The organism is Cobetia sp. BL01, from assembly GCF_056493605.1.
In genome coordinates, this window is sequence record NZ_JBVBEE010000001.1 from 461370 (window position 1) to 893040 (window position 431671).

The following is a 431671-nucleotide window of genomic DNA, read 5'->3' on the forward strand; positions in this document are numbered from 1 at the left end:
GCCCTCCAGCGTCGGCTTGTGACGGATGTTGACCTTGAGGGTGTTCATCACGTCATCCGACAGCGCCTTCACCGCATGCAGCACATGCAGCTCGGCGCCCGTCGCGCCCGCCAACCATACCGAGCGCGCCAGTACCCGCTCACAGTCTCCGCGCAGGCCCACACAACACAGGATTCGTCTGACTGCCGGCATATCCACTCTCCTTGCCGTTGATGAGAGGCATCAGGTGCCGATGGCCTTTCAGTAACCCATCACCCTGGGTAGCCACAGCGAGATCTCAGGCACATAGGCGATCAGGAAGATGGCCGCCACCGACCCTGCCGCAAAGGGCAATGCCTTGAGCGAAATCTCCTCGATGGAGGCCCCGCCTATCCCCGAGGCCACGAAGAGGTTCTCCCCCAGCGGTGGCGTCTGGAAGCCGATGGCCAGCGCACAGACCACCACAATGCCCACGTGCACCGGGTCCATCCCCAGCATGTACATGATCGGCAGCAGCACCGGGGTGAGAATCATGATCGCGGCCAGCGTCTCCATGAACATGCCGACGAACAGCAGGAAGACGATGATCATCGCCCAGATGAGATAGAGGTTGTCGGTCATCGCCAGCATGCCCTCGGCGATATGGGCCGGCACGCGTTGCTCGACCAGCAGCCGCCCGAACACCGTCGCCGTGAACAGGATCAGCAGCACGCGACCGGTGATCCAGGTGGTGGTTTCCAGAGTGCGCAGCGTCGGCTTCCATTTGAGTTCCTTGTGCAGGAAGATGCCGACGATCAGGGTGTAGACGATGGCGACGATGGCGGATTCGGTCGGCGTGAACAGGCCGCTGTAGATGCCGCCGAGGATGATGAAGGGCGCTAGCATCGACCAGATCCCCTTTCTCAAGGTGGCGCGGATATGTGTCCACGACCAGCTGTTGGTCAGCCCGCGATAGCCGCGTTTCTTCGAGATCACGTAGTTGATCATCAGCAGGAAGCCGGCGATCACCACGCCGGGCATGACACCCGCGATGAACAGCTTCGGGATGGAGAGTGTCTGGAAATCGCCATGCAGCGCGACCGCTTCGGGAGGTGGCTGCAGCCCCATGCCGGAAATCCCGAAGATCACCATCGGGATCGAGGGCGGAATCACCACGCCCAGTCCACCGGAAGACGCCGTGACCGCCGAGGCATATCCCCGGTCATAGCCGCGCTTGGCCATCGCCGGAATCATCAGCATGCCGACCGCCGCCGTGGTGGCAGGTCCGGAGCCGGAAATCGCGCCGAAGAACATGCAGGCAAACACCGTGGCGGCGGCAAGTCCCCCGGTCACCGGGCCGGCAAAGGCCTCGGCGATATCGACAAGACGCCGCGAGATGCCGGCGGCCTCCATCAGCGCCCCGGCCAGAATGAAGGCCGGCAATGCCATCAGCGGGAAGGCGCCCACCGAGGTAAAGGCGATCTGCACGAAGGCCATCGGGTTCTCGCCGATGCTCAGGTAGGTCGCCAGTGCCGCGACCCCCAGCGAGACGGTGATCGGTGCGCCAAGCACCAGCAGCAGGAAGAAGACGCCAAACAGGATATAGATGATGGTGGAATCGATCATGGTGTCCCGCTCCCGCGCTTGTCGTCATCATTGACGGATGGGCCTGTCTGCTTCAGCTCCTGCATTGCCTGGGAATCCGGGTCCACGATGTCTTCCTTGCGCACGAACTTGAGATAGTTGGTCTGGAGAATGCGCACCGTCATGGCGGTAAAGGCCAGCGGCAGAATCAGATAGAAGTACTTCATCGGCACGCCCATCGTCTGCGACTTCCAGAACAGGTTCATCTTGTTGAACACGAAGTCGTAGCTGTAATAGATGAACACCGCATTGAAGGCGATCCAGATGATATCGGTGAGCACGCCACAGGCGGTTTCCACCCAGCGCGGCAGAAAACGGAACTGGAATGTCACGCGGTTGTGCGCCGACATGCGGGTGGCATAGACCGCCCCGAGATAGGCAAACCACACGAAGGCATAGGTCGCCAGCTCGTCTCCCCAGGGAATCGAGTAGCTGAAAAGGTTACGCAGCATGATCTGCGCGAAGAGAATGATAACGAACACCACCAGCAGGAACTGGCAGAGATAATTCTCGAGATTGTCCAGACACTTCAGAAATATCCGCATGCAGGTACGTCTCCTGACATCGATGGCGTTCGCCACCCCCTGCCTGGCGCCCTTCGCAGGACGACAGACAGGGGAATGACGGACGAGCCGTTGAAAGCCTCAGCAGCTCAGCGCGTCATCAGGGAGCGGTGGACGGATCACGCCCGAGTGTCTCGAGCACTTCCACCAGCTTGTCGCGCCCACCGATGCTGTCGTAGAAGTCCGGCCAGATGCTGGACGCCTTGGCGATCCATTCCTTTTCGTCATTGGCGGGCTGGGTGATGGTCATGCCGTGCTCTTCCACCAGTGATTTCTTGATGGAATCCTCGGTGGCCAGCAGGTAGTCGTAGCTGTGGGACGTCGCCTCTTCACCCGCCGCCAGCACCAGCGCCTGCTGCTCTTCGCTCAAGCTCTGGAAGGTGCCTTCGCCCATGATCAGCGGTTCCATCGAGAACACGTAACAGCTGTCGGTGACGTGGTTCTGCACTTCATAGAACTTCATGGCATCGATGGTGATGTAGGGATTGTCCTGGCCATCGACGACACCCTGTTGCAGGGCGGTGAAGGTCTCGGACCACGCCAGCGGGTTGGGATTGACGCCCCAGGACTGGTAGGAGGAGATCATGATCTCGTTCTTGGGCACGCGGATGACCATGCCGGCCAGGTCCTCGGGTGAGGCGACGGCCTGCTTGGAATTGGTCAGACGACGGCAGCCGGAATAGGCCCAGCCCAGAATGCGGATACCGGAATCGCGCAGGGTATTGTCACGCAGCTCATCGCCGATCTTGCCGTGGGTCAGCGCCTTGGCATCGTCAGGGCCGTGGATGACATACGGCAGGGTCAGCACGCCGACGGTCGGCGAGAAGGGCGTCAGGTTGTTGATCGCCACCACTGACAGATCCACCAGGCCCATGCTGGCGTTGTTGACGGTGTCCTGCTCGCTGCCCAGCTGGCCGTTGGGGAAGAGGTCAACCTTGATGTCACCGCCGGACTTCTCTTCCACCAGGCTTGCGAAGGTCTTGCCCAGCTCGTACTGGGTGCCACCGGCGGCGTCCCCCAGGGCCATCTTCCAGGTCGCGGCATTGGCGCCCCCAGCCATGGCCAGACTCGCGGCCATCACCGCGACGGCCAATGACGCCTTGAGCGCGCTGGCGCCAGAGAAGTCGCGGAGGTCTGCTGATTGGGTCTGTGTCGAGTCGATCATCTTGTCTGTCCCGTCGTTATTGTTGTTGCGGGCTCCTGACGGCTGCGTGTGACCGCGAGCGTGGCACTGCACCGGCACTCGTCAATGACGCCCTCTCTGCCTCCCACCTCCAGCAGCGTCGGTCTGTCATTCACGAGGTCCATCACACACTCATCTGCAGCCCTCAAGAGAGGGAGTGGGAAGTCGCGTCGTGCTGTCACTGTGCTTGCCACTTCACTTTCTTCCCCTGCGCCAGACCTCCATAGAACCAGTCCACTCCCATCGATGGGGCCAGTCTCGCCAGGCGCTTGCCCTGCCCTGCGCCGTCTGCCTCAATGAGGGCATTCCCGACGCATGACGAGGCGATCAAGCTCACCGCTCGCCCTGGACATGACGGGACAGGCAGGTATGAAAAATGCATGAAAAACGGGGACTTCCACGAAGATCCCCGCGACAACAACAGAGAAGATGCATGAGCCACCCGCTGTTTCACCTCGATGCCTCGCGCAAGGAAAGTCTGCAGTTCCAGATACGCGAGCAGATCTCGCAAGCCATTCTCGAGGGCCATCTGCCCCGCGATGAGGCACTGCCCTCCAGCCGCAAGCTGGCCCGCGAGCTGAATGTCGCGCGCAATACCGTGATGCTGGCCTATGACCAGCTGCTGGATGACGGTTTCCTGATCGCGCGCCAGCGCAGCGGCTATTTCATCAACCCCGACATTCTCAAGGGCCGCGCCGACACGCCGGTACGCCTCAATGACATCGATGCCGACAGCCTCGACTGGGATGAGCGCCTGGCCATCAAGCCCTCCGTGCAACGTGCCATCGAGAAACCCGGCGACTGGCACCAGTACGACTACCCCTTCCTGTATGGCCAGCTGGACCCGGAATTCTTCCCCACCCAGCACTGGCGGGAATGCAGCCGGGACTCGATGAGCGTGCCGTCGATTCGCAGCTGGTCGGTGGACCACATCAATCATGATGACCCGTTGCTGGTCGAGCAGATTCACCAGCGGCTGTTGCCACGCCGGGGGGTCTGGGCAAGCCCGGAGGAGATCCTGATCACGGTGGGGGCGCAGCAGGCGCTGTGGATCAGCTGCATGCTGCTGCTCAAGCAGGGCCAGCGGTTCGCGATGGAAAACCCGGGCTACGTCGACATGTACAACATCGCGCGTACCTTCACGGACGACATCCAGCTGCTGCCCATCGACGGCAAGGGCCTGCAGCCGGTGGAATCGCTCAAGGACTGCCGGCTGGTGTTCGTCTCGCCCAGTCACCAGTCACCCACCGGCGTGACCTTGCCGCTGGAGCGCCGCCGCCAGCTGCTGGACATGGCCGAGACGGGCAATTTCCTGATCATCGAGGACGACTACGAGAGCGAGAGCAACTACGCCGACAACCCGACGCCCGCACTGAAGAGCCTGGATCGCCACAAGCGGGTCATCTATGTCGGCAGCCTCTCCAAGACCCTCGCCCCCGGCCTGCGTCTGGGCTACATGGTCGCGCACCCCACGCTGATTCGTGAGGCGCGTGCACTGCGCCGCCTGATGCTGCGCCATCCGCCGACCAACAATCAGCGCGCGGTGGGACTCTTCATCGCGCGGGGCTATCACGACAGCCTGCTCAACCAGATGCATCAGGTGATGCAGCGCCGCTTCCTGGTGATGCGCGACGCCATCCTGCGTCACCTGCCGATGATGAGCACGCCCTCCACCTATGGCGGTTCCTGCTTCTGGATGCACGGGCCGGCCAGCCTGGATGCCCATCGACTGGCCGCCCTCGCCCGCCAGCAGAGCATTCTGATCGAGGTGGGCGATCTGCACTTCTTCTGCGATCGCGACCGTCATCGCCACTACTTCCGCCTCGGCTTCTCGGCGATTCCGGAATCGCGTATCGAAGCCGGCATCATGAAACTGGCCGAGCTGGTACCACTGGCGATGCAGGCACCCGAAAGAGTCACTGACATGAGCGCCTGATTCTCGACAGGCACTAACGGCGAATGATTACCCTATAGCTAAAAAAGAGGCTCCCTGACCGACCAACAAGACGTGGCAATCAGGGAGCCTCTTGTCCTTCAGGCAATCGCGCTTGCAGACCATGTCAATTGCAGACAATCGCACTTGCAGACTTACTGCGCCTCATCCTTCATCGCGTACCAGCGATACAGGCAACGCTGGCCGGTGCGACGGAACGGCGCGAACAGCGGCGACTCCACCTTGTTGAGCACATTGGGATACGGCAGACGTGACTGGAAGATCGGCAGCACCAGATCCGCCGCGTCCCTGGCGATCCACTGGGCGAGACGCTTCCCCGCCTGGGCGGAATACATCACGCCGTTGCCGCCATAGCCCATGGCGTAATAGACGCTCTGCTTCGGGTCCGGCTGATGGATACGCGGCATCATGTCGTGACTGACATCCACCCAGCCCCACCAGGAGTAATCGACCTCAATGCCGCTCAGCGCCGGAAACTTGCGATGCATGTCGGCGATCAGCAGCTGCTCGTATTGTGCCTTGGGCGCATCACGACCTGACACGGCACTGCGACTGCCGATCTGCAGGCGATTGTCCGGCAACAGGCGATAGTAGTGACGCAGTACGCGGGTGTCGGTGAGCACCTGGTGGGTATGGAAGCGGGTCGCCTCGATTTCCTGCGCCGTCAGCGGGCGCGTCACCAGCGAGTTGGAGAGCACCGGCATCAGACGCTTGTCGAGCTCCGGATGCAGCTTGCCGGAGGTGTAACCGCCGGTAGCCATGCCCACCGAACGCGCCTTGACCACGCCACCCGGCGTTCTCAGGTAGTGCACGCCATCGCGGGTCTCCCAGCTCTCCACAGGACTTGCCGGGTGTACCTTCACCCCCAGACGTCGCGCCTTGCGCAGATAGCCGAAGGCCAACTTGCCCGGGTGCACGCCGATGCCTTCCGGCTCGTGCATCGCGCCGCAGGCCTCTTCGTCCCCGACCCACTCGTTGCGCACCGTGGCACCATCGATGATGCGGGCATCGTAATGGAAGGTCTCGCGCAACAGGCGCGCTTCCTTCTCCAGCCCCGGCATCATGCGCTCGCGATGGGCGATATACAGATGGCCGCCCGGCTGCGGATCGCAGTCGATGTCCTTGATCAGTTCCTTGAAATTCTCCATGCCCTCGACGCACTCGCGATGCAGGCCATGGGCGGCCTCAAGCCCGTAACGCTCGATCCACTGCGAACGCTTGAGGCGACCGGTGGCGCACTGCGCCTGGCCGCCATTGCGGGTCGAGCAGCCCCAGCTGACCCGATTGGCCTCCAGCACGGTGGCCTTGATGCCGTACTTCTCGGCCAGCACGATGGCGGCGGTGAGTCCGGTGAAGCCGGAGCCGACGATCACCACATCCGCGTCGATATCGCCCATCACCGGACCATCATCCTGCGGCGGCTCACCGGCGGTGGCGACCCAGTAGGTCGGCGCGTAGTCGCGTCCTTCGCCGGGGGTGGCGCTCACCAGCGGGTCATAGGCCGGGTCATACGGCTGAGAAGCCTGAGTGGCCGGGCGCTGCTCTGACTCGCTGCCCACCTCATCTGGCCGGGCGCCGTGCTGCACGATAGTTTCCATCTCGAACACCTCCTCTCACCCGCTGGGCGCGCACGCCATGACGTGCTGCCCAGGGGCAAAGACAGCTTCAGAAACCGCTTCCCTGATCGATGCGCCGCTGGCGCTCAGACATTGACGGGCGGACGATTCTTGCGGAAGGCGTTCTTGATCGCGATCTTGCCGTCACGCAGCGTGAAGGCATCGATCATGCGCGCTTCGCTGCGCGCGCCATCGGCGGTGGTGCCGGTGTAGGTGCTGATGACGAAGCCACGCTCGCCATCGGCGAAGATTTCCGCGTCGATCCACTGGGCATCCGGCGCGTTCTGCCAGGCAGCGGAGAGGCCCGCGCGCACTGCGTCCTGACCGGCGAAGGTCTTGCCTTCGAGTTCCGGCCCGGCGATGGCGAGGAATTCGCAGTCATCGGTCATCATCGACAGGCAGTCGTCGATGTCGTGACGGTTGAGGGCATCGCAGAAGGCACTCAGCAGTTCGATGGTGGCTTGGTGGGTCATGGGTCGGGCTCCGCAGTCTTGTTGTTGGGCTTGTGGTTCGAGCGTGTCGTTTGAGCAAGGGCATCAGCGATCGCTGCGCCATGCCCCGAGACTACGCCCCTGCCATCACTGCCCTTTAGCACCAGTTGGCGGCCAGCGATTGGGCCAGTTGGCGCCATTGCGGCGTGCCTGGTGCCAACTGGTCCCATCGTCCCCGCAAGCCCGCGCGAGACAGCGGGGTCAACTCGCCAGAGCGGTGGCGATCTCGACTCCCGGCGGCGTGAAGGCCTGAGCCGACATGAAGCTCTCACGGCCCAGCAGAATGTCACTGAGCAGACGCGTGGCAGCCGGCGCCAGCACCAGGCCGTTACGGTAGTGGCCCGCATTCACGTAGAGGCCGTGAAGGCCCGGTACCGCACCGATGAAGGGCGTGCCATCCGGCGTGCCCGGGCGCAGGCCGGCCCAGTGATGCTCCGGTTCAAGCTCGCCGAGTGCTGGCAGAATGCTCGCGGCGCTGGCATGCAGTGATTCGCGCGCCTGCGCGGTGGTGCTCTTGTCGAAGTCCTGATGCTCCAGGGTCGAGCCGATCAGAATCCGCCCATCGGCGCGCGGAATCACGTAGCGGCCATCGCACAGCACCACCCGCGACAATAGTGGCTCGTCCACACTGCAAAGCCCCGCCGCCACCGGATTGAACACCATCATCTGGCCCTTCACCGGGCGCACCGGCAGCAATACACCGGCCGCGGCCAGCAGCCTGCCGCTCCAGGCGCCGCCACATACCACGACGTTGTCTGCGCTGACGGTCTCATCAACCAGCCGGACGCCCGTGACGCGCGACGGCGTGGCAAGCACCAGCTGCGTGACCTCGCACTCTTCACGAACCCGGATACGCGGATGCGCCAGCAGACGCGCGCGCAGCGCCTGTCCGAGACGCGGATTACGGATACTGCCCAGCGTCGGCATCCACAGCGCCTGCTGATGGCCCGCCGCCAGATGCGGCTCACGCGCGTAAAGCGCCTCCCGCCCGATCACCTCCAACGGCTTGTGCTGGGTGTGCGCCCAATCCAGCGCCAGTGCCTCATCCTCCACCCGCAGGTAGATCAAGCCCTTCTGGCGGTATTCGGGGTCGATGCCGGTGGCCTCCTTGAGCGCCTCGGCAAGCCTGGGGTATTCGCCTTCTGACCAGCGTGACAGCGACGAGATGGCACTCGAGTAGCGCCACGGATACAACGGCGAGACGATGCCGCCCCCGGCCCACGACGCCTCGCGCCCGCACTGGCCGCGCTCCAGCAGCGTGACCGTCTGGCCGGCCTCGGCCAGCTGCCACGCCATCATCATGCCCATCACGCCGCCACCAATGATCAGGGTATCGCTCATCTGCCTTGCTCCTGCGGGGGAATGAATAATCACAAATCTCATATTTCGATACGATTTGCATTATTTTTAGAAACAAAGCTATATTCAAGCCATTGCCGCTGCCCGGTTTTCCTGACTCCCTGTGACAGGTCTGCCGACCTCCCCGATACAGGTCTGCCGGGCAGCCACCGACAAGAATGACGAGGGAGACACCCCGTGAGCGACGCCACCACGATGCATCATGCCAGCGCCGACCCGCGCAATAACCAGGCCAATGCCGAGCAGCCCCTGCCCGCCGGCCAGTTGCAGCCCACTGAGCTGCGCGGCGTGCGCGAGCTGTTCGGCATCGACAGTGATCTCAAGGTGCCGGTCTTTCTGGAGCGCGACGCTCACGTGCCGGAAATCGATACGGCTTATCGCTTCAATCCCGATGTCACCCTCGCCATCCTCGCCGGCTTCACCAACAACCGTCGCGTGATGGTTCAGGGCCTGCATGGCACCGGCAAATCGACCCATATCGAGCAGATCGCCGCGCGCCTCAACTGGCCGTGCCTGCGCGTCAATCTCGATGGCCATGTCAGCCGGCTGGATCTGGTCGGCAAGGACGCCATCGTGATTCGCGACGGCGTGCAGGTCACCGAGTTCCAGGAAGGCATCGTGCCCTGGTCACTGACCCGCCCCATCGCGCTGATCTTCGATGAGTACGATGCCGGCCGTCCGGACGTGATGTTCGTCATCCAGCGCATTCTGGAGCGTGACGGCCACTTCACGCTGCTGGATCAGAACCGCGTGATTCGCCCGCACCCGCAGTTCCGGCTGTTCGCCACCGCCAATACCGTGGGTCTGGGCAATCAGGATGGGCTCTATCACGGCACCCAGCTGCTCAACCATGCGCAGATCGACCGCTGGAACATCGTCGCCAAGCTGGATTACCTGCCGCGTGATGAGGAAGTGAAGATCGTGCTGGCCCGCGTGCCGGCCAAGGACAACGAGCGTGGCCAGGCGCTGATTCGCGCGATGGTCGCGGTGGCGGACCTCACCCGCAAGGGCTTCGCCAATGGCGATCTGTCGAGCCTGATGTCGCCGCGTACCGTGATCACCTGGGCGGAGAACTGCGAGATCTTCCGCAACCCGGCGCTGGCCTTCCGCCTCTCCTACCTCAACAAGTGCGATGAGCATGAGCGCCCGCTGGTCGCCGAGTTCTATCAGCGCTGCTTCGCAAGGGAGCTTGAGGAATCCGCGGCACTGATGGAGAGTGATCTGATGAATGAACTGGACAGCGACAAGGGAGCCCGGGCATGAGTGCGGCCCAGCAGGTACGCCGTCGTCAGCAGTATCTCGAGGAGCTTGCGGCGGCGAGTCTCGGGGCACTCAGCGGTCAGGCCGGCTGGGCCTATCGAGGGCGGCGCCTGAGTCGGCATACTCAGACGCTGCCACTGCGCACGCCGCACCTGCGCCTTGAGGAGGATGACTGCACGCTCGACAACTATCGCGCGGTCAGCGATGCCATCGCGCTGCGCCTGCTCCACACCGACGAGGCGCTGCATCTGGCGGCGCGTCCGGCGTTGCCGGAAACCCGCCTGATCTATGACCTGCTGGAGCAGCTGCGCGTCGAGGCGCTGGTCGATCCTGACATGCCCGGCGTGAAGGAGAATCTGGCGCGGCGCTTCACCGACTGGTGCCTGGCCTTCTATCACGCGGGCCTGACCGAGACGAGTAGCGGCATCCTGATCTACAGCGTCATCCAGTCATGCTGGTCGCGCCTGATGGCCTGTGCGGTGATCCACGAGACGGAGGATTACATCGAGACGACGCGCGCCTCCTTCTATCAGGCACTGGGCGCTGACATGGCGGAGCTGAGACGCACGCGTTTCGATCAGGCGGCCTATCAGCAGCACGCGCTGAACATCAGCCTGTGGCTGGAGCAGGAACTGGCCGAATCGCTGGAGGAGCAGGACGGCGAGGAAGATGACGACTCCGATGCCAGACAACGCTTCGCGCTGTTTCTGGAAAACGAGGATGAAGAAGCGAGCCTGCTCGAGGAGCAGGCGGCATCGCCGCTGCCGAGTCACCGGCGTGGCGCGCCGGAGGAATTGCTGCCCTATCAGGTGTTCACCACGGCCTATGACCGCGAGCTGGAACCGGCCAGACGCATGCGCGCGGCCCTGCTCGATGAGTATCGTCAGGCGCTGGATACGCGTCTGGCGGAACAGAAGATCAACGTGCGGCGCCTGGCACGTCAGCTGGCGCGCCATTTCAGCTCGCCGCAGCGTGAGGGATGGCACTTCGGTGAGGAGGAAGGAATCATCGATGGGCGGCGGCTGAGTCAGGTGATTTCCTCACCGGCCGAGCGGCGGGTCTTCCAGCGCGAGCGCTGGGTGCCCGAAGCCAGTGCGCAGGTCAGTTTCCTGATCGACTGCTCCGGTTCGATGAAGGTGCATGGCGAGGCGGTGGCGATGCTGATCGAGATACTCACCCGTGCGCTGGACATGGCCGGTGTGCCCACCGAGGTGCTCGGCTTCACCACTGGCGCCTGGAATGGTGGTCGCGCCCTCAAGGACTGGCGACGCGCCGGCAAACCCGCGCGTCCGGGCCGCCTGAATGAAGTGCAGTATCTGATCTTCAAGCCCGCCTCGCTGGCGTGGCGGCGTGCGCGCCGCCACTTCGGCGCCCTGCTCAAGGCCGATCTCTACCGCGAAGGCGTGGATGGCGAAGCCGTGCAATGGGCCTGCTCACGGCTCGCGGACAACACTACTGCCGACGAAGGCGCACGCCGTCTGCTGGTCGTCATCTCCGATGGCAGCCCCTGTGACAGCGCCACCAACACCGCCAATGACGAACAGTACCTCGACAGCCACCTCAAGCAGGTTGTCGCGCAACAGACCCGCTCCGGCCGCCAAGCCATCCTCGGCCTCGGCGTCGGGCTGGACCTCAGCGCCTACTACCCCAACCAGCTGATCATCGATCTTGAACGCACCCTCGACAACGCCCTCGCCGATGAAATCGTCTATCACATGGCGCTGGCGTGTCGGCATCAGGGGATATAAAGCCTAATCAATTATCAACACAAATCAGAGCAAAAGAAATTATTTAAACAACAAAATACAACTAGATGAAAGTATCCTGAACCCCTATATTTCTTTTTTGTGACTCGTATACCTTACTACATATATTTAAAAAACTTTCCGGTGATTCTAAAGCACGGGACAGTAGATCATTTTTCCTTAAACTAACAAATAAAGCCACAGAATGAGCCTGACAATTTATAGACTTTTTTGGATTAAACTCTATATCAGAAAAGGCATCGTAACCCAACAAACATTTATTTAAATCTACATTTTGCTTAAGAGCATTTACATAAACCCAATCATAGAAAAATGTTCTCGGGATAGCAGGATAATCTTTTCCGAAGAACTTAAATCCTATTAAATTACCAGATTCTTTCAGTCTTACATCTCTTTTAGCATCTAACGAAGATTTGAAAAAAAGATCTTTGAACGGACCTCCTTTCTCGAAAACCTTACTTCCTTGAAAGGCAGATTCGACGCTAAATTTATAAGAATGCTTTTGAGTGGTTATAATTAAATTAAAAGCACTTAAACTAACACCGAGTTCAAGTTCAGATTTACTCGATACCTCTAGTATTTTCTCATACCCAAGCTTAGAAGCTGAAGCATGTAACGAAGCGATGGATTTTCTCTTTTGAGAAGCAGCCATACCTGGCGCCCAAGTGAAGTCTATAGACTTTTCTAAGACACCAACAGTATTACTGTCCGGTATGAATAACGGCCTTTGCGCCATAACTATCGCCTCACATAGGTTCTTGAAGCAAAATAACCTTTATTACGATTATGTTCCATAATCTTCATACGATCAGATAAATGCAAATACTGCTCTTTAGATGGCGTATCTGGAAAAACAATACCCAGGATATATTCCTTTGGTATTATATTTTTGACTAATACTTCAGCTTGTGGATCCGTAGGATCACAATCTTGGAGCTTTAGGTCCGCACGTGTAGGGCTAATATCAGAATCTACAAACATATCAGCCAATGATTCCGGCAAAGTTAATTGCTCATCAGGCAACGATGAAATACGCGAATCAGCCGCATTGTGCTTACAGAACAAACATTCCAGATCCCACAAAACAGCAGGATTGATTCCTATGACACACCATTTACCTTGCATATCCTGACGATACTTATAAAACATCAAGTAATTAGGAAAGCTAATTGAAAGCGATATTGTATCTCTTCTTTCATCCAGCCTTTGATGATCATTGAATATAGCCTCAGCAGAAATACTACTTCTACTGACTAAACCATTCTCCAAAATACTCGGTATATTTTCCAAGCGAGTAAAGTGAAGCAATGCTTTTATACTACGCGACTCGACTATTCTTTTAATTCCTTCGATTCTCATAGCTCTATCCTTGAGCAATATAAAATTTGACAATATACACACACTAGCAATACGCCAACTAATAATGACCTTAAATATGAACTGGGCAGGCTTTCGCCTGCCCTATCCGCCGTGAGCGGCTAACAGAAGGAAAAGAAAGAGAAATTCAGTCTTGCGGGGTGCGCTGCTGCGCCTGAACGACAGTCACCGCAATGACATTGAGGATGTCGGCGGTGGAGCAGCCGCGCGAGAGGTCGTTGGCGGGTTTGGCGAGGCCCTGTAGCAGCGGGCCGATGGCTTCTGCGCCGCCGATGCGTTCGGCGAGCTTGTAGCCGATATTGCCAGCTTCCAGATTGGGGAACACCAGCACGTTGGAGGTGCCCTTGACGCGGGAGGTGGGCAGCTTGCGCTCGGCGATTTCCGCCACGATGGCGGCGTCGAGCTGCACATCTTCATCGATGGCGATCTCCGGGCGTTGCGCCCGCACGCGATGCGCGGCCTGCACTACCTTGTCCACCGAGGCGTGATGCGCGCTGCCATTGGTGGAGAACGACAGCATCGCCACCCGTGGGTCTTCCCCGAGCAGAGCCTGGGCGCTGTCGGCGGCGGCCAGCGCGATCTGCGACAGCTCTTCCGCGTCGGGGTCGATCACCAGCCCGCAGTCCGAAAAGATCATCCCGCCCTTCAGGTTGTGGAACGGCTTGCACAGCATCATCAGAAAGAAGCTGGAGACCAGCTTGCTGCCCGGCGCCAGCCCCAGCAATTGAATGGCGCTGCGCACCACATCGGCGGTGGTATTCACCGCCCCCGCCACCGAGCCATCCGCCAGCCCTTCGCGCACCAGCATGTTGGCGAACGTCAGCGGATCACGAATCTTCTCGGCGGCCTGCTCCGCCGTCATGCCCTTGGCCGCGCGATGCGCGTGCAGCGCCTCGGCAAGCCTGGCGGTGTGCTCGGAGGTGGCGGGGTCGATCAGCTCACAGCTTCCCAGCGAGCCATCCTCGAGCCCGGCTTCTCTGGCAGTGGCGGCGATGACGGTCGGGTCGCCCACCAGCATCACCTGCGCCAGGCCCTGCTCCGCCGCGCTCACCGCCGCCTGCACCACCCGCATGTCCTGCCCTTCGCAGAGCACGATACGGCGCGGGTCAGCCTTGGCCCGCGCCAGAATGTTGTTGAGTGCCTTCATGTCTGTCTCCTCGCTGCCCTTGCAGGCAGCCGACACATCCAAAAAGCCCCGGACATCAGAAATGGCCGGGGCAAGGGAGAGGTTCCGTCTAGCTTGCGTGTTGCGCCATGTTCGCTTGCGCGCCTGTCCACTCAGGCGTGCAAGGGCCGGGCGTTACACGTAATCCTGATACTTCTCGAGCAGACGCACCGGCTTCTTGAGGGCGTCGCGGCGGAACGGGTCGCCCAGTTCGCGGGTACACATCACCTCGATGACGCAGGTCTTGCCGTCGTTCATCTGCATGTCGATGGCCTTCTTGAGCGCCGGGCCCACGTCTTCGAGACGGTCGACGGTGATGCCCTCGGCCCCCATGGAGCGCGCGATCTCGGCGAAGCTCTGGTTGTCCAGCTCACCGGCGACGAAGCGACGGTTGTAGAACTCGACCTGATTCTTCTTCTCGGCGCCCCACTGACGATTGTGGAAGACGACGGCGGTGACCGGAATGTCGTGACGCACGGCGGTCATGATTTCCATCAGGCTCATGCCCCAGGCGCCGTCACCGGCGTAGGCGATGGCCGGACGTTCCGGCGCGGCGGTCTTGGCACCCATGATGGTCGGCAGGGCGTAGCCGCAGTTGCCGAAGCTCATCGGGGCGAAGAAGCTGCGCGGCTTGTCGAAGCGCAGGTAGCTGTGGGCCACGGAATTGATGTTGCCGATGTCGGTGGAGACCATGACATCTTTCGGCATGGCCTTTTCCAGCTCGCGCAGGACCTGACGCGGGTGCAGGTATTCTCCACCGGAGAACGGCTTCTCGTCCTTGGCCTCGTCGATGGCGTCGAGGCTGAAGGCGTCCTTCTCGTGGGTCCACTCGTCAAGCTCGGCTTCCCAGGCGGCCTTCTCTTCGCGGATGGTGCTGAGGCGCGAATCCTTGGTGGCATCGCACTCGAGATTGCGACCGGACAGGCGCTCGGTCAGGGCGATGGCCGCTTCACGCGCGTCACCGCAGATGCCGACGGAGATCTTCTTCACCAGGCCCAGCATCTTGTGGTCGGCGTCGATCTGGATGATCTTCGCGTCCTTCGGCCAGTAGTCCATGCCGTGCTGCGGCAGGGTACCGAACGGCCCGAGACGCGTGCCCAGCGCGATGACGACATCGGCCTGCGCGATTAGCTTCATGCCCGCCTTGGAGCCCTGATACCCGAGCGGACCACACCACAGCGGGTGGCTGGCCGGGAAGGAATCGTTGTGCTGGTAGCTGTTGACCACCGGCGCGCCGAGACGCTCTGCCAGTGCCTTGCACTCCTCGACGCCATCCGCCATCACCACACCGCCACCGGAGACGATGACCGGGAACCTGGCGCTGGCCAGCAGCTCGGCTGCCTCATCCAGGCTCTTGCTGCCACCCGGGCCACGGTCCACGCGTGCCGGCTTGGGAATCTCGCACTCGATCTCGCCGTAGAAGTAGTCACGCGGAATGTTGAGCTGGGTCGGGCCCATCTCGGACATGGCGCGATCGAAGCAGCGACCGGTGTATTCCGCCATGCGCGACGGGTGGGTCACGTGGCCCTGGTACTTGGTGAATTCCTGGAACATCGGCAGCTGCTTGCATTCCTGGAAGCCGCCCAGGCCGATGCCGGTGGTGCCGGCTTCCGGGGTGACGATGACTACCGGGCTGTGCGCCCAGTAAGCGGCCGCGATGCCGGTGACGCAGTTGGAGATGCCCGGGCCGTTCTGGCCGATGACCATGCCATGACGGCCGGAGACACGCGCATAGCCGTCGGCCATGTGAGCGGCGCCCTGCTCATGCACCACCGGGATCAGGCGGATGCCGGCCGGCGCGAAGATGTCCATCGCATCCATGAAGGCGGAACCCATGATGCCGAACATGTCGGTGACGCCATTGGCGACCATGGTTTCCACGAAAGCCTCGGAGGGCGTCATCTTCTGCTTGCCCTGCACGACCTTGCGGTTGTCTGCGCTGTCTTGAGTGCTCATGGCGTCTCCAACTATCAATTTTATGTTTATTGGTACATTTAGTTCCGATTACCGAAACATGTGACCAAAATTAGCCCTCACCATGGCGCTCGTCAAGCTAGATTTCATAAAATGATAGAAAACGTGTCTTTTTTAGAAACTTCTTCCGTCCTATGGAGTACTGTTAAAGTAGGCACAGCAACGCAAGGCACTGACGGGCCGAGCGTTTCGGCGCCACACTGCCCAGCGCACGGATTGAAGGAGGGAACAGCTCATGAACAGTGCCACCCAGCCCCAGGCAAGCCTGCCGCGTGCCAGCAAGGACGCTGAAAAGGACACCGGCAAGGAAGGCAGCAGGATAGAGGGTGATACTCCTGCCCAGCGCCTGCTGGCGCTGCTGGAAGTGATCGCCGCCAAGGATCAGTTCTTCACGTTGCAGGGACTGGTGGAAGAGACCGGCCTGCCCAAGCCGACGCTGCATCGCATGCTCCAGCAGCTGGAAGGCAGCGGCATGCTGCAGCGCGAGGCGGACAACCGCCATTACAGCAAGGGCAGTCGGCTGCGCCGTCTGGCGGAGAACCTGCTGCTCAACGATACCGTGCAGGGCGCGCGCCACGGCGTGCTCAGCCGGCTGATGGAAGAGGTGGGGGAAAGCTGCAACATCACCGCGCTGTCGGGCAGCGAGGTGCTGTATCTGGATCGCGTCGAGACCCAGGCGCCGCTGCGCTTCTATCTGCATCCCGGTTCCCGGGTGCCGGTGCATTGCTCCGCCAGCGGCAAGCTGTTTCTGGCCCAGATGCCGCCCGCCCAGCGTCGCCGCCTGCTCAAGGGCACACCGCTGAACGCGATGACGCGCAATACCCTGACCGACATCGACTCCGTCGAGGCCGAGATCGAGCAGGTCCGCCGGCAAGGCTATGCACTGGATGATGAGGAATTCCTGCCCGGGCTGGTGTGCATCGCGGTGCTGGCACCCAACCCGGACGGGCCCTCCAACATCGGCGTGGCGATCCAGGCGCCGGTGATGCGTCAGTCGCGCGAGGACATGCTCAAGCATCTGCCGGCACTGGAACGCGCCGCCCGGGACATCGCCGCCATCCAGCGTGGGGCGATTCCGTCCTCCTGAGGCCAGCGGACTGGGGTTGGGCTGATGCTGGCTGGGGCTAGGCTGAAGCTGGACAGCGACAGACACAAGGTCGTGCTTCCCGTGATGCGCGTGAGGGGCTAGCCTAGCGGACTGCCTTCCACACGCCACGTCGAGAACACCATGTCCGCCAGCGATGCCTTGCGTCTTGTCCTGCTGTCCACCCTGTGGGGCATGTCTTTCATCTTCATGCGCGTGGCCGCGCCGGAATTCGGCCCGACCACATTGATTCTGCTGCGCATGGGCATCGGCGCGCTGGTGCTGGCCCCGCTGCTGCTGGGCGCGGGCCGCCTGAAGATGCTGTGGGAACACAAGGGCTCGCTTGCGGTGCTGGGGCTGACCAGTCAGGCACTGCCCTTCTGCCTGCTGGCGCTGGCCACCACCCAGCTGGAGGCCGGCTTCACCTCGCTGATCAACGCCACCACGCCGCTGTTCACCGCGCTGCTGGGCATGGCGCTGTTCGCCACGCCGATCCAGAAGCAACAGTATCTGGGGCTGGCCGTGGCCTTCAGCGGGGTCTATGTGCTGTCGAGTGACCGCCTCGATTTCCAGCTCGGCGGCGATGGCTGGTTCATCCTCGCCGCCCTGGGGGCGACCTTCTGCTACGGCTTCGCCTCCAATTTCTCGCGCCAGCGCCTGAGTCACCTGCCCTCACCGGTGCTGGCCGCGGGCAGCTCGCTGATGTCGTCCCTGCTGTTGCTGATTCCGGGCCTGTGGATGTGGCCGACAACCAGCGTCAGCCTGGAGGCCTGGGGCAGCGCCATCGCGCTGGCGGTACTCAGCACCAGCCTCGCCTTCCTGATCTTCTTCCGCCTGCTGGCCAGCGCCGGCGCCACCGCGACCACTTCCGTCACCTTCCTGGTACCGGTCAGCGCCTTGCTGTGGGGCAACATGCTGCTCGATGAGGTGATCGATGCGCGCATCCTCACCGGCATGGGCATCACCCTGCTGGGCACCGCCATCGCCACGCGTCTGATTCGCCTGCCGACTCGCCAGAAAGTCGCCTGACGGCTGCCGCGTGATGCCATAAGGCCCGCCCCTGAACGTGAGGTTCATGGGGCGGGCCTTTTGGTTTATGGGGCTTTGGTTTTAGAGCTTTTTGGGGCTGGAGAGCTCAGACACTAGTCATTCGGGTCAACCGGCTCAGCCGGTCAATCGAATCAGCCCGCCGCTTCCTCGGCGGCGTCCGCCAGCGCTTCGAAGACACGCGCCACGGCTTCCGCGCCCGGGTCGTTGTGGCCGACCAGATGGGCGGCGGGCACATAGGCGGAGCGTCCGGCCCGTGCCTTGGCCATCTCCGCGGTGGCATCCGCCCCTTGGCGGGCGGCGCGTGCCATCGCGGCCCAGTCGATGCGCTCGCCCTGCACCGACGCCTGCAGTGCGTCCAACGCCGGCAACAGCGCATCCAGCAGGCTGCGGTCCCCGCGCACGGCGCCGCCGTAATGCTGCATCCGCCCCACACCGTGCTCGAACGCCTCATGCCAGCGCTGCCCCAGCGAGGCAGGTGCACGGGCGTCTGCCTCGCTGGCTTGCGTCTTCCACCGCGTCGCCGCCGCGGTGAACAGGGTCGAGAGCAGCACGCCACTGGAACCGCCCATGCCGTAGGCCAGCTGCTTGCCGATGGAGGTCATCAGCTCGCCACTGTCACCACAGGCCAGCTCACAGTCCTCCAGCGCTTCCAGCACGGCACGGGCACCGCCGGCAAAGGTGGTGCCGGTATCCCCGTCCCCGCTGATGGCATCGAGACGATCGAGATCCACCTCACTGGCCAGCAGGACTTCCAGCACAGCACGCAGCCGCTGCTCGACCTGAGGGTCGCCCGGCAGCGCTACCCTCGCCCGGCCTTCCCGGGCAGCACGCGCCTGGCAATCGGCCTTGGCTCGGGCGCGCTCGGCAAGCGTGGAGGCGTCTTGAACAGCGCACCCCCCCTCCTGACGAGGCGTGAAATGCGCCAGCGGCACCACCCGCTGAACACCGGGCCAGGCACGCGGCGCGCAGCGGGCGTCCAGTGCCTCTTCCAGCAAGCCGTCCAGCGGCAACAGCGTCAGCGAGAAGCCGTGCATGTCCAGTGAGGTCATCAGCGGCTGCGGCCCCACCACGGCGTGAATGCCCAGCGCCTTGAGCGACGGATGCGCCAGCGCCTCGTCGAGCAGGACCGCGCGCTCCAATGCCGAGCAGCCACCCAGATCATTGATCAGCAGCAGATGGCCGGTGGCGGGCAGGTTACCCCCGGCCTCCTTGCGCGAGTGCCCCTGTATCAGCGCCGCCACTACCTGATCCATCAGGGCATGCACTTCGCAGTCTCCGGCATGGCTGCCGAACTCAAGCGTGGTGGCGCCCGGCTCGCCATGAATGCCGAGCCCCAGCTCCGGCGCGCGTGGCTCACGCGGCTTGCCGGGATGACGCCCGACATCGAGTGCCATGCCCAGGGTCGAGCAGCTGTCCGCCACCCGGCGCGCCACGGCGGTGACCTCCTCGAGATCCGCGCCGCCTGCCGCCAGTGCCCCGGCAATCTTGTGGACCAGCAAGGTGCCAGCCAGCCCGCGCGGCTGCGGGTTGTCAGGCAGCGCTACATCATCGGCGACGATGACCATCTCGACCTTGAGTCCTTCCTGACGTGCCCGTTCGGCCGCCAGACCGAAATTGAGGCGGTCTCCGGTGTAGTTCTTGACGATCAACAGGGTGCCCGCGTCACCGGTCACCTCTCTGAGCGCCGCGAGCACCGCCTCCACCGTCGGTGAGGCGAACAGCTCGCCACATACCGCCGCGGTGAGCATGCCGGCCCCGACGAAACCGGCATGCGCGGGCTCATGCCCGGAACCCCCGCCGGAAATCAGCGCGACCTGATCGCGCTGCCAGTCATCGCGCACCACCAGGCGCATGCCGCTGTCCGGCGCGGACAGACGCAGGCCACTGCCATCGGGATGCTGCAACTGGGCACTGCCGGAAAGCGCCGCGCCGATGATATCGCCCGACTGATGGAAGAACTGATTGACGCACTGTCGGCCTGTCTCGTTGTGACTCATCCTTCACTCCTTGAGGACCCTCGCCCTGCTGGTGACATGACGCCTGTCATCTCTCTGCCAGTGTCAGTCAACCATTGCCCATGCGGGATTGCCATCCGACATGACGATCAGTCCCGAGGCAGACAGAGATGACAGGACGATACCGAGCTGACAGAAGCTCCGAGCTGATAGAAGCTCCGAGATGACAGAAGTTCTGAGAGGCAGTGATAGCACAAGCACATGGCAATGCGGCGTCAGCCTGCCATCCGCGCTGTCACTCGTCGATGACCGGGCGGGGGGCGGGGTCACGCGCAGGCGTGAGGGGGGTGGCGCTGTCTGCGCGTGTCGCGGCGGAGGCCTGGGCCAGAGTGTCCAGCGGCGAGGCGACGGGGATCTCGGGAGGCAGACGCGGGGAGGTGCCGGCGGTGTGCCGCGCTCTGGAGGAAGAGTCCTGCAAAGCGCTGACGTGGGGCGCCTCGCCGTGCCGCAAGGGGGCATGCAGATGGTAGCCGTGCTTGCCGCTGCGCTTGACGCGATACATCGCCTGATCGGCATATTCCAGTGCGGTCGCGAAGTTGCCGTTGGCGTCTCGGCCGAAGCAGACCCCGATGCTCAGACCGATGCTGGCCTGTCCCGTGCTGATCTCGAGGGGCTGGCCGAAGCGTGCCAGCCAGCGCCGCACGATCATCTCGATACGCGCCGGTGTCATGCGCGGCAGCTGGAACAGGAACTCATCCCCGCCGAAGCGCGCGGCCAGGTGGTGATGGACGCCCAGATGATGCAGCTCTTCATTGAGACCGTGGGCGAGCAATACCAGCACTTCATCGCCAGCACGATGTCCCAGCGCATCATTGACCTGCTTGAAGCCATCCACGTCGATGAACAGCAGCGCACTGTCGTCCGCCAGCTGGCGCTTGAACCAGCCATTGATGGCCTGGCGATTGGAAAGTCCCGTCAGTGCATCGGTGCTGGCCAGGGCATTGAGGCGAGTCTCGTAATCCTTCTCGTGGCTGATGTCGGTATGGGTGCCCAGCAGGCGCAGCGCCTTGCCATTCGCGTCACGTTCGACGACTCGCCCCCTGTCCGCGACCCAGGTGATGCTGCCGTCTCGGGCCAGCATGCGATGCACCACCTGATAGACTTCGGTGCGCCCGGCGAGATGGTCCTCGAGATTGGCGAGCACCTCGTCGCGGTCTTCCGGGTGGAGGTGATCTCGCCAGACATCGAAATGAGCGTTCAACTCGCCGGGCTGATAACCCAGCATGCGCCCCCAGCGATAGTTGAAGATGGTGAGCTTGCCGGTGGGAACTTCCAGCTGCCAGAGACGCAGACCCGTGCCGTCGAGGGTCGACGACAACTTCTCCTCCAGACTCGCGACACGGCGCTCCAGACGTGCCTTGTCGCGCTCCATCTGCTGGATCGTGGCCTCAAGCGACTGCTCACGTAGACTCTTGCGTGTCATTCCCTCGTCCCCGGTTGACTCCCTGTCCCGCTACCCGTCACCCACCCGGATAGCCTCGCGGGGGAATCACATTCCCGATCCCCCGCGTGATGGCCCAGGCGACATCCCGATGTCGCACCACCTCGGCCTTTGCTGCCTGCATGCCGGTCTGCATGCCCTGTTCACACGCCCGGCCCACACGCCCTGTTCACATGCCCTGTCTGCGCAGGGAGTGCAGGGGCGACGTGTCGCCCCGGTCGCTCGGGGATCAGAGGGCCAGTTCGCCACCCTTGTCCACGGCGCGCTGGAAGGCGGCGCGCGCCCGGATGCGCGCCAGCCAGTCCTGAATGTTCGGATGATTCTTGAGCCCCTGACGCGTATCGAGCGCCTGGATCGGGAAGCTCATCTGGATATCGGCACCGGTCAGGGCGTCACCGGCAAGCCAGGGGCGACGTTCGAGACAGGTATCCATGTAGGTGAGGTGCGCCTTGATTTCCGGGCTGATGAACTTGTCATTGACTCCCTTGGCCAGTAGGCGGGCGATCGGACGGATCAACCACGGCACCGGTGGCTTGTCGAGACGCGAGAACACCAGCCTGAGCATCAGCGGCAACATGGCGGAGCCTTCGGCGAAGTGCAGCCAGAAACGGTAATCGCGCTCGGCCTGAGTTCCGGGGGCTGGCCTGAGGTGGGCACTCTCCCCACTGCCCTGTGAGCCATAGACATCGATGAGGTATTCGATGATGGCACCGGACTCCGCGACCACGACAGGCGCTCCCGTGTCACCGGACAGCGTGGTGTCGGTGATCACCGGCGCCTTGCCCAGCGGGTGGATGTCCTTGAGTGCCCGGGGCGCACGCATGCTCCCGGCGTCACGGGCATGGATTTCCAGGCGGTATTCCAGATTCAGCTCTTCCAACAGCCACAGAATGCGCTGCGAGCGTGAGTTTTCCAGATGGTGCACCGTGATCATGTCGTCTCCCTGAATCGTGCTTCCTGAACGCAGGCTTCGATGCCGAGTTCGACGAGGATACCCGCTGGGTACCCATCACGTCGGCTCAGCGTTCGAAGATCGTGTCGCCCAGATCATCGATGGTGCGTTTCGCCTTGAGCACGGTCAGCTCCACGGCGCCGTCTTCTCCCGGCACGGTGTCGGAGCGCTCGAAGCGATGCTCCAGCGTCTCGCCCCCTTCCAGTGGCTTGCGAATCACGCCGGAGACCCGGTACTGCCCTTCGTGCTTCTGCGGCATGGCGACGATGAGGTAACCATTGTATTCGACGGCCTCCGGTTCCTTGACCGGCGCAGGCTCGCCTGCGGAAAACAGTTTCTTGAGCATTCCCAGCATGTTGAAGGATCCTTCGGTGGCCGGCCTCTAGTGTCACCGGCATTCACCTGGAAAAAGTGAAAGAAATGAGAGTTTATGATGAGACCCTCAGCATGCCACGCCCCCGTGCCGGGGGAAATGCGACCTTCCCACCAGACACTAAGCCGCATGCCATCCGGGGCACGCGTACGGGCGTCGCGCTGGCCGCTTGCATGGCACGACTTGCATGGCACAGATGGCAGAACGCCGGCCCCGTCAGCAGTCCGGGGACTGCCACCAGGGCCGGCGTCTTGATGACCCGACAGACATCGTCATCGGGTCAGATGGGCAGGCGATCTCTCAGCATGCGCATCCGGTAATGCCTTACTCGATGCCACGTCCCTTGCTGGCCGCGATACGCAGGCGCAGGGAGTTCAGCTTGATGAAGCCGGCAGCGTCCTTCTGGTCGTAGGCGCCTGCATCGTCCTCGAAGGTCGCGATGGAGGCGTCGAACAGTGAATCCTCGGACTGACGACCCACGACGATGACGTTGCCCTTGTAGAGCTTGAGACGCACGACGCCGTTGACGACCTTCTGGGACTCATCGATGGCCGCCTGCAGCATGCGACGCTCCGGGCTCCACCAGTAGCCGTTGTACACAAGCTCAGCGTACTTGGGCATCATCTCGTCCTTCAGGTGAGCCGCTTCGCGGTCCAGGGTGATGGATTCGATGGCACGGTGAGCACGCATCATGATGGTGCCGCCCGGTGTTTCGTAGCAGCCACGGGACTTCATGCCGACATAACGGTTCTCGACGATGTCGAGACGGCCGATGCCGTTGGCGCCGCCGACCTTGTTCAGGTACTCGAGCACTTCGTGAGCGGCCATTTCCTTGCCATCGATGGCAGTGATGTCGCCCTTGGTGTAGGTCAGGTCGATGTAGGTCGCCTCGTTCGGCGCCTGCTCCGGGCTGACGCTCCAGCGCCACATCTCTTCTTCGCACTCGGTCCACGGGTCTTCCAGCACGCCACCTTCATAGGAGATGTGCAGAAGGTTCGCGTCCATGGAGTACGGCGACTTCTTCTTGTTCTTGGCGTAGTCGACTTCGATACCGTGCTGCTCACAGTATTCCATCAACTTCTCGCGGGAGTTCAGGTCCCACTCACGCCACGGCGCGATGACCTGGATGCCCGGCTTCAGCGCGTAGGCGCCCAGCTCGAAACGCACCTGGTCGTTGCCCTTGCCGGTCGCACCGTGGGAGATGGCGTCAGCGCCGGTCTCGTTGGCGATCTCGACCAGGCGACGCGCGATCAGCGGACGTGCGATGGAGGTGCCCAGCAGGTACTCGCCTTCGTAGATGGCGTTGGCACGGAACATCGGGAAGACGTAATCGCGGACGAAGGTCTCGCGCAGATCCTCGATGTAGATCTCCTTCACGCCGAGGGCTTCCGCCTTGGCACGCGCCGGCTCGACTTCCTCGCCCTGACCGAGGTCAGCGGTGAAGGTCACGACTTCACAGTTGTAGGTTTCCTGCAGCCACTTGACGATGACTGAAGTGTCCAGGCCGCCGGAGTAGGCGAGAACGACCTTTTGCACGTCGGACATGCTTGACTCCTGAGTTGATGCTTGTAGTTCCCGCGATGCCACCGCCCGAGGACGGGGACGCAGGTGGGGATGGATCGTACGGTCGCGAGGAAGGCCTGCCCAGCAGGTGGCCGCCCGTTGCCACTCGAATCACGATGTGGGGCCGATTATAGCGAGGCTGGCACCTCACCGATACTGCTGACAGGCGCTGTCATGGGCAGAACGGGACCTGGCGCCCCCCTGCCGGGGCCGCCCTGACGCCTGCGCCGCGACGTGTCCGTATCGCCCTGCTACAATTGCTCTCCTTGAGCGCCGGCGAGACGCACGGCGCAGCACGAGACGCAATGACGGGATTGGAGATCTTGATGACCCAGGCGAGCGAGCGCACGCTGATGGCACAACGCTTCCGTGGCTTCCTGCCAGTGGTGGTGGACCTCGAGACAGGTGGATTCAATGCCGCCGGAGATGCACTGCTCGAGATCGCTGCCGTCACGCTGACCATGGATGACGACGGCAACATGGTGCCGGATGCCACCTACGCCTTTCACGTGGCGCCCTTTGAAGGGGCCAATATCGAGCAGTCGGCACTGGACTTCACCGGGATCGATCTGGACAACCCGGTACGCAAGCAGGTGGCCGTGGCCGAGAATCAGGCACTGGGCGAAATCTTCAGCCCGATACGCAAGGCCATCAAGGCACACGGCTGCACGCGTGCGGTGCTGGTCGGTCACAACGCGGCCTTCGATCAGGGCTTCCTGAACGCGGCGGTGGAGCGTTGCGGTATCAAGCGCAACCCGTTCCACCCGTTCTCGTGCTTCGATACCGCCTCGCTTGCGGGTCTGGTCTACGGCCAGACGGTACTGGCCCGCGCCTGCCGCGCCGCCGGCATCGAGTTCGACAACGCCTCCGCCCACTCGGCGCGCTATGACACCGAGCGCACCGCGGAGCTGTTCTGCGCGATGGTCAATCGCTTCAAGGACCTGGGCGGCTGGGATCTGGCGATGAAGGAACAGGGCATGAACGACGAGGTGCCTGCCTCGCTCGAGACGCCTGCCACCTGACAGCCAGGGGCTTGCCCGGCCCGGCCGCGCAAGACACTCCTGTGAAATCGCCACACGAAAACGCCCCCGCAGCCTGGCTGCGGGGGCGTTTTGTCTGACAGGCTCCGCTCAGATCAGAACATGTCTGACCCGGGGAGACCGATCACTCGGCAGCCGCTTCCTGAGCGGCCTGCTTGATCATCGGCTCCAGCTCGCCGTTCTGGTACATCTCGACCACGATGTCGCAGCCGCCGACCAGCTCGCCGTTGATCCACAGCTGCGGGAAGGTCGGCCAGTTGGCGTACTTCGGCAGCTCCGCACGGATGTCCGGGTTGTCCAGGATGTTGACGAAGGCGAAACGCTCGCCGCACGCCATCACGGCCTGGACGGTCTGGGCGGAGAAACCGCACTGCGGCAGCTGCGGCGTGCCCTTCATGTACAGCAGGATGGGGTTCTCGCCAATCTGCTTCTCGATCGATTCGATGGTGGTGCTCATGTGCAATCCTCGGACGGTGGGCGCAAGGCCCGTGAGTGTCATTCCCTCATTCTACTGAGGGTGAGCCACGAATTCAGCCCCCGATATTGCCCCAGGGCGAGATTGGTGTCTGCAGGGCAGGCCGGCGATGTCGCTGTCGGCAGGCTGACCGGCGCACGCGCGGGGCGAGGCAAGGGCTCTCGATGCCTCGCGAGACGCCTCGGCGTTGCGCCCGCCCGCTCAGCTGGCTAGGATGGCTCTTTTGACAGGCAGCGCCAATCGGGCGCCGTGATCGTCGGCGACTTCCTTCCCTCCGACGCATGGCGCCCTTTTCGATGGTGCTGCCCGAGACCCTGACAGGAGCCCGCTCGATGGCCACCCGGCACTTTCTGACTCTGCTTGACCTTTCTCCGGAAGAACTCGATTACCTGATTCAGCGCGCCATCACCATCAAGGATGGCTTGAAGAAGGAAGGTCCGGTCTACACGCCGTTCGCCAACCGTACCCTGGCGATGATCTTCGAGAAGTCCTCCACGCGCACCCGTGTGTCCTTCGAGACGGCGATGGCCCAGTTCGGCGGCCATGCCCTGTTCCTGTCGCCGCGCGATACCCAGCTGGGCCGTGGCGAGCCGATCGGTGACACCGCGCGCGTACTCTCCGAGATGGTGGATGGCGTGATGATCCGCACCTTCGCGCACTCCGATATCGAAGCCTTCGCCGATGCCTCCAGCGTGCCGGTCATCAATGCACTCACCGATGACTACCATCCGTGCCAGCTGCTGGCTGACGTGATGACCTGGACCGAGTGCCGTGGCTCCGTGAAGGGCAAGACAGCAGTCTGGATCGGCGATGGCAACAACATGTGCCATTCCTGGATCAACGCCGCACGCCAGTTCGACTTCATCCTGCGCATCTGCTGCCCGGAAGGCTACGAGCCGGACAGCGAGATCGTCGCGGCAGCCGGTCAGCGCGTCAGCATCCACCGCGACCCGCAGGAAGCCGTCCAGGGCGCGGATCTAGTGACCACCGATGTCTGGGCCTCCATGGGCCAGGAAGAGGAGCAGCTCAAGCGCGAATCCGACTTCGCCGGCTACCAGGTCGATGAAGCCATGCTCGACAAGGCCGCCGATGACGTCATCTTCCTGCACTGCCTGCCGGCACACCGCGGCGAAGAGATCAGCATGGGACTGCTGGATGACCCGCGCGCCGTCGTCTGGCAGGAAGCCGGCAACCGTCTGCACGCCCAGAAGGCATTGCTCGAATTCCTGATGCTGGGTCGTCAGGACTGAATCAGCCCTGCCTGTCGCCGCCTGCATCCATGCCGGCGGCGACATCGTATGCACAGACAGGCGGGCGCGTGAGCTCAGCGCCCGCCCCTGATGCCCTCGCCGGCTGTTCCACTCGCTGCCCTTCTCGTTTTCTGGACCGACCCGCCATCATGCAACCGCTCCTGCAGATTGATTCTCTGGAATGTCGCTACGACACCACCGTGGTGACCCGTGACATCAATTTCTCTCTCAACAAGGGGGATATCGCCTGCCTGCTCGGCCCGTCCGGCTGTGGCAAGACGACCCTGCTGCGCGCGATCGCCGGCTTCGAACCGGTGGCGGTCGGCGAGATTCGCCTCGAGGGAGAAGTGCTCTCCAGCGCCACCCAGCTGACGGCGCCGGAAGAGCGCCATGTCGGCATGGTCTTTCAGGATTACGCCCTGTTTCCGCACCTGAGCGTGGCGGACAACGTGGCGTTCGGCGTACGCCGCATGCCGAAGGCCGAGCGCAATGCCAAGGTGGCGGAACTGCTGACGCTGGTCGGTCTGGGGCATCTGGGCGAGCGTTTTCCGCATGAACTCTCGGGCGGACAGCAGCAGCGCGTGGCCTTGGCACGCGCGCTGGCGCCGGAGCCACGCATCCTGCTGCTCGACGAGCCGTTCTCGAATCTGGACGTGGAGCTGCGCCGGCAGCTGAGCCAGGAGGTGCGCCGGATTCTCAAGCACCTCGGCATCAGCGCGGTACTGGTCACCCATGATCAGAACGAAGCCTTCGCGATGGCGGACCAGATCGGCGTCATCCATGCCGGGCATCTGCAGCAATGGGATACACCGTTCAATCTGTATCACGAGCCGGCCACGCGCTTCGTCGCCAACTTCATCGGTCAGGGCTACTTCATCCCCGGCACGCTGGCGGACAACGAAAGCGTCTCCACCGAACTCGGGGTGATCCGCGGCAACCGTGCCTATCCGTATGACGCCGGGACACCGGTAGACGTGCTGCTGCGTCCGGATGATCTGGTGCTGGCTGAAGGAGAGGCGGAAACCAGTGATCTCAAGGCGCGCGTGCTCAGCGCGACCTTTGCCGGCACCAGCACCCTGTATCGCCTGGCCTTGCCGTCAGGTCGTGAGGTCGAGGCGGCCTTCAACAGCCATCACGACTATCACCCGGGGGAAGACGTCAGTCTGCGCATTCAGGCCGATCACCTGATCCTGTTCGAACGACTGGAAGACAGCGACGCGGGAATGTGAACGCTTGACCGCCATTCGCCGTGGCACTGACACGGCGAATGGCTCGGGCGACGGCCAGCAATGCGCTGCTGATGCCTGCGTCACCGAAGGCGGCCGACGGCGGGGGTGGCCCTGTGAAGGGCAAGAGGCAATGAACCAAAAAAAAGCGGCCACCCCGAAGGATGGCCGCTTTTTCAATATTCTGGTGGAGCCTAGCGGGATCGAACCGCTGACCTCAACACTGCCAGTGTTGCGCTCTCCCAGCTGAGCTAAGGCCCCACTGCGCGCTCAAATCGCGCGCCATACTTCGCAGAGTTGACCCTGCATGCCGGTATGCTGGCATCTCGTGACATGGTGGAGCCTAGCGGGATCGAACCGCTGACCTCAACACTGCCAGTGTTGCGCTCTCCCAGCTGAGCTAAGGCCCCGTGCTCACGATGCAGCGAATACTACAGACCACATGACAAGCCGTCAACCCCTTATTTTTGCAGCGATTTCCCGCGTTCACCGTCACGAAGCACGCTGATGAAGGGTAGTCATCTTGCATGCGACGCACGGGATGACAGTGGCATCGACAAGCCCATGGCCAATGGGTACATTGAAAGCCATACTAACTAACACGCCTGATGACATCTTTACTGGAGCCGCCTTGATCAAGGTTCTTGTCGCTGATGACCACCACCTGGTGCGTACCAGCATCGTCCGTACCATTGAGCTAGAGGATGGGCTCAAGGTGATTGCAGAAGCCTCGGATGGCGAAACCGCGATCAAACTCTGCCGTGAGCACAGTCCGGATATCGTGCTGATGGACATTCGCATGCCCGGCGTCGATGGACTTGAAGCCACGCGCAAGATCGTTCGCAGCCTGCCGGAAGTTCGCGTGATCGTCCTGACCGCCTATCTCGAGGAATCCTTCGCCAAACGCCTGCTGGAAGCAGGGGCCTTCGGTTTCATCTCCAAGGGCACGCCCTTCGATGAAATGATTCGCGCCATTCGCCGAGTCGCCGGTGGCGAACGCTACCTGACCCCGGAGATCGCGCAACGCCTGGTGTTCTCGGGCATGGACACCGGATGCAGCAATCCCTTCGAGCAACTCTCGACCCGCGAGATGCAGGTGGCGCTGATGATCGTCAACTGTCATCGCGTCAACGAGATCTCCGACCGCCTTCACCTGAGCCCCAAGACCGTCAATACCTATCGCTATCGCATCTTCGAGAAGCTGGGCGTGACCAGTGACGTCGAGATGACGCATCTGGCCATGCGCCATCAATTGCTCGACGACTATGCTCTCGAGGCTCGGCCGCTGTCGGATTGAGCCACGCAGGCGACAGCGAAGTGATTCGCTGACGGGAAAGCCCACGGCCCGATGACACCATCCCCCAGGGGAGGCATCGTCGGGCCGTGGGCTTTTTTCTTATCGTCTTGCTGGCCTTTCCTTCTCTCCACTGGCATCTCTCCACTGGCATCTCTCCACTGGCATCTCTCCACTGGCATCTCTCCACTGGCATCTCTCCACTGGCATCTCTCCACTGGCATCGCTCGCCTGGCATCTCTCGATGGGCATGGCGGCGCCCGACATCACCGGGCATCCCACCCCGCCGCGTCTCCTGCCCCCTTGCTGCGCGGGACACCCGCCCCAATCTGATCTGTTTGCCTGCCGATGCGCATTGCCCCTGAAGACAGCCACGGCACCTGAAGATGGACATGTAGCTCCCTTGATCGGGCCTTCGGCTTGTTTGATAGACTGGCGACATCTCCGAACGAGGAACCCCATGGCCAAGCAGCATCCCGATTCCACGCCACCGGAATCCGCCAACGAGTCCAACGCGAACCGCGAGCGCAGTGACGCCGCTCGGGTGTCCAGTCGTCTGATCACCAGCGATGCCTCCGCCCCGGCGGCCGAGGCGAATGATTTCGATCCGCGCCACTTCCTCAAGCATGTCAGTGATGCGCCCGGCATCTATCGCATGCTGGATACCGCCGGCGAGGTGCTCTATGTCGGCAAGGCAAAGCGCTTGAAGGCACGCCTCTCCAGCTATTTCCGCAATACCGGCCTGAATGCCAAGACCCAGGCACTGGTCGGGCGCATCGCGGATGTCCAGGTCACCATCACCCGCAGCGAAACGGAAGCGCTGCTGCTTGAGCAGACCCTGATCAAGGAGCTGCGCCCGCCGTACAACATCCTGCTGCGCGACGACAAGTCCTACCCTTACGTCTTCATCAGTCAGCATCACGACTATCCGGCGCTGGAGTTCAAGCGCGTGCGCCACAAGCGCAACGATGGCCGGTATTTCGGCCCCTATCCCAGCAGCGTGGCAGTGCGGGAATCGCTGACGTTGATGCAGAAGATCTTCCGGCTGCGCAATTGCGAGGATTCGGTATTCGCGCATCGTGAGCGTCCGTGCCTGCAATATCAGATCAACCGCTGCACTGCGCCGTGCGTCGATTACATCAGCAAGCAGGATTATCGTCGCGACATGGAACACGCGGTGATGTGCCTGAACGGCCAGAGCGATCAGGTCACCGATGAGCTGAGTCGGGCGATGGAAGATGCCGCCATGCGCCTGGAATTCGAGGAGGCGGCACGCCTGCGCGATCAGGTCGCCCAGCTGCGTCGGATGCAGGAGAAGCAATATGTCGATACCGGCACCGGCAATGCCGACATTCTGGCACTCGCCGAGCGCCCGGGTGGACTGTGCATCAGCGTGCTGTCAGTCCGCCAGGGGCGCATGCTCGGAGCGCGTCATTTCTCGCCGGGCAACGGACTGGACCTCACCAGCAGCGAGCTGTTGACCGGCTTCGTCAGTCAGTACTACCTGGGTCAGGATCGCGAGATGCCCGATGAGGTGCTCACCTCACTGGCACTCGAGGATGCGCCGCTGGTGGAAGGTGCACTGAGCGAGAAAGCCGGTCGCCGCGTTCGCGTGGCACACCAGGTACGTGGCCATCGCGCCCAGTGGCTCACGCTGGCACAGACCAACGCCGAGCAGTATCTGGCCACTCAGCTGGCCAGCCGCCAGCAGCTCTCCAATCGCTTTCTGTCATTGCGCGATGCTCTGGGACTCGCGGAAGTGCCCAAGCGCCTGGAGTGCTTCGACATCTCCCACAGCCACGGTGAGGCGACCGTGGCCAGCTGCGTGGTGTTCGATCACGAGGGGCCCATCAAGTCGGATTATCGACGCTTCAACATCGAGGGGGTGACGGCCGGTGATGACTACGCCGCCATGCAGCAGGCGCTGACGCGACGTTTCAAGCGTCTGCAGGAGGGAGAAGGCAAGCGCCCAGACATCCTGCTGGTCGATGGCGGCAAGGGTCAGCTCAACATGGCGCGTGAGGTCTTCGTGTCGCTCGGCGTGACCGACATCATCCTGCTCGGGGTCGCCAAGGGCACCACGCGCAAGGCCGGCCTGGAGACGCTGTTCATCGAGACGGTGCATGACACCCTGGATCTCGACAGCCATTCACCGGCGCTGCACTTGATCCAGCATATCCGTGATGAATCGCACCGCTTCGCGATTGCCGGCCACCGCGCCAAGCGTGACAAGGCGCGCCGCACCTCGAGCCTCGAGGGCATCGCGGGGGTCGGGCCCAAGCGCCGCCGGGAACTGCTCAAGTTCTTCGGGGGACTCCAGGGGGTCAAGCAGGCCTCCAAGCCGGAACTGGCGCGGGTGCCCGGCATCAGCGAATCCCTTGCCGAGGTGATCCATCAGGCACTGCACGGCTGACCGATCATGCAGCAGGGGATACATCGACACCCCACGCCGACCTCTGTCACCCTCAGCCTGCCGCACAGGCAGGGGTAACGGAAGTCGGCTTGAATATCCTGCGGTTTGGCATGGCTGAATACCTCACCGGCAGGCTAGAATAGACGACTTGTGCGGCGCTAGCGGAGCGATCTGCCCTTTCGGGGCGTCGCCCTTGATTTCGCCCAGCCACCCGACGCTTCATGCAAGGACTCGTGCCGTCACGATGAGCATTCCCAATATCCTGACTCTGATCCGCATCCTGTTCATTCCGCTGCTGGTGGTGTGCTTCTATCTGCCATATGACTGGAGCCTGCCCGTCACCGCCCTGCTGTTCGCCCTGGCGGCAGTGACCGACTGGTTCGATGGCTATCTCGCGCGACGCTGGAATCAGACGACGCCCTTCGGCGCCTTCTTGGACCCGGTGGCTGACAAGCTGATGGTCGCCGTGGCATTGGGACTGTTGATCGAACGCTACGACAGCCTGTGGATGACGATTCCCAGCTTGATCATCATCGGTCGCGAGATCGTCATCTCCGCACTGCGCGAATGGATGGCCGAGATCGGCAAGCGCGGCAGCGTGGCAGTCTCGTGGGTCGGCAAGCTGAAGACCGCTGCCCAGATGCTCGCCCTGTTCATGCTGCTGTACTTCTCCCCAGGCAGTCTCGGGGGCGATGCCGGCCTCGGCCTGCTGTATATCTCCGCTGCGTTGACGTTGTGGTCGATGATCAGTTACCTGCGTGCGGCATGGCCGGAACTGATACGCTCCGTCTGACACGCGGCGCATGTTCAGCATGACGAATGCTCAGCACGACAAATGTTCAGCATGACGGATGTTCAGTACGACACGGGCCCAGCAAGTTGCCCGACTGGCAGAGGTCAGTTCTCGAGACGCCCACCCGCCCTTTCGGCAGGTGGGCGTCGTCGTTTCCGGCCACCAGGTCTGCGAGACATTTTTTCATTAACTGTTTGACAGCATGGGAATTATCCGTATAATTCGACCTCGAGTTCAGCGGGAATAGCTCAGTGGTAGAGCACAACCTTGCCAAGGTTGGGGTCGCGAGTTCGAATCTCGTTTCCCGCTCCAATGAAACAGGTGGCCTTGATGGCACTTCGACATTGACTCAATTCTCTTGCGCAACGCGCAGAGAAACCTCGGATCAGACATCAGTTTCGACTGACATCTCGATCATTGAGGCTGGATGGCAGAGTGGTCATGCAGCGGACTGCAACTCCGTGTACGCCGGTTCGATTCCGACTCCAGCCTCCATTTCAGAACGCCTGACATCCCCTGTCCTGCACTGAAGTGGACAAGACACCTTCCCTCCTGGTCGTCTTGCTTTTCTACTTTATCCATCTCGTTTCATCTGTTGAATCACTGACACTCCCTGTCGGTCTTCTCTGATTTTCGCCTTCAGTACCTGCATCATTTCCCGCTGGTCTTTTCATCCCTCATCCTTGCCTGAGCCCCCTGTCGCACACGTCTTGCGCAGAGGATTCATTGCGCCTGTCCGTTCTGATGCCCGAACGCGCCTCATGTGCACCACTGCCCTCAGTGATGAGGCAAAGGGATTGCAGAACAAACAGTTAACCCTCGTATGTCACGCATTAAAGTTGACCTTGTTCTGAAATATGCTAAGTTATGCGCCAGTCTGCGCGGCCATGGTGGAATCGGTAGACACCGGAGACTTAAAATCTCCTGCCTTCGGGCGTGCCGGTTCGAGTCCGGCTGGCCGTACCATCGCTTCAGGCAGCACCACGCCAAGCAGGACAGACTCAAGCAGCATTCAAGAGCGTCGCCATGTCATGTTCATCATGTCCGGGCGGCGCTTTTTCATGCCTGTCGTCCAGAAACCTTGCCAGATGCCACCCCCTGCTGAGCTGCCATTACCTGCTCGATACTCACCGCCAGGTGCCCTGTGCGATTGAATTGGCTTCTCTGCTCCCCAAGGTCTATTTCCTCTGAGCCCACGTGAGTGTGCATCATCTCATTGCCGCCCCACCTCATTGGCGCCTCATGAAATGGCCGAAGGAACTCCCCATGTCCGACGATTCGTCCCACCGCCCTGCCGCCCAGTTCATCGCTTCCCGTGATGTGGCACAGGAAATCTGTCGAGAAGCCTGCGAACACATCCATACCCTGTCAGCCCCCCGCATTCTGGTACTGGCCATTCTGGGCGGCGCCTTCATCACCATGGGGGCGCTGTTTTCCATCCTGCTGTCGACCGGGGTCGAGACACATGGCTTGCAGCTGCTGCTTCAGGGGGTCGGGTTCTCGATTGGCTTCTTCCTCGTCATCCTGACCGGTGCCGCCCTCTTTACCGAGGCCAATGTCATCCTGCCGGTCAGTGCGCTCAACTGCTCCCGCAGTGACATGCTGCGACGCGGCCTGAAGTTCTGGGTACTGGCCTGGATAGGCAATCTGCTCGGCACGATGCTGACAGGCTGGGTGATCTCGGTGGCACAGGTCTACTCCCCCCAGCACTATCAGCTGCTGGCCGAACTGGTGGCGAAGAAGATGCACTATCAGCAGACAGGAGGTGCCGAAGGCTGGTTCTCGCTGGTGCTGTCGGGAATGCTGGGCAACTGGATGGTCGGGATGGCGGCATTTCTCGCCGTGATGGGCAGGACCATCATCGACAAGTTCGTGCCCATCGTGCTGGCCGTCAGTCTGTTCGTGGCAGGCATCGGCAACCTGCTGGGCGGCAGCCTGCTGGTCGCGCTGCCATTGTGGTACGGACTGCGTCCGAAACGGTGTGAGTGACAGGCCGGGGTACGCCGTCATGGCGCTCTCCCCGTGATGCTGGCGCGCAGATGCGCCTGCTGCGATGGCTACATGCGACTACACTGAAATGTGTCACATCGCTGTCAGAGTGGCTGTGTGACCCACTCCCCCACCACGCTCACGTGCAGGAGCCCAACATGCTGACATTGCTCAAGAGTCCCGCTGATCACGTCGTCGCCCTGCGGCTGGAAGGCAGCATCGATCAGGCGTCGCTCGCTCCCGTGATCCGCGAATGTGATGAGCGCCTCGCGCGCCATGAGCGCCTCGCGCGCCATGAGCGCATCTCGTTGCTGGTGGAAATCGAGCGCTTCGGGCTGATCACGCCGGCAGCGCTGCTCAACGATATCGGCTACGCCCTGCGTCATCTTGGCGACTTCGAACGCGAGGCCATCATCAGCAAGGCCGAGTGGTTGCGTCACGTCACCGAATTCAGCAAGCATCTGGTGCGCTCCATCGAAGTCCGCCACTTCTCGCCTGCCGAGCGAGAAGCCGCCTATGCCTGGGTGGCCGAGTCACCCCGTGGCAGCACTCCGAGCACCGATCCGCACGCCTCGGCAGAAGCCCGCCATCAGCACGACGAGGCCTGACAGCCTTCAGTCCGCACCTTGCTCCCTCGCCCTACGGCTTTCAGGGCAAGGTGCGGGTCAGCACCAGTCCCGCCAGCAGCATCACTCCCATCGCCATGGCCCACAGCGTCATCGCGCGCTCCACGGCGGGACGCTCAGGCACACGCAGCAGCTGGTACACGGTGATCAACGGCAGCATGTAGCGCGTCTCGATCAATTCCCGCGTGCAGATCATCAGCGCGAGCATCACCAGCAGCAGCCCACCATGCCCCAGTCTCAACGGTGCTCTCAGCCACCAGAAGGCCACGCTGGTGGACATCAGCAGGGTGATCCAGCGCGCGACCGGGTGCTCGTTCCACCACATCAGCCAGACATTGCGAATCGTCCAGCGCTGGAAGTTGTAGTCATGGGTCAGCTCGAAGCTCATTGCCAGCACCAGCCACAGGCCGACCGCCAGCAGCAGCAACGGCATTCCTCGCCGCCATCCCTTCCGCGAACATGCACGCTTCACCCCCTGCCATTGACGCGGCAGGTCCGAAAGCCACAGCGGCAGGAACACCATGCCGATCACCGCCAGGTAATAGCCGAGATTGCCGGTGTGCCAACCGGCCTGATGGCGCGTGGTGTCTCCCATGGCGATGCCGCCATTCCAGAGAAGGAAGCCGAGAAAGGCGACCACCGGTAGCCCGAGCACCCACCACCAGTTGATGAACAGTGCCCACCAAGTGGAGAGCCGAGAGAGCGGCGCGCGCAAGGGAGTCGCCAGTCCTGCCATCCGCGCCTCGCTCACGGCCTTGTGATGGGTCAGACACAGCAGCAGGCCGCCCCACAACCCCAGCAGCACGATGCTGTCCTGACGCAACCCCAATCCCGCCATGATCAATACCAGCAGCAGCAGACGCTGTTCTCGCACCAGTGCGACGAGCTGCAACGCGACCAGCGCGATGATCCAGGGGTCGGTATACACCAGCGCCAGATAGGGAAAGATGATCGGCAGCCACAGCCACTGCCAGCACTGACGGCTGGCCTGGTGACGAGCGTCGTGCGCCTCCAGCGAAGGAGCGAGACGTCGGTAGCCCTGCGGCAATGCCCGCCAGAGGAGGAACGCCATGACGCTGAAGCCCACCAGCGAAAGACCGCGCACCCAGTCCACCGACGGCATCTGTGGCCAGCGTCCCGTCATGGTGGCTGTCGCCAGCGGCAGATTCAGCCAGTCCCCGAGCGTCTGGAGCGTCATCAGTACCAGCGCCATGCTGGCGTGATAGAGCGTCAGCGTGGTCAGCTTGGGATGCTGATGCCAGTCGCCCTCCAGAAACTGGCGGATCTGCGCGAAATGGACTCCCTCATCGACGAAGGGAATCGGCAGATGGCGGCTCACCAGCCACAGGGAAAGCCCCAGACATGACATCAGCACCATCAGCACCAGAGCGGTCCGCCACCGCGGGTGTCGTCTGACGGGCGCGCATCCTGCGTGATGAGCCTGTGACGCCATGTCCACTTCTCCTTGTGCAACCTCCCCGTCACCTGACGAGGCAGTCTTCGTCCTGCAGTGCCCTCACGCCTCTGACACAGGACGCCCTGCGCCCTGCACCAGTATCGGCAGGCCGGCGCACTTTTTTCCAGTCTGTCGCAGCACTTTGCCCCACAAAGCCTCGCGGCAGTACAATGCCCCCAGTCTGCTTCGCTGATACGCCCGCCGTTGGCGTGCCGAAGTCCTGCCTGTTCTTGCTTCGCGATTGCGAAGCGTACCGATCAAAGCGACAAGTCGAGGGATCGCTGAGCCCATGCGTGCCAGTCAACTGCTGATTTCCACTCTCAAGGAAACCCCGTCCGATGCTGAAGTCATAAGCCACCAGCTGATGCTGCGTGCCGGCTTCATTCGTCGCCTGACCTCCGGGCTCTACACCTGGATGCCGCTGGGTCTGCGCACCATGCGCAAGGTCGAGCGCATCGTCCGTGAAGAGATGGACCGCGCCGGCGGCCAGGAAGTGCTGATGCCCGCCGTGCAACCTGCCGAGCTCTGGCAGGAATCCGGTCGCTGGGAACAGTACGGCCCGGAGCTGCTGCGTGTCGTTGATCGTCATCAGCGCGACTACTGCGTCGGCCCGACCCACGAGGAAGTCATCACCGACCTCGCGCGTCGCGAGCTGAACAGCTACAAGCAGCTGCCGGCCAACTTCTATCAGATCCAGACCAAGTTCCGTGACGAGATTCGTCCGCGCTTCGGTGTGATGCGCTCCCGTGAGTTCATCATGAAGGATGCCTATTCCTTCCACCTGAGCGAAGACTCGCTCAAGGACACCTATCAGGTGATGTACGACACCTATGTGCGCATCTTCACGCGCCTGGGTCTCGACTTCCGCCCCGTCATCGCCGACAACGGCTCCATCGGTGGTACCGGCTCCCACGAATTCCACGTGCTGGCCGATTCCGGAGAAGACGCCATCGCCTTCTCTACCGGTTCCGACTTCGCTGCCAACATCGAGAAGTGCGAGGCTCTGCCCGCACCGCTGGGCGAGACACCGCAACGCGCCGCACCGACTCAGGACATGCAGCTGGTCGATACGCCGAATGCCAAGACCATCGCCGCCCTCGTCGAGCAGCATGGCCTGGCCATCGAGAAGACCGTCAAGACGCTGATCGTCAAGGCGGCCGAAGGTGTCGAGGGAGGGCTGGTCGCGCTGATGGTACGCGGTGATCACGAGCTCAACGAGATCAAGGCCGAACACCTGCCACAGGTCGCCGAGCCGCTGACCATGGCCAGCGACGAGGAAGTGCGTGCCGCCGTCGGCGCCGGCTTCGGCTCGCTGGGTCCGGTGGGACTCGAGATGCCGATCATCATCGATCGCAGCGTCGCTCTGATGAGCGACTTCGGTGCCGGTGCCAACATCGAAGGCAAGCACCACTTCGGCCTCAACTGGGAGCGCGACCTGCCGCTGCCGGAAGTCGCCGATATCCGCAATGTCGTCGCGGGTGACCCGTCACCGGACGGTCACGGCGTGATCGACATCGCGCGCGGTATCGAGGTGGGTCATATCTTCCAGCTGGGCACCAAGTACTCCGATGCCATGAACGCCACCGTGCTCGACGAGAACGGCAAGGCCAAGCCGCTGTGGATGGGCTGCTACGGCATCGGCGTGACCCGCGTGGTGGCCGCGGCCATCGAACAGGGCAACGACAAGGGCGGCATCGTGCTGCCGGAAGCCATCGCGCCCTTCCAGATCGCCATCGTGCCGATGAATGCCCACAAGTCCGTGCGCGTCAGCGAGACCTCCGAGCGCGTCTATCAGGCGCTGACCGCCGCAGGCTACGATGTCCTGCTGGATGATCGTGACCTGCGTCCGGGCAACAAGTTCGCCGATGGCGAACTGCTGGGCATTCCGCATCGTCTGGTGATCGGTGATCGCGGTCTCGACAACGGCGAGTATGAGTACAAGGGCCGCACGGACGCGGACGCGACCATGGTCCCCGTCGACAACCTGATGGACTTCCTGGCCGAGCGCAGCGGCAAGTAAGCCTCAGGCGCCGCCCAGGGTGCTTCCTTGACGCGAAGCACGACAGCCCGCCTCCCTCTCGGGGGGCGGGCTGTCGTCGTTTCAGTCGACTGATTGACCGGGTCATTAACGTCAACGCCGCGAACACGGCATAATGCCGGCATGACCGATACGCAGGGACTGCGCATGACCACACCACGCCCCGAAGGCGCTCGTACTCCACACCACCAACGCCTGCTCCGCCACCTGGCGGGAGCAGCCTGTCTCGTGGTGGGCAGCATGGTAGCCATGCTGCAGAGCGCGCCCCTCCATGCTGCGGCCGCCATCCCCGAGCACGGCCTCTCTCCGGCACTGCGTGAAAGCCTGAGAGAAGCGCTGGCAGAGCCTGAAGCCTTCGACGACCCCATCGATGCCCTGCACTGGGTACTGAGCATGCAGCAGCGTCTGGAGCGCTACATGCCCGATCGCGCCGCCCGGATCGACCTGCTGCGCAAGATCCGCCGCGAAGCCACCCGCACGGGGCTGGCACCGGAGCTGATTCTGGCCGTGATCCAGGTGGAAAGCGCCTTCAAGCCGACGGCGGTATCCCATGCCGGCGCACGAGGGCTGATGCAGGTGATGCCATTCTGGAAGCGCGAGATCGGCGAGCCGGGCGACAACCTGCTCGACCAGGACACCAGCCTGCGCTACGGCGCCACCATCCTCGCCCACTACCTCAAGCGTGAGAAGGGCGACATCACCGATGCACTGGCCCGCTACAATGGCAGCCTCGGCAAGACCTGGTACCCGGAACGGGTGATGCGCGCCTGGACCACCCGCTGGTGGTATCAGGCCCCCGCTCCCTTCGTCGCCGAGCGCCTGCCGGACAATGAAATGCCCGGAGAGAACACGCCCGAGCTTCCTGATACGGCCCACGACGAGCGCAGGGTGGCACCACAGGACGCCTTGGCGACGGTGGCCATCCTGAGCGCCAATACCACCGGCAACCCGCTGTCAGACGAAGAGGCGCTGGATGCGCCTGCCAGTCGCTCTCTGGCCGCCGGTGGCAGCCCCTGAGCCACGCCATGTCGCAGCCGTGATCCGAAAGCGGTGTCATCGCTGTCCGGACATGAAAACGCCTCGCTCGGTCACCCGAGCGAGGCGTTTTCATCTGGCGTATCGCGAGAACGGCGGTCGATCAGACCAGCGCCGGGCCCGCCGCGATGATCGCCTCATCCACACCGGCGAACTTCTTGAAGTTCTCGACGAACTTGGCGGACAGGTCACGCGCCTTGCTGTCATAGGCAGCGCGGTCTTCCCAGGTCTCGCGCGGGTCGAGCAGGCTGGAATCGACGCCCGGCACACGCACCGGCACATCCAGGTTGAGCACGTCGATGTGACGCGTCTCGATATCGGCGAGTGCGCCGTTCTGGATCGCGCTGATGATGCTGCGGGTGGTCGGGATGGAGAAGCGTGAGCCGCCCTCTCCGTAGGCACCACCGGTCCAGCCGGTGTTGACCAGATAGACGCGCGAGCCGAACGCCTCGATGCGCTTGATCAGCAGATCCGCGTACTCACGCGCCGGGCGCGGGAAGAACGGCGCGCCGAAGCAGGTGGAGAAGGTCGCCTCGAGACCGGCGGTGGAGCCCATCTCGGTGGAGCCGACCTTGGCGGTGTAGCCGGACAGGAAGTGATAGGCGGCCGCCTGCTTGCTGAGCACGGACACCGGAGGCAGCACACCGGACATGTCGCAGGTCAGGAAGACGATGGCATTCGGCTCACCGGCACGATTTTCCGGCACGCGCTTCTCGATGTGCTCCAGCGGGTAGGCCGCACGCGAGTTCTGGCTGAGAGTGTCGTCGCCGTAATCCGCACCGCGACGGTCGTCCAGCACCACGTTTTCCAGCACGGCGCCGAACTTGATGGCATTCCAGATGACCGGCTCGTTCTTCTCGGAGAGGTCGATGCACTTGGCGTAGCAGCCCCCTTCGATGTTGAAGACGGTGCCTTCGCCCCAGCCGTGCTCGTCATCGCCGATCAGATGGCGCGCCGGATCGGCGGACAGAGTGGTCTTGCCGGTGCCGGAAAGACCGAAGAACAGCGTAGTCTCGCCGTCATCACCGACATTGGCGGAGCAATGCATCGGCAGCACGTCCTTTTCCGGCAGCAGGAAGTTCTGCACCGAGAACATGGCCTTCTTCATCTCGCCGGCATAGCGCATGCCAGCCAGCAGAACGCGACGACGTGCGAAGTTGATCAGCACCACGCCATCGGAGTTGGTGCCATCGCGCTCGGGCTCACACACGAAGTGCGGCGCGTTGAGGATGGTCCACTCGCTCTTGTCCTTGGCATTGAAGCTGTCCGGACGCACGAACATGGTACGCGCGAACAGGTTGTGCCACGCCGTTTCCGTGGTGACACGAATCGGCAGGTAATGCTCGAGATCGGCGCCGACGTGCAGTTCGGACACGAAGCTTGTCTGCGCACCGAGGTAGTCCTCGACCCGGTCCCACAGCGCGTCGAAACGCTCAGGGCTGAACGGGCGGTTGACGCTTCCCCAGTCAATGGCGTCCGAGGTGGACGGCTCATCGACGATGAAGCGGTCGTTCGGGGAGCGACCACTGCGAGCCCCCGTCTCCACGACCAGCGCGCCGTTGTCGGCCAGACGTCCTTCGCCGCGAGCCACTGCCAGCTCGATCAGCTCTGCGCTGCTGAGATTGGTGTGAGTGGTCACCGCACTGTCTTGATGCTTGCTCATTCGCGTCTCCGCGGCTCAGGGCCGCCCTCTCTCTTGATGGCTCTTGCCAGATGCCGGCGGTACATGCCGCAGGCTTATTTTGGGGTATCGAACGATGCTGCCGGAATCGACCATGGCCTACAGGCCATGTTGCCGCAACGGAGCGTCCAGCCCCGTACTGGCAAGGCATTATGGCAAAAAGGGACTCGGGCGGAAACGCTGATTGCTGCAACGCCCGACAGCGCATTGACTGACACTCGAGACGCGAAATGTCCGACAATTTCACATCGCTCGGCTGCCCCCCTGCCGCTGGCCTCATGATGGGCGTCCCTCCTGCACTCCTGCCCCTCGTCGACAGCACCTGCCCATCGACAGCTGCTGCGCATCGACAGTCTCCGCCCGAGACTCCGGCCAACACTGCCCGAGCTGACGCAAGGCAGGCCAACAGGCCGAGCTGACGCCAGCGCGATTGCTGGACTCAGTGGACGATCGGGCTGCCTGCGGCCGGGTCTTCGATGATGGCTTCAACTTCCGCGGCATTGAAGGAATACCGGGTATGGCAGAAGTGGCATTGCGTGGCCAGCTCACCATGTTCGGCGACGATCTGGCGCAACTCGTCCGCGGCGATGCTGTGCAGTGCCGCGCCGAGACGCTCACGAGAACAGGTACAACCGAAACGCAGCGCCTTGGGTTCGAAGATGCGCACGGTCTCTTCGTGATAGAGACGGTGCAGCACGTCCTGCTGATCAAGCGCCAGCAGTTCTTCGGCCTTGAGGGTGTCGGCGAGATGGACGACTCGCTCCCAGGCATCGGGGTCCTTGTTGGCATCGTCGTCAGGCAGCTGCTGGAGCATCACGCCACCGGCACGCTGTGCATCGGCCATCAACCACAGACGCGTCGGCAGCTGCTCGGACTGACTGAAGTAGCTTTCCAGGCAACCGGCGAGGCTGTCCTGATCGATCGCCACGATCCCCTGGTAACGCTTGCCGTCACGCGGGTCCAGCGTGATGACGATCTGCCCCTGCCCCACCAGGGCCTGCAGCGTGGCTTCATCGGTCGGCAGCACGTCCTCGTCACTGAGACGGGCAATGGCACGTAGCTCACCGCCGGGATTGGACTCGGCCATCAGCTGACGCACGATCCCCGTGCCACGCACTTCCAGTGTCATTGTGCCATCCAGCTTGATGGTCTCGGTCAGCAGCGCCACCGCTGCCAGCATCTCGCCCAGCTGGCGCGAGATGGCCTGGGGATAGGCATGACGATCAAGGACTTCGGCATAGGCCTTGTCCAGGGTGACGATCTCGCCGCGCACATTGGTGGCGTCGAACAGGAATCGCTGGATCTGATCGAAATTCGGCGCCGTCTCTTCGTGGGCGTCGCCGGCTTGCTTGTCAGGGTCTTGCATGTCGTGATCACTCATTGGGGGCTCCTCGAACCGAGCCAGCGCAGCCGCCAGCTCGTGGACCACGAGCGACGGACCGCGATGAACCTCGGCGACGACGCAGGCCTGCCTCGGCTTCAGCACCGAAGGCCGGGCCTTGCGTCATGAATTGGGTAAGTATCAACGTGACATCCACAGGCTTTCCCCCCGCAAGGGTGGCGAGAGCCTGTGTCGTCAGCTTTCGGAATCCTGGCGCTGGAAGCGGTGGATGCTGCGCCGCTGCTTCTTGTCGGGTCGTCCCACGGGCGGGCTCATGCCCTGATTGCCAAGGCGACGCACCTCGGCCTCCCGTTCGCGGCGCGCACGCGACTCCTGCGTCTCCTGATAGAGTGCCTGCGCCTGGGGGGCGCCACGGCGCTGGTCGCTGAGTGCCAGCACTTCGACCACCAGCCGATCCCAACCTTGCGGCACTTCGATCAAGGCGCCGACCTCGACGGTCTTGGACGTCTTCACCTTGCTGCCGTTGTACTGGATCTTGCCACCTTCAATGGCTTTCTTGGCCATGCCGCGCGTCTTGAAGAATCGCGCCGCCCATAGCCACTTGTCGATGCGTACCTGGTCACTCATCAAGACTCCTTGCGCTCCTCGTGTTCCAGATGAAGGCCGCCACCCGCCGTCAGCACGGCAAAGCCGTCCAGTCCGTGCACGTGCTCGAAGTCACGCGCTTCGCGCTTCGAGTCCGGCTGACGCACGCCCAGCAGATGCGCGATACCGTAGGTGCGCGCACTCTCCAGCACCTGGGGATTGTCATCGATGAACAGGGTACGTGCCGGCTCGAAGGGCTCGATCTCGTTGAGCCGATGCCAGAAGGCCTGCTCCTCCTTGGCGTGTCCGAGATCCGCCGAGGAGACGACGGCATCGAAGTAATCGCCCATGCCGGTCAGACCGAACTTGAGCTCGATCCCGTGACGGTCCGCGTTGGTCGCCAGTACCACGCGCTGCGGTTGATCCCGTAGCCAGGCGAGAAAGTCCTCTGCCTCGTGGCGATACCCGATCAGATGCTGCACCTCACGCTTGAGCGCGACGACATCCAGCTTCAGCTCGCGGCTCCAGTAATCGAGGCTGTACCAGTTGAGCGTGCCGGATTCGCTGATGATGCGCGCCTTGAGGTCCGCCTGCAGTGCGCTATCGAGACGATGCAGCTCACAGTAGCGGCGTGGCAGGTGCTCCAGCCAGAAGTGGCTGTCGAAATGCAGGTCCAGCAAGGTGCCATCCATGTCGAGCAGCACGGTGTCGATCGTGGTCCAGTCAATCATCGGTAGTCTGTCAGCCGGCGGGGAATTTGGGGTTGTATAGTGTAAAGCATGGTCCTGCGCTGCGCATGTGCCCACACGGGACATCAGCGATGCCGGCAAGCTCACGACAATTGCCCTGCCCGGCACAGCCTGCCACGATGGGCGCGACAGCTTGATGCTCGGGCATGACCGCCTGCCCGGCGCCCGCTTCTTGATCTCTGCCTTGAGGACTTCCGATGGATGATGCGCCACGCCCCGATCACTCGACCATCGGGCACTACGCCGATGGAGACGCGCTGCCCCCCCCCCGTATCGACTCGCGACGCGAGGTGGCTCGCTCGCGGCTGTTTACCGTCGAGGCGCTGGAACTGACCTTCTCGAATGGCGCGACGCGCAGCTTCGAGCGTCTCAAGAGTGGTGGCCATGGTGCGGTGATGATCGTCGCCATGCCAGACCCGGATCACGTACTGCTGATCCGTGAATATGCCGCCGGGCCGGAGCAGTACGTGCTGACCCTGCCCAAGGGGCTGATCGACCCCGGCGAAGACCCGGTGACCGCCGCCAACCGTGAACTGATGGAGGAGTGCGGTTTCGGCGCTCACGACATCGAGCCGCTGGCCGAACTGAGCCTGGCGCCCAACTACATGGATCACCGCATGAACGTCATGCTGGCGCGTGACCTGTACGAGAAGCGTCTGCCGGGGGATGAGCCGGAACCTCTGGTCGTCGAGCGCCACCGCCTCGACGAGCTGCCGGCATTGCTGGCACGCGAGGACTTCCATGAGGCGCGGGCCATCGCCGCTCTCTTCATGGCCAGGGAGCGCCTGCTAGCCGGCGAGGAGCTCCATAGCCCCGACTGGTGGTAAGGCGTCGGGCGTGCCCTGGCCCTGCCCTCTCGCGCTGTTCTTCAGACAACGACAAGCCCCCGCCAATGGCGGGGGCTTGTCGTTTCACCCGTGATGTCAGTGGACGGATCGTGCTGGCGACCTGCCCGGACACACCACGAGATCATGCCGTACCCGAGTCGTCCTCGGGATCAGAAGACGTTCACTCGGTCTTCATGCTGCCATCGGCAGTGTTGGCCGAGCCGGACTCCGGGCTCACACCCATGTGGTCCTCGCCTTCGTCCATCACCTTGCCGTGCTTGGCGGATTCAGACTGTGCGGTCCCGCCTTCCACCATCATGGAATCCTTCTTGGTGTTGGCAGAACCACTTTCGGTATTGCGTTCGGCATCGTCTTGCACCATGCCACCTTCATGGCCAGCGGCAGTGCCACCCTCTACCTTGGTGGAGTGAGCACCGGTATTGGCGGAACCGGTGTTGCTGGATTCGTGGTGATCGGCATAGGCAGCGGCGGTCGGCAGTGCAAAGGCAGTTGCGATGAGTGCAGCAGTCAGCTTGTTCATGATCCATCCTCCAGTAGCGGTCTGATGCAAAAGGCGAGCAGATGATTCACTCGACCGTTGCCGTTGAGCCGCGGCATGCATCGGGATCGAAGTGATCCTCTGTCATCCGGGCCAGGCAAGACGACGGGCGAGCGATTCACCTGCGTCTTGCGGATAAGGGTTGCCAAGACATCCTGTCGTGACATCGTCAGCGCTCGTGATCACTCGAAAACCGTCACTAGAGTTGTACCGTGAAAGCGTGACGAGTTGGCGAGTGATGACATTGATCTGATCGAGCGTGTTCCATCACACAGCGTCTGATGCCTAAAGATATGGAACTACTTGGGCTGAGTTTCAAGCACAGGAAGGAAAGAAAAATGATCTGCCAGATAATTACTTGTACAAGAGTGAATTGTCGCGTCGCGTTTAATTAGCGCCCACCCCGCTCCAGGACAGCACGGCAGCAGGCTCCAGCCCGACGATGCAGCCATCCAGTGCGATCGGATGCCCAGGATTCGCTTGCAGTATTTTACTCAACGAAACATTTTGTAACTCTGTTTGAGAAGCAAGGACACTTCCTCGCGGCCACTCGCAGTGCACAGCACCATCCTCTCTACGGGCACCGCCACCGACATGCTGACCACGACAGGAGAATCACATGCCAGATGTGCTGATAGGGGGCCGCGCGGGACAAGGTTCGGCAGGCCACATCACGCTGGACGCAGCATTGGCCAATCGCCATGGGCTGGTGGCGGGCGCGACGGGCACCGGCAAGACCGTCACCCTGCAGGTACTGGCCGAGGAATTCTCGCGCATGGGGGTGCCGGTGTTCACTGCCGACATCAAGGGCGATCTTTCCGGCATCGCTGCCGCCGGCACTCCCCATCCTCGCATCAATGAGCGCTTGAACAGCCTGGGGATCGATGATTGGCAGCCGCACGCCGCCCCCGTCAGACTATGGGACCTCCATGGCAAGAGCGGTCACGCGGTTCGCGCAAGCGTGGCATCGATGGGGCCCGAGCTGATGGCTAGTCTGCTGGAGCTCAACGAGACCCAAGGCGGCCTGATGCATCTGGCCTTCGATCACGCCGAGCGTGAGGGTCTGGAACTGGTCGACCTAAAGGACCTGATCAGCCTGCTGAAGCACATCGAGCGCGAGCGTGACAGCTTCGAGGCGCGTTACGGCAGCGTCAGTCCGCAGAGTCTGGGGGCGATGCTGCGTCGGGTCCACGTCCTGGCCACGCAGGGCGGCGAACGCTTCTTTGCCGAACCGGCACTGGATATCCACGACATGCTGGCGACGCGCGGGCATGCAGAGCAGGCCCGTGGCTATATCAATCTGCTCGACGGTCGCGAGCTGATGCAGAGCCCTCGTCTCTACACCACCTTCCTGCTGTGGTTCCTGTCCACCCTGTTCCGCGAGCTTCCCGAGCGCGGGGATGCCGACCGGCCAGTACTGGTGTTCTTCTTCGATGAAGCGCACCTGTTGTTCGATTCAGCCCCCAAGGCACTGCTGACGCGTCTGGAGCAGACGGTCCGCCTGATTCGCTCCAAGGGCGTCGGTGTCTATTTCGTGACCCAGTCACCCGCCGACATCCCCGATGAGGTGCTCGGTCAGCTGGGCAATCGCATACAGCATGCGCTGCGCGCCTTCACACCGCGTGACCAGAAGGCCGTCAAGACTGCCGCCGACACCTTCCACCCCCAATCCGGAACTCGATACGGCGCAGGTGATCACGGAACTGGGCGTAGGCGAAGCACTGGTCTCGGTACTCGATGCCAACGGCACACCGACGCAGGTGGAACGCACGCTGATCGGCCCACCGCGAGGACGCATCGGCCCACTGAGCGACACGGAGCGTGCCACGCTGCTGGCCGACTCCTCCCTGGCCGGGCGCTACGACGAGCGCATGGATCGTGAGTCCGCCCATGAGCGACTGGAGGCGCGACTTGCCGCCCAGGCGCAAGCCTCACATGCCACGAATCCCCGTGAGCCTGACAAGACCAGGCCCGGGGAGGCAGACCGCGACCCAAGCCAGCGTCCATCGGAAAACGTTGATTCTGAAGAAGCCCGGTCTGAAGGGGCGCAAGCCACCCGGCCGCCCGCTGCCGCCAGGCCCTCTCGGGACACCGGAGGTGGCCACAAGCGCCAGGGCGTCATGGAAACCTTGCTGAAATCGGTGATGCGCGCGCTGGGGTCGCAGCTGGGACGCTCCCTGATTCGCAGCCTCCTTCGCTCATTCACACGTCGTTGACGCGCTGACCGGGCAAGACGATGACCGCCTCGCCCTTCCAGCTGCCACGAAGGGCTGCCCACGCTTCGGCATGGGCAGGCATACATGGTCAATGTCCTGCAGGTTTGCCTGTCTTTGACTGACATCAAGGCATCACACGATCTTCACTCGCGTCTTCCCGGAACCAGCCATACTGGAGAGTGCTGCTTACCGGCAGCACACCCATACACTCAATGGCTCGCCAACACTCTCGGGGAGGCTTCACGATGTGCATGAACGAAGAAGTGATCGATCACTGGCTTGATAGCAACTGGTTCAGTATCGAACTGGCACTGGAAGATCTGGAAGCTCAGCAGCAGCCGGCACCACCGCTGGCCGAGGCGGCCTGACTCCCGCCCACGACTCGTGAGCAGTACCAGCAGACCGCCATCAACGTCCTTGCGAAGACACGCCAATCCATGGCGAAGGCAAGGAGCCCTCATTTCGGAGCCCCTCATCGAGACCCTCGCTGAGGGGCTCTGCCCTTGTCAGCCTGAACAGACTGCCCGCTGCGTTTGCGAAAGGTTGAGACAATCGATTTCCTCGCCTGTCACGCCTCCCGGCAAGTCGTATATTGAGGTGTGGTATGGAAAGCCCTCCCTCTCCTGCAGCATGTCAGATAAGGATATCGCATGATGCCAAGCTCATTCTCTGCCGTGCCCTTGCCTTCGGGCAACGCCGGACACCCCCATGATTCCCTGCTGCCAGAGCACCTGCAGGCACTGCTGGCGCTCAGCCTGACACCTGAGCCCTCCCACGAACGCCACGTGGAAGCCCATCTGGATGCCGGCTGTCGCCTGCTTGGCATGACCACCGCCATCCTCGGACATGCAGAATCCAGTCGCTATGAGATCATGGCGGCGGTCAATCCCCCTGCTGGGCGAGAAGTCGGAGGCGAATGCCCACTCGAAGAGACCTGGTGTTCCAGCGTCATCGCGCAGGCTGCCTGCGTGGCTCATCGCCACATCAGCGCTGAAGAAGACACTCGCGCCCACGCTGCCTATTCCTGCATGCCCTTTGAAAGCTATGTGGCAGCGCCACTCTGGTCTGAAGGTCGCCTGACCGGCACGCTGTGCTTCGGCGATGAAACACCGCGCCAACAGGACTTCACCGCCAGTGAGCGAGCCCTGGTGGAGACGCTTGCCACGGCACTGGGCCAGCTGCTGGATGTCCAGCGCGCGAAAGAGCGCACTCGCAGTGAGCTCGACAACCTGCGTCTCGCCTATCAGAAAATGGAAGGACTGTTCTCCCATTGCAGCCTGCCCATGGCCCTGATGGACTTTCATGGCCACTGGACCCGCATGAATCCGGCCTTTTCCCGACTGCTGGGCATGGAGCCAAAGGAACTGACATGCAGTGCCCTGGAAGACATCTCGCACCCACAGGACATGCTGACGTGCCGCGAGGCATTGAGCGCCATGCGGACGGGCGACATCAGCGAATATCGACAGCCACACCGTTATCTCGGGCGTCATGGCCAGATGATCGACGTGATGCTGGAGCTGAAGGTGATCGACAGTCGCGCCGGGATCATTCTCTCCCAGCATGAAGACATCAGCGAGCGCCGTGCTCATGAAGCGAGCCTGACCAAGCTGCGCCACCAACTGGAAACTCGCTCGCCTGCCGCTGGCCGACTCCCCGGCTCGACACTCGACAAGCTGATGCCGTTCGAATTGATCGAGCAACAGCTGGACAACGAGATCGCGCGCAGTGCACGCCATGGCCAGCCATTGTGCATCCTGATCCTCAGCGTGGATGACCATGAGGATTACACGCGCGAATATGGCCACGTGGCGGGAGAACGCCCTCTGCAGCAGGTGGCATCCATCCTGCGCAACGCCAGCCGCAAGAGCGATCTCCTTTGCATGCGTGAGGACAACTCCTTGATGGCGATCCTCACCAGTACCGATGCCAGCGGCGCGATCATCCTTGCCGAACGCGTCCGCCATGCCGCCGCCGAACTGTCAGGGCTGGATCGGCCGATCACCTGCAGTGTCGGCCTGACCGGCTATCATCCGGCCCCCGATACCATGAGACTGGCCAATCGACTCGAGTTGATGGACCGTGCCCAGCAGGCGCTCAAGAAAGCCCAGCGCCAGGGATGCAACCGGGTACGGTTTCTCGACCCAGACCCGGTCATGCCGCTTGACGCCGGTACACTGACCAACCTACCGCCAAAGCCTGCCGGTACTGACTGACTCAGGGCCCGAGGCGGCTAAAATGCACGGCAACCACTTCGAATGCCAGACATGCAAACGGCCACCCCTCGGGGTGGCCGTTTGCATGTCATTGGCGTCCTGCCTGGTGATCAGTGCTGCCGGTCTTCAACAGGCACTGACCGCCAGCACCTTCACGGCGGCACTGGCGGACGGAATCAATCCAGCTTGCTCAGATCACGCACGGCGCCCTTGTCAGCCGAGGTCGCCAGCAAGGCATAGGCCTTGAGCGCGGCGGAGACACGACGATTGCGCTGGATGCTCGGCTTCCAGGCATCCTTGCCGCGCGCATCCATCGCTTCACGACGCGCATGTAGCTCGCTATCGCTCAGCTGGACATTGATGGTGCGATTGGGGATGTCGATCAGGATGGTGTCACCGTGCTCGACCAGGCCGATGGCGCCACCCGCCGCCGCTTCCGGAGACGCATGGCCGATGGACAGGCCAGAGGTACCGCCGGAGAAACGACCGTCGGTGAGCAGCGCGCACGCCTTGCCCAGTCCCTTGGACTTCAGGTAGGACGTCGGGTAGAGCATTTCCTGCATGCCCGGACCGCCCTTCGGCCCTTCGTAGCGGATGATCACGACATCGCCTTCCTTGACCTTGTCGGCCAGGATGTCTTCCACCGCCTGATCCTGAGATTCGCAGACATAGGCACGGCCTTCGAAGACGAGGATGGAATCATCGACGCCTGCCGTCTTCACCACGCAACCATCCAGCGCGATGTTGCCGTAGAGCACGGCCAGGCCGCCCTGGGTGGAGAAGCAGTGATCGTAATCGCGGATGCAGCCCTGGGCGCGATCACCATCCAGGCTCGGCCAGCGCGCGCTCTGCGAGAAGGCGGTCTGGGTCGGGATCCCCCCCGGACCTGCACGATAGAACTCGATCACCTCATCGGTGGGCGAGCGCATGATGTCCCACTCTTCCAGCGCCGCAGACAACGAGTCGCCATAGACGGTCGGCACCGAGGTATCCAGCACGCCGGCGCGGTCCAGCTCGCCCAGAATCCCCATGATGCCACCGGCACGATGGACATCCTCGATGTGATACTTCTGGGTGTTCGGCGCCACCTTGCACATCTGCGGCACGCTGTGGGACAGCTTGTCGATGTCGGACATGGTGAAGTCGACACCGGCCTCCTGAGCGGCGGCCAGCAGGTGCAGGATGGTGTTGGTCGAGCCCCCCATGGCGATATCCAGCGTCATCGCGTTGGCAAACGCCGCCCGTGAACCGATGGCACGCGGCAACAGATGCTCTTCGTTGCCTTCGTAGTAACGGCGTGCCAGCTCGACGATACGATGCCCGGCGTTCTCGAACAGGCGACGACGATCGGAGTGAGTCGCCAGCACCGTACCGTTGCCCGGCAACGCCAGACCCAGCGCTTCCATCAGGCAGTTCATGGAGTTGGCCGTGAACATGCCCGAGCAGCTGCCACAGGTCGGGCAGGCGCTGCGCTCGATCTCGGCGACCGTCTCGTCGTCGACGCTGTCATCGGCCGCGATGACCATCGCATCGACCAGGTCGAGACCGTGGTCCAGCAGCTTGGTCTTGCCGGCTTCCATCGGGCCGCCGGAGACGAAGATGACCGGAATGTTGAGGCGCATGGCGGCCATCAGCATCCCGGGGGTGATCTTGTCACAGTTGGAGATGCACACCAGCGCATCCGCACAGTGGGCATTGACCATGTATTCGACGCTGTCGGCGATCAGGTCACGCGACGGCAGCGAATACAGCATGCCGTCGTGCCCCATCGCGATGCCATCGTCCACCGCGATGGTGTTGAATTCCTTGGCGACACCGCCGGCCTTCTCGATTTCGCGCGCTACCAGCTGCCCCATGTCCTTGAGGTGGACGTGGCCGGGCACGAACTGGGTGAAGGAGTTGGCAACGGCGATGATCGGCTTCTGGAAGTCACCATCTTTCATGCCGGTGGCGCGCCACAGGGCGCGGGCGCCGGCCATGTTACGACCTGCGGTGGTCGTACGGGAGCGATACTCTGGCATGGTGTCCTCGTCAATGATGCTTGGCCACTCTCCTGTGCAGAACGATCGACGGAGAACATCCCCTAGCGCGGGGCTTGTCCGGGTGATCCTTCGCACGGGAGTGGCTTCTGTTTTGATCAGGCTGCGCTTCGCTTGTGAAAAGACGCAGACCTAGTGTCCAGTGGAGATGCGGGGCATGTGAGCCACCGCTATCTGCCTGAGCTCAATTCTGTCATGTCCCGCCCCTGCTTGCCTACCAGATAGCATCGCATGTACGCGGCGGCAGCGTGAAAGACGCCGCGATGGCTCCCGAACGTTGAATGCCGCAACTCCTAGCGTGGGTTTCCCACGAGAGGCGCTGTTTACACTGGAAGACGACATATCAGGCAGTGTCAGACATCCCTCAAGGAACAGGAGTCATCCATGGCCGGAAAATTCGTCATCACCCGCGGCAAGGACAGCAAGTTCTATTTTGCACTCAAGGCCGGCAACGGTGAAAAGATCCTGCAGAGCCAAGGCTATGCCGACAAGCGCGGCTGCCTGAACGGCGTGGAATCCGTGCGCAAGAACGCCGCCGAGGAAAAACGCTTCACGAAGGAAGTCGCCAAGGATGGTCGCTTCTATTTCACGCTGCTGGCCGCCAACAGCCAGCAGATCGGCCGCAGCCAGATGTACAAGTCGGAATCCGGCCGCGACAACGGCATTGCCAGTGTCGGACGCAATGCACCGGAAGCCGCCGTACTGGAACAGCTCGATACCGCCTGAATGCCCGCGAGCGTGACGTCTGCATGCACACGACGCCCCACGGAAAAGCAGAAGCCCCGCCGTGCGTTGTCAGTGGCGCGGCGCGTTGTCGCTGTCAAAGACCACTCGTGCCACATCCGCGTAGCGGGCCGCGAAGTGGACGATCATGCCCTCCTTCAGATAGTCCGGCAGCTCATCATAATCCCGCTGGTTGGCCTGTGGCAGGATCAGTTCGAAGATGTCACTGCGGCGTGCGGCAATGACCTTCTCACGGATACCGCCCACCGGCAGCACCTGTCCGGTCAATGTCAGCTCACCGGTCATCGCCAGCCCCTTGCGCGGCGCCTGATGCCTGGCCAACGACATCAACGCCGTGGTCATGGTCACGCCAGCGCTCGGGCCATCCTTGGGTGTCGCCCCTTCCGGCACGTGCAGGTGAATGAAGGATTCATTGAAGAAGTCAGCCTCGGCATCGTAGGCCTCAAGATTCGCCAGGGTATAGGAATAGGCGATATTGGCCGATTCCTGCATCACTTCCCCAAGCTTGCCGGTCAGCTTCAAGCCACGCGTCAGGCCGTGCACACGTGTGGCCTCGATGGGCAGGGTCGCGCCGCCCATGCTGGTCCAGGCAAGCCCGGTCACCACGCCTTCGCCGGCCAGGACCTTCTCGCGACGGAAGATTGGCGCCCCCAGGAATTCCTCGAGATTCTTGACCGAGACCTTGACCGTCGGCAGGTCCTCCTCGAGCAGCTTGACCGCCGCCTTGCGCACGATGCGGTGCAGCTGCTTCTCCAGCTGACGTACGCCCGCCTCGCGAGCATAGCCCTCGATCACCTGACGCAGCGCGGCGTCACTCAGATTGATGCGCTTCTTGGGAATGTTGTCGCGTGTCAGCAGCTTCGGCCACAGGTGATGCTTGGCGATCGCCATCTTCTCTTCGGCGATGTAACCGGAGAGGCGTATCTGCTCCATGCGGTCCAGCAGCGGCCCCGGGATGCTATCCAGCGTGTTGGCGGTACACACGAACAGCACCTTGGACAGATCGAGGCGCACGTCGAGGTAGTGATCGAGGAAGTCGACGTTCTGCTCCGGGTCCAGCACCTCGAGCAGCGCCGAGGCCGGATCGCCCTGGAAGGACTGCCCCAGCTTGTCGATCTCATCCAGCATGATCACCGGGTTCTCGACCTTGACCTCCTTGAGTGCCTGCACCAGCTTGCCGGGCATGGCGCCCACGTAGGTACGGCGATGCCCCTTGATCTCCGATTCATCGCGCATGCCGCCGACCGAGAAGCGATAGAACTCGCGCCCCAGTGCCTGGGCGATGGAGCGCCCGATCGAGGTCTTGCCCACGCCGGGCGGGCCCACCAGCAGCAGGATCGAACCACCGACATCACCCTTGAAGGTGCCTTCGGCCAGGAACTCGATGATGCGTGATTTCACGTCATCCAGCCCGTCATGGTCGCGATTGAGCACCTTGCGCGCATGGGCGAGATCCAGCTGGTCGGTGGAGGTGATGCCCCAGGGAAGCGAGGTCAGCCAGTCCAGATAGTTGCGCGTGGTGCCGTACTCCGGCGAGCCGGTCTCCAGCACCGAGAGCTTGTCGAGTTCATCGTCGATGCGCGATTGCACCCGTTCGGGAACCTTGAGCTCATCGAGGCGTCCGCGGAAGGTATCCACATCATTCTCGCGATCATCCTTGGAGATGCCCAGTTCACGCTGGATGACCTTGAGCTGCTCACGCAGGAAGAATTCACGCTGATGCTTTTCCATCTGCGCGTTGACCTGCTGGGAGATCTCGGTCTGCAGCTGGGCGACCTCGATCTCCTTGCGCAGCAGCGGCAGTACCTTCTGCATGCGCTCCATCACCGGCAACGATTCCAGCACCTCCTGCAACTCCGGCCCCTTGGCCGAGGTGATGGCAGCGGCAAAGTCGGTCAGCGGGCCGGGTTCATGCGGGCTGAAGCGATTGAGGTACTGCTTGAGCTCTTCGCCGTACAGCGGATTGATCGGCAGCAGCTCCTTGATGCCATTGATCATCGCCATCGCGTAGGCACGTGCCTCGTCGCTCTCGGCATCCACCGGCTCGCGCGGGTAGGTCACCTCGACCAGATAGGGCGGCTTGCGTGACAACCAGCGGGTGATCCGGAAGCGGCGCAACCCTTGAGCGATGAACTGGACCTGATCCTGGCCATCTTCGGGCTTGTGGACACGCACTGCCGAACCGATCTCGGGAAAATGCTCAGCCCCCATCTCGTCGACTTCGACATCACCGACGAAGGCCAGCCCCACCGCGTGGTGTGGCGTGTTGCCGACCCGCTCCATGGTCTCTGCCCAGCGCTGCTTGTTGATGACCAGCGGCTGGACCTGAGCCGGAAAGAAGGGACGATTGTGGATCGGCAGCAGGTAAAGGCGCTCAGGTAGCTGATCACCACTGGGTACCAGCCCACCAGCCCCCGGGGAATGCTCAGGCTCTTCCTGACTGGCATCTTCAAAACCGGACAGAACGTTGTCGTGATCGGAGGTATCTTCGTGACGTGACATGCAACCCTCGTGAAACCGGGCCTCGGTTGAGGCGATCATCTTCACCAATGTGGTCTGTCGTGCACTTTATCAAGTACTGTCGGGCACTTGTCTGACGGGATGCCTGTCTATCGGCACCGGTTCGCCACCTGCCGACGGATACGACAAGGCCCGCCAGAAGGCGGGCCTTGTCAGCTGTCCAGCACGATGGCAGACAGAAGGGGACGGTCAGATCCGAAGGTGGCTCAGCCACCTGTGAAAGACAGGCCAGCTCAGTCTGGCTGGCTCAGTCAGGCTGGCTCAATAGATCGGCTTGCCATTGACGAGCAGCGCATCCCCATCGATGGTCAGCACCAGGTTCTTGTCAGCGGAGTCCGGCGGGATGCCCGCCATCATCGCTAGCATCGGCGGCACATTGCGGAATTCGAAACGTCCACTCATGCGATCCAGGAAGGCACGCTGCCCTTCGATGGTCTGCAGTTCGGCGATGCTCAGATCGGTCATCCCGGCCCCATCGAGAATCAGCTGCCCCTCACCCTGCATGTCGACACCGAAGACTTCGCTGCGCGCCTTGAGGGACTCCAGCGTCAGACGAGGAGACGTGCTCAGCATGGTGAACAGCGGCGCCTCGACCTTCTCGAGCATGGCGACCTGCTGATCTTCCGTCAGCTCTTCAAACGGCTTGCCGGCTTCTTCCAGCAGGCCCTGCAGCTGAGTGATGAAATCATAGACCGCCGCGCCCTGAAGACGGTCGATCGACAGCGCCAGACTGCCGCTGGCCATCTGCTGATCACCGGCACTCACGTCCTGCACGGCCAGCTTCATCAGATAGCGAAGCTCGGTCGGGTCGAGCCGCGTCTCGCCGGAATAGCTGATATCGGTCGCCACCACCGGCGGCTGCCCCATGCCATTGTCGATGGTCAACGTATCCAGCTCGATCTTGTCATCCTGGCGGAAGTCGTTGTCCGCACCACGATAAAGACCGTTCAGGCTCAGGGTACCGACGCTGATCTTCTCGTCACCATTGGTGATCTCGAAGGGAGAGACCTCGCCGTCGACGGTGATCTCGGGAGTATCACCGCCATCGTGTGACGCCGTCAGCTCGCCGCCCTTGAAGTCGAAGCGCGTGCCGCTTTCCGGGTCCTGCCATTCAAAGACAGGCAGTGTCACCGTGGTATCACTGGCACCGCTGAAATTGTCGACGCTGCCGTCGAAGGCGATGGCCTTTCCATCCCCGATGACCTCGGAAAGCACATCGCGGGCCGGTGTACCGTACTGCAGCTTGATGTTGCCCTTCATGCTGGTGGAGAGCAGGCCATGACCGGCTTCATAAGGCAGCACGACACGCACGGGCCCTTGCTGCTCCCCCGTGGCAAGCTCCATCTTGAGTCGACCGCTCGAGTCGAACCAGCCGCTCTGCACGTCATCGCGGCTGGCCTTGATGTCGGCGCTGCTGTCGAGCTCCGCGACCATTCGCGCCATCTCGTCTTCGAAACGCTGACTGGAATACGCCACGCCACCGACATAGCCGGCAGCACCGATGACGACGACAGCCGCCGCAGTTACGAGTCCCTTGCCCATCGTTGTTATCCCTTGTTTGTCATTGTTGAAGCGTCACACCCACCACGCAGTGCCTTGCTTCCTGTTCAATGCAGCCACAGCCATAGATGCATGGTCGACCAGGCGAAGATGCCGGCGAAGATGTCATCGAGCATGATGCCGAATCCCCCCGCCACACGACGGTCAGCCCAGCGGATCGGCCATGGCTTGAGAATGTCGAAGACCCGGAAGACCACGAACCCCCAGAGGGCAGCCTGCCATGAAAACGGCACGGCGACCATGGTGATCCAGTAGCCGACGAATTCATCCCAGACGATGCCGGAATGATCGTGGACGCCCAGATCCTTCGAGGTGCGATCACAGATCCAGATCCCGAGAACGGAGGCGGCCACCACGATGGCGATGTAGGGCCAGAGCCCCAGTCCCGCCATCATCCAATAGAACGGAATGGCGGCCAGGGTGCCGAAGGTACCGGGCGCGAAGGGCGCCGTGCCACTGCCGAGCCCGAAGGCCAGGAAATGGACGGGACGACGCCAGACACTGGCAGGTGCACGATTCATGAGCTCACCTCCGTGGCATCCGCCGGCGGGAAGTGCTGCCAGCTGCGTCCCGCGGCAGCCTGCTCGACCCCTTCCTGCTCGAGGATGACACGCGGCTCGCTTCCCTCCACTGCCTGCATGCGCCCGATGACACTCAAGGACAGATTCAGGGGGCGCAGCGCGTTGATGGCGCTCTCGAGATGCTCTTCCGGCATCGTCAGCAGCAACTCGTAATCATCACCGCCATTGAGGACCGCCTCGCGCGCGCCCTGCTCGCCCAGCGCCGCCATCAGCTCCGGCGCCAGCGGCAGTTCGCCAAGCTCCAGCGCCGCCGACAGCTGACTGGCACGACAGATGTGTGCCAGGTCACCCATCACGCCATCGGAGACATCCAGGCCCGCACTGGCCAGCTGGCGCAGTGCGAGGCCCGCCTCCACACGCGGCTCCGGACGCAGATAGGCGGCCAGACACGGGTCCAGCACATCCCGCGTGCCGGACTGCCATGCCTTCAGACCGGCATGCGCCATTCCCGGTGCGCCCGTGATGACCACCAGGTCGCCTTCACGGGCACCATCACGTCGCAGGATGGGGCGGGATACGCTATCCGGGTGGCCTGCATCCTCCAGCACCAGCGGCAGCTCGCCATGCACGGTGATCGTGATGGAGAGCGGGCCGCGTGTGACATCGCCCCCGACCAGGGCGATGCCATGACGTTCGGCCAGCGCATGGAAGCCGGCAGCGAAGCCATGCAGCCAGTCCTCGTTGACCTCCGGCAGCGTCAAGGCCAGCAACGCCCAGCGCGGCGTCGCCCCCATGGCGGCCAGATCGGAAAGATTGACCGCCAGGGCGCGATGCCCGATCGAGGACGCCGGAGCATCCGGCGGGAAGTGAACGCCCGCCACGGAGGTATCGACACTGATCGCCAGCTGCATGCCATCACCGGCGGCGAGGAGCGCACAGTCGTCACCCGGCCCCAGCAGCACGCCCGGTGCCCCGGACAGATCGCGCTGGAAGTAGCGGGCGATCAACTCGAATTCGCCCGGCATGTCAGCGCAGGCGGGCCTGGGTCACCTCGGCGCTGCGCAGCTTGACTGCCAGCTTGTCGAGGATCCCGTTGACGTACTTGTGACCATCGGTGGCACCGAAGGTCTTGGCCAGCTCGACCCCTTCGTTGATGGCGACACGGTACGGCACTTCCATGCGCTTGGAGAGCTCGTAGGCGCCCAGACGCAGGATGGCCAGCTCGATCTCGTCGAGATCCTGAAGACGACGATCCAGCAGCGGGCTGATGCTGGCATCCAGCTCTTTCTGGAAACGCGGCACGTTGTGCAGTAGCTCATGGAACAGCGCCTGGTCAGCGATGCGCATCACCTCGACCCAGTTCTCGTGCAGCTCGACATCGTCATCGACCTGCTGACCGCGAAACTCGGCTTCGATGGTGGTCATGCTCTTGCCGGTCATCTGCCACTGGTAGATGCCCTGGACCGCCAGCTCACGCGCGGCACGGCGTGCCTGCTGCTGCTTGGACGGCTCACGCTCGGAACGTTGCTGACGTTCGCTCATGCATCACCTCCCATGGCCTTGAGCAGCGAGACCATTTCCATGGCGGCCATCGCGGCTTCAGTGCCCTTGTTGCCGGCCTTGGTGCCCGCACGCTCGATGGCCTGCTCGATGGAGTTGACCGTCAGCACGCCATTGGCCACCGGCGTGTCGAACTCGAGCTGCAGACGAGACAGGGCGGAGTTGCATTCACCGGCGACATATTCAAAGTGCGGCGTGCCACCACGAATCACCGCGCCCAGCGTGATGACGGCGTGCGGCTTGACCTTGGCCAGCACGGCCTTGACGGCCAGCGGGATTTCCCAGGCGCCCGGCACGTGGATCAGGTCGATGTTTTCCTCATCGACGCCGTGGCGTACGAGGGAATCGACCGCGCCTTCCACCAGGCTATCGACGACGTGGTGGTTGAAACGCCCGACGACGATGACGTAACGGCCATCGACATTGGTGAAGGTGCCTTCGAGTTGAGCAATCGGTTGCATGGTCAGTCCACAATGCTAGCGCCCCGGCGAACCGGGGCGGAGATATCAATCATACCGGGAGCGACGACCGCGACTGGTCCCCACTCCCGCCATTTGGGTAGTGCCGGGGCCTTATGCACCCACGGTGTCTGTGCCACTGGCCGCGTCATCACTGCCGATCAGCTCGACCACTTCGAGGCCGAAACCGGACAGCGCAGAGAACTTCCACGGCGAGCTGAGCAGACGCATCCGGCCGACGCCGAGATCCCTGAGGATCTGGGCACCGGTACCGGTAGTCAGATAGTTGCCCGCACCATCGGATTCGTTGGTGCGCGGCGTACGACGTCGTCCGAGGAAGACATCGAGACGTTCCTTGTAATCCTGTGAATCACTGCCGGTGTCCAGCAGCACCAGCACGCCCGCATCAGCGGCAGCGACCTGTGACAGTGCATCATGGAGCGCCCAGCTGCTGCTGCCCGGCTGACGCAGGGTCAGGAGGTCACGCATCGGGTCCTCCACATGCACACGCACGGTGGTCAAGGCGTCAGGCGTCGGCGTGCCCTTGACCAGCGCCAGATGGTGACGGCCCTGGATGCGATCGCTGAAGCAGTGCAGCGTCAACTCGCCGAAAGCCGTCTCGACCTGCTCGCTGTCCAGCACTTCCACGGTCTGTTCGTTGTGGATGCGGTATTCGATCAGGTCCGCGATGGTGCCGACCTTGAGATCATGCTCGGCGGCAAAGCGCTCGAGCTCCTCACGACGCGCCATGCTGCCGTCGTCGTTCATGACCTCACAGATCACGCCGGTCGCGCCAAAGCCCGCCATGGAGGCCAGATCACAGGCCGCCTCGGTGTGGCCGGCACGACGCAGCACGCCACCCGGTTCCGCCATCAGCGGGAAGATATGCCCCGGCTGGACGATATCCTGCGGACGGGCGTTGCGGGCGGCAGCCGCCTGCACGGTACGTGCGCGATCAGCAGCGGAGATACCGGTGGTGACGCCTTCGGTGGCTTCGATGGAGAGCGTGAACTTGGTGCCGAAGCCGGAACCGTTGGCCTGCACCATCAAGGGCAGCTGGAGCTGCTCGCAATGCTCACGCGACATCGGCATGCAGATCAAGCCACGCGCATGACGCGCCATGAAGTTGATGTGCTCGGCTGTCACGGCTTCCGCGGCGATGATGATGTCGCCTTCGTTCTCACGATCCTCGTCATCCATGAGGATGACCATCTTGCCCTGCCGGATATCCTCGACGAGTGCTGCGATGCCTGATAGCGCCATGCTTGCTCCACATTTCGGACCGCGCCGACGGTTGCCCGGCCCACGCGTGTTATCAAAAAGTCGGGCGTCAGGGTACCCCGCCACCCGGTTTTGCGCCAGCGCCCCGCGACGCCACTGTCGCCAGACAGCGGCAAGTCCTTGCGCTGGCAGGCAATTTCTCTCAGTCAGTTCAGCCGAAAGGGTCGCCGTTGTCGGGCACTGCCGTGATGCGCCAGTCGCGCCCCACGGCACGAATCTCGCGGATCTCGACCCGCCGCTGCTGCGCCATGTGCTCGAGTCCGGGCAGGGCCAGCAACGGACGCGCCTCCCCGCCCAGCAGCGTCGGCGCCATGAACAGCTGCATCTCATCCACCAGTCCGGCACTGAGCATGGCACCGGCAAGCACCGCACCGGTCTCCAGCAGGACCTCATTGGCCTGCTCGTGCTCGGCCAGATGGCGCAACAGCGCCTCGAGATCCACACGCCCCTCCGGGCCCGCCGGCAGCGCCAGCACCTCGGCGCCGGCCGCTTCCAACAGTCTGCGCCGTTCTGCCTGAGCCGCTGTCTCATCCGCGACACAGACCACCAGGGTTCTGCCATCCTGCTCAAGGATTCGCGCCGCCAGTGGCAGGCGCAGATGCGTATCCACCACCACGCGCAACGGCTGACGCGCCACCAGCGCCTCGAGCCCCAGCGGATGCGCCTCCAGCCCCAGCTGCTCGGCGCGCACGTTGAGGCGCGAATCATCGAAGATGACCGACTCGATACCGCTCATCACCACGCTGGAGCGTGCGCGCAGTCGCTGAACGGCGCTGCGCGCTTCCGGGCCGGTGATCCACTGGGATTCACCGGAGGCCATCGCGGTGCGACCGTCCAGACTCATGGCCTGCTTGAGACGCACGAAGGGGCGCCCGCGCTCCATGCGCGACAGGAAGCCGGGATTGAGCGCACGCGCCTCCTGCTCCAGCACGCCCACCGTCACGGCGATGCCAGCGCCCTGAAGCATGGCGATGCCACGCCCGGCGACCTGCGGATTCGGGTCCCGCATGGCGATCACCACCCGCGAGATGCCCGCCGCGATCAAGGCGCGTGAGCATGGTCCGGTTCGCCCGGTGTGCGAGCAGGGCTCCAGCGTCACGTAGGCCACGCAGCCCAGGGCTCGCTCACCGGCGGCGGCCAAGGCGTTGACCTCGGCATGCCCTTCCCCGGCGCGCACATGAAAGCCGGTGGCGATCACCTTGTCAGTGACGGGGTCGACCAGCACGCACCCGACCCGTGGATTGGGATGGGTGGTGTAGCTTCCCAGGCGCGCAAGGCGCAAGGCATGCGCCATGTGGCGAATATCGCGACCAGGCTCCTGGCCGACTGCGGTGTCATGAGAGGTGAGGGACATGCAATACCTATCGGCGTGTGACGACAACATGGACCGGCCCGACAGTCGGACCGCAGGACGGTCGGGCGATGCGCGGATCAGGAGCGGCTGTCTTCCTCGCCGGGCAGGAAACTGGGCTCCTGGGCGAGGCGGTCGATCTCGGCACGGAATTCGTCCAGATCCTGAAACCGGCGATAGACGGAGGCAAAGCGGATATAGGCGACCTGATCCAGCCGCTTGAGCTGCTGCATCACTTCGTCGCCGATCCGGCGCGCCTCGATCTCACGCTCCCCCGTGGCGCGCAGACGCTGACGGATACGCTCGACAGCCGCCTCGATCAGCTCCGAGGAGACAGGACGCTTCTCCAGCGCGCGCAACATGCCTGCCCGCAGCTTGTGCTCATCGAAGCTCTCACGGGAACCGTCACCCTTGACCACTCGCGGCATGACCAGCTCTGCCGTCTCGTAGGTCGTGAAACGCTCGCCGCAGGCCGCGCACTGGCGACGACGACGCACCTGGTCACCCTCGACCACCAGCCGGGAATCCGTGACCTTGGTTTCATGAGTTCCACAGAAGGGACAGTGCATTGTTGGGAGCCTGCTTGAGTGCGAGGTGGCGGCGTTGCGTACTTCGGCTTCCGGTACTGCCGAGCAGCGTCGGGCCACGGCAGCACAGCCGAAAGACATGGAATGGGCGCCATTGTAACCGTTAAGACTCGTGCACGGGAGCCTATGTCAGTCAGATCCTATCTGCGTTAGCCTTGAGGAGCGGAAGAGGAATCCGCATAGACTCCCGAGAACCGAGGCCGGCGAGAAACTCCCACAAGGATGCTCGCCACATGAGTGAATGATCTTCACGACCAAGTGCTTACTAATGACGCAAGGAGACGCGACATGGGAATCATCGCCTGGATCATCTTCGGACTGATCGCCGGCATCATCGCCAAGGTCATCATGCCCGGCAAGGACCCCGGTGGCATCATCGTCACCAGCATCATCGGCATCCTGGGTGCCGTGGTAGGGGGATGGATCGGCACGCAGCTCGGCTTCGGAGATGTCACCGGCTTCAATCTGGCAAGCTTCGTCATCGCCGTGCTCGGTGCCATCATCCTGCTGATCCTGTATCGAGTCGTTCGCAGGTAGCCCGCGACCCGCTCGCAGGCACTTCGCGAGCACTTCGCTAGCAGTGCGGGTGGGCCTGATCGGCTCCATGGCCTGACAGGAGCTGATCACATGGCTTTCCCCGCCGGTTTCACCCGCCATGACTCGACGACGGCCAGCCTGCACCAGTGGGCTGGCCGTCGTCTTGCATGGTCAAGTCACATGCACTGATGACTTCGAGGACCGCTCATGCCCGACATGCCACCTCCCGATCCTTCCACCTCTTCCTCACACGCCGCTCGACCGGGCCCACGCTCCCTGTCACACCCGCTCTCGAACGATGCCTTCGCCCGCCACGCCGAGACGCTGCTGGCGGTGATCTATCCCGAGCGCAAGGATGAGGTGCTGCGGCGTCTCGAGACACTGATGGAGCTGCATCGTTCGCGTCTTGCCCCCCGGGTTCCCGAGGGCGAACCGCTGTGGAGCGAACGCGATCAGTGGCTGATCACCTACGGCGACAGCGTGCAACAGGAAGGCGAGGCCCCGCTGGCCACCCTGAATGACTTCCTCGCGAGCCGTCTGGGTGACTGCCTCTCCGGGGTGCACGTCCTGCCCTTCTTCCCCTGGAGCAGCGACGACGGCTTCAGCGTCATCCACTACCGTGAGGTCAATCCGGCCCTCGGCGACTGGCAGGACATCCAGCGTCTGAGCGAGCAACGTGACCTGATGGCGGACCTCGTCATCAACCACTGCTCGCGGGAATCGCTGTGGTTCGCCGATTATCTGGCCGGCGTGCAACCCGGCCGCGATTACTTCATCGAGATGGACCCGGAAACGGACGTCTCCAGCGTGGTGCGACCACGCCCCTCGGCCCTGCTCACGCCGGTGCATACCCGTCGTGGCCTGCGTCATCTGTGGGCAACCTTCTCGGATGACCAGATCGACCTCAACTTCGCCAACCCCGACGTCCTGCTGGAGTTCATCGGTATCCTGCTCTATTACCTCGAGCAGGGCGCGCGCATGATCCGCCTCGATGCCGTGGCCTTCCTGTGGAAGCGTCTGGGCACCTCCTGCGTGCATCTGCCGGAGACGCATGCCGTGGTCCGCCTGCTGCGCGCCATCGTGGATCATCTGGCCCCCGGCAGCCTGCTGATCACGGAAACCAACGTGCCCCACGCCGAGAACATGTCGTATTTCGGCCTCGACCGCCTTTCCGAGCAGGACCTGACCTCTCTCGAGGGCAGCGCCCAGGCCGATGAAGCCCACATGATCTATCAGTTCACGCTGCCGCCGCTGACTCTGCATACCCTGACCTCCGGGGATGCCAGTGCGCTGACCGAGTGGGCCGCCAGCCTGCCCTCTCTGCCGGCGGGATGCAGCTACTTCAACTTCACGGCCAGCCACGATGGCATCGGCGTGCGTGCGCTGGAAGGCCTGCTGCCGGACCATGAGCGCGATACCCTCGTGCGACTGGTGCACGACTTCGGTGGCTACGTCAGCATGCGCGCCAATCCGGGACGCGCCGACACCCCCTATGAGCTGAACATCAGCTATTTCGATGCCCTCAAGGGCACGCGGCGTGGACGGGACCCGTGGCAGATCGAGCGCTTCATCGCCAGTCAGACCCTGATGCTGAGCCTGCAGGGCATTCCCGGCCTCTATCTTCATTCACTGACCGCCACCCCCAATCACCAGGAAGGGGTCGAACGCGACGGGCATCTGCGCGCCATCAACCGCCGCAAGTGGCAGCGCGATGAACTGGAAGCCCTGCTGTCCAGCCCCAACACCGCGACCCATGAGGTCTTCCATGCCTTGAAGCGTCGCATGACGCTGCGCCGCGAGGAGCCGTGCTTCCACCCCGATGCCCATCAGCAGGTGTTCGACCTGGGGCCGGACTTCTTCGTCTTCGAGCGCGTCACCCACGAGGGACGCCGCCTGCTGTTCGCTCTCAATGTCACCGACCAGCCGCGTGTGCTGCCCTTGCCGGAAAGCTGGCAGGGCCTCGCATTGACCGACCACCTGTGTCATGACAAGGCCTTCGACCCCGCCATGGCGCGCCGCCCCTATCAGGCAGCCTGGCTGATGGAGCAGTCGGTGCGCCCACCGGCCATCGAGGTCGTCTGACCTGACGACGTGCCCGCCAACGACAACGGGGCTGCCAGTGGCAGCCCCGTTGTCGTTTTACCTTCCCGTGTCTGCCGCAACGTGCGTGACCCACGTGAGCGGTTGGTGAAAGGTGTCGTTACTGGTTGTCCAGCTCCACCGCTTCATGCATGCGCTCGAGCAGGTCCGGCACCGCGGACTGCACCCGGTTCCAGCTCGGAATGAAGGGCTTGTCACGCGGGTTGTCGAGGAAGGCGCTGCCGGCATCCATGATGTTGGCGGCGAACAGCTCCACTGCCGCTTCCTCGCTGTGACGATCCACCGTCAGGCCATTCATGACGGCGTCGTTGTAATAGGTCTCGATCAGATCCAGCGCGATGCGATAGTAGGTCGCCTTGATGGTGCGGAAAGTCTCGCCATGAATCTCGACCCCCAGCGTCGCCAGCTTGCGATACATGGCCTTGGCGATATCCAGACTCATGCGATTGAGGCCGCCCAGCGCATCTTCCTCGGACAGCGGCTGATGCTTGTGATCATAGGCATCGGCGATGTCCACCTGGCACAGACGCTTGGTGGAATAGTTGCGATGCACCTCGGACAGCACGCCGATCTCCAGCCCCCAGTCGCTGGGGATGCGAATGTCCGCCAGCACGTCGGTGCGCATCGAGAACTCACCGGACAGCGGATAACGATAGCTGTCGAGATAATCCAGATACGGCAGCGGGCCATAGACCTTCTTGAGCGCACGGATCAACGGCGTGACCATCAGACGTGCCACGCGACCATTGAGCTTGCCCTGGGCGATGCGCGAATAGTAGCCCTTGCAGAATTCGTAGTTGAACTGCGGATGGGCGACCGGGTAGATCAGACGCGCCAGCAGGCCGCGATCATAGGTGACGATATCGCAGTCATGCAGTGCCACCGCCTCGGCGATGCCTGATGACTGCACGTAACCGGAGCAATACCAGACGTTGCGCCCCTTGCCGGCCTCCATCGGTGCCAGACCATGCTCGGTCAGCTCATCATCCAGTGCACGCAGGCGCGGCCCGTCGTTCCACAGGATACGGTGATGCTGTGGCAGGTGAGAGAAGAACTCCTTGGCATGCTCGAACTGGTCGCGGTCGGCACGATCCAGCCCGATCACGATCTCGCTGAGATACGGCACCTGCGCCAGCTCATCGACGATGTGCTTGAGCGCGGGGCCTTCCAGCTCGGAATACAGCGAGGGCAGAATCAGGCTCATCGGCCGCTTGCGGGAGAAGCGCATCAGATCCGCTTCAAGGTCCTCCACCGGACGGTCGGTCAGGTTATGGAAGTTGGTGATGATGCCATTCTGGTAAAAATCGCTCATGTCAGCTCCTTGTCATACCGAAGACACGCATCAGGCAGGCGTCAGGCGCGCAGGCCTCTGGATGTCCATTCTTCCGGCTGGCCATTGGCCAGCCAGTGACGTAATCCCTCGACCCATCCCTGCGGCCCGGGGTGATTGGCGCGAAAACAGCGGCGTTCATCCGCCAGTAGCGGATACTCGGCAAGCTCCCGATCGCGCTGTGAGGTATCACCGACGCCGGGGATCAGGACAGCGTTGTCGACCGCGGCCAGCAATGGCAGGTCATTGGCGCCATCACCGAAGCCCAGTGTCCAGGGACGCACCCGCTCACAGAGCCGGTAGCGCGCGATCAGATAGCGCGCCGCCACCCCCTTGTCAGTGTCGCCCGTCACATGATGGAAACGCCCGCCCCGCGTCAGCTTGAGGCCATGGCTGGCCAGGCGCGTGCGGAACTCCTCGAGGCGCTCCGGCGCGTCCTGCCATACCAGCGGTTCACTGGCATCACGCTCCCCCGCCAGCGCCGCATCCGCCTCCCCCAGCCCCGTCAGCTCGCTGATTCTTGCCACCGACATCGCGGCAAAGCCTTCAAAGGCGAACTCCTCCCTCAATTCCTTCAGCACCTCGAGAATCGCGCGACGCGGCATGGCCACCGCGATACGGCACAGGCCGTGCGCATCCGGGGCACTGGCCTCCTCCAGTGGATAGGCACTGAGCCAGGAGGCCGGCAGCGCCACGACGCCTCCGTTCTCGGCGATCCAGGGCTGACCCGCCAGCCCCAGCGAGCGCATCAAGGGCGTGAGTTCAGCCGCGGTCTTGGAGGTATTGGGCACGACCCAGGCGCCGCGAGCACGCAGGCGGGTCAGCCAGCTGCGCGCCGGACCCGGCGAGTAATCGTGATGGTCCAGCAGCGAGCCATCCAGGTCGGTCAGCAACAACAGCGGTGCTTGAGTCTCTGACATGTGAACTCTCCTCATGAAGTGCTGCAGCGTGCCAGGCATCCCCGCGGTGCGGTCTCGTTGCGCCAGGCAAGCCTGCCAAGAGCATTGCAGGGAATGTGCCAAGATGGTGCAGTCGCAATGACAGTCTGGCCTCTCAACTCTCAACTCTGATTCACTGCCGGCTTGCTTGCACCAACAATGAGCACAAATCCCCTGATGCATGTCGCGTCGCCACATTGCAGCGCAGACCTGTCGTCACGAACGACGACGCCCTCGCATCTGCGAGGGCGTCGAGTCTTCGGCCATCAGCAACATCTGTTGAGACTAGACCAGCCACAGTGACAGTTGCGGCCACAGCAGCAACATCGCCAGCACGCACAGCTGGATGGCGATGAACGGCAGCAGCGAGACGAAGATATCCTTGAGACTGATGCCTTCCGGTGCCACGCCTTTCAGATAGAAGGCGGCAGGCCCGAAGGGAGGCGACAGGAAGGACACCTGCATGTTGACCGCGAACAGCACGCCGAACCATACCGGGTCATAGCCAAGTTGGATGATGATCGGCACGAAGATCGGCAGGGTCAGCATCGCGATGCCGATCCAGTCGAGGAACAGCCCCAGCAGCAGCAGGATCGCCATCATCACCATGATGATCGCCAGCGGCGGGATATCGAGGCCGAGAATCATGCTCGACACGAAGCGGTTGCCGCCCATCAGGTTGTAGACCCCGACCAGCGCCGCCGCCCCGATACCGATCCAGATGATCATGCCGCAGGTGTTCATGGTCTGGGACAGCGCACGCTGCATCAGGGTGATGGAGAATTCACCCCGCAGCATCACCGCCACCAGCACGCCGAAGCTGCCCATCGCCGCTGCCTCCGTCACCGAGGCCACCCCACCATAGATGGAACCCAGCACCATTCCCGCGATGATCGCCGGCACGCCGACGGCCTTGAGCAGCTCACGCTTGCTCTGGAAGCTGGCACGCCGTTCCTCCTCGGGCATCACCGGCCCCAGCGCGGGATTGCGCAGGCAGCGGATCAGCACATAGAGGATATAGCTTGCCATCAGCACGATGGCCGGGGTGATCGCCGCGGTGAACAGATCGGCAATCGACTGGTTGGCGATCAGGCCATAGATGATCAGCACGATGGAGGGCGGCATCATGGTGCCCAGCGAGCCCCCGGCACACACCACGCCGATGGCGATGTGTTTGTCATAGCCGAGCCGGAGCATCTGCGGCAGCGCCAGAATCCCCAGCAGCACGATCTCGCCGCCGATGATGCCGGACATCGCCGCCAGGAAGAACGCCACCACGATGGTCTGGATCGCCACGCCACCCGGCAGGCGTCCGGCCATCACGCGCATGGCATTGAACAGGTCCTTGGCGATGCCGGAGCGATCCAGCAGCGAGGCCATCAACACGAACATCGGCACCGCCACCAGCGAATACTCGGTGACGAAGCCATAGACACGACTGGTGACCAGCGGCAGCGCCATCGGGCCGAACCAGCCGAAGGTGTAGGCCAATGCCACCAGCCCGGTGACGAAGGCCAGCGGCAATCCCGTGACCAGCAGCGCGAAGATGCCGCCGACCAGCAGCATGGTAGCCGTTGCGATATCCATCAGCGCTGCTCCTTGTCTGACGTGGTACGCGTCTCTTGTGCCGTGTGGGCAGCGGCGTCACTTTCCCCTTCGGGCGGACGGGGAGAGAAGAAGGTCTGGTAGAGATGCCACAGCGCCTGCAGGGTCATCACCGCCAGTGCGAACAGGATCACGCCCTTGGTCAGCGCCGGAAACGGCGGATTCCACGAGGTGCCGGAGCGCTCCAGCTGCCATTCGCCCAGCGGGCTGTGCGAGGCCCGCCAGAACATCACCCAGCCTGCGTAACTCATCGCCATGCAGAACACGAGCGTCATCACGTCATTGAAGCAGTCCAGCACGTAGCGAAAGCGCGTGCCGACCAGGTCGTAGAGCACACGCACGCGAATATGGCGGTTGTTGGCCAGCGCCGCCGGCCCGCCCAGCGCGAAGCTGGTCGCGACCAGGAAGATCACCGTCTCGTGGACCCAGGAGGTCGGCGAGTCGAGGCCATAGCGCATCACCACCTCGAACACGCTGATCGCCATCGCCAGCAATACCAGCCACGCCGCGGCGCGCGTGCCCTTGCCGACCAGTCGGTCCAGCGGCGTGCGCGTGCCCAGATTCGGGTCGTGGTCATCCGACGCCTCCGGCAGGCCCGGCGACGCCACATCATGTTCTGCCATATCGAATTCCTTGCTAACTGGCTTGCTCAAGGAGGATCGGCGCGCCCAGTGAGCACGCCGATCATCATCTCCTGCGTCTTTCCTGATCGTCTTGATCCTGTCGACGTCTCGCCCCGGCGACTCTTGTCACGCGGCCGATGACAGCGAGTGGACGCTTACATCAGGTTGCGGTCAGTGAGGAAGGTGACCACGGACTCGTAGACCTTGCCGGTCAGCTCGTTCTTCTCGGCCCATACCTTCCATTCCTGCTGGGCGATGCGACGGAACTTGGCGCGTTCTTCCGGCGCCATGTCGATCACCTCGATATCCGGATTGGCTCGCGCCGCGCTCACCGCCTTGAGGTCACGCGCCTTGAGGGTGAAGACCATGTCGTAGGCCATCGAGTCAGTCGCGGTCTCCATGATCGCCTTGAGATCCGCCGGCAGGCCGTCCCAGATGTCCTTGTTCATCGACACCGCCACCATCGGCAGCGAGTGGAAGCCCGGATAGGACGGGTACTTGGCGAAGCTGTGCAGGCCCTGGTCATCATTGGTGGCGAACACGGTGTAATCCGCCGCGTCGATCACGCCCTTCTCGAGACCGGTGTAGACCTCGGAGCCCGGCAGGTTGACGGGGGCTGCACCGGCCTTCTGGAAGATGTTGTAGACCATGCCTTCCGGCGCACGCACCTTGAGGCCCTTGAGATCATCGACGGTACGCACCGGCTTCTTGGAGACGAAGGACTCAAGCCCGGTGGCGCCTGCGCCGATCAGATGCACGCCGTAGGGCTCGACCAGCTCGTTGTAGAGCGCCTCACCGCCGCCGTGCTGCATGTACTCGAGATATTCCAGCGGATCCCCCCAGGCACCCACCAGGTTGCCCAGCATGCCGAAGGCCGGATTCTGGCCCGAGAAGTAGGACGGGTCCGTCAAGTGGCCCTGCAGGATGCCGGCGCTGACGGCGTCCAGCGTCTGGTTGGCCTGTACCACGGCATTGACCGGCAGGATCTCGATGGCGATGCGCCCATCCGACATGGTCTTGATGTTCTCGGCCCAGGCCTTCTTGACCTCGAACTGCGGCTCACCGGCCGTTTCCGAGGTCTGGAAGGTCCATTCGTACTCGGCCGCCCAGCTGGGTGCGGCCATCGCACTGGCGGCCAGCGCCGTGGAAAGGGCAAGCGCCTTGAGCGCGAAACGCCCGGAGGTGAGGGACGGACGGTGGGACGTGGTGGAATGCGGCATGGTGGAACTCCTGGCGTGTTGTTATGACGTGTTATGACGTTCTTTGGCGGAGGGAAGACGTGCAGACACTTCCCGGCGTGGCGACGCCCAGGGCGCGGGTCACTCTCTTGACAGGGGGGCGGAGAGACTGGGCAGCTGACCGAAACGACGCAGCAGCTCCAGCGGCTCCTGGGCGCGCCCGACACCGTGCGGCCCATCAGCCACCTCGGGCATGGCGAGCCCGAGATCGCGCCCGGTGCGATCCAGCACATGCAGGGTCGCGGCATGGGCCGCCTCCGGCTGGCGCAGACGAATCGCCTCCATCACCGCACGATGGCGACCGAGACTGTCGCCCAGCTCCGAGGCATTGTGATTGGAAGTCGCCACCAGCAGGCTGATCGAGGGCTTGAGCACATGGCCGAGCTGCGCCCAGATGACGTTGTGGGTCGCGGCGAAGATGGCGTCATGGAAGGCGATATCGGCGCGATCGAACTCCTCCATGGCGCTGCCGCCATGCACCGCCGCCGCCATGCCGTCGTAGGCCTGCTCGATGGCGGACAGGTCCTGGGCGGTGGCCTCGGTGGCCGCCAGTGCGGCAACGAAGGGTTCGATGGAAATGCGGAAGGCGTAGATATCCCGTGCCAGCTGCGGATGCGGCATCGCATAGCGTGTCATCCAGCCGGTGACGCGTGGGTCGAGCAGATGCCACTCGCTGAGCGGATTGACGCGCGTGCCCTGCCCGGTGGTGCGGGTCAGGATGCCGGCATTGACCAGACTCTGGATCGCGGTGCGTACGGTGGCACGGCTCTGGGCGTGCTGATCGCAGAGATCCAGCTCACGAGGGATCAGACTGCCCGGCGGATAACGATTCTCGAAGATGGCCTGCGCCAGCCATTCCGCCACATCGACACGGGCGGTGGTCGACGATTCACTGGCGGTCGCTGACGTTGGGGATGACGTGCTGGCGCGCGGGTGGCCGCCTGCAGCACTCTTGGGTGGCGTGGGCATGATCGAACGTTCCTTGATGGCGTGGCGCGTCAATTGTGGCTCGCTCACCTCCCTCGCAGGATGGGTCGCGGTGCGCTCTTGTCCGTCAAGGAATAGCCCATGTCAGACATGCCAACAAGACACCTTAGACCAAGGGTGAGACCCGACTTTGGTCACACCTTTACGCAACTCCATGTTGCGCAAGGATTATTCAACTTCACCAGACTTCGCGCCATCTTCGCTCATGTCGCGAACCGGACACGACCGATCATCACCGTTCGCTCGGCGCCGCTGTCGGCCACCACCGTTCTCACCGCGGCCTCGCCTGCCGCGCCGAAGCTTGCCGAGAGCTCGATCTGACTGACCCCCTGGGTGATCAGCTCACTGACCAGGCGCTCGGCCGCCTTGAGCGAGCCCAGTGTCGCGACGGAGAGTCGCATCTCACCGCTCCCCTGGCTGCTCAGCGAGGTATTGCCACTGTGCTCGACCAGAATCAGGAAGGCATGGTGCATAACGTCGTGCGTCTTCACGGCCATGAAAGTCTCCTCACCACGAGATGGATCACGCATCAAGAAGCCTAGCGTGTCCCCGCGAGCATCAGGACTGATCTTTCTGAGCGCTTGTGGACCACGGATCAACGACATGTCGCCCCGTCTGGACGTGAGCCGGGCACAAAAAAACGCCTGCCGCTTTCGCGACAGGCGTTCTCGAGCACCTCACTCCGAACCGGTGGCCAGCTCCCTCATGATGCGAACATCATGTGTCGGCGAGCGCCATCCGTCAGGTACTCAGGCGTAGACCGGCAGACGTGCACAGACCTCGGAGACCTTGGCCTGTACCTCGGCTTCGGCAGCGGCGGAATCGCCGGCGACCATCGCCTCGAGGATGTCGCAGATCCAGCCCGCCAGATCCAGACACTCCTGCTCCTTGAAGCCGCGCGTGGTGACAGCCGGGGTGCCGATACGCAGACCGGAGGTGACGAACGGCGACTGCGGGTCACCCGGCACGGCATTCTTGTTGACGGTGATGTGGGCACGACCCAGTGCCGCGTCAGCGTCCTTGCCGGTCAGGCCCTGCTTGACCAGTGACAGCAGGAACAGGTGGTCTTCGGTGCCGCCGGAGACGACTTCGAAGCCACGCTCCAGGAACACGGATGCCATGGCCTGGGCGTTCTTGACGACCTGCTGCTGGTAGGTCTTGAAGGACGGATCCATCGCTTCCTTGAAGCAGATCGCCTTGGCCGCGATGACGTGCATCAGCGGGCCACCCTGGCCACCCGGGAAGACGGCGGAGTTCAGCTTCTTCTCGATGTCGGCATTGCCTTCGGCAGACAGGATCAGGCCGCCACGAGGACCACGCAGGGTCTTGTGCGTGGTGGTGGTGACGACGTGGGCGTGGGGCAGCGGGCTCGGGTAGACACCGGCGGCGACCAGACCGGCCACGTGGGCCATGTCGACCAGCAGGTAGGCACCGACTTCGTCGGCGATCTTGCGGAACTCGGCCCAGTCGATGATCTGGGAGTAGGCGGAGAAGCCGGCGATGATCATCTTCGGCTTGTGCTCACGCGCCAGACGCGCGACTTCGGCGTAGTCGATCAGGCCGTTTTCGCCCAGACCGTACTGCACGGCGTTGTAGTGCTTGCCGGAGAAGTTCGGACGTGCACCGTGAGTCAGGTGGCCACCCGCGTCCAGGCTCATGCCCAGAATGGTGTCGCCCGGCGAGACCAGCGCCTGGAAGACAGCGCTGTTGGCCTGGGAACCGGCGTGCGGCTGAACGTTGGCGTAGGTGGCACCGAACAGTTCGCAGGCACGATCGATGGCCAGCTGCTCGACCTTGTCGACGAACTCGCAACCGCCGTAGTAACGCTTGCCCGGGTAGCCTTCCGCGTACTTGTTGGTCAGCTGGGAGCCTTGCGCCTGCATGACGCGGGGGCTGGCGTAGTTCTCGGAGGCGATCAGCTCGATGTGAGCTTCCTGGCGAACGACTTCGTCGTCCATGGCGCTCAGGAGCGCATCATCAAAACCGGCAATCTGCATGTCACGGGTGAACATCGGGTGTCCTCGCCTGAAGGGTGATGACGACAGCGAATTCCGGCGCGGCCGGATCGCCATCTAGGGGTAAGATCAGGACCAGCATGATACCTCAGCCGGCGGTCCGATTCACATGAATCAGCATCATTGTTAACGCAGGATGACCTCACGATCGACACGACGATCCCGAGGCCATCCTGCGGCGGCGTCATGCACTGCGCTGATGCTGCCTTTCCGTGCTCACTGCAGGGCGCGCAGCCCTGCCATGGGCGGCTGGCGGCGCACTTCCCGCGACAGCCAGAAGCCCAGCCCGCCGACCAGCACAGCGCCGATCAGCGGCAGGCCGAGCCACAGCCACGGATGCAGCACCACCGGCAGGCCCAGCCAGCCGGAATAGAGCCCGACCGCCGCGCCTTCCGCCAGCATCGCGCCCAGCAGACCGCTCAACGCCCCCAGCAGCACGAACTCGGCAGCCTGCAGGCGGGCCAGCAGGCTCTGCCCGGCACCGAATACCTTGTAGAGCGCGCCTTCGTGTTCTCGTGCGGGGCGGCTGGCCACCAGGGCCGCGTAGAGCACGCTGGCACCGGCCAGCAGTACCAGACCGAGAATCAGCTCGACGGCCCGCGAGACCTGGGCGATCAGCTCCTGCACCCGCGTGAGAATCGCGTCGATGTTGATCAGGGACACGCTGGGGTAATCGCGCACCAGCGGTGCCAGCGCTCCCTCATCCTCGAGATGAAACGCCGTCATGTAGCTGTGGGCGAAGCTCTCGAGCGCCCCGGGCGGGAAGATGACATAGAAGTTGGGCATGAAGCTGTCCCAGTCCACATGGCGCAGATTGACCACCTGCGCCTTGAGGGTCTCGCTGCCGATGGTGAACGACAGGCTATCGCCGATGGACAGTCCCATGCGCTGCGCCAGGTCTTCCTCCATCGAGACCGGCACCCCCTGCGCCTCGGCGATGGCCTGACGCCGCGAGGGTTCGGCATCCGCGAAGTCCTCGAGCGGCGCCCAGTCACCTGCCGTCACGCGGTTGTGATCAGGTAGATCACGATGCCAGGTGAGGTTGAGCTCACGCTGGGGCACGCCGCGTGAGGATTCAGCCTCCCCGGTGCCTTCCTGCATGCCACCGGCCGCCTGTTGCGTGTCCGGCTGACGTTCACGGGTAGCGGCATTTTCCAGCGCCCGCTGCTGTGAGCGACCCAGCAAGGATTCACCTTTCAAGGCGGTGATGCGCCCCCGCACCATCGGATAGAGCTCACTCAGGCCGTCTTGGGTCGACTCCGCCCCTTGCGCCTCCACGATGGCCGACAGCTCCTCGCCGAAGGCCTGCTGCTGGCCCGGCTGGATGTTGATGGCGAAGTGGTTGGGGGCATTGGCCGGAATCTGCGCCTGCCAGCGGCTGATCAGATCACCACGCACCAGCGCGATCAGTGCCACGGCCGCGAAGGTGACGGCGAAGGCCACCAGCTGACCGAGACTGGCGCCGCGACGCCGCGCCAGCAACCCGCCCGCCAGACGGACCGGCCGACTCCAGCCGCCCTGTCCCCGCGTACGCGCCACCACCTTGACCATCAGTGACAGCAGCAGCTGCCCCACCACCAGCAACAGTCCCAGCCCGATGATGCCACCGACCAGCAACCCGGCCGCCAGCATGAGATCGCCCGAGTAGAGCCACATCAAGGCGCCGAACACCAGACTGGCCATCGCCACCACCACCCACGCCGAGGCCGGCAGCGGGGCCAGTTCACGCCGCAGCACCTTGAGCGCACTGACCTGACGCAGGCGCAGCAGCATCGGACCGGCGAAGCCGGCCAGCACCGCCAGTGCCGTCAGAATCCCCAATGCCAGCGGCAAGGGGCCCGGCGCCGGCAGCTCCAGCGGCAGGAAGCGCTCCAGCAGTGCCACCAGCCCCATCTGCCCCAGCAGCCCCAACACGGCCCCCAGGGTGCTGGCCAGCAGCGCCAGCCAGCCAAGCTGAGCGGCAAACAACCGTGACAGCTGACGCTGGGAAGCCCCGAAGCAGCGCCATAGCGCGGCACTGTCCAGATGGCGTTCCACATAGCGGCGCGTCGACATCGCCACCGCGACCCCGGCCAGCAGCACCGCCACCAGCCCGGCCAGACTCAGATACTTGTCGGCACGCTCCAGTGAGCGCCCCAGTCGCGGGCGATCCTCACGCACGTCCTTGAGGCGCACCTCGGCATTGTCGGCACTCGCCAGCAGCGGCGCGATGGCATCGCGCGCCTGCTGCACCGCCGCCGGATCGCCAGCGGCCAGCAGGCGATATTCCATGCGTGAACCGGGCTGGATCAGACCGGTCGCCTCGAGATCCGCCATGTTGAACATCAGGCGCGGGCTGAATTCGGAGAAACCGCCCTGCTGGTCCGGCTCACGAGTGATCAGGCCGCTCAGGGTCAGGGTCTTGCGTCCCACGGTGAGGGTATCCCCCGGCGACACTCCCAGCGCCGTGGCCAGGCGTGGCACCAGCCAGGCCTCCCCGGGTGGCGGGATGGCGGGGCGCGTGGCGGCTCTCTCGCCATCAGCCGACCCGTCGTCGGCAGGCTTGCCGTCCGCCCCCGCGATTCGGGTCTCGGGCGTATCGGAGGCAAGCTCGACCTGCCCCATCAGCGGATACCCCGGCGAGACTGCCTTGAGGCTCGAGAGCACGAAGCTGTCGCCATGCGAGGCCATCGAGACCATGCCCAGCTGCGGCGACATCTCGAGCCCGGCCTCCTCGAAGGCCTGTCGGAAACGCGGGTCCAGTGGGTTGCTGGACTCCAGCACCAGATCTCCCCCCAGCAGCTGTCCCGCCTGGCGCGTGAGGCCACGATCCAGACGATCCAGAAAGAAGCCGATCATGGTGGTCGCGGCCACCGCCAGCATCAACGCCAGAAACAGCGCCCGCACATCACTGGCACGCAGGTCCCGCAGCAGGCCACGTAACGCAAGCGGCAGACGCATGGCGCCCCCGCGCGGCGATCGCGCGTCAGATGTCATGCTGGCATCAGTCATGCTGCCCTCCTTGCGGTGTGGCCACCGCAGGTGCCGAGGCATCGTCCTGCCATTCGACCAGCTTGCCGGCTTCCAGCGTCAGACAGCGATCACAGCGTCTGGCCAGGGTCAGATCATGGGTGACCAGAATCAGCGTGGTGCCGCGCTCACGGTTGAGCGTGAACAGCAGCTCCGCGATGCGATCACCGGTAGCGGTATCCAGATTGCCGGTGGGCTCATCGGCGAACACCAGCCCCGGTCCCGCCACGAAGGCGCGGGCGATCGCCACCCGCTGCTGCTCGCCGCCAGACAGATGACGCGGCAGGTGATCAAGACGCTCTCCCAGCCCGACCCGCGCCAGCCAGTCACGTGCCTTGGCCTCGATATCGCCCCGGGGCGCCAGCTCCAGCGGCATCAGCACGTTCTCCAGCGCCGTCAGGGTCGGCAGCAGCTGGAAGTTCTGGAACACGAAGCCCACCTGCCCCGCGCGCAGCGCCGCACGCCCGTCTTCATCCAATCCGGCAAGCGAGGTGCCGAACAGGCGAATATCGCCTTGGGTCGGACTGTCCAGCCCCGCCAGCAACCCCAGCAGCGTGGATTTTCCGGAACCGCTGGCCCCGATGATCGCCACGCTCTCGCCGGCTGCCACGGCAAGCTCTAGATCTTCAAGAATGGTCAACTGGCCGTCACCGCTGGCGACACGCTGGGTCAGACCCGTGACATTGAGGACTGCCGTCGGCGCCTGCGGATTCGCTGCTGACGGTGCCGCGACTGACGCATGATCCGACGCAAAGGGGGCGTCGTTAATGGAGGCGTTATGTGACATCGTGTCTGCTCGCTTATGGTAGTGAACGGGATGGCCATGAACGCCAGTCCCCGAAACGGATGTGAAACGTGTGCAGATGATGGAGATGAGGAATGCAGAGATGGCTGGTGAATCGCCGTGAAACGCAACGTCTGTCCCGAGTCGCCGAACCGCGCGTCACGCGCAAGACTGCCGGACTCACGCGGCTGCGCAATGCGCTTGCCAGTACGGCACTGACCCTTGTGGCCGTGCTGGCGCCTCAGGTGGCGCTGGCAGAGGCGCCGGCTCCTTGGCTGGTGGTCGGCGACTCCCTCTCGGCCGGCTACGGCATCGACAGCAGCCGGGGTTGGGTCGCGTTGCTCGACGAGCGCCTCGAGGACACCCTGGGCAACGATGCGCCTGAGGTCATCAATGCCAGCATCAGCGGCGATACCACCGAAGGCGGCCTGAATCGCCTGCCGGCACTGCTCGACCGACACGACCCTTCGCTGGTGATGATCGAACTGGGCGGCAACGATGGCCTGCGCGGCCTGCCGCCTGCGCGCATGCAATCCAATCTGGCCAGCATGATCGATGCCGTGGAGGATGCCGGCGCCCAGCCCGTGCTGCTGGGGATCGAGATCCCGCCCAACTATGGCCCGGCCTATACCGACGCCTTCCGCCAGGTCTATCGAGACCTGGCCGACGAATACTCCGTGCCGTTGGTGCCCTTCATTCTCGAGGGCATCGCCACGGCGCCGGCCGGCCAGAAACTGATGCAACAGGACCGTATCCACCCGACGGCCAAGGCCCAGCCGAGGTTGCTGGACAACATCTGGCCGACGCTCGAGCCGCTCGCGCTACCTTCCACACAGTGACCCTGCACGTGTCTACCTTGCCTGAACATGACATGGGGCATCCCGGTCAGAATCAAAGGTGACGGTGGTTTCCCGAAGGGCGTGTCCTCTCGATGCGCCCTCTCGATACGTCCTCCCGACAAGCCCTCTTGTCATGCCCTGCCGCCACGCTTTTCATCACGCTCGTCCATCGTGCCCCGCCCGGGGCGCTTCGCCCTTCAGAGCACTGAGGATTCCACCATGAGCCAGTCCCGCAAGGCAGTCCCCGGCAAGTCAGCCCCCACAGCGACACCCGCGCTTGCGGCAACCGGGCAGCCCCCGCCGGCCCCCGAGACTCCCCACATGACGCTCGGGCCTGTCTCCAGCGACGCCTACCCTTACGACAAGCGGCTCAAGCGCAAGGTCTACGAGGCCGAGAAGCGGGCCCTGCAGATCGAGCTGCTCAAGGTCCAGCACTGGCTGCGTGACAGTGGCGAGCGGCTGGCCATCGTGTTCGAGGGGCGTGATGCCGCCGGCAAGGGCGGCACCATCAAGCGTTTCATGGAATACCTCAACCCGCGTTTCGCGCGCATCGTGGCACTGGACAAGCCCAACGAGACGGAGAAGGGACAGTGGTACTTCCAGCGCTACGTCTCGCGCTTTCCCACCAGTGGTGAAGTCGTGCTGTTCGATCGCAGCTGGTACAACCGTGCAGGAGTCGAGGCGGTGATGGGCTTCGCCAGCCCTGACGAGGTCGAGCGTTTTCTCATCCAGGTGCCACAGCAGGAGCGCCTGTGGGTCGAGGATGGCCTGCATCTGGTCAAGCTCTATTTCTCGGTCTCCCGGGAAGAGCAGTCCAATCGTTTCGCCAAGCGCGCCGCCGACCCGCTGACGCGCTGGAAACTGTCACCGATGGACGCCGTGGCCCAGGAGAAGTGGGACGACTACACCACCGCGGCCGAGGCGATGTTCGCGCGTACCCACAGTCGCCACGCGCCCTGGACGCTGATTCGCTCCGATGACAAGCGTCGTGCTCGCATCGGCGCGCTGCGCCATGTGCTCAGCCAGCTCGACTACCCCGGCAAGGACACACGGCTGATCGGCACGCCGGACCCATTGATCGTGGTGGATGCCGGCCGTCTGATCCTGCCCACGGACTAGTACGCCCCTGAGGATGCAGACGCGGGCGGAGCGCGCTCATGTCGTGTGTGACAGTGCCTCCGGCGCCTTCTGCAGCTGCTGCAGGCCCAAGCCTGCCAGAATCAGCACCAGCCCCGCGAGTGTCGAGGTCAGGATCGGCTCGCCGACGATGAAGTGCAGCAGCGTCAACGACACGGGGGGAGACAGGAAGATCAGATTGGAGACCTTGGCGGTACGCGACACCTTGTGGACCGCCAGCTGCCAGAGCACGAAGGCGATGCCCATCTCGCACAGGCCGACATAGAGCCCGGCCATCAGCGCCTGAGGATTGGCGTTGTCCCCGATGAAGTTGCCAAACCCCGGCCCGATGGCCACCAGCAAGGTCAGGACCGGCAAGGCGACGCTGAAGTTCTGCCACTGGGCGACCAACGGGGCGCGGGCATCCCGCGCGTTCAGCAGCCAGTAGAGGGCCCACAGCAGGGTCGAGCCCAGCGCCAGTCCGACGCCGAGGGGGTCGGCGAAGGCGACATCGAACACCTGCCCGCGGGTGGCGATGGTCCACACCCCGGCGTAGGCGATCAGCCCTGCCGCGACATCGATGCGCGTCAGGCGCTGCGCGAGGATCGGCACGGCAAGAAAGGCCATCGCCAGTGCCCAGGTATAGTTGAGCGCCATGGCCTCCTGCCCCGGCAGACGTGCATAGGCGCCGAACAGCACCAGATAGTAGCCGACCGGGTTCATCAGTCCGGCCCAGGCCGCTGTCCGCCAGCCGCCTTTCCAGCCGCTGGCGAGCGCCTCGCGCAGCCGACCCTGACGCCACATCAGCACGCCGATCAACAGCCAGGAGACCAGCGCTGCCAGCCACACCAGCTCCAGCGGCGACATCTGCGCCAGCGCCAGCTTGAAGGCCGTTGCCACGGTCGACCACAACCCGACCGCTCCCAGACCATAGAGCATGGCCTCCCTGTCCTGACTCATGGCATGCTTCCTCGCAATTCGGACACCGCCATCCTGGCGGTGTCGACCTGACGCCCATGCCCGCCATGCGCGTCGCAGGCTTGAGCATCGCGCGCGTGGCGTGCAGCTGCAAGCCCGTGTACGCAAAGGACGCTTTACGATGACCACCAGCCCCTCCTCGCAGCTACCGCACGCCAACCCGCAGCCCGATCCCCCCTCCACGGCGCTGGTCAGCGCCTACCGTCTCGACGGCAAGGGCAGCGCGACCCTCTTGAGCGATGATGAGCTGCGCCAGGCCTGGCAGGAGCCGGAGGCCTTGATCTGGATGCACCTCGATTACACGCGAGGCGACGTCAATGATTATCTCGCCGGCATCGCGCAGCTGGATGATCCCAGCATCGAGGCCCTCACCGAGCTGGACACACGCCCACGCGTCGCACGTTTCGGCGGCGGCATCGTCACCACCCTGCGCGGCATCAATCTCAACCCGGGTGCCGCGCCGGAAGACCTGCTGTCCCTGCGCCTGTGGATGAGCCCGACTCGCCTGATCACCCTGCGCCGACGCCCCTTCCAGTCGATCACCCAGGTACGCGAGCTGCTGGAAGCCGGCCAGGGAGCCGAAAACATCTCCTGGCTGCTGGCGATGATCAGCGATGCGCTGGTCGATCGCGTCGCCGAGCTCAGCCACCGTCTTGACGATCAACTGGCGATCCTCGAGGAGGATCAGCTCAATGACGTGGAGATCGATCCCGACGACATCACGCGGCTGCGCCGCCCGTTGATCACCCTGCGGCGCTTCATGGGGCCTCAGCGCGACTGCCTGGCCCAGCTGGCTCAGGGGCCCTTGTGGATCGATGAGCAGGCGCGACTGGACCTGCGCGAGATCGCCAACCAGCTGTCGCGTTACGTGGAGGACTTTCAGGCCATGCAGGAACGCGCCCTGATCCTTCACGAGCAGCGCATGAGTGAGCACAACGAACAGCTCAACCAGCGCATGTACCTGCTCTCCGTCATCACCGCCGTCTTCCTGCCGCTGGGCTTCCTCACCGGACTGCTGGGCGTCAATGTCGGCGGGATTCCCGGCAGCGAGAGCCCATGGGGCTTCACGCTGTTCGTCGGCATGACGCTTGGGGTGGTCGCGATGCAGATGTGGCTGCTCAAGCGCAAGAAATGGTGGTGACGCGGATCGGGGCACTCGTCACGGTGTCGGAGTGCCCTGTTCGCGGCTGGCGCGGTCGATATGGCCGAGATCGCGCTCCGGGTCGAGCACATCACGCACGCGTTGCTTGAGGTCACGGCTGTCCGGGAAGCCGCCATCCCGCTTGCGCTCCCAGAGCACCTGCCATTCGGCGTCAGGCGCAGGCTGGCAGAGCACCTCGAAGTGCCCGCCGTGACTGGGCGCGAGAGCGACCTCATCCAGTGCTTCCCCGAAGGTGGAGAGCAGTTCCTGGGCATGCCAGGCCGCGCGCAGCAGCCAGTTGCAGCCGGTGCAGTAGTGAATGCGAATCTTGAGCGTGGACGGTTGATCCATGAGAGCGAGCGTTCCAATCGTGAGTGAAGAGTTGCCGTTACCACTTCACTGCAGCGAGGCGTTCGGGTCAATGCCGAAATGCGTGCAGGGATGAGAGCGTCGACAACTGGCACTGGGCATCCCCGCACGGGCACGGAATAATGAGGATTCAGCCGCCGACCTTCGGAGCCATGCATGTCAGACCCGTCATCGTCCTCGTCCCCATCGTCTCCCTCCTCGCGCTCGGCCTCACGCTCGGCCTCAAGCCCCTCGTCAGATGCCTCGACGGAGGCCACGACGACAGGGACGCCTGACCCCCAGAAGGAGCACGCCACGGGACAACGCCCGGAGCAGGCCCAGGTCAAGGACACCACCAGCGGCGCCCAGAGCCGCTTCTTCGAGCGCATGACCGGCGATGAAGACTCGCGCATGTGCAAGGATATCTCCGAGGATGCCTGCCATCAGCAGCCCGGCAATGTCTGGCGCCATCTGCTGGCCTCGCTGGGGACCAAGCTGGCCGACGAGCTGGCAAGTGCACGCCTGGTGCTGCCGTGGCTGCTGGGATTGATCGGCGCCCCGGTGTGGATGGTGGGGCTGCTGGTGCCGATTCGTGAAGCCGGCGCCCTGCTGCCGCAACTGGTGGTGGCGGGCTTCATCCGCCCGCTCCCGCGGCGCAAATGGGTCTGGGTCGCGGGGTCCGTGCTGCAAGCGCTGATGGCCTTCAGCCTGGTGATCATCACGCTGCTCTCTCGAGGCGACGGTGACAGTGGCCTGGGCGGCAGCCTGGCCGGTGGCCTGGTGCTGGGGTGTCTGGTCGTGCTGTCACTGGGGCGTGGCGTGGCCTCCATCGCCACCAAGGACGTGCTGGGCAAGACGATCGCCAAGCAGCGCCGTGGCCGCCTGATGGGATGGAGTGGCAGCCTGGCCGGCGCCATGACGTTGCTCGCGGGGGGTGTTCTGATGCTGCTGGGCGAGCAGCCCGGTCAACAGGTGCTTGCCACCCTGATGGCGATTGCGGCACTGGGCTGGAGTCTGAATGCTTTCTGCGCGGCGCTGATCAAGGAAGATCGCGGCGCCACCAGCGGCGGTGCCAATGCCTGGAACACCGTGCGCCAGGGGTTCAGCCAGCTGCGCCATGACGCCGCCTTCCGCAATTTCAATCTGGCGCGTGCGCTGTTGCTCTCAAGTGCCCTGGCCCTCCCCTACATCGCGCTGCTGGGCCAGCAGCAGAGTGGCGAAAGCCTCGGCGGACTCGGGGTACTGGTGGTCGTGTCAGGCCTGGCGGGCATGGTCGCCAGCCCCATCTGGGGCAAGCTTGCCGATACCTCGAGTCGGCGCGTGATGCGCAACGCCGGCGCCGGTGCCGCCGTGTGCTGCGCGCTGGCCGGCAGCATGGTGTGGTGGCCCGGAGCGCTTTCCGACAGCGTCTGGAGTTATGCCGTGGTCTACGGGTTGCTGGTGATCGCACATTCCGGCATTCGTCTGGGACGCAAGACCTACGTGGTGGATCTCGCCAGCGCTGACAATCGCGCGCTCTACGTGGCTCTGTCCAACACCCTCACCGGCGTGCTGATGCTGGTGCTGGGTCTGGCCATCGGCGGTCTGGCCCAATGGCTGGGCAGCGAGTGGCTGCTGCTGATTCTGGCTGGTGTCGCCACGGCGGCCGCCCTGTGTGCGCAACGTCTGCCGGAAGTGGAAGACGACTGATACCGGACAGAGCGGTCTGCCAAACCTCGCGACGGGGGCCCGGGACAGGCGCTGACCCCCGACACATTAGCGGCTGCGATTGCATAAGCCGCGTCTCCCCGCCATAGTGAAACCGATGATGGTGCTGGAATGTCCGGGCACACGGACAGGCACCCGATACCCGTACTCTCGGGCTCGGTCACAAGGGCCGGGTTCTTTAGCCGCAAGGATCAGTGCCAGATGAAAAGACCCCACATGATCAGCCCCGAGCTGCTCGAGAGAGTGGTGAATGCCTCGGACGATGGCATCGTGGTGGCCGAACAGGAAGGTGACGAGAACATCCTGATCTACGTGAATCAGGGCTTCGAGCGCCTTACCGGTTACAGCGCCGACGAGATTCTCTACCGCGATTGCCGTTTTCTGCAGAATGACGACCGTGACCAGCCACAGCTGGACAACATCCGTGCCGCGCTGCGCGACAAGCGCCCGTGCCGCGAGATACTGCGCAACTATCGCAAGGATGGCAGCCTGTTCTGGAACGAACTCTCCATGACACCGGTCTTCGACGAGCACGACAATCTCCAGTACTTCGTCGGTGTCCAGAAGGATGTCACCAGCCTGATGACCGCGCATGAGGAGCTGGAGCGCCTGCGGGAAGCCCGCAAGAGCGATGTCGAGTGATCACTGACACGCTCCCCTCCTTTCGGTCATGAACGACTCGCCAACGCCCACCACCCGGTGGGCGTTGGCGTTCGTGCGCAGACGAAAACTTCCCCGCGACCCACCAGAGCATGCTTCCGCGCACACAGGACTTGTCATCGAACTTCTCCAGCGCTATATAGCGAAGGAGCCTTCGGCAGGTCGCCGCAGGCGGTGTCTGACGCCTCGCGTCTGGCAGACTGATTCATAATCGGGAGGTCCGCCCATGGCCCGCGAACAATTCCTCGACGATATCGATGCTACCGCCCTGGCGGAGGAAGCCACCAACGACGTGGACTTCGAACTGTCTTCCAGCTCCACCCCCGCCAGGCCCCAGCGCAGCGACTCGCGCCAGCGCCTCGAAGCCCTGCTGGAAGAACGTGCGCTGGCACGCTCCATCCGTGAAGGCTGGGACGATGAAGCGGATGATGATGACCTGCTGGACGCCAGTGACTGGGGAGAGGAGGAGTGAGCGCCTCGCGATGAGGCCGGGGCTAGCCTCGAGATGCCCCTTCAGGGAAGGTTCGCCACACCGCTTCCCGGTGAAGGCCAGGGGGTTGCAGCCCCGTCAGCGAACCGGCCATGGAATGGCCGCCGTCACGCCAACGATGGCCCTGACTGGTCAAGCGTGACCACGGGCACTATCATCAGCGCGTCATTCCATTCTCCAACCAAATTGGGATTCCATGGCGCAATACGTCTATACCATGAACCGGGTGGGCAAGGTCGTCCCCCCGAAGCGCGAGATTCTCAAGGACATCTCGCTGTCCTTCTTCCCGGGTGCCAAGATCGGTGTGCTCGGTCTCAACGGCTCGGGCAAGTCCTCGCTGCTGCGCATCATGGCCGGCGTGGATCAGGACTACAACGGCGAAGCGCGTCCCATGCCGGGCCTCAATGTCGGCTACCTGCCCCAGGAGCCGGAGCTCGATGATTCCAAGAACGTGCGCGAGTGCGTCGAGGAATCTCTGGCCCACATCAAGAATGCCCAGGCGGAGCTGGATGAAGTCTATGCCGCCTACGCCGAGCCGGACGCCGACTTCGACGCCCTCGCCGCGCGTCAGGCCAAGCTCGAGGACCTGATCCAGGCCTCCGACGCCCACAACCTCGAGCGCAAGCTGGAAGTGGCCGCCGAAGCGCTGCGCCTGCCGCCGTGGGATGCCAATGTCGGCGTGCTGTCCGGTGGTGAGCGTCGCCGTGTCGCCCTCTGCCGCCTGCTGCTCTCGAGCCCCGACATGCTGCTGCTGGATGAGCCGACCAACCACCTGGACGCCGAGTCCGTCGCCTGGCTGGAGCGCTTCCTGCACGATTACGCCGGCACCGTGGTCGCCATCACCCACGACCGTTACTTCCTCGACAATGTCGCGGGCTGGATTCTCGAGCTCGACCGTGGCCAGGGCATTCCCTTCGAAGGCAACTATTCCTCGTGGCTGGAGCAGAAGGACGCTCGCCTGCAGCAGGAAGCCAAGCAGGAAGCCTCACGCAACAAGGCCATCCAGCAGGAGCTGGAGTGGGTTCGCCAGAATCCCAAGGGCCGTCAGGCCAAGAGCAAGGCGCGTCTCAACCGCTTCGAGGAAATGCAGTCCGGTGATTTCCAGAAGCGCAACGAGACCAACGAGATCTACATTCCGCCGGGACCGCGTCTGGGCGACAAGGTCATCGAGCTGCACAACGTCACCAAGCGTTTCGAGGACAAGCTGCTGTTCGACGACCTGTCCTTCACCATTCCCCAGGGTGCCATCGTCGGTATCGTCGGCGGCAACGGTGCGGGCAAGTCCACGCTGTTCAAGCTGGTGACCGGCAAGGAAACCCCGGACAGCGGCGAAGTGGTGCTGGGCGAGACCGTCAAGATCGCCTACGTCGAGCAGCTGCGTGATGGCCTGGAAGACAATCAGACTGTCTGGGAAGCCGTCTCCGGCGGCCAGGACATGCTCAACATCAATGGCCATGAAGTCTCGTCGCGCGCCTATGTCGGCCGCTTCAACTTCAAGGGCACGGATCAGCAGAAGCGTCTGTCTGATCTGTCCGGTGGTGAGCGTGGTCGTCTGCAGCTGGCGCAGACGCTCAAGCAGGCCGCCAACGTGCTGCTGCTGGATGAGCCGTCCAACGATCTGGACATCGAGACCCTGCGTGCACTGGAAGAGGCGCTGCTCGCCTTCCCGGGCTGTGCGCTGGTCATCTCGCACGACCGCTGGTTCCTGGATCGCATCGCGACCCACATCCTCGCCTACGAAGGGGACTCCAACGTGGTGTTCTTCGAGGGCAGCTACAGCGAGTACGAAGAGGATTACCATGCGCGTGTCGGCAACGATGCGCCCAAGCGCATGAAGTACAAGCGTATCGATGCCTGATCCGGTGATCTGAACCGCTGGATTGACCAGGACGCCCTTGCCGCTGACGCCGCAAGGGCGTCCTGCGTTTGAGGCAAGCCTCACAAGGGCGCTCCCGCGTCGCCTCTGGCACTTGCAGTCAGGCCGAACACGGGAGATAACGGAGCGAATGCTTGCCGTCACTCACGGCCGTCCGTCGCACACGCCGTCGCGCCACTCACAGGATCAGGAATTGCCCATGAATCGCTGGCTGCAACAGCCGCTGATGTGGTTACGCACCTTCACCACCAGCATCGCCTATCTGCCAAGCCTGTTGGCGACGCTCTATATCCTGCTTGGCTTGATCTCGGTGCTGCCTTCCGGCCTCCCCGAGCCACATGAACTGCCAGCCAGCGAGATGCTGAATGCCCTGACCTTCAAGGAGCACGACACGCCGCGCACTCTGCTGGCAGCACTGGTCGGCGGGCTCATTTCGCTGATGGTCTTCAGTTTCACCATGGTGATGAGCGTGCTGACCCAGGCGGGCGCACAGTTCTCCCACAAGCTGCTGCTGGGGCTGGTGACCGAGCGTCACCATCAGCTGGTGCTGGGACATTATCTGGGCAGTCTGCTGTTCCTGCTCATCAACCTGATGGTACCCAATACCGGCGATTCGCCAACGCTATGGCGCTCCATCGCGGTCTATCTGGGCGTGTTGATGATGGTCAATTGCCTGGGGATGTTCATCTACTTCATCCACCAGGCATCACAGTCCGTGCAGATCAATGCCGTGGCTCGCCGCCTGTCCGGGCGAACGCGGGTCTCGCTTGAACGACTGCGAGAGCGCAATCGCCACGACGGTTTCGGCGAGCGCCAGATCACTCGCGACACGTCACGCTGCCAGCTGCTGAGAGCAAAGCGACGCGGCTATGTGCAGCAGGTCGATTTCGCAGCCCTTCGCCAGCTGGCCATCGACCACGACATGATCGTGCACCTGGACTTCGCGCTCGGGGCCTTCATCGTCAGTGGCATGCCGCTGATGCGCATCGAATGGCCTGCGGGCCTGCCCGAAGGCGTCTCGGCGGGTGATGAGCTCGATGAGCACCATCAGGCAGGACTGATCAAGAAGCTGCGCGCGGCACTGGGCTATCTGGATGGGGAATCCGTCGATGACCTTCACGAGCACGGCCTGACCCAGCTGATGGAAGTCGCCATCAAGGCGCTGTCCCCCGGCATCAATGATCCGGGCACCGCACGCCTGTGCCTGCATCAACTCACCGAACTGCTCAGTGAGCGCATGCAGCTGCCCCTGTGCAACTGCTGCGTGGATGAGGAAGATCACATACGGGTCAGCTGGGAGATGGAGAGCTTCGACAGTCTGCTCTACCGCAGCATCTCCCCCATCCTGCACTATGGTCGTGATGACCTCTCGATCTGTCTGGCGCTGCTCTCGCTGCTCAAGACACTGTCACTGCTGGGCAGCGATGACGCGCAGCTGGCATTGCTGCAACAACATGCCGACAAGGTGGTGGAGGCCATCCTTGCCCAGGCACAGTTCGAGGTGGACAGGCGCTTCATCGAGCAGGGCCTCAAGGCCGGGCATCATCGTCTGACGCTGCCAGGTACCCCGTGGTGACGTGCTGGCCTGATGACTTGCTGCTGGCCTGATGACTTGATGGCTTGCTGACCTGAAGGCCTGATGGCCTGGTGACACGCAAACGCCCGCAGCGGTCGCTACCGTCTGCGGGCGTTTGCGTCGTGATGAAAGCCGTCCGTATCAGGGCTTGCGACGCCCCTTGAAGAACGACACCAGGAACAGCACCAGGAAGACGACGAACAGTACCTTGGCGATGGTGGCTGCAGTACCTGCGATACCGCCAAAGCCGAGTACGGCGGCAATCACGGCAACGATCAGAAAGATGATGGCATAGTTGAGCATGGCAATTCCTTATGTCATGGAGAACCGGTAGTGGGCGACGACCGCAGCGGCACGAAAACTGCCTCTGCATGTGGCGTCTCATTCGACGCGCTCGCCCTTCGCTCATCAGGTGTGGCAGCTGACGTGCTTGCCAGAGGGCGGAGTCACGACAGACCGCTTGATCACCTTGTCCATGTGAAGATGGTAATCAATACAAGTAAAGTCAAGGCCATGTCTCGAATCGGTAAAAGATTTCCCGCGCGGGTTGAAAGCCTCCCTCATCATCCGCAGGTCTATTTTCAGGCACACGGCAGGCGGCATCCGGTTGGCCGCACGCATGCAGCTCGGACAAGTGGCGCTGCTTGTCGGGTGCCGCCTGATCTCCATCGAAAACGCCCCGCCAGGAAGTTCCTGGCGGGGCGTTTTCGATGATGCCCATGCGTGTCGCGTCACGGCAGATCTCGTCGGCTCACACATGGGCTCAAGTGACGTTTACAGCGCCGCGATCATGGCCTCGGCATAGGCGATGAGCTCCGGCTCGCTCATGACCTCGACCCGATTCAGGCCACTGTCCTCGCTGGCAGGCCGCCCTTCCTTCACCAGCAGCGTACGCGGATAGCCCGCCCCACCGATGCGCTCGCTCAGCTGCGCATGTGCCTCACTCAGATAGACTCCGCGAGTCTCCTGCACGCACAGACTCACCAGCGGCAGACCACCTCGCGCCAGGGCCGCCTCGAAGGCCGGCAGCGCCGGACGCTGACGCACGGTGCAGTCCGGGCACCACTGCGCAATCTGATTGAGGACGAAGGTATCGCCGGCCGCCAGGCGTGCTTCGACATCGGCCAGAGTGGCGAGAGAAGACGTGTCATTGCTCATGGTTCACCTCAATACAGGGACGGATCGGATTTCTCTGGACGAGTCTTGAAACGGCGATGCAACCACAGGTACTGCTCGGGATGCTTGCGGATCGCCCCCTCGATGAAGGCATTGATGCGCGTGGCATCCGCGACATCATCGCCACTCGGGAAGTTGTCGAGTGCCGGGAGATACTCCAGCGTATAGGTACGATTGTCCGGATTGCGATGGAACATCAAGGGCATCACCGGCGCCCCTGTCATGCGGGCGATCTTGGCCGTCAGCTTGATGGAGGCGGCATCGATACCGAAGAACGGCGCGAAGACGCTGACGTCCCGACCGAAATCCTGATCCGGCGAATACCACACGCCATGCCCGCTCTTGATGCGGCGCACCACACCCCGCAGGTCATGACGGTCGATGGCCGTGCCGAAGATGCCATTGCGCGCGCGCGTCATGAAACGCTCGAACAGCGGGTTGTCATGCGGGCGATAGACGACATCGGCCGGGAAGAACAGCGAGTGCAGTGCGCCACCGAGATCCAGTGTCGAGAAATGGATGCCCACGATGAGCGCGCCCTTGCCCTGCGCCATGGCGCGCTCCATGTGCTCCTGACCCTTGAAGGTCACGCGGTCGCGCATGTGCTCCGGGTCTCGACACCACCCCGTGGCGGTCTCGAAGATGCCGATACCGTTGGCATGGAAGGTCTTGCGTACCTGACGCGCACGCTCCGCTTCGCTCCATTCGGGGAAGCACAGCTTGAGATTGGTGTCCGTGATATGGCGACGACGCTTGCCGAAACGCCATGCCAGCTCACCGATGCCGCGCCCCAGCCACAGCTTGGCGCACCAGGGCAGGAAGGCCGAGGCCTTCATGGCCCCGATTCCCAGCCAAGCCGGCCAGTAACGGGGATGCGCAAAACTCTCGGGGTAGGTCTTCTTGGCCATGACTCTCTCGTTCAACGGGCAACGGCGGCCATTGTAGACCGCCCGAGCCCTGCCGTCAGGTCAGGCGCACGTATCCACTGCCTGAGAGGCCATCGGGTCCGCCTCGCGTGCCTGACCACCGTGATAATGCTTGGGAACACGCGGCAGGATCCCTGTCAGCAGGGTATAGCTGATGGTGTCACAACTGGCGGCCACGCGATTGACCTCCAACCCCTCGCCCCACAGCACCACGCGAGAACCGACGCCCGCTTCCGGCAGGTCGGTGATATCCACCGTCAGCATGTCCATCGACACCTTGCCGGCCAGCACGGTTTCCTGGCCATCGACCAGTACGGGGGTCCCGTCCACCGCATGGCGATCGTAGCCATCCCCATAGCCACAGGCGACGACACCGATACGTGTCGGACGCGTCGCCACGAAACGTCCGGCATAGCCCACCGGCTCGCCGATGGCGATCTCGCGTACGGCAATGATGGCGGAAGACAGGGTCATCACCGGCTTCAGACGGCGGCTGGCATCATTGGCCCCTTCCAGCGGGTCCGCGCCGTACAGCATGATGCCGGGACGATTCCAGGCGGCATGCGATTGCGGCCAGGCAAGCGTCGCCGGGGAGTTGGCCAGACAGAGTGGCAGGGCAAGCTCAGCGGCAAGCGCTTCCACTGCCGCCATCTGATGCTGGAAATAATCGGGCGTCAGGCTGTCGGCCGTGGCGAAATGCGTCATCAGGTGAAGGTCCTGCGCCTTGCCACTCGCCACCAGGCGTTCCTTGACCGCCCTGGCCTGCTCGGCATCGAAGCCGAGACGATGCATGCCGGAATCGAACTTGATCCAGCAGGATATCGGCCCGGGGAGCGTTGCCGCCTCCAGGGCGGCCAGCTGCCATTCACTGTGGATGGCACACCAGAAGTCATGCTGCGCCGCCAGCTGGTATTCCGATGCCTCGAAGACACCTTCGAGCAATACCACCGGATGCGTGATACCGCCTTCCCGCAGCGCGAGCGCTTCTTCGATGGTCGCGACGGCAAATGCCGGTGCCAGATCTGCCAGCGCACGGGCACATGCCACGGCCCCGTGGCCATAGGCGTCAGCCTTGATCACGGCGAGCGAGCGGGAATTCGGCGCCAGCTCACAGGCCAGCTGATAATTGTGGCGCAGGGCATCCAGATCAATATCAGCACGCAACGGGCGGGACATGAGGCAACTCCAGACAATGAGAAAGAGGGACAGACACGACGAATCACGCACGGGTGAAGCAGCAAGTTGGGACCTGCCAACGAGCGAGCAAGGCACGCACCATTGAAAAGGAGGGGGCCAACCGGAGCAGGCGTTCTCCAGCCATCAATTATTTTCCATCATCGCGCCAAGGTCACGGTGAAAACCACCAAACATCAAGCCAACTTCTTGACGTTATCTCTGGTTTTCATCAAATCCATAGCATATTTCTCCAGAAAATCCTCACAGCTGTTGTCATTCACGCTTCACGGCGAGATTTCTGCCCCCCGATACGCGAACACCCCCACCGGCAATGGCCGATGGGGGTGTCAGGAGAAGCCGGTCAGGCCAGTATCAGATCACTGGGCCGGACCATCCAGCTCGGTGTCGTCTTCGTCCTGCAGAACCAGTGATACCTGACGATCGCGCTTGAGGCTCTCGTTCAGATCGCGCACGGTGTTGACGTCGATGATGCCCGCCGCCTGGCGCAGGTTGAGCAGATCCAGCACGTAGGTGTAACGCGAGGAGGCATAGTCCGCCAGGGCCTGATAGAGCGCCTGCTCGGCATCCAGCACATCGACGATGTTACGGGTACCGACTTCATACCCCGAGCGCGTGGCTTCCAGCGCGCTGCGGCTGGAGACGATGGCCTGCTTGCGCGCCTTGACCGTCAGGACGTCGCTGCGGACCTGACTGTAGAGCGAACGCACGCTCTGGGTGGTGGAACGCTGCTGGTCCAGCAGGTCGTACTGGCTCTGCTCCAGCAGGTGCGTGCTCTGGCGTACCTGCGCGGAAGTGCGACCACCGGTATAGATCGGCAATGACGCCTGGATACCGATCTGGTTGTATTCCTGATATCCCCCGGAGGATGCGACGTCGGTTTCATCATAGGAGTAGGTCGCGAAGGCACCGACTTCCGGCAGATGACCGGCACGCGAGGTCTTGACGTCACCCTTGGCGACATCGACACCCTTCTGCGCGGCACCGATCAAGGGATTGTTGACCAACGCCATCTCGACCCACTTGCCACGACTGGCGGGCACCGGCGCTTCGATGGCGAGATCCTCTTCCAGCCCATCGATGGAATCGTATTGCTGGCCGGTCAATTGCTGAAGTGCCTCGAAGCTGACCTGCAGGTCGGCTTCCGCGGCAATCCGCTGGGCGCGTGCGTCATCAAAGGACGCTCTGGCCTCCTGGACATCGGTGATCGCGATCAGCCCGACCTCGAACTGCTGATTGGCCTGATCCAGCTGACGGGAAAAGGCCTTCTCCTGCGCGATGCGCGCATCCAGCACATCCCGGTTGTTGAGGATGGTGAAGTATGCGGAAGCCACATCGTACAACAGCTGCTGCTGATCGGAATCCAGCAGCAGTTTCTGCTGCTCGGTACTGTCCTTGCTGGTCGCCAGCTCATACCAGTCGGCAGCGTCGAACAGCTGCTGATTCACGTTGAGCACAATGTTGCTGTCGGTGTAATCCCCTTCCACACCGCTCTGGGAATTGCCCGTGACATCGGTGCGTGACACGGTGCCGGTGGCCGAGATCTGTGGCAGCAGATCCGAAAGCTCGATCCGCTCGTTGTCCTCGACGCTCTGATACAGAGAGCGAGAGGACGACAGGCTGGCATTGTGGGTCAGCGCATCACGGGTAATGTCGAGCAGATCGGCAGCCTGGGCCTGGGTCGCGAAACCCATCGCCAGCACCAGAGGCAGTATGCGTATGTTGGCCATGTATGCGTATTCCTGATCGGTAACAGTCAGTCGTGACCTGCATGATGCGCCAAAGGCACCAAGGCAAGGGGAGATAAGGTCGTTTCACGGGCCGGCTGATGACGGCATCAGCCCCTTCGGGGGCGGGTCGTGGAAAAAGGACTCAGTCTAATCGTCGCCTTGCAAGGCGTCCAGTTAGTTGGCTAACTTCATTTGCCTTACAGCGTTTCCATCCCAGCAACAATGCAACACGGCCCCGGTGTCGAATCATATGCACCGTCATCTTTCTGCCAACCCCATAGCCTGCCAAACCAATGCTCAGAAAATATGAAAACGGCCCGCCCGCAAGCGGGGGGCCGTTTTCATGTCGTGTTGCGTCCACTATCCAGCAGGATGTCACGGATATCGGGCCAGACGATGACAGCTGCCAGTCCCGTCGATGACATGTCAGCGAATCATTCGAAGATGGATTCCAGCGACAGGCCCTGTTTCTCGAGCATGCGACGCAGTTTCTTGAGCGCCTCGACCTGAATCTGACGCACTCGCTCACGCGTCAGACCGATCTCCTCGCCGACCTCCTCCAGCGTGGCGGCTTCGTGACCCCGCAGCCCGAAGCGGCGTACCACCACTTCCATCTGCTTGTCGGTCAGCTCCGCCAGCCACTCATCGACATGTGCCTTGACGTCGACATCGACCAGACTGGACTCGGGGCTGGTGTCATTTTCATCGGCGATCGTCTCGATCAACGGCTTGTCACTCTCGCCGCCCATCGGATAGTCCACCGAGGACACTCGCTCATTGAGCCCCAGCATCTTCTTGACCGTCTCCACCGGCTTGTCGAGGAAATCGGCGATTTCCTCGGCCGTCGCCTCGTGGTCAAGCTTCTGCGTCAACTGGCGAGCAGCGCGCAGATAGATGTTGAGCTCCTTCACGACATGAATCGGCAACCGGATGGTGCGCGTCTGATTCATCAACGCGCGCTCGATGGTCTGACGGATCCACCAGGTGGCGTAGGTCGAGAAGCGGAAACCGCGCTCGGGGTCGAATTTCTCCACCGCGCGTATCAGGCCCAGATTGCCCTCCTCGATCAGGTCGAGCAGTGACAATCCGCGATTCAGATAGCGCCGTGCGATCTTGACCACCAGACGCAGGTTGGATTCGATCATGCGCTGCCGACCGGCAGGGTCTCCCGCCTGCGCCAGTCGCCCGAAATAGACTTCCTCTTCGGGTTTGAGCAATGGCGAGAAGCCGATCTCGTTGAGGTAGATCTGCGTTGCATCCAGGCTCTGGTAGTGCTTGCGCTCTTCACGGTTCAGGGCGCGTTCGAATGCCGCCTCTTCCGCTTCAGCCTCAAGCGTATCGTCTTCCTCGACATCATCGAGGGACAGCTCCACCTCGGCCTGATCGATATCCTTTTCCAGCATGCTCATGTCGATACCCCGTTGTCTCTGGTCTGGTGCCAGGAACTTCTTGTTGTGGCAGCGGTGGACGTCAGCGCTTGGGCAGGAACTTCAAGGGATCCTTCGGCTGCCCATCCTCGCGGATCTCGAAATGCAGCTGCGCACGTTCGGCGTCAGTGGCTCCCAGAGTGGCGATTACCTGTCCGGCCTCGACAACATCATTCTCCGAGACGCGGAGGCTGTCGTTGTGGGCGTAGGCACTCAGATAACGGTCATTGTGCTTGAGGATGATGAGGTTGCCGTAACCGCGCACTCCACTCCCCGCGTAGACCACAATCCCCGGCCCTGCTGCCTTGACAGGTTGCCCCTTTTGACCAGCGATATCAATGCCGCCCGTCACACTCTCGGACTCACCGAATTTGCCGATGATCTCGCCTTGCGTAGGCCACTGCCAGTCAACGTTTTTTACCGGCACATAGGTTTTCTTGGCCGGTGCCGCCTCGGGTGTGGCGCCCGCAACGTTGGTCCCCTTTTCAACCTTGTCGGAGGCACTTTTCACGTTTGCCGCCGCCTTGTCACGCTCGGCCTTGGCCGCTGCCAGCTGCTCGGCCTTCTCGCGATCCGCCGTCTCCTGCGCCGCCTTGTGAGCAGCAGCCTCGGCCTCACTCGCCCTGGCCTGGGCATTGCTGCCGGCACTCTCCAGTGTCTCACCGGCTCGGGAGGCTTCGTCCGCGGCCTGTGCACGCGCAGACTCCGCCAGCGCCTCTTCACTGCCTTCCTGATACACGGGCCCCGGGCCGACGCCCGCAGCAGCGGCCGCGCCCGTGGCAGCCGCCGCAACGCCGCCACCACCGGTGGTCAGGGACTGCGCCTGGGAAGCACGCTGCTTCTGCTGAGCAATGGCCGACTCATCCGGAGCCAGCCAGTCCGGCACCTCGCCGCCGCTGGCGATGGCGTCATCGCTGCCGCCAAGCCCGGTCGCCACCACGCCCGTGCCTGATGCCGACCCCGATGCCGTGCCGGCCGTACGGGAGTTGCCGGCATTCGCGGGCAACGGTGCCTGAGGGTCGAGGCGCAGAGTCTGCCCGGGCTGCAAGGTGTAGGGCGGGCGCAGGCCATTCATGCGCGCCACGTCACGGAAGTCCTGGCCACTCTGCCAGGCGATGCCATAGAGCGTGTCACCGCGCTGGACCGTATAGCTGTCTGCAGTGATGCGTGTCGTGCCACCACTGAGATCCTGGATCTGCGGACGCGTCGTGGCGGTACTGCACGCCGTCAGAGCGCCCAGCGCCAGACCCGCCAGCGCCAGCTTGAATCCCTTGTCCATCATGTCAGGCATGTTCCTGCTCCTTGCGGGAATCACTGGAAGAATCATCCGGTCCTGAGCGCTCACCCGCGAACCAGACCAGCAGGATACCTGCCAGCATCAGGGCAAGCGCCGCCCACAACTGGGCAGGCTCACCTGTCACGCTGGTATAGGTCTCCGGCATCATGAATTGATAATCTAGCGGTACCTGCTCCCCCTTGGGCCCCAGTCGATAATCGGTGATAGTGCGCCAGGGCCACAGCACCGGCAGCGAGCCGAGGATGAAGCCGACCAGCAGCATCAGTGTCGCGGTGTGATGGTGACGAAACAACCATGACAGTACACGCGAGAAGGTGAACAGTCCGATGGCGCAGCCACTTCCGAACAACAGGATCAGCGTCAGATCGAAGCTCTTGATACCTGTCATCACGGTGCCATAGAGGCCCATGGTCAACAGCAGGAAGCTGCCGGAAACGCCCGGCAGCAACATGGCACTGATGGCGATGGCCCCCCCGGCGACGATAACCCAGGGCGCATCAGTGCCCGCTGGCAGAAGGCTGGGCAGCTGACTGGCCAGTACCAGCCCCAGCACCAGCCACACCAGATACCCGACCCTGAAGCCGGTAATGCGCCGCGCCACGACCACACCGGAACACACCACCAGACCGAAGAAGAAGGCATTGAGCAGCAGCGGCTGCGCCTCCATCAGCCAGGTGACGAGGTGCGCCACGCTGATCAGGCTGGCGAGAATGCCGGCGGCAAGCGGTAGCAAGAACGCCAGATTCAAGTGCTGCCACAACGCCTTGACGCCCTGTTGACGCCAGACACCGATGGCGGAAGGTCCGAAGCGCTTGATGGTTTCGATCAATTCTTCATAGATGCCCGTCACGAAGGCTATCGTGCCTCCCGAGACGCCGGGCACGGCATCGGCAGCGCCCATGCCCGCCCCCTTGAAGAACACGCTCAATGCTCGTTTCACCTGATCACTCCCTCGAGCAACGGCACGAAGCGCACAGCCTCGAGCCGCTGAATATCCTGAGTGTCGCCGACGTGGCGCACTCGTGTCAGCCATTGACGATCACTGCCGTCTTCCGCCAATGGCACGATCATCACTCCCTCCGGTGCCAGCTGCTGGAGCAATGCCTGCGGCAAGTGCGAGGCACATGCCGTCACCACCACCAGATCAAACCCCGGCAGGGTCACCGACTCCTGTGCGGCCGTCTCACGCGCCGTGGTCTGCCAGCCGTGCCCGCCATCGGCGTGACGCAGCTGGACATTGTCCAGCCCGAACCACTCAAGCCGCTGCCGGGCACGCAGATGCAACAAGGCGATGCGCTCCAGCGAGGCCACCTGACCGAACAGCCGCGCCAGCAGCAGGGTCTGGTAGCCCGAACCGGTGCCGACCTCCAGCACCCGACACTGCTCGCGCGGGCGCGGTGCCGAGGCCAGAGCCAGCTCCGTCATGCGGGCATGCATGTAGGGCTGCGACAATGTCTGCCCCTGCCCCAGCGGCAGGGCGGTATCCTCATAGGCGCGATGCGCCAGCGCCTCATCGAGAAACAGATGGCGCGGTTCCGCCGCCATCAGATCCAGTACCCGCTCGTCCTGGATGCCGGCCTCTTCCAGTCGCGTGACCATGCGATCACGCGTTCGTTGAGAGGTCATGCCGATACCGCTCAACTGCGCGGCATTCGGGCGCTCCAGGCGCATGGGCACCGGTGGCGATGAGGTTCGAGTGGCCGACGAATCCGCCATGGCTTGCCCACTCTCAGACTGCACTGCGGGAAAACCGTTCTGATACACGTCCTTCATGACATCGAATTACATCCTGTCGACCGACGCGCCTGCGCCGGCTTGCTGATCGATCCCCGACACCCCTGACCGCCAGGCGGTGGCGCGCGAGGTCAACTCAGTGCTTCCAGCCACTGCTCCACATCCTGACGCGCCGCATGGGAGGTCAGGTCGGTCATCAACGGCGTGATGGACACATAGCCGGCCGCGATGGCCGCGAAATCGGTGTCCTCACCATCGTCGACTCCGTCCCCGGCCAGCGCGATCCAGTACCGGGTGCGCCCGCGAGGGTCCTGCACGGCGATCGGTGCGCCCGCCGGACCACGATGCCCCTGGCGCGTGACGCGAAATCCGCGGATCTCGTGCCAGGGAACATCCGGCACATTGACGTTGAGCAGCGAACGCGGCGGCAAGGCCAGCGTCTCGGCCGCGCCGACCAGACTCGCCGCCACACGCCCTGCCGTCTCGAAATGGGTCTTGCCACACAGCGACATCGCGATCGCCGACATGCCCAGCGAGCGGCCTTCCATCGCCGCTGCCACAGTGCCGGAATACAGCACATCGTCTCCCAGGTTGGCACCGTGGTTGATGCCGGAGATCACGATATCCGGTTTCTCGTCCCAGACACCGTTGACCCCCAGATAGACGCAATCGGCAGGGGTGCCGTCGACACTGTAGAAACCGTTGTCCATCGCGGACAGCATCAGCGGGCGACTCAGGGTCAGGGAGTTGCTGGCACCCGAACGATCACGGTCCGGTGCCACCACGCGAATTCGCGCGTGATCACACAGCGCATCATGCAGGGCCTTGAGCCCGGGGGCATGTACCCCATCATCATTGGAAAGCAGAATCTTGCGCATCGTCTCACCTGTTCATGTTCATCGCGGTGTCATGTCGTGGCGCACGCTGGGCAGGCCGCTACAGCAGCGGGTGGGCAATCAGCTCACGCAACAGGCCGGTGGCGAAGCTGCCGCGCGGAAGATCGAAATGCAGCCACGCACTGGCCGCAGTCGCCTCGGCATCGGCCTGGGCCGGCGTGATGGCCCACTCCAGGCGAGCATTGGCAGGCATCAGGCGCAGTGGCCGACGCTCGGCCTTCACGCCAGCCTTCTCGAGGCCGTCACAGAGCTGGGGCCAGCTGGACGCCAGCACCTGCTCAAGCGCCGCGACCTGCGCATGGGACTCGCCACGGCCGGTGCCCCACAGCGGGCCCGTGGGGTGGATATCCCCGTCGGCAAGGCGCCGGGTCAGCGTCTCGACAGCTTCGCTGCCATCGGTGACGAAGCGCGATCCCGTCCCGTCGAGCGCGAACACCTCACCGCTCAACGCCGTCGCCCAGCAGCCAGCCTTGAGACGCGCGGCCAGCACTTCGTTGAACAGGAAGCTGCGCGCGGTGGACAGCAGCATGCCGCTGCGATCATCACGCTTGCGCCAGCCACGTATCAGTACGGCGCGTGCACGCCCCAGGTTATGCCCCTGGTGCCCGAAACGCTGCGGACCGAAATAGTTGGGCACCCCATCGCGTATCAATGTCTGCCAGCGAGTCTCGAAATCCGGATGGGCCACGGCCTCGCCGCTCACTCGCAGCGCAAAGCGATTGCCGCGATGCACGCCACGCTTGAGCTTGCGCGGGTGCCGCACGCTGGCCAGCACGCGGGCCCCCTTCTCGGCCAAGGCCTCACTCAGATGCTCAGGGGCTTCACGCCCCGGCAACCATACCGAGACCCACTGTTGGGTAATCGCCTGCCTGTCCTTGAGTCCCGCCACGCCGATGTCACGCGGTGCCACGTCGCAAAGACCTGCCAGTTCGCGGCACAGCTCGTCAGTGGTCAGACCGCGCTTCTCGATCCAGAGCCACTGGTGCTCCCCGTGACCTTCGGGCACGAAGTCCATCAATTCCGTGACGCGAAAGTCTTCCGGCGTGTGTCGGAAGTCACCTGCGCCCAGCGGGCCGCCATGGGCATGCGGCCAGCGCTGCATCAGCTCGGCTTCCTTGACCCATGGCTCGCTGCCGGCGGCTTCCAGTGCCGTTCGCGCCGCGACAGACAGCGCATCGGACTCGGGCGGCTCAGACATGGCATTCACTTCAGACATGCTCGGCTCCACCCGCGGCGGGCAGCCTGCCAAGCACCGCCACGGCCTCGGCGGCGATGCCTTCCTTGCGACCGGTGAAACCGAGACACTCGGTAGTGGTGGCCTTGACGTTGACGACCGCCACCGGCACACACAGGTCCTCGGCGATCACCTCACGCATCGCCTGGATGTGCGGCGCCATCTTGGGGGCCTGCGCCATCACGGTGAGATCGACATTGCCGACCCCGAAACCAGCGGCATTGATCAGCCCGACGACGTGGCGCAGCAGGCCGCGACTGTCCGCCCCGGACCACTCGCTGTCGGTATCCGGGAAATGCTTGCCGATGTCGCCCATCCCGCAGGCCCCGAGCAGCGCATCGCACAACGCATGCAGCAATACATCGCCATCGGAATGCGCCACGAAGCCATGTTCGTAGGGGATCTTCACGCCGCCGATCATCAGATGATCGCCGTCGCCGAAACGGTGGACATCGAAGCCATGCCCGATGCGCAGTGACATCGGGACATGCCCGGAGGTCGCGGGGGAGGTCGTGGAACTCGAAGTGTCGGGGGTCACGGGATGATCCATCATGTCAGGCAGGTGTCCGGGGTCTGTCGGCGTGATCCTCGCGGGCCGCCAGCAACAGGCGCGCCATGGCGAGGTCTTCCGGATGGGTGATCTTGAGATTGTCGCGCGCCGCGGGCACCAGCACGGGGGATCGTCCACAGGCCTCGAGTGCCGAGGCCTCATCGGTGATGCGCTCGGGCTGCTCCGCGAGGGCGGCACGCAGCGCAGTGCGCAACAGGCCCAGCGGAAATGCCTGGGGCGTGAAGGCATGCCACAGCCCTGTCCGGGATTCGGTATGCGCGATGCGCTGCGCTGAGCCATCGGCACGCTCCACGGCTTGGCTCAGCGCAGCGGCCCGCTTCATGGTGTCACTGGCGGGAGCGGCCAGGATGGCGCCGTCGTCACTCTCGCGTGCCGCCTTGACCAGCGCCTGAATGTCGCTCTCGCGGACACAGGGACGCGCCACATCGTGTACCAGCACGAGGTCATCATCACTCGCCACTCGGCTCAGACACTCGAGTCCCGCCAGCACGCTGTCGGCACGCTCGCTGCCGCCATCGGCGCGTAGCCACTCCTGCCATGGCACCATCGTCGGCGTGAAATAGGCATCCTCCGCGCCCAGCACCAGACACAATCCGGCCTCGGGCAATGCGCGCCTGAGGGTGGTGAGGGTCGCCTCCAGGACACTGCCGCCGGGCGTCAGTTCCAGATACTGCTTGGGACGGTCAGCCTGCATGCGGCTGCCCACGCCTGCGGCGGGTACCAGATACCAGAGACGCGGCGGCGGGGCATCATTCATGCGAGTCATGGGTTGAGCACCTTGGGCAGGCCCTCTTCCAGTCCCTTGCCTTCCAGCGCCCCTTCCGCCACTTCATCCGCGGACGAGACCTGGCGCTTGGGTACCTCGACGTTGGGCACCCACAGGAACTGCTCATCCTTGCGCACCATGCCGAGATCGTTGCGCGCACGCTCCTCGATGGCCGCCAGACCATTCTTGAGATCGACCACTTCAGCGCCCAGGCGTTGATTGCGGTTGTCCAGCTGCGCCGCTTCCCCGGAGAGCTGCTGCACGCGGGCACGGATGTCGAACAATTCGGTGACGCCATTTTCGCCCCACCACAGCCGGTACTGGAGCAGAGCCAGCAGTAGCAGCAGTGAGATATTGATCCATTTGAGCATGGCAGTGTCCTTGGCCGTTGCAGCGGGCATTATGCCATCATCAGGGGACGCCGCGCAGGCTCTGCCACGCTTGACTGCGTCCTCGCCAGCGCACGTCTTTCCCCGGGGCGATTGGCGCCCTGGCGCTCATCGCCCGTCACGTCCCTCAAGGAGGCCCACCATGTACAAACTGGCATTCTTCGTTCCACACGAAGCACTGGAAGGTGTCAAGGAAGCGCTTTTCGCCACGGGTGCCGGACGCATGGGCGACTACGAGGCCTGCTGCTTCGAGACGCGCGGCACGGGGCAGTTTCGTCCGCTGGCCGGTGCCAATCCGCATATCGGCGAACGCGGCACGCTGGAACGTGTCGAGGAGGTCAAGGTCGAGATGGTGTGTGAGGACGCGCTGATTCGCACGGCAGTGGCCGCACTGCGCGAGGCGCACCCCTACGAGGAAGTGCCGATTGACTGCTGGCGACTGGAAAGCTTCTGAAGGTGCGATGCCCACCCCGGTCACGCCGTCAAGCGACGGCAGGTCCCGGGGTGAAGCCTGACCACGGCCCGCTCAGTGCTTGGGCAGATGTGTCGTCTTGAAGAAGCGCTCGCGCGTCTCGAGATCGATCTGTTCCAGATGCAACGGGAATTCGCCTTCTCCCTGGCGGGCACGACGGTCCTCGAAATAGCGCCTCAGCGCCACTTCCATGGTCGGGAAGGCCAGTGACTGCCAGGGAATCTCCTCTTCGGCGAACAGCGCCACCTCGAGACTTTCGATACCCGCGGAGAAATCACTGGTCAATTCGGCGCGAAACAGCATGTAGACCTGATTGATGTGCGGCAGATCAATCAGGGTGTAGAGGCCCTGGAGATTGACCTCGGCCCCCGCTTCCTCACGCGTCTCGCGGGCAGCGGCCTCACTGGTGGTCTCCGCGTTCTCCATGAAACCGGCCGGCAGTGTCCAGTACCCCAGGCGCGGCTCGATGGCGCGGCGACACAGCAGCACCTTGCCATCGCGTATCGGCAGGGTACCGGCGATGATGCGTGGGTTCTGATAATGGATGGTGCCGCAGCTATCACACAGGTAGCGCAGTCGATCATCTCCTTGTGGCACCGCCAGACGCACGGTCTCACCACAATGGCTGCAGTAGTTCATTCGCTCTCCCGTGAAACTCTTGAACGCCGATGCCCGGGCTCGGCTTCTGGAAATGGTGCCGCTGACTCGGCCGGCTGTCACCTCACATCTTGACCGCCTCACATCTCACGCCACAAGATGAAGGTCAACGAGGACCCGACATGCTAGAAGCTCTGCGCCAGCGCCTGCAATCCCATCACCCCCGTATCGTGAGCAACGACCAGCCACGCGCTGCGGTACTCATCGCGTTGATCGACCGCCCGGAACCGACGCTGCTGCTCACGCAACGCGCCAGTCACCTGAGTCAGCATGCCGGCCAGGTCGCCTTCCCCGGTGGCAAGGCGGAGCCGGAGGATATCAGTCTGCTGGCCACGGCGCTGCGTGAGGCCGAGGAGGAAGTGGCCCTGCCCTCCGGCGAAGTGGAGATATACGGGCAACTGAGCGATGTGATCTCGCTGCACGGCATGACCGTGACGCCTTTCGTGGGACGCATCGCTCCCGACCTGCCGCTGCGCGCCGACCCCGGCGAGATAGCGCATATCTTCGAGATGCCACTGAGCATGCTGCTGCGCGATGAACGCGCCCACACCGACGTCATCCGCGTGGGCGATGACACCTGGTACGTGCCCGGCTATCAGGTGGCCGGGCAGCTGCTGTGGGGGCTTTCCGCGATGATGCTGGTGGAGATGATGGCCATCGGGTTCGGACACACCATCAGCCTGTCCTCCCCGCCACCGCCCGGGGCTCCGTTGCGCCACCTGCCACCTCGCCCCCATGCACCACGGGCATGAGCCTCTGGCGTGATTGACGCATGTCTCGCGGGCTGAGGATTGCCAGGCCTTCCCTCAAGGCATTGCGCCCCTGCGCGTGCTGCTCTATAACACTGCGCCTTGATGCCTTCTGCCCTTTTTCCGGAGCGCCCGATGCCCGCTGCACCCGCCCCACTGCTGGACCCCACCGCGCTCAACCTGCTGATCGATGAACTGGTCGAGCATGGCTACAGCGTGCGCCCGGACTTTCTGCCGGCACACCTGATCCGCCATCTCAATGACGAGTTGCGGGCGCTGGAGAGCCATCAGCGACTGACGGCTGCGGGAATCGGACGCGGGCGAGAGCATGACCTTCGCCCGGACATCCGCGGTGATGCGATTCGCTGGCTGGATCGCGATTCGCGTGCCCAGCGTGCCTACCTGGAGGCGATGAATGCCCTCAAGGATGAACTCAACCGTGCCCTCTATCTGGGGCTGTTCGAGTACGAGGCGCATTTTGCCCACTATCCGGTCGGCAGCTTCTATCGCAAGCATCTGGACAGCTTCCGCGGGCGTGGCAATCGCCTGATTTCCAGCGTGCTCTATCTCAATGCCGACTGGCCGGCGGACGCCGGCGGCGAGATCGTGCTCTACGACCCCGAAGATGACAGCCGTGAAATCCGGCGTGTCACCCCCGAGGCCGGGACCTTCGTGTGCTTCCTTTCCGAACGGATCCCCCACGAGGTGCTGCCGACGAAACAGGCGCGCGCCAGCGTGACCGGCTGGTTCCGCCGCAACGCCTCGCAGGGCAACCTGGTCGACCCCTCCCGCTAGTGCGACCTACTCCTCTACCCTCACCTCCCCCCTTGCGACGCACGTGAGGCATGCCGCTCACACAAGGCCTCAATCTGCGTTGCGCCCGTCGGATGCCTCGCCATGGCGGGGCGCCTGGCGCTGGCTTTCGCCCTCATGAGTCTCGATCTCCTCGAGACTATCCAGGGACGCCTCGGTGATCAGCTCCGGCATGTCGACGGCCAGCTCGCGAGTCACCTCGACCAGCGGGTCATTGACCTCGGCATCCCGCAGGTGCTCCTCGGCGGCCTCGACCAGTTCCGGCCCGACGGCAAGCTCCGTTCCCAGGGGTGTCTGTGGCGCATGGGTCTCGAAGGGGGCCAGCGGCTGCGGCGCCGGACGCATCACGCGTCGCCAGACGAAGAAGGCCAGCATGCCACCGCCCATCACCGCCAGACTCAGCGCCATGCCGGGCATGGCACCCATCTCGGCCATCGGCAGTGATACGGCCGGCGGTGACAGGGTCGAGCCCACGGCATTGATCAGCAACAACCCCTGACTCATGCGCACCAGCGCCCCGGCGGGGGCACGGTCTGCCGCATGGCTGACCGCGACCGGATAGAGCGTGAAGGCCGCGCCGCCGAGCAGGAACAACACCGTCAACTGCGCGATGCCTTCGCGTGCCGGACCCATCAGCAAGGCGGCGAACCCGATGATGGCCACCGACAGGATGATCAATACCTGCTGACGATCATGACTGTCAGACCAGCGCCCGATGGGATACTGCAGCAGCATGCCGCCGAGAATCACCAGCGCCATGCGCTGCCCGATCTCCGCGGTGTCCAGCACGCCGCCCTCCCCCAATGCCAAGGGCAGCAGGCTGTAGAGCACTGCCACCACCAGCCCCGAAGCCAGGCAGCCGAACACGCCGGTCGGCGTGATGCGAATCAGACGCCAGGGACTCAACGGCTCGGATTGCTCGATCAGCGGTGATACGCGCGGCAGCAGCACCAGCGGCAATACAGACGCCGCCGCCAGCATCGCCACCAGCATGAAGGCCGCCTCGAGACTCAGCATGGCGGTTACTCCCAGCAGCAGCTGTCCGAGCACCCCCGCGCCATAAAGAACGATCATGTAGAGCGCCAGCAGGCGTCCGCGTACGGCAGGGTCGGCGGCACTCAGCAGCCAGCTCTCGATGACCAGATAGACGCCGACCAGCGACCAGCCGATCATCATGCGCAGCAGGAACCACACCACGGGATGATCGCCCAGCCCCATGGCCAGGGCGGCGACTGCCACCAGCGAGGCGAAGCCGGCGTAGGCTCGGATGTGTCCGATGCGCAGCAGCAGGCGGTCGTTGACCAGCGCTCCCAGTCCAAGCCCCAGATAGTAGGCGGAGCTGATCAGGCCGATCGCCTCGCTCGAGACACCGGCGGCAGACAGCCGCAGGGGGACCAGCGAAGTCAGCATGGCATTGCCGATCCCCAGCAAGGCAAGGCCCAGCAAGGGCGCGAGAGACATCAACAACAGATGACGGGGCATGACCAGTTCCTCGGCCAGGCGCAGGACTGCGTTCGGCCAATGCCGCAAGGTGCGGAGAGCTACGGGAGAGGGAAGCGCCCTGCAGGAATCTCGCAAGGCGCGGGCAATATAGTGACAGTCTGCGCCAAATCCAAGTGTTTTTGCGTCAGCTTCACGTCATTTCGCGACATCGTTCATTGTCTCGCCCCGAATCTGGTGGCCAGCCCAGTCAGGCGCACGCGCGTGGGGCGGCTGGATCATGCCTCGGTAGCGAGCATCGCCCACTCCACACCCGCCACGCGAGCCCTTCAGGACATCGGAACGCGGAAGATGACGCTATCGCTCGCAATCTGCTCGAAGGCCAGGCCATGGGTCCGCGCCAGCCAGGCGAAGGTCGTCGGGCTGAACAGGCAGACATGGGTCGGGTCACGCAGATAGTGCCAACGCTTGAGCGCATCCAGATCATCCGCGGCGGGTTGCGTCATGATCCCCAGCAGGCCACCGGGTTTGAGACACCCAAGCCACTGACGGAAGACATCGCCGGGCGCGTAGAGATGCTCGATCACCTCGGTACTGACGATGAAATCATGCTGACGGGCGAGCGCTGCCGGGTTCGGGTGGTAATACAGATCATGCAATGCCATCGGGTGGCCGACTTCCTCGAACATCCGTGCCAGGGCTGGCCCCGGCCCACAACCGAAATCGAGCCCGCTGGCACCGGCCGCCAGCCGCTCGCACATCGGCGTGAACAGCCTGGACAGGAAGGTGCGATAGCGCGGGTCTGCCGGGTCATTCTGATGCTGGTCGTAGATGTCCTGCTCTGCGCGGGCATCCAGTCGTTGAGAGGGTGCGAGATACAGCAGATGGCATTCGCCACACCGCAGGTAATCACGCTCGTCGGCAGGCGGACGCTGACCGGTCTGCGGACATGGCTTGCGTCGTTGCACCAGATGAAGCACCGGTTGACTGCCATGCGTCGCGCATAACGGGCATTGATGGTCGGATTCAGGCAATGGCTGTGCCGGGGACTCGGGGGCAATGGGGGAAGATGACATCAGGGCTCCGCACAGGGCAAGGGACACGACAGGAACAAGACATGACAGGACGAGCACATCAGGGAAAGCGCATCAGGGAAAGCATCACCGAAAAGCACTACTGGAAAGCACTACTGGAAAGCACGGCACACGAGAACCGCTCGGGCAGTGCCGTGGTCTGACTGTCTGACAGAGCGCCTCGGGACCACGCCAGCGACGTGATCCCGGATGTGCCGATGCCAGCATGATACTGGCAGAGGAAACGGGCCGCACCCCGTGCCACACACGACGAAGGTCACTGCGTGTCCCCCGATGCCTCGAACCTGCATGACGTACGCCCCTCTGGCACAATGGGGCGCGACGGGCAGCGCAGGACTCGCCCTCTGACCAGTGCGGTATCTCACGCCAGACCACCGGAACTTCATGTGTGACGATGGAAAAGACTCTCAAGCGTTTTGAAAAGGCCCTGGAACAACGCCTTTTACCTCTCAAGGCCAATGCCGTCGCCTGGCTATGGCAGCGACTCTCGGGCCTGACCACCCGCCAGCTGTGGTGGATGGCGCGCCCGGTCGCGCGTCTCGTGCAACTGCTCAATCCGCGGGAACGGCGCGTCACGCGCAGAAATCTTGGCCAGGCCTTCCCTCATCAGCCGCGTGAGGCACGCGCACGCCTCGTGACCGAGAGCCTCGCGCACTCCACCGCCACCATGCTGGAGCTGGGCAAGGTATGGCTGGGTGATGAAGACGCGGTGCGCGATTCGATTCTCGAGGTGCACGGTCGCAATCTGCTCGACGAAGCCCGTGCCGAGGGACGTGGCGTGATCGTGCTGGCGCCGCACTTCGGCAACTGGGAAGTGCTCAATTTCTGGCTCTCGAGCCATTTCCCCTTCACTGCCATGTACGAGCCTCCCAAGTTCGAGCGGCTCGACCCGATCATTCGCAACGGGCGTGAGCGCATGGGGGCGAGACTGGTGCCTACCAACTCCCGCGGCGTGGCAGCGTTGCTGAAGGCGCTCAAGCGCGCCGAGGCGATCGGCATCCTACCGGATCAGGAACCGGGACGCGGCAGCGGTGTCTTCGCCGACTTCTACGGCCGCCCCGCCTACACCGCCACTCTGCTCCCCAAGCTGGTGGCGAGAACCGACGCCCGCGTGGTGACCGGTGTCGCTCAACGCCTGGAAGATGGCCATGGCTTCGCCATCCACTTCCTCGCCGCGGATGAGGCGGTCTACACCGAAGACGAGGTCATCTCGGCGCGGGGAGTGAATGCCTCAGTGGAAGCCGCGATCGCCCTGGCGCCCGCGCAGTATCAATGGGAATACAAGCGCTGGCGCAAGAGCCCGGAAGAACTGGACGAGCAGCCGGGCTGGCGTGAGAAGCGCTTCTATCCCCGGGACGATTCCTGGCTTTCCCTCAAGGGCTGGCGCCGCCACCTCAAGTACCGCCGCCGCAACGCGAAGCGCTCCTGACTCTCCAGGGACAGGGCAGCACTGGCGCAAACCGGCACAAGCTTCCAGACTTTCCTGCACGGCGGCGAGCGATGCCAGTCGACTTGCCGAGGTAGCGGCGACAGGCCAGGGAGGCAGTGGAGCACATGAGCAAGCGCCAACAGGAAATCCGTGGATGCGCAAGCATCAGACAGCTGATGGGGACGGCGCTCATCGGCTGTCTCTGCGCGTCGTCTCCTGCCTGGAGCGAGGCAAGCAGCAACGACACCCTCGATGGCGAGACCTCTGCTCATGCCCCGACTCTGGCATTGCAGGCGGCAAGCTCGGTTCCCGAGGACGCCCCCTCCCTGAGGCTGCCACCAGGGGCCGGCATGACTCGGCTGGCATCGATTCAGGCACCTCGCATGCTGCACCTCACCGCTCACGATGAGGTGTTGATCGGCTCGCGGGCCGGCAAGCTCTACCGAGGCCAGCTGGCCGATGATGGCAGCCTCAAGCGCATGGAAGTGCTGGTCGAGCTGGAAGGCTATCCCCACTCTGCCGTCGTCCGCGATGCGCGCCTGTATGTCGCGACCACGGACGCCCTGCTGGTCGCGGACTACCATCCCGGGATCTCCCTTGCCCCGAGCGACTTCCAGCGCGTGATCGCGATTCCCGGCGGCGGTGGCCACAACTCGCGTACGCTGAGCCTGGGCCCTGACAATGGCCTGTATCTGGCGCTGGGGATCCAAGGCAACTGCTCCGATCAGTATCTGGCGGGCACCTCGCCTCGCTACCCACAGCAACAGCGCCGTGGGGGAGTGATGCGCCTTGAGGAAAGTGGCGAGCCTCCCGAGTGGCGGGCGTGGGCGAGTGGTCTGCGCAACCCCGTCGGCCTGGTCTGGCAGGCACTGGCGACAGGAGAGACGCGCCTGCTGGCCACCAACAACGGACCGGACCACTGGGGCTACGAGCATCCTCGCGAGCTGGTGGTCGCTGCCCGCGAAGGCAGCTTCCATGGCATGCCCTGGTATCAGTGGATCGATGGCCGCTGGCAGGCAGATGATTGCATCACGAGCGATTCACCGCGCGAACGTGACGAGATTGCACCGCCACTGGCCGAGATCCCCGCTCGCAGTGCGCCGATGGGTATCGCGGTGGTGCCGCCTGGGCATCCATTGGCTGCTGACATGGATGTCGTGGTGGCAGTCCACGGCAGCTGGGGCACGGCACCGTCCGGCAAAGCGTGGGGAGACCCCGCCAGTCGTCGTGAGCCTCGCCTGCTGGGCCTCAAGCTGGCGACGCCAGACACTGAAGCACACCTAGTGCCGGTACTGACCGGCCTGCAGGATGCCGCCAGCGGCGAGCGCTGGATACGCCCACTGGATGTAGCATTCGGCAAGGATGGCAGCCTCTACCTGACCAGCGATACCGGAGCCTCAGGACTCTATCGGATCACCTTCTCTCAATGACCTCCAGCCGCCTCTGACTCGACACGGCGGCTCACGCGTTGATTCTTCGCCCAAGCGTTGAGCGAGCGTCTCGACGCTCTGCATCCATGGGGTGATCACATGCGTATGCTCTCAGGACGACGCCATCGCCGGAGCCTGCGCCATGACAAAGCCCTCCATCTTCTCGCCAGTTGCCAGCCCTGCCCCCAGGGCTGTCCGTTCGGGCAGCGCCCTGACGCGCCCCCCGTGGCTGAGCATCATCATGCCAGTCCACAATGAGGCATCCGGTATCGTCTCGGCCTTGATCGCCTTGAGCCCAATGCGCGCGAGCGGGGATTGCGAGGTCATCGTGGTCGATGGCGGCTCCACGGATACTACCCGCGAGCTGGCAACGCCGCTGTGCGATCGCTGCCTGAGCAGTGATCCGGGCCGGGCAACGCAGATGAACGCCGGTGCCTCTCAGGCTCGTGGTCAATGGCTGCTGTTCCTGCATGCCGACACGCGCCTGCCGGCACATGTCCTCTCGGTACTGTCAGAGACCCTCGCCGAGCATCGCGAGTGCGACTGGGGTCGCTTCGATGTCGACATCGAAGGAGATTCTCCGCTGCTGCCCGTGATCGCCATGCTGATGAATCTGCGCTCGCGCCTGACCAGCATCAGCACAGGTGATCAGACCCAGTTCGTACGACGCTCCACCTTCGAGGCCATCGAGGGCTTTCCCGTCGTGCCCCCTGATGGAGGACATCCAGCTGAGCGTCAGGCTCAAGCGACTGACCTCGCCGCTGAACCTCTCCGCCAGAGTCACCACCAGTGGAAGACGCTGGGAAACCCATGGCGTCTGTCGCACCATCCTCAAGATGTGGGGGCTGCGCCTGGCAGCCTGGGGTGGCGTATCTCCTGTCCGTCTGGCGCGCCTCTATGGATATGGTGCCGCCGCTCAGGCCTGCGAACAGCGTGGCTTGCCTCATGCCTGAAGCCTCGCTTGCTGGCAGGGAAACCGACACGGCCGCGTATGACATGCGCCCGACGCTCATCATCTTCGGCCGCCTGCCACTGGCCGGACAATGCAAGACGCGGCTGATCCCTGCCCTCGGTCCCGAGGGGGCGGCACGCCTCTACTCGCGCATGCTGCGCAGAATCGTTCAGCAGGCCTGCGCCTCACGCCTCGGCAAGGTGGTCGTGATGCTGACTCCCTCCCCCGAGCACGCTCGGCAGCAACCTGAGCTGGCAGCCCTGCTGACGGAACTTGAGGATCAGTGGCGTGCAGAGAGCATGGCGGCACATGGCAGGCGGATCACGCTCGAGGCACAGCCACAGGGTGGGCTTGGGGAGCGCATGCATCAGGCCATGCTGCGCCACCTGCCCGCAGGCCCCGTGCTGCTGATGGGCTCTGACCTGCCCGCATTGGACAGTCAACGTCTGCGCGAGGCGGCGCGGTGCCTGCATGACCATGAGGCGGTGCTGCAGCCCAGCGAAGACGGGGGATACGGATTGATTGGCCTGAAAGCAGCCTGCCCGGCGGCCTTCCAGCTGGATCACTGGAGCCATGCCGACGTGAGCCGGGAGACTCTTGCACTGCTGGCTCAGGCAGGCAGAAGCGTCGGTTGCCTGCCTGTCAGCTGGGATGTCGATGAGCCTCACGATCTGGTGCGCCTGAGGCGACACTTCCCAGCCCTGATGGCGAACCTCTCCTCCTGTCAGCCTGCATGACATCTTTCCTGCAGCGCATGACACGCTTCCCGCATCGCAGGAAGCCCTTTCAGCATCGCAGAAGGCCTCCCAAAGTCGCATGGGTTTTAGGGCGGCAGAGGCTTTTCCTGCACCGCAGGACTGTTACACTCGAGATATCGTGACGTCTGAGTCACAGCTTGACGGGGTGCCGGTAAGACCGGCTGAGATGTCATTCGCACTGTTCGAGGCCTTGCATCGAGGTGCGTGAATGACGATCCCGCCGAACCTGATCCGGTTAGTACCGGCGTAGGGATCAAGCGCGAAGTGTTGCCGCACATCATCTTCACCTCTTCCAGGTGAACGCCGCACCTCCCCCCGCTTTTTCCCTGCAGATTGCCGGACCTGACCACGCTCGAGCCAGACCTTTGCCACTCCATCACGGATTGGCAGCACGCTCACCGAGGGATGCGTCGATGCCCAGCTTTTCAGACCTGACCAGTGCCTGCGCCGAGGAATGGCGCGACTATCTCGAGCATGACTTCGTTCGCCAGCTCGGGGAAGGTCGTCTGCCAGAGGAGTCCTTCCGCCATTACCTGCAGCAGGACTACCTGTTCCTGATCCACTTCGCGCGCGCCTGGGCGCTGGCCGCCTACAAGAGCCGCACCCTCGCGGAGCTGCGTCAGGCCACGGCCAGTCTCGACACCATCCTCAATACCGAGCTCGATCTGCATATCGGCTACTGCAGCGAGTGGGGCATCAGCGAGGATGACCTGAGTGAGCTGCCGGAATCGCGTGCCACCCTGGCCTATACCCGTTACGTACTGGATTGCGGCCAGCGCGGCGACCTGCTCGATCTGCACGTGGCGCTCGCGCCTTGCCTGATCGGCTACGGCGAGATCGCCGAGTGGCTGCTGGATCAGGACACCACCGAGATCGAGGACAATCCGTACGCGGACTGGATCGCGATGTACTCCAGCGATGACTTCAAGGAAGCGGTGGACGCCGAACGTGAATGGCTGGACGCTCGGCTCTCGGAGGTCTCGGAGCGCCGGCTGGGCGAACTGGTGGATGTCTTCCGCGATGCGACACGTCTCGAGATCGACTTCTGGCAGATGGGCCTTGATCGCGACTGATCCGTGGCAGGCCGTCGCCTGACAGGCCGCACCAGCGCGAACGGAAGACACACCGATTTTCATCGGCCTGGGGACGTGGTCCTCTCGCCAATCATTCAGACACACCACAGGCCATCAGAGCCTGAATGCGAGCACGATGATCTGGGCCAACACTACGCTCAGCACAGGTCATGCCCGCATTGAACTCTGAGCACGCTTGACGGGGTGCCGGTGGAACCGGCTGAGATCCTGCATGCATCACCTCGCCGCCAAATGGGCGAGGCTGCCAGCAAGGGGTCCCGTGGAACCTGAACCGGTTAGGACCGGCGTAGGAATCAAGCTGATGGTCAGCCGCTGCCCGCGGCCGCCTCGCTCCCGGGCCACCTGTTGGCAAGGAGTCGGCGATGGCCATCCTCTCCCTGCGCACGGTCTTCCCATGATGACGTCTGCCGTGACGTCGCCCTTTGAGGAGACCTGCATGAGCACTACCCCCACGACTCAAGATCCGCAAGCCACCAACGCCGCAGAACCGTCGCTCGCCCCCCAGCCTGAGGCTGCGCCGAAGGCGCGCGCACGTGCTGGTCGCAAGGATGGCAGTCGCCATCTCGCCAGTGAAGCCCGCGTCGACGCCGCCGCCATCGCGCCGCTGAGCGGCTCGCGCAAGATCTACATCGAAGGCTCTCGCCCGGACATCCGCGTGCCCATGCGCGAGATCGGCTGCTCGCCGACCCAGACCTCCAACAGTCTGGAAGAGAATCCGCCGATCGTCGTCTACGATACCTCCGGTCCCTACACCGACCCGGCGGTCGAGATCGACATTCGTCGCGGGCTGGCGCCACTGCGCGAGAAGTGGATCGAGGAGCGCGGCGATACCGAACAGCTCAATCAGCTGAGCAGCGAATATGGTCGCGTGCGCCAGGCCGACCTGCGCCTGTCGTCCCTGCGTTTCGAGCTGGACCACCGCCCGCGTCGTGCCCTGCCGGGCAAGAATGTCACCCAGCTGCACTATGCGCGCCAGGGCATCATCACGCCGGAGATGGAGTACATCGCGATTCGCGAGAATCAGCGTCGTATCGCGCTGCGTGAGGAATATCAGGGCAGCGACTCCGTCGAGAGCATTCTGGGCCACCAGCACCCGGGTCACAGCTTCGGCGCCAACCTGCCCGACGAGATCACCGCCGAATTCGTGCGTGAGGAAGTCGCGCGTGGCCGCGCCATCATTCCCGCCAACATCAATCACCCGGAAAGCGAGCCGATGATCATCGGCCGCAACTTCCTGGTGAAGGTCAACGGCAACCTGGGCAACTCGGCGGTCACCTCCTCCATCGAGGAGGAGGTCGACAAGATGACCTGGGCGATCCGCTGGGGTTCCGACACCGTCATGGACCTCTCGACCGGCGCCAACATCCACGAGACCCGTGAATGGATTCTGCGCAATTCTCCCGTGCCCATCGGCACGGTGCCGATCTATCAGGCGCTGGAGAAGGTCGATGGCGTGGCCGAGAATCTTGATTGGGAGATCTTCCGCGACACGCTGATCGAGCAGGCCGAGCAAGGCGTCGACTACTTCACCATCCACGCCGGCGTCCTGCTGCGCTATGTGCCGCTGACCGCCAGCCGCGTGACCGGCATCGTCTCGCGCGGTGGCTCCATCATGGCCAAGTGGTGTCTGGCGCATCACGAGGAAAGCTTCCTCTATCGCCACTTCGAGGACATCTGCGAGATCTGCAAGGCCTACGACATCAGCCTGTCACTGGGCGATGGCCTGCGCCCGGGCTCGGTGGCCGATGCCAATGACGCCGCCCAGTTCGGCGAGCTCGAGACGCTCGGCGAGCTGACGAAGATCGCCTGGCAGCACGATGTCCAGGTCATGATCGAAGGTCCGGGTCACGTGCCGATGCACCTGATCAAGGAGAACATGGACAAGCAGCTCAGCGAGTGCGACGAGGCGCCCTTCTACACCCTCGGCCCGCTGACCACCGACATCGCCCCGGGCTACGACCACATCACCTCCGGCATCGGTGCCGCGATGATCGGCTGGTTCGGCTGCGCCATGCTCTGCTACGTGACCCCCAAGGAGCACCTGGGACTGCCCAACAAGGACGACGTCAAGACTGGCATCATCACCTACAAGATCGCCGCGCATGCCGCGGACCTGGCCAAGGGGCATCCGGGCGCGCAACGTCGTGACAATGCACTCTCCAAGGCACGCTTCGAGTTCCGCTGGGAAGACCAGTTCAATCTGGGCCTTGACCCGGACACCGCGCGCAGCTTCCACGACGAGACGCTGCCCAAGGATTCGGCCAAGGTCGCCCACTTCTGCTCCATGTGCGGGCCGAAGTTCTGCTCGATGAAGATCACCCAGGAAGTCCGCGACTACGCCAACGAACACGGCCTGACCGGTGACGCCGACAGCGTGATGGCCGGCATGCAGGAGCAGGCTGACAAGTTCAAGCGCGAAGGCAGCCAGCTCTATCAGGAGGTATAGGTAGAGGGATTGGCGCACGAAAGGCTGACGTGCTGAGCCGCACGAAAAACGCCCCGACCATCACTGGTCGGGGCGTTTTCAATGGCTTGCTGCCAACCACTCATGACGTGTCATGAGCGTGATCCAGAGATCACGTGCGGCTGGTGACTTCCAGCAGGTGATAACCGAACTGGGTCTTCACCGGGCCCTGCACGGTGTTGATCGGTGCGCTGAACACGACTTCGTCGAATTCCTTGACCATCATGCCCGGGCCGAAGGCGCCCAGGTCACCGCCACTGCGACCGGACGGGCAGGAGGAGTGCTCGCGAGCGGCATCAGCGAAATCGCGGCCGTTCTCGATTTCGGTCTTGAGAGCTGCACACTGTTCTTCGCTGGAAACGAGAATATGACGCGCTGTGGCCTGTGCCATGTCTATCACCTGTCACTGATCGAATAAATGCCGCCGGCAATCACCGGCGGCGTGGCAGCACATTGTGGCCCAAGGCAGCGCTCGCCGCTAGCGTCGCGCGCCTCCCCACCTCCCCAGCGATGCCTCAGACGCGCGAACGCCCACCCGGAAGACCGGATGGGCGTTGTAGACGCTCGCCTGAGAGCGTCAGCAGCAGTCGCTTACTTGGCGACTTTCTGCATGGCCTCGGAGGCGGACTTGGCATTGTTCTCTGCCAGTTCCTGACCTTTCTTGGCGTATTCCTGGTTCAGCTCGACCACCTTCTGGGTGTCGTTCTGAAGCTTCTCGCCCAGAGACTTGACCGTCTCCTGCTGTTCCTTGACGAAGTTCTTCAGGCCTTCGCTGTCCTTGATCTCGAGCATGGAACGCGCCTGCGCCATGGAGGTGTCAACGTAGGACTTGGTCAGATCCATCTGAGCGCTGACCAGCTTCTCGCTGTAATCGAGGCTCAGGGCGCTGAAAGCACGCAGCGGAGCGAAGAACATGTCGTCGAACTGCTGAGTGGTCTTCTCAAGATTGGTGTTGAACATGGGGCACCCTCCAGGGTTTGGCATCACACGGAAAATGAAGCGGAGCTTTGCTCCGTTGGCTACCAGGACTGAACCAAGCTTGTGAGCCATGAGGTCGAGATCTCACTGCAAGCCAGCATTCTCGACAGGTTCCATCCTCGCTGCAGTGCAGCATAAGCCACCTCTTGCTGCACTGCAACATCAGGAGCGCAATATTGATCAACCACCTTGCCCTGCGAGTCTGCTGCCGGGCTGACTGCCCTCTCGCCTAGAGACGTCAAGCCCCTGAATGACATGAAGATTTCAGTCGCTCGCACGGCATCGCTGGCACAACATCCTGTCACCCAGCAATTCGCGCTGACCCTCGCTACGACATAACGCCACACTGGCCTTGGACAACCAGCGACGACACTCATCACAACGTGGCTGCAGGTATTGCATCTCATCATGGCCAGACGCCATGCCACGATGGCCGTGCGACACGTCAGAGGCTTTCGCGCCAGCGGAGGACACGCCCTGCAGCCTCACGTCAGAAACTGAAGGCTGCCAGTCCTGAGCCTGCAAGCCGTGGCACGTGGACGAGGGCATGGTCTGCACCATGCCGGACATCAGTGTCTGGAAAGAGGATGAGGTGGCCTTTGGAGGAGTGGCCCGGCGAGTCTCGGGAGGTGTTGGCCCCTCCTCACGAGGCGTGACCTGAGGAGCGTCATCCCCGCTTGAAGAAGGGATGGCGTCATCACGCACGGGGGCCACCGAGGGGGAAGCGGATGGGTCCTGGGGTGGTACCCAGGCGTAGGCCGTCTGCTCATCGGGATGGATGGCCATGGTGGCATGTTCTGACAAGCCGAGTCGCGACGCCCAGTCGACCCGTGATGGGCCATGCTGCGCCAGGATGGCACGACCGAGACGCCTCAGACGACGCGGGTCGATCCGGTGGGTGAAATCACGCATGCGGGCGACGGAGGCCGCCCCGCTCCCGAGATTGAGGCATTCTTCGGACAACCCGCGCAGGTCCACCAGCGCTCGACTGTCCAGAATATCTTCGGGAGGCCGGCTGACCTGTTCCTCGGCGGCAATGACCAACCGATGCGTCAATTGTGGCTGCAGCACCATCCCGAGTCTGGAAGGCAGGAGACCTGAGCTCTCCAGCCAGCGGCGAAAGCACTGCTGCTGTTCCTTGAGTGCCAGCAGCGGTGATGGCGTCAACCGCAACTCATCACCGCTCTGAACGACCTCCCCGGTATCTTCCAATGAGCCCTGCCCGACGGAAGCGCCTTGCTCGACAGAGGGGCCCTGGTGCGCGCTCAGCTCGCCAAATGGCGAGATCGTCAGCGGGAGATCAAAGCAGGACGCATCCAGTACCCAGAATTGCATGAGGCGATTGATCAACACGTGATCCAGCTCGATCACGCCCTCATCCCCTTCCAGGCGCAGGTCATGCAGCACGACCCAGTCATCGCGCGACTCGAACAGGGTGTTCAGGAATCGGGCGAGCGAGCGACGACGCTCCTGATGCGCTCGAACGCCTCGCAGCATCCTCAGAACCTGCTGGCGCTCTTGGGTGCTCAAGGTGGCATTCTGCGCCAACACCTCAAGTACCAGAACGTCATACTCCCTGGAGTCACAATCCTTGAGCAGCATGGGAGCCTCTAAATTTAGAACATTAAGATGTTTTCAGTGTAGTCATCGCAGTGCCATCTCTGCTACCTGCTACCTGCTACCTGCTACCTGCTACCTGTCTGGGCATCCAGCCAGGGGGAACAAGCAGGGGAGAAACGGGTACCGGGCAGATCTTGAGGATAGCGCTTCAGGACAGACCTTAAGAATAGCGCTTCAGGACAGACCTTCAGGATAGATCAGGCTGCTGATGATAGGGCAGCATCGCCTCCACCTGGCGTCGCGCCCCGCTCAACCAGCGCGCTTCCTCCTCAAGCGCGTCAGCCACGGCTGACTGCAGTCCGGGATGTACCAGCCAGTGCAATGACCAGGTGTCATAGGCCGAGAAGCCGCGGCTGATCTTGTGCTCACCCTGTGTGCCCGGATCAAAGCGCGTCAGTCCCCGCTCAAGGCAGAACTCCAGCCCCTGGTAATAGCAGACCTCGAAATGCAGGCAGTCCGCCTGCACTTCACTGCCCCACCAGCGCCCATAGAGGCAATCGGCACCGACAAGGCACAACGCAGCCGCCACAGGATCGCCATGTTCATCACGCGCCTGCACCAGCAGCAGCTGCTCGGGCATGCTGCGCCTTAAGCGCTGAAAGAACGCCAGTGTCAGGTAGGGCCGTTGTCCGCGCTCCAGATAGGTCATGCAGTAACAGCGATGGAATGCTTCGAGATCGCTCTCACCGATGGCTTCACCGCTGAGACGCGCGAGGGTGATGCCCTGCTCGAGCACCTTGCGGCGCTCGCGGCGGATCTCCTTGCGTCGCTTGGAGCGCAGACTGCCCAGCCACTCATCGAAGTCTCGCTCACCTCGCGACTGCCAGTGATACTGCATGCCACCACGCAGCATCAGCTGCGGACTGACGGCTTGCCAGTCGCGGCACTCGTCGAGATCCGCGAACAACAGATGAAAGCCACTGTGCTCAAAGCGTCGCAAGGGCCCGCCTGCGTCGACGGCGGGTGCCACGCCGGCCTGAAGCCTGGGCCACAACCAGGCAAGCAGCGCTCGGCGGGAAGGGCCTCCCGCCTCCGATGAGGCCAGGACCAGCCGCGGACCAGCGCTCGGCGTGAAGGGAACTGCCGACAGCTGCTTGGGATAATAACGCCCACCGGCCTGCTCCAGCGCCTCGGCCCATTGCTGATCAAAGACATACTCGCCCCGCGAGTGCAGCTTGAGATAGCGCAGCAAGCCGGCGACAAGCCGTCCTGACTCGTCACGCACCAGCAAGTGCGCCGGGTACCAGCCCGTAGACGCGCAGGCCGCGCCGCTGTCTTCCAGTGCACGAAGATAGGCATGTTGCAGAAAGGGATACTCTTTTCCCGCCAGCGCATCCCATTCTGCGGGCGTGACAGCGCTGATCGACGAGAGCACGTCCAGCTGCCAGTTCGCGCCACGTCTGTCAGTGGCCTCAGTCCCGATCTGCCTTCGCGACGCATCACTCTCCTGATGCCCTGCTTCCCGGTGCTCGCTCACCCTGCTCTCCTCTGAAGATGCCCACCCTGCCGCCCGGCCGATATGCCGCCTGCCCCAGGACATGCTAGTGTGTCGCCATGATGCAAGACAATGAGACTGCCATGACTGATACATCGCCTCCCGCCGACAAGCCTGAGCCCACGCGCGATACGGCGACGGCTACCGAGCGTCCCGCCACTCCCTCTGCGCAGGAAACCCGCGCCGAGACCAATGCCATGGCACTGGCCTCCTTTGCCCTGAGCGTGCTGGGCTGTCTGCTGGCACCCGCGGCATTGGGTGGCATCGTCTGCGGTCATCTCGCCCGCCGACAGATCCGCCAGCGCGGTGATGCCGGCGATAGCTGGGCGCTGGCCGGCCTCATACTGGGCTACCTGCTCATCGCGTTGTCATTGGCGGGTCTGCTGATGTTCGGCGGCATGATGCTCACCATGTTCGGTATCATGGCGTTCAGCAGCTGACGCAGGACGACCCTCCTTCAGCCTGCCCCCCGATTTTCATGCCAGCGGGACACCCTGCCGCCTTGAGCACCTGGTGTGCTCCCGCCAGCGATTCCGGCTCCTGTGAGCCGCCTCATACCTGAGCGAGCCTCGATGCTGCACTCGATTCTCGATAATGATTTCTACAAGTTCACCATGCAGAACGCGGTGGTGAAACTGTTTCCCTACGCACGCACCCGTTACGCCTTCATCAACCGGGGCCAGCATGCCTTCCCCCCGGGATTCGGCGAAGCACTGCGCGCGGCCGTGGATGACATGGCACGCCTGGCGCTGAGTGCTGAGGAAAAGGAGTTTCTGGAGCAACAGTGCCCCTTCCTCGACCCCACCTATCGTGACTTTCTTGCCGGCTTTCGCTTCGATCCCGCGGAAATCACCATCACCCAGTCGGGTGAGGAGCTTGAGGTCCATATCGAGGGCTACTGGTACCGCACCATCCTGTGGGAAGTCCCGCTGATGGCGATGATCAGTGAGCTCTGGTACCGCCTTGGTGGCGATCAGCGTGACAGCGACAAGAGCGTGCGTGACAGTACGCTGACCAAGATCGAGCACTACAAGCGTCTGGGGGTACGTGTCGCCGAGTTCGGGACGCGTCGTCGCCATTCCTATGCGGTCCATGATCAGGTAGTGGCCGCCCTCAAGGAACAGGGCCGTGGCTGTTTCATCGGCACCAGCAATGTCCACATGGCCCAGCGTCATGGCACCAAGCCCATCGGGACGCATGCTCACGAGTGGTTCATGTTTCATGCAGCGCGCTTCGGATTCAAGATGGCCAACATCCTGGCGCTGGAAAACTGGGTGAAGGTCTACCGGGGTGATCTGGGGATCGCTCTCTCGGATACCTTTACCAGTCGTGCCTTCTTCAGAAGCTTCGACAAGAAGTTCGCCAAGCTGTTTGATGGGGTACGGCACGACAGCGGTGATCCCATCGAGTTTGCCGAAGCGACCATCCGCCACTATGAGTCGCTGGGCATTGATCCCAAGACCAAGACGATCATCTTCTCGGATGGTCTGGATACCGACAAGGTTGACCGTATCGTGCGCTACTGTGCCGGTCGTATCGGCATGTCGTTCGGGATCGGCACCAATTTCACCAATGACGTCGGCCCCCAGCCGATGAACATGGTCATCAAGATGACGGAAGCCCGGCCCGAGGGTCAGGATTGGGTGCCGGTGATCAAGCTGTCGGATGTGTCCAGCAAGCATACGGGTGATCCGGACATGATCCGTCTCGCGCATCAGGTGCTCTCGCTCAAGGAGCTGGATCAGACGGCAGACTGACACGCTCGCCCCTGACACCGTCACCCCGCAATGAAGAAGCCCGTTCAGGATGATGCCTGAACGGGCTTCTTCATGTAGGTCACGCATTCGGCGTCACGACAACCTGCTCACGTCTGCGGCTGGGTCTTCGGTGACTTGAACACGCCATTGAACAGATTGAGCATGACCTGCCAGGAGGCAGCATCCGCCGACGCATCATAGCCGAGCGGGAGGTCGTACCTGGCGGCCTTGGCATCCGACTCCGGATTGGTGAACGCATGCTTCGCCCCCGGATACTGGATCAGGGTCGTCCGCGTACCGAGGGATTCAAAGGTAGACAGCAGCGTGTCCAATCCTTGCTGCGATACCAGAGAATCCGCCTCGCCATTCTGGATCACGACGCGTCCGGCGAAGGGCTCGGGATTCTCGACGGCGATTCCAGGGCTGCCGTGGAAGCTGACGACAGCCTTGAGCGGAGCGCCGGAAAGCGCCATGTTCAACACGACACCTCCCCCGAAGCAATAGCCGATGGCCGCAAGGCGGTCACCATCCACCTCGGGGCGAGAACGCAGCACCGCCAGCGCCGAATTGAAGCTGGATTCGGCCTTCGGCCAGTCACTCATCACCGCCGACGAGAAGGCCTTGGCATCCTCGGGATGCTCCGCCGTGCGGCCTTCACCGTACATGTCTACCGCCATCACGACATAGCCGAGCCCCGCCAGCTGCTCCGCGCGCTTGCGAGCATAACTGTTGAGCCCCCACCACTCATGGACCAGCAGTATGCCGGGACGACGTCCCTTGGCCTTGGCATCACGCGCGATCAGCCCGACATGCTCCTCACCATTGGCACGATAGGTCACGACCTCGGTGACGACCTGCGGCCCTTCGAGACGGTCGACGAGGTTGCCATCATCGGCCGCCAATGCCTGCCCCGCGGACAGCACCGATTGTGCAAACAACAGACTTCCGGCGCACCAGCCACGTAACATACGCATCGCCCACTCCTTGTGCAGATTGACAGAGTACAGAATGATGGAACGTGCCCACTGTCGTGTCGCGGTCACATCCCTTCCTCCCGATTGTCCTCGCTCACCGAGCTTGATGCCACTACCACCCGGTTACGACCACTCCGCTTGGCACTGTAAAGCGCCATGTCAGCACGATGCAGGAAGTCGTCACGGCTCTCCCCGGGCATCGGCGTGGCGACGCCGAGACTCACGGTACACAGCAGCTCCTGCTGCATGAACGCGAAGGTCATGCCGGCAATCTTCTGACGCAGACGCTCTGCCATGCCGACAGCGGTGGCGACCCCGGCATCAGCCAGCAAGATGCCGAATTCCTCGCCCCCCAATCGCCCGAAATAGTCATTGCGCCGCAATTGCTGCTGACAGATGCCGCCCAACCCACTCAACAACTGGTCCCCGGCGGCATGACCGAAGCTGTCATTGACCCGCTTGAAGTGATCCACATCGAACAGGACCAGGGCAATCTGGTCCCGCGAGGCGGATACCAGCAACGTATCCAGCATGGAGAGGAAGCAGCTGCGGGTCATGGCACCGGTCATCGCGTCCGTCATGGCTTCATGCTCGCGCCGCTGTTCGATCAGCTTGCGTTCATTGATATTGCGCGAGACCGACAGAATCCGGAGATAGCGGCCGGTCTTGGGGTCCATCGAGGGCGTGGAGATGGATTCGAACCACAGCGTATGGCCCTGCTTGTGGAGAATTCGGAAGTCGACACGAAAGACCTCTCCAAGACAGGCGGAACGATGGACCTTCCTGGCGACGCGGTCTCTGTCATCCGGATGAATCAGCAGCTTGATCTCGCTGCCCTCGATGTCATTCACGCCAAACCCGCAAAGCCTCTCGACGGATGGACTGATGTACTGACAGATCCCGTCACTGCCTTCAATGCTGACCATGTCGCTGACGGAATCGAGAATGAATCGATAGCGCTCCTCGCTCTGACGCAGCGCCCGCTCGATGTGATGGCGCGCCGTGATGTCGTCACAGTAACCATTCCATGTCACGCTGCCATCGATGGGGTCCATCGGTTGGGGCAAGGCCACGCAGGCCAGCCGCCGGGTTTCCCCATCTGGATGCTCATAGTAGATATCCGGCTCCCAGGGCGACTGGGTTTCGGCACTGGCGCGTGCCGATTCAAGCAGTCTTTGCCGCTCCTGGTCATTGAGATGCGACAGGAAGCGCGAGGCATCCTCAAGTGTCGCGTCAACTTCCTCTCCCAGCAGTTGATGGGCGACCGGCGATAGATAGGTATAGGTGAACTCATCCTCCCGGCTGAGCCGGCATTGAAACACCATGCCCGGCATCTGCTGTATCAGATACTCCAGCTGGCGTCGGTGAGCCTCGCTTTCACTGATGTCACTCAGTTGCCCCAACACCTCTCTGACGGCGCCTCCGGCCGCATAGTAGAGGTGCATGTCATCCTGCAGATAGCATTGGCGGCCATCCACATGGCGGAAGGAGTAACGCAGGCTGACGCTGGCACTGCGCGAGTCGACGGCCTCCTGAAAGCGTGCCTGACATTCCGCCAGGTCATCCTCGCAGATGCGTGACTGCCAGATTCGCGGGCTGGCCAGCAGCAGGTCCCGCGACAGGCCCGCCAGCATCTCGACGCCGGAGGAAATGGATTGCAGCTCCTCCAGTGGCCAGGGGCCTCGCGCACAATAGCGCACCCCCGGGGTGTCATTGAGCTGAGTCATCAACCGCTGACGTTGATTGACCGCCTGCTCCAACCGGTGATGAGTCGCGCTGATGTCACGCACCATCACGGCGACTCGAGGCGAGTCTCCTTGCTGCGTCCGACCCAGATTCACCAGCTGGACGGAAAGACGACAATCGCCACGTGGCAAGCTCAGGCTGACGTCACACTGCAAGGTCCCGGCTCCTTCCAGACAATGCATGACGTGGGAGTGATACACCCGCTCCAGGGTCTGTCCCGCATGTGCCATGGCGGCGTCATGGTAGAGGTGCCATGCCGGATTCGCCTCATGCAGGTACAGGGAGGACCCTCTCACCTCCAGCATGGCCATGGGGTCTCTGCTGCGCATCAGCATCATGCGATAAGCCTGAAGCTGCTGCCGCTCGTGGGCAAGTGCCTGTTCTCGTAGGGAGATATCGACGACTCGACCGCAGACCGGGTGATTCGCGCCGGAGCGCCAGAGTGTTTCCTCCACCAGCACGCCGTGTCCACTGCGATCCCTGATGCGATAGGTCATCGACCCGGCAGGAGCACCGGAGGCCCGGAAGTCTCTGACTCGCTGACGATCTGCCGCCACGATCAGGGAGAACCACAGTTCGGGATGCTTGAGGAAGTCGCGCTCGCCATACCCGAGCAGACGCTCCACTGCAGGATTCAGGGTAAGGAAGCGCTGGCCGTCCGCGCTCAACATGAACAGGACATCCCCTGCGACGGCATGGTAATGGTGCAGCAGGCGGGCATCTGAGAACGATTCCAGCAATGTGAGACTCCCCTTTGGGTCAGACGTCGCCCCTCAGAGTGCGTCATCACCCCGCGCAAGACCAGCGCGTCACACCAACGCTGGAGGGCACGTCAGCGTCAAGGGCAGGCAGGCCCATACCGCCTCCGGACTGACAATCTCGATGGGCAGCACGAAAACGCCCGACCCGGAACAGAGTCCGGGTCGGGCGTGAAGGGGTCAGAGCGGAAGGTGCTAGCCTTGTGCGGTACGTGCACCGACCATGGCATCAGCCTGCAGAGTATCCGGCTCGCTGACCGTGTCATGCGGGGCGCCATCGCGGGCGACATCCTTGCGCACTCGGCTCGCTGCAGAGGGCGCCTTGGCTCGCCTCTGCGCCGCGCCGGTAGCGTGACGTCGCGTGGCAGTTTCCTGCCGCTCACCACCACGGGCGCGGGAGTGCTCCAGCAATGAACGAAAGTCATCCGGCGTCATGTCAATGCGCTCTGCGGCGGCACTCTCCTGCCAGAGAACATAGATGGCCGGCTGCTCACGCCCGAGATCCATGCCGACCACGCGTCCCTGACGTTGTGTCCCGGGGTCGCGCAGCGTCGCACCGATCAGTTCGTGGGCTTCGCGAATGGCATCGTGCATCTGAGACAGCCTGCTTTGGAAGTCAAGAGATCTGCCGAGAACAGCGGCAGTGTGGCAATACCTTCCCTGCATTGCCCCAGTACATGAACATTCGCAGGACGAAAGCGTGCCTGCATGATCTGACATGCCACCCGCGCTCACGAGCGACGTACACGGCGCATGTCAAGAGCAAAGTGTAACACATGTTCATAGTTTCGCTAATCACACCGACACCACCCACAAGAAAGCGGCACATTGCCTGCCATTCGGCACTTTTCACCGCACGTTATGCCGACCAACTTCAGAGAGTGTCGCCATCTTTGTAATCTCTGTCTCTCATGCCTCACGCGAATGATGCCAAACGAAGACACGAATGCCTGGAGGACGAGCATCGCGAGGCAAGCCCTCATCTCGAGATTCAGGCGAAAAAAAACCTCCCATGACTGGGAGGTTCAAAGAGTGGATGACGCGATGTCATTCCGAGCAGCATCGAAGCCGGTCTTGGCGCCAACCCTGACCGACACACGATTGAGAGGGGACGAGTGACATTGCCTTGTCCGTGGAGCCTGAGCGCGACGCGAGAATCCTCGGGCCACTCGTCCTCACCTGGGGGGAGCCTGTCGAGTCTCTGACAGGGCTCCGAATTCTGAGACCTCACCTGTGCCAGCCTGAAGAGATGGCCTCTTCAGGGAACCTCAGGCGAGGCCTTGAGTCATCTTACTTGGCGGCCTGCATGGCCAGTGCGGTGTCGAGCATGCGATTGGAGAAGCCCCATTCGTTGTCGTACCACGCCATGACCTTGACCAGACGCCCTTCGCTGACGCGAGTGTGGTTGCTGTCGAAGGTGGAGGAATGCGCATCGTGGTTGAAGTCGATGGACACCAGCGGCAGCTCGTTGACGGCCAGCACGCTGGAGCCTTCGGCAGCCTTGGTCACGATGGCATTGATCTCTTCGATGGAGGTATCGCGAGAGGCCGTGAAGGTCAAATCGACCAGCGAGACATTGATCACCGGCACGCGAATCGCCAGACCGTCCAGCTTGCCATTGAGTTCCGGCAGCACCAGGCCCACGGCTGCCGCGGCACCGGTCTTGGTCGGAATCATGGAGTGCGTGGCACTGCGGGCACGGTACGGGTCGGAGTGGTAGACATCCGACAGGTTCTGATCGTTGGTGTAGGCATGGATGGTGGTCATCAGACCGTTCTCGATGCCGACTTCGTCGTTCAGCGCCTTGGCGACCGGTGCCAGGCAGTTGGTGGTGCAGGACGCGTTGGACACGACCTGATGCTCCGCCTTCAGCGTGTCTTCGTTGACACCGAACACGATGGTGGCATCGGCATCACCGCTCGGCGCGGAGATCAGCACACGCTTGGCGCCGGCTTCGATATGCTTGGCGGCAGCGGCACGCTTGGTGAACAGACCCGTGCATTCCATCACCAGGTCAACATTCAGGCTGGACCACGGCAGTTTGGCCGGATCGCGTTCCGCCAGGATACGAATCTTGTCTTCACCGACGAACAGGTTCTCTTCGTCATGAGAGACCGTCTCGGCGAAACGACCATGCACGGTGTCGCGGCTCAACAGATGAGCGTTGAGCTTCGGATCTCCCAGATCGTTGATGGCAACGACCTGAATGCGATCATTGTATTGGCCTTCATACAGCGCACGCAGCACGTTGCGACCGATGCGACCAAAACCGTTGATGGCGACGCGTAATGTCATGACTCAACTCCTGTGGCGTATGGCAGGTGCAGGTTGGCACATGGCTTCACTGCTCGGGAAGACTTGGCGCATCCCGGGCAGACCAACGTGGCTCATGAAAGTATCCTACACGCTTTTACGTTAATTTGGCCGAAAGTCGTCCAGTCTTCAAGCAGTTTTTTTGTTAAGTTTACCGAATATTTCGAACAAATGCGTTTCCTGAGCAACGTGACGCGCTACTGTAGCCTGCTCTCGGCAGGATGGCCGAGACTCCAGACTTTACAGTGCCGCCGTCACTGGCTAGCGTCGCCCTAGACAGGCACGCCCGATGCACGGGAAGCCCCCATTTCTTCGCCAGCCTCGGCGCCCTGCGCCGCCTGACCCATGAGGTAAGAGCATGTCCGTCAATCCGACCGTCGAGCGCGTGACTCAGCGCATCATTGATCGCTCCAGCGAACGTCGTGCTGCCTATGAGCAACTGATGGAAAGCCAGCAACGCCGTGGCGTCCATCGTTCCGAACTCTCCTGCGGCAACCTGGCGCACGGCTTCGCTGCCTGCGGTGAGACCGACAAGAATCGCCTCAAGCTGATGAACTCGGCCAACCTCGGCATTATTTCGTCATATAACGACATGTTGTCCGCGCACCAGCCATTCGAGGATTACCCGCGCATCATCAAGGAAGCGGTGCAGGCGATGGGGTCCACAGCCCAGTTCGCCGGCGGCGTACCCGCGATGTGTGATGGCGTGACCCAGGGGCAGCCGGGCATGGAACTGTCATTGTTCTCCCGCGACCTGATCGCCATGGCCGCCGCCATCGGCCTGTCACACAACATGTTCGACGGCGCCCTGTTCCTGGGTGTCTGCGACAAGATCGTGCCGGGCCTGTTCATCGCCGCGGCGCGCTTCGGTCACCTGCCGAGCCTGTTTGTGCCCGCGGGCCCGATGCCCTCCGGCCTGCCCAACAACGAGAAGGCGCGGGTACGTCAGCTGTTCGCCGAAGGCAAGGTGGGCCGCGACGCGCTGCTGGAAGCCGAGTCCGCCTCCTACCACAGCCCGGGCACCTGCACCTTCTATGGCACCGCCAACTCCAACCAGCTGATGATCGAGTTGATGGGCCTGCACCTGCCGGGCGCCTCCTTCGTCAATCCGGGCACCCCGCTGCGCGACGCCCTGACCCGTCACGCTGCCGAGCAGACCATCCGCAACAGCGAAGTCGGTGGCGACTATCGTCCCTTCTATCGCCAGATCGACGCTCGCGCCATCGTCAACGCCATGGTCGGCCTGCTGGCCTCCGGCGGCTCCACCAACCACACCCTGCATCTGGTCGCGATGGCGGGTGCGGCAGGCGTGACCATCACCTGGGATGACTTCACCGAGCTTTCCGCCGTGGTCCCCAGCCTGACGCGCATCTATCCCAACGGTCAGGCTGACATCAACCACTTCCAGGCAGCCGGTGGCATGAGCTTCCTGATTCGCGAGCTGCTCAAGGCGGGACTGCTGCACGACATCACCACCCAGGACGGTGGCACCCTGGCCGGCTACGTACGTGAGCCCTTCCTCGAGAACGGCAAGCTGGTCTGGAAGGATGGCCCCACCGACAGCCTCGATGAGGACGTGCTGCGTCCGGTCGCCAATCCGTTCGCGCCGACAGGCGGCCTGACCGTGCTCGAAGGCAATCTGGGGCGTGGCGTGATCAAGGTCTCCGCCGTCAAGGAAGAGCACCGCCTCGTCGAAGCCCCCGTGAAGCTGTTCAGCGATCAGGACGAGCTCAAGGCCGCCTTCGAGGCCGGCGAGCTGGAACAGGACATGGTCGCCGTGGTCCGCTATCAGGGTCCGCGCGCCAACGGCATGCCGGAACTGCACAAGCTGACGCCCTATCTCGGTATCCTGCAGGACCGTGGTTTCAAGGTCGCGCTGGTGACGGATGGCCGCATGTCCGGCGCCTCCGGCAAGGTGCCGGCCGCCATCCACATGACCCCGGAAGCGCTGGACGGTGGCCCGCTGGCACGACTGCGCGAAGGCGATGTCGTTCGTCTGGATGCCAACGCCGGCACACTGGAAGCCCTGGTCGAGGAAGGCGAATGGCAGGCTCGTGAGGCCGAAGGCATCTCCCGTGACAGCTACCACCATGGCCTGGGCCGTGAGCTGTTCTCCGGGATGCGCTCCCTGGTCGGTGGCGCCGAAGAAGGAGCCTCCAGCTTCGCAGGCTACGGCGACCAGCCCGGCAGCGGCCACGACCGCAATACCCACTGAGCAGCCACGCAAGTCGACTGAGGACGCCACACGATGACTCGTGAGACACCGAGCCGCTTTGCCTTGGTAGGCGACATTGGTGGCACCAATGCCCGGCTGGCGCTTGTCCAGCCGGGCAGCCACACCCTCCATGACATCCACACGCTGGCCTGCGCCGAGCATTCCGGACTCGTGGAGGCCGTCCAGGCCTACTACCAGAGACTGGGGCTTGCCCCTGACGAACAACCCAAGGAGGCCTGCCTCGCCTTTGCCTGCCCGGTCCATGAGGAGCAGGTCAGCATGACCAACAACCATTGGTCATTCGCCAAGAGCGACGTGCGCGAATCCTTGGGCCTGACACGTTTCAAGTGCCTCAATGACTTCACCGCCATGGCACTGGGCGTGCCGCACATCGAGGCCGGTGAGCGACTGGCCATCGGTGAGGAACTCACGGAAGGAGCGGGCAATGATGCCGCCCCCCGTCTGATCATGGGCCCGGGAACAGGGCTGGGTGTCGCGGGTCTGGTACATGGCACCCACAACTGGATTCCGCTGGCCACCGAAGGTGGGCATGTCAGTTTTGCCCCCACCGATGCGCTCGAGGATGCGCTGCTGAAGATCTTCCGGCGCTGGCACGGCAGAGTCTCGGTGGAACGCCTGCTCTGTGGCCAGGGAATGCTCGAGATCTACCGGGCGCTGGGCGAACTGCGCGGCCTGCCGACTCCGCTCGAAAGCGCCGCGGACGTCAGCCAGGCCGCCCATGCCCGCGATGCGCTCGGGCAACCCAAGGACAGCCTGGCTTGCGATGCCGTGCTGCGCTTCATGAAGATTCTGGGAGACGTGGCCGGGGATCTTGCCCTGGCGCTCGGCGCGCGTGGCGGCGTGTATCTCTGCGGCGGCGTCCTGCCGCGCAACCTTGACCTGCTCGGGCAAAGCGATTTTCGCCGCGCCTTCGCCGACAAGAACCGCATGAGCCGTTACAATGCCGCGATCCCTACCTGGGTGGTGACCGCGCCGTGGACCGGTCTGCTGGGGGCCGCCGAGGCACTGCACAATGAAGAGGTGGCATGACGCGATGCCGTCGGCCACGCTCCTGAACCGTCGAGGAAGCTCGAGATGATTCCTGAAAGTCTGCGCGCACTGGTGGATGCCACGAGCGGCCAACGTACCTGCGAATGGCAAGGCCGCATGCTCCTGATCCTCAACCGCGCCTGGGGCGAGCTGGTCGTCTGCCACCAGGGCGCCCAGGTGCTGCATTACCAGCCAGCCTCCCAGCGCCCCTGGCTGTGGGTCACCGAGACACCGGCGGCGCTTCCGGGCAGCATTCGTGGCGGCATTCCGCTGTGCTGGCCCTGGTTCGCTGACGAGTATCCTGAGGGCGAGACAGAGCTGCATGGCCCGGCGCGCAAGGCCGAGTGGCGCATCGACGCGGTAGAGGAAGACGAGGAGGAAGGCGTCGAGATCCATGCCTCTCCGCAATCTCCCCTGCACGCCGCACTCTCGCCTCGCGTCGTCATCTTCGCGGGTCGCCACTTCCTGAAGGTGGAGCTGATCACGGAAAATCGCGGCGAGAACCCGGTCAAGATGACCGGCGCCCTGCATACCTACTTTGCCGTGGAAGATGCCTTCCAGTGCCGCGTCACCGGCCTCGCCGGCGCCAGCTATCTGGACAAGCGTCAGGACTTCTCGCGTCTTGATCAGCAAGGCGAGCTGGGCATTCGCGGCCCGCTGGATCGCATCTACCAGTCAAGCCAGGTCCAGGTGCTCGAGGATGGCCAGCGCAGACTGCGCATTGCAAAGCAGGGCTCCGACTCCACGGTCGTCTGGCACCCGGGCGATGCACCACCGGCCGATACCAGCGTCGAGAACGCCCGTGGCTTCCTGTGTGTCGAGACTGCCTGTACCCGCCTTGACCCCGTCTGGCTGCCGCCGGGCGCGCAACATCTGCTGGTACAGCACATCTCCCCTCTCGAACAGGAAGGGTGACACTCACGATCCATACACCACCTGTCAGCTTCCCACTGACAGGTGGCTACCGAGCGGCGATCAGCAGGCAATCATCGGCAGGCGCCTTTCCATGGCACTGAATCGTGTCATGCCACGCCTGCCAGCGTCATTCGTCAGCTCAAGGCGCGCTGGTCAGCGACGGACTGCAGACTGGCGACACAAGCTATCCACAACCCATACGATGGACACTTCCATGCTGCAATTGACCCGTAGTGTTTCCTGGCAGGCGCTGACCCGGCTAGGCGAGGTAACCCGCAACGACCGTATTCGCGACTACTTTGCCGCGGACCCCAAGCGCTTCGAGAAGATGAGTCTCCGGGTCGGCGGCCTGTTCCTCGACTATTCCAAGCACCACATTTCCGACGAGGTGATGAAGGCACTGATCGAGCTGGCAGACCACTCTGCCCTCGTTCAGCGTCGCTCCCAGATGTTCTCGGGTGACATCATCAACGTGACCGAGAATCGCCCCGTCCTTCACACGGCCCTGCGCAGCCAGTCCAATACGCCGGTCATCGTCGACGGCAAGGACGTGATGCCGGAGATCCACAGCACTCGTGAGCAGATCCGCGCCTTCTGCGAAAGCGTGCGCAGCGGCGAATGGAAAGGCTATGACGGACAACGCATCCGCGATGTCGTCAATATCGGCATCGGAGGCTCCGACCTCGGCCCCAACATGGCCTGCCGCGCCCTGCTCAAGCATCGTCATCCGGAGCTGAACTTCCACTTCGTCTCCAACGTGGATGGCAACCACATCCAGAAGGTGCTCAAGCGCCTCGATCCGGCCACGACCCTGTTCATCGTCTCCACCAAGACCTTCTCCACGCAGGAGACCCTGCTCAATGCGAAGTCAGCACGTCGCTGGTTCCTGGAGCAGGCAGGTCAGGATGCCGACGTCGGCGCCCACTTCGTCGCGGCCTCCACCAACCGCAAGGCGGCCAAGGAATTCGGCATCCGCGAAGAGAACGTCTTCGAATTCTGGGCCTGGGTTGGGGGCCGCTATTCCATGTGGTCATCCATCGGTCTGCCGATCGCCCTCTCCATCGGCTATGACGGCTTCATGGAACTGCTGGAAGGCGCCTATGAGATGGACCAGCACTTCATCGAAGCGCCGCTGGGCGAGAACATGCCGGTCCTGATGGCCCTCATCGGTATCTGGTACATCAACTTCATGGGTGCCGAGACCCAGGCCATCGTGCCCTACGATCAAGCCTTGCATCAGCTGCCCGCCTTCCTGCAGCAGCTCGACATGGAATCGAATGGCAAGTCGGTGGACATCTTCGGGCGTCCTGTCGACTACAAGACCGGCCCGATCGTGTGGGGCGAGACCGGTTCCAACGGTCAGCATGCCTTCTTCCAGCTGCTGCACCAGGGGACTCGCTACGTTCCCATCGACTTCATCGCTTCCCTGAAGCCGGAGCCGGGTACCGAAGAGCACCACTTCGCACTGATCACCAACATGCTGGCCCAGGCCAATGCCTTCATGGAAGGCAGCCAGGATGGCAGCAACCTCGACCCGCATTACAATTGCCCGGGCAACCGTCCCTCGAGCACGCTGCTGCTTGATGAGCTGACACCGCGCAACCTGGGGGCGCTGATCGCTCTCTATGAGCACAAGGTCTTCGTGCAGGGCGTGATCTGGAACATCAACTCCTTCGACCAGTGGGGCGTGCAGCTCGGCAAGCGCATCGCAGGCGAGATCAGCGCACGCATCGATACTGACGTCCAGGCCTTCGATCCCTCCACCCAGGGCCTGCTGGCACTGGTACGCGAGCACTTCCCGGCCGCCGGAGACAGCATGCAGCCAGAGACAGGCGTGACCAGCACCAAATCAAGCAAGAAGGACTCGACGGCCACCACCAAGGGAGCAACCTCCTGATGACTCCGGTAATCGCATTCGGCGAAGCGCTCGTCGACATGCTGTCCAACAAGCTCGGCGGTCAGGCCGTCGAGCAGGAAACCTTCACGCCCTACGCTGGTGGTGCGCCCGCCAATGTCGCCGTGGCCTGCGCACGTCTCGGGCTGCCCAGCCACTTCGTGGGCATGCTGGGCCAGGACAGCTTCGGCGACTTCCTGCACGACGAACTGGCCACCCATGGCGTACGCCTGGATCACGTCAAGCGCACCAGCGAGGCGCGTACCGCGCTGGCCTTCGTCTCGCGGGACGAGGATGGCGAGCGTCGCTTCGACTTCTATCGTCCGCCGGCAGCTGACCTGCTGTTTCGTCCGGAACATGCAGGCCCGGAGCTGTTCGCTCAACCCGCCATCTTCCATCTGTGCAGCAACAGCCTGACCGATGCCGGTATCGCGGACACCAGCTTCGTGCTGGCGTCTCGCGCACGTGCTGCTGGCTCCTTGGTCAGCGTGGATGCCAATCTGCGTCACAACCTGTGGCCGAATCAGCAGGTCGACGTGTCACTGGTCACTCGCCTGCTGGACAACGCCGATATCCTCAAGCTGTCCCAGGAAGAGGTCGAGGCACTCACTGATGGCCAGCAAGAGTCCGATTGGCTGCAGGCACGCCTGCAGGCCGGCGTCCGCCTGATCGTGCTGACCGACGGCCCGGGCACCATCCGCGCACTGGTGCGCAAGCAGAGCGGCGAGACCAGGACCGTCAGCATCACGCCGCCGGTGGTCAAGGCCATCGACACCACGGCCGGCGGTGATGCCTTCATCGGCGGCTTCCTCTCGGCGCTCAGCGAAGCCGGTGTGGATGCAGCCCTGCTGCGTGACTGGTGCGAGGAGGAGAGCCATCTTCAGGCTGCGCTTGAGCGTGCAGCAGCCTGCGGCGCCTTTGCCGTGACTCGCCCTGGTGCCTATGCCGCGCTACCGACTCGAGAAGACCTCACTGCCATGCAGTGAGCGGCCCGAGTGACGTCACTGGCCACCTCAGAGCCAGCGACAATCTTGAGACGCGCACGTAAAAGCCCCGCTGATCTGATGATCAGCGGGGCTTTTGGTTTTCTGGGTTCAAGTTCTTGCCTCATTTGCTGAGTACATGTCTTGAATACATGTTCTACGTACACATGCCAGATGTCATGACAGCCCTGCGTCTTTTGGCCAAGACCAACCAACAACAAATATGCCTGCGAAGCGCAGCAGAAAGCCACGCAATCTCCGTCTTAAGTCGGCACCTATCAGACGTAAAAAAGCCGGCCCCGAGGGACCGGCTTTCGTTAGCTTGCTAGACGTTTGAGAGCGTCTTAGAAGCCGTAGTAGATGCCGACTGCAGCGCCGTCACCAGCGTCGCCAGAGCGATCGTACTGGGCGTATTCAATGTAGGTGTACATCGCGGAAGAGATGTTGTAAGTCACACCCAGGTTGAATTCGTTGAAGCTGTCGTCGCCACCGTTGTCAGAAGCAAGAGTGGAATTGTCTTCAGCGTCGACGTACTGGTAGCCGCCGTAGACGTCGCCCATGCCGTAGCCGTAGCGTGCGCCGATACCGTAGTAATCAACGTCGGTGTCATCTTCTTCACCAGCGAAGCGCTCAGCCTTGACGGCGATGCGCAGGGCGTCAACGGTGTACTGACCGGTGATACCGTACTGGTCGCCGATGTCACTGCCGTTGGTGGCTTCGAACTGGTCCAGGTTGTCATACACACCAGCGACAGAGAAACCGCCGACGGTGTACTTGGCACCTGCGAAGAAGGACGCCTGGTTGGAATCAGTGACGTTCTCGTCTTCACCGTCGCCTTCGAAGTTGGAACCGACAGCGAACTGCAGGCCGCCCATGACCGGAGACATGTACTGAAGCTTGTTGCCTTCACGAGTCTGGCTGTCACCGTCGATCTGGGTGCTGGAATCAGTCAGATCGAAGTATTCGTTGTTGGAGATCGGATCCTGGATCCAGTCGTCCATCAGCTGATCCCAGGAACCGATACGCGCGTCACCGAAGGAACCCTTGGCACCGACGTAGGACTGGTCGCCATCGTTCAGGCCGTTGCCGCCGCCCTTGGATTCGTCAGCGTCGTATTCCCACTCGGCCTTGAAGTAACCGACGATGTCGTCGTTGATCTTGTGCTCACCCTTGGCACCGAAGGTAGAACCGTTGTCGCCCAGTTCACTTTCCGGGTCACCGCCGAGCTGGTCGACATAGAGGTATGCCAGCTGAACGTTGCCGTAGATGTCCAGCTTGGTGCCGTCCTGGTTGTAGACGGTTGCAGCGGAAGCGGAGGTAGCAGCCAGGGCAGCAGCGCCGGCGATGGCAGTAGCCAGAAGTGTCTTTTTCATCGCGATAGTTCCTTAACTAGCGTTAACTGTTCGATCGTGTCTGCCGGTGGCAGTGGCCAAGGTTCCGGGCGCTTGATGACGCCTCTAAAACCCTGTGGCCTTGTTATTATCCAATGCTCGCAGGGAAACCATATACCGGGCTTTCAGGATGTGCAACAGAAAAAAACACTGTTTTCGATCACTGGTCCTGAACCAATACGCCGGTCAATTGTCTGGCGTGCCAACACTCTAGAGCGGAAGAATGAAGGATTCATGACAACCATGGGTTTTCTCGAGGGTTTTGACGTTCGCTGATTTCCCGGCAGTCAGAGCGAAGACACACTTGCCTCAGCCATGACATGCAAGACAAAAGTAGCATGCACTGAGCCGATGAATTCTTTGTCATCTCACGCCATTGGAAGCTCATCATTCCCCTTGCATGCCATCGTGCAAATCTCTGGAATCGAAAGGAAAACGAGCATGGACGCGCCTCGGTGAAAAATGACATGGCAGTCAATTTTCGGTGTCTTCTTCAACGACTCACCGCTTTCCTCCGATGACCTTGACGTGATGAACCCCCGATCACTCGATGGAGTGACCGGGGTAGTCCATGGTGGCCTGATCATGATCAGGTTGAATGCCGCTGGTCAGGGGATCACCGACGGCAGTACCTCATGTCGCGACTCTGGTGAGGGATAGCGCCGGATCGACATGTCGCCTGCACGAAGTTTCCACATTCCTGTCGCCTCAAAACCGCGAAGGAGCATGGCGCCATCATTGGCTTAGCCAGTTGGGCAGGAAGAGTGAGATCGACGGGACATAGGTGATCAATACCAGGAACAGCAGCAACAACGACAGCCACGGGAGTGCGGCACGAATGACCCAGGTCATCGGCTTGCCGGTGATGCCCGCGGTGACGAACAGGTTGAGCCCCACTGGTGGCGTCAGCATGCCGATCTCCATGTTGACCACCATGATGATGCCGAGATGGATCGGGTCGATGCCCAGCTGCGTCGCGATGGGAAACAGGATCGGGGCCATGATCAGCAGGATGGCCGAGGGCTCCATGAAGTTGCCCGCCGCCAGCAGCAGCAGATTCATCACGATCAGGAATCCCCAGGCTGGCAGCCCCCAGCCGATGATGGTCTCGGCGATGGTGTGAGGAATGCGTTCAGTGGTCAGTACATGGGCGAACAGCATCGCATTGGCGATGATGAACAGCAGCATCATCGAGACGCGCGCACCATCCAGCACCACCTTCTTGACCTCCTGGTCCGAGAATGAGCCCACCAGGCCTGCCGGCACCTGCCAGAGAGCACGCAACCCGGCCCTGCCCCATGCTTCGTTGCCTCTGCGCCATGGCACGTCCTTCAAGGGCCCCATGTCGCGATAGCCCACCACTGCGATGAACCAGGCGTAGACCGTCGCGACCGCCGCCGCCTCGGTGGGGCTGGCCACCCCGCCGTAGATCGAGCCCAGCACGATGAAGATCAACATCAGCCCGCCCATCGCGACCAGCCCCGAACGAGCCAGCGTCCTGAGACCCGGGAACGGCTGTGAAGGCAGTTTCTTGATTCGGGCAGCGATATAGATGGCCACCATCAGGATGCCGCCCATCAACAGCCCGGGGATCAGGCCCGCCATGAACATCTTGGCCGCCGAGACCTCCGTGGCCGCGGAGTACACCAGCATCACGATGGAGGGAGGAATCAAGATCCCCAGGGTACCGGCATTGGTGATCACCCCGGCCGCGAAGGATTCGCTGTAGCCCTGACGCACCATGCCCGCGATCACGATGGAGCCAATCGCCGCGACCGTGGCCGGAGAGGACCCCGAGACGGCGGCAAACAGCATGCAGGCCAGCACCGAGGCCATCGCAAGCCCGCCACGGACATGACCGATGGCATCGGTCGCGAAGGTGATCAGGCGGCGCGCCACGCCTCCCGTCGAAAGGAAGGTGCTGGAAAGAATGAAGAAGGGAATCGCCAGCAAGGTGTAGTGATGCGACAGGGCTTCAAACAGCTTGATGGCGACCGAGCCCAGCGAATCACTCGAAAACAGCAGTATCGTCGTGACACTGGAAAATCCGAGCGCGAAGGCGATCGGCATGCCGAGAAAGATGCCACCGAACAGCAGCGCGAACAGAGTGGCTATGGTCATCGTCTGGGTTCCTGATCACTGTCACGTTTACCACCGGCACCATCGGAGCTGTCACCAATGACCGAGTCAGCCGGCTGCACCAGGTGCATGCTGTCCTCGCCTTCGTCGTGAAAGCCGAAACCGCTGGCATCTCCGCGTATCACCTTCCAGCCCAATACCGCGAAGCGCAGCATCAGCAGCAGCATCGCGATGGGCAGAATCGTCAGGGCATACCACTTGGGTATCGCGATATCCTCGAGTTCGATACCGATCATCTGCATCAAGGACAGATATTCGTAACTGCCGACCAGCAGCATCACGCAGTACGCCATGCAGATGACCAGCGCGGCCAGGGTAGCCACCCGCTGCCAGATCAGTGGCAGCATCTTCACCACGACATCCACACCGATGTGCGCGCCCTGCTTGACGCCCCACGACACGCCGATCAGCACGAACCAGCCCGCCAAATAGAGAGTGGCTTCCTGGGACCAGCTGATACCGGTATTGAAGACGAAACGCAGCACCACCTCGACGAAGACCAGCAATACCATCGCCACCAGCAGCAGCGAGAACAGCGTCTCTTCTGCCTTGTGTAGCCATCCAAGTTTCATGGCAATGTCCTCATGCCCTTCATGGAGACTTGCCTCGCACGAGAGGACGGACATGTCGCGTCTCCCGGCGAGGCAAGTGATTGTCGGCCTGCGCGTCTCAGCGATTGGCATCCTGAGCGGCATCGATGATGTCCTGACCGATATCATCGGCGAATTCGCCCCACACCGGCTTCATCGCATCCACCCACTGCTGGCGCTGCGCATCGTCCAGCGTGATGATCTCGCTCTGACCGGAGTCGATGATGGCCTGCTTGGCCTCGAGATTCTTGGCCTGGGACAGCTCATTGCCATAGGCGATGGCTTCATCCAGCGCTGACTTGACCTCGCCACGCACCTCCTCCGGAAGCCCATTCCAGAAGCGTGCCGAGGACACCACCATGTAATCCAGCACGCCGTGATTGGATTCAGTGATGTAAGGCTGCACTTCAAAGAACTTCTGGGAATAGATATTGGAATAGGTATTTTCCTGACCGTCGATGGCCTTGGTCTGCAGCAGGATGAAGACTTCGGAGAACGGCTTCTTCAGCGAGACGGCGTCCAGCGCATCGAACTGCGCCTCGAGCACGTCAGAGGTCATGATGCGGAATTTCTTGCCATCCGCATCATCTGGCACCGTGAGCGGTGAGGACGCGGAGAGCTGCTTCATGCCGTTGTGCAGATACCCGAGTCCGACCAGTCCCTTGGGCTCCAGCGCCGTCAGCAAGGATTGGCCTGTCTCGCTACTCTGGAAACGCTCCACCGCTTCCATGTCCTTGAACAGGAACGGCAGATCGAAGACCTGCAGCTGATCCGTGTATTTCTGGAACTTGGAAAGTGACGGAGCCGCCAGCTGGACATCGCCCAGCAGCATGGCTTCCAGCACCTTGTCATCCCCATAGAGCTGGGAGCTGGGATAGAGCTCAACGGCCACCTGATCCCCCAGTCGCTCTGCGACCAGCTCCTGGAACTTCTTGCCCATCTGCCCCTTGGGGGTGTTTTCCGCGACGACGTGAGAGAACTTGATGGTGATGGGGTCGGCCATGACAGCGGTCGAGGCCATCAGAATGGCGGCACTCAGGGCTGTCAGGGCAGGCTTGAAAAAGCGCATGGCAGTTCCTCTCGGAATCTTGGTTGTTATTGGGGGTTGGTCATCTGTTGTTCATCCCGCCTGGCGTGTGCTGCATCACGACACTCGGCATGAGCGCGAGTCGCAACGCCAGACATGAGCGCGAGCAGGGACACCTGGGTATAGCGAGTACCGCGCCATGAGCAGCACATTCCCAGTTTTTTCTATTGAATTCAGATACCTGTGGCGAAAACCCTTCTTCGCGACATGAGTGGACTTGCCGACAGCGCCGGCCCGATGTGCGGATTTCCACCCACCAACGACAGAGCCCCTGTGCGGCAATCCGCACAGGGGCTCTGAACACTGACGATCGAGGTGACATGTGCGGGCTGGCCATGGGGCCTGCCTGCACGACACGTCGCTAGCGGTGCTTGGTCATCAATTCACTCAGCTTGTGACTGATGCGCTGGCTGGCAGCCTGCTCCTCACGCTCCTTCTGCTGACGAGTCAGCTCCGCGAGCTGCTGACGTGCATGCAATGCCTCGTCTTCCGTGACGGCACCCACGGACTGACCTTCAAGATCGACCCGCTGCGTGCCGGCACGAACGGCCTTCAGGTATCGAGGCAAGTGGACGTAGCCCGCCAGAGCGCGGCGCACGAGCTTCTCGTCCCAGGGCTCGTTCTCCAGCAACTCGACATGGATGCCGATCTTCAAGGGGCGGGTGTGGCCCTTGAAGAAGGTATCCGGATAGCGCTTGTACCATTGCTTGAGCAGCGCCTGGGGCGACGGCGGCGTTGCCTGGTCCGGTGTCTCGTCAGAGCCATCGGATTCGGCTGGCGCGTCGTTAGGCATTGCTGGCGACGGTGCAGACTCGGCGTCAGCGGTCTCACCCGAGGCAACACCGGGTGACTCGCTCGCGGAGGCCAGCTGCTCCGCGGCAGCTTCCACCTGCGCAGCACTGGGGCGCGCATCCTCCACCGGCTGTGACGCGGGGGACTGTGCGCTGCGTTCGCGCAACTCGCGCAGCTCGGCATCACGCGCCATCAAGGCCTCGCTCAGCCCGGTCAGCTGCGCCTGCTGCTCCTGCATCTGCTGGCGCAGCGCGACCAGCGTCTCGCGTAGCTGGGCATTTTCCGATTCCAGCGCCAGACGAGCCTGACGCTCTCCGTCACGCTGCTGTCGCTGGGTGTCGGCTTCATGTTCAAGCGCAGAGTACAGCGCTTCGAGGCGATCCATCGTCAAGGCCTGAGCCTCCCTTGCACGCTATGGGCAGTTCCGTTTGGCACCAGTCTGTGTCAGTACCTGCTGACTGTAAAGTTCCCGCTGGCAGGCGCAAGCGCTAGTCGTCCCTGCGCTCATAGCGCACGAAGTCATAGGCAGGCAGGCCTTCACCACTTTCTCCCGGCACACGCTGAGCTTCTTCCCAGTCAGCACCAAGTTCCGGGAAGTGCGCATCGCCTTCGATCTCGACCGCTACCTCGGTCAGGTACAGACGCGTGGCGACGGGCAGTGCCTGTGCATAGATCAGTCCACCCCCGATCACCATGATCTCGTCCACACCCTCGATCATCGCATGGTGATCCGCCATGTTGAGCGCCGCCGCCAGATCGTGACAGACCCGTACGCCATCGTGGTGGAACTCGCTGTCACGCGTGACGATGATATTGAGTCGATTGGGCAGCGGCTTGCCGATGGAGGCAAAGGTCTTGCGCCCCATGATCACCGGCTTGCCCTGGGTCGCATGCTTGAAGAACTTCAGGTCTTCCGGCAGGTACCAGGGCAGATTGTTGTCGACACCGATCACGCGATTGACCGACATGGCGGCGATCATCGCCACCGGGACCACGGTCTCGGCGGCGGCACTCAGCGGAGAAAATTCCTTGTCACTCATACGGCCACCTGCGCCTTGATATGCGGATGGGATTCATAACCTTCGATGGCGATGTCATCGAAGGTGAAGTCGAACAGATCCGTCACGTCCGGATTCAGCCTGAGCGTCGGCAGGGCCAGCGGCTCGCGCGTCAGCTGCTCACGCGCCTGCTCCAGATGATTGCTGTAGAGGTGGGCATCGCCGAGGGTATGAATGAACTCCCCCGGCTTGAGGCCACAGACCTGAGCGATCATCTGGGTCAACAGCGCATAGCTGGCGATGTTGAACGGCACGCCGAGGAAGATGTCGGCGCTACGCTGATAGAGCTGGCAGGACAGCCGACCCTCGGCGACATAGAACTGGAACAGGGCATGACACGGCGGCAGGGCCATCTCATCCACCAGCGCCGGATTCCAGGCCGAGACCATCAGACGGCGCGAGTCCGGGTTGGTCTTGATCTGCTCGATCAGATGCGTGATCTGATCCACGCTGCCGCCTTTCGGATTCGGCCAGCTGCGCCACTGATAACCGTAGACCGGCCCGAGATCGCCATTCTCATCGGCCCACTCATCCCAGATACGCACGCCATTTTCCTTGAGGTAGGCGATGTTGGTGTCGCCTTTCAAGAACCACAGCAGCTCGTGGATGATCGAGCGCAGGTGCAGTTTCTTGGTGGTGACCAGCGGAAAGCCTTCGGCCAGATCGAAACGCATCTGGTGACCGAAGACACTCAAGGTACCGGTACCGGTGCGGTCGCCCTTTTGCGTGCCGTTTTCCAGCACGTGGCGCATCAGATCGAGATAGGGTTGCATGGGCAGCGGGTCCGTACGGCGGATCAGAGGCTGGCTCGGCGAGCGGATCCGGGGGATCGGCCCTGCACCAGCCTCTTCATGAATTCGAATCGTTCACTTGACGATATTTTACGCTGCCAGATACGCAAGAACGCGGCCCGATGGCCGCGTTCTTGCGTATCTGGCAGGGGGCCAGTTTACACCGATTGCCCCCTGTAATCACACCTGCATTCCCACCTCAGGATGCGCGAGGCAGCGGCGGCTGCGCCACGTCCTGACCACGCGACCAAGCCATCAGCAGCAACCCGAACAGCACCATCGGCAGCGACAGCAGCTGACCCATGGTCAGCCAGTCGAAGGCGATGAAGCCGAGCTGGAAATCCGGTTGGCGGAAGAACTCGGTGATGAAACGGAAACTGCCGTAGCAGAGCAGGAACAGACCGGAGATCAACCCCTTCTGGCGCGGCTCACGCGAGGCGAACCACAGGATCGCGAACAGCGCGACGCCTTCCAGCGCGAATTGATAGAGCTGAGAGGGATGGCGTGGCTCCGGCCCGTAGAGCGGATAGACCATGCCCCATGAGACATCGGTAATACGCCCCGGCAGCTCCTGGTTGATGAAGTTGCCCAGGCGCCCTGCACCGAGGCCGATCGGAACCATCGGCGCGATGAAGTCGGTCAGCTGGAAGAAGGTCAGCTGGTGACGACGCGCGAACACCAGCATGGCGATCAACACACCCAGCAGGCCGCCATGGAAGCTCATGCCGCCATCCCATACCTTGAAGATCCACACCGGGTCCGCCAGCAACTTGTCGAAGCCGTAGAAGAGCGCATACCCCAGGCGCCCACCCAGCACCACGCCCAACGCACCGAAGAAGATCAGGTCTCCCACGGCATCCTGACTCAGGCCGACCCGCCCGCGCCGGGCACGCGCCAGCCCCCAGGCCGCCGCGAAGCCGATCACGTACATCAATCCATACCAGTGAATCTTGAAAGGCCCCAATGCCAACGCCACGGGGTCGATCTGAGGATATTGCAACATGAGAAAACCTTGAATGAATAAGTCGGCACGACTGACGCCAGTCGCAAGTCTTTCGCCATCAATCCGATGCGCTACCGGTCAGGTGACGAAGGGTAACAGCTCGCGCATGAACGCCACCTAGCAGCCCTTCCCGGCAAAGCGGACATGCCGAGATGTCTCACGAGACGAGAAAGCGCAGCCCCACGATCACGAGAATCAACGCGAACAACCGCTTGAGCAACAGCGCCGGCAACGCATGGGCCAGCCGTGCGCCCACTCGCGCGAAGGGCACCGACACCAGCACGATGCCGAGCCAGGCAACCCAATGCACATAGCCGATGGCATGTTCCGGCAAGCCCGGGGCATGCCAGCCCACCGCGATATTGGTCAGCGCTGCCACCAAGGCGATGGGAAACCCGGCCGCGGCCGCCGTCCCGACCGCCTCGGTCATGCGCGCCTGCCAGCTGGTCAACATCGGCACCATCACCGTCCCTCCTCCGATCCCGAAGAGCGCGGATACCACCCCGACGGTGCCACCGCCAAGAAACTGCCCGGCACGCCCCGGCGCCTGCGCCAGCTGACCCACCTTGAGATCCAGTCCCATCTTGACGGCGACCAGCAGCACGAAGCCACCGAACAGCAGCTTGAGCATCTCGCTGCTCAGTCCGCCCGCCAGCACCACCCCCAGCGCGGTTCCCACCACCAGTCCGGGCAGCAGGCGCTTGAGCCAGTCCAGACGCACGGCGCCACGCTCATGATGCGCACGCGCCGATGACAGCGAGGTCACCACGATGGTCGCCAGTGAGGTACCTATCGCCAGATGCATCAAGACATCAGTGGCGACACCTTGCAGCGCAAAGGCTGCCGCCAGCACCGGCACGATGACCAGCCCGCCACCGATACCGAACAGGCCGGCGATCAGACCCGCCACGGCCCCCAACACGGGATACCACCACCACATGCCCCACTCCTTGCACCTGTCTTCATCGAGAACCTCTGTCAAAGGGCCGGGTTGAGGCCATGAACCGATGGCTCATCGCTCACCCTTGCCAACTCAGACCCCATCACCCGTCACGCCACCTTCTGCTCCCGGTGCCTTCATCGTGGCCCGAGGCAGCCATTTGCGAACCTTGTCGATCAACGCCTGAGGACGATAGGGCTTGCCAAGATAATCATCCAGACCTGCCGCGAAGAAACGCTCGCGGTCCGCCTCGCTGGCATTGGCCGTCAGGGCAATGATCACGCTACGCCTGTCACTGCCGGCCCCGGCCTCCTGTTCGCGCCAATTCCGGGTAACGCTGACACCATCCATGCCGGGCATGAAGATATCCATGAACACCAGGTCGTAGAAATGGCGCTCGCGCGCGGCCAGCGCATCTTCTCCACTGCTCGCCGTATCCACCACCAATCCCTGGCGGCCGAGCACCGTGCGCGCCAGCATGGCGTTCACCGGACCGTCATCGACGACCAGAATGCGAGTTTCGACAGGATTGTCCGGCCAGGACAACGGCACCAGGATCTCCAGCACCTCCTCCCCTTGCGTCTCATGCTGTCGGTAGCGCCCGCCGAGCTCCTCCACCAGACGACGAGCCATCAACAGCGAGGAAGGCGCATTGCGCCCGACATCGAGGCCACAGTGATCGTGAAGCTCAAGCCTCAGCCAGCATTGCCCCCCTGTCTCCGTGTCCCTCAGGCCAGCTCCCGTCGGGCCACCGGCCAGCGACGACGCACCCTCGGCGTCCACCACCTCGACGAACACGCGATGCCGACCCGCGCTGGCGCGTCGACAACCATCTTCCGACAGATGCTCGAAGAGCTGCGCCAGACGCCGTACATCGCCACGCAGCAATGCAGGCAGCGCGCCCAGCTGCCACTCGAAGGGCAGTCCCACGTCGTGGTAGCGCTGCTGCATGTCATTGAGCAGCGCTCCCAGCGCCTCGGCCGGCGTGAACAGATTCTCCTCCAGCGGCGTGCGCACGACATCGTCGCGCTCCGTCAGCACATTCAGCAGCTGTGCCACGCTATCGAGACGCCCCTGCAGCAGGCTCAGCTCGGCATCCTCCAGATGACGCTCGCGACGCAACTGCCCCAGCTTGCGCACCAATCCCTGCAAGGGAGGCGTCAACTCGGCGTGCAGCATGTCTAGATAGTCACTCTTGAGGCGGGCTTCCTCGCGCGCCCTGTCGCGTGCGACCAGCAACTGCTGGCTGGCCTGATCATGTTCTGATTCATCAATCATCACGCCCAGCACCTGGGCGGGGTCGTTGTTGAAACGGCACAGCTCGAGACGCATGCGCCGCATGCGGCCCTCGGCATCATGGACGCGCAATTCTCGACTGTTGGGTACGCTCGGGTTGGGCTCCAGCATCAGCAGACTCCCGACCGAGCGCCCCAGCGCTTCATGTAGCACCAGCCCGAACAGCTTCTCGAAGGCAGGATTGGCCATCGCCAGCAGGCCATGACGCATCACGAAGGCAGGCAGTGGCAAGGCATCCAGTTCGTGGCCACGACCACGGCGCAGCAGTGCCACGGCAGCACGGTGACGGCGCAGAATCTCGTCGGCCGGATACGCCTGATGGGCCGAGACGGGATACTCCTCCATGACCTGCCCCTGCTCGAGCCGCACGCTCTGGCGTGCCAACCATTCCAGTGGCTGCCCCAGGCGCTGATCAAGGCGACGCAGGCGCCATTGCAGAATCAGCATGCTCACCGCGAAGACCAGCAGCAAGGCACCGGCGCTGCCCAGCAGCAATGACAGCAATGGCATCTCGCCCGGCACGTCAAGATCGCGCCGCGCCACCAGTCGCCAGCCATTGACGGGCAAGGTGTCCCAGACGACGGCACGCGCCGCAGGTCCTGGCAGCAAGGTAGCGCCACGCAGACCGCCGTCCACCGCCTGGGCCACGTCATCGGGCAGGCGTCGCGGCCGAGGGTCACGCGTATTGCTGCTGGCCGCCCACACTTCCAGGTCCTGACCGATCAGCCAATAGGGGGCCGTGCGGCCCTGACCAGGCAGCAGCAAGCGAGATTCCATCTGGGGGACCGCGAGATCCAGCCCGACATGGACCTTCTGTCCCGCGTTGAGTTCCACCTCGACCAGCGCGGTGATCTGAGGCAGGCCCGCCGGACCGGGATGTGGCGGCAGCCAGACGACCCGCGGCGCGCCGTTGTCCGAGCTGCTGGCCAGCTGGCGCTGAGTGGCAGGTGTGACATCGGTGTAGGGAAGGAGCCTGGTGCCCGGTGAGAAGGCATCCAGCACGTTGAACCAGGGGTAGAGCATGATCATGCTGTTGTCGAGACTGACGAACAGTCGCGAGATCAATGGGTCCGTGGAATACAGATCCGACAACAGCCATTGCATCCGGATCAGGCGTCGCGCCACGTCGTGATCCTGCTCATCCAATGCGCGGTGAAACTCTCCGTACAAGGCAGCGCCGCCACGCGTGATCGGCCGGAACAGCTGACCTTCCTCGGTCAACACCAGCTCATTCAATGACGAATCCGCCTCGCCCCCGGCATGGTCGAGATGGCGACGCGTGTAGCGCGCCAGGATCTGCAGACGACGCTGCTGCGCCTCGAAGCGCTCATTCACCAAGGCAGTGGCCAGCGAATGCTGCTGGCGAAGCTCGCCCAGGGCGCTGTCCACGAGCTTGTGCCGCTCGCTGTCCCAGGTAACCCAGGCCCCGACCAGACAGCTGAGCGCCACTGCCAGCTCGGCGAGCAGCAGCGGGCCCACCGTCAGGCGACTCATGCGCCGCCATACCGATTCCAGTCCACTGGGGCTGCTCTCACTGCGGTTCCCCGCACTGCCGCCATCCTCGAGACGAATGGCGTCGCCGGTGACGCCGGACGCTCCCGTCGGGGGAGCCTCCGCTTGGGAAGATTCAGCCTCGGGCGAGCGTGACGCTGGCTCGACAGGGGGAGGACGGCGCGAGAACATGGTCTGGGAGCATCCTGTAGATGGACCTGACAGCAAAAACCATCGGGCATGGGTGCAGCGATTCGTGACGTGGCGTGACATTGCCGCAGCAGTACGATCGGGTCGCATCGAGCCATGCAGCCCGTAGCACGACGTCACGGCAGATCGTCGGCCCGTTCGCCACAAGACTGCAGCATACGCAAGCCACTGACGGGCGTCATGTTCCCGGCGCGACACCTGTCACATCCTGATCCCCGGGAACCTCGCCCACCCTCTTTCGGAGTCTCGCCATGTGCCTGATGGCATTCGATTGGCAGCCAGATGCCACGACAGGTCACTGCCTCACGCTGCTGGGCAACCGCGACGAGTTTCATGCCCGTGCGACCACTGGCCTGTGCCGCTGGCCGGATACCGCCCTGTGTGGTGGTCGTGATCTGGTGGCAGGAGGGGGATGGCTGGTCATGCATCGGGCCGGCGCCCTGGCGACGCTGACCAATGTCCGCCAGCTGGACCGCCCCTCCCATGCGGCCACCATCAGTCGCGGTCAGCTGGTCACGGCCGCCGTGCGACAGGCGGTGGCCAATGCCTCCACCCTGTCGCTTGGGGACTGGCTGGAGGCCCTGAGCGCTGGCGAGACCGTCATGGCAAGGCTCGCGGCGGACTCTCCCGAGCACTGCGAACCCCTGAGCTTGAGCGCACTTGACTGGTGCAATTTGCTGGTCTGCGATGGCCGGACTCTCTGGCGACTCCATCATGGGCCCGACGGCAGCCAGCTGATCCGACTCCTCCCTGGGCTGCATAGCCTGTCCAATGGTCACCCGGACAATGAATGGCCAAAGCAGCGGCGACTCAGACAGCGCCTTGCCGCGCTGAAGGCGTCTGCGGTCATGCACGATGACGATGCCTGTCTGGGTATCCTGCAGGATGGATGGCGGCCGCCGACGGCACAGTTGCCGGCCACCGGCCTGGCGCTTGAGCGGGAAGCCCTGCTGTCCAGCCCCTTCATCACCAGCCCCGAGTACGGCACCCGCGCTGCCACCCTGGTGCGCTGGCAGCGAGATGACAAGCGGGCCTCACTGACACTGCATGAGCGCCGCTTTTCACCACAAGGCCAGTGCGTCGCTCATCGCAAGGCCGTGTCGCACCTCCAGGAGGAAGCGACACGGGGATGGCAGCTGAGCTGACGATTGCCTGCAGGGGACGTCTTGAAGGAAGGCCAGCGAGAGGACGCCACCCGAGGCAGGAGCGCAGGTCTGCGATCCTGCCTGCAAGTCGCTAACGAGAGACTGCCGCCTGGACCGCACTGGCATCCGGCGTGTGGTCACGCGGTGGCAACAGATGCGCCAGCTCCCATGCCTGCATGCGCTCCAGCAGCAGGCCATGCACCTGATTGGCCGTCGGCTGACACAGGACCTCGCTGACCAGCCCCTGGGCTGCCGCCAACGACACGCGGCGAATGGCGGCACGGACACGTGGCAGGCTGGGCGCATTCATCGACAGACCATCAAAGCCCATTCCCAGCAGCAGCAAGGCGCCGGCAGGGTCACCGGCCAGCTCACCGCAGACGCTCACCGGCATGCCCAGCGCTTTCGATTCTTCCGCCAGGCGCGCCAGCGCGCGCAATACCGCCGGGTGACACGCATCATAGAGACTCGCCACTCGTGGGTTATTGCGGTCCACCGCCAGCAGGTACTGGGTGAGGTCGTTGGACCCCACCGAGAAGAAGTCGACCCGGGTCGCGAGCGCTTCCAGCTGATAGAGGGCCGCCGGCACCTCGATCATCACGCCGACGCTGGGCCGTGAGACGTTGACACCGTCTTCCGCCAGCTCGATCAAGGCACGATTGACCAGCGCCAGCGCGGCATCCACCTCCTCGATCCCCGAGACCATCGGCAACATGATACGCAGATTGTCCAGGCCCTCGGCGGCGCGCAGCATGGCACGCAGCTGCACCATCAGGACTTCCGGGTGATCCAGTGTCACGCGTATGCCGCGCCAGCCAAGGAAGGGGTTGGCCTCCTTGATGGGGAAATAGGGAAGATCCTTGTCGCCCCCGATATCCAGCGTACGCATGGTGACAGGCAGAGGGGCAAAACCGGCCAGCTGCTCACGGTAGAGTCGTGCCTGCTCCTGCTCGCTGGGGAAGCGATCATTCATCATGAAGGGCACTTCCGTGCGGTAGAGCCCCACACCGCCAACCCGGGTCTTGAGCGAGGCCACGGCATCCAGCGCCAGGCCGGTATTGACCATCAATGGCATCACATGGCCATCAGGCGTCACGCTCGGCAGATCCTGCTCCTGCTCCAGCAGCACGCTCAGCGCCTGCTCCTCGGCGATCAGCCGCGAATAATGCACGCTGAGTTCATGCTCCGGACGCACCACCAGACGACCGCGATGGCCATCGAGGATCACCGGCGCGCCACCCAGGCGTGACAGCGGCAGGTCCACCATCCCGAGCACGGTCGGAATTCCCATGGCCCGCGCCAGGATGGCGACGTGGGAGGTGCTGGACCCGCTGACCGCCACCAGCCCCTTGAGCCGCTCCCGCGGTACCTCGCCCAGTGTCGCCGGGCTGATCTCATGGCCGATCAGGATGGTGTTCTCGGGGTACTCGATCGGGCCGCTGTCGCCCTCCTCCTGCAGATGCGCGAGCACCCGCCGGCCAAGATCGCGGATATCCGCGGCGCGCTCACGCAGATAGTCATCATCCACGCGCTCGAGATACTGAACATGCCGGCGCACGATATCGGCCAGTGCCGCAGGCGCCCACTGCCCTTCCCGGATACGCTTCTCGACCTCCTGACCCAGCGCCGCGTCGCCCAGCATCTGCTGGTAGACCTCGAACAGCGCATGCTCCTGAGTGGAGATACGACTGGCCAGACGCTCTGCCGCGACACGGATTTCCTCGCGCACGGCGTTGATCGCCTCCTTCAGGCGAGCGATCTCGAAGTCGATGTCGGTGGGAATGAGGTCCGGCACCGAGTCCAGATCCGCCGGCGGAGAGAGCACGAAGGCCTTGCCGATGACGACACCGGGAGACCCGGCGACTCCCTTGAAGGTCGCCTGGCCGCTGGTCCCGGCCAGCTTGCCCAGTGCCCCGGTCGCCAACGCATGCGCCAGCACACCTGCCAGCTGCGCGCCCAGCGTGACAAGAAAGGCTTCTTCGCCCTCATCGAAACGACGCTTCTCGTGCTGCTGGATGACCAGTACGCCGAGCACGCGGCGCTGATGGATGATGGGGACGCCCAGGAAGCTGGAGAAGCGCTCCTCGCCGGTTTCCTCGAAATACCGGAACTGGGGATGCGCCGGGGCATCCTCGAGGTTGAGCGGCTCCTCTCTGAGCGCCACCATGCCCACCAGCCCTTCACCGCGCGCCATGCTGACCTGTCCCACGGAAGACGAGCGCAGGCCAATGGTGTCCTTGAGCACGAATCGGTCCGTCTCGGGCGCCAGAAGGTAGACGGAACAGACATCCGTCTTCATGGCCTTGCGAATGCGCAACACCATCGTCGCCAGCGCCGCGTCGAGTGAACGCGCGCCATTGACCTCCTGAACGATACGCCGCAATACCTCAAGCATGGTGTACCTCGAGCATGACGCGCCTCACGAGGAAACAGGGTTCCTGGCCCGGACGCGCACGTTGCAGATGATGAGCCCGACCTCAATCGGGGATGTGGCGATCATTTCCCGTCGGCCTGATGGCGACCTTGTCCTCGCTGCAGGGCATGTTGCCTTGCACCGCCGAGAGCGGCAGATTGCCCTGCGAATCCACCAGTCGTTGCAGACGCGGTGCCAGTTCGCGCAACGCGCGCCGGTAGACCTCGCGCTTGAAGGCCACGACCTGACCCAGCGGATACCAGTAACTGACCCACCGCCAACCATCGAACTCCGGCTTGGGCGTGGAATCCACACTCACGCGGTTGTCCTGACAGCGGATCTGCAACAGGAACCACTTCTGTTTCTGACCGATGCAGATCGGTCGGGAGTGCGTTCTCACCATGCGTCTGGGCAACCGGTAGCGCAGCCATCCTCGGGTACAGGCCAGTATCTCGACGTCCTCGGCCTTGAGGCCGATCTCTTCCTCGAGTTCACGATACAACGCCTGTTGCGGTGTCTCGTTTGGCTTGATGCCCCCTTGCGGAAACTGCCACGCATTCTGTCCTACCCGGCGCGCCCAGAGCAGCTGGCCCTCACAGTTGGCAATGATGATGCCAACGTTGGGGCGAAAGCCGTCAGCGTCGATCACGGATGTCACCTTTGATTCGTTAATTGAAACCATTCTTCCACAAAGGCTGAAAGCGCTTCAATACGCGGTTTGGCGGTGTGAAAGGCCAGGCACGTCTGCAATAATCGACCCCTTCACCGTATTGCACTGCAACACCGCCTTCGGAAATCCTCCGTTGGCCCCCGTACACCCGCGCAAACACTGGGCCGGCGACCTTGCCGCGCCCCTCTGTCTGCGTCCGTCGCCCACGCCAACGGCTGGGCTGAGCAAGGAGTTCTCCGTGAGTCTGGCCATCTTTGATCTCGACAATACCCTGATCGCCGGGGACAGCGATCACGCCTGGGGCGAGTTCCTGGTTGAACAAGGCGCTGTCGACGCTGACACCTACCGTGAAGCCAACGAGCGCTATTTCCAGCTCTATCAGAGTGGCGAACTGGACATTCACGAGTACCTGGCCTTCTCACTCAAGCCGCTGGCCGAGAACAGTCCGGAACAACTCGCCGCCTGGCACCAGCAGTTCATGGCCGCCAAGATCGAGCCCATCATTCTGGCACGGGCAGAAGAGCTGCTGGCGCGTCACCGTGCACGCGGCGATACGCTGCTGATCATCACCGCCACCAACCGCTTCATCACTGCCCCCATCGCCGAGCGCCTTGGCGTGGATGACCTGATCGCCATCGAGCCCGAGATCATCGACGGGCGCTACACCGGCCGCGTCGACGGAGTTCCCAGCTTCCAGGGCGGCAAGGTCACTCGCCTCGAAGCCTGGCTTGCCGAGCGTGATCACACCCTGGATGGCAGCACCTTCTATAGTGACTCCATCAATGATCTTCCGCTGCTCGAGCGTGTCGATACTGCCATTGCAGTGGACCCGGATGAGCAACTGTTGGCGACCGCCCAGCAGCGCGGATGGCGCATCATCTCACTGCGCGACTGACAAGCCATTGATTTTAAAACAAATAATCGACCTACAAGGGAATGCAGCTTCATCTATAAGGTTTTCATGTGGCTACAGGCATTCACCATAAAGTCGACCTTATTTGCTGAATCATTTCGCGTCCGATGTGTCTATAATGTGTGTCCATCGAACCGTCGAGCCTGACGAGGCATGCCCCGTCACGGCAGGACGGCCCCCGGTAGCCCGGTCGGGTGCCGGGGGATGTCCCTCACCAACTCTGAGCGTGAGCAGCCATGTCCTCAACGACATACGATGTCCTGATTGTGGGTGGCGGCGTGTCCGGCACCGCCCTTCTCTATGAACTCGCCCGCTACACCGACCTCTCGTCGGTCGGCCTGGTGGAAAAATACGACCATGTCGCGATCGTCAACTCGCACGGTCGCAACAACTCCCAGACCATCCACTGCGGCGACATCGAGACCAACTACACGGTCGAGAAGGCGCGCGTGACCAAGCGCACCGCAGGCATGGTGGTCAACTTCGCCACCAAGCTCAGCGAGAGTGAGCGCGATCACATCGTCTACAAGTACCCGAAGATGGTACTGGCGGTCGGTGCCAAGGAATGCCAGTTCCTGCGCAAGCGCTTCGAGACCTTCAAGCCACTGTTCCCGAATCTGAAGCTGCTCGAGCGTGATGACATCGCCGAGCTTGAGCCGAAGGTCGTGGAAGGTCGCCGTCCGGACGAGGAAATCGTCGCGCTGGGTTCCACCGACGAATACACCGCCGTCAACTACACCACCCTGTCGGAGGCCTTCGTCAGCGAAGGCGAGAAGGCAGCGGCCGAGAAAGGCATGAACTTCGACGTTCGCCTCTCGACCGCCGTGGAAGACATCCGCAAGGAAGGTGACGTCTACAAGGTCAAGACGGACAAGGGCGAGCTCAGCGCACGCTATGTCGTGGTCAGCGCCGGTGGTCACTCCCTGCTGTTCGCCCACAAGATGGGCTACGGACTGGACAAGTCCTGCCTGCCGATGGCTGGCTCCTTCTACTTCACGCCGAAGGTGCTCAACGGCAAGGTCTACACCATCCAGAACGAGAACCTGCCGTTCGCCGCCGTCCACGGCGACCCGGACGTGCTGGTGGAAGGCAAGACCCGCTTCGGGCCGACCGCTCTGATGCTGCCGCTGCTGGAGCGCTACAACGGCAAGACCTTCTGGGAGTTCCTCAAGGTACTGCGCATGGACCGCAACGTCGTCAAGGCCCTGTGGGACCTGATGAAGGTGCGTGACATCCGCAACTACATCTTCAAGAACTTCATGTTCGAGGTGCCGGTACTGCGTGAGCGCCTGTTCCACGGCGACATCAAGAAGATCGTCCCGAGCCTGGACGTCAAGGATGTCAGCTTCGCCAAGGGCTTCGGCGGCGTGCGCCCGCAGCTGATCGACAAGAGCAAGCAGAAGCTCGTGATGGGCGAAGCCAAGATCAATCCGGGCACCGGCATCGTCTTCAACATGACGCCGTCACCGGGTGGCACCAGCTGTCTGGGCAACGCCGAGAAGGACATGTATCTCGCTCAGGAATTCCTTGGTTTCAACATCGACAAGGATGCCTTCGAGCGTGACCTGCTCACCGGTGAGATCGAGCTGACCGAACTCGAACGCCCGGAAGCCTCTTCCCTGATGTGATACGCCGCGCGGCGCCAACCGCCGCGCAGGTGAGCTGAAGGAAGTCGGGCCGAACGAAAAGCCCCCGCCAGCATCTGCTGACGGGGGCTTTTTCGTGTTGCCACTGACGGCGGCTGGCACTCAGCACTCAGCACTCAGCACTCAGTACTCAGTACTCAGTACTCAGTACTCAGGCGGACAGCATGTCTGCCTGAGTCATTCACTCATGCCACGGGTTGCCGCGAGTGAGCCAGTGGCTCGTGTACCGCATGTAGGCGCTGAATCAGTTGATCTTCCAGCGCGAAGCGCTCCGTCAGCCCCTCCTGAAGACGGGCCAGCCACTCGGGCAGGCGTGTGCGGTAGTGCTGGCAGCGGGTCGGACTCGAGAAGTCCTCATCGAAGGACAGTACCAGCTCCGTCGAGGGCTCCAGACGCAGCATCAATTTCTCGGCAGCGGCCAGAGCCTGGGTGTCCTCGAAGACACGCCCCTCTTCCTTGAGCTGAGGATAGACTTCGAAATGGCCCGCCGAGATGTAATCCATCAACAGCTCGATGAAGCGATTGACGCGTGTCATGTCGAGCTGCTCGAGATCATTGACGCAGGCCTCGTGCAGATCCATGAAGCAGACCAGCATCTCGCGTCGCTGATCCAGCCAGCGATCAACCAACTGATGAACGCCACGAAAGCGTTCCGCCGCAGTGGTGCATTCCTCCAGCATGGGCGCCTCCTCTGGCATGACCCGAACGGTGGGGCTGACATCAGGTGCTCACCCCGCTGCCAACCCACTATCCTCCATGCGACGGACGCTGCCAACCCCCCACCATGGTGGCAGGCGTCATGCCCTCAACGCCGGAAGCTGCTCCACAGCATGGCCAGCGGTACCAGCGTCAGAGCACAGAAGCCGATCAACGACCACTGAGGGATCGAGAGCCCCAGCCACTGGGCACTGATCTGCGCGCATTCACCGGAGGCATTGAGCACCTGGGTGATCACGTCCCATACCGGCAGTACTTCCAGCATGTAGTTGAGGCCCGGGCCACAGGCCGGCACCTGATCCGGCGGAAGGGATTGCAGCCAGACATGACGACCGGCCAGCACGATGGCACCCACACTGCCCGCCAGCGCACCCAGCGCGTAGACGCGGGTACCGATACGCCCCGGTCCATGCACGGCACCCAGCAGGAAGAAGACGCCTGCCACGGCCACCGCCACGCGCTGGAAGATGCACAGCGAACACGGTGCCAGACCGAAGGCAAACTGCAGCACGAAGGCGACACCGAGCAGCAACGCGCACCCCAGCGCCCCCAACAGGCACCACTGACGCCCGCTCCAGCGCGCCAGACAGGCGAGCCCCCCACCCTGGCGTGTCGGCTGTTGTCCTGATTGATTGTCCGCGTGTGTCATTTGCTGTCCTTGCCGTCCGACTCCGCTGGAGTCATTGGTGAGAAATGGCGCGATCACGAAGACATCTCTCCATGACCACCTCAGAGCATGCGTGGCGTCATTGCCTGGCCAGGACGCACGCATGGGCCAGAGACATCATCGGCGCCTCAAGTCTGAGGCGCCGATGATGTCGCGATGGCCGGTGTCGTCGCGATGGCCGGTGTCGCCGCGATCAGCGATGGATGCCTATCATGCCGCGCAGGGATGACCTGAACATGAATCGGCGTTGCATCGACGAGTCAGGCCGGTTGCGTGGCATGCGCCGAGGCAAAGTATTCGGCCATGAAGGTATCGAAGTCCTGATGGTCGCCGGCCTCGATATCGCCCTGTTGCTGCAGGGAGGTCTCGACCAGTTGATCCAGCAGGTAGCCACGTGCACGCTCCATCGGCTCCGTCTTGAACTGCTCGGCCTGCCCCTTGGCCAGCGCCAGCACCTCATCGACGAAGTTGCTGCCGTTGTCGAGCATGCTGGTCAGCAGACGGCCCGAGGGCGTGGTCTGGGCATCGTCGAAGCGCGGCGCGAGTGCCGCCAGCGCATCGCGATGCTCGCTGCCTGACTTGTGGTTCTCGTCCAGCAGGCTTGCCACTTCGCCAAGTTCATCCATCACGTTGGCGGCCAGTTCACGCAGACGCCGCTCCTCACCCTTGACGTTCAGGATCAGCTCGGGGTCACGCCCCGCCTCCACGACGCGTCGCTTGCTGTCGTCAAGGTTGGCGCATTCCTCGTCATCGATCCATGGGCTCTCGGTCAGCAGACACCAGATCAGGAAGGTATCGAGGAAGCGGATCTGCGTCTCGTCGATCCCCACCGGCAGGAAGGGATTGAGATCCAGACAGCGCACCTCGATGTATTCGACACCCCGGCCTTCCAGCGCCTGACTGGGCGTCTCGTTGTGCCGGGTGACACGCTTGGGACGGATGTCGGAGTAGTACTCGTTCTCGATCTGCAGGATGTTGCTGGAGAGCTGCGACCAGCTGCCATCAGCCTGCTTCACCCCCAGCTTCTCGTAGTCGTTCCACGGCGTGACGATGGCGTGACGCAGCGTCCCGACGAAGTTGTCCAGCGAGTTGAAGCAGATCTTGAGCTGTGCCTGGACCTTGTTCTGGTAGCCCAGGTCCGACATGCGCAGGCTGGTGGCATAGGCCGAGACCAGACTGCGGTCGGCCTGACGCTTGAGACGGTCATCATTGCCACCATCCAGGAAGCTTTCGTCGATCCCCGGCGAGGCGCCGAACAGATAGAGCAGAATCCAGCTATGGCGCCGGAAGTTGCGGATCAGCTCGAAGTAGCGGCGCGAGCGGAAGTCACGCGCATCCTCGCCTTCGGCATTCTCCATCTTCTGAAGCAGCGTCCAGAAATCATCCGGCAGCGAGAAGTTGTAATGGATACCGGCGATGGACTGCATGATGCGCCCGTAGCGCACATCCAGTCCCTTGCGGTAGACATGCTTCATGGTGCCGGTGTTGGAGGTGCCATAATCCGCGATCGGCACGCTGTCATTGCCGTTCAGCCTTGGCGGCATGCTGGCCGGCCAGATCAGCTCATCCCCCAGATTGCGATAGCTGAAACGATGCAGGTCCGCCAGAAACTCCAGGGAATCCTTGGGACGCGAGAAGACCGGCGTGATGTACTCGAGCAGCGACTCGGAATAATCCGTGGTGATGTACGGGTGAGTCAGCTTGGACCCCAGAGCACGCGGGTGCGGGGTCTGGCTGATGCGGCCGTCGGCGTCGACCCTGAGGCCTTCTTTCTCGATGCCACGGCGCAGACGCCCGAAGAGTCCCTGACGGGCGGGGGCCTTGAGTCGCGCAATGGCGGACGCGAGTTGCTCGGACAAGGTATTGACCCTTTCGCATGGGGAGAAGCCCAGCCTCTCCGGTCGAGTTGGATGACCATGGCCCGCGGACTGCACCGGATGCCATGCAAGACGCGAACGGCATCCACCGTTCGCGTCAGTCAGTATGCCCACATTATGGGCGCGTAAAAAATGCTTTCAAGGCTTATGATTTCGACTTGCGTGCATTGAGCAGGGCCGCTGCCATGGCATTGTTGGCGGGTGCCGCTCCGCCTCCTGCACTGGAGCCGCTGCCGCGACCGCCTCGTTCCTGACGGCCACCGCCGGTCTGGGAGCGCCCTCCACGATTGCCCTCGCCCCCGCGTCGCGCCTCGCCTCCCGCGCCTTTTTCACCGGGAGTATCGCTCATGCGCATGCTCAGCGCGATGCGTCCACGCGGTATGTCGACCTCCATCACCTTGACGCTGACGATGTCACCGGCCTTCACCACCTCACGCGGGTCGGCAACATACTTTTGCGACAGAGCAGAGATGTGTACCAGGCCATCCTGATGCACACCGATGTCCACGAAGGCCCCGAAATGGGTGACGTTGGTCACGACACCTTCAAGTTTCATGCCCGGTTCGAGATCCTTGAGCGTCTCGACCCCTTCCTTGAACTCGGCGAAGCGGAATTCAGGACGCGGGTCGCGCCCCGGCTTGTCCAGCTCCCGCAGGATGTCCGTGACTGTCGGCAACCCGAAGTGCTCATCCGTGAACTCGGCAGGCTTCACGCTGCGCAGGAAGCTGCTGTCGCCCAGCAGGCTGGGTAGCTCACGGCCATGCGCCTTGGCGATACGCTCGACCAGCGGGTAGGCCTCAGGGTGAACGGCGCTGGCATCCAGCGGGTTCTCACCCTCGGCGATACGCAGGAAGCCGGCGCACTGCTCGAAGGTACGTGGCCCGAGCCGACTGACCTTCAGAAGCTCCTTGCGCGAGGCGAAGCGGCCATTGGCATCACGATGCGCGACGATGTTCTCGGCAAGCGTGGTATTCAGACCCGCGACGCGTGACAGCAGCGCACTGGACGCCATGTTGAGATCGACACCGACGCCATTGACGCAGTCCTCGACCACCGCCTCCAGACTGCGCCCCAGCTGCACCTGACTGACATCATGCTGATACTGGCCGACCCCGATGGACTTGGGCTCGATCTTGACCAGCTCGCCGAGCGGGTCCTGCAGGCGACGGGCAATGGAGACCGCGCCACGAATGGTCACGTCCAGATCCGGGAACTCACGCGCGGCATATTCCGAGGCGGAGTAGATGGACGCCCCTGCCTCGTTGACCATCACCTTCTGCAGGCGACGCCCGGACAGGCGGGTCAGCACGTCGGCGGCCAGCTTGTCGGTCTCGCGTGATGCGGTCCCGTTGCCGATGGCGATCAGCTCGACATCATGACGCTCGACCAGTCTGACCAGCTCCGCCACCGAGGCATCCCAACGATTGTGAGGCGCATGCGGGTAGAGGGTGGCCTGATCGACATACTTGCCGGTGGCGTCCACCACCGCGACCTTGACGCCGGTACGCAGGCCCGGGTCCAGCCCCAGGGTGGCCTTGGGCCCCGCCGGGGCTGCCAGCAGCAGATCCTTCAGGTTGTCGGCGAAGACCTGGATGGCCTCCTGCTCGGCACGCTCACGCAGGCGGCCGATCAGCTCGCTTTCCAGATGGGTATAGAGCTTGACCCGCCAGGTCCAGCGCACCACCTCCTTCAACCAGCGATCCGCGGCGCGCCCCTGGTCCTCGAGGGAGAAATGCGCCGCGATGGCACCCTCCATCGGGTGCCGCGGCAACTCGTCCTCGCCTTCCAGCTTGAGCGCGAGGCTCAGCACACCTTCATTGCGACCCCGCAGCATGGCCAGCGCGCGATGCGACGGTGCCTTGTGCAGCGGCTCGTCGTGCTCGAAGTAATCGGAGAACTTGGCGCCTTCCTGTTCCTTGCCCTTCATCACCCGGGCACTGAGGATACCGTCATCCCACAGACGCTGACGCAGACGACCGACAAGCGCGGCGTCTTCCGCGAAACGCTCCATCAGAATCTGCTTGGCCCCATCCAGTGCCGCCTTGGGGTCGGCCACGTCCTTGTCGGCATCGACGAAGCCAGCTGCCTCGTCTTCCGGCACGAGCGTCGGGTCGCCAAGCAAGGCATCCGCCAACGGCTCAAGACCCGCCTCACGGGCAATCTGGGCCTTGGTACGACGCTTCTTGCGATACGGCAGGTAGAGGTCTTCCAGACGCTGCTTGCTGTCGGCAGCCAGCACATCGCGCTCGAGACTCGCGGTCAGCTTGCTCTGCTCGGCAATGGATTCGAGTACCACCTGACGGCGCTCTTCCAGCTCACGCAGGTAGCGCAGGCGCTCTTCCAGAAGACGCATCTGGGTGTCATCCAGCCCGCCGGTCGCCTCCTTGCGGTAACGCGAGATGAAGGGCACGGTGGCGGCGCCATCCAGCAGCTCCACCGTCGCGGTGATCTGTTCTTCACGCACGTCCAGCTCCGCCGCCAGCGCCTGCTGGATACGGCGAGCGGTAGCAGCAGGCGACAGCGTCGGTGCAGGGCGAGCGGTAGTGGCGTCAGTTGCGGTAGCGTCCATGAAACATCGATCCCTTCACGACTATGATTCTGGTGACAAGACGCAGGCGGCCCGGTCGCTGAGTCGACCGGGCCGCCTGCATCACGATGCCGTCACGTTACCACAAAGCCCGTGGATTGCTTTAGCTTCACAGGCCCCCTCAGGCCGGCACGAAACGCAGCGCCACCCCATTGTTGCACCAGCGCAGTCCCGTGGGCCTGGGGCCGTCCTCGAACACGTGTCCCTGATGCCCTCCGCAGCGTGCGCAGTGATATTCGGTACGCGGCCACACCAGCCCGTAGTCCGTCTTGGTCAACAGATGCCCTTCGATATGATCGAAGAAACTCGGCCAGCCAGTGCCGGACTCGAACTTGGTACGCGAGGTGAACAGCGCAAGGTCACAACCGGCACAACGGTACTCACCATCACGCGATTCCTTGTTGAGCGCGCTGGAGCCTGAGCGCTCGGTGCCTTCCTCGCGCAGCACGCGATACTGCTCTGCACTCAGGCGTGCGCGCCACTCGTCGTCATCCAGCACGAGCTCGGCAATGTCCGGCGAGCGCTCCAGCTCAAGCTCCGGGCGAGCGGCAGCCAGTCCCGGCAGTGCCAACATCGCACCGCCACCCAATACAAGCCCCATGAATTGGCGACGTTGCATGACGAATCTCCTTTATCCGATATGAACCGCGATACCGGGATTACGCACGGCACGCCTCGTTGGATGCATGTCACCTTGGCCCTCGCACGCAAGTCGACTCTCTCGCATGCACGAAAAAGCCCCCATATCGGCAGATCCGGCATGGGGGCTTGCGCATTCACAGAGGGAGGCATGACGTCAGGCAGGAGACATCGGCTCAGATACGCAGACCGCCATCACATTCGATCACGCGCCCCGTGAAGTAATCATTGTCGAAGATGAAGGCCACGCTGCCCGCGATGTCTTCCGGACGTCCCAGATCACGCATCGGGATGCCACTCTTGATCTTGTCGAGCATCTCCGGCTTCATGCCGGCGGTCATTTCAGTGGCGATGAAGCCCGGTGCCACGGCACCGACACGAATCTTGTAGCGCGCCAGCTCCTTGGCCCAGGTGACGCTCATCGCGGCGACACCCGCCTTGGCTGCGGTGTAATTGCTCTGCCCCATGTTGCCGGCGCGCGAGATGCTGGAGATGTTGACGATCACGCCCGGCTGACCGGCCTCGATCATCTGACTGGCGGCTTCACGCGTGCACAGGAAGACACCGGTCAGATTGACATCGATGACCTGCTGCCAGCTGGACAGCGACATGGTCTTCTCCACGACTCCATCACGCGCCTTGATCAGCAGACCATCTCGGGTAATGCCGGCATTGTTGACCAGACCACTCACCGGACCCAGCGCCGCCTTGATGGCAGAGAAGGCTTGCGTGACGGAGGCCTCGTCCGCGACGTCGGTCACGAACCCCTGCGCCTTGATGCCCGCCGCTTCCAGGCTCGAGACAGCGTCATCCAGACCGCCCTGTTCGATATCCAGCAGCGCCAGCACGGCGCCCTTCTCACCCAGATGTCGCGCCATGGCCAGCCCCAGCCCACGAGCGCCGCCCGTAATCGCGATGACCTTGTCGTCAAGCTTCATGTCCCGTCTCCCAGGTTGTCTGCCGACAGCGAGAAATGCCTGCCGGGTGCGAGGCCCGCATGCCGTACGAGCGTCACGATCAATGTGTCGAGTGTCCCGCACCGCGTCCATCCGCGTGTGCCACCGTGACTGGAGCTGTCACGGATGACGAACGCTGCAGGCTCACGGTGAATCTGCATGACGCAGTGCAACAGATTGCGACGTGTCCTGCCTCAACGCTGGCCCAACCGGCCAACGCAACCGGTCTCGTCATCAACGTAGCGGCCTGCAGGCGGGTGCTGATGCGGCGTGCCCATGCTGCTTCCGGCCGCCATGGGCCCGCCTGGTCAGGCGTATCGTTGCCACCTTCGGACACTTGAGACATCCGTCGCGCCTGACACGGTATCACTCGCTGTCATTGTGCACTGCAACATCCAGCATGGCACCGCTCTACCACCAGCGCCAGCCATCCACGTCGGCCGGCATGAGCCTTTCATGACACCGATTCGACTGTTCCCCATCCTGCTGCTGGTTTACCCTTGACGCATTGGTGCAAGCTGCCATTTACCGGATTCGGGAGAGACGATGCCCATACTGCTAGTGATTACCCTGTTCGGGTTATTGGATTTCGTGGTGCTGTTCAGTCTTGGCAGCCAGATAGGGCTGTTGCCGACGCTGGCACTGGTACTGATCACCGGCGCCGTGGGCCTGCATCTGATTCGACGCGAAGGTCGCGCGACATTGATGCGTGCCCAGGAGCGCCTGCAACGTGGCGAGATGCCCTCCGGTGAACTGATGGAAGGCGCGGCACTGATCTTCGGTGGCGCGCTGCTCATGGCACCGGGATTTCTCTCGGATGGCCTGGGACTGCTCTGCCTGCTGCCGGCCTCGCGTGGACTGCTGACCCGAGGCCTGAGCGGCAACAATGTCATCGCACGCTTCTTCAAGGGTCGCTTCTACGCACAGAGTCAGTCACGTCAGACGCACTCCGGCAACTGGCAGTCCACGGATCACGGCACTGCCCAGCAGGAGGAGCCACAGCGCGAATCAGGCCGCGCCAATAGCGGTGACAAGGGTGGGCAGCCGCTGGAAGGCGACTACATCAGCCGCGATGAGCCCCGTCTGTAGGCCGGCATCGCGTCTCGACAGGCAAAGAGCCCGACGAGCCCCCACTGCATGATGATGATCAAAGCCCGGTACGGGAGCCCATCTCCCCTGCCGGGCTTTTCGTTGCCATGCATGGCCGCGCTGTGCATGGCCGCGCTGCGCAACGCGCCTCATCGCTGACACCTAGTACCAATGGACGTCATTCACCGTCGGGCGTCCACATGCCAGAGGCGTATGGCTCAGATACACTCAACTGCTTGATTCAACTCACAGTAGTGCATCGGGATAGTCGGCACCTCAAGTGCGTGCCTTTCAGGCGACGCAGTTGATGACGAGATTTGAAATTTTTTTATGTTCGCCTACTTGAAAGCTGTCCTCTCGCCACCATAAAAGCGGTGCAATGGATAACGGCCTCGCCTCTGCGAGGCCCAACACTCGGTAGGCAACCCCATTGAACGCCAGACGTGCCGGCAAAGACCGGCAGATGGCGGGATTTACCATCAGGAGAACGTGAGCAATGAACATCCGTCCCTTGCACGATCGCGTCGTGGTCCGTCGCGTGGAAGAAGAACAGAAAACTGCAGGTGGCATCGTTCTGCCCGGCAGCGCTCAGGAAAAGCCGACGCGCGGTGAAATTCTTGCCGCCGGCAACGGCCGCATCCTCGAGAACGGTGAAGTTCGCCCGCTTGACGTGAAAGTCGGCGACACCGTCATCTTCAAGGATGGCTACGGCGTCGAGAAGCAGAAGATCGACGGCGAAGAAGTGCTGATCATGAGCGAGAGCGACATCCTCGCCGTGGTGGAAGGCTGATTTCCAGCGTTTCCGGTTTAAATGCTACGACTTACTGATTAAAGGTAGAGATAACAATGGCTGCAAAAGACGTTCGTTTCTCCGATGATGCTCGCAAGCGCATGGCGCGTGGTGTCAATGTCCTGGCGGATGCCGTCAAGACTACCCTCGGCCCGAAAGGCCGCAACGTGGTGCTGGAAAAATCCTTCGGCGCACCGACCGTGACCAAGGACGGCGTGTCCGTCGCCAAGGAAATCGAGCTGAAGGATCGCTTCGAGAACATGGGCGCCCAGATGGTCAAGGAAGTCGCTTCCAAGACTTCCGACGTCGCGGGTGACGGCACCACCACCGCCACCGTGCTGGCTCAGTCCATCGTCAATGAAGGCCTGAAGGGCGTGACCGCCGGCATGAACCCGATGGACCTGAAGCGCGGCATCGACAAGGCCGTCATCGAAGCCGTCAAGGCCGTGCGTGAGCTGTCCGTGCCGTGCACCGACACCAAGGCCATCGCCCAGGTCGGTACCATCTCCGCCAATGGCGACTCTCGCATCGGCGAGATCATCGCGGAAGCGATGGAGAAAGTCGGCAAGGAAGGCGTCATCACCGTCGATGAAGGCCGTGGCTTCGAAGACGAGCTGGAAGTCGTCGAAGGCATGCAGTTCGACCGTGGCTACCTGTCTCCGTACTTCGTCACCAACCAGGACACCATGGCGGTCGAGCTCGAAGACCCGTACATCCTGCTGGTCGACAAGAAGATCTCCAACATCCGCGAACTGCTGCCGGTGCTGGAAGGCGTCGCCAAGTCCGGCAAGCCGCTGGCGATCGTCGCCGAAGACATCGAAGGTGAAGCGCTGGCGACTCTGGTCGTCAACACCATGCGCGGTATCGTCAAGGTCGCGGCCGTCAAGGCGCCGGGCTTCGGTGATCGTCGCAAGGCCATGCTGCAGGACATCGCTGTCCTGACCGGCGGCACCGTGATTTCCGAAGAAGTCGGCCTCAACCTCGAGCAGGCCAACCTGGACCACCTGGGCACCGCCAAGCGCGTGACCATGTCCAAGGAAAACACCACCATCATCGATGGCGCCGGCAACGAAGGCGACATCGAAGCTCGTGTCTCCCAGATCCGCGCGCAGATCGAGGAAACCTCCTCTGACTACGACCGCGAGAAGCTGCAGGAGCGTGTCGCCAAGCTGGCCGGCGGTGTTGCCGTCATCCGCGTCGGTGCTGCCACCGAAGTCGAGATGAAAGAGAAGAAGGCTCGCGTCGAAGACGCCCTGCACTCCACTCGTGCAGCCGTCGAGGAAGGTGTCGTGCCTGGCGGTGGTACCGCCCTGGTTCGCGTCCTCAACCAGCTGACCGAGCTGAAAGGCGACAACGAAGACCAGACTCACGGTATCGCCATCGCGCTGCGCGCCATGGAAGCGCCGCTGCGTCAGATCGTCACCAACGCTGGCGAAGAAGCCTCCGTCGTGCTGAACAACGTCAAGGCAGGTGAAGGCAACTACGGTTACAACGCCTCCACCGGTGTCTACGGCGACATGTTCGAGATGGGCGTGCTGGACCCGGCCAAGGTGACGCGTTCTGCCCTGCAGTCCGCAGCCTCCATCGGCGGCCTGATGATCACCACCGAATGCATGATCGCCGAAGACCCGGAAGACAAGGCAGCTGCCGGCGGCGGCGACATGGGTGGCATGGGCGGAATGGGTGGCATGGGCGGCATGATGTAAGCCAGCCTCACCCCACGACTCACCCGTCGTGACCCGAACCGCTCCTGCGCAAGCAGGGGCGGTTTTTTCATGCCTGACATTCACGCTCCCCGCCGTGACATGCCTCGCTTGCACGGCGCAGGCCGCTACCTGACTCCTCTCGCCCGTCACGCTACACTAGGCGCCACTTTTTTGCGGCGACCTGAGACATTGCCTCTTCGTGATGACAGTGCATGACGCTGGCAGTGCACGAGGCTGGCAGCGCATTGACGCCCACGATCAATGACGACAACCGCTCAGGCCGCGCGCCTCGCTTGCCCAGGATCTTCTTCTCATGACTGATACCTCCAGCTCTGCCTCGAGCCCTGCCACCCTCGACAATGTGCGTGTCGTGCTGGTGCAGACCTTCCATCCCGGCAATATCGGCGCTACCGCTCGCGCCATCCTGACCATGGGCATCAAGGACCTGGTGCTGGTCAACCCGCGCTGCTTCCCCGATGAGGAAGCCACACGCATGGCCAGCGGCGCCGCGGAGCTTCTGGAAAACGCCCGCGTGGTCGAGCGTCTCGAAGACGCCGTCAATGACTGCCAGCTGGTCATCGGTGCCAGTGCCCGCCTGCGCAGTCTGCCGCTGCCTCACTTCGATGAGCCGAGCGAGATGGCCGCGCGCGTCATCGATACCGCCCAGGATGGCAAGGTGGCGCTGGTGTTCGGCCGTGAACGCTTCGGGCTGACCAACGAGGAGATCGGCTGCTGCACGCACCAGGTGTCCATCCCCACCAACCCCGACTACGGCATCCTCAATGTCTCCCAGGCCGTACAGGTACTCGCCCACGAGTGTCGCAGCGCCTGGCGTCGCACCCTGGAGCCAACCAGCGAGGCTCCGGTCGCGCGTCGTGAGGATGACCAGCTGCCGACCCGCGAGCAGCTCGGCCACTTCCACGAGCACCTCGGCCGTGCCCTGCGCGGTTCCGGCTTCCTCAATCAACCGCACTCACAGACCGAAGAGCGTCTGCGTGCACTGTTTGCCCGCGCTGAACCGACCCGCCGTGAGCTGTCCATCCTGCGCGGCATGCTGGCCAACCTGGAACGCCAGACCGCCGCCGCTGAAGCCACCAAGCCCGATCAGAGCGAGAACGACTAGACCACGCAGGGCTGGGCGGGGATGAGCCAATCAAGAGACGATGGGGCCGGCAACGACTGGTGCTTGGTCTGCTGGCCCGACCCGCCAATCCCACAGGCAGACTGTCAGCTCGACGTCATCGTCCTGACATGGATCAAGGCGCACGCTTGAACATCGTCCAGACTGTAGTGGTCACGACGATGACTCGCGACGGAAGGTGGCAGGGTCACGCAGACCCCGCCGCCCCTGTCGCCACCTCAGGCAAAGACTCCCGATGAGCGCGCGACAGCTCGCCACGAGAGGCGTCACGCCTGACCCTTGCAATGATGTTCATTGAACTCAAGGAGCGCCCACCATGACTCAGACAGCCTCTCTCAGCCCTCAGCAACTGGCCCGCGACATCCAGCAACTGGAAAAGCGCCTGCATCAGATCGACCCGACGGAGCAGCCGGCACAGTACCGCAGCCTCTACTGCACCATCTCCCTGCGCCAGATGCAGCTTCTCGCCCAGAACAGTCAGCGTGTGGACTCCGGGCATTCTCTCGCCAGCGGAATCAACCGGTAACGTCCGCACAGCGAGGACAGGGTGCACAGGCACGATCTCTGCACTTTCCAGACACGATCTCCGCACTTCCCGGACACGATCTCTGGACACAAAAAAACCGCCACCCCGAAGGGTGGCGGTTTTTTTCGTTCCTGCGCATGACATGCGTCGTGTGCAGGATACCGATTCGGAGACGCTGAGGTGGCAACCAGAGGCATGTCACCTCAGCGTGGATCCGGACATCCCGCCTCACGAGGAGGCGGAATGTCTCGGGATCACTCCTGACCCAGCTGCTGCTTGATCAGGTCACCGATGGTTGTCGGGCCGTTGCTCTCGACTTCCTGGGTACGCGGCTTGGCAGCATCGCGACGCGGTGCTTCCACCTGGTCCTTGGACTTGACGGACAGGTTGATCAGGCGGCTCTTGCGATCCACACCGACGATCTTGGCTTCGACAGCATCGCCGACGCTCAGGACGTTGCGTGCGTCTTCGACACGATCAGCGCTGATTTCAGACGCCTTCAGGATGGCGATGACGTCAGTGGCCAGCTCGACCTGAACTTCCTTGGCGTCGATGTCGACAACACGACCGGACACGATGGCGCCCTTGTCGTTGACGGCCAGGTATTCAGAGACCGGATCGCTCTCGAGCTGCTTGATGCCCAGAGAGATGCGCTCACGTTCCGGATCGATGGACAGGATGACCGCTTCAGCTTCTTCACCCTTCTTGTAACGACGCACGGCTTCTTCGCCAGCTTCGTTCCAGGAGATGTCAGACAGGTGAACCAGGCCGTCGATGCCGCCTTCCAGACCGATGAAGATACCGAAGTCAGTGATTGACTTGATGGTACCGGAGACACGGTCGCCCTTGTTGTGCTTGCCGCTGAAGTCTTCCCACGGGTTGGTGGTGCACTGCTTGATACCTAGGGAGATACGACGACGCTCTTCGTCGATGTCCAGAATCATCACTTCCACGTCATCGCCGACATTGACAACCTTGGACGGGTGGATGTTCTTGTTGGTCCAATCCATTTCGGACACGTGGACCAGACCTTCGACGCCCTCTTCCAGCTCGGCGAAGCAGCCGTAGTCGGTGAGGTTGGTGACGCGTGCGTTGATCTTGGCGCCTTCCGGGTAGCGAGCCTTGATGTTGACCCACGGATCTTCACCCAGCTGCTTGAGACCCAGAGACACACGGTTGCGCTCGCGGTCGAACTTCAGCACCTTGACGTTGATCTCGTCGCCGACAGCAACGATCTCGGACGGATGCTTGATGCGTTTCCAGGCCATGTCGGTGATGTGCAGCAGGCCGTCAACGCCGCCGAGGTCGACGAAGGCGCCGTAGTCGGTCAGGTTCTTGACGATACCCTGAATCTGCTGACCTTCCTGCAGAGTGGCCAGGAGGGCTTCACGCTCAGCGCTGTTCTCGGCTTCGAGGACGGCACGACGAGACACGACAACGTTGTTGCGCTTGGCGTCGAGCTTGATGACCTTGAAGTCCAGTTCCTTGTTCTCGAGGTGGGCGGTGTCGCGCACAGGGCGGACATCGACCAGAGAACCCGGCAGGAAGGCACGGATGGTGTTGATGTCGACGGTAAAGCCACCTTTGACCTTGCCGTTGATCACGCCCTTGACGATCTCGTCCTTCTCGAAGGCGGCTTCCAGCTCTTTCCACGCTTCGGCACGCTTGGCCTTCTCGCGGGACAGGCGGGTCTCACCGAAGCCATCTTCGACGGCTTCCAGCGCGACCATGACTTCGTCGCCGATGCTGATGGACAGCTGGCCACTTTCGTCACGGAACTGTTCAGACGGAATCTGACCTTCAGATTTCAGACCGGCATTGACAGTGATCCAGTCGCCATCGATATCGACGATGGTGGCGGACACGATTGCGCCCGGCTCCATGTTGATGTCCTGGAGTGACTGTTCAAATAAATCAGCAAAGCTCTCGCTCATGGTATTCCTACATGATCAACGTTTGGGGCGGCTTGCACCGCAGTCTCCGTACCACCAGCAAGCACGGGCCATATCTACATATCCCCGGGGGCGTTGACGCTGGTTCGAGATACACCGGCTTTCCGCTTGCCGCCGATGCACCCCATGACACCTGGCCGGGGGGTTGATGACACCGCAGTGTCATCTGGGTCGTGCCTTGTCCTGCGTCTCCGCTCGCAGAGCGAGCGAAGCCTGCCACTGCCCGGCCCGAAGGCCTTGATGCAGCAGCAGGCTATCAATCGATTGTCCTGACACAACAGGTACGCTTGCCGATGAAGGCCACGGACATGCCGTTTCAGCGTTCCGCCACCAGGCCATACTCGACCAGCAGCTGCTGGATGCGCTCGACCACCTGCTCGATGTCGAGATCCGTCGTATCGAGGATCACGCCGTCATCTGCCGGCTTGAGCGGGGCGACTGCCCGGCCCATGTCGCGTGCATCGCGCGCCTGTATTTCTGTCAAAAGGCTCGAAATATTAGCATCCACACCTGCTTCCTGCAACTGGGCATGACGTCTGCGGGCACGTTCCTCGGCCGAGGCGGTGAGGAAGATCTTGAGCGGCGCCTCGGTGAAGACCACCGTACCCATGTCGCGACCGTCGGCCACCAGGCCCGGCGCACGCGCGAAGGCACGCTGACGTGCCAGCAGTGCGGTGCGCACGCGCGGCTGGGCCGCGATGATGGAGGCGTTGTTGCCGACCGTCTCGAGACGGATGTCACGCGTGACGTCTTCACCCTCGAGAATCACGCGAGTGGCATCCCCCTCGGCATCGAACTGGACATCGAGGTGCTCGGCGATGGTGGCCACCGCGGACTCGTCCTCCAAGGCCACACCGTGACGCTCGGCGGCCAGAGCCGTCAGGCGATACAGCGCACCGGAGTCCAGCAGGTGCCAGCCCAGGCTCGCCGCGACCAGACGGCTGATGGTGCCCTTGCCGGCCCCGCCGGGGCCATCGAGGGTCAGCACCGGCTCATCGCTCACCTGGCTGTGATGCGGAGTCGCTTCACCACTCATGACGCCTCCTGTCCGGGTGCCACGGCACCGAGGTTCTCGACCTGCATGCCGACTTCACTGGCCAGCGCCACGAAGTTCGGGAAGGAGGTCGCGACATTGGCACAATCATCGATCAGGATTTCGCCCTGCGCACGCAGCGCCGCCACGCTGAAGGCCATCGCGATACGGTGGTCACCGTGACTGTCGACCAGACCGCCACCGTAGGCACCGCCACGGATGTCGATACCGTCGGCGACGACTTCGTGCTCGACACCGATCTGCGCCAGACCGTCCGCCATCACCTGGATGCGGTCGGACTCCTTGACGCGCAGCTCCTCGGCGCCACGCAGGCGGGTCATGCCCTCGGCATTGGCCGCCGCGATGAACAGCGCCGGGAATTCGTCGATGGCCAGCGGGACCTGATCTTCCGGGATGTCGATCCCCTTGAGCGGCGCATAGCGGATGTGCAGGTCCGCCACCGGCTCACCGCCGACTTCACGCTCGTTGGAGATGCTCAGATCGGCGCCCATCGCCTTGAGGATGTTGATCACGCCGATGCGCGTCGGGTTGATGCCGACGTGCTCCAGCACCAGATCGGCACCCGGCGTGATGGCCGCGGCGACCAGGAAGAAGGTCGCGGAGGAGATGTCGGCCGGCACGTCGATCGGGCAGGCCTCGAGGCTGCCACCACCGGTCAGCCACGCTTCGGCGCCTTGACGCTCGACCTTGTAGCCGAAGCCGTTGAGCATGCGCTCGGTGTGGTCACGCGTCGGTGCCGGCTCGATGGCGCGGGTCTCGCCTTCGGCGTAGAGACCGGCCAGCAGCAGGCAGGACTTGACCTGGGCAGACGCCATCGGCATCTCGTAGCGGATCCCCTTGAGCGGCTGACCACCGTGGATACGCAGCGGCGGACGGCCATTCTCGGCGGTATCGATCACCGCGCCCATCTCGCGCAGCGGGTTGGCGACGCGGTCCATCGGGCGCTTGGTCAGCGAGGCATCACCGGTCAGCTCGGTATCGAAGGCCTGACCGGCCAGCAGGCCGGCGAACAGACGCATCGCGGTGCCGGAGTTGCCGACATACAGCGGGCCCGGCGGCTGCTTCAGGCCGTTGAGGCCCACGCCATGAATGGTCACACGACCCTGATGCGGGCCTTCGATGACCACGCCCATGTCGCGGAAGGCCTGCAGCGTGGCCAGGCTGTCTTCACCCTCGAGGAAGCCCTCGACCTCAGTCACGCCGTTCGCCAGCGCGCCCAGCATGATGGAGCGATGTGACATGGACTTGTCACCCGGCACACGAATGCGCCCCTGAACCTGCCCACCCGGCAGTGCACGGTACCGCACGTTCTGCTGTTCCATTGTCTGATAACTCGTCTGTTTCAATAGGGTATTGAAGTAGTGTCGAGCGTGGCTGGCGCGGGTGAATATCCCCAGCATCGCCTCGCCATCGCCCGCGGTCACGGCAGCACGCACTCGCGCTACCCCGGCCTCGAATTCATCCAGCGCCTCCAGCACCGCATCGCGGTTGGCCAGATAGACGTCACGCCACATCACCGGGTCACTGCCCGCGATACGCGTGAAGTCGCGGAAACCGCCCGCCGCGTAGCGGAAGATTTCCAGGCGCTCATCCTGACGCGCCAGGCTGTCTACCAGCGAGAACGCCAGCAGATGCGGCAGATGGCTGGTGCGTGCCAAAACCTCGTCGTGGCGTGCCACGCTCATGTCCAGCAGCTGAGCACCACACACCGACCACATGGCGGCCACGCGTGCCACGGCCTCGGGGTCACTGTCCGGTTCCGGCGTCAGAATCACCTTGTGATCGCGATAGAGCTCGGGATTGGACGCCGCCACCCCGCTCTTCTCGGAACCGGCGATCGGATGCCCGAGCACCAGATTCGGCGGCATGTGACCGAACACGCCGATCGCCGCGTCGCGGATCGCGCCCTTGGTGCTGCCGACATCGGTGACCACCGCATCATCGTCCAGCAGCGGTGCGATCTCCGCCATCACGCCCTGCATCGCCATCACCGGCACGCACAGCACCACCAGCGAGGCGCCGGGCACCAGCCCAGCCAGCTGAGTACTGCCGCCATCGATCAGCTTCATGCGCTGACCGAGGCAGATCTCGTTGGAATCCCGATCACAGGCGAGAATCTCGCCGCGATGACCCGCCGCACGCAATGCGGCGGCAAGCGAGCCACCGATCAACCCCAGCCCGACCAGCAGGATACGCCGCTCGCCGGCCAGCCGCTCCGAGGACAGCATGTCCGCCGCCGCGCCAGTCACTGCCTGTTCCGACTCGCTCACAGCACACCGACCGGGTAGGACCCGAGCACCTTGACGTCCGCCGCGCACTGACGCAGCTCTTCCAGCGTCTCCGTGATGAGCGGATCATCACGGTGGCCACGGAAGTCGATGAAGAAGACATAGTTCCAGGCACCCGAGCGCGACGGCCGCGTCTCGACGCGGGTCAGATCGATCTGGTGGCGATGGAACGGTGCCAGCAGGTCATGCAGCGCCCCCGGCTGGTTGCGCATCGCCACCACGATGGACGTCTTGTCATCACCGGACGCCGGCACCGAGCTGTCGCCGATGATCAGGAAACGCGTGGAGTTGTCGGGGCTGTCCTCGATCTTCTCCTCGACCTTCTCCAGCTCATAGAGCTTGGCCGCCATGTCACCGGCAATCGCCGCACTGTGCCACTCGGTGCGCACCTGACGCGCGGCCTCGGCATTCGAGGACACCGCGATGCGCTCGGCGTGCGGGAAGTGGGCATCCAGCCACTTGCGGCACTGGGCCAGCGACTGGGCGTGGGAATAGATGCGCGAGATCTTCTCGCGACGCGTATTCGGGCCCACCAGCAGGTGATGGTGAATGCGCAGCACCACCTCGCCGGAGATCTTGAGCTGCGAGCCCATGAACGAATCCAGCGTGTGATTGATGACGCCCTCGGTGGAGTTTTCCACCGGCACCACGCCGTACTGCACCGCGCCGGCTTCCACTTCGCGGAACACCTCGTCGATGGCGGCCATCGGCTTGGTCACGGCGCTGTCACCGAAGTGCTTGAGCGCGGCCTGCTGGGTAAAGGTGCCTTCCGGGCCGAGATAGGCCAGACGAATCGGCTGCTCCAGCGCCAGACAGGCGGACATGATCTCGCGGAACAGACGCGCCATCTCCTCGCCCTTCAGCGGGCCGGGGTTGTCGGCCATGATACGGCGCAACACCTGGGCTTCACGCTCAGGACGATAGAACTGCACCTGGCCATCCTCGCCCACGTCACCGGCCGCCATCTTGACCTCGGCCACCTGCTGCGCACAGCCCGCCCGCTCGCTGATCAGGCGCAGCAGCTCGCTGTCGATGGTATCGATGCGCTGACGCAGCTCGTCCAGCGTGACCGCCTTGGCAGCCACCTGCGGCGCAGGATTCTGCTTGGAATCCGTCATCTCACCTCTCCCTTAGCCGTGACGACGCGCAAAGTCGCCCATGAAGTCCACCAGCGCAGTGACGGCAGCTTCCGGCACGGCGTTGTAGAGACTGGCACGCATGCCACCGACACTGCGGTGACCGGCCAGGTTGAGCAGACCCGCCGCCTCGGACTCGGCAAGGAAGGTCTTGTCGAGACGATCATCGGCCAGCACGAACGGCACGTTCATGCGTGAACGGTTCTCGGTGACGATCGGATTGGAGTAGAAGTCGTTGCCGTCGATGGCCGCATAAAGTGCCTGCGCCTTGCGATCATTGATCGCATTCATGGCATCGAGACCCCCGACCTCATCCTTCAGCCACTCGAACACCAGGCCTGAGAGATACCAGGCATAGGTCGGCGGGGTGTTGAACATGGAGCCCGCCTCGGCGGCCGTCTTCCAGTTCAGCATGGTCGGGCAGTCCTTGCGCGCACGCTCGAGCAGATCTTCACGCACGATGACCAGCGTCAGACCCGCCGGACCGATGTTCTTCTGGGCACCGGCATAGATGACACCGAAACGGCTGACATCCAGCGGCCCCGACAGGATGGAAGACGACATGTCACACACCAGCGGCACGCCATCCGCTGCCACCTCGGGAATGTAGTCGAACTCGAGGCCGCCGATGGTCTCGTTGGCGGTGTAGTGCAGATAGCCCACATCACCCGAGAGCTGGATCGCATTCTGACGCGGCACGGCAATCAGGCCATTGCTCTCGCTGGAGGCGGCCACATGGCTGCCCACGGCCAGATGCTCGGCTTCCTTGATCGCCTTCTTGCCCCAGATACCGGTATACAGATAGTTGGCGCTGCCACCCTCGCCCAGCAGGTTCAGAGGCACCCCCGCGAACTGGGTGGACGCGCCGCCCTGCATGAACAGCACGCGATAGTGGGACGGAATGTCGAGCAGTTCGCGCAGATCCGCCTCGGCCTTCTCGGCGATGGCCACGAAGTCGTCGGAGCGATGACTCATCTCCATGACGGACAGTCCGCGGCCCTGATAATCCAGCATCTCGGCGCGTGCGCGTTCCAGGACAGCGGTCGGCAGTGCAGCAGGACCGGCGCAGAAATTGAACTTGCGTGTCATGTCGTCTTAATTCCCGAAAGTGAAGCGACCGCCCCGAAGGCGGTCGCAATCCAGCGTCTTATTCCACGTCTGTCGGCGGGGTATCCGTCGACTCGGCAGCGTCTCCCGCCTGCACCTGTTCATCGGTGCTCAGCGCGTCCTTCTTGCCTTCTTCCTGACCCTCGACGTCGTGAGCGACCGTACCGTCTTCGTCGATCACCACGACATCTTCCGGCTCGTCGACACGCACCGTGGTCACCAGTCGCTCCTCTTCCGCCGTGCGGATCAGGGTCACGCCCTGAGTGTTGCGCGAGGTGATGGACACCTCGGCCACACGGGTCCGCACCAGGGTGCCGCGGTCGGTGATCAGCATCAGTTCATCGTTGTCGCTGACCTGAACCGCGCTGACCAGATCGCCGTTGCGCTCGCTGGTCTGCATCGCGATCACGCCCTGGCCACCGCGGCCACGCAGCGGGAACTCTTCCAGGCGCGTACGCTTGCCGTAGCCATTGGCCGAGGCCGTCAGGATGTAGCACTGCGGCACCTCACCGGTCGCGGCGCCTTCATCCGTCGCGACATCAGTGGCTGCCACATCAGCGCTCTCGACGCCATCCGCCGTCACATCCAGCGAATCATCGAGGTCAGCCTCGTTGTCATCGATGGCCGTGGTGCGCGGGATGATCAGGCTGATGACCTGAGCATCGCCGATCAGACGCATGCCGCGCACACCGCGAGCGGTACGGCCCATGACACGCACGTTCTGCTCCTCGAAGCGGATCGCCTTGCCGTTGGACGACAGCAGCATGACGTGGTCGGAGCCGGAGGTGATGTCGGCGCCGATCAGACGGTCGCCTTCCTCAATGTCCAGCGCGATCAGGCCGACGCTGCGCGGACGCGAGAACTGGCTCAGCGCCGTACGCTTGACCGTGCCGTTGGCCGTGGCGAAGAAGATGTAGCTGTCGGCGGCGTAATCACGCACCGGCAGGATGGTGGTCACCCACTCGCCTTCCGCCAGCGGAATCAGGTTGACCAGCGGCTTGCCACGCGAACCACGCGAGGCCTGCGGCATCTCGTAGACCTTGAGCCAGTACACCTTGCCCTTGTTGGAGAACAGCAGCACGGTGTCATGGGTCGAGGCGACCAGCAGGTGCTCGATGACATCCTCGTCCTTCATCGCGGTCGCCGACTTGCCACGGCCACCGCGCTTCTGGGCCTGGTAGTCAGACAGCGGCTGCGTCTTGGCATAGCCACTGCGCGAGACCGTCACCACCATGTCTTCCTCGTTGATGAGGTCTTCGATGGTCAGGTCGCGACGGCTGGTCATGATCTCGGTGCGACGCTCATCGGCGTACTGGGCGCGCACTTCACGCAGCTCTTCGCGGATGACCTCCATCAGGCGATCGGCAGAGGACAGGATCTCCATCAGCTCGGCGATGCGCTCGAGGATGGAGGAGTACTCGGCCAGCAGCTTCTCGGTCTCGAGACCGGTCAGGCGATGCAGGCGCAGCTCGAGGATGGCCTGAGCCTGAGCCGGCGACAGACGATAATGCCTGGCATCTTCAGACAGCCCCAGACCTTCCGGCAGGTCTTCCGGACGGCAGGAAGTGGCACCGGCGCGCTCGAGCATCTCGACCACCTGACCCGGCTGCCATTCACGATCGATCAGCTTTTCCTTGGCTTCCGCCGCACTCGGCGAGCCCTTGATCAGCTCGATCACCTCATCGATGTTCGAGATCGCCACCGCCAGACCTTCAAGAATGTGGCCGCGTTCGCGCGCCTTCTTGAGTTCGAACAGCGTACGACGGGTGACGACTTCACGACGGTGACGCACGAAGGATTCCAGAATCTGCTTGAGATTCAGGATCTTCGGTTGACCTTCGTGCAGCGCAACCATGTTGATGCCGAAGACGGTCTCGAGCTGGGTCTGGGAGAAGAGGTTGTTGACGACCACTTCACCGGATTCGCCACGCTTGGTCTCGATGACCACGCGCAGACCGTCCTTGTCGGACTCGTCACGCAGCTCGGCGATGCCCTCGATCTTCTTGTCCTTGACCAGTTCGGCGATCTTCTCGATCAGACGCGCCTTGTTCACCTGGTAGGGAAGCTCGGTGATGATGATGTGGTCACGACCGCTCTTGTCGTGGTGCTCGATGGTGTGCACGGCACGCACATAGATGCGACCACGGCCGGTGCGATAGGCATCGAGGATGCCGGCACGGCCGTTGATGATACCCGCGGTCGGGAAGTCCGGCCCCGGGATGTATTCCATCAGTTCATCGATGGTCAGGTCGCCGTTGTCGATCAGCGCCAGACAGCCATCGATGACCTCGCCCATGTTGTGCGGCGGGATGTTGGTGGCCATGCCCACGGCAATACCGGAGGAGCCGTTGACCAGCAGGTTCGGGGTCTTGGTCGGCAGCACGGCAGGAATGCGCTCGGTGCCGTCATAGTTGTCGACCCAGTCGACGGTGTCCTTCTCGAGGTCGGCCAGCAGCTCGTGCGCCAGGCGCGCCATGCGCACCTCGGTGTAACGCATCGCCGCGGCGCTGTCGCCATCGATGGAACCGAAGTTGCCCTGACCATCCACCAGCACATAACGCATGGAGAAGTGCTGGGCCATGCGGACGATGGTGTCATAGACCGCACTGTCACCGTGCGGGTGGTATTTACCGATCACATCGCCGACGACACGGGCGGATTTCTTGTAGGCCTTGTTCCAGTCATTGTTCAGTTCGTGCATCGCGAACAGCACGCGACGGTGAACCGGTTTGAGGCCATCGCGGACATCCGGCAAGGCACGCCCGATGATGACGCTCATCGCGTAATCGAGATACGACTGTTTGAGCTCGTCCTCGATGTTGACTGGCAGTATCTCTCTGGCGATCTCACCCATGATTCGTCAAATCCTTGAACTCAACTGTTGGCGCCACTGCGGCAGCGACAATGTTTCGGGGCAGCAACCGTATTTCGGGCAGCATCAGGTTTCGGTCGCTACTGCAGCGCGGCAGTGGCGTGAAGCGGACACGGGGTGCCAGCTCCGCGGCACCGAAGTGGCGGGATTATATCACTTGCGCGCTCACCTAGCAGCTCACACGAGCCCGCAAACGGATGTCAGTACGGTAGTACGGCCTCAAGGGCAAGCGGCCCACTGCCGCGCCCCTGTCGCTGACAGCGCTCATTGCGGCTCGGGCGACAGCAATGATACCAGCAGCGTGCCGATTTCTCCCTCCAGCGGCATGGCCCGTCCGGTCTGGGTATTCATCAGCACGAAGGTGAAATCCGCGCGGGAGACCAGTGCGCCGGAGCGCGGATGCACCTCGCCCATGCGCGTCTCGCCCAGATGGATCTCCTGATGCATGATCATCTTGCGCCGCCCGACCCGAGCGAGTCGCGTGGTGATCACCAGCTCATCATGCACGGTGGCCGGATAATGCCAGTCCAGATTGACATTGACCGCCACCATCGCGATGCCCTCGCGCTTGAGGTCCGCCAGGTCCAGATGCGCGAGCATGAACTCCCAGCGCCCTTCTTCGTAGAATTCCAGATACCGGGCGTTGTTGACGTGCCCATAGCCATCCAGGTGATAACCTCGCACCGTCAGTGTCGTGCGACTGAAAGTGCCGGCGGTCTCATCGGCGGCGTCCTGTTGACGGCTGTCCTGTTGCATCCTTGCCTCCTGTGCGGGAAACGGATGAGCCTGCTCGGCCCTCGTCGTCAGATCTTAGGCCGGGCACGAGCAGAAAAACAAACGCTTGGTTGAATGATGGCGCCTGCCCTGCTCGCCATCCTGACAAGGCGGCGGGTTCTGCCACGGGCGATGCCCTTCACGTCCAGACCTGCAGGACGGCTACTCGCCGGGCGGGCCCTGCGGCGGCCTCTCGCCTCCCTCCTCGTCGAGGAAGTGCCCCTTCTCGCCCATGAAACAGCCGAAGATCTGGTTAACCCCCGGCGCGGAGGCGTGATAGTGATAGCCACGCACCGGGTCCGTCTCGCCGCCACAGTCATCCAGCTCAGCGGGAACCTTGCCGTCCTTGTCCTCTCTGGCATAGATGGCATAGCCATCCAGCGCATAGCCGATCATCGGCGAATGGCCATCCTCCTGAATGCCGATCTCGGAGCAGCCGGTGGCGGTGTGATAGTGATAGCCCTCATGCGGATTGGCATGCGCGCCACAATCATCGAGCACCCCCAGGGTGTGAGAGCTCAGGATCAGCTCCAGCGGTGCCGGCGGGCCGAACAGCACGCCATTGAGCGCCACGCCGGTGTTGGCGCGGCCGGCCAGCGAGGTCGGTTCGGCGGCCGGTACCGGCACCTTGGGGATCACGACAGTCTTCTCGATGCCGCCGCCCAGTTCCTCCAGCGGACACTCGAGACAGAAGTTGTCGAAGCCTTCGATGGGATTCGGGTTCCCCGCCACCTCGCAGCCACGCGCGCCATCGATCACGGTGATCTCCCCCGTGTTGACGTCGTACATCTGCCACTCCTTGTCCTGATAGAGAGTGGCCAGATTCTTGATGAACTCGCCGTCCACCTGATAGAGGGTGCCCTCGCCATCCATCCAGGTGCCGCCTTCCTCCTCACCGGAATGGATATTGGGCGGGCAGAAAGGCCCCTCCGGCGAGGTTTCCGGGTCCGCGGGCGCACCGGCCACGCGGAACTGATAGCAGGTCGTCTGCGTGCCGCCGCTCAGGGTGCAGTCGACGGTCTCGACCTCACCGACGATCGCGCCCGCGGCAAATATCTCAGGATCCAGTCCAACCGCCGCCGGGGCAGGTTCGCCGTCAGTGGCTTCCTCTGCAACGACTGTCTCTTTCGTGACCGTTGCACTGGCCGCCGCCGTGCTGGCCGCCCTGTCGTGCGCGTCATCCTCCCCGCTGCATCCGAACAGCAGCAGGGTCAGCGCCGCCAGCGTCAGCGGCCGTGCCCGTTTCAGCGCGCTCGCGCCCGACGCTCTGCTCTTCACAAAAGCCGCCACAACCGTCTCCTCAGCAGTCCCCACAGCAGTCTTCATAACACCGTCGTCGATCACTCTGCCGCCCTCCGCGTCTCAAATCTGATGGTCGATGCCTGCGGGTCGATATCTATCGGGCGATACCGCAAACCGCCAGACCGCGAACCGTCAGGTCGATCTCAGACTAGCGCCACAGCGTGCACACAGTATGTCTTTGCGCTCGCGCGCGATGGTCGGCAACCGCAGTGTGACGCAGGGTCACGTCCACGGCGGATGACCCGCCGCATGAGTTTCGCCATAATACGCGCCATTCAGGCGGGCAATCCCCGCTCACCGGACTCAAGGACTGGTCACATGTGGTTCAAGAACCTGCAGCTCTATCGCCTGCATGACAGCGCACCGCTGGAAGAGGGTCGTCTCGCCGACGCCCTGCCCGAATACCTGTTCCGCCCCGTCAGCGGGGTGGAGGCCAAGCGTATCGGCTGGGTCGCACCGGGCGGTCGCAACAGCGACATGCTGGTCCACGAGATCCAGGGCCATTATCTGATCAGCGCACTGCGTCAGGAACGTGTCCTGCCCACTGCCGTGGTCAAGGAAGAACTCGAGGAGCGAGTCGCCGAGCGCGAGACGGCGGAAGGTCGTCCGCTGCGTCGCCGCGAGAAGCTGACCCTCAAGGAGCAGATCTACGAGGAGCTGCTGCCACGCGCCTTCACGCGCTCCTCGCGCACTGACCTGTGGTGGGACAGCCGCCGCGGGCTGATCGCCGTCAATGCCTCGAACGCCAAGCGTGCCGAGGAAGTCCTCGACCTGCTGCGCCAGACGCTGGGCTCGCTCAAGGTCACGCCGCTGGCCGTCGCCCAGCCGCCCTCCCAGGTGATGACCACCTGGCTGAAGGACGTGGCCTCGCGCCCGGATGACCTCATCGTCGGTGATCAGGTCGAGCTCAAGGCGCCGGGCGGCGAGGATGGCGTGCTGCGCGCCCGTCAGTTCGACCTCGACGGCGAGGAAATCCAGACGGCGCTCACTCTGGGCCGCGTGGTCAGCAAGCTGGCACTGGAAGTCGAGGGCCGCGTCGCGTTGATCCTCGGCGAGGACATGGCGCTCAAGAGCCTCAAGTTCGCCGATGCCGTCATCGATGAAGCCAATGCCCAGGAGGATGGTGAAGACCCCATCCTGCGACTGGAGACCGACTTCGCGCTGATGGCCCAGGTGCTCTCCGGCGTGATCGAGCAGATGACCGCCTGGCTGGGCGGCGAAGCTCAGCCGGGAAGCTGAGCGCCCCCCCTTTCTTCTCTTCTCAAGAATGACAATCCGGATGACGTGCGTCGATGACTGACACAGCAACGCCCAAGCCTGCCACGCCTGACGAACAGGACCCGTTCGCCAGGATTCGCCCCTACCACGATCACGAGGTAAGTGAGGTACTGGTGCGCCTCGAGCAGGACCGCGAACTGCTCGACACCCTGACTCGCTTCCGCCTGCCGGGACTGACCCAGCGCTTCCCGTGGCTGGCGCGCCAGATCGCTCGCCTGGCCATCAAGCGCGAGATGATGGGCGTGAAGGACGTGGCCAGTTTCCAGACCCGCATCGCCAGCTACATGGCGCGCATGATCCATACCACCACCACCAGTTTCGAGACGGTGGGACTCGAGCGGCTGTCGGAAGACACGCCGTATCTGTTCCTGTCCAATCACCGCGACATCTCGCTGGACCCGGCCTTCGTCAACTACGCGCTCTATCGCCACGGCCGCGACACGGTGCGCATCGCCATCGGCGACAACCTGCTCCAGAAGCCCTTCGTCACCGACCTGATGCGCCTCAACAAGAGCTTCATCGTGCCGCGCTCCGCCAAGGGCAAGCGCGCGATGCTGGCGGCCTACCAGTCACTGTCGGGCTATATTCGTCACTCCTTGATCCACGATCGGCACTCCATCTGGCTGGCCCAGCGGGAAGGACGTGCCAAGGATGGCCGTGACGGCACCGAAAGCGCCATCATCAAGATGCTGACCATGGCGGCTCGCACCGCCGACAAGACACGCCCCTTCAGCGAGAGCGTCAGCGAGCTCAACATCGTGCCGGTGTCCATCAGCTACGAATTCGACCCCTGCGATCTGCAGAAGGCGCGCGAGCTGGCGGCCATCGCCAATGAAGGGCGCTACGAGAAGGTGCAGTACGAGGACATCCAGTCGATCGCCGCCGGCATCAGCGGTCACAAGGGGCGCGTCAAGCTGGTGTTCGGCGAGCCGCTCAAGGGCGATTTCGCCACTCCGGACGACGTGGTCGCCGAAGTCGACCGCCAGGTACTCCAGCACTACACCCTCTACCCGAGCCACCAGCTGGCACTCGAGAAGCTGGCCGCCAGCCGTCCGCAGCTGCGCGACGAACCACGCCTGGCCGCCGCGCTGGATGTCTCCGCCATCAGTGGTGCCGAGCGCGCCGTGTTCGAGAATCGTCTCGCCGGCGTGCCGAGTGAGCTCAGGGACTGGTGGCTGGTGCAGTACGCCAACCCGATCCTCAATCGTGAAGGCCTGTCCATCGATCTCGACGAGAAGCTGGACGCCGCCGAGGCCACCGCCACCGACTGATCACGCTCACGGGATATCTCCCTGGACACGACAACGCCACCGTCCTGCGACGGTGGCGTTGTCGTGTCTGGCCGCTTCATGCAGCCTGCTGCCGGCGAGCGCCTACTTGCGCCAGAAGCTGGGCGAGAACAGCACCAGCACGGTCAGGATCTCGAGGCGCCCCATCAGCATGCCGATGCACAGCAGCCATTTGGCGCTGTCAGGCAGCGGTGCGAAGTTGCCGGCCGGGCCGATGATATCCCCAAGCCCGGGGCCGACGTTGGTGACGGCGGTCACGGCACCGGTCACGGCGGTCACCAGATCCAGCCCGATCAATGACAGCGCCAGTGCCAGCCCGCCGATGGTGATGAAGAAGAAGAACGAGAAGGCGATGACCGCGCGCACCACTTCATCCGGCAGGGCGCGCCCGTTGTAGCGCTGGGAGAAGACCCCGTTGGCATGGATCAGCGAGCGCAGGTGATTGCCGAGCATGATCAGGCCGATCTGCAGGCGAAAGATCTTCATGCCCCCGCTGGTGGAGCCACTGCAGCCCCCGACGAAGGTCAGATAGAAGAAGGCCACCACCGCGAAGGGCCCCCAGGCACTGTAGTCATCGCTGGCATAGCCCGTGGTGGTCACCACCGACATGACATTGAAGGTCACCTGGGCCAGCGCCGTGAAGAGGTCCTCCCCCAGCACGACGCGATAGAGCGTCAGCGCCGCGATCACCCAGCCCAGCAAACGCAGGAAGCCGCGCACCTGGGCGTCGCACCACATCACCCCGGCACTGTCCTGCCAGGCGCGGATGAACAGCACGAAGGGCAGCGCCCCCAGCAGCATGAAGGCGGAAGCCATCCACAGCAGATGCGGGCGATCGGAATAGATGCCCATCGAGCTGTCGTAGTTGGCGAACCCGCCCGTGGCCAGCGAGGTCATGCCATGCACCACGGCATCCAGCGGCAGCATGCCCCCCAGCCAGTAGCTCAGGATCGCCAGCAGCGTCAGCCCCACGTAGACCAGCCCGATCGCCTTGGCGACACCCCCGGCACGTGGCAGCACCTTGTCGGACCAGTCCGAGGATTCGGTCTGGAACAGGCGCATGCCACCCACCTTCAGGAACGGCAGGATCGCGATGGCCATCACGATGATGCCGATCCCCCCCACCCACTGCATCAGGCCCCGCCACAGCTTCAGACCATCCGACAGTCCTTCGATGTGAGTCAGCACGGTCGAGCCGGTGGTGGTGATCGCCGAGACCGACTCGAAGACGGCATCGGTGACGCCCAGGTGGGTCGCGCCGAAGATCAATGGCAGGCTCGAGTAGGCTGACACCAGCACCCAGCTCAGGGTCGTCAGCACGAACATCGCGCGGGGCTTGAGCTGCAGCTCCACCTGGTGCGAGACCAGCAGCATCACCAGGGCCGACCCCAGCGTGATGCCCAGCGATATCGCGAAGGCCCACGCATCCGCATCGCCCTCTTCCAGCAACAGCAGCAGCGGCACCAGCATCATCACCGCCACCACGCACAGCAGCAGGCCGAGCACCCGGACCACCGGCAGCCACTCCGTCACCTGCAGACGGCGCATCAAGGCGGCACCGTGGCCCCCCGCTCTCGCCTCCCTCGGCGTGCTCATGACGTTGCCTCACGCATGATCGGCTTCATTCCCCATCCTCACCCTTCGTTATGACCACCAGAAGGCATGACAGGACCGCCCGGCAGGCGCACACGCCCCCGCTGCCGGCGCTCCCATCGCCCTCAGGCCCTCGGCCTCTGGCTCGCTGAAGCGACACCTTACACCGTCATCGCGGGCAGTCCAGTGCTCATGCCCGCAAGGCGCCCAGCGCGCGGTGGCGCGAGCCGCCGGGTCCGCGACGTCTCACTCGGGCGGCACCGGGCATTTGTCCACCAGAGCGCCAACGGCCGGCCTGATGGGCCGCTGGCTTGGGCTGGCCGTTTCCCCTGCGGTACACTGAGGCTCCAATATGGCAACGATGCGTTCACGGACAGGAACCTCATGCGTCTGACTGATTGGCGAGCCTGGCAGGCGAGTGCGACACGCACGACCCACGACGGTCGCACCGACATCACCCCCTCCCCGCGTGCCGAACAGGTACCGGCGATGCTGCGCCGCCGACTGAGTCCGGTAGGGCAGGCATGCTGCAAGCTGCTGTTCACCCTCGACCCTGAGGGTGATCTACCGATCATCCACGCCTCCCGACATGGCGACACCAGCAAGATACTTGCCCTGCTCGACTCGGCCACCCAGCCGCAGGAAGCCTTGTCACCCGCACGCTTCTCGCTCTCGGTGCACAACGCCATCCTTGGCATGTACTCGATCACGCGTCAGTCCCATCAGCCGCTCGAGGCGCTCGCCGCCTGCGGTGACGAGTTCGATGCACTGATGAGCGAAGCGCTCGGCTATCTGGGGGAGCGGGAGGAAGTCATCGTGCTGTTCTCCGATATCGCCGCGCCAGAGGCCTTCCAGCACCACGGCGACTATCCCGAGCATGCCAGTGCCGTCGCCATGCGCGTGAGCCGCACCTCGCCTGAGGCCCCGCGGCTCGCCGCCTTGCCAGTCGACGCCGAGGAGCCGGCCCGCCACGCCCCGACCCCCATCGAGGTGATCGAGTGGCTGGAAGCCGCCGGACAGACACCGCTCGTCTGTCGCCGGCAGGCCTGGCAACTGAACCCTCCTCCCATCACTGACGCCGCGCCGCAGTGATGACGCCTCCTCGTGCCTTCGGGCTATCCTCCCCCCTCGGGCGCCTGTGGCGTGGCATCGCCACCGCCATCAGCTTCAGCGTCTTCGGGCTGGGTGGCCTGCTGCTGGGGGGGCTGCTGCCCCTGCTGACAGTGAGCATGCGCGATGGCGAACGCCGCCAGCGCCTGGCGCGCCGCATCATCCATCACGCCATGCGCGGCTTCCTCCAGCTGATGCGCGGCCTGGGTGTGCTCGACTACCGTCTGCACGACTGTCAGCGTCTGCAGCGCCCGGGGCTGCTGGTGCTGGCCAATCACCCCACACTGATCGACGTGGTCTTCCTGATCGCGCTGATCCCCCACGCCGACTGCGTGGTCAAGGGGCGTCTGGCCCGCAACCCGTTCACTCGCGGCCCGATCCGCGCCGCCGGCTATATCACCAACAACGAGCCACAGGGCGTGCTGGATGCCGCCCGCGAGAGCCTGGCCAAGGGCAACGCCCTGATCCTGTTCCCCGAGGGGACACGCAGCGTGCCGGGCCGCGCCCTGAAGTTCCGTCGCGGCGCCGCCAACATCGCCCTGCGCACGCCCTGTGACATCACCCCGGTGCTCATCGACTGCCAGCCCAGCACGCTGACCAAGGGCGAGCCCTGGTACCACATCCCCGCGCAGCGCGTGATGCTCAATCTCAAGGTACTGCCGGACATGGCCCCCGAGGTCTCCCGTACACAGGAGCAGGATGAGCCGGAGGCGCCGCTGTCCCGGGATGCCCGCGAACTGACCCGCCAGCTGGCGGGCACCTTCGCCACGCAGCTCGAGCGTTTCCAGCAGGCCATCGCGGAGCCTGACAGCCCCCATCAGGCATGAAAGTCTGTGCAGGAAGGCCAGGCATGAGTGGCAGACATGTCACGAAGGCATGCCGCAGATTCATCCAGATGGCATATCTGCCGTTATTGAATGACTGACCCCCGACATCATCGCTGATCCATGGATCAACGACCCTGACGCGCTAGAGAGAGGATTTCCCATGAGTGATACCACCTCGCTGGAACTGGAACTCAAGCAGCTGATCATCGATACGCTGGAGCTTGAAGACATCACCCCGGACGACATCGTCGCCGATGAGCCGCTGTTCGTGGACGGCCTGGGACTGGATTCGATTGACGCCCTGGAGCTGGGCCTCGCGCTGCAGAAGCGCTACGGCATCACCCTGGATGCCGAGTCCGAGGACACCCGGGCCCACTTCGCCAGCCTCAACGCGCTGCGCGAGATGGTGGAGGCCCGTCGTGAGCGCTGATCAACCGCCCCCCTCCCGCGAGGAGATCTACGCCCATGTCCGCAGCACCCTGATCGAGCTGTTCGAGATCGAGGCCGCTGACATCCACCCCGAGGCGCGCCTCTACGAGGATCTCGACATCGACAGCATCGATGCCGTGGACCTGGTGGTCGAGCTCAAGAAGTTCACCGGCCGACGCATCGACGCCAACGACTTCAAGAGCGTGCGCACGCTCAACGATGTGGTCACCGCCGTCGAACAGCTGACACAGCGCCAGGCATGACGCCGTCGTCCCCTGACAGCCGCACGCGCCCCGCACTGAGCAGGGTGCTGCTCGGCGTGCTGGGCATCGTGGCCGCTCTTGGCTGGCCACTGCTGGTCTACGCCCTGCTGTCGCGCCTCACCGCAGACAGCGGCGCGGTCAGTGGACACTCGTCGCCCTGGGTGTGGGCCTTGATCCTGTTCGGCGCCCTGCTGATCCAGCGCCTGCCGCTGCATCCGGCATTGCGCCTGGGTCTGGCCGCCCTGCTGGTGGGCATCAGCGTGGCGAGCGAGGCCCAACTCGGGCTGCGGGCCTATCCGGTACTGGTCAATCTGGCCATGCTCAGCGTCTTCGCCACCAGCCTGTGGCGCGGCATGCCGGTGATCGAGCGCCTCGCACGCCTCAAGGAACCCGACCTGCCCCCTGCCGGCGTGCGCTACACCCGCCAGGTCACCCGGGTGTGGTGTGCCTTCTTCCTCTTCAATGCCAGCATCGCCGGCTGGACGGCCCTGCATGCCGACCTGGCGACCTGGACGCTCTACAACGGCCTGATCAGCTATGTGCTGATGGGCCTCCTGTTCGGCGGTGAATGGCTGGTTCGCCGTCGCCTGCGGAGTTCACACACCTGATGCCTGACTCATCTCCCGTCAGCCCGGATACGCCGGTCACGTCGCTGTTGACGCAGCATGTCTGGCGTCAACTCGCCGAACAGTCACCCGAGGCGCCGGCCTGCTGGCTGGCCATCCCCGGTCACCCACTGCGCGCATTGACGCGTGCCGAACTGATGGCGCGCGTGGACGCCTGGCATCACTGGCTGGACTGCCTGCCCGGTGATCACGACGCCCGCCAGCCCGGCGCACGCTGGGTGCTGTTCCAGCCCACCACGCTGGGCGCCTGCGTACAGCTGCTGGCGCTGTGGGAACGCGGCATGCGGGCGATCCTGCCGGGAGATGACCGCCCCGAGACCCTGGCACGTCTGGCGGGCGACAGCGCCGGCCAGCTCCCCGAGACCACCGCCGATGGCTGGCCACCGGGACAGCCCGACCCTGCAGGTACTGCCGCGACGGCTTCTGCACCTGCCCCTGTACGACCGGACACCACGCCCGATGCCGCACGCATCGCACTGGAGCTTTGCACCTCCGGCTCCACCGGCGAGCCACTGCGCATCGCCAAGCGCTTCGACCAGCTCGAGGCCGAACTGGCCGTGCATCGCGCGCTGTGGCCGCTGGCGTCAGGCCCTGACACTGCCCTGGCGTCCACGCCGGACACCGTCAGCCTCAGTCAGGTCAGCCATCAGCACATCTACGGCCTGCTGGTCTCGCTGCTGCGTCCGCTCAGCGAAGGCGTGCCGTTCCTGAGCGAAGCCTGCCACTACCCGGAGCAGCTGGCCGCCGCCATCGCTCAGCTTTCCGGGCTTGGTCATCGCTGCCAGCTGGTCAGCTCGCCGGCCCAGCTGGCGCGTCTGCCACAGACTGATGAACAGACGCCATCCGCCGCCCCTCTGGCGGAACTCGGTCAGGTATTGCGGGTCTTTTCTTCGGGCGCGCCGCTGCCGGCAGAGGCTGCCCGTCATGCCGAAGCCAGCCTTAAGGCACCGGTGATCGAGCTCTACGGCAGTACCGAGACGGGCGGCATCGCCCGTCGCCGCCAGCAAGAGACAGCCCACTGGACGCCGCTGCCGGCAGTGGAGATCACCTTCTCGCCGGACTTCGCGGTGCGCTCGCCATTTCTGGCAGCGCCTGATCAGTGGTGGCAGCAGGCCGACAAGGCGGCGCTGGTGGAGGACGCGGCAGAGGGTGACGACGCACGGAACGCGGCGCCACGCTTTCAGCTGCTGGGGCGCAGTGATCGGCTGGTCAAGCTGGCCGGCAAGCGGGTCTCGTTGAGCGCGGTGGAGCGCTGCCTGAGCGAGCAAGCGGAGGTGCTTGAGGTGCGTTGCCTGCCGATGCCCACGCGTGAGCATCGCCTGGGCGCGGTGGTGGTGATGGATGAGCGCGCGCTGCCGCAGGATCACGCCAGCCGCCGAGATCTGATCGCCCGCCTGCGCCGCGCGCTGATGCCGGGCTTCGAGCGCATCGCCCTGCCGCGCTACTGGCGCTTCGTCACGCGCCTGCCGCTCAATGCCCAGGGCAAGTTCACCGCGGACTCCATCGCGCGGCTGTTCGCCGATCTCGATGATCCGCGCCTGCCACGCTGGCTGGGGGACACCTCCAGCGGGCCACAGCAGAACACCCTGGAAGCCGAGGTGCCTGATGGTCTGGTCTATCTCGACGGCCACTTCGCCGCCCAACCGCTGGTGCCGGGCGTGGTGATGCTCAAGTGGGCACGCGAGCAAGGCAGGACACTGCGGGTGAATGGCGTAGGCATGGACGATGCGCCCTTTCTGCGCCTGGAACGCCTCAAGTTCTCCAACCTGCTGCTGCCCGGCATGCGCTTCACGCTGAGCACTCACCTGCTGGAAGACGCCCAGGGCCTGCGCCTCGACTTCCGGCTGGAATCCCGCGCAGGCCTGCATGCCAGTGGACGGCTGCGTCATGGTCAGCCGCATGCTCCGGACGTCACCCGCGATGACGGGCCCGCGGCCACCCCATCCCCCCATTCCACCTCGGAGGCGTCATGAGCCAATCCCCTGCGCCTGTGAGCGACTCGCAGCACGATTCTGAGCAGCATCTCTCTCGCCAGAGCGCTCCTGAACAGAGCAACGCCCTGCGCGCCTGCGTGGTGATCCCGGTCTACGATCACCCCGCCACCATCGCCGGCGTGTGTGCGGGCCTGGCACCGCTCGGCCTGCCCATCGTGCTGGTGGATGATGGCTGCAGTGCCCCCTGCGCCGAGGTACTCGATCAGCTGGCGGCCGAGGGCCATCACCTGGTGCGTCGCACGCACAACGGCGGCAAGGGCGCGGCGGTGCGCAGTGGCCTGCAGGCTGCCGAGCAGCTCGGCTTCACCCATGCCCTGCAGGTGGACGCCGATGGCCAGCACGATGTCAGTGACCTGCCCGCCTTCCTGAAGGGCATGCAGGACAATCCCGACTGCCTGCAGATCGGCTATCCCGAATACGATGCCAGCGTGCCGCGCATCCGCTTCTACGGTCGCTACGCCTCACATGTCTGGGTATGGATCAACACCCTGTCGCTGGCCATCCGCGACACCATGTGCGGCGTGCGCCTCTACCCGCTGGCCGCCACCAATCGCCTGTTGGCGCGCAATGACTGTGGCGATCGCATGTCCTTCGACACCGAGGTACTGGTGCGCTGGTACTGGGCCGGGGGCGAGGTGGCCAACCTGCCGGTGCGTGTCAGCTACCCCACCGGAGGCATCAGCCACTTCCGCCCCGGCCACGACAACCTGTTGATCAGCGCCATGCATACCCGCCTGTTCTGCGGCATGCTGCTGCGCTCGCCGTCACTGGCCTGGCGCACGCTGAGCCGCCGAGGCGGCAAGCGGCAAACCGCCCACGCTCAAGATGACGCACTGACAGATGGCGAAGACCGTGCAGCACAGACCGCCGACGACAGCGTCGCGCCCAATCACTGGGCCCGCCTGTCCGAAACCGGCTCATTGAGCGGCATGCGGCTGATGGTGACGATCCGCCGTCGGCTCGGGGCCTGGCCGTTTCGCATCGCGCTGTTCCCGGTGCTGATGTGGTATTTCCTGCTGCGCGGCGTGGCGCGACGTGCCTCCTTCGATTACCTCAGACGCCTGGAGCCCGGACTTGGCGGCGTGCGCCTGTGGGCCAGAAGCTTCGCCCACTTCATGCAGTTCGGCGAGGCGATCATGGACAAGGTCTCGGCCTGGAGCGGCGAGATTCCGCTCTCCTCGCTGACCGGCACCGGCCCGGAAGACCTGCGCGATGCCGCGCTGCGTGGCGAGGGCGGCATCATCCTCGTCGCCCACCACGGCAATCTGGATGTGATCAATGCCATCGGCGAGCGCCACGACATCGACCTGTGCGCGCTGGTGCACACGCGTCACGCCGAGAAGTTCAACCAGTTGCTGGAACAGGCCACCGGGCGCAAGCCGCCGCAGATGATCGAGGTCAGCGAGATCACCCCCGCCACCGCCATGGCGCTGGGTGACCGCGTCAATCGCGGTGGCTTCGTGGTCATCGCCGCGGACCGCGTGCCGATTCCCCCCGAAAGCGTGGCGGCAGAACGGGAAAACGCGGGGGGAAGCGAGCGGGAGAGCGTGGAACAGAGCGCCGTCACCCGCGCCCGTGTCCAGCACTGCGACTTCATCGATCAACCTGCGCCCTTCCCCGTGGGCCCCTTCATGCTGGCGGCGCTGCTGCGCTGTCACGTCTACACCCTGAGCTGCGTGCGCGAGCAGGGCGGTGCCAATCCCCGCTTCCGGGTCGATTTCGCGCCCTTCGATGACAGCCGCGCCGTCAAGCGCAGCACCCGCGAGGCATGGATTGAGCAGGCCATGCAGCGCCATGCTGGCCATCTGGAAGCCCGCGTGAAACGCCACCCGCTGCAATGGTTCAACTTCTTCGACTTCTGGCACCAGGCGCCCGACGTCCCGACCTCTAGCGAAGGTGCCTCGGGATCCGAGCGAGTGACCTGACGGCTGGCGCGTCGCCCCGTCTTTCTCTGTTTCAGTTTCAGATTCAGGTTCAGGATCAAGCTCAGGCTCAGATTCAGGTTCAGGTTCAGGTTCAGATTCAGTTGTCCGGCATTCCGTCTTTCAGGCTCTCGGCTTTCAGGTACCTCGTCATGTCATATCCCGTCTCAACCACTGCCCCGGCGCTGACGCTCGACGGCAGTGATATCACCCTCGAGCAGCTGATCGACGTCGCCGAGGGCCGGTGTGGCGTACGTCTGAGTGATGCGCCTGCCTTCCGAGCGCGCATCGAGGCCGGCCCCGCCCTGCTGGAACGCCTGCTGGAGGAGGAAGGCGTGGTCTACGGCGTCACCACCGGCTACGGCGATTCCGTGACCCGCGCCGTGCAAGGTGCCGACGACCTCGAGGCCCTGCCACGCCACCTCTATACCTTCCACGGCTGTGGCATGGGCGCGGACCTCGATGTGGTCAGCAGCCGCGCGGTGGTGATGGTGCGCCTCGTCTCGCTGTGCCGTGGTGTCTCCGGGGTCAGTCTGGCGCTGCTGGAACGCCTTGTCTGGCTGCTCGACCACGACATCCTGCCGCGCATTCCCGAGGAAGGCTCGGTGGGCGCCAGTGGCGATCTCACTCCGCTGTCCTATCTCGCCGCCGTGCTGTGTGGCGAGCGCGAGGTGTGGGTGCGCCCCGGCGCAGGTCAGCCACATGAACTGCGCCCGACCGCTGACGTCTTCGCCCAGCACGGCCTGACACCCTATGTGCTGCGCCCCAAGGAAGGCCTGGCGCTGATGAACGGCACCGCCGTGATGACGGCCCTCGCTGCACTGGCCTTCGGTCGCACCTGCTACCTCAGCCGTCTGAGTGCGCGCATCACCGCGCTCAGCGTGCAGGCGCTGGAAGGCAATCCCTACCACTTCGATGCCGACCTGTTCGCCGCCAAGCCGCATCCCGGTCAGGCCCGCGTGGCGCAGTGGCTGCGCGATGATCTGGCCCACCCGGCGGCGCCGGAGGTCGATGCCACACCGATCAACTCGCCGCGCCTGCAGGACCGCTACTCGACGCGCTGCGCGCCCCACGTCATCGGCGTGGTCGAGGACAGTCTCGACTGGTGGCGCCGCTTCCTGGAGACCGAGCTCAACAGCGCCAACGACAACCCGCTGATCGATGTCGAGGCCGGCAAGATCCTCCACGGCGGCCACTTCTACGGCGGCCATGTGGCGATGGTGATGGATAGCCTCAAGACGGCGGTCGCCAACCTGGCCGACCTGCTCGACCGCCAGCTGGCCCTGCTGGTCGACAGCCGCTATAACCGTGGCCTGCCCAGCAATCTCAGCGGTGCCACGCCGGAGCGCGCGCCGCTCAACCATGGCTACAAGGCGGTGCAGATCGGTGCCTCGGCCTGGACAGCGGAAGCCCTCAAGCTGACCATGCCGGCCAGCGTCTTCTCGCGCTCCACCGAATGCCACAATCAGGACAAGGTCAGCATGGGCACCATCGCCGCGCGGGATGCCCTGCGCGTGCTGGCGCTGGTCGAGCAGGTCGCCGCCGCCACCCTGCACGCCGCCGCGCAGGGCTGTGAGCAACGCGCCGCCATCGCCGGCCACAGCGCCACGCCGCCGAGCCTGGCGGCCTTCGTCAGCGAGCTGCGCGAGGACATCGCCCCGCTCGAGGAGGACCGCGGCCTGGAAGCCGACCTGCGCCTGCTTTGCGCACGCATCCGTGAGCGCCACTGGGCCCTGAGCGCAGACGAGGCCCACGCATGAGCGAACAGACAGCCTTGAGCGAGAAAACAGCCCTGAGCGAGCAGACAGCCCTGAGCGAGCAGACAGCCACGAGCGAGAAAAACGCCATGAACCAGCCCGCCGAAACGCCGATGCCCAGCGCCACGGTGGAAATGGAAGTGCCCTTCCACGACGTCGACATGATGGAAGTCGCCTGGCACGGCCATTACGTGCGCTATCTCGAGATCGCCCGCTGCAAGCTGCTCGACATGCTCGACTACAACTACCCTCAGATGCGCGAGTCAGGCTATGCCTGGCCGGTGATCGACCTGCGCCTGCGCTACGCGGGCCCGGCGCGCTTCGGCCAGCGCATCGCCGTCACCGCGCGCCTGCGCGAGTGGGAAAACCGCCTCAAGCTCGATTACGTGATCCGCGATGTCGAGAGCGGCAAGCGCCTGACCCGTGGCCATAGCGTGCAGGTCGCCGTCGGACTCGCGGATGGTGAGATGCTGCTGGCCTCGCCGCCTGCGCTCAGCGAGCGGCTGGCCGCCTGGCAGGCCAGCAAGTCACAGACCAGCCCGTCACAGGCAGACCCGTCACAGACAGCCGACGAGGACGCGCCTGCCACCCCGCCCCCGACACGAGGAACGCCGTGATGACGTCACGCCTTGCCATTGCCGCCACTGCCCTGCTGCTGACTGCCAGTGCCTTCGGGGCCAGCGCCGCCGAATTCGACGCCCGCGCCCTGACGCAACAGCTGGCGCGCACCGCCCCTGTCTGCGGTGATTTCCAGCAGACCCGCTGGCTCGAGGATGTCGGCGCACAGCTCAAGAGTCGTGGCCAGTTCCATCTGATCGGGGATCCGAACGCGCCCGAAGGCCTGGTGTGGGACACCACCTCCCCCATCGAGGACCGTCTCGAGATGCGCCCGAATGCCAGCGAAGGCCCGGATGGCGAGCCGCTGCCCGCCGACCAGCAGGCGATGGCGGAGCTGTTGGTCAACTTCTTCCACGGCGACTGGCAGGCGCTCGAGGAGCACTTCACGCTCCAGCTCACCGGCAGCGCGGATGACTGGCAGGCCAGCCTGACCCCGCGTGATGCCCGTCTGGCCGAGGCCATCGAGCACCTCGAGATCGAGGGTGGCAGCTGGCTTGACCACCTGACCCTCACCAGCGGCGACGGTGACCGTCTCGCCCTGACCCTGATGCCGCGCGATCAGTGCCCCGAATGACAGGGCGCGGCGACTCGCATGACACGGGGCTGGATCGCGCCGCCTGGCGCTGGCTGTGGGCTGGCGTGCTGCTGCTGTGCGCGGTGCTGCTGGCCGGGAAGCTCGCCCCGCAGAGCCCATGGCGAGGCGCGATCGACACCCGCATCACCGCCATGCTGCCAGCGCAGGAACGCAGCCCGTTGGCCGCGCGCGCCGAATCGCTGGAGGACACCGCCAATCGGCTGGTGATGCTGGTCGGCGCACGCGATGCCAGCGCCACGTCACTCAAGCAGCGTGACGCCGCCGCCCAGGCGCTGCGTCAGGCGCTCGCGCCCCTCGCGACGCTGGATGACGGCAAGAGCCTCGCCAGCCTGCGCCTGCCGGCCGAGGTCCAGCCGGCCCTGATCGCCCCGCGGCTTGCCGAGCTGAGTGACGAGCAGTGGCAGGCGCGCGCCCTCAGGCAGCTGTTCCAGCCCGGCGGCCAGCGCGACCTGATCCATGATCCCTTCGGTCTCGCCGGCGCCTGGCAGGACTGGCTGACACCCGCCAACCTGTCGCTGTCCGGCGGCCAGCTGTTGCTGCGCGCGCCGACGTCAAGCGGTGAGCAGCCTGGCAACGGTTACCGTCTGATTAGCGCCACCCTCACCGGCAGCGCCTACGCGATGGGGGATCAGCAGGCGCTGGAACAGGCCGTGAATGGCGTGAAGGCCGACTACCCCGACGTCAGGCTGCTGCGCTCCGGACTGGTCTTCCATGCCAGTGCCGGGGCGCAGCAGGCCAGACAGGAGATGTCGACCATCGGACTCGGCTCGCTGATCGGCGTGCTGCTGTTGCTGTGGGCGGTGTTCCGCACCCCGCGACGGCTGCCGTTGCTGCTGGTGCCGGTGGCCACGGGCGTGCTGTTCGCGCTGCCGCTGACCTGGTGGGCCTTCGGTAGCCTGCATGTGCTGACGCTGGCCTTCGGCGCCAGCCTGATCGGCATCTCCATCGATTACGTGCTGCATCTGGAATGCATGCGCCGCCTGGCGACGACGAATGGCCGTGGCGGACTCGCCGCGCTGTGGCCGGGCCTGACGCTGGGGCTGTGCTCCAGCCTCGCCGCCTATCTGGCCATCACGCTGACGCCGATGCCCGGCCTGCGCCAGATGGGCATGTTCGCGGCACTCGGCTTGCTCGGCGCCTGGCTGAGCGTGCGCCTGTGGCTGCCGCGTCTCTCGCTACCGGCGGATGCCACCCGCGAGGATTCCCCCGCCGCCCGCGCTGCAGGATGGCTGGCACGCGTACTTCCCGGCAGGCGCAGCTGGCAGGCGCTGAGTCTGCTGCTGGTGGCCGCGCTGGCGAGCCTCTACGGACTGCGCAGCGATGACCGTCTCACTCAGCTCAACCCCTCGCCTGCGTCGCTGATCGATGAGCAACGCGAGGCACAGCGCCTGCTCGCCGAACCGGACGGCCTGCGCTACCTGATCGTGCAGGCCGAGGATGACGCCGCGCTGCTCACGCGCCTGCAGGCACTGGAAGACACCTTCCAGCAGCTGAATGCCCAGCAGCAACTGGGGCACTGGGCGAGCCTCGCCCAGCAACTGCCGACGCTTGCCCAGCAGCAGGCCAACCTCGGCGCCATGCGTGAGCGCACCCGCACCCTGCTGCCCCAGGTGCTGAGCACCGCAGGCCTGCCCGCCGCGCTGGTGAAACGTGCCGAGCAGGCCATCGAAAGCGCCCATCCGTTGCGCCCGGCCGACTGGGTCACGCTGCCTGCCGGCGAGATGGGCCAGCGACTGTGGCTCGACTCACGCACCGCCGCCATCGGCATCGTGCGCTTTGGTGACGTCACGGCCGAGGGCAGCGCCGCCCTGGCACGCCTCGCGGCAGGCGATGACCGTCTCGAGTACGTCGATCAGGTCGCCAGGCTTTCGACGACGCTCGGTAGCATTCGCAGCGAAATGGCCTGGCTGGTCAGCGCTGCGGTGGTGGTGATCAGCCTGCTGCTGGCGCTGCGCTATCGCCGCAGCACCTGGCGCGCCCTGCTGCCGCCGCTGGGCGGACTGGTACTGACACTGGCGGCCCTGACGCTGGCGGGCGTCGGCCTCAACCTGTTCCACCTGCTGGGCCTGCTGCTGGTACTGGGGATTGGCCTGGATGCGGGTATCTTCTGTGCCGAGCATCCTGCGCGCAGCGCAGAAAAAGACAGGAGCGGAGACACCGCCAGCCGCGCCTCGCAGGCCAGTCTGCTGGCGATCTCGCTGTCATGTGCCTCCAGCCTGCTAGCCTTCGGATTGTTGAGTTTCAGTCAGACACCGGCATTGGCCGCACTGGGGCTGGCCTGCCTGCTGGGGCTGACGGCCACCTGGTGCCTGGTGCCCTTTGCCCGCAGTTGAGGCGATCTCGTCACGCGGGCCAGACGGAGGCGGGAACACGAATGCCGTCATGAACACATAACGACAACGACAGGGGACGATGCCATGGAATCGGCAGATCGCAGCAACAACCCACCACGCAAGGAAGTCATCATCATCGGCGCCGGACCTGCCGGGGCGGCGGCGGCGGCCTGGCTGGCGCGCGCCGGCCACGCCGTGCGCGTGCTGGAGCGCAGCCACTTCCCGCGCTTCTCCATCGGCGAGAGCCTGCTGCCGCGCTGCATGCAGCATCTGGAGGCCTGTGGCCTGATGGAGGCCGCCGCCGCCGGAGGCTATCAGCGCAAGACCGGTGCGGCCTTCACCCGCCGCGGCGAGCATCGCGTGATCGACTTCCGCGACAAGTTCAGCGACGGCCCCGGCACCACCTGGCAGGTGGAGCGCGCCGACTTTGACCAGCGTCTGATCGAAGGCGCACGGGCGGCGGGGGCCGAGGTCGAATTCGGCGTCACCGTCACCGGTTTCACTCCCGCTCGCCCCACGCAGAGTGGCACTGCTGGCCATGCTCAGGGGCCGCGTCTCACGTTGGCCGATGGCCGCGAGCTTCAGGCCGCCTTCGTGCTGGATGCCAGCGGCTATGGGCGCGTGCTGGCACGGCTCGAGGCGCTTGAGCGTGACCCGCGACTGGAGCCACGCATGGCGCTGTTCGGCCATGTCCACGATGGCATCGCCGACCTCGCGCCGCCCGCCGAGGGCTATCGTCGCGACACTATCCTGATCGCCTCGCACCCGCTGCATCCCGATGTCTGGTACTGGCTGATTCCCTTCGCCAATGGCCGCGCCTCGCTGGGCGTGGTCGGCCCGCGGGAGCTGATCGAGCCTGCCGCCGGGGACGATGCGCAGACACACCTGTGGCAGTGGGTGATGGAAGAACCGCGCCTGGCGGAGCTGCTGCGCGATGCCACGCCCGCCAATGCCGTGCAGTCGCTGGGCGGTTACAGCGCCGATGTCAGCCGCCTGCATGGCCCGGGCTATGCGCTGCTCGGCAATGCCGGCGAGTTTCTGGACCCGGTGTTCTCCTCCGGCGTGACCATCGCACTGGAATCCGCCCTGCGTGCCGCACCGCTGGTCGCGCGTGAACTGACCGCGACCCGCGATGAGCAGCGCCCGGACTGGGCCCGCGAATACGAGCTGCCATTGCGGCGTGGCATCGAGGTGTTCCGCGAGTTCGTCACCGCCTGGTACGACAGCCGCCTGACCGACATCATCTATCACCCTCGCTCGCCGGACCGCATTCGCCAGATGATCAGTTCGGTCCTCGCCGGCTACGCCTGGGACGAGGCCAATCCCTTCGTCAGCGCCAGTCGTCGTCGCCTGACCGCACTGGCCACGCTCGCGGCAGCGCAGGCGACGCAAGCGGAGACCTGCGAGCCCGCCGCAAGCGCTCTCTCAACGGCCGGCACGCGGCAGAATGACGCCAGAAAAGGTAAAGTATCGTCATGATATCCATGCGTCTCTCGCCTCATGCCATCTCAGTCGGGCTGCGCTCAGTCGGGCGGCGATCCGTCGGACTGCGCTCTTTCAGAAAGTGTTCTGTCGGACTGCTGCTGGCGACCAGCCTGCTGTTGAGCGGCTGCAGCCTGCTCGTGCCCGGTCCGCTCAGCGCCGAGAGCCCGATGCCGGCCCTGACGAGCCTGCAGGAGAGCAGCACCCAACGTCTGATTCTGCGCGTTGAGCGTAACAAGAGTGAGGCCAGCGAGAATCGCGCGGCAGCAGACGCCGCTGAGGACGAGGCTCGCGACCTGCCGCCCCTCATCGGCGTGCTGCGCCAATCGCCCGAGGCCATGCGGCTGGTGCTGCTCAGCGTGCAGGGCCAGCGACTGCTGACACTGGTGAATGACGCCGATGGCAGCCGCTTCGAGAAGGCCCGCCCCGAGGTGCTCGACAAGCTGCCCTTCACCGCCGACTGGCTGGTCCGTCGCATCGCCTGGGTCCACTGGCCACAGGCCGCGATCGATGACGCCTTTGCCGGCAGCGCCTGGCAACTGGTGCAGCACGGCGAGTGGGACACGCCTCACCAGGCCGCGCAGCGCCTCATCCTGCGCGATGGCGAGCGCATGGCCGAGCTGACCCGCGACGCCGAAGGCCGCGTGATCCTGCGGGACCCGGCCACCGAGATGCAGATGATGCTAGATCCCCTGTCTTCCCCCAGCCCCTGACGACTCACCGGAAGCTTCCCCGCATGACTGAACCCGTCACACCCGAGGCACCTGATACCCGCCATGGCCTCACCCCTCGCAGCCCATGCCGTCTGTCTCGGCCCGGTATCGTCTGTCCGCTGGGCGCCGACCACGGGCTGATCAGCAGTGCGCTGTTCAGCGCCAGTCGCGGCCTGCGCGTCAGTGATGACTTCAGTCCCGGCACGCCGCTGTCACTGGGCCGTGTCACCGCGCGGCTGGTGGACGACAGCGACTGGCCGGTCCCGCTGCGCTCACGCAACAACCGACTGCTGGCCACCGCGCTTGAGCAGCTGACACCGGAGCTTGAGGCCCTCAAGCGCCAGGGCATCGCGCCGGAGCGCATCGGCGTGGTGCTGGGCACCAGTACCTCCGGTATCGGTGAGACGGAAGCCGCGATGGACGCCCAGCGCGCCGCCGTCGCCCAGGGCACGCCGAGCGCCGACAGCTGGCCGGAGAGCTTTGAATACCGCCGTCAGGAACTGGGCGCGCCCGCCGAGTGCGTGGCCTGGTTGAGCGGCGCGCGCGGGCCGGTCTACACCCTGTCCACCGCCTGCACCTCCAGCGCCAAGGCCCTGGCCAGCGCACGGCGTCTGCTGGCCTCCGGGCAGTGTGATGCGGTGATCGCCGGTGGGGCCGACAGCCTGTGCCACATGACGGTGAAGGGCTTCATGAGTCTGGAGGCCGTCAGCCGCCAGCAAAGCCAGCCGCTGGGCGCCGCGCGCGACGGCATCAATCTGGGCGAGGCCGCGGTGCTGTTCGTGGTCACGCCGGAGCACGGTGGCGTGCAGCTGACCGGCGTCGGCGAATCCAGCGATGCCCATCACATCTCCGCGCCCTGCCCGGATGGCAGCGGTGCCGAGGCCGCGATGCGTGGCGCGCTCGCCAGCGCCGGCCGCGCCCCCGGCGAGATCGACTACATCAACCTGCACGGCACGGCCACGCCGCTCAATGACGCCATGGAAAGCCTCGCCATCAGCCGCCTGTTCGGTCCCGATGGCGACGAGGCCGCGAGCCGCCCACCCGCCGTCAGTTCCACCAAGGCCCTCACCGGCCATACGCTGGGGGCCTGCGGGGCGCTGGAAGCCGCCTTCTGCTGGCTGACGCTGGAACATGGTCGCCTGCCGCCGCACGCCACCCCGCGTGAGGCGCTGGACCCGTCATTGCCCGCGCTCAACATCGTCTATCGTGACCGCCCCGAGACCCCGCCGCTCAGAGTGATGAGCAATGCCTTCGCCTTCGGCGGAAACAACATCTCGCTGATACTGGAGCGTCACGCCACCGACCCGGAGTCCTCTGCATGCTGACCCCGACCGCTACCCCCGCCACGCCGCTACCCGACGGCACGTCTTCCCGTGACGAGGGCTATCCCGTCATGCCCTGCGCCATCGGCCCCTATGTGCCACACGAAGCAGGCATGTGCCTGCTGGATGAGGTGCTGGCCTGTGACGAGCACTCGCTGAGCGCGAGCGTGCGCCCCTCGCCCGAGGATCTGTTCGCGGAGCTGGACGGCGCTGGCCAGGCCGTGATTCCCGCCTGGGTCGGGCTCGAGTGGATGGCCCAGGCCATCGCCGCCTGGTCCGGCCTGCAGGCCGCGCGCACAGGCCAGTCACCCCGCGTCGGGTTTCTGCTCGGCAGCCGCCGCTATGAGAGCGAGCTGCCCACCTTCGCCTGCGGGCAACGCTGGCAGATAGACGTGCAGCTCGACTATCGCGCCGACAACGGTCTGGGCGCCTTCAAGGCCACCCTCAGCGACGAGCACGGCACGCAGGTCGCCCGTGCCGGCGTGAACGTCTTCGAGCCGCCCGCCCAGGCCGTGGCGTCTGCCGTGTCGGAGGAAGGAAGCCCTGAAGCAGGCCCACAGGGGCGCTCACCAGAACACTCACCCGGTCAGCAGGATGCTGCCGGTGCCGCACCGCAAGGTAACGTCTGATGTCCGTCACACCCCCCGCTACTCGAACTACCCCTGCTGACAACCAGGGTGCCGCCGCTGCCAATGAGACGCGCGAGTGGATTCTGGTCACCGGCTCCAGCCGTGGCATCGGCCGCGCCATCGCGCTGCGTCTGGCCCGCGAAGGCTACCACCTGGTGCTGCACTGCCGCTCGCGCCGTGATGCCGCCGAGGAGGTCGCACGTGAGATCAGCGCCCTGGGCGGTGAATCGCGCATCCTGAGCTTCGATGTCGCCGACCGCGAGGCCGCACGCAGCGCGCTGGAGGCCGATGTCGAGGCCCACGGCTGCTACTACGGCGTCATCTGCAATGCCGGCATCCACGCCGACAACGCCTTCCCGGCGCTCACCGATGAGGACTGGGACAGCGTGATCCGCACCAACCTCGATGGCTTCTACAACGTGGTCAAGCCGCTGGCGTTGCCGATGGTGCGTCGCCGCAAGCCGGGGCGCATCATCGTGATGTCCTCGGTGTCCGGCATGATGGGCAATCGCGGTCAGGTCAACTATTCCGCCGCCAAGGCGGGGCTGATCGGCGCGGTCAAGGCGCTGGCGGTGGAGCTGGCCAAGCGCCGCATCACCGTGAATGCCGTCGCGCCGGGGGTCATCGCCACCGAGATGACCGAAGGGGTCGAGATGGACGAGGCGCTGAAGATGATTCCCATGCGCCGCGCGGGCGAGGCCGAGGAAGTCGCCGCCACCGTGGCCTTCCTGTGCTCGAAGGATGCCGGCTACATCACCCGCCAGACCATCGCGGTGAACGGAGGGATGTTCTGATGACAGCTCCCTCTTCCCCATTGCGCGGCCATCGCGTCGTCGTCACCGGCATGCATGGCTTCTCGCCCATCGGCAATGACTGGCCGACCCTGCGCGCCAATCTGGCCGCGGGCCGCACCGGCATCCGCTATATCGAGGATTGGGACAAGTACGAGGGTCTCAACACGCGTCTCGGCGCGCCGGTCAGCGATTTCGAACTGCCCAAGCACTACAACCGCCGCGCGCTGCGCAGCATGGGGCGCGTGGCCCAGCTGGCGACCCGCTCCAGCGAGCTGGCGCTGGAAGCCGCGGGACTGAGTGACAGCCCGCTCAAGGAGAGCGGCCAGATGGGCATCGCCTACGGCGCGTCCGCCGGTGAGCCGGACGCGGTGGCGGACTTCGGCAACATGCTGATCAACCACTCCACCGATGGCCTCAACGCCAACTCCTACATCCGCATGATGGCGCATACCGCGCCGGTGAACATCGGCGTCTTTCTCGGCATCAAGGGGCGGATTCACACCACCTCCAGCGCCTGCACCTCCGGCAGCCAGGGCATCGGCTATGCCTATGAGGCGATTCGCTTTGGCCGCCAGATAGCGATGGTCGCCGGGGGCTGCGAGGAGCTGTCCGCCGCCGATGCCGCGGTGTTCGACACCCTGTTCGCCACCAGCACCTGCAATGACCGGCCGGACCGCTCGCCGCGGCCCTTCGACGCCGAGCGCGATGGGCTGGTGATCGGCGAAGGGGCCGGCACGCTGATCCTCGAGGAGCTGGACCACGCCCTGGCGCGTGGCGCGACCATCCACGCCGAGATTCTCGGCTTCGGCACCAACTCCGATGGCCGCCACGTCACTCAGCCGGACGCCGACATGATGGAGGCCGCGATGCGCATGGCCCTTGACGATGCCGGCCTCTCGGCCAGCGAGATCGGCTATGTCAGCGCGCATGGCACCGCCACCGAGCGCGGCGACATCGCCGAGAGTCACGCCACCCATGCCGTGTTCGGGGAACGCACGCCCATCAGTGCCTTCAAGAGCTACACCGGCCATACCCTGGGGGCCTGCGGTGCACTGGAAGCCTGGATCGCCATCGAGATGATGCGCGAAGGCTGGTTCCACGGCACCGCCAACCTCAAGGACATCGACCCGCGCTGCGCGGCGTTGGACTACCTGCGTGACGGCGGCCGCGAGATCGAGACGGATACGGTGATGAGCAACAACTTCGCCTTCGGCGGCATCAACACCTCGCTGATCCTGCGGCGCTGGCAGGGCTGACGACGCCCGCACGGCCCTCGGGGTCATCGGGCGCGTGACTGTCGCCACCAGACGACTTTGCAGCGGGTCACAACTGGCGCAAGATACGCGCCCGCTGCATGGTCTATGGTGTGATGGGCTCACGCCGTTGGCTGGATGAAGGCGATATTCCCTGGCGTCGAGCCAGTCAAACCCTGTCAGGAGAGGTGTCAGATGGCGTCATCCGTTGCTCAGTCGTTCGTTTCCTCGTCACACCCCATGGCCCACGCCAGCACGGCGCCGGTCGGCCGCCTGTCGCGGGGACGCGTGCTGGTGTCCGCCCTGGTGCTCGGCGCGGCTGGGCTGCTGGCCTCCGCGCCGGCACAGGCGCGGGACACGCAGCACTTCCTGCCCATCATGCCGGTGATGGCCAGCACCGCGGCCAGTCAGCGACTGGGCAAGGACGTGGCCTTCTTCTTCGGTGACAAGCAGCCCTACGAGCGCATCGAGAAGCGTGGCTGGGCACGGGTGAACCCGAAGACCAACGCGACCAACAAGAGCGATGCCGCGGCCTGCCGCTGGGTGTTCCTGTCGGCGCTGCGCGAGCTGCAGGAAAAGGCGCGGGAATACGGGGCCAATGCCGTCATCAACATCCGCAGCGACTATGACAACGTGCCCTACTCCAGCAGCGAGAAGTACGAGTGCCATGCGGGCAATGTCGTCGCGGGCGTCGCGTTGCGCGGGGATCTGGTGATCCTGCATCCGAAGAACTGATTCGCCATCATGACGGCCAGGGAAGGCAAGGATGTGAGTGAGACAGGCGAGCCGGTCGAAGGCAGCTCGGCGCGCGCGGCGGATACTCCTGCGGCGCGCCCGACCGATCACCCCGCCTACCGCTGCGTGGTGCTGGGGCATGCGGTATCGCATGGCTCCGCTTCACTGAGCACTGGTTCACTGAGCACAGGTTCGCTGAGCACTGGTTCGCTGAGCGCCGACTCGTCCAACGGCGAGCCGCTGATCTCGCATGATCCCCACGCCCTCGCCGCCGCCTTGGCGTCTGCGACTGACGGCGCTGTGCGCGACTTGCCGAATGACAGCTCTGACGCCACCTCTCGGCCAGCCCGCCTGTGGCTGGCCGAGGCGTGTGTGCTGCCTGCGTCTTGTGCTGATTCGGCTGCTCCCTCTGCCAGCTCCTCGACGGATGCCTCCAGCCGTCGCTCGATGCGCGATTTACAGGCGGCTGTGGATAACGCGGACACCCCCGTGTCATCTGCCAAGGCCCGCCGTCGCCAGCAACGTGAAGCCGAGTCCCACCTCGCCCGCGTGCTGCTCGGTGAACTCGCCGCCGCCCAGGGTATCCAGCTTGCGATGGCGGACTGGTCACCGCGTGGCCAGGCACCCCATCACCCTGCACTACCGGCAGGCTTCTACGTTTCCATCGCCCACCGCCACGGCCATGTCCTCGTCGGCCTCGCCACCGCCCCGCTCGGGCTGGACCTCGAATACCACAACCCCCGCCACGCCCACGACCTCGACGCCCGCATCGCCATGCTACCTACAGACGCACGCGAACGACTCGCCGAGGCATCACACCTCAGCGAGACAGAACGACTGGACGAGTTTTATCGGGAATGGGTGAGGTATGAAGGATACCTAAAATTCATTACTCTATTAAAAACCTCACAAATTAATATCAGAATTCACTTATGACATAAAATTGATTTGATTCTAAGAGAGGTTTCCTAAGATATTCATTATAAGATAAAAAACACATATCGAAGTTTATCCCCCAGAATAACTCAAGCTGCTGAAACTCTTTTCTCAGATATTCATACAATATCATATCGCTATCAGCTCTACTCACTACTAAAATATCCACATCATTATAAACATTATTTCTAAAAAAAGAACCAAAGCCGTATATACCATAAACACCATCTAATTCATTAACCAGCTCTCTCAGACTATTTATAATAGCCGCTTTATAACTATTAAAATTCATCTTTCCAGAGCATTCCAAGCAGTTCACTACTAGTACATACTTGTACATCTAAATCTTGGCAAAATCGCTGTGCGTCACTTGTACACTGTGACCAATTCCCACCTATATAGATAATATTTGTTTCAGAAAATTCAGCCAAAGCACTTTGTGCCTCTGTCAATCCTAATGTATACTTTCTCAAACACAGAATATTAAGTTCATCTAGTTGCCTTATACGACTTACAGTAAAAAATATATCTCGGCTTCTAGTAACCTTAGATATATTCCCATGTGTCGATAATGCTCTTCCTAGCCAGCTAATATGACTGAACGGTACGTTCCAATTATTACTCCCATTATCACACATCAGTAAACTCCTTAGAAAACTCTTCAGGAAATCTTTTATAGGAATCTAATCTTGAGTATTGGTTTTGCTCAAAAGAGCTAGCATGGTTTTTGAAAGCAGAAAACAATTGATATTGACGAGAATTCAAAAGCTCTTGATTGCTCTCAATTAGATTAATTATTTTCTTATTATTAGGTATGATTAAAGATATTTTTTTAAAATCCCAAAGTTCATGAATGTTTGAGCCAGGATCATTCATGGCTATTTCTGATTCAGGCCCACATGATTGCCAAGCTTCATGATTGTCGACAAGAAGTCTAGCCACTTTGGTCTTCAAATCATTAAAACTACTACAATCTTCAACTCCAAGCCGACTACTGACTAATTCTTCATGCTGAGTCTTCCACTCAAACAGCATCTCTACTGGAAATTCTCCCTCGGGTGATTTGTCAATATGTCTATGACAAGTAGGACATAATAGAATCAAATTATCATATTTATCGCTACCGCCTTGCGCATTACCTCTTGGCCCCTTAACGCTTTTAGCGACAACATGGGCCATTTCGCCAACGTTGTACCCAGAGCCTTCTGAAACTAGTGATGTAAGCTCCGCCTTACATCCTGGATTCGAGCAAATTCCAGCAGCCCTACCCCATAACATTTTAGAATCTGCATCACTTATTGCCAAATCATTACCCCCCAAAATAATTCACAGCAACAAAAATATAACAAAACCCGCCTAACAAGTAGACGGGCTTAGAAAAACCATACTGCGAGTTATTTAACGGCGGCGACCACGGTAATTTCACACAGCAGTTCCGGGCTGGCCATGGCGGCTTGGACGCAGGCGCGGGCGGGAGCGTGACCTTCCGGCACCCAGGTATCCCAGATGTCGTTGAAGGTCTTGAAGTCGTCCATTGTCTTGAGATAGACGGTGGCGGAGAGCAGATGCTCGCGGTCAGTGCCGACTTCTTCCAGCAACGCATCGACACGCGCGAGCATGCTGTTGGCTTGATCGGTGATATCGCTGAAGCGTTGTTCCGGCCCGGCGACCTGACCACACAGGTAGATGGTGTTGTTGTGGATGACGGCGCGGCTCATGCGTGCCTTGGTATCGTGACGTTGGATATCGCTCATGGAGAGTGTCCTTGTGCCGTTCTTCTTGGAGTGGTGAAAGACGCACCAGCGTAAGGGAAAGCCCCTCAGCGGCATGGCGCGCAATGAGGATAAGCGGCCATCAGCGTTCCAGATTCCGGCGAGCGGCGCAACGCGACCTGCGGGGTATTTTCCAGTCGTCGTGAGGGTTTCTGCCTTGCGTACCTGTAGCCACTGCCCAAGGGGCGGAAATAAAGACGCCGCGCCATCCCGACATGACACGGGAAGGCGCGGCGTTCTCATTGCCCGACAGGGCGTGTGCTGAACGTGCTAGCGCAGGATCAGCAGCGGCACCGTGGCATTGCGGATCATCTCGGTGGTGGTACTGCCGACCAGCAACTGACGGATGCGCGAGTGGCCGTAGGCGCCCATCACCAGCATGTCGATGGCGTGCTCCTTGGCGTATTCGCGCAGACAGGCTTCCACTTCACCGGCCTTGAGGCTGGCCTGCACGTTGAAGCCCGCTGACTGGAGGGTGTCACGCGCGGTCTCAAGCGGAGCCTGATGCTCCACCGAGTCCGCGCCGACCATCACCAGATGCAGCTCGGCGCCCTGCAGCAGGGGGCTGGCCGCCAGCACCTCGATGGCACGCTTGATGGTGGCGCTGCCATCGAAGGCGATCAACACGCGTGTCGGCGTCTGAAACTCGCCCGGCACTACCAGCACGGGACGATGCAGGCTGCGGATCACGCGCTCCAGATTGGAGCCGAGATGCTCACTGGCCTGCTCCGCCCCTTCCCCGCGCTTGCCGATCACCAGCAGGCGGATCTCGTCCTCAAGCTCCGCAAGGGTCTCGACCAGCTCGCCATTGCGCTGGCGTGGGCGCGGCTCCGCGATGCCCGCCCGCACGGCGCGCTCGTAGGCGGCCTCAAGCATCAGGCGGCCCTGCTCCTGGGCGATGCGCCCACGCTGCTCATCGAGGGTGGCGAGCTCCTCCAGCAGGTGCTCCCGGGCACCGAGACCGATGCTGCCGGAGAGATCGCCATTGGCGGGTTCGGCGCTTTCATTGCGGTCGATCACATGCAGGATGCTGAGAGGTGCCGACAGGCGCTGGCTGGCCCAGACGGCGGCGTCACACACGGGGGCGGCGAAGGCGGAGCCGTCAATGCAGGCGGTGACCTTGTCATGGCCTGTCGCGGCACTGGCAGAGGATTGGCTCATGGCGGGCTTCCTTGTGCTGACAACAAAAAGTACTGACAACGGAGATGGCGTGCCGACCGGGGCGACGCAGAAGGAGGACTGACATTCCCCCCGCGATGCCGGCGCGGCCTGTTTCGAGATTACCACTTTCCGACCCCATGAACGCAAACGGCGGGCAGCCCGTGAAGGACTGCCCGCCGTCTGACCTTGTCACGCGGCGCGATCAAGCGAAGTGCCTCGATCGCGCAGGGTCAATCGTGCATGATCAGTGACCCATCAGTTTCTCGACCGCGTCCGGCTTGTCATGCACCGCGAAGCGATCCACCAGCGTGGCACTGGCCTCGTTGAGGCCACGTACCTCGACCTCGGTCCCCTCACGACGGAACTTGACCACTACGGTATCCAGCGCGCCGATGGCGGTGATGTCCCAGAAGTGCGCACGGCTGACGTCGATCACGACACGCTCGACGGTTTCCTTGAGGTCGAAACCGGCCTGGAACTGCTCGCTGGAGGCGAAGAACACCTGACCGACCACGCGGTATTCGCGGGTACGGCCATCGGCATTCATGTCGCTGCCGATATGCAGCACCTGGCCGATCTTGTTGGCGAAGAACAGCGCCGAGAGCAGCACGCCGACCAGCACGCCGATCGCCAGGTTGTGGGTCGCGACCACCACGGCCACGGTCCCCAGCATGACGATGTTGGTAGACATCGGGTGGCTCTTGAGGTCACGGATCGACTGCCAGGAGAAGGTGCCGATGGAGACCATGATCATCACCGCGACCAGTGCGGCCATGGGAATCTGCGAGACCCACGGGCCGAGGAACACGACCAGGATCAGCAGCACGACACCGGCCACCATGGTGGAGAGGCGAGTACGACCGCCGGATTTCACGTTGATCATCGTCTGACCGATCATCGCGCAACCCGCCATGCCGCCGAGGAAGCCGGTGACGACGTTGGCCGCGCCCTGGCCCTTGCACTCACGGTTCTTGTCGGACGGCGTGTCGGTCAGATCATCGACCAGCGTGGCCGTCATCAGGGATTCCAGCAGGCCCACGACCGCCAGCGGCAGCGAGTACGGCAGGATGATCCACAGGGTGTCCAGATTGAAGGGGATGTCCGGAATCAGGAACACCGGCAGGCTGTCCGGCAGCTCACCCATGTCACCGACGGTACGGATATCCAGACCGACGGCCATCGCGAAGAGGGTCAGCACGATGATGCAGACCAGCGGCGACGGCAGCAGCTTGCCGATCTTCGGCACCAGCGGCAGCAGGTAGATGATGCCCAGGCCCGCGGCCGTCATGGCATAGACGTGCCAGGTGACGTTGGTCAGCTCCGGCAGCTGGGCCATGAAGATCAGGATCGCCAGTGCATTGACGAAGCCGGTGACCACCGAGCGCGAGACGAAGCGCATCAGGGAGCCGAGCTTGAAGTAGCCGAAGATGACCTGGATCACGCCGGTCATCACGGTGGCGGCCAGCAGGTACTCCAGGCCGTGGTCCTTGACCAGGTCGACCATCAGCAGTGCCATGGCACCGGTGGCGGCGGAAATCATGCCCGGACGGCCACCGGCGATGGCGGTCACCACGGCGATGGAGAAGGAGGCATACAGGCCGACCTTGGGGTCGACACCGGCAATGATGGAGAAGGCGATGGCTTCGGGGATCAGGGCCAATGCCACCACCAGGCCGGACAGGATGTCGGGCCGGAGGTTGGAAAGCCACTGCTGTTTGAGGCTGCTTGTCATCGAGTCGTCCGCAACAGGTTGGGGAAGGTGGTGTGCGTGCTGAATCCTGGCGCTGTCGAGTCAGTCTGGCGTCCGGTTGTGGCAATCTTCATCGCTGCCGTCAGGGGCAGTGCCGCTCGCGCCTGGCTTGCGTCGTGATGCCGCTGTCGTTTCCGGTCGCCCTGTTGCTTTCTTCGCGCCATGAGCTATTCGCTCCGGTCGCCGTGAGGCGTCCAGAGGGCTGTCATTTGACAGTGAATAAACTCGGGGATGGGCGGGATTGTATCAGCTGCGACCGGTGGACGCATCCGCAGAACGCGCGCTCGCCGTCACCGATTGACGGTGACGACGGTCGATCAGACTCTTGATGAGCATCGCGCCCAGCACCAGTGCACCGCCCGCCCAGCCACGCGGGGTGAGCGATTCTTCCAGCACCCACCACACCCACAGGATGCCGAACACGCTTTCCAGCAACATCAGCAGCGCCACTTCCGCGGAGGGCAGATAGATCGGGCCACGCTGGATCAGCGTGAAGCCCAGCGGCGAAAGCACCAGGCACAGCAGCACCAGCCAGCCGGCGCGCTGGGCGAAATCGGCACCGTGAGAGGGCCACAGCTGCGTCAGCACGTCACCGCCGCCCTGCGTCATGCTCCACAGGCACGCCAGCAGGCCGCACAGCGCGGTGACCAGCCCGGACAGTGTCAGCATCGGGCTCATGTCATGCCCCGGGCGCGTGCGACACAGCGTGAAGTTGCCGGCCAGCGACAGGCTGCAGCCCAGCGCCAGCAGGTTGCCGGTGAGCGTGCCGCTGCCGGCCTCATCGAGCACCAGCAGCGTGATGCCCGCCAGCGAGGCCAGAATCGCGCCCCACACATGCCGTGGCTGACGCTCGCCCAGCCACAGGCGCGACATCAGCGCCGCGAACAGCGGACTGGCGGCGAGGATGATCAGCACGTTGCCGGCGCGGGTGTATTGGTTGGCGAGCACGAAACCCAGGGTGGAGCCGGTGAACAGCAGCGCGCCCCATACGCCGGTACGCCCGCAGCCACGCATGCGCGCCAGGGCGCTGGCGATGCGTTGTGCGGGAGTGCCGCGCTGGAGGGCCAGCAGGAGCAGTGCAAAGCCGATGGCCGTCAGCAGACCGCGCCAGAACACCAGCGGGCCATCGGCGACATCGGCGAGTCGCAGCAGCAGCGCGTCCGGCGAGATCAACAGCACCCCGCAGGCCGTCATCGCCACGCCCCGCGCCTGCCGCGAGGCGTGGGAGGCGGCTTCTCGCCCGGCCAGCGGGTTCATGACGTCAGTCCGACAGGCGCGACAGGCGCCAGTCAACCACTGGCCAGCCGCGCGCCTCGGCCAGCTGGCGCAGCGGTGCGTCCGGTTGGGTGGCGTGGGGGAAATCGACCCGCTCCAGCAGGGGCAGGTCATTGTGGGAGTCGGAATAGCCCCACAGGGATTGCGGCGTGCGATGGATGCGCTCGGCACCCGCAAGCCAGTCATCGAGTGCCGCCAGCTTGCCTTCGCGGAAGGTAACGATACCGCTGGTGGCTCCGGTGAAGCAGCCCTGCTCATCAAAGGCCGGATGGGTGGCCAGCGCCCCATCGGCGGTCAGACGACTGGCGATGGGCCCGACCAGATGATGCATGGAGGCGGAGATGATCAGGGTGCGATGGCCGGCCTCACCGTGCTCCGCCAGCCGCGCGATGCCGCCTTCCAGCAGTCGCGGCATGACCATTTCTTCCACGAAATCATCGACTTCGCGACGCACCTCATCACGATGCCGCCCGACGAGCGGGCTGAGCAGATGGCCGGTGTGCTCGTGGATGTCCAGGGTGCCGGCATGGTATTGCACCTGATGGCGCTCGCCGATGGCCATGAAGGCATCGACATCCTTGATCCAGCCACAGGCGACCATCCAGCGCATCCACATGCCGGTGCAGTCGCCGTCGAGCAGCGTATCGTCGAGATCGAACACCGCCAGCGGGGCATCCAGCGCACAGTGGTGGCGCACATGGCCCTCCTCCGGCGGCGAGAGCGGCGGCAGCAGGGTCACGGCGTCACAGTCGGCGCAGAGATCCGCCAGCGGTGTGCGGCAGATCTCGACATCGGGCGCAGCGCTCAGGGCACGCGGCCGGGCGGCAGATGAGGACGAGGTACGAGTCACGACAGGCTCCGAGTGGCAAGGGGCGTCAACGGCTTCCTGCCGTCACCTGCGTGACCCTCGCATGCGGCGACGCTGCGGGCAAGTCCGCCGCACCATTCAGGCGCTCCAGCGCTGACGCGGCCAGTGCCGACGTTTTCCGTACCGACACTTCCCGTACTAACGCCGGACGAGCCGCGAGAGCGCCAGGCTGGCGATGGCCGTATCCTGCACGCCGGTACCGGTGAGATCCGCCACCGTGATGCAGGTATCAGGAGCCGACCCGCCTGAACGCAGATCACGCCCCTCGGCCAGCAGACGGCCCAGCTCATGCACGTCACGTGATCTGGCCTGCTCGGCCTCCAGCCCTTTCAGCTCGCCGTTGGTCTCGGACTGGGCGCGGGTATCACACACGAAATGATCGCACTCGAGGAGCACATCGGCTTCCAGCTCACGCTTCTCGGGACTGTCGGAGCCCATCGCGGTGACATGCACGCCCTCCGGCAGCATCGAGTAGTCCAGCAGCGGCGTTCGCGAGGGAGTGGCGGTGACGATGATATCGGCGTTCTGGCAGACCGCATGCAGGCTGTCATGACTGCGCACCGTCAGCCCCAGGCGCTCCTCCGTCTCCCGCGCGAAGGTCTCGGCACGCTGCTTGTCCCGCGCCCAGACATCGACACTCTCGATGTCGCGCACCAGCCGCAAGGCCTCCAGCTGCAGGCCGGCCTGCTCACCGGCCCCGATCAGCGCGACCCGCTTGCTGTCCGTGCGAGACAGGGCGTCGGCGGCCACGGCGCCGGCCAGCGCGGTTCTCACCGCCGTCAGATAGCCGCCATCATTGAGCAGCGCCTCGGCAAGGCCCGTCTCGGCGGAGAACACCACCATCAGGCCATTGAGACTCGGCAGGCCGCGGGCGGGATTGTTGAAGAAGCCGGGGCTGATCTTGATCGCGAAGTGCTTGAGCCCCTGGATGTGGGCCGTCTTGACGTCCACTTCGCCGTTGGCCTCCTCGATGGCCATCGACAGGATCGGCGGCTGCACCACCTTGCCCTGCCCCAACGCGATGAAGGCATCACGAATGGCCTTGAGTGCCGTGGTATCCAGCCCCACGACCTCGGCGATCTGTTCGCGTGAATAACTTTGCATGCTGTCCTGAGTCGGTTCCGTCATGCGTCCTCCTCCGGGGGTTCGGGTGTCATCGAGCGCTCTGTTGTCTTCAGGCGTTCTGGTGCTTCAGGCGTTCTGGTGTCTTCAGGCGTTCTGGCCTTGCCCCTGAGCGTCTGCCAACAGCGCTCTGGCCTGATCGAGCGTTTCCAGGCTGACGCCGTTGCCGCTGATGATCAGCGCGACGCGCTGGCCACGGATCGACTCGGCCAGCGCGGGGTCGGTCTCGCCTCGCCGCGAGGCCTCGAGTGCGGCAAGCCCGACCACCGCAGCGCCCTCCACCAGAAGCTTCTCTTCCTCCAGCAGCATCAGCATGGCGCGGGCGATGGCGCGCTCGCTGACCTGATGGTGGTGATCCATCACGCGATGCACCAGCGGCAGCGTGGTGTGGTTGTCCAGGCCAATGCCGCCGCCCAGTGAATCGGCGAGGCTTGCGACCTCCTCCACCTCCACCGGGGCGCCCGCCTGCAGGCTGTGCCACATGGCGGCGCCCTCGGTGAGGCTGACGCCATGCACCTGGGCCTCGGGGCGAATCGCCTTGAGCGCCGCCCCGATACCCCCGAGCAGTCCACCGCCGGAGAGCCCGATCAGCACGTGGTCGAGCTTTGGGCAATCCTCCAGCAGCTCCAGCCCGATGGTGCCCTGACCGGCCGCGATCAGCGGGTCATCGAAGGGGGGCACCGCCAGCATGCCCTCCTCCTCGACCAGCCGATGGACTTCCTGGAAGGCCTCGTCCTGACTGCGGCCGACACGGCGTACCTCGACGCTGCCGCCGGAGGCGCCGCCCAGTTCGCCCAGCGCCTCGATGGCCCGTACCTTGTTGGCGGGTACCTGCTCGGAGAGACAGATGATGGCCTTCAAGCCACGGCGCATCGCGGCATAGGCCAGCGCCCGACCGTGATTGCCGGTGGAGGCAGTGGTCACGCCGCGCGCCAGGCGCGTCACGGCATCCCCCGACGACTGCTCGGCCACGGCCGCCAGCAGGTTGCTGGCACCACGCAGCTTGAAGGCGCCGGTGGGCTGACGGGTTTCCAGCTTGAGCAGGATCTCGGCATCGAAGCGTCGCGACAGCGCCGGGGATGGCACCAGCGCCGTACGCTCGACACCCGTGTCAGTCGATGAATGAAACAGCCGCTGGCGCGCGGCATGGATATCAGCCAGCGCCAGCGGCGTTTCCCGTGGATGCTTGAGCGGGGGTAGGGTCAATACCATGGCCTACTTGTCACCAGAGGCCAGATCACCGTTGTCGAGAAGCTCCTGATGCACCTTGTCCACGGCGCGACGCGCGCGGGCGATGATGTCATCGATCTCCTCGGGCGTGATCACCAGCGGCGGTGCGAAGCCGAGGATGTCGCCCTGGGGCATGCCACGGGCGATCAGCCCTTCCTCGAGTGCCGCCGCCGAGATGCGCGGGCCGACCTTGAGTGCGGAATCGAACGCCTTGCGCTCTGACGGCTGCGGTGAGAACTCCAGCGCCGCCAGCAGGCCGATACCACGCACGTCGCCGACGATGGGGTGATCGGCGAAGGCTGCCTTCATGGCCTTCTGCAGATAGGCGCCGGTATCACGGGCGTTGTCCACCAGCCCCTCACGACGGATGATCTCCAGGTTGGCGACACCGGCGGCGGCACCCAGCGCGTGGCCGGAGTAGGTCCAGCCGTGGCCGATGGGGCCGAATTCCCCGGTGCCCTGCTCCAGCACCTTCCACACGCGGTCGCCGACGATGACCCCGGACAGCGGCTGATAGGCGCTGGTCAGGCCCTTGGCGATGGTGACCAGGTCCGGCTTGATGCCGAAGTGCTGATAGCCGAACTGGCTGCCGATGCGCCCGAAGCCGCACACCACCTCGTCACAGATCAACAGGATGTCGTGACGCTTGAGCACGGCCTGGATGGCCTCCCAGTAGCCCTCCGGCGGCGGCACGATGCCACCGGTGCCCAGCACCGGTTCGCCGATGAAGGCGCCGACGGTCTCCGGCCCTTCGGCCTGGATCATCGCCTCGAGCTTGTCGGCACACCAGGCGGAGAATTCACGCTCGCTCATCTCGGCGCATTCCGCGGGGCGACGGTAGTAGTCCGGCGCTTCGGTATGCAGGATGCCGGCGATCGGCAGATCGAAGTGATCATGGAAGGCCGCCAGGCCGGTCAGAGAGCCTGAGGCGATGCCGGAGCCGTGATAGCCGCGCCAGCGCGAGATGACCTTCTTCTTCTCCGGCTTGCCGATCACGTTGTGGTAGTAACGCACCAGCTTGAGCTGGGTCTCGTTGGCATCACTGCCGGACATGCCGTAATACACCTTGGACATGTCAGGCCCGGCCAGTTCGAGAATCTTCTCGGACAGCGCGATCTGCGGCTCGTTCGAGTGGCCGACATAGGTGTGGTAATAGCTGAGCTTGAGGGCCTGCTCGTGAATGGCATCGGCGACTTCCGTGCGCCCGTAACCGATGTTGACGCAGTAGAGGCCGGCGAAGCCGTCGATCAGCTCACGCCCGTCGCGCTCACGGATGCGGATGCCTTCGCCGCCGGTGATCACGCGGCCCGGCAGATCGCCCTGGGCGAAATCACGCAGGTGGGTGGAGGCATGGAAGGTGACCTTGCGGTCACGGCGAATCAGCTCGTCGGTGCTGATGCTGTCATCGAAGCCGACAGACTGGCGTTGGGTGTTATCGGTGCTCATGTGACTCTCCGAATGGTCCACAAGGGGCGATCGCGCCGTGGCCCTGACCGCCCGTGACAATGAATGATGTCCGTCTCAACTCCCGGAGGCGCTTTCCATCCCACCCAGGCAGTAGTACTTGATATCCAGATATTCCTCCAGCCCCTGGCGACCCCCTTCGCGCCCGAGACCGGATTGCTTGACGCCGCCGAAGGGAATCGGCGCACCGGTCATCTTCACCGAGTTGACCGAGACCATGCCGAAGCGCAGGCCGCGCATCAGCTGCCAGACGCGGCGAATGTCGTGGGTGTAGACATAGGCGGCCAGGCCGTATTCGGTGTCGTTGGCCATCGCGATCACCTCTTCCTCATCGTGCCAGGCCGTCACGCCGGCCACCGGCGAGAAGGTCTCCTCGCGCCAGGCGCGCATGTTCGGCGTGACATCCGCCAGCAGCACCGGCATGAAGAAGTTGGGGCCGGGGGCCATGCTCTGATCGCCGTGGATCAGCCGCGCGCCCTGCTCGACGGCGTCATCGACGATGGTCTGCGCCTTGGCCACGGCGTCACGGTGGATCAGCGGCCCCATGTCGATACCCGAGACCAGCCCATTGCCGACCTTGAGCTGCTTCATGAGGCGCACGAAGTGGCTCAGGAAATCCTCATACAGGCTGTCGTGCACCAGGATGCGATTGGCGGCGAGACAGTCCTGACCGGAGGTCTGGAACTTGGCATCGACGGCGGCACGCGCCGCCTCCTCGGGGTCCATGTCCGGCCCGACGATGAAGGGCGCATTGCCGCCCAGCTCCAGCGAGACGCGCTTGACGCTGTCGGCGCACTGGGAAAGCAGCAGACGCCCCACCCGGGTGGAACCGGTGAACGAGAGCCCGGCGACACGCGGGTCATCACACAGCTGCTTCGAGACTTCCGCGGCCTCGCCGGTGATGACACTGAAGACACCGGCGGGAATCCCGGCGCGCTCGGCAAGCTCCGCCAGCGCCAGCGCCGAGAACGGGGTCTCGCCGGCGGGCTTGACCAGCACCGTACAGCCGGCCGCCAGCGCGGCGGCGGCCTTGCGGGTGATCATCGCCAGCGGGAAGTTCCACGGCGTGATCAGCGCGGCCACGCCGATGGGTTCACGCACGGTACCCAACGCGGCATTCGGGATATGACTGGGGATGGTCTCGCCGAAGGCACGGCTGCCCTCCTCGGCGAACCAGTGAACGAAGCTTGCGCCGTATTCCACCTCGCCACGGGCATCGTCCAGTGACTTGCCCTGCTCACGGGTCATCAGCATGGCGAGATCCTGCTTGTGGGCGCGGATGAGGTCATACCAGGCATCCAGCAGCTCGCCGCGCTGGTCCGCCCGCAGCTTGCGCCATTCCCGCTGGGCCTCATCGGCCGCGGCAATGGCAGCATCGATCTGCGTGGACTCGAGCCACGGCACCTGACCGAGACGCTCGCCGGTGGCGGGGTCGAAGACCGCTTCCTCACGGCCTGCCTCACCATGCACCCAGCAGCCGTTCACGTAGGCAAGCTGACGAAACAGTCGCGGGTCTTCCAGTGCCATGCCATCGCTGGCGCTGGCCCACTGACGGGTAAGGGTCTGGACACTCATGGCGCTCTCCCCGGCCGAAGGGCCGTCATCTGGACACTCAGACGATCTGCCCCTTGTGGATATCGGCAAGGATGCACATCACTGAGCACTGCATGGGCAGTGTCCTTCGCGCAGCCCGAGGCCTGCGAAGGACGCGTTTCAGTGACTTCAGTGTGGGGGATGTGACGGGAGGAGACTTTCGGGAATGCCCGCCAGAGGCTTGGCGTTCTTTCTGTTGTGGCGGGCGAAATGATGGTTTTTTTCTGTCAGACGGGGGCGCGCTCCGGCGCAGTGCTCTGGAGCGCGACCTCACCTTCACGAGACGACAGGGCCTTCATGTACAGGGGATCAGGCGGTCACGACCTCACTTTCGGTCAGCTCGGCGTAGAGTTCCGGATAGGCTTCCTGCAGACGCTCAAGCTCTGCACGGGCATGCGGGATGGCGTCGGTCAGCTGCTGCCATTCCTCATCACTGAGATTGTCCCGCATCAGCGGAAACAGCTCGGTACGCTCGGCACGCAAGTAGTCACGATGCGCTTCGACATAGTCGCGCAGATCATGGATGAACTGATCCATCGGTATGATCTGATCCATCAGGATGCTGTCGAGATTGTCGGACAGCTTGGAGAGACGGCCGTGCAGAGTGTGATACTGCTGGATGAGCCGCTGACACAGGGGTGAGGCATCCTCGGAGCGCTCGCACAACATCTGCGTGCATTGACGCTCCAGCGGAATGATGAAGCCCTGCATGTAATCGAGAATGTAATCCACCACTTCCCGCATCATGCGAAAGTCCGGGCGTTCGCCACTGACCAGTGTCCTGTGGCGATGCGAGAGCACGTGCAATAGACGCGCCATGTTGGCGTGGTCCTGGCGCAGCTGAGTCACATTGGGCATGACTTCCTCCTCCTGACGGAACAGGTGGCCGATGCTGGCAGACAGCGCTGCCGCCTCGGGCATTGCTACCGAATGTAGCAATGTCGTCATCCTGAAGTGTAGGACACATCCCATGAGCGCCCGTTAGACGTTGGGCGGGATTGCCTGAATGCGCGAGGCATGCTGTCAGGAAAACATGACAGTCCGTGAAGAAGTCACGGATGGCCTGATGCCGTTGGCAGGCCGCGCCAGCCCTGCTGATTTGTACAGGCTTGCGTGATCGGCCATGATGAGCGCATTCCCCGCCCACGCCTGCCGGAGCCTGACTCGCCGATGGATCTCTTTGCCGATACCGCCTCGAATTCCCATGCGCCATTGGCCTACCGCATGCGACCGCGCTCGCTGGAAGATTACATCGGCCAGGCGGCGCTGGTCGGGCCTGACATGCCGCTGCGCCAGATGGTGGAATCCGGCGTGGTGCGCTCGATGATCCTGTGGGGGCCGCCGGGCGTCGGCAAGACGACGCTGGCCGAGATACTGGCCCACGGCTGTGATGCACACCTTGAACAGCTGTCGGCGGTGATGGCGGGCGTGAAGGACATCCGCGAGGTGGTGGAGCGAGCGCGCCACCATCAGGCCAGCGAGCGCCAGACGGTGATGTTTCTCGATGAGATCCACCGCCTCAACAAGAGTCAGCAGGACGCCCTGCTGCCGCATGTGGAGTCGGGTCTGCTGACGCTGATCGGCGCGACCACCGAGAACCCGTCCTTCGAGGTCAACTCGGCACTGCTGTCGCGGGCGCGGGTCTATGTGCTCAAGGCACTGGACGAGGAGGATCTGATCGAGGTGCTGACCCGTGCCTTGCGCGATGAGGTCAATGGCCTCGGTACGCGTCAGATCGACGCCAGCCGCGAGACGCTGACCCGGATTGCGCGAGCAGCCTCGGGAGATGCGCGTCGTGCCCTGGGCCTTCTGGAAACCGCCTGCGACTTCGTGCGCCGTGAGCCAGATGCTCAGGGGGGAACGCGCGAGATACTCGAGGACAGCTCGCTGGAGGCCGTGCTGGGCCATCAGGCCTCAAGCTTCGACAAGCAGGGCGATGACTATTACGACCTGCTGTCGGCGATCCACAAGTCGGTACGCTCCTCGCGCCCCGACGCGGCGCTTCTGTACATGGCACGCTTCATGGATGGCGGCGGGGATCCGCTGGATGTGGTGCGTCGGCTGGCGGCGATTGCCTCCGAGGATGTGGGCAACGCCGACCCGCGCGCCCTGCCGCTGACCATCGCGGCCTGGGACGCCTATCTGCGCCTGGGCGACTACGAGGGCCAGCGTGCCATCGCGCATGCGGCGATCCACCTGGCCATCGCCCCCAAGAGCAACGCCATCGACACGGCGTGGAAGGAGGCCAGAGCCTTCGTGCGCCAGCAGCCGCATTTCGGGGTGCCGGTCTATCTGCGCAATGCGCCGACGACCCTGATGAAGGAGCTGGGCATGGGCGAAGGCTATCGCTATGCCCACAACGAGCCCAACGGCTATCCCGCCGGCACGGCGCACAACGCCTGGCCCGAGGAACTGCCGGTACAGCAGTTCTACCGCCCGACCCAGTATGGCGGCGAGAAGCGCTTTGCCGAGATAGAGCGCTGGCGCCGCGAGCTGGATGACCACGCCGACCGGCACACGCCTGACGCCCAGTCGTGAGCGCCAGAAACGACAACGCCCGGGCCAGATGGCCCGGGCGTTGTCGTCTGATCATCATGTCACTGCTCGCGGATCACTGCTCGCGAATGACATCCGCACCTTCAGGAATCTGGAACACGAAGCGACTGGCCTCCAGACTCGGGTTGTACTGGACATCATGGAAATCGATGGCCGTGCGCTGGCCGGTGGAATCGGCCATCTGCAGCATATCGAGCTGCTCGCCGTCGAAGGTCAGCTTGAGGCTTTCAAACAGGGTGTCGGCCTGCTTGGGCGTCAGCGTGAAGGTCTCGCGGGCCCCCTGCTGCTGGCGCTCGACATCGTAGTTGGCGGTCAATTCGCTGGAACGCCCGGACAGCAGCAGTGCCGGCGTGTGCGTCACGCGCTCATCCAGCGGCTGCACGGTGACCTGCTCCAGATCCGGGTCATGCAGATAGACTTCCTTGCCGTCGGAGACCACCTCCTGGCGGTATGGCGCGTCGACGCTCCAGCGGAACTTGCCCGGACGTGACAGCCACATCTTGCCGTGGGCTTCCTGCAGACGCTGGCCCGAGGCATCGAGAATCTGCTGATCGAAGTCGGCGGTATAGGTCTTGAGGGGCTCCAGCAGGCGAGAAAGACGCTCTCCGGCGGCGTCATCGGCGTGGGCCGGCAGGCTGGCCATGCCCAGCATCAAGGCGGCGCCCAGCCCCTTGGCCAGACGGGTGGTCAATGAGGAAACGAAAGAACGTGACGGTGTATTCATGACACTCCTTGCAATGAGACGGACATGGCTGCGGCCTGAGGCCTGAGGCCTCGACGCGCGATATCCACCTCATGTCAGCGATTCGGGTTGTGGCCTGCCAGTCTCGCCGCGAGTCTGACAGGTGATCTGACGTCTTTGACACGAAGGGGAGCCAAAAGCTCCCCTTCGTGTCTTTCATGTTTCAACTCAAACGCTTGGCTGCCCTAGCCGCTATGGTTGGGGGCGAGCACTTCCCGCGAGCCGTTGGTGCCCATCGCGGAGACGACACCGGCCATTTCCATGGCCTCGACCAGCCGCGCGGCGCGGTTGTAGCCGATCTTGAAGCGCCGCTGCACGGCGGAGATGGAAGCACGACGCGACTCGACCACATAGGCGACCGCTTCATCGTAGAGCGCATCCTGCTCGGCATCGCCGTCCTCGCCTTCGGCCTCAAGCCCGGCCAGCGCATCCGCCTGCACGCCGCCGGTGAGGATCTCCTCGATATACTCCGGCGTGCCGCGACGCTTCCAGTCATCCACCACGCGGTGCACCTCGTCATCATCGACGAAGGCGCCGTGGACACGCGTCGGCATGCCGGCACCGGCCGGCAGATAGAGCATGTCACCATGGCCCAGCAGATCTTCCGCACCGCCCTGGTCGAGAATGGTGCGCGAGTCGATCTTGGAAGAGACCTGGAAGGCCATGCGCGTCGGGATGTTGGCCTTGATCAAGCCGGTCACCACGTCCACTGATGGGCGCTGAGTGGCCAGAATCAGGTGAATCCCCGCGGCACGCGCCTTCTGGGCCAGACGTGCGATCAGCTCCTCGACCTTCTTGCCGACGATCATGAACATGTCGGCAAACTCGTCGATCACCACCACGATGTAGGGCAGCTTGGCGAGCACCGGCGGATGCTGGTGCATCTCCCAGGGCTGTGGCTCCCACAGCGGGTCAGCGATCTGGGCGCCATGCGCCTCGGCTTCATCGATCTTGGCATTGAAGCCGGCGAGGTTACGCACCCCCATGGCGGCCATCAGCTTGTAGCGACGCTCCATCTCGGCGACACACCAGCGCAGGGCATTGGCGGCCTCCTTCATGTCCGTCACCACCGGTGCCAGCAGGTGCGGGATGCCGTCATAGACCGACAGCTCCAGCATCTTGGGGTCGACCATGATCATGCGCACTTCATCTGGCGTGGCCTTGAGCAGCATCGAGATCAGCATCGAGTTGATGCCGACCGACTTGCCCGAACCGGTGGTACCGGCCACCAGCAGGTGAGGCATCTTGCCCAGATTGGCCACCACCGGTGCGCCCCCGATGTCCTGACCCAGCGCCAGCGTGACCGGCGAATCCGCCAGCTGATAGGCATCCGAGTCGAAGACTTCGCGCAGGCGGATCATGGCGCGGTTGGGGTTGGGAATCTCGATGCCGACCGTGGGACGCCCCGGAATCACCTCGACCACCCGCACGCTCTTGACCAGCAGTGAACGCGCCAGGTCGGTCGACAGGTTGGAGATCTTGGAGGCCTTGACCCCCGGCGCCGGCTGGATCTCGAAGCGCGTGATGACCGGCCCCGGCCACACATCCGCCACCTCGGCCTTCACTCCGTACTCGCGCAGACGCACCACCAGCAGCTCGGCCATCTGGTCGAGTTCTTCTTCGCTGTAGTTGGGCTTCTGCTCATCCGGGGGCGTCAGCAGGCTGAGCTGTGGCAGATCGCCCTCCGGCGCCTCTTCGTGATCCGAGCCCTCGTGACGCTGACTCTGCAGGTGCTCCACGGTCCAGAGTGTCGGCCCGGAGGGATCCCGTACCGCTTCCTGCGCATCTTCCGCCGTCGCCAGTCGCCCGGCACCCGGCACCATGCCGGACTCATCGCCGTCATAGGCCCAGCTCGGACGCTCAGGCGTCGCGTTGGCGGGGGCCTGCTGCGGCTCGATCTCGTCTTCCGGTACCTGCGGCTCTGCCGGCTGCAACGGGGCGGCCGACTCACGAGCGGCCAGCTCTCGAGAAGCTGGCTCTCGGGAAGCCTGCTCAGGCTCTGGCGCACGTGGCGCCGGCTCCGTCGGTTCCGCCGGTGTCGGTGCCGGAGCCGAAGTTGACGTCGGGACGCCACCAGCACCGCTCGCACCAGCCGTTGCCGGACCCGATGCGGTGGGCGTGGCATCGGTGGATTTGCCGGTGGGAGCCTCGAAGGCATCATCCCAGGAGACGACGGCCTTGCGCGAGGCCGCTGCTGCCACACCGGCAGCCATCACGCCGGCACCGACCGCAGCGCCTGCCAGAGAGGACTCTCTCGGTAGCGGTGCATCCTCTTCATCACGCGGCTCAGGCGGCTGAAGCGCCGGATTGGCTGCCTTGTGAGCGCGTTCGGCTTCCTGCGCGGCGGCCTGACGGGAGGTCTCGGCCTCATGCTGGGCCTGACGTGCCGCTTCTGCTTGACGCGCTGCCTCGGCCTCACGTGCCGCTTCTGCTTCGCGGGCCGCCTCAGTCTCGCGTGCCGCTTCTGCTTCGCGGGCCGCCTCAGTCTCACGGTCTGCCTGGCTCTGCGACGCCTTGTCAGCTTCGCGGGAGGTCGACTCTGCCTGGCGAGTGTCCTGACGCGCTGCAGGTGCGAAGGCAGACGCAGCGTCCCACTCCTTCGCTGGCCGGGAATCTGTCACCGGTGGGGTTTCGCTCACCGAGCTATCGACTGGCGGCGTGCTGCCGGACGTCGACGCCTCGGCGTCACGGGACGCCGAGGCGTGACGCTGACGCTCGGCTTCGATGGCAGAGGCATCCGGCAGGCGCGAGCGGGTCACATCGGCGCGTGAGTCTGCGGCGCTCTCGAGCGAGGCTGCCGTTCTGGGGGCCGCGGCAGCCTGGGACGCCACGGCCGCCTGCACGGCGCTGGCAAGCTCGACGCCCTCGATGTTGACCGTGGCACTCTGCACCGTCATGCGTTCGGTGTAGGCAGCCCCCGGTACCTTGGCGGAAGGCGTGGTCTCGGCTGTCTGCCAGGGGATATCCGTGCTGCGATCATTGGCGAAATCGTCGTCACCGCCAAGCGAGGGTTCCACCCGACGCTTGCCACGTGGCTCAGCCGCCAGAGTGTCGTCGGCCTGCGCTGCGCCAAGCAGTATCTCGTCACTGTCCTCTTCCCACTCGACACGCTCGTCTCGACGGCGCGGCAACAGACGCTGCCACCAGCTCAGTCGCTCATCATCACGCTCCGGCTCGTTGTCGGCATCGTTCTCGTCGTGAGTCAGCGCTTCCTCGGCATAGGTCGCCTCGTCATCGTATTCATCATCACGACGACTATTGAGTCGCTCCTTCAGCCAGACGCCAAGGCGCATGCAGCCATTGCCCAGCTCGTCCATGACCGTCAGCCACGACATGCCGGTAAACAGCGTGAAACCACACAGGAAGCTGGCAAGCGACGCCAGCACGGTGCCGCCCATGCCGATCAAGGGCGTGAGCGCTCCTGCGATGCCCTTGCCGAGGATACCGCCGGCACCGTTGGTCAGCTGGCTGTCAGGGCTGTAGAACTGGATATCGCCGATCACGCAAGTCGCCATGATCAACAGGAAGAGCCCGCCGGCACGCACCGCGATGGTGGTCGGGTCCCACACCAGCTCGGTGCTGGGTTGACGCATCAGACGCCAGGCACCGAAACCGAGCATGGCAGGCCACCACAGGGCGCTGCCACCGAACAGGGAATACAGGACGTCGGACAACCAGGCACCGATGCTACCCATCCAGTTGCTCGTCGTCGACTCAGGTCCGCTGTAGGACCAGCCGGGGTCCGTCGGCGCGTAGCTGAACAACGCCAGCAGCATGAAGACGCACAGGCTGAGCATGAGGATGACCACGCCTTCACGGCTGACACCCTGCAAGGTGGTCGTCAGTCGTGATGGCGGGCGCGCCTGGGCTTCCGCGCGTCGTTCGGCACGGATGGCCTTGCGCTCCTCGCGTTCAGCCTGGCGCTCCTCACGACGCAGGGCCGCCGCGCTCATCTCGCGCGGTTCATTCCTGCTCGTGTCCTTCTTCGCGGGCTTGCCCGAGACTCTGGGCGTCTTGCGGGGCGCGGGCTTGCTGGCCGCTGAAGCGCCCCGCAGACGAGCGAAGAAGCCTGGCGCATCCGCCTTCTGGCGGGCACGCTTTCTCGGTGTTGCTGCCGCGCGGCGGCTGCGGGTCTCCGGCTTCGCCTGATCCCGACTTGTCTTTCTGGCACTCTTGGCAGTCAAGTCGCCATCCCCCTTGCACCTTGTGGGCGATTTTCCATGTACCTTCAGCCGGTTATCATAACCATCCGATGGCAGTGACGTCACAATTGCCGATTCACGTCTGCCCATGACATCCAGGTGTCACGAGCGCATTGCACTGAGCTGTTCACGATCCAACAAGAGACTGCCCATGCTGCCCTGGCTTCCTCCTGCCCCCGTACGCTTCCCGCATGCCAGCGAAGCGCTGAGCGACCCCGATGGCCTGCTGTGCGCGGGCGGCGACCTCAGCCCCGAGTGGTTGCTGGCGGCCTACCCTCGCGGGATCTTTCCCTGGTTCAGCCCGGGTGACCCGATACTGTGGTGGTCGCCAGACCCGCGCATGGTGCTGAGACCCGAGGAGGTGCGCGTACGTCGCAGTCTGGCCAAACGCCTGCGCAATGGCGGGTTCCACTTCAGCATCGACCGCGACTTTACCGGCGTCATCGATGCCTGTGCCAGCATTTCCCGTGAGGGGCAGGCCGGCACATGGATATTGCCAGAAATGCAGCAGGCCTACATCGCTCTGCATGCCATGGGTCACGCCCACAGCGTCGAGGTCTGGCAGGGTGACAGCCTGGTAGGCGGCCTGTATGGCGTGGCCTGTGGCCGGGTCTTCTTCGGTGAGTCCATGTTCTCTCGCACCACGGATGCCTCGAAGATGGCACTGGTCGTGTTGTGCCGTGAACTTGAAGCACGCGGCTTTCCGCTGATCGATTGCCAGATGCACACCCCGCACCTGGAGAGCCTTGGGGCTTGCAGCATCGCTCGCAGCGAATTCATCAGCTATCTTGACCAGTATGCCACTGGCGAAGGGCATGAGGGCAAGTGGTCACTGACAACCGAGCCCTTGAAACACGGCAATCAAGACCTGTGAGCCATATCGCAAGGTGAAGGTCATCAGGTCCTTGGAACGATACCGCCATCCTGGCGCAGGTCATCACCGACGATGGGCTGCCGGCGTCCACACTGATGCAGTGAGGGAGATGAAGCGAAGGTGAGCAGCAATACCCCCAAACAACCGCAACGCGATCTGCGCTTCTTCCTGACCGTGCCCCATGCCTGCAGCTACCTGGAAGGACGCCAGGCGACCACGCTGTTCCTCGACCCACAGGAAGCGCCCAACTCCGGCGTCTATGATGCTCTGGCTCTGCTCGGCTTTCGTCGCAGCGGCTCACACCTCTATCGACCGCACTGCGGCGATTGCCGCGCCTGCATCTCGGTACGAGTCCCCATCGCCGACTTCACGCCCAACCGTACCCAGAAGAAATTGCTCAAGCGCAATGCCGATCTCACCATCGAGGAAGGCCCGGCACTGTTCGATCCCGAACACTATCGTCTGTATGCGCACTATATCCGTAGCCGTCACGCCGATGGCGACATGTTCCCGCCAAGCCACGAGCAATACCGTACCTTTCTGACGTCACGCGATGAATATGCACGCCTGATCAGCTTCCGGCTCGATGGCAGGCTGGTGGCGGTCGCGGCCATGGATCGCATGAGCCATGGGCTGTCCGCCATCTACACCTTCTACGACCCCGATGAAGCCTTCCAGTCGCGCTCCCTCGGCACCTACGCCGTACTGTGGCAGATAGAGCAGGCGCGCCGGGAGGCTCTGGCGCATCTTTATCTGGGCTACTGGATACGGGATTGCCGCAAGATGAACTACAAGCAGCATTTCCAACCGTTGGAATACCTGGATGGCAGCCATTGGCGTCGTCGGATCCCCTTCAGCTTCCATGATACTCACCTCCCCCTGAGCCTCATCAAGACTGGTGACAGCCTGCAGCGCGACGCCTAGGGCCCGCCTTCGCCTTCCCGCTCCTGAAAGGATGGGGAACCTCATGGCAGTGCCGCTGCCCAACCTCGGTGCAGCGGGTTCTCGAGAGGGGATTCGAAAGGGAAGCTCGAGAGTGGACAGGGGCAGCCCCTGCCACCAGCGGAACCTGTCGGTGGCACTGGATACGATTTTATCGCTCCTGCGGCCTGCCCACGAGCGCTCAAGGAGCGTACAATCTCGCTTCGACTTTGCCTTGCTGCCGCCCTTGCGGCACAATATCGCGTATCGAAGTCCCGAATCCGGCACTTTTCTGTGCGCGGATGGCTCGGAACCCACCGCATTACTCCCTGTATCAGATGAGGATCAGCCTATATGGCGCGTGAAGATCATATTGAAATGGAAGGCGTCATCGTCGACACCCTTCCGAACACCACTTTCCGTGTAGAACTGGAAAACGGCCACATCGTGACCGCACACATCTCCGGCAAGATGCGCAAGAACTACATCCGCATCCTGACCGGTGACAAGGTCAAGGTTGAGCTGACTCCCTACGACCTGTCCAAGGGCCGTATCGTCTACCGTTCGCGCTGAGCACGGTCTGACTGCCTTGCCGGTCACTCGACATCGAGCATCAGGCTGCGGGGGCATGGCAAATCAAGATCTGCCCTCACCCCACTTGCCAATGCTCCCTGTGACACCGGCTGGCTGAACCGGCCGTCCTGGCATTTCAGACATGGAAGCCTTTCCTGCCTGATCCCCCCGCTCGGACCCGGAACAGCGCACCACCAGCCCTTCGTGACACGACTCCTCGTGACATTGAAGGCGCGTCTCGATGGTGCGCGCCAGAGTATTCCGATGATGCCGCTTTGCCCCGTGGATGCGTCCTGTCCCGAACGCCCGCCTGGCCTTCGCTCCCATCCCATGAGGACAAGCGGCTCATCCATGCCCCCGCCCCTGCCATGACACGCTGCCCTTGCGGCAGAGGCCTTGGCGTGGGCGCCTTTCACCTTTCCCCTTCTGCGTAATCCGTCCTCACCCCCTCTTCTTCCTTGCTGACTGGCACCTTGCTGGCTGGCTGCAGATACTCCTTGTTCACGCACCTGGCTCACGCTCCCTTGCCCTCTTGCTTCTCTTGCCTCTGTCTTGGCTGCACCATCGGCCGTCCTTTCCGCCATGGACCCTGCTGTCGGCATTTGACCCTCGGCGGAGCGGAATCACTGCGCAAATGCGCTCTTGCGGGCAAAAGAAAACGGCCAGTGCCTGAGCACTGACCGTTCATTGTGATGATGCTGCGGGGCATCAATACATCACGAGACGGGGCGACCCTCAGGCCATTTCAGCTTCGGTCTCCAGGTGCAGTTCGCCGTTATCGACCGTGACATGCACGATACCACCGGACTCCGACAGATCACCGAACAGGATCATCTCGGCCAACGGCTTCTTGAGCTTCTCCTGAATGACGCGCGCCATCGGACGAGCCCCCATTGCCGGGTCATAGCCCAGAGTCGCCAGCAGGTCTCGCGCTTCATCCGCCACGTCCAGCTGCACGCGTTTCTCATCCAGCTGCGCCTGCAGTTCGACCAGGAACTTGTCGACCACATTGCGCACCACGGCGAGATCCAGCGCGCCGAACTGGATGATGCCATCCAGACGGTTGCGGAATTCCGGCGAGAATGTCTTGCGGATGACTTCCATGGCGTCGGTGGAATGGTCCTGGTGCTTGAAGCCGATGGAGCGACGCGCCACCTGCTCGGCACCCGCATTGGAGGTCATCACCAGGATGACGTTGCGGAAGTCCGCTTCGCGACCGTTGTTGTCGGTCAGGCGGCCGTGGTCCATCACCTGCAGCAGCAGGTTGAAGACTTCCGGGTGTGCCTTCTCGATCTCATCCAGCAACAGCACGCAGTGCGGCTGCTTGGTGATGGCTTCGGTCAACAGACCGCCCTGGTCATAACCGACGTAGCCCGGCGGTGCCCCGATGAGGCGCGAGACGGTGTGACGCTCCATGTACTCGGACATGTCGAAGCGCACCAGCTCGATACCCATCAGCGCCGCCAGCTGACGAGCGACCTCGGTCTTGCCGACGCCTGTCGGGCCAGCGAACAGGAAGCTGCCGACCGGCTTGTCCGGCGCCTTGAGGCCTGCACGCGACAGCTTGATCGCCGCGGACAGCCCGGTGATGGCGTCGTCCTGCCCGAACACCAGCATCTTGAGATCGCGCTCGAGATTGGACAGCAGCTTCTTGTCGGAGCTGGAGACCGTCTTCGGCGGAATGCGGGCGATGGAGGCGACGATCGCCTCGACCTGCTCGGTATCGATGGTATCGACACGGATGCTCTCCGGCAGCAGGCGCTGGTGGGCACCGGCTTCATCGATCACATCGATGGCCTTGTCGGGCAGCTGACGATCGTTGATGTAGCGATCCGCCAGTCGCACTGCCGTCTCGAGCGCCGCATCGGTGTACTTGAGGGCATGGTGTTCCTCGAAGCGACCTCGCAGCCCCTTGAGGATGCGAATGGTGTCGTCCACCGACGGCTCCATGACATCGACCTTCTGGAAGCGACGTGCCAGCGCACGGTCCTTCTCGAAGATGCCGCGGAATTCCTGGAAGGTGGTGGAACCGATGCAGCGCAGCTCACCGGAAGACAGCAGCGGCTTGAGCAGATTGGAGGCATCCATCACGCCACCGGACGCCGCCCCCGCCCCGATGACGGTGTGGATCTCGTCGATGAACAGGATCGAGTTCGGTTCCTTGCGCAGCTCCGCCAGCAGAGCCTTGAGGCGCTTCTCGAAATCACCGCGGTACTTGGTACCCGCCAGCAGCGCGCCGAGATCCAGCGAGTAGACGACAGCTTCCTTGATGACTTCCGGGACGTCTTCCTCGACGATTCGCTTGGCGAGACCTTCCGCGATGGCGGTCTTGCCGACACCGGCCTCGCCGACCAGCAGCGGGTTGTTCTTGCGACGGCGCACCAGAATCTGCACCACGCGCTCAAGTTCTTCATCACGGCCGATCAGCGGATCGATCTTGCCCAGACGTGCCTGGTCGTTGAGGTTGGTGGCGTAGTTGGTCAGCGGGCTGTTGCCGCTCTCGCTGCTGCTCTCCTCGCCTTCCTCGCTCTCGACCGACGCCTGAGGCGCCTGGGTGTGACCCGCCACCTTGGAAATGCCGTGGGCGATGTAGTTGACTGCATCGACCCGCGCGACATTCTGCTGCTTGAGGAAGTAGACCGCCTGGCTTTCCTGCTCGGAGAAGATGGCCACCAGCACGTTGGCGCCGGTCACTTCACTCTTGCCGGAGGATTGGACATGGAAGACAGCACGCTGAAGCACGCGCTGGAAGCCCAGCGTCGGCTGCGTCTCGCGGTCTTCCTGCTCTTCCGGGATCAGCGGGGTGGTGGAGTTGATGAAGTCCTGAAGGTCGACTCGCAACTTGTCCAGATTGGCGCCGCAGGCGCGCAAGACGTCCGAAGCGGAGGCATTGTCGAGCAGTGCCAGCAGGAGGTGTTCCACGGTCATGAATTCGTGGCGCTTGGAACGTGCCACGGTGAAGGCCGTGTTCAGGGTCAGTTCAAGTTCTTTGCTCAACATGGCAAGTCCCCTCTAGGCCGCGTCTTGGACGGATCACTCCGCCCGGTCGATGTCGCACAGCAGCGGATGCTGGCACTCTCGAGCATATTGATTCACTTGGTGGCATTTCGTTTCCGCGATGTCGCGGCTGAAGATGCCACAGGTTCCTTTTCCCTGATGATGGACAGCGAGCATGATCTGTACTGCCTGCTCCTGATCCTTGTTGAAGAAGGTGGTCAGCACCTCCACGACGAAATCCATCGGCGTGAAGTCATCATTGTGCAGAACGACCTTGTACATGGGCGGTGGCGCCAGTTCGGGCTCAGCGGTAGCGAACGCCAGATCGCCATCCTGATCCTCCTGGTGCGACGGCTCCTGTGCCGAGGGAGCCTGATTCCTGATCCGCAACAGCTGCGAGAAAGAGAAGCTGCTGCACGATGTGTCTGTCTTGAACATAAGGGGCTGATCCGGTGAACACAAGCAGTGGCGAAGCTGATTGCCTCAACGCGCCACGACGGAAGGCCACTTCCATCGCCGGGCATTGACGTTGATGGGATAAGGAAAAGATGAGGGCATGTCGCGCATGATGCAAGCGCCCTGCGCTCAAGTGTGCTCACGAGCGGGCGCAAAGCGCGCCGGAATGTCGTCTCCTGGAAGACGAAACGACATCTCAAGACGCAAGAAGGCCCCCGGACACGTCCGGGGGCCTTCTTCTGAGAACCCTGCACTGCCTGAAACGGAACGTCAGTCCCGGTCAGACAAGTGTCGGATCTCAGGCATCCATGTTGTCAGCGACAGCCTGACCGAACTCGGAGCACTTGAGCAGCTTGGCATCGTCCATCAGGCGATGGAAGTCATAGGTGACTTCGCCCTTGGCGATGGCCTTCTCGACGCCTTTCAGCACGAGATCCGCGGCTTCGACCCAACCCATGTGACGCAGCATCATCTCGGCGGAGAGGATGACGGAGCCCGGGTTGACCTTGTCCTGACCAGCGTACTTCGGTGCAGTACCGTGAGTCGCTTCGAACATGGCGACGGTGTCGGACAGGTTGGCACCCGGCGCGATACCGATACCACCCACTTCCGCCGCCAGAGCGTCGGACAGGTAGTCACCGTTCAGGTTCAGGGTAGCGATGACATCGTATTCCGCCGGACGCAGCAGGATCTGCTGGAGCATGGCGTCAGCGATGACGTCCTTGACCACGATGTCCTTACCGTTGTTCGGGTTCTTGAAGGTCATCCACGGGCCGCCATCCAGCAGCTCGCCGCCGAACTCGTCCTTGACGATTTCGTAGCCCCAGTCCTTGAAGGCACCTTCGGTGAACTTCATGATGTTGCCCTTGTGCACCAGGGTCAGCGACTCACGGTCGTTGTCGATGGTGTACTGGACAGCCTGACGGACCAGACGCTTGGTACCTTCTTCGGACACCGGCTTGACGCCGATACCGCAGTTCTGCGGGAAGCGGATGTTGGTGACACCCATCTCTTCGCGCAGGAACTTGATGACCTTGTCGGCTTCCGGCGTTCCCGCTTTCCATTCGACACCTGCGTAGATGTCTTCGGAGTTTTCACGGAAGATGACCATGTCGACGTCGGCCGGCTTCTTGACCGGACTCGGCACACCCGTGAACCAGCGCACCGGGCGCAGGCAGGTGTACAGGTCAAGCTTCTGACGCAGCGCGACGTTCAGGGAGCGAATACCACCGCCCACCGGAGTGGTCAGCGGACCCTTGATGGAAACGACGTAATCCTTGACAGCCTCGAGAGTCTCTTCCGGCAGCCAGGTGTCAGCGTCATAGACGTGAGTGGCTTTTTCACCGGCGTAGACTTCCATCCAGTGAATCTTGCGCTCACCGCCATAGGCCTTTTCGACAGCAGCGTCGATGGCAATCTTCATGGCCGGAGTCACGTCCACGCCGATACCATCGCCTTCGATGAACGGGATGATCGGATTATTCGGAACGTTGAGGGTATTGTCGGAATTTGCGGTGATCTTGGCACCGCCTTCCGGGACGACAATCTTCTGGAACCCCATTGATAACTCCCCTGTCATGGATTCAGTGGAGGCGCGAGTATAGCACCCGTGCCGCTTCTCACAGTAGGCTTATACGGCAGCCGCGACAAAAGTCTAAACCATGTCTCTCATATATCTGCTACACAAGCCCTACCGCGTTCTGACGCAGTTCACCGACCGCGATCAAGGCCGTCAGACCCTCGCGGACTTCATCGACGTGCCGGATGTCTATGCCGCCGGACGCCTCGATTATGATTCGGAAGGATTGCTGCTGCTCACCAGTGATGGCGCGCTCTCCCACCAGATCGCACATCCGAAGAAGAAGCAACCCAAGACTTACTGGGTGCAGGTGGAAGGCGCCCCTGATGAGCAGGCCATCGCCGCGCTGAGAGCCGGCGTGGAGCTCAAGGATGGCATGACCCGACCGGCCAAGGTCAGGCTCATCGACCCACCGGCGTTGCCAGAAAGGCAACCTCCCGTGCGCTTTCGTGCCAGCATTCCCACCCACTGGCTCGAGATCATCATCAGCGAGGGTCGCAATCGACAGGTACGCCGGATGACCGCACATGTCGGTCTGCCGACACTGCGCCTTGTCCGAGCCGCCATCGGCCCCTGGAAGCTCGATGGCCTGGCACCCGGCAAGTGGCGCAGCGAGGAGGTCGAGATGCCCGTGCCGCCACGTAAGGCGCGCCCGCCCGCTCGTGGCAGGAACGCTGGCGGCCCCGGGGAGCGCAAGAACGGCTCGGGGCCGAAGCAAAGCACCAGGGGTGCCGACAAGCGCAAGCCTCGACAGTCCGACAGGCAGGCCGGCCACCATGCCGACGGCAAGCCAGCGTCGGGCAAGGCAGCCGCAGGCAAACGCAGCGGCGGATCTTCGCGTCCCTCCTCCTCGCGCCCCCCCTCCCACAAGAAAGGAAGAAAATCCTGATGGCTGCACGCTGGACCCCGAATGCCACCGTTGCCTGTGTCGTGGAACGCGCCGGGCGCTACCTGATCGTCGAAGAGGACAAGGGCGGCCCCGCGACGCTGTTCAACCAGCCGGCCGGCCACCTCGAGCCTCACGAGCGCATCATTGATGGCGTGCAGCGCGAGGTACGTGAGGAAACGGCCTGGCGTATCCTGCTGACAGGCTATCTTGGCCTGTACGTGCACGTTGCCGAGGATGGCACCCATTTCCACTCGCATGGCTTCGAGGCAGCGGCGCTGGAGCACCTGAACACGCCACTCGACCCTGACATCGTCAGGACCCACTGGCTGACTCTCGAGGAAATCGAGCAGCTGGAGGCCATGGGGCGTCTGCGCAGCCCGCTGGTGACCCGCCGTATCCGCGACAGCCTGCGTGGCAAGCGCTTCCCGCTCGACGTCATCCACGATTGACGCGCGCCCTGGTGACCGCTCAGGCGCCTGCCGTGCGTCAGAGGCTGCAGGCGGGGTGAATCCCACCCACGCCTTCAGGTATAATCGCGGTCAATCAAGCGGTGCCAGAATGACGTATCCGCCGCCTCCCCTGTTTGTGACGACTCGCGGCCACGCGGGTGACGAGAGAACTGATGACCGCTGAAACCGGTACCGGAACCAAGGTCATCGTCGGCATGTCCGGCGGTGTCGACTCCTCTGTCTCTGCCCTGTTGTTGATGGAGCAGGGCTACCAGGTCGAAGGCCTGTTCATGAAGAACTGGGACGAAGATGACGGCAGCGAATACTGCACCGCCATCGAAGACCTGGCCGATGCCCAGGCCGTGTGCGACAAGCTCGGCATCAAGCTGCATACCGCCAACTTCGCCGCGGAGTACTGGGACAATGTCTTCGAGCACTTCCTGGCCGAGTACAAGGCCGGTCGCACGCCGAATCCCGACATCCTTTGCAATCGGGAGATCAAGTTCAAGGTCTTCCTCGAGTATGCCGAGATGCTGGGTGCCGAGCTGATCGCCACCGGCCACTACGTGCGTGGCGGCGTGCGTGAGGGTCGTGCGCGCCTGCTCAAGGGCCTGGACACCAACAAGGACCAGAGCTACTTCCTGCACGCCGTGCCGGAGTCCGCCATCGCGCGCACCCTGTTCCCGGTGGGAGAACTGGAGAAGCACGAAGTGCGGACCATCGCCGAGAGGCATGAGCTTGTCACCGCGCGCAAGAAGGACTCCACCGGTATCTGCTTCATCGGTGAGCGACGCTTCGCCGACTTCCTCAAGCAGTACCTGCCGGCCCAGCCGGGCAAGATCGAGACGCCTGACGGCGAGGTCATCGGCGAGCACATGGGCCTGATGTACTACACCCTCGGCCAGCGCCAGGGCCTGGGCATCGGCGGACTGCGCAACCATCCGGACGCTCCCTGGTTCGTCTGTGCCAAGGATCTGGAGCGCAACGTGCTGATCGCCGTGCAGGGCAAGCACCACGAGCTGCTCTACACCCAGGTCCTGAGCACCGAGTCCGTCGACTGGGTGGCGGGCGAGCCGCCCGCGGCCGATGCCAACGGCGAACTGCGTATCCGCTGCAAGAATCGCTACCGTCAGGAAGATCAGGCCGCGACCTTGATCGTCAATGACGGCCAGCGTGTCGAGGTACGCTTCGATGAGCCACAACGTGCCGTCACGCCCGGTCAGTCAGCCGTCTTCTATTTCGGCGACATCTGTCTGGGTGGCGGCGTGATCGATGCCGCCTGGAAACTTCCGGCAGCGGCCAGCAGCATGGCCGCCGCCCCGCTCTCTGGCCCCGAGGAGTCTGCCGCGCAATGACCAGCGTGCCGATCCGTCCCGTCACTGATACCACCACCCGCCAGGCGCTTTCGCTGGCGGGCGTCTTCCAGGCGGCCGCGCTGGTCGATGAGCTCGCCCGTCATGGCCAGTGCGATGAGCGCGCCTGGGAGACCCTGGTCAACGCCACTCTGGACACCAACCCGGAAAGCTTCGAGGCCATCTACGGCGGGCATCACAACCGCCTGCGCCTGGGCATCGACACCGTGAGTGCGGTGATGGATCGGCGTCAGGTCTCCCCTGTGGTGATGCGCTATGGCTTCTCGCTGGTGATGCTGATGAGCAAGCTCAAGCAGGACCCGGACATGCTGGACAAGCTGGGGGCAGGCCTGACGCGTATCCAGGGCCAGGCCGAGCACTTCGGGCCGACCCACGAGAACGTGATCGCAAGCCTCGGCGAGCTCTACCAGCAGACCCTCTCCACCTTCCGTTACCGGATCGTGGTGCAGGGCGATCCCGGTCTGCTGCAGCAACGCATGATGCCAGAGCGCATCCGTTGCGCCCTGCTGGCCGGCGTACGCTTCGCGCTGCTGTGGGACCAGCAGGGCGGCCGTCGCTGGAAGCTGATCTTCCAGCGCTCCGCGCTCAAGAAATCCCTGCGCCAGCTGGACTGATGCCGGCTCGCCGAGGCCGGCAGCACGCCCGCCAGGCAACACCGCGCACACCCCGAATTCGCTTCAACAACGCTGGAACCCGTCAAGCGGGTTCCGAGACACTTGAACTGGCAGCACGTCCTGTCCTGCCACCATCGGAAGATTCTCATCATGCAGCTGTCCGCCCTCACCGCTCTGTCTCCTGTCGATGGCCGTTATGGCGCCAAGACCGAGGCCCTGCGCGAGCACTTCAGTGAATTCGGCCTGATCCGTGCCCGTGTCACCGTCGAGGTGCGCTGGCTGCAGCGCCTGGCCGCCCACGCCGAGATCGCTGAAGTGCCGGCTTTCTCGAAGAAAGCCAACGCCGTGCTGGACGCCATCGTCAGCGACTTCAGTGTCGAGGATGCCCAGCGCATCAAGGACATCGAACGCACCACCAATCACGACGTGAAGGCGGTCGAGTACTTCCTGAAGGAGAAGGTCGAGGGCAACGCTGAGCTCAACGCCGTCACCGAATTCATCCACTTCGCCTGCACCAGTGAAGACATCAACAACCTGTCTCACGCCCTGATGCTGCGTGGCGGTCTGGACAACGTGCTGCTGCCGCAGATGCGTGAAGTGACCGAGGCCATCGTCGCACTGGCTCACCAGCACGCCGAACAGCCGATGCTGTCGCGTACCCACGGCCAGACAGCCAGCCCGACCACCCTGGGCAAGGAAATGGCCAACGTCGCCGCGCGTCTGCGTCGTCAGCTGGCCCAGATCGAACGCATCGAGATGCTCGGCAAGATCAACGGTGCCGTGGGCAACTACAACGCCCACCTGACCACCTACCCGGCCATCGACTGGGCGGCCAATGCCGAAACCTTCGTCGAGAGCCTCGGACTGACCTTCAACCCGTACACCACCCAGATCGAGCCGCACGACTACATCGCCGAGCTGTTCGATGCCGTCTGCCGCTTCAACACCATCCTGATCGACTTCGATCGTGATGTCTGGGGCTACATCTCGCTGGGTTACTTCAAGCAGCGCACCGTGGCCGGCGAGATCGGCTCCTCCACCATGCCGCACAAGGTCAACCCGATCGACTTCGAGAACTCCGAAGGCAATCTGGGCATCGCCAACGCCGTGCTGGGCCATCTGGCACAGAAGCTGCCGATCTCCCGCTGGCAGCGTGACCTGACCGACTCCACCGTACTGCGCAATCTCGGTACCGGTCTGGCACAGGGTCTGATCGCCTACCAGGCGACCCTGAAGGGCATCAGCAAGCTGGAAGCCAACCCGGAACGCCTGAACGCGGATCTGGACAACAGCTGGGAAGTGCTGGCCGAGCCGATCCAGACCGTCATGCGTCGTTACGGCATCGAGAAGCCCTACGAGAAGCTCAAGGAGCTGACCCGTGGCAAGCGCATCGACCAGGCCGGTTTCGCCGCCTTCATCGAGACGCTGGAACTGCCGGAAGACGTCAAGACCGAGCTGAAAGCTCTGAGCCCGGCCAGCTACATTGGCAACGCCATTGCACAGGCCAAGGCGCTCTAAGCGACATTGCGCATTGCATGTCAGATGACGCCGGGGCCTCTGCTCCGGCGTCATGCATTACGTATCACGTATCACGTATTACACATCAGACAGCAGACATCAGGCGACGCGCTGCATGCGGCGCTCGTTGCACGACCATGTATTCACGACCATGAATTCACGACCACTGACGCATCCACGTCAGTGCGCACGACATGTCACGTCCCACGCGGGCCGGCATGGATCGCATTGCCGCCAGCCAACCGGAAGCGGCTTCACCGACGTCATCGCGAGACACGCAGGCCCACCAAGGGCCGCGGCTCACGTTCGAGAGGTTCTGCATGAGCACATCCCCCGCCCCCCACGACACCGACACGCCACTGGCACTGTTGGGCGGCCTGAGCATCCGCGAATTCCTGCGCGACTACTGGCAGCAGAAGCCGCTGCTGATTCGCGGCGCCTTCGCGGATTTCGAGACGCCGCTGGAAGCCGATGAACTGGCGGGACTGGCCTGCGAGGACGGCATCGAGGCACGCCTGGTGGAAGAGCATGGTCCCGACAAGGCCTGGCAGGTCAGCCACGGGCCTTTCGATGACGCCACCTTCGCGCGTCTCGACGCCAAGGACGACAGCCAGTGGAGCCTGCTGGTGCAGGCAGTGGACCATTACGTCCCGGACGTCGCTGCCCTCTTCGAGCCCTTCACCTTCCTGCCGCGCTGGCGCCTCGATGACATCATGATCAGCTACGCGCCCACCGGCGGCAGCGTCGGTCCGCACCTGGACAACTACGATGTCTTCCTGCTCCAGGCGCAAGGCCAGCGTCACTGGCAGCTGGGCGGCATGCACGGTGATGACGCCGAGATCATCGATGGCATCGACCTGCGCATCCTCAAGCACTTCGAGGTCACGCCGGGCGAGGATTGGGTGCTGGAGCCGGGCGACATGCTCTACGTGCCGCCGCGTCTGGCCCACCACGGCGTCAGCCAGTCCGATGACTGCATGACCATCTCGGTCGGCTTCCGTGCCCCTTCCGCCGATGAAGTCGTCACCTCCTATGCCGATTACCTGGGCGCCAGCCTGCCGGAATCGCTGCGCTACCGTGACCAGGGCATGGCACCGGTCGCCAATGCCGGCGAGCTGGACGACGCCTCGCTCGAGCGCGTACGCGAACTGTTGCTCAGCACGTTGGACAACCCGGCCCAGCTGGCCCAGTGGTTCGGTCGCTACATGACCCAGCCCAAGTATCTGGAGCAGCTCGCCGCCCGTGAGCCGGCGCTCAAGACGCATGAACTGGTCGAGTATCTGGAAGATGAAGGCGTACTGGTGCGCTCGCTGGGCTCGCGCTTCGCCTTCCGTCACGGTGAGAATGACACCAGCACCCTGTTCGTCGATGGCGATGGCGTCCCCGCGACCCCGGCGCTCGCGGAAGCGCTGGCCTCCAGCGAACGCCTGACGGCGGTGTTGCTTGACTACACGACGGCCGACCTTGATCGCAAGGCCGTGGTCAGCCTGCTCACGGCGCTGGTCAATCGCGGCAGTCTGATTCTGGAATGCGACCTGCAGGACGAAGAGGACGAGGAGGAAGATGACGCATGAGTGACGCCATGATCAGTCTGGAACGCGGTGACTGGCAGACCCTCGCCGATGAGGCCAGCGAGATCCGTCGCGTGGTCTTCATCGAAGAGCAGCAGGTCCCGCAGGACGAGGAATGGGACGGCCGCGACGAGCAGTGCGTCCATTTCCTGGCACGTCTTGAAGGGCGTGCCGTCGGGACCGCTCGCCTGCTGCCGGATGGCCATGTCGGTCGCGTCGCCGTGCTCTCCCAGGCACGGGGGCTGGGGCTTGGTCTGCGCCTGATGGAGGCGGCCATTCATGCCGCTCGCCAGGCGGGTCACGCAGAGGTACTGCTCGATGCCCAGATCCACGCTCTGGAATTCTATCAACGCCTGGGCTTCACGGCCTTCGGTGAGGAATTCATCGATGCCGGGATACCGCACCGCAGCATGCGCTTGATTCTCAACTGAAAAGCGACGTTTTGTCACCAGAAACCGGCTCCCTGTGGGGGCCGGTTTTTTTATGCCTTCAAATATCTTGTAGTCTGGCTACAACGTGAAACGTGACCAAGTCATCATTCCCCAGGGCCCATGAAACCTGACATGATGATGATATTGAAAATATTAAAACACTCGTTTGTCATGCGAATTATCCTCAGCGTTGAAACGTTATGAAACGGGCGTTTTAATACGACCAAGGAATGAAAGACAACGCGATGATTCACAGCGATGCTAGGAGTCATCCCCATCACGCTGCATTGCGGCATCGCCAATCAGGAGGCCTCCCCATGCATGGCATACCCTCTGCAACGCTTGCCACATCCAGCGGGAGCTCCATGGCCAACGTCAGCAGCCATGTGCCGGGACGCAGCGCCACCAGTGGCATCACGGGGAAGCCACTGGAGGAAGCCCAGAGTGAGCTGTGGCACTCCCGAGAGATGCAGGCACGCCTCGCCAGACTGGCTCGCCCGATGATCGACCTCCTGCCCAGCGTTCCACCAGAACCGACCGCTGCACAGGCACAGACGATCTGTCACCTGAGCCGTGACAAGCGCTGGCACCTGGCAGGCAACGACTGGCAATGGCAACGATTCGATGGGACCTCGCAGCCGGCGTCGACGGGACCGGAGCCGGGATTGCGCGACGACACCTGGCAGGTGGCACGTCAGGGTGACGGACTGGCGGCTGATTCACGCCTCGCGCTACCCGGGCTCGAGCAAGCCGTGAAGGGGCTCATGATCGCCGGACGCCCCCTCCCGCTGGCCTTCTGGACGCTGGCCGCCGCGCGGCATCGCGGCGAACGCCATGCCGGGCTCGATATCGCTCACATCGGCAGTGTGCGAGAAGCGCTCTGCTGGGGGGAACTCATCGCACGCCTCAGAGCGCCGGATGGCCGCCCTCCCCGCGTCACGGCAAGACTTGCGAACTGCACGGTGCCAGTCCTGGAGGCCAGCCTCTACTTCCTGCAGCCCTGGCTCGAGCGTCTGACTCTGCAGCCTCATCCTGAGATGCGCGAGGGCTGCCATCAGGTACTGCTCGAGAGAACTCGCCTGACCGACACGACTTCAAGACCCACAACAACAAACGATGATCTCGCTATCCCACGATGACAATGACAAATGATGGATAGCGCTTGGCGGCGATGAGCGGCAGGCAGCCCGGAGGGTCTCACGACATTTCCGCACGCCAGTCTCTGACCAGGTCCCGCCCTGATTCACCAGATGACACGGCAACAGACACAAGACACCACGACATGCCAGGCGCCCTCGAGGCCCTGCGACGAAGCCATCAGGAGATGCACCATGACTCAATCACGTGCCGAACAGATTGCAGCGCTGGAAAAGGACTGGGCCGAAAATGCACGTTGGGAAGGCGTGACACGCCCGTATTCCGCAGAGGATGTGGTGCGCCTGCGCGGCTCCGTCCAGGAAGCCAACACCCTGGCGACGCGTGGTGCCGAAAAGCTCTGGAAACTGGTCAATGGTGATGCCAAGAAGGGCTACGTCAACTGTCTTGGCGCCCTGACCGGTGGCCAGGCCATGCAACAGGTGAAGGCCGGTATCGAAGCCATCTACCTGTCCGGCTGGCAGGTCGCCGCTGACAACAATACCAGCGAGGCCATGTACCCGGATCAATCCCTTTACCCGGTGGATTCCGTGCCGACCGTGGTCAAGCGCATCAACAACACCTTCCGTCGCGCCGACCAAATCCAATGGCAAAAAGGGGCCAATCCGGGCGATGCCGGCTTCGTCGACTACTTCGCGCCCATCGTGGCGGATGCCGAGGCCGGCTTCGGTGGCGTACTCAACGGCTATGAGCTGATGACCGCCATGATCCGCGCGGGCGCCTCCGGCGTGCACTTCGAGGACCAGCTGGCCTCGGTCAAGAAATGTGGTCACATGGGGGGCAAGGTGCTGGTGCCGACCCAGGAAGCGGTGCAGAAGCTGGTCGCCGCGCGTCTGGCCGCTGACGTGGCCGGCGTGCCGACGCTGGTCATCGCGCGTACCGATGCCAACGCCGCTGACCTGATCACCTCTGACGTCGACGACTACGACAAGCCGTTCCTGACCGGCGAGCGCTCCGACGAAGGCTTCTATCGCGTCAATGCCGGCCTGGATCAGGCCATCGCACGCGGTCTCGCCTACGCGCCCTACGCCGACCTGATCTGGTGCGAGACGGCCAAGCCGGACCTCGAGGAAGCACGCCGCTTCGCGGAAGCGATCAAGAAGGAATACCCGGATCAGCTGCTGGCCTACAACTGCTCCCCTTCCTTCAACTGGAAGAAGAACCTCGACGACGCCACCATCGCCAAGTTCCAGCAGGAACTCTCGGACATGGGCTACAAGTACCAGTTCATCACCCTGGCCGGCATCCACAACATGTGGTTCAACATGTTCGATCTCGCCTACGACTACGCCCAGGGCGAAGGCATGAAGCACTACGTCGAGAAGGTACAGGAAGCCGAATTTGCCGCCGCCGAGAAGGGCTACACCTTCGTGGCACACCAGCAGGAAGTCGGCACCGGCTACTTCGATGACATGACCAATGTCATCCAGGGTGGCAACTCCTCCGTCACCGCCCTCACCGGCTCTACCGAGGAAGACCAGTTCTGATCCCAGCACTTCCCTGCAGACAGCAGACAACCCTCGGCGAGACAGAGACTTGACCGAGGGTCACCATCCGAAGACACGCAAGCCCGTTCACGCGGGCTTGCGTGTCTTCGTCGTTCCAGAATTCGGTGCATGGGGCGCGACGCAACAGTGGCACGGGTGCTCCCGCCCGGGATGGCGTGCAGGGGAACCCGAGAATGGCGGCGTGGTCTATACTGTTAGGAAACAGTGTTCTTGCACTGTCACGGGGGCATTGCCTCGGCCCTCGACAGCGCAACGACACGGTGGCGGCCAACGGACGTGCCAGCCAGCTTCTCTCATCCGTCGTCATCGGCCTCCACACCCCATGACCTCATCACAACCGAATGTTGCACCGCTTCCTGCGAGGAAATACACCATGAGCTTCCCGACCCACTCACAACGACGTCCTGACGCGAAACGCTCGGCACGCTGGTTGCCAGTGATCGCCATTGGCCTGCTGACACTGGGTGGCTGCGCGAACAGCGATATCTATTCCGGCAACGTCTACACCGGCGATCAGGCCAAGCGCGCACAGTCCGTGAGCTACGGCACCATCACCTCGCTGCGCCCGGTGCAGATCCAGGCACAGGATGAAGGCAGCGGCGTGCTTGGCGGCCTGGGTGGCGCCGTCGTCGGCGGCCTGCTCGGCAGCCAGATCGGTGGCGGTTCCGGCCGCGCGATCGCGACCGCCGCCGGTGCCATCGGCGGTAGCGTCGCGGGCAAGTCGATCGCCGACAACGTCGACCAGATCGATGCCTATGAGATCGAGGTGCGCCGCGATGCTGGCGACAGCCTCATCGTCGTCCAGAAGGCCGATACCGCCTTCTCGGTTGGCCAGCGTGTCCGCCTGGTCGGCTACGGTGCCAACCTGAGCGTCGCCCCGTATTGATCCTCTTGATGGCTGGTGCCCTTGCCGGGTGCCAGCCATTCAGTGTCTCCCCTCCCTGAACGACTTCTGTTGCAGGCCTCTCTGCACTCAAGAGGCTCCTGCAATTTTGCGGCTTTGCTTGCTGCCCTCGCCTTCCCGCTATTCATGCGCTTGCCTGGTCCCTCGCACGCGCCTGACGCTGGCGTATCGATATTTTCCTCTCTCTTTCTCTTCCCCTTGCTCTCTCTTTCGCTTCCTCACGCATGAGCGGCGCGCCGTACGGAGTGATCCATTGGTCATCTATTGATTAACAGGCTATGAAATCGTGATTTTTTGTGCAAAGTTACACACATGCAGCTTAACTAGACTCTGTGTACAACTTTTCGTCCCAGGAGTTGCGATGCGTCCCGTCACTGCCCGTCCTACAGATTCTCCTCAGAGCGCCCGCCAGACGCCTTGCAGCGCGTCATCCTTGACCTGTTCCTCCCACGGACACCGCTGTTCTGGTGATGAGAGTCCGTGTACGGCTATCGTCACCCGCCATGTCCCGCAGATGGCTCCCGCCTTCTCCACGCGACGGCTGGGGCTGGCGCTGATCATGCTCGGCGCGGTGGCGCTGGCCCCCATCGTGGAAGCCGATGAGGACGAGGGTGGCGTGCTGTCTCTCAAGGTCGAGAATGACCTTCTCGCCTCCGGCGATGACGGCCACTACACCAATGGGTTTGCGCTGAGCTATACCTTCGCGACACCGGATCAGCATTGGTCTCGCGCCTTCGCCGACTGGGTGCCCGGTTTCAGCGCTGCACGTCTGGATGCCACGGCCTATCGCTTCGGACAGCAGATCTATACCCCCAACGACATCACTCGCGAGCAACCAAACGAGGATGATCGCCCCTATGCGGGCTATCTGTTCGGTGGCCTTTCGCTGTTCGCCGGTGAAGAGGGAGAGGGTTGGCGACGGGTCGATACCTTCAATCTGGATCTCGGCATCGTCGGTCCCGCTTCAGGTGCCGAGAAGGCGCAGAAGGGAGTCCACGAGATCACCGGCAGTGATGACCCGCAGGGCTGGGACCATCAGCTTCACAATGAAGCCGTGGTCAATGCCGGCTGGCAGAGCCAGCTGTGGCTGCCGGCAAGCCTGGGGGGCCTGGAAATGGAGTACGGCCCCTCTGCCTCGATGGCGCTGGGCAACCTGTATACCTACGCTGGCGTGGGGGGCGGTGTGCGCATCGGCCAGGGACTGTCACGCAGCTACGGCATCCCGACCGTCGCTCCCTCCCAGAGCGGGCGTCAGTATTTCGAGCCGGATGGTGAATTCGCCTGGTATCTGTTCGCCAATCTGGAAGGCCGTGCCGTGGCGCGCAACATGCTGCTGGACGGCAACAGCTTTGAGGACAGTGACTCGGTGGACCGTCGCCCGCTGGTAGGAGATGTCCAGCTCGGCTTTGCCCTGAGCTGGCAGCGCTGGCAGCTCGCCTTCGTCAACGTCTGGCGCACGCACGAATTCGAGACCCAACAGGAAAGCGATCAGTTCGGCTCCATCACGCTCTCCACCTGGCTGTGAAGACCAGAGACCGACGGTGAGAACAGGCGTGCCAGACACACGAAGGCCGGGCAGATGCCCGGCCTTCGTGTGTCCGTGGGAGGCAACGGATCAGCGCGTCACACGCGGACTGAAGCCTCCCGGGATGATAAAGGCAGATCAGTGCATCTTGACCTTGCTCATGCCCCAGCAGATCAGCTTGCCGCCGATGAAGGCGATCAGTGCCAGCATGATCAGCGCCATCAGCATGGAAATGGGGTTGACGATGAAAGTAGCGCCCAGCACGGCAAGCGCTGCGCCCCAGACATAGCGATCACCGCTGTCGATGCTCAGGGCATCCGGCAGGATGCGCTTGACGGTGGCACCCAGCGAGCCCTCCCAACGGTTCAAGCACAGCATGAAGAGCGCGGCGAAGCTCACCAGCCAGATCAGTGTCACGGTCATCGAAATTCTCTCCTGAAAGATAGGGTCGCATGGAACATGTGATTGTCGTTTCCCGCCAGCGGCCACGGGGCAGACCTTGCGAGCGGAGCCGGTAACGAAAGGCCCGCGTCAGAATTCGCAGTCTGAACAGGCAGAGTAACGGCCCCCCGATGCCCTCGCAAGCGGACAGCACCAACCATTGTCGGTCATTGGTCATGAGACCGTGATTGGCGCCTGAAGTTGCCCTGCCTCGTACAGCGAAGCGCGGCCAGCTCCCCCTTTCTTCTCTCGTGTTCTCCTCTTTCTTCTCTCCTGTTCCTCCCCCTTTCCTTCTTCCCTCAATCTTCCCTCAAGCCCCTCTCTCCTCCATGCCCGTCGCCTTCCCGCCCTGGAAGCTCGCGCAGGCGTGTAGTCTCACCCGGGGCAACAGGCAAGAAAAAATTCGGGGACCGGGTTGAAAAGCCTCCTTCAGGGCGTCACCTAGTATTTCAAGACACGGTGACGTGGATGACATGCCCTGCAGGATGGCTGTTCAACAAGCTGCAAGCCACGCGATACGCGGGATTTTTCCTCGTAGCCCCCTGACAGCCACCTCAGGGTCACGTTACCATTGACCGTTCATATACCTATCGAAAGGCCCTCAACATGCAAATCGCCCAGAATGCCGTCGTATCCTTCCACTACACCCTCACCAACAACGAAGGTGAAGTGCTGGATAGCTCCGAAGGCCGTGAGCCGCTGGCCTACATCCACGGTGCCGGCAACATCGTTCCGGGCCTCGAGAAGGAACTCGATGGCAAGACTTCCGGCGACAAGCTGAAAGTCGCTGTCTCTCCGGAAGAAGGTTACGGTGATGTCCAGGAAGCGCTGGTGCAGGAAGTGCCGCGTGAAGCCTTCCAGGGCGTCGAAGAGATCGAAGCCGGCATGCAGTTCCAGGCACAGACCCAGGGTGGCCCGCTGATGGTCACCGTCACCAAGGTCGAAGGCGACACCGTCACTGTCGATGGCAACCACCCGCTGGCCGGTGAGACCCTGAACTTCGACGTCGAGATCACCAACGTGCGCGAAGCGTCCGCCGAAGAGCTGGAACACGGCCACGTTCACGGTGAAGGTGGCGTGGAGCACTAAGCTCCGCCCCTTCCCTCATCGGGTGGCCCTGTCGCCCGATGAGTGCTTCACACGAGAATGTGTGACGCCTGAACCTGAAGCCCCGCCACCGAATTCTCGGTCGCGGGGTTTTTTCATGTCTGAAACCAGGTTTTAAGGCCCAGTTCTCAGGCCCGGTTCTGAAGCCCGGTTCTGATAATGCTGTCTGTGATGAGGCTTCCCGGGGATTCGCTCTGCAGATCAGGCGCCGCAGCTGGGCGGCGTGGCATCACTGGAAAGGCTCAGCCCACGGAACAGCGCCGTGGCGTCGCCTCCGGCATTGTCACCGTCAGCCATCAACGCAAGCCCGGCTATCTCGTCTGGCGTGCTACCGAACAGCGCCGAGTAGTCGGCACGCAGGTCGCGTACCTCGGCGACCCACTGCCCCACCTTCTGATCACCGGACTCCACCGCCAGCAGCACGGCGCGGTCAGTGAAGGCATTGTCCCAATGACTGTCCTTCGCCTCATTGCTGGACCAGACGTAATTGATGGCCTCTACCTGCCACGGCAGGATGCCGGTCTTGTTGACCACATAGAGGCGCGCCGGGTAGTCATCCCCTCCCTTGGTCTTCTCGTTTACGCCCGGATAGATGCTGTCCACCTGCCAGCACCACTTCAGATAGGGCGTCTCCTCGAGCGAGATATCTTCCTCGAGATAGCGTGCGGAGGCCTGCCCCTGAGCACGCGCCTCGAGAGCGGGACGGCCTTCGCGCTCCACCACGCGATACGCCGTCTGGCCTTCGAAGGTCTTCTCGCCCCAGGCGAGAATCTCGGCCGGCGTGAAGGTCTTGTCAGCCGCCAGCGCCGCAGAGGGCATCGCCGCCGCCAGCAGGCCACTGGAGGCGACCGCCGCGAGCATGGGGAGGAAGGAAGACAACTGACGGGAAGTGGTTTTCATTGGCAAGACTCCGGAGCGCTTGAACAACGCGATGAAAAAAGATGACGGGACGAGTCATCTGCAGGGCCAGGTACCGCGCTTGGCACGTATCAGTCCGGGTCGGTGCCGTGCTGCTCGCTGCGGTCCTGGGCCCGCAAGGTGACATACCCTCCCCATACGCGCGTCAGCGTGGTCAGGATGCATGCCGCCGCGAAGATCCACGCCAGCCATGCGAAATGTTGCGGCATCAGACAGGCCAGCACGAAGAAGCCGATCGTCTCGGTGCCTTCTGTCAGGCCATCCAGATAATAGAAGGCCTTGCGGGTGAAATTGGGTCGCTCCAGCTGGTGCTTGGCCGCCATGATGGCAAAGGCCAGAAAGCTGGATCCCGTGCCCACGAAGGCGAACAGCAACGCCACGGCCGGCATGGCATTGGTGGCCGGGTCTGCCAGTGCAAAGCCCACCACGACGGCGGCGTAGAACAGGAAATCAAGACAGATATCCAGAAAGCCGCCGGCGTCCGAGCTCAAGCCCGCATGACGCGCCAGGGCACCATCCAGCCCATCCACCACCCGATTGATCAGGATCGCGATCAGTGCCAGCCCGAATTGCCCATAGGCCAGCAGCGGCAATGCCAGCATGCCAATGACGAAGCCAGCCAGCGTCAGTTGGTCAGGATGCAGACCGCGTTCCGCTGCGCTACGTGCCAGGCGCTTCAGGGGTGGCTGTACCCAGCGTGAGGTCCACTTGTCCAGCATGCTTCATCGACTCCAGAATGATTGAATGGGGAAGGTGTCAGGCGTCAGCCACGTATCGGTGCCAGCGCGCGCCCGGCAGGCACGGCTCTCGCCAGTAGGAAGATCAGCAACGGCAGACAGGCCTGCAGGCAGGCCGCGACCGCCGTCAGGCGAGGATCCGCCCCCGTGGCCAGCGCCAGCGTCTCGGTGGTCAGGGTGGGGACGCGTCCACCGCCCAGCACCACCGTCGGCACGTACTGCGCGATGCTGACCGCGAAGGCCACTGCCCAGCTGATGGCCAGAGGCCTGAGCATCAAGCGCAGCCGGATGCCGATCAGCACCTCAAGCCGCGAGCGCCCCAGCAGTCGTGCTGCCTGCTCGAGGCGCACATCGAAGCGGGCCCAGGGGCCGGCCAGCGTCAGCCAGGCATAGGGCAAGGCGAACAGCAGATGGCCGATCACCACCCCCACCCAGCCCGGATCCGCGCCGAGGCTCAGCCAGCCGACCTGGAAACCGAACAGGAAGCTTGCCTGAGGCAGCAGCAACGGCAGGTAGAGGCACACCACGAAGCCTCGCAGGCGACCCACCTCACGCTCACGCTCGAAGACCGCCACACTGAGCATTACCGCCAGGGTGGCGACCAGCACGGCGAGCCACAGACTGTTGCTGAAGGCCCCACCCAGTCCTGAAAGCGCCTGTTGCCAGCTTTCCAGCCCCCAGCGAGCCGGCAGCAGTGACGGGAAGAACCAGCTTCTGGCCAGCGATTGAACGGCGATCACGGCAAAGGCCAGCAGCGAGACTGCCGTCACCGTGCCGAGCAGGACGCGGATCACGCGCCCGCGCTGCCCCTTGCGCCCCGGGCGTACTGCCGCCCGAGGTGCAGGGTTGTCGAGCACCCAGTCACGATGGCGATTCAACAGATAACGTCCCACAGCGGCACCCAGCGCCATCACCACGATGACCAGCAGTGCCAGCAGGAGTGCCCCGACACTGGCCGGTAGACGTGAGCTCGGGTCACTGTCACGCCACAGTTCGACCAGACGCACCGCCAGGGTCGGCGTACGTGTCGGCCCCAGTACCTGAGCGACATCCACCACCGCCAGCGAATAGGCCAGCACGGCACCGATGGGCAGGGCGATGGCCCGCATCACCTGCGGCATCAGAATTCGCCAGCGCAGCTGGGAGATGCTGTAGCCGAGCGCCTGGCCCGCCTGCAGTTGCGCGGTGATCGGCAGACGCGAGAGCGCCGTCTGAGCCATCAGCATCAGAAACGGCGCTTCCTTGAGTGCCAGTCCCAGCGCCAGCGTGATGCCATGCGCGTCCGGCAGAGGGTATTGCGGGGGGACCAGCACCTCGAAGGGTGCCAGCAGCAGTCGCATCAGCACGCCGCTGGGAGCGGCCAGCCACAAGAGCCCCAGAGCCAGCGCCAGATGCGGCATCGCCAGCACCGGTGCCAGCAGACGTTCGAGGCGTTCGCCGAAACGGGTACCGGCGGCCGCGGCCAGCCAGCCCATGGTCAGCAGTACCGCCAGCAGCGTGCCGCCGATCCCGCTGACCAGGGTCAGACGCAGTCCGTCGGCCAGTCCCGGCAAGGCCCACCAGCGCTGCCAGGCGATCGCCGAGACCTCCTCGAAGCCAAGCGCCGGCCACAGCCCGAAGGCCGGTGCGACCAGTCCTGCCAGTCCCAGCGCCGTGGGGCCGAGCAACAACAGCAATACCGCCCAGCGCAGCAGGCGAGCCGGTGTCAATGCCAGGCGACCCGCCGGGCGCTCAGCGCGCCAGCGCTCGGCAAGCCATTGCGTCAGTTGCGATAGCGTCGCGCCCACTCGGCCTCCAGTGCATCGGTCCAGCTGGGATGCGGCTCGCTCAGCGGCGTGCCCAGCGCTTCGGGCGACATGCCACCCGCAAGCTCCGGCAAGGCGTCGAAGGCAGCGCGCTGTGCCGCCGGCAGGCGCGTCACGTCCAGCACCGTCTCATCACCCCAGCGTGAGGGGTCCGCCTTGGCAGCCTGTGCCTCGGCGGACATCAACTGATTGACCCACACCAATGCGGCCGCCTTGTGAGGCGCACTGGCCGGAATCGCCAGATAGTGCACATTGCCGAGGGTGCCGCCGTCATGAAGGTACGGCTCCACAGTCGGCGGCAAGCGGCCTTCCTGACGGCCATTGGCCACTTCCTGGGGCACGAAGCTCAGCGCGATCCAGACACTGCGCTGAGCGAGCAGCTTCATCTGCTCCTCGGCGCCGGCTGGCTGTCGCTCGCCCTGCGCCCACATCAGCGGATGAAGGGCATCCAGATAGTCCCACAGCGGTGCCGTCAGCGAAGCGAACTGCGCATCATCGACCACCGGCGCAGCCAGCAGCTCACGCTGCTCACCCGGCATCAACTCAAGCAACGCCTGCTTGAGAAAGGTGGTGCCATGAAAGCTCGGTGGCTGCGGATAGGTCACACGCCCGGGGTTGGCCTTCGCCACGTCCAGCAGCGCCCGCATCGAGCGTGGCGGCGATTCCAGCAAGGCACTGTCGTACATGAAGATCAGCTGGGCACGCCCCCATGGTGCCTCCATTCCCTCGGTGGCGAGCCCGAAGTCACGCGCACCGATCTCCTCGAGCAGATACTCGCTGTTGGGCAGGCGTTCGACGAAGGGTCCCCACACCAGCTCGGCCTGCTTGAGCGCGCGGAAGTTCTCGCCGTTGATCCAGATGACATCGATACTGCCATCACTGCGCCCCGCCGCCTTCTCGGCCAGCAAGGTCGAGACGCTCTCGGCGGTATCGGCAATCTTGACGTGACGCACCTCGATACCGTGCTCACGTGCCGCGATCTCTGCCTGGGCGCGCAGATAGGCGTTGGTGGCTTCACTCCCGCCCCAGGCGTGGAAGTCGATGCGCTGACCGCGTGCCTTGTCGGCGATCACGTTCCACTCCAGTGCAGCCAGCATCGGCACTGCCCGCCCCTTGGCGGCATCGGCGGCGTACGCCAGTGACGTGGCCCAGGGCATGGCACTCATGCCGGCCATCAACACCAGTGACCCACCCATCAATGCCAGTGCGCGACGTCGCCCCGGCAGACATGTCGTAGCCATGGAGGTTTCTCCTGATAGCAAGATGCCGCGACCCTGAACGAGCAGGTTCGCGGCATGGGAAAGGATCAGTGCTTGTCGACCGTCACGGGAGTGGTGGCATCATCCGCCTGGCGTGTCTTGGTCGGCTCGAAGCGTCCATTGCGGCGCCAGGTGAAGTAACGATCCAGCACCTTGAGCACGCCTTCCGGCTTGTGGGCGTTCTTCCACATGCCTGCTGCCGCCTTGTTGGCCTCGGACAGTGTCGGATACGGATGGATGGTGGACAGGATCTTGTTGAGACCGATGCCATGCTTCATCGCCATGGTGAATTCCGCCAGCCATTCCCCCGCATAGGCACCGACCAGTGTCACGCCCAGGATACGATCGCGTCCCTTCTCGGTGAGCACCTTGACGAAGCCTTCCGTCGCACGCTCGGCCAGGGCACGGTCACTCTCGCCCATCTCGTAATGGGTCACTTCATAGTCATAGCCCTGCGCCTTGGCTTCGGTCTCATTGAGGCCGACCCGCGCCACTTCCGGCTCGGTGTAGGTGACCATTGGCATGATGCGGTAATCGACCTTGAAGGTCTTCAGGCCGCCGAACAGTGCATTGACCGCGGCGTGCCATGCCTGATGACCTGCCGCATGGGTGAACTGATAGGGGCCAGCGACATCGCCACACGCCCAGATGTTCGGCTGCAGCGTCTGCAGCGACTCGGAGACATCGATGGTGCCGCGTTCGGAGACCGCGATGCCCAGCTCTTCCAGACCGAAGCCTTCGACGTTGGCTTCGCGCCCGATGGCCACCAGCAGCTCGTCGAACTCGATCCAGCTCTCCTCGCCGTCGGGAGAACTCACGACCAGATGGCGCATCGGCTGACTGTCCTTGTCCTTGAGCACCTCGATGCGCGTGGCGGTGGAATTGATGCGCAGGTCGACGCCCTCACCGGCCAGCTGCTCGTGCATCAGCGCGCTGACTTCCTCGTCTTCACGCGGCATCACCCGCGGGGCACCCTCGATGATGGTGACGTGACTGCCCAGGCGCGCGAAGCTTTGCCCCAGTTCCATGCCGATCGGGCCGGAGCCCAGCACCACCAGACGCTTGGGCTGCACCCTGAGATCCCACAGATTGTCAGAGGTCAGCGGCGTGATCAGCTCGATACCGGGGATCGCAGGAACACGCGGGCGGGCACCGGTGGCGATCACCACGTTGCGCGTGGTCAGCACGCGACCATCGACTTCCACTTCCCAGGGCGTCCTGAGTCTGGCGTTGCCGGTGTGGACTTCCACGCCCAGACTCTCGTAACGCTCGATGCTGTCATGCGGTTCGACACTCTCGACCACGTCCTGCACATGCCCCATCACCTTGGCGAAGTCGATTTCCGGTTCATTGGCGGTGATCCCGAAGCGCTGGGACTGACGAATCTCATGAGCCGCACGCCCGGCACGAATCAGCGCCTTGGAGGGCACGCAGCCGGTGTTGAGGCAGTCACCGCCCATCTTGTGGCGCTCGATCAGCGCGACACGCGCATTGACGGCGGAGGCGATATAGCTGGTCACCAGCCCGGCGGAACCGGCACCGATGACGACCATGTCGTAGTCAAAGGTCTTCGGCTTGTCGAAGGCCGCCTGCTGCTTGCGCTTGCGCAGCACGCCGACGATCTTCTTGGCGATCAGCGGGAAGAGGCCCAGCGCGATGAAGGAGGCGATCAGCCCCGGCGAGAGGATGCCGGACAGCGACTCCAGCTGGCCCAGCTCGCGACCGGCATTCACGTAGATGGCGGTACCGGCGAGCATGCCCAGCTGGCTTGCCACATAGAAGGTGACCACACGCATGCGGGTCAGCCCCATCACCAGATTGACGATGAAGAACGGGAAGACCGGCACCAGACGCAGCGTGAACAGATAGAAGCCGCCTTCACGCTCGACCCCGCGATTCAGGGATTCCAGCTGACGACGGAAGCGCTTCTCGATGCTTTCGCGCAACAGCGTGCGGGAGATGAGGAAGGCCAGGGTGGCACCGATGGTACTGGCGAAGGAGATCAACAACAGACCCCAGCCAAACCCGAACAGGGCGCCGCCCAGCAGGGTGAGCAATGCCGCACCCGGCAGCGAGAGTGCCGCCATTGCCACGTAGACGACGAAGAAGGTACCCGCGACCTTGAACGGCGATTCCTCGAAGAGTGCCTGAAATTCCGACTGACTGGCCTTGAGGCTCTGCAGAGTGAAGTAGTCCTGTGCCCCACTGGCAAAGAAGACCACGATGGCAGCGACGATGGCGCCCAGAAGCAGTAACTTGCGTTTATTCACTGGCGATTTCCTTTTCGATTCCTGCCGTCATGGGCATGTCATTGGGATGTACCGTGTCCTTACGAGACGCGTTGCTGACTGGATGCACTCATCAGGTCATGATGACGCGAACGACCTCATCATGATCACGGTAACAGTACCGTTTCATTCGACATCTTCGCATCCATCCCGCGTTGATTCGCGTAGTTCCCTGATACAGGCAGTGAGGGAATGGCAAGGCAAGCCACCTCGCGGCCCATCGAGACATGGAGATTTCCGTGTTCTCACCTCGAAGGAACGACGCCTTTCCCGGAGACACCATGACCCGATACACGCGATTCCCCTCCTCTGCGCTCAAACGTCTCACACCGCTTGCCAGCCTACTTGGCGGTCTGCTGATTGCCGGCCACGCCAATGCCTTTGACCCGGAACAGGCGCCCAGAGGCGTCGCCGAGGGTGTCACTCAAGGCCAGGAGGTCGCCATCTTCGCCGGTGGCTGCTTCTGGTGCATGGAAGGCCCCTTCGACAAGCTTGACGGCGTGATCTCGACGACGTCCGGCTACACGGCAGGCGAGACGGACAATCCCACCTATAAGCAGGTCTCGGCCGGCAGGACGGGCCATACGGAGGCGGTCAAGGTGGTCTATGACCCTGAAAAGGTCAGCTATGACACCCTGCTGGAGGTCTTCTGGCACAACATCGACCCGGTCGCGGTGGATCGTCAGTTCTGCGATGCCGGCACCCAATACCGCAGTGGCATCTATCCGGTGGATGAAGCACAGCAAGACGCCGCCCAGGCGAGCCTCGACGACTTGAAGGACAGATTCCCCGAAGGCATCGCCACCGAGATCGAGGCAGCGGGCCCCTGGTATGCCGCCGAGCAATATCACCAGGACTTCTACCAGAAGAACCCGGTGCGCTATCGCTTCTATCGCGCGGGGTGTGGCCGTGATGACCGTCTCGAGGAAATCTGGGGAGATGACGCCCCGGCGCACTGAGTCTCACCGTCGAGTCGCCTCGCCTGCCACTGACACGCAAACGGCTCGCCAGATGGCGAGCCGTTTGCGTGTCAGGCAAGAATCTCACGGTGGATATCAATGCTGCGGCGTGGCTCGTCGCCAGCACAGCATCGCCAACCCCAGGGTGACAAGCAGAACGCTGACGCCACCCACCACCACCCCTGGCCACCCTGCCTGCTGCCAGAAGGGCTCCAGCCAGAAGCCGCCCAGGCTCGCCCCGAGATAGTAAGCCGTCAGGTAGAGCGCGCTGGCGCTGGCCCGCGCCCCTTCGGCATTGCGCCCGACCCAGGCCGACGCGGTGGCATGTGCCAGGAAGAAGCCAAAGGCATTCAGGCTCAGGCCGGCCAGCATGCCGATCAACGAATGGCTCAGCGTGACCAGAGTGCCGAGAATCAAGAGCGCGGTGCCCAGCATCATGGTCAGTGCCTGGCCGCAGCGTTGCGCACCATCCTGCTCCTCCTGTCGCTGCGCTCCCTGCGCGAGTGACTGCCCACGCCCGGCGGCCAGACGCTGTGCCAACCGGCCGGACTGCGAGGCACCGAAGGTGCCTGCCAGATAGGTCAGAAACAGCAATCCCAACCACTGGCTCCCCAGAGACCAGGGGGCCGCACTCAGGCGAAAGGTCATGTAGCTGTAGAGATTCACGAAGATGAAGAAGTTGAGTCCACCGAGCAGAAACACCGGCCACAGCCGCGGATTGCGCAGATGGCGCCCCAGCCCTGCCAGCATGCTGGCCGGATGGAAGGGCTGTGCCACGAAACGTCGCTGACGCGGCAGCAACTGCCACAGCGCCGCCAGCAGCAACAGGCTGATACCACCAATCACCGCGAAACTCATCTGCCAGCCCCAGTGCTCGGCCACGAATCCTCCAGCGACCCGCCCACTGATGCCGCCGAGCGAATTGGCACTGATATAGAGCCCCACCGCAGCCATCAACGCCGGCTGTTCCATCTCATCGCTCATGTAGGCGACCGCGACCGCCGGCAAGCCCCCGAGCAGAAAGCCCTGCAACGCACGTACTGCCAACAGCGACCAGAAACCTTCAGCCAGCAAGGCAAGTCCCGAGCAGGCCACCCCCCCGGCCAATGTCCAGAGCAGCAGACGTCGCCGTCCCAGCGCATCCGATAGCGGGCCGAAGACCAGCAACGCCAGTGCCAGCGTGAGGGTGGTCACCGACAACGACAGACTCGCCTGCAGCGAGCTCAGGCCAAGGTCGGTCGCCAGCAGCGGTAGCATCGGCTGCACCACATAGAGATTGATGAAGACGACGAAGGAGCCCAGACACAACGCCTGGGTCATGCGTCGCCAATCACGGCCGTGCGCCTTGAGAGGAGACGGCAGTACTGGCTGCCCGGCAGTGTCGTGATGCCCCGAGTCGGATGGGGCGGTGGAAGACGCACTCAGCGATGAAGCCATCAGGTACCTGCAGCCAATCATGGGGATGGCGTGAGTCTGCGCCCTCGAACACCATCAGTAAAATAGCTCGACATGATGCCAGCCATCAGCAAAAGTGATACCCATAAGCCTGACCCACTGGCCTGCAGGCCTCACGCCGTCAGACCGCCTGCGCATGGTGAATGACGTCCAGGGGACTGGACGGCGTGATGGCCGCAAGGGACGCCGGTCAGGGTCGGGGACAAGGGAGACGGATGAGGATGACGTCAGACATGAAGAGCGCGACATGAAACTGCCCTTCGATCTGCGGGCACTGGAGATCTTCGTGAGTGTCACGGAGCGCGGCAGCTTCACCGCCGCCGCCATGGCGCTGCAACTGGCCCAGTCGGCCGTCAGTCAGTCGATCGCCAATCTGGAGTCCCGGCTGGGCCAGCCGCTGCTGATACGTGGCACCAAGGGCGTGAGTCTGACACCCGCCGGTGAGACATTGCTCGTGCATGCACGCTCTCTGCTGCAACAGGCGCAGCGAGCGGCCCTGGCCATGGCCGAACTGGATGGCCTGGTCAAAGGTGAGGTACGCATCGGCGTGTCCTCGATGCTGGGGTCCTACTATTTCCCGCCCCTGTTGATGGCCTTCAAGGCGCGCCACCCTGATATCACCTTGAGCGTGATCGAGGGCGGCACCCTGAGTCTTCGCAAGATGATCGACAATGGCGAGCTGGATCTGGGCGTCATCGTCGAGGAACACCCCGGCAGCGCCACCAGCGGGCTGGTCAGCCAGCACTTCCTGCGCGAAGAGATGGTGGTCTGCCTGCCCAACGACCACCCGCTGGCGACACGGGAGCACATCAGCCTCGAAGCGTTCTTCGCTGAAGAGCTGGTCGTCTTCAAGCGCGGTTATTTCCATCGCGATTTCATCGAACGTCTGGCAAGCCAGCACGGCCTGATTCCCAGTATCGCCTTCGAATCCAACCTGATCGCGCTCAACAAGGCGATCGTGTCACGCGGCTTCGGTATCACCACCTTCCTCAAGCGCGTGGTGGAGGATGACCGTGAGGAAAACAACCTCACCGCCATTTCCTTCAGTGAACCCGCCTGGCTGGACCTGTCGCTGGCCTGGCGACGTGAGCGTGGACTGTCGCGGGCCGAACAGGCCTTCGTCGACTTCGTGATCGAACATTCCGTGGTACGCGAAAGTCCATGACGCGGACTGCCGGACATGGCGGGGCTTGAGAATTCGCGGGCCGAAAACGACAACACCCGGCCAGGGCCGGGTGTTGTCCATCATGCGAGTGTCGTCATTGACTGCGCATGGCCAGTTTCATCTGCATGGCCTCGTGGGGCATGGGCCGCCGCGACTGCCAGTAGTGCTGCGACCAGTAGACATTGTCCAGCCGCGACAGCTTCACGCCACGTGACGTGGAGGCATGCAGGAAATAGCCGTTGCCCACATACACGCCCACATGGTTGTAACGACGTGAGGGGCGGAAGAACACCAGATCCCCCGGCTTCAACTGCGACTTGTCGATACGCTTGCCCCGCTTGACCTGATCACGGGTGGTACGTGGCAGTTCGATCCCGAAACCGTCACTGAACACATGCTGCATCAGCGCGGAACAATCGATGCCCCGTGAGTTGGTGCCGCCCAGGCGATAGGGCGTTCCCGCCCAGCGATCATGCTCTTCCAGCAACACTTCCCGGATACTGGGACCCGATGCCAGCTGCGGCTCTGCCGGGCCCTGCGGTTGGCCGGCCTGCTGACGGTAACGCTTGAGCTTGGGCAATTCCGGCAGATCGACATCGTAATAGGCCATGTCACTCGGAGGCTGTGAATGGCTGGCACACCCCGCCACACCTAGCGGCAACAGTAAAAGACAACACAATAACGTGTGACGCATCCAACATTCCTCGTCGTGGGCCCGGTGCCATGAGACAAAACGTGATCAGCACTTGCGGACGGCGATAACAGGTGATGCATGACAAGACAGAAAGCCGGCAGGAATCCCGTCATCACGAGATGCCTGCATGCCTGAAACGTGAATCAACAGGATCAACGGCATGCCCTGAGACCTGTGACGCAATTGAATGCCGTTCGCAGCAGGGTAGTGCATATTGCCGCAATCCGTATGCCATCGCCTCACAAGATAGACTAAAGCATCAGAAAATACTCAATGCAGCAGACGAGCATCGCCGCTCAGGGTATCCAGATGCAGCGCCGGCCAATGCCCCGGACGCGCGCCCGGGAAATCCAGACTGGCCCAGGGCCCGGCCAATGGCGGCGCCGCCGTCAGCCACTGGATCAATACATCACGGAAGCCGCGCAGGAAGCTGTCACGCTGATCGGTATCGCCCATGAAGAAGGCATAGCCGGCGAACAGCCCGCGCGCATATTCCTTCCAGCTGCCGTAGTGTGCTCGCGCCATCGCATGGGCGCTGTCCAGATAGGCCGTGAAGGTGGCCGCATCCAGCCATCCCAGCTGACGGCCGGCAATCGCCAGATCCACCAGCTGCGCGATGTCCCAGGCTGCCATGTCCAGCTCATTGCAGCGGGCCTCGTTGTCACGCACACGGCGCAGGCGATCGAGGTGCACCTGCTCATCCTCGCCGCGTTCACCGCTCTCGAGCACATCGATCTCGTTGTCCAGACGCGCACGATTGAGGGTATAGGGGCCGTAATTGATCTGATATTCGTCCCGATCCCCGGCATCACGCAGGAAATCGAGGAAGCCGATCAGCATCTCGGCGTTGGCCAGACCATAATGACCTTCCAGCCAGCCGGTCAGTTCCTCGACTCCCCGGCCATGCTCGACCATCGGCTCGCCCCAGCACGGCGAATTGAGCGGGCCACTGAGTGCCAGCGCCGTGAAACGATCCAGACTGGGGCGCTCGCCGGGCTCCTGCCAGTCACTGGCGCGCCAGTCGAGCCAGTGGAACAGGCTGCCGGGGTCCTCGAGATGCCAGCGGATCTCGTTGACCAGCGGGTGGTCCTCAAGTTCCGGGACCGCGGATTCCCATACCGCCCAGGCTTCCAGCAGGCGGACGGCGTCCGGATAGAAGCGGCACAGTGCGCTGCGCAGGCGCTCGGCACACTGCGCCAGCTCACCGGCATCGAAATCGCGGCTGTCCTGCACCATCAGCAGATAGAACGCGTACTTCTCCGCCATCACGATGCTGGCAGGATGACGATGACAGACTGCCAGCCGCTGTCGCCGTTCCAGCTCGGCGCTATCGGCGCGACCGAAGGGCGTCTGAGGATCAGGCAACCCACCCCGTGCGGCATCGGCCGCCAGCTGATTGAGGTGATGGGCCTGCGCCGGCAGCCAGAAACGCGCCATGCCGCCCACGCCATCGCGGGTATCCAGGGCCAGCGTCTCGTTGAGGTACTGACGCGCCTCTTCACGCCGCGCGTCCGCCACATCCGCAGGCAGCCCCTGGCGATAGAGCAGGTCCGGCTCTCGAATGCTGGCAATGGCCAGCACCCAGTGGCGGCTGTCACTGCGCCATTGACGCATGGCGGTGCGTGAGCGATCCCGGATGGCCTCCGGCAGCAACGCGTGCAGCTCGCAGCGCAGCGGCGTCACCGGTGAGGCCATCAATGGCCGCCAGTCACTGTCGGTGGAGCTGGTGAGATCCGCCCCCTCGAACAGGCTGCGTCCGCGTTGATAGGCGCGCGCCACGCCCTGCCAATCCGCGTAGCGACGCACCAGCAGGTCGATACCATGCGCGGCGAAGTCCTCGCCCTCCTCACGACTCAACCAGCCGGCACACAGACCGGCAAAGGCCAGATCCACCAGCCGCAGCCAGTCCCAGGCGGCAAATTCCAGTGGCTCACCACGATCCAGATACTGGAGCAGCAGCTCCCCGTAGGCCACGGGCGACGGGCCCTGCTCGAGACCCGCAGCGGCCGCCAGCTCCGCACTGGCCGCCGCATGTGCCGGGGTGCCGGCGAGCCCCTGAGCCTTGCGCTCGGCCTCCTCGGAGGCGGCGTCAGACTCCAGCTCGTCGAGCCACTTGTCACGCTCATCCTGACTGGCCGACAGCATGCGCGCGCTGTCGATGTCCCAGCCATAGCGATGCCCTTGCGAGGCCAGCCACAACAGCAGACGGATCAATTCGTCACGAGTGCGGATCGCCCAGGTATCACGCAGCCAGCGTTGCACGTCGGGCCAGTGACCCTGCGCATCGAAACCGCTGTCACTCGCCTCGCAGAGGCCGTCATCCGTCGACGTCAGTGTCGTCCCGCCGACCCAGGGCGCAAAGATGGCGCGCGCCATCCACACCCGGTCACGCTCACCCTGCGGCCACAGCTCGGTGGCGGGTACCGGCTGACGGCCTTCCAGCGCCTCCAGCAGACGCGGCCAGGTGACGCCCGCCTCTTCCTGCTCCAGCCGGGACAGCGCGAGACTGGCCTCGAAGAAGCCGTCATCGCCGCGTGTCCAGCCAGCATCGCTGCGCGAATGCGCCAGCGCCTTGAGCCAGTCATCCAGCGAGGTGAAACGTGATGCGATGGCCATGAGCAGTCGCACCAGCCAGGCACGCGTGCGCGCCTCGGACAGCCAGCCAGCCGTCCGCGCCAACGCCAGCAGCTCCAGCGCTTCCAGCTGACGCAGCGAGTCGGGCATGTCACTGGGGAACGCTTCCAGCAAGCGCCAGCCCAGCTCGCCGGCATCCGGCACTTCCAGCGCCTTGAGGCGCGCACGCGCCTCCTCGGATGTCCACACCGCTTCGGGTGTCGCACTGAAACGCCAACCGCACAACACCAGCTGCTGCCCCCACCAGGCACTCAGGGGTTCGACCAAGGCACACCTCACGACTCGACAGGTTTTGATGACGACGGGCCAGCAGCGGACCCTAAACACACCACTGGCGGCGCATAGTGTAACGGAAAGGCGCTGTTGGCGATGCCCCCATGCGGGATCGACTGCATCGCGATGACGCGTGAGAACACCGCTGACTCGCCAACGGCAGTGCGCCCGACGACAGGCGCTGTCATCGGGCGCACGGCATGCCTCAGCTCTTGCCATCAGTGCTTGCCATCAGTGCTTGGCATCACGGCATGGCGCCCTCCCGGGAGGATGGCCATGGGGGACGCGACTACGCCGCCTCGTGCTTACCTGCCGGAATACGGAACAGTGCACAGTAGGCCACCGGCAGCACGACCAGCGTCAGCAGCGTCGCGACGCCCAGACCGAAGACGATCGCCACCGCCATGCTCGAGAAGAAGGCATCCGAGAACAGCGGAATCATGCCCAGCATGGTCGTGATCGCCGCCATCGAGACCGGCCGCACGCGGCTGACCGCCGCCAGCATCACCGCCTGGAAGCGGTCCTCCTGTTCGGTCAGCTGCACGTTGATCTCCTCCACCAGCACGATGGCGTTCTTGAGCACCATGCCGACCAGGCTCAGGGTGCCCAGCAGTGCCATGAAGGTGAATGGCGCCCCGAACACGATCAACCCGCTGACGATACCGATCAGCGTCAGCGGCACGATGGACCAGATGGCCAGCGCCTGGCGCAGGTTGGAGAACAGCAGCACCGTGATCACGAACATCCCCAACAGCCCCATCGGCAGCGAGGAGAACAGCGCCTTCTGCGCATCGGTGGACGTCTCGTATTCACCGCCCCACTCCAGATGATATCCCTCCGGCAGCTCGATGGCCTCGACCTTGGGTCGGATGCGACTCAATACACTGGCGGCCGTCTCGCCGGACAGTGGCATCGGCTCCGCATAGACCGCCAGCATGCGCTCGCGATTGCGCCGCTTGATCAGGGGATCACGCAGTTCGGCCTTGAGCGGGCCCATCACCGCTCCCGCCGGCACATAGGTTTCCTGTTCGTCGCTCCAGACGTTGAGACTGGCCAGGGTGTCGAGATCAAAGCGCTGGCGCTCCTCACCGCGCAGCAGGATCGGGATCAGTTCGGAGCCCTCGCGATAGACGCCGACGCTCTCGCCATCACTGTTGATCAGCAATGCCTCATGCAATGCATCCCGCGTCACGCCGACACGCCGCGCCTGATCATCCAGGAACTCGGGTTCGATGCGATTGACGCGGTTGCGCCACGACAGGCGAATGCTGTCTGCCAGCGGCTCCTGCTCGAAGACGTCACGCACTTCGGCGGCCAGCTGGCGCAGTACCGCCGGGTCCTCGCCGTAGAGGCGCGCCTCGAGACTGGCCTTGGCGGACGGGCCGACCTGCAAGGCCTGCACCTTGTATTCCACCTGCGGATATTCGGCGCGCAACAGGCGTATCACCTCCTCCATGCGCGCTTCGCGGCTGTCGCGGTCCTCGGTCTCGACGATCAGCTGACCGAAGCTCGCGTAGCTGTCTTCCGGCGAGTAGGTCAGGGTGAAGCGCTGGGCACCGCCCCCGGTCACGCTGGTGACATGGTTGACGCGCTCCATCTTCAGCACCTGCTGCTCCAGACGCGAGACATGCCGTTCGGTCTCCAGCACATCGGTGCCTTCCGGCATCCAGACATCGACGAAGAACAGCGGTGTCGAGGCATCCGGGAAGAAGGCATTCTTGATCTGGCCAAAGCTCATCACGGCCACGACCAGCAGTGCCAGCGCCCCGCCCAGGGTCAGCCAGCGCAGACGGATCGCCCAGCCCAGCAGGGTTCGGAAGCCACGGAAGATCACGCCCCGGTAAGGGTCTTCATGCTCGGCGCCGTCCTTGTCGTTGCCCGATGTCTCACGCGCTTCGCGGAAGAACATGTCGAAGAAGAACGGGGTCAGCGTCAGGGCGGTGATCCAGCTCAACAGCAACGAGTAACACAGCACCCAGAACAGCGAGCCGACGAATTCCCCGGTCGCATCCGGCGACAGACCGATGGGCGCGAAGGCGGTGATCGCGATCACCGTGGCCCCCAGCAGCGGCAGGCGATTCTGGTTGACCACCTCGAAGGCAGCCTGACGCTTGGTCTTGCCACGCTTGAGGCCGATCAGCATGCCTTCCGTGACCACGATGGCGTTGTCCACCAGCATGCCCAGCGCGATGATCAGCGCGCCCAGCGAGATCTTCTGCAGCTCGATGCCATGGATCGACATCATCACGAAGGTGCCGAGGATGGTGATCAGTAGCACCAGCCCCATCAGCACCCCGCTCTTGACGCCCATGAACAGCAGCAGCACCAGGATCACGATGCCGACGGCCTCGGCCAGATTGAGCAGGAAGCCGGAGACCGCCTCATCCACCACCTGCGGCTGGTGATAGACGGTGGTCAGCTCCATGCCCAACGGCATGCGCGATTCAAGCTCCCCCAGACGCTGGTCGACTCGCTCGCCGACCTCCACCACATTGACGCCGGAGGCAAACGAGATCCCCAGCGACAGAGCGGTCTCGCCATCGGTGTGATAGAGACGTGACGGCGATTCGGTGTACTCGCGGCTGACGGAGGCGATATCCCCGAGGCGGATCAGGCCGCCATTGCCGGGGCGACCGACCACGAGGCGCTCCAGATCCTGCACGCTCTGGAACTCCCCGCCCGGCTGCAATTCCAGCGACAGGCCGTTCTGACGGATACGACCGGCATTGCCGACCACGTTCTGGGCGTTGAGCAGATTGGAGAGCTGGTCCGGCGAGATGTTCAGCGCCTGCATGCGATCACGGTCCAGCGCCACGATCACCTGCTCGCTGCGCGCGCCGACGATGGAGACCTTCTTCACGCCCTCCACCAGCGTCAGTTCGCGTTGCAGGAAATCGGCCTGATCCTCGAGATCATGCGCCGAGTAGCCCTCGCCACTCAGGTTGTAGAGCAGGCCGAACACGTCCCCGAAGTCATCATTGACCACCGAAGAGGAGCTGCCGGGTGGCAGACTCGACTGGGCATCATTGATCTTGCGCCGCAACAGATCCCAGTACTGCTGCATCTCGCCTGCGCGCACGCTGCTCTCGAGTTCCAGCGTGATCTGCGAAAGGCCTGAACTATTGACCGAACTGACACGCTTGAGATTGGGAATCTGCTGGATGGCCTTCTCCAGCGGCAGCGTGACCTCCTCCTCCACCTGCTTGGGGGTGGCGCCCGGATATTGGGTGATCACCACCGCATTGCGGATGGTGAACTCGGGAAACTCCAGCTGGCCAAGATTGAAGAATGACACCACGCCGCCCACCGACAGCAACAGCGTGACCATCCAGCTGATGACCTTGTGTCTCAGGAAGTAATCGACCATGGATCAGAGCCCCGCTTCCTTGACCCAGGGGCGCACAGGCTCCCCGGCTTGCATGCGGCTGGCACCCGCGGTCACCAGACGATCACCGGCATTCAACTCCCCCGTGATCACCAGCCCCTCGCCCGTGGCCTGAAGCACCTCGACGGGCACGGCTTCCACCGTCCCCTGCCCTGCCTTGCCCTCGTCCTCGACGTCCGGTGACGTCTCGGTGGCAGCAGAGCCGTCTTCCATATAACGCCACACCACGGCCTGCTGCGGGTCGGCATCGCGCATCACCACCGCTTCCACCGGGACACGCCATTGCCCCCCGGTGGCCCCCGTCAGCTGCTGCATGTCCAGCTCGACCGTCGCGCTCATGCCGGACAGCACGGTGATGTCCTGAGGCTCCGGCAGGGTCAGGGTGACCTGATAGCTCAGCGAGCCCTCACTGGCGCTGGTGTCATGCTCCTTGTAGCGCGCCGGATAGCGCTGTTCACCGCGCCCGAAGCGTACCCAGACCAGCGCTGCATCCTCCTGACGCCCGGCCATGGCACGCTCACGGTCGATGGCGCGCACCTGGCGTTCCGGCAGATTGAAGGTCACGTCGATCTGACCGGGCTGCTGGAGCACCGCGATGGTTTCCTGCGCCGTGACCACCTGATAGTTGTCCACCGGCACTCGGGCGATCACCCCGTCATAGGGGGCTTTCAGCTCGGTATAGCTGAGCTGGTCCTGCGCCTGGGAGTACTGGGCCTGTGCCGACTGGAATTCCGCCTGCGCCTCATCGAAGCGTGCACGGCTGATGGCGCCCTTCTCCACCGAGTACTTCATGCGCTTGTAGGTCGCCTGGGCGAGATTGAAGCTGGAACGGGCGTTGTTGAGCTGGCTGCGGGCATCACGATCATCCAGCTGCGCGATCAGCTCACCCTGCGTGACCTCCTGGCCGGCCTGCACGTTGAGCTCACGCAGCTCACCGCCGATCCGGAACGAGAGATTGGAACGCTCGGAGGCCTCGACCACGCCGGGATAGCGCTGAATGACACCGCCCCCCTCATCCGACAATGACAGCAATTTGACCGGATGCACCTTCTGCTTCTTCAGCGGCGCCTCGGCCTCGCTGCAGGCCGAAAGCCCGAGGGCCAGCAGCAGACCGGCAAACAGCTGCAGAGCAAGGCCTCCGCGCCAGGCGGCGGGAGTACGCAGGTGTGGCTTGGCACCAGGTCGAAGTTTCATCAGCAGGCCCTTGAGTCATTGGAATGGAAAAGCACAAAACGAAGATCTGTCATCTGTCCGGCAATGCGTACGGCCATGGCTCACGGCGCTGGATGACGAAGCGCTATCGCGTCCCAGGCCATCTCGAAGGCCTGGTCGAAGCAGGCATCACTGATGGCCGGCACCTGACAGCCCGAGCCCTGCAGCAGGCTGTAGATCGAACGAAACATGAACACCTCGATGAGAGCGATGTCGATCTGTTTCAGAATGCCGGTCCGCTGGCCCTGCGCGAAGGCTTCCAGCAAGGGCGCGGCCCGCTCCTGGTTGGCCACCTTCAGGGCGTCCCGCATATGCGAGGAGTGAAGAAACTGATCATGAAACCGGAACAAGGCGGGCTGGCGGCGCCCCAGCATCACCAGGGCGTGCCACACCCGACACAGCGCTGACTTGAGCTGCCAGGCCGCGGGGGACATCGCGGGCGATGTGACCCGTGATACCTGCGCGTCCGGCTCGGCCTCGAAGGCATCAAGCGCCACCTCGATGATGCGACGGCTGACCTCGCTGAAGGTGGCCTCCAGCAAGTCGTCCTTGTCGCGATAGTAAAGATAGAGCGTTCCGGGGGACATGCCGGCAGCACGCGCGATGCGTGCCACGGAGGTCACGGCAAAACCATGCTCGGCCACCTCATGCAGAGTGGCTTCCAGCAGCGCCTGCTGCTTGTGTTCATCACGATGGCGCATGGCCTGTCTGCCTCTGGATCTGCTCAGGATGAGAATCCACACAAAATAAATGAACGTTCATTTATTTACAACCAGCCATTGCGCCAGCCGGCCCCCGCCTTGCCATGCAGACGGCGGCTCTGACGCAGACACCACCAGGCCCCACCTGCCTCAGACCAGGCAAGGAAAAACGGACAAGGAAAAACAGGCAAAGAAAAAGCGCAGCTCAAGGAGCTGCGCTTGCACGATCAAGACGGGCAGACAGGGAGACGCGAAAACGTCAGCGCCTCAGCTCTCCGGGTCGATGATCGCGATGATATGGTCTTCCAGATCCTGCTGGCGCACCGAGGCCTCGGAGACGGCGAAGCGTGACACCGCGACACCGGCACGCTTGACGCTTCTGGCATCCCCGGTCAGCAGCGGATGCCATTCTGGCAGCTCACGGCCTTCATTCAGGCGGCGATAACCACAGGTTTCCGGCAGCCAGCGCAGCTTGCCTACCGTCTCGACATCCAGCGGGATGCAGCCCGGCACGCGTGTGGCGCGATTGGGGTAATCACGGCAGCTGACCTTGCGCACATCCAGCAGGCGGCAGGCGACATCCAGTACCGCGATGTCGCCACTGTCTTCATCCTCGAATTTCAGCAGGCAGCATTGGCCACAGCCATCACACAGTGCCTCCCACTCGGCCGTGTTCAGCTCCGAAAGCGCATGCCGCTCCCAGAAACGCTCACGTTTTCCGCCGTCAGGTTGCGGAACATCACTCATCTTGCTCTCCTCGCCCTGCCGGGCAGCAGGGTCGGTCCAGTCGGTCTCGTCTGACGACGGGCAGTCGTCAGTAGTGCGTTTCCGGCGGCGTCACGCCAATCTCCTTGAGGAGATTTTCCTTGACCGGCGGCATCTGCAGGTAGAAGCCCTGCTCCCGAATCTTCTCCAGCACCGTGGTGCTGGCCACACGCGCCAGCGGCTTGTCGGCACGGATCAACAGCGTCATCAACGGCGCAGGCCTGCCGAAGATCTCCAGCAGGGACTCCGGCACATCCTTGAGACCTCGCGTCTTCTCGACGTACAGATACATCTCGTCCTTGCGGGCGCTCTTGTAGATCTCGCAGATCATCTTGTCATCAGTCATCGGGACCACCCATCACGTCATCTTGCAGCGCATGCGCGCATCAGCGTGCGCACGGGACACGAGCGCACGACGTCTCACATTGGTTACGTGATCGCCCCCGGCCATGCCGGAGGCAATCCTTGACTCATTCCGGCTGGAACGCCTTGGCGAGGCGCTCGGCCAGCAGCGCGCCGCGCCAGCCACCCGGCAACGGCAGCGGCTCACCTTCGTAGTCGGCGATCACCAGCGCTTCCATGTCGCGACGCTTGCCGAGAATCTCAGGCTTGAGGTCCTGGGCCTCGGCGACCGCGTTGACCTCACGCTTGAGGCGCTTCATGCGCGCCTTCCATTCCGGCGCCAACGGCGACGGCGGCACGCGCGGCAACTGGCTGTCATCGATCATCGCCACGTCCTTGAGAATTTCCAGCACGCTGTCGCCGATGCGCTTGATCTGCGGCGGGTGGAGCCCCTCGACCTTGGCCAGCTCGAAACGATTGACCGGCAGACGCTCGCAGATGGCGAACAGCTGGGCATCCGCCAGCAGGCGCGAGCGCGGCACGTCACGCAGACGAATCTGGGCCTCACGCCACTCGCACAGGGACTGCCAGGCGGCCAGCCCACGCGGCGTGAGCTTCCACAGGCTGCGATGGCGCTTCCAGTACTCCGGGTCCGGCGTGGCACCCCCGCTGCTGCCCGGGGCACTGCAGTCCTCTTCCAGCCAGGCCATGCGACCCAGCTGATTCAGGGCCTCACGCTGCTGTGCCCAGACCTGCGGCAGGAACAGCACGTCCAGAGCGGCATAGTCACACTGCGCCTGACTCAGCGGACGCTTGAGCCAGTTGGAGCGCGTCTCTTCCTTGGGCACCGTGATGCCGGCCACACGTTCGACCAGACGCTGATAACCCATGGAGGCCTCGCCACCCGTGAGCCCTTCGGCGATCTGGGTATCGATCAGCGGTGCCGGCGCCACGCCCGCCCAGCGCAGGAAGACTTCCATGTCCTCGCCGCAGGCATGCAGCAGCTTGAGCGGCCCCTCAGGACCCAGCAGACGCTTGAGCGCGTCACTGGCCGGCACCACCGTGGGGTCGATCAGGAAGATGCGCGGCATCTTGCCATCCGCACCGGGCAGCTCACCATCGTGGGCCGCCATCAGCTGCACCAGTGCCGGAATCGGGAAGAAGGTGGACTCACGGATGAACTCGGTGTCCAGCGCCAACCAGTCGGCGTCCTCAAGTTCGGCACAGGCAGCGGCCAGCGCTTCGGGGGTCTCGACCCAGATGGCGTCGAAGTCTAGCTCTGACAGCAGTGCGGTGGCGGCGGATTGATCACTCATCTGCAAGAATATCTCATGGTGACTGGCTTGCCCGGGCAAGCGATAAATGAAGGGTGACGGGCACTCGCCAGACACCGGGCGGAAACGACGGCGGGCGTGGTGGTTCCTGACCACCACGCCCGCAGACGTGCTGCTGTTGTTGCCTTTCGGACGCTTTGCGTCAAGGACATGCCGCTGGCGAAACGCGATCGGGCGAACCCGACACGTTCAGATCTCGCCGAGGGTAAAGGGCAATCGGCCGCTGAAGGCACGACTCAGCGTACCACCATCGACATATTCCAGCTCGCCACCCATCGGCACGCCATAGGCCAGTCGTGTCAGCTTGAGGGGCTGCCCGCCATGCGCCACATCGCGAAGCTGCTCGGCGATGTAGTGCGCGGTGGCTTCGCCCTCGACCGTCGGGTTGGTGGCCAGCACCAGCTCTTCGATCTGACTCTCGCGTACACGGGTTTCCAGCGCATCCAGGCCGATGTCCTCAGGCCCGATGCCGTCCAGCGGTGACAGGTGGCCATGCAGCACGAAGTAACGTCCCACGTAGCCACCCGCCCCTTCGATGGCAAGCTGGTCCGCGGGGGACTCCACCACGCAGAGCACTCGCTCATCACGCCGAGGACTCAGGCACAGCTGACAGATCTCTTCTTCCGTCAGCGTCCGGCAGCGCGCGCAATAGCCGACACGCTCCAGCGCCTCGCCGAGTACACCGACCAGCCGGTCGGCCCCCATGCGATCACGCTCCAGCAGATGCAGCGCCATGCGCTGTGCGGTACGCGGACCGACGCCCGGCAGCACGCGCAGGGCATCCAGCAGCTGATCGACCAGCGGCGAGAATCCCATCAGAACGGCATCTTGAAGCCGGCCGGAAGGTTGAGACCCGCAGTCGCCTCTTCCATCTGCTTCTTGGAATTGACCTCGACCTTGCGCACCGCGTCGTTGACGGCAGCGGCCAGCAGGTCTTCCAGCAGTTCCTTGTCCTCTTCCATCAGGCTCGGGTCGACCTCGACGCGCGAGACGTCATGGCGCCCGTTCATAGTGATCTTGACCATGCCGGCACCGGCTTCGCCCTGGACTTCGGCCTTGGCCGCTTCTTCCTGGACCTTCTGCATGCGCTCCTGCATTTCCTGCGCCTGCTTCATGATGTTGCCCATACCGCCTTTTCCACCAAACATGGCTCACCTCATCAATGACGTGTTGTACATGAACTAACGATAAATGCTGTCTGCCAGCCGCGCCATCTGGCATGGCTGGCGTGGGGGCACATGCCCGCAAGCACGTCCCCCCGGAATCCGGGAGCGTCACCGGTCGCGGTGACCGATGACGCTCGATCAGAAATTGTCCGGCTCGAAGGAGTTGACGCTTTCCTCGATCAAGCGCGCGCCCAATTGCTGCTCCAATGACTGGATATGCGGGTCAGCACGCAAGGCTTCAACCGCCCGCAGCTGACGCTCGCCCAGCAGTCGAATGCGTCGGCTGTGAGGTGTCTCGAGACCCTTCGGCAGCGGGCCGACATTGATCTCGAGTTCCCGCACCACGCCCTGCCCTGCCAGCGCCTTGTGAATGCGCTCCCGGTGAACATCCGCCATCATCGCGGACTGGGCAGGGTCCAGCCTCAGCTTGAGGTGCGTGCCATCATCGTGCTCGACCAGACAGTGCGCACCGATGTTGCGTGTGATGCCGCCAAGCCCCAGCGCCGGGAACAGCTCCAGCCACGCCGCGTGATTCAAGCGGCCATCACCACTCGGCGCATCGGATGGCGCAGGCGCTGATGCCTGAACCGGCGCGGGAGCCGCTGCCGGCATCGGTTCCGCTGCCTCGACAGGCTTGGGCATGACCGGCTCAGACATGGCGGGCTCAGACACGACCGGCGCAGCAGGCTCTGGTTGTGCTGGCGCTGACAATTCAGCAGACGTCGGCGCTGCTGTTTCAGCAGGCTCCGGTGCTGATGCTTCAGCGGGCTCCGGCTCCGGCTCCGGTTCCGGCTCCGGTTGCGCCGAACCAAAGGCGGCGCTCAGGCGTGACATCGCCGAGCTGGGCGCAGCGGCTGCCTGTGCGGGCGCAGCCACCGGCTCCGACGGCTGCGGCGCTTGCGCCCCCGTGGCAGACATCACCGGAGCTGGCTCGGCAGCCGGCGCTGACCCTGTCGCGGCCGATGTCTGGGGCTCATCTTGTGTCAGGTCGCGAAAGCCGGCATCCCGGGCGTCATGGGGAACGTCCTCCGTCGCCCAGGGGGGCGGCTCATCGGCCATCGGCGGCTGTACTTCAGTCACCGGTGCGGCAGACTGCGCCGCGGCGGGAGCCACAGAGGCAGCCGGGGCCTGCTGTACCGGTGCTTCTTGAACAGGAGCCTGCTGAGCCGGAGCTTGTTGAACAGGAGCCTGTTGAGCCGGAGCCTGCGGCGCGGGCACCTGTGGTGCCGGGGCTTGAGCGGCGCCCTCCGGCTGGCCGGTCATCGGCAGCGGCGTCTGCGCCGGACGCGGCACGCCCTGCGGGCGGAAGGCCAGCATGCGCAGCAACGTCATCTCCAGCGCGGTGCGGGCATCCGGCGCATTGGCCATGTCGGCGCGCCCCTGCAGGGCGATCTGGTAATAGAGCTGCACGTCTTCGCCTGTGAAGCGGCTGGCCAGCGCCAGCAGTGCATCACGGTCACCATGGCCGTTGTCCAGCGCGCTCGGCACCATCTGAGCGATCGCCAGGCGATGGAAGACGGAGGCCATGTCATCCAGCACCCCACCGTAATCCGGGCCCTGCTCGGCCAGCGTCGCGACCTCCGCCAGCAGACTCGCGGCGTTCAATTCCGCCAGACATTCCAGCAGCGCCAGCACATGACGGTGATCCAGGGTGCCCAGCATGGCGGCGACATCTTCGCGCCGCACCTGACCATGCCCGAAGGCGATCGCCTGGTCCGTCAGACTCATGGCGTCACGCATCGAGCCATCGGCGGCCTTGCCGAGCAACCACAGCGCGTCTTCCTCGAAGCTGACTTCCTCACGCCCGAGAATGTCGGTGAGGTGCTCGACCACGCGGACCGGCGGCATGTTCTTGAGCGTGAACTGCAGACAGCGCGACAGGATGGTGACCGGCAGCTTCTGCGGGTCGGTGGTCGCGAGCAGGAATTTCACGTGGGGCGGCGGCTCTTCCAGCGTCTTGAGCAGCGCATTGAAACTGTGGGTCGACAGCATGTGCACCTCATCGATGAGGTACACCTTGTAGCGTCCCTGGGTCGGGGCGTACTGGACGTTGTCCAAAAGCTCACGCGTGTCCTCGACCTTGGTCCGCGAGGCGGCGTCGACTTCGATCAGGTCGACGAAGCGCCCCTCGTCGATCTCGCGACAGGTGCCACACACGCCGCAGGGTCTGGAGCTGACACCCTCCTCGCAGTTCAGACACTTGGCGAGAATGCGCGCCAGCGTCGTCTTGCCGACACCGCGAGTCCCGGTGAACAGATAGGCATGGTGCAGGCGCCCCTGATCGAGGGCATTGACCAGCGCACGGCAGACATGCTCCTGACCGATCAGTTCGTGAAAATTGCGCGGGCGCCACTTGCGCGCCAATACCTGATAGCTCATTGAGCGAGGCATTCCTTGGGTGATCTGAAACATGAGCGGAAAGCCTGCACGACCCGGATAAGCGTCACCACCGACAGTCGACAGACGGAGACCGATGACGCGGCCTCGCTGAGAATGCGCTCATTCTAGCGACTTGCCGAGTGGCTTCAAAGCACGTAACCACTTGTGCAACGGGATTGCTGTCTCCAGGCCCGCATGACGGGCCCGACGGCGGAACATGACAGTCGAACATGATGATCAAGCATGAGGATCGCACACGGGTGTTGGTCATAGATGCCGAACGCGGGTGTTGAACATAAGCGCCGAACGCGGGTGCTGGACGCGGATATTGAACATAAGCGCCGAACAGGGAAGCCAAAGGCACAAGACGGACACGACAAGACGCCCGACAGGGCATGGCAACATACGAAGGAGTCGATCAGGGGACTTGCGGGGGAACACGTAGACGAGGCATTTCAGGCATGCGGATCTTTGCTGCCCTGAAATGGAGGCGGCCCCATCAGCCACATCCCGGCACACGCGTCAGCCACTACCGTTGCTCCCTTCCGGGCCTGGCGGGGTTTGCAGCCTAGCATTGCGGGAGGACCAACAGGGCCACCACAGACATGATCAATCGGTGAACTACCGAGCCAATCGCTTGAACTTCAAGCACTTGGCGTGATCAAGGCGCACACTATAACAGCGTGTTGCCGCCCTCACAAGAGGGGGATGTCGCAGCGCCTCAATCCCCCTTCCTCTCATCGCACGCCTCGCCGTCAGGTACCGGCGCACGCCTCCGGAAATGGCGCACCATCAGCGGTAGCGCCAGCATCAATACGATCATGCGCAGAAGGTGATGAAAGGCGACGAAGACGGGATCGAGATCCAGCGCCACCGCCAGCAGCGCCATCTCGCCGATACCGCCCGGTGCCAATGCCAGAAAGGCCACATCGCGCGGCACGCCCATTGCCTGATGGATCACTTCGGCGAAGCCACCCAGTACCGCAAGCGCGATCAGTGTCGCGACACCCGATTGCCCCATCAGCCCCGCCAGTCTGGCGGGCGACAGCCCCTTGAAACGTGCCCCGATGGCGCAGCCCAGCACCAGCTGCATCACGTCCGTCCCCCATATCGGGGGCGCAAAGCGCACCACCTCGGCCAATGTCAACGCCATCGCCACCAGCAATGGCCCCAGCAACGCGGCATTCGGCAAGCGCAGGCGCCTGCCCAGAGGCAACAGCAATGGCAGCGTCAGTACCAGCCACAGCCCGCTCACCAGCGGGTCGCCTGCCCCGTCCGCTCCACCGCCTCCCTCCAGCAGCCAGTAGAGCGGCGGCAGGATGAGTATCACCAGCAGCACGCGCAGCGACTGGGCCACCGCGATACGCTGGGCATCGCCGCCACTGCGCTCCCCGATGATCACCATCGCCGTCAGCACCCCGGGCACCGAGGCGAACCAGGCACTGGTGGCATCGAAGCCGCAGCGTCGATACCAGGCGGCACAGGCCAGTGTCGAGGCCAGCACGCCGAGCAACAGCAATGTCCCCGACAGCCACCAGCTGGCAAAATGCGAGACCAGCTCCGGCGACACTCGCGCTCCCAACGTCAGACCCAGCACCCCGAGAAACAGGCTGCGCAATCGCTCCGGCACGGCGAGTGTCAGCCCGGCCATGGCACCGAGCAGATTGGCGACCAGCGGCCCCAGCATCCACGCCAGCGGCATGCCGGTCAGCTGGAAGAGGCTGCCTCCCGCCACGCCCAGCGCCAGCGAGACCGCCAGCGATTTCCACTGATCGTTATCCACGGATGGAGTCCTGAAGCGCTGTCTGACAGCGCGCGCGAACGAGATGAGTGACATTCCGACATCCTTGTCAGCGGCACGAGGGGAGCCTGTGATGGTACGCTAGCCACATGGCTTGTTGCCCTGATGATCCTACCGTGAATCGTGGTGCCTTCGGCAGCCACCTGAACGGGAATACCGTGCATCTCCCGGAGCCCGGATGACCCCCACGCAATCGACACCTTCCACACCTTCCCGACAGACGCCGTCACTGCTGCTGGTGGAGGACGACGCGCTGCTCTCCAGTACCCTGCACAGTGTCTTCATCAGCGAGGGACTCGACGTCACGCACCTGGCCGATGGCAGCGCGGCGCTGGCGCGACTCTCGCCAGGACAGCCGCACGGCTTCGCGCTGGTCGTGCTGGATCTCAACCTGCCCGGCGCCTCTGGGCTCGAGATACTGGCCGCCCTGCGTGAGCACGATCGCCATACCCCGGTCCTGATTCTCACCGCCCGCGGTGCCATCGAGGATCGCGTACGCGGACTGGATCTCGGTGCCGACGACTACCTCGCCAAACCCTTCGTGCTCGATGAACTGGAAGCCCGCGTGCGTGCTCTGCTGCGTCGTCATGCCAATCATCAGGCCAGCCAGGCCACGCATCAGAGCCGGGCGCTCGAACAGCGACTGGTGGTGGGCAGTCTGGCCTTCGAGCCGCTGAATGGTCGCTTCCTGCTGGCCGAGGCACCGCTGTCACTGCCCCCGCGCGAGCAGCGTCTGCTTGGCTGCCTGATCCAGCACGCCGGTGAGCCGGTGGACAAGGCCCGCCTGACCCGCGAGGCCTTCGGCGAGCAGGAGGCGGTCGGCGACAACGCCATCGAGGTCTATGTCCACCGCCTGCGCAAGCGCTTGGACGGCAGCGACGTCAGTCTGCGCACCATTCGCGGCCTCGGCTATCTGCTGGAACAGGCCCCGGCGGAGAGCCGGACTCCTTGAGCGCGCTCGACTCTCACCAGGCCACGGCATCCCCACAGCCACCACGCGATGCCCAACAGCCCGTCAGTCTCTATCGTCGTCTGCTGAGCTGGCTGCTGATCCCGCTGCTGGCCCTGGGTACCCTGTTGCTGGTGCAGGCCTTCCTGTCCGCGCGTGAAGCCGCGGACCGCGCCTATGATCGTCTGCTGGAAGCCTCGCTGGTGACCATCGCCGAGCAGGTCAAATGGCAGGATGGTCAGCTATGGCTCGACCTGCCGCCGGCAGCCCTGGAAATGCTGGCCACCGATGCCCAGGAGCGGGTCTTCTACAGCCTGGTGGACGCCGATGGCGAGCAGGTCACGGGCAACACGCGGCTGCCCGATGCACGAAGCGAGGCCGGCGCGCATGGCACGCGGGACGAGATGGCGGGACGCAGTGGCGAACTGGCCTTTCGCGACATCGCCTGGCAGGGGCAGGCACTGCGCCTGGGCACGCTCGATACCCGCCTCGGTGGTTGGGGTGATGACCCGCGTCATGGCCAACGCTTCAGCATTCGTGTCGCCCATACCCGCGAAGGGCGCGATGCGCTGACCCAGGAGCTGTACCGTGGCTCGCTGGTGCGCCTGGCAGGCATGGCCATTCTGGCCCTGATGGTAGTGCTGGTGGGCGTGCGCATGGCGCTTGCGCCCCTCACGCGGCTGCGGCGAGCCATCCGCGAACGCGACCCGCGCAGCCTGGCGGCCTTGCAACTGACGCTGCCGCGCGAGCTTGAGGAACTCAAGCATGCCCTCAATGAGCTGCTGTCCCGCATGCGCCGGGTCCGTGCCAATCAGGAGCGCTTCATCGGCGATGCCTCCCATCAGTTGCGCACGCCCCTGGCCGGTCTCTCCGCGCATGCCGAGCTGGCCCTGCGCCAGCAGGACCCGAGCGCCTGGCACGCGGCACTGGCACAGATGCAGGCCACCGCCAGTCACACCGCCCACCTGGCCAATCAGCTGCTGTCGCTGACACGCCTCAACAATCCGGAAGTGCAACCTCCTCGGGTGCCGCTGGAGCTCTCGAGCCTGGTGCGCGACACGGTCAGCCGTCATTTCCTGCGCTGTGATCGCGCCGGTGTGGATCTCGGCCTCGAGATCGCGCCGGACATCGACCATGCCGCCTGGACGCCGGGTGTGGACTGGCAACTGCAGGAGGCGCTGGCCAACCTGATCGACAACGCCTGCAAGCATGGCGCGCGGGTAGTGACCGTGACGCTGAGCCGCGAGCACGCGATACCCGCCAGCGGAGAAAACGCGGCACGTGAATCGGCCACGCCAGGCCGTCTACGCCTGAGCGTCGAGGATGATGGCCCGGGCATCACGCCGGAGCGGCGTCTGCTGGTGCTGCGCCCCTTTCATCGCCATGCCCGGGCAGACCAGCACCCGGCCGCCCAGCCGATGTCCGATTCCTCAGGCGGCCAGACACCCGAGCAGAGTGGCGCAGGGCTCGGGCTTGCCATCGTCGATGGCATTGCCCGCCACCACGATGCCCGGCTGTCATTGGAGGCCTCCGACCCTGTCCCCGCTGATGGCGCTCGGCCGGGACTGCGCGTGAGCTTTCACCTGCTGCCCTGCCCGCCTCCCGTGACCGCCACTGCCCCAGCCTCACGCGAGGCATCGACCGGCCCCAAGGGGGATGCATGTTGAGAACGCACCGCTGCTGGGCCGCCGTGCTCACCGTCGTCGGGCTGGCCATCGCGTCGTTGTGCTCGGCACAGGACACCGCGAGCTTCGACCCGCAACTCGATGAGCATCAGGCACTCTGGCTCAAGGCAGGAGAGCCCGTGGCCGCGCAGGCCGTCCAGTCCGGGGAAGAGGCGGATCTGGTGATCCATGCAGCGCTGGATCTGCCCGAGATTCGTCCGCTGCTGCAACGTTACAGCCGCGAACACCCCGGGATGCTGCTGCATTACGTCAATCGCTCCGCGCTGGCGCTGGAAGCCCGCTATCTGGCCGCCCCCCTGACACCTCGGGCCGACCTGATGATCTCCTCGGCCATGGGCCTGCAGTACCGTCTGGCCAATGGCGGCCATGCACGCCCGCTGCAAGCCGCGAACCTGACAGGCTGGCCCGAGAGCTCACGCTGGCGCAATGAGCTGTTCGCCATGAGCTTCGAGCCCATCGTGATGGTGGCGCGCCGCGATGCGCTGAAGCGTCTGGCCGACAGCGAAGGACTGCGCGACCCTCGCGATGCCCTGCGCAGTCATCGGGATCTCTGGCACCTGCTGGAGACACGCCGGGAGCTGCTGCGCGGTCGCGTGATCACCTACGACCCGCGTCGCAGCGGCTCCGGCTTCACCTATGCCGTCTCCGATGCCCGTCAGTCGCCTCGCTACTGGACACTGGTGCGCGCCATGGGTCAGGCCGATGCACGGCTGGTGACCACCACCGGCGCCATGCTCGAGGCACTGGCCAACGGCGAGGTGGATATCGCCTACAACCTGGTCGGGCCCTATGCCATCTCCTTTGCCCGCGCGCACCCTGAGCTGCTGGTGATCGTGCCGGAAGACTACGTGCTGATTCAGCGCCGACTGGCGTTCGTGCCGCGCCAGGCAGCGCATGGTGATGCCGGCGAGGCATTTCTGGACTGGTGGTTGAGTCTTGAGGGCCAACAGGCGGTGGCCAGTGACAGCGATCTGGGCGCATTGCATCCCGAGGTGAGCGGTGACGGCAGCGCGCGTGATCTGCGTGAACGTCTCGGCAACGCGCTGCGCCCCATCGAGATAGGCCCCGGCCTGCTCGCCACCCTCGACAGGCTCAAGCAGGCCAGCTTCCTGAGCCGCTGGGCGCTGGAGTTTCGGGCCCCGGCGCCCGGGCCCAGGTCTGGCTCTGAGCCTGACTCTGAGTCTGAAACCGGGCCTGCGCCTGAGACTCAAGCAACACCGGCCTCACCGGCAACGCTCGACGACTAGCGGCCGCCGCCATCTCCCCCGTCGCCGTCCGTCGCGTCGGGCGCGGATTCGCGCAACCCGGCATCTTCACGGCCGCCCACGCCGGTGGTCGGCTTGCGACGAGCGATCAAGGCGCCACCCTCACGGTGCTCGCTGCTTGACGGTGCGTCTCCCGTCTCGGCTCCAACGCTTTCCGGCGAGCCGCTGGCCGCTCTGAGCGGCTCGCCCGTGGCCGCTCGCTGCTCGATGAGACGCTCGGTGCCATCCTGACGATGCAGCCAGACATCCATCTGCTGGAAGGCCACCTTGAGACCGTTCTCGCGGAAGCGTGCATCGACCCAGCGATTGATCTCGTCTGTCGCATACAGGCGGTCAGTAAGGTCGTTGACGTAGATGCGCAGCTCGAAGCCGAAGTTGTCCTTGTTGTAGCTCAGACAGAACACCAGAGGCTCCGGGTCCTTGAGCACCCGCCTGTTCTCCTGGGCAGCCTGCATCAGCAGGCGGTGCGCCAGATCCAGATCACTGCCATGGGCGACGCCGAAGTTGAGCACCACCCGCGTCACGTTGTCCGAGAGTGACCAGTTGATCAGCTGGTCGGTCACGAACACCTTGTTGGGAATGATGATCTCCTTGCGGTCGAAATCCGTCACCGTGGTGGCACGGATACGGATACGACTGACCGTCCCGTGCAGATTGCCGATGGTGATGGTGTCGCCGATGCGTACCGGGCGCTCGAACAGGATGATCAGACCCGAGATGAAGTTGGCGAAGATCTCCTGCAGACCGAAGCCCAGGCCGACACTCAACGCCGCCACCAGCCACTGCAACTTGTCCCAGCTGACGCCCATGCTGCCCAGTGTCATCACGAAGCCCGTCGCCATGATCACGTAGGACAGCAGCGAGGTGATGGCATAGCTCGACCCCTGCTTGAGTTCGAGCCGCGACAGGATCGAGACCTCCAGCAGGCCCGGCAGGTTGCGCGCCATCATCACCGCGACTCCGAGAGTGACCAGCGCCGCGATCAGATCCGCCAGCGAGATGGGGGTCGCGGAATCTCCCTCGGCCGAGGCAGCGATCTCCCAGACCACGACGCTGTCCAGGTAGCTGAGCACATTGAGCAGATCCGCCCAGACCAGATAGAAGATGAACATGAAGCTGATGACCAGAATCAGCTTCGACAGACGCAACGACTGGGAGTTGACCTGCTCCATGTCCAGCGGCGGCTCCTCGACCACCTCGACGCCGCCCTCCGCGCCTTCCTGCACCTGGGCTCGCCGACGCGCCACGGCACGTCGATACGCCAGACGGCGCGCCGCGACTGCCAGCCCGCGCACCACGGTGGCCTCGACCAGAATCCAGGCACCGAACAGGAACAGCGTGGTGATGAAGCGACCACTGAGGCGCAGTGCCGTGTACTCATACCCCAGGCAGATCAGCACGCCCAGCGCCACCGGCACCATGGCCATGGCCAGCCCCAGAATCAGGCGGAACAGCTTGAGACCGAAGAACGGCACATGCGCCAGGATCAACCGCGAGAGACAGAAGCTCATCGCGCATAGCCCCGAGAACAGGATCAGCAGACCCAGCGGGCGCTCCAGCAGATTGAGATCCGCCTCGCTGATGATGTTGGTGGTCAGGATGACCGGCAGCAGCGCGCAGCCCAGCCACCACAGATGGCGGCGCAGCTCGGCCACGTAGTTGGCGGGCCACTGGAAGTGACGCTCGGCCACGCCGTCCTTGACCAGCAGGCGCCGGAAGATGGCGAAGATCCCCCATGCCAGCGCCAGCTTGAGCAGCGCCTGGCCCAGCGCCCACAGCATGACGCCCTCCCCCAGCGACAGCACGCTGCCGATCAGTGCCAGCGCGAGTGCACCGGGGATCGCCAGCATCACGTTGAGCAGGATCGCCCGCGGAGTGTGCAGCTGGGTGTCCTGCTTGAGGCGGCCTATCTGGGCATGCAGGTCCGCCAGGCGCGATCGGATGTGCGAGCGCTTCCAGGTGATGAAGATCAGCAACAGCAGCCCCGGCAGCGCCACCCACAGATCATTGAGCTGGAAGCCCTTGGACAGCCCCGCCACCACGCCGCGCCATACGGTGGGCTTGAGCTCGTCCGCCAGCATTTGTGGAGTACGCGACAGCCAGTCCAGGTCCAGTGGCTTGCCATTGGCGACCCAGAAGAGCTGCTCCTCGATGGTCTGGCGCAGGCGTCCGGAGACTTCGAGCAACTGCTGCTGGTTGAGCTGCAGATCAATGGCGCGCGCCAGCAGGCTGTCATATTCCTTGTCGAGCTTGTCGACCAGCTCCTTGCGGGCCTCCAGCTGGCGAGTCAGCGCCTGACGCAGCTCGGAGCTGACCGTCTGGGCATCGGCGTTGCCGCCGGGGCGCTCCAGCGCGGCGCTTTCGCTCAGCACTTCGCTTTGCAGATAGTGCGGAATGTCCGCGAGCTGTTCGCGCACCTTGTTGAGTTCGAACTGCTTGAGGCGCAGATCGGCGATCTCTTCCTTCAGGTCCTGACGCACGTCGACCTTGGGCAGATGGCTCTGTTGCTCACGCAGGATACGAGCCAGCAGCACGCTGCCCTTGATGGCCTCGATCTGCTCGCTCATGGTGCGCTCGACCTGGGTGACGCGATCCAGCTGGGTGCGCACCTCGAGACCATCGCGGATCACGGCGTTGACGCGATCCGTGATCGCCAGCAGCTGGCTGCTGAGTTCACGGTTGCGACTCAAGACCTGCTGGAAGATGGGGTTGCTGGCCAGCTCGGCATTCTCGCCGCTGGTGGCCTCCGCGATGGTCTGCTCGGACTGGTCTCGCCGCTTGGCGTTGACCAGGCTCTGCACCACCTTGAGGTCCTGCTCGAGAGTCTCGATACGCCGGCTGTAGAGCGTCTTGCGTACCTGCGCCAGCTCTCGCAGCTGCGAACTGGAGTTGAGCTCGGTATGACTGAGCTCGCCACGTGCCTCGGCCAGGGCCAGACGCGCCTCCAGCAGGTCTCGCCCCGTGCCGGTCAGTGCCTGGCTGTCGCTGCCGGAGAGCTGGGTCTGCAGGCGCTGCACCTGCTGCTGGGCATCCGCCAGGGTCGAACGAGAGCGCTCCGGCAGACTCTGGGCATTGATGAGGCGCCGATTGGTACTCGCGAGCTTGTCCTGCAGGCTCTGGAGCTCGTCCAGGATACGCGTCATGCGCGCATCCAATGCCTCCACCGATTCCTCGGCGAGACTCGCTTCGTCGAGCTGACTGGTGCTGTCGCGAGGCAGACTCGCCAGCGCTGCCTGGGCCTCGGCCAGATCACCCGGCGCCGTCTTCACCTCGGCCTTGATGTCCTTGAGGTTGCTGTTGGCCTCACCGAGATCATCGAGTACCGTCAGGGTTTCCTTGAGATCCGCGATCCGCTGGCGTGTCTCCACGTCAGGCTTCTCGACGCTCTGCAGGTCCTCCAGCTGGCCCTGCACATCGCTGCGCTCCACGACGGCCTGTGCCATGCCGGGCAAGGCGCACAGCAGCACGACAAGCATCATCACGATCCATCGCGTCGTCGCTCTCAGGGAATTCATGCCTGACACATCCATCTCCTCACCCGCATCGTTACCAGAGGCAGACCTCTCGGGGTCCACGATGCCTGCATTGTCAACTGAGCCTCAGTCAGGCGCAATCGCTCCGACACCTCCCCGCCAAGCGCACCATGGGGATGTGAGCGGCAGGCGACAGAGGTGTCGTCAGTTGCCAGCTGGCACCCCACGCCTGCCAGCCAGTAGAATGGCAGACTTGTCATGATCGTTGCCCCATAATGCGCTGCTCGTCTCTTGCGGTGTTACAGACAGGATATTTCCATGCTTCTCTGCCCTACCTCCACCGGCTCTCGGCCAGTCGCGGCATGCCTGTCCGGAATGCTGGCGTCAGCGCTGCTGACCTGCGCCCCACTGGCCAGCGCAGACGTGCCCTACACCATGGACAGCCAGGGCCGCGTGGTACTGGCCAATGGCCAGCGCTTCACGCCCCGAGAACTGGGGATGACTCCGGCCCAGGCGCGTGCAGGGGCACGCAAGAGCGATCCACGTCGCACGCCGATCTATACGCAACCCGCACGTGGCGGCGCAGAGCTGGCGGCGAGTGATGACGCCCCTGCCACCGTGGAAGGTCAGGAGAGTCAGGGGCAGGACAGCCTGGCTCAGAAACGTGCCGAGGAGCGGGTGGTGCTCGAGGACGATGCCGAGAGCAATCCCCTGGCCATCACCGCCTACAAGCGCAACTATCTGCTGCCCTGGGCCTACAACTCGACCCCGAATGAGAGCAGCTTCGCCCAGGTGACCCGTGAAGGCGAGGTGGACAACACCGAGGTGAAGTACCAGCTCAGTCTCAAGGTCGGGCTGGTGAATGACATCTTCGATGACAATGGCGACCTGTACTTCGCCTATACCCAGCGCAGCTGGTGGCAGGCCTACAATTCCGATGCCTCGGCACCGTTCCGCGAGACCAACTACGAGCCGGAAGCCTTCCTTCAGTTCGACAATCGCTATGAACTGCTGGGCTGGACCAACACGCGCAATCGCATCGGTTTCGCCCATCAGTCCAACGGGCGTTCCGACCCGCTGTCGCGCAGCTGGAACCGGGTCTATGCCGACATGATGTTCCAGAATGGCGACTGGGCCGTGGCGATCACGCCGCATTGGCGCGTGCCCGAGGAGTCCGATGAGGACGACAATCCGGACCTCTACAACTACATCGGCTACGGCGACATCACCGTGGGCTATACCGCAGATCAGCACGAGTTCACCTGGATGGTGCGCGGCAACCCCTCCAAGGGCAATTTCGGCAACCAGCTGGATTACTCCTTCCCGCTGTTCGGCAAGGTGCGCGGCTACGTGCAGTACTACCACGGCTATGGCGAGAGCCTCATCGACTACGACCACAGCGTGAACCGCCTGGGGCTGGGCTTCTCGATCAACACCTTCTTCGCCGGCCTGCCAGAGACCTGATCTTCGGCCAGCGCGCCTCTCACGGGCCGCCGAGCCATGATCCCCTCGCCACGCAACGGGCAGCCCAGGCTGCCCGTTGCGTCGTTTCAGGCCGTGCAGACAGGATTCATCCTCCCTGATCCAGATCAACGAATGCGCCTCGGCTCCCCCGATATCATCATCCAGGCATTGCCAGCCCTTGTGTTTGTTCCCGGTGGCCCCAAGGATTTGTTCATGACCAGAAAAGACGCAGCCAGGCAGGAATCGCTGCGACCTGAAAAGGTCATGCCCTGCCGCCAGCGGCGCCCCAGGGAAGACTGAGTTCGAGAGTCATGCGCGCCATCTGGCGCTCACAATTCACGAAATCTGATTCGACACACGGGAAGGAGACACAACATGGCCATGCAGAAAATCGGTGATCATACGACCACAGCCAATTCAGCCACCGGTGCCAACACCGAGCAGCTGAAGGAAGACCTGCGTCATCTCTCCCAGACCGTCGAGGAACTGCTGCACGCCTCGGCCGAGGACTCCCGCGAGAGCATGAAGGAAGCGCGTGCCCGCGCCCAGACCCGCCTGGAAGCCACTCGTGCCCGACTGAGTGCCCAGGGTGACCGTCTGGCCGCCAGCGCGCGTGAATCCGCGGACTGCGCTGACCGCTACGTGCACGACAACCCGTGGACCAGTGTCGGTATCGGCGCTGCCGCCGGTGTCGTCATCGGCATGCTGCTTGGCCGTCGCTGATGCAGGAGCAAGGGCCGGTTGAACGCGTACTTGGCGCCATCCGTCGTCTGACCGCGAGCCTGGTGGAGAGTGGCGAGACGCGTCTGCGTCTCGCCGTGCTGGAGCTCGAGGAGGAACGCGAACGCTTGTTCGTGATGCTGCTGCTGTCAGGTATCGCCCTGATGCTGATCTGCTTCGGTATCGGCCTGGCGATCCTGCTGGTGGTCGTGGCCTTCTGGGATACCCATCGCCTGCTGGCCATCGCCTTGAGCGGCGGTATCCTGCTGGCACTGGGCGGATTGATCGCCTGGCGGGTCAAGGTGATCGCTTCCCAACGCAGCCTGCTGCGCTCGACGCTCAGCAATCTGAGCCGCGACAGCGACAGCCTCAAGGACGTCCGCGCCGACGCACTGGAACGCCAGCGCCAACGCGAAAACCTCTGATGCCCCCCGCCTGCCAGCCCCTGTAAAGGAGGCGAGATGAGTTCTTCCAGACAGTCCCTCGCGCAGCGTGAGCCGGCACTGCCCCCCTCAGGGGGGAACGGTCGCCGGCAAGCGCATTCGCGCGATGCCAGGCGTGCGGAACTCGAAGCACGCATCAGCCAGCAGCGCCTCGACGTCAGTCATGCGATGCGTGACCTCAAGGAGGCAACCGCCCCCATCGACCGTGGCTGGGCCAAGGTGCAGCAATACCGTGGCCCGTTGGTGCTGGTGGGCGGCCTGATTGCCGCGCGGGGAGGTTTCCGGCCAAAGAAGGGCCTGAGCCTGATCAAGCGCGGCCTGATGGGCTGGGTGATGATTCGCCGCCTGAGAATACTGTTCGACAAGTGATCACGATACATACCGAAAGCCCCGCCACCTGGCACTCAGGTCGCGGGGCTTTTTTCGTCGCACGTCTCGATATGCAGCGGGCAGGCGTTGCCCGGGATGACTCAGGCGCCGCGACTGTCGCGCTTGAGCAGATAGATGCCCAGATAGAGAGCCGCGAAGATCAGGCCCAGCACGGCGCCAAAACCGAAGACATGGCGGCCATCGCCGGGCAGGAACTCCAGGAAGGAGGTCAGGAACTGGCCCAGGAAGATCGCCATCGTCAGGTAGGCGAGATTGCGTCCACGCACCAGTGCGTGGCTGCGCTCCACCGTCATGTGGTTGAGCAGCGGAATCGAGAAGCCGAAGCCCATCCCGGCCAGCACGGCACCCGCGCTCATCACCCCCATGTTCTCGGCCTGCTGGAAGACGAACAGGCTGGCGGCATACAGCACGAAGGCCAGTGCCAGCGTCGGCATCTCGCGCAAGGCACGTGAGACCTTCGGCATCCACATCGCCGCCACCACCGCGACCATCGAGATCGCCGCCAGGAAGATGCCGGTCGAGGCCTCGTTCAGCCCCAGCAGGTTCAGGCGCTTGGGCAGCATGACGATGGCGGTGAAGAACAGCGTCATGGCCATGGCCGCCGCCAGATAGACACTGGTGAGCGAAGCGGACAGCACCGGCTGGCCCGACTTGCCAACCGTTTCATCAGGGGCTGCAGGTGACTGCCTGGGCACCATCATCCACAGCATGGCCAGCAGCAACCAGGCCAGCAGGTAGAGCAGGAAAGGCAGCTGCCAGGCGATGCCTGCCAGCACGCCACTGACGAACAGGAAGATCACGCCGCCAAGTTCGATGGACATGCCCTGCTGGGCAATCATCTTGAGTCGCGCATGGCCGTGATACCACTCGGAGATCAGCGTGGTGCCTCCCGCCATCACGACCGCGGTGACGCCCCCCAGCAGGATACGATCGGCGAACACGGCGACGGTGCCTTCCAGCAGTGCCCCGCCCGCCCCCAGCAGACCATACAGGAACAGCCCGCCAGTCAGCGCGCGATAGGCCCCGAGGCGGTCGATCATGCGTCCGGCGATAGGCGCAAACAGCACCGCACCCAGCGACGGCAGGGTGATCAGCCAGCTGGCATGGCTCTCCACCTGCAAGGCGGCCGCGATATTCAGAAGCCCCGGTGCCACCACGGTACCCACCATGATGGTCAGGCAGGCGACCGCCAGCAGCGTGAAACGCCCGCCGCCAGAAAGTGATCGAGAGGTATCGCGCGTATCCTGCGCGATACCTCGGGAAGTTGATGTCGTCATATCGGCTCCACTCGGAAACAGGGCCCTCTTGCCAGCCACTGCCTCGCCGCGCCCTCCTGGCTTGTGAGACACGAAAGCCGGGAGGGCGCGAGAGGAAGAAAGCTGACGGAGGGAGGCTTGGCAGGTCCCCAGACTAATGAGCGAGCATTGATAATAGAAATGACGATACTTGATATAACTTATACTTGATGAACATCAATCAACTGACGAGAGCTGCCATGGAACTGCGCACACTGAGAACCTTCGTTTCCGTGGCGACGCACCGGAGCTTCTCGGCCGCCGCCCGCGAGCTGCACACCGTTCAGCCTGCCATCAGTCGCCAGATCGCCGATCTTGAAGCCGAACTGGGCGTGAGTCTGTTGTGGCGCAATACGCGGGAAGTGCGAGTGACGGCACCCGGCGAGGCGTTGCTGGAAGAAGCGCAGCGCATGCTGGCGCTGGAGGCACAGGCACGCAAGCGCGTGGCGATGGCCGCCAGCGGCCAGACCGGCACGTTGCGCATCGGCTACATGAGCTCGGCCTGCGCAAGCTTCGTTCCCGGCCTGATGCGCGACTTCGCCGCCAGCCACCCCGAGGTCAGCCTCACCTTGCATGAGATGAGCGCCCAGCAGCAGCTGGATGCCTTCGCGCGTGACGAGATCGACCTCGGCCTGTCGCGTCCGCTGCCCATCGAGCAGCGCGATACCCTGACGGCTCTGCCGGTCTACGAGGACATGCTGATGGCGGTCGTGCCCGAGGGCCATCGTCTGGCGCACCGCAAGCGGCTCACCCTGAGCGAGCTTGCGAAGGAGGACTTCGTGCTGTTTCAGCGCACGCAGGCGACGGGGCTATTTGATCAGATCATCAGCGCCTGCGGCGATGCCGGCTTCTCGCCGCGCCTCCAGCGCCAGCCGGCCATGATGCAGACGCTGCTCAGTGAGGTTGCGGCCGGACTGGGAGTCGCCATCGCGCCCGGCTGCATCCGCCGTCTGCAGTGCGATGGCTGTCAGTTCATTCCCCTGCGTCCGGCGCTCGGGGCGGTGCCATTGGAGCTTCACTATCCGACCACACCGGGCCGACCGGTGACCGAGGCCTTCGTCGCGCTGGTCGAGCAACGCCTGCCCGCCATCCGCCAGCAGATGGCATGAGACGCGGCCAGTGGTGAGAACGTGCTGGTCAGCAGTTCAGCCCGCAGGCCACCGCCGAGGACCACGCCCACTGGAAGTTGTAGCCGCCCAGTTCGCCGGTGACATCCAGCACCTCACCGATGAAGGCCAGCTGCGGGAGATCGCGCACGCTGAAGTCCTTCTGCGAGATGGCATCGGTGACCACGCCGCCCATGGTGACCTCGGCGGTGCGCCAGCCTTCGGTGCCCGCCGGCTTGAGCTGCCAGTGGTTGAGCGCCTTGGCCAGCTGCTCGAGACGCGCGTTGGAGAGCTCGGCGAGGCTGCGCTCGCTGATGCGGCCGGCATCGGCATCCTGCCACTCGACCAGCGACTGGGCGAGACGCTTGGGCAGGCGCTCGCCAAGCCAGGGACCGATCTGGCGCTTGGGATGCTGCTCACGCAGGGCAAGCAGCTCGGCGTAGGCGTCCACCCCCGGCAGCAGGTCGATGTCCAGTGGCTGACCGGGCGTCCACCAGCTGGAGGCCTGCAGCATCGCCGGGCCGGAAAGCCCACGGTGGGTGATCAGCATCGGTTCGCGATACTGGCCCTTGCCGGCAGTGACGCTGACGTCACAGGCAAGCCCGGACAGCGGCGACAGGCGCTCCTTCCACTGCGAGGTCAGCGTGAACGGCACCAGCGCCGCGTAGGTTTCGGTGACCTCGAGTCCGAACTGGCGCGCGATATCATAGCCGAAACCGGTCGCGCCCAGCGTCGGGATCGACATGCCACCGGTCGCCACTACCACCCGCCCTGCCGTATGCGTGCCGTTGCTGGTCTCGACCCGCATGCCCTCACCCGCATGCTCAAGCGAAGTGATGCGTGTGTTGAGACGAATCTCCGCCCCGGCCCACTCGCACTCCGTCATCAGGATCGCCAGCAGATCCTTGGCGGAATCCGCGCAGAACAGCTGCCCCGGCTTCTTCTCGACATGCTCCAACCCGTGACGCTCCACCAGCTCGAGAAAGTGATGCGGCGTGTAGCGCTTGAGTGCCGAGATGCAGAAGTGCGGATTGCGTGAGAAGAAGTTGGACGGCCCGGCATCCAGGTTGGTGAAATTGCAGCGCCCGCCACCTGACATCAGGATCTTCTTGCCGGCCTTGTTGGCGTGGTCCAGCACCAGCACGCGCTTGCCCTGATAGCCCGCCGTGGCGGCACACATCAGGCCTGCCGCGCCTGCGCCGATGATGATGACGTCGTATGTGGCCATGCTGGAAACCTCGTGCAACAAGAAGAGAAAGACGGTGCTGAAACGCCGAGTGCTCGAGTAGCAGCACCGTGGTGGCCCGACTGTGCCAGCCACCGGCCGCGCAGTTTACCAGAAGCCACGCCCGGTTTCGGGCTCCCGCCGTCCCCTGGCAACATGCGGAGCGCGGAATGGCCATCAAAAGGAGCGCTGCGGATATCCACAGCGCTCCTTTTTATCTCGCACGTCAGCTCGCACGTCAGCTGACATGCCATCTCGTCAGGTTCTGTCGTGTCTCGCTGGACATGACGTCAAGCCAAGAGCCTGCTCACCTCACCTGTCACATTCCGGCATGCAGCCCCAGTCCGAGAGCCGCCGACAGACCGATACCGGCCGCCATGAGCAGGCCGCCCAGGGGGCGCCGACGTTTCATCTGCCACCACATCCACAGGCCAGTCAGCCCCCACAGCACCATCACGCAGGCCATGACATCCACGACCACGGCCCACAGCCACTCCAGCACGCTGCTCTTGTAGCCATGCTGCTTGTGCAGATGCGTCAGGGTTTCGCCAAGCCCCGCGCCGGGCTGGTTCTGCCCGACGGGCTGGCCCTTCAGCTTGCCTGAATACAGGTCCAGCTGGGCAGTGAAGCGCTGGCCGCTGCCGTCCTCCAGCGTGAAGTCGAGCGTCCCCTTGCCATTGAGCGGCTGACGTTCACTGGCGCCGATCGCCTCGCGAAGACGGGCCTGCTGACTGACCAGTGGCACCGCCAGTGGCGAGGTGTCAGGAAGCGTCAGGGTCTGGCCGGCCAGCGGCATGCGAGCAGGACGAGCCGACGCATTTCCCGCGGCGTTTTCCTGCATGGCGATGCGCCGCCCCTCACCGTGGGAAAGATCCACCATGTAGCGCTGACGCATGTCCGCTCCCCGGGAATCCAGTAGCAGAGACAACGGCGCCCCTTCGAGCGCCTGCGGGTCAACCAGCGTGAATTCGTGACGCCCCGAGGAGACTCGGTTCATTTCCGCCACGGTGGCCACGGCCAGAGCCTGGGCATCCACCGGGCCCAACGCGGCGCGTTGCAATGCCTCGGACGACAAGGGTGTCTGCTGGATGTCGCGATACAGACCGGGATGGTTCATCAGGAAGGCGCTCACGCCATACAACAGCACGAAGGGCACCAGCGCGACGCCGCAATACAGATGCAGAGAGCGGATCCAGGGATTGAGTCGCTGCGCCAGGGTCTTGCGCCGCCCTCGCTGACGGGGGGTGTCCTGACGCATGGACGTGGCGCGCGAGGCGGGCCGTTGAGCGGGGGCACCGGGTGCGACATCTGACATGATGACTCTGTTCCTGGGGTGAGCGACGACAAGGTGGATGCACACGCCTTCGCGCGGGTGCGATCAAGAGGCGCAGATGATAAGACAAATACACCTCATCGGCGAATGATTCTCACATGCAGTCACATCGCGCAATCGAATGGCGCGGATCGTCGACGCCAGATGGCAGATCGCCCCCGCTGCCAGGGGCAACGGGGGCGATCAGAGCGGCGATTTCACGCCAGGGAGCAGACGTGCTCGCTCAGACGATGACGCCTTGGCTGCGCAGGTAGTCATCATAGGTGCCGGAGAAGTCGACCACACCCTCGGCATTCAGCTCGATGATGCGCGTGGCCAGCGAGCCGACGAATTCACGGTCGTGGCTGACGAAGATCAACGTGCCCGGATAGTTTTCCAGCGCGAGGTTGAGTGCCTCGATGGACTCCATGTCCAGGTGGTTGGTCGGCTCATCCATCACCAGCACGTTGGGCTGCTTGAGGATCAACTTGCCGAACAACATGCGGCCCTGCTCACCACCGGAAAGCACCTTGACCGACTTCTGGATGTCGTCATTGGAGAACAGCATGCGGCCCAGGGTGCCACGCACGACCTGTTCGCCCCCACCGGTCCACTGCGACATCCAGTCGTAGAGGCTCATGTCGTTGGCGAAGTCATGGGCGTGGTCCTGCGCGTAGTAGCCGACTTCCGCGGCGTCGGTCCACTTCACTTCACCGGCATCCGGGTGCATCTCGCCGACCAGGGTGCGCAGCAGCGTGGTCTTGCCGATACCGTTCGGGCCGATGATGGCGACACGCTCACCGGCGGCGACCGTGAAGCTGAAGTTCTCGAACAGGGTGTTGCCATCGAAGCCCTTGGCGAGCTTGTCGATCATCACCGCGTTGTTGTGGACCTTTTTGGTCTGCTCGAAGCGGATGAATGGGCTGACGCGTGAGGACGGCTTGATCTCGTTGAGCTGGATCTTGTCGATCTGCTTGGCACGCGAGGTCGCCTGCTTGGCCTTGGAGGCGTTGGCGGAGAAGCGGCTGACGAAGGACTGCAGCTCGGCAATCTGCGCCTTCTTCTTGGCGTTGTCGGCCTGCAGCTGTTCACGCGCCTGGGTGGCGGCGGTCATGTACTCGTCATAGTTGCCCGGGAACAGACGCAGCTCACCGTAATCCAGGTCCGCCATGTGGGTGCAGACACTGTTCAGGAAGTGACGGTCGTGCGAGATGATGATCATGGTGCTGGAGCGCGCGGTCAGCACGCCTTCCAACCAGCGGATGGTGTTGATGTCCAGGTGGTTGGTCGGCTCATCGAGCAGCAGGACGTCAGGATCGGAGAACAGCGCCTGTGCCAGCAGCACGCGCAGTTTCCAGCCCGGCGCGACTTCACTCATCGGCCCCAGGTGCTGCTCGATGGGGATATCGAGGCCCATCAGCAGCTCACCGGCACGCGCTTCGGCGGTGTAGCCGTCCAGCTCGGCGAATTCGACCTCGAGGTCGGCGACCTTCATGCCATCTTCCTCGCTCATCTCCGGCAGCGAGTAGATGCGGTCACGCTCGGCCTTGACCACCGCCAGGCGCTCGTGGCCCATGATGACGGTGTCGAGCACCGTGTATTCCTCATAGGCGAACTGGTCCTGACGCAGCTTGCCCAGACGGGTGTTGGGCTCGAGCATGACGTGGCCACCGGACGGCTCAAGATCGCCGCCGAGAATCTTCATCATGGTCGACTTGCCGCAGCCGTTGGCGCCGATCAGGCCATAGCGATTGCCACGACCGAATTTGGCGGAGACGTCTTCAAACAGCGGCTTGGCACCGAACTGCATGGTGAGATTGGCGGTAGAGATCACGAGGGAATATCCGTTTGGAATGAAAAGGTGGGCGGTGACGAAGCGTCACGCTGGCGCCGGATGATACGGGGTCTGGAATCGCGGTCCGTCAGGCATCAGCCACGGAAGAAGACTTCCAGCAGGTGATAGCCGAACTTGCTCTTCAGCGGCCCCTGCAGGGTATTGAGCGGGCCCTTGAAGATGGCGCGATCAATGCCGCCGACCATCTGGCCGGGGCGCACTTCGCCCAGGTCACCGCCCCGCTTGCCGGAAGGACAGGTGGAGTGCTTCTTCGCCAGCTTCTCGAACGGCTGGCCGCGCTCCAGTGACTGCTTGAGACGCTGCGCCTCGGCCTCGGTCTTCACCAGAATGTGGCGTGCCATGGCAATACGAGCCATCTCATGTCCTCTTGCAAGCGAATGCGTGCCTGTCTTCTCCCGGTTCGCGTTCTGTCCCTCCGAGGTGCCGTCCTGTCAGCGACGACCTGCGACAACAGGCGCATGACGAGGGACATGGCGGGAGGCCAGACGAAAGATGAGGGAGACAACAGCCAACAAGGTGAATCTGAAGGCGGGCATGATAACAGCTCAGGAAGACAGACGCTGCAGTGCGTGTTCGCAGCCGCTTCTGACAGGCGAGCCTCCGGTAACGCCAGACGCAGGCGCGAAGATCGAGACCCGTCTCGCGCCATCAGGTGTTGCCGGGAGATCTCGGAGCGTCACACCGAAAGAAGGAGGGGGAGGGGAACTGGCGACACGCAGATGCCTGACAGGACATGCGCGTCAGAGATTCACGCATGTCCTGCCAGGCATCTACGCGGGCCGGGAAAGGCAAGGTTCCAGCCCATGCCATGTTCCCGGCCACTTGCTCACGCCTTCCCCGTCATCTTGCGCCGTCTTTCTAGAGCAGGCCGGCCTGGACATCATCCTGTATGCCCTGAAGGCCGACATCGTCGCTCATCGGCGCCTCCTCATTATTGGAGACCGGAATCGCGTCGCCGTCCTCGAGCATGCTCATCATCGCGAGCGCATTCGGTGAGCCAGCCGGAGCCACATCCGGATCACGCGTGATCTGGAAGGACGCCAGATCCTGTGAACCGCCATTGAAGGTGATACGCAACACCTGCACCCCCTCCTCCAGGTCCAGCGTCAGCGAGGGACCATCGACATAGACTCCCCAGGCACCGGAATTGGGTAGCGTGCCACTGGCCTCGTCATAGAACTCGCCATTCTTCTCCACCGAGGCCGTGATGCTGCGCCCATTGTCAGGAGCGGAGGTGACGAATGACAGCGTGTGAGCGCCGGCCTGCTCGACATCGATGGTGTACTCAAGCCATTCACCATCCTCTACCCAGCCTATCGCTTCCCCCTCACCGACGATATCCACCGGTGTATCGCGATAGTTCGAGCCGAACTGAGCGCTGGAGAGCTCGTTGTAGGCCTCCCCTTGCCCACCTTCATCAAAGTTGACGGCATCGAGGCTGAGCCCCTCATCCGCCTGCACCTGCCAGGGGATGCCTCCCGCATTGAAGGCCTGCTGACCATCAAGGGAGAGCGAGAATCCCTGCAGGTCCATGGAACCGCCATTGAAGGTCAGTCGCAGCACCTGCTCTCAAGCCTCCAGGGTCACCTGGGCGGTCTCGGTACCCACGAAACTGGTCCAGCTACCGGTCGGTGAGACCCCTACCGGTGTGGCGCTGGCGTACGGGGCGTCGGCCTCCTTGGCAAAGGTTGCGGTAATGCTGCGCTGCCCTCCCCCCGAGACTCCCAGGGAAGCCAGGAAGGCCATATCGTAGGTACCGGCCTGTTCGACGTTCAAGGTGTACTCCACCCATTCGCCATCCTCGATCCAGCCGATGGCGCTGCCGCCGCTGGCCATGTCCACGCCCTCACCGCGAACATCGGTCCCCTCCTGCACCTCGCTGGAATCGTTGTAGGCGACATCCTGTCCGCCTTCATCGTAATTCACCGCCTCAAGGCTGAAGTCACTGCCTACCTGCCAGGGCTGACCATCGTCGGTGTACGCCTGCTGGCCATCGTCCACCGGCGCCACCAGCGTCAGATTCAGAGAGGCCAGATCCAGCTGTCCGCCGTTGAAGGTCAACCTGAGCACCTGCTCACCTTCCTCCAGCGTGAAGGTCAAGGGACCCACATCGGTGAAGTTGGTGAAACCGTCGGTGTCCGGTACCGCCACCGCCTGCCCCTCGGTATAGAAGCTGCCGTCCTGCTCGAAGGCGGCGGTGATCGACTTGCCGTCGGAAGTCGCCGAGGCGGAGAAGTTCAGTGCATAGGTGCCCGCCGTCTCGACATTCAGGGTGTACTCGAGCCACTCACCGTCGGCCACATAGCCGATGGCCAGACTGCCATTGGAGATATCCACCGCTTCGTCGGAACGGAAGCCATCGCCCTGGTGGGCCTGCGTGGTGTCGTTGTAGGCGACGCCCTGGCCACCGTTGTCGAACAGGCGCGCTTCCAGTGTCAGGCCATCGCTTCCCACCGCCCAGGCAGTCTCGCCGGCATTGAAGGCGCTCTGTCCCACCGGCTCGGGATTGTCGAGGAAGTTCGGCACACCGTCGTTGTCATCGTCGTCGTACAGATCCACGCGTCCATTGCCGTCAGCATCTTCCGCCCCTGCGGGATCGTAGGTAGTAACGTTCTCCACCAGGAAGATGTTGTCGTTGTAGTCGTAGTTCACCCCCGCGTAATCCTGGATCACGATATAGGTATCCGGGATTTCGTTGCCGGCGGCGTCCCTGGCCACATACACACGGATCAGATGGCCATCATTCTCGTCCCAGTTGAGATTGTTGCCGGGAGTGCCGATGGCATCGACGGTGTCCTCATGGAGGTTGGCGTCGGGATCGGACCAGGAAATATAGCCCTGGCGGCCCGATATCTCAGCGAAGAAACCAAAGGGCGCATCGCGATCCAGGGTGGTGGTGGTCAGCAGATCTCCCTCATTGAGCGTGCGTGGCAGCAACGTCTGACCATCGGCCTCGTCGTGGGCCAGCACCTCGTCGATATCACGACTGTCGACGTCGTGGATGAACAGTCGTGCCACGTCGCCCTGGGTATGGTAAGCCGCCAGCTGAGTGATCTTGATCGGCGAGCCTCCATCGGCGCGCTGGAAGTACGGAGACAGGATCTCATCGCCGTTGGCTTCCACCAGCCCTCCCTGGTTCATCTGCCCTTCGGCAACATTGGTCGAGTAGCCGAAGGCATCGATGATCTCCTGCACTCCCGGTTCCTGGCCGCTTTCTGAGCGATTCTGGGCCAGGCCGGCAAGTTCGATGACCTTATCTCCCTCATCCGCATCACTTGAGGTGATGATCAGGCTGGACTCGTAGAGGCTGCCATCGTTGGGATCATCGGCGATGAAGCGCACGATCACATCGACTGACTCACCCGGCTCCAGCGTCACCGCAGTGAAGGCCTCCGTCAGCTCGAACAGCGTCGCATCACTGACCTCGACGCGACTGATGTCGAGACTCTCGAAGCCATCGTTTCTCAGCGTGACGGTCACCTCGTCATGCACCTCCTGCGCGGCATTGGCCGGATTCTCGATGCGCGACATCACCAGGCGATCGTTGGAAGGCACGCCGTCATTGTTGATGACCGTCAGCTCACCACCAGACACCGGTGTCACGCCCTCGATGAGGAACATGTTGTCGTTGTAGTCATAGTTGATCCCGGTGTAATCCATGATCCCCAGATAGGTGTCGGGGATCACGTTGCCCTCGGCATCGAGAGCCCGGAACATGCGCACGGTATAGCCGCGCTCGATACCCTCGGCATCGGCCGGCGGGGTGCCGCCTCCGGTCGGGTTGAGTGACGGGTCCGTGGACAGATTGGCCACTTCGATACCGAACACGCCACTTCCGGCCCACCCGGCCGGGATATCATCGAGCCCGAAGGTCGCGGTGGCGAAGTTGCCGTTGCTCAATACCGGCAGGATCGACTGGTTATTGTCGCCCGCGTGATTGGAGAAGATCACGTCCTGCCCCTTGTCGCCGGGGTTGTGGATACCCAGCGTCGCCCCGCCACCGCCATGATAGGCCGCCAGCTGGGTGATCCTGGCCTCGCCAGCCCCCTCGGCCAGAGACCAGTAGCGCGATAGCACCTCGTCATCATTGACCGGGCGATACAGATCGAAGTCGTTGAGTACCGAATTCTCTCCGCCACCGACGGTCGACAAGCCTTCGATACGGTTACCGAAGCCGAACACCTCCCACACCTCGTTGACGTTGGGCTCCCAGCCACCCTCGTCACGCGCCTGCCAGAAGCCTGCCATGTGGATCTCGGCGATCGGAGAGTCGGCATCGTTGGTGGTGAGACGGATACGGCCCTCGAAGACCCCATCACCGGCATTGTTGGACGGCGCGGTGTAGCTGTCCCGGTCGAACAGCACCGTGACCTCGAGGGATTGCCCCGCGGCCAGCGTCAGGCCATCAAACACCTCGGGGTCCGCCAGTGTGAAGGGGCCGTCGATGTCGGCATCGAGCACTTCCAGCACATCGCTGCCGGTGTTGGAAATGGTGACCGTGGCACTTTCCTTGAAGTCACGATCGGGATTCGAGCCGCTGTTGTTGTCCAGATAACTGAAGTGCAGGCGATCGGAGTAGTAGGCGGCATCACCGCTCTCTACCACGATATCGGCGTCGTCGCTGCCGACCACCGGCATCACATCGAGATAGTCGAGATCATCGGCACCATCGGCGGTGGACACCGCACGCAGGTTGTACTCCACCCCGGCCTCGAGCTCGACATAGGTGCCCTCTTCACCAGCGTCACCCACTCCCGGATAGGCCAGCAGTTTCACCGACTGCCCGTTGAGCGTCAGGGCCAGGCCCTGGCCATCATCGGCGCCCGCATTCGCGGCCAGATCCAGACGATAGAGTCCGCTGCTGTCCACGCTGAAGTAGAAGTCGGCGGTCAGCTCGTTGAGGGCGCGTGCGCTGTCACCGCTCTCGAGCTCGATGCGCGACCCGTTCGAGACATCGGCATAGACCGGGATGAAGCTGTCGGACGGTGCATTCGGCACCTGCAGCAGATCGATGTTCGGCCCCACGGCACCCGGCGCGGTCAGGGTGATGGTGTTGCTGCCCTGCTGCAGAGCGACCAGCGTGTTCTGGAAGAACCAGTCGCTCTCGTCAGCGTTGCTCTGGCCTTCGAAGTTCAACATCCCGAGGTCGACACCATTGATCGCAAGCCCCAGGGGACGGTCATCCTTGGTCGCGGCAAGCGCGTAGCGGAAGGCGATGTCATAGCTTCCCGTCTCGGCGACATCGAGTGTCCAGGTAATGGTCTGATCACCCGTTCCCGCGAAGTCGACGTACCCATCACCGGACGCGTTGCGATCATCATCGCTTGTCAGTACCACCACGGCGCCATCGAGCACTGCCCCCTCGGCCTCGTACTCATCGACGCCAGGCGTGGTATCCGGCGCTTCCTGCAGGATCTCCAGCTGGTCGATATTGGGGCCGGTGTCGGCGGTGGCCTGCAGGCGCACCGTGTTCTGACCACTGACCAGCGTCGCTGCCACGGCCTCGGTCAACCACTCGGCCCAGGCTGCATCCCCCGTCAGGCCGTCGGGCGGACTGAAGTCAAACACCCCGACACTGACATTGTTGACGAACACTTCCAGCGGGCGATCGGCATTGCCGCCGTTGGCATAGCGCAGATGCAACACCGAGTCGCCAGCCTGCTCGGCATCCAGCTCGAACGTGAAGGTGAGGAAGTCGGCATTGGTAGACCCGAAGTCCGCATAGCCACCTGGCGTGCCGTCGGTATCGTCGGTATTGCCATCGAGCCCGAAGGCACCGGGGCGCAGGCCATTGGGCAGGTCCGGCTGGTTGGTCTCGGGGTTGTCGATGTCGCGAATCTGGATCTCGGCGTCCGTCTCCGTCGCGAGCGTCACGGCGGTGCCGTCGTCAGGCGTCCTGTCCTCGGCCTGAATGACCAGCAGCGAGACCAGCTCATTCGTCGGGTCGACAGGGTCCACGGGGTCGACCGGATCCACCACCCCACCCGGTGCCGGGTCGAGGCGAATGATCTGGCTCTGGCCATTGCCGCGATTCAGGGTCAGCAGATAAAGCTGGCCGGTGACCGGATTCTCGATGATGTCCAGTGGGTCGACGTAACTGATGACGTTGCCCTCAGGATCACGCAGTACGTCATCGCCAATCACGTTGCCGTTGGCATCCAGCGTGATCGAGCGCACGTCGTCACCGCCGGAGTACTCGGTGAACAGCACGTTGCCCTGCAGATTGCCGCCGAAGACATCACTGGTGTATTCCACTGCGCCGTTGGGCGAGCGATTCTCGCCGAGCGAATAGACACCCGAGATATCGTAGGTGCCCTCGGGGTTGGTGCCTGTCGGATACTTGTCGACCTGATTGGGGTCGGTGGCACTGGTCGGATTGCCGCCGTTGAGGATGTACTCGTCGCGCAGCGGGTTGGGATGCCCGTAATAGCCTCCCTCGACGATCTTGAACAGATAGTCATCCTGCTTCTCGACACTGGTGTAGCGCTCGTCCTCCGGCGTCGACGGGTCATCCGGCACGTTGCCGCCTGCCGCCGAACCGTTGGTCGGCACGTACAGGAAGCCATTGGAATGCCACACCAGGTCGTAGGCGTTGCGCGCCCCGGTGGCAAAGATCGTCAGCACCGCGTCGCTGGCGTAGGGGTCGTAGTAGGACTCGAGCACGTTGCCGGACTCGTCCTGCACCGTGGCGACACCACGCTCATCGAACACCAGGAATTCGCCATTGCCCATCGGGATGGGGTCGTCCTTGGGATGGCCATCCGGGTCATCGAAGCGAGTATTCTGGCCGTTGTCGGGAAGCGGCTCGGTAGTGACATCGAAGCCACCGGGAGGCGCATCACGGGTCGGGTCGATCTCCATCACCGCGGCATTCAACAGACGCTCCGGACGATTGCCCCAGGCGCTGTCCGGCTCGCCCATGGCAGAGTTGGAGCCCTGGATCAGATACAGCAGATGACTCGGGACATCGGGATTGGTCTCGGCGTCGTAATCCGGATTCGCGCGGAACTCCAGGCTGTTGGTCACATGATCGCCATTGGAGCGTGGCAGGCCAGTGATGTAGGGCTCGGCGGTGCCCGAGAACTCGCTACCGCCCTCCAGGGTGATCTTGGTGATCCGGCCACTGAAGTCGGGCACGCCGTTGTCACGGCCAGACAGCGGGATCGGATAGTTGTCGGTGATCCACAGCACGTCGGGGTCGGTGGGGTCGATCACCAGCCCGATGATCCCGCGGCGATCATTGCTGGCATCGGCCCCGTCCTGATGGAAGTAATCGCTCGGCAGCGAAAGCTCCTGGCGGTTGCCGAGGGAGCCATCGACGGGGTCGATGTCGTAGCGCAGGATCTGCCCACCAATGGTCGCGATGTACATCGTCGAGCCATCGGCGGTGATCTCCAGCGAGGTGAAACCGAAGGCGTTGTCAGAGGCACCGTCGAGTTCCACCACGTCATTGAAGGCCACATCGCGAGCGACGATCTCCGGGGCTTCGCCGGTGATGAAGGTGTTGGTGTACTTCTGGAACTCACGGGTCGGCGCGTCCAGGTCGTCGTTGGCGCCACGATCCTGGAAGCCGTCGATGATCAGCGTATAGCTGGTGAACTCCTTGAGCGTCTGGCTCGGCGAGATGGTCAGGGAATCGAAGCCACCGGTGGTGTTGGCGTTGAAGCTGACCTCCTCTCCGGTCAGCGTCTCGATCAGACGGATCGAACCGTCAGCCAGGCTCTCGAGCAGCGCCCCGCCGCGGCCGTCCACCACCGAGATGCCGACGAAGATGTCGGACGTCGGGTCGACCCCGCTCGGCAGGCCGCCGTCGTCGGGATCCAGATCGACTTCCACCTCGTTGTCACCGACCCCAGCGATGGCGCGCGCATCAGTGAAGAAGGCGTAATCCTCGGCGGCGATGCGATCATCTTCCGGCGTCAGGTCCGGCAGTGCCTGGATCTCGAGGTACTGGATCTCGGTGTTCTCGTTGTCGAGCCCCAGGGAATCCAGTGTCAGACGCCCATCGCTGACCTGCACGATGCGGGTGACCAGATCCGAGCGGAAGCCATCGGTATCATCTGACGGATTGCCGTCCGCCGGGAAATCATCGGGCCGGAACGGGGTGAAGGGATCATTGAACAGCTCACCCTCGGCATTGAGCACGTTGCGACTGTCGTAGGGCCCGGAGGTATCCCCGATGGAGACGGTGACCTCGTAGTAGCCATCGTCCAGCTCGATCTCCCAGCCGGCGCGCACATAGGCGCTTCCCGGCTGGTCGAAGTGGGCGTAGGTGCCCTGGCGCGGGTCGAGCCCGGCGATGTCATCGGTGCGGTCATTCACCGCCACGCTGGTCAGCGCGCTGATGCCCAGCGGCTCGGTGCCGGGCTCGCCGTCGTAGATCGACGCCTCGGTGATCCAGCCGTACTGATGGGTCTGGCCATCCACGGTCACCGATTGGGTGCCGAAGGCCTTGCCGTTGTCGGCGATGTAGCCATCCGGCACCGCGGTGCCTTCGGGCTGGAAGTTGATCTTGACCGAGAAGCGCTCGCCCGGCTCCACCGGACGCTCCGGCACCACGCCATCACGGCTCACCGTCAGGCTGTCGATGTTGGGGCCGGCGTTGCCCAGGTTGGCAAGGCGAATGGTGTTGTCGCCGGCCTCGAGCTCCACCTCGAGCGTCGTGGTGGTCCAGTTCTCCCAGCCGGCGGCGTCGGTCCCCGTGGAGGCAAAGGCCAGATTCCCCTGACTCAGCCCGTCCACCAGGATGTCCATGGGGCGATTCGCGCCGTTGGAACCGGCATTGGTATAGCGAACCTCCAGGGTGTAGGTACCGGCCTCATCGACCGCCACCTGGAACTCGGCGGCGTCACCGGCGTCGGCTCCCATGTCCAGATAGCCGGTGCCGGTAAAGTCATCCCACAGCCCATCTGGCCCGGAGGCGACATTGGTTTCCGGATTGTCGGCATCGCGCACCTGGGTATCACCGTCGGTATCGATGATGGTCAGCGCCTCGCCCTCGATGGCGAAGTTGAATGCAGGCGTGCCGTCGCCCTCCGCGAAGCTGACCACCTCGCTGGCGCTGGCCTCGTTGCCGGTGGCATCGGTGACGAACAGCGAGACGGCGAGATCGCCGCTCTGATCATCGAGCTGGCCGCTCAGATCCAGCGTGATGTTGCCATCGGCGTCCGGCGTCACTGCCTCACGGGTCGCGCCGCCGTCGAAGGACACGGCAACGCTGATCACGTCATCATCGATGCCGGAGACGTTGAAGACTGCCGCCGCCAGCTGACTGGCATCGAGAGTGTCGTCAGCCGCGACGATGGCGAGATCGCCGTCCTCATCGGCACTCACATCCTCCGGGATCGGGCCGCTGCCGGCGTCGGTCACTTCGATGCGATCGATGTTGGGACCGGTGGTGGCGCCAGCGGGAATCGCCAGCACGATGGCGTTGCTGCCCGCCTCCAGGCTGACGGTGAAGGTCTCGAAGCCCCAGTGGTCGAAGCCTTCTTCCCCGCCGCTGCCGTCCGGGTCCGTGCTGGCCATGGCCAGCATCAACGGATCGCCGCCATTGATCACCAGATCCAGCGGACGATCGGTATTGGTGGCGTAACGCACACTGATGTCGTACTGACCGGCCTGGGCCACCTCGATCTGCCAGGCGACGTTATCGCCAGCCGTGTCGCCGAAGTCCAGATAGCCGGTACCGGAGAAGCCCGGCCGCAGACCGTTCTCCAGATTCGCATTGTCTTCGGGATTGTCGGCATCGCGCACTACGGTATCCGTCGCGTTGGCGCCGTCATCGAAGCTCGTCACCGTGCCGTCTTCGGCCTGCAGACGCAGGGGCGAGAACGGCGCTTCATCGACATCATTCACGGTGACCGAGAGCTGCGCGGTGGTGGAGAGATCGCCGTCACTGACGCTGACCTCGACGTCATAGACGCCATCTTCGTCATCATCGACCGCCAGCTCGAAATCGCGAGCACTGGTGAAGCTCAGCACGCCGGTGGTGGCGTCAATGGTGAACAGCGGAGAATCGGCCCCGCCAGTGATGGCGAATACCGGCGCGTTGAGGCCGAGAGTCCCCCCGTCTTCATCGACGAGCGGGATCGCGCCAATCTCGGTCAGGTTCTCATCCACTGCAAACGCGGTCTGGTCGATGGCGATGCTCTCATTGAGGTCTGCCACGGTGATCAGGGTGTCCTGTGACACGCTGTCCTCGCCATCGGTCACCGTCACGGTCAGCTCGTAGACACCATCTTCATCGCTGTCGGCGGCCAGCTCCGCGTCCGGTGGATTGAGGAAGGCGATTCCTCCACTCGCCACGTCGTAGGTGAAGAGCGCGGCATCGGCACCGGACAGCGTCACCGTCAGGCTGTCGCCATCGGCATCCTCAAGCACCAGACTTGCCACGCCAGCACTGTTCTCGTCGATACTGATCGCGGCACCGAGTCCCGCCAGGGTCGGGGCAGTATTGACCGGCTCATCGATACGCTCGAATTCAAGCGAGTCGATACGCATCAGCTCGCCACCGGCACCACGCAGTTCGAGGCTTGCCAGATCACCGGCGGTGACCTCGACGGGCGTCTCGAAGACGATTTCCTTGCGGTTGCCGCTCTGGCCTGCATTTCCGCGCGCGCCACTGCCGACGAAGGTGCCGAAGTCGTCGTTCAATACCACGTCGGCGCTCAGGCTATCGGTTGTCGTGTTGCGCGCTTCAAGCACGGTGTCACCGATGGTCAGGGTCAAGGTGCCTTCACCGTCGGTTTCATCGAACACATAGAGGCGTGCGATGTACCAGCCCGGCTCCACGCCGCCCGCCGAGAGATCAGTGCCGATCGTCGCCGGCGCATTGCTGGTCAGACGAATCAGCTGCTCGTTGGACGCCGACGCACTGCCAGTGACGATCAGGTTACCGGCGTCGAGATCCGTGAAATCTTCCGCCTCGATCGTGATGCTATCGCCAACCTGGGTGCCTTCGATGATGAAGCTCAGCGACTGGGTCGCTGACAGACCACTCGGGTCGGTGGCGCGCACGACAACATCGAAGGTGCCTCCTTCACTTGGCGTGCCTTGAATGACACCGTCGATCACCTCGAGTCCGGCAGGCAGATCCTCGGCCGTCAATGTCAGGCTGTCACCATCGGCATCGGAGAACAGCGAGGCGAAGTCCGCCAGCGGAATCTGGAGGAAGCTCTCGCCCACCTCTCCAAAGTAGGGCTCGAGAACGGCAGGCTCCGCCACCGGGGCGTCGTTGACGTTCTCGATGCTCAAGGCGAAGTCGGTATCGGTACTGGCGGTGCCATCATCAGCGGTCACCGTGATGGTGTAATCGCCCGGCACCAGACCAGCGAGGCTCCCGGACAGCACAGTGTCGCTGACACTCAGCCCGTCCACGGTGACCGGCAGGCCATCGCCATCGGTGACCTGAAAGCTGAAGGCGAGGTCATCGCCATCGTCATCGACGAAGGGCAGGTCAACCTCGAGATTCGCGCCTTCGTCGAGACTCAGATCAGCGATGCCACCCCCCACCACGCGCGGTGCGCTGTTGGTGTCATCGACATCGGCTTCTGACAGGCTTACGCCACTGAAGCTCGCACTGCCCTTGGCGCCCACATCATCGTCGTTGACGAAGACCAGCGAATCGAGGGTGATGCCCGCATGCGCCGAGAGATCGATGGTGAAGCGCAAGGTGCCATCGCCATTGTCGATGCCCTGCCCACGCAGATCGACAAAGCCACCCTGCGTCTGGCTGCCGCCCAGCTGATAGACACTGTTTCCGCCATTGAACGGATTGGAATCGGCATCGAAGCCGATGGCAACGATCTCGGGGACCGGCGAATCGGATATGGCCACATCCAGGGTCAGGATGCTGCCACTGGTGATCGTGTAGTCCTCCGGCAGGGCTGCCCGCTTCCAGACATTGTCGTTCAACGTCAGAGTGCCACCGTCGTCTTCCACCACCGCCCCCGTGCCAACGGAGGGATTGTCCTGGGGCGCGTTGTAGGCGCTGATCGTGGCGTCATCGAAGGTGACATCCAGCGTCACGCTGCCGACGACGGCCAGCGTGACTGCCTCCGCGACACTCGCCTCATTACCGGCGGCATCGGTCACGATAAGGGTCACGATCACATCGCCCGGCGCCTGTGTGGAGAGATCGACCGTCAAGGTGTCGCCATCGCTGACAACGGACTGACGGGTCACGCCGCCGTCGAAGCTGATCTCGAGAGTCGAGCCGTCATCGATTCCCGCGACACCGAATACCACGCTGGCGCTGTCATCCGCCTCGATGGCATCTTGCGGGCCTTCGAGTGCCAGGTCGCCCCCCTCATCGGCGGTGGTATCCAGCGTCAGTGCCAGGCTCTGTTCGGCACGGTTGCCGAAGGCATCCATGGCGATCAGCGTGACCGACAGATCGCCATCAGCGAATCCCGACAGATCCAGCGTGAAGCTGCCATCCGGGTTCGGCACCACCTCCTGGACCGTGATTCCCTCATCGAAGGTCACGCCGACGAAGGTGATGTCGGCATCCAGTCCGCTGACGCTGAAGCCCGCTTCACCGACGGTCGCGCCATTGAGGAGGGGGTCTACGGCGGTAAAGGTCAGCACAGAGGCATCGGCATCCGCCACGACATCCCCTACCGGGCCCGTGCCCGCCGTGGTGACCTCCAGGCGATCGACATTGGGCCCATTGCTGCGTCCATCAGGGATCGTCAGCGTGACGGTGTTGTCACCGACCTCCAGACTCGTCGTCAGGGTGTGGTAGCTCCAGACATCGAAACCCTCAGGGTCGACGTTGCCGGCGTTGGGGTCAGTCCCGACAAAGGCGAGCTCGGAGGACTCGCCGTCATTGATCGAGAGAGCCAACGGACGCGCGCCATTGCTGGCATAGCGGAAGTTGAGGTCGTAGTCGCCCGCCTCGGCCACATTGACGGTGAAGGTCAGGCTATCTCCCGGCGCGCTGCCGAAATCCACGTAACCGGTGCCGGAAAAGTCCGGACGCAGTCCGACAAAGCCACCGGCCTCGGGATTCGCGGCGTCACGCACCACGGTGGCGGCCCCGTTGTCGGCGCCCAGCACGGCATCCTCTGCCTGCATCACCACTGACGCAATCACCGGATCGACAGGCTCCACCGCATCGGCCTCCAGAAGCGCCACCTCGATCTTGTCGATGTTCGGCCCGTTGGTCGCGCCGCCCAGACGCAGGGTATTGCTGCCCGCGGCCAGCGTGATCTCCAGCGTCTCGGTCGACCAGCCCTCCCACGCGGAAGGCCCGCCATTGCCTGGCTGGTTGTCCGCGGGCACATCATCGATATCATCGGGGTAGTAATTCGGCGCAGTCACCGCTGCGAACTGGAAGGCACCGACCTGACTTTGCGTGTCGTCATCGACCAAAAAGAGATCAATGGGACGCGCCGAGTTGCTGGCATAGGTCACGGTGACACTGTACGTGCCGGCGGTAGCCACCTCGAGAGTGAAGTCACCGTAGGCCTCGGCATTTTCCGATGCCCAGTCGAGATAGCTGGCGCCTTCGGCGCCGACCCGGAAGGTTTCCCTGCCATTGGTGAAGCTGGCGATATTGTCGAGAGTCACCACACGATTGGTGCCAGCGTCGGCGACATCAGACGTCGGGCCGATATCGAGATCCTCACCCTGAATGACGAAGACGTCCGGGTCCGGTGCACGCACTTCCAGATAGTCGACGTTGGGGCCACTGGCCCCGTTGGAGGTGAAGGACACCGTGTTCTCGCCCGCCTGCAGCTGAACGCGAATGGTACGCTCGCCGAACTCACTGAAATCAGTGGCGTCGCCGGTCAGGGTCGTGCTCGGCAGATCAAACATTCGATCCTGAAGTTCGCCATTGACGTCCAGGCGCAATGGGCGGTTGCGATCAGACCCATCGCCATTCTGGCTGAGCGCATACCCCAGCGCGAGTTCATATTCACCGGCCTCGGTGACGCTGAAGGTGAAGGTCAGCGTCTCACCGGTCGCACCGCCGAAGTCCACGTAGGCAGTGCCTGATGCATTGGCGGTATTGGACGGATTATCCCCCCCTGTCACCACCTCGATACCGGCCCCACCGATGGAGGATGCATTGCCATCTCCGTCGTCATCACTGAGGTCTTCGGCCTCGATACGAAGGGTAGTGAAGCTTTCCGGTGCGATGAGCGCCGCCGTGGCCAGAGGGGCAGGTTCGGCCAGCAAGGCAGGTCCTGTGCCCGCGGCAGGTTCATCACTACTGGTCAGTAGCGCCTGGGCGGCTTGCGGCGTGTCCTCCTGGTCACTCACCTCCTGGTCACTCACCTCCTCGGCGACGACATCCGGTGACTCGACCTCGAAGCCGAACTGCTCACCAGACCCGGGCAGTACCTCGCCTCTTTCGTCCAACGCTTCGATCATCATCTTGAGTTTGCCTGATAGAGGGGTAGGCAGATGATCAAAGACAAAGGGACGCTCAAAGCGCTCAAATACCGACAGTCGATCCTGCGCATCCTCGAATGTCATTCGTATTGACTTGATGGAATCCCCCCACGCTGAGGGAAATGGCGTGACCATTATCTCGTGATCCTGGAACGTCTTTCCCTCAAGACGATCACCACTCCTGATACGTGATGCCATGGACTCAAGACGACTCGATACGAATGACATGGAATACATTTTCCCTACCCCTCGAATAATTTTTAGTGGCGATTTCTACGCCATCTTGAGACCTCACGACACGACGTCCCTCACCGGCAATGAATCCCCGATGACGTTCCACTCTCCAACGCTTTCCCAAAGAGTTCGAACATGACCGGCAAAGGCTCGTAAACCCGTCAAAAACGAGTCTAGACGCGGCCTATCGCAAGACAAGAGGTATTTCCACTCACCCTCGAAATGGCAATATGCATCAGATTCCCACATCAAAATAAACTCAATGAAAACAATACAGTGAATGCTTTGAAATAATAAAACACCACCCCTATAAACCCTCGATACGACTTGCGTGAGGAGAAAAACAATGCTGAATACCAGAGAAGATAATCTTGACGAAAGCCAGAACCGTCATACTTTTTGAAAAACGCAAACCATATGGATCTTCACTATCAGACATGAGCAAAATAAACAGCAAAAACCAGCAAAATAAAACCCGGAAAGTTTTTTATTGATCATCGAAACATTCACTTGCTCGCCGATCATTCAGCAGCAATATTTCAACAGGCAGCCAGAGGAATAAAAAAGAATAGCCTAATAAATAGATGATCAATATTGACCACAGAACCATGGCGTCTCCTCAAGACAACGTGAAATATCCGAGCTCAGGCAGCCGTCAACGACGGTGACGTGGATAAAAAGAACAACAACGACGCTAGGGAACGACACCATGGCCATCTCCCGGGAAGGTAATGACCTGCAAAAGATCCTGGACCACTGTCGGCACAGCTTTGTCTATGTCGGCCTCTTCAGCTTGTTCATCAATCTGCTGATGCTGGTGCCGCCGCTCTACATGCTGCAGGTCTATGATCGAGTCATCACGACACGTAGCCAGGAAACGCTGCTGATGCTGACCCTGGTGGTCGTGTTCCTCTTCATGGTGATGGGGGCCCTTGAACTGATTCGCTCGAGAATCCTGGTCCGAGTCGGGAATCGACTGGATGTACTGATCAGCCCGAGACTTTACAGTGCCATGTTCAAGCACTCCCTGATGACGCCGGGCAAGCCCTCCGCACAGCCGCTGAACGACCTCACCACCCTTCGCCAATTCCTTTCCGGCAACGGCCTGTTCGCCTTCTTTGACGCGCCCTGGGTGCCGATATACATCGGCGTGCTGGCACTGTTTCACCCATGGTTTGGTCTGTTCGCCCTGGGCGCGGGCCTTGTTCTGACCGTCATTGCGCTGATCAACGAGAAGACCACCAGGAAGCTGCTGAGCGATGCCAACGGCCAACATGTCCTGTCCCAGGACCTTGCCAACAGCAATCTGCGCAACGCCGAAGTGCTCCACGCCATGGGCATGCTGCCGGGCATCCAGAATCGATGGGAGGCGCGCCACCGTGAGTATCTGGTGCTGCAGTCCAAGGCAAGCGACCGCGCAGGTCTCTTGACCAACACCTCCAAGGTACTGCGCTTGATGTTCCAGTCATTGATCCTCGGTCTTGGCGCCTATCTGGTGCTGACCGGCGACCTGACGCCCGGCATGATGATTGCCGGCTCGATCCTGATGGGGCGGGCGCTGGCGCCGATCGATCAGATGATCACCGGCTGGAAAGGCTTCAGCGGTGCACGCACCTCACGAGCCCGCCTCGAGGAGCTGCTCGAGGCCGTGCCGGCCGAGGCGCCCTCGATGCCTCTGCCGGCCCCCAAGGGCCGACTGACACTGGAGGCAGTCAACGCCGCGCCGCCAGGCGAGCGTCTACCGACCCTCAAGGACATCACTCTGACACTTGCCAAGGGTGAGCACATCGCCGTGGTAGGCCCCAGCGCCGCCGGCAAATCCACCCTGGCACGAGTGATACTCGGCCTATGGCCAGTGCAGCTGGGGTGCGTGCGCCTCGATGGCGTGGACGTCAGTCAGTGGAAGCGGACCGCGCTCGGGCCTCATCTTGGCTACCTGCCGCAGGATATCGAGCTGTTCGATGGCTCAATCGCCGAGAATATCGCGCGCTTCCAGGAGGTCGATGCGTCACTCGTGGTGCAAGCCGCCCAGAGCGCCGGTGTCCACGACATGATCCTTCGCCTGCCACAAGGCTATGACACCTGGCTGTCCCACGGGGGAGCCGCCCTCTCCGCGGGCCAGCGACAGCGTATCGGCCTGGCGCGGGCACTCTATGGAAAACCGGTGCTGGTAGTGCTCGACGAACCGGACGCCAACCTGGATGAAAGTGGCGAGCAGGCGTTGGCCAAGTGTCTGATGCAACTGCGCCAGGCAGGCACCACCGCCATCATCATCACCCATCGTCAACGTCTTCTGCAGCAGGTCGACCGCATCCTCGTCCTCAAGGATGGCCAGGTGGCTTCACTGTCCCCGCCGACGCGAGGACGACCCGTTGCACGGGCCGTGGCAGGGAAAGGGCACTCGACTCCGTCCAGAAACGCACAGCGTGTCACCGAGCTGAAACCCAGTGCCAGAGGCCGCCATGAAGGCGGTGAGGAGAGCCCGAGATGACCACCTCCCACTCCATGAATGGCGGCTTTGACAGTGAGCTTCCGCTACGCGACCACAATTATCGACGCCTCGGCCTGGCCGTACTGCTCATCGCGGTCGGCGGATTCGGCAGCTGGTCAGTCATGGCGAACCTGGCAATTTCCGTGGTGGCACCGGGATCGGTATCGGTAGAGAGCTTCACGAAGACCATCCAGCACCTCGAGGGAGGCATCGTGGAGTCGATTCGCGTAGAGGATGGCGATCATGTCGAGGCCGGCGACGTGCTCATCGTCTTCGATGACACCCAGGCACGCTCTCAGCAGAAGATCGTCGAGGCTGAATACCTGATTGCCAGAGCCAGTGAGATACGCCTGCTTGCCGAGTACAGCAACGCCGAGACCCTGACCTTCCCGGAAGCCTTGAGGCAGTCGACCAATCCTCGTGTGCGGGAGGTCCTTGAAGTACAGCAGCGGCTCTTTGACGTACGTCGTCAATCGCTGAACGGTGCCATGGCAGCCCTGGATGAGCAGGTCGTGCAGATGAACGAGCAGATTGCAGGTCTCGAGAATACCCAGGCCATCACAAGACGACGCATCAACTCTCTCAATGGTGACGTTGCCAACCATCGCAAGCTGTTCCGAAATGGTCTGATCAATAACCAGCGATTGCGTGAGATGGAGCGTGAGAGTCTCGAATACCAGAGCGACAATGCCGGCCAATTTGCCGAGGTCGCACGGCTGCGTTCCCAGATCAGCGAAAACGAGCTGCAGAAACAGATTCGCCTGCAGGAATTCCAGCAACAGATCGGCGAGTCTCTGCGCCAGGTTCAGGCAGAGGTCACCGATGCGGAAGAACGACTGGTCGCGCTCAATGACAACCTCAGGCGTACCAAGGTCATCGCACCGGTGGCCGGCACCGTGGTCGGCCTGAAGGTCCATACGCTGGGCGCGGTGATTCGCAGTGGCGACCCCCTGCTCGATATCGTGCCCGCCGGCGACGGCTTCATCGTCGAGGCCAGGGTCCCGGACCATGATATTGACCACCTCTACCTCGGCCAGCCCGCAGAGATTCGCTTCAGCGCATTCAATCAGCGCTTATCCAACATCATCGATGGCGAGGTCACGCACGTGAGCGCCAACAGCTTCGAGGATGAAGCGACACGTGCCCGCTATTACAAGGCGCGGATTCGCGTCACCCGGACCGGCCAGAGCAACATGACCGAGAGCATGCGATTGCTTTCCGGCATGCCTGCCGAAGTGATGATCCGTACCGGTGAGCGCAGCTTCGCCAGTTATGTCGGCAAGCCTGTCATGGATATGCTGGCGCGCGCGATGAGGGAGGAATGAGAGGGGAATGAGGGGGAATGACAGGAGACTGAGGCGCCAGTAGACGCAGAGAATCACGAGGGGAGCAGGCAATTCGACCAGCCCCCCCTCAGAAACGCGAAAAGCCCGCATCGTGAGATGCGGGCTTTTCTGAATCTGGTGGAGGAGGAGGGATTCGAACCCTCGAAGCCTTTCGACTTACACACTTTCCAGGCGTGCTCCTTCGACCACTCGGACACCCCTCCAGATCAGTGCTCTCATTGGTCACCCGACTGCGTCGTGTTTCCCTTGAGAACGCGGCGTATATTATCGATAACCCTTGAGGGACGCAAGCCTTTTTTCCAAAATCTTTCAGATAGATAGCGTCAGCGCCCTCACCCACCGCACTCGGGCCGAGGTCGGGCCGAGACCGTGCTCGGCATCACGGCCCGAGCACCACGTAATCGCCCCGGGCCTCGAAACACAGTCTCGGGGAAGACTGCCCATCGACCTGACACCACAACTGCTGAGTCAGCGACAATCGCGCTCGCCGCCCTGCCGCCAGACGCTCGCCGACGTCGATCAGCGCGGCCATGTCATCCGGCGCACAGCAGATGTGGTAATCGCCACTGACCGGGGCCAGAAACTGCTGACTGGCTCGCGACACCACGAGATCGCGCTGGATACCGCGAGCACGCAGCCACAGCGTCACCCAGCTCCAGCCACACAAGGTGGCCTCGAGACTCATGGCCCCGCCGAAGGCGGTGCCCTTGTCGTTGAGATTGGGCGGCAGATGCAGATGCCAGCTCAGCTGACCCGTCGAGCGCTCGGGCTCTGACCACTGCATCTCGACAAGCCCCATGTGGGCAGCCAGCGGAATCGCCTGACTCAGCCAATCACCGAACCGTGACAGATCTTCACTGACCGGCGCCGCGAGAGTGCCCGACCGCCCCTGCCCGTCACGCGGCAAAGGCAGCGGTGGCCAGGCTTCACCACTCGAGCGCAACTGCTCGTTCATTCAGCGCCTCACTGCCAGCGTTCGACGAAGTCGGCACTCTCGCGGCTCGGCAAGGGCTTGAGACGTCCGCCCGGGGTGCCGAGGTAGAGGAAGCCGACCAGCTCATCCTGTTCACTCATGCCCAGTCCGGCGTGCACGGTTGGGTCGAACGCGTAGCCGCCCGTGCGCCACATGCCACCGAGCCCCTGTGCCTGAGCGGCAAACAGCATGGCGTGAGCGGCACAACCGGCACTCACCACCTGCTCGACACGCGGCACCTTGGGGTGGTCCGGCGTGACCTTGGCGATCACCGCGACGACCATCGGCGCCCGTAGCGGCTTCTTGCTGGCCGCGGCCTGGGCTGCCTCGTCACCTGCCGGCGACGTGTTGCGCTCCGCCTCGGCAAACAGCTCGCCGAGGCGCTCCAGCCCGCTGCCCGTGAATTCGATGAAGCGCCAGGGCGTCAGCTCGGCGTGGTCCGGCGCACGCAGGGCGGCCTGGTAGATGGCCTCCATCTGCGCATCGCTCGGGGCTGGCGCCATCAGCTTGCCCATGGAATTGCGTTCATGCAGTAACGTCAGCGCGTCCATCGTCTCTCCTGTCACAGACTTAAGATAAGAATGATTCTCACACTAGCATCTCGCCAGCACGCCGTCTCATCACTCGATGCTATCTGCCTGATTGGCAAGCCGATCAGACGACATGACCATAGAGAGGACTACTGACGCGAGAGACGCAGCGGCAGGCTGGCACGGGCCTCGGCCTCGAGATCTGGCGTGGCACGCCACGGGCTGATATCCAGGCCGCCACGGCGCACATAGCGCGCCATCACCAGCAGGGACTCAGGCTTCACGCGCGCCATCAGGTCGACGAACAGATGCTCGACGCAGTGCTCATGGAAATCCTGGTGCTGGCGATAGCTGATCAGATAGGCCAGCAGGCGCTCGCGATCGATACGCGGGCCGCGATAGCGGATCCAGACGCTGCCCCAGTCCGGCTGACCGGTGACCGGGCAGTTGGACTTGAGCAGATGGCTGTGCAGGTCTTCGCTGACGATATCGGCGTCATCGGCGCTGAGCAGCTCCGGCGACGGCGTGTAGTGCTCGACGGTGATCGGCAAGTCATCGAGGCATTCTCCCGGCAGGCGCCCGACGTCCAGCTCGTCATCATCCAGTCCCAGCAGACGCACCTCGACCGGCGCACCCGCCGCGGCGGCAAGATCCTGCTCCAACGTCGTCTGCACGGCCGCCTGATCGGCGAAGCGGCTCTGATTGAGGCTGTTGAGATAGAGCTTCCAGGATTTGGACTCGATCAGATTCGGGGAAGCCGCCGGCAGGCGGAAACGGGCCACACGCACCCACGGCTTGCCGGATTCATCCAGCCAGGAGACCTCAAAGGCGTGCCATTCATCCTCACCGACGAACGGCAACGCCGCATCATCGATACCGATGGGACCACGATTGGCCGCCCGCGCGATGGGGAACAGCAGGCTAGCATCGTAGTGCTCGGGGTAAGCGGACTCTCGCCCGAGCGGGGCATCCTTGAGAGTCTCGGGGCGCGCCTCGTCGGGCACGTTGACGGCAGTGGGGTGAGCCATGACAACACTCCTGTGAAATAGGCCAATAACGTATCGATATCAGGGGCGCAGACAGCAGAACGCCGGCAGAAGCCGGCGTTTCGTGCACTGGCGCGATAGCGCGCATCTTACCATCATCCTCTGGGCGACATCTTCAGCTGCGGATGCCCTTGCCACGCTCCAGCAGCCACAGCGCGAAGGCGAACAGGCCGATGATGAAGGCCACGATGGCCGCCATCGCCGGACCGACACTGATGTCCGAGACCCCCAGAATGCCGTAGCGGAAGGTGTTGACCATGTAGAGAATCGGGTTGGCCAGTGACACCGTCTGCCAGAAGTCCGGCAGCATGTGGATGGAATAGAAGACGCCACCGAGATAGGTCAGCGGGGTCAGCACGAAGGTCGGAATGATCGAGATATCGTCGAACTTGCGTGCGAACAGCGCATTGATGAAGCCACCGATGGAGAACAGCAGCGCCGTCAGCACCACGACCATGATGGTCAGGATCGGGTGATGGATATCGAGATCCGTGAACAGGAAGGCCACGGCGGTGACGATGATGCCGACACCGAGCCCGCGCACGGCGCCACCGATGATATAGCCGAGCAGGATGATCCAGGACGGCAGCGGCGAGACCATCAGCTCCTCGATGCTGCGCTGGAACTTGTTGGAGAAGAACGACGAGGCCACGTTGGAATACGAGTTGGTGATCACCGACATCATGATCAGCCCCGGCACGATGTAATCCATGTAGCTGATGCCATCCATGGTACCGATGCGCGAGCCGATGAGATTGCCGAAGATGACGAAGTACAGCGTCATGGTGATGGACGGCGGCAGCAGCGTCTGCGGCCAGATACGCGTGAAACGACGAACTTCCTTGACGACGATGGTGACCAGAGCCACCCATAGCTGACGGGGGTTCACTGCGTGATCTCCTTGGCGACATTGGAGGCGATACCGCTTTCGGCATTGGAGCGCTCGACCAGGTCGACGAACAGCTCCTCGAGACGATTGGCGCGATTGCGCATCGACACCACGGTGATCCCGGCGCGATCCAGCGCCGCGAAGGCGGTGTTGATCGACTGGCCCTTGCGTACGGACAGCGACAGCTGCTGGGGATCGCTCAGAGAGACCTCGAATCCCTCGATGACCGGCGCGCTGGCAAGCGGCTCACGTAGATCGAGCAGGAAGGTTTCGGCGTCCAGCTCCTTGAGCAGCTCGCGCATGCTGGTGTTATGCACGATCTCGCCGTGATTGATGATGGCGATATTGCGGCACAGGCTCTCGGCCTCTTCCAGATAATGCGTGGTGAGGATGATGGTAGTGCCCTCCTCACGGTTGATGCGGCGCATGAACTCCCACATCGAGCGACGCAGCTCGATATCCACCCCGGCAGTCGGCTCATCGAGAATCAGCAGTCGCGGCTTGTGAATCAGCGCGCGGGCAATCATCAGACGGCGCTTCATGCCACCGGACAGCATGCGTGACGGGGTATCGCGCTTGTCCCACAGCCCGAGATCCTTGAGCAGGCGCTCGGCACGCGGGCGCGCTTCCTTCATGGGCATACCGTAATACCCTGCCTGGGTCATCACGATATCCTGCACCTTCTCGAACTGATTGAAGTTGAACTCCTGAGGGACCACACCGAGATGGTATTTGGCCTTCGAGAAATCCTTGTCGATATCGATGCCCGAGATCTCGACCTTGCCGGCGGTTTTCTGCACCAGCGAACTCACCACCCCCAGGGTCGTGGACTTGCCGGCCCCGTTGGGCCCCAGCAGTGCAAAGAAATCGCCCTCAGGGACATCGAGATCAATCCCCTTGAGCGCCTCGAAACCGTTACCGTAGACCTTGGTCAGGCCACGAATGGACAAGGCGAGTCGTGACATCGGACACCTGTAATCAAATTGGCGCTGTCAGCCAGCACAGCAGAGAAGACGCATCTGAGAACAATTGCGCAACAGTAGCGACACCGCTGAGCAGCACTCGAACATGAAAATCAGACACAAGACATTGGATGCGCATGGTAACGCATTCAGCGCTGCCACATCAGGCACGCTGCAGGAAAGGCATTAGTGCGATACGGGAAACAAGCAGGAGGGAGAAAATCAACTGGGAGGACAACACCAAGGACCGGTGCAGAACGGCCTGAGGAGGAATTTCACGCACAAAAAAATCGCCGGTGACGTGGCACGATGATCGTGTCTGTCAGGCGATGGCGTACTGCTATTTCATCAATCACATCGTGTTCGACTGGAGCGGGAAACGAGATTCGATAGGACTGGTGTTCCAGATCGCGACCCAATGACTTTCCACTTTTCGACTGGAGCGGGAAACGAGATTCGAACTCGCGACCCCAACCTTGGCAAGGTTGTGCTCTACCACTGAGCTATTCCCGCCTGTCGAAACCAAAAACTGCGCTGTCAAACAGAATGGCGTCCCATAGGGGGTTCGAACCCCTGTTACCGCCGTGAAAGGGCGGTGTCCTGGACCACTAGACGAATGGGACGTACTGGAGCGGGAAACGAGATTCGATCGGACTGGCGAACCAGCTCGCGACCTTGTCGCATTGCCTTTTCCTTTGGAGCGGGAAACGAGATTCGAACTCGCGACCCCAACCTTGGCAAGGTTGTGCTCTACCACTGAGCTATTCCCGCACCTGTGTCATGAACGTTCATTCACGACATCTGTTCTACTGCTGGCTTGCCACACCATCATGCTCTGCATGGCGTCCCATAGGGGGTTCGAACCCCTGTTACCGCCGTGAAAGGGCGGTGTCCTGGACCACTAGACGAATGGGACGTACTGGAGCGGGAAACGAGATTCGATCGGACTGGCGAACCAGCTCGCGACCTTGTCGCATTGCCTTTTCCTTTGGAGCGGGAAACGAGATTCGAACTCGCGACCCCAACCTTGGCAAGGTTGTGCTCTACCACTGAGCTATTCCCGCAACACAAGCAGATCATGTGACCACACAAGACCGAAGATGGCGTCCCATAGGGGGTTCGAACCCCTGTTACCGCCGTGAAAGGGCGGTGTCCTGGACCACTAGACGAATGGGACACACTGGAGCGGGAAACGAGATTCGAACTCGCGACCCCAACCTTGGCAAGGTTGTGCTCTACCACTGAGCTATTCCCGCACTCCGGTCTCTACGCTGCAAGAAGTGGCGTCCCATAGGGGGTTCGAACCCCTGTTACCGCCGTGAAAGGGCGGTGTCCTGGACCACTAGACGAATGGGACGTAACGTTCTTGCCTCGTCGAGGTGGCGCGTATATTACAAAGCCCCCTCCCCTTCGTCAACCCCCTGCTTCAACAGGATTTTTCCGGCGTTGGCCAAGTGCATCCACCACGTGCTTGTGGTCACGCCCTGACGCCCGCATTCTTGGGGTATGTACCGGGTGTCGAGTGAAGACCGGTAGCCATTGTTTCGGATTGCCGCTCACGGGAACTTGCTTGCAGGTTCGCGCGGGCGTCGATTCGAGAAACGCATAGAGAGAAGAGACCATGAGCGAGCAAGACAAGCCGACCCAGGACAAGTTGATCCGCAGTGAAGAGGAATGGCGCAAGCGTCTGACGCCTGAGCAGTATCGCGTCGCACGTGAAGCCGGTACCGAACGCCCTTTCAGTGGCGATCACGAGGTCAGCCCGACACCGGGCACCTATCACTGCATTGCCTGCGACGCGAAGCTGTTCGACAACGACACCAAGTTCGACGCCGGCTGTGGCTGGCCGAGCTTTGATCGGCCCTATGCGGATGCCGCCGTCGAAGAGCATTTCGACACCAGCCATGGCATGCGACGTGTCGAAGTGCGCTGTCGTCGTTGCGAATCCCATCTGGGACACGTCTTTCCCGACGGCCCTACCGAGACAGGGCAGCGCTATTGCATCAACTCGGTGTCGCTGCGCTTCAAGCCGGTGCGCAGCTGAGACGCCAGAGCGCGAGAAGACGATGCCAGCGTTTCTCCATGGCCGAGCGGCCTCTGGTAGAATGCGCCGCCATACGCGTCCCCTCTTCTTGCTGCCTGTCATCTATCGCCACCTCCATTGGTGAGCGACTCCTGACAGGCGGGCGAGGAGGCAGGACAAGAGGTGACAGGACAACCGTCATACCCCTGACGGCAGGAGAAGCAACATGCTGGGCTGGTACCCGGGACACATGCACAAGGCGCGTCGTCAGATAAAGGACGCGCTGCCCGAGATCGACGTGGTCATCGAAGTCCTCGATGCCCGCCTCCCCTACTCCAGCACCAATCCGGTGCTGTCCGAGCTGACCCGCCACAAGCCGGTCCTCAAGCTGCTGTCACGTGCAGACCTGGCGGACCCGGCACGCACGCGTGAATGGGTCGAGTATTTCGATGCCCTGCCCGATACCCGTGCACTGGCGATCACCACGCTTGAGGCGCGTGACCTCAAGCAGATCCCGCGGCTGTGTCGCGAGATGGCCGGTCATATCCGTGTCGATCGTGATGCGCGCGTGATGGTGATGGGCATCCCCAACGTCGGAAAGTCGACGCTGATCAATGGTCTGGCGGGTCGCAAGATCGCCAAGACCGGCAACGAGCCCGCCGTCACCAAGCGTCAGCAGAAGATTCGCATCGATGGCGGCATCGCACTGATCGACACCCCCGGGGTGATGTGGCCGAAGATCGAGGATCAGGCCAGCGCCTACCGTCTGGCCGGCAGCGGCGCGATTCGGGATACCGCCATCGACTACACCGATGTGGCGGTGGTCGTGGCGGCGGAGCTGGCCAGGCGCTATCCCGATGAGCTGATCGCTCGCTACAAGCTCAAGTCACTGCCGGCCTACAGTGCCAACCCTGATGCCGAGCGAGTCGAGAGTGATGGCCCGCGCAAGGTCGATCTGATGGCGCTCTCGGGCTTCAACGGGGTCGCGATTCTGGAAGAGATCGCCAGCAAGCGTGGCGGCCTGCGCGCCGGTGGCATCATCGACCTGCATCGCGGTGCCGAGGTGCTGCTACACGAATTGCGCGATGGCAAGCTCGGACGTCTGACGCTGGAAACGCCGGCGGACATTCCCGCCGAGCCGGTGCCGGAAGCCAGTGGCGAGACGCAAGATGGCGCACGGATAAGCGAACCGCCTGAGTCCGCGAGCGAATAACGCTACCAGAACAGTGAGATAACGACGGTCGAATTCAGATCTCACTCGCGGACCATGCCTGCAAGCCAGTTGAAAATCCTGCCAGATAACCTCTGGCGGGATTTTTTTCTGCCTGAACATTTCAAACCGCAAATTTAACCACGCTATTGGCCCTTGGCCGTGGCGCGGCAGGCAGGCGGCGCGATATGCTGGACACTCGCCCCTACACCTTACGTGACGGAGATCTACGGAAAGCACCATGGATACCGAGCAAAGAAAGCCCCGCGAAATTCGCAAGTCACACAAGCTGGACAACGTCTGCTACGACATTCGCGGGCCGGTTCTCGAACACGCCAAGCGTCTCGAGGACGAAGGTCATCGCATTCTCAAGCTCAATATCGGCAACCCGGCGCCCTTCGGCTTCGAGGCACCGGAAGAGATCCTGCAGGACGTGATGCGCAATCTGCCGACCGCGCAGGGCTACTGTGACTCCAAGGGGCTTTACTCGGCGCGCAAGGCGATCATGCAGGAGTGTCAGCGCAAGGACATCCAGGGTGTCGGCATCGAGGACATCTACATCGGCAACGGTGTCTCGGAGCTGATCGTGCTGGCCATGCAGGCCCTGCTCGACGATGGTGACGAGCTGCTGGTACCAGCACCGGATTATCCCCTGTGGACCGCTGCCGCCAATCTGGCCGGTGGTCGTGCCGTGCACTATCTGTGTGACGAGACGCAGGACTGGGCTCCCTCCATCGAGGACATCCGCGCCAAGGTGACCAGCCACACCAAGGGCATCGTGCTGATCAACCCGAACAACCCGACCGGCGCGGTCTACCCGCCAGCCGTCGTGAAGGACATCCTGCAGGTCGCACGGGAATACGGTCTGGTGGTGTTCTCGGATGAGATCTACGACAAGATTCTCTATGACGATACCGAGCACGTCTCCACCGGTGCGTTGGCCGACGATCTGCTGGTCGTGACCATGAATGGCCTGTCCAAGAGCTATCGCTGCGCGGGCTTCCGCTCGGGCTGGATGATTCTCTCCGGTGACAAGCGCCCGGCGGCCGACTTCATCTCCGGTCTCGACATGCTGGCCAGCATGCGCCTGTGCGCCAATGTCCCGGCCCAGCACGCCATCCAGACCGCACTCGGCGGCTATCAGTCCATCAACGACCTGGTCCTGCCGGGTGGCCGTCTGCTGGCCCAGCGTGATGCGGCCTGGAAGAAGCTCAACGAGATCCCCGGCGTCAGCTGCGTGAAGCCCAAGGGCGCGCTCTACATGTTCCCGCGTCTCGACCCGGAGATGTATCCCTTCGAGGACGACCAGCAGATGGTGCTGGAGCTGTTGCTGGAAGAGAAGATGCTGCTGGTGCAGGGCACCGCCTTCAACTGGCCGAATCCGGATCACCTGCGCATCGTCACCCTGCCCTACGCCGACCAGCTGGAAGAGGCCATCGAGCGTCTCGGTCGTTTCCTGGCGCGCCGCCGCAAGGGCTGAGACACCTCTTTCCTGCGGCAGGCTCCCGCAGCACTGAGCCTCGAGACGGCCTGACGCCACGGTGTCGATACCTGCCTCACGAAAGGTCTACGCACACCGGCACGGTGGTGATACCTTCCTGTTACGCGCCGCCTGTCCGCCATGTCGCAGTGATTCATCTCACTGTCAGCATGGCGGGCAGATAATTGCGCCTTACCGATAGATTGGCATTGGAGACCTGACCCCATGATGCGGATAGCCCTCTTTCTGATCACCAACCTGGCGGTGGTGCTGCTGGCCAGTGTCACGCTGCGCCTGCTGGGCTTCGATGGCTACATGGAAGCCAACGGCATCAATTACACCGCCCTGTTGATCTTCTGCTTCATCATCGGCATGGCCGGCTCGGTGATTTCCCTGTTCCTGTCCAAGATGATGGCCAAGTCCTCGACGGGCACCGTGATCATCGAACAGCCACAGAACGATACCGAACGCTGGCTGCTGACGACCGTCGAGGAACTGTCTCGCGACGCCGGCATCAAGATGCCGGAAGTCGGCATCTTCCCGGCGCAGCAATCCAATGCCTTCGCCACCGGCTGGAACCGCAACGATGCGCTGGTCGCCGTCTCGGCCGGCCTGCTCAATCGCATGCGTCCCGAGGAAGTGCGTGCGGTACTGGCGCACGAGATCGGTCACGTGGCCAACGGCGACATGGTGACGCTGACGCTGATCCAGGGCGTGGTGAACACCTTCGTGATGTTCTTCGCGCGCATTGCCGCACATGCCATCGACGCCTTCCTGAAGCGAGATGACAACAGCGGCGGCCTGGGCTTCTTCGGCTACATGGCCGTGGTCTTCGTCCTTGAACTGGTGCTGGGCCTGGTGGCCTCGATGATCGTCGCCTGGTTCTCGCGCTGGCGCGAATATCGTGCGGATGCCGCAGGCGCGAGTCTCGCGGGCAGCGGTTCGATGATCAACGCGCTGGCACGCCTCAAGCAGGAACATGAGCTGCCGGACCAGATGCCCGACACCATGACCGCCTTCGCCATCACCACCGGCAAGAGCCGCAAGCTGATGGAGCAGCTGTTCGCCAGCCACCCGCCGCTGGATGACCGTATCGCCGCGCTCAAGGCCGCTGCCTACAAGTAAGCCTCGAGCAGCACCGCACACTTGAGCGATGCAGAAGCCCGCCACGTGAGTCACGTGGCGGGCTTCTTGCGTCAGGGCTGACCCCGCAGACTCCCAAGCATGCCTCGCGGCACATCGTGATCAGCCACGAAGTGCCACAGGGGGTTGCGGCCACGATTGACTTGGCATGCAGGCAACTGCATAAAGCAGACTCCTGCGTCCGTTCAGCGCCAATGTGATCCCCTCGGGCTTTCACATCCGGCCCCTCCCCGAACGGTGCCATGCCTCATGAGGCTCGACATGCAACGCACCCTCGACATCATCACTCGCCTGATCGCCTTCGATACCACCTCGGATCGCTCCAATCTGGCATTGATCCACTTCGTTCGCGATCTGCTGGCCGAACATGGCATCCAGGCGAGCGTGCTTTCGAATGCCGAAGGCGACAAGGCCTCGCTGCTCGCCACGATAGGGCCCGCGGTGGCCGGTGGTGTCGTGCTCTCCGGCCATACCGATACCGTGCCCGTAAGCGGCCAGAACTGGTCCCATGACCCTTATCAGGCCACGCTGAAGGAGGGTCGTCTTTACGGTCGTGGCTCGGTGGACATGAAAGGCTTCATCGGCCTGTGCCTGGCGATGGTGCCGGATTTTCTTGATGCTCCCCTCAAGCGACCACTCCACCTTGCCTTCTCCTACGATGAGGAAAGCACCTGTCTGGGCTGTCTGCCACTGATCGACCACATGCGCGACACGCTGCCCGACGTCGCCGCCGTCATCATCGGCGAACCGACGGAGGGACGCGTAGTCTCGGCGCACAAGGGGGTGCATGCCTGGCGCACGGAAGTGACTGGCGTGCCGGCGCATTCGAGCCGACCGGACCTGGGTGTCTCGGCCACGTTCTACGCCGCGCGCATCATCTCGGAGCTGGAGCGCACGGCAAACGACCTGCGCACCCAGGCCTCACGGGGCGAACTGTTCGAGCCCCCGTACTCCACGCTGCACGTCAGCACCATCCAGGGCGGCAATGCGACCAACATCATTGCCAAGGATGCTCGCCTGCATTGGGAGCTGCGCAACCTGCCCGGCGATACCCCTGACGCGGTACGCGCGCGAGTCGATGACTTCACCGCCCGACTGGCCCTCGAGATGCAGGAGCACTCACCGGAGTGCGCCATCCAGACACTGGAGGACTACGCCTCGGTACCGGCGCTCACGCCGGAGCCCGACGGCAAGGCAGAGACGCTGGCCTTTGCGCTGACGGGTCAGCGTGAACGCTGCGGTGTCGGCTTCTGCTCGGAAGCGGGCTGGTTCCAGGATCGCGGTTTCTCGACTGTCGTCTGCGGGCCAGGCTCCATCACGCAGGCCCACAAGGCGGATGAGTACATCGACATCGCCGAACTGGAGCGCTATCGCGAGTTCCTGATACGCCTCACACGTCATCAGTGCACTGACTGAACGCTGGACGCCCCCCTCGAGTGCCCATGAAAAAGCCCGCCGCGTTCACCACGCGGCGGGCTTGCCTGTCTCTGTCACCCAGTACGTCAATCAGCGAGACTCTGCCGTCTCATGAGGGGTATCCAGCACCAGAGATTCGGCCAGCGGAGTCGGCTCTCCGCCATCCGCCTCGTCACCTTCGGCCAGACGCTCCAGCTTGAAGCCGACCATGGCATAGGCCACCGCCAGCACCAGATTGACCAGATTGAACAGCGCAAACGGCAGATAACTGAGAGTCGCGACCCCCAGCGTTGCCGCCATGTAGGCGCCGCAGCTGTTCCAGGGAATCAGTGGCGAGGTGATGGTGCCGGAATCTTCCAGTGCCCGCGACAGATTGACCGGCGCCAGGCGACGGCGGCGGAATTCAGCGCGATACATGCGCCCCGGCAGGATGACCGAAATGTATTGATCCCCGGTCACCACATTGGAGGCCAGGCAGGTGCCCAGCGTGGTGATGACCAGCGAACCGGCATTGCGCGTCGCGCCCAGCAGGCTCTGCACCAGACGCTCCAGCAGGCCGAGTCGTTCGATCACGCCACCGAAGGTCATCGCCGAGAGGATCAACCACACGGTGTTGAGCATGCTGCTCATGCCGCCCTTGGAGAGCAGCGAGTCGATCACCTCATCGCCGCTGTGGGAGACATAGCCATCGAACATCGACATCCATACGCCCTTGAGCAGCGCCATGGCGGTGGACATGTCAGGGACATTCGCCAGTCCCGCCACGGCCTGTGGCTGGAAGATGACCGCGAAGACACCCCCGAGCACCGCACCGATGAAGATCGCCGGGAAGGCGGGCATCTGACGCACGGCCATCACCAGCAGCATCAGCAGCGGAATCAGCAGGTGCAGGCCGATGTTGAACTGCTCACCCAGCTGGGCACGCAGGTTGGCGACCTGCTCCGGCGTCTGCAGGCTGGAGACGGAGTCGTGGCCCAGCCACAGAAAGCCTGCCAGCGCGAGCAGGATGCTGGGAACCGTCGTCCACAGCATGTGACGAATGTGCGCGAACAGCGTGGTCCCCGCCGCCGCCGGTGCCAGATTGGTGGTATCCGACAGTGGCGAGAGCTTGTCACCGAAGTAGGCCCCGGAAATCACCGCACCCGCCGTGATCGCCTCGGAAAGTCCCAGTCCATCGGCAATGCCGATCAGGCCAATACCGATGGTGCCGGCCACCGTCCAGGAGCTCCCCACCGACAGCGCCACCAGCGCACACAGCAGACATGCCGAGGCATAGAAATACTGAGGCGCGATCACATCCAGCCCGTAGTAGATCATCGCCGGCACGGTGCCACCGAGAATCCAGGTACCGATCATCGCGCCTACCGCCAGCAGGATCAGGATCGCGCCCAGCGAGATCTGGATCCCCTTGTTGATCCCCTCTTCGATATCGCTCCAGCGATAACCGTTCTTGAGGCCGATGACTCCCGCGATCATCGCGCCAGACAGCAATGCCACCTGATTCGGCCCCCAGGAAGCATCGGCGCCGAACAGCACGACCGCCAGCACCAGCATGGCGATGACCAGCACGATGGGGATCAGGGCATCCAGCAGGGAGGGAGGGCGAAAGCCACCGCCCTCGGCTGGTCTATCAGGAGATTGTTGCATTCAGGACACCATCTTCAGGAAATGAGGACGCCGACACGCGCCGTCGTGACGGGCATGGCAGAAGGTACGAGAAACGGGGAGTACGCGGGGAGCCAGCGGGCCACACCACCCTCGGACAAGTCGCCCGGGGCGCGCCCTGACATCTGTCGTCAGCGTAATTTTGGGCGACATTATATCGACCAAGGTCGCAGTCCGAAACGTCCGAGAACCGGTTTCATCTACCGGGTCATCCGCCCCACATCCGTACCTGAGACGAGAACGCCCCTGCCAGCGAAGCTGACAGGGGCGTTCTGACTGCCTGACGATCGAGATCCGTCACTCGGCCTCGACACCTCCTGCAGGTGGATATCGCAGGAGAGATGACATGTCACATCATTTGCTGGCCAGCTTCACACGCGAGAAGCCGAAGCCTTCCAGCACTTCACGCAGCTCACGGGCGTTCTTCTTGAGTTCGACGCGCAGCGTGGAGAACTCGCGACGCAACGGATATTCACGCCGATAACGCAGGAAGCCCTCGGCGTTGCCGAAGCGGCGCTGATAGCGACGCAGACCCAAGGCATCGCGGCGCACGTCGTAACAGGCCCGAACGCAGAGACCGAGGGCCTCTTCCGGCGGCGCCCACCCCGTCAGCACCAGCTTGCGAAGCCACGGGTCCGGCTTCAACTGGCCCAGCTTGCGCCGTGCCGGCAGGCCGAAATGCCGGCAGGCCTGCTGATAGATGATCTCGGTTCCCTGCATCTTGCCATCCAGACTGTGTCCGGCGATATGCGGCGTGGCGATATCCACCAGTGATGCGAGCTCCGCATCGATGTCCGGCTCATTCTCCCACACATCCAGCACGGTCAGCAGATCAGCCTGTTCCAGCAGACGCTGCTTGAGCGCGGCAGTATCCACGCAACCACCGCGTCCTGCGCTCAGCAATACGCTGCCGGGCTTCATGGCACGGATGCGCTCGGCATTGATCAGGTGATGGGTCGGATACTCACCGCCTGTCACCATCGGGGTATGCACGCAGATGACATCACACTCGGCCACGAGATGATCGATATCGACGAAATTCAGCGCTTCTGCCGCCTCCTCTCCCGACTCCTGCGCCAGCGCGCGCGGAGGATCACAGACCAGCACCTCGGCGCCCAGCGACTCGAGACGCTTGATCAGCCTCGAGCCGACCTGACCTGCACCGACCACGCCGAAACGACGATTGAGCTGCAGATCGAAGCCTTCCTGCTCCGCCAGATGCCACAGCGAGGACAGCACGTAATCCACCACCGAATCGGCATTGCAGCCCGGCGCATTGGTGAAGTGAATCCCTGCCGACTCGAGCCAGTCGAGATCGACATGATCCGTACCGATGATCGGCGAGCCGACGAAGCGCACCCGAGTGCCCTTCAGCAATGCCTCATCCACCCTGAGCGTGGAGCGGCAGATCAGCATGTCGGCTTCCTTGAGGACGGCATTGGTGATCTCGCTGGTCGGCAGACAGATCACTTCCCCGAATTCAGAGAAGAACTCTTCTGCCAGAAGGACGTTATCATCCACGATGATGTGCATCTGTTGCCTTGTTCCTTGCTGTGCCGGTGGGTAGCGTTGCGGTCGTTGCCGCGTGCATGGCGTCTTGCAAAGCTTCATGACTTGCTGCAAGGCATGCGAAGATTACAATGGTATGATTCAGCGTTCGCCGCCGTGCCATCTTAGGCGTACGCAGCATGCGCCACAAGCCTGCAGCGCCTTGCGAGCCATCCACATGCCACCTCTGTTTCACCTCGGGAGTCACGCGTGATCATCCGCTGGGAAAGCCATCATGATTACGTCCTGGTCCATGTACATCAGGACATGTTCGGCGACTGGATCGTCAGTCGCTCCTGGGGCCAGATCGGCACCCAGTTCGGCGGACTGAAGCACGATCTGGCCGAAAGCTACGAGCAGGCCATGACCTGGGTCAGTGACCTCGCTCACATCCAGGCCTCACGTGGCTTCACCAAGGTGCTGGAGGCCACGGCTGACAGCCCCGAGGCCGAAGATGCCATGCGCCAGATGTCACTGCTGGAAGGCTAGGCCGCCGCCGGGACCCGCAGACAAGAAGACCGCCGCTACCTTGAGGTAGCGGCGGTCTTTCGTTCAGGCCCGGGCATGATGCGAATCAGCGCAGAAAGCGACGCCCATGGCGTATGACATGCCCCTGCGGCTCGACGCCTGAGTCACGCCTGGCAGGGGGCGTCCGATCGACGCCCTGCTCGACGCTCTTTTTGACACCCTGCGCGCGCAACCACTCCGGCAACACCTCTTCGCCATCGGCCAGCGAGTACTCTGCACCCGATGCGCTCGCCAGCACGGGAATGCGTGTCGCGTAGCGCTCGCTCAGTTGCGCGTCGAAGGCGATCTCGACCCGCGTGAGCGTGACATCGGCCCCCAGCGCCTGCAGCGAGGCTTCCAGCCGAGCACACAGATGACAGCCCGCCGTGGTGTAGAGCCACAGCGGGACGCTGGCCATCGCTCAGCCCTTCACGTCGCTGGCGCGACGGATGCGGAAGACGTGGTGGATATCCGGACGACGCTTGAAGTCCGGGTCCAGCAGCTTGCGCGACAGGTCTTCCACCACATGATGCTGGCTGACGCTGTCATCCATCACGAAGCGACGATGGTTGTTGGAGAAGATCAGCGTGCCGCCCGGGGCCAGGCTGGCCATCGCCAGGTCGATCAGGCGCGCGTGATCACGCTGGATATCCAGGGTGCCTTCCATCTTCTTGGAATTGGAGAAGGTCGGCGGATCCAGGAAGATCAGGTCGAACTCCTCGCGGGAACGCTCCAGCCACTTCAGGCAGTCGGCACGCACCAGCTGGTGACGCTTCTCGCTGATGCCATTGAGCTTGAAGTTCTCGCGCCCCCAGTCCAGGTAGGTATTGGACATGTCGACGCTGACACTCTCGCTGGCACCGCCCAAAACCGCGTGCACGGTGGCCGTCGCGGTATAGCAGAACAGGTTGAGCACCCGCTTGCCGTCCGCTTCCTTGCCCAGCAGCTTGCGCACCGGACGGTGATCCAGGAACAGGCCGGTATCCAGGTAGTCCTTGAGGTTCACCCACAGTCTGGCGTCGCCTTCCTGCACCTCGATACGCTGACCGGAGCTGTCCTGGCGGGTGTACTGCGCCTTGCCCGCCTGACGCGTGCGTTGCTTGATATGGATATCGTTGGGCGAGCAGCCCAATACCTGCGGAATCGCCGCCAGCGCATCCATCAGACGACGCTGCGCCTGACTGGCATCCACGGACTTGGGCGGCGTGTATTCCTGCACGTGCACATGACGCCCGTAGATATCGATGGCCAGCGCGTATTCCGGCATGTCGGCATCATAGAGGCGATAACAGGTGGTGCCGCTCTGCTTGAGCCAGCGAGACAGCGTCTTCTGGTTCTTCTTCAGGCGATTGGCGAACATCTGGCCGCCCTCGCTGAGTGCCGGCTGACTGCGGGCATCTTCGGCCACGCTGTCCTCGTCGACCGCTCGCTCACGCGCTGCCACGTCGATCATCAGCAGCTTGCAATCCAGCTGACCGTTGCGGAAGGCGTACTGACGATGCGCACGCAGGCCCAGACGGTGACCGAGGTCCGGGTTGCCGGTGAACATGCCCAGCGTCCAGCCGCCGAAGTGACGCTTCATGCGCTCACCGAGGCTTGCATAGAGCGGCACCAATGCCGGCAGCTCACCCAGACGCTCGCCGTAGGGCGGGTTGGTCATCACAAGGCCGGTGGTGGCGCCCTCGGGACAGGTCAGCTCGGCGACGGAGGCGCCTTCCAGCTCGATCAGCGCCGGAATGCCGGCACGCATGGCGTTGGAGCGCGCGGCAGAAATCGCCTGCGGGCTGTGATCGCGACCGAACAGACGCGCGGTGACCTTGCGGCGCCCGGCGATGGCACGCTGCTCCATCTCCTCGCGCAGACCTTTCCAGATACGCTCGTCATGACACCCCCAGTGGCGGCAGGCGAAGTCTTCATTCAGCGACTGCGGGGCGATATCCGCCGCCATCAAGGCCGCCTCGATCAGCAGCGTGCCGGAACCGCACATCGGGTCGACCAGGCTCTCACCCCGCGCCGCACGTGCCGGCCAATCGGCACGCATCAGCAGTGCCGCGGCCAGATTCTCCTTGAGTGGCGCATGGGCGAGGTCGGGGCGGTAGCCACGCTGATGCAGGCTGCGACCCACCAGGTCGATGCCCAGCGTGATGAAGCCATTGTGCAGATGCGCATAGATGCGCAGATCGGCATTCTTGCCATCGACAGTCGGCTTGTGGCGACCTTCCTCGAACATCGCCTCGACGATGCCATCCTTGACGGTCTGGGCGCCAAAGAAAGTATGCCGTATATCCTTCCATGTTCCATGGAAATCGACGGCGATGGAGGCACGATCCGGCAACTCCATTGCCCAGTCGACGCCGGCGCTCGCCTTGCGCAGCTGCTCGCCGGTGTCGACGCCGCCCACGCGGGTCAGCAGGCGAATGATGCGATTGGCCAGGCGTGACCATAGGATGGTGCGGTAAGCCGTCTCCTGACTTCCATTGAAGTGGACGCCGGCCACGGTAGTGCCGGTCACCTCGGCACCCAGCGACGTCAGCTCGTCAGCCAGCAAGGTCTCGAGGCCACGCGGACAGGTCGCAAACCAGGTGGAGAGCGGGTTGCTGGGGGCGCGCGGCGAAGTCGCAGAAGTCGTGTCAGTCATGAATCTCTCACCGGCAAAGGCCGGACTTATTCCTGTGAGTTGGCTTCTGGCACTAGCGATATTCCTATACGGCTGTCGACAAGCCAGAGGCAGTGTTCTAAAAACTATAGGTGTAGCTGCAATTCGGAAAGGTGACACGCCAAGCGAAAAGGAGGTTCACGGAGCGAAACCCTCATTCAGGCAGCATGCCCGACTGCATCTCGGTGACCATTGCCACCGATGAGACAGGATTCTGATGACACAACCTTCAGAGCAGAGATCCGGGCCTGCAGTGACCTATCCACCATCACGCTCGAGCATGTACTGGCAAGACCCTCCATCATCTCACATCCACGGCCTTTCCCGACACGGCTGGTCAGTGGCCACTGAGGTGATGAAGCACGAGGCCGGCAGTGACCTTCAGGTCATCGGCCTACTCTCTCACTCGGCAAGCCATGCTGTATCGAGTCGCTGCCACCGGACGATGTCTCCTCGAGAGACACCACGACAGTGACTCCAATGCCGATGGGTTCTCACATAGAGGTCATCCATGAAGAGACAGAAACGTGATCGCTTTCAGCGTGCCTATGTTCACGGCTACAAGGCCGGCGTTACCGGTCGTTCCCGTGATGATTGTCCCAGTATCGATGTCAATCTACGTGAATTCTGGATGAGTGGCTGGCGCGAAGGACGTGGCGACCAATGGTCTGGCATGACCGGCGTGTCCGGCATCCACAAGAACCCCATGGTGCTGTCCTGAGCCCCAGCGGGCTCCGGCAATGGACAAACCAGGATACTCCCACCGGGATGTTGATTCCCGTCCCGATGACTTTCAGGATGCATGACGTCAAGGAGTGACACCTGAAGATGGCGCCTGGCGCCTTTCACCCCGCCCACGCAGCCTGATGCGCTGCGCAAGCGGATTCTCCGGCATCAGTCTACCGGATCGCCTGATCAATGGCGCCGGAAGGCACGTACAGAGAGGACTCGAGGTGTTCACGGTGACTCAGTCGATGCTGATGTCACCCGGAAAATCCCAAGGACGTCGCTTAGCGACATGACAAGCCACCAGGGAGGTAACGCCTTATTTCTATCTTGAAGACGCACGGCACTGTCAGGCGCGTGAAGCAGTAGGCAATGGGGCCGACTCGCTTCTCCGCTTGAAAGGCCGAGATGTTGGCGCTCGTGTCGATTCCCTCGCGACATGGCTCCAGAGAATGCGCGGCAGGCGACGGCCTGCATGAACGACGGTTCAGCGCGGAGCACGACACGGGCAAACGTTCACCTTGACTGCATCAGCAGGCTTCTTGCAGGCCTGCTATCACCATCCACGGACCCGATGAGCTCGATGGGCCAATACCCGACCGCCGTTCCTGACGGCAAAAGCGCTTCGCATCGTGCACGCTGGCTGGACATGGCAGCCAACACGGCAATGTCAGTTCACGAGACACATCGCTGACACTGCCACATCATCATTCACGCCGGTACCGAGGCCGCCTTCTGATGTCAGGAGGCGGCTCTTTCGTTGTCTGGCTGTCTGATCACAGCTTGATGAGCGTATCCGCCTTCTCCAATGCACGCGCGCACTCTCCGATCAGCGCCGGGCCGCGATAGATCAGTCCGGAGTACAGCTGAACCAGGTCCGCGCCCGCCGCGACCTTCTCGCGCGCACTCTCACCATCCGTGATACCACCGACACCGATGATCGGCATGTTCGGCAGGGCTTCGCGCAGCCCGCGAATCACGCGGGTGGAGGATTCCCGCACCGGCGCACCGGACAGGCCACCGGCCTCTTCTGCGTGCGAACTTCCCGCGACCGCGGAGCGCTCGATGGTGGTATTGGTCGCGATGACACCATCGATGCCATTGTCAGCCAGCGCACGCGCCACGAACAGAATCTCTTCACTGTCCATGTCAGGGGCGATCTTGATCACCAGCGGGACCTTCTTGCCACGCTCGGCATCGAGTTGATCACAACGCTCGCGCAGCCCCGCCAGCAACTGATTGAGGTGGTCCCCGAACTGCAGATTGCGCAATCCCGGCGTGTTGGGCGACGAGATGTTGGCGGTGATGTAGTCGGCGTGAGCATGCACGGCCTCGAGGCAGACCAGATAGTCGTTCAGCGCATCATCCACCGCCGTGGTCAGGTTCTTGCCGATGTTGATCCCCAACACGACACCGGAGGCACCACGCGCCTGACTCACCTTGACCTTCGCGACCAGATGCTCAACCCCGGCATTGTTGAAGCCCATGCGGTTGATGATCGCCTGGTGCTCCGGCAGGCGGAACAGGCGCGGCTTCGGATTGCCAGCCTGCCCTTTCGGCGTCACCGTGCCGACCTCGACGAAACCGAATCCCAGGGCGGCGAGCGCATCGAGGTGATCGGCATTCTTGTCGAGACCGGCAGCCAGCCCGACACGGTTGGGGAATTCGAGCCCCATCAGCGTCACCGGGTCACGTGGTGCCTCACCGCCCAATCCACGCGCCATGCCAAGCCGATGGGCCATGTCCAGGGCGTTGAGCGTCACACCATGAGCCGTTTCCGGATCGAGCTTGAACAGAAGCGAGCGAGCAAACGAGTACATGGTGATCTCCAGGCAGCAGCGACAGGGGGCATGACGACAGCGGAACTGGGCGCGAAGTATACCCGAAGCCCGTCGCGACAGACACTCCGCCGGACGCGATTGCCTCAGGCGAGAATGACGAGGGAGAACGAAGAGAAGTGACAAAGAGAAGTGACGAAGATGAGGCACAGAGGAAGGCGACAAGGAAGCGACACACGAAGGAAGGCGGCCCCGAGGGCCGCCTTCCTTGTCACTGTCAGGGTCTGAGCGCTGGGCTTATTTGACGTCCAGCTGACGCACTCGCACGGTGTAGTTGTTGACCCCTTCCATGGCAGTGCCGAACTTCTGACCGCTGACCCACACGGTGTAGCGCCCCGGTTCCAGCACGGTCTCGAGGTGGAAGTCGCCCTCGAAACCTTCGCCCTTGTCGCTGGCCACGGTATTGCCGTTCTCATCCAGCAGGCGCATCTGCAGCTTGTAGGTACCTTCGCTGCCCGGGAATGTCTCGCTGTCGATGGTCACGGTGCCGCGATCGGAGACATCGAAGGTCATGACCTCGCCCTTCTCGCGAATGCGCACATCGGTGACGATCTCATCGAAACGACGGTCCGGCTCCGCTTCACTCTCGGTGACGGCAGCGCTGCCGGTCGCCGCCGCCGTGGTGGCAGACGCCGTAGTGGCAGACGCAGAAGTGGCAGCTTCGGCCGTGCCAGTCGCCGTGCTGGCGACGGCTTCACCGGCAGTAGCGCTACCTTCCGCGGCAGCGTTGCCGGTCTCGGCGGCCTTCTGCTCGCGCGCCGCCTGCTCAGCCGCGGCCACGGTGGCCGGCTTGATGGTCGCCACTTCATCGTCTGCATCGACGAAGGCAGTGCGACGGCCATCACCATCGGTGTCCAGGAACACCAGACCGTCACCGGTCTCGATGCCGCTTTCCTCGGCGGAGAGCTTCTCACCGCTCTCGCTGAGGCCCGCCACGTTCACTTCATAGGTATTGCCACCCGACTTGCCGGCGCCCAGCTTGTCGGCGCGTACGCGCAGCTTGTAGACCCCGGGCTCCAGCTCGACATTCATGTTCAGGCCATCCGATGCCCTGTCACCCGTGCCCGTGGCGATGATCGCACCCTGCTCGTCTTCCAGGCTGGCATCCAGGGTGTAGGGATCACTCACATCGAAGTTGGCGTTGCCGTCGATCTCATAGCGCCCGGCTTCCTTGATGGTGAACTGATGGACACTGGTACCACCGAACTGGAAGTTCTGGCTGTGGGCATCACTGCGTGGCTTGAGAAACTTGGAGATATCCAGCTTGCCCGCAGCGGCTTCGGCACGCTGCTGTGCAGGGCTGCCATCTGCCAGCACGGCCTGGGATGCGAGACTGGAGAGGCCGAGCGCAATGGCGCAGGCAAGGGGTAACGCACGTTGTGACATGGTGTCTCTGCCTTGTTGTACTGAAGTTCTTGATAACGTAAGCCGACCGCTGCCATCGCGGCAACCATGCGGCTCAGGAAACAGGGGTTGCACTCGCTGCCCTCAGCATACCAGACCCTCGACGACAGTTACCTTACCCCAGCCTTGGCAATCGCGATTTTCTTGATTGCACGAAAAAACCCCCGCCGTTGGCGGGGGTTTCGTTCAGCGATGACGCTTACAGATGTGCGTATCGCGGGTCAGCAGAGTTCCTGCCCGGCTCACGCCTCGCGACGGGACTCGGCCAGATCGACCAGTTCACGCAGTGCGACGGCGAACAGCGGGAAGCTCAACTGGGCACCACTCTTCATCTCGCCCAGCAGTGAGCACCAGCGGCTAACCAGTCCTTCATGGCTTGCCATCCAGTTGTCGACACGCTCATCGATCTCGCGCGGGGCATTGTCCTGCTTGAGCACACTGACGGTCAGGGCCAGCTGCTGGCGATCCAGGTCATCACGGAAGCTCTCGCGCGCCTGGGCCTGCCAGCTGTCCTGCACCTCGAGGCCGTTGATCTTGTCGCCGACCCACGGCAGCTCGAGACGATGGCCGATACCGTAGAAGGCTTCCGCCACACGGTTGATCTTCTCGCCGGTCACCTTGGCGGCCTCGATGATGCCGAGACCGGCATACAGGCTTGAGGTCGCCGCGATGGTGCTGGCCAGCGCTTCCGGAACGCCTGCCTCGACGTAGTGGTCGCGACGAGCCTCCCAGTGCTCGCGGGCTTCGCCCTTGAGGCGCTCGCCGATGCTCTCGGACAGCTGAGCCAGACGCGGCGCGAAGTGCGAGATGCTCTCCTTCACGCCCATGCTGCTGCGCTGACGCAGGAACCAGCGGGTGGCGCGACGCATCAGGCGCATCAGATCGCTCATCATGCGGTACTGCATGTCGGCCGGCACCTGGTGATCCAGCGCCTCGATCTGGGTCCACAGCGCTTCCAGGTTGAAGCTGTCACGCGCCACGATGTAGGCACGCGCAATCTCGGCCTTGCCGGCACCGGTGGTGTCTTCCAGGCGACGCACGAAGGCGATGCCCATGTGATCCACCAGGTCATTGGCGATCTGGGTGGCGGCGATCTCACGCTTCAGACGGTGCTGATACATCTCCTCCGGGAAGCGCTCCATCAGCACGCGCGGGAAGGCACGCTCCAGATGCTGCTGCACGTAGCTGTCATCCGGCACGTCAGAGGCGATCAGGCTGGTCTTGAGATCACTCTTGGCGTAGGACACCAGCACGGACAGTTCCGGCAGGGTCAGGGCTTCACCGGCATTGGAACGCTCGATCAGCGCCTCATCGGAGGGCAGGAACTCGAGCTCGCGATCCAGGGTACCGGCCGCTTCGAGTTCATTGATGAAGCGACGGAAGACGCCCATGCCTTCCTTGGACTGCAGCTCGGAGAGCGACAGTGCCTGGGTCTGGCGATAGTTGTCCTTGATCACCAGCTCGCCGACCTCGTCGGTCATCTCGGCCAGCTGCTGGTTGCGCTGCTTGTCGGTCAGGTCACCGCGGGCGACGATGTCGTCCAGCAGGATCTTGATGTTGACCTCGTGATCCGAGCAGTTCACGCCACCGGCGTTGTCGATGAAATCGGTGTTGACGCGCACGCCACGCTTGGCTGCGGCTTCCATGCGGCCACGCTGGGTCAGCCCCAGGTTGCCGCCCTCTCCGACCACCTTGCAGCGCAGCTCGTTGCCATTGATGCGCAGACCGTCGTTGGCCTTGTCACCGACATCGGCGTGAGTCTCGGTGGAGGCCTTGACGTAGGTGCCGATACCGCCGTTCCAGATCAGATCGACCTGCGCCTTGAGCATCGCGTTGATCAGCTCGTTGGGCGCCAGGCGGTCTTCGCGGATGTCGAAGACTTCCTTCATCTGCGGCGTGATGGTGATGGTCTTGGCATCACGCGAGAACAGACCGCCACCTTCGCTGATCAGACTCTTGTCGTAGTCGTCCCAGCTGGAACGCGGCAGACGGAACAGACGCTCGCGCTCGGCGAAGCTCTTCGCGGTGTCCGGGTTCGGGTCGACGAAGATGTTGCGGTGGTTGAAGGCACCGACCAGACGGATCTTCTCGGACAGCAGCATGCCGTTGCCGAAGACGTCACCGGCCATGTCACCGATACCGACCACGCTGAACTCGTCTTCCTGGATGTTGATGCCCATCTCGCGGAAGTGACGCTGCACACTGACCCAGGCGCCCTTGGCGGTGATGCCCATGCCCTTGTGGTCATAGCCGTTGGCGCCACCGGAGGCGAAGGCATCGCCCAGCCAGAAGCCGTACTCGTTGGAGATGGCATTGGCGATGTCGGAGAAGGTCGCGGTGCCCTTGTCCGCCGCGACCACCATATAGGGGTCGTCTTCGTCATAGCGCACGACGGCGTTCGGCGGTACCACGTCACCACCGGACAGGTTGTCGGTGATGTCGAGCAGTGCTCGGATGAAGATCTGGTAGCAGGCGATACCTTCCTTCTGGATCACGTCACGGTCGTTGCTTTCCGGCATGCGCTTGCAGACGAAGCCGCCCTTGGCACCCACCGGCACGATGACCGCGTTCTTGACCTGCTGCGCCTTGACCAGCCCCAGCACTTCGGTGCGGAAGTCCTCGTGACGGTCGGACCAGCGCAGACCACCGCGCGCGACCTTGCCACCGCGCAGGTGTACGCCCTCGACGCGCGGCGAGTAGACGAAGATCTCGAACATCGGACGCGGCTTGGGCACGTCCGGAATCTGACGGGTATCGAGCTTGAAGCTGATGTAGTCCTTGGCCTGACCATCTTCCGCCGGCTGGAAGAAGTTGGTGCGCAGCGTGGCCATCATCAGATCCACGTAGCGACGCAGCAGACGGTCGTCGTTGAGGCTGGAGACCTGATCGAGCAGACCGTTGATGCGATCGCGGCAGGCGCTGACGTCATCCTCATCGCCCTGCCCCTGCGGGTCGAAGCGCAGGTTGAACAGCTGCACCAGCTCGCGGGTGATATCCGGATGACTGCCCAGGGCATTGGCGATGTAGGCCTGGGAGAGGCCGAAGCGGATCTGCTTCAGGTAACGCGCGTAGGCACGCAGCATCGCCACTTCACGCCAATCAAGGCCGGAGCCGATGATCAGGCGGTTGAAGGCGTCGGATTCGGCTTCACCGGACCAGATCTTCTTGAAGGCTTCGATGAAGCTCTCGCGCACTTCGGACAGCTCGACTGCGCCCTTGCCGTGGTGCTCCAGATCGAAATCGTGGATCCAGCAGGTGGCATCGCTGCGCTCGATCTCGTAAGGACGCTCGCCGATGACGCGCAGCCCCAGGTTCTCGAGAACCGGCAGCACGTCGGACAGCGGAATCGGCTGATGCTTGTGGAACAGCTTCAGGTTGACACCCGAGTTGTCATCCTCGACCAGACGATAGGTGCTCAAGGCCACGACATCGCCTTCATCCAGCGCACGCAGATGGCCCACGTCGTAGACGGCGGTGCGCGGCGAGAAGTCATCACGGTAGCTGCCCGGGAAGGCATCGCGATAACGGCTCATCAGTTCATTGGCCTGCTCTTCACCGAAGCCTTCCACCATCGCGGCATGCAGCTCGTCACGCCAGCTGCGTGCCAGCTGGGCGATCTTGTTCTCCAGCGCGCGCATGTCGTACTGGCCAGGCTCGTCACCCTTGAAGCGCAGGATGAACTGGATGCGTGTCAGCACGGACTCGGACAGATACGGCGTGAAATCACCGAAGGTGGCATCCAGCTCTTCGCAGAGCAGATTCTGGATGCGCACGCGCAGGTCGGTGGAGTAGACATCGCGCGGCACGAACACCAGCACGGAGAAGAACTTGCCGAAGCGGTCTTCACGCACGATCAGTCGCACGCGACGACGCTCACGGATATTGAGGATGCTGGTGGCGGTGCGGGTCAGCTCATCCGTGGAGATCTGGAAGAGGTCATCACGCGGATAGACTTCCAGAATCTGCAGCAGGTGCTTGCCGTTGTGGCCCTTCGGGTTGACCCCGGCGGCCTCCATGACGTCCTGCACCTTGCGACGCAGAATCGGCACGTTGCGCGGACTCTGGTTGTAGACCGTGGAGGTGTAGAGCCCCAGGAAACGACGCTCGCCGATCACGCGGCCTTCGGCATCGAAGCGCTCGACAGTGATGTAGTCCGGATAGGCCGGACGGTGCACGCGGGCGTGGAAGGCGCTCTTGGCGAAGGACAGCAGCTCCGGGATCAACACGTACTGATCGCTGTTGACGCTCTGCTGATGGCGGGACTGCTCGTGATAGCGCTCGAGGTCCAGCTTCAGGACGCCAAGCTCGGAACCCTCGACCTTGCTCAGCACGCGAGTGCCGTCGTCCTGCTCTTCGACGGTGTATTCGTCATAGCCGAGGAAGGTGAAGTGATCGTTGCCCATCCACTCCATGAACTCGCAGGCTTCCTGGTGATCCGCCTCGGACACGGTGGCAGGACGGTTGTCACGCAGCTCTCTGAGCGCCTGAGCCCCCTGGGAGCGCATGGCCTCGAAATCCGCCACGGCGACCCGCACTTCAGCCAGCACTTCACTCAGGCTGTTTTCCAGATCTTCGAGCATCTCGCCATCGTTGTGACGATCGATCTCGATGTAGATCAGTGACTCGCGCGTCTCGGGAGCGTTCTCGGCGCGCGGCGCGGTCACGCGCTCCAGCTGACCGGAGGCATCGCGCGCCACGGCCAGCACGGCATTGTGGATGGCATGCACGGTGATGCCGCGACGATTGAGCTCGATGCGCACCGAGTCCACCAGGAAGGGCATGTCCGGGTGCAGCACTTCGATGATGGTATGGGTGGACTGCCAACCATGCTTCTCGAAGTCAGGGTTGTAGGCGCGCACCTTGGGGGCAGCGTGACTCTGCAGGAAGTGCCATACGGCCAGAGTGGAGCCGTAGAGGTCATCCAGCTTGCGCTCGGCCATGTCCTCGAAGGAAGCCGTCGCATGATAATCGCGCGCAAAGGCCGCGATTTCCTGCACCTTGTCCTTGGGAAGTCGCTTGTCCAGCTGCTCTTGGAGCTGCGCAAGGAATTCCTGCTTGCCGTCCGTCGCCACGTGTAGCATCAATCACCTCGACTGACCTGATGGAAGTATCAGGAAGAATAGTCATAGAGAGCCCACGCTCGCACCCGTGACAGGATGCCAAGGCGCAGGCTCATGCAGTGCATCACAGACTAGCGCAGTCTGTGCCTCGGCCCCATGCCTGTTCCATATTGGTCATGCTGCATGACATCTGTGCATCGGGTATTGACTTGCGCCTCGCGTCATGAAACGAAAGTCTAACAAGGCGTTCATCGAGACAGACACGACGAGGCCCCGCCGCCACTATCACTCCCGATGGCTCATGGAGCCGGATCTGGAATCTAGTTGGCAACGGGGCCTCGGCTTTTCAAGCGTCGAGGCGGAAAACGCTCCGCCGTCTCTCACTTGCTGACACGCCTGCTTTCACTCACTTCCTGACGAGATAGACCCCACACTCCAGGTGGTCGGTATAGGGGAACTGGTCGAACAGCGCGAAACGCTCGATGCGATGCGTACGGCACAGCACCTCGAGATTCTCGCTCAGCGTCTGCGGGTTGCAGGAGATATAGACGATGCGCTCGTAGCGCGCGGTCTGTTCGCAGCTGTCGGCATCGAGACCGGCGCGCGGCGGGTCCACCAGCACGGTGCGGAAGTCATGATTCTCGAGGTCCATCTCCGCCACGCGCCGCCCCTCCTTCTCGCCGGCCAGTGCCAGCGAGAAGTCCTCGGCGGACATGCGCGCCACCTGGGCATTGTCGATGCCATTGGCCGCCAGATTGACCTGCGCCGAGGCCACCGACGTCCGCGAGATCTCGGTGGCCAGCACGCGACGGAAGTTCTCGGCCAGCGCGATGGTGAAATTGCCGTTGCCACAATAGAGCTCGACCAGATCGCCCTGCTCCCGGCCTTCCGCTCGCGCCTTGTCCGGATGGGTCACGTCGCGCGCCCAGCTGAGCATGGAGCGGCAGATCTCGGCGTTGGGCTGGGTGAAGCTGTTCTCGACCTGCTGATAGACATATTCACGTCCATCGACCTCGAGACGCTCGAAGACGTGATCGCGCGTCAGCACGAGGTGCTGCTTGCGTGAACGCCCGATGATCATGATGTCGAGTTCCTGCTCCAGCGCGCGCGCCTCGGCTTCCCAGTCTTCTTCCAGCTTGCGGTGATAGATCAGCGTGACCAGTGCCTCGCCACTCAGGGTGGTGAGGAATTCACACTGGAACAGACGCTCACGCAGCACCGGACTGGCCTTGAGCCGCTCACGCAGCAGCGGCATCAGCGTATTGATGCGCTGGCTGGCCACCGGGAAGTCGTCCATGCGCACGACCGTCTTCTTCTTGTTGCCCTCGTCGTCGAATTCCACCTCGAACATCGCATAGTAGAGGTCGTCATCCTCATGCCAGATACGAAATTCGCAGCGCATGCGGTAATGACTGGGCGGCGAGGGAAACACCTCGAGCTCCGGCGCATCGAAGGCGGCGAAACGGGCGCGGGTCTGCTCGGCCTTCTCGGCAAGCTGCTGTTCATACTGACTGGGATCGACGACGGCGATGGCCACACTGACTCCTGCCTGCGGGCATACCGCAGCACTGAAACGATGAGCAAAGGGACGCGGATGGGGTCATGGAGAGCCATGCCGATCACGTCCATTCAAAGGTTGGGCGCGCTAGCCTACCACCGGCAGCGCGAAGCTCAAGCACGGGTTGGTGACTCATGCAGCGACAGGGGCCGTCAGGGGCCGAGCGCGAGTCCTCGAGGGGCGGCAAACCCCTGGCTTTCAAGTGCAGTGGCAAGGCCGGGCTGACGGGCGTCCGTCGCCAGGGCGATGCCTGCGCCAGACACCTCGTCTTGCGCCAGCGTGGCCTGCGCCGGGCGGGCCGGCAACTCCAGCACCTGGGCCACGCGCCGTGCGATCGCCGCGCCGGAATCCACCAGCGCCAGCGGTGGTTCACCCGGCGCATTCCTGCCCAGGGCGCTGGCGATATCCGCGCTGAGCAGCGGGAAGTGGGTACAGCCGAGAATCACCACCTCCAACCCCGGCACCGCCGCGAGATCTGCCAGACTCGCCGCGACCACCTCGGGGCGAGCAGCCTCGCCACGCAGACGGCGCTCGGCCTCGGCGACCAGCGGGTCCGCCGCGACGCGAATCACCTGGCAATCCGCCGCGAAATCATGGATCAACTGCTCGGTATAGGCACGCCTCACCGTGGCGGAGGTGGCCAGCAAGCCGAACACTGGCGGCTCGCCCTGTGCGCGGCGCACCGCGCTCTGACGGCTGCGCGCCAGCAGCGCGGCAGGCTTGATCGCCGGCACGGTACCGATCACCGGAATCGACAACGTCTCGCGCAATGCCTGCAGCGCCAGCGTGCTGGCGGTATTGCACGCCACCACCAGAGCACGCGCTCCACTTGCCTCGACCGCCGCCGCACACACCTGCGCGATGCGCGTCACCAGCCAGTCATCGGCCTTGGTGCCGTAGGGGAGCGCGGCGTTGTCACACACATAGGCCAGCGGCAACGTCGGCCATTGGCGGCGAATCTCCGCCGCCACCGAGAGTCCTCCGACCCCCGAATCGAAGATCAGCACCGGCGCGTCAGGCGCGTCAGATAGGACATGGGACTGGCTGACAACGGAGCCTGAAGGGGCGGTGGAAGGCGCCATGGTGATGATATCTCGCGCTGCGAAAGAGGAAGGTCGGCTGCAATGGCGCGCTATTTTACCTGCTTGGTGACGATGTAGGTGAAGTAACGATCGATCCCCAGCTCGGAAACCAGCCAGCGGTCGATCAATCGCTGGTAGGCATCGATGCTCGCCGTCTCGAGACGCAGCAGATAATCCACGCCGCCGCCGACCGCCACGCACTCGATCACCTCGTCCGCCTCGCGCATGGCGCGCTCGAAGCGTTGGAAGCTCTCGGCATCGTGATGCTTGAGGTGTATCTCCACCCATACCGGCGTGCGCGGGGCTGCCACCACGCCACCGCCGCGCTGCGCCTCGAGCAGTGCCTGATTGATGCGCGCCGAATAGCCCTCGATGATGCCGGCCTGCTCAAGGCGCTTGACCCGCTCCCAGCACGGGCTGACCGACAGATTGATCTCCTCGGCCAGCCGCGACTTGGTGATGCGACCATCGCGCTCGAGGATCGCCAGAATCTTCAGATCGAAGGCATCAAGCCTGGGCGCGGGCATCGCGCGCGCAGCGCCTGAACTCATGAGGCATCTCGCACCAAGTCGTCCACCACCTCGGCGATCACCGCCAGCGTATCGCCGAGACTGACCTGCGCCGGGAAACGCCGGGCCACCAGCACGCCGTCGCGCTCGGCACGATATGCCACCGCCGGCTGACCGGCCCGCCCCAGCGGGTAGACCCGAGCCACGCACTGCCCCGCGCTGACCTGCTCACCCAGCGCCACGCACAGTTCCAGCAGGCCTTCATGCTCACTCTGCACGTAGCAGCTGGCGTCCGGCATGTCGATCAGCAGCGGCCTGGCCGCCTGGTCGGCATGGCGTCGCTCGACATCGCCCTCCAGGTCGGCACGACTGCGTTCGCGCAGCACGCCACTGAAGGCGAGGAAGTTGTCGACGCCACGGTCGGCGATCGCCTGGCGCTCAGGCGTGGTGGAACCGCCGCCCCCCAGCTCCGTGGTGACGAAGACCTTGCCCTGGCGTTCCACGGCAGTGTCGTAGAGCGCCTCGGCATCCAGCTCGAACATCATCATCGCCGAAGGCGCACCGAAGGCCAGCGCGCCGGCCAGACTCTCGGCTTCCTGATGACGGCACTGCTCCACGCCCAGCGACGCCTCGAGATAGTCCAGACGGTGCGCGGCCGCGAACGGCAGGATATCCAGGGTGCGGCCACCGGAATGCAGGTCCAGCGCGTAGTCACACTGCGGTACCAGCACCCGGGTGAAATAGTCGGCGATCTGCTCGGTAGGTCCCCCCTCGGGATCGCCGGGGAAGCTGCGATTGAGATTGCCGCCATCAAGTGGCGAGCAGCGCCGGCCGGCCTTGGCCGCCAGCGCATTCATGGTCGGCACGATGATGACACGCCCCTGCACGTCCTCGGGCGTGAGGCGGGCCGCCAGCTTGTAGAGCGCGGTGATGCCCTCGTACTCGTCACCGTGATTGCCGCCGGTGAGCAGCACCGTGGGGCCTTCACCGTTGGCGATCACGCTGATCGGGGTCATCACGGCACCCCAGGCAGACTCATCGGTGGAAATCGGCAGCTTGAAGAAACCGTGCTGAAGGCCATCGGCGTTCAGGTCAATGGTCAGGCTGACGGGAGATTCACGCATGACAGGCCTCCTTGGCCGGACGAACTCACAACAACAAAGGCGTATGGCATCGCATCACTGACGAACGGCCAGCCCGTCACTTGACGAACAGCTGGCGGGGCACGTCACACAATGGCTCGGCACCATTCTCGGTGATCAGGATCGACTCGGTGATCTCGAGCCCCCAGTCATCCATCCACATGCCGGGCATGAAGTGGAAGGTCATGCCCGGTTCCAGCACCGTCTCGTCACTGGGGCGCAGACTCATGGTGCGCTCGCCCCAATCCGGCGGATAGCTGATGCCGATGGGATAGCCGCAACGTGCGCCCCCCCGGTCGAAGCCGTACTTGTCCATCGCCGCGCCCAGCGCCAGCGCGATGTCGCAGCAGCGATTGCCCGGTCTGGCGATGGCCAGGCCGCTTTCGATGCCTTCCAGCAGGGCGGACTCGCCGCGCACGAAATCGCGCGGCGGCCGACCGAGAAACACGGTGCGCGAGAGCGGCGCGTGATAGCGCTTGTAGCAGCCGGCGATCTCGAAGAAGGTGCCCTCGCCCTCGCGAAACGGCGTGTCATCCCAGGTCAGGTGAGGGGCAGCGGCATCACTGCCGGTCGGCAGCAATGGCACGATGGCCGGATAGTCGCCGCCGAGAATCTCGCCATTCGGCCCGACCACACCCTCGACCCCGACACGATAGATCTCGGCGACCAGTGCGCTCTTGGGCAGGCCCGGCTCGATCATCTCGAGGATGCGCGAGTGCATGCGCTCGACGATGCGCCCCGCCACGCGCATGTAGGCGATCTCCTGCTCGGACTTGATCGCCCGACACCAGTTGACCAGCGAGTTGGCGTCCACCAGTCGCGCGTGGGGCAACTCCTTGACCAGCGCCAGATGGGCACGCGCCGAGTAGTAGTAGTTGTCGAGCTCGACCCCCACCACGCCGTCGTGCCAGCCGCGCTGCGGCAGGATCGACTGGGCGAGAAACTCCATCGGATGCATGTCCGGATTCTGCACGTAGTAATCCGGATACCACAGGATGTTGTCCTCGCCCATCCAGCAGGTACGCAGCGCGCCGTTGCCGTCCTGACGGCGTCCGTACCAGACTGGCTCACCGCTCAGACCCAGCAGTACACATTGGTGCACATAGAAGGACCAGCCGTCATAACCGGTCAACCAGGCCATGTTGGAGGGGTCGGAAATCACCATCACATCGATGCCGGCACGCGCCATCGCTTCCCGGACACGCTGGATACGGGCGTGATATTCCCCGATGGTGAAGGCCTGGCGTCCGGCCGACAGTGGCCGCGGTACCCAGTTGTCGGGCATCGCCTGCGCTTCGCCATTCGGCAAGTTGTTGAGCCCCGCGAATGGAGGCTGGGCAATAGGCGGATGCGACGGGAATTGGCTCATGCAGCGCTCCTGTTCAATCAGGCCTTGAGGCAAGCAGCACGTCGGGGCGGAGCCTTACGCGCGCCTCTGGTGCCCAGAGCCGTCAACGTATATGCGAACATCCGAATTCCCCTCTTGATTCGAGTCTGTCACTCTGCCGACAGCGGGTCAAAGGCGACTCTGGCACTGTCACCCTTCCCTTCGGCCCTTGCAAGGGCCGCGCCATCATCACGACATCACCGGGAAATACTCCAGGACCTTTCAGGAGACTCTTTCAGATGAGCCACATGCGAATTCTGGTACATCACGAGCGGGCAGAACGCTGGTGCGAGGCACTGCGTGAGCGTCTGGACAGCAGCGACATCGAGATCCTCGCCGATGACGGCGAGACCCTGGGCGACATCCTGGTGGTGTGGGCCCCCCCGGCGGCACTGTTCGAGCGGCATCGCGATCACGACGTGAAGGCGATTCTCAATCTGGGTGCCGGCGTGGACAGCCTGCTGGCCAATCCCGCCCTGCCTCGAGAGGTGCCGGTGCTCAAGCTGCGCGATGCCGGCATGGCCAGCCACATGCTCGATTACGTGCGCTACGGCCTGCTGCACTTCCGACGTGACTTCGATCGCTACGCTGTCCAGCAGTCAGAGCGTCACTGGGCGCCACATCGCGTGGTGCGCGCCAGGCATTATCCGGTCGCGGTACTCGGCCTGGGTGCCATCGGCCGGCAGATCGCCGAGGCGCTGGCGGCAGACGGCTACCCCGTGCATGGCTTCAGCCGCAGCGCCCACACCCTGGAGGGCGTGACCTGCCACCATGAACAGGGGGAAGGCGGTCGCTCGCTCAAGGCAGTGCTGGGAGATGAAACGCTTGGCCTCAAGGCGGTGATCAACCTGCTGCCCAACACCACCACCACTCGCGACGTGCTGAATGCAGAGGCCTTCGCGACCCTGCCCGATGACGCCGTGCTGATCAATCCCGGCCGCGGCAGCAGTGTGGTCGAGGAGGATCTGCTCGCGGCGCTGGAGAAGGATCAGTTGCGCGGCGCGCTGCTGGATGTCTTCCAGCATGAGCCGCTCGCCGGCGACAGCCCGCTGTGGCAGCACCCGAAGGTGATCATCACCCCGCACGCCGCCGCCCCGACCCCGGTCTCCGAGGCCGCCGACCAGCTGGCGGAGAACATCCGCCGCGTGCAGCGCGGTGAATCCCTGACGGGCATCAGCCTGGAACACGGCTACTGAGACGTGCGTTTCACACCGGAAGCGCAGTGGTCGACTTGAGGCACTCCATCGCGAAGCGTGCCGAGACATCGGTGAGGTCATCGAGGGTATTGACCAGCTGCTTGTAGACGCGGTCGTAGGCATTCATGTCCGCGACCTGAACCTTGAGCAGGTAGTCGTAGTCGCCCGCCATGCGATAGAACTCGGTGACCTCCTCGATCTCCTCGATCACCGCCACGAACCGTTCGAACCAGGCCCGCGAATGATCGCGGGTCTTGAGTTGCACGAAGGCGGTCAGCCCCAGCCCGACCCGCTCGGCATCCAGCAGCGCCACCCGCGCCGTGATCACGCCGCATTCCTCCAGCCGCTTGAGGCGCTTCCAGCAGGGTGAGGTGGTCAGATGCACCGACTCCGCCAGTGCCGCCAATGACAGGCTGGCATCACGCTGCAACAGCCGCAGCAGCGCGCGGTCCGTGGCATCGAGCACAATTTTCTCCATACTCCCTCCTCACGACAAAATCTTGCTACAGAACATGGCCTACGCCATGACAACTGGCAAGTTTTGCCTGACAGCCGATCGTACCATGAAGGCTCCTCCCCGCGACAGGAACCGCTGCCATGCCGACCACTGCCTTTCCCCCTCGCTCGCCGTGTGCGCCCTCTTCACTCGCCACTCCCTCGGAGGGCTTGCTGCACAGGGCGCCTCTGGAAGCATGGCGACAGGAGTGCCTGGCACAGCTGGCCGCCTTGAAGGCAGCCACGCCCGTCACTCCGCTCAGGGAGCTTGCGCTTTGCGGGCTTGGCGAGGCGCGCGTGCTGATCAAGGACGAGCGCGCCCACGCCAGTGGTTCACTCAAGCATCGACTGGCCATGGCGTTGTTCGAGCAGGCCTTGAAGCAAGGCTGGCTCAGTCCCGGACGCCCGGTCATCGACGCCTCGTCAGGCTCCACGGCGGTCTCTGAAGCGTGGCTGGCACGCCGCCTGGGACTGGAATTCATCGCCGTGGTACCCAAGGGCACCGCATGTGACAAGCTGAAGGCGATTCGTGACGAGGGCGGGCGTGTCGTGGAGATCGAGAATGCCGTCCACCTCTGCCAGTCCGCCCAGGCGCTGGCCGAGGACAGCGGCGGCCACTTCCTCAACCAGTTCCAGCATGCCGCCACGGCCAGCGACTGGCAGAGCGAGACAAGCCTGCCGGGCGAGTGCCTGGCACAGATCGCCGAACGCGAGCTGCCGGAGCTTGAAGCGGTCTTTCTCGGCGCTGGCACCGGCGGCAGCGCCGCCACCTTCGCGCGCCATCTGCGTCACAAGGGTCTTCTTCGCCACTCGGGGCCTCTACACCACACGGGGCCTTTTCACCACTCGGGGCCTCTACACCACAGGGGCCATGGCGCTCGCGTGATCGGCGTGGACCCCGAACACTCCGTCTATCATGCCTGCTGGCAGCACCATCACACCCATGGCACCCGCATGACCTCACTGCCCGCGCCTCAGGCACCCAACCCCATCGAGGGCATTGGCCGCCCCTGTGTACTGGAGGCGTTCGACCCCGTGCACTTCGATGATTATCGACGCATCGCGGATGCCCGCAGCCAGGCGGCGACACTATGGCTGGCAGAGCATGCCGGGCTTGCCGTCGGGCCCTCCACCGGCACCGCCTTCGCGGGCCTGCTGGAAACTCTCGAGCTCAAGCACGCCCGCGGCGAGGCGCTGACGGGTAGCTGGCTGCTGCTGGCCTGTGATCATGCCAGCCGCTACGCCAGCACCCTGGGCGACCCCGTCTGGCGGGCGGAACACCAGTCACGCCTCGCCCCGCATCGCGCCTGGATCGAAAGACTCACCGCCTGAAACGACGACACCCCGCCAAGGCGGGGTGTCGTCGTCGAGCATCACGAGGCGCGATGGCAGCTCGTGCCACGGCTCATGTCAGTCGCAATGCATGTCAGCCGCAATGGAGGTCAGTCACGCCTCATGCCAGCAGGGCATTGAACTGACGCAGCCACTCCGGGTGGGCCGGCCAGGCCGGCGCGGTCACCAGCTTGCCGGAGGTCACGGCATCGGTGACTTCCAGTGACACGAATTCGCCACCTGCCAGCTTGACCTCCGGCGCGCAGGCCGGATAGGCGCTGACGCGATGGTCTTCCAGCGACATGGCAGCCGCCAGCAGCTGCGGGCCATGGCAGACGGCGGCGATGGGCTTGTCGGCCTCGACGAAGTGACGCACCAGGTTCAGCACGCGCTCGTCCAGACGCAGGTACTCGGGGGCGCGGCCACCGGGAATCAGCAGCGCATCGTAGTCTTCCGCCTTGAGGTCGGCGAAGCTCGCGTTGAGCGCGAAGTTGTGACCCGGCTTCTCGGTATAGGTCTGATCGCCTTCGAAGTCGTGGATCGCCGTCTTGACGATATCGCCTTCACGCTTGTCCGGGCATACCACATCGACCCGATGACCCATCGCCTGCAGCGCCTGGAACGGCACCATCAGCTCATAGTCTTCCACAAAATCTCCGGCAATGATGACAATGCTGGCCATGATGATCTCCTGATTGAACAAACGGGGTTGGCATCACTGCATCGCGCTCGCCTGACATCACCTCTGCCTGACATGTCGGGAAGCCTGCAGCTCACGCACAAGGCGTTCCCAGAGTACCTGTCCGGCGCGCATGAGCAAGCGCTGAAATAGCGTCCTGTGCCTGATGCGCCTGTCATCGGGGCCATCGCCAGCAGGTCCTCATGCGTCATCCACGACTGGCAGGAGAGGTGCGCCAGCGCGAGGGAACCTTGCATGCGGCCACGCTGCCCAATCATCATGCTCTCGCCCCGAACGACACCACTCCCCAAGGGCGGCCCCATTTGCGGACAGAAAGCTTCGACAGGAGTCACCATGCTTGCCCTTGTACCACGACGAATCCACTGGACACGCCTGCGACGGATACCCTCGCCTTGCCGCCTGAACGGCTGGCTTGGCGCGATGCTGCTGGGATCAGCCCTGTTGAGCACGGCGCAACAGGCGAGCGCTGACGTGAGCAGCGCGGAGTCTCCCGTGCCCTTCACCGCTCAATACACCCTGGTGCTGGACGGCTGGCCGGATGTGCCCATCACGCAGCGCATCAGCCAGAGCGGGGAGCTTTACATCGCCAGCATGGAGGCCTCCATCAAGGTGGCCAGCGGCTACGAGCAGGGACGCTTCCTCCTCAAGGAGGGCCAGCTGCAGCCGGCCGGGTATCGTTCCGGTTATCGTCTGGCGGGTATCGGCAAGGACTACAGCCGCGAGGCACCCGAGCCTGACGAGACGCTCCTCCCCGACCGCCAGACCCTGCTGGTACTGCTGAGTCAGCAGGCCGATGCCCAGTGGGCCGCGGGAAGTTGCCTGACGGGAGCCCCCTGTGCGCTGGAATATCTGGATCACAAGGGGCGCACCCGGACACTGATGTATGAGATCCAGGCACAGGAATCCCGCGTGGCCGCCGGTCAGACCTTCCGCACCCTGCGGCTGGACACCTGGCGCAAGCATCGTGATCAGAAGCACTACCGCCTGTGGCTGGCCCCCCGCTGGCCGGGCCTGATGGTGGCTCTCGACTACCTCGACTACGAGGACAGCCCCGCAGGTGAAGTCCCGGAGCGCTCCGCACATCTGACCCTCGACCGGCTCAGCAGCTCGCGGCGCCAGGCCAGTCCGTGACCCGTCGTGAGGCTCGGTGTCCGGTGCTCTGAGTCCAGAACTCAGTGTCCAGGCCGCGGCATAAGCCGCGCTGATCCCCCATCAGCAGTTATCGCGCAGGATCCACTCCCGGGGATACCCTCTGTCCCCGGCAATCGTTACAGTAACCCTTCCCAGTGATACTCACTGACAATCAATCGCTTACGTCGCTCTGGTCCTGTCGACGGCCAATGACAAGGAAGGGTCATGCTCTCGGGTCTCATCTTCATCCTGCTGCCGCTGATTCTCGGCTATCTGGTGCGTATCGAGCAGCCCGCACGTCTGGCGGTCATCAATCAGCTGGTGAATGCCTCGATCTACGTCATCCTGTTCCTGATGGGCATGGGGCTTGCCGGGCTGGAGCAACTCGGCGCCGGCATGGCCGCCATGAGCGGGCAGGCGGTGATTCTGTTCGCCATCATCACGCCATTGAATCTGCTGGCACTGTGGGCGCTGTCACGCCGCAGTGCACTGCGTGCGGATGCCTCACGCGTGGTGGAGGGAGCGCCGATGACCCGCTGGGAAGCGCTGTCCGGCTCCCTGACACTTGCGGCGGCGGTCGCGCTGGGCGTCGCGGCGGGCGTCGTGCTGGGACTGATGGAGATCTCGCTCGACACCGACACCCTGGCCGAGTGGGCACTCTATGCCCTGCTGGCGCTGATCGGCTGCCAGCTGAGAAGCTCCGGCATGAGCCTGCGCCAGATCCTGCTCAACCGCCATGGCCTGTTCATCGCGCTGACGGTGATGGCGAGCTCGCTGCTGGGCGGACTGCTGGCGGCACCGCTTCTGGCACTCGACTGGAATCAGGGCATGGCGATGTCGGCCGGTTTCGGCTGGTATTCGCTGTCAGGCATTCTGATCGGTGATCAGCTCGGGCCGATTCTGGGTGGCGCAGCCTTCTTCAATGACCTGAGCCGTGAACTGCTCGCCTTCCTGTTGATCCCGCTGACCATCCAACGCTTCACGCCGCTGGCCATCGGCTTCGGCGGCGCGACCTCGATGGACTTCACTCTGCCGGTCATCCAGCAGACCGGCGGCGTTGCCTGCGTGCCCGTGGCCGTCGTATCCGGCTTTCTGCTCTCGCTGGCCTCGCCGCCGATGATCCTGTTCCTGCTCTCGCTCAGCCACGTCTGACGTCGTGGTCCTTGCCGATGACACCCCGGAACGGTGACACTCGGCCTCTCTCTTTCCAGCGCCTGACATTGCCATGCCGCCTCTGCATCACACTCCACCGCGCCCCAGACGCGTGACGCTCGCCGACATCGCCGCTCGCCTGGGCGTGACCAAGGTCACGGTCTCGCGCGCGCTCAACCAGCCCGAAAAGGTCTCCGCCGCCATGCGCGAGCGGGTACGGGAGTGCGCCCGCGAACTGGGTTACATGCCCAACCGTCAGGCCGGCAGCCTCGCCAGTGGTCGCTCCCGGCTGATCGCGCTGCTGATCCCGTCACTGTCCAATGCCGTGTTCTCGGAACTGCACCGGGGGCTTGAGGCACCGCTGGCCGCCGCCGGCTATCAGCTGCTGATCGGCCATACCGGCTATTCGATGGAAGAAGAGGAGCGCCTGATCGAGACCTGGCTCTCGTTCGGCGTGGACGGTCTGGTGCTGTGCGGCAGCCGCCACAGCGAACGCGTCACCGAGATGATCGCGCGCTCCGGCTGTGCCGTGGTGGAGTGCATGGAAAAGCGTGAGGCGCCACTGGACATGGCGGTGGGGCTGGATCAGCACGCCGCCGGCCGCGCCATGGCGGAGGCGATGATCGAGAGTGGCCGCCGGCACATCGGCTTTCTGGCCGCGCGCATGGACCGCCGCGTCGAGCAGCGTCTGGCGGGCTGGCGCGCCGCCGTCGAGGCCGCCGGCCTGTCTCAGGAGTACCTGATGACCACTCCGGCACCCTCAAGCGTCAAGCTGGGCGGCGAATTGCTGGACGAGATGCTGACTCGGTGGCCGAATCTCGACGCCGTCTTCTGCTGCAACGACGACCTGGCCGCCGGTGCACTGTTCGAGTGTCAGCGTCGCGGCCTGGAAGTGCCGGCACGGCTGGCGCTGGCCGGCTTCAATGGTCTGGAGATGACCCGTGGCACCTGGCCTGCGCTTGCCAGCGTGGTCACGCCGCGCCGAGAGATCGGCGAACGCACCGCCGCCCTGCTGCTGGCACGCCTGAGCGGCGACCACGCCTCCACGCCGCGTGGCCTGTGGGAAGACCTGGGCTTCAGCCTGCAGAGAGGCGGGAGTCTGCCCCGGGCGTGAGCGCTTTCGAGGATGCGTGCTGCGCCGTCAGCTGCTGACACACCTGTTCGACCAACGCCTGCGGTGTGGCACTGATGTCGAGGGTATAGACGCGCTCCGTCTCACGCTCAGGCACCTCCAGGGTCGCCAGCTGGTCATCGAGCATGGCGGCGCCCTTGAAGAAGTGATCGGTGCGCGCCTCCAGACGCTCCAGCAACAGCTCGCGCGTGCCTTCCAGGAACACGAAGCCCAGCGCCGCATCCCCGCCACGCAGCTGATCGCGATAGCGTCGCTTCAGCGAGGAGCAGGCCAGCACCAGACTGCGTCCCTCGCGACGCGCCTCATCGATCAGCTCGGCCAGACGGGTCAGCCAGCCATGGCGGTCTTCATCATTGAGCGGGATGCCGCGCGCCATCTTGGCCACGTTGGCCTCGCCATGATAGTCATCACCGTCGATGAACTGCGCCCCCAGACATGCCGCCAACGCCTGGCCGACATGCGACTTCCCGCACCCGGACACGCCCATCACCACCAGTCGCACCCCACCCTCGGGCAAGGTGACGCTCTCATCGTCCAGCGCGACGCTGCCCTGAGCGGACGCCGTGGATGACACCCCTTCTGCCTGCTGCTGCATGACACCCCTTCCCCTTGAAGAATATCCGTGTTGTCTGTCGTCCCACCTTGCCACCCGGGCCGGCCACGGCGAACCCTGTGTGGCGAGCCCATGAGCGGCGGCGCTGCGCAGGATACCCCGCGCAGCATCATCCATGTCGTGGCGACCCGGCGACATGCACCTTTCGGATCATTGCACAGACGCTTATGTTACCGGTAACTTTCATCCTGCACGAAGCAACAGGTCTTGCACAACAGGTCTTGCACAACAGGTCTGCACAACAGGTCTGGCAAAACCGGTCCTGCACCACAGGCCTCACACGACACGCCTCACACCATACGCCCAAGGCCGTGGCAGATCGCACCGCCACCGCCAGCCGCAAGAGTTCGCCATCATGTCCCCAGATAGCACCCTCGTCCTTGCCGCCCTCGGCGGTATCCTGCTGCTGCTGTACCTCGTCATGCGTCTGCGCCTGCACGCCTTCGTCGCCCTGCTGGTGGTGAGTCTGGGGGTCGGGCTGGCCACCGGCATGCAGCCCGACGCCATCATCGATTCCGTCACCAATGGCATGGGCAACACCCTGGGCTTCGTGGCCACCGTGGTCGGGCTCGGCGCGATGTTCGGCAAGATGCTGGAAGTGTCCGGCGGCGTCGACCGCATGGCCAATACCCTGCTGGGGCGCTTCGGGACCTCACGTTCCCAGTGGGCGCTGGCGCTGACCGGCTTCCTGGTCGCGATTCCGGTATTCCTGGATGTGGCCTTCATCATCCTGGTGCCGCTGGTCTATGCACTGGCACGCCGCAGCGGCCGCTCGCTGCTCTATTACGGCATTCCGCTGCTGGCCGGCCTGGCCGTCACCCACTCCTTCATTCCGCCGACGCCGGGGCCGATCGCGGTCGCCAAGCTGATCGGTGCCGACCTCGGCTACGTGATCCTGTTCGGGGCGCTGTGCGGTCTGCCGGCGATGATCGTCGCGGGGCCGATCTTCGGTCGCTTCATCGCCAAGCGTATCGATGCCAGGATCCCGGAGTACATGGAAAATGCCGGCAGCGTGATGAGCGATGAAGAGGTCAATCAGCGCGCCCCGGGCTTCGGGTTGATCCTGTCCATCGTGCTGCTGCCGCTGGCGCTGATCGTGCTCAACACCGTCTCCGGCTTCCTGTTCGGCGATGACAGTCCGCTGGTCGGCTGGCTGGGCTTTCTCGGCCATCCCTTCGTGGCGCTGAGTCTGGCCACGCTGATGGCCTTCACCCTGCTGGGCACGCGTCGCGGCATGACGCGTGAACAGGTGATGGAAGTCGCCACCAAGGCACTGGAGCCGGCCGGCATCATCATTCTGGTCACCGGGGCTGGCGGTGTCTTCAAGCAGATGCTGATCGACTCCGGAGTCGGTGACGTGCTCGGCACCCTGATGGCCGACAGCAATCTGCCACCGATCCTGCTCGCCTTCCTGATCGCCACCGCGGTGCGTGTCATCCAGGGCTCGGCTACCGTGGCGATGATCACCGCCGCCGGCCTGATGGCGCCGGTGATCGATACGCTGGCGCTGTCCGGCCCGGTGCTGGGACTGGTGGTGATCGCCATCGCCAGTGGCGCCACCGTGCTCAGTCACGTCAATGACTCCGGCTTCTGGCTGGTCAGCCGCTACTTCGGCCTGACCGAGAAGGACACCCTGAAAAGCTGGACGGTGATGGAGACGTTGATCGGCGTGATCGGCGTCAGCATGGCGCTGCTGATCGGGCTGTTCCTCTAGACACCCGCGACCCGGAGCGCTGACGAAAAGCTGCCACGTCATGTGGCAGCTTTTTTTGTGCCTGGCAAATGCCAGAATTCCCTATCGCGCCGTCTTGCACGCTATTTCCCACTTTTGCATTGCGCCTGCATGACATCATGCGATCATCCACCCTTTCGTCCGCCATTCTGGCCCATGATCCTACGTCTCTGCTCAGCGCTCTCGCGACTGGTCAGAGGGCGTTGCACATCAGGGCCTGACATCTTTCGTCCGGAGTCCGCATGGACAACAGCCCTGAGTCGCCAACCCCGGCATCGCCACCCTCCGCCACTGGCAGCAAGCCACCCTCCTCCCGCCGTCTGATCTGGATGCGCCTGCTGGCGCTGATCATTCTCGCGCTGGCGATAGCGCTGGCGGCCTGGTGGATGACCCACCGGCCCGGCGCCCCCAAGCGTGCGCCCAGTGACGCCCCGGTTCCCAGCGTGGAAGTGGTGACGGTCAGCCATACGGCCAGTGCACCGACACTGGAAGGCTACGGCCGCGTGATCGCCGATCGTCAGACGACCGTATCCACCCGGGTCAGCGGTCAGCTGGCCCCCTTCCCCGAGGGCATCGAGGCGGGCCGTGAAGTCCGCGCGAACCAGCTGCTGGCGAGCCTCGACCAGCTGGATTACCAGCTGGCACTGCGTCAGGCCGAGGCGGATCTCGCCACGGCAGAAGCCAGCCTCGCCTCGGAAAAGGGCGAGCAGATCCGCGCGGCCTCGGAATACAAGACCTTCGGTCGCAACCTGCCGGCGGCGCAGAAAGCGCTGGTGCTGCGCGAGCCTCAGCTCAAGTCGGCTCAGGCCGCGGTGGACAGTGCCCGCGCCAGCCGCGACCAGGCCAGACTCAATCTGGAACGTACCGAGATCCGCGCGCCCTATGACGGCCTGATCAGCGAGCGTCTGGTCGGCGAAGGCAGTGACCTCAACGCCTTCACCGACCTGCTGACGCTGGTGGCCACCGACCGCTTCTGGGTGCGTCTCAACCTCCCGCAGGCCGACATGGAATGGCTCTCGACCCATGCCCGTGACGGTCAGGGCACGCCGGTCCTGCTGTCCAGCAAGGCATGGCCGGAGGGCCAGCATCGGCGCGGCGAAGTGTGGAGCGTCCTGCCGTCCCTGGAGGACAACGGCCTGCTGACCCAGGTGATGGTGGCAGTGGAAGACCCATTGGCGCTCGACGTCTCCGAGGAGGCGCGCGCCAGCACGCCGGCCCTGCGCCTGGGCGATGTGGTGGAAGCGACTCTGACACCTCAGCGCACCGCATCGCTGATCGAGCTGCCGGTCAGCGCCCTGCGCAGTGGCCAGCAGGTCTGGGTGCTGACGGAGGATGGCTATCTGGAGAAACGTGCGGTGGGCGTGCGCCATCTGGGCAACGACACCCTGCTGATCGCCGGGGGGCTGAGCGATGGCGAGCGGGTCATCGTGAGTGCCTTGAGCAATGTCGAGGCCGGCATGGCGCTGCGTGCCCGCGGTGATGCGCCGACGCCGACCACCAGGACCCCTGATACCAAGGCGGCTGACGACAAGACGACGGCTGGCGACAAGAGCACCGCGACAGTTGAGCAGGACACCGCGACTGGTGACAAGAGCGCCACGGTTGCCGACAAGAGCGCCACGACCACCGGAAGTGACTCATGACGGCACCGTCGCGCCTCAAGGGCCCCATCCGCTGGATGCATGATCATGGTGTCGCCGCCAACCTGCTGATGCTGTGTCTGATTCTCGGCGGTCTGCTGATGTCCAGCCAGATCAAGAAGGAGGTCTTCCCCTCCTTCGAGCTCGAGATCATCAACGTCAGCGTCAGCTATTCCGGCGCGACCCCCGATGAAGTGTCCGAGAGCCTGTTGCAGGCCATGGAATCCGCGGTGCAGGACGTGGAGGGGATCGAGGAGATCACCGCCACGGCCGAGGAAGGCCTCGGCTCACTGTCCATCGAGCTTCAGGATGGCGTCGAGACCATGCGCGCCTACCAGGACATCCAGCAGGCCATCGACAGCATCACTACCCTGCCCGATGAGTCCGATCCGCCCGTCTACTCGCTGGCAGGTCGCTCGCGCAGCGTGATGGAACTCAAGCTGCACGGCCAGACGGATGACCAGACCCTGCGCAACGTCGCCGAGCGTCTGCGCCTGAGCCTGCTGGACAGCAACGACATCACCAAGGTGGAGCTGACCGGCATCCGTGACCGGGAAGTGCACGTGTCACTGGAGGAAGGGGCGCTTCGCCGTTACGGCCTCTCGCATCAGGATGTGGCCAGCCTGATCGGCAATCAGGCGCTCAACCTGGCCGGCGGCAGTCTGGACACCCAGCAGGGCGAGTACCTGGTGCGCTACGAGGCGCGACGCGACGGTGCCGCCGAGTTCGCGCAGCTGCCGGTGATCTCCAGTCAGGAAGGCAATGTCATCCGCCTGGGCGATATCGCCACCGTCACCGACGGCTTCGCCGACAGTGACAAGGAAGTGCTCTATGACGGTGAACCGGCGATCGGCCTGGACATCTATCAGGTCGGCTCCCAGACACCCAACGAGCTGTCCGCCGCGACCATGGCGATGCTGCCGGAGCTGTCCGCCAGCCTGCCGCGCGGCCTGACGCTGAGTGTCGAGGACGATGATTCGCTGGTCTATCAGGACCGTCTGGAACTGTTGCTCAAGAACGCCTGGATGGGGCTGGTGCTGGTACTGGTGCTGCTGGGCCTGTTCCTGGAAGCGCGCCTCGCCTTCTGGGTCACCCTGGGCATCCCCACGGCCTTCCTGGGCGCGATGCTGTTCCTGCCGCTGGTCGGCGTGTCCATCAACATGATCTCGATGTTCGCCTTCATCATCGCGCTGGGCATCGTGGTGGATGACGCCATCATCGTCGGCGAGAACATCCACTCGCATCGCGAGCGCGGCGCCAGCATGCGCGAAGCCGCCATCCTCGGCGCACGCGAGATCGCGGTGCCACTGGCGTTCTCGATCCTGTCCAACATCGTGGCCTTCATTCCGCTGCTGTTCCTGCCCGGCTTCCTCGGGCTGGTATTCGGCATCATCCCGCTGGTGGTGATCAGCATCTTCGCGCTGAGCTGGATCGAGGCGATCTTCATCCTGCCCGCGCACCTGGGACACACCAGCGAAAAGCCGATTCGCTGGCTGGCACCGCTGGACCGCGTGCGTCACGGCGTCCAGCACGGACTGGAGCGCTTCACGCGTCAGCGCTTCCAGCCCTTCCTCGAGGGGTGTCTGAACTACCGTGGTCTGACCGCCATCTGTGGCCTGGCGCTGCTGGTGCTGGCGATGGCCTGGATGGCCAGTGGCCGTCTCGGCTTCTCGCTGATGCCACGCGTGGAATCCAACCGCGCCGGCGTCACCGCCAATCTGCCGGTGGGCAGCCCGATCAGCCAGGACCGCGAAGTGCGCACCCTGCTGCTGGCGGCGCTGGACCGCGTGCGCGAGCGCGAAGCCGACCTGGCGGTCTTTTCCACCAGCGCCGAGATAGAAGGCAACTCGCTGAGCATCATCGCCAATCTGGACACCACGGTGGAGAACAACTGGTCGCCCTCGCAGCTGATCAAGGCCTGGCGCGAGGAAGCGGGCACCATCGCCAATACCGAATCGCTGCTGTTCGAATCCGATATCGGCGGACCGGGACGCGGCGCGGGCCTCACCATTCGACTGTCATCCTCCGACAGTGCCGCGCTGATGGCGGCCGCCGCGACCCTAGCGACCTCGCTTGAGGATTACAGCTCGCTGTCGGATATCGACAGCGGCCTGGATGACGGCAAGCGCGAGCTCTATCTGCAGCTCAATGCCTATGGACGCTCGCTGGGACTGGACGGCGCGACGCTGGCCAACCAGCTGCGCGGACCGCTGTCCGGCGCCACGGCACTCAAGCAGCAGCAGGGTCGCAATGAGGTCGAGGTCAAGGTGCTGTTGCCCGAAGCCCAGCGCGCGAGTCTGGCCCAGCTGGAGAATTTCGGCGTGCAGACGGCCGACGGCGTCAGCGTGCCGCTGGGACTGGTGGCCGACATCCAGCAGGGACGCGCCGCCTCCAGCATCCTGCGCATCGATGGTCGCCGCGTGATCGAGGTCACCGCCAACGTCACGCCGTCCGATGCGGTCAGTCAGGTGATCACCAGTCTGGAAAGCGATGTCTATCCCGAGCTGAAGAGTCAGTATCCAACTCTGAGCATCGGCTATGGCGGGCGTCAGGAGGAGACCGCCGACAATCTGGGGTCCCTACAGGTCTCGTTGCTGCTGACCCTGGCGGCGCTCTATCTGCTGCTGGCCCTGCCCTTCAGAAGCTATCTGCAGCCGCTGCTGGTGATGACGGCGATCCCCTTCGGCCTGATCGGCGCGGTGATCGGCCATCAACTGATGGGCTACGGGCTATCGGTGATCAGCCTGATGGGCATGCTGGCGCTGTCGGGCATCGTCATCAACGATGCGCTGGTCCTCATCGACTATGCCAACCGCCAGCGGCTGGCCGGAGCCAGTGCGCGTGAGGCGATCATCATGGCCGCCACGCGACGTCTGCGCCCGATCCTGTTGACCACGCTGACCACCTTCTTCGGTCTCGCGCCGATGATCTTCGAGACCTCGCGCCAGGCTCGCTTCATGATCCCGATGGCCGTTTCCATCGGCTTCGGCATCCTGTTCGCGACGGTCATCCTGCTGATCCTGGTGCCGTCGCTCTATCTGCTGCTGGAAGACCTGCAGCACAGCCTGCGTCGCCTGCTGGGACTGCCGCCCCGCCCCCCGTCTCAGGAGGAACGTGCGTCATGATCCAACCCGTGACCGCCCTGCGCTCGAGACTTTCGGTCCGCCTGTTCGTGATCCTGCTGCTGACCAATGTCGTGATCGGCGGCAGCATCTACCTGTTCATTTCCAAGAGCATGGACAAGGGCTTCGCCGAGTACCTGCAGCAGACCCAGCAGGAACGCGTCGAGATGATCTCGACGGACCTGATCAGCGCCTATGCCGCCGAGGGCAGTTGGCAATGGCTCAAGAGTCGGCGCAACTGGGGGCGTATCGTGCACTCCCGCCCGCCGAGCGAAGAGGACGGCATGATGCCCGGGCCCGGCATGTCACCGCCGCCAGGCCGGGAGGACAGCATGATGCCCGGCCCCGGCATGTCGCGCCCGCCGGGACGGGAGGACAGCATGATGCCCGGCCCCGGCATGTCGCGCCCGCCGGTCGGAGAGCAGGCCATGCTGCTGGGGCCCAACATGACGCGCCCGCAGGATTACATGCTGCGTGATGCCGATGGCCAGCGTCTCAATGGGGCACCGCGCCCCATTCCCGGCATGCAGTTCAAGGACCTGATGCTTGATGGCAGCAAGATCGGAGAACTCGGCTATCTGCCGGTGAGCGAGATGCTGAAGCGCGGCAAGGACCAGTATCTGGAACGTCAGTCGCGCGATCTGGCCATCATCATGCTCTCATCCGCCTTCGCCTCGCTGCTGGCGGCCGCCGGGATCGCCTGGTGGCTGGGGCACCGCGTCCGTGACCTGGCCTCTGGTGCCAATCGCCTGTCGAGTGGCGACTATGCCACCCGTCTGCCGGTTCGCGGGCAGGATGAGCTGTCGCGGCTGGCCGAGGACTTCAATGCCCTGGCGGCGACACTGGAGAGCAATCGCGATTCCCGCCAGCGCTGGGTCAGCGACATCTCCCACGAGCTGCGGACTCCCCTGGCGGTGCTCAAGGGCGAGATTGAAGCCATGCAGGATGGCTTCCGCCCGATGAGCCATTCAAGCCTCGGCTCGCTGGCCCAGGAGGTGGACGCCCTCAATCGCCTGGTGGCGGACCTGCGCCTGCTGGCACAGAGCGATGCCGGTACGCTGGAAGCCTGGCGCGAGCCCCTGGCGCTGGATACCCAGCTCCGTGACAGCCTGGACGACCTGCGCGGCTGGCTGGCGGATGCCGGGATCGCACTGGAGATCGACATCCCGCTGCCGCTGCGGGTGCTGGGCGACACGCAACGCCTGCATCAGCTGTGGAGCAACCTGGCCAGCAACACCCGTGCCTATACCGATGCACCGGGCAGACTCAAGGTCAGTCTGCTGCACGAAGCCGCAAGCCCCGCCCAGGGAGCCGGCCACCCCGGCTGGGCGATCGTGCGCTGGGAGGATTCCAGCCCCGGCGTGCCGGACGCCGAGCTTGCCCACCTCACCGAGCGACTGTATCGCGTCGAGAACTCGCGCAATCGCTCAAGCGGTGGCAGCGGGCTGGGGCTGGCCATCGCCAGCGCGCTGGTGAGTGCCCATGAAGGCGAGCTGGTGCCGGGGCACTCCACACTGGGCGGGCTGCGATGGGACATTCGCCTGCCGCTGTTGTCTACTTGAGACTGACTCTTTTTCATCCGCAAGGACTCTTGACCATGAGCGACATTCACGCCGACCACTCCGATGACCAGGCACAATCTCGCAAGCCACTGATTCTGGTGGTCGAGGATGAGCCCAAGATCGCCAGCCTGCTGTGCGATTATCTGAATGGCAGCGGTTATCGCACCCGCCACGTGGATGATGGCAATGCCGTCATCGCCGCGGTCAATGACGAGAGACCGGCACTGGTCCTGCTCGACCTGATGCTGCCGGGCACCGATGGCCTCACCCTGTGCCGTCAGCTGCGCGCTGAGGACGCCCTGCTGCCCATCGTGATGCTGACCGCGCGCGTCGAGGAAGTGGATCGCCTGCTGGGGCTGGAGCTGGGCGCCGATGACTACATCTGCAAACCCTTCAGCCCGCGCGAGGTGGTCGCCCGCATCAAGGCCGTGCTGCGTCGCAGCCAGGCACTCGACCAGACGCTCTCGCAAAGCTCCGCCAAGGGCCAGCTGACGCTCAACGAAGAAGGCTGGCAGGCCCTGGCGGATGGCCATGACCTGGGGCTGACCGCCGTCGAGTTCCAGCTGCTCAAGGTGATGATGCAATCACCGGGGCGCATCTTCTCCCGCGATCAGCTGATGGACCACATGTACCGGGATCACCGCATCGTCTCGGAGCGCACCGTGGATTCCCACGTCAAGAAGCTGCGCCGCAAGATCGCCAGTGCCTGGCCGGAGCGCGACGTGATCCGCTCCATCTATGGCGTCGGCTACAAGTTCGAGCCTGACGTGCTGGACTGACTCCCCGCCTCTCCCCGGGCCCGCGAACCTTTCAGCAACATGACAACCGCCGTCTGTGACCACAGACGGCGGTTGCGTTTTTGTTGCACCCGCGGTGCTAACTTGCTGTCCAACTGCGACGGATACTGTCATCACTGCCTGAGTACGCGACATCGACTGCCGCATGGGCTCGGGCTCACGCCACAAGTGAGGTATTCGCCATGTCCCACCGTCCTGCCAAGCGTGCGCGTCCTCGCACTCGTCTGATCAGTGCCGGCATGCTGAGCGTCATGCTGATGGTGTCACCGCTGACCGTGAGCAGCGCCAGCGCCGCCGATGTCTCCCTGAGCGTATTGCTGGATGGCATCAGCCTGAACGTCAGTCAGCGCGACACCCTCGACACGCAATATCGTTACTACCGCCAGCAGCGTCAGGCGGCCGAGAGCCACCACGATGCAAAGGCGCTGGCCAAGGCCCGTCAGGACTATCTGGCCAAGGTCGACAGAATCCTGAACGCCGAGCAGACAAGCCGTTTTCATCAGCACTTCGATCGCCACTACCCCGACAAGGCCAGCACGGGCAAGCAAGCCCGGCACTGACGGCCTCGTGGCAGGCTGCCGCGACAGCGTTGCAGATCCTGGCATGACACATTGCACACTTACCCGCGAGTACTTGCACAATCCCGGCACATTCGCCGCCGATACTCGCTATATCGCATGAACGCAGTTCTTTATCTCGACATACGGAGTACGCCATGAACCGCATTTCTCGCAAGCTCATCGTTTCCGGTCTGCTGACCGCCCTGGCACTGCCGATGACCGCCATGGCCGCCAGCGGCGTCAAGCAACAGGAACAGCACGACGGTGCCGCCGGCCGCCAGGCAGGCCTGGACAAGATTCTCGCCAGCTGGCACCTCAGCGATGCTCAGAAACAGAAGCTCGAAACGCTGAAGCAGCAGCAGATGGAAAGCCGCAAGCAGCTCAAGGAACAGACCTTCGACTCTCGCGAAGCACGTCGTGATGCCATCAAGGCCCAGCGTGACCAGCACAAGGCCGCCCTCGCCGAGATTCTCGACGACAACCAGGTCAAGGTGCTTGAAGCCTACTGGGCCGCAGGCAAGCCGATGCACGGCAAGCATGATGCCAAGCGCCCTGATGGGGCCGACAAGCATGGCGACAAGCCGATGGCCATGAAGGACAAGCCGGCCGGCGGCAAGCACATGGGACGCGATGGCGATCAGCGCATGGCACTGATGGGCGCCCTGTTCGACAGCTGGAACCTGGATGACGACCAGCGTGCATCCCTCAAGGATTCCTTCGATGCCATGCGCGACGACATGAAGTCGCTCAAGGAGACCGACTTCGACTCGCGTGAAGCGCGCAAGGCCGCCTTCAAGGAACTGCGCGAGACGCAGCACGAGCGCCTCGCCAAGGTGCTCAACGATGACCAGATCAAGGTGCTGGACATGATGCACCAGCGCGACAAGCGCGGCCCGAAGATGGCGGAGCGTCAACAGCGCGAGGGCATGAAGGCCCTGCTGGCAAGCTGGAATCTGAGCGATGATCAGATGCAGGCGCTCAAGGAAGTCCGCAAGGAAATGCGTGACGAGATGCATGACAGCATGAAAGAGATGCACGACGACATGCGGGATGCCATGAAGGACGCCGACACCAGACAGGAGCGTGTCGCGGCCCGTCAGGAAATGCGCAAGGAGATGAAGGAGCAGCGCCTGGAACTGCGTCAGGAAGGCCGCGAGAAACTGGCTGATGTCCTGTCCGCCGAACAGCTGGACGCGCTGGAGGCCTTCATGGCCAATGGCATGCGTCATGGCGGCCCGCACGGTGGTCCGCAGGAGGGACCGGGCGAGCCGGCTCCGCAGGCCTGATGCGCGCCACCTGAGAGGCGACTCCCCTTTTCAGGTGCCAGCCAGACACGCCCCATGAAGTGACCCTGATCGGTCTTGTGGGGAAGAAAACGCGAAAACGATGCCGCCCCGGCCGCCTTCTGGTGGTCGGGGCGGTGTCGTTTTCGTCCATTGGCGACAGAAATGTCTCTCTCCGCGACATTCCTGACGGGAGGCTCTGGCATGAGGGCTCGCGCCCGACGGATCGCGACAGGTTCATAAGAGAAAGCGACAGTCCCCCCTGTCTTTTTGGGTAATGGGGGTTATATTTTTATTGAACAATCAATTAAAATAATTTTGCGAGGCCTTGAGCATTACATGGCGTGATGATGAGAGTCGTGCTTTCCTGACTGCTGAGCTCCCCCGTCCGAGGGTTCTCTCGAACGACAGGGCATTGAGCAACGGTGTCCATGACAGAAGCCACCGCAGGGGGATGCCTGCAACCGTCAGCGGAAAGCGGACCCGGCACTGGCCGCGAAGGAATTCGCGCCGCGCAGATGTCGGAGTCAGAGATCTTGGCAAGACAGTCTCTGACGTCCAGCAGCGCCCTGTGAACGTTCACCATGATGAAGGTCGCGAGACAGTCGCCAGGCATGCCGTTGCCGAGGCGCCCGCCGACCGACCTTCGTGAATCGCCTTGAGGCCGTTCTCGCCTGCTGCCTGCGGATGGACCTGCCATACCTCCGCCTGCCAGTCGACACTGCCACCGCTTCAGCGCTACCCATGACGGGTGCTGAGCGAGGCCCGTGCCGTTCGTGTCCGTCTTTGCTGACACCCTGCCGTTGCCCCCACAGCCGCAGGCTGTCAGCAAAGCACTACGCACGAGTGAAACTTCCCCATGACAGGAGTTCCTCATGCAGAAACCCGCTTCCTCCGAGAGCGCTGCGCCGACCTCGAGTCGCATCAATCCGACGGTCTTCTACGGATCGATCATCGGTATCGTGGCGTTCCTCGCCTTCGCGATGCTGTTCACCGAACTGGCTGACCAGTGGATCGGCAATGCCCTGAGCTGGACCATCGATACCTTCGGCTGGTTCTACATGCTGGCCATCGTGGCCTATCTGGTCTTCGGTGTGCTGATCGCCTGCTCACGCTTCGGGCGCATCCGCCTGGGACCGGACGACTCGCGTCCTGAATTCTCGCTGATGTCCTGGGCCGCGATGCTGTTCGCCGCCGGTATCGGCATCGACATCCTGTTCTACTGCATCGCCGAGCCGCTGTCCCACTATGTGGCACCGGTCACGGGGGACCCCGAGACCCAGGCGGCGATCCGCAACGCCATGGTGGAAACCTTCTTCCACTGGGGGCTCTCCGGCTGGGGCATCTATGTGCTCGCCGGCATGTCGCTTGCGTACTTCAGCTATCGCCACCGCCTGCCGCTGGCCATCCGCTCGGCCTTCTATCCGCTGCTGGGCAACCGCATCAATGGCCCGATCGGCAACGCCGTGGATATCTTCGCCATCATCTCCACCGTGTTCGGGATCGCCACCTCACTGGGCATCGGCGTCATCCAGCTGAACTACGGTCTCAAGTTCATGCTGGGCGTGCCCGAGAACCTCGCCGTGCAAGCGGCACTGATCATCGGCGTGATGATTCTGGCGACGATTTCCGTCATCACCGGTGTCGAGAAGGGCATCCGCCTGCTGTCCGAATTCAACATGCTGCTGGCCACCGCCCTGCTGATCTTCGTGCTGGCCGTCAGCGACACCTCCCAGCTGCTCAACGCGCTGGTGCTCAACATCGGTGACTACCTGACCCAGTTCACCGCCAAGAGCTTCGATACCTATGCCTACACGCCGGGGACCGATGAATGGATGAGCGGCTGGACCCTGTTCTTCTGGGGCTGGTGGATCGCCTGGACCCCGTTCGTGGGCCTGTTCCTGGCGCGCATCTCACGTGGCCGCACCATCCGTCAGTTCGTGTTCGGTGCGCTGCTGATCCCGCTGAGCTTCATGATGGTATGGATGAGCGTCTTCGGTAACTCGGCCATCGACATGGTCGCCAACCAGGGCGTCAGCGCCCTGGCCACCGAAGCCCTGAACGCACCGCAGAACACCATCTATACCTTCCTGGAGCAGCTGCCGTACTCCACCATCACCACCGCCGTGGTGGCGATTCTGGGGATCGTGTTCTTCGTGACCTCCGCCGACTCCGGCGCGCTGGTACTGGCCAACTTCACGTCCATCCTCAAGGACGTCAACCACGATGCACCAATCTGGCTGCGCATCTTCTGGTCCGCCATCATCGGCCTGCTGACGCTGGCTCTGCTGATGGTCGGGGGGCTGAGCGCGCTGCAGAGCGCCGTGGTGATCACCGCCGTGCCCTTCTCCATCGTGCTGATCTTCATGATGATCGGCATGTACAAGGCGCTGATGATCGAGGACCGCAAGGAGAACGTGCGTCAGGACAACAGCTGCGTCTATGAAGGGGTCGACTGGCACGAGCGTCTGGATCACGTGCTCGACTTCGCCAAGAGCGGCAGTGCCGAGGCAACGCTGAAGCGCTCCATTCGTCCGGCACTCAATCAGCTGGCCGAAGAGCTCAACCGTCGCGGCCAGGTCTCCTCCGTCAGTGAAGAGACGGCAGAGGGCGAGCCGCTGCCGCGCGTGACACTGGAAGTCGAGTTCGAGGATGCCTCCAACTTCGTCTACCAGGTGCGTTCGGTGCGTCACCAGACACCGAGCTTCATCGATGCCAACGATGACTACTACCTGCGTCTGGCCGTCCACCTCTCCGAGGGTGGCAGCGGTCAGGAGCTCAACGGCCTGTCGCGTGCTCAGGTGCTCGATGAAGTGGTCACCGCCTATCAGCAGCATCTGGCCTTCGTGCGCAACGATACGGTCAATGAAGCCCCGGTGATGCCAGGCGTGATCGGCAAGCAGACCGACATCGACTGAGTCGTCACCCGTTGCCGAGCCTACGCTCGGCCTGCAACGCAAAGCCCCCGCCGGTCTCCCGGCGGGGGCTTTTCCATGTCTGCGCCATCACGTCACGGGTACCCGAGGCACCGGACATCTCAGGTCGCGGCGACGGTCTCGACCTGCTGTGCGCCCTTCTTGATCATCGCATAGCTGATCGCGGTCACCAGGGTGCCGGCGACGATGGCGCCCAGATACATCAGCGGCACGTTGATGGCATTGGGGATCAGCAGTACGAACAGACCACCGTGCGGCGCCAGCAGCTTGGCACCCACCAGCATCGACAGGGCACCGGTCACGGCGCCACCGATCATGCAGGTGGGAATCACGCGCAGCGGGTCCTTGGCGGCAAAGGGAATCGCGCCCTCGGAGATGAAGCACAGCCCGAGAATGAAGCTGGCCTTGCCGGCCTCACGCTCCGGTTCGGCGAACTTGGAACGTGCGATGAAGCTTGCCAGTCCCATGCCCAGCGCCGGCACCATGCCCGCGGCCATGATCGCGGCCATCGGCGCGTAGGTCTCGCTGGCCAGCAGGCCGACCCCGAAGGCATAGGCGGCCTTGTTGACCGGCCCACCCAGGTCAAAGCACATCATCGCGCCGAGCAGAATGCCCAGCAGGACCGCGTTGGCCGAGCCCATGGACTCGAGGAACTCGGTCAGCGCCGTCATCAGCCCCGCCACCGGCGTGCCGACCACGTAGATCATCACCAGCCCGGTGACCATGCTCGCCACCAGCGGGATGATCAGGATCGGCTTGAGCGACTCGATGGACTGCGGCAGCTTCACGTAGCGGCTGAGCCCCGAGGCCGTGTACCCCGCGAGGAAGCCGGCGATGATGCCACCCAGGAACCCGGCATCCAGTGTCGCGGCCAGCCAGCCCCCGATCATGCCCGGCGTGATCCCCGGACGGTCCGCGATCGAGTAGGCGATGTAGCCCGCCAGTACCGGAATCATCAGCTTGAAGGCCGAGCCACCACCGATCTGCATCAGCGCCGCCGCCAGCGTGCCCTCCTCCTCGAAGGCCTTGATGCCGAACACGAAGGACAGCGCGATCATCAAGCCGCCCGCCACCACCATCGGCAACATGAAGGACACCCCGGTCAGCAGGTGCTTGTAGGGGCCGCGCTTCTCGCCCTTCTGCTGGCCACCCTGACCGCCAGAGGCCGTGGCGGATTCCACCTCAGCACCTTCCAGCGCCTGTTCGATGGTGTCGCGCGGCTTCTTGAGCGCGGTACCGGTGGAGGTGCGCCAGACGCGCTTGCCGGCGAAGCGGGTCGGGTCGACCTCGATGTCACAGGCCAGAATCACCACCTCGGCCTCGGCGATCTCCTGTTCGGTCAGCGCATCCTGGGCACCGACCGAGCCCTGGGTCTCGACACGGGTCGGATAGCCCAGCGTCCGCCCGGCCTCGCTCAGTGCCTCGGCGGCCATGAAGGTATGCGCCACACCGGTGGGACAGGCCGTGACCGCCACGATGGACGGCCCCCGGGACGACGTGACGGGTGTCCCACCGGCAGCAGACGCGGGTGCGGCCGAGTCCGTGAGGGCCGCTATGTCCTTGCGCTCCAGCACCCGGGCACGCGAGTCGGCCAGCTCAAGAAAGGCCTGCGGGTCCGGCAGCGCATCCTCGATGGGGGCCAGATGCACCCGCTTGCCGAGAAAGTCGTCCAGCGCCACGCTGGCCAGCGGCGATGCGGCGATCAGCACCAGCTCCGCCTCCGCCAGCTGCGCCTCGCTGAGGGTGATCTCGGGTTCGATGCGCGAGCGCATGTCGATGATCGGATTCCAGCCACGACGACGCGCGGCCTGCTCCAGGCGGCGCGCCGCCAGGAAGGTGGTCGCCATGCCACTCGGGCAGGCGGTGACGATGATGACGTTCATTGGCGTGGCTCTCCGGCTGTCTCGACATCGGCAGACGCCAATGTCTCGATGCTGGTGTGTTGTTGGAGGGTCTTGAGTGTGGTGGCAAGCGGATTGCCGGGACCGGGATGGGTCACGGCCTCGGCGGAGAGTGCGGTGGCATGGCGCAGAATCCGCTTGCGGTCTTCGGGTGAGGCATCGGGCTGACAGAGCACGCCATGCAGCATGGCGGCCAGCAGGGTATCGCCGGCGCAGACGGTACTGACGACCTGCATGCGCGGCGGCCGAGCGCGCAGCATGGCGGCGCCGGGGCTGGCCCACAGCACGCCTTCCGGCCCGGCGGAGATCAGCGCCTGCTCGATGCCGTGATCGATCAGACGCCTGAGCGCACGCTCGCGGGCCGCATCACTGTCCAGCGGCTCCCCGGCCCACAGCGCCAGCTCCTGTTCATTGGGCTTCACCGCCGTGGGCGGCACCGCCAGCCCCGCTTCCAGCGCGGCGCCGCTGGTATCGAGCCAGCAGGCGACATGGCGTTCGCGCACGCGACTGACCAGTGCTGCCAGCTGGGCATGGCTGATCCCCGGCGGCAGACTGCCGGCGATCACCACCGCACAACGTGGCAGATTGCCCTCGGCCTGCTGGCGGTCGATCCAGTCATCGATGCGCGCTTCCAGGCGCGCCAGGGCGTCCTCGTCCACCCGCATGCCGGTACCGTTCACGTCGGTGACCCGGCCACTGGCCTCGCCAAGCTTGACGTTGATGCGCGTCGCACCGGCCACGCGCTCGAAGGCGTCCACCAGCCCCCAGTCGGCAAAGGCCACGGTGAAATCGGCCTGATTGTCGGCCCCCAGAAAGCCGCTCAAGGTCACCGGGTGGCCCAGCGTCGCCAGCACGCGCGCCACGTTGATGCCCTTGCCCGCGGCTTCCAGATGATGACTGCGTGCACGGTTGACCGTTCCCAGCGTCAGACTGTCCAGCCCGATGCTCAGATCCAGCGCAGGATTGAGCGTCACGCACAGCACGGGACAGTCAGCAGCCGAGTGTGATGGCGAGTGATGGGAAGCTGTCATCACACCTGCTCCTCCTGCCGGGGATGGGGTTGGGCGTTCTGTTCGATCAGGCTGTCCAGCGCACTGCGCACGTCTTCCGACGTCGGCTGCGCCAGGGCGACGCGTGCCTGTTCGCGCGCCATGGTCAGATCCAGCTCACGCACCCGCGCCTTGACCAGCGGAATCTGGCGACTGGAGACGGACAGTTCATCCACCCCCAGGCCGACCAGCACACCCACGGCCTGATCATCACTGGCCAGCTCACCGCAGACGCCGACCCAGGCACCATGGGCATGCGCGGCCGCCACCGTCATCTCGATCAGACGCAGTACTGCCGGATGCAGCCCATCGGCCTGTGCGGAGAGCGTGGCATGGCCGCGGTCGATGGCCAGGGTGTACTGGGTGAGATCGTTGGTGCCCACCGAGAAGAAATCGACTTCGGGAGCGATGCTGGCGGCCGTCAGCGCCGCCGAGGGAATCTCGATCATCACGCCGACCTGCACGTCACGCACCAGCGGCTGGCCGTGCTCGGCTTCATGGGCGGCGTCCAGCTCGCTGCGTACGCGCTCGACGATGGCACGTGCAGCGCGCAGTTCGGCAAGGTCCTTGACCATCGGGAACATCAGGCGGATCGGGCGGGAGCCCGCCGCCATCAGCAGTGCCCTGACCTGAGTCTCGAGCACTTCCGGACGCGTCAGCGCCAGACGGATGCCACGCAGCCCGAGGAAGGGATTGTCCTCTCGCGGCAGCGGCCAGTACGGCAGCGGCTTGTCACCGCCGACATCCAGGGTGCGTGCCACCAGCGGGCGGCCATCCAGCGCATCGAGTGCCTCACCGTACTGGGCGGTCTGGGTGGCGAGATCCGGTGCCTGCGGATGGGCCATGAACACGAATTCGGTCCGCAGCAGGCCGACCCCTTCGGCACCGCGCTCGACGGCGTCGCCGGCATGCGCGGTATTGCCCAGGTTGGCCACCACCTCGACCTGATGGCCATCCCGGGTGATGGCTGGCGCCATGCGGGTTTCCCAGGCCGCGGCCTGACGCTGTTCATGGCCGGCGATCGCCTCTTCGGCCCGGGCGCGGCGACTGGCGGAAGGCATCACGCTGACACGCCCGCGCTCACCATCGACGATCAACTCGCTGCCATCGGCGATCGCCAGCACGCTCGGACCAGCCCCGACCACCGCCGGAATGCCCAGTGAACGCGCCAGAATCGCGCTGTGCGAGGTGGCCCCGCCCAGGGCCGTGACCAGTCCACGCACCCGGGAGGTATCCAGACGCGCCACATCCGACGGGCCGATATCCTCGGTCACCAGCACATGCGGCGTCTCGGGGGCGCTGGGCAGCGGCGTGTCGGTGAGCACGCCAAGCACACGGCGCCCGACGTCGCGCAGGTCAGCGGCACGCTCGGCCAGCAGACGGTCCGCGAGGTTTTCCTGGGCTCGCGCGGCGCTGTCGATGGCGGACCACCAGGCAGCCTCGGCGCTGTGGCCTTCCTCGAGACTCTCGCGCGCCGCGGCAAACAGCTCCGGGTCGCCGAGCATCTCTTCGTGCATGGAGAGAATCTCGGCCATCTCGGCGCCTTCGGCCCGATTGACCAGCTCCTGCAGCTGCTCACGCGCCGTCTGGATGCCGCTCGCCAGCCGCTGGGCCTCGTGCTCGGCGCCCGCATCGCTGCGCGCCTCATAGAGAAAGCGCGGCTGATACATCACCCAGCAGGGCGCGATGGCCATGCCCGGCGAGGCCGCCACCGCCGGCACGACACTGTCGGCCTCGGGGGCTGCCACCTTGTCGGAAGCCGGCTGGGCATCCGGCGCACTGGCCTCGGGACGCTGGTCCATCAGCGGCTCCACGGACTCGCCAAGTCCTGCCTTGACCGCCGCGACCATGGCATCCAGCGCGGCCTGATTGGCCCGGGCATCCTCGCCGTTGGCACTGAAGACCAGCGTCTGGCCACGACGTGCTCCCAGCCCCAGCACCTTGGTGAGGCTGGCGGCACTGACGATACCGCCTTCCCCCTGCTCGAGGCGCAGCGAGGGAATGATGCCGAAACTCTCGCCGGCGTCCCGCGCGGCCTGCACCAGCTGCTTGGCGGGACGGGCATGCAGGCCATGTGCATTGAGCAGCGTCACGCTCGCCAGCTGTGCCGTGGAGGACTCCCCCAGCAGCCGCGCCAGCAGAGCAGAGGTGGACAGCCCCGGCAGGCGCTCGCCTGCGCCATCTTCCAGCAGCGTCAGCAGACGCTCCAGCAACACGCGGTGCTGCCCGCCATCAGCGTCCAGTGCCAGACAGGCCACGGCGTTGATGCGCCCGTGACGGGTATCCAGCGCCTTCTCGGGCGTGACCACGGACAGCGCCGGCTGGCTCACGTCCTGTCGGGACTGCACCAGCCAGATGCCCTGGCCCAGAGCGTTCGGCTCGGTCTGGAGCATCGCGGTGAGAAAGCCGTCCCCGACGCAACCGGCCTGACGCAATCGCGCCGCGCCTGCCAGCACCAGCTCATCGCGGTCGCGTGCCGGGAAGCCACACAGCACGGTATCGGCATCCAGACGTGGCGGAATCACCTCGCGGCCAAGCTCGGCGAGAATCTGCTCCGCGGTCGTCGCGGATGCCAGGCGCTCACTGACGCCTTCGCGGTCCAGCACGCGCGTCAGGGAACGCAGGATATCGAGGTGCTCATCGGACTGCGCCGCGATGGTCACCACCAGAAAGACACGGTTGCCATCGTGCCACTCCACCCCCTGCGGGAATTGCAGGACACGCACGCCGGTGGCCAGCACGGCCTCACGACTGTCGGGTGTCCCATGGGGAATCGCGATGCCCTGCCCCAGGTAGGTGGAAGACTGCGCTTCGCGAGCCAGCAGACCTTCACGATAGGCCGGCGTGGCGCGCCCACCGGCAACCAGGGCATCAGCGGCCTGATTCAGGGCGTCGCGCCAGTCATTGGCGTGGGCGGCGAGGAGGACATCCTCATGAGCAAGGCTGAGCATGGCGGGCTCCTTGAGGCCCCTCTCTGGCAAGAGGCCTGGATGTGTGACGTGCGGCGCGGGCGTGACATCTGACGCACCGGCACTTCATGGGGCGAGTACCACAAGGGTAGCGGCGGCGTGGCGTGATGACGAATACTGCTGAATCGTGTCACCTCAATGGATTCATGCTGGCCGTTTTCTTGCGCGTGATCAAGTGAATGCCATGCAGATGAGCGGTTTTCGTGACCAGACATTGGGCGTAGAGCCGCCTGTGGTGCGGGGTTGCGAGGGGTCGGTCGAGGGATACCGTCATCAGTGAGGATTTGCACCTCAGGCCACAAGTGAGCATCATTCCTCGCACATGGAGCTCGCAGGTCCCGTTCTCCCTCTTCCAGCAAGGACAGTGGCATGACCCTGGCAGAAATCGCGCGTCTTGCAGGCGTTTCACGTACCACCGCCAGTTATGTGGTCAATGGGCAGGCACAGGCACGACGTATCAGCCCACAGACGGTCGAGCGCGTGATGGCGGTGGTGCAACGCCATCACTACCGGATCGATGCCCAGGCAGCCGCCCTGCGCCGTGGGGAAAGCCGGACACTGGGGTTCATGCTGCCCGATCTGGAGAACGCCAGTTACGCACGCCTCGCCAAGCTGCTGGAACGCGGTGCCCGCGAGCGCGACTATCAGCTGTTCATCGTCTGCTCCGACGACATCCCCGACACGGAGCGCGAACTGGCCCGCATGCTCAAGGCTCGCAGGGTCGATGCCTTGATCACCGCCAGCTGTCTGGCACCGGATGATCCCTTCTACCGCGAACTGACGCTGGATGGCTTCCCGGTGATCGGGGTGGACCGCGCACTGGACACGCGCCACTTCGCCAGCGTGGTCAGCAACAATGCCGATGCCGCCAGCCAGCTGACCCGTGCGGTGCTTGAGCATTCACCACGAGACCTGCTGTGGCTGGATGCCTTGCCGGAACTCGAGATATCGCGGGAACGTGCCCAGGGCATGCGCTCGGCGCTCGAGACCCATCAGAGCCAGACGCCGCTTGAGGCGACGACACTGCACGCCGCCCGCTATGAGCGCGCCGCCGGTGCCGAGGCACTGCGCGGATACCTCGCGCACTCGCCCATGCCGGAGGCGATCGTGACCGCCTCCTACACCTTGATGGACGGCGTGCTGGACGTGCTGTTCTCGAAGGGCCCGCCTGTCAACGCCCCCAGGGCGATGGCCAGCTTCGGCGATGATCGCCTGCTCGACTTCCTGCCGTTGCCGATCCATTCGCTGCCCCAGTGCCACCAGCGCATCGCGGATACCACCCTCACCCTGGCGCTCGCCGCCATCCAGAGCGATATCACGCCGGGCCTGACCCTGGTGGAACGCGAGTTGCGTCGCCGCTAGACGCCTCACGCGCCGTCGGGCCCGGCCCCGCGACCAGCTCAGCTATCCTGCCCGCCCACCGTGGCACGATGCTCACGTATTTCCGCCAGCAGCGCATCCACGGCGGCCTCGATACGTCCCTGCGGTGCCTGCCGGGCGAGGTGCTGTTCAAGCAACTCCGCGGCGTCGCTCAGCAGGTCATGCTCCAGCGCTGCGGCACTGCCCTTGAGCAGATGCGCCTCATGGGTGAGCTGCGCCAGATCCCCTTGCGCCAGCGCGCGCGTCAGACGTTGATGCTGCTCCGTCAGCTGAGCATCGAAGGCCTTCTCGAGCTCGGCGATGCTGGCGATGTCCAGCTCATCGCGCAAGCTGGAGAGCGATGGGCTCGCCAGATGACGGGCTTGCAGCGCCGACCCTGGGCGGCCTGGCGTCTCTGCGCATGCTGCCGGCGATGCTCTCCCTTGAGCATCACGCTGAGCCTCACCCCCGATGTCGCCGCGAAGGCCAGGCCCCGGCTCGACACCCCAGTCCGGTTCCGCCTCACCCTGGTGCCAGCCGGCCAGGCCACCGTCCCGCAGCTGCCAGCGCGCCAGCATGGTGGCGACCTGGTGACGGCGCATCGGCTTGGAGAGGAAGTCATTCATGCCGGCCGCGAGACAGCGCGCCCGTTCACCGGCCTCCACATTGGCGGTCATCGCCACGATCAAGCTGGCGGTGCGTCCGTCGCGCCGCTCCAGAGCCCTCAAGCCTCGTGCCACGGCGAAACCATCCATCCGCGGCATGCGCAGATCCAGCAACACCAGCACGATATCGTCGTTTTCCGTACACCAGTCCAGCGCCGCCTGACCGCTCTCGACCACCGTCACCGCATAGCCGAGACTGCACAGCATGGCGCGCGCCACTTCACGATTGATGTGGTTGTCATCCACCACCAGCACCTTCTCTCCACGGCTGAGCGGCAGAGGCGCGTGGGAGTCGGTCTGCGGCTGGCTCATGGGGGCGAGCGGCAGCGGCAACTCGCACCAGAAACAGGCGCCTTCGCCCTCGCGGGAGTTCATGCCCAGCCCCCCCCCCATCAGCTCCACCAGTCGGCGTGCGATGGCCAGTCCCAGTCCGGTGCCGCCGAAGCGCCGCGCGATCGAGGCATCCCCCTGGGTGAAGGGCTCGAACAGGCGCTTGGCCTGCATCTCGCTGATGCCGATACCGGTGTCATTGACCTCGAAACGGACTCGCCCCGCCGGCAGCGGATGCACCATCAGGGTGATCCTGCCGTGCCGGGTGAACTTGAAGGCATTCGACAACAGGTTGAGCAGCACCTGACGCAGGCGAACGGAGTCTCCCATGACCCAGCGTGGCAGCTGGGCCGAGCGATGATCGACAAAGGCCACACGGGTACTGTCCAGTTGCGGCAGCAACAGATCGATGACGCCATCGACGGCCTGCTGGAGATCGAAGGGTCGCCGCTCGACGGTCAACTTGCCGGCCTCGATCTTCGAGAAGTCCAGCACGTCATCCACCAGCCCCATCAACACCTCCCCGCTGTCACGCAAGCTGGTGGCATACCGGTGCGCGCTGTTGTCCAGCGGCTCGGCCAGCAGCAGCTCGCTCATGCCGATGACACCGTTGAGCGGCGTGCGAATCTCATGACTCATGGTGGCGAGGAATTCGGACTTGGCACGGCTGGCCTGCTCGGCGCGCTCGGCTTCATGCTTGAGGGCCGTGGACAGGCTCAGCAGCTGCTGGCGGGCCTGCTCCCGCGCACGCGCCTGCAGCCAGACCTGGCGACTGACCAGCAGGGTCGTCAGTACCATCAGCCCGAGCAGCAACAGCATCCAATGCACGAGTCGATCGCGCTGCTGGCGTTCCTGGGTGGACTCCTCGGCAAGCTGGGCTCTCACCCGCAGCAGCAACGTCTGGGTGACGTCACTGATCTCGTCGCTCAGCGTCTGCAGCCTCGCGACAGAGGCGGCGTCCGGCAACTCTCTGCCCTCACGCCACTTTGCCTCCTTCCGCCACTCCCCCTCTTCCCGCCATACGCCCAATCGGATGTCGAGGTAGTCGATCTGGCTCATCACCTCATCGGCCAGCATGGGCACCGAGGCCAGGCTCATCAGATGATGACGGAAGTCGCCGCGCCGGAAGATGAAGGTCCGGCTGTAGAGCAGCTCGAAATCCTCCAGCACCTCCTGCCAGGCCGCACCACGCTTCACGCCCTGCGCCTGGGCATAGCGCGCGAGGGAGTTGGTGAGGGTGATGGCCTCGCGGTCCAGCTGATAGACCGTCCAGACGGCATCATCGCGAGTGCGGTTCTCGAGCTTTACCTGGTTGTGGAGGATGACACCGCCCACTCCCACGGCCGCCAGCAGCAAGGCGATGATGATGGCCATGCCGACCCACAGCGGCCAGCGTGTCCGTGGCGCCTGGGCCAGGGCATGCATGGCGTGCGAGTCTGCCTCGCCGCCCGGCACCTCATCCCGTGATGCAGGGGAGCCCGCCACCGACGAGGGGGAAGACGGCTCACCATCATGTGGATGGCCGGACGTGGACGAGGGAGACGAGAAGATCCGATTCAAGCGCGAGCCAGAGGGTACCTGAGGAAGGGGGGCCCCAGGACGAGGATGCCCGGGACGACGGCGCCCGAAGGCGACTTGACGACATCCGTCATCGCAGCACCAGCCCGTTGACCTGCCAGACGCTACGGAAGCGAATCTCTTCCGTCATCAGTTCCGGATGGGCATCGAAGGGATAGAGGATGAACAAGGGACCGAAATCCCGTACCGGCATCGGCTCGCCATCGCGGCGCGTCGCCAGCAACACCTCGTATCGCGTGATATCCGACATCGGGATATCGGCGGAAAAGTCATTGATGGCCTTCACGCTCACAGTCGAGACATCCTGCGCCACCCGCTGGATCAGCTCGCGCAGCAAGGGCCCACTGAAGCGGACGACTCCCTGGGTCCATGGCGTGTGGGTGGCATTCACGCGCGAGGGCAGCGCCTCCAGCATCGGCATGTCAAAGCGAGCCAATGGCGACGTCTCACTGCCGGCATTGCCACACGTCACCACGCCGCTGATGGTCAGCACGACCTTGCCCTTGGGCGCCGGCAGGCATTCGTTGGCCTTGAGCGGGTGAGACTCCCTTGCAGGGGGCACTGACGCGTGCGCCGCCAAGGCTGACGGGGCAAGGCCTGCCGCCAACAGAGCGAGGCACAGCGAGGAGACCCGCCGCGCCCCACGCCATGCGCGAATCGCCACGGCTGTCTTCCCGGTCTTGTCAGGCGCCACCAGAGTGCTTTCTGCCTCTGTCCAGATGGCCTTGAAGCGGCCTGCCATGCACTCTTTCATCCTGCTGTCCCATGCTATCCTGCCAACGCCACGTCCGCAGAGAGCCACAACTCTACGTCAGCCACCCTGTGCTTTGCGAGCCTGCGACAAGGCGTGCCTGACGACTCGGCTGCCTTTGAAGGCCTGCATCCGGCCCCGCTCTGAACGCTCGGCGTCGCGTCGTGTCGCCTGACCGGGGACCCACACCATGCTGCCGGCCGCGATCTGCAGCGCTGCCCATTTTCACCCGTCGAGTCCGTTTCGTTCATGACTGATTGCCCAGCGTCCCCCGAGCCTTCCCCTCTCCTGCCACGCGTCCTCGCGGGTCCGATGCTCAGGCGCGTCACGCCAGACAGCATCGTACTGTGGCTGGTGACCTCGCGCCCTCAACAGGCCCGCGTGTGGCTACTGCCGGAAGACGAGAGCCGCCCACCGCTCGCGGGGCTCCCAGATACGCCACCTGCCCGACTGACGGAGCATCTGGCCATCCCTCTGGGCACCCATGCCTGGCTGATGCTGCTGGAGGCCCATGCCGAGTCTCCCCTGCCCGCCGATTGCGCCATCGCCTACGAGCTGGCACTGAGCGAGCGCGAGGACACCGCTGACAGTAGCGCCGCGCCGCAGGACGGCGACTGGCATGGCATCGCCGAGTGGGGCCCAGAGATCTGCTACCCCGGCGAGCCTCTGCCACGTTTCCGTCTGCCGGCGAAGCTGACCCGCATCGCGCATGGCAGCTGTCGCAAGCCGCATCACGGCCTGAGTGACAAGGAGGCCGAACGCGTCTGTGCCAACGCCAGTGACAGTGCTCCTGAAGGCCCGGCCGGCGATGGTCTGGTCGCACTGGATCACTGGCTGAGTGAGCGGCGCACCACACCGCTGGAATGGCCGGAAGTGATGCTGTTCACGGGCGATCAGATCTACGCCGATGACGTCGCCGGCCCCATGCTGGGGGCCATCGATCAGGTGATCGAGCGCCTGGGACTGCCGGAAGAGACCTTGCTGGGCGCCGAGGTCTCCGACAGCCGCGAACTGCGCCAGCACCCGTCGCACCTCTATCATCGCCCGCAGCTGCTGCCGGACATGCCAGCCAATGAGGGACTGGCCGCCAGTTTCTTCGGCGCCAAGCGCAAGCCCATCTTCACCTCCACCGGGGCTGACAATCACCTGATCGGCCTGTCGGAAGTCGTCGCCATGTACCTGCTGGTGTGGTCCGACGTGCCGTGGGCGGCCCTCGGGGTCGAACTGGAAGACCCGTCAGCGCTCGAAGGCCACGACGAGGCCACCCGCGAGCGCCATGCCCGCGAGGCACGCCATCTGGCACGTTTCCGCGCTGGGCTCGGTCAGGTGCGCCGCCTGCTGGCCAACGTCTCCAGCCTGATGATCTTCGATGACCACGACGTCACCGATGACTGGAATCTGAGTGCCGCCTGGGAAAAAGCCGCCTACGGCAATCCCTTCTCGCGGCGCATCATCGGCAATGCGCTGACCGGCTACCTGCTGTGTCAGGGCGCGGGCAACGCACCTCGGGCGCTCGGTGAGCTGCTGGAGCAGGCCAGCGAGCTGTTCACGGATGCGCATGCCGACACCGAGACAGCGCCGGAGGGCCATTTCGACGTCGAGCGTCAGGAGGCGTTGATCGCTCGGCTCGAGCGCTGCGAGCGCTGGGACTATCAGCTCGAGACCACGCCGGCCCTGATCGTGGCGGACACCCGCACTCGCCGCTGGCGCAGTGAGCGCAAGCTGTCGCACCCCTCGGGTCTGATGGACTGGGAGGCGCTGTGTGAACTCCAGCAACGTCTGGTGGAGCAGCACGCGGTGGTACTGGTGTCTCCGGCTCCCGTGTTCGGGGTCAAGTTGATCGAGACGATCCAGAAGCTGTTCACCTTCGCCGGCAAGCCGCTGATGGTGGACGCCGAGAACTGGATGGCCCACCAGGGCGCCGCCAGCGTGATGCTCAACATCTTCCGCCATTCGCGCACGCCGCAGCATTTCGTGATTCTGTCCGGCGATGTGCACTACTCCTTCGCCTACGATGTGCGCCTCAGGCACCGCCGCTCCAGCCCGCACATCTGGCAGATCACCAGCAGCGGCATCCGCAACCGCTTCCCGGTGGGATTGCTTGACGTGCTGGATCGCCTCAATCGCTGGCTGTACGCCCCACGCTCACCGCTCAACCTGCTGACACGGCGTCGCAACATGCGCATCACGCCACGTCGTCACGATGCCGCGAGTCACGGCGAACGCCTGCTGAATGCCTGCGGCATCGGACTGGTGGATCTCGATGCAAAGGGCCGCCCCATCGCCATTCGTCAGCTGACCACCGAGGGCCGGGAGGTGCACTTTGTCCCACGTCGCTGAGGCTGCCTGCCCGCCACTGGCGCTGATCCATCACCCCGGCTATCGCATCGCGCTGCCCGAGAAGCATCCGTTTCCGATGGACAAGTTCAGCGTGCTCAAACGGCTGCTGGACCGCCAGTTGGCCGACTGCGCCCAGGCCGTCGAGTGGGTGATGCCCCAGCCCGCCGAGGAGGAAGACCTGCTCAGCGTGCACACCCGCCGCTACGTGCATGAATTTCTCAGTGGCACCTTGAGTCATCAGGCCCAGCGTCGCAGCGGTTTCGTGTGGAGCGAGGCCCTGCGCGAGCGCAGCGTGCTGGCGGTGGGCGGCACGCTGACCACCGTGCGCGAAGCCCTCACGCGCGGCCTGGCCTGCAATACCGCCGGGGGTACCCATCACGCCCATCCCGAGGCGGCCAGCGGATATTGTCTGCTCAACGACATCGGCGTGGCGGCGCATCAGGCGCTGGAAGATGGCGTGACGCGGGTGCTGATCGTCGATCTCGACGTCCATCAGGGCGATGGCACCGCGTTGATCTTCGCCGACGAGCCACGGGTCTTCACGCTCTCGCTGCATGCCGAGAGCAACTTCCCGGCCCGCAAGCAGAAGAGTGATCTGGACGTACCCCTGCCGAAAGGCATGGGCGATGAGGACTATCTGGCGGTGCTGGAGCGCACGCTGGAGGCGGTGCTGACGCGGGTGCAGCCGGAACTCGTGATCTTCGATGCCGGGGTCGACCCGCACGCCGCCGACAGGCTCGGCCATCTCGAACTGAGCGACCGCGGCCTCTACCGGCGCGAGCGGCATGTCATCCGGCGCTGTCGCGCGGCGGGCGCGGCCGTGGCCTGCGTGATCGGCGGCGGCTATGACCGTGATATCGAGGCGCTGGCGTGGCGACACAGTCAGCTGCACCGGGCAGCGCTGGATGTCTGGCGTGAGGCACATGGTCAGCCTGCCCTGTTCGGGCCGCCGGACTGAGCCTTGCCAACCGCCCCCTGAACGCAGACGCCCGCCATCGAAGGTGACGGGCGTCTGCGTTCAGCCGCGAGGCGTCACTTGAAGGCCGTGACCTCGACAGGATCACCGACCCGTAGCGGCGGCTGGCGTGTCGGATCCACCGCCACCAGGTTGTAGCCGAAGTGCACCTGGCCATCCTCGAAACGGCGCACCCGCGCCAGTGTCGTCAGCGGCTCCCTGTCACCACGCTTCTCGCCGGTGGCCGGGTCGACATTGACCATCGCGCAGCGCGTGCAGGATGACACCAGGCGGAAACGTACCTCGCCGATCATCACCTCCTGCCAACCATCCTCGGCCCAGGCCTCGGCACCGCTGATCACGAGATTCGGCCGGAACTGGTTCATGCCGTGATCCGCCGTCGGCGTCTCGCGATTGAGCGCTTCCAGCGAGGCCTCGTTGGCCAGCAGCAGCGGGAAGCCGTCCGCGGCACTCACGCGCTGTCGGATGATTTCGCGATAGCGCTCGGAGCGCTCGCCCAGCCAGCACAGCCGCACCGGCATGCCGAGCTGCTCGCTCAACCAGGCATCCGCCTCGTCACTGACGCTCAGGGCGCTGAACTGGTCTGCCCACACCTGGATGTCGAGACGCTCGGCCTCATCACGGGTCGCGAAGCTCACCTCACCGCAGGCCGGGCGGTCCAGCTGCCACAGCCGCCAGTGGCCCGGCGACTGCTCGCGCAGTGCCAGACGCTGCATCTGCGGATGCGTGCGTGCGGTGACGAACTTGCCGCGTGCCGCGACCACCACGAAACGGCGGTCCTGCGTCAGGCCTTCCTCGCCGACAGTCGTGCTCTCAAGTGCCTCGGCGGCGCCTGACTTCAAGGGGTAGCGCCACAGGTGGGTCAGCTGCATCAGGGTCTTCCTTGTCGATGGATACCGAGCGAGGCACATTACCAGAATGCCCGGCCCGAGGGGGCTCAGGGGAGCGGGATCGCGGGAGACTCAGGGAGACGTCGTCTCGCTGGTGCCGGCCGCCTCATCCTGCTGCGCGGCCTCGTCTCCGACATCGAGACTGATCACGTCCGGGCCGGAGAGCGCGACGCTCGAGATCAATGCCTTGACGCCAAGGCCGACCTTGAGCCCCAGCTCCTCGCAGGCCAGCCGGTCCACGCGCGCTCTGAGCCGCTGGCCGGCGATGCCCAGCACCAGTTCCGCACTGGCGTGGCCGCGCTCGCTCTCGATCTCGTGAATCACGGCGGGCAGCGTATTGCGCAGGCTGGTATTCAGCGGGGTTTCCAGCGCGATGCTGACATCACGGGCACGCAGTCGCAGGCGTACCCGACGCCCGACCGGCATCGCCAGACGCGCCAGCTTGAGACTCAATCCCGCCCCGAGCCCCAGACGGGTCAGCTGATGCGTCTCATCGTGCGAGAGCACCTCGGCGCTGAGCAGTGAGCCGGCTTCGAAACGCCCGGTCTGCGGGGCCAGATCAAGACGTGACAGCATGTCGCCGATCTCGCCGCTGGCGGTGATGCGCCCGTTGTCGACCAGCGCGAGGCGGTCCGCGACGGCGAACAGCTCCCGGGTATCGTGACTGACGAACAGGATCGGAATCTCGATCTCGCGAGCCAGACGGCTGATGTAGTGCAGGAGTTCCTGCTTGCGGGCGCCATCAAGGCCGGTCAACGGCTCATCCAGCAACAACATGCGTGGGCGTGACAGCAGGGCGCGCCCGATGGCGACACGCCGCGCCTCGCCACCCGACAGCTGACCCGGCATGCGCGTCAGCAGGTCCTCGATGCCCAGCAGCGCGACGATCTCGTGCAGGTGGTCACGGTTGCGCTGGCGTTGAGCACGCGTCAGTGCCAGCGGCATGCCGTAGCAGAGATTGCCGCGCACGCTGTAGTGCGGAAACAGACGAGGCTCCTGGAAGACCACGCCCAGATTGCGCCGATGGGCAGGCACCCAGTGATCATGCTCGCCGCCGATCAGACACTCGCCCGTGAGACGCAGATGGCCATGATCCGGGCGGTCGAGCCCTGCGATCATGCGCAGGATGCTGGTCTTGCCGCTGCCGGAACGTCCGAACAGCGCCGTGACCCCGCGTGCCGGCACCTTGAGTTCGGCATCGAGATGGAAGGCGCCCAGCGTGCGGCAAAGGTGGAAATCAAGCATCACGCCCCTCCATCCGGAGTCGGGCCCGGCGCGCCAGCCATTCGGAAGACAACAGCGAGAGCATCGCGATCACCACCGCGATCAGACACAGACGCGCGGCCGCGCCCTCCTCGCCCGGCGTCTGGATCAGGGTATAGAGCGCCAGGGGCAAGGTACGGGTCTCGCCGGGGATGTTGGCCGCAAAGGTGATGGTCGCGCCGAATTCCGACAGCGCGCGCGCGAAGGCCAGCATGCCGCCGGTCAGAATACCGGGCAGCGCCAGCGGCATCGTCACCGTGAACAGCACCCGCAGCGGGTTGGCCCCCAAGGTACGAGCCGCGGCCTCCAGCCCCGGGTCAATGGCCTCCAGCGACAGGCGCATGGCACGCACCATCAGCGGGAAGGCCATGACCGCTGCCGCGACGGCGGCGCCCTGCCAGGTGAAGGGCAGCACGATATCGATCTTCGCCAGCCACTGACCGATGACGCCGTTGCGTCCGAAGGTGACCAGCAGCAGATAGCCGACCACCACCGGTGGCAGCACCAGTGGCAGATGCAACAGGCCATCCACCAGCGCCTTGCCACGAAACTCGCGTCGCGCCAGCCACCAGGCCGCGGCGAAGCCGGGAATCAGACTGAAGCCGACGGCCACGCAGGCGACCTTGAGACTCAGACTCAGGGCTTCCCATTCCAGTGCGCTCAGCATGCACTCTCCTCGAACAAGATCAGGTGGCGCAGGGCAGCGCGATCACGAGACGACTCGCGCCCATGGCATCGCCATGGCCCGCTCGATGATTCGCTCTGCCAGCCACGTCATTGCCGCAATGATGCCACGGAAAACCTCCAGTGTAGCGGCCCGCGTGCCTCCGGGACATGCCGGCCGCCGGGGCGCTCTCACTGGCTGTCAGCGGTGGCGGGTGCAGCCTGGGTCCCAAGGGTGGTGAACCCGAAGCGATGGAAGATGGCCCCTGCCTCATTGCTGGACAGCCAGTGGGCGAAGGTTTCCGCTGCCTCGTCGGGCGCATCCCCGCCCCGCGTGATCAAGGCGGCAGGATAGTGGATGGGGTCGTGGCTGCTCTCGGGCAGCAGGCCGATCTGATGGACGCGATGACTGACGGAGGCATCCGTCGAGTAGACGATGCCCAGTGGGGCTTCACCGTGCTCGACCAGCGCCAGCGCCGCACGCACATCCTCGGCACTGGCCAGATGCGAGCGCAGTGCCTGCCACTGACCCAGCGATTCCAGCGATTGACGTGCATAGATGCCCGCCGGCACGTGATCCGGGTCCCCCACCGCCAGCCGGGAGGCGTCGCCCGTCGCGGCCAGTCGCTTGGCCACGTCCGTCACGTCCCGGGCATTGCTGACGCCGGCATCCAGAGAACTTGCCCCGGCGGCTACCAGTGCCAGACGATTGCCCAGCAGATCATGACGCCCTGTCACCACCACGCCGGGCTGCTGCTCGAGCCAGTCCATCCAGCGCTCGTTGGCCGACAGATACAGCTGGGCTGGAGCACCATTGGCCAGCTGACGCGCCAGGGTCGAGGACGAGGCGTAGACCGGCAGGATATCCACGTTGGCGAGGCGCTCGTAGCGGGCCTCGATGGCATCCATCGCATCATGCAGCGAGGCGGCGGCCATGACGCGAATCCGGGTGGGTTCGTCGGCCTGCACCGGTGCCGCCAGCAGCGCCACCAGCGTCATCAGCAGTGTTGAGCGGGCCGTCAGAGAGGTGCGTCTCAGGCAGGCGGATTCCTGGCATGAGCGAAAGTGAGCGCGCAAGCGCGTGGCGAGTGACATCACGAGGTCCTTTGTCAGGCCGCGAAAGGGCCTTGGAAGAGTGAAACGCAGCGACAGCGCGTGCCACTGCTGCATGCCATGATGCCGCGCCCACCCGCCACATGCATCCCGCTCGGGCGCGGATGGGCGTCAACGAGCTGGAATCGTGAGCCCCATTATCTGAACGCGCCCGCCAGCAGAGAACGCGAATCACTTTCATGCATGCCACTCCCCCCGCCAAATCGGCTACAATGCTGGCCAATCGGCAACTCGCCACTGGCCCTTGCGCCAGATCCGCGGCGCACTCTGCCTCCACGCTCTCTTTCATGCCATCGGCTGCCCGAGTGGCAGACAGTCTCAGGTGCCACCAATCCATGCCTCCCGTACTTGACGAATTTCAGGGCCTCAGTGCCTTCGATGCCATCATGCGCCATGGCAACCTGGGCGCCGGCGCCGAACACCTCGGTATCTCCAAGTCCACGCTCAGCCGTCGGATCAGTCATCTCGAGTATCAGCTTGGTCAGCCGCTGCTGCATCGCCAGGCCAACCGCCTGATTCCCACCGAGGCCGGCACGCTGTTCCATCAGTATTGCCAGCAGATGCTGTCGCTGGGCGAGCGCTCGCAGATGGCACTGGACGAGCTGCGCGAGGAGGTGAGCGGTGATCTCAGCATCAGCGTCCACCCGCATTTCCTGCGTGGCTGGTTCAATCGTCTGCTTACCGAGTTCATCGAGGAGTATCCGGGCATTCGCCTGACGCTGACTTCAAACCTGCAGCCTCCGACACGTGAGGATGATCAGGTCATGCTGTGGCTGTGGGAAGGTCCGACCCGTGACAGCGGCCTGCGTGACGAGGTGCTGGGCCACCAGCGTCAGCATCTGTATGCCCACCCGGACTATCTGCGCCAGCATGGCCATCCGCAGCATCCCGGCGAGCTTGCCTCCCACGACTGGGTCAACCTGATCGACCGCCATCATCCCGATCTGGTGCTCCACCATCCGGAACAGGGCGAGTACCGAGTGAGCCTGCCGCCCTCACGCTTCACGGTCGACAATGTCGTGGTACATGCCGACCACATCGCGCATGGCGCCGGTATCGGCCTGCTGCCGGACCACCACGTGCGCACCCGCTCCGTGGCACATCCCGGCCAGTTCGAGGCCTGCCTGCCCGAGTGGCAAGGACCCTCGATTCCGGTCAGCCTGCACTATCCCTTCGGGCACCCGCCGCGCAAGCTGGGCGCGCTGCTGGATCGTATCCGGCGCCATGTGCCCAAGGACTGGGGGCAGCCCTAGCCCCGCAAGCCTCACGTACCAGCGCGACTCAGCGGCCCTGGCCAAACAGATGGCGACGCGCCTCTTCATCCATCGCCACATTGGCCGCCGGATTGATGTCGTCGATGCGCGCCATCGCCCGCCTGACGCCATCACGCTCGGCCATGCGAGTGCGGTAGGCAGCCACCGCCGGGAAGCGGGCCAGATCGATCTCCTGCTTCTCGGCCTTCAGCCACGGCCAGATGGCCATGTCGGCGATGCTCAACTCGTTCCCCGCCACGAAGTCACGCCCCGCAAGCTGGCGCTCCAGAACGCCGTAGAGGCGCTCGCCTTCCTTGTGATAGCGCTCGATGGCGTACTCCACCGGTTCTGGCGCGTAGTGCTTGAAGTGGTGCACCTGACCGAGCATCGGCCCCAGGCCGCCCATCTGCCAATGCAGCCACTGCAGCACATCATTGCGTGGGCGCGTCTCGCGCGGCAGGAATTGGCCGGTCTTGTCGGCCAGATATTCCAGAATCGCGCCGGATTCGAACACGGAAATCGGCTCGCCACCATCGGCCGGCGCATGATCGACGATCGCCGGCATGCGATTGTTGGGCGAGATGGCCAGAAACGCTGGCGCGAACTGTTCGCCCTTGCTGATGTTCACCGGTATGAGTCGGTACTCGAGGCCGGCCTCTTCCAGAAAGATCGTGATCTTGTGGCCGTTGGGCGTGGTCCAGTAATACAGGTCAATCATCGTGAGCACCTTTTCGAGGGCAAGACGACATGGCCCGAACGCCTGGAAGCGTTCGAGCCATCAGGAAGCGCATCGCTGACGCGATCGAGGGCTTACTGCGGGATATCGCTGGCACGCGGCGACTTGCGTGCCATGCCGTCATGGAGATCCATCATGCGCTCGCGCCACTGCACCAGCGGATCAGCGGGGTCTTCCGTCTCGCCGAAGGGCGAGGTGTCGGAGACGATGTGGGCCCAGATGAAGAAGCCGAAGATCAGGTAATCCGCCGCCGCCGGCGACTCGCCATCCATGAAGGGCTGATTACCCAGAAGGCCACGCAACGGCTTGAAGGCGCTGTCGAGAATGCCACGGGCGATCTCGACATCGTGGAACTCCTCGAACGACATGCCGAAGCGGGCTTCTCGGGCGCTCTGGAAGTATTCACGGTCATCCGGGTGAATGGCCTGCACCAGATCCAGCGCCACCAGGCGGAAGAAACCGACGGCCATGACCTGCTCGGCATAGACCTTGACGAAATTCAGGCGCGCCCTTGCCAGTGCATCGCCGATCAGCGGGCCATGGCCTGCATCCGGATAATGCTCGTCCAGGTGCTGGAAGATGTCGTAGCTGTCCATCGACACGCCGAAATCATCCTTGAGTACCGGCACCGTGGTGGAATCGCAGAAGTCGATCGGGCTCTTGTCGGTGAACAGCATGGGAACGAGTTCCGCCTCGATGCCCTTGTGGGCCAGGGCCAGCCGCGCGCGCCAGCAGAACGGCGAGAAACGCAGACGGTCATCACGACCTCGCAATTCATAGAGTACTGGGGTCATGCAGGTATCCTCCGGTGTCATTCAAGCTCAAGATGTTCGGCATGACGTCGCCGTGGGCGTCTTGCCCATGGCAATGTTTTGGACGTTGTGCCGCGCAAATGCAAGCAAAATGAGCATTCGTTCAATATCCCGCCGATACGCCGCTCGCCGTGCTTCCACCCGCTCACCCTTGCAGTGGCGCGAGGTTGGACCCATTGAGGAGGGATTCGCGACACGCGCCGGTCATTGACCAAAGGATATTGATGACACTCGGCCTCGACAGCGCGAATAATGGATCCAAGCTGTCGCACCCGCCGCGTCTCGCCCTGCTCTCATCACTCATTTCCCAAGGAGTCTCGATGTCCGTCGAAGACCTGCACCTTAACCTGCGCAACCTGCAGGAATCCGACTACCCCCAGCTGAAACGCCTGATGGACGGCATCTACGACGACATCGGCGGCGCCTGGCCGGAACACACCATCAACCGCCTGGTCGCGGAATTCCCCGATGGTCAGATCGTGATCGAGGACGGCGAGATGCTGGTCGGGGTCGCGCTGACGGCGCTGGTGGATTACGACGCCTTCTCGAACCCGCACAAGTACGATGATCTGATCGGCCAGCGCGAAGTCATCCTCAACAACCCCGAGGGAGATGCGCTCTATGGCCTGGATGTCCTGATCGACCCCAACTACCGGGGCTATCGTCTCGGCCGCCGCCTGTATGAAGCGCGCAAGGAACTGTGTCGCTCCATGAATCTGCGCTCGATTCTGGCCGGTGGGCGCATTCCCCAGTATCACGAGTATGCCGCGGAGCTGTCCGCGACCGACTACATTGACAAGGTCGAGCGACGCGAGATCTACGACCCCATCCTGTCCTTCCAGCTGGCCAATGGTTTTCTGGTCAAGCGTCTGATGCGCCAGTATCTGCCGGAAGACGAGAGCTCACAGGGCTATGCCACCTTGCTCGAGTGGAACAACATCCTCTTCGAGCCGGTCGAGCGTGTGCTGGAAAGCCGCAAGACGATGATTCGCGTCGGCGCCGTCCAGTGGCAGATGCGCAAGTTCGATTGTGTCGAATCCGTGCTGCAGCAGGTGGAATATTACGTCGATGCTCTCTCGGACTATCAGAGCGACTTCGCCGTCTTCCCGGAGCTGTTCAATACGCCGCTGATCGGCCTGCTGGAAGACCAGAGTGACCCGGTGCGCTGCATCCGCTTCCTCGCCGGCTTCACCGAGCGCTTCAAGCAGGAAATCTCGCGCATGGCGGTGGCCTACAACATCAACATCGTGGCCGGGTCCATGGTGGAGGTCGGTGATGACAACGAGCTCTACAACGTCACCTATCTCTGTCACCGCGATGGCGAGATCGACCGTCAGGCCAAGCTGCACATCACGCCTCAGGAGCGCCGTGACTGGATCATCAAGGGCGGCGACGAGCTGGCCGTGTTCGAGACCGATGCCGGTCGCATCGGCATGCTGATCTGCTACGACGTGGAATTCCCGGAGCTGTCACGCCTGCTGGCCGACCAGGACATGGACATCCTGATGGTGCCGTTCTGGACCGACACCAAGAACAGCTACCTGCGCGTCCGCCACTGCGCCCAGGCGCGCGCCATCGAGAACGAGTGCTATGTGGTGGTCTGCGGCAGTGTCGGCAACCTGCCGTCCATCGAGAGTCTGGACATCCAGTACGCCCAGTCAGCGGTATTCTCGCCCTCTGACTTCTCCTTCCCGCATGATGCGGTGATGGCCGAGACGACCCCGAACACCGAGATGATCATGTTCTCGGATCTTGATCTGGAACGTCTCAAGGTCGTGCGCAGCGAAGGCTCGGTGACCAACCTCAAGGACCGTCGCAAGGACCTCTTCGACCTGCGCCTGCGCGACTGGTCCTGGAAGTCCGGCAGTCGTCAGGACTGACTCGATGCCCCCCTGGTGGCAACGACTGTGGCAGCGATCCGAGCGCCACGGCCATGATGCCGACGCCTCAGCCCCCTTCTCTTCCCAGCCCCAGGAGGGGGACACCCTGTGGCAATCCGTCCGCGAGCGTCTGCCGATCCTCGAGGGACTCGACGCCGAGGCGCTCACGCGTCTCGAGCGCCGCGCCCGCCGGCAACTGCATGACTGGAAGCTGACCAGCGCCGAGCCTCTCGAGGAGGTCGAGGCGCTGGCATTGGCGGCTCAGGCGATGCTGTTGCTCAATGGTTGGGCGCATGCCGAGCGCTGGCAGGATGCCGGCGCTCGCGTCCATGAGATCATGCTGCCGTTCGAGGCCATCCGCCGTGAAGTGGAAGAGATGGATGAGGCAGGCGTGGTGCATGTCTTCCAGGACACCCGTGCCGGTGAGACCTGGTACCAGGGGCCGGTGGTGGTCACGCAGCAGGACCTGGCCGCCAGCGGTGACTGGAGCGGCTTCAATGTGGTCATCCACGAATTCGCCCACAAGCTCGACATGGCCAACGCCACCGATGCCGATGGCTTTCCGCCTCTGCCTGGCCACATCAGTGCTCAGGAATGGCACGCCACCTTCACCGCCGTCTGGGATGACCTGAGCGAGCGCCTGGCACACGGCATTCCCACGCCGATCGATGACTACGCCGCCAGTCACCCCGCCGAATGCTTCGCCGTGTGCTGCGAGTATTTCTTTACCGCACCGGACACCCTCGAAGCCGCCTATCCCGAGCTGTATGCCCTGCTGGAACGCTTCTTCCATCAATCGCCATTGCCACGCTGCCCGACGGCTCACGACTGATCGCCTGACAGCCAGACAGGCAGATAGGCAGGTAGACGGGCAGACAAGAAGATCCGGACAATGAATAGCGACCGCTCACCCCCTCCACCACCGGCTCAAGCTAACGGTATATCAATCAGGGTGTGCCGCGGCGGGCCCGCCATTGCGATTCCCCGATGCATCAAGAGCAGTACCTGAGTCGGTCACTGCTGACTTTTCCACCAGGTAATCCCAGACACGCTGGGCCGTGGGTCGCATGGGACGTTGGGAGGAACGTACCAGCCAGAAATGCTGCTCGGCAGGAATCGCCAGCGGGAAGGCCTGCTCCAGTCCGCCATTGCCGGAGGCCATCCATTGCTGAAAATGGCCTTCATGCACCAGCGCCACGCCCATGCCGAGACGCGCCATTTCCAGTGTCATGACCTGGGTGTCACAACTGATGGTGGACGTCGTCTTCTCCAGTCCCAGCTGACCGGCCGCGACCAGCCAGCGACGCCAGCCCACCGCGAATCCCGCCGCATGCAGCAGCGTCATTCCGGTCAGATCCGCCGCCGTGCTCAACCGGGCGCTCAGTGCCGAGCTTGCCACGACGATCATCCGCTCCTGCTCCGCTCCCACCTTGATCGCCTCGACCTGCGGCCAGTCCCCCTGGCCATAGCGCAGTTCGATATCCACTTCCTCGCCATCGAAATCACGCGCCCAGAAGGCACTCACCAGCCGCAGGGCGATCTCGGGTTGATCTCGATGAAAGCTGGCCAGACGCGGCAACAACCAGGCCTGCTGGCTCATCGGCGTCGCACGCAGACTCACCGGCGCGGCGCGCGAGGGTCCGAAGACTTCCAGCGTGCCCTCCTGCAGACGCTGGAAGCCATCCTGCAGCGCCGGCAGCCAGGCCTGCCCGGCCGGTGTCAGATTCAGACTGCGAGCATGGCGCACGAACAGCGGCTGGCCGAGCCGACCCTCCAGCTGGCGGATACGCTGACTGATGGCGGACTGGGTGACGCTCAGCTCATCGGCCGCCCGCGTGAAACTCATCAGGCGTGCCGCCGCCTCGAAGGCCTGCAGCCAGGCCAGGGGTGGCAACGGGCTGGACAAGGAAACGGGCAAGACACTCGGCGGCGAGGAAGGTGAGTCGTGCATGGCAATCTCGTGGCGGACAATGGAGGAGCATGACCACACATTAGCTCAGCTAAGCCATGGGCGTCATATTTCGCGTTGGTCAGCCCTCATGACACGCAAGACAATAGACTCACTCTCAGCACAAGACTCACCGACACCGACAGAGACAAGGAAGGCGCCCATGGAGACTCTCACCGCATCTGATTCCGACACTTTCGGTACCAGCGACACTGATGGTATTGGCGACACTAGCGTGACGAACGACACTATCGATACGAACGACACTATCGACACTATCGACACTATCGACACTACCGACACTACCGACACGGCAGCGACGGATGCCGGCACGCGTCATCAGTGGGACATGAAGGAATATCAGCCCCATCATCGCGGCACTCCCCTGATTCAGGCGACCCATGACGAGGCACTGGCGACTCTGAGCTGGGCCGATGGGGATCAGGCACGCTTTCCGCTGATCTGGCTGCGTGATCACTGCGCCTGCGACGCCTGCCGTCATCCGCAGACCTTCGAGCGCACCTTCATGCTCATGGATGATGCGGCCCTGACGGTGCATCAGTTGCGTGTCGAGCAAGGCAATCTCGTCGTCATCTGGCAGGACGGCCACACCAGTCGTTTCGATGCCGGTTGGTTGCTGCAACGTCGCCCGAGTGATGCGCCGCCAGCCACGCCGGTCCCCTCAAGCCGCGCCTGGCAGCAGGGCCATCAGCCTCACGCTACCGCCTTTGCCGACTACATGGCCGGTGGACAGGCACGACTTGGCTGGTTGGAAGCGCTGTGCCGCGACGGCTTCGCGATTCTGGACGGCGGCACCTGTGAAGGCGGTGAGATCGATGCCATCGCGGCCACCATCGGCCCCATCCGTGCCACCAACTTCGGCGGGCGCTTCGAGGTCTTCTCCAAGCAGGCGCCCAACAATGCCGCCTACACGCCCATCGCGCTGGAACTGCACACGGATCTGCCCAACTGGCGCCAGCCGCCGGACATCCAGATGCTCTATTGCCTGGTCAATGACGCCGAGGGCGGTGAGTCGATCTTCGGTGACGGCATGGCCGTCGCCGAGGAACTGCGCCGGCGTGACCCTGCCGCCTTCCGCCTGCTGGCCGAGACGCCGGTGGACTTTCGCTTCGCGGATGAGCAGACCGACCTCGTGGTGCGCGAACCGGTCATCCATCTGGATGCCAGCGGCAAGGTCATCGAGGTGCGTTTCAACAACTGGATCCGCGATAGCCTGCGCCTGCCGCTGGAACGGATGCAGGCCTGGTACGACGCCTACCGCCACTACTGGAGCATCCTGCGCGAACCGGACTTCCGCCTGCACCTCAAGCTCGAGGCCGGTCAGATGGTGGCCTTCGACAACCGCCGCGTGATGCATGGGCGCCGGTCCTTCGACCCGACCACCGGGCGCCGGCACCTGCAAGGCTGCTACGTCGATTACGACATGGTGGAATCGGCATTGCGCGTCACAGCGCGCCAGCTGGACTGACGACGGCCCGCGAGCGTTGAAGCTCAGTGATTCAATTCGCCCAGTCCCGGCAGCAGACCACGCAAGGCGATGGCATCCTGAGACTCTGGCTACTCAGGTACCGCCCATGAATCCCATGACGCTCTGCTTTGCGGATGACACCCTGGAACGACGCTATCGTCGACAACAGATCGAGACCTCACACAAGCTCAGCCGGTTCACCATCCCGCTGAGCTGTGTGATGTTCGCGTCCTATGCGCTGATCGAGATAAGTCTTACCCACCATTTCGAGAGCCTGCTGCTGCTGCGCGCCGGCATTCTCGTCAGTGTCCTGAGCCTGTTCCTGCTGTCACGCCATGCGCGATACAGACACCGGGTCAATGGCCTGCTGTGCCTGGCCTCCCTGAGCGCGGCGCTGGGCACGCTGGCCATGTTCCATCTCGGCAATGACCACGCAGTGGATCACCATGAGATGCATGAGGGTGAATTCCCGGCCTATTTCGTCAGTCTGCTATTGCTGGTGTTCTGGACCTACACCCTGCTGGGGCTGCAGTTCATCTATGCACTGGCCTGCGGATTGCTGATCTGGATGGGCTGCACCGCCAGCTGCGCGATCCTGCACAGTGGTACCGGCGTGCTGGTGGAAGCCAACGAAGCCTTCTTCATGATGTCCGCCAACCTGCTGGCCGGCATGAGCGCCTACTCGCGAGAGCGACAGAGCCGCCTGCTGTTCCTGCGCGAATGTCACGTCACCGACGAGCGAGACAATCTGCGTGACCACGCGACCCGCGACTCGCTCACCGGACTGCTCAATCGACGCGCCCTGATGGAGCATCTCGATCAGGTGCTCGACATCCAGGCACCCGGCGTCATACAGGCTGCGCTGTTCATCGACCTGGATGGCTTCAAGCCCATCAATGACCGCCATGGTCACCACATCGGCGACCAGGTCCTGAGCATCATCGGCGAACGACTCGGAGACACCCTGCGTGGCAACGATATCGTCGGCCGCCTGGGAGGCGATGAATTTCTCGTGCTGATCAGTCGTGAAGGCGATAGCCGCCAGGGCCCGGAAACACTGGCCAATCGTCTGGTGGACGCGATCAGCAGGCCCATCCACCTCGAGGTCGACGGCGAGCCGCTGATCATCGGTGTCAGCGCCAGCGTGGGCGTCTGTCTGTTCCCCTTCTCCGGTGCCACGCCGGAAACCATCATAGCGCGTGCGGACGGTGCCATGTATGAAGCCAAGCAACGTGGCCGCGGGCGAGTGGTCGCGGCCAACCCGCTGCGCCTGGTGCTGTGAGCCTCCACCACGAATGATGCCCCCTCCCTCTTGAGACAACCGCAGACGCCCCAATGAGAGAAGGATGCCTGTGCAGCCTTTCATCACGTAACGACGCCCCGCGACGATTCGCCGGGGCGTCCTGTCTCATGGAGCCCGCCAATGACACGCCTGCCGCATCTCGCCCTCTCGCTCGCTGGCCTCAGCCTCCTTGGCGGCTGTGCCGGTGTCCCGTCCGGCACCCAGCCCGTCGGGGACTTCCAGCTCGAACGCTACTACGGGCAATGGCACGAGATCGCCCGCCTGCCCAACAGCTTCGAGGAGGGACTGAGCTGCGTCACCGCCGATTACTCGCCCCGCGAGGACGGCGGCGTGCGCGTCATCAATCGCGGCCTTGATGCCGACAAGGGCGAATGGAGTCAGGCCGAAGGGCGGGCCTACTTCACGCAGGGCAGCGAGACCGCGGCCCTCAAGGTCAGCTTCTTCGGCCCCTTCTATGGTGGCTACAACGTGCTGGCACTGGATGATGACTATCAGTGGTCGCTGGTGGCCGGTGCCGATCGCGACTACCTGTGGATACTGGCGCGCGAGCCGCAGCTGGATGACGGCACCTATCAGGCGCTGGTCGATCAGGCCGCCGAGCTCGGCTTCGCCACCGATTCACTGATCAAGGTCGAGCAGGGTGAGACATGTCCCGTCGCTGACGGCGAGAGCTGATGACGCAGGCGCTTGCTCACGGCGCAGGCTCCACCCAAGGTCTAAACCGACACGTGACGTTTACATGGTGCGGACAGCCGCTTTCATCCAACCGACCTTGCCTCTTGCCACGCGCCAGCGGCTCGCCAATGGTGAGCTGACAATCTGCCGAGGCAGCGTCTCGCCGAGTGCGCTGCCCTGCTGCCAATCGCTAAATGCCGTCGCCCAGTGTCAGTGACACCTCGCTGCACTGGGCAACTCAGTTCAGAGGGAGCTCGTGCCATGGATATCCAGCAGTTCTTCAGCGCCCTATGGGATGATTACGTCGCCATGACGCCCCAGGCCCAACAGATCCAGGATGCCTTCGTGGCCGACGGCGAGACCATCGTCAACGACCACGTGGCCTTCCGGACCTTCGACCGCGGGCCGATCACCCTGAGCGCGCTGGAACCTCATCTGCTGGCGCTCGGCTACACCCGCTTCGCCCCCTATGACTTCCGCGAGAAGAAGCTGCGCGCCTTCGGCTATCTGCCGCCGTCTCCCGACATGCCGCGCGTCTTCCTCTCCGAGCTGAAATGTCATGAGCTTTCCGAGCGCGCCCAGTCGATCATCGATGGTCTGGTCAGCCAGATCTCGCCGGATGCCGCCACCCAGCCCTCCGTGCTGTGGTCAGGTCGCCTGTGGGACGCGCCGACCTTCGAGCAGTATCAGCGTCTGATGGAGGAGAGCGAATACGCGGCCTGGCTGTCGATCATCGGCCTGCGCGCCAATCACTTCACCATCAGCGTCAATGCACTTACCCGTCATGACACGCTCGACAAGGTGCTGACGCGCGTGGAAGCGCTTGGCCTGGGCATCAATCCGGCCGGCGGACGCATCAAGGGCTCACCCGAGGTCCTGCTTGAGCAGGCCTCCACCCTCGCCGACCGCCAGACCTTCACCTTCGCCGGCGGCGAGCAGCACGAGATCGCGACCTGCTACTACGAGTTCGCCCGTCGCTATCCGGATGCCGACGGCAAGCTGTATCAGGGTTTCGTGGCCGCCAGTGCCGACAAGATCTTCGAATCCACCCACCTGACCGAATCTTCCGATACCGGCCAGGACAGCCCAAGGGAGCACTCCACCCCGTGATTGCCGACTGGCTTGACCTGACACTCGAAGGCCACGCCAGCGCGCGTGGCATGGGACGCATCCCCGGTGGGCGCTATGAGATCGTCGCCCCCGGCGTGCTGGAGATCTGTCCGGACACCCAAGGGCCTGCGGCTCGTCCTTGCGTGCTCTCGGCGGGAATTCACGGCAACGAGACGGCGCCCATCGAACTGCTGGGTGAGCTGATCGCCGGTCTCGAGAGCGGCCACCTGATCGCCGGTGCCCCGCTGCTGCTGATTCTGGGCAACCTGCCCGCCATCCGCACCGGTGAGCGCTTCCATGCGACCAACCTCAATCGGCTGTTCCGACGTACCGAGACGGCGACCGCCATCTCGGTGGACGCCGGCAACGCGGCTGCCGGCAAGGCCAATGACTGTCCAGCCGATGATGAGCCGGCACGCGCCCGCCAGCTGATGGCGGCAGTGGATGACTTCTACGCCCGCTTCCCGCCGGCCGATGGCACGCGACGCCTGCACTACGACATGCATACCGCGATCCGCGACAGCCACTACCCGCGCTTTGCCGTGGTGCCCTTCAGCGAGGGAGAGGCCATCAGTCCCTCACAGTGGTCGATATTGAGCGCTGCCGGCCTCCAGGCCGTGCTGCATCAACATCAGCACAGCTGGACCTTCTCTCACTACTCGCGCCACTACCATGATGCCGATGCCTTCACGCTGGAGCTGGGCCAGGTGCGTCCGTTCGGCGCCAATGACATGGCGGCACTGGCGCCGATGTCCCGCCTGCTCGCGGCTCTGGCCACCGGAACGCCGCCGGATGAGTCTGATCCCGGTGCCATGGATTACTTCAAGGTGGAAGTGGAGCTGATGCGCCACTCCGCAGACTTCGCGCTGTGCTTCAGCGAGGATGTCGCCAACTTCACCCGCTTCGCCCCCGGCACGCTGATCGCCCGGGACGCGCAGGCGGGCCCCTGCATCATCGGGGACACGCCGCTGAGCGTGGTATTCCCCAATGCCAGTGTCGAGATCGGCGCCCGCGCCGCCTTGCTGCTGGCCAGCTGTGCTCCCCCCGAGACAGCCTGATCATGAAATGCGCCCCACCCGCCAGCCACCGCCGTACTGCCCCACGCAGCACGGCGCATCGGCAGGGTGGGCGCCCCCAATAATGACAACAAGGTCCCCACTCATGACGCATTCCTGCCGTTCTGTCCCTCCTGTCGCCAGCCAGCGACTCTTGCCGACACGCGCTCAACCAAAGTCGTATCCGGCGACGCTCCAAGGAAGCAGTTAACCCAGCGTTGAGCTGGTAGAATCTGCCCCCTTTCACGATCACGACCGTGATACCACTCGAGCGGCTGCGACGACATGGCCAGCTGCCAGCGAGATTCAGCTCGCCTGGCGACGTCATGCACCCTGTGCCGCCGTGTCGACAACGCACAAGTTCCCACGGGTCCGTGCCGCCCTGCGGCAGACTCAGGACGCGCCCGCGCCGCCTGGCAAGGCAGCGATGCGCTGCGTCTGGATCGGAGTAACGGCATGACCAAGACATCCCCCGGGATCGAGACCCCGAACCGCGAGGTGCTGCCCCTCGAGGTTCGCGACATCACCAAGTCCTTCGGCAGCAATCAGGTGCTCAAGGGCCTGTCGCTCAAGGCACGCAAGGGCGACGTCATCACGCTGATCGGTGCCTCTGGCTCCGGCAAGAGTACCTTTCTGCGCTGCATGAACCTGCTGGAACAGCCGGACGGTGGCGACATCTTCGTCCATGGCGAGCAGATCGGCTTCAAGGACACCCGCCGCGGTCGCGAGCCGATGGACTGGCGTCAGGTCGAGCGCATGCGCGCGCGCCTGTCGATGGTCTTCCAGGGTTTCAACCTGTGGTCACACATGACCCTGCTGGAAAACGTCATCGAGGCGCCGATCCACGTGCTCGGCAAGCCGAAGAAAGAAGCCATCGCGCACGCGCGCAGCCTGCTGGATCGCGTCGGCCTGCTCGAACGCGCCGACTACTACCCGGCCCAGATGTCGGGGGGCCAGCAGCAGCGTGGTGCCATCGCGCGCGCCCTGGCGATGGAGCCGGAAGTGATGCTGTTCGACGAGCCGACCTCGGCACTCGACCCGGAACTGGTCGGTGACGTGCTCAAGGTGATGCGCGATCTGGCCGAGGAAGGCCGCACCATGGTGGTGGTGACCCACGAGATGAGCTTCGCGCGCGACGTCTCGAGTCAGGTGGTCTACCTGCATCAGGGTCTGGTCGAGGAAGCCGGCGATCCGGCTGAGGTACTGGGCAATCCCCAGTCAGAGCGACTCAAGCAGTTCCTGGCGCCCAAGTACTGACAGGCAGGACTGATGAACAGGACTGACGGACGGCTCTGAACAACCGCTCGGTCCGCCGGCGCTTCCCCCGGCACGGTGATCCCGTGTCCGGCACATGATTCAGCACCGCGAGCGCCATGCCATCGGCAGGCCTCGAGGCGCAAGAGATTTCAGGAATGAAAGTGATGAAACAGTTCGCGACACGCGCCCTGATGGGCCTCACCCTCGGTCTCTCCACTCTCGCCATCTCGGCAGGCGCCGTGCAGGCCGCCGATGTGCCGGACCCGCTGCGCCTCGGCATCGACGTGCCCTACGCGCCCTTCGGCTACAAGCTGCCGAGCGGTGAGCTGACCGGCTTCGAGATCGAGCTGGGCAATGCCATCTGCGAGCAGCTCGCCACTCGCTGCGAGTGGGTCGAGCAGGACTTCGACGGCATCATCCCGGGCCTGATGGCACGCAAGTACGACGTCATCATGTCCGCGCTGACCATCAACCCGGAGCGTGAACGTCAGGTGCTGTTCTCCGCGCCCTACTTCACGCCGCCGTCCGGCTGGTTCGTCAAGGCGGACAGCCCGCTGGCCGGCGCGGACAGCCTCGATGCCGAGGCTCTCAAGGGCAAGGTGATCGGTGTCCAGCGCGGCAACCTGCAGGATCACTACGTCACCGACCTCTACGCCAGCGTGGCCGAGGTGCGTCGCTATACCAAGCTGGATGATCTGGTGCTGGACATGGACAGCGGTCGCGTCGATGTCGCCTTCCTTGATCTGCCGGTCGGTCAGGACACCCTGGTCGAGGCCAATGATGGCAATTTCGTCAATACCGGCAGCGCCATCAGCGAACCGAAGAAGTACTTCGGTGACGGCTTCGGCATCGCCATGAAGCAGCGCGATCGTGATCTCAAGAAATCCATCGACGAGGCACTGGACACGCTGAAGGCCGACGGCACGCTCGAGCGTCTCAACGCCAAGTACTTCGCCAGCGCCGCGACCGCCAACAGCCAGTAAACCGCTGAGCGGTTTGCACGGCGCTTCACGGGAGGATTCCCATGATCGACCTACAAGGCTACGGGCCAAGTCTGCTGGAGGGTGCCTGGGTCACGGTGCAGCTGGCCGTGCTGGCCCAGCTGCTGGCCATCGCCCTCGGGCTGATGACAGCGACCGCCAAGATGTCGCGTTCCACGCCACTGCGCTGGATCGCGACGCTCTACACCACCATCATCCGTGGCGTACCGGACATCGTGTTGATGCTGCTGCTGTTCTTCGGTGGTCAGATCGGCATCAACATGGTCACCGACTGGCTGTATGACCGCTATGACATCGATGTCTTCGTCAACGTCGACGAATTCACCGCGGGCGTCATCACCATCGGCTTCATCTTCGGCGCCTACATGGGTGAGACCTTCCGCGGTGCCTTCATGGCAGTGGATGCCGGCCAGATCGAGGCCGGACGTGCCTATGGCATGAGCAACTGGAAGGTCTTCAAGCGCATTCGCTTCCCGCTGATGATGCGTCACGCCCTGCCGGGGCTGGGCAACAACTGGATGGTACTGCTCAAGACCACCGCCCTGGTGTCGGTGATCGGGCTGGTCGACATGGTGCGTGTCGCCAGCGAGGCCGCCAAGGCGACCCATGAGCCCTTCACCTTCCTGTTGCCGGTCGCGGCGGGCTATCTGCTGATCGCCACCGTGTCCGAATGGGGGCTTTCGCGCCTCAAGAAGCGCTACAACACCGGATTCGGGGAGGCCAGCGCATGGAACAACTGAACGATGCGGGCCCGACAGGCATCATCGCCCAGCTTGGCCAGATGCTCGATGATGTGCTGAGCGACAACTACATCTTCACCGCCACCACTCTCTGGCACTACTGGGAGGGGCTGGTCACCACGGTGCAGCTGGTATTCCTGTCGCTGATCATCGGGCTGGTGCTGGCCGTGCCATTGGCGATCCTGCGCGGCTCGCGCCGCCGCTGGATCAAGATGCCGGTCTACCTGTACACCTATGTCTTCCGTGGTACCCCTCTGCTGATCCAGCTTTACCTGATCTACTACGGAGTGGTGTTCTTCGATGGCTTCGACATCTCGTTGGGAATCACCAGCGTGCATGTCCCCAGCATTCAGGACACCTGGCTGTGGGAGTACTTCCGTGACCCCTTCGTCCCGGCGCTGCTGGCCTTCGTGCTCAATACCGCGGCCTATACCACCGAGATCTTCCATGGTGCCATCCAGTCCACGCCCAAGGGCGAGATGGAAGCTGCACGCGCCTATGGCATGTCGCGGGGCAAGATGATGCGTCGCATCATTCTGCCCAGTGCCTTCCGACGTGCACTGCCGGCCTACGGCAATGAAGTCATCTTCATGCTGCATGCCAGCGCCATCTGCAGCGTGGTGACGCTGCTGGATCTCACCGGGGCGGCGCGTGACATCTATGCACGCTTCTATGCCCCCTTCGAAGCCTTCCTGTTCGTCGCCGCCATCTATCTGTGTCTGACCTTCACCATCATTGCCATCTTCAGGCAGCTGGAGAAACGTCTGCTGGCACACTTGAAACCATTGAATTGAACTGAAAGAAGCGCCTCTTGCCGGGCGCTTCTTTCGTTTTTCACTCCTGATCCAGCAATGCATCTCGTTTAACGAACGTTTGAATCCGACCATTTTCCCCCTTCACCACAGCGCAGGACTGGGCTAGTGTGGAGAACAATGGCTGACGACAGTCCTGTCTTCATCGGCGCAGACGCCTGATACCTTTTCAGGGAGCGTCTGGTGTCGCTGACACGTCAGCTCGACCAACAACAACGAGGAACGGGAACGACATGAAGAAGCTTCTGGGAATTTCCCTGCTGGGTGCAGCACTGATGGCCGGTGGCGCACAGGCCGCCGAGACACTGCGCATCGGCGTCGATGTGCCTTATGAGCCGATGGAATACAAGACACCGGACGGCGAGCTGACCGGCTTCGACATCGAGCTGGGCAATGCCATCTGCGCGAAGATCAACCGCGACTGCGAGTGGGTCATCCAGGCATGGGACGGCATCATCCCCGGCCTGATGGCACGCAAGTACGACGCCATCATGTCCTCGATGACCATCAACGAAGAACGCCGTGAGAAGGTGCTGTTCTCCGACACCTACATCACGCCGCCGTCTGCCTGGTTCGCGCCGTCCGACAGCGCGTTGAGCGCCACCTCCACCGAGGCCCTGGCGGGCAAGGCCATCGGCGTGCAGCGCGGCACCCTGCAGGACAACTACGTCACGGATCTCTACGCCAAGAATGCCGAGGTCAAGCGCTACACCACCGCCGATGACCTGGTGCTGGACATGGATGCGGGTCGCCTCGACATCGCCTTCCTCGACTTCCCGGTCGGCAAGTCCACCCTCATCGATGGCGGCAACGGCAACTACAAGGCCGTGGGGGAAGTGGTCACCGAGCCCAAGAAATACTTCGGCGACGGCTTCGGTATCGCCATGCGCAAGCGTGACAAGGACCTGGCCGAGCAGATCAACGGCGCACTGGCGGAACTGAAGGCCGATGGTACCTACGACACCATCCACACCAAGTACTTCGGCGAGAAGAAGTAAGATCGCCTCCCATGTCATGACGCGCGCGAGCTGACAGGCGCAAGTGACACGCAAGACAACACGTCCCGCTGGCATCTGCCGCGGGACTTTTGCGTTGAGACAGGGTCATTCCCGACCCAGCCCCTTCATCAGCGCCGCCGGGGAATGAGAGCAAGCCCCCGCCACGCCTGAGCCAGATGCCAAGTCATCGCGTCCCCTTGCACAATTGGTGCAAATTGAGAACCAAAGCAGTGTGGCTGAGAGGGCTTATCCCGTCTGCCCGGCCTCTCTAGGATGCCCAGCATCCCACTCCTGCAACGGTAGCTCCCCCATGTCGAGACATCCTTCACGTCCGGCGCGCCTTTCTCGTATCGCCTCTTCCCTGCTGTTGACCCTTGGCGGTCTCCTTGCGCTCAGCGCCTGCAGTGAAGGCGATGACGAGGCTTCCGCTGGCGCCCAGCCGACACCTCCCACGATGGAAGTCGTCGCGGCCAAGGCTCAGCCGGTCGCGGCTTGGCACACTTACACCACCCGCCTGGAATCTCCGCAGAGCGTACAGCTGCGCCCGCGCGTGAGCGGTGAAATCGAAGAGGTCCTGTTCACCGAAGGCAGTCAGGTGAGCGCCGGCACCCCGCTGGTCCGCCTCGATCAGCGCCCCTTCAAGGCCGAGGTTGATCGTCTGGAAGCCGAGGTGGCTCGCGTCAAGGCAGAACTGGCCAACGCCCGCAGTGAATCCGGACGCGCGGCCAGCCTGGTCAAGCGCAACCTGATCTCCCGCGAGGAAGCCGATTCACGCAGCACCAGCGTCTCCGGTCTCAACGCCCAGCTCAAGGCCGCCATCGCCCAGCTCGAGCGCGCCCGTCTGGATCTCGACTACGCCACGGTGCGTGCCCCGATCGATGGCCGACTGTCCAATGCCCGCATCACGCGCGGCAATACCGTTCAAGCCGGTCAGAGCGTGTTGACCACCCTGGTGGAAACCCGCCAGCTGGACGCCTATATCGACATCAGCGAGCTGACCTGGAATCAGGACTTTGCCGACGTCTCCGCCGAGGATCATCTGCCGGTGGAACTGCAGCTGGCAGGCCAGCAGGACTTCCCGTTCCAGGGCGAGCTCGACTTCATCGACAACAGCGTCGATATCGATACCGGTACCCTGCGCATTGGCGCCACCTTCACCGCAGAGGACCCTGCCCTGCGGCCGGGCGCCTTCGCGCGCCTGCGCATCGCCTCCCCCGAGATTCGCGACGCCGTGCTGATCCCGGAGCGTGCCATCGGCACCGATCTGGATCGTCAGTTCGTGCTGGTGATCGGCGAAGATGACACCCTCGCCTACCGTGGCATCACCACTGGCCCACGCTTTGGCCCGCTGCGTGCCGTCACCGATGGCCTGGCCGCCGGTGATCGCGTGCTGGCCGCCGGCCCCGCCAAGGCAGGCCCGGGCATGCCGATCACGCCCAAGCTGGTCGAGATGTCCGACAATGGTGCCCTCAAGGCCCTCGTCGAGCGTGTCGCTCGCCTGACGCAACACCAGAAGGATCAGCCGTCGCACGACAATGATCAGGATGCCGCGGCGCTGGCCGAGGCCGACCGCCAGGCAGCAGGAGGCCGTACGTGAACGTCTCCAGCTTCTTCATCAAGCGCCCGGTCTTCGCCGCGGTGCTGTCGATCCTGATCGTCATCTCGGGGCTGCTGTCACTGTTCCAGCTGCCCATCTCCGAGTATCCAGAAGTCGTGCCACCTACCGTGGTGGTGCGCGCCAACTACCCGGGCGCCAACCCGGAAGTCATCGGTTCGACCGTCGCCACGCCGCTGGAGCAGGAAATCACCGGCGTCGAAGGCATGCTGTACATGGACTCCCAGGCGACCTCCGACGGTAACCTGACCCTGACCGCGACCTTCGCGCTGGGCACGGATCTGGACAAGGCCCAGGTGCAGGTGCAGAACCGCGTGGCACGCGCCACGCCACGCCTGCCGCAGGAGGTGCAGCAGCTCGGCATCACCACCGAGAAGGCCTCGCCCAACCTGACGATGGTGGTCCACCTGACCTCCCCGGATGGCCGCTATGACCAGCTGTGGCTATCCAACTACGCGCGCCTGAATCTCAAGGACAACCTCGCCCGTCTCGACGGCGTCGGTGACGTGCGCCTGTTCGGTGCTGGCGAGTATTCCATGCGCGTATGGCTGGACCCGGACGCCGTGGCGGCGCGTGGACTGTCTGCCGGTGACGTGATCAGTGCGCTGCGCGCCCAGAACCAGCAGGTCGCCGCCGGGTCCGTCGGTGCCCAGCCCGCCCCGGATGACAACCAGTTCCAGCGCCTGCTCAATGTGCGCGGACGTCTCGAGAGCACGCAGGAATTCGAGAACATCGTCATCCGTGTCGATGAGGATGGCCGCCTGACGCGCCTGAAGGATGTCGCACGTGTCGAACTGGGTGCCGACAGCTACTCGCTGCGCGCGCAACTCGACGGCAAGGATGCGGTGGCGATGCCGATCTTCCAGCGCCCCGGTTCGAATGCCATCGCGCTGTCGGATGCGGTCCGCGAGCGCATGAGCGAGATGTCCGATGCCTTCCCCGATGGTGTCAGCTACGACATCGTCTACGACCCCACCGTCTTCGTGCGCGGCTCCATCGAGGCGGTCATCGATACCCTGTTCGAGGCCATCCTGCTGGTCGTGATCGTGGTGATCCTGTTCCTGCAGACTTGGCGCGCCTCGATCATCCCGCTGATCGCGGTGCCGGTCTCGCTGATCGGCACCTTCGCGGTCATGCAGCTGATGGGTGTCTCGATCAATACGCTGTCGCTGTTCGGACTGGTACTGGCCATCGGTATCGTGGTCGATGACGCCATCGTGGTGGTGGAGAATGTCGAGCGAAACATCGAGCTGGGCCACTCCCCCATCGAGGCGACCCAGATCGCCATGCGCGAGGTGACCGGCCCGATCATCGCCATCGCGCTGGTGCTGACGGCGGTCTTCGTGCCCACCGCCTTCATCAGCGGCCTGAGCGGCCAGTTCTACAAGCAGTTCGCGCTGACCATCACCATCTCGACGCTGATCTCGGCCTTCAACTCACTGACCCTGTCGCCGGCGCTCTCGGCCCTGCTGCTCAAGCCGCACGGTGCCAAGCCGGACTGGCTGACACGCCTCATCGATGGCCTGTTCGGACGCTGGCTGTTCGCGCCGTTCAACCGGGCCTTCAATGCCATGTCCAACGGCTACACCGGCCTGATCAAGAAGCTGCTGCGCTTCGGTGTCATCGTCGGCGTGATCTATCTGGCCCTGCTCGGCGCCACCGGCAAGCTGTTCGACAGCGTGCCCGGCGGCTTCATCCCGGGACAGGACAAGCAGTATCTGGTCGCGATGGCTCAGCTGCCGGACGCGGCAAGCCTTGATCGCACCACCGAGGTCATCAACGAGATGCAGAAGCTGGCACTCGAGACACCGGGGGTCGCCCATACCGTGGCCTTCCCGGGGCTGTCGGTGAACGGCTTCGTCAATGCCTCCAATTCCGGCATCCTGTTCACGCCGCTGGATGACTTCGAGGATCGCCAGTCGCCCCAGCTCTCCGGCCAGGCGATCGCCGCCGAGCTCAACCGCAAGTTTGCCGGCATCGACGAAGCCTTCGTCGCCGTCTTCCCGCCGCCGCCGATTCTGGGTCTGGGGACCACGGGCGGCTTCAAGTTGCAGCTGCAGGACCGCGGCAACCAGGGCTTCGATCAGCTGTTCGCCGCCGTGCAGACCATCACCGCCAAGGGCAATGCCGACCCGCGCCTGAGCAGCGTCTATTCCAGCTTCCGCATCCAGGTGCCGCAGTACGACATCGATGTGGACCGCGAGCAGGCGATGATCATGGGCGTCCCGGTGGAACGCGCCTTCGAGACCCTGCAGATCTACATGGGCTCGCTGTACGTCAATGACTTCAACCGCTTCGGGCGTACCTATCAGGTACGCGCCCAGGCCGAGCAGTCGGCGCGTCTCGACCCGGATGACATCCGCAATCTCAAGGTGCGCAGCGACAACGGGCGCATGATTCCGCTGGGCAGCTTCGTCAAGGTGACGCCGACCACCGGGCCGGACCGCGTGATGCACTACAACACCTATGTCAGCGCCGACATCAACGGCTCGCCGGCACCGGGTGTCTCCAGTGATCAGGCCAAGGCCGCCATCGAGGAAGTGCTGGCAGCCAATCTACCCCAGGGCATCGGCTACGAGTGGACGGAGGTGACCTACCAGCAGGTGCTGGCCGGCAACACCATGATCTATATCTTCCCGCTGGTGGTGCTGCTGGTGTTCCTGGTGCTGGCTGCCCAGTACGAGAGCTGGTCGCTGCCGCTGGCGATCATCCTGATCGTGCCGATGACGCTGCTGTCGGCACTGGCTGGCGTGTGGCTGACGGGAGGCGACAACAACATCTTCACGCGGATTGGGTTGATCGTGCTGGTGGCGCTGGCCTGCAAGAACGCCATCCTGCTGGTCGAGTTCGCCCGTGAGCAGCAGCATGAAGGTCAGAGTCGCCTGGATGCCGTGCTGACGGCCTGTCGCCTGCGGCTGCGGCCCATCCTGATGACCTCGGTGGCCTTCACCGCCGGCGTGGTGCCGCTGGTACTGGCCACCGGTGCCGGCAGCGAGATGCGCCAGGCGATGGGCGTGGCGGTGTTCTCCGGCATGATCGGCGTCACCGTGTTCGGCCTGTTGCTGACGCCACTGTTCTATGTCGGCATCCGCAGGATGGTCGAGAAGCGTACCTAGAGAAGCCGGGGCTTCACGGACCACACCGCCAGTGCGGCGACGCGAGATGATTCGCCGCACTGGCTTGCCTCGCCGCATCGTCTCGGCACACCGCCGAACCTACATTGTTCAATACTCGGGAGCGGGTAGCATGTACGCCGATACCTTCAATGATCTGGCCCTTGAGGCTGAACTCGAGAACTTCGCGCATCGCTGGTTCTCTCTGCTCAACCGCCTGGCGCCGTCCCTCGAGCTGGCCGAGCTGCTGGGAGACGATGCCGTGATCCAGCTGCTGGATGAGACGCTCACTGGCAGCGAATTCCTGACCAATTGGGAACAGCGCCGTGATGATCTGCTGATCAACAGTCATGCACTGGGCTGGGTACGTGCCCGACGCGAGAGTCTCGACACGGCCACCCTGCGCATGGGCGGCGAGCACCGCGCCGCGCATCACGACGGCAGCGTGCTGCACACGCATTTCGATGCCGAGTGGGTGCTGGATCTGAGCTGGGGTGAGCCACGCATCCAGCGCATCAAGCTGCTGGACGTGCGCACGCTGTAGAATGCGGATGAGCAGACACAAGGACGCCCCGTCACCTGAAGGTGACGGGGCGTCCTTGTGTCTGGCGCGATGGCTTGCCGCCCAACGCTTGCTCAGGCATTTGGGGGTGGGAGACTTCGCCGCCTTTCCGCCAGCATCGCCGGTGTATCGATATCGTCGAGAATGCCGGCATCGCTGACGACCACCTCACGCAAGGCATCACGATGTCGAAGGATCACTTCCCGCGCACCCTCACCGCCCTCAAGCGCTGCCAGCTCACGCCATAGCGTCCGCCCGAACAGCACCGGATGCCCGGGCCTGCCCTTCTCGCCTGTCAGTACCGGCCGCACCACATGCTCCGCACTCGCCTCACGGTGCAAGGCGTGAAAGGTCTGCGGCGTGATCCGCGCCATGTCCGCCAGCCATACCGCCGCCACCTGCACATGCGCCAGGGTGGCGTCCTCACTCAGCTGACGGAAGGCATCGCCGAGACTGGCGCCGAGGCCGTTGCCCGCCTGCGGCGCACGCCAGATTCGCCGGGCATGCTCACGCGCGAAGTCATCTCCCAGCAGTGCGGCGGGATCATCGTCCTCACGCAACAGCAGACGCCAGTCCACCTCACAGGACATGACCTGCGAAAGCGTCGCCATCAACAGTGTCTGGCCATCCGCCAGACAAGCCTGACGCTTGTCACTGCCAAAACGGCGACTCTGACCGGCCGCCATCACCAGAATGATCGTCTCACTCATGTCGGGTCTCACAGACTTTCCCGAGCGCGCCCACGCCGGATGCGCACGATATCGGCCATCACCGCCAGCGCGATCTCGGCCGGTGTCTTGCTGCCCAGATTCAGCCCGATCGGCATCACGATACGCGCAATCTCCTCGGCGCTGAGCCCACCGCTGCGTGCCAGCCGCTCGGCGCGCGCCTGAGAGGTACGCTGCGAGCCCATCACGCCAATGTAGAACGCGGGCTGGCGTACCGCCTCGATCATCGCGAGATCATCAATGCGTGGATCATGGGTCAGCGCCACCACGGCAGTGGCGGCATGGCAGCCCCCCGCCGCGATGAAGCGCGAGGGCAGCTCACGACGCAGGGTGACACCGGCGAGCGGCGTCTTGCGGGCATCCCAGTCCGCCAGCACTTCCTCGCGTGGCTCGCAGATGATCACCTCGAAGCCGAGGCTGACGGCGAAGGCCGCGCAGGCTTCCGCCACCGGCGAGAGTCCCGCCAAGAGCAGACGCGCCACCGGCCCGACCCTGAGCTGATAGCCGTACGCCTCGCCCTCATGGCCCTTGAGTAGCTCGACCCGCTCCCCCAGCCCGCTGTCCTGCTGAAGCGCACGCGCCCCATCCCCCGCCAGCATGACCTGACGCAGACGCGGCGTCTGACCCTCGAGTGCCTCGCGCAGTGCCTTGAGATGCGCGATGTCCGCCTCGCTGGCCGTGAAGCGCTCGACCAGCACGTCCAGCAAGCCACCGCACGGCAAGGCGATCCCCGCGCCCTGATGGCCGCCCTCGCCATAGCGGATCACCTGGGCGCTCGCGGTGAATTCGCCTCCCGCCAGGCGCGCCAGGAAGTCCTCCTCGACACAGCCACCGGACAACGAGCCACGATGCTGGCCATCGGCACGCGCCACCAGCCAGGCACCCGGCTCACGCGGTGAGGAGCCGAAGGTGGACAGCACCGTACACAGCCAGATCGGGCTGTCAGGCCGCGTGCCATCTGACGGCGCCAGCCAGTCGATCGCCTGACAGATCACTTCAAGATCAAGATGTTGCATCAAAAATCTCTCATATCGGAAGCCGGCTCCCAGCCAGAAGACACGAAACCCGCCACCCGGGCATGCCGGAGTGGCGGGTATCAGACGCATTCATCGGTGAGGATCAGGCCTCGCTGAGCGCGGCCTTGAGCGCCGCCGGGCGCATCGGCAGATCACGCAGGCGAACGCCTACGGCATGATGGATGGCATTGGCCACCGCCGGTGCGACCACCGTGGTACCCGGCTCGCCAAGACCGACAGGCATCTCGGTACTGTCAACGAACTCGAGATCCATCTGCGGCACCTGATGCATGCGCAGCGGCTGGTAGGCGCCCAGATTCTGCGCCACCGGGCCACCCTCGCGGTATTCGGTGCCTTCGTGCAGCGCCATCGAGACGCCCCACAAAAGCGAGCCCTCCAGCTGCGCCATGGCGCCATCCGGGTGTGCGAGGGTACCGGCATCGACGACACTGGTCAGCTTCTCGATCTTGACCTCGCCAGTGGCGCGATCGACCTTGACCCGTGCCACGCAGGCCACCCAGGTCGGCATGCTGCGTTCCTGACCGAAGCTCAGCGCCACGCCCATGCCGGTATCTTCCGGCAGGCTGTCACGCTCGCTCCAACCGGACTTCTCCATCACGCGCGTGAGCACGTTGCGCAGACGTTCCGCCCCGCCCGTGCTGACCGGCGCCTTGCCGGCATTGCGGCCTTCGGCGTCCAGCAGCGAGAGGCGGAATTCGGCCGGATCCTGCTCGGCTGCCTGCGCCAGCTCATCGATGTGCTGCTCGACCGCCCATAGCGTCCAGCCCGGTGCGACGGAGCGCAGATACCCCGGCACGAAGGCCTCATGAGCGACCTCGTTCTGCTGCGCCCAGACACGCTGGGTGCCGACGTTGTACCAGTGGTCCGCGCCACTGATGGAGAAGGAATCCAGCTTGCCACCGCCTTCCACGGCTTCGGCGAGGAAGCTCGGCATCAGCGCGGCAGTCGGCCAGCCTGCCGCGGCGGCGTGCTCGGAGGCCACGACACGGCCATCGGCATCCAGACCGGAACGCACACGCTGCACCGAGGGCGAGCGCACGCAATCGAAACGGCTATCGTCCGGGCGCGTGAAGATCATCTTGACCGGACGTCCCACGGCCTTGGCCGCCAGTGCCGCCGGCACGGCGTAGTCACCGTGGAGACGACGCCCGAAGCCACCGCCCAGATACAGCTGGTGGTGAGTGATCTTGCCATCCCCGACGTCCAGCGCCTTGGCGACGAGGGGAATCAGCAATGACTGCTGCTGGTTGCCACAGTGGACATGCCAATGCCCCTCCTCCTCATAGGCCAGTGCATTGGCCGGCTCCAGAGTGAAGTGCAGCACGCTTGAGGTGGTGAAGGTGGACTCCACCGTGGTCGCCGCACCTTCGATCAGCGCGGAAGGGTCACCCTGATCCACCATCAGCGAGCCATTGTCACGACTCGGGGCGCTGACCAGTCGCTGGCCTTCTGCCTGGATCGCCGCCTCATCGACGTGATAGCTGTCGCCCTTGCTCCATTCCACCTTGAGCAGGTCGGTGGCACGCATGGCCGCCGAGAAGTTGTCGGCGATGACCGCAAGCCACCCCTGACACATGCCGGACGGATCCTTGAGCTCAATGGTCTGGCGATAGCCGATGACCTTCTGGGCTTCGCTGTCATCCACGGCCGTGACCTTGCAGCCGAAGCGACTCGGCGGCAACACCGGGCGCGCATGCAGCGTCTTGCCGACACGGGCTTCCACCTCGGCAGGCAGGGTGTAATCGATGCCGTAGACCGCCTGACCGTTGGTCTTGGCCGGCACGTCCAGCGCATTGCCCTTGGTGCCGAGCACGCGGCGCTCGGAGGCCGGCTTGAGCTCGATGGCCGCCAGCTCATCTTCCGTGAAGCTGCGCTCAAGGCCTGCCGCGACGATCTCGCCATAGCCCAGTGACTGATCGCCACTGATGACACGGCCCTTGCGCGCCTTGCAGCTCTCGACGGACACGCCCATCTGTCTGGCGCCCGCTTCGATCAACGCGATACGCCCGGCAGCCCCCGCCTGCGACAGCGGCTGGTAGCTGTGATTCACCGACCAGCTGCCGCCGGTGATCATGTAGCCCCACTTGGGATCGCTGTCGACGTAGACGATCTCGACGGAGGCCAGATCGGCCTCGAGCTCCTCGATGACCAGACGCGCCAGGCTGGTGGCGACGTGCTGTCCCATCTCGGCCTTGGTGATATGGATGGTGATGGTGCCGTCAGTGCCGATGGCATACCACATGGTCGGCTCGAAGGCGCCGGCGGACAGCGTCTCGCTGGCAGAGCGGCCGTCATCGGCGCCGCTAGCCAGGGCTGCGCCGGAGACCCCGAACGCCAGCATCGCGGAACCCGCGACACTGCCGATCAAAAAACCACGCCGCGTGATGCCGTGCTGGCTCGAGGGGTGACGAGTGGCTGCCTGAGCGCGCTGATGCCGGCCCAGCGTATCTTCAAACCTTGCCATGAGATGTCTCCTCGGCAGCAGAATGGCTCACGGCATCTGCCGTGGCACGCGGATCGAATGTGCCGACACCGGCAGTCGCGGCGGTGGCCTCGGTCTGCTGGCCCATCACCTGCGCCGTGTCGCGCTCACTGGCGATCGCGGCGGCACGCTTCACCGCACGATGGATACGCACGTACGCCATGCAACGACACAGGTTGCCCGCCATGGCGGCAGTGACCTGCTCATCGGTGGGGTTCGGTGTGTGCTTGAGGAAGTCAGCGGCCTGCATGATCTGGCCGGACTGGCAGTAACCGCACTGCGGCACCTGCTCCTCGACCCAGGCTTGCTGTAGCGGGTGGTCATCGTTCTCGGCCAGCCCCTCGATGGTGACGATGTCACCACCCTCGGCGGCCAGTACCGGCAGGACACAGGTGCGCGCCGCGGTGCCGTTCAGGTGCACGGTGCAGGCGCCGCACTGGGCGATTCCGCAACCGAACTTGGTACCGGTCAGGCCCAGGTGTTCACGCAGCACCCAAAGCAACGGGGTTTGCGGATCGACCTCGAGACTGACGGCCTTGCCGTTCAGAGTGAAGTTGGCCAAGGGGCTTCTCCTCAGGAGCATGAAGCAGGGGGACAGGGTTCGGACAACGCGTGCAGGGTGTCGCGGCCAGCCATGGCGTCATCTGACTGACGTGGCGTGGGTTCGGCGTCAGGGACCGACCCCAGGCTTTGAGGCCTGGCACGATTCGAATCGGTGAATTCTACAGGTCACGATTCGGCACCACGGTGCCAAAAAGGAAACAGTGTGATGTCACTGGGCTCATCATGGCCATGCAGATGCTGTCTCGCATGCCACACAGTATAGCGTTTCACGCCTTGTCATCGGCAGATGTTTGCATGACATCGGTCCGCCTCGGGACTGGGCCGGTAGCGGTCGAGAATGATGGCGGCGCACCGGAGCGAGGACTCCCGCGAAGCCATGTGACTGCCTGGTATGGACGAGAGTGTCGCAGACGCGTCTGACAGTGGCGTATCCGGCATCTGTACTTTTATGAGAATAAAGTGAAATGTAGCGAGAGTCCTCATGGAGGATGTTCCGCCCATGGCCAGCACCGGGCGCAGGGACCGCAAGAACTGCAAGAACTGCAAGAACTGCAAGAACAACGACAATAACGATTCCCGGCATGAGGATCTGACATGCAACTCAACTGGAAGGCGGCGATCGCGCTGGCAGCGCTGATACTCGCCATCAATACCGGCGCGCGCCAGGCGATGGGCTTCATGCTGCCACCGATGGCCAGCGAGCTTGCCTGGGGCATGGGCAGCCTGTCATTCGCGCTCGCCATCCAGAATCTGGTCTTCGGGCTGGCCGCGCCCATCGCCAGCAAGCTGTCGGATCGCTTCGGCACGCTCAGCGTCTTCCTGGTCGGCAGCCTGTGCTATGCGGTCGGCATGGGCGTCACCGCCCTCTGGCCGACTCCGACGGTGTGGATGCTGGGCGCCGGCGTGCTGGCCGGCATCGGTATCGGGGCGACCACCTTCCCGCTGGTGCTGGCCGCCGTCACGCGCGTGGTTCCCCTCCAGCATCGTGGCATCGGCCTGGGCATCGCCTCGGCCGGCGGCTCCTTCGGGCAGCTAGTCTACTCGGTCGCGACCCCGATGCTGGTGCTGATCGACTGGAAGATCGCCATGCTGGCGCTCGGCGCCAGCTGTCTGCTGCTGATTCCCATGGCCCTGCCCTTGCTGCGTCGCCCGCCGGCCGGCAGTGAAACACAGGCAGAGGATGTCCCGAGCCAGGGCCCGCTGCTGCAGGACCGGCGCTTTCTGGCGCTGGCCGGCGGCTTCTTCGTCTGCGGCGTGCACGTCGCCTTCATCGCCACCCACCTGCCCAATTTCGTGGTCGCCTGCGGTCTGCCCCTGAACGTGGCCGGCAACACGCTGGCGATCATCGGCGCGCTCAATATCGCCGGCACCATCCTGTTCGGTGCCTGGGGCGGCCGCCGTCACCCGCCGCAGCTGTTGATGCTGATCTATCTGTGCCGCGCCGCACTAGTGATGGCGATGGTGGTCATCCCGCCCAGCAGCATGCTGCTCTACGCCTTCGGCGCGATCATGGGCGTGCTGTGGCTGTCGACGGTGCCACTGACCAGCCAGGCCGTCGCGCTCTACTTCGGCCAGAAGCGTCAGGCCTTCGTGTTCGGCATGGTGCTGGCCGCGCATCAGGTCGGCGCCTTCCTGGGGGCCTGGGGCGGTGGTGTGGTCTATCAGCTGACCGGCAGCTACGACCTGCTGTGGATCGCCAGCGGCATCTTCGGTCTGCTGGCCGCGCTCGTGCACTGGCCGGTGCGCCGCGAGCCCAAGCGCATGGTGCAGCCACAACTGGCCTGAGTCGCGCCACGGCATCTGATTCTCAAATGTCAGACCACACCTCCACAACGACACAGCCCCCATCGGCGAACCCGATGGGGGCTGTGTCGTATGGGCTCGGGCCAGGCGATCAACGCTGGAAGGCGTAGACATTGCCGACCTTCAACAGCCGCGTCAGCTCATCCAGCGCCGCCAGTGTCTCCTCGGCCAGCTGCGGGTCGGCGAGATCCGCCGGCGTCAGGCTGTCACGATAGTGACGCTTGACCCAGTCACCCAGCTCGCCGTGCAGCTGATCCGTCATCATCACACGCCCGGACAGCGCGGCGCGCTCGGCGTCACTCAGTACCACGCGCAGACGCAGGCAGGCCGGGCCACCGCCATTGCGCATGCTCTGCTTGACGTCCTTGACCAGCACTTCCCCGATCGGGTTCGGGCCGGCCAGAATCGCATTCTGCAGCGCATTCCATACCGCCTCGTTCTCCTGACACTCGCCCGGCACCACCAGCGTCATGCTGCCATCGTCATTGGAGAGCAACTGCGAGTTGAAGAGGTAGGAGGAGACGGCATCCTCGAGGCTGACGGCTTCCAGCGGCACGCGGATCGGGATCAGCGGTGTGGACAGTTTCGCGCGAATTTCGTTGAGCACCGCCTCCTCATCGCGGAAGGCCAGCTCGTGATAGAACAGCACCGGGCCATTGCCCACCGCGATGACATCGTTGTGGAAGACACCGGCATCGATGGCCTCCGGATGCTGCTGGGCGAACACCACCTGATCCTCGCTCAGGCCATGCTGACGCGCGACGGCCTGACTGGCTTCCAGTGTCTGACGCGCCGGATAGCGACGCGGTTCGACGCCGTCACCGCCGAAGGCCTGACGGCCATAGACGTAGAGATGCACGCCCGGCCCGCCGTGGCCATCACACAGCCGCGTATGATTGGCCGCACCTTCATCGGAGAAGGCCGGCGTCGCGGGCAGCGCAGGATGATGCGCGAAATGGGCATCGTCGGCGAAGATGGCACCGAGGATGCGTCCGGTGGTCGCGGGCTCCAGGTAGCGGTGGAAACTGGATTGCAGGTTGGCCGGCGTGAAGTGCACGCGGCCATCACCGCTGTCGCGCGAGGGCGTGACGGTGGCGGCGTTCGCCGTCCACATGCTGGAGGCGGAACACACCGCGCGCAGAAGCTGCGGTGCCTGCTCGCTGGCCGCCTTCAACACCTGGGCATTGCTGCCGGTGAAGCCGAGATCACGCAGTGCGCCAAGGTCCGGGCGCTGCTGCGGCAGCAGAATCCCCTGTGCATAACCCAGATCCGCCAGCGACTTCATCTTGTCGAGGCCCTGCAACGCGGCTTCGCGCGGGTTGGAGGCCAGGCCGCCGTGGCGCATCGAGGCCACGTTGCCATGTGCCAGACCGGCGTAGTTGTGGGTCGGGCCTACCAGGCCATCGAAATTGATCTCGTGATACGGGGTGTCGGACATGAAGGTCTCCTGCCACGACGCCTTGGCACCTCAGGGAGCAGGCACGGCGAGCGTCGTGGTCAACAATGGGTAAGCGGCAGCGGTGCCCCAACGGACGGCCTTACAGACGGATACCGGCCGGCAGGGTCGCGGGCAGCGCCAGCGCCTCGGCTTCCATCGAGGCGACCGGATAGCTGACATAGTCGGCCGCGTAATAGGCGCTGGGACGGTGGTTGCCGCTGTCGCCGATGCCACCGAAGGGCGCGTCGCCGGAGGCGCCGGTGGTCTGGCGGTTCCAGTTGACGATGCCGGCGCGAATGCGCAGCAGGAAGTCGTCCCAGTCAGCACGCTCACCGCCGATCAGCCCGGCCGAGAGACCGTAGCGGGTGTCATTGGCCAGCGCGATGGCCTCGTCCCAGTCGGTGTAGCGATGGATCTTGAGCAGCGGACCGAAGAATTCCTCGTCCTCGAGCGCAAGGCCGGTGACATCGATCAGCGCCGGGCTGAGCAGACTGGTGCCCTCTTCAAGCTGCTGCATGCGCACGAGGACATTGCCGCCCAGCGCTTCGAGATCATCCTGCGCCTTGAGCAGGCCCTCGGCCGCCGCGACACTGGCCAAGCCGCCATAGAAGGGCGCGTCCTGCTCGAACTGCCCCGCCACGCGCAACTCGCGCAGCGCCGTGGCCAGCGCCTCGATCAGACGATCACCGACCTCGCCCTGCGGCACCATCAGGCGGCGCGCACAGGTGCAGCGCTGACCGCCCGAGGCGAAGGCCGACTGGATGATCGCCAGCACCGCGGCGGTTTCATCCTGCACATCACGCACCACCAGCGGATTGTTGCCGCCCAGTTCCAGCGCCAGCAGCTTGCCGACCTGACCGGCGAACTGACGGTGAAGCAGCTTGCCGACCTTGGCACTGCCGGTGAACAGCAGCCCATCGATGCCCTCGGACTGGGACAGGGCCTGACCGACGTCCGCCGCGCCCTGCACCAGATTGATCACGCCGGCCGGCAGGCCCGCGGCCTCCCAGCATTGCAGGGTGAGATCGGCGGTGGCCGGAGTCAGCTCGGAGGGCTTGAACACGCAGGCATTGCCCGCCAGCAGCGCCGGTACCATGTGGCCGTTGGGCAGGTGCCCCGGGAAGTTGTAGGGGCCAAAGACGGCCATCACACCATGCGGGCGGTGGCGCAGGACCGCCTGGGTGCCCGCGACATCCTTGGCGCGCTCGCCGGTACGCTCGTGATAGGCCTTCACCGAGATCGCGATCTTGCCGATCATCGCGCCGACCTCGGTACGCGCTTCCCACAGCGGCTTGCCGGTTTCACTGGCGATGCAGATCGCCAGCGCTTCACGATGCTGCTCCAGCTGATCGCGGAAACGCTCCACCACCGCCAGACGTGCCTCGAAGCCCAGACGCGCCCAGGTCGGGAATGCCTGACGCGCTGCCGCGACGGCCTGCTCGACCTGCTCGGCAGTGGCCGAGGCGCCCTGCCACAGGCGTGCCTGGGAGACGGGGTCGGTCTTGGTGAAGGATTCGGCCTCCCCCGCTTGCCACGCGCCGTCGATGAAGAGCTGTTGACGCACGTTGAGTGTGGCGGGAGTCGGAGTCGTAGTGGTCATGGCATGCCTCATCGAAAGGGCGCGCCGCGTAAGCGACGCTGAACAAGGAGATAACGGGGCAGTTGGCGATCTGCCCCGCTGATGGCAAAAGGACGCAAGGCGACATGGGCCTGCGAGATGGCGCAAAGAAGCGGATGCCCGGGGCGAATGCTTCAGCTGGCCAGCACGCGTAGCGTGTCACCGCCGGTGACGCCGAGGCGTTCGGCCTCATCACGGTGAAGGCGCACATGGCAGGCACCCGCGTCGTCCCGCGTGACAGCATGGCTGATCCAGCTGGCGCGGAAGTCCGCCATACCGGTGGTGGCGGCCATCACGGCGGGACGCTCACAGGCCGGGGCATCAGACGCGATCACCTCGACACATGCCAGCTGGCTGTCACGGACGCCGCGCACGTCATCGATATAGGCCTCGACCGTCGGGCCGCCATCGAAGATGTCGACATAGCCTTCCCAGCGCAGCCCTTCCTTCTTGAGCATCGCCACCGCCGGGCGGGTGTGCTCGTGCACCTGCCCGATGGCGGCACGCGCCTGCTCGGAGAGAAACGGCGTGTAGATCGGGAACTTGGGCATCAGCTCGCCGATGAAGCTCTTCTGGCCCATGCCGGTGAGGCGGTCGGCCTCATTGAAGTCCATCGGAAAGAAGTGGCTGCCCAGACACTCCCAGAACGGGCTGCGCCCCTCGGGCGTGAAGACACCGCGCATCTCGGCCAGCACCTTGTCGGGGAAGGCCTCGCGGAACTGGGCCATGAACAGCCAGCGCACCTTGGAGAGCAGCGCACCGTTGCGGTCCTTGCGCCAGCCCTCACGCAGGAACAGCGAGCAGACCTCGGCATCGCCGGTGTGATCGGAGCACAGCGTCAGCGTATCCAGGGTGCGATGCAGATCGAGCTGCACCGAAGAATGCGCCAGCGAGCCGAGCCGGTAGTGATAGAACGGCGCATCGGTGCCCACACAGGCCTCGATGGCGCAGCAGCCCGCGATGCTGCCGTCGCGCTCATCCTCGAGCACGAAGAAGTACAGGCGATCATCGCCGGGTTCCCAGCCTTCGAAGGCGGCCAGGGTGCGCTCGATCTTGGCGCTGAGAAATTCATGATTGTCCGGCAGTGAGGTGAAGCCGACGCCGGTTTCCCGCGCCAGCACCTTGAGGCCTTCGATATCGTGACGAGCGATAGGACGAATACGCATTACAGCTCTCCCTCATCGACCGCCGGCAAGGGCATCGGCACGGCAAGCACCGCACGCCCTTCTTCCACCCCCAGTACCTCGGCCTGCTGCGGCGTCAGCATCAGCTGGCCGGTCGGCGTCAGTGCATAGCGCGCCAGCACGCAGCGGAAATCGCCGAGCCGCTGGTTGGCGACCATCGCCGGCACCGCGTCCGGCAGGCTTTCCTGCGGACGGATACGCACCGGGTGCCAGCCGCACTGCTTGAAGGTGTGCAGACGTTCGCACTCCGCCAGCAGCAAGGGGCCCGCATCGAAGATGTCGACGTGGCGCGAGCGCGAGAAGCCTTCGGCGAGCATCTCCTGCATGGCGTACTCGTGGCGCGGATTCTCGCGCCCGATGGCAGCGCGCGCCTGGGGCGTGAGAAGCGGCAGATAGAGCGGGAACGGCGGCATCACCTCGGCGATGAAGCTCTTGGAGCGCACCCCCGCCATCTGGTTGATGTCATTGAAATCACGATCAAAGAAGTGCTGGCCGACGCTGTCCCAGAACGGGCTGACCTGACGCTCGTCGCGCGTTTCCAGATAGCCCGGGAAGGCCACCGCCAGTTCATTGGCGAAGCGTTCCGGGTACTGGGCGATGAACATCATGCGTGCACGACGCAGCAGGCTGTCCGCATCCGTCTCGCGGTAGCGGGCATCCAGCGACAGCGCGCACAGCAGCGTGGCATCCGACACCTCATGCGACAGCGACAGCGTCTGCACTTCATGGCGCACGTTGAGCTGCTGCGAGGCGTGGATCAGCGTTTCCTGACGATAGGTGTAGTAGGCCTCCCGCGCGCCAGCCTCGGCGCGCAGCGAGGCGGTACCGACCACTTCCCCGCTATCGAGATCCTCGAGCACGAAGCAGTAGATCTCGTCACCGGGAAAATCGATCTCGGCACGCAGGCTGCGCTGGGAGCGCGTGATGCGCTCCTCGAGGCGGTCACGATGTGCCGGCAGATTGGTCAGGCGTGGCGTGGCCGAGGCCGCGAGCCGCTCGAGGGCGAGCAGATCGCGGCTTTCGGCAGGCCGCACCACCAGCATCGGGGCACTGCTCATGGCGCTGCTCATGCAGATGCAGAGGCGGCGACGAAGCTCGCCACGGCACGGTCGAGCTTGTCGAGACCGCTCTGGAGCTCGGCTTCACTGATCACCAGCGACGGTGCCAGACGCAGCACGTCAGGCCCGGCGACCAGCACCATCAGACCTTCTTCCATCGCCAGATTGAGAATGTCCTTGGCACGGCCCGCATAGTCCGGCGCCATCTGGGCACCGATCAACAGGCCCATGCCACGCACTTCCTTGAAGACACCGTGACGCTTGGCGATGCCTTCCAGGCCATTGCGCAGCAGTTGGTGGCGATGCGCGACGCCCTCGAGCACTTCCGGCGTGTCGATGGTCTCGAGCGCCGCCAGCCCCACCGCACATGCCAGCGGGTTGCCGCCGTAGGTGGAACCGTGAGTGCCGATGGCCATGGCCGGCGCGATGCGATCCGTGGTCAGCATGGCGCCCAACGGGAAACCGCCACCGATGCCCTTGGCGGTGGTCAGGATGTCCGGCACCACGCCGAAGTGCTGGTAGGCGTAGAGGTGGCCGGTCCGCCCGGCACCGCTCTGGACTTCATCGAAGATCAAGAGCGCATCGTGCTGGTCGCACAGCTCACGCAGCCCCTCGAGGAAGGCCTGCTCCCCCGGAATGATGCCGCCCTCGCCCTGCAGCGGCTCGACGATGATCGCGCAGGTGTCATCGCCCATCAGCTCGCGCACGGAGTCGAGGTTGTTGAATTCGGCGTGCTGGATCCCGCCCGGAATCGGCCCGAAGCCCTGGGAATACTTGGGCTGACCACCGACGCTGACGGTGAAGAAGGTGCGGCCATGGAAGGACTGACGGAAGGAGATGATCTTGTCCTTCTTCTCGCCATGGGTGTCGTGGGCGAAACGACGTGCCAGCTTGAGCGCGGCTTCGTTGGCCTCACCACCGGAGGAGCAGAAGTAGACCTTGTCGGCGAAGGTGCGCTCGGTCAGCGCCTTGGCCAGCGCCAGGGCCGGCTCGTTGGTGTAGACGTTGGACAGGTGCCAGACCTTGTCGGCCTGATCCTTGAGCGCCTTGACCAGTGCCGGGTGGCAGTGACCCAGCGAGGTGACGGCGATGCCGCCGGCGAAGTCGATGTACTCACGACCTTCCTGATCCCACAGACGGCTGCCCTCGCCGCGTACCGGAATGGCAGCCTGGGGTGCGTAGTTGGGCACCATGGCATGGTCGAAATCGGCACGGGTCAGCTGGGTCATCGTCTCTTCCTCATCGCGGGGCGTTGCGTGGCAGGCCGATGATCGGCGAGCCACGGGTCATGACTCCCGAGTATAGGGAGGCGAGATGACAAAGACTTTCAGCGAAAGGACGACGACTTATGTCAGGAGGCGACTTTTGTCACCGATGCGACATTTCAGGCCTGCAGCATGAGACGTTCGTCGCGGGGGCTGCGCCCGAAATGGTTGCGGAACGCCGTGGAGAAGTGAGCGGCGCTGGAAAAGCCGGTGGCCAGCGCGATCTCGCCGATGGGCTGATCACTCTCGCGCAAGAGCTGACGTGAGCGTGCCAGACGCAGATCCAGATAGTAGCGGCTGGGCACCGCCTGCAGATGCTTCTTGAACAGCCGCTCCAGCTGACGCCGCGAGATCCCGAGGTGCTCGCCGATCTCGTGGGTGGACAGCGGCTCCTCGATATTGGCTTCCATCAGGGTCACGGCCTCCACCAGCGGCTGGGGCGCATGGGCGAAACGGTTCTTGAGCGGCACGTGCTGTGGCTCATCCGCCAGCCGGATACGCTCGCAGACGAAGTGCTCGGAGACCTTCTCGGCCAGCGCACGACCATGCTGCTGGGCGATCAACGTCATCATCATGTCCATCGCCGCGGTACCCCCACCGCAGGTGACACGATCACGGTCCAGCTCATACAGCTGATGGGAGACGTTGACCTGCGGGAAGTCGCGACGGAACGACTCGGCACGCTGCCAGTGGATCGTCGCACGATAGCCATCAAGCAGCCCGGCGCGAGCCAGCTCACGGGTGCCGGTGGAGATACCGCCCAGCATCACGCCACGCTCGGCCAGACGCTTGAGCCAGGCCAGCAGCGCGGGATTCGAGGCCACCTCCTGCAGGCCCGCCTCGCCCGCCGGCTGAGCACCGCACACGAACAGGGCGTCCAGATGGCGCGAATCACTGGCGACCAGGCTGTCCGGTGACAGGTTCAAGCCCGCAGCGGACGCCACACCGCGCCCGTCCAGCGCAAAGGTGACGGCCCGATAGAGTGTCTGCCCCGCGAGCTGATTGGCCACCTGCAGGGGCTCCAGCGCACAGGCCTGGGACAATAACGAGAAGCCGGGCAACAGCACAAAGCCGATCTGGCGTTGCTGGGCCTGGGGGGAAACCAGTGAATCCACGGGCATGGGTGTGAGTCGAGGTCCATCGCGTGAGGGTGGGGAAAACCTGCCGGCATATTGTGCCATGCCTCTGGCACTTGTGCCTGGCCCGGACTGGCATGACGCTCAAGATGAGGCCGCCACATACGACGACGCCACCCCGAAGGGTGGCGTCGTCATCGCTCAGCGGGCAGCGGTCAGCTGGCAGCGCTCGCTACCCTGACCTCTGCGCTTGCTGAAGCGCTCTTACATCTGCACGACATCGAATTCGACGTCGGTGGCGACGTCGGCATCGTAATCGACATCATCACGCGTGAAGCCGAACAGCTTGAGGAATTCCTGCTTGTAGCTGGCGTAGTCGGTGATATCGAACAGGTTGTCGCTGGTGACCTGCGGCCACAGTTCCTGACAGGCCTGCTGGACGTCGTCCTTGAGCTCCCAGTCGTCGAGACGCAGACGGCCGGACTCGTCGGTGACGATCTCGCCTTCACCATAGAAGCGCTCGGCGTAGAAGCGGTTGAGCTGCTCGATGGTGCCTTCGTGCAGGCCCTTCTCCTTCATGATCTTGTAGACCATGGAGATGTAGAGCGGCATGACCGGAATCGCGGCGCTGGCCTGGGTGACCACGGACTTGAGCACGGCCACGTGGGCACGACCGCCCTTGGCGGACAGCTTCTCGTGGATGCTGCCGGCGGCGCGGTCCAGATCTTCCTTGGCGCGACCCAGCGCACCGTGCCAGTAGATCGGCCAGGTGATCTCGGTACCGATGTAGCTGAAGGCCACGGAGCGGGCGCCATCCGCCAGCACGCCGGCGTCGTCCAGCGCCTGCATCCACAGCTCCCAATCCTGACCACCCATCACGGTGACGGTATCTTCGATTTCCTGCTCGGTGGCCGGCTCGACCTCCGCTTCGATGATGGTGTCCTTGTTGGTGTCGATGGCGGTCGCCCGGTAGGTCTCGCCGATCGGCTTGAGCACGGAGCGCTTCACTTCACCGCTGTCCGGCAGCTTGCGCACCGGAGAGGCCAGCGAGTAGACCACGAGATCGACTTCGCCCATGTTGGCCTTGATCAGCTCGATGGCCTTGGCGCGCGTCTCGTGCGAGAAGGCGTCGCCATTGATGGCCTGGCTGTAGAGCCCTTCCTGCTTGGCGAACTTGTCGAAGGCGGCAGAGTTGTACCAGCCTGCGGTACCGGCCTTCTTCTCGGTGCCCGGCTTCTCGAAGAAGACACCCAGGGTGTCCGCGCCGTAACCGAAGGCTGCCGTGATACGCGCCGCGAGGCCATAGCCGCTGGAAGCACCGATCACCAGCACCTTCTTCGGGCCACCGTCGCGCTTGTCACCGACCGTCTTGCGGGTGATGGCGATCTGCTCGGCAACATTCTGCTCGCAGCCCTTGGGATGAGTCGTGGTGCAGATGAAGCCGCGAACCTTGGGTTTGATGATCACGTAAGAACCTCGTTTGCTGTTGGCCCGGCGTGTACCCGCCGATGCTGATGCCCGATTCCAGTATGCAACGACCACGGCGCACGCTGCGCGACCGGTGCCTTGCTCTGAAAACGTCTGGTGAGTCTGGCTGTCGAATCAGGACATGCAGGCGTGTGTGCCTGCTGCTGGCCGCTATTCTAGCGGCTGTCGGCGACGCTGTCCGCCCCGGCGGGCCAACCCGCGCTGATGTCACGTCACTGGAGCCCTCCATGACGACTGCCGTATCATGTGACGCATTCAGCACACCGCCATCACACCGCTGTCCTGCTTCGCGCCATCCGTTGATGGTGTGTCTGTCTGACAGCCTTCGCTCGGGATCTCTCCATGAACGACCAGAACGCTCACCTCGCCCCCGATGTGGCCGCCCTGCTCGAACGCCGCCAGGAGGTCTGGCTGGCGCTGGCGCCTCTCTGGGAGGAGCGTGACCCCCGCGAGGCGGAGTATCAGCACATGGCCGAAGTGGTCGAGGCACACGGCCTGAGCTTCCGAGAACTCGAAACGCTGTATCGACTCGAAATGGCCCCGGTGCTGGTGCGTGAGCAGGTCAGCATGGCCCCGAGCTACAAGGAGCGCGACGAGAACCGTCTGCTGTCGCGCCTGCTGCAGCATACGCATCAGCTCACTCGCGGGAAGCGCCTCTTCTGGCTGCTGTTCTCCGGCCTGGCGACCATGCCCAGCCGTCACCGTTACGGCAACCTGCTCGAAGTGCTCCATCTGCGCGGCAACACGCCGGAATGAAGCGATCCGACACCGCATGAAGCAGAACGCCCCGTGGCGGTCCGGCCACGGGGCGTTCTGCTCGATACCTGTCGCGATTCGACGCTGAACTACCCCTCGCCTCAGGGGCGCTTGCGCAGGGGAGCTTTCAGGACACCGTCCTTGTAGCGTCGTTGCCAGTCAGTGAGACTCGACAGCCCTCGGCTGTCGCTGATGCGCTCTCCCCCCTCCAGCCGCTTGCTCATCCACAACGCGTTGCCATTGAAGCTGTAGATCGGCAGGAGATCGGTGCGCTCACTGGCCGGCAGGATGGAGCTGTTGAGGTTGTCCAGCACATCAGGCATCGACATGCCCGCGCCCTGATAGGTGACGACCATGTGGAACTGATTGAGCCTCAATGCCTTGACGTAGTGCAGGCGCAAGGAACTCTCCGGCACGCCCAGCTGACGCAATGTCAGATACTTGGCCATGGCGAAATCATCGCAATCCCCTGCGCCGGCCCCCAGGAACTCAAGCGGGGTCGCCCAGTAATCCTCCTTTCCCCAGACGCGCATGTCATCGGTGAAATGCATCCGGTTGAAGAAATCATTGACCTCACTGAGCTGACGCCTGGCCGGCTGCCCGTCGAGATCCACGAGCAGCTGCTCCCATTGCTGGACTCTCGCCCACCCCGGTTGACCATAGACCTCGATGAAACGTTGTGCCTGCGTATCGCGGGCCAGTACGGAACCGACCGTGAACAGCATCAATACCCAGGCGATCAGCCAGCTGAAGCAGCGTCTCTGCCACATGGCGACCAGCCCCTGGCTGTCTATCAGGGCTTCCTCGCCATGACATCGACGGCCGGTGCCACATAGCCCTGATAGCCATCGGCGCCAAGGGACATCACGCGCGCCTGGTCCTGTTCGGATTCGACCCGTGTCACGATCACCAGAGACTCGACCTGATGCGCCGTCATGCACAGGCTTTGCAACAGCTCGGTGTCCACATCGTCACGCTTGAAGAACGCCTGATCGATCTTGACGTAGTCCGGACGCAGCGCCTCCAGATAACTGAGCTCCTTCAGCTCACGTGCAAAGCGGTCAATGCCTCCACGCGCGCCCAGCCGGCGTGCACGCCGGAACAGCAGCTTGACGCGCTCCAAGTGGCGAAGCGCGATGCTTTCCGACACTTCTATATCCAGACGCTTGCAGAGACGCGGATGGACTCCCAACCAGCTGATGAGTCCCGAGAAGCTCGCCTCATCATCCAGCGTCTCCTCGGTGAGGTTGAGCGCCAGACGTGGAGCCTCGATGCCATCGACATGGGCAGCCAGCCACTCCAGCGCATGCAGGTCGAAGCGTGCTCCCAGACGGAAATGGCGCACGACCGGCAGGAAATCGCCGGCTCGGTGCAGCTGGTCCCCTTCACGCAGACGCGCGAACAGCTCCCGGTGCAGCTCACTGCCATCATTGAACAGCACGGGCTGCGCCACGAAATCGAGACCATCAGGGCGCTCCAGCGACTGCTCGATGACGTCTCGCCATTCGCCGCGTGGACGCGCCTGATCCCCTTCCTCGGCGAGCGCGACGCTGCTGCCATGCTCGATGGCCTGCAGCAAGGTCGTGTCCGCCACCGTGAACAACTGGGTGCGGGTCATGCCCGGCTCTCGCCTTGCCGCCCCGATGACACAGCCGATCGGGCGGCTGTTCGCCATGGGATTGGCATCCAGCAGTCGATCGATGTCTTCGGTGATGCCCTTCAAGAAGGCCTGCAGCGCGGACTCATCGGCTTCTGGCAACAGCAAGCCGAAGTCATGATTGGCCAATCGCCCTGCCACGATGGGCTCCCCGGCCAGCTCACGCTGCTCAAGCCGCTGGGCGATGGCGCGCAGCAGTGCATCGCGTCCCTTGTAGCCCTGCTCCTGATAGACGACTTCAAGCTGCGCGACCCGCAACAGTGCGAAGCTGCCTCCCAGAGGCTCACTCAGCCATTCATCCACTGCACGATTGAGGTAACCACGGTTGCCAAGCCCCGAGACAGCGTCCTGTTCTGCCTGGCGCTGCAGGCGCGCCAACTGCGCCGCCTGAGCCTCGAACTGGGTATGCAGACGCTGCCCGAGTCGATTGACAGCAGACGTGATCCCACGCAGCTCCTTGACACTGGTTTCCTCCAGAGGCGCGTCGAAACGCTGTGTCTCCATCTCGTTGAGACGTGCGGAGAGGCGGTCCAGAGGGCGCAGCAGGCGACGCATGACCAGCGAGGCCACCAGCAGGGTCAACAAGCCCCCCAACAGCAACCAGAGTCCGAGCCGTTTGGCGAGCTTCCAGAGGTCATCGTGACCCTGGGCCGGCTCTCCCGTCAGCGAGATCGTCCCCAGAGAGGCCCACCCACCCGGCAATTCACGGCTGACCGTTTCTACCGGCATGGGAATCATCTGCTGAAACCACTCGGGTGCCTGGCTTTCTCGTGTGATGTCAAACGCGATGGGGGCCGGGAGCGCGACGCTTTCCAGCTGGATATCCCGGACATATCCACCATCCAGGGTGGCGCGAATCAGGGTTTCCGCGCTGGCAGCATCACCAAGCTCGACATGCGGCACCAGTGCAAGACTCAGGCTCTGGGCGAGATTCGAGAGCTCGACACGCTGTCGTTCGGCCAGTGAATCACGGGTATTGTTGACCTGAATGAAGAAGATACCGAAGGAAAACACCAACAGCACCAACAACATCAAGGTAAACAGGCGGCGCGAAAGACTCATCTGATTTCCTCATCAGCCGTCAGTATGACCACGGCACCACTTCCTGGTGGTGCCGTGAGCGACTCAACCCTGTCGGGTCGGTACGGCAACGTTCATTGAATCCAGCAATGCACCTGTCGCGGACAACAAGCGATAGTTGGCCGTTTCCAGGTCAAAACGTGCACGAATCAGATTCTGCTGCGAAGTGAACAGCTCACTTTCGCTGTCCAGCAGATCCAGCAGCGTCCTGCGGCCGATATCGAACTGCTTGCGATAACTTTCGCGCGTATCCGTCGCGGCACGCACATAGCTTTCCAGATAATCGATCTGACGCTTGAGATTCTCGCGTGCATTCCAGGCCAGTCGGATCTCGTCACGCACATCGCGCATCACGCGGTCATTGTCATGCTCGACGGTTTCCAGCGCCGCCTGGCGTCCGCGAATCTCGGCCTGATCCCGCCCACCGCGATACAGGTTGTAGCGCATGACCAGCTCGACGCTCCAGTCATCGGAACTGCTCTCGTCCTGATCATAATCGTCCGTCAGCGTGCGATTGCCTTCAATGCTGAATTCCGGGTAGTTGTCACCCTTCTCAGCGTTCACCTCATGACGAGCCGCATCAATGGACACCCGTGCCGCTGCCAGCAGGGGGTTGCGCTGATTGGCCTGGACATAGGCACTCTCCACATCGGCACTGATCAGATCGGTATCGAGGCTGGGGAGGTTCAGATCCGTGGGCAGCTCACCGACCAGACGCAGATACGCCGAGCGGGAATCCTCGAGGTTGTTCCGGGCGGACAGCACGCTGGCCTCGGCATTGGCCAGGCGGCCATCCACCTGACGCACGTCACTGCGTGCGCCGAGACCGGACTCTGCACGACGCCCGATATCACTGGAAATACGACGGTGCGCATCGAGATTGGCCTGCGCATATTTGAGAATCAGCTCATCACGCATGACATCCAGATAGGCCCCGGCCGTATCCAACGCGACATCATTGGCTTCGGCGGCCGTCTGCAGGCGCTGATAGTCGGCTTCGGTCTCTGCCTGACGGATGCGCTCGATCGTGGTGTCACCGTCCCAGAGCAGCTGGCGAATGGTGAGATCCAACCGACGATAATCGTGCCAGTCATCCTCGTCATTGACCCCATCATCCTCGGAGTCGAACTTGCCATAGCCCAGTCGTCCGGTCAGATCGACCGTCGGGCGATAGGCCCCACGCTGGACTTCCGCTTCTTCCAGACGCTGGATATGACGGGTCACCTGCAAGCGGGTACGCGGATTTTCCATCACTGCCTTGGAAACGGCTTCTTCCAATGACTGCGCAGAGGCGGAGAGACTGGAACTCATCCCCGCCATCACGCTCAATGCCAAGAGTGTCTTTTTCATTATGGGTTGCCCTTGAATACTTCATGTCCATGATCAACGTTCACGCAAGGCACCTTGCCTGGCGCGCAGAATCGGCTTCATCAGGTACTGCAGGATGGTCTGCTCACCGGTGATGACATCCACGCTGGCCTGCATGCCCGGGATGATCGTGAGCGGGTCTGAGTCACTTCCAAGGTGGTTCTGCTCCGTGAGCACCTTGATTTCATAAAAGCTGTTGCCTTCTTCATCCTGAACGGTGTCGGCACTGATCTGCTCCACCTCGCCTTCGAGTCCTCCATAGATGGTGAAGTCGTAGGCGGACAGCTTGACTACGGCAGGCTGGCCAATACGCAGGAAGCCGATGTCCTTGGGTGCCACCCGGGCCTGGACCAGCAGCTGATCTTCGATGGGAACGATTTCCATCAGATCTTCGCCAGGCTCGATGACCCCGCCTATGGTATTGATATTCAAGGTCTTGATGGCCCCCTGAACGGGAGACGTCACCAAAGTACGGTCAAGACGGTCCTGAAGACTGGTACGCCCCTCACGCAATCGCCCGAGATCCGCCTGAGTCTTGGCCAGCTCATCTGCTGCACGCGAGCGAAATTCCTGGGCAACACCGACACGATTCGAGATGGCCTCATCCAGCTCCGACTGCTTGCCGGGCACTGCCAGTCGCGCCGACTCCAGATCCCCCCGCAGATCATTCACCTCACGCTGGATCTTGAGCAGATCGACTTGCGATACCACGCCTTCACGTACCAGCGGTGCTGTCATGTTGAGCTCACGACGTGACAGCTGGTAGCTGCGCTCCAGGCTATTGATGCGTGACTTCAGCTCTCTCAGCTCCTGCTCTTTCTGCAGAATCTGCTCACGAGAGCCATTCAAGCCACTGTTCAACTGGTTGAGGTGGGTGCGATAGGCAGTCATCGCACGCGCGACAAGTGCAGGACTGCGAGTCTTGAACTCCTCATCGAATGGCAGGGGGACGCGGGTCATGACGACCTGGTCCTTCCAGTCATCGGCAGAGGCGTCCACCGCGATGGAATCCAGCTCGGTGTCGTACAGGATGATGGTGGCCTGCAGGCCATCCAGGGTAGAGACACGCTCACGCAGGTCGGAACCGGCGCTGGTGTCATCAATGCGCAGCAAGGGCTCTCCGGGCGACACGATCTGCCCCTCCTTGATGTAGATCTCGCGCACGATCCCCCCTTCCAGATTCTGCACGACCTGAAGGTGGGTGGAGGGCACCACCTTGCCGGAACCTCGCGTCACGACCTCCAGGCTTGCCTGGCTGGCCCAGATGACGAACACCACGATGAAGGCCAGCACCATCCAGATCAGGATGCGTGACTTCCAGGGGGTCGCCAGCAGAACGGCTGAGCTGACGTCATCCAGGTGGTGAAGATCGCGCTGTTCAATCGGTGCCTTAGCCACGTTGAGCCTCCTGCTTGCGCCCGGACACACGCCCTTCATTCAAGGCATTCAATACCTTGTCCTTGGGACCGTCAGCGACGATACGCCCACCTTCCATCACGATGACGCGGTCTACCACTTCCAGCATGCTGCTCTTGTGCGTCACCAGCACCATGGTCTGGGTACGCGGCAATGACTTGAGCATACGCCTCAGACGCAGCTCGGCACGATTGTCCATGTGCGAACCGGGCTCATCGAGCAACAGCAGCGGCGGTCGCATCAGAAGCGCCCGAGCCATCAGGACCGTCTGACGTTGGCCACTGGACAGCATCCGTCCCCCTTCCCCGACCTGGCGATCAAGTCCCTCCGGGTGATGGCGAGTGAACTCGGTCACGCCGGCAGCATCGGCCGCAAGCTCAATCTGGGTATCACTGGCATGCGGCTGCCCCAGGGTGATGTTGTCGCGGATAGAGCCGAAGAACAGCGCACTGTCCTGACCGGCATGCCCGATATGACGCCGGACATCGGCGGGATGGATCTGGTTGAGGTCAAGACCATCGACTCGCACGCTGCCGGCGGTAGCACGGTAGAGTCCGCAGATCAGGCGCTGCAGGGTGCTCTTGCCGGCACCGATACGGCCGATGATGGCCACTCGCTCGCCTGGCTCGATGGTCAACGAGATATCGGTCACCGCCGGCGGCGTGTTGGCCGCATAGGCGAAGCCGACACGATCGAACTCGATCCGCATCTGCAGTGTCTCGCGATGCACGTACCGACGATCTTCTGCCTCTTCAGGCAACGCCATGATCTGCTCAAGCGCACTCATGGCACTGCGCGTCTGCCCGATACGGGTAATCAGCAGCGCCAGTTGCCCCAGGGGCTGAAGCGCGCGCCCGGAAAGCATGACCGCGGCAATCAACCCACCCACCGAGAGTCGTGCATCCGCGATCAGATAGACCCCGAACACGACCAGTGCCACCGTGGTGGCCTGCGTCAATGACATGCTCAGCGAGCTGACGGATGTCGTCAGATTGCGGCTCTTCACCCCCCAATGAGCGATCTGACCCACCGCACGCTCATAGCGGCGCTGGGTCTCTCCCTGAGCATTGGCCAGCTTGAGGCTCTCGAGCCCCGAGACCGCTTCCACGAGACGCGCATTGCGCTCGGTCGCCAGCCGCGAGCCCTTCTCGATGCTATTGCGCAGCGGTCTCTGTATCGCCAGGCTGTAGATCAGCAGGATGACGAGAGCTATCAGGGGCACAAGTACCAGGGGCCCGGCGACGATCCAGATAATGGCGAGAAACAGCAGCGCAAACGGCAGGTCGACGAGCGTGGTCAACGTCGCTGACGTGAAGAACTCGCGAATGGAATCGAATTCCTGGAGATGCTTCACATAGCCGCCCACGGAGCCGGGGCGCGACTCCATGCGCAGATTCATGGTCTTGGCAAACAGCTTGGAAGTCAGCAGCACCTCGGACTTCTTGCCGGCGGTATCCATGAAATAGGCACGCGTCTGCCGCATCACGAAATCGAATACCATGATGATCGCCATGCCCGTCGCCATGACCCACAAGGTGTTGAACGCCAGATTGGGCACCACCTTGTCATAGGCATTCATCACGAACAGTGGCGATGCCACGGCAAACAGATTGATCAGGACAGAGGCCAGAATCACGTCACGATAGATAGGCGTCGAGAGCTTCAGCGTCGACCAGAACCAGTGGCCATCGCTCTGTTCCAGCGTTTCCGGGGCGCGCTCATCGAAACGGTGCTCCTGCTTCAGGTAGACCACTCGTCCATCATGGCGTGCCGTCAGCGTTTCCAGTTCGATCCATGCATCGCCTTCCGCTTCCGGTTGGTGGATTCGCGCCTTTTCTGTCTTGGCATCCACTTCCAGCAGCACGACAGCGCGCCCTTCATTCAACATCAGAATGCAGGGCATCAACAGATCGCTGATCGCGGTGATCTGTTGATTGACCAGTTTGGCGCTCAGATTGGCACGCGCGGCTGCACGGCTGACAAGCGCCAGAGGCAAACGCCCGTCCTCCATCGGCAGCCCGTCCGTCAGCACGGCGGCTGACCGGGGATTGCCGTGGTAACGCGCCATGAACACCAGCGCATTCAGCAGAGGGTCGCCCTCTCTTTCGCCGACCGGCTCTGGTCTCAATGGCGTGGGTTGATCGCTCAACCTGTCCTCCTTAGTGGGGCACTTCGCAGACATTCATTCGGTGAAGTCTAATGCAATAAAAGGGAGATGGCCTAAGCCATCTCCCTTATCTTTTGCATCAACCGTCAACGTTGGTCTTGAGGCTATTGCTATCCAGCAGCGACTGGATGATCTGGGCATCGGAATCACCGCCCGATGTCAGATCCACATCCTGCAGAGTGATCTCCTGGGTGACATTGCTGCCCGCAGAGCCGTCCACACTGATCTCGATGGTGGTACCGCCGTCTCCATCTGACTCGAAGTGCAGGAAGCTCGAGAGCGCATCGGCGTCCCCATTGGACTGAAGGAGATCCGACAGATCGATGACGTCGCCATCCGCCACACTGAAGTCGGTGATGGTATCCGTCGCCATGCCGCCTTCGCTGTTGACGTCATCACCACTCATCCACTGGAAGGTGTCTGCCCCATCGCCGCCAGTGAGGATGTCGTTGCCGGAGCCACCCACCAGAAGATCATCGCCCTCGCCACCGGACAGGATATCGTTGCCGGTGCCGCCCCGCAGCGCATCGTTGCCGCTGCCGCCTTCCAGACGATCGCTGCCCACACCGCCACTCAAGATGTCATTGCCGCCCTGGCCAATCAGATAATCGGCATAGAACGGGCCATCGCCATCGCCTGTCAGGGTGTCGTTGCCAGAGGTCCCGATCAGGACCGACAGCTTGTCGACGTCGATACTGACACTTGAAGTGTTGGTATCCCCGTCGTTGTCGACCGTGACGTAATCGAAGCTGTCCGTGGAACGCGCACTGACATTGTCCGGCGGCGTATAGGAGAAGTCACCGGTCCCCAGATTGAACAGCATGCTGCCACCCAGATCCGTCGAGATGGTCAACTCCAGGCTGCCTGCATCGTAGCTGCTGTTGTCGGTACCAGTGGCAGAAACAGCATTGGTATCCGGATCATAACTGTAGGTAGTGCCATCCACAGTGACCGACTGCAGATAACCACCATCCGCTCCCAACAAACTGCCATCTACGGAACTGCCTGATACCAGCTGACCACTGACGGGTGATTGGACCGTGGCAGCAAGCGTATCGTCCAGATCCTCGAAGCTGGTCACGACTGTACTATCGATATCTTCGTCCGCTGAACCATCGTAGGCAATTGGATTGAGGTTGTCTTCATCGACACTGCCTCCCAGTCCTATCGCGTATGACTTGATGCCATTCTCCACCAGAAAATCTGTCCAGATATTCTCTTCACTCTCCGAGATACCTGCATCTGAACGGAAGATGGTATTACCCACAAGCACATTCAGGGCTTCATCATCACCATCACCAAAGTTAGGTTCACCATCGGAGAAGAAATAGGAAATGCTTTGCGCATCCTCCAATGCTCCATCTTCAGAATAATTCTCGATAGCAGCTGCAAGAGCGGAATCATAATTGGTATAACCACCGGCCTGCAGGTTATCCAGAATGCTCTCAGCCTCTCCTACGGTCACCCAAGCATTCTGAGCCGTACCGATGGATGAGAATGTCACCAGATTGATACGTACGTCACCAAAGTCATCGTAGGCCTCAATCAGAGACTTGATGGAATCAATAGCGCTCTGCAGGCGAGTTTCACCATCGATTCCATCAGTTGCATTCATGGAACCTGACACATCAAGAATGATAGTGAGATTGGTATCCACCAACGTCGAGGAGAAGCTCTGTGCTTCTTGCTGCTCGGGGGCATCATCCTCGATGCCGATGGTCAGCGTGCCGGTGGAGCTTGCGCCTTCGCTATCCGTTGCGAGTACACCGAAGTCCAGAGACAGGACATCTTCCCCGTCACCCGAGTGATCAACCGCCTGACTCAGAGTGAAGGTATAGGCGCCGCTGTCATCGATGGTGACCGTCGCGACTTCATTGCCCTCGGCATCGGTTGCCACCATTGATTGGGTGCCGCTGCCGGACCAGGTCACCGCACTGCCACCGGAGGTGATGGCCGTGGCAGGCGCCGTCAGCACCAGCGAGACACTGTCACTGTCGACATCCGTGACCGAAACCGTACCGGTGACGATGGTGGCATCGGTAGTATCCGTGAAGCCATCAGCCGCATCACTGTCGGCGATACCGCCTTCGAGCCCTTCTTCGCTGACGCGGCCTTCAGTCGCAGTCACCACCGGAGCGTCATTCGTCCCCTGAATGGTAATGGTGACATCCTGGGTAGCTGTCGCTCCCGCCGTATCCGTGACAGTGACGGTGTAGGTCAGGACCAGTGACTCGCCTGCAGACAGGTAGTCGAAGCTTTCCCCGGCAGCACTGCTGTCGAAGGTCCAGTTGAGCGTCCCTTCAGTGTTCTCGTCATCGATGATGGCGCCGGTGTCCACCCCCAGCAGCGCAAGCAGATCATCGTTGTCCAGCGCGCCAGTATCACCATTGCTGGAGACACTGGTCACGCTTGGCGTCACGCTATTGCTGAGATCCACATCCGTCACCGACAGCGTACCGCTGGTGCTCAGGGCGGAGTCCGTTTCCGTCAGACTGGCGGAGGCGCTATCACCACTGTTGACGCTGATCGCCGGGCCGTCGTTGCGACCATTGATGGTGATCGTCAGAGTGGTGCTGGAGGTATCACCGTCAGCATCCCTGATCACGTAGGTATAGACATCCGTGACCGACTCACCCGCCGCGAGGAACTGCAGATCTTCGCGTGCTGACTGGTAGCTGTAGGAGCCATCCGCTTCAAGCGTCAGCTCGCCATGAGCACCAGTGATCACAGCCGCCGCGCCATCGCTCACCGCGACGGTTTCTGATCCGGAAGTGACGGCGGTGACGGTGACCGCATCGGCCCCCAGGGTGTCCGCCGTCGCAGATGAGCCGTCCACCACATTGCCGGTAACGGCAGCACTGCGATTCTCGTTCATGCTGCGGGTATCAGCATTGGCTATCGGCGCGGTGTCCAGAACGGTGACATCCAGACTGGATGCGGTGCTCTGACCGGCAAGATCCGTCACCACGACAGCGAAGTCGTCAACGACACTGTCATCGCCACCGGAATGATCAGCCGCAGTGCCATCTTCCACATAGCTGTAGGAGACCACCCCGGTGTCGGCATCATAGCCTGTGACGGTCAGCGTCCCTTCGCCATCTGGATTGGAGATCACTACCGGTGAGGTGTTGGCATCCGTGATATCCACACCAGCGATCGTCACTGCCGCAATACCTGCCGCAGCTTTCACGGTAAAGGTATCGGTGACCGTACTTCCTGTCGCTTCGGTGACGGACTGATCTTCCAGTGAATTGATGACCGGCAGTGCATCATCAGTACCGGTGATCACGATATCCACTGTCGTGGTGGAACCATCGCTGAGCGTGACGGTGTACTGCTCGACAATCTCGTCTTCAGACGTCAGCCCCTGAACAGCAGCTGTGTCGTTGTCGAGCGTATAGGTCCAGCTACCGTCAGCATTGACAGTGAAGCTGCCGTAGTCACTGCTGTCATCGGTCGCGGCCACGAATGTCGGCGCAACACTATCGACATCGGTCGCGGTCAGCGTACCCGACGCTTGTGTCACACCATCTTCGGCAACAGCGCCATCATCGGCACTGATGACAACCGGGTCATCGACCGCCGTGACATCCTGGAAGCTGAGAATGGCTTCATCGAACTCGGTGCCATCCGTGATCACATAGGTGGTATCAGGCACCGGACCGTTGTAGTTCTCGCCGGGCGTGAAGGTGAAGGTACCATCGGCATTGATAAGTAGCGTGCCGACTTCGCCAAGATCCGCCGTCTCGCCCGGGTCGTAGGTATCGCCGTCAACAGTGAAGCTGAAGACGCTCAACTCATCACCATCGGCATCAACATCGTTGCTCAGGACGTTGCCGCTGACCGGAGTATCTTCCTCGACCAGAATCGGGCCATCGTCATAGGCCACCGGCTTGTCGTTCAAGCCCTGGACATTGATGGTGATGACAGCGGTATCCGAATCCCCATCCGCATCAAGAATGGTGTACTCGAACTCCTCCTTGACCAGATCACCCGCTCCCAATGCCTGGGCACGTACATCGTCCAGGTCATAACTGAAGCTGCCATCGGTATTGAGGGTCAGGCTGCCATAGCTGCCATCGACGGTAACACTACCCCCGTTGTCTGCCAGCAAGATGCCGTCCAGTTTCGTGATGGTCACGGCGTCGGCACCAAGCTCATCCTGACCACGACCCAAAACACTCGTGATGACATTGGTACTGATCACCGGCTCACCATCAGGGGAAGTATCGTCCTCACGAATGGTGTAGGTGTCATCATTGGCGACAGGCGCGGTATCCAGAACCGTGACGTCGAGGCTGTCGGTGGCTGTTGCACCGGTAACATCCGTCACCACCACGGTGAAGCTATCGACAACGCTGTCATCGCCGCCAGAGTGATCAGCGGCAGTACCATCTTCCACATAGCGGTAAGAGACGGTGCCCGTGTCGGCATCGTAGCCAGTGACGGTCAACGTACCTTCATCACCATCCGTGCCAGGAATCGCGACCGGATTGTCTGCAGTCGCGCCGGTGATATCGGTGCCGTTGATGGTGACGGTAGCGATGCCAGTATCAGCCTGGACATTGAAGGTATCGGTGACGGTCGCACCCTCACCCTCGATGACTGACTGATCTTCCAACGAGTCGATGGTCGGCTCACCATCATCAGCACCGGTAATAATGATATCGACGGTAGTGCTGGTGCCATCCGACAGGCTCACGATGTATTGCTCGGTGACGGTCTGTCCTTCAATCAGGCCTTGTACGTCTGCACTGTCGTTATCAAGCGTGTAGGTCCAGCTGCCGTCGGCGGCGACCTCGAAGCTGCCGTAGACACTGCTGTCATCGGTGGCGGCGACGAAGGTCGGAGCGATGCCGTCCACGTCGGTAGCCGTCAGCGCACCAGTGGCACTCAGTACGTCGTCCTCACTCACGGCACCAGTGTCTGCGGTAAGTACCGGCAGATCGTCAGACCCCGTGATGTTGATGGTCAGCGTGGTGGTAGACGTATCACCATCACTGTCCTCCAGGACATAAGTGAAGACATCTTCCGCCTGCACACCATCAGCCAGCGACTGCGTCTTGGTGGTATCCAATACGTAGGTATAGCTGCCGTCACTATTGAGTGTCAGCGTGCCATAGTCGCCGGTGACGGTCGCACTGCCGCCGTCGGCAATCCCTTTATCGTCCAGTTTGCAGACCATGAACGGCGTATCGGCGCCCAGCGTATCGGCGGTGTCATTGATACCGTCAATCACGTTGCCAGTCAGTTCATCCGTCGCATCTTCCTCGCTGGTGCGTTCATCAGGGTTGGCAACCGGCGCGGTATCCAGAATCTTGACGTCAAGGCTGTCGCTCGTGCTCTGTCCTGCCAAGTCAGTGACGACCACGGCGAAGTTGTCGAACACGCTATTGTCACCAGCCGTGTGATCCGCAGCCGTACCATCCTCCACATAGGTGTAGGACACGGTGCCTGAATCGTAGCCGGTAATGGTCAGCATCCCTTCGTCATCAGTCGCGCCCGGAATCACGATGGGGTTATCCACTGACGCCGAAGTGATATCCGTGCCATTGATGGTGACGCTGGCGATGCCGGCATCTGCCTCGACCTGGAAGGTGTCAGTGACAGTGGCACCCGTGGCCTCGGTCACTTCCTTGTCTGCCAGCGTGATGGTCGGCGCGGCATCGGTCGCGCCGGTGATGGTGATGTCGACCGTGGTGGTCGTCCCATCGGTCAGCGTCACGGTGTACTGCTCGCTGATGGTGTCATCTGGCGTCAGGCTCTGCACCGCGGCCGACTCGTTGTCGAGGGTGTAGGTCCAGCTGCCGTCGGCGGCGACCTCGAAGCTGCCGTAGAC

At 63.5% G+C, this 431671-nt stretch carries 333 protein-coding genes, 14 tRNA genes, 1 other RNA gene, 4 pseudogenes and 2 riboswitches (1 of these 354 running past the window's edge); of the genes and pseudogenes, 149 read left to right on the plus strand and 203 right to left on the minus strand.

From position 1 onward, the window contains the following. The 4 genes from ACZYGA_RS01935 to ACZYGA_RS01950 all read right to left on the minus strand — a co-directional run. Positions 1 to 192: the 5' end (the start) of a universal stress protein gene (locus ACZYGA_RS01935; RefSeq protein ID WP_404625071.1), read on the minus strand. The gene continues 285 nt to the left of window position 1, outside the view; the window shows 192 of its 477 coding nt (coding positions 1-192); the start codon lies at positions 190 to 192; its stop codon lies beyond the left edge, outside the window. Positions 193 to 240: 48 nt separating this feature from the next. Then, positions 241 to 1584: a TRAP transporter large permease gene (locus ACZYGA_RS01940; RefSeq protein WP_205632734.1), complete on the minus strand. Its 1344-nt coding sequence runs from the start codon at positions 1582 to 1584 to the stop codon at positions 241 to 243. Then, a complete protein-coding gene (locus ACZYGA_RS01945; RefSeq protein ID WP_077374890.1) occupies positions 1581 to 2147 on the minus strand; it encodes a TRAP transporter small permease in 567 nt (188 codons plus the stop codon). Before ACZYGA_RS01945 ends, ACZYGA_RS01940 begins: the two co-directional genes overlap by 4 nt. Positions 2148 to 2265: 118 nt before the next feature. Beyond that, positions 2266 to 3330 carry a TRAP transporter substrate-binding protein gene (locus ACZYGA_RS01950; protein WP_404625068.1) on the minus strand — a complete coding sequence of 355 codons (1065 nt, stop codon included), beginning with the start codon at positions 3328 to 3330 and terminating at the stop codon, positions 2266 to 2268. A 451-nt stretch (positions 3331 to 3781) separates the two neighbouring features. On the opposite strand from ACZYGA_RS01950, the gene pdxR reads away from it, so the two are divergent. After that, positions 3782 to 5284 (plus strand): MocR-like pyridoxine biosynthesis transcription factor PdxR, encoded by a 1503-nt coding sequence (gene pdxR / locus ACZYGA_RS01955; protein ID WP_136938741.1) that lies wholly within the window; start codon positions 3782 to 3784, stop codon positions 5282 to 5284. A 152-nt stretch (positions 5285 to 5436) separates the two neighbouring features. Here the strand turns inward: pdxR and ACZYGA_RS01960 are convergent, their stop codons facing one another. From ACZYGA_RS01960 to thiO, 3 genes are all read right to left on the minus strand, one after another. Then, on the minus strand, positions 5437 to 6900 hold the full coding sequence (locus ACZYGA_RS01960; RefSeq protein WP_404625066.1) for an NAD(P)/FAD-dependent oxidoreductase: 1464 nt from the start codon (positions 6898 to 6900) through the stop codon (positions 5437 to 5439). 104 nt (positions 6901 to 7004) lie between these two features. Continuing rightward, complete coding sequence (locus ACZYGA_RS01965; protein ID WP_077374898.1) at positions 7005 to 7391, minus strand: nuclear transport factor 2 family protein; 387 nt, start codon at positions 7389 to 7391, stop codon at positions 7005 to 7007. Between the two features lie 219 nt (positions 7392 to 7610). After that, on the minus strand, positions 7611 to 8750 hold the full coding sequence (gene thiO, locus ACZYGA_RS01970; RefSeq protein WP_404625064.1) for a glycine oxidase ThiO: 1140 nt from the start codon (positions 8748 to 8750) through the stop codon (positions 7611 to 7613). Between the two features lie 195 nt (positions 8751 to 8945). On the opposite strand from thiO, the gene ACZYGA_RS01975 reads away from it, so the two are divergent. Then, positions 8946 to 10031 carry an AAA family ATPase gene (locus tag ACZYGA_RS01975; protein WP_404625063.1) on the plus strand — a complete coding sequence of 362 codons (1086 nt, stop codon included), beginning with the start codon at positions 8946 to 8948 and terminating at the stop codon, positions 10029 to 10031. After that, entirely contained in the window at positions 10028 to 11776 is a 1749-nt protein-coding gene (locus ACZYGA_RS01980; protein WP_404625061.1) for a cobaltochelatase CobT-related protein, read from the plus strand. Before ACZYGA_RS01975 ends, ACZYGA_RS01980 begins: the two co-directional genes overlap by 4 nt. 61 nt (positions 11777 to 11837) lie before the next feature. Here the strand turns inward: ACZYGA_RS01980 and ACZYGA_RS01985 are convergent, their stop codons facing one another. The 4 genes from ACZYGA_RS01985 to xsc all read right to left on the minus strand — a co-directional run bounded on the left by ACZYGA_RS01985 (position 11838) and on the right by xsc (position 16292). Then, positions 11838 to 12530, minus strand: a complete 693-nt coding sequence (locus ACZYGA_RS01985; protein ID WP_404625059.1) for a DarT1-associated NADAR antitoxin family protein — start codon at positions 12528 to 12530, stop codon at positions 11838 to 11840. A gap of 2 nt (positions 12531 to 12532) precedes the next feature. Further along, entirely contained in the window at positions 12533 to 13153 is a 621-nt protein-coding gene (locus ACZYGA_RS01990; protein ID WP_404625057.1) for a DarT ssDNA thymidine ADP-ribosyltransferase family protein, read from the minus strand. Positions 13154 to 13298: 145 nt separating this feature from the next. After that, positions 13299 to 14318: a phosphate acetyltransferase gene (pta, locus tag ACZYGA_RS01995; RefSeq protein ID WP_404625056.1), complete on the minus strand. Its 1020-nt coding sequence runs from the start codon at positions 14316 to 14318 to the stop codon at positions 13299 to 13301. Between the two features lie 153 nt (positions 14319 to 14471). Then, positions 14472 to 16292 (minus strand): sulfoacetaldehyde acetyltransferase, encoded by a 1821-nt coding sequence (gene xsc, locus ACZYGA_RS02000; RefSeq protein ID WP_404625055.1) that lies wholly within the window; start codon positions 16290 to 16292, stop codon positions 14472 to 14474. Between the two features lie 253 nt (positions 16293 to 16545). Between xsc and ACZYGA_RS02005 the strand changes: the two genes are divergently transcribed. Then, positions 16546 to 17397 carry an IclR family transcriptional regulator gene (locus ACZYGA_RS02005; RefSeq protein ID WP_404625053.1) on the plus strand — a complete coding sequence of 284 codons (852 nt, stop codon included), beginning with the start codon at positions 16546 to 16548 and terminating at the stop codon, positions 17395 to 17397. 141 nt (positions 17398 to 17538) lie between these two features. Beyond that, positions 17539 to 18423 (plus strand): DMT family transporter, encoded by an 885-nt coding sequence (locus ACZYGA_RS02010; RefSeq protein WP_271302199.1) that lies wholly within the window; start codon positions 17539 to 17541, stop codon positions 18421 to 18423. A 152-nt stretch (positions 18424 to 18575) separates the two neighbouring features. Here ACZYGA_RS02010 and ACZYGA_RS02015 read toward each other — a convergent pair whose 3' ends face one another. From ACZYGA_RS02015 to ACZYGA_RS02035, 5 genes are all read right to left on the minus strand, one after another. Further along, complete coding sequence (locus ACZYGA_RS02015) at positions 18576 to 20441, minus strand: dihydroxyacetone kinase subunit DhaK (RefSeq protein ID WP_479398313.1); 1866 nt, start codon at positions 20439 to 20441, stop codon at positions 18576 to 18578. Between the two features lie 253 nt (positions 20442 to 20694). Further along, the gene (locus ACZYGA_RS02020) at positions 20695 to 21882 is read right to left on the minus strand and encodes a diguanylate cyclase domain-containing protein (protein WP_404625047.1); all 1188 of its coding nucleotides are present in this window, start codon (positions 21880 to 21882) and stop codon (positions 20695 to 20697) included. A gap of 247 nt (positions 21883 to 22129) precedes the next feature. Beyond that, entirely contained in the window at positions 22130 to 22834 is a 705-nt protein-coding gene (locus tag ACZYGA_RS02025) for a glutathione S-transferase (protein ID WP_077374926.1), read from the minus strand. Positions 22835 to 22919: 85 nt separating this feature from the next. After that, positions 22920 to 23207: an HlyU family transcriptional regulator gene (locus ACZYGA_RS02030; RefSeq protein ID WP_307722815.1), complete on the minus strand. Its 288-nt coding sequence runs from the start codon at positions 23205 to 23207 to the stop codon at positions 22920 to 22922. Positions 23208 to 23549: 342 nt separating this feature from the next. After that, on the minus strand, positions 23550 to 24812 hold the full coding sequence (locus tag ACZYGA_RS02035) for an argininosuccinate synthase (RefSeq protein WP_255303132.1): 1263 nt from the start codon (positions 24810 to 24812) through the stop codon (positions 23550 to 23552). A gap of 302 nt (positions 24813 to 25114) precedes the next feature. On the opposite strand from ACZYGA_RS02035, the gene rnt reads away from it, so the two are divergent. After that, positions 25115 to 25810 (plus strand): ribonuclease T, encoded by a 696-nt coding sequence (gene rnt / locus ACZYGA_RS02040; RefSeq protein ID WP_077375652.1) that lies wholly within the window; start codon positions 25115 to 25117, stop codon positions 25808 to 25810. A gap of 142 nt (positions 25811 to 25952) precedes the next feature. Here the strand turns inward: rnt and grxD are convergent, their stop codons facing one another. After that, positions 25953 to 26285, minus strand: a complete 333-nt coding sequence (gene grxD, locus ACZYGA_RS02045) for a Grx4 family monothiol glutaredoxin (RefSeq protein ID WP_077374932.1) — start codon at positions 26283 to 26285, stop codon at positions 25953 to 25955. Positions 26286 to 26635: 350 nt separating this feature from the next. On the opposite strand from grxD, the gene argF reads away from it, so the two are divergent. Together argF and ACZYGA_RS02055 are read left to right on the plus strand one after the other, a co-directional pair. Further along, complete coding sequence (argF, locus tag ACZYGA_RS02050) at positions 26636 to 27553, plus strand: ornithine carbamoyltransferase (protein ID WP_404625044.1); 918 nt, start codon at positions 26636 to 26638, stop codon at positions 27551 to 27553. 149 nt (positions 27554 to 27702) lie between these two features. Further along, positions 27703 to 28782: an ABC transporter ATP-binding protein gene (locus ACZYGA_RS02055; protein ID WP_217622058.1), complete on the plus strand. Its 1080-nt coding sequence runs from the start codon at positions 27703 to 27705 to the stop codon at positions 28780 to 28782. Between the two features lie 182 nt (positions 28783 to 28964). Here the strand turns inward: ACZYGA_RS02055 and ACZYGA_RS02060 are convergent. Both ACZYGA_RS02060 and ACZYGA_RS02065 read right to left on the minus strand, forming a co-directional pair. Continuing rightward, positions 28965 to 29040, minus strand: a tRNA-Ala gene (locus ACZYGA_RS02060). Positions 29041 to 29113: 73 nt separating this feature from the next. After that, a tRNA-Ala gene (locus tag ACZYGA_RS02065) sits at positions 29114 to 29189 on the minus strand. 221 nt (positions 29190 to 29410) lie between these two features. Here ACZYGA_RS02065 and uvrY point away from each other — a divergent pair. From uvrY to ACZYGA_RS02105, 8 genes are all read left to right on the plus strand, one after another. Next, positions 29411 to 30076 carry a UvrY/SirA/GacA family response regulator transcription factor gene (uvrY, locus tag ACZYGA_RS02070; protein WP_077374938.1) on the plus strand — a complete coding sequence of 222 codons (666 nt, stop codon included), beginning with the start codon at positions 29411 to 29413 and terminating at the stop codon, positions 30074 to 30076. Positions 30077 to 30533: 457 nt separating this feature from the next. Further along, positions 30534 to 32486: an excinuclease ABC subunit UvrC gene (uvrC, locus tag ACZYGA_RS02075; protein WP_077374942.1), complete on the plus strand. Its 1953-nt coding sequence runs from the start codon at positions 30534 to 30536 to the stop codon at positions 32484 to 32486. A gap of 244 nt (positions 32487 to 32730) precedes the next feature. After that, positions 32731 to 33279 (plus strand): CDP-diacylglycerol--glycerol-3-phosphate 3-phosphatidyltransferase, encoded by a 549-nt coding sequence (gene pgsA / locus ACZYGA_RS02080; protein ID WP_077374945.1) that lies wholly within the window; start codon positions 32731 to 32733, stop codon positions 33277 to 33279. A gap of 237 nt (positions 33280 to 33516) precedes the next feature. Then, a tRNA-Gly gene (locus ACZYGA_RS02085) sits at positions 33517 to 33591 on the plus strand. A gap of 109 nt (positions 33592 to 33700) precedes the next feature. Next, positions 33701 to 33774, plus strand: a tRNA-Cys gene (locus ACZYGA_RS02090). 386 nt (positions 33775 to 34160) lie between these two features. Further along, positions 34161 to 34245: transfer RNA gene (locus ACZYGA_RS02095), tRNA-Leu, on the plus strand. 300 nt (positions 34246 to 34545) lie between these two features. Then, positions 34546 to 35268 (plus strand): formate/nitrite transporter family protein, encoded by a 723-nt coding sequence (locus tag ACZYGA_RS02100; RefSeq protein WP_404625041.1) that lies wholly within the window; start codon positions 34546 to 34548, stop codon positions 35266 to 35268. Positions 35269 to 35426: 158 nt separating this feature from the next. Then, positions 35427 to 35876 carry a SpoIIAA family protein gene (locus ACZYGA_RS02105; RefSeq protein ID WP_404625039.1) on the plus strand — a complete coding sequence of 150 codons (450 nt, stop codon included), beginning with the start codon at positions 35427 to 35429 and terminating at the stop codon, positions 35874 to 35876. Between the two features lie 40 nt (positions 35877 to 35916). Here the strand turns inward: ACZYGA_RS02105 and ACZYGA_RS02110 are convergent, their stop codons facing one another. Next, positions 35917 to 37347 carry a Dol-P-Glc:Glc(2)Man(9)GlcNAc(2)-PP-Dol alpha-1,2-glucosyltransferase gene (locus tag ACZYGA_RS02110; protein WP_404625038.1) on the minus strand — a complete coding sequence of 477 codons (1431 nt, stop codon included), beginning with the start codon at positions 37345 to 37347 and terminating at the stop codon, positions 35917 to 35919. A gap of 292 nt (positions 37348 to 37639) precedes the next feature. Here ACZYGA_RS02110 and ACZYGA_RS02115 point away from each other — a divergent pair, with 292 nt between their 5' ends. Together ACZYGA_RS02115 and ACZYGA_RS02120 are read left to right on the plus strand one after the other, a co-directional pair. Then, positions 37640 to 39370: a proline--tRNA ligase gene (locus ACZYGA_RS02115; RefSeq protein WP_077374956.1), complete on the plus strand. Its 1731-nt coding sequence runs from the start codon at positions 37640 to 37642 to the stop codon at positions 39368 to 39370. A 165-nt stretch (positions 39371 to 39535) separates the two neighbouring features. After that, on the plus strand, positions 39536 to 40405 hold the full coding sequence (locus ACZYGA_RS02120) for a lytic transglycosylase domain-containing protein (protein WP_479398314.1): 870 nt from the start codon (positions 39536 to 39538) through the stop codon (positions 40403 to 40405). 121 nt (positions 40406 to 40526) lie between these two features. On the opposite strand, the gene ACZYGA_RS02125 is transcribed toward ACZYGA_RS02120, so the two are convergent. The 4 genes from ACZYGA_RS02125 to ACZYGA_RS02140 all read right to left on the minus strand — a co-directional run bounded on the left by ACZYGA_RS02125 (position 40527) and on the right by ACZYGA_RS02140 (position 44762). Next, complete coding sequence (locus ACZYGA_RS02125; RefSeq protein ID WP_084208062.1) at positions 40527 to 42086, minus strand: phosphoenolpyruvate carboxykinase; 1560 nt, start codon at positions 42084 to 42086, stop codon at positions 40527 to 40529. Between the two features lie 457 nt (positions 42087 to 42543). Then, positions 42544 to 43470 carry an Hsp33 family molecular chaperone HslO gene (gene hslO, locus ACZYGA_RS02130; RefSeq protein ID WP_077375661.1) on the minus strand — a complete coding sequence of 309 codons (927 nt, stop codon included), beginning with the start codon at positions 43468 to 43470 and terminating at the stop codon, positions 42544 to 42546. Between the two features lie 210 nt (positions 43471 to 43680). Further along, positions 43681 to 44073 (minus strand): RNA-binding S4 domain-containing protein, encoded by a 393-nt coding sequence (locus ACZYGA_RS02135; protein ID WP_077374962.1) that lies wholly within the window; start codon positions 44071 to 44073, stop codon positions 43681 to 43683. Next, positions 44073 to 44762 carry an HAD-IA family hydrolase gene (locus tag ACZYGA_RS02140; RefSeq protein ID WP_077374965.1) on the minus strand — a complete coding sequence of 230 codons (690 nt, stop codon included), beginning with the start codon at positions 44760 to 44762 and terminating at the stop codon, positions 44073 to 44075. The genes ACZYGA_RS02135 and ACZYGA_RS02140 overlap by 1 nt, the downstream gene beginning before the upstream one ends. A 215-nt stretch (positions 44763 to 44977) precedes the next feature. Here ACZYGA_RS02140 and nudE point away from each other — a divergent pair, with 215 nt between their 5' ends. Beyond that, entirely contained in the window at positions 44978 to 45607 is a 630-nt protein-coding gene (gene nudE, locus ACZYGA_RS02145) for an ADP compounds hydrolase NudE (protein WP_136938756.1), read from the plus strand. A 181-nt stretch (positions 45608 to 45788) separates the two neighbouring features. Here the strand turns inward: nudE and ACZYGA_RS02150 are convergent, their stop codons facing one another. Next, positions 45789 to 46148, minus strand: coding sequence for a hypothetical protein (locus tag ACZYGA_RS02150; protein ID WP_065392586.1), 360 nt, complete (start codon positions 46146 to 46148; stop codon positions 45789 to 45791). A gap of 637 nt (positions 46149 to 46785) precedes the next feature. Here ACZYGA_RS02150 and ACZYGA_RS02155 point away from each other — a divergent pair. From ACZYGA_RS02155 to ACZYGA_RS02170, 4 genes and pseudogenes are all read left to right on the plus strand, one after another. Then, positions 46786 to 47769: pseudogene (locus tag ACZYGA_RS02155) on the plus strand (helicase HerA-like domain-containing protein); the annotation flags it as partial. Next, a complete protein-coding gene (locus tag ACZYGA_RS02160; protein WP_479398316.1) occupies positions 47765 to 48382 on the plus strand; it encodes a helicase HerA-like domain-containing protein in 618 nt (205 codons plus the stop codon). The pseudogene ACZYGA_RS02155 and the gene ACZYGA_RS02160, both read left to right, overlap by 5 nt. A gap of 245 nt (positions 48383 to 48627) precedes the next feature. Continuing rightward, positions 48628 to 48750 carry a hypothetical protein gene (locus ACZYGA_RS02165; protein ID WP_255304436.1) on the plus strand — a complete coding sequence of 41 codons (123 nt, stop codon included), beginning with the start codon at positions 48628 to 48630 and terminating at the stop codon, positions 48748 to 48750. Positions 48751 to 49035: 285 nt separating this feature from the next. Further along, positions 49036 to 50598: a sensor domain-containing diguanylate cyclase gene (locus tag ACZYGA_RS02170; RefSeq protein WP_479398318.1), complete on the plus strand. Its 1563-nt coding sequence runs from the start codon at positions 49036 to 49038 to the stop codon at positions 50596 to 50598. A gap of 176 nt (positions 50599 to 50774) precedes the next feature. Here ACZYGA_RS02170 and ilvD read toward each other — a convergent pair whose 3' ends face one another. Next, positions 50775 to 52619 carry a dihydroxy-acid dehydratase gene (ilvD, locus tag ACZYGA_RS02175; RefSeq protein WP_136938759.1) on the minus strand — a complete coding sequence of 615 codons (1845 nt, stop codon included), beginning with the start codon at positions 52617 to 52619 and terminating at the stop codon, positions 50775 to 50777. Positions 52620 to 53021: 402 nt separating this feature from the next. On the opposite strand from ilvD, the gene ACZYGA_RS02180 reads away from it, so the two are divergent. Continuing rightward, the gene (locus tag ACZYGA_RS02180) at positions 53022 to 53363 is read left to right on the plus strand and encodes a YegP family protein (protein ID WP_077374980.1); all 342 of its coding nucleotides are present in this window, start codon (positions 53022 to 53024) and stop codon (positions 53361 to 53363) included. 69 nt (positions 53364 to 53432) lie between these two features. On the opposite strand, the gene lon is transcribed toward ACZYGA_RS02180, so the two are convergent. The 9 genes from lon to nrdR form a co-directional block, all read right to left on the minus strand. After that, positions 53433 to 55883, minus strand: a complete 2451-nt coding sequence (gene lon / locus ACZYGA_RS02185; protein ID WP_404625030.1) for an endopeptidase La — start codon at positions 55881 to 55883, stop codon at positions 53433 to 53435. A gap of 279 nt (positions 55884 to 56162) precedes the next feature. Next, positions 56163 to 57443, minus strand: a complete 1281-nt coding sequence (locus tag ACZYGA_RS02190) for a DUF945 family protein (RefSeq protein ID WP_077374986.1) — start codon at positions 57441 to 57443, stop codon at positions 56163 to 56165. A gap of 65 nt (positions 57444 to 57508) precedes the next feature. Beyond that, positions 57509 to 57982: a phosphatidylglycerophosphatase A family protein gene (locus ACZYGA_RS02195; RefSeq protein WP_077374989.1), complete on the minus strand. Its 474-nt coding sequence runs from the start codon at positions 57980 to 57982 to the stop codon at positions 57509 to 57511. Beyond that, entirely contained in the window at positions 57979 to 59007 is a 1029-nt protein-coding gene (gene thiL / locus ACZYGA_RS02200; protein ID WP_404625028.1) for a thiamine-phosphate kinase, read from the minus strand. Before thiL ends, ACZYGA_RS02195 begins: the two co-directional genes overlap by 4 nt. Before the next feature lies 1 nt (position 59008). Next, positions 59009 to 59524 (minus strand): transcription antitermination factor NusB, encoded by a 516-nt coding sequence (gene nusB, locus ACZYGA_RS02205; RefSeq protein WP_084208057.1) that lies wholly within the window; start codon positions 59522 to 59524, stop codon positions 59009 to 59011. After that, positions 59521 to 60003 (minus strand): 6,7-dimethyl-8-ribityllumazine synthase, encoded by a 483-nt coding sequence (gene ribH, locus ACZYGA_RS02210; protein WP_043331374.1) that lies wholly within the window; start codon positions 60001 to 60003, stop codon positions 59521 to 59523. The genes nusB and ribH overlap by 4 nt, the downstream gene beginning before the upstream one ends. A 111-nt stretch (positions 60004 to 60114) precedes the next feature. Continuing rightward, positions 60115 to 61263, minus strand: coding sequence for a bifunctional 3,4-dihydroxy-2-butanone-4-phosphate synthase/GTP cyclohydrolase II (gene ribBA, locus ACZYGA_RS02215; RefSeq protein WP_077374998.1), 1149 nt, complete (start codon positions 61261 to 61263; stop codon positions 60115 to 60117). 169 nt (positions 61264 to 61432) lie between these two features. Then, complete coding sequence (gene ribD / locus ACZYGA_RS02220; protein ID WP_404625026.1) at positions 61433 to 62635, minus strand: bifunctional diaminohydroxyphosphoribosylaminopyrimidine deaminase/5-amino-6-(5-phosphoribosylamino)uracil reductase RibD; 1203 nt, start codon at positions 62633 to 62635, stop codon at positions 61433 to 61435. Positions 62636 to 62712: 77 nt separating this feature from the next. Then, positions 62713 to 63201 carry a transcriptional regulator NrdR gene (gene nrdR / locus ACZYGA_RS02225; protein WP_077375003.1) on the minus strand — a complete coding sequence of 163 codons (489 nt, stop codon included), beginning with the start codon at positions 63199 to 63201 and terminating at the stop codon, positions 62713 to 62715. Between the two features lie 306 nt (positions 63202 to 63507). Between nrdR and ACZYGA_RS02230 the strand changes: the two genes are divergently transcribed. Next, positions 63508 to 63756 (plus strand): GlsB/YeaQ/YmgE family stress response membrane protein, encoded by a 249-nt coding sequence (locus tag ACZYGA_RS02230; RefSeq protein WP_077375006.1) that lies wholly within the window; start codon positions 63508 to 63510, stop codon positions 63754 to 63756. A 207-nt stretch (positions 63757 to 63963) separates the two neighbouring features. Further along, complete coding sequence (locus ACZYGA_RS02235; RefSeq protein WP_254696543.1) at positions 63964 to 65838, plus strand: sugar phosphorylase; 1875 nt, start codon at positions 63964 to 63966, stop codon at positions 65836 to 65838. 118 nt (positions 65839 to 65956) lie between these two features. Here ACZYGA_RS02235 and ACZYGA_RS02240 read toward each other — a convergent pair whose 3' ends face one another. From ACZYGA_RS02240 to ACZYGA_RS02285, 10 genes are all read right to left on the minus strand, one after another. Further along, positions 65957 to 67168, minus strand: a complete 1212-nt coding sequence (locus ACZYGA_RS02240; RefSeq protein ID WP_404625023.1) for a glycosyltransferase family protein — start codon at positions 67166 to 67168, stop codon at positions 65957 to 65959. A 41-nt stretch (positions 67169 to 67209) separates the two neighbouring features. Beyond that, on the minus strand, positions 67210 to 68106 hold the full coding sequence (locus ACZYGA_RS02245) for an HAD-IIB family hydrolase (protein ID WP_404625022.1): 897 nt from the start codon (positions 68104 to 68106) through the stop codon (positions 67210 to 67212). Positions 68107 to 68409: 303 nt separating this feature from the next. Continuing rightward, positions 68410 to 69711, minus strand: a complete 1302-nt coding sequence (locus ACZYGA_RS02250) for a TRAP transporter large permease (RefSeq protein ID WP_404625020.1) — start codon at positions 69709 to 69711, stop codon at positions 68410 to 68412. After that, positions 69711 to 70352, minus strand: a complete 642-nt coding sequence (locus ACZYGA_RS02255) for a TRAP transporter small permease subunit (RefSeq protein WP_136938765.1) — start codon at positions 70350 to 70352, stop codon at positions 69711 to 69713. Before ACZYGA_RS02255 ends, ACZYGA_RS02250 begins: the two co-directional genes overlap by 1 nt. Before the next feature lie 155 nt (positions 70353 to 70507). Next, positions 70508 to 71572: a TRAP transporter substrate-binding protein gene (locus ACZYGA_RS02260; RefSeq protein WP_191237535.1), complete on the minus strand. Its 1065-nt coding sequence runs from the start codon at positions 71570 to 71572 to the stop codon at positions 70508 to 70510. 99 nt (positions 71573 to 71671) lie between these two features. Beyond that, complete coding sequence (locus ACZYGA_RS02265) at positions 71672 to 72559, minus strand: FadR/GntR family transcriptional regulator (RefSeq protein WP_404625019.1); 888 nt, start codon at positions 72557 to 72559, stop codon at positions 71672 to 71674. 221 nt (positions 72560 to 72780) lie between these two features. Further along, positions 72781 to 73074: a DUF6506 family protein gene (locus tag ACZYGA_RS02270; protein ID WP_404625018.1), complete on the minus strand. Its 294-nt coding sequence runs from the start codon at positions 73072 to 73074 to the stop codon at positions 72781 to 72783. Between the two features lie 252 nt (positions 73075 to 73326). Further along, entirely contained in the window at positions 73327 to 74589 is a 1263-nt protein-coding gene (gene glyA / locus ACZYGA_RS02275) for a serine hydroxymethyltransferase (protein WP_077375029.1), read from the minus strand. Between the two features lie 219 nt (positions 74590 to 74808). Then, positions 74809 to 77583 carry an ABC transporter permease gene (locus ACZYGA_RS02280; RefSeq protein ID WP_479398320.1) on the minus strand — a complete coding sequence of 925 codons (2775 nt, stop codon included), beginning with the start codon at positions 77581 to 77583 and terminating at the stop codon, positions 74809 to 74811. Next, positions 77576 to 78388 carry an ABC transporter ATP-binding protein gene (locus tag ACZYGA_RS02285; RefSeq protein ID WP_077375032.1) on the minus strand — a complete coding sequence of 271 codons (813 nt, stop codon included), beginning with the start codon at positions 78386 to 78388 and terminating at the stop codon, positions 77576 to 77578. The genes ACZYGA_RS02280 and ACZYGA_RS02285 overlap by 8 nt, the downstream gene beginning before the upstream one ends. A gap of 92 nt (positions 78389 to 78480) precedes the next feature. Here ACZYGA_RS02285 and ACZYGA_RS02290 point away from each other — a divergent pair, with 92 nt between their 5' ends. Both ACZYGA_RS02290 and ppk2 read left to right on the plus strand, forming a co-directional pair. Then, complete coding sequence (locus tag ACZYGA_RS02290; protein ID WP_404625016.1) at positions 78481 to 79224, plus strand: arylesterase; 744 nt, start codon at positions 78481 to 78483, stop codon at positions 79222 to 79224. Between the two features lie 219 nt (positions 79225 to 79443). Then, entirely contained in the window at positions 79444 to 80343 is a 900-nt protein-coding gene (gene ppk2, locus ACZYGA_RS02295) for a polyphosphate kinase 2 (protein ID WP_404625014.1), read from the plus strand. Between the two features lie 36 nt (positions 80344 to 80379). On the opposite strand, the gene ACZYGA_RS02300 is transcribed toward ppk2, so the two are convergent. Beyond that, entirely contained in the window at positions 80380 to 81300 is a 921-nt protein-coding gene (locus ACZYGA_RS02300) for a DMT family transporter (RefSeq protein WP_404625012.1), read from the minus strand. A gap of 139 nt (positions 81301 to 81439) precedes the next feature. On the opposite strand from ACZYGA_RS02300, the gene ACZYGA_RS02305 reads away from it, so the two are divergent. Beyond that, a complete protein-coding gene (locus ACZYGA_RS02305; protein WP_289863997.1) occupies positions 81440 to 82459 on the plus strand; it encodes a zinc transporter ZntB in 1020 nt (339 codons plus the stop codon). A gap of 18 nt (positions 82460 to 82477) precedes the next feature. On the opposite strand, the gene ACZYGA_RS02310 is transcribed toward ACZYGA_RS02305, so the two are convergent. Then, complete coding sequence (locus tag ACZYGA_RS02310) at positions 82478 to 82810, minus strand: Rdx family protein (protein ID WP_303565356.1); 333 nt, start codon at positions 82808 to 82810, stop codon at positions 82478 to 82480. A 384-nt stretch (positions 82811 to 83194) separates the two neighbouring features. On the opposite strand from ACZYGA_RS02310, the gene ACZYGA_RS02315 reads away from it, so the two are divergent. The 5 genes from ACZYGA_RS02315 to ACZYGA_RS02335 all read left to right on the plus strand — a co-directional run bounded on the left by ACZYGA_RS02315 (position 83195) and on the right by ACZYGA_RS02335 (position 89116). Continuing rightward, positions 83195 to 84496 (plus strand): MFS transporter, encoded by a 1302-nt coding sequence (locus ACZYGA_RS02315; RefSeq protein ID WP_404625313.1) that lies wholly within the window; start codon positions 83195 to 83197, stop codon positions 84494 to 84496. Positions 84497 to 84715: 219 nt separating this feature from the next. Next, positions 84716 to 85156 carry a PAS domain-containing protein gene (locus ACZYGA_RS02320; protein ID WP_077375053.1) on the plus strand — a complete coding sequence of 147 codons (441 nt, stop codon included), beginning with the start codon at positions 84716 to 84718 and terminating at the stop codon, positions 85154 to 85156. A 244-nt stretch (positions 85157 to 85400) separates the two neighbouring features. Next, on the plus strand, positions 85401 to 85646 hold the full coding sequence (locus ACZYGA_RS02325) for a PA3496 family putative envelope integrity protein (RefSeq protein WP_077375056.1): 246 nt from the start codon (positions 85401 to 85403) through the stop codon (positions 85644 to 85646). Positions 85647 to 85860: 214 nt separating this feature from the next. After that, positions 85861 to 87522 carry an energy-dependent translational throttle protein EttA gene (gene ettA / locus ACZYGA_RS02330; protein ID WP_077375059.1) on the plus strand — a complete coding sequence of 554 codons (1662 nt, stop codon included), beginning with the start codon at positions 85861 to 85863 and terminating at the stop codon, positions 87520 to 87522. 217 nt (positions 87523 to 87739) lie between these two features. Then, positions 87740 to 89116: a DUF2254 domain-containing protein gene (locus ACZYGA_RS02335; RefSeq protein ID WP_127734649.1), complete on the plus strand. Its 1377-nt coding sequence runs from the start codon at positions 87740 to 87742 to the stop codon at positions 89114 to 89116. Between the two features lie 141 nt (positions 89117 to 89257). Here ACZYGA_RS02335 and ACZYGA_RS02340 read toward each other — a convergent pair whose 3' ends face one another. From ACZYGA_RS02340 to ftsB, 14 genes are all read right to left on the minus strand, one after another. Further along, positions 89258 to 89419: a DUF1328 domain-containing protein gene (locus ACZYGA_RS02340; protein ID WP_084208047.1), complete on the minus strand. Its 162-nt coding sequence runs from the start codon at positions 89417 to 89419 to the stop codon at positions 89258 to 89260. Between the two features lie 471 nt (positions 89420 to 89890). Next, positions 89891 to 90274, minus strand: a complete 384-nt coding sequence (locus ACZYGA_RS02345; protein ID WP_404625010.1) for a TlpA family protein disulfide reductase — start codon at positions 90272 to 90274, stop codon at positions 89891 to 89893. 8 nt (positions 90275 to 90282) lie between these two features. After that, positions 90283 to 91200, minus strand: coding sequence for an LpxL/LpxP family Kdo(2)-lipid IV(A) lauroyl/palmitoleoyl acyltransferase (gene lpxL, locus ACZYGA_RS02350; RefSeq protein ID WP_077375072.1), 918 nt, complete (start codon positions 91198 to 91200; stop codon positions 90283 to 90285). 60 nt (positions 91201 to 91260) lie between these two features. Continuing rightward, on the minus strand, positions 91261 to 92394 hold the full coding sequence (alr, locus tag ACZYGA_RS02355) for an alanine racemase (RefSeq protein ID WP_303565348.1): 1134 nt from the start codon (positions 92392 to 92394) through the stop codon (positions 91261 to 91263). 377 nt (positions 92395 to 92771) lie between these two features. Beyond that, positions 92772 to 94142 carry a TolC family outer membrane protein gene (locus ACZYGA_RS02360; RefSeq protein ID WP_077375077.1) on the minus strand — a complete coding sequence of 457 codons (1371 nt, stop codon included), beginning with the start codon at positions 94140 to 94142 and terminating at the stop codon, positions 92772 to 92774. Between the two features lie 434 nt (positions 94143 to 94576). Further along, the gene (gene rpoS / locus ACZYGA_RS02365; protein ID WP_077375080.1) at positions 94577 to 95551 is read right to left on the minus strand and encodes an RNA polymerase sigma factor RpoS; all 975 of its coding nucleotides are present in this window, start codon (positions 95549 to 95551) and stop codon (positions 94577 to 94579) included. Between the two features lie 61 nt (positions 95552 to 95612). Beyond that, positions 95613 to 96860 carry a peptidoglycan DD-metalloendopeptidase family protein gene (locus ACZYGA_RS02370; protein ID WP_404625007.1) on the minus strand — a complete coding sequence of 416 codons (1248 nt, stop codon included), beginning with the start codon at positions 96858 to 96860 and terminating at the stop codon, positions 95613 to 95615. Next, positions 96853 to 97806, minus strand: a complete 954-nt coding sequence (locus ACZYGA_RS02375; protein ID WP_240499669.1) for a DUF368 domain-containing protein — start codon at positions 97804 to 97806, stop codon at positions 96853 to 96855. Before ACZYGA_RS02375 ends, ACZYGA_RS02370 begins: the two co-directional genes overlap by 8 nt. After that, complete coding sequence (locus tag ACZYGA_RS02380) at positions 97803 to 98537, minus strand: protein-L-isoaspartate(D-aspartate) O-methyltransferase (RefSeq protein WP_084209621.1); 735 nt, start codon at positions 98535 to 98537, stop codon at positions 97803 to 97805. Before ACZYGA_RS02380 ends, ACZYGA_RS02375 begins: the two co-directional genes overlap by 4 nt. Positions 98538 to 98731: 194 nt before the next feature. Beyond that, a complete protein-coding gene (surE, locus tag ACZYGA_RS02385) occupies positions 98732 to 99478 on the minus strand; it encodes a 5'/3'-nucleotidase SurE (RefSeq protein ID WP_136938778.1) in 747 nt (248 codons plus the stop codon). 58 nt (positions 99479 to 99536) lie between these two features. Further along, positions 99537 to 100712 carry a tRNA pseudouridine(13) synthase TruD gene (gene truD, locus ACZYGA_RS02390; protein WP_404625004.1) on the minus strand — a complete coding sequence of 392 codons (1176 nt, stop codon included), beginning with the start codon at positions 100710 to 100712 and terminating at the stop codon, positions 99537 to 99539. Beyond that, a complete protein-coding gene (gene ispF, locus ACZYGA_RS02395; protein ID WP_404625310.1) occupies positions 100705 to 101211 on the minus strand; it encodes a 2-C-methyl-D-erythritol 2,4-cyclodiphosphate synthase in 507 nt (168 codons plus the stop codon). Before ispF ends, truD begins: the two co-directional genes overlap by 8 nt. A 73-nt stretch (positions 101212 to 101284) precedes the next feature. Beyond that, entirely contained in the window at positions 101285 to 102067 is a 783-nt protein-coding gene (gene ispD, locus ACZYGA_RS02400) for a 2-C-methyl-D-erythritol 4-phosphate cytidylyltransferase (protein WP_404625003.1), read from the minus strand. Next, a complete protein-coding gene (gene ftsB, locus ACZYGA_RS02405; RefSeq protein WP_404625001.1) occupies positions 102064 to 102438 on the minus strand; it encodes a cell division protein FtsB in 375 nt (124 codons plus the stop codon). Before ftsB ends, ispD begins: the two co-directional genes overlap by 4 nt. Positions 102439 to 102598: 160 nt before the next feature. Between ftsB and ACZYGA_RS02410 the strand changes: the two genes are divergently transcribed. Further along, positions 102599 to 102910, plus strand: a complete 312-nt coding sequence (locus ACZYGA_RS02410; RefSeq protein WP_077375094.1) for a YqfO family protein — start codon at positions 102599 to 102601, stop codon at positions 102908 to 102910. 72 nt (positions 102911 to 102982) lie between these two features. Here ACZYGA_RS02410 and ACZYGA_RS02415 read toward each other — a convergent pair whose 3' ends face one another. Beyond that, positions 102983 to 103567, minus strand: coding sequence for an NUDIX hydrolase (locus tag ACZYGA_RS02415; protein ID WP_404624999.1), 585 nt, complete (start codon positions 103565 to 103567; stop codon positions 102983 to 102985). Between the two features lie 140 nt (positions 103568 to 103707). Between ACZYGA_RS02415 and ACZYGA_RS02420 the strand changes: the two genes are divergently transcribed. Continuing rightward, positions 103708 to 104337, plus strand: coding sequence for a CoA pyrophosphatase (locus tag ACZYGA_RS02420; RefSeq protein WP_136938781.1), 630 nt, complete (start codon positions 103708 to 103710; stop codon positions 104335 to 104337). A gap of 132 nt (positions 104338 to 104469) precedes the next feature. Next, complete coding sequence (locus ACZYGA_RS02425) at positions 104470 to 105129, plus strand: 2OG-Fe(II) oxygenase (RefSeq protein ID WP_084208041.1); 660 nt, start codon at positions 104470 to 104472, stop codon at positions 105127 to 105129. Between the two features lie 69 nt (positions 105130 to 105198). On the opposite strand, the gene ACZYGA_RS02430 is transcribed toward ACZYGA_RS02425, so the two are convergent. Beyond that, complete coding sequence (locus ACZYGA_RS02430) at positions 105199 to 106629, minus strand: MFS transporter (RefSeq protein WP_077375105.1); 1431 nt, start codon at positions 106627 to 106629, stop codon at positions 105199 to 105201. Positions 106630 to 106916: 287 nt separating this feature from the next. Continuing rightward, complete coding sequence (locus ACZYGA_RS02435) at positions 106917 to 107663, minus strand: class I SAM-dependent methyltransferase (RefSeq protein WP_404624996.1); 747 nt, start codon at positions 107661 to 107663, stop codon at positions 106917 to 106919. 412 nt (positions 107664 to 108075) lie between these two features. On the opposite strand from ACZYGA_RS02435, the gene ACZYGA_RS02440 reads away from it, so the two are divergent. Both ACZYGA_RS02440 and ACZYGA_RS02445 read left to right on the plus strand, forming a co-directional pair. Further along, on the plus strand, positions 108076 to 109110 hold the full coding sequence (locus ACZYGA_RS02440) for a lysophospholipid acyltransferase family protein (RefSeq protein WP_404624995.1): 1035 nt from the start codon (positions 108076 to 108078) through the stop codon (positions 109108 to 109110). Between the two features lie 125 nt (positions 109111 to 109235). Further along, positions 109236 to 110540, plus strand: coding sequence for a PQQ-dependent sugar dehydrogenase (locus tag ACZYGA_RS02445; RefSeq protein WP_404624993.1), 1305 nt, complete (start codon positions 109236 to 109238; stop codon positions 110538 to 110540). 111 nt (positions 110541 to 110651) lie between these two features. Here the strand turns inward: ACZYGA_RS02445 and ACZYGA_RS02450 are convergent, their stop codons facing one another. Continuing rightward, complete coding sequence (locus tag ACZYGA_RS02450; protein ID WP_404625324.1) at positions 110652 to 110867, minus strand: hypothetical protein; 216 nt, start codon at positions 110865 to 110867, stop codon at positions 110652 to 110654. Between ACZYGA_RS02450 and ACZYGA_RS02455 the strand changes: the two are divergent. The 5 genes and pseudogenes from ACZYGA_RS02455 to thiC all read left to right on the plus strand — a co-directional run. Beyond that, positions 110782 to 111072, plus strand: a pseudogene (locus ACZYGA_RS02455) (glycosyltransferase); the annotation flags it as partial. The gene ACZYGA_RS02450 and the pseudogene ACZYGA_RS02455 sit on opposite strands and share 86 nt — an antisense overlap. A gap of 181 nt (positions 111073 to 111253) precedes the next feature. Further along, on the plus strand, positions 111254 to 111493 hold the full coding sequence (locus ACZYGA_RS02460) for a hypothetical protein (RefSeq protein ID WP_404625322.1): 240 nt from the start codon (positions 111254 to 111256) through the stop codon (positions 111491 to 111493). 43 nt (positions 111494 to 111536) lie between these two features. Further along, complete coding sequence (locus ACZYGA_RS02465) at positions 111537 to 112229, plus strand: TIGR04282 family arsenosugar biosynthesis glycosyltransferase (RefSeq protein ID WP_404624992.1); 693 nt, start codon at positions 111537 to 111539, stop codon at positions 112227 to 112229. 152 nt (positions 112230 to 112381) lie between these two features. After that, positions 112382 to 112520: riboswitch (TPP riboswitch) on the plus strand. Positions 112521 to 112663: 143 nt separating this feature from the next. After that, positions 112664 to 113323, plus strand: coding sequence for a thiaminase II (tenA, locus tag ACZYGA_RS02470; protein WP_077375119.1), 660 nt, complete (start codon positions 112664 to 112666; stop codon positions 113321 to 113323). A gap of 190 nt (positions 113324 to 113513) precedes the next feature. Next, positions 113514 to 113654: riboswitch (TPP riboswitch) on the plus strand. 126 nt (positions 113655 to 113780) lie between these two features. Next, positions 113781 to 115790, plus strand: coding sequence for a phosphomethylpyrimidine synthase ThiC (thiC, locus tag ACZYGA_RS02475; RefSeq protein ID WP_404624990.1), 2010 nt, complete (start codon positions 113781 to 113783; stop codon positions 115788 to 115790). Positions 115791 to 115920: 130 nt separating this feature from the next. On the opposite strand, the gene ACZYGA_RS02480 is transcribed toward thiC, so the two are convergent. The 4 genes from ACZYGA_RS02480 to ACZYGA_RS02495 form a co-directional block, all read right to left on the minus strand. Then, a complete protein-coding gene (locus ACZYGA_RS02480; protein ID WP_043331408.1) occupies positions 115921 to 116199 on the minus strand; it encodes a peptidylprolyl isomerase in 279 nt (92 codons plus the stop codon). Between the two features lie 200 nt (positions 116200 to 116399). Then, positions 116400 to 116768 (minus strand): phasin family protein, encoded by a 369-nt coding sequence (locus tag ACZYGA_RS02485; RefSeq protein ID WP_077375127.1) that lies wholly within the window; start codon positions 116766 to 116768, stop codon positions 116400 to 116402. 282 nt (positions 116769 to 117050) lie between these two features. Next, complete coding sequence (locus tag ACZYGA_RS02490; RefSeq protein WP_404624988.1) at positions 117051 to 118388, minus strand: nuclease-related domain-containing protein; 1338 nt, start codon at positions 118386 to 118388, stop codon at positions 117051 to 117053. Between the two features lie 205 nt (positions 118389 to 118593). Beyond that, entirely contained in the window at positions 118594 to 119883 is a 1290-nt protein-coding gene (locus ACZYGA_RS02495) for a GNAT family N-acetyltransferase (RefSeq protein WP_284728405.1), read from the minus strand. 101 nt (positions 119884 to 119984) lie between these two features. On the opposite strand from ACZYGA_RS02495, the gene ACZYGA_RS02500 reads away from it, so the two are divergent. Further along, the gene (locus ACZYGA_RS02500) at positions 119985 to 120341 is read left to right on the plus strand and encodes a DUF4190 domain-containing protein (protein ID WP_254696547.1); all 357 of its coding nucleotides are present in this window, start codon (positions 119985 to 119987) and stop codon (positions 120339 to 120341) included. Positions 120342 to 120473: 132 nt separating this feature from the next. Continuing rightward, positions 120474 to 121658 carry a nicotinate phosphoribosyltransferase gene (gene pncB / locus ACZYGA_RS02505; protein ID WP_084208033.1) on the plus strand — a complete coding sequence of 395 codons (1185 nt, stop codon included), beginning with the start codon at positions 120474 to 120476 and terminating at the stop codon, positions 121656 to 121658. Positions 121659 to 121765: 107 nt separating this feature from the next. Here pncB and ACZYGA_RS02510 read toward each other — a convergent pair whose 3' ends face one another. From ACZYGA_RS02510 to gap, 4 genes are all read right to left on the minus strand, one after another. Beyond that, positions 121766 to 122632 (minus strand): dienelactone hydrolase family protein, encoded by an 867-nt coding sequence (locus tag ACZYGA_RS02510; RefSeq protein WP_404624985.1) that lies wholly within the window; start codon positions 122630 to 122632, stop codon positions 121766 to 121768. A gap of 65 nt (positions 122633 to 122697) precedes the next feature. Further along, entirely contained in the window at positions 122698 to 125118 is a 2421-nt protein-coding gene (locus ACZYGA_RS02515; protein ID WP_479398322.1) for a diguanylate cyclase, read from the minus strand. A gap of 213 nt (positions 125119 to 125331) precedes the next feature. Beyond that, positions 125332 to 125730, minus strand: coding sequence for a hypothetical protein (locus ACZYGA_RS02520; protein ID WP_191237555.1), 399 nt, complete (start codon positions 125728 to 125730; stop codon positions 125332 to 125334). Between the two features lie 696 nt (positions 125731 to 126426). Then, complete coding sequence (gap, locus tag ACZYGA_RS02525) at positions 126427 to 127431, minus strand: type I glyceraldehyde-3-phosphate dehydrogenase (RefSeq protein WP_077375144.1); 1005 nt, start codon at positions 127429 to 127431, stop codon at positions 126427 to 126429. Positions 127432 to 127807: 376 nt separating this feature from the next. Between gap and edd the strand changes: the two genes are divergently transcribed. The 5 genes from edd to ACZYGA_RS02550 all read left to right on the plus strand — a co-directional run bounded on the left by edd (position 127808) and on the right by ACZYGA_RS02550 (position 134509). Beyond that, positions 127808 to 129664 carry a phosphogluconate dehydratase gene (gene edd, locus ACZYGA_RS02530; protein WP_077375147.1) on the plus strand — a complete coding sequence of 619 codons (1857 nt, stop codon included), beginning with the start codon at positions 127808 to 127810 and terminating at the stop codon, positions 129662 to 129664. A 33-nt stretch (positions 129665 to 129697) separates the two neighbouring features. Then, on the plus strand, positions 129698 to 130714 hold the full coding sequence (gene glk / locus ACZYGA_RS02535) for a glucokinase (RefSeq protein ID WP_404625698.1): 1017 nt from the start codon (positions 129698 to 129700) through the stop codon (positions 130712 to 130714). Positions 130715 to 130759: 45 nt separating this feature from the next. Further along, on the plus strand, positions 130760 to 131629 hold the full coding sequence (locus ACZYGA_RS02540; RefSeq protein ID WP_141392205.1) for a D-hexose-6-phosphate mutarotase: 870 nt from the start codon (positions 130760 to 130762) through the stop codon (positions 131627 to 131629). Between the two features lie 214 nt (positions 131630 to 131843). Beyond that, positions 131844 to 133526 (plus strand): glucose-6-phosphate isomerase, encoded by a 1683-nt coding sequence (gene pgi / locus ACZYGA_RS02545; protein WP_404625700.1) that lies wholly within the window; start codon positions 131844 to 131846, stop codon positions 133524 to 133526. Continuing rightward, entirely contained in the window at positions 133526 to 134509 is a 984-nt protein-coding gene (locus ACZYGA_RS02550) for a carbohydrate kinase family protein (protein WP_176503155.1), read from the plus strand. Before pgi ends, ACZYGA_RS02550 begins: the two co-directional genes overlap by 1 nt. A gap of 341 nt (positions 134510 to 134850) precedes the next feature. On the opposite strand, the gene ACZYGA_RS02555 is transcribed toward ACZYGA_RS02550, so the two are convergent. From ACZYGA_RS02555 to ACZYGA_RS02600, 10 genes are all read right to left on the minus strand, one after another. Then, positions 134851 to 135879, minus strand: a complete 1029-nt coding sequence (locus ACZYGA_RS02555) for a porin (RefSeq protein WP_404625702.1) — start codon at positions 135877 to 135879, stop codon at positions 134851 to 134853. A 753-nt stretch (positions 135880 to 136632) separates the two neighbouring features. After that, on the minus strand, positions 136633 to 138018 hold the full coding sequence (locus ACZYGA_RS02560; protein WP_077375166.1) for a TRAP transporter large permease: 1386 nt from the start codon (positions 138016 to 138018) through the stop codon (positions 136633 to 136635). Continuing rightward, entirely contained in the window at positions 138015 to 138608 is a 594-nt protein-coding gene (locus ACZYGA_RS02565; protein ID WP_084209616.1) for a TRAP transporter small permease, read from the minus strand. The genes ACZYGA_RS02560 and ACZYGA_RS02565 overlap by 4 nt, the downstream gene beginning before the upstream one ends. A gap of 97 nt (positions 138609 to 138705) precedes the next feature. Next, entirely contained in the window at positions 138706 to 139695 is a 990-nt protein-coding gene (locus ACZYGA_RS02570) for a TRAP transporter substrate-binding protein (protein ID WP_479398324.1), read from the minus strand. A 379-nt stretch (positions 139696 to 140074) separates the two neighbouring features. Then, positions 140075 to 140890 carry a ProQ/FINO family protein gene (locus ACZYGA_RS02575; protein WP_404625920.1) on the minus strand — a complete coding sequence of 272 codons (816 nt, stop codon included), beginning with the start codon at positions 140888 to 140890 and terminating at the stop codon, positions 140075 to 140077. A 103-nt stretch (positions 140891 to 140993) separates the two neighbouring features. Next, the gene (locus ACZYGA_RS02580) at positions 140994 to 141545 is read right to left on the minus strand and encodes a dihydrofolate reductase (protein WP_077375174.1); all 552 of its coding nucleotides are present in this window, start codon (positions 141543 to 141545) and stop codon (positions 140994 to 140996) included. Further along, positions 141542 to 142336 carry a thymidylate synthase gene (locus tag ACZYGA_RS02585; RefSeq protein WP_284728412.1) on the minus strand — a complete coding sequence of 265 codons (795 nt, stop codon included), beginning with the start codon at positions 142334 to 142336 and terminating at the stop codon, positions 141542 to 141544. The genes ACZYGA_RS02580 and ACZYGA_RS02585 overlap by 4 nt, the downstream gene beginning before the upstream one ends. A gap of 217 nt (positions 142337 to 142553) precedes the next feature. After that, entirely contained in the window at positions 142554 to 143357 is an 804-nt protein-coding gene (lgt, locus tag ACZYGA_RS02590; RefSeq protein ID WP_404625706.1) for a prolipoprotein diacylglyceryl transferase, read from the minus strand. Positions 143358 to 143514: 157 nt separating this feature from the next. Beyond that, positions 143515 to 144297, minus strand: a complete 783-nt coding sequence (locus tag ACZYGA_RS02595) for a sulfite exporter TauE/SafE family protein (protein WP_077375183.1) — start codon at positions 144295 to 144297, stop codon at positions 143515 to 143517. Between the two features lie 93 nt (positions 144298 to 144390). Continuing rightward, positions 144391 to 147276, minus strand: a complete 2886-nt coding sequence (locus tag ACZYGA_RS02600; RefSeq protein ID WP_404625708.1) for a response regulator — start codon at positions 147274 to 147276, stop codon at positions 144391 to 144393. Between the two features lie 269 nt (positions 147277 to 147545). Between ACZYGA_RS02600 and ACZYGA_RS02605 the strand changes: the two genes are divergently transcribed. Beyond that, positions 147546 to 148439, plus strand: coding sequence for an NRDE family protein (locus ACZYGA_RS02605; protein ID WP_404625710.1), 894 nt, complete (start codon positions 147546 to 147548; stop codon positions 148437 to 148439). Positions 148440 to 148530: 91 nt separating this feature from the next. On the opposite strand, the gene ptsP (ACZYGA_RS02610) is transcribed toward ACZYGA_RS02605, so the two are convergent. After that, on the minus strand, positions 148531 to 150834 hold the full coding sequence (gene ptsP / locus ACZYGA_RS02610; RefSeq protein ID WP_084208018.1) for a phosphoenolpyruvate--protein phosphotransferase: 2304 nt from the start codon (positions 150832 to 150834) through the stop codon (positions 148531 to 148533). Positions 150835 to 151027: 193 nt separating this feature from the next. Beyond that, positions 151028 to 151501: pseudogene (locus ACZYGA_RS02615) on the minus strand (RNA pyrophosphohydrolase); the annotation flags it as partial. Positions 151502 to 151760: 259 nt separating this feature from the next. Here ACZYGA_RS02615 and ACZYGA_RS02620 point away from each other — a divergent pair. Next, positions 151761 to 152417 carry a histidinol-phosphatase gene (locus ACZYGA_RS02620; protein WP_077375196.1) on the plus strand — a complete coding sequence of 219 codons (657 nt, stop codon included), beginning with the start codon at positions 151761 to 151763 and terminating at the stop codon, positions 152415 to 152417. Positions 152418 to 152671: 254 nt separating this feature from the next. After that, a complete protein-coding gene (locus tag ACZYGA_RS02625) occupies positions 152672 to 154063 on the plus strand; it encodes an FAD-dependent oxidoreductase (protein WP_077375199.1) in 1392 nt (463 codons plus the stop codon). Between the two features lie 203 nt (positions 154064 to 154266). Here the strand turns inward: ACZYGA_RS02625 and rsd are convergent, their stop codons facing one another. From rsd to ACZYGA_RS02655, 6 genes are all read right to left on the minus strand, one after another. Continuing rightward, positions 154267 to 154761 (minus strand): sigma D regulator, encoded by a 495-nt coding sequence (rsd, locus tag ACZYGA_RS02630; RefSeq protein WP_077375202.1) that lies wholly within the window; start codon positions 154759 to 154761, stop codon positions 154267 to 154269. A gap of 125 nt (positions 154762 to 154886) precedes the next feature. Beyond that, entirely contained in the window at positions 154887 to 155447 is a 561-nt protein-coding gene (locus ACZYGA_RS02635) for a disulfide bond formation protein B (protein ID WP_084208017.1), read from the minus strand. Between the two features lie 278 nt (positions 155448 to 155725). Further along, positions 155726 to 157324, minus strand: a complete 1599-nt coding sequence (gene gshA / locus ACZYGA_RS02640; RefSeq protein ID WP_404625714.1) for a glutamate--cysteine ligase — start codon at positions 157322 to 157324, stop codon at positions 155726 to 155728. Between the two features lie 163 nt (positions 157325 to 157487). Beyond that, the gene (locus tag ACZYGA_RS02645; RefSeq protein WP_404625716.1) at positions 157488 to 159911 is read right to left on the minus strand and encodes a Tex family protein; all 2424 of its coding nucleotides are present in this window, start codon (positions 159909 to 159911) and stop codon (positions 157488 to 157490) included. A 139-nt stretch (positions 159912 to 160050) separates the two neighbouring features. Continuing rightward, positions 160051 to 160548: a peptide-methionine (R)-S-oxide reductase MsrB gene (gene msrB, locus ACZYGA_RS02650; RefSeq protein ID WP_077375214.1), complete on the minus strand. Its 498-nt coding sequence runs from the start codon at positions 160546 to 160548 to the stop codon at positions 160051 to 160053. Between the two features lie 196 nt (positions 160549 to 160744). Next, positions 160745 to 161506: an SDR family oxidoreductase gene (locus ACZYGA_RS02655; RefSeq protein ID WP_084208013.1), complete on the minus strand. Its 762-nt coding sequence runs from the start codon at positions 161504 to 161506 to the stop codon at positions 160745 to 160747. Between the two features lie 564 nt (positions 161507 to 162070). Here ACZYGA_RS02655 and ACZYGA_RS02660 point away from each other — a divergent pair. From ACZYGA_RS02660 to ACZYGA_RS02680, 5 genes are all read left to right on the plus strand, one after another. Further along, positions 162071 to 162613, plus strand: a complete 543-nt coding sequence (locus ACZYGA_RS02660; protein WP_404625718.1) for an FxsA family protein — start codon at positions 162071 to 162073, stop codon at positions 162611 to 162613. Between the two features lie 496 nt (positions 162614 to 163109). Further along, positions 163110 to 163403 carry a co-chaperone GroES gene (locus ACZYGA_RS02665; protein ID WP_043331438.1) on the plus strand — a complete coding sequence of 98 codons (294 nt, stop codon included), beginning with the start codon at positions 163110 to 163112 and terminating at the stop codon, positions 163401 to 163403. Positions 163404 to 163459: 56 nt separating this feature from the next. After that, complete coding sequence (gene groL, locus ACZYGA_RS02670) at positions 163460 to 165109, plus strand: chaperonin GroEL (RefSeq protein WP_065392449.1); 1650 nt, start codon at positions 163460 to 163462, stop codon at positions 165107 to 165109. A gap of 313 nt (positions 165110 to 165422) precedes the next feature. Beyond that, on the plus strand, positions 165423 to 166232 hold the full coding sequence (locus ACZYGA_RS02675) for an RNA methyltransferase (protein ID WP_084208010.1): 810 nt from the start codon (positions 165423 to 165425) through the stop codon (positions 166230 to 166232). Between the two features lie 334 nt (positions 166233 to 166566). Then, entirely contained in the window at positions 166567 to 166776 is a 210-nt protein-coding gene (locus ACZYGA_RS02680) for a hypothetical protein (protein WP_077375227.1), read from the plus strand. Between the two features lie 254 nt (positions 166777 to 167030). Here ACZYGA_RS02680 and rpsA read toward each other — a convergent pair whose 3' ends face one another. From rpsA to ACZYGA_RS02720, 8 genes are all read right to left on the minus strand, one after another. Further along, entirely contained in the window at positions 167031 to 168710 is a 1680-nt protein-coding gene (gene rpsA / locus ACZYGA_RS02685; protein WP_077375230.1) for a 30S ribosomal protein S1, read from the minus strand. Positions 168711 to 169044: 334 nt separating this feature from the next. After that, positions 169045 to 169764, minus strand: a complete 720-nt coding sequence (gene cmk, locus ACZYGA_RS02690; RefSeq protein WP_084208009.1) for a (d)CMP kinase — start codon at positions 169762 to 169764, stop codon at positions 169045 to 169047. Continuing rightward, a complete protein-coding gene (locus ACZYGA_RS02695; RefSeq protein ID WP_176493589.1) occupies positions 169761 to 172010 on the minus strand; it encodes a bifunctional prephenate dehydrogenase/3-phosphoshikimate 1-carboxyvinyltransferase in 2250 nt (749 codons plus the stop codon). The genes cmk and ACZYGA_RS02695 overlap by 4 nt, the downstream gene beginning before the upstream one ends. Before the next feature lie 38 nt (positions 172011 to 172048). Next, positions 172049 to 173188 (minus strand): prephenate dehydratase, encoded by a 1140-nt coding sequence (pheA, locus tag ACZYGA_RS02700; protein WP_371861094.1) that lies wholly within the window; start codon positions 173186 to 173188, stop codon positions 172049 to 172051. A gap of 12 nt (positions 173189 to 173200) precedes the next feature. Then, positions 173201 to 174295, minus strand: a complete 1095-nt coding sequence (gene serC / locus ACZYGA_RS02705; protein WP_077375238.1) for a 3-phosphoserine/phosphohydroxythreonine transaminase — start codon at positions 174293 to 174295, stop codon at positions 173201 to 173203. 58 nt (positions 174296 to 174353) lie between these two features. Then, positions 174354 to 177167 carry a DNA gyrase subunit A gene (gene gyrA, locus ACZYGA_RS02710; RefSeq protein WP_404625720.1) on the minus strand — a complete coding sequence of 938 codons (2814 nt, stop codon included), beginning with the start codon at positions 177165 to 177167 and terminating at the stop codon, positions 174354 to 174356. 282 nt (positions 177168 to 177449) lie between these two features. Then, a complete protein-coding gene (locus ACZYGA_RS02715; protein ID WP_084208007.1) occupies positions 177450 to 177941 on the minus strand; it encodes an acyl-CoA thioesterase in 492 nt (163 codons plus the stop codon). Between the two features lie 180 nt (positions 177942 to 178121). After that, positions 178122 to 179249: a YHYH protein gene (locus ACZYGA_RS02720; RefSeq protein ID WP_404625722.1), complete on the minus strand. Its 1128-nt coding sequence runs from the start codon at positions 179247 to 179249 to the stop codon at positions 178122 to 178124. 330 nt (positions 179250 to 179579) lie between these two features. Between ACZYGA_RS02720 and ACZYGA_RS02725 the strand changes: the two genes are divergently transcribed. Further along, positions 179580 to 180500, plus strand: coding sequence for a recombination-associated protein RdgC (locus ACZYGA_RS02725; RefSeq protein WP_176493487.1), 921 nt, complete (start codon positions 179580 to 179582; stop codon positions 180498 to 180500). A gap of 53 nt (positions 180501 to 180553) precedes the next feature. Then, the gene (locus ACZYGA_RS02730) at positions 180554 to 181810 is read left to right on the plus strand and encodes a 1-acyl-sn-glycerol-3-phosphate acyltransferase (protein ID WP_077375253.1); all 1257 of its coding nucleotides are present in this window, start codon (positions 180554 to 180556) and stop codon (positions 181808 to 181810) included. Between the two features lie 102 nt (positions 181811 to 181912). Here ACZYGA_RS02730 and ACZYGA_RS02735 read toward each other — a convergent pair whose 3' ends face one another. Beyond that, a complete protein-coding gene (locus tag ACZYGA_RS02735) occupies positions 181913 to 183376 on the minus strand; it encodes a TrkH family potassium uptake protein (protein WP_404625922.1) in 1464 nt (487 codons plus the stop codon). 429 nt (positions 183377 to 183805) lie between these two features. Here ACZYGA_RS02735 and ACZYGA_RS02740 point away from each other — a divergent pair, with 429 nt between their 5' ends. From ACZYGA_RS02740 to ACZYGA_RS02830, 19 genes are all read left to right on the plus strand, one after another. Next, on the plus strand, positions 183806 to 184513 hold the full coding sequence (locus ACZYGA_RS02740; RefSeq protein ID WP_404625725.1) for a beta-ketoacyl synthase chain length factor: 708 nt from the start codon (positions 183806 to 183808) through the stop codon (positions 184511 to 184513). After that, positions 184513 to 185358 (plus strand): lysophospholipid acyltransferase family protein, encoded by an 846-nt coding sequence (locus ACZYGA_RS02745; RefSeq protein ID WP_077375260.1) that lies wholly within the window; start codon positions 184513 to 184515, stop codon positions 185356 to 185358. Before ACZYGA_RS02740 ends, ACZYGA_RS02745 begins: the two co-directional genes overlap by 1 nt. Before the next feature lie 160 nt (positions 185359 to 185518). Continuing rightward, positions 185519 to 185788: a phosphopantetheine-binding protein gene (locus ACZYGA_RS02750; RefSeq protein ID WP_077375262.1), complete on the plus strand. Its 270-nt coding sequence runs from the start codon at positions 185519 to 185521 to the stop codon at positions 185786 to 185788. After that, entirely contained in the window at positions 185778 to 186050 is a 273-nt protein-coding gene (locus ACZYGA_RS02755; RefSeq protein WP_404625728.1) for an acyl carrier protein, read from the plus strand. The genes ACZYGA_RS02750 and ACZYGA_RS02755 overlap by 11 nt, the downstream gene beginning before the upstream one ends. After that, positions 186047 to 186658 carry a COG4648 family protein gene (locus tag ACZYGA_RS02760; protein ID WP_404625730.1) on the plus strand — a complete coding sequence of 204 codons (612 nt, stop codon included), beginning with the start codon at positions 186047 to 186049 and terminating at the stop codon, positions 186656 to 186658. The genes ACZYGA_RS02755 and ACZYGA_RS02760 overlap by 4 nt, the downstream gene beginning before the upstream one ends. Next, complete coding sequence (locus ACZYGA_RS02765; protein WP_404625732.1) at positions 186658 to 188649, plus strand: ApeI family dehydratase; 1992 nt, start codon at positions 186658 to 186660, stop codon at positions 188647 to 188649. The genes ACZYGA_RS02760 and ACZYGA_RS02765 overlap by 1 nt, the downstream gene beginning before the upstream one ends. Then, positions 188646 to 190595: a glycosyltransferase family 2 protein gene (locus ACZYGA_RS02770; protein ID WP_404625734.1), complete on the plus strand. Its 1950-nt coding sequence runs from the start codon at positions 188646 to 188648 to the stop codon at positions 190593 to 190595. Before ACZYGA_RS02765 ends, ACZYGA_RS02770 begins: the two co-directional genes overlap by 4 nt. Before the next feature lie 149 nt (positions 190596 to 190744). After that, positions 190745 to 192352 carry an HAL/PAL/TAL family ammonia-lyase gene (locus tag ACZYGA_RS02775; RefSeq protein WP_404625736.1) on the plus strand — a complete coding sequence of 536 codons (1608 nt, stop codon included), beginning with the start codon at positions 190745 to 190747 and terminating at the stop codon, positions 192350 to 192352. Beyond that, on the plus strand, positions 192349 to 192966 hold the full coding sequence (locus tag ACZYGA_RS02780; protein ID WP_404625738.1) for an acyl-CoA thioesterase: 618 nt from the start codon (positions 192349 to 192351) through the stop codon (positions 192964 to 192966). The genes ACZYGA_RS02775 and ACZYGA_RS02780 overlap by 4 nt, the downstream gene beginning before the upstream one ends. Next, complete coding sequence (locus tag ACZYGA_RS02785) at positions 192966 to 193541, plus strand: LolA family protein (protein ID WP_479398325.1); 576 nt, start codon at positions 192966 to 192968, stop codon at positions 193539 to 193541. Before ACZYGA_RS02780 ends, ACZYGA_RS02785 begins: the two co-directional genes overlap by 1 nt. After that, a complete protein-coding gene (locus tag ACZYGA_RS02790) occupies positions 193538 to 195895 on the plus strand; it encodes an MMPL family transporter (protein ID WP_404625742.1) in 2358 nt (785 codons plus the stop codon). The genes ACZYGA_RS02785 and ACZYGA_RS02790 overlap by 4 nt, the downstream gene beginning before the upstream one ends. An 84-nt stretch (positions 195896 to 195979) precedes the next feature. Beyond that, on the plus strand, positions 195980 to 197374 hold the full coding sequence (locus ACZYGA_RS02795) for an NAD(P)/FAD-dependent oxidoreductase (protein ID WP_404625744.1): 1395 nt from the start codon (positions 195980 to 195982) through the stop codon (positions 197372 to 197374). Positions 197375 to 197547: 173 nt separating this feature from the next. Beyond that, on the plus strand, positions 197548 to 198090 hold the full coding sequence (locus tag ACZYGA_RS02800; RefSeq protein ID WP_479398327.1) for a DUF3261 domain-containing protein: 543 nt from the start codon (positions 197548 to 197550) through the stop codon (positions 198088 to 198090). 23 nt (positions 198091 to 198113) lie between these two features. After that, positions 198114 to 199415: a beta-ketoacyl-ACP synthase gene (locus ACZYGA_RS02805; protein ID WP_404625748.1), complete on the plus strand. Its 1302-nt coding sequence runs from the start codon at positions 198114 to 198116 to the stop codon at positions 199413 to 199415. Further along, the gene (locus ACZYGA_RS02810; protein WP_404625750.1) at positions 199409 to 200041 is read left to right on the plus strand and encodes a hotdog family protein; all 633 of its coding nucleotides are present in this window, start codon (positions 199409 to 199411) and stop codon (positions 200039 to 200041) included. The genes ACZYGA_RS02805 and ACZYGA_RS02810 overlap by 7 nt, the downstream gene beginning before the upstream one ends. Then, positions 200041 to 200835, plus strand: a complete 795-nt coding sequence (gene fabG / locus ACZYGA_RS02815) for a 3-oxoacyl-ACP reductase FabG (RefSeq protein WP_404625752.1) — start codon at positions 200041 to 200043, stop codon at positions 200833 to 200835. The genes ACZYGA_RS02810 and fabG overlap by 1 nt, the downstream gene beginning before the upstream one ends. Next, a complete protein-coding gene (locus ACZYGA_RS02820; protein ID WP_077375291.1) occupies positions 200835 to 202091 on the plus strand; it encodes a beta-ketoacyl-ACP synthase in 1257 nt (418 codons plus the stop codon). Before fabG ends, ACZYGA_RS02820 begins: the two co-directional genes overlap by 1 nt. Before the next feature lie 192 nt (positions 202092 to 202283). Then, positions 202284 to 202823: a heavy metal-binding domain-containing protein gene (locus ACZYGA_RS02825; RefSeq protein ID WP_255303144.1), complete on the plus strand. Its 540-nt coding sequence runs from the start codon at positions 202284 to 202286 to the stop codon at positions 202821 to 202823. A 9-nt stretch (positions 202824 to 202832) separates the two neighbouring features. Continuing rightward, positions 202833 to 203759 carry a 4'-phosphopantetheinyl transferase family protein gene (locus ACZYGA_RS02830; protein WP_404625755.1) on the plus strand — a complete coding sequence of 309 codons (927 nt, stop codon included), beginning with the start codon at positions 202833 to 202835 and terminating at the stop codon, positions 203757 to 203759. On the opposite strand, the gene ACZYGA_RS02835 is transcribed toward ACZYGA_RS02830, so the two are convergent. The 12 genes from ACZYGA_RS02835 to ACZYGA_RS02890 form a co-directional block, all read right to left on the minus strand. Continuing rightward, the gene (locus tag ACZYGA_RS02835; protein ID WP_404625757.1) at positions 203743 to 204051 is read right to left on the minus strand and encodes a nucleotidyltransferase domain-containing protein; all 309 of its coding nucleotides are present in this window, start codon (positions 204049 to 204051) and stop codon (positions 203743 to 203745) included. The two genes, ACZYGA_RS02830 and ACZYGA_RS02835, sit on opposite strands and share 17 nt — an antisense overlap. Positions 204052 to 204389: 338 nt before the next feature. Further along, entirely contained in the window at positions 204390 to 205064 is a 675-nt protein-coding gene (locus tag ACZYGA_RS02840) for an HNH endonuclease (protein WP_479398329.1), read from the minus strand. An 89-nt stretch (positions 205065 to 205153) separates the two neighbouring features. Next, positions 205154 to 205513 (minus strand): RidA family protein, encoded by a 360-nt coding sequence (locus ACZYGA_RS02845; protein WP_077375298.1) that lies wholly within the window; start codon positions 205511 to 205513, stop codon positions 205154 to 205156. Positions 205514 to 205801: 288 nt separating this feature from the next. After that, entirely contained in the window at positions 205802 to 206692 is an 891-nt protein-coding gene (locus ACZYGA_RS02850; RefSeq protein WP_404625762.1) for a universal stress protein, read from the minus strand. A gap of 244 nt (positions 206693 to 206936) precedes the next feature. After that, positions 206937 to 208424, minus strand: a complete 1488-nt coding sequence (locus tag ACZYGA_RS02855; RefSeq protein WP_077375304.1) for a SulP family inorganic anion transporter — start codon at positions 208422 to 208424, stop codon at positions 206937 to 206939. A 264-nt stretch (positions 208425 to 208688) separates the two neighbouring features. Further along, positions 208689 to 209699, minus strand: a complete 1011-nt coding sequence (locus ACZYGA_RS02860) for a DMT family transporter (RefSeq protein ID WP_404625764.1) — start codon at positions 209697 to 209699, stop codon at positions 208689 to 208691. Between the two features lie 4 nt (positions 209700 to 209703). Beyond that, positions 209704 to 210567 (minus strand): HAD family hydrolase, encoded by an 864-nt coding sequence (locus ACZYGA_RS02865; protein ID WP_077375310.1) that lies wholly within the window; start codon positions 210565 to 210567, stop codon positions 209704 to 209706. A 156-nt stretch (positions 210568 to 210723) separates the two neighbouring features. Beyond that, positions 210724 to 211713 (minus strand): cyclodeaminase, encoded by a 990-nt coding sequence (locus tag ACZYGA_RS02870; RefSeq protein ID WP_404625766.1) that lies wholly within the window; start codon positions 211711 to 211713, stop codon positions 210724 to 210726. 81 nt (positions 211714 to 211794) lie between these two features. After that, positions 211795 to 212919 (minus strand): pyridoxal-phosphate dependent enzyme, encoded by a 1125-nt coding sequence (locus tag ACZYGA_RS02875; RefSeq protein WP_404625768.1) that lies wholly within the window; start codon positions 212917 to 212919, stop codon positions 211795 to 211797. Positions 212920 to 212922: 3 nt separating this feature from the next. After that, the gene (locus ACZYGA_RS02880; RefSeq protein WP_404625770.1) at positions 212923 to 214383 is read right to left on the minus strand and encodes an aminotransferase; all 1461 of its coding nucleotides are present in this window, start codon (positions 214381 to 214383) and stop codon (positions 212923 to 212925) included. A 75-nt stretch (positions 214384 to 214458) separates the two neighbouring features. After that, complete coding sequence (locus ACZYGA_RS02885) at positions 214459 to 215976, minus strand: NAD-dependent succinate-semialdehyde dehydrogenase (RefSeq protein ID WP_375782205.1); 1518 nt, start codon at positions 215974 to 215976, stop codon at positions 214459 to 214461. Between the two features lie 327 nt (positions 215977 to 216303). Then, entirely contained in the window at positions 216304 to 216852 is a 549-nt protein-coding gene (locus ACZYGA_RS02890; protein ID WP_077375707.1) for a hemerythrin domain-containing protein, read from the minus strand. A 312-nt stretch (positions 216853 to 217164) separates the two neighbouring features. Between ACZYGA_RS02890 and ACZYGA_RS02895 the strand changes: the two genes are divergently transcribed. Further along, entirely contained in the window at positions 217165 to 218532 is a 1368-nt protein-coding gene (locus ACZYGA_RS02895; protein ID WP_271303199.1) for a replication-associated recombination protein A, read from the plus strand. Positions 218533 to 218605: 73 nt separating this feature from the next. Here ACZYGA_RS02895 and lolA read toward each other — a convergent pair whose 3' ends face one another. Together lolA and ACZYGA_RS02905 are read right to left on the minus strand one after the other, a co-directional pair. Beyond that, the gene (lolA, locus tag ACZYGA_RS02900; RefSeq protein ID WP_077375322.1) at positions 218606 to 219274 is read right to left on the minus strand and encodes an outer membrane lipoprotein periplasmic chaperone LolA; all 669 of its coding nucleotides are present in this window, start codon (positions 219272 to 219274) and stop codon (positions 218606 to 218608) included. A 203-nt stretch (positions 219275 to 219477) separates the two neighbouring features. After that, the gene (locus tag ACZYGA_RS02905) at positions 219478 to 223245 is read right to left on the minus strand and encodes a DNA translocase FtsK (RefSeq protein WP_404625772.1); all 3768 of its coding nucleotides are present in this window, start codon (positions 223243 to 223245) and stop codon (positions 219478 to 219480) included. A 400-nt stretch (positions 223246 to 223645) separates the two neighbouring features. Here ACZYGA_RS02905 and aat point away from each other — a divergent pair, with 400 nt between their 5' ends. The 3 genes from aat to infA all read left to right on the plus strand — a co-directional run bounded on the left by aat (position 223646) and on the right by infA (position 225862). Continuing rightward, positions 223646 to 224368: a leucyl/phenylalanyl-tRNA--protein transferase gene (gene aat / locus ACZYGA_RS02910; RefSeq protein ID WP_077375328.1), complete on the plus strand. Its 723-nt coding sequence runs from the start codon at positions 223646 to 223648 to the stop codon at positions 224366 to 224368. Between the two features lie 120 nt (positions 224369 to 224488). Then, positions 224489 to 225292: an arginyltransferase gene (locus tag ACZYGA_RS02915; RefSeq protein ID WP_084207979.1), complete on the plus strand. Its 804-nt coding sequence runs from the start codon at positions 224489 to 224491 to the stop codon at positions 225290 to 225292. A gap of 351 nt (positions 225293 to 225643) precedes the next feature. Next, the gene (gene infA / locus ACZYGA_RS02920) at positions 225644 to 225862 is read left to right on the plus strand and encodes a translation initiation factor IF-1 (RefSeq protein WP_024953359.1); all 219 of its coding nucleotides are present in this window, start codon (positions 225644 to 225646) and stop codon (positions 225860 to 225862) included. 735 nt (positions 225863 to 226597) lie between these two features. Here the strand turns inward: infA and clpA are convergent. The 3 genes from clpA to icd form a co-directional block, all read right to left on the minus strand. Next, positions 226598 to 228862 (minus strand): ATP-dependent Clp protease ATP-binding subunit ClpA, encoded by a 2265-nt coding sequence (gene clpA / locus ACZYGA_RS02925; protein WP_077375333.1) that lies wholly within the window; start codon positions 228860 to 228862, stop codon positions 226598 to 226600. Between the two features lie 33 nt (positions 228863 to 228895). Continuing rightward, positions 228896 to 229297, minus strand: coding sequence for an ATP-dependent Clp protease adapter ClpS (gene clpS, locus ACZYGA_RS02930; protein WP_077375336.1), 402 nt, complete (start codon positions 229295 to 229297; stop codon positions 228896 to 228898). Positions 229298 to 229613: 316 nt separating this feature from the next. Further along, positions 229614 to 230876: an NADP-dependent isocitrate dehydrogenase gene (gene icd / locus ACZYGA_RS02935; protein WP_065392420.1), complete on the minus strand. Its 1263-nt coding sequence runs from the start codon at positions 230874 to 230876 to the stop codon at positions 229614 to 229616. Between the two features lie 100 nt (positions 230877 to 230976). Between icd and ACZYGA_RS02940 the strand changes: the two are divergent. The 11 genes and pseudogenes from ACZYGA_RS02940 to ACZYGA_RS02990 form a co-directional block, all read left to right on the plus strand. Further along, positions 230977 to 231579, plus strand: a pseudogene (locus ACZYGA_RS02940) (pseudouridine synthase); the annotation flags it as partial. A 203-nt stretch (positions 231580 to 231782) separates the two neighbouring features. Continuing rightward, positions 231783 to 232232 (plus strand): NUDIX domain-containing protein, encoded by a 450-nt coding sequence (locus ACZYGA_RS02945; protein ID WP_136938838.1) that lies wholly within the window; start codon positions 231783 to 231785, stop codon positions 232230 to 232232. A gap of 173 nt (positions 232233 to 232405) precedes the next feature. Beyond that, positions 232406 to 233587, plus strand: a complete 1182-nt coding sequence (mnmA, locus tag ACZYGA_RS02950; RefSeq protein WP_404625777.1) for a tRNA 2-thiouridine(34) synthase MnmA — start codon at positions 232406 to 232408, stop codon at positions 233585 to 233587. Next, positions 233584 to 234219 (plus strand): high frequency lysogenization protein HflD, encoded by a 636-nt coding sequence (hflD, locus tag ACZYGA_RS02955; protein ID WP_077375348.1) that lies wholly within the window; start codon positions 233584 to 233586, stop codon positions 234217 to 234219. Before mnmA ends, hflD begins: the two co-directional genes overlap by 4 nt. A 150-nt stretch (positions 234220 to 234369) precedes the next feature. Next, positions 234370 to 235737: an adenylosuccinate lyase gene (purB, locus tag ACZYGA_RS02960; protein WP_404625779.1), complete on the plus strand. Its 1368-nt coding sequence runs from the start codon at positions 234370 to 234372 to the stop codon at positions 235735 to 235737. A gap of 320 nt (positions 235738 to 236057) precedes the next feature. Then, positions 236058 to 237311, plus strand: a complete 1254-nt coding sequence (locus ACZYGA_RS02965; RefSeq protein WP_077375354.1) for a cupin domain-containing protein — start codon at positions 236058 to 236060, stop codon at positions 237309 to 237311. Continuing rightward, a complete protein-coding gene (locus ACZYGA_RS02970; RefSeq protein WP_077375356.1) occupies positions 237308 to 237739 on the plus strand; it encodes a GNAT family N-acetyltransferase in 432 nt (143 codons plus the stop codon). Before ACZYGA_RS02965 ends, ACZYGA_RS02970 begins: the two co-directional genes overlap by 4 nt. Before the next feature lie 365 nt (positions 237740 to 238104). Next, positions 238105 to 238878, plus strand: coding sequence for a hypothetical protein (locus ACZYGA_RS02975; RefSeq protein WP_176493511.1), 774 nt, complete (start codon positions 238105 to 238107; stop codon positions 238876 to 238878). Between the two features lie 192 nt (positions 238879 to 239070). Further along, positions 239071 to 240381, plus strand: a complete 1311-nt coding sequence (gene aceA, locus ACZYGA_RS02980) for an isocitrate lyase (protein WP_077375362.1) — start codon at positions 239071 to 239073, stop codon at positions 240379 to 240381. A gap of 394 nt (positions 240382 to 240775) precedes the next feature. Next, on the plus strand, positions 240776 to 241288 hold the full coding sequence (locus ACZYGA_RS02985; RefSeq protein ID WP_077375365.1) for an outer membrane lipoprotein: 513 nt from the start codon (positions 240776 to 240778) through the stop codon (positions 241286 to 241288). Between the two features lie 532 nt (positions 241289 to 241820). Further along, the gene (locus tag ACZYGA_RS02990; RefSeq protein ID WP_217622059.1) at positions 241821 to 242831 is read left to right on the plus strand and encodes a lipid A deacylase LpxR family protein; all 1011 of its coding nucleotides are present in this window, start codon (positions 241821 to 241823) and stop codon (positions 242829 to 242831) included. Positions 242832 to 242969: 138 nt separating this feature from the next. Here the strand turns inward: ACZYGA_RS02990 and ACZYGA_RS02995 are convergent, their stop codons facing one another. Then, positions 242970 to 243254: a hypothetical protein gene (locus ACZYGA_RS02995; protein ID WP_077375371.1), complete on the minus strand. Its 285-nt coding sequence runs from the start codon at positions 243252 to 243254 to the stop codon at positions 242970 to 242972. Positions 243255 to 243878: 624 nt separating this feature from the next. On the opposite strand from ACZYGA_RS02995, the gene ACZYGA_RS03000 reads away from it, so the two are divergent. Continuing rightward, entirely contained in the window at positions 243879 to 244361 is a 483-nt protein-coding gene (locus tag ACZYGA_RS03000; RefSeq protein WP_065392558.1) for an FKBP-type peptidyl-prolyl cis-trans isomerase, read from the plus strand. A gap of 219 nt (positions 244362 to 244580) precedes the next feature. Here the strand turns inward: ACZYGA_RS03000 and ACZYGA_RS03005 are convergent, their stop codons facing one another. The 5 genes from ACZYGA_RS03005 to ACZYGA_RS03025 all read right to left on the minus strand — a co-directional run bounded on the left by ACZYGA_RS03005 (position 244581) and on the right by ACZYGA_RS03025 (position 251368). Continuing rightward, entirely contained in the window at positions 244581 to 245279 is a 699-nt protein-coding gene (locus tag ACZYGA_RS03005; RefSeq protein ID WP_404625784.1) for a DUF3047 domain-containing protein, read from the minus strand. A gap of 89 nt (positions 245280 to 245368) precedes the next feature. After that, a complete protein-coding gene (locus ACZYGA_RS03010) occupies positions 245369 to 246016 on the minus strand; it encodes a CDP-alcohol phosphatidyltransferase family protein (RefSeq protein WP_077375377.1) in 648 nt (215 codons plus the stop codon). A 44-nt stretch (positions 246017 to 246060) separates the two neighbouring features. Continuing rightward, positions 246061 to 247821, minus strand: a complete 1761-nt coding sequence (locus ACZYGA_RS03015; protein WP_404625786.1) for an ABC transporter permease — start codon at positions 247819 to 247821, stop codon at positions 246061 to 246063. Then, complete coding sequence (locus tag ACZYGA_RS03020; protein ID WP_404625788.1) at positions 247797 to 249080, minus strand: ABC transporter substrate-binding protein; 1284 nt, start codon at positions 249078 to 249080, stop codon at positions 247797 to 247799. Before ACZYGA_RS03020 ends, ACZYGA_RS03015 begins: the two co-directional genes overlap by 25 nt. A 65-nt stretch (positions 249081 to 249145) precedes the next feature. After that, positions 249146 to 251368, minus strand: coding sequence for an FAD-dependent oxidoreductase (locus ACZYGA_RS03025; RefSeq protein ID WP_404625790.1), 2223 nt, complete (start codon positions 251366 to 251368; stop codon positions 249146 to 249148). A gap of 299 nt (positions 251369 to 251667) precedes the next feature. On the opposite strand from ACZYGA_RS03025, the gene msrA reads away from it, so the two are divergent. Continuing rightward, entirely contained in the window at positions 251668 to 252345 is a 678-nt protein-coding gene (gene msrA, locus ACZYGA_RS03030; protein WP_141392648.1) for a peptide-methionine (S)-S-oxide reductase MsrA, read from the plus strand. Between the two features lie 96 nt (positions 252346 to 252441). Here the strand turns inward: msrA and ACZYGA_RS03035 are convergent, their stop codons facing one another. After that, a complete protein-coding gene (locus ACZYGA_RS03035; protein ID WP_404625793.1) occupies positions 252442 to 253782 on the minus strand; it encodes an MFS transporter in 1341 nt (446 codons plus the stop codon). 265 nt (positions 253783 to 254047) lie between these two features. On the opposite strand from ACZYGA_RS03035, the gene ACZYGA_RS03040 reads away from it, so the two are divergent. Next, positions 254048 to 254965 (plus strand): LysR family transcriptional regulator, encoded by a 918-nt coding sequence (locus tag ACZYGA_RS03040; RefSeq protein ID WP_176493515.1) that lies wholly within the window; start codon positions 254048 to 254050, stop codon positions 254963 to 254965. Between the two features lie 94 nt (positions 254966 to 255059). Here ACZYGA_RS03040 and ACZYGA_RS03045 read toward each other — a convergent pair whose 3' ends face one another. The 13 genes from ACZYGA_RS03045 to ACZYGA_RS03105 all read right to left on the minus strand — a co-directional run bounded on the left by ACZYGA_RS03045 (position 255060) and on the right by ACZYGA_RS03105 (position 271633). Then, entirely contained in the window at positions 255060 to 255575 is a 516-nt protein-coding gene (locus ACZYGA_RS03045; RefSeq protein ID WP_205632728.1) for a C40 family peptidase, read from the minus strand. A 354-nt stretch (positions 255576 to 255929) separates the two neighbouring features. Further along, positions 255930 to 258560, minus strand: coding sequence for a DUF1266 domain-containing protein (locus ACZYGA_RS03050; protein ID WP_404625796.1), 2631 nt, complete (start codon positions 258558 to 258560; stop codon positions 255930 to 255932). 295 nt (positions 258561 to 258855) lie between these two features. Beyond that, positions 258856 to 261933 (minus strand): efflux RND transporter permease subunit, encoded by a 3078-nt coding sequence (locus tag ACZYGA_RS03055; RefSeq protein WP_084207966.1) that lies wholly within the window; start codon positions 261931 to 261933, stop codon positions 258856 to 258858. A 3-nt stretch (positions 261934 to 261936) separates the two neighbouring features. Next, positions 261937 to 263145, minus strand: coding sequence for an efflux RND transporter periplasmic adaptor subunit (locus tag ACZYGA_RS03060; protein WP_404625798.1), 1209 nt, complete (start codon positions 263143 to 263145; stop codon positions 261937 to 261939). A gap of 80 nt (positions 263146 to 263225) precedes the next feature. Next, positions 263226 to 263864 (minus strand): TetR/AcrR family transcriptional regulator, encoded by a 639-nt coding sequence (locus ACZYGA_RS03065; RefSeq protein ID WP_077375426.1) that lies wholly within the window; start codon positions 263862 to 263864, stop codon positions 263226 to 263228. Positions 263865 to 264131: 267 nt separating this feature from the next. Next, the gene (locus ACZYGA_RS03070; RefSeq protein WP_077375429.1) at positions 264132 to 264611 is read right to left on the minus strand and encodes a YcgN family cysteine cluster protein; all 480 of its coding nucleotides are present in this window, start codon (positions 264609 to 264611) and stop codon (positions 264132 to 264134) included. A 67-nt stretch (positions 264612 to 264678) separates the two neighbouring features. Then, complete coding sequence (locus tag ACZYGA_RS03075) at positions 264679 to 264975, minus strand: YcgL domain-containing protein (RefSeq protein ID WP_077375431.1); 297 nt, start codon at positions 264973 to 264975, stop codon at positions 264679 to 264681. A 124-nt stretch (positions 264976 to 265099) separates the two neighbouring features. After that, positions 265100 to 266287, minus strand: coding sequence for a ribonuclease D (gene rnd / locus ACZYGA_RS03080; RefSeq protein ID WP_404625801.1), 1188 nt, complete (start codon positions 266285 to 266287; stop codon positions 265100 to 265102). Between the two features lie 207 nt (positions 266288 to 266494). Next, a complete protein-coding gene (gene recR, locus ACZYGA_RS03085) occupies positions 266495 to 267121 on the minus strand; it encodes a recombination mediator RecR (protein ID WP_077375437.1) in 627 nt (208 codons plus the stop codon). Continuing rightward, positions 267121 to 267453, minus strand: coding sequence for a YbaB/EbfC family nucleoid-associated protein (locus tag ACZYGA_RS03090; protein ID WP_077375440.1), 333 nt, complete (start codon positions 267451 to 267453; stop codon positions 267121 to 267123). The genes recR and ACZYGA_RS03090 overlap by 1 nt, the downstream gene beginning before the upstream one ends. A gap of 156 nt (positions 267454 to 267609) precedes the next feature. Then, positions 267610 to 269850, minus strand: coding sequence for a DNA polymerase III subunit gamma/tau (gene dnaX, locus ACZYGA_RS03095; RefSeq protein ID WP_404625804.1), 2241 nt, complete (start codon positions 269848 to 269850; stop codon positions 267610 to 267612). A 494-nt stretch (positions 269851 to 270344) separates the two neighbouring features. After that, positions 270345 to 270441: signal recognition particle sRNA small type (gene ffs / locus ACZYGA_RS03100), an RNA gene on the minus strand. 130 nt (positions 270442 to 270571) lie between these two features. After that, a complete protein-coding gene (locus ACZYGA_RS03105) occupies positions 270572 to 271633 on the minus strand; it encodes an AbrB family transcriptional regulator (RefSeq protein ID WP_404625806.1) in 1062 nt (353 codons plus the stop codon). Positions 271634 to 271829: 196 nt separating this feature from the next. On the opposite strand from ACZYGA_RS03105, the gene ACZYGA_RS03110 reads away from it, so the two are divergent. From ACZYGA_RS03110 to ACZYGA_RS03120, 3 genes are read left to right on the plus strand one after another with little or no spacing between them, the layout of a single operon-like run. Then, positions 271830 to 272603 carry a response regulator gene (locus ACZYGA_RS03110; protein ID WP_404625808.1) on the plus strand — a complete coding sequence of 258 codons (774 nt, stop codon included), beginning with the start codon at positions 271830 to 271832 and terminating at the stop codon, positions 272601 to 272603. Further along, positions 272600 to 274267, plus strand: a complete 1668-nt coding sequence (locus ACZYGA_RS03115) for a sensor histidine kinase (RefSeq protein ID WP_404625810.1) — start codon at positions 272600 to 272602, stop codon at positions 274265 to 274267. The genes ACZYGA_RS03110 and ACZYGA_RS03115 overlap by 4 nt, the downstream gene beginning before the upstream one ends. Then, complete coding sequence (locus tag ACZYGA_RS03120) at positions 274261 to 275532, plus strand: ABC transporter substrate-binding protein (RefSeq protein ID WP_404625812.1); 1272 nt, start codon at positions 274261 to 274263, stop codon at positions 275530 to 275532. Before ACZYGA_RS03115 ends, ACZYGA_RS03120 begins: the two co-directional genes overlap by 7 nt. Here ACZYGA_RS03120 and mscK read toward each other — a convergent pair. Continuing rightward, complete coding sequence (gene mscK, locus ACZYGA_RS03125; protein WP_404625814.1) at positions 275529 to 279065, minus strand: mechanosensitive channel MscK; 3537 nt, start codon at positions 279063 to 279065, stop codon at positions 275529 to 275531. The genes ACZYGA_RS03120 and mscK overlap by 4 nt on opposite strands. Positions 279066 to 279341: 276 nt before the next feature. Between mscK and ACZYGA_RS03130 the strand changes: the two genes are divergently transcribed. From ACZYGA_RS03130 to ACZYGA_RS03145, 4 genes are all read left to right on the plus strand, one after another. After that, entirely contained in the window at positions 279342 to 280487 is a 1146-nt protein-coding gene (locus ACZYGA_RS03130; protein ID WP_240499659.1) for a phospholipase A, read from the plus strand. Between the two features lie 381 nt (positions 280488 to 280868). Further along, complete coding sequence (locus ACZYGA_RS03135; RefSeq protein ID WP_065392495.1) at positions 280869 to 281210, plus strand: ElaB/YgaM/YqjD family protein; 342 nt, start codon at positions 280869 to 280871, stop codon at positions 281208 to 281210. Beyond that, positions 281210 to 281632 (plus strand): phage holin family protein, encoded by a 423-nt coding sequence (locus ACZYGA_RS03140; RefSeq protein ID WP_043333873.1) that lies wholly within the window; start codon positions 281210 to 281212, stop codon positions 281630 to 281632. Before ACZYGA_RS03135 ends, ACZYGA_RS03140 begins: the two co-directional genes overlap by 1 nt. A gap of 36 nt (positions 281633 to 281668) precedes the next feature. Further along, positions 281669 to 282019, plus strand: coding sequence for a YqjK-like family protein (locus ACZYGA_RS03145; protein ID WP_084207957.1), 351 nt, complete (start codon positions 281669 to 281671; stop codon positions 282017 to 282019). A 101-nt stretch (positions 282020 to 282120) separates the two neighbouring features. On the opposite strand, the gene ACZYGA_RS03150 is transcribed toward ACZYGA_RS03145, so the two are convergent. Beyond that, positions 282121 to 283317: an MFS transporter gene (locus tag ACZYGA_RS03150; protein WP_404625817.1), complete on the minus strand. Its 1197-nt coding sequence runs from the start codon at positions 283315 to 283317 to the stop codon at positions 282121 to 282123. A gap of 218 nt (positions 283318 to 283535) precedes the next feature. Here ACZYGA_RS03150 and ACZYGA_RS03155 point away from each other — a divergent pair, with 218 nt between their 5' ends. After that, the gene (locus tag ACZYGA_RS03155; protein ID WP_404625819.1) at positions 283536 to 284444 is read left to right on the plus strand and encodes a LysR family transcriptional regulator; all 909 of its coding nucleotides are present in this window, start codon (positions 283536 to 283538) and stop codon (positions 284442 to 284444) included. A gap of 28 nt (positions 284445 to 284472) precedes the next feature. Here ACZYGA_RS03155 and ACZYGA_RS03160 read toward each other — a convergent pair whose 3' ends face one another. The 6 genes from ACZYGA_RS03160 to ACZYGA_RS03185 form a co-directional block, all read right to left on the minus strand. After that, positions 284473 to 285669 carry a BaiN/RdsA family NAD(P)/FAD-dependent oxidoreductase gene (locus ACZYGA_RS03160; RefSeq protein ID WP_404625821.1) on the minus strand — a complete coding sequence of 399 codons (1197 nt, stop codon included), beginning with the start codon at positions 285667 to 285669 and terminating at the stop codon, positions 284473 to 284475. A 316-nt stretch (positions 285670 to 285985) separates the two neighbouring features. Next, on the minus strand, positions 285986 to 286981 hold the full coding sequence (locus ACZYGA_RS03165) for a PepSY domain-containing protein (RefSeq protein ID WP_404625823.1): 996 nt from the start codon (positions 286979 to 286981) through the stop codon (positions 285986 to 285988). 241 nt (positions 286982 to 287222) lie between these two features. Continuing rightward, a complete protein-coding gene (locus ACZYGA_RS03170; protein ID WP_077375479.1) occupies positions 287223 to 288812 on the minus strand; it encodes an ABC-F family ATPase in 1590 nt (529 codons plus the stop codon). 95 nt (positions 288813 to 288907) lie between these two features. After that, positions 288908 to 289189: a peptidylprolyl isomerase gene (locus ACZYGA_RS03175; RefSeq protein WP_077375482.1), complete on the minus strand. Its 282-nt coding sequence runs from the start codon at positions 289187 to 289189 to the stop codon at positions 288908 to 288910. A gap of 502 nt (positions 289190 to 289691) precedes the next feature. Continuing rightward, entirely contained in the window at positions 289692 to 290396 is a 705-nt protein-coding gene (locus ACZYGA_RS03180) for a carbohydrate-binding protein (RefSeq protein WP_479398331.1), read from the minus strand. Between the two features lie 6 nt (positions 290397 to 290402). Further along, positions 290403 to 303215, minus strand: a complete 12813-nt coding sequence (locus ACZYGA_RS03185; RefSeq protein ID WP_479398332.1) for a carbohydrate-binding protein — start codon at positions 303213 to 303215, stop codon at positions 290403 to 290405. 961 nt (positions 303216 to 304176) lie between these two features. On the opposite strand from ACZYGA_RS03185, the gene ACZYGA_RS03190 reads away from it, so the two are divergent. Together ACZYGA_RS03190 and ACZYGA_RS03195 are read left to right on the plus strand one after the other, a co-directional pair. Beyond that, positions 304177 to 305958: a type I secretion system permease/ATPase gene (locus tag ACZYGA_RS03190; protein WP_289864097.1), complete on the plus strand. Its 1782-nt coding sequence runs from the start codon at positions 304177 to 304179 to the stop codon at positions 305956 to 305958. Continuing rightward, positions 305955 to 307283: an HlyD family type I secretion periplasmic adaptor subunit gene (locus tag ACZYGA_RS03195; RefSeq protein WP_191237610.1), complete on the plus strand. Its 1329-nt coding sequence runs from the start codon at positions 305955 to 305957 to the stop codon at positions 307281 to 307283. The genes ACZYGA_RS03190 and ACZYGA_RS03195 overlap by 4 nt, the downstream gene beginning before the upstream one ends. A gap of 136 nt (positions 307284 to 307419) precedes the next feature. Here the strand turns inward: ACZYGA_RS03195 and ACZYGA_RS03200 are convergent. The 14 genes from ACZYGA_RS03200 to ACZYGA_RS03265 all read right to left on the minus strand — a co-directional run bounded on the left by ACZYGA_RS03200 (position 307420) and on the right by ACZYGA_RS03265 (position 313061). Beyond that, positions 307420 to 307507, minus strand: a tRNA-Ser gene (locus ACZYGA_RS03200). Between the two features lie 176 nt (positions 307508 to 307683). Continuing rightward, positions 307684 to 308259: a YiiD C-terminal domain-containing protein gene (locus ACZYGA_RS03205; RefSeq protein ID WP_404625829.1), complete on the minus strand. Its 576-nt coding sequence runs from the start codon at positions 308257 to 308259 to the stop codon at positions 307684 to 307686. Positions 308260 to 308267: 8 nt separating this feature from the next. Further along, on the minus strand, positions 308268 to 308828 hold the full coding sequence (locus tag ACZYGA_RS03210; RefSeq protein ID WP_077375494.1) for an NAD(P)H nitroreductase: 561 nt from the start codon (positions 308826 to 308828) through the stop codon (positions 308268 to 308270). 128 nt (positions 308829 to 308956) lie between these two features. After that, positions 308957 to 309835: an NADPH-dependent 7-cyano-7-deazaguanine reductase QueF gene (gene queF, locus ACZYGA_RS03215; RefSeq protein WP_404625831.1), complete on the minus strand. Its 879-nt coding sequence runs from the start codon at positions 309833 to 309835 to the stop codon at positions 308957 to 308959. A gap of 133 nt (positions 309836 to 309968) precedes the next feature. Further along, on the minus strand, positions 309969 to 310742 hold the full coding sequence (locus tag ACZYGA_RS03220) for an ABC transporter permease (protein ID WP_141392446.1): 774 nt from the start codon (positions 310740 to 310742) through the stop codon (positions 309969 to 309971). Then, positions 310739 to 311707: an ABC transporter ATP-binding protein gene (locus ACZYGA_RS03225; RefSeq protein ID WP_077375503.1), complete on the minus strand. Its 969-nt coding sequence runs from the start codon at positions 311705 to 311707 to the stop codon at positions 310739 to 310741. Before ACZYGA_RS03225 ends, ACZYGA_RS03220 begins: the two co-directional genes overlap by 4 nt. A gap of 435 nt (positions 311708 to 312142) precedes the next feature. After that, a tRNA-Gly gene (locus ACZYGA_RS03230) sits at positions 312143 to 312217 on the minus strand. A 34-nt stretch (positions 312218 to 312251) separates the two neighbouring features. Then, a tRNA-Glu gene (locus tag ACZYGA_RS03235) sits at positions 312252 to 312327 on the minus strand. A gap of 73 nt (positions 312328 to 312400) precedes the next feature. Beyond that, positions 312401 to 312475, minus strand: a tRNA-Gly gene (locus tag ACZYGA_RS03240). Between the two features lie 69 nt (positions 312476 to 312544). Then, a tRNA-Glu gene (locus tag ACZYGA_RS03245) sits at positions 312545 to 312620 on the minus strand. 73 nt (positions 312621 to 312693) lie between these two features. After that, positions 312694 to 312768: transfer RNA gene (locus ACZYGA_RS03250), tRNA-Gly, on the minus strand. 37 nt (positions 312769 to 312805) lie between these two features. After that, positions 312806 to 312881 (minus strand) — tRNA-Glu (locus ACZYGA_RS03255). Positions 312882 to 312885: 4 nt separating this feature from the next. Further along, positions 312886 to 312960: transfer RNA gene (locus tag ACZYGA_RS03260), tRNA-Gly, on the minus strand. A gap of 25 nt (positions 312961 to 312985) precedes the next feature. Further along, positions 312986 to 313061, minus strand: a tRNA-Glu gene (locus ACZYGA_RS03265). 264 nt (positions 313062 to 313325) lie between these two features. Here ACZYGA_RS03265 and msrB (ACZYGA_RS03270) point away from each other — a divergent pair. The 5 genes from msrB (ACZYGA_RS03270) (at position 313326) to argE (ending at position 318976) form a co-directional block, all read left to right on the plus strand. Then, positions 313326 to 313748 carry a peptide-methionine (R)-S-oxide reductase MsrB gene (gene msrB / locus ACZYGA_RS03270; protein WP_077378468.1) on the plus strand — a complete coding sequence of 141 codons (423 nt, stop codon included), beginning with the start codon at positions 313326 to 313328 and terminating at the stop codon, positions 313746 to 313748. A 205-nt stretch (positions 313749 to 313953) separates the two neighbouring features. Next, positions 313954 to 314940 (plus strand): ribosome biogenesis GTPase YlqF, encoded by a 987-nt coding sequence (ylqF, locus tag ACZYGA_RS03275; RefSeq protein WP_077378465.1) that lies wholly within the window; start codon positions 313954 to 313956, stop codon positions 314938 to 314940. A gap of 238 nt (positions 314941 to 315178) precedes the next feature. Then, positions 315179 to 316417, plus strand: coding sequence for a pyridoxal phosphate-dependent aminotransferase (locus ACZYGA_RS03280; RefSeq protein WP_303567512.1), 1239 nt, complete (start codon positions 315179 to 315181; stop codon positions 316415 to 316417). Between the two features lie 225 nt (positions 316418 to 316642). Then, positions 316643 to 317542 carry a protease HtpX gene (gene htpX / locus ACZYGA_RS03285; protein ID WP_077378460.1) on the plus strand — a complete coding sequence of 300 codons (900 nt, stop codon included), beginning with the start codon at positions 316643 to 316645 and terminating at the stop codon, positions 317540 to 317542. A gap of 279 nt (positions 317543 to 317821) precedes the next feature. Continuing rightward, entirely contained in the window at positions 317822 to 318976 is a 1155-nt protein-coding gene (argE, locus tag ACZYGA_RS03290; protein ID WP_218015060.1) for an acetylornithine deacetylase, read from the plus strand. 90 nt (positions 318977 to 319066) lie between these two features. Here the strand turns inward: argE and nhaC are convergent, their stop codons facing one another. Together nhaC and pdxB are read right to left on the minus strand one after the other, a co-directional pair. Next, positions 319067 to 320623 carry a Na+/H+ antiporter NhaC gene (gene nhaC, locus ACZYGA_RS03295; protein WP_404625836.1) on the minus strand — a complete coding sequence of 519 codons (1557 nt, stop codon included), beginning with the start codon at positions 320621 to 320623 and terminating at the stop codon, positions 319067 to 319069. A 372-nt stretch (positions 320624 to 320995) separates the two neighbouring features. Further along, the gene (gene pdxB / locus ACZYGA_RS03300; protein WP_141392555.1) at positions 320996 to 322174 is read right to left on the minus strand and encodes a 4-phosphoerythronate dehydrogenase PdxB; all 1179 of its coding nucleotides are present in this window, start codon (positions 322172 to 322174) and stop codon (positions 320996 to 320998) included. 225 nt (positions 322175 to 322399) lie between these two features. Between pdxB and ACZYGA_RS03305 the strand changes: the two genes are divergently transcribed. Continuing rightward, positions 322400 to 322678 carry a WGR domain-containing protein gene (locus ACZYGA_RS03305; RefSeq protein ID WP_077378449.1) on the plus strand — a complete coding sequence of 93 codons (279 nt, stop codon included), beginning with the start codon at positions 322400 to 322402 and terminating at the stop codon, positions 322676 to 322678. An 85-nt stretch (positions 322679 to 322763) separates the two neighbouring features. Here the strand turns inward: ACZYGA_RS03305 and ACZYGA_RS03310 are convergent, their stop codons facing one another. Together ACZYGA_RS03310 and rlmKL are read right to left on the minus strand one after the other, a co-directional pair. Next, entirely contained in the window at positions 322764 to 323114 is a 351-nt protein-coding gene (locus tag ACZYGA_RS03310; RefSeq protein ID WP_404625839.1) for a glutaredoxin family protein, read from the minus strand. 3 nt (positions 323115 to 323117) lie between these two features. Further along, a complete protein-coding gene (rlmKL, locus tag ACZYGA_RS03315) occupies positions 323118 to 325334 on the minus strand; it encodes a bifunctional 23S rRNA (guanine(2069)-N(7))-methyltransferase RlmK/23S rRNA (guanine(2445)-N(2))-methyltransferase RlmL (protein ID WP_479398334.1) in 2217 nt (738 codons plus the stop codon). A gap of 529 nt (positions 325335 to 325863) precedes the next feature. Between rlmKL and rmf the strand changes: the two genes are divergently transcribed. Then, entirely contained in the window at positions 325864 to 326073 is a 210-nt protein-coding gene (gene rmf / locus ACZYGA_RS03320; RefSeq protein WP_043334308.1) for a ribosome modulation factor, read from the plus strand. A gap of 781 nt (positions 326074 to 326854) precedes the next feature. Here the strand turns inward: rmf and ACZYGA_RS03325 are convergent. From ACZYGA_RS03325 to doeA, 8 genes are all read right to left on the minus strand, one after another. After that, the gene (locus tag ACZYGA_RS03325; protein WP_417285806.1) at positions 326855 to 327898 is read right to left on the minus strand and encodes a quinone-dependent dihydroorotate dehydrogenase; all 1044 of its coding nucleotides are present in this window, start codon (positions 327896 to 327898) and stop codon (positions 326855 to 326857) included. 255 nt (positions 327899 to 328153) lie between these two features. Beyond that, entirely contained in the window at positions 328154 to 329302 is a 1149-nt protein-coding gene (locus ACZYGA_RS03330; RefSeq protein WP_191237618.1) for a hypothetical protein, read from the minus strand. A gap of 260 nt (positions 329303 to 329562) precedes the next feature. After that, a complete protein-coding gene (locus ACZYGA_RS03335) occupies positions 329563 to 334401 on the minus strand; it encodes an NAD-glutamate dehydrogenase (RefSeq protein ID WP_271303167.1) in 4839 nt (1612 codons plus the stop codon). A 385-nt stretch (positions 334402 to 334786) separates the two neighbouring features. Then, positions 334787 to 335917, minus strand: a complete 1131-nt coding sequence (trmA, locus tag ACZYGA_RS03340) for a tRNA (uridine(54)-C5)-methyltransferase TrmA (RefSeq protein ID WP_077378432.1) — start codon at positions 335915 to 335917, stop codon at positions 334787 to 334789. 173 nt (positions 335918 to 336090) lie between these two features. Next, on the minus strand, positions 336091 to 337020 hold the full coding sequence (gene murI, locus ACZYGA_RS03345; RefSeq protein WP_417285805.1) for a glutamate racemase: 930 nt from the start codon (positions 337018 to 337020) through the stop codon (positions 336091 to 336093). A 50-nt stretch (positions 337021 to 337070) separates the two neighbouring features. Beyond that, the gene (locus ACZYGA_RS03350) at positions 337071 to 337571 is read right to left on the minus strand and encodes an Lrp/AsnC family transcriptional regulator (protein ID WP_255303153.1); all 501 of its coding nucleotides are present in this window, start codon (positions 337569 to 337571) and stop codon (positions 337071 to 337073) included. Continuing rightward, positions 337568 to 338653 (minus strand): N(2)-acetyl-L-2,4-diaminobutanoate deacetylase DoeB, encoded by a 1086-nt coding sequence (gene doeB / locus ACZYGA_RS03355; protein ID WP_417285804.1) that lies wholly within the window; start codon positions 338651 to 338653, stop codon positions 337568 to 337570. Before doeB ends, ACZYGA_RS03350 begins: the two co-directional genes overlap by 4 nt. A gap of 76 nt (positions 338654 to 338729) precedes the next feature. Next, positions 338730 to 339956, minus strand: coding sequence for an ectoine hydrolase DoeA (doeA, locus tag ACZYGA_RS03360; RefSeq protein ID WP_077378504.1), 1227 nt, complete (start codon positions 339954 to 339956; stop codon positions 338730 to 338732). A 341-nt stretch (positions 339957 to 340297) separates the two neighbouring features. Here doeA and ACZYGA_RS03365 point away from each other — a divergent pair, with 341 nt between their 5' ends. After that, positions 340298 to 341254, plus strand: a complete 957-nt coding sequence (locus ACZYGA_RS03365; RefSeq protein WP_404625850.1) for a 2-hydroxyacid dehydrogenase — start codon at positions 340298 to 340300, stop codon at positions 341252 to 341254. Positions 341255 to 341264: 10 nt separating this feature from the next. Here the strand turns inward: ACZYGA_RS03365 and ACZYGA_RS03370 are convergent, their stop codons facing one another. Next, positions 341265 to 341732 carry an Lrp/AsnC family transcriptional regulator gene (locus ACZYGA_RS03370; RefSeq protein WP_077378421.1) on the minus strand — a complete coding sequence of 156 codons (468 nt, stop codon included), beginning with the start codon at positions 341730 to 341732 and terminating at the stop codon, positions 341265 to 341267. 119 nt (positions 341733 to 341851) lie between these two features. On the opposite strand from ACZYGA_RS03370, the gene ACZYGA_RS03375 reads away from it, so the two are divergent. Beyond that, entirely contained in the window at positions 341852 to 343081 is a 1230-nt protein-coding gene (locus ACZYGA_RS03375; RefSeq protein WP_404625853.1) for a PLP-dependent cysteine synthase family protein, read from the plus strand. Positions 343082 to 343202: 121 nt separating this feature from the next. Here ACZYGA_RS03375 and ACZYGA_RS03380 read toward each other — a convergent pair whose 3' ends face one another. Next, positions 343203 to 343763, minus strand: a complete 561-nt coding sequence (locus ACZYGA_RS03380; RefSeq protein WP_404625855.1) for a DJ-1/PfpI family protein — start codon at positions 343761 to 343763, stop codon at positions 343203 to 343205. Between the two features lie 351 nt (positions 343764 to 344114). Here ACZYGA_RS03380 and ACZYGA_RS03385 point away from each other — a divergent pair, with 351 nt between their 5' ends. The 3 genes from ACZYGA_RS03385 to ACZYGA_RS03395 all read left to right on the plus strand — a co-directional run bounded on the left by ACZYGA_RS03385 (position 344115) and on the right by ACZYGA_RS03395 (position 347178). Then, positions 344115 to 344912: a hypothetical protein gene (locus ACZYGA_RS03385; RefSeq protein ID WP_279856223.1), complete on the plus strand. Its 798-nt coding sequence runs from the start codon at positions 344115 to 344117 to the stop codon at positions 344910 to 344912. 225 nt (positions 344913 to 345137) lie between these two features. After that, positions 345138 to 346064 carry a LysO family transporter gene (locus ACZYGA_RS03390; protein ID WP_404625857.1) on the plus strand — a complete coding sequence of 309 codons (927 nt, stop codon included), beginning with the start codon at positions 345138 to 345140 and terminating at the stop codon, positions 346062 to 346064. Between the two features lie 73 nt (positions 346065 to 346137). Beyond that, a complete protein-coding gene (locus ACZYGA_RS03395) occupies positions 346138 to 347178 on the plus strand; it encodes a LacI family DNA-binding transcriptional regulator (protein WP_176493545.1) in 1041 nt (346 codons plus the stop codon). Here the strand turns inward: ACZYGA_RS03395 and ACZYGA_RS03400 are convergent. Next, positions 347141 to 347791, minus strand: a complete 651-nt coding sequence (locus tag ACZYGA_RS03400; RefSeq protein ID WP_479398335.1) for a gluconokinase — start codon at positions 347789 to 347791, stop codon at positions 347141 to 347143. The two genes, ACZYGA_RS03395 and ACZYGA_RS03400, sit on opposite strands and share 38 nt — an antisense overlap. A 373-nt stretch (positions 347792 to 348164) precedes the next feature. Here ACZYGA_RS03400 and ACZYGA_RS03405 point away from each other — a divergent pair, with 373 nt between their 5' ends. From ACZYGA_RS03405 to betT, 8 genes are all read left to right on the plus strand, one after another. Beyond that, positions 348165 to 349523 (plus strand): GntT/GntP/DsdX family permease, encoded by a 1359-nt coding sequence (locus tag ACZYGA_RS03405; protein ID WP_141392694.1) that lies wholly within the window; start codon positions 348165 to 348167, stop codon positions 349521 to 349523. 260 nt (positions 349524 to 349783) lie between these two features. Beyond that, positions 349784 to 351184, plus strand: a complete 1401-nt coding sequence (locus ACZYGA_RS03410) for an efflux RND transporter periplasmic adaptor subunit (RefSeq protein WP_417285802.1) — start codon at positions 349784 to 349786, stop codon at positions 351182 to 351184. Beyond that, a complete protein-coding gene (locus ACZYGA_RS03415; protein ID WP_303567499.1) occupies positions 351181 to 354306 on the plus strand; it encodes an efflux RND transporter permease subunit in 3126 nt (1041 codons plus the stop codon). The genes ACZYGA_RS03410 and ACZYGA_RS03415 overlap by 4 nt, the downstream gene beginning before the upstream one ends. Further along, complete coding sequence (locus ACZYGA_RS03420; RefSeq protein WP_417285801.1) at positions 354303 to 355865, plus strand: ATP-binding protein; 1563 nt, start codon at positions 354303 to 354305, stop codon at positions 355863 to 355865. Before ACZYGA_RS03415 ends, ACZYGA_RS03420 begins: the two co-directional genes overlap by 4 nt. Before the next feature lie 35 nt (positions 355866 to 355900). Continuing rightward, positions 355901 to 356644, plus strand: a complete 744-nt coding sequence (locus tag ACZYGA_RS03425; RefSeq protein WP_084207931.1) for a response regulator — start codon at positions 355901 to 355903, stop codon at positions 356642 to 356644. A 200-nt stretch (positions 356645 to 356844) separates the two neighbouring features. Beyond that, the gene (locus ACZYGA_RS03430; RefSeq protein WP_417285800.1) at positions 356845 to 357222 is read left to right on the plus strand and encodes a hypothetical protein; all 378 of its coding nucleotides are present in this window, start codon (positions 356845 to 356847) and stop codon (positions 357220 to 357222) included. 155 nt (positions 357223 to 357377) lie between these two features. Then, positions 357378 to 358508, plus strand: coding sequence for a hypothetical protein (locus ACZYGA_RS03435; protein ID WP_289864549.1), 1131 nt, complete (start codon positions 357378 to 357380; stop codon positions 358506 to 358508). Between the two features lie 872 nt (positions 358509 to 359380). After that, complete coding sequence (gene betT / locus ACZYGA_RS03440; RefSeq protein ID WP_077378383.1) at positions 359381 to 361423, plus strand: choline BCCT transporter BetT; 2043 nt, start codon at positions 359381 to 359383, stop codon at positions 361421 to 361423. 119 nt (positions 361424 to 361542) lie between these two features. Here betT and ACZYGA_RS03445 read toward each other — a convergent pair whose 3' ends face one another. From ACZYGA_RS03445 to ptsP (ACZYGA_RS03455), 3 genes are read right to left on the minus strand one after another with little or no spacing between them, the layout of a single operon-like run. After that, on the minus strand, positions 361543 to 363324 hold the full coding sequence (locus ACZYGA_RS03445) for a PTS fructose-like transporter subunit IIB (RefSeq protein WP_417285799.1): 1782 nt from the start codon (positions 363322 to 363324) through the stop codon (positions 361543 to 361545). Beyond that, entirely contained in the window at positions 363321 to 364373 is a 1053-nt protein-coding gene (locus tag ACZYGA_RS03450) for a 1-phosphofructokinase family hexose kinase (protein ID WP_084207928.1), read from the minus strand. Before ACZYGA_RS03450 ends, ACZYGA_RS03445 begins: the two co-directional genes overlap by 4 nt. Beyond that, the gene (ptsP, locus tag ACZYGA_RS03455; protein WP_077378373.1) at positions 364373 to 367342 is read right to left on the minus strand and encodes a phosphoenolpyruvate--protein phosphotransferase; all 2970 of its coding nucleotides are present in this window, start codon (positions 367340 to 367342) and stop codon (positions 364373 to 364375) included. Before ptsP (ACZYGA_RS03455) ends, ACZYGA_RS03450 begins: the two co-directional genes overlap by 1 nt. A 387-nt stretch (positions 367343 to 367729) precedes the next feature. Here ptsP (ACZYGA_RS03455) and cra point away from each other — a divergent pair, with 387 nt between their 5' ends. Beyond that, positions 367730 to 368722, plus strand: a complete 993-nt coding sequence (gene cra, locus ACZYGA_RS03460) for a catabolite repressor/activator (protein WP_077378370.1) — start codon at positions 367730 to 367732, stop codon at positions 368720 to 368722. Between the two features lie 38 nt (positions 368723 to 368760). On the opposite strand, the gene ACZYGA_RS03465 is transcribed toward cra, so the two are convergent. Both ACZYGA_RS03465 and ACZYGA_RS03470 read right to left on the minus strand, forming a co-directional pair. Further along, on the minus strand, positions 368761 to 371139 hold the full coding sequence (locus tag ACZYGA_RS03465) for an ATP-binding protein (RefSeq protein WP_479398337.1): 2379 nt from the start codon (positions 371137 to 371139) through the stop codon (positions 368761 to 368763). A gap of 223 nt (positions 371140 to 371362) precedes the next feature. After that, entirely contained in the window at positions 371363 to 372034 is a 672-nt protein-coding gene (locus tag ACZYGA_RS03470) for a putative pterin-binding protein (RefSeq protein ID WP_255304445.1), read from the minus strand. Between the two features lie 321 nt (positions 372035 to 372355). Between ACZYGA_RS03470 and ACZYGA_RS03475 the strand changes: the two genes are divergently transcribed. Beyond that, positions 372356 to 374383, plus strand: coding sequence for a metallophosphoesterase family protein (locus ACZYGA_RS03475; protein WP_255303155.1), 2028 nt, complete (start codon positions 372356 to 372358; stop codon positions 374381 to 374383). Continuing rightward, entirely contained in the window at positions 374367 to 375341 is a 975-nt protein-coding gene (locus tag ACZYGA_RS03480) for a histone deacetylase family protein (protein WP_417285796.1), read from the plus strand. Before ACZYGA_RS03475 ends, ACZYGA_RS03480 begins: the two co-directional genes overlap by 17 nt. Positions 375342 to 375415: 74 nt before the next feature. On the opposite strand, the gene ACZYGA_RS03485 is transcribed toward ACZYGA_RS03480, so the two are convergent. The 4 genes from ACZYGA_RS03485 to modA all read right to left on the minus strand — a co-directional run bounded on the left by ACZYGA_RS03485 (position 375416) and on the right by modA (position 379270). Beyond that, the gene (locus ACZYGA_RS03485) at positions 375416 to 376231 is read right to left on the minus strand and encodes an MOSC domain-containing protein (RefSeq protein ID WP_240499653.1); all 816 of its coding nucleotides are present in this window, start codon (positions 376229 to 376231) and stop codon (positions 375416 to 375418) included. Between the two features lie 90 nt (positions 376232 to 376321). Beyond that, positions 376322 to 377494 (minus strand): molybdenum ABC transporter ATP-binding protein, encoded by a 1173-nt coding sequence (modC, locus tag ACZYGA_RS03490; protein ID WP_271303180.1) that lies wholly within the window; start codon positions 377492 to 377494, stop codon positions 376322 to 376324. Beyond that, positions 377487 to 378179: a molybdate ABC transporter permease subunit gene (modB, locus tag ACZYGA_RS03495; protein ID WP_077378349.1), complete on the minus strand. Its 693-nt coding sequence runs from the start codon at positions 378177 to 378179 to the stop codon at positions 377487 to 377489. Before modB ends, modC begins: the two co-directional genes overlap by 8 nt. Positions 378180 to 378367: 188 nt before the next feature. Continuing rightward, a complete protein-coding gene (gene modA / locus ACZYGA_RS03500; RefSeq protein ID WP_240499652.1) occupies positions 378368 to 379270 on the minus strand; it encodes a molybdate ABC transporter substrate-binding protein in 903 nt (300 codons plus the stop codon). A 353-nt stretch (positions 379271 to 379623) separates the two neighbouring features. On the opposite strand from modA, the gene ACZYGA_RS03505 reads away from it, so the two are divergent. Further along, positions 379624 to 380541 (plus strand): LysR family transcriptional regulator, encoded by a 918-nt coding sequence (locus ACZYGA_RS03505; protein WP_077378346.1) that lies wholly within the window; start codon positions 379624 to 379626, stop codon positions 380539 to 380541. Positions 380542 to 380569: 28 nt separating this feature from the next. On the opposite strand, the gene ACZYGA_RS03510 is transcribed toward ACZYGA_RS03505, so the two are convergent. Continuing rightward, the gene (locus ACZYGA_RS03510) at positions 380570 to 381259 is read right to left on the minus strand and encodes a glutathione S-transferase N-terminal domain-containing protein (protein ID WP_417285795.1); all 690 of its coding nucleotides are present in this window, start codon (positions 381257 to 381259) and stop codon (positions 380570 to 380572) included. Positions 381260 to 381351: 92 nt separating this feature from the next. Further along, positions 381352 to 382071, minus strand: a complete 720-nt coding sequence (locus tag ACZYGA_RS03515; RefSeq protein ID WP_279874340.1) for a glutathione S-transferase N-terminal domain-containing protein — start codon at positions 382069 to 382071, stop codon at positions 381352 to 381354. A gap of 338 nt (positions 382072 to 382409) precedes the next feature. On the opposite strand from ACZYGA_RS03515, the gene ACZYGA_RS03520 reads away from it, so the two are divergent. Together ACZYGA_RS03520 and ACZYGA_RS03525 are read left to right on the plus strand one after the other, a co-directional pair. Then, positions 382410 to 383969: a carbon-nitrogen hydrolase family protein gene (locus tag ACZYGA_RS03520; protein ID WP_077378340.1), complete on the plus strand. Its 1560-nt coding sequence runs from the start codon at positions 382410 to 382412 to the stop codon at positions 383967 to 383969. Between the two features lie 4 nt (positions 383970 to 383973). Continuing rightward, complete coding sequence (locus ACZYGA_RS03525) at positions 383974 to 384801, plus strand: M90 family metallopeptidase (protein WP_084207921.1); 828 nt, start codon at positions 383974 to 383976, stop codon at positions 384799 to 384801. Positions 384802 to 384912: 111 nt separating this feature from the next. Here the strand turns inward: ACZYGA_RS03525 and ACZYGA_RS03530 are convergent, their stop codons facing one another. Further along, complete coding sequence (locus ACZYGA_RS03530; RefSeq protein ID WP_077378334.1) at positions 384913 to 385920, minus strand: LysR substrate-binding domain-containing protein; 1008 nt, start codon at positions 385918 to 385920, stop codon at positions 384913 to 384915. Positions 385921 to 386080: 160 nt separating this feature from the next. On the opposite strand from ACZYGA_RS03530, the gene ACZYGA_RS03535 reads away from it, so the two are divergent. The 13 genes from ACZYGA_RS03535 to ACZYGA_RS03595 all read left to right on the plus strand — a co-directional run bounded on the left by ACZYGA_RS03535 (position 386081) and on the right by ACZYGA_RS03595 (position 401629). Next, positions 386081 to 387406 carry a TauD/TfdA family dioxygenase gene (locus tag ACZYGA_RS03535; RefSeq protein WP_240499651.1) on the plus strand — a complete coding sequence of 442 codons (1326 nt, stop codon included), beginning with the start codon at positions 386081 to 386083 and terminating at the stop codon, positions 387404 to 387406. A gap of 106 nt (positions 387407 to 387512) precedes the next feature. After that, positions 387513 to 388688, plus strand: coding sequence for a GGDEF domain-containing protein (locus tag ACZYGA_RS03540; RefSeq protein WP_141392307.1), 1176 nt, complete (start codon positions 387513 to 387515; stop codon positions 388686 to 388688). Positions 388689 to 388829: 141 nt separating this feature from the next. After that, on the plus strand, positions 388830 to 389384 hold the full coding sequence (locus ACZYGA_RS03545) for a lipocalin family protein (protein WP_077378325.1): 555 nt from the start codon (positions 388830 to 388832) through the stop codon (positions 389382 to 389384). 261 nt (positions 389385 to 389645) lie between these two features. Then, positions 389646 to 390494, plus strand: coding sequence for a DUF1338 domain-containing protein (locus tag ACZYGA_RS03550; protein ID WP_176503231.1), 849 nt, complete (start codon positions 389646 to 389648; stop codon positions 390492 to 390494). After that, positions 390491 to 391552, plus strand: a complete 1062-nt coding sequence (locus ACZYGA_RS03555) for a succinylglutamate desuccinylase (RefSeq protein ID WP_191237640.1) — start codon at positions 390491 to 390493, stop codon at positions 391550 to 391552. Before ACZYGA_RS03550 ends, ACZYGA_RS03555 begins: the two co-directional genes overlap by 4 nt. 453 nt (positions 391553 to 392005) lie before the next feature. Then, entirely contained in the window at positions 392006 to 392806 is an 801-nt protein-coding gene (locus ACZYGA_RS03560; RefSeq protein WP_077378316.1) for an ABC transporter ATP-binding protein, read from the plus strand. Between the two features lie 164 nt (positions 392807 to 392970). Next, positions 392971 to 393789: a transporter substrate-binding domain-containing protein gene (locus ACZYGA_RS03565; protein WP_077378313.1), complete on the plus strand. Its 819-nt coding sequence runs from the start codon at positions 392971 to 392973 to the stop codon at positions 393787 to 393789. A 41-nt stretch (positions 393790 to 393830) separates the two neighbouring features. Further along, positions 393831 to 394547, plus strand: a complete 717-nt coding sequence (locus ACZYGA_RS03570; RefSeq protein ID WP_084207919.1) for an ABC transporter permease — start codon at positions 393831 to 393833, stop codon at positions 394545 to 394547. 41 nt (positions 394548 to 394588) lie between these two features. Then, entirely contained in the window at positions 394589 to 395341 is a 753-nt protein-coding gene (locus ACZYGA_RS03575) for an ABC transporter permease (protein WP_077378483.1), read from the plus strand. A gap of 251 nt (positions 395342 to 395592) precedes the next feature. Continuing rightward, on the plus strand, positions 395593 to 396357 hold the full coding sequence (locus tag ACZYGA_RS03580) for a transporter substrate-binding domain-containing protein (RefSeq protein ID WP_077378307.1): 765 nt from the start codon (positions 395593 to 395595) through the stop codon (positions 396355 to 396357). A 310-nt stretch (positions 396358 to 396667) separates the two neighbouring features. Beyond that, positions 396668 to 397954, plus strand: coding sequence for an efflux RND transporter periplasmic adaptor subunit (locus tag ACZYGA_RS03585; RefSeq protein ID WP_417285794.1), 1287 nt, complete (start codon positions 396668 to 396670; stop codon positions 397952 to 397954). Continuing rightward, entirely contained in the window at positions 397951 to 401088 is a 3138-nt protein-coding gene (locus ACZYGA_RS03590; RefSeq protein ID WP_077378301.1) for an efflux RND transporter permease subunit, read from the plus strand. The genes ACZYGA_RS03585 and ACZYGA_RS03590 overlap by 4 nt, the downstream gene beginning before the upstream one ends. Positions 401089 to 401218: 130 nt before the next feature. Further along, positions 401219 to 401629 (plus strand): hypothetical protein, encoded by a 411-nt coding sequence (locus ACZYGA_RS03595; RefSeq protein WP_077378298.1) that lies wholly within the window; start codon positions 401219 to 401221, stop codon positions 401627 to 401629. A gap of 92 nt (positions 401630 to 401721) precedes the next feature. Here ACZYGA_RS03595 and ACZYGA_RS03600 read toward each other — a convergent pair whose 3' ends face one another. The 4 genes from ACZYGA_RS03600 to ACZYGA_RS03615 form a co-directional block, all read right to left on the minus strand. Continuing rightward, positions 401722 to 402357: a nucleotidyltransferase family protein gene (locus ACZYGA_RS03600; protein WP_077378295.1), complete on the minus strand. Its 636-nt coding sequence runs from the start codon at positions 402355 to 402357 to the stop codon at positions 401722 to 401724. 8 nt (positions 402358 to 402365) lie between these two features. Further along, complete coding sequence (locus ACZYGA_RS03605; RefSeq protein ID WP_479398339.1) at positions 402366 to 403391, minus strand: XdhC family protein; 1026 nt, start codon at positions 403389 to 403391, stop codon at positions 402366 to 402368. Between the two features lie 103 nt (positions 403392 to 403494). Beyond that, positions 403495 to 405876 carry a xanthine dehydrogenase family protein molybdopterin-binding subunit gene (locus ACZYGA_RS03610; RefSeq protein WP_417285793.1) on the minus strand — a complete coding sequence of 794 codons (2382 nt, stop codon included), beginning with the start codon at positions 405874 to 405876 and terminating at the stop codon, positions 403495 to 403497. Further along, positions 405863 to 406456 (minus strand): (2Fe-2S)-binding protein, encoded by a 594-nt coding sequence (locus ACZYGA_RS03615; protein ID WP_103751465.1) that lies wholly within the window; start codon positions 406454 to 406456, stop codon positions 405863 to 405865. The genes ACZYGA_RS03610 and ACZYGA_RS03615 overlap by 14 nt, the downstream gene beginning before the upstream one ends. Positions 406457 to 407052: 596 nt before the next feature. Between ACZYGA_RS03615 and ACZYGA_RS03620 the strand changes: the two genes are divergently transcribed. Next, positions 407053 to 408243: an MFS transporter gene (locus tag ACZYGA_RS03620; protein ID WP_077378283.1), complete on the plus strand. Its 1191-nt coding sequence runs from the start codon at positions 407053 to 407055 to the stop codon at positions 408241 to 408243. Positions 408244 to 408352: 109 nt separating this feature from the next. Here the strand turns inward: ACZYGA_RS03620 and astB are convergent, their stop codons facing one another. The 7 genes from astB to fabV all read right to left on the minus strand — a co-directional run bounded on the left by astB (position 408353) and on the right by fabV (position 417367). Beyond that, positions 408353 to 409699 carry an N-succinylarginine dihydrolase gene (gene astB / locus ACZYGA_RS03625; RefSeq protein WP_404625912.1) on the minus strand — a complete coding sequence of 449 codons (1347 nt, stop codon included), beginning with the start codon at positions 409697 to 409699 and terminating at the stop codon, positions 408353 to 408355. 100 nt (positions 409700 to 409799) lie between these two features. Continuing rightward, positions 409800 to 411299: a succinylglutamate-semialdehyde dehydrogenase gene (astD, locus tag ACZYGA_RS03630; protein ID WP_077378277.1), complete on the minus strand. Its 1500-nt coding sequence runs from the start codon at positions 411297 to 411299 to the stop codon at positions 409800 to 409802. A gap of 152 nt (positions 411300 to 411451) precedes the next feature. Next, entirely contained in the window at positions 411452 to 412483 is a 1032-nt protein-coding gene (gene astA, locus ACZYGA_RS03635; RefSeq protein WP_077378274.1) for an arginine N-succinyltransferase, read from the minus strand. Then, entirely contained in the window at positions 412483 to 413544 is a 1062-nt protein-coding gene (locus ACZYGA_RS03640) for an arginine N-succinyltransferase (protein WP_077378480.1), read from the minus strand. Before ACZYGA_RS03640 ends, astA begins: the two co-directional genes overlap by 1 nt. A gap of 23 nt (positions 413545 to 413567) precedes the next feature. Beyond that, positions 413568 to 414788: an aspartate aminotransferase family protein gene (locus tag ACZYGA_RS03645; RefSeq protein ID WP_077378271.1), complete on the minus strand. Its 1221-nt coding sequence runs from the start codon at positions 414786 to 414788 to the stop codon at positions 413568 to 413570. 155 nt (positions 414789 to 414943) lie between these two features. Continuing rightward, positions 414944 to 415945, minus strand: coding sequence for a GlxA family transcriptional regulator (locus ACZYGA_RS03650; RefSeq protein WP_169477227.1), 1002 nt, complete (start codon positions 415943 to 415945; stop codon positions 414944 to 414946). A 219-nt stretch (positions 415946 to 416164) separates the two neighbouring features. After that, a complete protein-coding gene (fabV, locus tag ACZYGA_RS03655; protein WP_077378268.1) occupies positions 416165 to 417367 on the minus strand; it encodes an enoyl-ACP reductase FabV in 1203 nt (400 codons plus the stop codon). A gap of 363 nt (positions 417368 to 417730) precedes the next feature. Here fabV and ACZYGA_RS03660 point away from each other — a divergent pair, with 363 nt between their 5' ends. Beyond that, complete coding sequence (locus ACZYGA_RS03660; protein ID WP_077378265.1) at positions 417731 to 418144, plus strand: DUF7079 family protein; 414 nt, start codon at positions 417731 to 417733, stop codon at positions 418142 to 418144. A gap of 101 nt (positions 418145 to 418245) precedes the next feature. On the opposite strand, the gene ACZYGA_RS03665 is transcribed toward ACZYGA_RS03660, so the two are convergent. The 6 genes from ACZYGA_RS03665 to ACZYGA_RS03690 all read right to left on the minus strand — a co-directional run. Further along, positions 418246 to 418914: a transglutaminase-like cysteine peptidase gene (locus ACZYGA_RS03665; protein ID WP_077378262.1), complete on the minus strand. Its 669-nt coding sequence runs from the start codon at positions 418912 to 418914 to the stop codon at positions 418246 to 418248. A 23-nt stretch (positions 418915 to 418937) separates the two neighbouring features. Then, complete coding sequence (locus tag ACZYGA_RS03670) at positions 418938 to 420863, minus strand: bifunctional diguanylate cyclase/phosphodiesterase (protein WP_141392320.1); 1926 nt, start codon at positions 420861 to 420863, stop codon at positions 418938 to 418940. A 63-nt stretch (positions 420864 to 420926) separates the two neighbouring features. Next, positions 420927 to 422231: a TolC family outer membrane protein gene (locus ACZYGA_RS03675; RefSeq protein ID WP_176493571.1), complete on the minus strand. Its 1305-nt coding sequence runs from the start codon at positions 422229 to 422231 to the stop codon at positions 420927 to 420929. Positions 422232 to 422264: 33 nt separating this feature from the next. Continuing rightward, positions 422265 to 423647, minus strand: a complete 1383-nt coding sequence (locus tag ACZYGA_RS03680) for an HlyD family type I secretion periplasmic adaptor subunit (protein WP_084207911.1) — start codon at positions 423645 to 423647, stop codon at positions 422265 to 422267. Then, the gene (locus ACZYGA_RS03685; protein WP_258038320.1) at positions 423640 to 425814 is read right to left on the minus strand and encodes a type I secretion system permease/ATPase; all 2175 of its coding nucleotides are present in this window, start codon (positions 425812 to 425814) and stop codon (positions 423640 to 423642) included. Before ACZYGA_RS03685 ends, ACZYGA_RS03680 begins: the two co-directional genes overlap by 8 nt. 97 nt (positions 425815 to 425911) lie before the next feature. After that, positions 425912 to 431671: VCBS domain-containing protein (locus tag ACZYGA_RS03690; RefSeq protein ID WP_479398341.1), on the minus strand; the 5760-nt coding region annotated here is incomplete at its 5' end.

Coding starts and splice junctions, on each gene's coding strand:
- ACZYGA_RS01940 (WP_205632734.1), bottom strand. CDS start 1,584: ATGATCGATTCCACCATCATCTATATCCTGTTTGGCGTCTTCTTCCTG.
- ACZYGA_RS01945 (WP_077374890.1), bottom strand. CDS start 2,147: ATGCGGATATTTCTGAAGTGTCTGGACAATCTCGAGAATTATCTCTGC.
- ACZYGA_RS01950 (WP_404625068.1), bottom strand. CDS start 3,330: ATGATCGACTCGACACAGACCCAATCAGCAGACCTCCGCGACTTCTCT.
- pdxR (WP_136938741.1), top strand. CDS start 3,782: ATGAGCCACCCGCTGTTTCACCTCGATGCCTCGCGCAAGGAAAGTCTG.
- ACZYGA_RS01960 (WP_404625066.1), bottom strand. CDS start 6,900: ATGGAAACTATCGTGCAGCACGGCGCCCGGCCAGATGAGGTGGGCAGC.
- ACZYGA_RS01965 (WP_077374898.1), bottom strand. CDS start 7,391: ATGACCCACCAAGCCACCATCGAACTGCTGAGTGCCTTCTGCGATGCC.
- thiO (WP_404625064.1), bottom strand. CDS start 8,750: ATGAGCGATACCCTGATCATTGGTGGCGGCGTGATGGGCATGATGATG.
- ACZYGA_RS01980 (WP_404625061.1), top strand. CDS start 10,028: ATGAGTGCGGCCCAGCAGGTACGCCGTCGTCAGCAGTATCTCGAGGAG.
- ACZYGA_RS01985 (WP_404625059.1), bottom strand. CDS start 12,530: ATGGCGCAAAGGCCGTTATTCATACCGGACAGTAATACTGTTGGTGTC.
- ACZYGA_RS01990 (WP_404625057.1), bottom strand. CDS start 13,153: ATGAGAATCGAAGGAATTAAAAGAATAGTCGAGTCGCGTAGTATAAAA.
- pta (WP_404625056.1), bottom strand. CDS start 14,318: ATGAAGGCACTCAACAACATTCTGGCGCGGGCCAAGGCTGACCCGCGC.
- xsc (WP_404625055.1), bottom strand. CDS start 16,292: ATGAGCACTCAAGACAGCGCAGACAACCGCAAGGTCGTGCAGGGCAAG.
- ACZYGA_RS02005 (WP_404625053.1), top strand. CDS start 16,546: ATGAACAGTGCCACCCAGCCCCAGGCAAGCCTGCCGCGTGCCAGCAAG.
- ACZYGA_RS02010 (WP_271302199.1), top strand. CDS start 17,539: ATGTCCGCCAGCGATGCCTTGCGTCTTGTCCTGCTGTCCACCCTGTGG.
- ACZYGA_RS02015 (WP_479398313.1), bottom strand. CDS start 20,441: ATGAGTCACAACGAGACAGGCCGACAGTGCGTCAATCAGTTCTTCCAT.
- ACZYGA_RS02020 (WP_404625047.1), bottom strand. CDS start 21,882: ATGACACGCAAGAGTCTACGTGAGCAGTCGCTTGAGGCCACGATCCAG.
- ACZYGA_RS02025 (WP_077374926.1), bottom strand. CDS start 22,834: ATGATCACGGTGCACCATCTGGAAAACTCACGCTCGCAGCGCATTCTG.
- ACZYGA_RS02030 (WP_307722815.1), bottom strand. CDS start 23,207: ATGCTGGGAATGCTCAAGAAACTGTTTTCCGCAGGCGAGCCTGCGCCG.
- rnt (WP_077375652.1), top strand. CDS start 25,115: ATGACCCAGGCGAGCGAGCGCACGCTGATGGCACAACGCTTCCGTGGC.
- grxD (WP_077374932.1), bottom strand. CDS start 26,285: ATGAGCACCACCATCGAATCGATCGAGAAGCAGATTGGCGAGAACCCC.
- argF (WP_404625044.1), top strand. CDS start 26,636: ATGGCCACCCGGCACTTTCTGACTCTGCTTGACCTTTCTCCGGAAGAA.
- ACZYGA_RS02055 (WP_217622058.1), top strand. CDS start 27,703: ATGCAACCGCTCCTGCAGATTGATTCTCTGGAATGTCGCTACGACACC.
- uvrC (WP_077374942.1), top strand. CDS start 30,534: ATGGCCAAGCAGCATCCCGATTCCACGCCACCGGAATCCGCCAACGAG.
- pgsA (WP_077374945.1), top strand. CDS start 32,731: ATGAGCATTCCCAATATCCTGACTCTGATCCGCATCCTGTTCATTCCG.
- ACZYGA_RS02100 (WP_404625041.1), top strand. CDS start 34,546: ATGTCCGACGATTCGTCCCACCGCCCTGCCGCCCAGTTCATCGCTTCC.
- ACZYGA_RS02105 (WP_404625039.1), top strand. CDS start 35,427: ATGCTGACATTGCTCAAGAGTCCCGCTGATCACGTCGTCGCCCTGCGG.
- ACZYGA_RS02110 (WP_404625038.1), bottom strand. CDS start 37,347: ATGGCGTCACAGGCTCATCACGCAGGATGCGCGCCCGTCAGACGACAC.
- ACZYGA_RS02115 (WP_077374956.1), top strand. CDS start 37,640: ATGCGTGCCAGTCAACTGCTGATTTCCACTCTCAAGGAAACCCCGTCC.
- ACZYGA_RS02120 (WP_479398314.1), top strand. CDS start 39,536: ATGACCACACCACGCCCCGAAGGCGCTCGTACTCCACACCACCAACGC.
- ACZYGA_RS02125 (WP_084208062.1), bottom strand. CDS start 42,086: ATGAGCAAGCATCAAGACAGTGCGGTGACCACTCACACCAATCTCAGC.
- hslO (WP_077375661.1), bottom strand. CDS start 43,470: ATGCAAGACCCTGACAAGCAAGCCGGCGACGCCCACGAAGAGACGGCG.
- ACZYGA_RS02135 (WP_077374962.1), bottom strand. CDS start 44,073: ATGAGTGACCAGGTACGCATCGACAAGTGGCTATGGGCGGCGCGATTC.
- ACZYGA_RS02140 (WP_077374965.1), bottom strand. CDS start 44,762: ATGATTGACTGGACCACGATCGACACCGTGCTGCTCGACATGGATGGC.
- nudE (WP_136938756.1), top strand. CDS start 44,978: ATGGATGATGCGCCACGCCCCGATCACTCGACCATCGGGCACTACGCC.
- ACZYGA_RS02150 (WP_065392586.1), bottom strand. CDS start 46,148: ATGAACAAGCTGACTGCTGCACTCATCGCAACTGCCTTTGCACTGCCG.
- ACZYGA_RS02160 (WP_479398316.1), top strand. CDS start 47,765: ATGCGCTGCGCGCCTTCACACCGCGTGACCAGAAGGCCGTCAAGACTG.
- ACZYGA_RS02165 (WP_255304436.1), top strand. CDS start 48,628: ATGTGCATGAACGAAGAAGTGATCGATCACTGGCTTGATAGCAACTGG.
- ACZYGA_RS02170 (WP_479398318.1), top strand. CDS start 49,036: ATGCCAAGCTCATTCTCTGCCGTGCCCTTGCCTTCGGGCAACGCCGGA.
- ilvD (WP_136938759.1), bottom strand. CDS start 52,619: ATGCCAGAGTATCGCTCCCGTACGACCACCGCAGGTCGTAACATGGCC.
- ACZYGA_RS02180 (WP_077374980.1), top strand. CDS start 53,022: ATGGCCGGAAAATTCGTCATCACCCGCGGCAAGGACAGCAAGTTCTAT.
- lon (WP_404625030.1), bottom strand. CDS start 55,883: ATGTCACGTCACGAAGATACCTCCGATCACGACAACGTTCTGTCCGGT.
- ACZYGA_RS02190 (WP_077374986.1), bottom strand. CDS start 57,443: ATGGGCAAGGGACTCGTAACTGCGGCGGCTGTCGTCGTCATCGGTGCT.
- ACZYGA_RS02195 (WP_077374989.1), bottom strand. CDS start 57,982: ATGAATCGTGCACCTGCCAGTGTCTGGCGTCGTCCCGTCCATTTCCTG.
- thiL (WP_404625028.1), bottom strand. CDS start 59,007: ATGCCGGGCGAATTCGAGTTGATCGCCCGCTACTTCCAGCGCGATCTG.
- nusB (WP_084208057.1), bottom strand. CDS start 59,524: ATGAGCGAACGTCAGCAACGTTCCGAGCGTGAGCCGTCCAAGCAGCAG.
- ribH (WP_043331374.1), bottom strand. CDS start 60,003: ATGCAACCGATTGCTCAACTCGAAGGCACCTTCACCAATGTCGATGGC.
- ribBA (WP_077374998.1), bottom strand. CDS start 61,263: ATGGCGCTATCAGGCATCGCAGCACTCGTCGAGGATATCCGGCAGGGC.
- ribD (WP_404625026.1), bottom strand. CDS start 62,635: ATGTCCCTCACCTCTCATGACACCGCAGTCGGCCAGGAGCCTGGTCGC.
- nrdR (WP_077375003.1), bottom strand. CDS start 63,201: ATGCACTGTCCCTTCTGTGGAACTCATGAAACCAAGGTCACGGATTCC.
- ACZYGA_RS02230 (WP_077375006.1), top strand. CDS start 63,508: ATGGGAATCATCGCCTGGATCATCTTCGGACTGATCGCCGGCATCATC.
- ACZYGA_RS02235 (WP_254696543.1), top strand. CDS start 63,964: ATGCCCGACATGCCACCTCCCGATCCTTCCACCTCTTCCTCACACGCC.
- ACZYGA_RS02240 (WP_404625023.1), bottom strand. CDS start 67,168: ATGAGCGATTTTTACCAGAATGGCATCATCACCAACTTCCATAACCTG.
- ACZYGA_RS02245 (WP_404625022.1), bottom strand. CDS start 68,106: ATGTCAGAGACTCAAGCACCGCTGTTGTTGCTGACCGACCTGGATGGC.
- ACZYGA_RS02250 (WP_404625020.1), bottom strand. CDS start 69,711: ATGGATATCGCAACGGCTACCATGCTGCTGGTCGGCGGCATCTTCGCG.
- ACZYGA_RS02255 (WP_136938765.1), bottom strand. CDS start 70,352: ATGGCAGAACATGATGTGGCGTCGCCGGGCCTGCCGGAGGCGTCGGAT.
- ACZYGA_RS02260 (WP_191237535.1), bottom strand. CDS start 71,572: ATGCCGCATTCCACCACGTCCCACCGTCCGTCCCTCACCTCCGGGCGT.
- ACZYGA_RS02265 (WP_404625019.1), bottom strand. CDS start 72,559: ATGCCCACGCCACCCAAGAGTGCTGCAGGCGGCCACCCGCGCGCCAGC.
- ACZYGA_RS02270 (WP_404625018.1), bottom strand. CDS start 73,074: ATGGCCGTGAAGACGCACGACGTTATGCACCATGCCTTCCTGATTCTG.
- glyA (WP_077375029.1), bottom strand. CDS start 74,589: ATGTTCACCCGTGACATGCAGATTGCCGGTTTTGATGATGCGCTCCTG.
- ACZYGA_RS02280 (WP_479398320.1), bottom strand. CDS start 77,583: ATGACTGATGCCAGCATGACATCTGACGCGCGATCGCCGCGCGGGGGC.
- ACZYGA_RS02285 (WP_077375032.1), bottom strand. CDS start 78,388: ATGTCACATAACGCCTCCATTAACGACGCCCCCTTTGCGTCGGATCAT.
- ACZYGA_RS02290 (WP_404625016.1), top strand. CDS start 78,481: ATGCAGAGATGGCTGGTGAATCGCCGTGAAACGCAACGTCTGTCCCGA.
- ppk2 (WP_404625014.1), top strand. CDS start 79,444: ATGAGCCAGTCCCGCAAGGCAGTCCCCGGCAAGTCAGCCCCCACAGCG.
- ACZYGA_RS02300 (WP_404625012.1), bottom strand. CDS start 81,300: ATGAGTCAGGACAGGGAGGCCATGCTCTATGGTCTGGGAGCGGTCGGG.
- ACZYGA_RS02305 (WP_289863997.1), top strand. CDS start 81,440: ATGACCACCAGCCCCTCCTCGCAGCTACCGCACGCCAACCCGCAGCCC.
- ACZYGA_RS02310 (WP_303565356.1), bottom strand. CDS start 82,810: ATGGATCAACCGTCCACGCTCAAGATTCGCATTCACTACTGCACCGGC.
- ACZYGA_RS02315 (WP_404625313.1), top strand. CDS start 83,195: ATGACCGGCGATGAAGACTCGCGCATGTGCAAGGATATCTCCGAGGAT.
- ACZYGA_RS02320 (WP_077375053.1), top strand. CDS start 84,716: ATGAAAAGACCCCACATGATCAGCCCCGAGCTGCTCGAGAGAGTGGTG.
- ACZYGA_RS02325 (WP_077375056.1), top strand. CDS start 85,401: ATGGCCCGCGAACAATTCCTCGACGATATCGATGCTACCGCCCTGGCG.
- ettA (WP_077375059.1), top strand. CDS start 85,861: ATGGCGCAATACGTCTATACCATGAACCGGGTGGGCAAGGTCGTCCCC.
- ACZYGA_RS02335 (WP_127734649.1), top strand. CDS start 87,740: ATGAATCGCTGGCTGCAACAGCCGCTGATGTGGTTACGCACCTTCACC.
- ACZYGA_RS02340 (WP_084208047.1), bottom strand. CDS start 89,419: ATGCTCAACTATGCCATCATCTTTCTGATCGTTGCCGTGATTGCCGCC.
- ACZYGA_RS02345 (WP_404625010.1), bottom strand. CDS start 90,274: ATGAGCAATGACACGTCTTCTCTCGCCACTCTGGCCGATGTCGAAGCA.
- lpxL (WP_077375072.1), bottom strand. CDS start 91,200: ATGGCCAAGAAGACCTACCCCGAGAGTTTTGCGCATCCCCGTTACTGG.
- alr (WP_303565348.1), bottom strand. CDS start 92,394: ATGTCCCGCCCGTTGCGTGCTGATATTGATCTGGATGCCCTGCGCCAC.
- ACZYGA_RS02360 (WP_077375077.1), bottom strand. CDS start 94,142: ATGGCCAACATACGCATACTGCCTCTGGTGCTGGCGATGGGTTTCGCG.
- rpoS (WP_077375080.1), bottom strand. CDS start 95,551: ATGAGCATGCTGGAAAAGGATATCGATCAGGCCGAGGTGGAGCTGTCC.
- ACZYGA_RS02370 (WP_404625007.1), bottom strand. CDS start 96,860: ATGCCTGACATGATGGACAAGGGATTCAAGCTGGCGCTGGCGGGTCTG.
- ACZYGA_RS02380 (WP_084209621.1), bottom strand. CDS start 98,537: ATGCGCCTGGAGCGCCCGAATGCCGCGCAGTTGAGCGGTATCGGCATG.
- surE (WP_136938778.1), bottom strand. CDS start 99,478: ATGCGCAAGATTCTGCTTTCCAATGATGATGGGGTACATGCCCCCGGG.
- truD (WP_404625004.1), bottom strand. CDS start 100,712: ATGTCTGAAGTGAATGCCATGTCTGAGCCGCCCGAGTCCGATGCGCTG.
- ispF (WP_404625310.1), bottom strand. CDS start 101,211: ATGTCACTGCGCATCGGGCATGGCTTCGATGTCCACCGTTTCGGCGAC.
- ispD (WP_404625003.1), bottom strand. CDS start 102,067: ATGACTCGCATGAATGATGCCCCGCCGCCGCGTCTCTGGTATCTGGTA.
- ftsB (WP_404625001.1), bottom strand. CDS start 102,438: ATGCTCAAATGGATCAATATCTCACTGCTGCTACTGCTGGCTCTGCTC.
- ACZYGA_RS02410 (WP_077375094.1), top strand. CDS start 102,599: ATGTACAAACTGGCATTCTTCGTTCCACACGAAGCACTGGAAGGTGTC.
- ACZYGA_RS02415 (WP_404624999.1), bottom strand. CDS start 103,567: ATGAACTACTGCAGCCATTGTGGTGAGACCGTGCGTCTGGCGGTGCCA.
- ACZYGA_RS02420 (WP_136938781.1), top strand. CDS start 103,708: ATGCTAGAAGCTCTGCGCCAGCGCCTGCAATCCCATCACCCCCGTATC.
- ACZYGA_RS02425 (WP_084208041.1), top strand. CDS start 104,470: ATGCCCGCTGCACCCGCCCCACTGCTGGACCCCACCGCGCTCAACCTG.
- ACZYGA_RS02430 (WP_077375105.1), bottom strand. CDS start 106,629: ATGCCCCGTCATCTGTTGTTGATGTCTCTCGCGCCCTTGCTGGGCCTT.
- ACZYGA_RS02435 (WP_404624996.1), bottom strand. CDS start 107,663: ATGTCATCTTCCCCCATTGCCCCCGAGTCCCCGGCACAGCCATTGCCT.
- ACZYGA_RS02440 (WP_404624995.1), top strand. CDS start 108,076: ATGGAAAAGACTCTCAAGCGTTTTGAAAAGGCCCTGGAACAACGCCTT.
- ACZYGA_RS02445 (WP_404624993.1), top strand. CDS start 109,236: ATGAGCAAGCGCCAACAGGAAATCCGTGGATGCGCAAGCATCAGACAG.
- ACZYGA_RS02450 (WP_404625324.1), bottom strand. CDS start 110,867: ATGACCTCGCAATCCCCGCTCGCGCGCATTGGGCTCAAGGCGATCAAG.
- ACZYGA_RS02460 (WP_404625322.1), top strand. CDS start 111,254: ATGGAGGACATCCAGCTGAGCGTCAGGCTCAAGCGACTGACCTCGCCG.
- ACZYGA_RS02465 (WP_404624992.1), top strand. CDS start 111,537: ATGCGCCCGACGCTCATCATCTTCGGCCGCCTGCCACTGGCCGGACAA.
- tenA (WP_077375119.1), top strand. CDS start 112,664: ATGCCCAGCTTTTCAGACCTGACCAGTGCCTGCGCCGAGGAATGGCGC.
- thiC (WP_404624990.1), top strand. CDS start 113,781: ATGAGCACTACCCCCACGACTCAAGATCCGCAAGCCACCAACGCCGCA.
- ACZYGA_RS02480 (WP_043331408.1), bottom strand. CDS start 116,199: ATGGCACAGGCCACAGCGCGTCATATTCTCGTTTCCAGCGAAGAACAG.
- ACZYGA_RS02485 (WP_077375127.1), bottom strand. CDS start 116,768: ATGTTCAACACCAATCTTGAGAAGACCACTCAGCAGTTCGACGACATG.
- ACZYGA_RS02490 (WP_404624988.1), bottom strand. CDS start 118,388: ATGCTGCTCAAGGATTGTGACTCCAGGGAGTATGACGTTCTGGTACTT.
- ACZYGA_RS02500 (WP_254696547.1), top strand. CDS start 119,985: ATGACTGATACATCGCCTCCCGCCGACAAGCCTGAGCCCACGCGCGAT.
- pncB (WP_084208033.1), top strand. CDS start 120,474: ATGCTGCACTCGATTCTCGATAATGATTTCTACAAGTTCACCATGCAG.
- ACZYGA_RS02510 (WP_404624985.1), bottom strand. CDS start 122,632: ATGCGTATGTTACGTGGCTGGTGCGCCGGAAGTCTGTTGTTTGCACAA.
- ACZYGA_RS02520 (WP_191237555.1), bottom strand. CDS start 125,730: ATGCACGATGCCATTCGCGAAGCCCACGAACTGATCGGTGCGACGCTG.
- gap (WP_077375144.1), bottom strand. CDS start 127,431: ATGACATTACGCGTCGCCATCAACGGTTTTGGTCGCATCGGTCGCAAC.
- edd (WP_077375147.1), top strand. CDS start 127,808: ATGTCCGTCAATCCGACCGTCGAGCGCGTGACTCAGCGCATCATTGAT.
- glk (WP_404625698.1), top strand. CDS start 129,698: ATGACTCGTGAGACACCGAGCCGCTTTGCCTTGGTAGGCGACATTGGT.
- ACZYGA_RS02540 (WP_141392205.1), top strand. CDS start 130,760: ATGATTCCTGAAAGTCTGCGCGCACTGGTGGATGCCACGAGCGGCCAA.
- pgi (WP_404625700.1), top strand. CDS start 131,844: ATGCTGCAATTGACCCGTAGTGTTTCCTGGCAGGCGCTGACCCGGCTA.
- ACZYGA_RS02550 (WP_176503155.1), top strand. CDS start 133,526: ATGACTCCGGTAATCGCATTCGGCGAAGCGCTCGTCGACATGCTGTCC.
- ACZYGA_RS02555 (WP_404625702.1), bottom strand. CDS start 135,879: ATGAAAAAGACACTTCTGGCTACTGCCATCGCCGGCGCTGCTGCCCTG.
- ACZYGA_RS02560 (WP_077375166.1), bottom strand. CDS start 138,018: ATGACCATAGCCACTCTGTTCGCGCTGCTGTTCGGTGGCATCTTTCTC.
- ACZYGA_RS02565 (WP_084209616.1), bottom strand. CDS start 138,608: ATGAAACTTGGATGGCTACACAAGGCAGAAGAGACGCTGTTCTCGCTG.
- ACZYGA_RS02570 (WP_479398324.1), bottom strand. CDS start 139,695: ATGCGCTTTTTCAAGCCTGCCCTGACAGCCCTGAGTGCCGCCATTCTG.
- ACZYGA_RS02575 (WP_404625920.1), bottom strand. CDS start 140,890: ATGGATCGCCTCGAAGCGCTGTACTCTGCGCTTGAACATGAAGCCGAC.
- ACZYGA_RS02580 (WP_077375174.1), bottom strand. CDS start 141,545: ATGAGTGACAAGGAATTTTCTCCGCTGAGTGCCGCCGCCGAGACCGTG.
- ACZYGA_RS02585 (WP_284728412.1), bottom strand. CDS start 142,336: ATGCAACCCTATCTCGATCTGATGCGCCACGTGCTGGAAAACGGCACG.
- lgt (WP_404625706.1), bottom strand. CDS start 143,357: ATGTTGCAATATCCTCAGATCGACCCCGTGGCGTTGGCATTGGGGCCT.
- ACZYGA_RS02595 (WP_077375183.1), bottom strand. CDS start 144,297: ATGTGGTGGTGGTATCCCGTGTTGGGGGCCGTGGCGGGTCTGATCGCC.
- ACZYGA_RS02600 (WP_404625708.1), bottom strand. CDS start 147,276: ATGTTCTCGCGCCGTCCTCCCCCTGTCGAGCCAGCGTCACGCTCGCCC.
- ACZYGA_RS02605 (WP_404625710.1), top strand. CDS start 147,546: ATGTGCCTGATGGCATTCGATTGGCAGCCAGATGCCACGACAGGTCAC.
- ptsP (WP_084208018.1), bottom strand. CDS start 150,834: ATGCTTGAGGTATTGCGGCGTATCGTTCAGGAGGTCAATGGCGCGCGT.
- ACZYGA_RS02625 (WP_077375199.1), top strand. CDS start 152,672: ATGTCCTCAACGACATACGATGTCCTGATTGTGGGTGGCGGCGTGTCC.
- rsd (WP_077375202.1), bottom strand. CDS start 154,761: ATGCTGGAGGAATGCACCACTGCGGCGGAACGCTTTCGTGGCGTTCAT.
- ACZYGA_RS02635 (WP_084208017.1), bottom strand. CDS start 155,447: ATGACACACGCGGACAATCAATCAGGACAACAGCCGACACGCCAGGGT.
- ACZYGA_RS02645 (WP_404625716.1), bottom strand. CDS start 159,911: ATGGACGCTACCGCAACTGACGCCACTACCGCTCGCCCTGCACCGACG.
- msrB (WP_077375214.1), bottom strand. CDS start 160,548: ATGCAACGTCGCCAATTCATGGGGCTTGTATTGGGTGGCGGTGCGATG.
- ACZYGA_RS02655 (WP_084208013.1), bottom strand. CDS start 161,506: ATGAAGCTTGACGACAAGGTCATCGCGATTACGGGCGGCGCTCGTGGG.
- ACZYGA_RS02660 (WP_404625718.1), top strand. CDS start 162,071: ATGCCCATACTGCTAGTGATTACCCTGTTCGGGTTATTGGATTTCGTG.
- ACZYGA_RS02665 (WP_043331438.1), top strand. CDS start 163,110: ATGAACATCCGTCCCTTGCACGATCGCGTCGTGGTCCGTCGCGTGGAA.
- groL (WP_065392449.1), top strand. CDS start 163,460: ATGGCTGCAAAAGACGTTCGTTTCTCCGATGATGCTCGCAAGCGCATG.
- ACZYGA_RS02675 (WP_084208010.1), top strand. CDS start 165,423: ATGACTGATACCTCCAGCTCTGCCTCGAGCCCTGCCACCCTCGACAAT.
- ACZYGA_RS02680 (WP_077375227.1), top strand. CDS start 166,567: ATGACTCAGACAGCCTCTCTCAGCCCTCAGCAACTGGCCCGCGACATC.
- rpsA (WP_077375230.1), bottom strand. CDS start 168,710: ATGAGCGAGAGCTTTGCTGATTTATTTGAACAGTCACTCCAGGACATC.
- cmk (WP_084208009.1), bottom strand. CDS start 169,764: ATGAGTGGTGAAGCGACTCCGCATCACAGCCAGGTGAGCGATGAGCCG.
- ACZYGA_RS02695 (WP_176493589.1), bottom strand. CDS start 172,010: ATGCTGTCCTCGGAGCGGCTGGCCGGCGAGCGGCGTATCCTGCTGGTC.
- pheA (WP_371861094.1), bottom strand. CDS start 173,188: ATGACGGATTCCAAGCAGAATCCTGCGCCGCAGGTGGCTGCCAAGGCG.
- serC (WP_077375238.1), bottom strand. CDS start 174,295: ATGACACGCAAGTTCAATTTCTGCGCCGGTCCTGCTGCACTGCCGACC.
- gyrA (WP_404625720.1), bottom strand. CDS start 177,167: ATGGGTGAGATCGCCAGAGAGATACTGCCAGTCAACATCGAGGACGAG.
- ACZYGA_RS02715 (WP_084208007.1), bottom strand. CDS start 177,941: ATGCAACAGGACAGCCGTCAACAGGACGCCGCCGATGAGACCGCCGGC.
- ACZYGA_RS02725 (WP_176493487.1), top strand. CDS start 179,580: ATGTGGTTCAAGAACCTGCAGCTCTATCGCCTGCATGACAGCGCACCG.
- ACZYGA_RS02730 (WP_077375253.1), top strand. CDS start 180,554: ATGACTGACACAGCAACGCCCAAGCCTGCCACGCCTGACGAACAGGAC.
- ACZYGA_RS02735 (WP_404625922.1), bottom strand. CDS start 183,376: ATGCGCCGTCTGCAGGTGACGGAGTGGCTGCCGGTGGTCCGGGTGCTC.
- ACZYGA_RS02740 (WP_404625725.1), top strand. CDS start 183,806: ATGCGTCTGACTGATTGGCGAGCCTGGCAGGCGAGTGCGACACGCACG.
- ACZYGA_RS02745 (WP_077375260.1), top strand. CDS start 184,513: ATGACGCCTCCTCGTGCCTTCGGGCTATCCTCCCCCCTCGGGCGCCTG.
- ACZYGA_RS02750 (WP_077375262.1), top strand. CDS start 185,519: ATGAGTGATACCACCTCGCTGGAACTGGAACTCAAGCAGCTGATCATC.
- ACZYGA_RS02760 (WP_404625730.1), top strand. CDS start 186,047: ATGACGCCGTCGTCCCCTGACAGCCGCACGCGCCCCGCACTGAGCAGG.
- ACZYGA_RS02765 (WP_404625732.1), top strand. CDS start 186,658: ATGCCTGACTCATCTCCCGTCAGCCCGGATACGCCGGTCACGTCGCTG.
- ACZYGA_RS02770 (WP_404625734.1), top strand. CDS start 188,646: ATGAGCCAATCCCCTGCGCCTGTGAGCGACTCGCAGCACGATTCTGAG.
- ACZYGA_RS02775 (WP_404625736.1), top strand. CDS start 190,745: ATGTCATATCCCGTCTCAACCACTGCCCCGGCGCTGACGCTCGACGGC.
- ACZYGA_RS02780 (WP_404625738.1), top strand. CDS start 192,349: ATGAGCGAACAGACAGCCTTGAGCGAGAAAACAGCCCTGAGCGAGCAG.
- ACZYGA_RS02785 (WP_479398325.1), top strand. CDS start 192,966: ATGACGTCACGCCTTGCCATTGCCGCCACTGCCCTGCTGCTGACTGCC.
- ACZYGA_RS02790 (WP_404625742.1), top strand. CDS start 193,538: ATGACAGGGCGCGGCGACTCGCATGACACGGGGCTGGATCGCGCCGCC.
- ACZYGA_RS02795 (WP_404625744.1), top strand. CDS start 195,980: ATGGAATCGGCAGATCGCAGCAACAACCCACCACGCAAGGAAGTCATC.
- ACZYGA_RS02800 (WP_479398327.1), top strand. CDS start 197,548: ATGCCGGCCCTGACGAGCCTGCAGGAGAGCAGCACCCAACGTCTGATT.
- ACZYGA_RS02805 (WP_404625748.1), top strand. CDS start 198,114: ATGACTGAACCCGTCACACCCGAGGCACCTGATACCCGCCATGGCCTC.
- ACZYGA_RS02810 (WP_404625750.1), top strand. CDS start 199,409: ATGCTGACCCCGACCGCTACCCCCGCCACGCCGCTACCCGACGGCACG.
- fabG (WP_404625752.1), top strand. CDS start 200,041: ATGTCCGTCACACCCCCCGCTACTCGAACTACCCCTGCTGACAACCAG.
- ACZYGA_RS02820 (WP_077375291.1), top strand. CDS start 200,835: ATGACAGCTCCCTCTTCCCCATTGCGCGGCCATCGCGTCGTCGTCACC.
- ACZYGA_RS02825 (WP_255303144.1), top strand. CDS start 202,284: ATGGCGTCATCCGTTGCTCAGTCGTTCGTTTCCTCGTCACACCCCATG.
- ACZYGA_RS02830 (WP_404625755.1), top strand. CDS start 202,833: ATGACGGCCAGGGAAGGCAAGGATGTGAGTGAGACAGGCGAGCCGGTC.
- ACZYGA_RS02835 (WP_404625757.1), bottom strand. CDS start 204,051: ATGAATTTTAATAGTTATAAAGCGGCTATTATAAATAGTCTGAGAGAG.
- ACZYGA_RS02845 (WP_077375298.1), bottom strand. CDS start 205,513: ATGAGCGATATCCAACGTCACGATACCAAGGCACGCATGAGCCGCGCC.
- ACZYGA_RS02850 (WP_404625762.1), bottom strand. CDS start 206,692: ATGAGCCAATCCTCTGCCAGTGCCGCGACAGGCCATGACAAGGTCACC.
- ACZYGA_RS02855 (WP_077375304.1), bottom strand. CDS start 208,424: ATGACAAGCAGCCTCAAACAGCAGTGGCTTTCCAACCTCCGGCCCGAC.
- ACZYGA_RS02860 (WP_404625764.1), bottom strand. CDS start 209,699: ATGAACCCGCTGGCCGGGCGAGAAGCCGCCTCCCACGCCTCGCGGCAG.
- ACZYGA_RS02870 (WP_404625766.1), bottom strand. CDS start 211,713: ATGACGGAACCGACTCAGGACAGCATGCAAAGTTATTCACGCGAACAG.
- ACZYGA_RS02875 (WP_404625768.1), bottom strand. CDS start 212,919: ATGGTATTGACCCTACCCCCGCTCAAGCATCCACGGGAAACGCCGCTG.
- ACZYGA_RS02880 (WP_404625770.1), bottom strand. CDS start 214,383: ATGAGCACCGATAACACCCAACGCCAGTCTGTCGGCTTCGATGACAGC.
- ACZYGA_RS02885 (WP_375782205.1), bottom strand. CDS start 215,976: ATGAGTGTCCAGACCCTTACCCGTCAGTGGGCCAGCGCCAGCGATGGC.
- ACZYGA_RS02890 (WP_077375707.1), bottom strand. CDS start 216,852: ATGCCCAATGTGACTCAGCTGCGCCAGGACCACGCCAACATGGCGCGT.
- ACZYGA_RS02895 (WP_271303199.1), top strand. CDS start 217,165: ATGGATCTCTTTGCCGATACCGCCTCGAATTCCCATGCGCCATTGGCC.
- lolA (WP_077375322.1), bottom strand. CDS start 219,274: ATGAATACACCGTCACGTTCTTTCGTTTCCTCATTGACCACCCGTCTG.
- ACZYGA_RS02905 (WP_404625772.1), bottom strand. CDS start 223,245: ATGAGCGCGGCGGCCCTGCGTCGTGAGGAGCGCCAGGCTGAACGCGAG.
- aat (WP_077375328.1), top strand. CDS start 223,646: ATGCTGCCCTGGCTTCCTCCTGCCCCCGTACGCTTCCCGCATGCCAGC.
- infA (WP_024953359.1), top strand. CDS start 225,644: ATGGCGCGTGAAGATCATATTGAAATGGAAGGCGTCATCGTCGACACC.
- clpA (WP_077375333.1), bottom strand. CDS start 228,862: ATGTTGAGCAAAGAACTTGAACTGACCCTGAACACGGCCTTCACCGTG.
- clpS (WP_077375336.1), bottom strand. CDS start 229,297: ATGTTCAAGACAGACACATCGTGCAGCAGCTTCTCTTTCTCGCAGCTG.
- icd (WP_065392420.1), bottom strand. CDS start 230,876: ATGGGGTTCCAGAAGATTGTCGTCCCGGAAGGCGGTGCCAAGATCACC.
- ACZYGA_RS02945 (WP_136938838.1), top strand. CDS start 231,783: ATGGCTGCACGCTGGACCCCGAATGCCACCGTTGCCTGTGTCGTGGAA.
- mnmA (WP_404625777.1), top strand. CDS start 232,406: ATGACCGCTGAAACCGGTACCGGAACCAAGGTCATCGTCGGCATGTCC.
- hflD (WP_077375348.1), top strand. CDS start 233,584: ATGACCAGCGTGCCGATCCGTCCCGTCACTGATACCACCACCCGCCAG.
- purB (WP_404625779.1), top strand. CDS start 234,370: ATGCAGCTGTCCGCCCTCACCGCTCTGTCTCCTGTCGATGGCCGTTAT.
- ACZYGA_RS02965 (WP_077375354.1), top strand. CDS start 236,058: ATGAGCACATCCCCCGCCCCCCACGACACCGACACGCCACTGGCACTG.
- ACZYGA_RS02970 (WP_077375356.1), top strand. CDS start 237,308: ATGAGTGACGCCATGATCAGTCTGGAACGCGGTGACTGGCAGACCCTC.
- ACZYGA_RS02975 (WP_176493511.1), top strand. CDS start 238,105: ATGGCCAACGTCAGCAGCCATGTGCCGGGACGCAGCGCCACCAGTGGC.
- aceA (WP_077375362.1), top strand. CDS start 239,071: ATGACTCAATCACGTGCCGAACAGATTGCAGCGCTGGAAAAGGACTGG.
- ACZYGA_RS02985 (WP_077375365.1), top strand. CDS start 240,776: ATGAGCTTCCCGACCCACTCACAACGACGTCCTGACGCGAAACGCTCG.
- ACZYGA_RS02990 (WP_217622059.1), top strand. CDS start 241,821: ATGGCTCCCGCCTTCTCCACGCGACGGCTGGGGCTGGCGCTGATCATG.
- ACZYGA_RS02995 (WP_077375371.1), bottom strand. CDS start 243,254: ATGACCGTGACACTGATCTGGCTGGTGAGCTTCGCCGCGCTCTTCATG.
- ACZYGA_RS03000 (WP_065392558.1), top strand. CDS start 243,879: ATGCAAATCGCCCAGAATGCCGTCGTATCCTTCCACTACACCCTCACC.
- ACZYGA_RS03005 (WP_404625784.1), bottom strand. CDS start 245,279: ATGAAAACCACTTCCCGTCAGTTGTCTTCCTTCCTCCCCATGCTCGCG.
- ACZYGA_RS03010 (WP_077375377.1), bottom strand. CDS start 246,016: ATGCTGGACAAGTGGACCTCACGCTGGGTACAGCCACCCCTGAAGCGC.
- ACZYGA_RS03020 (WP_404625788.1), bottom strand. CDS start 249,080: ATGGCTACGACATGTCTGCCGGGGCGACGTCGCGCACTGGCATTGATG.
- msrA (WP_141392648.1), top strand. CDS start 251,668: ATGACCCGATACACGCGATTCCCCTCCTCTGCGCTCAAACGTCTCACA.
- ACZYGA_RS03035 (WP_404625793.1), bottom strand. CDS start 253,782: ATGGCTTCATCGCTGAGTGCGTCTTCCACCGCCCCATCCGACTCGGGG.
- ACZYGA_RS03040 (WP_176493515.1), top strand. CDS start 254,048: ATGAAACTGCCCTTCGATCTGCGGGCACTGGAGATCTTCGTGAGTGTC.
- ACZYGA_RS03045 (WP_205632728.1), bottom strand. CDS start 255,575: ATGGCCTATTACGATGTCGATCTGCCGGAATTGCCCAAGCTCAAGCGT.
- ACZYGA_RS03055 (WP_084207966.1), bottom strand. CDS start 261,933: ATGGTCGATTACTTCCTGAGACACAAGGTCATCAGCTGGATGGTCACG.
- ACZYGA_RS03060 (WP_404625798.1), bottom strand. CDS start 263,145: ATGAAACTTCGACCTGGTGCCAAGCCACACCTGCGTACTCCCGCCGCC.
- ACZYGA_RS03065 (WP_077375426.1), bottom strand. CDS start 263,864: ATGCGCCATCGTGATGAACACAAGCAGCAGGCGCTGCTGGAAGCCACT.
- ACZYGA_RS03070 (WP_077375429.1), bottom strand. CDS start 264,611: ATGAGTGATGTTCCGCAACCTGACGGCGGAAAACGTGAGCGTTTCTGG.
- ACZYGA_RS03075 (WP_077375431.1), bottom strand. CDS start 264,975: ATGACTGATGACAAGATGATCTGCGAGATCTACAAGAGCGCCCGCAAG.
- rnd (WP_404625801.1), bottom strand. CDS start 266,287: ATGAGTGATCAATCCGCCGCCACCGCACTGCTGTCAGAGCTAGACTTC.
- recR (WP_077375437.1), bottom strand. CDS start 267,121: ATGGGATTCTCGCCGCTGGTCGATCAGCTGCTGGATGCCCTGCGCGTG.
- ACZYGA_RS03090 (WP_077375440.1), bottom strand. CDS start 267,453: ATGTTTGGTGGAAAAGGCGGTATGGGCAACATCATGAAGCAGGCGCAG.
- dnaX (WP_404625804.1), bottom strand. CDS start 269,850: ATGAGCTATCAGGTATTGGCGCGCAAGTGGCGCCCGCGCAATTTTCAC.
- ACZYGA_RS03110 (WP_404625808.1), top strand. CDS start 271,830: ATGACCCCCACGCAATCGACACCTTCCACACCTTCCCGACAGACGCCG.
- ACZYGA_RS03120 (WP_404625812.1), top strand. CDS start 274,261: ATGTTGAGAACGCACCGCTGCTGGGCCGCCGTGCTCACCGTCGTCGGG.
- mscK (WP_404625814.1), bottom strand. CDS start 279,065: ATGAATTCCCTGAGAGCGACGACGCGATGGATCGTGATGATGCTTGTC.
- ACZYGA_RS03130 (WP_240499659.1), top strand. CDS start 279,342: ATGCTTCTCTGCCCTACCTCCACCGGCTCTCGGCCAGTCGCGGCATGC.
- ACZYGA_RS03135 (WP_065392495.1), top strand. CDS start 280,869: ATGCAGAAAATCGGTGATCATACGACCACAGCCAATTCAGCCACCGGT.
- ACZYGA_RS03140 (WP_043333873.1), top strand. CDS start 281,210: ATGCAGGAGCAAGGGCCGGTTGAACGCGTACTTGGCGCCATCCGTCGT.
- ACZYGA_RS03145 (WP_084207957.1), top strand. CDS start 281,669: ATGAGTTCTTCCAGACAGTCCCTCGCGCAGCGTGAGCCGGCACTGCCC.
- ACZYGA_RS03150 (WP_404625817.1), bottom strand. CDS start 283,317: ATGACGACATCAACTTCCCGAGGTATCGCGCAGGATACGCGCGATACC.
- ACZYGA_RS03155 (WP_404625819.1), top strand. CDS start 283,536: ATGGAACTGCGCACACTGAGAACCTTCGTTTCCGTGGCGACGCACCGG.
- ACZYGA_RS03160 (WP_404625821.1), bottom strand. CDS start 285,669: ATGGCCACATACGACGTCATCATCATCGGCGCAGGCGCGGCAGGCCTG.
- ACZYGA_RS03165 (WP_404625823.1), bottom strand. CDS start 286,981: ATGTCAGATGTCGCACCCGGTGCCCCCGCTCAACGGCCCGCCTCGCGC.
- ACZYGA_RS03175 (WP_077375482.1), bottom strand. CDS start 289,189: ATGGCTCGTATTGCCATGGCACGCCACATTCTGGTGAAGACCGAGGCC.
- ACZYGA_RS03185 (WP_479398332.1), bottom strand. CDS start 303,215: ATGATGATCGAAGCGTTGGACGAAAGAGGCGAGGTACTGCCCGGGTCT.
- ACZYGA_RS03190 (WP_289864097.1), top strand. CDS start 304,177: ATGGCCATCTCCCGGGAAGGTAATGACCTGCAAAAGATCCTGGACCAC.
- ACZYGA_RS03195 (WP_191237610.1), top strand. CDS start 305,955: ATGACCACCTCCCACTCCATGAATGGCGGCTTTGACAGTGAGCTTCCG.
- ACZYGA_RS03205 (WP_404625829.1), bottom strand. CDS start 308,259: ATGAACGAGCAGTTGCGCTCGAGTGGTGAAGCCTGGCCACCGCTGCCT.
- ACZYGA_RS03210 (WP_077375494.1), bottom strand. CDS start 308,828: ATGGACGCGCTGACGTTACTGCATGAACGCAATTCCATGGGCAAGCTG.
- queF (WP_404625831.1), bottom strand. CDS start 309,835: ATGGCTCACCCCACTGCCGTCAACGTGCCCGACGAGGCGCGCCCCGAG.
- ACZYGA_RS03225 (WP_077375503.1), bottom strand. CDS start 311,707: ATGTCACGACTCGCCTTGTCCATTCGTGGCCTGACCAAGGTCTACGGT.
- msrB (WP_077378468.1), top strand. CDS start 313,326: ATGAGCGAGCAAGACAAGCCGACCCAGGACAAGTTGATCCGCAGTGAA.
- ylqF (WP_077378465.1), top strand. CDS start 313,954: ATGCTGGGCTGGTACCCGGGACACATGCACAAGGCGCGTCGTCAGATA.
- ACZYGA_RS03280 (WP_303567512.1), top strand. CDS start 315,179: ATGGATACCGAGCAAAGAAAGCCCCGCGAAATTCGCAAGTCACACAAG.
- htpX (WP_077378460.1), top strand. CDS start 316,643: ATGATGCGGATAGCCCTCTTTCTGATCACCAACCTGGCGGTGGTGCTG.
- argE (WP_218015060.1), top strand. CDS start 317,822: ATGCAACGCACCCTCGACATCATCACTCGCCTGATCGCCTTCGATACC.
- nhaC (WP_404625836.1), bottom strand. CDS start 320,623: ATGCAACAATCTCCTGATAGACCAGCCGAGGGCGGTGGCTTTCGCCCT.
- pdxB (WP_141392555.1), bottom strand. CDS start 322,174: ATGCACATCATCGTGGATGATAACGTCCTTCTGGCAGAAGAGTTCTTC.
- ACZYGA_RS03310 (WP_404625839.1), bottom strand. CDS start 323,114: ATGGCCAGCGTCCCGCTGTGGCTCTACACCACGGCGGGCTGTCATCTG.
- rlmKL (WP_479398334.1), bottom strand. CDS start 325,334: ATGACTGACACGACTTCTGCGACTTCGCCGCGCGCCCCCAGCAACCCG.
- rmf (WP_043334308.1), top strand. CDS start 325,864: ATGAAGAGACAGAAACGTGATCGCTTTCAGCGTGCCTATGTTCACGGC.
- ACZYGA_RS03325 (WP_417285806.1), bottom strand. CDS start 327,898: ATGTACTCGTTTGCTCGCTCGCTTCTGTTCAAGCTCGATCCGGAAACG.
- ACZYGA_RS03330 (WP_191237618.1), bottom strand. CDS start 329,302: ATGTCACAACGTGCGTTACCCCTTGCCTGCGCCATTGCGCTCGGCCTC.
- ACZYGA_RS03335 (WP_271303167.1), bottom strand. CDS start 334,401: ATGCTACACGTGGCGACGGACGGCAAGCAGGAATTCCTTGCGCAGCTC.
- murI (WP_417285805.1), bottom strand. CDS start 337,020: ATGGCGCCTTCCACCGCCCCTTCAGGCTCCGTTGTCAGCCAGTCCCAT.
- ACZYGA_RS03350 (WP_255303153.1), bottom strand. CDS start 337,571: ATGAGTTCAGGCGCTGCGCGCGCGATGCCCGCGCCCAGGCTTGATGCC.
- doeB (WP_417285804.1), bottom strand. CDS start 338,653: ATGCGTGAATCTCCCGTCAGCCTGACCATTGACCTGAACGCCGATGGC.
- doeA (WP_077378504.1), bottom strand. CDS start 339,956: ATGCCCGACAACTGGGTACCGCGGCCACTGTCGGCCGGACGCCAGGCC.
- ACZYGA_RS03365 (WP_404625850.1), top strand. CDS start 340,298: ATGAGCCACATGCGAATTCTGGTACATCACGAGCGGGCAGAACGCTGG.
- ACZYGA_RS03370 (WP_077378421.1), bottom strand. CDS start 341,732: ATGGAGAAAATTGTGCTCGATGCCACGGACCGCGCGCTGCTGCGGCTG.
- ACZYGA_RS03375 (WP_404625853.1), top strand. CDS start 341,852: ATGCCGACCACTGCCTTTCCCCCTCGCTCGCCGTGTGCGCCCTCTTCA.
- ACZYGA_RS03380 (WP_404625855.1), bottom strand. CDS start 343,763: ATGGCCAGCATTGTCATCATTGCCGGAGATTTTGTGGAAGACTATGAG.
- ACZYGA_RS03385 (WP_279856223.1), top strand. CDS start 344,115: ATGCTTGCCCTTGTACCACGACGAATCCACTGGACACGCCTGCGACGG.
- ACZYGA_RS03390 (WP_404625857.1), top strand. CDS start 345,138: ATGCTCTCGGGTCTCATCTTCATCCTGCTGCCGCTGATTCTCGGCTAT.
- ACZYGA_RS03395 (WP_176493545.1), top strand. CDS start 346,138: ATGCCGCCTCTGCATCACACTCCACCGCGCCCCAGACGCGTGACGCTC.
- ACZYGA_RS03400 (WP_479398335.1), bottom strand. CDS start 347,791: ATGCAGCAGCAGGCAGAAGGGGTGTCATCCACGGCGTCCGCTCAGGGC.
- ACZYGA_RS03405 (WP_141392694.1), top strand. CDS start 348,165: ATGTCCCCAGATAGCACCCTCGTCCTTGCCGCCCTCGGCGGTATCCTG.
- ACZYGA_RS03410 (WP_417285802.1), top strand. CDS start 349,784: ATGGACAACAGCCCTGAGTCGCCAACCCCGGCATCGCCACCCTCCGCC.
- ACZYGA_RS03415 (WP_303567499.1), top strand. CDS start 351,181: ATGACGGCACCGTCGCGCCTCAAGGGCCCCATCCGCTGGATGCATGAT.
- ACZYGA_RS03420 (WP_417285801.1), top strand. CDS start 354,303: ATGATCCAACCCGTGACCGCCCTGCGCTCGAGACTTTCGGTCCGCCTG.
- ACZYGA_RS03425 (WP_084207931.1), top strand. CDS start 355,901: ATGAGCGACATTCACGCCGACCACTCCGATGACCAGGCACAATCTCGC.
- ACZYGA_RS03430 (WP_417285800.1), top strand. CDS start 356,845: ATGTCCCACCGTCCTGCCAAGCGTGCGCGTCCTCGCACTCGTCTGATC.
- ACZYGA_RS03435 (WP_289864549.1), top strand. CDS start 357,378: ATGAACCGCATTTCTCGCAAGCTCATCGTTTCCGGTCTGCTGACCGCC.
- betT (WP_077378383.1), top strand. CDS start 359,381: ATGCAGAAACCCGCTTCCTCCGAGAGCGCTGCGCCGACCTCGAGTCGC.
- ACZYGA_RS03445 (WP_417285799.1), bottom strand. CDS start 363,324: ATGAACGTCATCATCGTCACCGCCTGCCCGAGTGGCATGGCGACCACC.
- ACZYGA_RS03450 (WP_084207928.1), bottom strand. CDS start 364,373: ATGACAGCTTCCCATCACTCGCCATCACACTCGGCTGCTGACTGTCCC.
- ptsP (WP_077378373.1), bottom strand. CDS start 367,342: ATGCTCAGCCTTGCTCATGAGGATGTCCTCCTCGCCGCCCACGCCAAT.
- cra (WP_077378370.1), top strand. CDS start 367,730: ATGACCCTGGCAGAAATCGCGCGTCTTGCAGGCGTTTCACGTACCACC.
- ACZYGA_RS03465 (WP_479398337.1), bottom strand. CDS start 371,139: ATGCATGCCCTGGCCCAGGCGCCACGGACACGCTGGCCGCTGTGGGTC.
- ACZYGA_RS03470 (WP_255304445.1), bottom strand. CDS start 372,034: ATGGCAGGCCGCTTCAAGGCCATCTGGACAGAGGCAGAAAGCACTCTG.
- ACZYGA_RS03475 (WP_255303155.1), top strand. CDS start 372,356: ATGCTCAGGCGCGTCACGCCAGACAGCATCGTACTGTGGCTGGTGACC.
- ACZYGA_RS03485 (WP_240499653.1), bottom strand. CDS start 376,231: ATGCAGCTGACCCACCTGTGGCGCTACCCCTTGAAGTCAGGCGCCGCC.
- modC (WP_271303180.1), bottom strand. CDS start 377,494: ATGCTTGATTTCCACCTTTGCCGCACGCTGGGCGCCTTCCATCTCGAT.
- modB (WP_077378349.1), bottom strand. CDS start 378,179: ATGCTGAGCGCACTGGAATGGGAAGCCCTGAGTCTGAGTCTCAAGGTC.
- modA (WP_240499652.1), bottom strand. CDS start 379,270: ATGTCACTCGCCACGCGCTTGCGCGCTCACTTTCGCTCATGCCAGGAA.
- ACZYGA_RS03505 (WP_077378346.1), top strand. CDS start 379,624: ATGCCTCCCGTACTTGACGAATTTCAGGGCCTCAGTGCCTTCGATGCC.
- ACZYGA_RS03510 (WP_417285795.1), bottom strand. CDS start 381,259: ATGATTGACCTGTATTACTGGACCACGCCCAACGGCCACAAGATCACG.
- ACZYGA_RS03515 (WP_279874340.1), bottom strand. CDS start 382,071: ATGACCCCAGTACTCTATGAATTGCGAGGTCGTGATGACCGTCTGCGT.
- ACZYGA_RS03520 (WP_077378340.1), top strand. CDS start 382,410: ATGTCCGTCGAAGACCTGCACCTTAACCTGCGCAACCTGCAGGAATCC.
- ACZYGA_RS03525 (WP_084207921.1), top strand. CDS start 383,974: ATGCCCCCCTGGTGGCAACGACTGTGGCAGCGATCCGAGCGCCACGGC.
- ACZYGA_RS03530 (WP_077378334.1), bottom strand. CDS start 385,920: ATGCACGACTCACCTTCCTCGCCGCCGAGTGTCTTGCCCGTTTCCTTG.
- ACZYGA_RS03535 (WP_240499651.1), top strand. CDS start 386,081: ATGGAGACTCTCACCGCATCTGATTCCGACACTTTCGGTACCAGCGAC.
- ACZYGA_RS03540 (WP_141392307.1), top strand. CDS start 387,513: ATGAATCCCATGACGCTCTGCTTTGCGGATGACACCCTGGAACGACGC.
- ACZYGA_RS03545 (WP_077378325.1), top strand. CDS start 388,830: ATGACACGCCTGCCGCATCTCGCCCTCTCGCTCGCTGGCCTCAGCCTC.
- ACZYGA_RS03550 (WP_176503231.1), top strand. CDS start 389,646: ATGGATATCCAGCAGTTCTTCAGCGCCCTATGGGATGATTACGTCGCC.
- ACZYGA_RS03560 (WP_077378316.1), top strand. CDS start 392,006: ATGACCAAGACATCCCCCGGGATCGAGACCCCGAACCGCGAGGTGCTG.
- ACZYGA_RS03565 (WP_077378313.1), top strand. CDS start 392,971: ATGAAACAGTTCGCGACACGCGCCCTGATGGGCCTCACCCTCGGTCTC.
- ACZYGA_RS03570 (WP_084207919.1), top strand. CDS start 393,831: ATGATCGACCTACAAGGCTACGGGCCAAGTCTGCTGGAGGGTGCCTGG.
- ACZYGA_RS03575 (WP_077378483.1), top strand. CDS start 394,589: ATGCTCGATGATGTGCTGAGCGACAACTACATCTTCACCGCCACCACT.
- ACZYGA_RS03580 (WP_077378307.1), top strand. CDS start 395,593: ATGAAGAAGCTTCTGGGAATTTCCCTGCTGGGTGCAGCACTGATGGCC.
- ACZYGA_RS03585 (WP_417285794.1), top strand. CDS start 396,668: ATGTCGAGACATCCTTCACGTCCGGCGCGCCTTTCTCGTATCGCCTCT.
- ACZYGA_RS03595 (WP_077378298.1), top strand. CDS start 401,219: ATGTACGCCGATACCTTCAATGATCTGGCCCTTGAGGCTGAACTCGAG.
- ACZYGA_RS03600 (WP_077378295.1), bottom strand. CDS start 402,357: ATGAGTGAGACGATCATTCTGGTGATGGCGGCCGGTCAGAGTCGCCGT.
- ACZYGA_RS03605 (WP_479398339.1), bottom strand. CDS start 403,391: ATGCAACATCTTGATCTTGAAGTGATCTGTCAGGCGATCGACTGGCTG.
- ACZYGA_RS03610 (WP_417285793.1), bottom strand. CDS start 405,876: ATGGCAAGGTTTGAAGATACGCTGGGCCGGCATCAGCGCGCTCAGGCA.
- ACZYGA_RS03620 (WP_077378283.1), top strand. CDS start 407,053: ATGCAACTCAACTGGAAGGCGGCGATCGCGCTGGCAGCGCTGATACTC.
- astB (WP_404625912.1), bottom strand. CDS start 409,699: ATGTCCGACACCCCGTATCACGAGATCAATTTCGATGGCCTGGTAGGC.
- astD (WP_077378277.1), bottom strand. CDS start 411,299: ATGACCACTACGACTCCGACTCCCGCCACACTCAACGTGCGTCAACAG.
- astA (WP_077378274.1), bottom strand. CDS start 412,483: ATGCGTATTCGTCCTATCGCTCGTCACGATATCGAAGGCCTCAAGGTG.
- ACZYGA_RS03640 (WP_077378480.1), bottom strand. CDS start 413,544: ATGCTGGTGGTGCGGCCTGCCGAAAGCCGCGATCTGCTCGCCCTCGAG.
- ACZYGA_RS03645 (WP_077378271.1), bottom strand. CDS start 414,788: ATGACCCAGCTGACCCGTGCCGATTTCGACCATGCCATGGTGCCCAAC.
- ACZYGA_RS03650 (WP_169477227.1), bottom strand. CDS start 415,945: ATGCCCGTGGATTCACTGGTTTCCCCCCAGGCCCAGCAACGCCAGATC.
- ACZYGA_RS03660 (WP_077378265.1), top strand. CDS start 417,731: ATGAACGACCAGAACGCTCACCTCGCCCCCGATGTGGCCGCCCTGCTC.
- ACZYGA_RS03665 (WP_077378262.1), bottom strand. CDS start 418,914: ATGTGGCAGAGACGCTGCTTCAGCTGGCTGATCGCCTGGGTATTGATG.
- ACZYGA_RS03670 (WP_141392320.1), bottom strand. CDS start 420,863: ATGAGTCTTTCGCGCCGCCTGTTTACCTTGATGTTGTTGGTGCTGTTG.
- ACZYGA_RS03675 (WP_176493571.1), bottom strand. CDS start 422,231: ATGAAAAAGACACTCTTGGCATTGAGCGTGATGGCGGGGATGAGTTCC.